The following is a 461,373-nucleotide window of genomic DNA, read 5'->3' as shown; positions in this document are numbered from 1 at the left end:
GAATTTGTGGATTGGTGTGAAATATGGTTACGGCCATATGGGAGATATTGAGACAGGCAATGGATACGCAGGCTATGCGCCCGAGTATTTACAAACTAACTTGACTGACAACACCATCGCTATAACCGGTCATTATTTTTTTGATAAAACCGCTTAGGAAAAAGGAAACAGCATGAATGGATTTCGACGCGGGGTCATCGGATTGTTGTGTCTGAACATCGTTTGGGCCGGTACGGTGTTTTCCCGGGATAAAGGCGGCTTGAGCGTGGATCCCGTGTCTGTGGCTATCACGTCCGGTACCACCATTCCGACAGTGACTACCATGGGCGGCAGCTATCTGGTGACTTATACCCTCACGTCAAACTTGCCTTTTCCGATGCCCGGCCCGTTTGTCAATTCCCTGAAAATTGATGCCCCCGCCGGGGAATTTATTATTCAGGATCAATGTCACGGCAAAGCGTTAGGCCCGGGAGGAAGTTGTACCCTGTCCATAGGATTTAACGCCCAGACATCCGGTAATAAAACGGTCACGATTTTTATTCGATACGGCAATAACACCATTCCCCTGCATATAGCGACGAGAACCGAATCAGCCGTATTGAGTTCTACCTGGGTGGGTTTGATAGGTGTGGACTACCAGCCTAATCATTATCCCAATGGCAACGCGTTTAACGATCATGACGTGTTTTATGCCGGAACGGCTAATGGACAGGCGATAACCAACGTCTACGCCGAATTGTCGCAACTCAAGGCCGCCGGATTTTCTACGGTTCGATCCTATCAGACCGTCGAATACGCCTGGATTGATATCATTACCCAGGCCAGTGCGTTGAATATGAAAGTCGTGTACGAGGCGGTGATTCCGCAAAACGGCAGCCAGGCCGATATTGATACGGCCGTGACGGTTCTTGACAATGTGATTGACGCCGTTGGTGCCACAACCTTTCAAAACACCGTGATTTTATTGTTCGCAGGCCATGAAAACTACAGCAGCACGGACATCAATTACCTGACCAGCGCCGTCAGCCAGTTACAAACCGCGTTGTCCGGCAAGTCGATTACCAATGTTCCCGTTGGCTCCGCCTTAATCAGCGGCAACCTGGTCACACCCAGTCCGGCCATTGCCACGGATATGGCCACCTTGATCAACAGTTATAGTGCCGACGCACCTCTGGGGTTTGATCCTTATCCGTTTCAATGGGGTGTTACGCCACCCGATCAGGCTGTAACGAATACGACCTTGCTCAATTCCATTGCCTGGGATTATGCCCAGGTGCAAAGTCAGCCTTTTTACGTTGCCCCCAGACCTATTCTCATGGCTGAAACCGGGTGGGCAACCAGCGGCAGCGGCAGCTATGCCGGCTATTTCTGCGCGACGAACAACACCTGTGCGCCCAGTGTCGCCAACGCCGGAACGTATTTAACCGCGCTTTACAGCTATGTGGGTAACAGCGCTAACAACAGCGGTGCGCTGGTTTTTGAAGCGTATGACGAACCGGCCAAAGATCCGGTAAATGCCGATAACGCCGAGAATTTCTATGGCGTGTTTGATTCGAATTGTAATTTAAAAGCGCTTTCCTTATTGCCCGACAGCAGTTTTTCGACAGCGGCCAATCCCGGGTGCCAGGGATTTACCAGCGGCGCTTTATTTAATGTGGTGGGGAGCAATGTGACTACTCAGCCCCAGTTTTCAGTGCAGATTGTGCAAACCAATCCCGTTACTATGGCCAACGCCGGTATGACGGTGACCGTACCAAACAAAAACCGCACGAACATGAGCGTTTATCCCTGGCCGTATTTTGTGGTTTACGATTCGGCGGTGGTGACAATGAACGGTACCGGAACAGGAGACAGTTGCAGCGTTACGGTGACGGTGGCAGGCTCCGCCATCACGGCATTTGGCCCCGTCAATTGCACCGGGGGGGTACCTGTGGTGAATTGTAATGTTGGTCTGGCGGCCTGTTTTTTACCGGCCAATTTTTAGACGATTCCGACATTATGCCATAATAGATGATCAGGCCATGTTGATATGGTTTAAGATATCTCAAAAAAGGGAACAGGCCACAGGAGTGATTTTCCATGAGGATATTGATTGTCGGGGCAGGCGTGGCGGGTTTGAGTCTGGCCGCTCTCCTTAAACAGCGAGGCATAAGTCCGGTTGTTATTGAAAAAGCGGAATCGTTAGGCCGGGTCGGGTATATGCTGGGTTTATACCCCACCGGTGCCAATGTTCTGCGGGCACTCCAATGTTACGATCACTATCTCAAGGTTTCTTCCCCCGGCAAGTTGTATGAAGCGTATACAGACAATGCGGACTTGCTCAAGCAATTTTCATTCGCCCCTCTGGTAAAACGTTATGGCGCTTACCAGCTTCTTACCCGCTATGAATTACTGGACATCATTCATAACGTCTGCGGAGATTTGGATATCCGTTTCAATACCCGGGTGAATTCTCTTAAGCAAACGGAACAGGACGTTTTTATTGAATTTAGTGACAAGACACAGGAAACCTATGATCTTGTTGTGGGTGCGGACGGCCTTCATTCCCAAATCAGAACTATGATTCTGGGCGATCATGAGTATCGTTATTTTCATACCGGCTGGGGAGGATGGGTCTGGTGGGCTAATGAGGATTCATTGCCGGACAATACCATTCAGGAATTCTGGGGAAGCGGTACCTTTTGGGGGGGATATCCGATTAAGGGTAAAGTCGGCATGATTGCGGCGGTTGATGCTCCAACGGATGAGCTTGCTCTGCAAGGATGCGGCAGAAAAGCCTTTATTGAAAAAAAATTCGCCTCTCTCCTGCGGCATCGCCCTGAGTTTCTGAAGGATTTGCCAACGGATGATCAAGCGGTTTTTTACTGGCCGTTGAGTGACCAACGTACTAAAACCTGGCACAAGGGCCGGGTTGTACTACTGGGGGATTCGGCGGCCGCTTTTTTACCCACAGCCGGTGTGGGCGCGTCCATGGCGCTGGAGTCGGCGGCGGTGCTAAACGACGTATTGTCCAGAACCGGCGTGGAATTTATTCCGCAGGCACTTCACCTGTTTGAGAAACGGCGCAGGCCCCGTGTTGAAGCGGCGCAAAGTGATTCGCGCGGTTTGGCCAAAATGATGTTTATCAACTCGCCTTTGAAGGCGCGGATTAGAAATTATCTCACAAAAATTATGTCCGTTGAGTCGCTTTTGAAAAGCATTATGAAAGGGTTTGATGATCCTGTTTGAACGCACAAGTCGGGCTGTAGCATCATGACGTACGGACTTTATCTGAAAAAAAGACAAGTGATTATGAAATACACTGCAGAAAAAACATTTATACAATCTTTATTAAAATCCATCGGAGTTGAGATCAATGGTCAGCAGCCATGGGACATACAGATTCATAATGAAGACATTTACCATCGTATCGTGTCTCAGGGAGAAGTGGGTCTGGGGGAGTCCTACATGGATGGCTGGTGGGATTGTCCTCGTCTGGACATGCTGTTTGAGCGCGTATTTCGAGCCCGGCTGGATAAGGAAATCAAGGTTCCCTGGCGGGTGGTATTAACGGAACTGGCGGCTAACATTATCAGTTTTCAAGGCAAACGACACGCAAAACAGGCTATTCGGCATCACTACGATCTGGGCAATAGGCTTTTCAGAACCATGCTCGATACAAATATGATGTACAGCTGCGCCTATTATAAAGACGCGACAACGCTAAACGAAGCCCAGATGGCCAAACTGGATCTGGTTTGCCGGAAATTGCAATTGAAACCGGGTATGAACGTACTGGACATCGGGTGTGGCTGGGGGAGTTTTGCAAAGTACGCCGCGGAGCAATACGGTGTTCAGGTGACAGGCGTTACCATTTCCCAACAGCAATATGAGTATGCCGTGGAGCAATGCCGGGGATTGGATGTCGAGATACGTCTACAGGATTACCGTGATGTTTCCGGCGTGTTTGACCGTGTTGTATCCATAGGAATGTTTGAGCACGTCGGCCATTTGAATTATCCCGTGTTTATGCGCAAAGCGTACCATTCACTGGCCGACGGCGGATTGTTTTTACTGCATACTATAGGCTCTAATGAAACCACTTCCATCAGTTCGGAATGGATCAGGAAATATATATTCCCAAACGGTATGATCCCCTCCATGAAACAAGTCGCGACAGCGTCCGAATCGTTGCTGGTTATGGAAGACTGGCAGAATTTCGGAGCTTATTACGATAACACGTTGATGGCCTGGCACCAGAATTTCGTGACGCATTGGGACGAGTTGAAAACATACTATGACGAACGTTTTTTTCGTATGTGGACGTATTATTTATTGGGATGTGCCGGATGTTTTCGAGCCCGGGATCTGCAATTATGGCAAATCGTATTTTCCAAAGGCGGTGTGGCCGGAGGATATATGGCGCCAAGATAATCAAGATTTCAGGTAGAGTCACTCTTTATTGTCTATAATTTGGAAAAAACACAAGACTTGATAAGTCGGACGGGAAAAGGAGAATCATCGTATGTTAACCAGAATCGTCAGGCAAGTGGGCTTGTTTCTTTGCGGTTTGTTTCTGTTGAGCCATTCGGTAACCGCAGCCCCACTGAAAAAACCCGTGCCGGCATCAAAAAGCGACCCGGTCATTCTGAAAGTAGTGGAACAACCCATTACGGTAAATGGCCGAAAAAAAACGGTCTACAATATTGTGCAACCGGATGGTACCGAGGGATATCGAGGAAAAAAAGGGGATGATTTTAATATCTTGCTTAAAAATGCCACTAATAAAGTGATTTGTATTCACTGGCATGGACTTATTTTACCGAATGATCAGGATGGTGTGCCTTACGTGACCCAATTGCCGTTGCAACCGGGCGAAGTATATCCCTATCGTTTTAAGCTGGTTCAGTCCGGTTCTTACTGGATGCACTCACATCTGAAACTGTGGGAGCAGGATCTCATGTCGGCACCGCTTATTATCGATGATCCCGCCGAACCTGCCCCAAAGGGTGAAAAAGAGGTGGTCGTCATGCTGCAGGACTTCACATTTAAAGATCCTGCGGACGTGCTTGCGGAATTAAAAAAACCTAAAAAAATGGCTGCTCAGCAAACTGTGGATGCCGCTAAAAAGGCACCGACTAAAAGCCCTGATTTCAGCGATGTCCAGTACGATGCGTACCTTACCAATAGAAAGACGTTGCAAAATCCCGAGATAGTCCGGGTCAAGCCAGGGCAAAAAGTACGGCTTCGTCTGATTGACGCCTCCGCAGCCACCAATTTCTGGGTTGATATTGGTAAGCTCAAAGGGATTATCATTGCTGCTGACGGTTCTAACGTGGAGCCTGTCAAAGATCGCAACCTTTTTCAGATAGGCGTAGGGCAACGTCTGGATGTTGTGGTCACGATTCCTGAAAAGGGCGGCGCATTCCCGATTCTTGCAAAACCGGAAGGGACGAAACAACAAACCGGTCTTATCCTGGCAACCAACGGTTCCATGATTCCCAGGTTAAAGGAAACCGTGGCTGTTGCCGCGCCGGCATTTAATAATGATCAGGAAGCGCTGTTACATTCCAGAAATCCGCTTGCGAAAAAACCGGTTGATATTACCTTGAATTATTCGCTGGGCGGCACCATGAGTCCTTATGTATGGACTTTGAATAATGAAGTATGGCCTTTGATAAACCCTTTGAAGATAGCCAAAGGCGATCGTGTCGAAATGGTTTTTACCAATAACACCAGGATGGCGCATCCCATGCACTATCATGGCCATGTGTTTCAGATCACCGAAGTCAATGGTAACAAGCTGGAAAATGGCCCCTTGCGAGATACGGCAATGGTATTGCCGCACCAGACCGTAAAAGTGCAGTTTGATGCGGATAATCCCGGGATCTGGATCATGCATTGCCATATCCTTTATCATTTACTGACCGGAATGGCCACAACCATCAATTACAAGAATGTAACCGAGCCGGGTTTTTACAAGCAATTGTTGCAAGGCAAGATTAAGGAATGACGACGTTCGACGTTCATGACAACCTGCCTTCATGCCGTTAGATATCACGAGGTATGATGGCAGGTCCTTCATTGACCATGGCCGAGCCCTTTTAACCAAGTATCATCCTCTTCTCCTTCTCCTTTTTCTTCCTCGCTAAAAAAAGATGAATAATGGCTGGATAATTTGATTTCAGGTTTGTGCTCGCTATCTTTTATTATGTAGGAGCTGTCATAAAGTTCATAATGAGAATTTTTGGCGCACTCTGCTTTTGAAGCAGGTTTTATAAAATAGATGGCGTTTTGAATGTCAAAACCGACTTCTCCATTGCATTCGGGACCAATTTTTTTTAAAGTATCAATTAATTGCAGGACAGCCGATTCACTGGTAATTGCCTTGGGATCTATAGAGTCTTTCTTTTCGTCAAAAGTACGATCCCCTATTACTTGCCAGTGGCCTTCAGAAAATCCAAAGCGAATATGAGTTACCTTGTTTGTAGCACTCTTTAAATAAGTTACTGTCAAACAACCGGGCTTGGAACTTTCCCTGAGAAGCCAAACCCCTTTCAGGTTGATTCCATTTAATAAAGTAGTGGCATCTTTGGGGGTTAAGGAAAAAATTAATGACAGGTTTTCATTTTTTTTTGAAGATTCTTCGAGGCTCTTCATGGATAACATAGTTTTTCTCCTGAATAAACATGAATAAAAGATAAGTGCACAGAACCTGGGCCAGTCCTCCGGCTTTCCCCAGAGAAGACACATCCGGTATTGTATTTTGATTAAGCGTTTTTATTGTAAACTGGACATATTAACGTAACATTAATTAAACATATATTTTCTGGAAAAACTCTGGACAGGACAAAAAATTGCTACCCTTCCCGATTTTGTCCGGTATAAAGGAAAATTGTCCTGTCCAGAGTGGAAAAATTTTGTTGATGCAATCTAATAAAATCTTAATATGACATTGTTATTATTTAACTTCTTTTGAGATAACTATTGGGAATACCTTATGGAACTGGAATTGATTGATGGCAAAGACGATGATCCGAATGACTATGAGGCTTATCTTGAGGAGCGGGGATATACTGGTTTGGAGCCTAATCTCAAAGAGGATATTATCGCCGTTTTATCATTTTTATGTCGTGAAGACCTGGTCAGAAAAGGGTTGCAAAAATTCGCCGGGGAGTATTTTCAATTTAATACTTCCGGTAAAAAAACCATGCGCCGGTTTTTTGATGACTGGGGCGGCAAGAATGGTTTTAATGCCACCGGTGCAAGCGAGGTTCCGAAGGGTTATACCACTAGCACCGCATTTCAATATCCTCATCACACCCCTATATTATTTGGCGCCCTATCGCCGGATTTGTTTCTTAATGTCTTGCTCAAAAACGGCTATTTATCTTCTGATCCGGGAGCCGGAGTGGGGCATGGCAAATGGGCCCATTCCGTTCAAATCTATCTTTTGGAAGAGGCGCGTAAAGACGGTACATTAAATTTGAAATCACCCTCCGTATGTGATTTTGTAAAAACCATCTCGCAAGTTCCGCCCGTTTTTGAGTCACTACCCTTATGGGAAGTCTTGTTTGATTCTTTTGAAGATAGTGTTTACACCTGTCCGAATAACATAACCGCCACGTTAAACAGGGCTCTGGATTCATCCGGCGCTGCCTTGCAACTGGCTTCTAAATTCGTAGCTTATAAGGAAAAAGTAAGCAAAATGAGCAAGGGCGCTGAAACGTATACCAATCAGAAATATCTGAGTCGTTTATCGGAGTCGAGTTATATTACATCGGGGAAGTATGGCATCATGTGGTTAAAACCCAAAGACTCTGCCGTGGAAAAGAAGCAAGTCCCAGAGGCCAAGGGCAATGGCGTTACGAACACCGGCAATTCGCTCGGTAATTTATGAGATGGCGACGGTCTTGAATTTTTAATTAAAGTCCGTCGCTACAAATCCTGCGGTTAAAATCAAGCGCGTAGAACCTAGAGCGCTTGCATGAAGGCGACCAAATCCTGTTTTTCCTGTTTGTCTAACTGCAACTCCAGAACCAGATTGAAAAACTCAACCGTGTCTTCAAGGGTCAGCAGACGGCCATCGTGCATGTAAGGAGGGCTGTCCTTGATGCCGCGCAACGGGAATGTTTTGATTGGTCCATCGGCGCTTTCCATGCGGCCATTGACTAATTCCGGTTTGAAGAAACGTTCTGCTTGCAAATTATGCATGGTGTTATCGGTGTAATACGGTGGAGTATGGCAGGCTGCACATTGTCCTTTGCCAAAAAATATGGCCTGACCACGTAATTCGGCTGGCGTGGCTTTCTTCGGATCGAGTTTGCCGTCCCACTTTAATTTAGGTGCCGGCGGGAAATCCAGCAGTTCCTGGAATTCCGCCATGAAATGAACCTGACTGCCACGTTCCAGAATATTCACCCCTTTTTTTGTGGCGATCACCGGATCGCCGTCGAAATAGGCGGCTCGTTGCTCAAATTCAGTAAAATCCTCAATGGATTTCAGGGCCCGTTGTGAACCGAACAGGCGTTGAATATTCACACCACGCAGACTGGGGGTATTGATGCGATGACGAAATTCCTGGGGTCTTATATCTCCCACCAGATGGGTTGCCTTGTTAGTGTGCCCGTTGGCGTGGCAATCCAGACAGGCGACGCCTCGGCTCGGTGCAATGGTGCGGCGGTCGTCAGTCTGGTTAAACTGTTGCTGGGGAAACGGGGTGACCAGCAAGCGCAAGCCTTCGAGTTGCTTGGGATTGAGAATGCCGTTGAACAGATCGAAATAATTATTGATTGTCACCAGTTGCCCTTTGGATACATCACCCAGATCGGGACGGGTTGTCAGGAAAATCGGTGCGGGGAAAATCGGTAAAAAGTGATCGGGAATGTCAAAATCCAGGTCGAAACGGGTGAGATCACGCTGTTCCTGGCGTTTGATTTCATCAATCGCGAATTTCGGAAATAACATGCCACCTTCCGGGTGATTGGGATGCGGTAAGGGCAGAAATCCTTTAGGAAATAATCCCTTGGCCTTAATTTCCTCAGGCGTCATCTTGGCCAGCATTTCCCAGGTGGTGCCGGGGGGTAATTTGACGCGAATGCCTTCCTGCACCGGCTTGCCGCCGGTCATTTTCACGGTTGGTGAGGGTTTGTTATCCAAATTATAACGTTGATTGAGCAAATCCTGATGCCGTTTGGCAATAGCCGGTTTTTCAGCCTCCATGTTCTTGACGATGGTTTTAAAATCTTCCTTGATAACCACAGGTGAATAACTGGAAGGGTGGTCGGCGTGCGCGCTGAAGGCAGCGGCGCCCAAAAACAGCAGGGATGCGTACTTTTGCTTTTTTCCGTGCATCATGATTCATTCCTTGTAAATATTTACAGGTAAGCGTTTAATAATAATCTTTATTTTTAGCGCTTACAATAAACTCCGGATCTATTGCTCATCGTATCGATCCTTGTGCGTCCGGATCCTGTTATGTTAGTTTAGGGCTTGTTGACATTTTCTGATGAGATAATCGTGAAAAAATCATGTCTGGCGTTATGCCTGCTAACCATGTCTTCCATAGTTGTTGCCGATAAGGCTGTTGACGAGATCATCAGGAAGCATCTGGATAAATATTCTGAAGCCGAGCACTTTTCAGCCATCCAGGTATCCGTCAAGGCAGGACAATCCATTGATAACTACGCGGCGGGATTGCGCGCGTTTGACGAAGGCAGTGCGCCGGTGAAAACCACGGATCTGTTTGATATCGGCAGTATTACCAAATCGTTTACCGCGGTGCTTGCCGTGCTTGCCGAGCGCGAACAAAAATTAGAGTTAACCAGGACCCTAGGCGACTATCTGGAAGATTATCCGCACTGGGGGGAGCTGACTTTAACGGGATTGCTTAATATGAGTACGGGGATCCCCAATTATTCCGACGCGCCCAAAATCAATTATTTGATGAGTACAAGGATGGAGCAATACTGGAGCACGGAAGATCTGATCGGTCTGGTTTATTCGAGAACGTTCAACCCGCCCCGCAAGCCCGGGTATTTTTACAGCAATACCGGCTATATCCTGATGGATATGATTTTGAATGAGCGTTACGGTGACTCCTATACCCATTTGCTGAATACAAAAATCATAAAACCTCTGGCGCTTCGCAATACCTTTTATCCCGTACCGGACTATTCCGGGCAGGTATTAAAAAGAATGGCTCATGGTTATTCGTACAACATTTATGATAATCCGGAGTTATTAGGGCGGGATGTCACCAAAAATAATCTGAGCTGGGCCGGCGCTGCCGGAGCGATTGTGGCAAACAGTGAAGACGTGGTGCGTTGGGTGGACAATTTGTTTGTCGGCGATAAATTGCTGACGGAAGCGGAAAAACGAACCATGCAGACTCTGGTTTCCACCAGGGATGGCAAGCCGATTTCCCAAACGGACAAAAAACATCCGCAAGGTTTTGGTTTGGGTATTATCGAGGCTTATAGGGAACCGATCGGGCGATACTGGTTTTATGAAGGTGAAACGCTGGGTTATCGGGCGCTTTATATGTATGTACCTTGCAACAAGGTCATTATAGCCGCTTTGTTTAACAGTGCTACCAATGGTGAGAACGATCATGCCGGCGAACTGGTTCAAACACTTTATCAGCATGTTCTTGAGCAAAATAAACAGTTGATTTGCCAGGAACCAAATGTTATTTGACCCCTTTCTTTGCAAAAGACCAGTAGCCCGTAAGGAGGCCTGTGGCCGTATTGCGGGTTTGATGTGCCACTTATGAACGTTATCCCGCATTACGGCTTCGCCTTCATGACGGGTTACAGGGATCTATTCATTGTTGTACAACAATAATCACCTCGCCCGACCTGTTAATTTGGGGATGAGAAAAGTGTCCGGCCCGGTCGCAGCTTCCGTGACCGGGGATTATAGTCTGGCCATGGATAACGTGGTTGCAGGCGTAAGGCGGTTTTCAATCGAATCAATAAGGTTATGAAGCTGCGTATTGGCTTTTTGATCCGCACTCAGCAATGTGAATTTGTTCTGAGTCAGATGTTGACAGTCCCTGCGGTAATAATCCGAGAAGAAACCATTGCCGATATTTTCCTGCTTAATACGCATAAGAGCATATTTTTTTATCAGTGGGTGGTGACCATTTGTGGTATCCTGACAAAAGTCATGAAACGAAACGGATTTTTTATCCTGATGGTGTGTCAGGTAATCTTCTTGCATCATGCCGAACAGGGTTGAGTGTCCTTGGGTCAATTTCGATTCCTCGCGCAGAGTTTGCGATATTCTTGCCAGCATTTCATTGTATTGTACAGGACTTGCCTTGAGAAGGGATTCTTTGCCTTCCAGTAAGCTGGTTTCATCCAAATTGATAGTTGAATCCATGATGTAGCGGATACATTGCATCGCTTCGTCGTAGTGTGCGGTTGTTGCATAGCTTGCACAGGCCAGCCGAAATTCCTTGGCCGACGGTTGCGCCCCCATCTCGTAAAGACGCAAGGCCAAATCTTCATGGCCTAATCGTAATAAAAATTCAGCAGGCTTCATGGCGTCGTAGGCAAAATTATCCTGGTTGTGGATGATCGTCGTTTGTTGTTCGGGCGGCAGACTATGGGCGATGTAGTCAATAAACTCATGTAGTAATTCGATGAGAAGCGCATCATCCAGACTGGCCGCTATGAGACTTTTGAGAGGATTATTCCCGCTTTTGGGGTGAATCAAATCCAGATATGGGGATTGATCGGTTGCGCAAAAATCAACTCCCTTGTCCATCAGGGCTTGAAACAAATCACACATTTGCCGGGATGAGAAATTTAATTCATTGGTGGCAACGATGTTGGCCAGGGTGGTAAATTGGCTCTCCGCAGTCAATTGGTTTGGCAAATTATACGTTCTTTTTGTGGCGGTGGTGGTCCAGTGGGGAGGAGTGCCGGCATCGCCGTCAACGGTTTCATGGCTCTCAACCAGGATGATCTGATTTAAATAATCGGTATCATACCTGCGAATGCAAGCCATGAGGCGGTGATATTTCTCGTCGCTATCCAGTGAAGTATTTAACAGATTCAGTAAGGCCTTGTCTTGAATGTCATTAATGGGAGGGGCTTCTATGTTTTCAACCGGAAGAGCCGGCGGCGGATTATTGTTATGGTAAAAAAAACCATAAATAGCGTCTTTCAATTCAGTAAACCACATAACAGTAGTCCTTTTTAATTTTTAATCATTATGATTTTATATTGATTTATTTATGGAAGGTCAAGCAAATTCTTGATCATGTTTCTGATTATTTCAGCTTGCCGCCACAATTTCAGCTTGCACAACCCCGGCTGCGCCGGTTCCATATTTTTTGGAGAAACTGCCAAATCCCCCACCCTGGGTAAAGCCGCCGGCGGCGCCGACCGTGGTACAACCGCCGCCCTGCACATAGCGGCCGTGCTTGTTGGTAACCTCATCGTAAGCGTGAATCCATTGAGTTCCGGCGCTTACGGTTACAGCCTGTACGCTTTTTTCCTGTTGAGGGCAACCCTGCGGAGTGAACTCGGATTCAAATCGAACCTGATTCATCTTGTGAGTTCAAATGAGCAGGGAATTGGCGGCGTTTGAGCGTCCAAGATAGTCGTGCCCCGTGCCTTTAATGACGAGGCGCAAGTGGTGATTGCGGGCAAAATCGACGGCGGCGGCTACGTCGGCGGTATTTTCCGCTTCTACGGCATAGACGCTGTTCTGGTATTGCCAGGCGTCTGACCAGCCCTGGCTTTGCGCGTTACCCGGATCAGCCGACAGATAAAACGGGTTGTGAACCTTGAGCATGGCCAGGGCACATTGGGCTCCTTGCGCGTATTCCCTGCAAGGCTTAAGGGTTGAGACGGGCTTTATAAGGCATCCAGTTAGCTGTTTTGCCAAATGCTGCCATTCCTGACTGGTGGGTCAGCATGATTCATCAGGTTGGCAGCGACAGGCCGTGGTTGTACTCGGTGTTTTAGGCGTGAGAGAGGCAAGTGCCAAATCATTGCCTGGAGCGCCGAAAATAACGAAGATACCAAACCATTTCAATGGATTCAGGTCGATCATGACAGTCCTTGTCGGTACGATAATAAAAAAGTCGGCTAGATCCGTAACGGTATCCTGGTCATATTAATACCAAACATTAATAAAACGGCGGTAATGAATCCGGTCAGAGCCATGCCTGTAAACGCGGCGGGAAATCCAAATCCGGCGGGTGCAAACAAGGTATAGATGCCCAAAATAACTTGTCCGCAGAAGGCACCGCCAAGATGCCCAAGGCCATCGGTGACCGAGATGCAGGTGGCACGGATACCGGTCGGAAAATTTTCCGCGGTATAGGCATACATGATCGGAATAATTGCCGCGATGGTTGTTGAGGCGGTGAACCCGCAGATCCGGATCACCCAGGGGGTCGGAAACCAGCCGATGAGCAGCAAGACCAGACTCCAGATCAAGGCAACCGTGGCGGCAAATTTTTTGCGTTCAATGTGATCGCCCAGAGTAATGGGAATCAGGCTGCCGACAATGAAGCCGCAGGAACTGATGGCTACAAAGCCAATGCTCCTGGTCAACTGGAAACCTTCCTCAACAAACAGGGTGGTGCTCAGTGTTAGCCAGGCATAATTGCCCAGATAATACATGAACCAGATGACAATAAAAAAAACAAGTCGTCGATGATAAGGGCTTTGAAACAATTTCATTACTGACAGGCGCTCCGGATGAACGATGTCCGAGACAAGCGGAGTTGGTAAATCCGTTTTAAGATATTTCCGGGCGCGGGCTTCTGCCTTGGCCACGATCGCTTCCGCTTCCTCAATGCGTCCCCGGGCAATCAGCCAGCGCGGTGATTCAGGAACCCACCATCTGGTAAACGCGATGACGATGCCGCCCACGCTGCCGGCAACGAAAAGCGCCCGCCATCCCCAACTGTAATCAGGAACAAGAAACAGTCCGATAAACGGCACAACCGCAAAACCCAGCATGCCAAAAGCAACCGCCTTGCTGGTGTATTGACCGCGGTAATTGGCCGGGGAGAGTTCACTCATCAGTGTGCTGACTATAGCAATTTCCGCGCCCAGCCCCATCCCGGCAATAAGACGGTAAAATATCAGAGATGTAATGGATTGGCTAAACGCGCAAAATAGCGAACCGATCGAGAAGAAAAAAATGGAAATATAAATAGCGATTCGCCGCCCATACCGATCTGCAAGGCGGCTATCTATAAAAGATCCGAGAATATAACCAACCAGGCTGCTGGTGATGGACCAGGCGGCCATTTCAGAGGAAACGGCAAATTGTTGTTCTATTTTGGGAAGTGCCAGGCCGATGGAGACGATATCAAAGAACGCGAAAAAAAATCCCGCGCCCACCGACAACAGAATCATGGGGGAATACGGCCAGATGGGGATACGATCCAGGCGACTCAGGATCATTGCTTTTTGATGGGCTTGGTCGTTCATGGTGATTTACAGGCTGTCCGTTGTGGCTGGCATAATGTTTACCAATGTCCAATATTGGGGGCTGACGACCAGGGTTCCTGGCTGGGCAGGGGTTTGCCTTTTTGCAGCAACTCAATGGAGATATTATCCGGTGAGCGGACAAACGCCATATATCCGTCACGGGGCGGTCGGTTAATGGTTACACCGGATTCCTGAAGTGTTTGGCAGGTATCGTATATATTGTCGACCCGGAAAGCCAGATGTCCGAAATTGCGTCCTTCCCCATAGGTTTCGGGATCCCAGTTGTAGGTTAGTTCCAGCAAGGGTGAAGAGGTTGTTTCCGCCGATTTTTTATCCTCGGGCGCAGCCAGGAAAATAAGCGTATAACGGCCTTTTTCATGTTCGGAACGTTTGATTTCAATAAGACCCAGCTTGTTGCAGTAAAAATCCAGCGATTTATCAAGGTCGGAGACCCTGACCATAGTGTGTAGATATTGCATTTGTCCTCTCTCCGAAATTTATGGACATGCTTCTGTCATGCCCCTAGGCTCTGTGAACAAAAATTTTCACAGCTGCAAATGAGGCTAATTGGCGCCATTATGTCTTTGAATTCGTTAAATAGAGCCAGCTATTCGCCTCATTCAAAGACATAATGGCACTCAATTATCCACATTTTCGCTTTGCGAAAAAATTGGTTCACAGAGCCTAGCATCCTTTTGCATGTCACTTATTCTAGGTTAATTCAGCAATAAATACTATTCCGGTTCAGGCTGAAAAAGGTGGGTGATTTGGATGAGACCCGGATATGAAACCCGCAATACGGCCGCAGGCCTCCTTACGGGCTACAAAAAACACGTAGCCTGTCATGAAGGTGAAGCCGAAATGCGGGATAACGTGCTGCTCTTTTGGAAAAAAATGATGCAAGGAACATCCTATCCGCAATGTTCGGGCGGGTTCAGGGCAATATCATGTTCGGCGTTGACGATTTCATCACCGAACCGATAGGTGACCGACGCGTTATTGGCGCAATTCAGGCGAATGGTTAAAGACAGGCTGTTAATGTCATCGTTGATGAATTGATTGATGCTGGCCAGACTGCCTTGCAGATCATAGCCGGGCGCATTTTCAACCGGCCCCTCATGGGAATAGGTGCTGTGGCTGCCGGGGAACATATCAATGGCATAACTGGCTTGAACGGAAAAAGTGCCGTGGCGAAGTCCATCCGGCATGGACGTCAGGATGAGGTTTCCTGCCAGAATATCAGAAGAAAAAAGTCCGAATAATACGTATGCGGCCAGTTTTGTTTTCATAAAAATCCTCTTTGATAGTGTGTTAAATACGAATAAGTCTTGAAAAAATATGAAAGAACAAGACGTTATCCCTAGGCTCTGTGAAAATTTTTGTTCACAGAGCCTAGGTTTAAATGATGTTTGCCCGGCGTTCGTTACGCCATTCTCTCAATTTGCAATAGGGTCAGGCAATAACATAGTCAAAAACGATGATCGACTGCGAACCATTTTCCAGCAACGGGATTACGAACTGTTCAGCGACATGCCGGTGTTGGGGATGGGCAAGGTATAAATCCCGATCCGCCTCATTCGTAAAATCCATGGTAAAACCGTGTAAAAACCCCTGATGCAAATTTTCCGGACTGGCGCAAGGGCCGTAAGAGAAACTGAGGATTTGCGGGATAGGTACTCGAAGATCGCCCAGTTTCTCAAAAGCGGTATTGAGCTCCTGCTCACTGATGTCACTTTTAAAACGCATTAAAACGATGTGTCTCAGCATGCCTGGTTCCTTGATAGTCATAGGGACTGCCTACTTTAACCCGAAAGCCGTGGTGTTGGAATACGAAAATGAGTTAGAGCGTCCCACCAGGAGTTTGTTTTGGGCGATATTTGAATGGATGCTCATTCAAAGCGTTTCCGAGGTGTGGTGTGGTAAACCATGCACTACCAGCAGCGCCGCCATTTCCAGAATTAACAGCCGGATATGAGTCGCTTCAAAAGCATAGGCGATGAAGATTTCTTCCATAACCAGAAATGTAGCCCACAGGGCCATACTGATGCCGAATGCGGTATTAATCCATGGCCATGGGTACCGGTTAATTCCGAATTGCCATGAGGCAACGGCAAATAATACGGCGGATGTACCCTGTACGATGATATCCGAGCAAAAGAGAGCATACAAAAACCAGGTTGGTGTATGATATATGGCGAGTACTTTAGCCAGGGCCGCTAAATTACCGGAGTGAAACGCCCATTCGTTGGTCAAATGTATGGCATTGGCCAAATCCACAAGGTTGGTCAGGCACGCTATTGCAAACCAGCAGGCGAAGAATAATAAAAAGCCCAGTTTGATATAAAATAATGCGTAAGTTCTGGTATTGGCGGTGTTATTCATGTTTCTTTTTCCCGGTTTTTACTGAGTTTTTGTGCACAAAACCCCAGTATAATTATGTATAATCTGTCTTCAGGGAGCAATCGAAATGAAGAACCACCAACTCAGTGAGCACAGCACGGCATTGTCGCCGCAAAGAAATTTAGAATCATAAGATGGTATTTTATTAATGGTAACTCCCCACCCCGTCATCCCGAGTGTAGCGAGGGATCTCCTGTCGGGTGGCACAATTTTTAAAGAATTGATTGATACAAATCATTCCACTCCGGATTCAAAGTATTAATCAAAACATGCTTCTTTTTTCGTGACCAGCCCTTGATTTGTTTTTCTCGTTCAATAGCTCCAACGATATCTCCGCAGACTTCATAGTAAATCAGCCTGTCTACATTGTATTTTTTGGTGAATCCAGCAACAAGTTTGTTTTTATGCTCATGGATACGGCGTATTAAATCATTGGTAATGCCAGTATACAAAACATTATTGTTCTTATTAGTCAGAAGGTAAACGTAGGATTCTGTTTGCATGTTTTTATTCCCTGTTCAGGTGGACTTTATGCTGTCTTAGCTTCCTGATGCGAGCAAAGTCCTCAGCACCCATTTGATCATAATAACTTGATTTTCAATGATTTTTTATATTATTATGTGCCGCCTGAAAGGAGATCCCTCGCTACGCTCGGGATGACGGGGTGGGGAGTTACTATTAAGGAAAAGCTTGTTCACGGAAACCGGGACGTGTTCTAATCATTAAAGGCACCGGGTATGATGAATTGATATTTATGAGGCGATTGCCTTATCAGATAACCTTGAACATGGGTGCTGGGAGTGAGTGCTCCCCAATATTGTCTGTAAATATCCAATAATGTCCGGTCTTTTTCCATTTCCAGCAGGGCATTGTTAATCCGGCTAATGAGTTGCACATGGTTTTTGGTGGTCATAATGCGTAACCCGCTTTTTCGCGCCACGACCGGACCTATTTGTACGTATTGCCGGCTGGACAGGTTAATCCAGTATGAAGCCGCTCCCGCATCAAGAACAACAGCATTCACCTGGTGAGTGTTCAAGGCCATTAGCAATTCGGGAAGGTTATTGTAAAATTTGAAACGCAATTCGTCTTTATGATTCAGGTATTTTTTCTCTTTCCTTGTTTTGAAAACCAGATCGTAGCGATCGCTTAATGGAAAAAGGGTATTTTTCACTATTCCGATAGTCTGGTTATTCAAGTCTGTCAATTGATTGCTGCGTAAGGTAAAAAATACCGCTTCACTGATAAAATAAGGGTAGCTGAATAAATAATTTTCGGGACGTTCCGGCATGAGGCTGATGCCGACAATCATGGCGTCAATCCGGTTGTTATCCAAGGCCTGCAACAACTTGTCAAAGCGCATGGGGACTAATTCACATTGCTTGTTTATAATTGTGCAAATGTTTTTGATGATTTCGACATTGAAACCAAAGGCTATCGGGGTATTGCTCCCTACGACTTCTGCAAATGGCGGATTAAAATAAAGAATACCTATTTTCAGGAGATCCCCATTATTGGACGAGAAACTGTTAAAGCTTAATAAGCATAACAACAGAAGTAATCCTTTACGAAACATATCCGTTTTTCCTGAAAATGCCTGTTAATCCAATTAGGTTACGTGAGCAAAATTTATTACCTCGTAAAAACGAGGCGACTACCGTTTCTCCTGGTACAGCATTAGGACATGAAACCCGCAATACGGCCAGAGGCCTCCTTACGGGCTACTGCTTTTTTACAAAAAACATGTAGCCCGTCATGAAGGCAAAGCCGTAATGCGGGAAAACGTCTGCTCTTTTACAACAAAATGGTGCAAGGAACATGTCTTCACATAACCTGAGTATAATGCCATATTTCTGTAAATTAAATGAATTATAGCATTTGTCGGGGCTGTTCGTCTTATTCAAAATCAAATGAATATTGCTGTTTTATAATGCTTTTTTATATTGCCGAATTGACATTGACAGCTTTTGTTATCGCTTCTACACTCAATTCAGTGGCTGCCCTGGATATTTGGGATTTTATCTGAAACAAATGACCGTTAATCAAAAGAAAAACCCGAAAAAACTTCCCTATCTTGGTTTCGGTCTGGGATTGCGTACCGAACACTACGACGCTGTTCTAAATGACAAGCCATCCGTACAATGGTTTGAAATCATTACGGAAAATTATCTGGTTGCGGGCGGCAAGCCGTTATATTACCTGCATAAAATCCGTGAACATTATCCGATGGTTATGCACGGCGTATCGCTTTCAATCGGAAGCTCTGATCCGCTGGATTTGGAGTATCTCAAGCAATTGAAGGCACTGGCGGCACGTATTGAACCCGTCTGGATTTCCGATCATTTATGCTGGACCGGCGTGGATGGGTTGAATATGCATGATCTATTGCCATTGCCTTACACGCAGGAGGCCATCAATCATGTTGTGTCACGCATTGTACAGGTTCAGGAGTATCTCGGGCGTCGAATTCTCATAGAAAACGTGTCAAGTTATCTGAGTTTCCGTCAATCGGACAGGACGGAATGGCAGTTTATTGCGGACATTGCGAAGCGGGCGGACTGCTATATTTTACTGGACGTCAATAACATCTATGTCAGTTCCGTAAACCATGATTTTAACCCAATGGATTACATTAACGCCATGCCGGCAAACCGTGTCGCCCAGATTCATCTGGCCGGACACTCCAATCACGGACATTATATTATTGACACCCATGACGCGCCTGTTATTTCCGACGTGTGGGATTTGTATGCAAAAGCTATCCAACGGTTCGGTCCGGTCTCTACTATGATAGAGCGCGATGATAATATCCCTCCCTTATCCGAGTTGTTAACCGAACTTGAGTATGCGAAAGAGGTTGCGGAGCAAGCCCTTGGTGAAGGGTTGCCGTTATGATGGATCTCTATCGGTTACAAACCGGTTTTCAGAGTTATTTGACCAGCGAGCCATCGGCCGTCAGGGACATGGTTGTTGACACGAAAAAAGTGTGTTCGGACACCCGTCTGAATATCTATCGAGACGCTTATCAATCGAGATTGCTGAAAGCATTGGGTTGTAATTTTCCCTGTCTGAACAATTATTTGGGTGATGAGCAGTTTCAGCAGGTTGGATTAGCCTATGTTGCGGCTTATCCCTCGCACCATCGCTCAATTCGCTGGTTTGGGGATCGGTTTGCCGCATTTTTACTGGACTATTATGACCGTTCCTTTCATTTCCTGGCGGAGCTTGCTACATTCGAGTGGCACATGACACTGACGTTTGACTCCGCGGATGATGGCGTGTTTGATCCGGCCAGAATGTCAGAAATTCCACCCGAATCCTGGGCTGATATGCGTTTTAAAGTTCATTCTACCCTGAGGCGGATAAATTTTTTCTGGAACGTGGTTACAATTTGGGAGGCGCTGGCCAATAACCAGGCGCCCTGTGACCCTGTAAAAAATCAATGTGAGGAAGCCTGGGTGTTATGGCGTAAGGATTATCTCAATCGTTTTTATCTCTTAAAAAAAGACGAAGCCTGGGCTATGGACACCATGATAAGCGGTAGAACGTTTGGCGAATTTTGCGAAGGGTTGTGTCAATGGCATGATGAAGCGGACGTTGGTTTGCGTGCGGCCTCGCTTCTCAAGGGATGGATGCAATCGGGATTGATAACGGCAATTTTTTAACGGGAGCATGCTATGACGGTAACGACGGGTTTATCCGGTAATGAAATCTATTGTCTTGCTGAAAAAGGGTATGCGCCTGGAAATATTGTGGTCGGTAACAGCGTTCATTCGCTTGGTTTGGTAGGCAGTGTCGGCTCCGGGTTGAAAGCCATGCTGGGCGGTGAATTAAAGCAAGTCACCCGATTGATCGAGGAAGGCCGGGAGAGTGCCTATCAACGGATGTTGCAGGAGGCGGTCAACCACAAGGCGACGGGGATTACAGGCGTGACCAGCCAGCTTGTCTTTCATGGCTCGAATGTGGAGTTTCTGGCCATTGGTTCAGCCATTCACGCGGACAGGGCGGATTTGGGCAATAAATTTTCCACCTCGGATGACGGGCAGGAATTGTATGCGCAATTGGACGCGGGTTACAGGCCTATCTGTTTTTCTTTTGGTAATGTGGCTTATTCCATGGGTTTGGGAAGAGGCCTTCTGGGCAGTTTGAAAACGCTGGGTCGAGGTGAAATTAAGGAATATTCCAATATCTTTAATCAAACCCGTCATCTGGCCTTAACCCGTATTGTTGAGCATGCCGGAAAGCATGGTGCCAATGCGGTACTTGGCATAAGAACCACGATTTTACCGTTCGGAGGGGTCAATGAAATGCTGATGATAGGTACGGCTTCCCACAACCCGCAACTCCCTGGCGATAAACCAGAGGATATTATCAGCAGTGACATGACCAATGTTGAATTGTGGAATATGGCCAGTAAAGGGTACGCGCCGCTGCGGCTGCTGTTAGGCACCTCGGTTTATTCTCTGGGGTTGGTGGGTGGTATTACATCGGTCATCAAGTCTTTTGTCCGTGGTGAAATTAACGAATTAACCCGCCTGCTGTACGATGCACGCGAAAACGCGCTGGCTATTATCAATGATGAAGCCAAAGGCATAGGCGCGGATGATGTGATTGGTGTCAAAACCTATGTTTATCAGATAGGCAATGGCTTAATCGAGTTTCTGGCTATCGGCACGGCGGTTAAAAAATTGTCAAACATCAATACGCAGTCCCCGCAACTCCCTCCCCAGGCGATTGTGGTTGATCGCGACACGTTTTACAGTTCCGTCAATACGGACAGTTTTAACGTGAATGCGAACAAAGGAGCCAAGCCTATTAATCAGGGGTATATGTCGTGGCTGATACCTGTAGTTATCATCCTCTTCATTATTATCCAGGTCTTTTGGGGCAAATTTTTCTAGGTTCTAACTATGAAACTGTCTTCCCTGCAACTCGCCGCTTTTGCCGAAACGGCGAAAACCCTGAATTTTTCAAAAGCGGCGATGAATTTGTGTATCACCCAGTCCGCTCTTTCACAGCGGATCCAGAAACTTGAAGCGCGCCTGGGTGACGCGTTATTTTTACGGACCGCCAAAAGAGTGCAATTAACGCACATGGGGGAGCGGTTACTTCGCTATTGCTCAACACAGGCCGCGCTTGAGCAGGAATTTCTCGCGCAAACCGAATTGGCTGACCATAATCGTCTGGTCGGAACGGTGAGAGTAGCCGGTTTTTCGACGATCATGTCTTCCGTGATTTTACCGCATCTTGCTTTACTGTGCCGCGAACACCCTGAGATTGATTTGGAATTACATTCCATGGAAATGACAGCCCTGTTACCGGCGCTGGAATCCGGACTGGTGGATTTTATTGTGACCGGGGAGGAGATTTGCCGCCCATCCGTGCGGATTATGACTATCGGTTTTGAATATTACGTCTTAACCTGCTCAGCCTCTCTTCCCGCTCCAAACGATGTATTTCTCGATCATGATAAAGAAGACCCCATCACCGCGTCTTTCTGGCGGCAACAGACGTCACAACCCCGATCGTGGCGAACGTATTATCTGGATGACATCCATATGATCATTGCCGGGGTTAAAAACGGGCTTGGCCGGGCTGTATTGCCTCTGCATCTGGTAAAAAACGACGAGACTATAACCGTTCTTGACGATTTTACGCCGCTTAAGGTGCCGGTGTATCTGGCCTGTTATAAAAATGAATGGCAGACCAGGTTGCAACGGGTGCTTTGGCAGCGATTGCAGTGTGCCGGAAATCCGTTGGAAGATTGTGTCAGGCAAAGAACCTGATCCGGCAGCCCTGCTATATCTGGTATATAATGTTACTAATACTGTTTTCATGTAATTTTGCAGGGTGGTGTTGAACATTGTGCTCTATTTTTGTGTCATCCCCGCGAAGGCGGGGATCCATTTTTCATAATGGCACGGTGCCACCAGATAGATGGATTCCCGCCTTCGCGGGAATGGCAGAACTTTGCAAAATTACATGATATTTTATGTCTCCGATTCAATGGCCGGAGCGTTGCAGGGAGAATGTCAGGGCATGTCAGGGAACTATTATTATGTCGTCTTCAACTCAAAAAACGCGTTCAGGGCAATTCTTGCAGACGGTTAACAGGGAAGTCGGGAGCAGAATCCGGTATTTGGGGTTTACCATGCTGGAATTAATGCTGGTGGCCGGTATTTTGGGTGTTGCGGCTATTATCGCCATCCCTTCGTACAACCGTTATCTGGATAGAATAAATATTACCACCGCGCAAAACGATATCAGGGCAATGGAATTGTCCATACATAGCTATTTTCTGGCCAATAATGGCACGTTTCCACCGAGTCTGGCTGCGGCAGGCATCAATAAAACCGATCCCTGGGGACGTCCCTATCAATATTTGCAAATACAGGGATCTACCGATCCAAACATAACCGGCAAGTCGCGTAAGGATAAGAATTTAGTACCCATTAATTCTGATTTCGACCTGTATAGCATGGGGGAGGATGGCGCCTCAGTATCTCCATTGACTGCTCAGGCAAGCCGCGACGATATTGTCCGTGCCAATAACGGGGCTTTTGTTGGCCTCGCTACCGATTATTGAGCGGGGGATTATCCTGACCATGCGCATGGAGAAGCGGTTTTTTCAAAGCAAGGTGGCTCGCCGGATTTTTCTTCTCTTTGTCCTTTCGACGTTAATTCCCATGGTGATTCTGGCGGTTTTTCAAATGGTGAATCTGGAACGCCAATTGCGGGAAAATGGTCAGTTTAAGGTGCGCCAGTCTATCAAGAGTACCGGCATGGCTCTGGTAGGGCGGCTTTTTACCTTTACTGATCAATTGAATGTACTGGGCCATGCCATCAATCATCTCTCCGGGACGGAATTGTTGCAGAAACGCGACCAGCTGATCCAGTTAGCACCGCAATTTAACGCGATAACCGTAGTGCCCGGGAAAGGAAAACCCCAGGCGATCACAGGCGAGGCCCTGTCCTTGCCGGCCAATGTACCCACCCTTCTTGAGGGCGAAGGCTGGATTACGTCCGATGAAAAAAACGCTCGGCAGCAAAAAGACATTTATTTTGTTTATCGTCCCGATGCCTCGTATCTGTTGATAGGAAGAGTGAAACATAATTTTGTCTGGCAATTTGACATCAAGGAAGACGCACTGCTTTGGGTACTGGATGGTGATGGTCATGTGGTGTATGCCAACACCGCCATCCCCCATCCGAGAGCATCCGGAACAAAACGCGATTACAGCCATTCCGGCGCCTTTGACTGGACGTGGAAAAAAAGAGATTATTTTGTGGCTTACTGGGATATTTTTTTAAAGTATCGGCTCAAAAGCAAGGAATGGGTGGTGGTGTTGGCTGAACCCAGGGCGGATATGGCTTCACAGGCCGGGAATCTCTTTAGGATTTTTTTACCGGCCGCGTTACTGGCGTTGATATTAATTATGTACTTAAGCCAGTTCCAGATCCGCCGGTACATGATTCCTCTGGAAAAATTAACCGAAGCGGCCCGGCGGGTGTCGGCAAAGCGTTTTGACCAACCTGTCGCCTTGCAAAGCGGCGATGAATTTGAAGAGTTGGGGGAGGCGTTTAACACGATGATCAAACGCTTGAATCGACAGTTTCAGGCGCTATCCATTATGTCGAAGGTGGATCAGGCGATTCTTTTCAAGCCGGATGTTAAAAAAGTTATCGAAATTATTTTTACCGGACTCAAGGAGTTGGTCGCTTACGATGTACTGATGATAGGCGTGTCACAACAGGATAATCCCCATACCCTGCAAATCATGACGGATGCTTCTCCGGATCGGAACAAAGCGCCTGACAGGGTAACGATGTCACAGCAAGACCTGGAGGATATCGGCAGGCAAACGGAAATCAGGATCAGTCTGCCTCAGGAGCACCCTCCTGTGTATATGGCCTGGCTTAATGCCATTGAGGGGCATTTTCTTATTTTTCCAATTCTTCATCATCATGAGCTTGCGGCCCTGGTTTGCCTGGGATTTAATCATAAAGACCGCCGTGACCAGTGCAATACGGCGGAGCTTCATGATATTTTTAACCGGGTTGCGGTGGCGTTCACTCACGCCGAATGGGAAGCCAGGCTTTATTATCAGGCTCATTACGATGATTTGACCGGATTGCCCAATCGTCTTGTTTTGCGTGAGCGGCTCAATCAGGCTCTCAAACAATCCGTGTCCGGCCGTCATTATGGCGTGCTGATGTTTATTGATCTGGATGATTTCAAGGACATCAATGACACGATGGGACATGGCGTCGGTGATTTGTTGTTGAAGCAGGTGGCCCGCACTATGGAAGACAGCCTGCTTAAGGCCGGCACGGTAGCACGTCTGGGGGGGGATGAGTTTACCGTCCTTCTAACGGATTTTAAAAATGAGGCGGAGGCCGGAACCATAGCTGTGGAGGCGGCCGAGCGATTGCTTCAGGCATTATCTTCGCCATTTACACTGGCAGACAATACCTTTAATGTGTCCGCCAGCATTGGTATTGTGGTTTTTACCGCCCGGGAGGGCACCACCAGCGACGATTTATTGAAATTTGCTGATATGTCCATGTACCAGGCCAAGGAAAGCGGTAAAAACTGTTACGCGTTTTTTACCAGGGAACTGGAGCAGGCCGTACAGGAACGAAATGAATTGCTTCATGATTTGCATACCGCCATTAGTGACAATCAGTTGCGGCTTTATTTTCAACCCAAAGTTGACGCGAGCGAGAATAAACTGGCCGGTGCGGAAGTATTATTGCGCTGGCAGCATCCTGTGAAAGGATTGCTCTCCCCCGATAGGTTCCTGCCTCTGGCAGAAGATTCTGATCTGATAGTCGCCATTGGTGAATGGGTGATTCAGGCGGCATGCCTGCAAATACAAGAATGGCAAAAACAATCGCTTGTCGTTCCTCCCCTGGCGGTTAATCTCGCGGCCAGGCATTTTATCCATAATGATCTCGTGGAAACAATCATTCGGAGCACGAATGAAACAGGCGTGGATAGTCGTTACCTGCAGTTTGAAATTACGGAAAGTTCCCTTATCAATAATTTTAAGGAAACGATTACCATTATGGAGCAATTAAGTGCGTCAGGATTTCAGTTCGCTCTGGATGATTTTGGTACCGGTTATTCTTCTTTGAGTTATTTGAAAAAACTGCCCCTGCATATTATGAAAATTGATCAGGTTTTTGTCGCCGGTTTACCCGAGAATAAACAGGATCTCAGCATTGTGCGTGCCATTATTACCCTGGCAAAAAATCTGGGTCTGATTATCGTCGCGGAAGGCATTGAAACCAGGATCCAGTCGGAATTATTGTGTGAAATGGGTTGTTCTATTCAACAAGGCTATTATTTTAGCAAACCCCTACCCGATCAGGAATTTTGCAACCAGTTTCTGATCCATTCCTCGTTATGAAACATAATTTCAGGAAAAATATTGAATGAAACGCCCCTAATGAATGATAATGATTATCATTATCATTCATTAGGGGCGTTATCGGGTTGTATACCATTGTCATGATATATATCAGAGTCATTACCGTGATCCTTTTGCATATGATTGTCCTTAACGGGAGAGCTTATGCGCTGCCACCGATCAGTGACAAATTAAGCTATCAGGGCCATGTTTTCTTCAATGTCACCGATTCAGCGCCGGTGGGAGAAAGCTACTTGCTGAATCAGCAGTTATCGAGCCTGAAGCTGGAATCGGAATATCAGCCGGGGAAGTGGAGCAGGCTGAAAGGCTTGCTGATCTATAACACCACACCGACCCCGATTACCCCCACCTTTTTTCTTGAGCAACTCTATGCCGGTGTAAAAAGACCGGAATTGCCGAAATGGTATCTGGAAGTCGGTAGAAAATGGCTTGCCTTTGGCAGTTACAGGAATGATTTGATCTACAAACCCTTGACGAAAGCGCTTGGTCAAACCAATGAGCAAATCATGGTGATAGGGTATGATAATCTTGTTTATGCCAATGCCGGTATTTTTTACCCGCATTCCCGGATCCAGTCGTCCTCGCTGCCCGTTTATTATAACCTTAACGGTGGTGTCCATAAGAAACACTATGATGTCGGAATCAGCTATATTTACTCCCTCGCCGACAGCCAGCTTTTTCAGTACAACAAGGGATTTGGCGGATTTTTGTCCGGTAGTGTGACCAGCCATGTTCCCGGCATGGCGGCTTACGCCAATCTCAAATATCGCAGGTTCAATACCTATATTACCTACGTTTCCGCCATAAAACGTTTCAAAGTCAGTGAAGTGAGTTATCAGAATACCGGGGCTTTACCGCACGTGTTTAGTGTTCAGACCGGATATGAGATCTCATTAAAAAATACCCTGGTTAAAGTCATTGGTTTTTATGATCAATCCTTTCAGGCGCTGGCGTTACAATTGCCGCAAAAACGAGCCGGTCTGGGGCTCTCCTGGTATCCTTCTTCCCGTATTACCCTGCAGTTTCAGTATTTTAAAGACTATAACTATTCGCAGTTTGTCCAGGCTGGAGGGTTGAACAGAACCATCACCGGTAATGCAACGCCTCGTAATACCTTCGCGTTGCAAGCCATTGTAAATTTTTAACAGGATTGGCAGAAATTCATCCTATTGACGGGTTTTATTGTTTATAATTTTATCACCAAATGCGTAAAACAAGCATATAACAAGACATACCGCTTTTCTCCTGTCGTAATTGACGTTAATCTGAATGCAAACATAAGAAAAAAGCATAAGTAATTAGCGGAGTAAGGATGAGGACATGGATAACAAATTTGCTAATGATCAATCTGATATTCAATATCGATGGATGGGCCGGAAGAATAAACGTCTTGCCAGGCTCCGCGACAACGGGGAATACGATGCCCGAATCCCAACATACGGTCGAGCACATTGCGGCTCTGCACACCGTTGCTCCCCGCTTTTCCCCCACGGCAGCGAGATTGGGAAAAAATCTCATGAATTCGGATGATATAACCGCCGCCGTACGTCTCTACATCGATCAAAGCTGGACGGATTTAACCCGTAGCCACAGTAACGTATTGCTGTCGAAGATCGATGAAAAACTTCCCGATGGCAAAGCCATTATGTATCTGCCGCCTGGAGAGGATCTGGCTCGGGTCAAGCGGGAAATCAACAAGGAAATTCAAGGTAAGACGGGCCATACTATTGAGTTGCGATACCTTCCTGAAGAGGTGAGCCGCATCAGGCAACATGGTTTGCTGTATTTGCCTCATCCCTATGTTGTGCCTGGCGGCCGCTTTAATGAAATGTATGGTTGGGACAGTTATTTTATTGAATTGGGCCTTTTGGAAAGCGGGCGCCTTCAACTGGCGAAAAACATGGTGGATAATCTGATTTATGAAGTGAATCATTACGGGATGGTTCTCAATGCGAACCGGACGTATTATTTGCAACGTTCGCAACCGCCGTTACTAACGGAAATGATATTAGCCTATTACCATAAAACCGGAGATAAAGACTGGTTAAAATCCACCTTGCCTGCTATCGACAAGCTCTATCAATTTTGGGTCACCCCACCACACCTCATTCCTGAACTGGGATTATCACGGTACTATGCGGGGGGCGTCGGAAAGCCGCCGGAAGAGTCCCCGGATTATTATGAAAAAGTACGGGCGTATTTTAAAGCCCGCGATGTTGACGATTACGACAAATCCCTTTACTACGATGCCAGACACGATACCCTGACTGAGCTGTTTTATATCGCTGATCGGACGGTGCGTGAATCCGGTTTTGATATCTCGGCCAAATTTGGTCCATTCAGTGCCGCTATACTCGATTATGCCCCTGTTGATTTGAATGTTCTGCTTGTGCAAATGGAAAAGGATGCCTCGGCCATTTACACCATTCTGGGTGAGCCTGAAACGGCGGACGGATGGAAGAAGCGGGCACAAACGCGTTCGCGTCTTGTGAATCAGTTTATGTGGGATGACAAGGCGGGCTATTATTTTGACTATAATTTCAAGGCACGCCGGTTAAGGCCCTATATTTACGCAACCACGTTCTACCCGCTTTGGGCTGGTATCGCCTCGCCGAAACAGGCCAGGGCGGTGGTGCGCAATTTATCTGTTTTGCTGGGCAAAGGTGGTCTTGTGACCAGTGCTTACCAACAGGATGTGCAGTGGGATGCGCCGTTTGGCTGGGCGCCCATGCAGTATTTTGCGGTGGAGGGATTAAAAAAATACGGTTATCGGGATTTGGCCCTTGATCTGGCTGCGCGCTTTGTTACGACAATCAATAAAGGATTTCAGCAAGCCCGCACGATTTTTGAGAAATACGACGTACAGAATGTCAGCATTCATACGGATAATAAAATCAAGTACAGTTATGCCACCAATGAAGTGGGTTTCGGCTGGACGAATGGTGTTTATCTGGTTTTTCTTAATGAATTGCAGTCGGTAAACACACCCTTATAGTTCCTGGCAGCTTGCTATGAAGACAACGCCGTAAGGCGGGATAATCTCCACACGCGTACTCCCTGCTCCATGAGTGCGATATGGGGGCATTATCCCGCAATACGGCCTGTGGCCTCCTTACGGGCTACCGGTTTGTCAAATCGGACAATGCGTCGTATCCACTCCCACCTGATTAAATACGGTGCGAAACACATCAGGATCCAGCTTTAAATCATTGGCCGCATGCATAACACCGCAGGCACCGCTCATAAAATCAGTGGTGGGTGTCCAGTATCTGGTATTGGCCAGGATCATCACATGATAGGCTTTCTTGATACCTATGGCCCGGGATAACAAATAAAAGGCTTTGTTGAATACACCACTCGCCGTATGCACAATAAAATCCTGCCGGTCTTCCGGATCAGGAATTTGGGCTTCGGCAAAGGCAATCAGGTCATTGTAGCTGATAGCGCAGTAAGTTCCGGTGCTGCGCGCCAGGGATTTATCCAGGCAATCGGCGGAGCTGCCGTCGGCAGAGGGATAATCCATGAAACGTAATGCCTTGCCGAAAGAATCCTTGACAATGGTTTCACCGATACCCCAGGTGACTTCATCGGGTGTGATACTGATTTTGTTATACAAGTCGGGAGATTGTTCCAGAAGATAGGCGCGCGCGGCCTGGCCTGCCATATCGGAGACGGATTCGTTCAAGGCGCCGGATTGATCATGGTATTCCAGATCGGAGTGTTGTTCGGTAAAGCCGTGAGTGACTTCATGCCCGGCCACATCCAGGGAAACCAGGGGATAAAAATCCTCTCCGTCGCCAAAAGACATGGTTTCACCGTCCCAAAAAGCGTTATCGTAACCCTGACCGAAATGAACGCGCATGATGAGGGTCATTGGTGTACCGTTTTCCAATTGCAAGGCGTTTAATCCATACCATTTTTTGTACATGTCAACAATGACATGGCCAAAATAATAGGCGTCATTACCCGGTGAGAACGCGCCGTTTGTCGTTTCTCCGATATTGTTGCCGCATTCGTAATCATAAGCCGACAGCAATTGATTGTACCAGTCCCAGGATGAACGCAGATGAACCATCCGCACTTTGTTGTCATCCATGACGCATCGGCTGTCTTTCCGAATGACTTGAAGCGGTGGTAAACCGTCTTTTCCGTACCAGTATTCCCGGGTTTTTTCGTTACCGCCCGGGCCTGTGTCATCATAGGTTTTAATGTTGTTCCATTGCTTGATAACACGGCCTGATTGGGCATCAACAAGAAAGAAAGGCCATAAGGGTTTTCCTTCGGCAGTCATGGTTTTAAAGGAAACCTGATAAACCAGACCTAATTGATTGCTGTCGTCCGGCCGGATCTGCAATCGGACTTGCCCTTCACCGGTAGCGGTTTGTGGGTTTTTGGTCAGATATAGTGTCCTGGCCGCGGCCAACGCCTGTTGCGAACTGACGGCCGGGTGGGTATTGATGTTGATCTCATCGACCAGATGACCGTTGACTATCGCGTTATGCCCGGAGGAGAGCAGGCCATTACCATTCGCGCCGACTACCATCACCTGAGCGCCGATAACGGGAATGCCCTTGTAATATTGTTGATAGCGGGTAATGAGTTGTTTGCTGTTTCTGGTCAGGTTAACGGTTTTAAGCTGATTATTTTCCGGAGCGGCAGTTGTTTTGGCCATGGCTGCCTGCATGGATTGTTGCATGACGGGAAATTTGTCTAAACTGGCTACGGGGGCCTGGTAGAGATCGATGGCATGGGTTGCCAATGCCGATTGAGTAAGACTTGCCAACGTGAGTAAAACCGCTTTTTTAATCATCATTCCATCCGATAAAGCTATAAAATCAAGGCATTATGACATAAAAATAATCATCATGGAAATAATGTTTCCAACAAGGCGTGTGATTTGTCCCTTTTTTGTAGCCCGTCATGAAGGCGAAGCCGAAATGCGGGATAACGCTCACCGGGTATTGACCTGTTCTCCCGGGACAATATTGGAACATGATACCCCGCAATACGGCCACAGGCCTCCTTACGGGCTACTGCCTTTTCGCAAAAAATGGTGCGAAGAAAAATTGGTTCACAGAATGAGGACACGCCCTAGTACAGCGTTTCACTGATTCTGTCCTGTGATGCTTAGGACAGGGTACAAACGTTTTAATTTAATTCTGGCGTCCTCGGTTGTAAACTGCCAATCGATGGTCGCCTCCTCTGCATCCCTGTTCTTATTCCATTCAGCTACTTCGTGAATAAACGTCTCTTTATCTGCAATCCGCCTATTCAGACATTGTCTGCCCAGATGACTTAATTCAATTTCAGCCATATTCAACCAACTACCATGTTTTGGCGTGTAATGAATTTCCAATTTATCCAATATTCTCTTGGCTTCCGCTGGCTCGAATACCTCATATAATGAGGAACCTGTATGTGTATTTAAGTTATCCATGACCAATACAATCTTATCGACAGACGGATAATGGTTATCAACCAACTCTTTAATAAAAAGAGCCCAATCCGCCTTTTTTCGATGGTCAGTCACTTTTGTTGTACGTTTACCTATCAAAGGCTCACAACTTAAAAAAACATTACAAACACCATTTCTTTCATATTCAGCATCATAGCGCACACTTTCTCCAGGGCTTGCTGGAATAGGTGTCCTTGTTTCTTTGACCAACTGCTTATTCGTTTCATCCATACAAACAACTGGCCGTCTTGCATCATAAGGACGTTTGTAAATATCCAATACATCCTCCATTTTACAAACAAAATCAGCATTTGCTTCGGGTGGAATACACCATTCTCGTTTTTGCCATGGCTTTATTTCGTTTTTTTTAAAACCCTACTCACTGTTACAGGGGACACACTATCAACGATTTCCAGTTCTATCAGCTTGTTGGCTAACAGCTTTAATGTCCACCGATTCCTTCCTTCTGGAGGTGTTGAACAACATAGAGCAACTAGATGAGCTTCTCGTTCCCCATCAATTTTACGACCCTTGGGATTAGTATGTGCTCTACGTGATAATGCTGACTCCATTCCTTCCTCAACAAATCGTTGTCTTATTCGTGCCACCGTTTTAGTACATATATGCATTTCAGTGGCTATTTCTTCATCTGTTTTAGGCTTTACTTTTTTATCGTTTTCATCTGCTGATAATAAAACTCTCGCATGCATTAATTTATTTGCTGCTGTTTTTCCCACTCGAATCAACGTTAGTAATTCTGTGCGTTCTTCTAATGTGAGTTTTACTATATACTTGTCCATGTGTGCTTCTTCCCAATGCGCCTCAAGAACGCGGGAGGTTAGCACACGTCCCTATTGCAGGACAAAATCAGTGAAACGCTGTACTAGTACTGTTTCTATTTAGTTTTGACAGGTAGCATTGCACAAAGCGTGTCATTTCTTGTCATTCCCGCGCAGGCGGGAATCTATGGCTAAATTGGCTCTGTGTTATATCAGGCATAGATTCCCGCCTGCGCGGGAATGACAGGCGCCTGCCAAAACTAAATGGAAGTGGTACTAGTAACGGAGAATGAAAGGAAGGGATTGCCTGGTTGTTCTGATGCCGGTGGACGGATTGTTAAAAAATTGATGCGGATTCGGGTGGTTGTTTGAAGTTATTTCAAGCAGATGGTGTTTGCCGGAACGACGGGTTGAGGTGACAGGTAATCGTTTTGTGCTTTGTATTTCCTCATGCGACAAGATTTGTATACGATGTTTTTTCAGATCCCGGCATAACATCACTTTTTCCTCGACGGTTTTTTTTAAATTTTTCTGTTCAAATTTTAATTGATCGTTTTGTTTCATAATTTGGTATTGTTTGTAGCCGAAATATAGGCTGACAGCCAGTATCACCCCTAAACCGGCAAGCAAACCTATCGGGCCTGCGGCGCTTGTGGCCGCTATGAGGCCGGCGGTTTGAAAAGCCGTTAAAATGACGGTGAAGCCTAGAAAATAGGTGCCGAATAACGTGGTGCTAATCAATAGGGACGTACTGATGGCGTCCCGGATATGGGCGAGTTTGTCTTTATGTTTATAAGGCGGGCGGCTAATGGTTGCAACGTGCAAACCATTCCTTTCCAGCAGCAGATCAACCGCCTGATTTTTTAACAGATCAAGTTGAAAGCGTTGATTCAGTTTTTTTTCCTTCTTCTGGATTTCCTGATAATTGGAATAAAAAAAGACACTTCCGATGAAAATGGACATGCACACCATAATCGCCGTACCAATAAGGAGAGGCATGGTTCCTAAACTGATAACGCCAACGATAGTCCAGAGCAGAATCAGGGGATGGGTGGAGAAATCCTGGCTTAAGGGAATGGACAGGGCTTGAAGCCATTTCTGTTTTTTCCGCTTTTTCCGGTAAATATGCTGAATACCTGCGATTAATCGTGCTGCTTCGTCATGACCAACACACTGTTTGAGTTCGCCTGATTTATGGCATTGCAGAATATTATACAATTCAAAATCAGTATAATCTTCCAATAAAGACATGACATCGATTCTCCATATCAGAACCTGGGCCTGCCGATGAGGCAGGCGGGTAAACAGGGTAGTTCACTCTAACAAGCCAAAGCCGGCGTATGCTCCCCCCCTTCACAGGACTGTTCCAATGATTGCTGGCATACCTCCTCCGGTTCAATGTAGGTACGGCCGAGAATGGCACAGAGCTTTTTTCTGTCCTCATCGGTTAGACAAGAGGCCAGAGCTTCCAGCGGATTGTAGTCCGGTATTTCTTCCTCTTCCGTGTAAGGATTTACGACCGGAGATTTTTCCCGGATCTGTGTTTCAGAAGGAATGTGATCCCTAATGGTCCAACCATCGACAGCAGCCATGTACAGCGCGTTAAAAAGCCACCTGGCCCGAGCCAGTTTTTCTAAAAGTATTTTTTCATCCCTGTTTCGGGGCTGGTTTAGCAACGAGTAACAATAACCCTGAAAACCGCCGATGGTCGGTGAGGGTTGTTTGGGTTCAATTCGGGCAAAAGAATCGTAACAGTCATGTATGCGTTGTATCAGATCACGTCGATAGGGTTCGTACTTGTTGGGAATATCAGCGTTATAAAACAACCACTCCAGTTTCAGCAGTTTTGCGACCGCTTTTTTGACATCCGGACAATATTCCTCGCTGATTTTAAGCTGTTCAGTGGTGTCCCCGGACAAGGGGACAACTAATTGCGGGGGCAAGGCCCAATACATTGCAACGCCTTTATCAGTCAAATCACGGTAAAGGACTTCCTCACCGGAAGATTTGATGTGTTTGCGCATCGGCCCTTCACTGTATAAATAAATGTCTTCCATTGGGCCACTGTACCTGGGCACAGTGGGGTGTTTACCGTTTTCGGTCAATCTGTCGATTTGATCGTCGGGGATTATCCCCTGAAGCAGGGAGAGGATTTGCGATTTACAGGTGTGCGAGCGTTTTAGTGACGGGCCAAACAGCGTCAAATCGATTTGTATATCAAAAGGGGACAATCGGTTGGATTTTTTAGCCCGTTCTATATTGTAAATGTGGTGTGACAATTCCTCGTGCGGGTAGATGCGTGTTTTATCGGCAGGTTTACCGGGGATCCCCTGTACTACTTCCCCGATGGCGTCCTCTTGCTCCTTGGCCATTTTCAGACATTTTTGCTGCAGCAGGTCAAACTGCTCCTCGGTTAACTCAAAGGTAATGCCATGCAGACCTTGACCTTTATCCATAAAACGTGCTTCTTCATGGCGTAGTATGCCGTGATTGCCCTGCAAATCAATGTCCAGACCTATTCCTGTTTTTATGCGGCTTAACCATCCGTCTCCGCTTGTGGAGGGAACGCCATAAAATCCCCAGTTATCAACGATTTCTACCGGACCCTGCCCATCCCACCGGGATAATAAAATACAGGTATGCCAAAAAGGGTTAGCCCCGGCTTTGGGATCAAAGGTGCAATAGGTGACGGCATATTTTTTGCGAAATCCTTCTCTTTGATCAAAGGTGCAATAGGGGGCGGCGTATTTCATGTGAAATCCTTATTCCAGGTTCTGTGAACAAAATAACACTATCTTTCATTCAATCTGGAGAGTCAACGCTCAATTATGACAGGGACAGGCTGGAAAATCTGGTTGTGCTTAAACCATTTGGATGATATCGTGCGCAAAAAAATAGCCAGGAATTTCCAATGATTCGATGTATCAAGTCCTTTATGGCGCTTGTTGTGGTGTGTATTATGTCAGGCTGTGCGACCACCTCCTCTTATGTCCAGCCCCAGACCAATGTCCCCCATGCGACGATCCAGGGCGGGGAGGTCAGGGAATCGCTGTTTACCTGGCGTGTGAACAGCATCATCACTATTGATGACAAGGCTGTGAACAACTTTTTTACCAATACGCCCAAATTGAGAATACAACCCGGCAAACATAATATGGTTGCCAATGTGACCTTTGCGCGTGGATTTGCTTCGCAACAATACAATGCCCTGGTCGAGTTTGACGCGAACATCAAAGCGCGGGAAGTCTATAAAATCACATCCGCTATCAAAGGCAAGTCCGTTCAGGTGTGGGCTGAAGATGCGCATGGTCGTCGCGCCGGTACGGTCGGATCGGCGAATTACAGCGTCTTGCCGCAATCGCAAACAGTCATTGTTCCCGTTTATAGCCGTTAAAACGGATGACAGGCTCTCGCAAGATGATCTAGAATGATTCCTTTTCATGGATGAGGTTACCCGGATGATCACCGACCGCGAGAGCAGAATGCCCGGGATTGCAACGCTCGGGATAGCCATTTTTATGGCCTTTCCCGGTGTTTTAATGCCGATGGCTTATGCGGGAACCATGGAGTTTTTCTTCCAGCGGCAAAAAGAGGAGGCTCTGCCATTTGCTGCGGTACAATCTGTGGTTGACGGTCGTTTTGAGCAATTAATTGATCATCAAAATCCAGCCGTCGGCACGTTTTCCCAGCGTTATTATCTGGATGAGTCGTATGCCCGGACAGCGGATGCACCGGTATTTTTTTATATTTGCGGTGAGGCGGCTTGCGAGAAACGCTCGTTAAACGGGGCTATCAGGGATTTCGCCCGTAAGTATCATGCCAGGCTGGTTGCTCTGGAACATCGCTATTACGGGAAAAGCCTGCCTTATGATGACCTGTCAACCTGGCATTTGCGCTATTTGTCGACGACTCAGGCGCTCCAGGATTTGGCGTACTTTCAGCAAACGATAACCGCGAAGCATCATTGGAAGGGCAAGTGGGTGGCTTTCGGCGGTTCCTACCCCGGTTCGTTGTCCGCTTATTATCGTGCCGGATACCCGGAACTGGTCGTGGGTTCCCTCGCCTCTTCCGCGCCGGTGATGGCGAAAGCGGATTTTATCGAGTACGACGCCCATGTGACCAGGGTAGCCGGAGTCGAGTGCGCGAACAGCATGCGGGAAGCGATAGCCGATATGGAACAGGCTTTATCCGATGCGCCGCGTATGGCGGCGATTAAGGCATTATTTGAGGCGAGCGGTGTTCACGATGATATCGATTTCCTGTATGTTGTTGCTGATATTGGCGCGGGTGCCGTGCAATATGGCCTGCGAGATCGATTTTGTACGGCTTTATCGGACAATCGCCAGACCGTTCTTGAAAATTACGCGGCTTTTGCGCGATATATCTACCGTTTGTTTCATACGAGCGCCCTGGAACTCAGTGCCCAGGGCGCTATGAGCGAAAATCCCGCGGACTATCAAAGCGGGATTGGCGCAAGATCGTGGATGTATCAGTCCTGTACGGAATATGGTTACTGGCAAAACGCCCATCCGGATCCGGCACAATCCACCCGTTCCGCACTGATCAATGCGGCGTATCATCAAAATTTGTGCAACCGTTTGTTTGGTATTCAACAACCCGCCGATACCAACTTGATGAACCAAACCTATTATTTTCCGCTTATGGAGGAATCGGTCAGCCGTATTTATCTGACCAATGGCTCCGATGATCCCTGGTCGATGCTGTCCATGACCAGTGAAAATGGCAATGCCGTCAATAGAAATCTGAGCTATGCCATCATCGATGGGGCGGCACACTGTGAGGATTTGCGAGGTTCCAGCCAGGCTGATTCCCAATCCTTGCGCGACGCACGACAAAGAATGGATGTGTTGTTGGCAACCTGGCTGAAACAGGTTGCCAAAATCCCCTAGATTTTTTTAATAGCAGGAAGAGATATATGGCCAAGGTACTTTGTGTTCTTTATGACGATCCGACAACAGGTTATCCTCCGCAATACGCGCGCAACGATATTCCGGCTATCAATCATTATCCCAACGGCCAGTCGCTGCCGACTCCACGGGGCGTGGATTTTAAACCGGGCGAATTATTAGGCTGTGTTTCCGGTGGTCTTGGTTTGCGCGAGTTTCTTGCCGGGCAGGGACATTCGCTGGTTGTCACTGCGGATAAAGACGGGCCGGATTCGGTTTTTGAAAAGGAACTGCCGGATGCAGATATCGTTATCTCGCAGCCGTTCTGGCCGGCTTATCTGAACGCTGAGCGAATCGCCAAAGCCAGACAATTAAAACTGGTTATTACCGCGGGGATTGGTTCGGATCATGTTGATTTAAGTGCGGCGATTGCCCGGGGCATTACGGTGACGGAAGTTACTTATTCCAACAGCATCAGTGTCGCCGAGCATGTGGTGATGATGATCCTGTCTCTGGTACGCAACTACCTGCCGTCTTACCGAACGGTTGTGGACGGTGGCTGGAATATTGCCGATTGTGTGGCTCGATCCTATGATCTGGAAGGGATGACGGTCGGCTCAGTCGGAGCCGGACGGATTGGACTTGCGGTATTGAAGCGCTTGCGACCTTTTGACGTCAAATTACATTATACCGACAGGCATCGCCTGCCCGCCGCTGTGGAACGCGAGCTGGGGCTTGTTTATCATGCCCGGGTGGAAGACATGGTGGCGCATTGCGATGTGGTTACGGTCAACGTGCCCTTACACCCCGAAACAGAGCATCTTTTTGATGACGGATTGTTGCGAAAAATGAAGCGGGGGACTTATCTCATTAATACCGCGCGGGGGAAAATCTGCGATCAGGACGCCATTGTACGCGCGCTGGAAAGCGGACAACTGGCCGGTTACGCCGGTGATGTCTGGTTTCCCCAGCCCGCACCGCCCAGCCATCCCTGGCGAACCATGCCGCACCATGGTATGACGCCGCATATTTCCGGTACGTCCCTATCGGCACAAGCACGCTATGCGGCCGGCACGCGGGAAATACTGGAATGCTGGTTTGCAGGCCGGCCGATTCGAGAGGATTATCTGGTGGTCAGTCAGGGGCGACTGGCTGGTGTAGGCGCTCATTCCTACACCGCTGGCAAGGTTACGGTAGGAGTGGAATAGCTCTGTAACCGTTTGAATGATATGCAAAAATTAACGCGGGCATTTTACGACAGGGATACCATAGAGGTTGCAGAGGACTTGCTGGGTCATTATCTGATTCATCATCACAACGGGATTGAGCGCATCGGTAAAATCGTTGAAGTGGAAGCCTATCTGGGCGAGCATGATCGGGCGGCCCACTCCTCAAAAGGCGTCACTGATCGCACGCGGGTGATGTTCGGGCCGCCCGGATACGCATATGTTTACCTTATTTATGGTATTCATTACTGCATGAATATTGTGACGGAAAGGGAAGGGCACGGCAGTGCGGTCTTGTTGCGTGCCCTTGAGCCGGTGCAAAATATTACGGCACGTACCCAGGGACCGGGGCTTTTGACGAAAGCCATGGGGATTGATAAACGATTGAACGCCCACGATTTATTGAGCGATGATTTTTATGTCGCCAGCCATCCCGGCCCTTCATTGCAGATAGAAAAAAGACCCCGGATAGGCGTCGATTATGCCGGGAAATGGGCGTTGGAAAAATTACGGTTTTATATTAAAGATAATCCTTTCGTATCAAAACGATAACAAACAGATCAGCCGCAATTTGCAGCCGATAAAAGATAAGGGCACAGAGCCAGGTTCTGTGAACCAATTTTTTTCCGACCGAAACCAAGGCAACTATTGTTGTGCAACAAATAATAACGCCTTGTAGCCCGTCATGAAGGCGCAGCCGAAATGCGGGATAACGATTCCTAATCGGCACATCAAACCCGCAATACGGCCGCAGGCCTCCTTACGGGCTACTGTCTTTTCGCAAAAAAATGGTGCTAATTGGCCGCATTTGCATCTGTTAAAATTTTGGTTCACAGAACCTGGAGTCATTGATACATTGGAGTGGGGAACATGGGGTGGGTATCCGGAATCAATGGTTGTTTTTCATCTGTAACCGGTTGAACGGTTCTCGTTGTTTTTCTCATGGAGGGCTGTTTGGGATTTGTTCTTGTGTGTTCCTGCCCAACAGCCAACGCCTTCAAATATTGCCTACAGGTTATATGATCGTCGTATTTGCCTTTTCTAAGAGACGCCATGCTTTTCGCCAGTTTCTGCTCTTCCCTGGTTTCAGTGGCGGACATCAACCCTGCCTCATTAAGACCTCTTGTTTCAACGTCATTGGTTCCCGGTGTTCCTGTTGCCATTTCTACCAGGGCATGATTGGCCTCGGTACTGCCGTAGGTAGCGAAAAATGCTTTTTTGCCGTCATTGGAATCATGATAACCCAGGATTTTACCTTCCAGCTCAAACTGTTTTTTTCGGGCGGCACGTTGTTCCGCTATTTCCCCGGCGCGATCAGCGGCACTCATGCAGCCTCCCTGCAAGGTACCAAGTGTTTCAGCCAGAAGTCCTTCACAAGCGGCTTTGAAGACGACTCGTCTATCATGATGGTGTGCTATCCATTGGGGCAGGTTAAAAGGCAGCATGAGAATGTTCTCGAAAACAAACGCGGTAACACCAAGAATGCCCCTGACCGTCCAGTCCGCCAAATGCCCGAGAACGGGCAACTGACGAAAATAGTCGCGCGTAAAATTAGTGATGGTACGTCGGATAGAGCCTGCCCAGGTTTCATGGACGGTGCATTTTAATTCAACTGCGGCGTGCAGACTCAAGGCCAGATTTTCCCGTGCCGGGGCCGTATCCATTATATCGGGAAGATAATCGGGATCGGCTCGTAGTGCGGTTGTGAGATGGATCAGGGCATCTCGTACGGTTTGGGGAACAAATTTATGGGCTGTAAAAAAGGAATGATCCGGGGAATTCAGAAAGGCAATCACATGGTTCAGATCATCACCAGGCTGCAATTGGGCAATTTTTTTAAAATGGGCCAGGGCTTGTACAATCAGGCGCCGGGAGTCATTCACATCATTGTTGCGGACGCGGGCTCTGGCATGCCACATATTGACGCAGTTGTTGGTTTCCAGTAATTCGATTTGAACGCGCTGGTAACCCTCGGGAATCACGTCTTGCAATTGGGTGTGAAAGTAGGTTCGGTTAAGCCAGACAATGTTGCCGTTCTCTTTGTGTCTAAGAATGATGTTGTTACTGAAGAGCTTTCGTATAGCCTGATTGGCTATGGTTTTGGAATCCAGGACACTGGCTTCCAGATACGAACTTTTCGCCTTGTTTTGATCCGGGGAAAACGAAACTTCATCGCCAATAAGTGTCTGATGCAAAATGGTAAACGGGATGGTGTCGTCATTTTGATAAAGAGCGCCCCATTTTTCCAGAAAGGCGTTTAATTCGTTTTTCAGCCGTTTGCTGGATATCAGTTGTAAATGGTTCCAGTCCGTCAGTGTTTGCCGGCTGTCAGTATTGCTGACAGCCAGCGGTTCGGTCACCGCCATGCGGATGTTGTGCCCCATACTTTTGAGCTCACCGTCTTTAATAATAATGTCAATGCACTCAAAGGCGTTCGCCGGATTGGGAGTATGTCGCGACATGGGGGTGGACGATTGTTTTTTTAAGTCATTTTTATGAGTTGTAAAAAAATTCCCTAGCCAGGGATGTGTCTCATCATCCCCTACGTCTTTGGCTAGTTTTCGATACCATGATTCCTTGCCCGTCCAATAATTAATGGGTTTGTTCATTCCGGATCGGGTAATTTTAAATTCAACCGGGCCGAAGGACATCGGAGCCGCATAACGCAACATGGTGGTATTTTCATTCAAAGGTTGTACCACGCAACTGGCGACACAAACGTCTTTCTTCCATAAAAAATCCCTTACGAAATTAATGGCGTGATTCGCTTGCTTGCGGCTGTCAACCACGCCTTTGGTGCAAAGCAGAGACGATAAGGCGCCATGGAAACGCCGTAATTCCTTTTTCGCGTGCTTGCAGCCTTTTTCCTGATCGTTGTGATGTATAGCCATATTTTGTTGAAATTTTTGCAGTAAGGCCAGCAATTCGGGCATGCCGGGAGTAACCGGTGGATTACGCCCAAGAGAACTGCGGAGCTTATGAGACGAATCCAATGGCATATGTTTGAGAATTTCAAGGGCTGCGCGAACCGCATCCAGCCCGCGTGCGAAGACATCATCGATGCCGCTGTTGATATTCTGATGTGGCTGATGCGGGTACACCCGGACAGGTTTGCCGTTTATCTCTATTTTGACTGATTTTAAATCAAGACTGGCTTCTCTCATTTTAATCAGGCGATCCTGCAATTCCTCATAGGATATTCCGGCATCAACGGATTTACGGGGCGGTTGCCATATCATCCCATTCCACCTGGTTTTAGCCTGGCGAAGACGAGCGTTAAAATTAACCAAGTTGCTCTGTTCGTATAATGTTTTGGCTTGCAGGTGTGTCAATAGCATAGAAAATGTCCAATAATTTTCTGATTACTTATTGAATAATATCAGGTATTTTTCAATTGTTAACGCATCGTCAAAGTCGTTTTTCTATTCATTTTGCAAGACAGGCGAGCACATAGGGGCGCCACAATATTTTAACCAGGTCGTTGTATTTTTTTTTTTGAAACGGTAAGAATAAGGTATTCCTTTTTGTCGTGAAGAGTTGCGTGCCGAAATATCAGGGAAGAACGTTAACCAAAATTGAAGAAAAATCGGGCGGCAAGAATCGGGGTTCCGTTAATGGTTTTTATCAGGATGGCAGCACCAGGCAATATTTCATCAAAAAGCCTGACAAAATAGCGGAGTTATTTACGGAGTTGTTTGCCGGATTACTCCTGGATGAGCTTAAACGGCGCGGGCTTATCGACAAAAAATACCACTCGTTGTTAATCTGTGCCGATTGGATTCAATTTGACGATAAATCCTATGGGCTGATACAACCCAGAGTTCTGTTTAATGAATTATTCAGGGAGATTGGCACGGCCTACAGGGACGGTTCCGATCGCGATCCGCGTCTGGAAATGGTATGGGGGCCGTATTACTATCGCGCCATAGCCGACATGCAGCCGTATCTGGGATTAGCCCTTATTTTGATGTTGTCTTTACTGCTTGGCGACTACAGTGTACATAGCGGTAATGTGGTTTGTTTCAAATATCTGTCCTTACAGGAGTGTTTTGTTACGTTATTAGCGCGCATTGACCTGGGAGCGGCGTTTCGCAATTATGCCTGTCCGGATAATAACAAGGACTTGCTTTATCCTATGGAATACCAGGGGATGGCCAACTATCGCTGGTATACCAAAGGGTATATATGGAATTACCTGGGTATACCTGGAATATTGCCTGCTATAGCCGCCGAATCCGCATCATTAAAAAAGAGGGTGAGCGATGAGGAGCTTGCCGATATTTTAACCTGTGTATTAAACCGGATCCCGGCTGATCTTCTCGATAAACGAGCCAAATATGAGCTGGCTGGCTATATGGGGATGGGCTCTTTTGCGTCTGTCGATTTCGGTCATGTGCCCAGTTATCAATGGTTTATCAAGGATATGATAACGACTCTTAATATACGGTTAACCAAAATGACGGAATTCAAGGATCGGGCTGATGAGCATGTCTCGACAACAAAATCAACGCCCTACAGGGATTACAATGCGGGGGTTGTCCATATTGAAATCAATGACGAGTTGACTTTTCCGCAACAAATAGTGCATTGGCGCAATCATATCGCCGAAGTGGATGAACTGGCCTTATTTGATTTTAATACGGTATTGTTACCGTCGCTGGTGGCGCAATTTAACAGATATCTGGATAATTTGTTGTTTCAGGGCGGTGAATCCGTTGGCGGCTCCAGGGTTTCTACCGACTGTGAAGGCCGGGAGAATCATCGGGATGTCCTGAAGCGTAAATACGTTTTAAAAGAGGATGCAACCCCTTTGTTTTCCTGTGACGAATCCATTTTGCCTTATCTGAATGGGAAAAATGACGCGTATTGGCAACAGGTGGAAAATAGTTTGTCTCTGGGTTTTAATTTGATCATTCTGATTCGTATGTTATGCGACGCTCAACAGGAATTGTTCAACAAAAAACCCACGGTATCGCAAATACCGGATCTTCTTATCTCGTTCAAAACCGGCCTTGAAACATGGTATAACGCAAACCGGAAACTGGATGAGTTATGCGTGATGGAACCCTCGCAGACAGATATTGGTGAGCAAAATCAGAAATCCGTGGCGGAGTTGATATTGTTTTTTAACCGGAAATCAAATGACAGGAAACCAGCGAACTGTCAGGAGATAAACAAATCGTTTGCACATACGGGTCATTAATGATGTATTTATCGGATTATCATATAGACCAATTAACCATGTCGGTTTAATCTAGTCTCTGTTGAAATTTTACTGTCTGGTGCCTCATCCTGTAAATAACAGCCGATTAACGATCGTGTTATTTACAGGATGAGGTACCAGAGGGTTTGAGGAAAATGAATGAAACAGAATGTTTTTGTTAACCGCATATTAAATATGAAAAAAATCAAGTACATTGGCCTGGATATGGATCATACCTTAATCCGCTATGATACGCCCAAATTTGAAACACTGGTTTATTCCCTGGTGATAGATCGGCTCATCGAAAATAATAATTATCCTGAAGCCATCAGGCAGTTCCAATTTAATTTTAATGACGCGATCCGCGGTCTGGTTATTGACAGCAAAAATGGGAATTTATTGAAATTGAGCCGCTATGCGGCTATCAGACAAAGCTATCATGGCACCAGACGGATAGGTTTTGCCGAACAGCAGACGTTTTATCGCAGTATTTATGTGGATTTGGGTGATCCGAATTATATGGTCATAGACACCTCGTTTTCCATCGCGTTTGCCGTGCTTTATGGGCAACTGATCGATTTCAAGGACGAATATCCTGACCTGCTGCCCGGTTATCATGAGATAGCGCTTGATGTTTTAAAATATGTTGATGTCGTTCATGCCGACGGCAGTCTGAAAAAAATCATCAGCGCTAATCTCGACGAATATGTCCTTAGGGATAAAAAAGTGGTGGATGGCCTGAAATGGTATGTGCAACATGGCAAAAAATTGTTTATTTTGACCAATTCGGATTATTCCTATTCCAGGCTCATGCTTGATTATGCGATCAATCCTTTTCTGGATAAATCGGAACAATGGGATAGTCTGTTTGAGTTTGTCATTACTTTAGCCAACAAGCCCCGTTTTTTTTACGATAACCTGAAATTTCTGCGTATTAATCCCTCGGACGGCACCATGACCAATTTCCATGGACCTATCGCTCCTGGCGTGTATCAGGGAGGCTGCGCTAAAAAATTTACCTACGACTTGAATATCAGCGGTGATGAAATACTTTATATCGGTGATCACATTTATGGCGATATCCTGCGCTTGAAAAAGGATTGCAACTGGCGTACCGCGTTAGTCGTGGAAGAGCTTGGGGAAGAAATCGCTTCCCAGATTAAGGCGCGCCAGACGGAGTTGAAAATTGTCGAGGCCATGGATATTAAAAAACATCTGGAACAGCAGCATGTGGATCTCTGCACCAAACGCATCGACGAGCACACCGGCCAATACGATGAAGCCATACATGATTTGCACGATAAACTGACTGCTATTGATACGGATATTACCCGGTTGTTACAGGAAGAGCATCAGTTCTATAATCCCAGATGGGACAGGGTTTTCCGGGCCGGGGCGGAAGAAAGTTATTTTGCCTATCAGGTGAATCGTTATGCCTGTATTTATATGGAAAAACTGTCCGATTTGCTGGAGCACTCACCTCTGACTTATTTTCGTGCCAATCGAAGGTTATTGGCACACGACAGGGCATTGTATTCCGAGGATAATCAGGTTTCGTGAATAAAAATTGCGTAAGTTGTGCAGGCAACCGGTATAGTCTAAATTTTAATTTTCTGTAAGGATTCCCGCAGGGATTTGATGGATTTTATAGTACGTTTGTGTTGATCGGGCTGCCTGGATGCGTTTTTTAACCGTGTCTGCTCGTAATTGTTATATTTTATGGTTAATTCTTTGCTCAGTGTCGGTCGTTGCCGGATTAACTCGTGGATTTGCCGATGTAGAGTGGCCGGGGGGGTGGTGGCGATGCCCAGCCGTTTTATTTCCCGTAACAAGCGCTGGTGTTCGCGTGATAATGGCCCTTTCCTGTTATACAGACTTAACTGATAGCAAAGACTACCGACAAGAAGAAAAAAAACCAGGATCATAACCGAAATCTGCAATAGTCTCATGCCATCCCAATCTTTAAAGCCAATATGCCTTAAAAAGTTTTGTTGATTATCGTAATTATAAAAAAGAAGCCAGCGTTCCCAGAAAAACTGGGCGGATTCCAGCAAAAACATCATACGCGTCGTCCAGGACAGTTTGGTTTGTGTTTCCCCCCAGTTGAAAAACCAGGATGGATTGTAGCGATTGGCCTGTTGCTGCCAGATGGTTTTATCAATACGAGCGACTGAGATGTAGAGGGTTGGGTCAAAACGCTGCCATCCTTTTCCTTCCTGCCAATATTCCAGCCAGGCATGGGCGTTATTTTGCTGGATAGTGAGGTATTGGACTATGGGATTCCAGTTGCCCCCGAAATAACCGACAACGATTCGGGCCGGGATCCCGACGGAACGGAGGATAAAAGCGACCGAGCTGGCGTAATATTCACAATATCCTTTACGGGATTCAAACCAGAACTGATCCATCTGGTTTATGCTTTTGGGAGTATCTCCGGCATTTAGACTATACCAGTAAGGTTGCTGATGGATATGAAGACGAATTCTGTTAATCAGGGCGTTCGTATCCCCATGAGCGGCCGCAAACTGTTGCCGCGCCCAGGCTCGTAATTTGGGATTTCCCTGTTTTGGAAGTTGTGTATACCTATGATAGGCGTATCGTGACAAAGGGCGATAGGTTGGTTTTTGCGTCGCGATGGAGTAAATAAAACGTTGTGAGACGACGCGATTTTTAACCTGAGTCAGTCCCGTTTCCGGTGAATAAAGCAATGTCGGACTGGATGCTACCGGATTATCCTGATAAAACAGCCATTTTTTTTGATGGGGTTCCAGGAGTATTTGATAATCAGCCCGGTGATGCCGGCTTATTTTCTGCAAGGGTGTAAAAGACACGTCGTTTTGCGATACGCCGGTCCATCGCCAGCCATCGTATCGACTTAATACCAGGCCTCGCCAGTACAGATCGGGTTTGAATGCCGCTTGAAAGGTAATACGCATGATCTTGCTGTCGTCATTGAAAAGATCATTCATATTATTCAGTGTCAATTCTTCATGAAATCCGGCCCTGGTTTCAGTCATGGCGGGAACTTGCCATAACGGATTGGTCAGGCGCGGGAACAAATAAAAAAGTATCATACTAACGGGTAGGGCCAGAAAGAGGTGTTTGGTCGTTATCATGGCGGATTGTTTGAACGTTATTGCCGGGGAAGTGACTTTCAGCATCAACAAAAAATTGGCGAAAACGGCGAGAAGTAAATAAATAAAAATCCATAATTCCAGATTCAATAAAATAACGGTCAGGATCAGATAAAAATGGCATAGAATCAGGACTCTTAAGTCTCTGGTCGTGTGGACTTCCAGGCTTTTCAAGGCAATGAAAACAAGGAGAAAATTTATGAAAAATGTACCGGACCACAGGTTGCCCTGTTGTTTGAGGAGCAGTGTCGTGATACCCAGGAGGATTAACAGCAAACGGGCTGCCGGGCCGGGCAACGGCCAGGCAACGTAGTCTGCCAGCAATCGATAGACGATAATCCCGAGGATAAGCAGGGAGATCCACCAGGAGACCTGCATGATTTGAGGGGAATAGCAAAATATCATTACCATCAGGGCAAATCGTGTCGTGGTGTGCTGCGTTGTGTTCATCAGTACATAGCCAGTTGACGCAAGCATTGCTTTAAATGCTCCGTACCTTGTGAGAAAGAAGTGCGTATACCCTTTATTTCCAAAGCGTAGAGTAATCCTCTCCGTTCCGCATCATGAAGCCAGTAACTGAGATGTTCCAGCGCGTGCTCGATGTCTCTGTCCGGCAAATCGTCGAGGCGGAATAGCCAGCAGTCGCCTTCGGGATCGTTCATTGTTTTGAGGTACCAGCCCTGACCGCGCGCAGCGATTTTCCAGGCAATGCGGTTTGACTGGATCCAGGGATTATCCACCGGCTTTAAATTATCAAGATCTTCATGGCCAGGTTTGCTTTTGCGACGGTCTCCCTCGCTCGTCCACGCTGCGGGCCAGAATCCGGGTGAAACGGCTGCGGGATAAACGTAATAGTCTCTGTCAAAAAACGCATAGCCCCAGACCCTAAACAGGCCGAATGGATAATCACTGTAAAAACGCATGACTGGAAATTTATAATGACCTCGTCTCTTGCCATGCAAGGAAATAACCAATTGTTTTCCTTCCGGCGGCAGCATATCGATACCTGTTTTTTCTTGACCCTTGATTTGGTAGCACAGATTAAACCGCGTCTTGCCATTGGCTTTCAGATAAAAAACGGCGTGTGTCGTTTCTCCCTGCTGAATATCATTAATGGTCAGGAAACTGATGGAAAGGCCTTGTAAATTGGCATGCGCTTCCCAGGCGCTGATCAATCCGGCCACACCAGGAATAAACGTTAGTAAAAAAATAGCGCTCATCTGATAATTGACGGCGCAAAGAAACAAGGTTAGCAAAACTACAGCGTAAACCCAGCCGAACAGGGAAGGAAGAATATAGAGGTTTCGAGATTTAAGATGCTGGGGATTGTCCCGGGTGCCTCGCTTTTTTACCCAATGATACCAGTATTGCCATAATCGTTGTTTGATTGCGGTACTCAAAGCGGAACCTCAACGTGATTAAGAAGTAAATCGGTTGCCGAATACGGAACGTTAGCCTGTTTGATGACCAGACGATGATTAACGACGGCGGCCATAATCGCCTGGACGTCGTCCGGTCGGACAAAATCCCTGTCGTCGGTACGGGCGTACGCTTTGGATGCTTTGACCAGAGCCATGCCGGCCCGGGGACTTAGCCCATGGTAAAACCAGTCCTGTTGCCGGCTTGCAGCCAGGATCTCCTGGATATAATCCAGGACAGGATCGGACACATGAACGAGCAGACTTTCCCTTTGCCAGGTTATTAATTGATCCACATTGCTGACCGGCGGCCTGTCAAACAGGTTGTCATTACCGGGCAATGTTAATAATTTTCTCTCGGCGTCCGGCGGCGGATAACCAATGGTCAGGCACATTAAAAATCGATCCAGTTGTGATTCGGGAAGCAAATAGGTACCGGTTTGATGAGAGGGATTTTGAGTGGCAATGACAAAAAAGGGATTCGGCAGGAGATGGGTTCCTTCTTCTGTGGTAACCTGCCGTTCTTCCATGGCTTCCAGCAAGGCGCTTTGTGTCCTTGGTGTGGCACGGTTCACTTCATCGGCCAAAATCAATTGCGAGAAAATAGGGCCGTAGTGAAAATGAAACTGCTGTTGCTCCGGATCAAAGATGGATACACCTAGCAAATCACCGGGAAGCATATCACTGGTAAATTGAATGCGCCGGTATTTCATACCGACAAAATGTGCCAGGGCATGGCTAAAGGTGGTTTTGCCCATTCCCGGAATATCTTCCAGTAACAAATGTCCGTTGGCCAGAAGGCATGTGATACCCAGACGGATAACCTCGTCTTTTCCAAGTAATACATGACTCAGGGCGTTTTGTAATTCCTTGATCATACAATAATCATCCTGACTAATTTTGTTCGCGAAACCTGCGCTCTGTGCCTGTGGATCAGGCAGTGCATCGTTTGTCAGTCTGTCGTCAAGCTCTCGTCACCAGTCCTGTCGCTAGTTGCTAAAATATCTATTATATATTTTTATATAAGTTCCGTCCGCTTGTATGCTTAAGAGCCCTGAATTGATGGCTTTGATTAATTGCTTATTTTTTTCGAGGGCTAGAAAACCATAGCCTTGCCCAATTGGAATTTTGTCCCCTACCAGCTTGAAGTTCATTGCTACATTATTTATTAAATATTCCGCCACTTTATTATTTAAGAAAATGGCATCAACCTCATGGGTTGCCAATCCATCGATTAGATCGGAAAATTTCTGGTATTGTTTTATGTTGTCAAAGGTATAATTGCCTTGCTGAATTAACACGTCGTACAGGGTGTTTTTTAAAACACCTATTTTTTTATTTTTTAAGTCATTTACAGAGTTGATATTGCCTGTACTCACCGTAATAAATCGGCCGTCGCTGGGAAAATAGGGCAGGCTAAAGAGATATTGTCCCTCACTTTCAGCAATAATCGGATTTACGCTTGCGGCCAGGTCAATGGTTCCATCATTCAATAATTGCAACTGGTTGCTTAATAAAATAAGCTTAAAGGAACATTCGATTTTAAGCTGATTGCAAATAGCATTCGATATGTCTACGGTAAATCCATAACAATTCAAGCCGTCGTTGGTTATGCTGGAGAAAGGTGGGGCGTACTCCATAACACCGATAGTGACCGGTTTACTATCAGCCACTATACTGCTCAGGAATAAAATTATAAAAGCCAGAAACTTCATAATTATACTCCCGAGTTTGTTCTTTTAAATTTAGGAACAAGCCGCAGTTTTGTCAAATAAAAATACTTTCTGCCTAAAAATACTATTGCTTGCATTATGGCCTTACCTTATCACGGGCTACGTCCTTAAAATGGGGACGTAGCCCGCTTGAGACACGGATTCAGAAAGATTATTGCTTTTTACGATAAGGCACATAGACCGGATTCCAGATATGTTTGCGAATGCGCTGTTCCAGTTCATCATCGGACATCGGATCAGCCAGATCACTTTTTATCGCTTCCCTGGCTACGGCGAGTGCGACACGATAGGAGACGTTTCGGACTTCGGTCAATGGCGGCAGCAGATTATCTTTTGGGTTTTGTTTGGCCGGTGCGCAGTCGGCGAGCGCTTTGGCGGCGACCATGAACATTTTATCCGAGATATGTCTGGCCTGTGCCGCGATGGCGCCCAGACCCATGCCAGGGAATATATAAACATTATTGGTTTGATCGACCCGGAATTGCTTGCCATTTTTGATGATGTTGCCAAAGGGGCTTCCGGTCCCAATGACCGCACGGCTATCCGTCCATAACATTAAATCTTCAGGCGTGGCTTCGCTGCGGGAAATGGGGTTGGAGAGCGGCATGATGATGGGACGGTCAACATGGGAGGCCATATCCCGGATTAGTTCCTCATGGAACAGGCCGGGCTGGCCGGATACACCAACCAGGGCATTGGGATGCAAATTATGAATCACGTCTTTCAAGCTGATAAAATCAGGATTTTCACATTGCCAGTTGGCGACAATGGCCCGGGGTTTCAGTAATTTCTGTTGAAACGGTAACAGATCTTTCATGCCCTCGAGTAACAAACCATTACGATCAATCATATAAATTTGTGAGCGAGCCTGTGCTTCCGACACACCGTCTTCAACCATGGCATGTACGACTAGTTCCGCGATGCCGCATCCCGCGGATCCGGCACCGACGATAACGATTTTTTGATCACGTAAATGAATGCCCGTGACCTGTACCGCCGATAATAAGGTTCCGGTCGCTATGGCTGCTGTACCTTGTACGTCATCGTTAAACGTACATAGCTGATTGCGGTAAGTGTCGAGCAGTCGAGTGGCGTTTTGCAGGGCAAAATCCTCCCATTGCAATAAAATATGAGGAAAACGTTTTTTAACGGCTTGCACAAAAGCGGCTACGAAATCATCATAGTCTTTGTCTCGTATCCGTTCATGGCGCCAGCCGATGTAGAGCGGATCTTGAAGCAGCTCCGAATTATTGGTCCCCGTATCCAGTAAAATGGGCAAAGTGGAGGCGGGATGAATACCGGCGCAGGCACAATATAACGCCAGTTTTCCTATAGGAATACCCATTCCTCCCGCTCCCTGATCGCCAAGGCCAAGGATGCGTTCCCCGTCGGAAACAACAATGGCCTTGACCTGATCAAAGCGAGCATTCGCAAGTATCTGATCTATTTTATCCTTATAGGGATAGGCAATAAATACACCGCGCGGGCGGCGGTAAATATGACTGAATTTCTGACAAGCGGCACCGACTACCGGCGTATAGACGATGGGCATGATTTCAGCGATATGTTCGCAGAGCAGACTATAAAACAATGTTTCGTTGGAATCCTGAAGATCCCGCATGTAGATGTATTTCTCGAGTTCGGTCGGTTTGCTTTTAAAGGCCTCATACGATCGTGCGCGCTGTTCGACAAGTGAACTTTCTTCCGGAGGAATCAGTCCGTAGAGATTAAAGTCCGCACGTTCCCCGGGGCTAAAGCCCGTCCCTTTATTGAGTATGGGATTGGTTATAAGAGAAAAATCACTTGTTTTTACTTCAAAATAAGGATTTCCCTGTTCATCTTCCCGTTGCACATAGTCCATAACAATTTCCTTTTGCTAATAATTCCTAAAAGTATAGTACCGTTTCCATGTCATTTTTGATCGGATGGCGTACACCATTCGTTACACTTGATTACTCGCTTTTTTTTTCCAGTATTTCCGTCATTTCCCGAGATAAAATACGTGTTCCGAAAAAAGTACCTTGTCCGTACATGCAGCCCAGTTTTATTAGTTGATCCGTCGTCGCCTGATCCGGTATACCGCGGGCCATGACTTGCAGTTTGAGGGCGCTGGCTATTTGAATGATGGCCTGTACGATGTGTACGTATTTTTCATCACGTACCATTTTGCTGATAAACGACCCGTCAATTTTAATTTCATGAACAGGAAAATTGATTAAATAAACAAAGGAAGTGTAGCCGGTAGAAAAATCCTTAATAGCTATTTGAACACCAAGGGCGGCAATATTATTCAAGGCTGTCAGTGTCTTGGCCTGATCACTGAGACAGGCTTTTTCAGTCAATGAAATTTTCAGGTATTGGGGGGGCAGCTTGCTATTTACCAGGGATTCCTGAATGAGTGGCACAAGCTCGGGATCACCAAGATCGGCAATGGACAGATCCATTTCCCCGTAAATTTTGTTGCCTTTATCATGCCAGGCGGCAATCTGCTTAATGAGATTCTTTAAGGTAAAAAACACCAGTTTTCTAGCATAACGTGCGTCATCCATAAGTTGAAATAATTTTTCCTCGTTAAGGACTTCCATGTCTGTATTTTCCAGTTTGACAGAGGCTTCCACGCCGATAATCTTTCCGGATCTCAACTCAACATGCGGTTGAAACTGCAAAAAGGCTTTGTCATTATCAATAGACTGCTCAAACGCATCAAGCATAGCCCGATTAATGGTTGTCTTATCCTGGATCCCGGAGTGATAGATGGCATACGGCTTGCCTTCTTTTTTGGCAAAATAAATGCTGTCGGTTGCGTGCGTCATCAGCGTTTCTGGCGTTAATCCATGAGTCGGATAAATCGCGGCGCCGACGGTTGTCGTAATGCTCATATTAATGCCTTCTATCATGAAATGAACCGAGGTTTCCTGGCTGATATTATCCAGCAATTGATCCAAATCCAGGTTTTTGCTTAATCTTGGCAGCAACACGGCAAATTCATCGTTACGTAAACGGGCAATAACGTTCATACCCATGTAGGCATCGAGCATCGATGGTTTGATGAGGATAGACTTTAGCTTGTCTGCAAACTGAACCAGAAACGTATTGGCGTGAAAACTTCCGAATCCGTAATTAATCTCTTTAAAATCATTAATGTTTAATACGAATACGGCGGCTTGACTGTCGCTGTCCAGTTGACCGATGGCTTGTTTTATCCGTTCAATAAACAGGTGGTAATTGGGTAAATTGGTAAGGCGATCATGCGTGGATTCGTATTTGAGCTTGATTTCCAGATTGTCCTTTTTACTGGTCAGTTCCCGGGTTTTATCCTGGAGCATGGATTCGGCTTTGTTAGCCAATCCATAACAAAACGACTGGCCCCAGTAGGCGAAAATAAAAGGGGACAGATCAAGTGCCCAGATGGCCGGGTTTGTTGTCTGTGCCAGCAAGATACTGTCAATGGAAATATTGCCGCTTATTTGATACGCGACAATGAGGGTTGCCAGAACGATACTGCTTATTGAAATGCCCAGGCCCATCATGGAATAACGGTTTACATGGCTTTTAAACAATTCTGATTTGATAAATGACATTATTCTCGCCGCGGATATTCCCTTGTTTCGTGAATATCGGCCAATGAATAATTATCTTTAGGTGTGCCCAGGTTGTGTTGTCATGCCTGCCATGGCAGCGAAAGGCCGGTGATTCGTTCATTTTTACAGGCCGGGTTATCAATGCCTGCCCGGCAAATCCGCAACTCTGTTTTGTGGATGCGAGACGTTTAGGGAGCCTACATCTGGACTGTGGGGCTTGTGGAAGGATAATTAAGTTCCTGTATTTTTTTCTCCAGAGTTTTTGTCCACTCCATGAACGAATTACAGGTTTCAACCTTTTGCACCCTGAAAAACCGATCATCCAGGCCGATTTCCTGCAGTTTTTTACGCAACTCGTCATTAATACCTTTTAGCAGGCAGCGCTTGGCACTACTGACGCAGTTGTTGCTAATTATGGAATATTTTTGTTGTCGCTCATCCATCATGGCCTTCAGGATTTCCTGTTCATCGAGATGGTAGTAATTGTCACCGTCTTTTTTGGTTGGCAATTTGATGGAAGAATCCGGATGGCATCCCCCGGTTAAATTACGAGATTCGATAAAATTGGCTTCACGGCTCGTATAATCTCTCTGGAGACGGGATTTTTCTTTCAAATCCTGTAGGTCTTCCATGGTTCTGCCTTTAATTTTATCGTCAAGTTGTTTGATACCGTCTTGATAATATTTGATAGCCTTCTGTTTCTCTTCCAGTTGGTCATCGATTTTTTCGATATCCTCTTTATAATCTTTTTCATACTCTCTTAATGAATTTAATTTTTCATTTTTATCAATATTTAATTGATCAATTTTTCTCTTTAATTTAGTATTTCTGATATTTAATTCAGTCAATTGAATTTGAGTTTTTGTGTCTGGATACTGGATTTTCCTCAAGTAATTTAAAGTCCTTTCTGTGGCGACAATTTTGCTTTTTATTTGATTGATTATGCCGTCAACATTAGCCAATTCTTCCTTGGTTTTTTTTATGATATTTTCATAATGTTTTTGAGTTTTGTTTTTCTGTTCGGCAAGAAAGTGACATTCCGTTTCAATTTTTTTTATAGCCTCACCCCATTTTTGTTTATTCTCCAGACTGACTTCCAGTTCAGATATCTCCATTAAAAAATCCAGATTTTTTTTCTTTTCCATTTCTATTTTGTCACGGCTAACTCGCAAATGACGATGTTCAATGACCATTGGTGTACTTTTATCTTCCCGTAACATATCATTTTCATGCGTATTGAATTCCGGATCGACGCCTTGCAATACTTCGGTTTTTCGTGGCTTTTTATCAGGCCAGAAACTATGGGAGATTTGATCGCTTTTAAAGAAGGCAGGCTGTAAATGGGACGAGTCGGGACGGATAACGTCAACGGGAACAGGGGCAATAGACAGAGTTTTTCTGATGTTCAGCGCTTTGGCATGCTTTTCTGCAAAGTCGAAACTTTCCTTTGATTGCTCATCAATCTCCATGAAAAAATTAACATGCCCGACGTTCTCATCCTTACTGTCGCGAGCCAGAAGCGGCCCTAAAAACTTATGCGTGATTCGTTTATTAAACCGCATGGTGGTGGAAAGCCATATATTGACATAAAGCACGATAACAGGACTCCTGAACAACAATTAATCACGTCTTTAATCTATACGAAATTATAACATATTAATTAAAAAATAAACAATTCGCCGGGGTTCTCGTACCATGAATGGTCAGTTATTTGCAGGATGAGACACAATCGTTGCCATTGGATCAGGTATTTTTTGACTATTTTTACGAGATTATTTTTTATTAAAAATTTTTGCTAAAAAACAATTGCTTTTTTTGTAAAAAATCATTATTGTATGCCTACGTTTTAGTTTGCCTGAGTTGGTATCTAAAAGTGACCAAAACGCCGCCGGATTTTTTTGATTTTTCTCTGCTCTCACGAGATGAAATCGCACGCCTGCTTCAAACGTGTAACTTACGCCTGACCGTTGATGAAGCTTTAACCATCCAGAACACTCTTTTAAAGCGGCCGCCCACGTATGCGGAATGTATTTTATGGTCCATCCAGGGTTCCGAGCATTGTTCCTACAAAAGCAGCAGGAAACATCTTGGCCGATTTGTGACGCAGGCACCGCATGTCATTCTCGGACCCAAAGAGGACGCCGGGATTGTAGCGGTAGCTACGGATGGGCAAGGACGACGTTATGGTATGGTCGTCAGTCACGAATCGCATAACCACCCTTCTCAGCTGGTGCCCTACGAAGGTGCGGCAACCGGCGTTGGTGGTAACGTGCGGGACGTTTGCTGCATGGGGGCCGAAGTCATTGCCGTGGCTGACAGTTTGCGCTTCGGAGATTTCCATCGTCCTAAAACCAGATGGTTACAGGATGGTGTCGTAAGGGGAATCGCCGGTTATGCCAATCCGCTTGGAATTCCAAATCTCGCCGGCGACCTTTATTACGATGACGCTTATAATGATAACTGTCTGGTGACCGTGGTCACACTGGGTGTTGTACGGGAAGATCAGGTGATTCATTCCCATGCGCCGCTTAATGCCGATGATTATCAATTCATCCTGGTTGGCAAGCCCACCGACAACAGTGGTTTTGGCGGCGCCGCCTTTGCCTCCTCGTCGTTAAATGATGAGCAGCAAGAGGAAAATAAAGGCGCGGTTCAGGAACCGAACGCATTTTTACAGCGCCATATTCTGAAAGCCAATTACGCGTTGTTTGCCTGGCTTCAGGAGCAAAACCTGATTGACCGTGTCGGTTTCAAGGATTTGGGCGCCGGAGGTGTCGCTTGTGCCAGTATTGAACTGGCGGAAGCAGGCGGTTATGGGGCGGAGATCGATCTTGAAAAAGTGCCGGTCAGCATGGACAACTTGCTGCCTGCCGTTATTTTATGCTCCGAAACCCAGGAGCGGTTTATGTGGGTGGTTCCTCCTGATTTGGTCCCGCTCATACTGACTCATTACAACGAGCGATTCGCTTTGCCGGATATTTGTGACGGCGCGCAGGCGACCGTAGTCGGGCGTTTGAGAAAAGATGATCAATACGTGGTTCGTTACCATGGTCAGGATATCGTCCATGCCAAAGCCCGTGATATTACCCAGGGTATTTTGTACGATCGACCCCATGTATCAAAGAAACAACGTTTTGACGAACCGGCTGTATTGTCGCCAGGCGATCTTAATGACGTGTTGTTGCAATTACTGGCGCATGAAAATATCGCGTCAAGAGCGCCCGTTTACGAAACGTACGACAAGCAGGTGCAAGGCCGAAGTGTTCTGGAGCCAGGATGGGCCGATGCGGGGTTGATAGCGCCGTTTAATGAAGGGAAATACCCGCAAGAAATCCGTTTAACCGGTGTGGCTCTGTCGGTGGATCATAACCCAAGATATAACAAGATCGACGCTTACTGGGGTGCGGTGAACGCGGTGGTTGAGGCGGTACGAAACGTGGTGGCAACAGGAGCCTGGCCTTCTGCCCTGACCGATTGCCTCTGTTTTGGCAACCCTGAAAACCCCGAGCAAATGGGTGAATTTATTGATGCCGTACGCGGTATCGTTGACGCCAGCAAAGCTGTAAAAATGCGGGATGAAGAAAACAGTACGCTGCCAGTCATTTCCGGAAACGTGTCACTTTACAATGAATCCGCCAATGGCGCGATTCCCCCAAGCCCCATTATCAGCTGTCTGGGTGTCATGCCGGATTATAGAAAAGCGGTTACGTTTTCGCTGAAACACCCGGATTCCGTACTACTTATGCTTGGTGAGCGCAAGGATGAATGCGGCGGCGGGGTATATTACCAGCTTCATAACCGGCTGGGCCGTCAATTACCGCAACCGGATTTGAACAATCTGACTAACGAACTGACGGTAGTGTATCTGGCTATTCAGGACGGATTGATTTTGGCCGCCCATGATATTTCCGAAGGGGGTATTGCGGTAGCGCTTGCCGAAATGAGTTTTAAAAACAATCTGGGCGTTCAGGTGACGGTTCCCGGTGCGTTATCCGTTGAGCGGCTGTTGTTTTCGGAAAGCGGGGGATTTGTTCTTGAGATATCGCCCGGGAATCTTCATCAGGTGCAACAATTATTTAAACGGCATGACGTACCCTGTGTCGCTATCGGTGAGACAACGACTACTCCTGTTTTGTCTTTTAATTCAGTTATTAACTTACCGGTTTCCAAGGCTCAGGACGCCTGGGAAAACGGATTACGTAACGGGAGACTATCATCATGCTGACCGTGGATTATAAAGCCGCCGGTGTGGATGTTGAAGCGGGTAACGCGGTGGTAAAAAGTATCAAGGACGCCGTAGAAAGCACATTTTCCCCATCGGTATTAACCGGAATAGGGCAGTTTGCGTCCATGTATGATCTCAAACCGTTGCTTGAGACGTACCAACATCCGGTTCTGGTACAAAGCATTGATGGTGTCGGCACCAAAATGATGGTGGCTAAACGCATGCAGAAATTTGACACCATCGGTATGGATCTGGTCAGCGCCACGACGAATGATATTGTGGTACTGGGCGCCAAACCCCTGACCCTCCTTGATTATATCGCCAACGATAAACTGGTTCCGGAAACGGTGGCGGATATTGTCCGTGGTATGGTGACTGCCTGCCGGGAGAATGACATTGCTCTGGTTGGCGGTGAGACCGCCGAAATGCCCGGAACCTACCTTCCCGGCGAGCTCGATCTGGTCGGAATCATTACCGGCGTGGTTGAAAAAGAGAAAGCGATAACCGGTCAGACTATTTGTGACGGTGATTTGGTCGTTGCACTCGCTTCTTCCGGTTTGCATACCAACGGGTATTCCCTGGCACGCAAGCTGTTCTTTGATATAGCCGGCCATGATGTGGATACGTACAGTCAGGAACTGGGCCATACCATCGGAGAGGAATTGCTGATCCCGCATCGTAACTATACCCGGCCTGTGCAACATATGCTGGAACAGAATATTACGATCAAAGGTATGGCTCATATTACCGGCGGCGGCCTTCTGGAAAATATCCCGCGTATTTTACCGTCTGATTGTGCCGTGACGATTGAGAAAAAGCGCATTCCACAATTACCGGTCTTTAACATGCTGCGTGCGCTGGGTCATCTGGAAGATGATCAGATGTATCGAACTTTTAATATGGGGGCGGGACTGGTGTTTGTCATCCCACCGGACATGCTGGCACCCATGAAAAATGTGTTGCTGGCCTCATCACAACTGCCGCTTTATGAAATAGGGCGGGTTGTGCGGGGCAATAAAGAGGTGCGGCTTTTATGATACGAATAGGTCTCATTCAGTTTCCCGGTTCCAACTGCGAGCGGGAAACGGCGCTTGCTGTTAAACGGGCTGGAATGGAGCCCGTGGAAATTCTCTGGAATGAGTCATTGGCTACTCTTCGTGCCATGGACGGTTATGTCCTTATTGGCGGATTTTCTTATGAAGACCGTTCCAGAGCCGGCATCATTGCTGCCTTGCAGCCGGTGATGCAGGAAATAAAGGCGCAGAGTGAGGCGGGAAAACCGGTATTGGGCTTGTGTAACGGCGCGCAGATTCTGGTGGAATCCGGCCTGGTACCCGATCTTGCCGATACGCGCTGTAACATGGCTTTAACGGAAAACAAACGTATCAGTCAGGGCACTTTACTGGGCACCGGCTTTTACAACGAATGGGTATACATGCGTCTGGCTGACCGTCATCAACACAACGCCTTTACCCGCCACCTGTCGGAAACCGATGTGATACATTTACCGGTGGCTCATGCTGAAGGGCGTTTCATTATGCCCGAAACCCTGTATCAACGCATTGAAGAGCGCGGCTTGAATCTGTTTCAATATTGCGACAAGGATGGACGAATCATCGATCATTTCCCGGTCAATCCCAATGGTTCCATGGGTAATCTCGCAGCCGTATCCAATGCCGCGGGAAATGTGATGGCTATGATGCCCCATCCGGAACGCACGCCAAACGGCGATCGGATTTTTACTTCCATGCGCGATTACATTGCCAATGAAAAAAGCATAACTGTCCACCGGGTTGAGCCGGTAAACCATCACGTTGATGTGCAAATTTATCAGCAGCCGGCGGGCGATCAGCAATGCGTTGTGCAGTTAAATATCACCGACAACCATGCCCTGACCGTACAAAATACGTTAAGGCGTCTGGGCTTTCCGGTGACGGTACGTCGTTTTGTTCATTGGGAGCTGGAGTGCGACTCGAAAGAGGAGTTGCGGCAAATCCGGGAAAGCGGTGTTTTATATTGCGATCGCAAGGAACGGGAATGTCAGCCGGTCAGGAATAAAAAGACCTCCAACGTGATGTCTTATCTGGTTCGTGCCAGAGAGGATATGGTGGGACAGGAGGCTTTGCAGACTTTAACCGCCCATTACGGATTGACGCAGACGACGTGTGTGCGACATGGCGTCTTGTGGCAGTTTGGCAGTGAAACGGCAGATATTGCCGCCATGATGGATGAAATACTTTTGACCAATATAATCGGAAATCAATACGCCCATGACTATTATTACTACGACCATGCCGTATCTTGATAAGATTCGTGCGCAATTGCCCTATCTGCTGGACAAAACCAATCTTCCCATTGGTTCGCGACGGCAGGGCAAGGTTCGGGATTCCTATGATTTGGGCGAGCATCTTCTATTAATCACGACGGACAGGCTGACCGCGTTTGACCGGCCCCTGGCGCTAATCCCCTGCAAGGGACAGGTATTGAATCTGACCAGTGCCTGGTGGTTTGAACAAACCGCCGAACTCGTACCCAATCATGTGGTGGCGGTACCCGATCCCAATGTCGTCGTCGCCAGAAAATGTCGGGTATTTCCTGTTGAGTTCGTCGTTCGCGGCTATATTACCGGAACAACCGATACGTCCTTATGGACTCAGTACCAGAAAGGCGTCCGTAATTATTGCGGTATTTCCTTTCCGGAAGGATTGCAAAAAAATCAGTGTCTGGAACAGCCCGTACTGACACCGACCACCAAAGAGGCCGTACATGATCGCCCCATCTCTCCCCGGGAAATTATTACGGAACAATGGATGGGCGAAGAGCATTGGCATAAAGCCAGTGAACTGGCGTTAACCCTGTATCGCCGAGGTGTGGAAATAGCCCGGCAGCATGGTTTGATTCTCGTCGATACCAAATACGAATTCGGTCTGGATTCGGACGGTAATGTGATTGTGGTGGATGAAATCCATACGCCAGATTCCAGCCGTTACTGGCTGGCGGATAGTTATGAGGAGCGTATTGCCGCCGGAATGGAGCCTGAAAATATTGACAAGGAGTTTTTACGGCTGTGGTTTGCCAAACATTGTGATCCTTACCAGGACGATGTGTTGCCGCAGGCGCCGCAGGAATTAATTGAACAGTTGTCTTCACGTTATATTCAGTTGTATGAAATGATTACCGGTAAGGATTTTCATTTTTATCCCAACCATGAACCTATTGAACAACGAATTTTACGAAACATAACGCAATTTTTAAGGTAACCTCGGGAATATGTGCGGGATAGTCGGTATTTACAGTCAGGGATCGGTGGCTCCGGAATTATTTGACAGCCTGATTCACTTGCAGCATCGAGGTCAGGATGCCGCCGGGATACTCACCTGTGACCAGCGATTTTATACCAGGCAGGGCTTAGGCCTGGTGCGGGAAATTTTTACGCCGGACAGTGTGATGTCCCTGAAGGGTAATATCGGCATCGGACATACCCGTTACCCTACGGCCGGAGGCTATAGCGAAACGGATATACAACCGTTATGGCTGGGCAGCCCGCGCGGCATCGCTCTGGCTCATAATGGCAATTTAACCAACTACCAGGAACTGGCGGATGACATACGTCTTAAACAGTATAAACACCTGAATTCGTCGCTGGATTCCGAGGCGATGCTTTTGATGCTTGCTGATCGGTTGGCTCACGGCCAATACGGCGAAGAAGACGACGAGAAGTTTTTCGAACTGTTATGCAAAGCCGTACAATACGTTTTCAGACATGTGGAAGGCGCCTACTCCATTGTCAGCGTGGTGATCGGCAAGGGATTGGTCGCGTTTCGCGATCCCCACGGTATTCGTCCTCTGGTCTGGGGAAGTCGTGATAACACCTCCGGTCAGAAAGATATTATCTTCGCTTCGGAAACCACACCGTTTTATGCCTTGGGATTTCAGGAGGAAGGTGACATTCAGCCTGGAGAAGTGGCTTACGTAAGCCGCACGACCGGCAAGCTGTATCGCCGTGTCCTGCAAGAAAAAACATTCAGGCCCTGCGTGTTTGAGTATGTTTATTTTGCCCGTCCCGACGCGACACTTAATCATGTCAGCGTCTATCGTGCCCGCCTTCGGATGGGACAAAATCTGGGACGCCAATGGTTAAAAAAATATCCGGACGTGATCCCGGATGTCGTTATTCCGGTTCCCTTCACCGCCAATACCGCCGCGTTGTCTTTTGCCCATGAGCTTGGGGTGCGTTATTCGGAAGGGTTGTATAAGAACCCTTTTATTGGCCGAACCTTTATCATGCCTAATCAAAAGGCCCGAAAGCGAAGTATCGGATACAAGCTGACGCCGCAACGTACTGAAATTCAGAACAAATCCGTTTTGCTCGTCGATGACAGCATCGTTCGCGGGACAACGTCTCGTGAAATCGTGCGTATGGTCAGGGCCTTGGGTGCTAAAAATATTTATCTGGTATCAACGTCTCCCGCGATTAAAAATCCCTGCTTTAGCGGTATAGACATCCCTACACGCCAGGAACTCATCGCATCCGATCAGGATGACGAACAGATTGCCCGCTATATCGGGGTGGATATTCTGATGTACCAGTCGCACGAAGATTTGGTAGAGGCGGTTACCAGGCGCGGTAAAAACCAGATAAAACAACCATGTATGGCTTGTATGAACGGTGATTATTTTTGTAAATCCATGACGAAGGAAAAAATGCGGCAACTGGAGGCACACAGGCAAAAGGGACGTAATTCGGATATGAAAGACGAGGAATTAATAAAGTGAGAATTCTTGTTATTGGTTCCGGAGCACGCGAACACGCTCTGGCCCAGGCTTTGTTTCGATCACCGCAAGAGCCGGATATTTATTGTTTCGGTTCCTCGCTCAATCCCGGAATTATGCCGCTGACAAGCGGTTATCAGGTCGGCGATATTACCGATTGCACTACGGTCGTTCGCCAGGCCCAGATATGGCGTATCGAAATGGCGGTTATCGGTCCTGAAGCGCCGCTGGAAAAGGGCATGGCCGATGCCTTGTGGCAGGCCGGCATTGTGACTATTGGTCCGGGACAGGCTCTGGCCCGGATAGAAACGAGCAAGGAATTTGCCCGAAACCTGATGAAAAAATATGATATTGCCGGATTGCCGCGTTACCGCCAATTTGCTTCCCTGGACTTTGTCGAAGCGTTTTTAAACGAGTTGGGAGATGGACAATACGTCATCAAGGCGAACGGATTAATGGGTGGAAAAGGCGTGAAGGTAGCCGGGGAGCATTTGCACTCAATATCCGAAGCGCTCGCTTTTTGTAAAGAGATTCTTGCCGGCGAGCAGACCATTGTCATCGAAGAAAAACTGGTTGGACAGGAGTTTTCCCTCATGTGTTTTGCTGACGGTAAACATCTGGTGCCTATGCCGCTTGTTCAGGATCACAAGCGTGCCTTTAACGGCGACGAAGGACCCAATACCGGCGGTATGGGCAGCTATTCGATGCCGGATCACGGACTGCCGTTTTTGACGAAACAGGAAATAGAGGATGCCCTGGCAATTAATCAGGCCACGGTTGAGGCTTTGCAGTCTGAAACGGGGCAGCCGTTCATTGGTTTTCTATACGGCAGTTTTATGGCCACGAAACAAGGGATTTTTGTTATTGAGTTCAACGCCCGCCTTGGTGATCCCGAAGCATTGAATGTCTTGTCGATTCTCAAGTCGGATCTGGTCACCCTCTTTCTGGCCATGGTTCAAGGCGAGTTGTCGGCGCATCAAGTGACGTTTCAAAAGCAAGCCACCGTTTGTAAATACGCGGTGCCGAAAGGGTATCCGGATGCGCCGTTGAAGAATTTTCCGGTAGAGTTCAGTGAGGTGACCGATCCTTCTCATTTGTACCTGGCGGCTGTGGATCAACGCGACGGTCAGTTGATGGCAACCGGATCCAGAACCATGGCTTATGTTGGTATTGCGGACTCCCTAAACGAGGCCGAACAGCAAGCGGAACAGGAAATTTCCCGGGTGAAAGGCGCTTTGTATCATCGCGACGATATTGGTACCGAACCATTGATTCGACAGCGACTTGATCATATGGCAAGGATCCGCTCATCATGATGCGTCTTGCCGTTCTGGGTTCTACGCGAGGAACCAACCTCACCGCGCTGGTGGAGGCGATTCGCGCCGGCACACTGCCTGCCTCCATTGAACTTGTAGTCAGCAACAAAGCGGATGCGCTCATTCTGGACAAAGCGAAGCAATTCGGGTTAACGCACCAGTTTGTGAATCCGCATGGGTTGAGTCGAGAGGAATACGACGAGCAATTGTCTTTGATCCTCCTGAAATATCGCATTGATTTGATCGTGTTGATTGGTTATATGCGTATTCTGTCCCCGAATTTTGTCGGAGCCTGGCGCGATAAAATTATCAATATACATCCGTCCTTATTGCCCGATTTTTCCGGTTTAATGAATATAGCGGTTCATCGTGCTGTACTTGACAGCGGAAACAAAATAACCGGTTGCACAGTTCATTACGTGACAGAGGATGTGGATGCCGGACCCATTCTCCTGCAAAAGACGTGTCCCGTGTTGCCCGATGACACGCCTGAACGTTTGCGAACCAGGGTTCAACAACTGGAGGGAACGGCGCTGGCAGACGCTATTGCGACGATAGCCGAGGGTAAGAGACCTACGTTTATCTGATTCACAGCCCGGGTTTCGTGAACAAAATTTTCCTTGTGAAAAAGAGTCATCCCGCTACGTGTTTTTTGTAAAAGAACCGTAGCCCGTAAGGAGGCCTGCGGCCGTATTGCGGGATCCCTGGTTCAATTGCAGCCATGGAATGACATGTCAACAAGCCCTGCTGTTTCTCCTTACTTGAGAGCCTTGTCGTCATAAGGTTCTTTTAACGATGTTTCCAGAAAGGAATGATAAACGTGGGAACGTTGGGACAGGATGGTCACATGCCCCAGCTTGCGTCCAGCCCGTGGTTCTTTCTGATAATCATGCCAATGCAGATCAGTATAATTTGCCAGTTGATTTTTATCAGGGAAATGACCGATAACGTTATACATGGTTGCATAAGCGAGACTGTCTGTACGGGCAGGAGGCCATCCCAGAATACAACGCACATGATTGGCAAACTGGCTGGTCATGGCGGCTTCTATCGTCCAATGTCCACTGTTATGAACCCTGGGAGCCATCTCATTGGCGATAAGCTGTTGGTCTTCCTGAAAAAATTCCAGTGCCAGAACACCGACATAATCCAGATGTTTCAGGAGTTTATCCATATGGTTTTGCGCAGTTGCAAAGAAAGGGTCATTTCTTTTATTCGCTGTACTGAATAAAATGCCGTTGAGATGAATATTTTCAGAGAGATCGTAAAAAATGCAATCTCCGGTTTTGTTTCTTGCGGCAATCATTGAGACTTCACGATCAAAATTCACGAAAGACTCAACTATGGAACAGGTGCATTGTTCATCGCTTACGTCATTTAGGTCGGCATGTTTGTAAAGCCTTAATTGACACTTACCGTCGTAGCCGCCATGGCGCTTTTTCAGGATCACAGGAAAACCCAGTGTTTCAACGGCCGCCTTTAAATCGTCTTGATTGTTCACCTCGTAATAACGCGCTGTGGGAATATTCAGTTCTTGAAACAGATTTTTCTCAAATAATCGATCCTGACTAATCTGTAATGCCGTTTTATCCGGATAAACAGGTTTCAACTGTTGTAAAAAATCAATGGTTTCAATGGGTATGTTTTCGTTTTCATACGTTATCAAATCGACCTGTCCGGCAAAATCCAGAAGGGCTTGCCTGTCGTCGTAGGGCGCATAAATAACACGTCCCAGGCTTTCCGAGCAACAAGGCTTTTTCGGCTCATAAAAGCAAAACTCAAGGCCGGCAGGTATCCCGGCCAAGGCTAACATGCGGCTTAACTGACCGCCGCCTAATACACCTATTTTCATGGCTGTTTCTCCGGATCAAGATCAGACAGAACCCTTTCTGTCTGCCTGGCCCGGTAGGTTTCCAGTTGTTGTTTTATATCCGGGTATTTATTAGCCAACACAGCCGCCGCCAGCAATGCGGCATTGATGGCGCCTGCTTTACCGATTGCTAAAGTACCTACCGGAATACCCGCTGGCATTTGTACAATCGATAAAAGGGAATCCATACCACTTAATGTTCTGGATTGCACAGGAACGCCAAAAACCGGTAAGGAACATTTGGCCGCGAGCATGCCTGGTAAATGTGCGGCGCCTCCGGCACCGGCGATGAGAACTTCAAAATGCTTCTCTCGCGCCGTCTTGGCAAATTCAAATAACAAATCCGGTGTTCGGTGCGCTGAAATAACCTGCGTATGATAACCGATCCCAAGCTGCTTTAGCAGGTTAACCGTATGCTGCATCGTCTCCCAGTCCGATTGCGAACCCATCACAACGGCAACCAAGGGTTTTGTAGTCATGACTCTGATACCTCTATGAATATAAAGATGCTTCTTCGCAGGCGGGAATGGCGCAGGCCCTTTATTTCAAACTGACGAAAAAACAGGTTCTTTATACGATATTTGCGGATAAAAATGAACCCTTTTTTGAACCTGATACGTTATCCTGTAAATCCGTCATGTACCCGGGCAAGCCATCGCTATTGCTCGTAAGCGGCAAGCGCTTTATTGACGCCCGCTCGTTCGGCAATGTTTTCATACCATCTCATCACATGCGGGAATTTATTGGCATCAATCGGTGTTTTATAAAATTTTTCATAACAATAAACCCAGGGCCAGATAGCCATGTCCGCGATGCTGTAATCCGTACCGCTTATAAAATCATGTTGCAGGAGTTGTTTGTCCATAACGGCGAAAAGTCTGAGCACTTCGTCACTATAGCGTTTTTTGGCATAGGGAACCGATTCTTCGGCAAAGACGTTGAAATGCCCGTATTGGCCGAACATGGGGCCGATATGGCCGACTTGAAAATAGCACCATTTCAATACGTCGTATTTGTGTTTCAAATCATTCATGGGTAGAAATTTCCCGTGTTTTTCGGCGAGATATTCAAGAATGGCAACGCTTTCAAATAAATAAAAATTATTGCTTTCATCATGGAGTGCCGGAATTTTGTTATTGGGAGATATTTTTAAAAATTCCGGGTCAAACTGCTCACCTTCCCTGATATTCACAAGCTTAATCCTGTACGGTACACCCAACTCCTCAAGCATTATGGTTGGTTTTATACCGTTTGGTGTTCCGAATGAGTAAAGTGTGTACATGGATGTCGTCCTTGCTGGTTATTGAATGCGGTGATATTTATATTATCTTCGCATGCCTGTGCAATGCAATGATTCATTACCTGTCCGGGGCTTCTGCCATACTATGGGAAAAAGAGGATGCTCCATCGGAGCGCCTGCAGGAAGTTCTCCCGCCAGTCCGGGAAAATCAGGGGAGGTTGGCCAGTTTCTTGGTGCATGTACCATATCATCTCCCAAAAAGCGTGCTGAAAAAACCCGCCTTCTGGCCTGCCCGTCCACGCCACCTGCCGCATGCAGGGTGAGCATATGAAAACACACCACATCACCGGGTTCTATGTCCCAGCCAAGGATGGGGTATTGATCGCGCGTACTTTCGATATCCGGCAAGTCAGCCAGCGAACCTTCGGGAAACCATTTGGCTTTATGATCCATAAATGTTCTGGGCATCAGCCAGGGGCCTGAATGGGAACCCGCGATAAATTCAAGGGTGGAGGAACGACGGACCGGATCAACGGGGATCCAGAAACTGCAATTCTGGCGACCGTCCACATTGTAATAGGGTTGATCCTGATGCCATGGTGTCGATTGGCGGGTATTTGGTTCCTTGACCAGCATGTGATCATGATAGAGTCGGGCCGTACTGCTGTTCATTAATTCGGCGGCCGCTTGTCCGAGGGGTGAATCAAAAATAATTTGGCGGTAACAGGGGTTGGCCGCCCAGGTACAAAAATCTTCCACAAACAGCCCCGGATCATCCGTTTTACTGGCTATTTTGGCACGGTGGCTTAAGGTCCGCAGGTTTAACTCTATACCTTCACGCAGTAATGCCACATGCTCTTTACTTAATAATTGCCGCAGGCAGACGGCACCGTCTCGTTGAAAATCATGAATCAATCGGGTGGATACGGCACCGGAATCAGGCGTGGTCATCACAACAATCACACGGCATGGGGCTGAATCCAACCCATACTGAACGCCAGAAAAAGAAAAAGAAACAGCGCCAGAGATAACCCAATCCGCCAGCTTAAAGCTTTCACGGTACGGTTGCTTTTACCGCCGTCGCGAATTAAAAAAATCAAACCGCTGCCCAGGGCGAACAAAATAATTAACATGACAATAATGATAAAGATTTTAGTAAACATGGTTTGCAGGGCCTTAAAAATTTTTAATTAAAATAACACAAATCCGGCCGGGGAGGGTATACTTCCCCCATCACGAATCCCTTTTCCCTGTTTCAGGACAATTTGTTTAAAAAATCATGTCTGTTTTCATTAGACGCCGCTTTCGACCCCATTGGGGCATGACTCTGCTGACACTGTTTGTCGTTGTTTTGTTCAGTAGTCTGGGTTATTGGCAAATAACCCGTGCCCATGAGAAAAAACGTATCGTGCTTGCTCAAAAACATATGGCGCAACAGATGGTTGTCCGATGGCGGCCGGATGAGACTTATCCGGCCCAGTTTCAACCGATATCCGTGTCCGGACACTATCTGCCGCAAGTCTTTTTTCTGGATAATCAGCATCATCGGCATCAATGGGGCTATCACGTTATCAGTCCGCTGGTGTTGGAGAATCAACAGGTGGTTCTGGTGGATCGCGGCTGGGTGGCCGGCTCTCCTGATCGACAGCAATTGCCTGATGTGCTGGTGCCGGAAAAGTCTTTGACCATCTCGGGAATGAGCTATTATCCCTCTAATAAAAACTGGGTTTTAGGAGAAGCCATTGAGCCGCGAAACGGGGACAGGTTTATTCTGGAAAAAATTGATGCGAAATTAATCAGCCAAGTTTTGCATAAATCAATCTATCCGTTTATTATTCGCCTTGATGAACAGGCCATGTATGGTTATGTTCGGCAATGGGCGGTGATTGCCATGTCTCCGGAGCGCCATTATGGTTATGCCTTACAATGGTTTGCGATGGCTTTCACGGTTCTGCTGATATATATCGTTTTAACACTGAAGAAAATGAATGAAACTATTTAAGAGTCCAAACATTGTGTTGTTGTTACTGGCTCTGGTGTTTGCTGCACCGGGGCTGGCGGCCTATCTGTTTTACAAGCACCCTCAATGGCTGGGTACCAAGACGACGAACAAGGGAACCTTGATAAACCCGCCGGTCTTGTTGTCCACTATGAACAGCCCGGCAAAATGGCGTCTGGCATTATGGCTTCCCAAAGACTGCAAATCCGTATGTCGCCAGCAGCTCGATAAACTGGCTCGCATTCGCCTGGCATTGGGTCGCCGACTGTACGAAGTGGAGCAATGGCTGGTTATGGATTATCCGACGTCCCCTCTTTCCGAGGGTATGATGCGAGAATTGCGTAAACAGGATATCCATGTTTTGAGACTCGCCAAATCCTATAACAAACCCGATCTGTTGGACAATCACGCTCATGTTTTTATAGTAAGTCCGGATAGTTACCTGATTTTGACTTATCCCCTGACGGCCAAATCCGGTGATATTTTTCATGATCTCAAACGGTTATTGAATACAACTGACAAGGCGAGCGGTTAACTCCATGCAACCAAGAATTCTGAATTACGCAACAACTCTGGCTGTTATTTTGGCGCTGTTTGTGGTTATGCTTGGCGCCTATACGCGCTTGACCAACGCGGGACTGGGTTGCCCGGATTGGCCCGGATGTTATGGACACCTCATTCTGCCCAGTGCTCAAAAAGCCTTGAATACCGCACAACAACAATACCCTTCCGTTCCTATTGAAACGCAAAAGGCGTGGACTGAAATGGCACACCGTTATGCCGCCGGAACGCTGGCGATATTGATTGCATGCCTCGGTATCCATGCTTTGTGGCGTCGTTTAAAGGGGATGCGGACAGGTTGGCGGTTACCGGTTGTACTTGTATTGCTGGTGGTTTTTCAAGCGGCTTTGGGTATGTGGACCGTGACCATGAAACTCTTGCCGATAGTTGTGATGGGGCATTTGTTGGGTGGTGTATTGATTTTTTCGTGTTTAGCCCGTTTTCGTCTGCAACAAAGCCGGGTGAGTCCGGTGAGCCTGCCGCAATGGCGGCCCTGGATTGGGTTGACCCTGGTTATTGTTTTGTGTCAGATTGCGCTGGGCGGGTGGGTCAGTTCCAATTACGCCGGGATTGCCTGCATTGGTTTTCCGCGTTGCAACGGCCAGTGGCTTCCGGCATTGCATCTGACACAGGGCTTCAATTTGTTTTCTCCGGCGGGGGTTAATTATCAAGGCGGTGTACTGGATAGTGAGATTCGGGTCACTATACAATACATTCACCGTCTCGGTGCCCTGCTTACCGCTTCCCTGGTTACCGGTCTGGGGGTGATGATGTTATTGCGAGTCCGCGAGACAGCCATCCGGTATTTGGCGGCTATGATGATAGTACTGGTGGCCGCGCAATTTGTATTGGGAGTTATTAATGTCCTTTATCTTCTCCCGTTAAGTGTCGCGGTATTGCATAATGGCGTTGCCGCTGTCTTGCTGGCGACTTTATTTATGATGGTTTACCTGACTCAGAGGAAACACACCGATGCATGCTGAGCAAACAATGGATACGCCTGTTGCCTGGCGTGATTATCTGGAGCTTTGTAAGCCTAAAGTAGTCGCTTTGATGTTGTTGACGGTTGTCGTCGGTATGTATCTGGCGGTACCCGGCTGGGTGCCTTTGTACACATTAATAACTTCCTTGCTGGGAATAGGGCTTTGTGCCGGAAGTGCCGCGGCCATTAATCATCTTGTAGACAAGCGAATTGACGCTATCATGGCAAGAACCAGCAAAAGGCCGGTTGCCAGGGGGCGTATTTCAGTTAATCAGGCGTTGTATTTCGCATTAATATTAGGGGTATGCGGGCTTTTGCTTTTGGTGTTGCTGGTCAACACCCTGACAGCCGTACTGACCTTTATTACATTGATTGGTTATGCCGGAATATACACGGGTTATCTTAAGCGAGCGACACCACAGAATATTGTCATCGGGGGATTGGCGGGCGCCGCACCCCCTTTATTGGGATGGACGGCCGTTACCAACCAGCTTGATCCGCAGGCGCTGTTGCTGGTTCTTATTATATTTACCTGGACTCCTCCCCATTTCTGGGCTTTGGCTATTTATCGCTTTGAAGATTATAAAGACGCTGAAATTCCCATGTTACCGGTCACACATGGTGTTGCGTTTACCAAGTTAAACGTTCTTTTATATACCATTTTACTTCTGGTAGTCAGTACCCTTCCTTTTGTAGTCGGTATGAGCAGTTGGGTTTATTTGGTCGGTGCGTCGCTTTTGGGTATGCGATTTCTTTATTGGTCTGTCTGTTTGTATAAATCCAGCCAAGGTGTCGTTGCGATGCGTACCTTTCGTTTCTCAATTGTTTATTTGATGCTGTTGTTTGTTATTCTGTTGGTTGATCATTACGTCTAGGGGGACAAAATGGCAAGTAAAAAAAATCGTATAAACCTCACTATAGTGATTTTAGTCGCTTTTGCGGCATTGATGACCGGTCTTTTTGTTTTCCAGCATCTTCATAAGTCCAAAAAAATCAACCCCGGTCAATTTAATGGTACTTTGCTTCAGTCCCCCAGAGAAGTGAACGCGTTTGCCTTAACGGGTATTGACAAGACTGTTTTTAATAATCAAAGTCTGCACGGAAAATGGACTTTGATCTTTTTTGGTTTTACCAATTGCGGTTATTTATGTCCGACTACCATGGCGGAACTGGGGAAAATGTACCGTATTCTGGAGAAGAATCGTGTGAAATCCATGCCTGATGTGGTCATGATATCTATCGATCCCGAGCGTGACAGTCTGGAAAAACTGGCCGGTTACGTCAGAGCCTTCGACCCTCATTTTCAAGGGGCACGCGGTAATAGTGAGGAAGTGAAAAAAATGGCTCGTGAAATGGGGATAGCCTATGCTAAAATCGCGCTCCCAAATGCGACGGATTCTCAGAATTATGACATTCAGCATAGTGGTGCGGTCATGTTGTTTAATCCGGATGGGGAATTGAACGCGTTTTTCACAACCCCCCATCATGCTGATTTGATGGCTAAAGATTATCAATTATTGGTTGATTAACGACAGGTTCGGCGCACTTGTCATTTTTTTGAAGTGAAATTGAGTAAATTACTCTCAGTTTGCAAACGGTAAAAGGCAAGTGCATTGAGACCAGGCTCTGTTGAGCTTTCATTTTTGTATGGGACAAACTATGTGAATTCGCTGTTGCGGGCATCGACGAAGCAATCCTGATCAATCCATAAATGCCTGTCGGTACAGGGTCGCTTCACTACGTTCGCGATGATGGCAACGGTTTTTTTTCGGACAGGGATCTCAGTCCTTGAAGATTCCATTTATATATTGGCAAAAAGAAAAAATCCGATTTTTGAGCTAGGCTTTGGATAGGGTCGTCGGCGTAGGTTTGTACGTCTGCTAATTGTGGGTTATTGACGGGAGTCAGGGTTGATGGTTCGACCCCGCTCGTTCTGCAATCGTCGTTTAATCCCCATTGTTTTAATGATGTTATGAGCCATGTTAATTGTTCTTGATTCGAATTGTATTATTCGGGAATACCTTATTATGAAAATTGCGATATTGGCAACGAATCCCCAGTTATATTCTCACCAGCGTTTGAAGAAAGCCGGTGAGGAGGCTGGCCACGAAGTGAATATTATTAATCCACTGTATTGCTATATGAACGTCGCTGCCTCCAATCCGCAGGTACATTATCGTGGGGGAGAAGCGTTGCCGAGGTATGACGCGGTCATACCTCGGATAGGGGCGTCCATAACCTACTATGGCACGGCCGTGTTACGTCATATGGAAACCATGGGCATGTACAGTATTAATGAATCCATTGCGATTTCGCGTTCGCGGGATAAATTTCGTTCCTTGCAATTACTGGCGCGCAAGGGGATCCCCATGCCATTGACCAGTTTTGCGCAATCGCCCGATGACACGGAAGATCTGATTCGTATGGTCGGAGGCGCGCCGTTAGTCATTAAATTGTTGGAAGGCACCCAGGGAAAAGGGGTTATTCTGGCGGACAGTCACCAATCGGCAGTCAGTATTATTAATGCGTTCAAGGAAATGTCAGCCAACATTCTCGTGCAGGAGTTTATTGAAGAATCGCGCGGTACGGATATTCGTTGTTTTGTATTGGGTGACAAAGTCGTTGCGGCGATTAAGCGTCAGGCCAAGGAAGGAGATTTTCGTGCCAATGTGCATCAGGGAGGTAAAGCCATTAAAATACAATTGTCTCCCCAGGAGCGCGCCATAGCAATTGCTGCGGCAAAAACCATGGGTTTAAAGCTGGCCGGTGTCGATTTGATTCGATCCAATCACGGGCCTTTGGTTCTGGAAATTAATTCATCTCCGGGATTGGAGGCTATAGAAAAAGCAACCCATGTGAATATTGCCGGAAAAACAATTCAATTTCTTGAGAAGAATGCAAAACCCATTAGCGCCAAACGCTATTTTCAAGGTTAACTATCTTGCAGCCTCTAATGTTTTTGTTCGCTTTTGCCGATGAGCCACTCGGGGTTGACCTCCAGTTCTTCGGCCAGCATTTCCAACAGACCACTATCGGGTATGGTGATTCCACTGAGCATGGCTTCCGCTTTAAATTTTGGGATTTTTAATAGCTTGGCAAAGCTTTCAATCCGTTCCTCGCTGCGGGAAGGGAGGCCGATGCTGTCCAGTTCCTTGTTTAACCGTTCTGAAAATTGTTTGTTGGGCATGTCCACCACCAAAAATTTTATTATCTATTTTCTATAGCATAAAAAAAGACTTTTGCAATCATCAGGTTCATTCTGCCAGGTTCTGTGCACAAAAATGTCCTGTTTTACAAAAGGGCGGTGCCCGCAAGTAGGTCTGAGGCCATATTGCGGGTTTTATGTCCCAATATTGTTTCTGGAGGGCAGGTGGTCGCTCAAGTGAACATGATCCCGCATTTCGGCTTCACTTGCAGAACGGGCGATTGCAGGAAACGCTACTGGCTCAGGATCAAATCAGAGTCGAATTTATTAAATAGTCTCGCTATTCGCGCCATTCAAACGTAAAATAATATAAAGTAGTCCGCATTTTGTCTCGAGCCGAAAATAATAGAAGGAGAGTACCTTGGAGTCATTAATCACTTTGGGTTTGCTGGTTATTTTCGCCATCGCATTTGTTTTGGCCGGTGTTAAAATTGTTCCTCAGTCCGAAGAATGGACGGTGGAGCGCTTCGGACGCTTTACTCAGACGCTTCGCCCGGGACTTGGTTTGATTATTCCATTTATTGACAGGGTGACCTACAAAATCAATATGCGGGAACGCGTGCTGGATATTCCCCCGCAGGAAGTTATTTCTTCAGACAACGCCATGGTAACCATCGATGCCGTCTGCTTTTTCCAGGTTGTGGATACCGCAAAGTCCGCTTATCAGGTGGATAATCTGGAGCATGCCATCCGCAATTTGACCATGACCAATATCCGTACCGTGTTAGGCTCGCTGGAATTGGACGGCATGTTGAGTCAGCGGGATGAAATTAACAGCCGATTAATGCATATCGTGGATTTGGCCACCAATCCCTGGGGTGTTAAAGTAACCCGCATTGAAATAAGAGATATTCGTCCCCCCAAGGATTTGGTCGACGCCATGGCTAATCAAATGAAGGCGGAACGGGAGAAACGGGCTGCGATTCTTGAAGCGGAAGGACACCGGCAGGCGGAAATTTTACGTGCGGAAGGCGATAAACAGGGGCAGATTCTACGTGCCGAGGCACAAAAACAACAGGCTTATCTTGAAGCGGAAGCCCGGGAGAGAACAGCGGAAGCGGACGCCAATGCCACACGGGTTGTCTCATCGGCCATCGCTACAGGAAATATCAATGCCATCAATTATTTTATCGCCCAGAACTATGTGGAAGCCCTGAAAACAATAGGCAATTCCGAAAACAGTAAAATGGTGTTGTTGCCGATTGAAGCAACGGGCATTATTGGTGCGTTGGGCGGTGTGACCGAGATGTTGAAAACCGTCAATAAAACACAATCATCCTGATAGGTTCACAAAACCTGGGAGGCAGTGCCTATTGGCCGGAAGAATGAGGATTCTTGTATGGAATGGTTAGCATATTGGCATTGGTTGGCATTGGCGCTTTTACTGGTTATCGCTGAAACGCTTGGTGCTGCCGGCTTTTTAATTGCATTGGGCATGGCTGCGGCATTAACCGGCGCTGTCACCTGGTTGTTTTCTGTGGGTTGGCAGTGGCAGTTGATATATTTTTCTATTTTTTGTTTGTTTTTCGCGTTTGCCTGGTGGCGTTTTTTAAAACATCGTGCAGCCACCTCTCCCCCGAGCCTGATCAATCGTCCTTTTGAATCCATGGTGGGGCGAACGGTGACTCTGGTTGAACCTATAGAAGACGGACGAGGCAAGATCCGTGTCAATGACGCACATTGGTTTGTGACCGGCCCGGAATTACCGGCAGGTACGAAAGTAAAAATTACGGGTATAGAGGAAGGAACGATTTTGGTTGTCAAACCACTGGAATAAACGTTGCCTGTCAATGTTTGATTTCAGATCCTGTTGGTGGGCCATGGCTCAACCTGGTACAACGTTTCATTGAAGTTGCTACCTCTACTGTTCCGTTGGCAACATGACAGAGCCTAGGCTCTGTGAACAAATTTTTTCCGATCGAAAACAAGGCAACTATTATTGCGCAACAACTAATAATGTCTTGTAGCCCGTCATGAAGGCGAAGCCGTAATGCGGGAAAACGTTCATAAGTGGCACATCAAACCCGCAATACGGCCGCAGGCCTCCTTACGGGCTACTGTTTTTTCGCAAAAAATGGTGCGAAGAAAATTTTGGTTCACGAAACCCAGGGTGATTCGGATGTTTTTATCGCCGGAATACCACAGATATCCAGGATGCCTTTAATCCATTGCGGATTATCATTGACGCAGGGGATTAATGTCAGAGTTTCTCCGCCGAGGGATTTCCATTGTTGCTGTGCGCGCATTCCTATTTCCTCAAGAGTTTCCAGGCAATCGGCTACAAAAGACGGGCAGGCTATCGCAAGGCGTTTAACGCCCCTGTCGACGAGTTCGGGCAGCACGTTATCGGTATAGGGCGTTATCCATGGCGTCTTGCCAAGCCGTGACTGAAAGGCGACGCCATATTGTTCGGACGTTAAGCCAAGGGTTTGCGCCAGCAGTTCGCTTGTCGTAAAACATTGGGCTCGATAACAGGAGACGGGGTTGTTTTGAGAAGAGGGGCAAGATTGCCGGCACATGGTTTGACAGCCGGCATCTTTCAAATGTTGTTGTGGTATACCATGAAAGCTGAACAATAAAAAATCATGACCATCGAGATAAGGTTTGATGATCGCGGATTGGGCGTTAATAAACGCCGGATGCCGGTGGAAATCACGGATGATGGTCAGGGACGGTTGAATGGTTTTGGGAGCGAGCAATTTTAACGTTTCCTCAATACTTGAACCGGTTGCTGCGGAAGCGTATTGTGGGTAGAGGGGTAAAATAGTTAGGTGCTCGCAATCTGATAATTGTTTGACGGCGTCAACAAGAGATGGTTTGCCATAACGCATGCCCAAAACAACCTGATATTCGTTTCCCAACAGCGTTTGAAGTTTAACAACGAGGTTGCGGCTATGCACCAGCAAGGGAGAACCTTCTTTGGTCCAAATGGCCTGATAGGCATGGGCGGACTTTCGGGGCCTGAAAGGCAAGATGAAAGCATACAATATCAGATACCGTAGCACCACAGGAAGGCTAATGACTCTGCGATCGGCGAGAAATTCACGCAAGTAACGACGAACAGACGCCGTATCAGGAGCATCAGGCGTTCCAAGATTAATGAGCAAAATACCACGCTTCATCGTGTATACCCAATAAATTAAACAAACCTTTATGATACACGATGTTCAACAACACAGCAGCAAAAAGCTACTGTGTCAACAAGCCCCTGATCGGCGGAGTTATGATATTGTCTCTTCCATCGTTTCAGTGAGTGCCACAACATTGGAGGCATGTAAACCTCGCTCGCCTTTTTCAAGGTCGTAGCTGACTTGCTGTCCGGGAACGAGGGTTTTATATCCGGTTCCATGAATTGCGGAGAAATGAACAAAAATGTCTTCACCACCGCCTTCCGGCACGATAAATCCCCACCCTTTGGCATTATTAAACCATTTGACTTCGCCTGTAGCCATAACTCCTCCTTTTGCTAAAGCTTATCAATCGCTGCCGGATTACCCGGCACTGCAATTGCATTCTTCCCTAAATGACAATTGTTTGATCTAACCATACGGCTTAAAGCATACCACCTGATTTAACGAGATTATCAGAGGGTATGATTCAACATAACGCAAAAACAGGATGGGCTACAATAGTTTTAGTAAAAAAATTCACTAAAAAAGTTGATTTCAGGCGACATTATTCCTGCCTTGCCCTACATCCGGTTAAAAAATCAATCAAAAATAACTCCGGTGCCGGTGATCTGGGTTGCCAATCTGGCTATCTGATCTACAAAAAATGAACAAATCAAACATCTTTTGCAGTGAATGAATGAGATGAAGACACACCCTGAGCCAATTAGTATATACTTAGGTTAAGAACCACGCATTCTATGGAGGGGACATGGCAATTGATACCTCGCTAGCCAATCATTTATTGATTGCCATGCCGACTCTGACTGATCCTGATTTTCATCGTGCCGTCGTCTATGTTTGCGAACATCATGTACAGGGTACGGTTGGCCTGATTATCAATCATCCCATGCAATATCCTTTGGGAATGGTATTTGAACAGATGCAGATTCAACCTGCCCGCAAGGAAAAAAATCAACAACCGCTTCTTTTCGGCGGCCCTGTGCAACCGGAGAGAGGATTCGTCATACATCGTCCCATTGGCGGATGGCGCTCCAGTTTGTCGTTACGGGAAGATGTGACGGTAACCACGTCCAATGATATTATTCGCGCCATTGCGGAAGATAACGGGCCTAAAGATGCCCTGGTGACGCTAGGTTATACCGGCTGGGCAGAAAATCAGCTTGAGCAGGAAGTGATGGATAACATCTGGCTGGTCTGTCCCTATCGCTCTGAATTGCTCTACGATGTTCCTTTTGCAGAACGTTGGGAGTACGCCGGGTTAACAATTGGTGTTAAAATGAATCAATTGTCGTCTGGTTCAGGTCATGCCTGATTCGTATTAAAATCGTTTTGTGTGGGAGTGTTGCGCATGCCGGAAGGTGTTTTTCTGGGGTTTGATTTTGGCTATAAACGAATAGGTGTGGCGGTAGGTCAGGCGGTAACCCTCAGTGCGCGTCCTTTGATGACACTCCATGCCAGAGAAGGTGTGCCGGACTGGTCTCTGGTTCGGAAGCTGGTGGATCAATGGTTGCCTAAGGCCATGATAGTCGGTTTGCCGACCTGCATTGATGGTACGGAACAATACACAACTGCCGCCGCGCGTCATTTCGGCAATGAGCTGTCAAAGCGCTTCGCCCGTCCTGTTCATCTGGTTGATGAGCGCTTAACCACCGTTGAAGCCCGAGCCCGGTTGTTTGCAGAGGGAGGATATCGTAAGATACGCTCTTCGCAAATCGACAGCATTGCCGCTTGCCTCATCCTAGAGCAGTGGCTGCAACATCCTGAGTAAATCGCCATGAATCATTTTCTTGAAATTAGCCAATTGTCCCGGGCCCAGGTAGATAATCTTCTGCAACGAGCGTTGTATTTTAAAAATAACGGTGATTTTCCCGATTATGCCCAACACGTGGTGGCCAATCTGTTTTATGAAAACAGCACGCGCACTCGAGTCAGTTTTGAATTGGCTGCCCGGCGCCTGGGGATCTCCGTCGTTAATCTTGATGTCGGAAGCTCATCGGAAGCGAAAGGCGAGGGTATTGAAGATACTCTGAAAACATTGGCGGCTATGGGGATAGACCTGTTTGTTCTTCGCCATACACAAGACGGTATCCAGCAGGAACTGGCCGACAAAGTGGGTCATGGTATTCACATCATCAACGCCGGTGACGGTCGGCATGCGCATCCAAGTCAAGCCATGCTGGATTTCATGACCATTTGCGAGAAAAAGGCTGATTTGGAGAAGATTAAAATAGCGGTGGTCGGTAATCTTCGTCATTCCCGGGTAGCCAATTCTCTGCAATGCCTTTGTTCGCTGCTTAACATTCGGGAACTGGTTTTAGTGGCACCTGAAATATGGCAACCGGAAACCGTACATTTTGGTCGAGTGACTGAAGATTTGAAAGATGGTATTGAAGATGCCGATGTTGTGATGTGCCTGCGTGTGCAACGGGAACGTCTTACTGAAAGCGAACAACTGGATTTAACGACATACAGGGAATATTTTACCTTGACGCAACAACGACTTAAATGGGCCAAGTCTGATGCCATAGTCATGCACCCCGGCCCCATCAATCGGGGGATTGAGATCGAAAGCGATGTTGCCGATGGCCCGCAGTCTGTAATTTTGCAGCAGGTCAGCAATGGTGTTTTCATGCGTATGGCCATTCTGGAGTCGTTGATTCGATAAGTGTACAGAGCCTGGGCTGTGTTGATAAATAGGGATTGAGCGATCGTCTATTTGGGAGCCTGTAATGTTTGTTTAAAGGAAAGAGCCTGTTGAATGGCGGCCAGATTGACTTTTTCGTTGCCTTTCATATCGGCTATGGTTCTTGCAACTTTCAGAAGTCGATGGTAAGCGCGGGCGGACAATTTTAATTTATTCATGGCCTGGGCCAGAAAAATCTGTTCTTCATGTCTTAACGCACAAACCTGCTCGCATTCTTTCGCACCCAGTTCGGCATTGAGATGTCCTTGCCGTTCTAATTGTATTTTGCGAACCGCACAAACCACCTGCTTGATACGAAGGCTTTCACCGTCTTTGGTTTGATTCGTTTGGATCAGCTCTTCCTGCGATAGGGCTTGCAAGGTGACTTGCATATCGATCCTATCCAGAAGAGGTGCGGATAACTTACCGATATAGCGGTTAATCCGATCCGGTGTGCACAGGCAATTGGCCTCGGGATTGCCCCATTGTCCGCATGGACAGGGATTCATGGCGGCAATCAACTGGAATCGTGCCGGAAATTCGGTTTGTACAGCGGCTCTTGAAATGCAGATGTTTCCGGATTCCAGCGGCTCACGAAGGGTTTCCAGCACGTGCTTGCTAAATTCAGGTAATTCATCAAGAAATAAAACCCCGTGATGGGCGAGTGATATTTCACCCGGCTTCGGAGGGTTGCCGCCACCAACCAGGGAAACCGGTGAGGCGGTATGATGAGGGGAGCGAAAAGGTGGTTTACGCCATTCGCTAAAATCAGGTATTCGGCCTCTAATGGAATGGATGGCGGCGCATTCAAGTGCCGTTTCCTCCGATAATTCGGGCAACAGGGTGTTAAATCGTTTTGCCAGCATGGTTTTACCGCTGCCGGGCGGACCACATAGTAAAATACTGTGGCCGCCGGCGGCTGCAATCATCATGGCTTGTTTCGCATGGTACTGTCCTTTGACATCGGACCAGTCCAGGGTTGTTTTAGAGTTGTTGTTTTCAGGTCGGTTCGGCAGGGGTTTCAATGACGTGTTCTGGCACAGATAATCACATACTTCCCGCAGATTGCCGGCACAAAACACATTAGAGTACCCGGCCAGAGCCGCTTCCCCGGCGTTGGCTTCGGCAATGATGAGTTGACGCTGATCGCGGTGGGCGGCGAGAACAACCGGGATAATGGCGTTGACACCTCGCAAATTACCGCTTAGGGCTAATTCACCAATAAACTCGTGTGAACCCAGCTTGTCGGCAGGAATTTGTCCGGATGCGGCCAGAATGCCAATGGCAATGGGTAAATCAAAGCCGCTTCCTGTTTTCGGCAGATCCGCCGGTGCCAGGCTGACGGTAATTTTTCGACACGGGAATTCAAACTGGCTGTTGATGATAGCGCTGCGTACCCGGTCTTTGCTTTCCTTAACGGCAGTTTCCGCCAGACCGACGATGGTAAAACCAGGCAATCCATTGGATAAATGCACTTCAACATGAACAGGGAGCGCCTGTATGCCGAGCGCGCTTCGTGTATAACTAAAAGCGAGATTCATAATTATTCCTTTATATTGGACTTCTTCTATCCGTCGGTTACTTTCTTCCTGTTTTTCGCCGCGGATAGTTTGGTTCATGGAACCAGGGTGGTTATCAGTATTTTGCCTACTGTTTGGCCAGTAGATCATTGACCTTGTTTTGCAATTGATCCAGTTTTTCTCTGGTTCTTTCCAGTACTCTGGTTTGGACATCGAATTCCTCTCGGGTGACCAAATCCATGCGGGCAAAGGTGGCCTGGAGAATTTCCTTAAATTTTTGTTGAATCTCTTTTTCAAAATTCTGTAGACTGGTGGGCAGAGTGCTAAACAGTTTTTTGGCCAGGTCATCAAATTGTTGTGGATCGAACATGCTAATCTCCCGATGGGGTTCCGTTTTCTGGCCACAGTCTAACAAATGTTTGCCCTTGCAGTCATGTGTTTCGTGGCACATGAAACAGAGAGTCAGGAAAACGCATGAGGAAATAATTATGAAAATGCTTATCGCAATCATTAAGCCATTCAAACTTGATGACGTGCACGAAGCTTTGATTGAAATTGGTGTGCCTGGTATCACTATTTCTGAGACGCGCGGTTTCGGGCGTCAGAAAGGGCATACCGAACTTTATCGGGGTGCCGAGTATGTGGTTGATTTTCTTCCGAAAATTAAGATTGAACTGGCTTTGCCCGATAATATGGTGGAAACGGCCATCGATGCGATTTGCAAGTCAGCCTATACCGGGAAAATCGGTGATGGCAAAATATTTGTTTATCCCCTGGAGCAGGTTGTCCGCGTCCGAACAGGAGAAGTCGGTGAGGATGCGCTGGGTTGAACCCGGGGCGTGCCGTCCTCGCTTCAAGGTTGGCACGTTTCCTGTGGCCCGTCATGAAGGTTTCGCTGTAATGCGGGAAAACGTTCCTAATTGGCACCTCAAACCCGCCATACGGCCGCAGGCCTCCTTGCGGGCACAGGATGAGTTACTAGCGTAAAACCTGATTGATAAAATCCCATTCCTGTTTACCTACCGGCATAACGGACAGACGATTGCCTTTGCGCAGCAACGTCATATTCGCCAATTCCGGGTAATGTTTTAAGGTCTCCAGAGGAATGAGGTGATCAAATTTTTCCTTGAAGCGAACATCGACCATAAACCAGCGCGGGTTATCGGGTGTGCTTTTCTCGTCAGGATGCTCGCTGTTCGGATCAAAGGCGGTATAATCCGGATAAGCCGGGCTGGTTACCTCCGCTATGCCTGCGATACCGGGGGGATTGCAGTTGGAATGATAGAAAAAAACCAAATCACCGACCGCCATATCGTCACGCATAAAATTCCGTGCCTGGTAATTACGTACACCGTCCCAATGGGTAGTCTTTTCAGGCGCTTTTTGCAAATCGTCAATGCTGAAACAGGACGGCTCCGATTTGACAAGCCAATAGTTACTCATAATTTACTCCAGTAAGTTGTACGTTGCGTCATTACGGCGTGTACAGGAATATCCCATGCCTGCGGAATAATATAAGACTGACGTTGAAATTCATAAGCGACCCCTATGAGTAGGGGGTGATTTTCCTCGGCCAGGGTTCGATCATAATAACCAGCCCCCATGCCCAGCCGTGTTCCGTATTCGTCAAACGCGACTAACGGCAGAAAGATGATGTCGATCTCCCGGGGAGATATGGCGAGGGCGGCATCGACATCGGGTTCGGCAATAGCATAACGGTTTTCACGAAAGGGCGTTGCCGGGGTAGCCGGCAAAAAAGACAAGGTCTTGTCCGGTTTGAGCGCGGGAAAATAACAGAATTTTCCGTGCAAGGGCGCAGTACGCCAGATCCCTCCCAAATCAATTTCTCCTCCGGCAGGATGATATAACGCGATGCGCCTGGCAAAACGGTATTGATTCAATTGTTTTATTCGAGCACAAACCTGTGAAGACGCTTTCTGTTGGAAGGAGGGTGTGAGATGTTTGCGAATATCCCGCATACTCCGTCTCAGCGCGCTTTTTAAGGGATCAGCCATATTAAGACGTTGTATTAACCATATCTGATTATGGCTCAGATGAGGATTGGACTTCAACCGAACTTGTGAAAAACCTCAATCTCGTTGTAAAACCTGCACCAGGTTCCGCTGAATTTTCATTCTATGGTTGCAAAAGCAGCCGGCTTTGAGCTTTTTTTTAAAAAACCGGCTTTTTTTTAATAAAATGGGCTAGGCAGATTACAAAAAATAAGTTATATAGCTGTCAAAATTACCTGTGTTTCATGTTTAAATTCAAAATCGTGAGAGATAGATATGACAGAACTTTTTGCTGGTGAAGAAGAAGATATTATTGAAGATGATCCTTTTGTCGACGTGGATGACGAAATGGAAATAGATAACTTTGTAGACGGCTCTCTGGATGCGCGGCGTCGTCTGGAGAATATGCTGGAAGAAAAGCGTCTTCGGGAAGAGCTGGATGATTTTACGGATTATTAGGTGATCGTTCCCATTGTTATTCATGCCGGTGCCGAAGTCGCGGTATTTCCCGGCGATGATCGGATTTTGCTGGGCGAAGGCCTGTTTGAAACGTTACGGGTTGTCGAAGGCAAACCCTGTTATCCACGCCATCACTGGTTCCGGCTTATGCAATCCGCCGATATGCTGGGTATTGACGTTGATTTACCTTATTGCGAATGGGTCACTCATCTTGAACACAGTCTGCGGAAAGCGAATTTGGAGACAGGAGGCGTCAAGGTTTTGCTTGGCGCCGGCAGTGCTCCCCGAGGGTTGCTGACCAAAGGTGAGCAACCCAGACTGGTGCTGACGCCCTTTTCCTGCGCTGTCAATACAAAGCCGATTCGACTGATTTCAGCGCCCTGGTTGCGGGATGCCGCCAACCCGGTTTATCGCCACAAATCCGTCAATTATCTGGAAGCTATTATGGCTCGGCGATACGCAGAGACGGCCGGCGCCGATGATGCCCTGTTTTTTAACCTGGAAAATACGGCCATGGAAACAACCATCGCCAATTTGTTTCTGATAAGCGGCGATACGCTTTATACACCGTCTTTAAGCAGTGGTGTGCTGCCTGGTATCATCCGCGGCCGCATTCTTGAATTGGGCAAGGAGCAGGGCATAGCCTGTCTGGAAACCGAATTGACGAAAAACCAACTGGAACAGGCGGACGCTTTGTTTCTCTGCAACGCGCTTCAGGGGATCCGAGCCGTGCAATCCTGGGACGGTTTTACTTATAATACCAGCCATCCTCTTGCGGCAACGGTAACAGAGTTACTCTCCAAAGATACCTGCCATGAGCGCGACAGTCGCTAAATTACCTGTTTGATCGCCTGTATGCCAATTTGATTTTAAGTATCCATAAGACAATAAAACCGCCCAAAACGGTTAACAGGATGGCAAAATAGTTGTGAAAGGATTGAGGGTTGATAATGGCGCCCATACCCGCGTAACCACAGTAGGTATAAACAAGTTCGGCAGGTGCCAGAAAGATTAGGGTGGTGATGACATAATGGCTGAATTTGATGCCGGTGATACCGAGGCCATAATTCACCAGACTGAATGGGACAATCGGCACCAGACGCAGTAAGGCGACAAATTGCCAGCCGCGCTTTTCAACACCGAGAATCAAATTGTTCAAGCGGGTTCCGCTTTTGGCGGCAAACCAGTCGTGGGCTAAATAGCGGCTGAAACAAAAGGCGGCTGCGGCACCCAGGGTGGCACCTGCGAGATTCAGGACGGTGCCTAAAAACGGGCCAAACAACGCCCCTCCCGCCAAGGTTAATACCATCGTGGGTAGCAGAAACACGGTGGCCAGACAGTAAAACAACAAAAAAAACAGTGGTCCCAGCCAGCCAAGGTTTTTAATCTGGTTGAGTAATTGCGGCGCATGCTGCTGAAAGCTGTAGGCGCAAATTACAAAAGCCAGAATGATAAAAACGAACAGTGCCGTTTTCATTGATTAATAATTTTTTCCATGATCCCGACACTTTATTATAGACCACTGGTTTGAGCAAGCCTGTTGATAAGGCTTCTTCTAAACTACAGGATTAGTGCGTTCTCGCTAAAAGGAACGTTGTTATCCAGTGCCGTCGATTTATTATGTGAAGTACCGGTGTATGAGGGTACATCAGGATAGAACGAACCCATGGTTCGGGACGGAGACACAAGTTTCCCGGAAACCACCCTCTCTTTTTTAGCCAGGGTATCAAGTTCCTCGGCCCATTGATCATAGAGGTTTTGTGTCAGATAGGGTCGTAGCTTATCTAAAGTATCACGCGTGTCTGCAAAGTCGGTTGTTGAGGCCGAGGGCTCTTTCAATGTCGCAATGAGCAGGGCAAAAATGAGTACCGCCTGTGCAGACTCTTCGTATTCCTGATTCAGGTTTGTATTATTGTTTGCTTCTGCCTTGAGAATACTGCTCTTCACGAGGGATAATGCGTCCGCGATGGAAATACCCTTCCCGGCAGGCTTGTTTAATATGTCTTTCTGATCCCAGGTGCATCGTGTTTTTTGCGTGCTCAGAATGATACTATTCCACTGTCCATATAGTTCGTCAGTAATATAATGCTGCCTTAGAGTTTGCAGGATTTGATGCGCTTCGCCAACGGATGAGCTCCCTGATAAACCGTTCTCCATGAATCCGGCAAAAGCGAGAACCGCCTGTTTTGCGTAGTCGTATTCCTTATCCAAATCCGTGTAATTGCTGGATTGTGCCTTGAGAACATTGTCTTTCGCGCAAGATAATAACAACCTGGAGGATTTATCAGTCTCAATACATTCTTCCGATATTCTGGCCTGATCCCAGGTACATCGTGTTTTTTGTTTGTTTTGAATATCATCACTCCACTGCTCATATAATTCGTTGCTGATATAATAATATTTGAGCGTCTGTACGATTTGACAGGCTTGATTCAGTGACGTATCGTCTAGTGAATCGTTCTCCATAAGTCTTGCAAAAGCGAGAACCGCTTGTTTAGCGCTCTTATATTCCTTGTTAAGATCATGGTTGTGTTCAACTCGTGCCTCGTCTAGCGTGTCTTGTATTTTCTTTATGGACAATGATTCACGCCCGGATGATTCGAGTTGTTTCTGATCCCACAGGCAGCGTCTGACCTGTTTGTCGAGAATGATTTTTTCCCACTGCTTATGCAATCTGTCTGTAAGGTAGTGAGTTCGCAATTCCGCAAGGATCGAATAGGCTTTGCCTAGCGCACCACCGTCGAAATCCGGATGATGTAACAAGTCATGGAAAGAATGAACCGCTTGTTGTACCGATTCGTTTTCAGACGGGGCATCGAATGCTTCGCGTTGTGCTCGCGCTTTTTCAAGACCAGTACGAATATTCTTGATGAGTATGTCGACCGGATCGGTGAGCCTTGCTTTATCCATAACAGGCGGCAAGTCTTTTTCATCAAAAAATTTCGTATCGGCGAGAATGTGACGCAGGCGTTTTTCATCCAAATAAGGTCTTGTCTCTTTTATCCGCAACAATATCCACTCAATAGACTCTGTCATGAAAGCCGGGTTAATTTGACTGCGATAGTGGCGAGCGGCGATGATGGGATCAAATCCATCCTGTGCGGATGGAAATATGATCCGTCGCACAACGTCCTCCGGGCGTTTAAACGAGGGAGGAATGCTTGATATTCTGTCAGGGTTCAGTAATTCATGACGAATGGTTCTGTCGTTTGTCAGAGCAAAGTTTGGCAACCAGGTGGCCAGAATGTCATCACTAAGGAGCTTCATCGTCTCCGAACCAGCGGAAGAGGTCTTCCATATTGGATCGTCACGGCTTTGCTCATAGTCCAGTAATAGACGTGTGCAGGCTTCTCTGGCGATATGAACCATTAAGGGCTTATCGGTCATCGCCCTGTGTTTGCTGTTTTTATCTTGTGGAAGAAGCCTGGTAAAAATGAAACGCAGCATGGTTAGAGGATTGGCAAAAGGATCGCCTGAGCTGTGTCGTCTTTTTTCTTCCAAAAATTCGTCTGGAAAAGCGTTTTCCAGAGCATCCTTGATATTTTTGTAACTTGCTGAAAAATTAACACGCGCTTTGCCTTCATGCACCCATTCTGTTAATAGATGCCTGATAAAATCCTCGGGAATTAACGATTTGTTACGGGATTGGTAGTCTCGATATGATTTATGCAGGAGGTTGGGGTGGAAGGTGTCGTATTGCGACAGGGTCAGGAAAATTAACAGGTAATGAATATTGTGTCGATGAATGTTGATATCTGGAAAGGAGCAGACCCATTGATCCATCATGGCCTTGGCCATCAGGTGTTGCTCAATAAAATCCTGCTCGTCAGGAATTGATTTTTGATCCTGGCGGTATTGTTCGTAAAAAAAGGCAAGGGTTGTGCGAGGATGATGCTGGTACAGGGGGACAAGAAGCCGTTGATAACTTAACGGATCAAGTCTTGATTTCAGTGCATACACCCGTTCGATCAGGTTCGTGACGGTTTCCTCATCGCATTCTGGCGTCAGATCATTTAAGCGGCTTGCCGCGTCATGCAACGCTTTTCGAGCCTGCTCAGGTACGTCAAACAGCGCCGCTTCAAACTGTTCGTCATCCAGTTTTTCTACCGCAATATTACCATGTTCATTCTTTTCGAGGGTTAATAGTTCCGTGGAAAATACCGGTTTTTCTTCCAGAGCCTGACGTAAACGTGAACCCTTCGGTTGTATGGAGTTCAGCCAGGAGGTTGGAAGAAAAAACGACAAGAGATTCCAGAACCATTGAAAATGAGGTGTCCAGCTAAATCCTTGTCCGTGTTCATCACTTGTTAATTTATTTTTAAGTTGATAGAAGTCGGTTTTGCGTTTATAAACGGACGCATGTTCCTGCTCCAGTATCGCCAGGAACCTGTTGCGAAGATCGTCATGGCTGGTTTCAATCTTTTCCAGTTTTTTTTTCCAGGCTTGCAGAAGCGCTTCATCTTCATTATAGACACGCATAGTATTTCCATCCCGCCAATATAGTTCAAAACTTATGCAACTATGATAACGTATGTTAGTACGTGCGGGTGTTAAGTTATTGTAAGGGTTTGCATCGTTTGTTTAAGATTCAGGGTAATAGAAAAAGAAGTGCAAAAACTTTGCAAAAAAAAATAAAAATATTAATAAAACCTTAAGATTTGTTGTGTTAGGATGAATTAATGGTTTTTTTACAGGAGCTATGATGACGAGTAGCACGCACCAGATATTAAAACAAATGGCGCACGGTAAAGCTGCGGGAAAAGCGGAAGAAAAATCCCCTGTAACGGTCTATGCGGCTTCCAAAACGGTTCCCACTCAGGAACCTATGGGTAAGATTCTGGCTGAATGCCTGATTAAAAAAGATGGTTTTGCCCTTACTCCACAGTCGTAACGGAAAAAACGGTGAAATCCATATTCCGTATGTTCTTGAATTATCAATCCCGGGCGATATACTTGAGATATAACAAGTTTATTTGCAGAGGTTGGTAAATAATGGCAGGCGGTTTTTCAGAAACGTCACATTGGCGCGATTCAGCGCGCAGCGCCAGATTTTTTATCGTGGATGCACGCGCCGCATTTCCTATTTTTATTTTTCTTATGCACATTCGAGTATGGACCGGTGTTCTGGTGATCGTGTCCGCCATTTTTTTTGGTGTGATTGAGCATTATGGATTTACTGTTCCGGTTTTTTTACGTTGGCTAAGAAACTTCATGGCCGGTAAAGTGAAATCTTCCCAACCCTGGTGGCGATAAATGGATACGGATATACGAAAAAGCCTGGCACTGATAGCCGCCAGTATGAATGCCAAATTTTACTTAAACGATCGTTTTGTCAGTTTTGAAGAGGTTTTTTCAGAAACCGGGTTGTTGCCGGCCATAGCCAAAAGAGCCGATCAGCTTTGCTCCCTTTGTCTGGGGTATGGGTTGGGAGCCACGTTTGATGAAGCTGAAAACGCGTTGTTAGGTATCCGGGTAACGTTCGACGAGGTGACACCCAACGCTTTACGGTTATTGTGTATGACCGATGTTATTAATGAATTGATTCAAGGGGGCCCCAGCCGTGATTATACCCCGTTGGATGAGTTAATGTATGATTGATTTTTATCTTTACTGTTCATTTGTAAAGATATTGAAAGTTTGCAGAATTTTATTCCATTCCCGGGAAAAAAGCTGTTAATCTACAGTTATTAATTGTTAATTGATTTTGGAGTTAACATGGCACAGGATACAGAGCATCGCGGGTTAGCGGCTACAGCGGGTTTTTTCAGAGAGCCACAGTCGGAGCGAAAAAATAATAGCAGGGTGGTTACCATAGCCGATGTCCAGACTACCCTGGTAAAGCCATTGGGAACAGGCATTGAGCAACTTAAAAAACTGGATTCTCTCAGACAAGGCGCCGATCCGAAGGTGACTGAAGCACTGCAGTTCATGACCCAGTGCTATCAGCAAGCCAAGGGGATAAGTGAGGTTCCGTCCCTTGAAAGTACGGCGACAAATGACGAGTCCGCCGAAAACCAGTCCGGTCCCCGGATTTAAATGATAATTATGTAACAGCATTCGTCAATTATCCTGTAATGCTGTTATAATTTTTATTATTACAGTCAGAATAACGCTTGTTGCGTTTAATATTTCCTGCATTATGAATGATAAATTAACTGAACAGCAAACAAGCGAGCTTTTGCGTGCATTGGATGATGCTATCGCAAATGGTCCCTGGGAAGAATCCAATTTTTTACGGGTTATCGGGAAAAATCTACGTGAAATTCGTGAGAATTTTGTCAATCTGATAGGCGATGATAATCAGCACCGATTAAAAACAGCGTCCAACCTGGCGAACAGGGTGGCCCTGCGTAGTGGTCAGCAGGAAGTATTTATCGCCTTGTACGCCTCTGAGGGTAATTCCATACAGGCTTGGGAAAGAATTGTAGCCAATTTGCCCAGACAGGTTATTTCAAGACCTGTCTATGTTGATGAAGAGGATGTCAAATACCTTATAAAATCCAAGGAAAATAAAATTAACGAGGCTTATGTCGGTATTTATATCAATCAGAATGATATTCTGGCTTTAAGTGCCGATAAAACACCGACTGACAAATTTGGTAAACCCCTGCTCTCTTTGAAAGACAAGGCCATTAATCTGGAGAATATCACCCGTTTTGTGCATATGTCAGGCATTTATACGTATTCAAAGGGGCGATTGATTAAAAATCACCTGGCGGAGTCCAGTTGACAGTCGCTTCGATAAAAGATAAGTGCACTAGGCTCTGTGAACCAATTTTTTCCGCTCGAAAACAAGGCAACTATTGTTGCGCAACAAATAATAATGTCTTGTAGCCCGTCATGAAGGCGAAGCCGTAATGCGGGAAAACGTTCATAAGTGGCACATCAAACCCGCAATACGGCCGCAGGCCTCCTTACGGGCTACTTTTTTTTCGCAAAAAATGGTGCGAAGAAAATTTTTGTTCACGGAACCTAGTGCAACGTTTCACTGATTCTGTCCTGTTGCCAACGGTACAGAAGAGGTAGGTAGGTCGGGCGCCTCGCCCGACCTACGACTTGCCCGGCTGTCGCAGCAATAACAAACTAGCAAGACAACTTCAGTGAAATACTGTACTAGTACCCAGAGCCGGAAGAAATTTCCAAATGCCGCATGGGTGGAGTCGTTTCAAAACTCGCATTTTGAAGTTTCTTGGGTATACTTGATAATAAATATTCTGTTTAAAAGTATCGGATGGCTCAGCAACAACAACAGCAAAGTAGTGGCGATAATTCAATGGCACCAATCTGGATTATGGTTCTGTTGTTTTTTGCTGCGTTTTTTATATGGAAAGCCGCTCATCAATATATTGTAGCGTTTATTTTCAAATTAAATATCTGGCAGGGAAAGCTGATCGCGTTTTTTATCAAGGATCAGTCGCTGGATAACAGCATTTACCTGATGCAGACCATCGATCCCGCATCCGTTGACTGGAATAAATTTATCAGTTTAACCGGCGCCGTCGGAGATTATATACGTTATCCGGTTGTCCTGATTCTTGTGTTGCTCGCTTTTTTCCTCTATCAATCGAACATTACCCTAAAATTCCGTAAAGCGCATGATATGAAAACCTTGCGCAACCAGGAGCAGCATAACTGGCCGGCTATCATGCCCGTAGTCAAGGAAGATCTGGTCAGTCAGGATGTGAACAAGGGGCCCTGGGCTATGGCGTTGACACCCATGGAATTTGCCCGTAAGTACCATTTATTGAAAAAAGAGGACGCCATTCTTGATAATCCCGCACCCGGGCAGGAAATGACGGCGGGAATTCGGCGTGGCGATGCCAAGAGAGTATTCACTTTGCAGTTAGGGCCGTATTTTGAAGGGTTTGAGCGCTGCCCTCCCCAGGCTTTCGCGCTGGCCGCCGCGTTCATGGCACGTATGAACAGGGATAGAAAATCGGCCAGTTTAATCATGGAAACGCTTGATAAAACCTGTTCCGAGGGGAAGCCGGATTTTACGGTCGCCCGCCCCATTTTGAAAAAATACTATAATACGGAACTGGTGCAGGAAGTGGTGTCCAGGCATGCTTATCTTATGACAGTCATGGCCTCACTCCTTGAGGAGGCACGAGAGGATGGTGTTGTGCCCAGCTCGGAATTTTTATGGTTAAAGCCCATAGATCGCCGGTTATGGTATATGCTTAACAGTATAGGCAGGCAAACACCATTTTCCGAGGTTGGCGGACCATTTGCGCATTGGCGCGCCGAAAAAGCCATGGGGAGGCGCTCATTGGTTCCTATGATTGATGAAGCGATCAAGGCTTTGGAATCTGCTGTTAAAGATGTGAAGTTATCTGCCAAAGAAATGCAGGAATTAAAATCATGATGCGTGGTATTGATACAAGGCATGAGATAGATCCTTCCCAGTTACTCAGAGACACGAGGACAATGGGTCAGAGGATTGCGGATTTTTTTTCCGACCCGACTAATATTTCTATCGTTCTGGTGTCACTGGCCGCCACGGCTTACTACATATCCCAGGCATCCAGTCTGATTCTGATTCTGGGTGGATTGGCCTTTCTGTATAGTTATACACGCAAACAGATGTTGCCTTTTCGTTTACCGCAAATCGCCCGGGTCAAGGACTATAATGACCTGAAGCCAGGCATCAAGACGCCCAATGTGGCGCGTGGCATCGCTTTTTTCGGGAATGATCGAAAAACGAATGAAGAGTTGTGGTTTGCCAATGATGATTTAAGAACGCATGCGTTAATTTTTGGTTCTACGGGTAGCGGTAAAACGGAAGCGCTGGTTTCTCTGGCTTACAATGCCCTGGTGCAGGCCAGCGGTTTTATCTATGTGGACGGAAAAGGCGATAATTCCCTGTATGCCAAAGTATTTTCCATGGTGCGTAGCATGGGGCGTGAGGACGATTTGCTGCTCATCAATTTTATGACGGGTGCTCGTGATATTGTTGGTCCCCAGGAAAAGCGGCTTTCCAACACCTTAAATCCGTTTTGTCAGGGGTCATCCAGTATGTTGACCCAGCTTGTGGTCAGTTTGATGGGATCCTCCGGTCAATCGTCCGATGGCGATATGTGGAAAGGCCGGGCTATTACTTTCGTGGAAGCCTTGATGAAGCTGCTTGTTTATATGCGCGATGAAGGGGCGATATTACTCGATGCCAATTCCATCCGTAATTATTTTGATTTGCAGCGTCTGGAATCGATTGTGATAGACAAGGTGTTTCCCAGAGATGAGCAGGAAAGCGTTAATATTGAATCCATACCCAAACTGGTTACCGATCCCTTGCGTAACTATGTGTTCAACCTGCCTGGTTACAACAAGGAGAAAAAAGGCAAACAGGTTTCTCAGGTTTTGGAGCAACATGGTTTTATTACCATGCAGCTGGTCAGGGTTTTTTCTTCCCTGGCCGATACTTACGGGCACATTATTCGCACCAATCTGGCCGAAGTGGATTTTAAAGACGTTGTCTTGAATCGCCGCATACTTGTTGTACTCCTGCCTGCCCTGGAAAAATCACCGGATGAGTTATCCAACCTGGGCAAGGTTATCGTTTCCTCATTAAAAGCTATGATGGCAGCCGGCCTGGGAGAAGAGGTAGAAGGAGACTATCGTGATGTGATAGAGCGAAAACCTACGAACTCACCGACACCTTACATGTGCATTCTCGATGAGTACGGGTATTACGCGGTACAGGGATTTGCAGTAGTGCCTGCACAGGCGCGCTCGTTGGGATTTTCGGCTATTTTTGCAGGCCAGGATTTACCGGCGTTCCAAAAAGCCTCCAAAGAGGAAGCGGCTTCAATAGGTGCAAACACCAATATCAAAATTTGTATGAAGCTTGAGGATCCGACGGAAACGTGGGATTTCTTTACCAAAACTGCCGGTGAAGCTTATGTCACCAAGGTCGATTCGTTTCAGACCAAGGAAACGAGTTTTGCCAACAGTTACCTTGATACCAAAAGTTCTTCCTATGAAAAAAGATCACGTATTGACTTGCTTGATCTTAAGGAGCAGACGGAAGGTGAGGCGCATATTTTCTTCAAGTCAAAAATTGTGCGGGCACGCATGTTTTATGCAAATCCCAAACCGGTTAAACAACTGAAACTGAATCAGTTTCTGAAAGTGGAACCGCCTCCGGATGATTATCTGGCTAAATTGTATCAGCAACTGGCCGGATTTCAGCGGGTGCTGGATAGTGGTGATATCAGCATTACGAAAGAAGTTGAAAACGAGGAAATCACGCTTATAACCAAATCATTACATGAAGCCAAGCTAGGTGATCCTATTGAACGAGGGGTTGCCGCACTGTTGGCTTATCATAATTTAAATGAACCGGAACCGATTGAAGATTTGCTTGAAGAGGAAGAAGAAGGGGTTTTAACCATATTCAGTACACTTCGCCAACCATCCGGTGCGTTACCTCTTCTGGTCAAGGACGTTGAACAATTTTCTCAACCTATCTTGGCTATCAATGAGACAAGAAATTATTTGTCTGTCATTGAACGAGCTTGTGGGGCCAAGGATAAATACGCCGGCACGGTCGCCAATGAATTGATCAAGGATTTTCAAATGGCAACCAATTATCCCCCGCAGGAGCGTGATGAAATTGATGCCGGGAGCCTTGCCGATATAGCCAACGAACTGTCCGACCATATTGTCAACGAACGAGAAAAAGCAAGCAAGGGTTCCGGGGACGATACACTTTAGGGCGGCAAACGGCGAACATTAAACCCTGAACAAGGACAAACTCCAGACACGTGTCTCATCCAGAAATTGCAGATCGGGCTGTCTATAGACAACCCGATAAAATACTTCCGGCGCCTGCGTGTCAGGTTGCCAATCCGGTATCTGACCTGTAAAAAAATGTGCAAATAAAAAATAAATAGATTAAAAATACAGCATAAATGCAGGTCAAGCGCTTAATTTTTCTGAATAGCTTGTAACGTAATGATTTGTATGTTTTTATTTGTTAAGACTCGGTAATCTACGAATGATAAAGAGGGTTTATAGTGAGACATTTGCGCGTTGGCTTAAAGATATGTTCAACATGGCCGGCCACTCTGTTCGTTTGTGTGTTGTTATTTGGTTGCAAGGGTGATAAATATCAGCCGATTATTGACAGTGACGCTTACAAGCTGCCGCGTAAAGTTGCCGGAACATCCGATTCCATGGTGATTACCATGCAGAAGAAATTTCATAAACGCGGGGTGAAAGTGATTACAATGGGACAGGATTATCTTGTCAGCCTGCCGTCTTCAGCCTTGTTTACGGATCAGTCGCCCAGGTTGACCTGGAAATCTTATGAATTGCTCAATGACATTGTTCTTTTCCTGCAACAGTTCAGAAAAATTGGTGTTAATGTAACGGGTTACAGTAGTAAATACGTCTCGACGAGAAGAGAACAAGCCTTGACTTTGGCCAGAGCAAGGGCTGTTGCCAATTACCTGTGGGGTCAGGGCATAGACAGCCGCTTTATCTTTACGGAAGGGGCAGGCAGTGACAAGCCGGCGGTCTGGTTTACCCAAGGGGGTGATGAATCACCGAATTCAAGAATCGAAATCACCTTCAGGGATGCTATCGTATAGAGGGACGCCATGCCGCAAGACGCTCTGACAGCTGTCAATATTCGAAACCAGTTTTATAAAAGTGGTCAACGGAAAGTAACTCTGGTGTTACTGGCCTCGATAGCCTGTAATATTATGTTCTTCTATCTTCTGTTATATATTGTTTACAATCCTCCCGGACCCCGTTATTTTCCTACCGGAATTAACGGCAGGATAACCCGCTTGTATCCGCTTACCGAACCTAATCAATCGAATAGTTCCGTTTTGCAATGGGCCGGTGAAGCTGCTGTGGCTGCATTTACTTACAATTATGTTAACTACCGCCAGGAATTACAGGCTTCTTCCGGGTTTTTTACTGCCAAGGGGTGGGAGTTGTTTTTAAATGCCCTGGATGAATCAAACAATCTGGAAGCAGTGAAGCAAAAGAAGTTGATCGTATCTGCGGTTGCGACCAGCGCCCCGGCTATTAAAAACGCAGGATTCTACCAGGGACGATATTCATGGCGCATAGAAGTACCTGTACTGGTAACGTATCAGAGTGCAACGGAATACACGCAGCAGAATAATATGGTGACCATGGTGGTCACCCGTGTTTCTACGCTCAACTCACCGAGCGGTATCGGTATTGCCCAATTTGTCGTGAGTCCATTGAGCTGACAAGTTGGTAATGAAAATACCTGGTGAAACGATTAGGGCTTTACAGTCCGTACAGGCGATGATAAATCTATTATCTGGCGGACCGTTGGGAAGAAAGGGTAATCAAAACTCGGAAATTTATGTTTACATTCTCGAAAAGTAGTGTTTTGATGGAGATAATATGAGTCGTGAGACTTGGGAAATAATAAAAAATTCAAAGTCTTTTTATGTAAAGACCTATCGACGGGTGAGCACCATGATTATTATGTCATTGGTGTTAAATGTTATTTTGGTCTGCGGGATTTATTACAGCTATTTTAATCAGCCTGCACGAGAGTTTTATGCAACGAATGGTGTGACGCCTCCCGTGAAGCTTAAGCCCCTGGCGGCAGCGAATGAATCAGCGCAAGCGTTGCTGGCACCGGATCCGAATAACATTGAAGCAGTCAAGGAAATACCCCAATAAATGAGGAAAATATGGCTGAAAAAGCATTGACTGAGGTTAGTATACAGAACAAGTTTTATCGTGATGGGCAACAAAAGTTAATGTTTTCCCTGTTGATGGCGCTGGTTATCATTTTTATAACCGGTTCTATCCTTATTTATATCGTTACCCATCCTCCGGAGCCCAAATATTTCGCGACCAGTATCAATGGCCGTATTACTCCTCTTACCCCTCTCATGGAGCCAAACCAGTCTGATTCGGCAGTATTGCAATGGGCAAATCAGGCTGCTATTGCCGCGTTTACCTATAATTTCGTCAATTATCGCGAAGAGTTAAAAGCGTCTTCAGGTTTTTTTACCACGGAAGGCTGGCAGCAATTTTTGGATGCGCTACAGCAATCAAACAATCTGGATCAGGTCAAGGCAAAAAAACTAATTGTGTCCGCCGTGGCAACCCGTGCCCCGATTATTTTACAAAAAGGGGTTTTAAACGGCCGATTTTCCTGGCGAGTTCAGATGCCGATTCTGGTAACTTATCAGAGTGCCAGTGAATTTAGTCAGCAAAATAATGTGGTTACCATGTTAATTACACGGATCTCAACGCTGGAGTCACCGCGCGGAATTGGTATCTCTCAATTTGTCGTTGGTCCGGCCGGGGGTGGAATAAGTTGATGAATAAAACGATAGCTTTACTGCAATGGGTGGGTAAATCCATATTGTTAGCTGCCTATACATTGACGACACCACTTTACGCAGCGGACCAGGCAGATTCGGCACAGCAGGCCTTGCAGCAGCTTCGTATACTGCAGGAACGGCTATCCAAATCAAGTGGGCAGCAAGACGGTGCGGCGAATAATCAGCCGGGTAAGAGTGCCGCGCCGGCAAGTAATAATACCAGACCTGCGGCTCCTGGCGCGACTTCAAATCAGACCGCTGCCAATCCCCAGGATCCTTCATTAACGCTCTCAGACAAGGATCTGATAGATATCAAGGCGTTTGAAGGCGTAACCAGACAGTTATTTCCCTTGACGCCGGAACAGATACTGCGTCTGAAACAAATATATCAGGAAAACAATTTTGCGGAGGCGTCCACGGCCGGAACACCGCCCAAGCCGACGGCAACCTCGCAGTTTGTTAATTTATCCCCGGGATCCACACCTCCGGTTATCCGATTATCCCAGGGGTTTGTTTCGTCGCTGGTGTTTCTTGATTCAACCGGAGCGCCATGGCCTATTAGCGCCTACGATCTTGGCGATCCCTCCTCATTTAACATTCAATGGGATAAAACCAGCAACACGCTGATGATCCAATCAATGAAGTTGTATAATTACGGTAATCTGGCGGTAAGATTACGAGGTTTAAACACCCCGGTTATGCTGACTTTGATTCCCGGACAGAAAGCGGTGGATTACCGTGTGGATTTACGTGTGCAGGGCTATGGGCCGAATGCGAAAAACATGCCCATGGAGGAGGGAATCCCTCCCAGTGCCAGTGATGTTCTTCTGCACGTGCTTGACGGCGTCCCTCCTCAAGGCAGCAAGCGATTGACGGTTAGTGGCGGTGATGCCAGGGCCTGGCTTCTCAATGAGAAAATGTATGTTAGAACCAATCTCACCATATTGTCACCCGGTTGGATAGGAAGTATGACCAGTGCGGATGGCATGCACGCATATGAGATGCAAAAATCACCGGTTTTACTGGTGTCCTGGCATGGAAAAGTCATGCAATTAAAGGTAGAAGGGTTATAATCAAATGGCAGGTAGAAAAGAGAATATTAAAGCGCTGTTTACGAATACCCGTTCCAGGGTCATTATTATTTTTACCGCTCTTTTGCTGGTTATTGCGGTAATTGTCGGTGTCATAAAACTTTCCTCATCCACAAGACTGGATACGTCTGCTACAGCCGATTTATCTACCGCACCCAGTATTCAATCCATTCCGGGTGCGCTTAATCCGACGGCGCAGTATGCCAAATTACAGGAAGTTCAGAATATTTCACAAGCTCAGAGCGCGTTGAAAACCGGAGGCAGCGCGATACCGACGATTATTCGTACACAAGCCCTTGGAGCCGGTGTGCAGCCAATAGGTCCGCAACAAGGCGAAGGCAGTGTGGGGTTTGCTACTCTTGCAAGGGAGGCGCAAGCGGGTGCCCAACAGAGCTTATGGATCCAGGATTTACAAAACAGCAATTGCAGCAAGGAATCCGTTGAGAAAGTGGTCAGTGAAGGAGCTGTGCTGTCTGATCTGAAACAGGCGTGTACCTGTGTCCAGCTAAGAGATAACGGTTACCAGGTCTCCGAACTGGAACAGGTTTGCTCGTGCAAGGAATTGAAAGCGGCCGGTTTTAATGCCAGGCAGTTAAAAGATGCCGGGTTTAGCGCGGGTCGCCTGCGGGCATGCGGATTTGATGCCTGTGAATTGCGAAATGCCGGATTTACCGCCCAGGAAATGAAAGACGGCGGTTATAGTGACGGGGAGTTAAAAGGAGCCGGGTTTTCCGAGAACGAAATTGCCAGAGCGGGTGGTTTGCCGGATGGAATTACTGAAGCCGATATACGAAAAGCCGGTTGCAGCGTAGACGCGTTGCGAAAACTTCGTGCTGCCGGAGTATCGGCTGCGGCAATAAGGAGAATCAGCGGCTGTAGTGCTGCGCAACTGAAGGCAGCCGGTTATAGCGCTCTGGATTTGAAAAATGCCGGATTCAGTGCTGCGGATTTGCGCAAAGCGGGATTTACTCCCGAGCAGTTAAAACAAGCGGGTTATAGCGCCCGTGATTTACTCAACGCCGGTTTTACTCCGGAAGAACTGGCCAAGGCCGGATATACGCCGGCCCAGATCAAGGCTGCCGAATCGGAATTGCCTCCCGGTATTACGTCACAGGATATTAAAAACGCGGGATGCAATGTCGAGGCCTTAAAAAAGGAACGGCTGGCGGGTGTTAGCGCCAAGCTGATAAGACAATATGCCGGGTGCAGCGCCAAGGCGCTCAAGGAAGCAGGATTTACCGATGATGATCTCGCCAACGCAGGGTTTACTCCCGAGCAAATCAAGGCGGCCGGGCCTGTCAGTGATAGTGCCATACGTGCTGCGGGTTGTGATCCGGATAAATTGAAACAACTGTTTAAGGCAGGGGTATCCGCCAAGCGGATACGTGACTTGAATGGGTGTAGTGCCGCGGCCTTAAAAGCCGCAGGCTACAATGCCAGGCAATTGGCTGAAGCCGGATTTACTCCTCAACAGCTTTTGGCAGCCGGTTTTTCGCCTCAGGAAATCAGAGATGCCACAGGGACTTCAGACGATGCAATTCGGGCAGCGGGCTGTGATCCGGCCAAATTAAGAGTTTTGTTCGAGAAAGGCGTATCCGCAAAAAGAATTCGCGATTTGAACGGATGCAGCGCGGCTGCCTTGAAGGCGGCGGGTTATGATGCCAAACAATTGTCGGATGCCGGCTTTACCCCGGCGCAATTACTGGCGGCCGGATTTACACCGGAGCAGTTAAAAGCGGCGGGCGTCGATCCTTCTGCGGTGATAGCCGCGGGGCGAACCGCCGATTGTAGTGTGGCTTCTCTGAAAGCTGCCCGGGCGGCCGGAGTTTCCGCAACCACAATCAGACAGACACTCGGTTGCAGCGCGGCGGCTTTAAAAGCGGCAGGTTATACCGCCGCCGAACTGAAAGCGGCAGGGTTTACCGCAGCGGAACTGAAAGATGCCGGATTCACCGCGGCAGAGCTCAAGGCAGCCGGATTCACCGCGAAAGAATTACGTGCCGCGGGTTTTTCCGCCAAGGAATTAAAAGACGCGGGATTTACGGCCGCACAACTGAAAGCGGCAGGGTTTTCCGCCTCGGAATTGAAAAATGCCGGTTTTAGCGCGGCAGAGCTCAAGGCAGCCGGTTTTAGTGCCAAGGAATTAAAGGATGCGGGATTCAGCGCTGCCGATTTAAAAAATGCGGGGTATTCGGCAAAAGAGATTAAAGACGCGGGATACAGTAATGCCCAGTTAAGAAGCGCGGGGATAGAGGCGGCCAGTGAGCCGGGCTCCGAAGTGGCTGGTTTACCCGGTGTTACCCAGCCTTCAACAACCCCCTCCAGCCTGACCGGGGTTCCAACCCGACCCCAGCAAACGGCTACGTCGGTTGAGGCTGCCAACGCGCAGCAATTGCAGAAAATACTGGAGCGACAAAACAAGCAACTGGCTGATCAGCGCTATCAACAGCAAATTCAGCAACGTACTTCTGAAATGATGTCCCAGGCGAATCAGGCACTGCAAGCCTGGCAGAAAGTATCTACCCAGGCTTATGTAGGTGGTTCGGAAGAGGAAAAGGCTAAAAGTGATAGCAGTTTACTCTCGGTCGGTAATCAGCAAGGCGCTGCTTCTTCGGCCCAGCAGACGTCACAGGCATCAGGTAATAATAATCAGAATCAACAGGTATTGATTAAAACCGGTGATATACTATTTGCCGTTATGGATACGTCGGTAAATAGTGATGAACCAGGACCAATTCTAGCCACTATCGTCTCCGGTCGATTTAAAGGTGCCAAGTTAATTGGCAGTTTCAATCTGCCATCCAATTCAGACAAAATGGTTATCAATTTTAATACCATGTCTGTGCCAGGTGCGAATAAAACAACCTCAATCAACGCGTTCGCCATTGACCCCAATACTGCCAGAACAGCACTTTCCAGCAGAACGGATCATCATTATCTGCTTCGCTACGGTTCGTTGTTTGCTTCATCGTTCCTGGAGGGCTTCGGAAACGCGTTCCAATCGGCGAATACCACGGTTACGATCGGCGGTACCGGCGGTGGTGATAACATTACCGTTCAAAATGGTATCGGTCGTTCTGCGTTGGAAAATGCGGTGATTGGACTGGCCACGCTTGGTAAAACCTGGGGTCAGGTTGCTCAGCAGCAATTTAATCGTCCGACAACGGTCGAAGTTTTTTCCGGTACCAGTATGGGTATTTTGTTTACACAAGATTTAACATCACTTTAACATGACGAGCAGGTAGGACATGGTAGACAATAATCAAGACAATGATGAGTATCAATTTTCTGATCTGGATGTCATGGGTTCCGACATGATGGATGATGAGGACACAGCCCCAATGCAATCAGAGGTGGTTGAACGTCATTCACCTCAAAAAAACATCAGGCGTAATGCGTTAATCGTGGTTGTATTGGTTATTCTTGCGATGGTCGTATATAAATTCATGGGCGCCTTTTTTTCAAGTAAAACAGATCAGGTCGCAACCAAAAAAACAACGCCCTCAGCTATTCAGCCGATACCTCAGGAAACACAATCAAGACCGGTGCAGCCTGTTGTTACCCAGCAAACGACACCCAGTGTTACTTCGTCATCATCTAACCGGGAGGTTAATCAAAAACTGGCGGCCCTTGAGATTAGTCAGCAAAATATGCGTTCCGAGGTTACTACGGTCAATAATCAATTAAGTGGTCTTTCATCCAACTTAAATAGCCTTGCCGATAAAATTGCCGCGCTGAGCCAGACGGTCAATACGCTTGCGGACAAGGTTGAACAACAATCCCGCGAGCTTGCCGTTATCTCGGCTCGTACACGGCCAAAGACGGTGCGTCCGAAAGTGCGTGCTACGCGTTCTTTGCCTGTCTATTATATTCAGGCTGTAATTCCCGGCAGGGCTTGGTTAATTGCTACAAATGGGTCTACACTTACGGTAAGAGAAGGAACAAAAGTTGCAGGATATGGCGTTGTTAAGTTGATAGATGCGATTCAGGGACGAGTTGTCATGAGTTCAGGGAAAGTAATTAGGTTTAGCCAGCAAGACAGTTGAGAAGATTATGGCTGATGGTGGTTCTTTTACAAGTTTTTTAACAAGTTCGGCAGATATTCTGAACAATATTGCCTCAACATTAGGGCCGGTACAAAAGTTAATTTCGGGCGCCGCCTATCTTATAGGCCTGTCATTCGCATTCAAGGCGCTTTATAGTTTAAAGGTCTACGGTGAGGCAAGGACTATGATGGCGTCGAACACCAGTATTAAGGAACCGGCAACTTATATGCTGGTGGCGGCTCTTTTTATTTATTTTCCTACGGGTGTGGAGATAATTTTAAACACGACCTTTGGTGACGCCAATATTTTGCAATATGCTCCTGTAAGCAGTAATAACCAAAGTTTCAATACCTTATTCAGCGCTGATAGTGTGGTGGGGAGACCGCTTACAATTATTATACAAACAATTGGTCTGGCCGCGTTTGTCAGGGGGTGGGTTCTGGTAGCCCGCTCAGCGTCTCAGGGACAACCGCCGGGAGGAACAGGAAAAGGTTTAATGCACGTTTTTGGCGGCATTTTAGCAATGAATATTGTCGCCACAATAAATATAATTAATAATACACTTTATGGTACAAGTTAATTTGTTTTTTAATAGGAGAAACAAACGTGAAAAGCCCCGGAAAGAAATGTAACTTTATGAAAAAAATAATTATTATTACGTCATGTCTGGGTATGGGGTTGCTGGCGGGCACAGCCATGGCTACAACCAGCCTGACTATTGGGTCCATGGCGTCAACCATCACCGGCTCATTCGGGCAATTGGCAAAACTGATTACGGCGGGTTCCTACCTGGCAGGCCTCGGTTTTTCAATTGGTGCGATTATGAAATTTAAGCAACACAAAGATAATCCAACCCAAATCCCGATTGGTACGCCGATTGCCCTGGTATTTATCGCCGCGGCGTTGCTGTTTTTACCAACCATTCTCGGTATTGCTGGCGCGACCATGTTTGGTTCCGGTGGCGGTGAAACGGCAGGCCCGTCAGGAACAGTATTTACCTCTAGTGGCGGTGGTTAACCGGATCTGGGAGGAAGAAAAGGCAGGCCGTGTTGCCTGCCTATCTTCGTACAGACATAAAAAACAAATATGAGCGTAACTGATGTCCACTAATCAGGAAAAAAACAAACTTAAGCTCATTGCCAGCGCAGGTGCCTGGAGATTGTATTCGGCCAGAAAGGCGGATGTCCGGTTTAAATCCTATGAACAAAAAGTATTTCATCGTGACAGGTATACTTGTCAGTTCTGTGGATTTCAGGCCAGATTCTTTCAGGAAGTGGTTAATCTTGATAACGACTATACGAATAACCGATTATCCAATTTAGTGACCGCATGTTGTTTTTGTGCGCAGTGTTTCTTTGTCGAATCCGTGGGTGTAGGTGGGTATGGTGGTGGAACCTTGATATATCTACCGGAATTGACACAACCGGAATTAAACAGTTTGTGCCATGTTTTATTTTGTGCGATAACGAATGATACCGGTTACAAAAGCAGCGCCCAAAATATTTATAGAAGCTTCAAGTTTCGTTCCCAGATAGTTGAGGAAAAATTTGGTGAGGGAACCAGTGATCCGGCAATTTTGGGACAACTTATTATTGACTCCGGATCAACGAAGCCTGAAACATTGGATAAGCTGCTCAATAATATAAGACTTTTACCCTCTCGGGCCAAATTCCGCAAACAAATAGAGCGTTGGGCGGCCAGTGCCCTGGAAGAAATTACACAAACAGGCTGAATGAAAATCAGTCTGAAACCGAAAAAAATTGGTTGGAGTCGGTTGGCATTTGCAGCGTTGCAATGAAATATCAACAGACCATAATGAACAAAAACTATTATATTGTGAAGAAAAGGGAATACCATGGGGAAATGGGCGGAATCTTTTTTTGAAGGTATTGATACCTTTTTTGCCTGGTTAAGTACTTCGCTTAAACAAACAACTGAATCGTATTGTGAACTGGAAACTGCGGATTCCAAGACAGTTTTGGTTAATCATGACGGTTCACTGGTTTCGCTTGTAAAAATAGAAGGTGTTACCGCTCTGGCGGGCAACGAGGAATTTGAACGTCTGGTGGAAGGATTGTCCAACGCCTTCCAGGGAGCTATGAGCAGGCCAGGCCATGCCTTGCAGATCTTTTTCAGTCACGACAAACAAAATATCCGTAAAGTCATTCAGGATATCTATTCCGCAGCCGATGCTACCGCCAAGCGTCTGGAATTAAAACTGGATGATTTGTTTTCCGAGCGGGTGGATTACCTGTCACAATACTGTGCCGAGGAAAGACTTTATTTTGTTCTTTTTACCCGACCTTTTAATTTAGCCCAGGAGCAATTGAAAGCCTCATCAAAGGCTAAATTAAAAATGTTGAAAGATACCAAAGCGCCTGCCTTTAAAAATACTCAAACCATTTATGCAGCCATTCCGGAGTTACGTGATACTCACGATGCTTATGTCCGATCCATTCTGAATGATCTGGATGCTCTTAACATTTATGCCAGACTGGTTGAAGTTCATGATGCCGTGCATGCCATACGTATGACTGCGGATCCGGATTTTACCGCGGATGATTGGAAGGCGACCTTGCCGGGCGATAAAATATATCCTCGTGAAATAAATCGGTTTGAAGGAGACGTGTCGGATTTGCTATGGCCTTCCCTGGCAAAGCAGGTTATTCCGCGCGATGCGGAAAACATTGATCTGCGAACGGTGCAAGTCGGCAATAAAATGTATTCTTCCGTTTTTATTGATTTGTTTCCCAAAGATGTTCGTCCGTTTGCCGTTTTGTTCGGACGGATACTTCCGTCACACATTCCGTGGCGGATGTCGTTTTTTCTGGAAAGCGATGGGTTAAGCACGATTAAACTGAAAGGGATGCTGGCTGGTATTCTGGCTTTTTCATCTGCCCAAAACAGACTAATCAGCGATTCCGTAAATCTTCTGAAGTATTTGCAGTTGAATTCGGATGATGCGATTATTCGTTTACGGGTTGTTGCCACGACCTGGGCTCCGGCCGGTAATATACCTTTGATGAGGCGCCGGAGTTCGGAACTGGTTAAGGCGATTCAAGGCTGGGGTTCAACGGATGTATCGGAAATTTGCGGCGATCCGTTTGCCGGTTTTGTGTCCAGTATGCTGGCGACTACAACGCGCAGCACCGCCGTCCCGTCAGTAGCGCCTCTTTCTGATGTGGTCACTATGTTACCTATTACCCGGCCTGCCTCCCCTTGGGATAGCGGGGCTTTATTGTACAGAACGCCAGATGGCAAACCCTGGCCCTTTCAACCCGGCTCGACTCAGCAGACAACCTGGATTGATCTGGTTTACGCGCGCCCCGGTTCCGGTAAGTCCGTATTATCGAACGCCCTGAATCTGGCTCTTTGTTTGTCCGGGGGATTAACGCGGTTGCCAAGGATTGCCATTATTGATATCGGGCCGTCAAGCAGCGGATTAATTTCTCTGATAAGAGAAGCGTTGCCTGCGTCAAAGCGACATCTTGCCGCCTATCACCGTTTGCGTATGACTCCGGAGTACTCCATTAATCCCTTTGACACGCAATTGGGATGTCGTTATCCGACGGCTACGGAACGTTCATTTCTGGTTAATTTTCTTACCCTTCTAACGACGCCACTGGGCGCTGCAAAGCCTTATGACGGTATGCCTGATTTGGCGGGTATGGTGGTGGATGAGCTATACAAAAGCATGGCTGATGAATTTAATCCAACACCCTACGCACCGGGGGTTGAAGAATTTATTGACAGTATTCTTGAGGAAATCGGGTTTGTCCGGGATTCAAAATCAACCTGGTGGGAGGTCACGGATGCCTTGTTCTCGGCCGGTTTTGTGCATGAAGCGATGCTTGCCCAACGATATGCCATGCCTCTACTGGCTGATGCCGCCTCTATTTGCCGTACGCCTTCGATTGAGGATCTGTATGAGAAAGTGGTGGCGCCAACCGGCGAGTCATTAATCAGTGCTTTTTCCAGAATGATTTCAGGAGCGGTACGTGAATATTCCATTCTGTCAAGAGTCACCAGTTTTGATATCGGCGATGCCCGGATTGTTTCCCTCGATTTGGATGAAGTCGCCAAAAGCGGGGGAGACGCAGCAGATCGACAAACGTCAGTTATGTATATGCTCGCGCGTTATGTGCTTGCCCGGCATTATTATTTGACCGAGGAAAGTATGAATAATGTGCCGGATCAATATCGGGAATACCATAAAGACAGGGTTACGGAAATTCGCGAAGATCCCAAACGTATTGTATACGATGAATTTCACCGCACCTCAAAATCAGCCGCGGTTAGAGAGCAGGTTATTATTGATATGCGGGAAGGACGAAAATGGAAAGTGCAGATTGCGCTTCTTTCCCAATCGGTGGACGACTTTGATGCCGTTATGATTGAGTTTGCAACAGCGATTTATATTATGGATGCGGGACCCTCTCAAGCCGTTGAAAAAACGACGCAGATATTCGGTTTGTCGAATACGGCCAAAATCGCTTTACGAACACGTGTTCACGGGCCAAGACAAGGTGGGGCAACATTCCTGGTGCAATACGCGACCAAATCCGGCGTTAATATTCAGTTACTTACCTTGACTCTGGGGCCTGTTGAATTATGGGCCTTCAGTACCACGGCGGAAGACGCGACGGTACGTAACCGTCTTTACCGCCAATTAGGACCTTCGGAAGCCCGGCGGGTACTGGCGTCCTTGTTTCCCAATGGCTCTATTGCGAAAATTATTGAAGAGCGTCTGGCCAGTATGAAAGCTCAGGTGGGATTGATTGAAGAAGATGCCAAGGACAGTGTGATTGATCAATTGGTCGATGATATCCTCGAGGCTTACTCCAAAGATCCTAATGTAAAAATACTGCCATCCAAAACGCATTAAAAAAGCCGTATTCCTGCACAGCTTGGTAGCCCGTAAGGAGGCCTGCGGCCGTGTTGCGGGTTTCATGTCGGGATATCGTACTTTGAGAAACAGGTGAGTATCCACATGAACGTGAACGTTATCCCGCATTACAGCGAAGCCTTCAGGGCGGGCACAGGAACAAATACGTGACTTCCATCACTTGAAAATCAGGTGATTTCCTTATTGAGGTTAAATCCGGTTAAAACACCAGGGCTAAATGGATTAATAGGATTCTGGGTTTTAAGTATATAGCGGCCGGAGTTACCGTTGACTTCAAAAAGAATTTGCAGGCTGGCGCTGTCGTTATTATCAACCAGGACATTTACTTTTTGTAAAATCTTGAAAAATGCCCAGGGTCCGGATTCCTCAAGCTCGTAATGAGCGCCCTCAATAGAGTAAAGAGCCAATCGGGCATTGGATTGCGGCCAATTGAAAAACGTATAAGACTCACTATCCTGATTATCCGTTAATTTGATGTCTCCAATGGTCAGCTGCAGGCTGGCAACGACCGGATCCAGGTTAATTTTCTGTAGTGTAAAATCTATTTTGCTTTTATTGGAATTTTCGGGGAAAAACATATTGCTAATCACATTGGCGCGAATTAACTCATTAATAATGTCGTTGGAAATCGGCATCATATAACCGTCGTGCTCTTTAGGTTGCCATTGGGGTTTTGATACATCCAGAAATGGTTTCACATAATGGTTAACAAAATTATTTAATGTTCCTTTTGGAGCAAAAAAACGGTCAAATTCGGCAAGGGAAATTTCAACCGGCTGGTTGGGTTCAAAAGGATAACGATTGGATATGGCGGACTGGTATTCATTGTAAACGGTCGCTTGCCATTTGCGGTTGAGATACTCTCTGCTTTCCGTGATAAAAATATACCAGGTATCGTCGGCAATTTGCTTGGCCCAACCGGAAACAGGTTCCGGCAATTGGCGGGAAAGGCGGTATAAGGCACTCAGGGGATCGGATTGTGATTCGTCATTAAATCGAGCCCTGGTTAATTCAAATACCGTACGACCATGATCGTTAACCACGCCAAGTGTGGTCAGAAATTTTTCAAGCTCGGTAATGTTTATGTTTAATTCTTTTATAGAAGAATGACTCATTAAATTCAGGGCGGTAAACTGGCTGGCAATTTCCTGATTAAATAATAAGGCATTATTTGATAAATCCGGACTGGTATGCTGTTGGATCAATTCAATTAAATGCGATATGGCATTCGTCTGCTGCAACGTCTGAGCCAGTTGTCTGGCTTGTTGATAACCCTGATAATGTTGTGGATGGGTTCGTCGTATAAAATTTTGCCACCAGGTGACGTATTCAAAGCAATAGGCCTGTTGCAGTTGCAGGTACAGGTTGCCAAGATCCTGTCGGGCTAAAATCCAGTTGTCCAGCTGTAATTGGGTAGTGATTTTTGGCAAGAGAGCCATGATTTGGCTAAAACCCTCTTTGGTGTAATAAATGGGCAATTCTTTATTGGTTAAATCAAACCCTTCTATATTAATGAGAGTTTTTTCCTGCGGAAAGGAACCTTTTGCCAGAGAGTAATACAGATACGCGGCAGGTAGCGCGTTTAGATAATTACGAGTATCACTGATTAATTGCCTGTTAATCGCAATGGGTTGCAAGGGCTGTTTTATTGCTTTTTTTAGCAGAAGAAGATCTTTTTCAATCGGTTTGTCAGGATTTTTGGCTTTCCAGCTCTCATGGAACCAGTTGATGACTTCCGGTTCCGAAAAATGCTCCGATTCCCCCAGCATCAGATAGACCTTTAAAGCCTTGTAGCGTGCTAGCTGGGTCTGCGACGGGTTGGAAATCACTTCCTCCAGGTTACCGATTAAATCAGGGAGAAAATTATCTTGCAGGTGGTGTTTGGTGTTTCTGTGCAATTGACCTTTTAATTGTTCGATTAGTGAACTGGAAAAGAGGTTGACAGGAATCAAATCCAGCATGTTTTCAGCCTGGGACAGATGATGGATCGCGGATGTTTTATTATCGGGTTGTACTATTAATGTTTCATAAGCCAATAATTCCTTGCTTGCTCCATCCAGCAATTTACTGGTAGTGATATGCTGGTAGCCTAGCACGCATAAAAATAAACCGGCAAATCCTGCGGCAACACCGGCAATAGCCTTGTGGTTCGTTGACATGCTCGGCGAATGGTGTTTTGTTTGATCCTGAAAGGTCTTAATGGCGCCCTCAATAAAATAGGCGCGGTAATTATTGGATTGGGGAAAACGGTCCTGAACGGCCAGGGCATATTCATGCTGTATTTTTTTGTTAAGCTTGTCCACACTTAGTCCACCTTGCTCCGCACTCGTGAAATAGAGCGCCTGTAAATGAAATAAGTGGTGGTTTAAATTTTGCAGTAATATTTGAAGGGGTACCCTTAAACTGGCGAGTTGTAATGGGAATTCACGGATTAGTGTCCGTTTGACGCTGGAACGGGCCGGATGCAGTTTATTGATAATCTGTTGCCCTGTCACTTCGAGCATATGATCAAACTGTGTTTTGTAGTGGTTGATAAATCGATCTTTCCGGAGGTTGTTATTAAGGGAAAAACCAAATGGTTTGTTTAATTCTGACGTATGCTCGGCTTGAAAAAATTCACAGAACCCCGCTAACGCATCCAGTTTGGTCACAAAGATCGCCGTATCTGCCCGATACCCGAGTTCATTACCGAACCGTTCCAGAAGCTGGGTATGGGATTTGCACTGTTCCATAAGCTGCACGGGTTCCGTTAATAACAGTTCACTGCTGTCAACGCAAAGAACAAGGCCGCTGATTTTGATATTGCTGTGACAGCGATTTAATTGCTTCAACGAAAATGCGAGAAGATTTTCGCTACGATTTAGCCAGGATTCACCCAGCTCTACAATCACGCCATGATTGTTGTAAAAAACATGAATCGGATGTTCCTGCTCAATCTCGAGATGAAAAAGATTGCTTTGTTTCAACAAGGTTGTTTTACCCTGGCCGGTTTTACCGATCAGCAATAGAAAGGATAATGGATTTTGCTGGGGCTTTAGTTGTGCGAAAATGCGTTTTAATGAATCGCAAAGTGCTTGTAACGATTTATCCATCAGTCATCCAGTTTAGCCACAATATGATGTCCGAATTGGACGGTTTTTGCTTTATGTTCGATCACGGCATGGCTTACCCAGTAACCGGCAATCAATAGACCTAACGAAAGAAAACAGATAACCAGTATCGGTTTTCGATTGGAGGACGGCGCCTCCGTTTTTTTCTGCTCTTTGAAAAGACGGTATGATTTGTTGACGCGGTATTGTCGTATCAACTGATATAATTCTTCAATCAGATCATCGAGAATTTGTCGTCCGTTAGCGCGTCCGTGCTGTTTCCCTTCAAAACCTGAAATCAGGCAATAATAGGCTAGTTCCAGTAAATCCAGATACTGATTTGGTCTTTCCTTAATATAATTGATAATGTCAAAAAAGCGCTCTTCCGGACCGACACTGTCGAAGGAAGCCGGGGTAAAGGAATTGAATTCGGCCATTTTACCGTCAAAACGCAGATAACTTTTCCCAAGGAGTTCATCAATGGTAGCTGATAATAAATAATTGGCTATGGCTTCCAGTTCCTCATTATACTCCTTGCCATGAATACGGCTGTGAAACGCGCGTAATTCATGTTCGATATTTTCTCGAATACTTCGGATAGGCGGCAGGGATGTGCTGACGCACAACCTTTCCAGTAGTGAAAGAAGCGGACCTGCTGCTGCAACAATCGGATTGGTTGTGAAAGGAACAATAAATAACTTGGAGCGATAATAACCTTGAGGCATTTGCTGAGTGCCCTGTAATGACAGTCGGCTTACAAGAGAAACCGAAAAATGTTCGGCTGCCATGGCATCACTCCATATGGTATCTGTTCCGGTCTTATCCTCAGAATGAGGCTACCAAAATGTTTGTTTAACCAGTTTAAATAGTACAAGACTTAAAGAATGATACGTTATCTCCAAAGCCTTGTCGATACGAGAAAATAATAGTAATACATTCGGTTGGGCACGCTTGTCTTTTGCAGTCGTAATAAATTTTATTCACGGTTCAAGGATAACAGGCAATGCTTCGCCAAAATAGCGTATTACCCATTGTTCTCCCAGATATTCAAAACAATCGTAAAGAAAGTCACCTATCTCTTCGGGAGCAAGTTGATGCTCCATCCCAATCGGTTCAATGTTATGGTGAAAATAGCCGTCAAAATAACGCTCGCAAAAGGACACATAGTCTCTGGAGTGAAGAATGAAGGCGTGCCACATGTCATCCATCGGGAGCAAAGGGCCAAAAAAATAAGTGGGGCAATTTTTTTGCTGGCGGAGGGCGTTTAACCACAGCCAGCCCAGAAGGTCTGTAAAAAGCTGTCGGCTGGCATTCAGGCTGAAAGTCGGGTTGTGGTGCGTGAAATAGCTCACCACACCAGGATTTTCGTAAGTCAGTAACTCATCAAGTGCCGGTTGTTTCATCAGCGGCAACAGGTTTTATTCCAGTCTTTATTTTTGGTAATAAAGCGAACAATCAGGCAGATTTTTTCTTCTTTTGACATCATTAATTCTCCAATTTTGATCAAATCGACTAGCAGAAGGTCATTTCAGCAGAAGATGGCTCATAAATCAATGGAATTATGAATATCTGCAATACCCTTATGTGGCGCGGTGAGCGGACAAAGGTAGCAAGACAAGTAAAAAAATGGGAATAACAGGGAATAAAATTAATTTGTTTTCAGCAAGGTTTTTCATTGTTATTCCCCAAATGTCAACGGGTATTGTTGAGATTGGTCTTTGTGACAGGTTCCGTGAACCAGGTATAAAAATATTTCAGCCTTGATGCTGACAATGAATAGATTTTATTGATTGTTTCAATAAAAATATTCAATTTTACTTATCTTTGATTCGTGCCTACATTTACACTGTATATCACAAAACATTGAGGAGAAAAAAATGATTGCCGTAGGTAAAAAATTTCCTGAGTTTCATCTGAAAGCGACGGTAAGCAATGATATTCACAACGCGTTTCAGTCTATTTCCAATGACACCTATGCCGGCAAGTGGCTGGTCATGTTTTTCTGGCCCAAGGATTTTACGTTTGTTTGCCCGACTGAAATTGCCGAGTTTGGAAAACTGGCCGGTGATTTTGCCGATCGTGATGCTCAGATTCTAGGTGCAAGTATTGATAGTGAATTTGTGCATTTAGCCTGGCGGAATCAGCATCCTGATCTTAAGGAGCTGCCGTTTCCGATGCTGGCTGATATCAAGCGGGAACTGTCCCGGGATTTAGGCATCCTCGATGAGGAGGAAGGGGTTGCGCAACGGGCCACGTTTATTGTCGATCCGGAAGGCGTCACCCGGTTTGTTATGGTAACGGACCTGAACGTCGGGCGTAATCCCCGGGAAGTTTTGAGGGTACTGGATGCCTTACAGACGGATGAATTATGTCCCTGTAACTGGAAGAAAGGGGAAGATACCATTCACGTTGCCTGATTTTCGGGTAGGTTTTAATCAGAAATAAGGAGACCATCATGGTGGATTTCATCAAGGAAAAGTTACCCGAATTCGCCAGGGACGCGCGTATAAATTTGACCAAGGTCCTGGATGTGACCCAGACGGACGGTTTGACTGAGGAACAGATTATTGGTTCGGCGCTGGCTGTTGCCTATCATCTGGGTGATGACACCCTCATTGCCGGATTGATAGAGTCCGTTGGAAACGATACCATTCGGCAAGCGGCTAAAGTCGCAGCCAGTTTGATGGCTATGAATAATATCTATTATCGTTTTGTTCATTTGAGTGAACTGGCTGAACTAGGACAAGTCCCGACAGGTCTGCGCATGCAGGGCATGATGAATTCGGGTACGGATAAGGTGACCTTTGAAATCATGTGTCTTGCCGTATCGGGATTAAATGGGTGCGGTGCCTGTATCAGCGCCCATAGCCGTCAATTGCTGGAGCATGGCTTACCGCTCTCCGCTATTGCGCGTATTGGGAAAATCAGCGCTGTATTGCATGCGGTTCATGTCAGTTTACATTTGTAAAAACCATACCCTGTTATTTTTCCATTTAGTTTTGACAGGTAGCATTACACAAAGTGTGCCATTTCATGTCATTCCCGCGCAGGCGGGAATTTATGCCTGATATAGCACAGAGTCAATTTAGCCATAGATTCCCGCCTGCGCGGGAATGACAGGCGCCTGTCAAAACTAAATGGAATCTAGTGGATTCAGAGTTTAAAATCAGGTTAAAATTTGTCCTTCTTGAAAATCATTCATATAGGTTGTAGCTATGAAAAAAGGAAAAATTTTGCGGGTCGGACTTCTGGTTCTGTGCGGTTTGATGCTGTTTCAGCCGCTTTGGTCCGCACCATTAACCATAAAAGAGATCAGCGTACGGGATCAGCAGTTGGTTCTTGATGAAGTGAATAAACACCGTCTCTCCAAAGGATTAAAACCGTTAAAGCTGAATAAATATATGTCCATGGAAGCAACGCAGCATAGCCGTGATATGGCGAATAAAATGATGGCGTTTGGTCACGAGGATTTTGATAAACGGATTAAGCGCATTTACGAGGAAATACAGTTTTGTCGCGCCGGAGCGGAAAACATTGCTTACTTCAAGATCCCTCCGCGGGAAGTGGTGCGCAAATGGTTAACCAGTCCCGGACATCGCAGAAATATTGAAGGCAATTTTAACTTAACCGGCATTGGAATTGCCCAGGACAAGAACGGATGGACGTATTATACCCAGATTTTCCTGCGTACCGAAAATCCCGAGTTTACACGATAACCGCAGCCCAATGTTTGAAACGTAAACCGTTTCAAACATTGGGTCTCTCTATTCAGGAACCGACTTTGCCGCAGGCTATGCGCGCACCGCCGCCGCCTAATGGCGGATTATCGCTGTAGTTATCTCCGCCGGCATGAACCATGACGGATAATCCTTTCAAATCGCTGGTTTTCAAGCGGGGAGCCAGCACCGGAGTAGTGGCTTGTCCATCGCCATTGACCGCCAGCACCGGCAAGTCCCCCAAATGGCCATTGCCATAAGGGCCCTGGTGCGTGTTGGTTTTACCCGGATCAAAATGCCCGCCGGCATCCATGCCATGGTCGCCGCAATCGGGATGCTGGTGCAGATGAAAGCCATGCAGTCCCGGGGGGAGTGACGATAGTTCAGGTGTAATCAGCAAGCCGTATTTGGTGTCTTCAAAATTGACCGTTCCCAGTTCCTTTTTGCCATCGGTCGCGTATATCACGCTCCGGACTTTGTCGGCATGGACGGATGAAAGGGTGAGGACACCGCATAAGATTAATGGTAATTTTTTCATGATAACTCCTCTTCCTGAGTAATTGACAAGTGTAGATCATTCTCGCCAGTCTCACCATGGAAAAATTAATTGCCGACGGGCCCGGATTGGAAAGTAATTTTCATGATAAAATGGAGGCACTTTTCATGCAGGTATGTTTCCCGTGGAATTACTCAGGATTTACGCCGCTTTGGCTTCAACATTGCTTTTATGGGCATCCGCGTTTGTTGGAATCCGGATCGGTCTGGTTGATTATTCGCCCGGAGCGCTGGCGTTGCTGCGTTTTTTGGTAGCGTCCTTGTTTATGGCGATTATTTACGTCCGGTTACCGGCTAAAAAAGCCATGTCATGGAAAACCAGGATGGCCTTATTGACCATAGGTATCGGGGGGATCGGGATTTATAACCTCTGTTTGAATTATGGGGAAATGACGGTATCCGCCGGTGTCGCCAGTTTTGTGATAGGCCTTATCCCCGTGATTACGATTATTCTGTCGGTGCTGCTGTTGCGTGAGCGGCCTGGCCCTGGAGTCTGGCTTGGCATTGTACTCGGTTTTTGTGGTCTTTTTCTTATTATGGCGGCGGAAAACGCGTACCGGTCCCAGGGCAGTGGCGTGCTGATGATTATGGTATCGGCATTGATGGGAGGGATTTACACGTTCAGCCAAAAACGCTATTTACAGGCTTACCATCCTGTGATCGTAACCGCATGGATCATCTGGGGTGGTACGTTCATGTTACTGATATTTCTACCTGATTTAATCAGGGAAATACCTCATGCCGGCAAGCAGGGAACCATCGCTGCTGTTTACATGGGCATTTTCCCCGCAGCACTTGCTTACGTCGCCTGGAGCTATGTTATCCACCACTGGTCTGCCACTAATGCGGCGACGTTTCTTTATGCCATGCCGGTGATATCGACGGTCATGGGGTATCTGGTTTTGTACGAAAGGCCTGGAAGATTATCCTTGATCGGCGGGTTTATCGCCCTGGCGGGTGCTTTGGTGGCCAGCCGCTTTCAACAGCGGGTAACACGTTCAAATGCCGGCGAAAGCGAAAACAGTTCTGAGTTAGCCGTGTCCACGGGATAATACCAATCAGTCCTCCTGTGGTGACCAGGATGCAGGCGATCAGCAGTTCAATGGAGGGTTTCGCCATGTCCAGCGCGATAAGCACCAGAATGGATAAAACAGGGTTACCGTAAGACAACAGGCCCAGTAATTTAAAGTTGCCGTTTTTGACCCCGATATCCCAGAAGAAATAAGCCAGTCCCTGTGTGGTAATACCCATTAGCATCAGAATAACCCATTGCCTGGCATGCAGTGTGATGGTGGTTTCCAGGGAAAGATGGGCAATGAGTGAGCAAAAAGCAGCAACCCCGCAGCACATACCGATAATTTCAACAGGCGCATTTTCAAAATGTCTCGATGTTAAACAATACAAAGACCATATCAAGGCACCCAGAAAAGCGAGTACGTAGCCTAACAGGTAATGCGTGTCAAAACCAAAGCCATGATGACCCTGGCCAAGCAGCGTATAAACGCCGGCAAAACCGAGGCAGGCGGCGATGATATGTTTGATGCTGAGCCGTTCATTCGGTAAAAAACCGGCCAGTAAGCTGATTAACACCGGCCAGAGGTAATTGATCAGATCGGCATGGGCCGCAGGAGCGAATTTGAAAGAAGAGACGTAAAGTATTTGATTGATATAGATGCCGGCAAAAATGATAAGATACAGCACCCATGGCTGTTTTATTTTTTTCCATTGTTTGCGCACGGTCAATTTGCCTGCCGATAGTAAAAAACTGATGAAGAAGGTGATGGACAGGACTTCAAAAAGGGGGATCGATTTGACGGCTGCCGTGAACGGGCCGGCTACCATCCAAAAAAGCAGTGCGACGTATCCGATGAGGGTCGGATGTCTGAGAATTTGCATTATATTTATTCATTTGGATCGCATATAAATCGCATGGTATCAATTCAAGGAAAAAACGCAACAGTCGATTTTCTATTTTTATTCCTGAACAGGGAGCAAAGAGTGTCGCATCTGGTTTGAAAACCTTATAATCTATTTTTACCTGACTTGCGAGTGACAACTCATGGAACTGAGAATCGACAACACCCCTTTTAAAGCCATATTTCAACCCCTTGATTTAGGTTTTACCCAACTTAAAAACCGCATACTCATGGGATCCATGCATACCGGCCTTGAAGAAGACAAGGAAGGATTGCACCGGCTGGCCGCTTTTTATCGCGACAGGGCCCAGGGCGGCGCAGGATTGATAGTGACGGGTGGCTTCGCACCCAACCGGGCTGGCCGACTGGCTCCATTCGCAGCGAAACTCACCAATAGCAAGGAACAACTCCGCCATGAACTGATTACCCATACGGTGCATGAAGCGGGCGGAAAAATCATTTTACAGATTCTTCATGCCGGACGATATGGATATCATCCGTTCGTGGTTGCGCCGAGCGCCATCAAATCCCCTATCAGCCCTTTTAAACCCTGGGAAATGAGCAAACGGCGAATTGCCAAAACCATCGACCATTTCGCCCGTTGTGCCCGTCTTGCCCAGGCAGCAGGTTATGATGGCGTTGAAATTATGGGTAGCGAAGGGTATTTGATTAACCAGTTTATCGTGGCCCATACCAATCACCGACAGGATGAGTGGGGGGGAGCTTACGCCAATCGTATACGTTTTCCCGTGGAGATTGTGCGCCGGGTACGCGAAGCGGTTGGCGAACGATTCATTATTATTTATCGCCTGTCCATGCTTGATTTGATTGCGCAAGGCAGTAACTGGGATGAGGTAGTTATCCTGGCCAAAGCCATTGAAGAGGCTGGCGCCACGATGATCAATACTGGAATTGGCTGGCATGAGGCAAGAGTTCCGACCATTGCCACCATGGTTCCGTCCGCCGCGTTTACGTCAGTGACCAGACGTCTTAAGCCGGAGGTTCAAATTCCCCTAATCACCTCTAACCGCGTCAATACACCGGAACAGGTGAGTCGGATATTGGAAGAAAATATGGCCGATATGGTATCGATGGCCAGACCTTTTCTGGCGGATGCCCGGTTTGTGGAAAAAGCGCGATTGGGAGAATCCGAAGCCATTAACGTCTGTATTGCCTGTAATCAGGCTTGCCTTGATCGGGTGTTTGTAAATAAAACCGCGTCTTGTCTGGTGAATCCCCGGGCGTGTAATGAAACGGAACTGGTTTATCAAACACCTCACAAGCCCAAACGCATCGCGGTAGTTGGCGCAGGCCCTGCCGGTCTGGCTTTTGCCTCGGTTGCCGCGGAACGAGGCCATGAAGTGACTTTGTTTGAAAAAAGTGACGTATTGGGCGGGCAGTTTAATCTGGCGAAACGGATACCGGGCAAGGAAGAGTTTCATCACACCATTGCGTATTTTTCCCATCAATTGGCCAAATTTAATGTGGATGTCCGCTTGCAAACGCCCGCCACACTTGAGTTATTGCAAGGGTATGATGACGTGGTTCTGGCCACCGGCATCTCGCCGCGTATACCAGATATCGAAGGAATCACTCATGAGAAGGTCATGGTTTATGTGGATGTGATTATGGAACGGAAAAAACCGGGACAGCGTGTTGCCATTATCGGAGCCGGGGGGATTGGTTTTGATGTCGCGGAGTGGTTGACTCATGATCATGAAACGGAGAGCGACAGGCTGTTTTATGATGAGTGGGGAATTGATCTTAAAATGGAACATCGAGGCGGTATCAAGGAACGCATGGCCGTTTCTTCTCCCCGGGAAGTGTATCTCCTGCAACGTAAAACAGGGAAACATGGCAAAGGTCTGGGTAAGACAACGGGATGGATACATCGCACCAGCCTTAAGCACCGTCATGTCAAGATGCTGGGTGGGGTGGTTTATGAACGGATCGATGATGAAGGATTGCATATTCGCATGAATGATCAACCCCGGCTGCTCGAAGTGGATTCCGTGGTGATTTGCGCGGGGCAGAATGAATTGCGCGATCTGTATGAACCGCTAAGGGAGCAGAGACAATCCGTTCATCTTGTAGGCGGTGCCTTTAAGGCGCTTGAACTGGATGCGAGGCATGCTATCGATCAGGCTTGCCGGATGGCCGCTTTGATATGAGTCATATTGCCGTGGTGATCAACCCGGTCGCCGGAAATGGATTTGGCAAGAGGGCTTGGCAGATTCTGCAGCCGGGGTTACATGCCATGTTTCAGAAAATCAGTTCGCGCATGTCTAATCATGCTGATGATATCGGTATCATGACGCGGGACTTGTTAAGCGCCAAACCCGATTATCTGTTAATCGTCGGCGGTGACGGCACACTAAGCCAGGTCGTTAACAGTCTGTTTCAGGATGAGAAACAGCTCAGCCCCGAAACCCGTCTGGCGTTTTTCAATTGTGGTTGCGGCGGCGATTTTGTCCGCCAGTTTCCGGCGCAGAAAATCACGGAATTTCTCGATCGTCTGGCGCACAACCAATATATCACTACCAATATCGGCCAAATTCGTTTCGGGGATCAGCGGGTTAAATATTTTGTTAATATTGCCAGTGTCGGTATGTCGGCACAGGTTGTGGTCAATGCGTCAAAAGGGGGCTGGTTAAAAAAGCTGGGGGGCAGCGTTTTTTATTTTATCCATGGACTTTCGGCGTTGTTGCGCTATAAGCCGGGTAAAGTGCGGATCCGGTGTGATAACCATCCGGTTGAAACGAGTGACGTATGGCTGATTGCACTATGCAACGGCCAATATTTTGGCGGTAACATGCATATTGCGCCATTGGCCAGAATCGATGACGACATGCTGGATGTGGTGACAGTTCTGAATTTCAATCGCATCAAGGTGATGTTCAAATTTATCAAGATTTATACCGGCAAGCATTTACTGGAAAAGCAGGTTCACTACATGCAGGCCAGGGAAGTGACGCTGGATACGGATCAAACGGATATTCCCGTAGAAGCCGACGGGGAGTTTCTCGGTTATTTGCCCGCTGCATTTACATTAATTCCCGGTTATCTTAAGTTGATTGTCTAATCCCTCAAACTCGCCCATCTTTCTGTAACGACCGTTCTGTTGAACGAATAATTTTTTCCTCGTTCAGAAAGAATAATAATAGAACATATTAATTAATTTAGTGCATAGTCACCATAATTTTGCTATTATAGTGAGCAATTTTTACATTACTTAACCCATTCGGGGTTATGCGGTATATTTTTTTGGAACATAATATGACACAAGAATTAGCAAATTTTGCTGACCTCCGTTTATCCGATGTCTTGTTAAAAGCCCTTGAGGATATGAAATTTCAAACCCCCTCACCGGTTCAGGCACAAACCATTCCGTGGTTATTGCAAGGCCGTGATGTGATTGCTCAGGCGCAAACGGGAACCGGCAAAACGGCAGCGTTCGCTTTGCCGATTCTGCAACAACTGTTGCCAAACTCCAGAGCCACACAAGCCCTGATTCTGGCACCGACCAGAGAACTGGCTATCCAGGTGGCTGAACAATTTGAGACGCTGAGCAAACATCAGAAAGGCACAACGGTATCGGTATTGTGTGGCGGCCAGGATTATCGCCGTCAATTAACACAATTGCGGGACGGGGCGCAAATTGTAGTGGGAACCCCTGGCCGTATACTTGATCACATTGAGCGAGGTACGCTGAAGCTTGATAATTTGTCTACATTTATTCTTGATGAAGCCGATGAAATGTTACGTATGGGTTTTATTGAGGATGTGGAAGCTATTCTTGCCAAACTCCCTGATGACAAACAGTTTGCGTTATTTTCCGCGACCATGCCCTACCGTATTCGCCAGATTGCCAACAGTTACCTGCGTGATCCGGTTTCTGTGGAAATTCGTTCGGCAACGGCCACGGTGCAAAGTACGGAACAGCGATTTCTTTTCGCCAACCCCGCGCAGAAACCCGATGCCTTGTTGCGTGTCCTTGCTGTGGAAGATTACCAGGGCGTTATCGTATTTGTTCGCACGAAAAGCAGCACCGAGGACGTCGCTGAAATATTACAGAGCCAGGGTTACCGGGCTATGGCCATACACGGTGATATTACCCAGGTGTTAAGGGAGCGGATTATCGCCCAGTTTCGCCAGGGTGCCATTGATATTCTGGTTGCTACCGACGTGGCGGCACGTGGTCTGGATGTGGAGCGGGTCACTCATGTGATTAACTACGATGTGCCGCATGATTGTGAAACATACGTACATCGTATAGGTCGTACCGGCCGCGCCGGACGAAGCGGCATTACCGTGCTGTTTATAACACCACGAGAATCACGTATTCTCAATACCATTGAGCGTCATACCCGTCAGCGCATAGAAAAAATTACGGTACCGGATGATCACAGGATCCATCAGATCAGGCAGCTGCGTTTGATGGCTAGTATCAGCGAGCGTTTAACCCACCAGCATTTACCGGGTTATCAGCGAATTATTGCGGAATTTATGAAAAATCATCCTGAAAGCTCCATAGCGGATGTAGCGGCAGCTCTGGCTCTGATGCTTAATCAGGATAAACCCTGGCAAAAAGAATTGCCTAAACCACCGCGTGCGGAAAAAGAAAGCCGCCGTCGTGAAAGCAAAGAGTTCAAATCCGCTAGCGGGCGTGGCGGTGAGTCTCTTGAACGTGGTTTTTCCAAACACTCCAAAGTCGGGAAAAAGCATGGTCGTGACGATGACTCCCAGGAGTTATACCGTATTGATATTGGTCGTATTCATGGGGTGAAGCCGGGCAATATCGTCGGCGCGATTGCCAATGAGGGCGGACTGCAAAGTCGTTTTATTACCCGGTTAAAGATTCACGAGGATCATTCCACCGTTTGTTTGCCGAAGGACATGTCCAGGGAAGTATTTCAGGATTTGAACAAAGCCTGGGTTTGTGGCCGGCCGTTGAAGCTGACGTCGCTTGGCAGTGCGTAGGCTCTGCGCACCAATTTTTCTTCGCACCATTTTTGCGAAAAGGCAGTAGCCCGTAAGGAGGCCTGCGGCTCTATTGCGGGTTTTATGTGCCAATTAGGAACGTTTTCCCGCATTACGGCTGCGCCTTCATGACGGGCTACAGGAAATTATTAGTTGTTGGGCAAGAATAGTTGCCTTGATTGATAAAGATCATTTATCAATCAAGGCGATATTATCGTACCCTTGGTTAAGAGCATGGCATTTCCGGGCCATTATTAATTTGGCATTTTGATGGCATTTCCGGGTCATTATGAACGGTAATTTTGTCTTCAAACAATTGAGTGTTGGTAGAAGATACCACCTGGATGTGACTGTCTTCATCTGTAAAATACAACTCCGCTTTCCCTGCTACGGCCACGGCGTCATTCAGCTTTGACTCTGCCAGAACCGACATGTTGAAGAAATCCATGGGTGACCGATAACTTTCAATGGCAGTGCTTTTTGCTGACATTCCTTTAACGGTGATTTGGTTATGGTACAGTACGGCAGGGTGTTTGGCTGCATCATCAGTCAGAAGGTGAATTCCACGAAGACTCGTTCTTTTCTGGTAAGCACAATCCGGATTCTTTGACGTTACAAAAATGGATGAATGACTCATTCTTGCATCAATTCCGTGCTTTAAAGCAAAGTAGTTTCTGGAGTCTATTGTGACACTGGTTGCATCACAATCCTCTTCAACGACATTAAAGTTTGAGTCAGTGATATCGACATAACTGTTCATGGCGTAGATGTTCCCGGAATTTTTGCCAACAATAGTTAGATTGGTTTTTTCCAAAATCAGCATGCCATCGGTGAAAATATTCATCGAAGTATCATCGCTGTTCAAATGACAAGTCAGATCCCTGGCATCGATGGCATCTGCAAAAATATTAAGACCCCTTCCGTCCGTCTTTTTAATTAACAGGACATTACTAAGTGTTAAAAAACCATTACTGTAAATATTAATATCAAAATCATAATTATCCACTTGTACTGGATTGGCGTTGGTTTTTACAATCACGTTTTCTATGGTGCCAGCAGCGCCTTCATGTCCGGCATAATCATTCCAAAGGAGACTTCCTTTTAAAACAGGGCGCTCCTCGCCATAAGCAATGTGTTTAAAATCGGCTGTTCTACCAACAATGGCCATACGATGCTTTAAACTTAAAAACTGCCCTTTCTGTTGTTGGTGTGAAGGAAGATCATAGTCACCGGACGCAAGCCACAAATAGATTTTTTCATCTTCTGGCAAGGCATCAATGATTTCCTGACTAAGTTTTTGGCAGGGTGCTTCAAACGTACATTTTTCCCGGATATTGTCTCTAGTGACGATTTCATCCGAACCATCCGGGCTAAAAAACCATATGTTGTTGATTAGGAAGTCGGGTGACTTGATGTGTTCAAGTTGATACGTGGCAGTCCGCTGAAAATCTTTAAGGTTGGAAATAATCCGGCCACTGGTATCTTTAAGGGAGAGGGCTGAATCATAAAATAAATGACCCTGAGCGTAAGATGTTGTCTCATCTATGCGCATTTTCTCCATCATTGCGGGGGGCAAGTGACTCAGGGTTAATGTTTGTGGTAACAAGCGATTAATTTGAGCTTTTTGTGCCAGCACAATTGGGTGAAAGCAGGACTGAACCAGTAGAAAAAATATAATTTTTCCAGACATCCGTTTGAACATAACCTCTCCTTGGTGACTCATCAACTCCATTTGTGACGCAATAAGCTAGCATTTTATTTTTTTGATGTAAATGCGTGCTTTCCGCAGTTCCATGGTTCAGGATTTCATGGCTATTGTTATGGCAGCGGCAGCCAGCATTACAGTAGCTGCTGCTCCGCTATAAAAAGCGTAAGGATTATTGGCGATGTAACCCTGCTCTTGCCGTAAGGTTTCAAGCTGTTGGTCGATGAGCGGAATGATTTTTTCTAACGGTTCCCCGGCAAGTGAGATCTGAGCCGTCAATGTGGGTATTTCCTTTTTAATGGCCTCGGCTATTTTATATTGCTTAGCCGCATCAAAGTTATCGTTGCATTCTTTCATGTATTGCTCGCTTGCAAACGTCAAAGCCTCGGAAACGGCGCTGCTAAAGGCAATGGCTTCCTCTTCATCCCAGTTTTTAAGGCCAAAACTTTCCTTGCAATTGTATCGGCGCAAGTCTGTTCCATGTTGAAACCTGCGGCGAGCTTCGGAAATCAACCCGGGGTTGCCAAGAATTTCCTTCAGTTTTTCATAAAAGCGTCGCTTGAATTTATCTTCCATACCAGTCATAAAAAATATCTTCCCTATCATCCTTACAATAAGCGGTATTCTATTTATTTATGAGGTATTCGGCCAGCATTTCGAGTGAATTTAATACCAAAACGGGCTATCGGTTTGAATTTATGGCGTGACGTGCCAAATCTGTCCTTTTTTTAATTTATATGACATTTAATATGCCTTTATGCAAATAAAATTGATTGTTTGGGTGGCAGTTATTATAATCCGTAAGTATTTTGCATAGAAAATCACATAGTTAAGGTTCTAGATGAAAGTAATAACCACCTTATTGGCCCTGTTTTTTGCAAGCCTTGTTTCAGCAACGCCGCTTAAAAATATTGTTATTTTTGGCGACAGCCTGTCGGATAACGGCAACCTGTATGAATACATGCAGCATGAGATCCCGCAGTCACCGCCTTATTACGAAGGCCGTTTTACCAACGGGCCGGTTTGGGTTGAGCGGTTGGTGGATTCCTATTACCCGAATCAGGGTGCGGCTCATCTGTTGGATTATGCGTTCGGAGGAGCCGGTGTGGCGGACGAATCGGACAATGACGATATCCTGTTCACGCTCAAACGGGAGGTGGATAGTTATTTACTGGCTCATCAGGATAAAGCGGATGAGAGCAGCCTGTTCATCGTCTGGATTGGCGCCAATAATTATTTAAGTATTCCCGACAACGCGGATCAGAGAATCGCCGCTGTTAACGCCGGTATTGCGAACAATCTTGCGCGCCTTGCCAGGGCGGGTGCGAAGCATGTTCTGGTTCTCAATTTACCGGATCTGGGGCAAACGCCGATGGCGCGATTGTTTGAAGAAGAAGAGCGTTTGTCTTATTTTTCCAGTCAGCATAACGAGGCTCTGGCAAGTACCCTGGCGGGGTTGAGACAGCGTTATCCGGACGTTCAATGGCTGGAATACGATGTCAATCATCTGCTCAATAACATTCTGGCTGATCCAGAGCGATATGGATTCAGCAATACCGTGGATACCTGTTTTGACGCAATTGTCGACAAACCCTCGCAGCAATCCATTTTAAAAATGGTCAGACACATTCGCCCGAATAATAAGGATGAGGAGCTTTGTGCCGCTTATCTGTTTTTTGATCCCGTTCATCCCGCCGCCCCGGCGCATCAACTCATGGCTAATGATGCACGGCTGTTACTGGATCGGGCCGGTATTAAATTTCATTAGGCTCCGTGCACCAATTAATTACGGCTGCAAAAAAGGCGTATGATTTATCCCTTATTTGTAGCCCGTAAGGAGGCCTGCGGCCGTATTGCGGGTTTGATGAGCCACGTTATGATCGTTTTCCCGCATTACGGTTTTGCCTTCATGACGGGCTACAAGACATTATTATTTGTTGGGCAACAATAGTTGCCTTGTTTTAGATCGGAAGAAAATTGATTCACAGAGGCTGGAGCCTGTTATCAATGCCTGACTGGAAACAGGCAGGAATTTTGCATGGGATCCAACTCCAGAACCCCACTTTATGGACTCTATGCGATTCTTGTCAGGATGTGTCTTTTTTTTGATGCTCTACTCGGCCAGCAGCGTATCAGGTGTACTCGACATTGAGGTAAATCAGCAAAAACTGGCACTGCCTTATCGCGCGGCTGTCGGTGACGCCAAAGGGGCTGTATTGATTATTCATGGCAGCCAGCCGATTTATGGCCAGAGCTTCGTGAATCGGCTGTCGGATAAACTGGCCATGCTTGGCTGGTCGACGTTGCTCATTCAGACCTATCAAATCAATGACAAGGCGAAACTGACGGACATTATTCCTTCTTCCCTGACCGCATTACGGCTCAAGGACAATAATCGTCTGGTGGTGATCCACTATGGCGATCAGTTACAGGTGTCTTTGGACTATTTTGTTCAACCGCAATCCAAACAGGCCAACGGTATGATTTTGCTGTCCGCTTATGATCGTACCGATGCGAAAAAGCAAGCCGATCTATTGAAAAAACTGCGATTTCCGGCGTTTGATATTGTCGGGCAATTTGATTACGGCAGGGTACTAAGGCAAGCTAAAAAACGGCATGACGCCAACAGTGAAAACAGCAAGTATCAATTTCTGATGCTTCCCGGAGCCAGACATCAATATACTTATACATCGGCTATGCTGGCGGCTTATGTAAACGGCTGGATGGAGAAGTTATCACGTAACATCCGCGCGAGCCCCCCCATACCGTCTTGAATAAAGTTTTATTACCATCCCTTGCTTGCGCAAATCAATTCGTAGGCTTTGGTGATCTTGTGTGTTTTGTCGTTAGCAAGCTTAATCATTTCTTCCGGCAATCCCTGGGCAATTAATCTGTCCGGGTGGTTGCGGCTGATTAAGCGGCGGTATGCGCGTTTTATTTCCTGTTTGCTGGCTTGGGGAGTCATTTCGAGAATGGCGTAGGCATGAGCTAACGTGTTCTGGGGTGTTGGTTCCTGTTGTTGACGGCTTCCGGACGATTGCCGTTGCCGACTCCCATGGGGTGCCGAGTGATAAACACGGGCGCCGAGATCTTCATAAAAACGGTATTGCTTATGCAAGGGGGCGAAACCAAGCTCTTTGAAAATGATATCCAGTTTGTTAATTTTAGCCTCTGATATACCATCAATCATGGCAGCACGGTATTGAATATCCATAAACAGTTTGAGCAGATCAGGGTTATCGCGGCAGGCATTTTGTAATCGGGAAAGGGTACGCAACAAATCAAAAGTGGGTTGCTTACCCTCACTGAAATAGCGTTTGGCAAGAGTTTTCTGGGCATGGTTTAAGCGCATTTCAGACATAAGGGTGCGTGCCAGAGCGATTTCCTGTTCTGAAACACGACCGTCAGCCTTCGCAAGATGACCCATGATTGCAAAGGTGGCTTCAAAATAGACTTTTTGTACGGCTTCCCGCTTTTCATGATGGTAACGCCAATGAGGCGAACCAAAATGAACCGATAGTCCCTTATCAAAAAAATTACCTATCAAGATACCTAAAAAAGCACCTACGGAGCCGCCTATCTGGTAGCCAAAGAAAGCACCAAGGAGTTTTCCCCACCAGGTATTGGTTGTAAAAAATTGGCGAAAATTTATCAAAACAATGTTCCATAATGGTTACAGGGGGAACCTGATATAGTGATTTGAATTTTAAACGACCTGTTTCGACGTACCGCTGCTTGTCATCGGTATCCATGAATCACCCTGGATGCCCCGGTTAAGTCGAGGCACGTAGTTTTTGAAGAGGTCATTTCTTGTAATTTACTATATATCTATTATTTTAGCCGTATTTCCGCCCTGATGGAATTTTTATACGGCGAAATATAATACAAACCCGGTTGACGCAGCAGGATGGACAAAAAATTGGGTGATCCCAAAACTCGCATTTTGGCGTTTCTTGAGTATATACTTGCCTGTTTTCCAGAATGTCATTGTTAGACTGATATTATATAAGCCGTTTCAGGCAAGGCAGGCCATGCGTTTCATTTATTCAATATTATGGTATTTGATAAGCCCTTATCTTCTTTTACGCTTGTGGTGGAAGGGTCGGCAGCTTCCATCTTATCGCAAGCGCATTGGCGAACGTTTCGGCTGGGGGATGTCCGGGGTTGAAACATTTGATGTCTGGATCCACGCCGTTTCCCTCGGCGAGGTGATTGCGGCAACACCGCTCATAGAGCAATTGGCGGCATTACAGCGACGAATCCTGGTGACCACCATGACACCGACCGGTGCTGAAAGAGTGCAACGTCAATTCGCCGACCGTGTTGTTCATCGTTATATTCCCTATGAATTTCCCGGAGCCATGCGTCGTTTTTTTCAAACGTATCAATTGCGAACGGGTATTATTTTTGAAACCGAATTGTGGCCTAATTTAATTCATTATGCGACTCAGGCTCGTGTCCCACTGTATTTGTTTAACGCGCGTTTGTCTGAAAAGTCTTTACAGGGCTATCGAAAGATCCGATGTATTATTAAACCGATGCTGCGTAGTTTCAAAGCCATTTATACCCAGGCCAGGGAGGATGCACAGCGATTTAAAATGCTTGGTGCGCAAGAAAATCAGGTTACTACGTTGGGGAACATTAAGTTTGATTTGCAGACCAAAGTCTGCGCCAGAGATGAATTCGATCATTTAAAACGAACATGGGGAGAGGATCGGATCGTTGTCATTATTGCCAGTACCCATGATAATGAAGAACAACAGATTTTGATGCGTTTACCCTCCTTGCAGAAGGCTATCCCCCATGTTCTGTTATTGATCGCGCCGCGTCATCCCGAGCGCTTTGATAAAGTTGTCCGCTTGTCCCGGGAAATGGGTTTTAATACCGGCCAGAGAAGTCAGCCTGACACGCTCAATAGTGATAACGACGTCATCGTCATAGATACGTTAGGAGAATTACTCGCCTGTTACCAGATCAGCGACTATGCTTTTGTAGGCGGTAGTCTGTTGCCGATTGGAGGTCATAATATGCTGGAGCCTGTTGCCATGCACGTGCCTGTGTTTAGTGGCAAGTATGTTCATAATTTTAAAGCCATCGTCCGTGATCTGGAGGAAGCTGAAGCCATTATTCTGGTCAACGACGCGCAGGAATTGCTATCCGGTATCGTTGCCTTGCATCAGGATAGGGAAAAAAGAAACAGGCTGGTGAACAATGCCAGCCATGTGTTGGAAATCAACAAAGGTGCGGTTGCCCGTTATGTCGAGATAGTGGAGTCGGCATTAGCAAACGGCCAAGGCTAAACAGTAACCTGGAGCCGGCCGTTTGTCAGGAATCTGAAAGTTGTTACAACCGTTGCGCTAACCGCCCTGATTCTGGCGTTCTTTAATTTCTGAAAGGGTTTTGCAGTCAATGCAAAGGGTGGCTGTTGGCCGGGCTTCCAGACGACGAAGACCTATCTCGATACCGCATGCCTCACAATATCCAAAATCGTCGTCACGTAAACGCTCAAGCGCGTCTTCAATTTTCTTGATTAATTTTCTTTCTCGATCGCGGGTACGCAATTCCAGGCTGAATTCTTCTTCCTGACTGGCGCGATCGGAGGGATCGGGAAAATTGGCCGCCTCGTCTTTCATGTGAGTTACAGTTCTATCGACTTCTTCCATAAGTGATTGACGCCAGGCCAGCAATATTTTCTCAATATGCGCCAGCTGTTTGTCATTCATGTATTCTTCACCCTCAGTTTCCTGGTAAGGTGCTATTCCCATACTGCCTATAGCGTCGCTTTTCACGTTATGTTTACTCTCATTGGTTGAATCAACAATATTTGCCGGCATCTTTGCCTCCCGCTATTACATCCTGTTTAACAAGCTCATTCTCGCAAGGGAATGAAGGGGGGTTAGATATATCAAAAATCCGGTGACGCATCAACTATTATTCGCTTTCCGCCGCTTACCCGGTCATTGCCTTGCCAATCTTGCCAACAATCAATCTCCTCGTACCCATGTTCTTTCAACATGGATGTTACTGCTGTTTTTTGATTATAACCATGCTCCACTAATAATAGACCGTCCGGCTCAAGTCTCGCAAGGCTGTGCCTGATAATGTGCTCCAAATCAGCCAGTCCCTGTTGACCACTGATCAACGCGGATTGCGGTTCAAAGCGGATATCACCCTTTGCAAGATGAGGATCTTCGCTGGCGATGTAGGGTGGGTTGGCGACAATGGCATGAAATCGCCGGGAGGTGTCGATATTGGTAAACCAGTTGGAATGATAAAAACGTACATTACCCAGCTTAAGCCGCGCGGCGTTTTCTTCCGCAGTCTGCAGGGCATTCCGGCTGATATCACAGGCGACAATCTGCCAGTCCGGGCGTTCCTTGGCGATAGCCAGCGCTATGGCGCCGCTGCCTGTGCCCAAATCGAGAATCCGGGCATTGTTTTGTGTTTTCAGAAAACGGAGCGTCAATTCGACTAATAATTCCGTTTCCGGACGAGGGATTAATGTGTCTTCGCATACTTTCAGAGGCAGAGACCAGAATTCCTTGACACCGGTGAGATAAGCGACCGGATACCCGTGGGCGCGTTGGGCTATTAATTGTCTGAACGTATGCCATTGCACAGAGGTCAGTTTTTCTTCGGGATGGGTGAAAAGATAGGCTCTGGATTTCATGAGCACATGGGCTAGAAGGACTTCCACGTCAATACGGCCATCGGGATTGTTATCGTTTAATTGAGAAATACCCTCGGAAAGCGCGTTTTTGATGTCAATCATGCCGGCTAAGCTCGGAGAGAAGTTCCGCGTGATACTCCCGTTTGAGCGCGTCAACAACCGGTGTCAAATCACCGGCAATGATGTCGTTGAGCTGATAAAGTGTCAGGTTAATGCGATGATCGGTAAGGCGCCCCTGTGGAAAATTATAAGTACGAATTCTCTCTGAACGATCGCCGGTTCCAACCAGTGATTTTCTGGTCTGTGCCTGTTGTTGCCGTTGTTTGCTCTGTTCAGCGTCCAGCAATCGCGTTTTTAATAAAGCCAAAGCCTTGGCGCGGTTCTTGTGCTGCGAGCGTTCATCCTGACATTCCACGACGACCCCGGTGGGTAAATGGGTAATACGGATTGCGGAATCAGTTTTATTGACATGTTGTCCGCCGGCGCCGGAGGAACGGTACGTGTCGATGCGTAATTCATCAGGATTGATGGATATGTCATCAATTTCCTCGACTTCCGGCAATATCGCGACGGTGCAGGCGGACGTGTGTACACGCCCTTGCGATTCCGTTTCCGGGACACGTTGCACACGGTGGGCGCCTGATTCAAATTTTAATTGCGAATAGACGGAATGGCCGCTGATGCGGGCGATAATTTCCTTAAAGCCGCCGTGCTCGCCATGACTGGCGTTGACGATTTCCAGATGCCAGCCCTGTGTTTCAGCATAACGGCTGTACATACGAAATAAATCCCCGGCAAAGATGGCCGCTTCATCGCCTCCGGTTCCTGCCCGGATTTCAAGATAGACGTTGCGTTCGTCGTCAGGATCTTTGGGTATCAAATGCCATTGCAACTGTTCGTCCAGTTCCTGCACCTGCTCTCTGGCGGCGGTTAGTTCTTCCGTAGCCATCGCGGCGAGTTCCCGGTCATCACCGTCAATAAGTTCCTGCAGGGAATGGAGGTTGTTACGAGCCTGTAAATACTGATCGTAACACAAAGCGACGGGCTCCAGCTGCGCATACTCTTTGGAGAGGTTTTTGAACTGTTTCTGATCAGCGATAACACTCGCTTCCGATAACAAGCGCCCTGTTTCCTGAAACCGTTCAAGCAATTGCTCCAGTTTTAATTCAAGAGATTTCTTCATAAATGGCTTGAGTTTCTGATGCGTTAAATAAATAGCGGGTCAAATCCAGAAGATCTTCCCGGCCGTCCCAGGCTGCTTGCCGTAATCCCTGGGTAGGATGGTGCATCAATTTATTGACCAGGCGTCTGCAGAATTCCTGTAATACGTCCTGCTGGCTTGACCCGGCGGCCAGACTGGCCAGGGCGCGCTGTAATTCCTGATGAGCCAGATTCTGCATATGATTGCGATAATCACAGATGACGTCCCTGGCTCGCAGGGAACGGTGCCAGCGGATGTAATTGTCGAGTTCGCAATCAATTAATTGTTCCGCTTGCACGGCGGCTGTCCGGCGTTGATCCATACCTTTGGTGATCATGGATTGCAAATCATCAATATTGTAAAGAATAACCTTGTTCAATTCACCGACATCGGGTTCGATATCCCGAGGTACCGCCAAATCGAGGAAAAACATGGGAGCGTCGGCACGTTTACTTAAGGTATGGGCTACCAGGTTTTTATTGATGAAAGGGAGGGGGCAGGCGGTTGCTGAAATGACCACGTCCGCTTCGGCGAGATATTGGGGAATGTCGCCGATAGTCAACGCTTTCCCTCCAATCGTGTCGGCAAGCCGTACGGCATTTTCCCGGGTTCGACTGGCGACCAGAAATTGAGATACCCCCTGTTTATGCAAATATTTCGCTACAAGGTTAGCCGTTTCCCCCGAGCCGATTAAAAATACCTTAAGGGCGTTCAAGTCCGCAAAAAACTGACCAATCAACTGGACACCAGCATAGGCGATTGATACGGGATTGGTACCAATCCCGCTCTGGTTTCTTATTCGTTTGCTGGCACTGAATACGTATTCGAATACGTGGCGCAAGTTTGTTTTAACGGTACCTATCCGGCAGGCCGATTGATAAGCCTGCTTCATCTGGCCCAGAATCTGGGGCTCGCCAAGCATCATGGAATCCAGTCCGCTGGCTACACGCAAGGTGTGTCGAATACCCAGATGACCGTGATGAAGATAGACATGGGGTAACAACGACTCGGGTGACAGGCGGTGTTCCTGGGCCAGCCAGGGAATTAACGAATCCGGATCATTAGTGTCGCAATAGATCTCGGTCCGGTTGCAGGTCGACAATACGGCGGCTTCATTAATTGTGACGTGTCCCACCAGCTTTTGAAGCAGTGTATCGTGCATGGTTGGCGTAAGCGCGATTTTTTCGCGCATTTCCAATGGAGCTGTTTTATAATTTAAGCCACAGGCGACAAATACCATTCAATTTTACAGGCTGCTTGGTAATTCTCGAATTGTAAACCATTACCCTGTAAAAATGTAGCATTGTAACTTTTTTAAATCAGAAGCCTGTTATTCCATGTCCGGGAATTCGCGAGCGGGCAGGCAAACTCTACGAGCCTGGCATCTCAAGTCCCTGACAGTTATGCCGCTAACAATGGAAAGAGCTTTTCAGCGCGCTGTTCTGATAAGGAGCTGATAATGGATATTGTTTTTCAAGGCTTGCATAATAGTGAGGAAACTGCCGAAGACATCCTGAGTGTGTTGCGTTTGTTTAAGGAGCGTTATCAAATCAGTCATTTTCGTGAAATACATTTGACGGTAACTCTGGTGGATGATCATGGTGAGGATGTCGAGTTGGCGGATAATGAAACGGGCCAGGTATATCGTGTTTTTGAAGTATGTCGCAAAGGCAGTGAGCTAAGCCCCGGACGTCGTACGCATCCCATGCTGCAACTGGTCGTGGATAACACGCGTTGAAACAGGAGATTGAATGATAACCGGTGTGCTGGCCATAGTGATTACCCTGGTGCTGGTCATCGGATTACATGAAGCCGGCCATGCGCTGGCCGCTGTTCTGTTTCGAGTTAAAATCCAGCGTATTTCCATAGGTTTTGGCCGACCGCTTCTCAAATGGCAAGGCCAAAAAGGACCGGAATGGGTTTGGGCCCTATGGCCTCTGGGCGGGTATGTGCAATTATTAAACTCCCGTATTCAACCTGTTTCGGAAGCCAGTTTTCCTGATTGTTTTGATAAAAAGCCCATTTGGGTTCGTTGCGTTATTCTGCTGGCCGGAGCCTTGGCCAATGTCCTGTTGGCCTGGATGGCCTTTACCGTCCTCTTCATGGTCGGGTACAAACAGACCCCGCCGATCGTGGCAAACGTTATTCCCGGCAGTCTGATGGCCAGTGCAGGCATTCAGGCCGGTGATCGGGTGGCGGCTGTGAATGGCCGCCGAACCCATTCCTGGCAGTCTGTTGGCATGGCACTCATTCGCGAATTTGGACAACCTGGTGTGCACATAACCGTTTTGCGCGCACAGGATGCCCGGCATGAGGTGACGGTTGATTTGAGTAACTGGAAATATCCTCGTGGAAAGGGATCGTTGCTGGCGTTGATGGGGCTTGAAGTGCAATCACCTTCTATCAGACCGCAATGGGTTGCCGGTGTCGCCTTGCATAAGGCAGCCTGGCTGGCGATCATCAAGATCGGCGACCAGTTGTTTCAATATATAATTATATTGAAACAACTGGTGACAGGAATGATTCCGTTTTCGTTGTTGCTTGGCCCTGTAGGCCTGTTTGGTGCGACCTGGAGTTCCTTTGTCCACGGGTTATCGGTTTTCATGTATTTTATCGCAAGTCTGAGCCTTGCCGTCGGTCTGGTGAATTTATTCCCGTTTCCGGGTCTGGATGGCGGATTACTCGTCTATGCCTTGGTAGAAAAAGTGCGGGGCAAGCCCATATCCGTTGCTCTGGAAGTGTTGTTGCATCAATTGGCGGTCATCGTGTTCTGTCTTCTTTTTGTGCAATTGATTTTGAATGATCTGGTACGTTATCTGGGATAACAGGACCTTTCAGCAGTTCTCGCGCAACACCAGACATCGACACGCCGTACGCCCTGTTTTTTAAATTGCCGGGCCAGTTCGCTGGCGGTACTACCGGTTGTTAACAAGTCATCTACCAGAGTGACGTGCTGAAAGTTATGCGGCCCTATAGTAAAGGAGTGGCGCAGATTTTTGCGGCGCTGTTGGCTGCTTAACCCAACTTGCGCCGGCGTGTTGATGGTTTTGCGGCACAGAGTGCGGTAACAGGGTATATTCAGTTGTCCGGCTAACAGTTTGGCTAACTCGACGGCTTGATTAAAACCTCGCTGCCGTAGTCGTTTGAGGTGGAGAGGTACCGGAATCAGACAATCAGGTTTATAAGGTTGCCGAGGCAAGGCGTCCAGCATCAGTTTGGCCAGAAACGTGCGTATAGCCAGAGTCTGGCCGTATTTATAATCATGGAGGAGAGTGCGCAACGCCCCTTCAAAACGATACGCCGTCAGAACCTTATCAAAGGCCGGGCGCTGTTTGACACAATGGCCACATACTGCAAATGATTCATCAATCAGGGGCAGCCCGCAATATCGACATGGGTGGTCGATGCGTGTCAATAACCCTTCACAGGTTCGGCACACGGCATAACATCCGCGATGATAGCTACCGCACAACAGACAAACGGCAGGGATTCGAAAACGTTGTGTTATACTTGCGATTTTCTGGCGCACGAGTGTTGGATTTCCATCAATTTAAGTCCGTTTGACATAATGAATCTAAATAAAGAAATTTGCAAATCATTCAATCAGCATGCTGCGGATTACGAGCAAGCCGCTTTGGTACAGCATGAAATAGGTACCCGGTTGTTTGAACGTCTGGATTATTTGAGAATCACACCCCGGTATGTACTGGATTTGGGATGCGGCACCGGTGTTTTTACCAGACTGCTTAAAAAAAAATATCCGTCGGCTGAAATTATCGGGACGGACATAGCCCATGCCATGTTATTGCAATCCCGCAAGAAACAGGGATGGAGAACAAAATGGCCGTTGGTTAACGCGGATATGGCACGACTTCCCTTCGCGACCGGTTTGTTTGATCTGGTGTTCGCCAATCAGGTGTTGCATTGGTCAACGTCTTTAAGTGCGACGTTTCGTGAATTAAGCCGAGTGATGAACGCCGGGGGATGTCTGATGTTTTCAACCCTGGGGCCAGATACGTTTAAGGAATTAAGGCAGGCATGGTCGCTGGTCGATCGTCATGCGCATGTCAATGATTTTGTTGACATGCATGATATCGGAGACGATTTGCTGGCTGAACAATTCCTTGATCCGGTGGTTGACATGGAAGTACTGACTATGCGGTATTCTTCCTTGCCGCAACTGCTTCATAGTTTAAAAGCACAGGGTGTTCGTAATGTTAATCCGTCACGAAACAAGGGGTTAACCGGCAAGGGCTCACAGGATGCCCTGGCAGGGGCTTATCAATCGCTTTGCACGGAGGAAGGGAAATATCCCCTGACTTATGAAGTGGTTTACGGGCACGCCTGGAAGGGTGAGATGCGATTAACCGGTCAGGGCAGTGAAACCTTTATTCCCGTTTCCGCCATTCGCCGCTAGGTTCTGTACACTTATCTTTTATCGAAGCGAAAATTGAGGTAATTTGCAGCCGATAAAAGATAAGTGCACAGAGCCTGGATTTTATGCACATGTGCTGTCATGGTTTAAAATAGATAAGTACACCGAGCCTGGTGAAGCATTGTCAAAAGAATGCTATTGTTTTTTCAGGTATCGAAACCAGGGATATTACGGATATGGAAAGTAATTTAATCGTTTATGCCGTTCCTGTCTTTTTCTTTTTGATAGCGGCGGAGTATCTTGTTGCAAGGAATCGCCATCACTCTCTTTATGAAATCAAGGATTTTGCCAATAACGTCAGTACCGGCATTCTTGAAGAGAGTGTTTCCATTTCATTGCAGGGTATTCTCTTCTACGCCTATCATGTTGTTTATCAGCATGCCGCCCTGTTGACGATCAATCCTAAGTCCGTTTGGGCGTGGTTTGTATTGTGGATTGCCGTTGATTTTCTATATTACTGGTTTCACCGGGGAACCCATCGCATCGCCTTTTTATGGATAGGCCATTCGGTTCATCATCAAAGTGAGCATTATAATTTATCGGTGGCGTTACGACAGGGGATCTGGCAATCCATCTGGTCACCGATGATATATCTTCCTCTTGCCTGGGCAGGCTTTCCCGTATGGATGTTTTTAACGGTTTTAACTCTGAATACGCTTTATCAGTTCTGGCTTCATACTGAAACCATTGGAAAACTGGGCTGGCTGGAGTATGTTTTTAATACCCCCTCCCATCACCGTGTGCACCACGGCAAAAACGCGGAGTACATTGATAAAAACTATGCGGGAAGCTTAATCATCTGGGATAAGTTATTCGGCACATTCCAGGCGGAAACCGTGCCGGCGGAATATGGCGTCACCGAACCCCTGGATACGTGGAATCCTTTTTACGCCAACATCAAGGTTGCGGCAGATATGGTTTATTATGGACAGTTTCTGAAAAAAACCAGGTCTCGTCTGGCTCTTTTTTTCCGTCCTCCGGAAGCCATAATAACGGAATTGGGTCCGGAACGATTTAATCAGGTCAAGCGCCAATATACAAGAAATAATCAAACGGTTCCTGTCTGGTATGTATTAGTGAACACGTCGCTTGCCGTTGTTAGTTTCTGTTATTTCATTGCCGGTCTTGGCGGTTCTCCTGGTCATTCTCTGGTATCGGCCGTTTTTCTTTTATTAACCCTGCTGTTGACCGGTGTGGTCAGCAACGGGGGGCGACGTGTTTATTTCGGGGAGATAATTCGTTCCGTATTGATTGTGTGGTTTCTGGTCTGGAGCCTGAATACCCTGATGTTGCCGATTGTTGCCGGAGTGCTGTTTTTCCTGATCAGTTATCTGCTCGTTTTCAATCGTTCGTTTTCCTTATCCACCATAGTGGGGGAGCTTCGCTATTTAATTTATAAATCGCTGGTTACTAATAAGGAGTAACAGCTATAATTTAATACACATTTATCGAAAATAGAGTATTCGGGAGCACTTATGGAGTTTGTCAGTCGCTATGTATCTCATCAACCCGACCGTCACGGCATGGTGAATTACTCCGATGAAGAACATCGTATCTGGCAATTATTGTATGAGCGTCAGATGAAGATTCTGCCGGGAAGAGCCTGTGATGAGCATATGCGAGGCCTGGATAATCTGGGGCTGTCTCCCGAGCGCATACCGCAATTACCGAACGTCAATGACAAGCTCCATAGCATGACGGGATGGCGAGTCGTGCCGGTTGCCGCGTTGATTTCCGCCCGGGAATTTTTTGAATTGCTGGCGAAGCGATGTTTTCCTGCCGCCACGTTTATTCGTTGTGAGGAAGAACTGGATTATGTTCAGGAACCGGACATCTTTCACGAGATTTTCGGGCATTGTCCGATGCTGACAAACCCTGTCTATGCCGATTTTGTCCATGATTACGCCTGCAAGGTTCTGGATTTTCCCGAACAGCAATGGCCTTTGCTTCAGAGGTTATTCTGGTTCACGGTTGAATTTGGTTTAATCAAGACCGCCCATGGATTACGGGCCTACGGAGGCGGTATTCTGTCATCCATCAGTGAAACACCCTACAGTATCGACAGCGATATTCCCATGCGGGTGATGTTTGATCCGGTTGTCGCCTTTCGAACCCCTTATCGTATTGATATGTTACAAAGAATCTATTTTGTGATAGAGGATTACCAGCAGCTTTATAATTTTGTTCATCAGGATGTTGCAACGTTGATGAGACGCGCCTGTGAACTTGGAGAATACCCTCCCTTTTTTCCGGTAGACAAGAACAACCCGAGTATTCATATCAGGGCTTGTTGAAAGAGCCTGATTGTAATGGGCGTGGAGTCTTGCTAATATCGGTGCATGTCTTGTGTTCATTGACGCCATTGTCAAGGAGCATTGTTTGATAAAAGTACTAATTGTTGATGACCATGCCTTGGTAAGAATGGGTATTCGACGATTACTGGAAGATTTGCCGGATATGGATGTGGTTGCCGAAGCGGAAAGCGGAAAGCGGAGAGCAGGCTTTAGCTTTGGTTAAATCCCATAAACCCGATGTTGTTCTTCTTGATATGAAAATGCCTGGTATTGATGGCTGGGAAGTCACTCGTCGTTTAAAAAAATCAAATCCGCAAATCCGGATCATCGCTGTTACGGCGATTTGTGCCGAGCCGTTGCCCAGTCGTATTCTGCAGTTAGGAGCCATGGGGTATTTGACCAAGGAATCCGGCGTACAGGAAATGGCGGCGGCTATCCGTAAGGTGGCGAAGGGTGAGAAATACCTTAGTGCCGAGATTGCTCAAAAAATGGCTATTAACAGTCTGGAGGCCGTTGAGGAATCGCCGTTTGATCGTTTGTCCGAACGCGAAATGCAAGTGATGTTTATGATTACCAGCGGCATGACGGTTCATGATATTGCCGAGCGTTTATTTTTGAGTACCAAGACTATCAATGGTTACCGATATCGCATGTTTGATAAATTAGGTATCAAAAACGACGTGGAACTCACGTTTTTGGCTATGAAGCATAGCGTGATCGAAAAACCGAGTGATTAGGCTCTGTGCACTTATCTTTTATCGGCTGTAAATTGTATCTTGTAGCCCGTCATGAAGGCAACGCCGAAATGCGGGATAACGTTCGTACGGGTATCCACCTGCTCTCCTGCCACAATATTGGGACATCAAACCCGTAATACGGCCGCAGACCTCCTTACGGCTAACGCTTTTTTGCGAAGAAAATATTGTTCACAGAACGTAACCTTTACTTATAATGTATATATGTGTGATGTTTGGTAATGATGTCCTGTTGGTTCCATGAATAAATTATTGTCTTGTGGGGAGTTGGCCGCGACGATTGCAAATCTGACCTCTGGGCCCGGCGTATACCGTATGCTGGATGCCAGGGATGATGTGTTGTACGTAGGTAAAGCGGCTAACCTTAAAAAACGGGTAAGCAGTTATTTCAACAAACACAATATCAGTGCCAAAACACGCTCTCTGGTAAGCCAAATCGCCAGAATTGAAATCAGTGTGACCCGCAGTGAAACGGAAGCCCTGTTACTGGAAAGCAACCTGATCAAATCCCTGCGTCCCAAATACAATGTGTTGCTGCGTGATGACAAATCCTATCCTTACATCCATGTCAGTAGAAGTCACCCCTTTCCCCGCATGGAGCTTTATCGCAGTAAAAAAAAGCCGCGCAGTGACGAGTACTTCGGACCTTATCCCAGCGTTGCCGCGGTAAGGGAAACGTTGAGTACCATCCAGAAAGTTTTTAAAATACGTTCTTGCCGTGACAGTTATTTTGCCGCCCGTTCAAGACCCTGTTTGCAGTATCAAATCAAACGCTGTACGGCACCTTGTACCGGATATATTTCCGCAGAGGATTATCAACAGTCTGTTCGTGACGCGATCCTTTTTTTACAAGGCAAGTCACAGCAGATCCTTCAGGAACTGGAGCGGCGTATGCAGAATGCCGTCACACGACTGGCCTTTGAGGAAGCGGCCCTGCTTCGTGATCAGATAAAAAGTCTTCGCCTGGTGCAGGAGCAGCAGGGTGTTGTGCAATTGCGGGGTGACGCGGATGTGATTGCCATGGACGTCAAACCGGGATTTGCCTGTGTTCAGTGTGTGACCGTGCGTGAAGGACATGTTATTGCCAGCCGGAGTTTTTTCCCTGCCGTACCGCAAAAAGTTTTTGTTTTTAATGAAGAACCGGAAGAGCTGCGCAGGCAGGTGCTGGAAGCGTTTCTGTCTTATTATTACCTGGATGCACCGGAACGGATTCCGGCATTATTAATCCTTGATAGCAATATACAGGATCTGGCGGTGATTAGCCGGATGTTAAGTGATTTGAGGGGCAAGGATTGCAAAATTCAGGTTCAACCACGTGGTGTAAAGGCACGTTGGCTGGATTTTACCTTGAATAATCTGCGCCGCTCTGTTTCCGAGTATGACGCATCACGAGTTACTACCAGAAAAAGATATCAGGCCTTGACCGATTTTCTTCATTATTCCGGCGATATTACCCGTATGGAGTGTTTTGATATCAGCCATACGCAGGGGCAGGAAACGGTGGCGTCTTGTGTGGTTTTTGATGAGGAAGGCCCAAGGAAAAAAGATTATCGCCGTTTCAATATTACGGGAATTACACCCGGAGACGATTACGCCGCTATGGAACAGGCGCTGACGCGCCGATTTAAAAAAACCGGCAATAGCGGCGGTGTGTATCCTGATGTTCTGATTATTGATGGCGGCAAGGGCCAGATAGGGGTGGCTCGGCGGGTGCTGGAGGCGGCAGGCATTGATGGCGTTACGTTGTTAGGCATTGCCAAAGGCCCGGATCGCAAGGCCGGGTGGGAACGATTGATTCTTGCGATTCAGGATAGGGAGCTCACGTTGCCGGCCGACTCCCCGGCGCTGCATTTGTTACAACATATCCGTGATGAAGCGCATCGTTTTGCCATTACCGCTCATCGTAAAAAACGTGCAACAGCCGGTTTTGAATCGTCTTTGGAAGCAATCGAGGGTGTTGGCCCCAAAAGACGTCAGGCTTTGCTGCGCCGTTTCGGCGGTATAAGAGAGTTGGCCAAAGCGCCGCTTGAGGAACTGGCTAAGGTGCAAGGCATCAATGAGCAGCTGGCCTTGCGTATTTTTCAGCATTTTCATCCGGATTATTCGTAAGGGAGGTCGTGACAATAAAATAAGAGTTATCGATTTGATTGTCATAAAAAATACGTCCTGTACGGAAGATGTGTAAAGTAGCTCATAATATTTGCATTTTGTTTGTTTTATATTAGTATTATGGCCTCTTAACCTGTAATCAGAGTCCGGTTGTAACCCTGAACTATTTGCTTATGAAAGAAGAATATACCGCGAATGATAAAAATGAAATCCTGTTTTCTATAGAAGATATCAGTGAAAGCGAGCATGACCTAACCTTAAAAATCAACAGGCATATTGAGGACAATGAGAGAAAGGATGTGTTACTGGCTTTTCAGCAGGCAAGAAAAGCCGGATTTTTTACCGCTTTAAAATCCAGACGAAACCACAATGAGTTATTGGTGAGTTTTAACCAGGATGTGCTTATTGATCAGATGAAAAAACAAAGGCAGGAGAATCCTGAACAGTTGGCCACCCTGCATCAGTTTTATATCAAATACGACGGGTTCTGCGAACTGATATCAAATTACGTTATTATGAATGGTTTACTGGGCGGGGATGATGAGACGGATACGTTGTCTGATATCATGAAAATGGAAACAAGACATGTTAAAAATCCTTTAAAATGCGCATTAACATTGACAAAAATCAATCAAAATGAAGTCAAACAAAGTCACATATTGAAAGTATCCAGTCTGTTCCAGCGTTTTATAGCTTATTTTTTTGAGATTTATCCTCACAGCATCATGCCTGCCTTCGCCAAAGTTATGAATAATAACCAGGTTAACCGTCCGTTGCTTGCAGAGAAACTTGATGCTATGGAAAAAGGGAGTTACATCAAATTTTTCGCGTTTAGTAAAAAAGGGTTTTTAGGTTTGGAAGGACATTCCATGGTGATCAAAAAGACAGGCGATGATGCCTACTCGTTCTTTGACCCGAATTCCGGTGAGGAAAAAAAGCTGGGTATCAAGAAGCTCGCGGATCGTATCGATACTGCCATCGTGACTTACGAAGCGACACGTATAGCCTTTATCGATGGACAGCGTTATGTGCAGGATCTTGATTATCAATTATCAAATGATGTCAATTCTGACAAAGAAGCGAAAACATATTTAAAACCCATTTGAACCTAATCGTCTTAACGTGCTTTCAACTTCCTTGAATTATCAATAATTATTGTTCATACTTTTTACAACAAAGGATGTTTTCTGACCTTCCTGTTGCTTTTCAAATACAACACTCAGGGATTTGGGTGACCTAATTAACTAGGGAGAAAGATGCCATGGTAGGCCTCATACAAAAGATTCTGCTGGATCTGATTCAATCGTTGTTGGGCGAAGAGGGCGTTTTAGATGTCAAGAGACACGCCGACATACCACTTGATAAAAACTTCAAAATCAATACGGCCTATTCCGATGAAGAATGGCAACGTCTCTGGAAATCATCACTGGAGATACTTAAAGTTACTCCGGAAAAGGCATGCAACCTTTATGCAGATGCTTTTTATAAAGACGTAATGACACGATTTCCCATGTGGTTTAAAATGTCGAAAAACTCCTACGAGTTTCTGGCAAGACAGCCTGCCATTCATAATAACTTTGCGACCGGGGTCCGATCTCAGAAGGATCGTCAGGCCATCACCGATAAATTTCTCGTTGAAGTACAGGATAAGAAGTTAATCACCCACTACCGATCGCCAAATAAACTATGTGAATTATATATTGCGTTGGCAAAATGGCTCATCGAATACTATCACGATAGTGCTGTTATTGAAGAAGTGACATGTATGCACTCCAATCAACCGGAATGCGAAATTCATATTCAATGGCAAAAATTCGGAGATACCCATGCCTGAGGTTTCACCGGACTCTGAAATCAAGTTGCGATCGCAAATTGAACATATTGCCAATCAATTATGTTTGGCCGTCGATGGTAATTTTGATTTTATGGTTTCCCAGGATGATGAAGACGAAACCATTCAAAAATTAAGCATGCTCATTAATTTTCTCATTGATTCGGCCAGACGTTCCGTAGAGGAAGAAAAAAAACAAAAAAAAATCCTGGAAGAGCTTGATCAATTAAAAAACAATTTTATCGCAAACATCAGCCATGAACTGCGAACCCCTTTAACTTTGATATTGTCTCCTCTCGAAGCCATGCTCTCTGATCAGAATCAATCTATTCAACGCAGAGATATCGAGAGAATGAGCCGAAATGCTTATCGCCTTTATAAACTGGTCAATGATTTACTGGATTTTTCCAAGGCCGAGGCGAATCGACTGGAGGTGAACTTGCAAGAAGTTCAATTACCTGATTTTGTACATACTATCATTGACGATATGCAACCGGCGGCGTTTAAAAAAAATATTTCCTTACAGTTTGAATCAAGCATAAAACACCTTTCCGTCATGCTGGATGAAAAGCTCGTTGAAAAAATTGTACTTAATTTGATTGGTAACGCTCTTAAGTTTACGCCTCAAAATGGCTGCATTGACGTATCATTAAAAAAATCCCGCGATCATCTATTGTTAACCGTCGCAGACACCGGTATTGGTATACCTCCTGATAAAATAACGGCAATTTTCGAACGTTTTCGTCAATTGGAGGATAGTACCACCAGGCAATACGAAGGAACAGGCATTGGTCTTGCCCTGGTGAAAGAATTTGTCCATCTAATGGGTGGGGAGATCGAGGTTGAAAGTGCGCCGGGTAAAGGCAGTCAATTTAAAGTTCTGTTGCCTGTTGTCAAAGCCAGGCACAATAATAAAAGCAAACGGATAAAAAAACAATCGGACATCCTGTCCCCAGTTATTAATGATGCGATTATCCCTGATTCCGGTGACAGCAACCATGTTTCTGCCACCATACGTCAAGAAATAAACAAGGGATCGAAAAATACAAAACATCGGGTCATCGTCGCAGACGATAACGATGATCTCAGAGCTTATATTAGTGAAAATTTAAGTCATTTCTTTGATGTTATCGCTGTGGAAAATGGACGTTTGGCTTTGGAAGCTGTTAAAAAATATCACCCATCTGTGATCATTTCGGATGTGATGATGCCTGAAATGGATGGTATTTCACTGGTTAAAACGTTAAAAGCGGATGACGAATTAAAACATATTCCTGTTATTTTAGTGACTGCGCGATCCGGCAAGGATGCGACAGTGAGTGGACTTGACAGCGGTGCCGATGATTTTCTGGCCAAACCGTTCAGCCTGGCTGAATTACGAGCTCGAGTATTAGCTGCTTTCCGCTTGCACAATACGTATTTATCATTAGAGGAAAAAAAAGAAGAGTTGGCCAATACGTTAAAAAGCCTGGAAAAATTGAATCAAAAGATGTTGAAAATATCGCGTGAGGCAGGTATGTCTGAAGTAGCAAGCGGTATTTTGCACAACGTGGGTAACGTGCTTAATAGCATCAATGTCGCAACTATTTTAATTAGGGATTCCTTGCAAGATAACAAGACTTTGCAACGATTATTTAAAATAAAGGGGGCGTTAAAAACGCATAAGGATGATCTCGATAGTTTTTTAAACCAGGATAAAAAAGGCAAGCATCTTACCGAATATCTGGCTCTTTCCCTGGAACAATTAAAAATAGAGCGCCAGAAACTATATCTTGAATCAAAGGAGTTAGTAGAAAATCTTGATCACGTCAAAGCGGTGATTTCCATGCAGCAGACCTTCGTCAAAAGGACAACTATTTGTGAGCCTATCGCATTAAATAAATTTTTGTCGGAGGTTGTCCAGTTACAAAAACACTCCTTTATTACTGCAGGAATTCGTATCGAATGTCAGTTTGATGACAAGCTGCCGACTATTGTCACTGATAAGCATAAATTATTAACGATCATTATGAACTTAATCAGCAATGCCATTCATGCCTTACAAGAGCTTCAGGCCAACCAGGACAAAAAGCAGATTATTATTAAAACAGGAATCCATAACAAACAAGCTGTTTATATTGAAATTAGCGATAACGGCATTGGCATTCCCCAAAAAAACCTGATGAATATTTTTACACAGGGATTTACCACGAAAGAGAAAGGAACCGGATACGGTTTGCATAGCAGTTTACTGACAGCCCAGGAACTCGGTGGATCACTGACCGGTTGTAGTCGGGGCAAGGGGTTTGGAGCAAATTTTGTTATCAAGATCCCGTTGCAGCAGAAAAATATGGAGAAAGGTTGTGGATAAACCCAATTATAAAATACTCGTTATTGATGATAATCCCATGATCCACAAAGATTTCAGAAAAATATTTACCAAAAATACGCATAAACGAAATCGCATGGATTCATTAGATGAATTATTTCTTGAAGAAGAGGAAATTGTTAATCCATTGGGACATATCCAGATTGATTCCTGTTATAGTGGACAGGAAGGTCTGTTGTTAATCCAGAAATCCATTGATAATAATGAGCCCTATTCTGTTGCCTTTGTTGATATACGCATGCCCCCGGGTTGGGATGGTATTGAGACGGTTTCTCGTATTTTTGACATAGAGCCGAATATCCAGATTATCATCTGTTCAGCCTATTCTGATTATTCATGGGAAAATATGCTTGTCGAAGTACAGCATAAAGGCCGTTGGTTACTTCTAAAAAAACCGATTGATATCACGGAAGTACGTCAAATGACCCTGGCACTTTGTGAAAAATGGTTGCTCCAGTTAGATATGAAAGGACAGATTGAAAAGAAAACTCGTCTATTAAGAGAAGCCAACAAAAAACTTGAATTACAGGTAAAAAAACTGATTTCGGCAAAGGAAGAAATTAAATACCTCGCCTACTATGATACGTTGACTGGCTTGCCAAATCGGTTTTTCTTCAAGGAAATTCTGGAGCAAAGTCTTTTAGATACCAAACGAAACAATAAATTTCTCAGTGTGTTTTTTCTTGATTTGGATGATTTTAAGAAAATTAATGACACGCTTGGTCATACGGCCGGTGATCTGTTGTTAAAACAGGTTTCAAACCGATTATCGGGTTTTTTACGGGCAAGCGATTTTGTCAGTCATCATAACAATAATCCGCAAAATTTTTCCATGGCCAGTGCTCGACTGGGAGGGGATGAATTTACGATTATCATTAAAAATATCAATAAGCCGGAAGAGCTTCGTAACGTGGCGAACCGTATTATCAATGTTATTGGCGATCCACCTTATCTTATTGAAAATAATGAAATTAATATCAATACCAGTATAGGGATTTCGGTCTATCCCAGAGATGGGACCGATTCTGTAACATTAATCAAACATGCTGATATGGCGATGTATCAAGCCAAGGAACATGGGAAAAACAAATTTAATTTTTTCGATAAATATCTTCACCGGATTGTTGTTGAAAAAATCATGCTGGAACAGGGGATCCGAAAAGGATTGGAGAAAAAGGAGTTTTTTCTTGAGTACCAACCCAAGGTTTCAATCAGTACCAACGCAATCATCGGTTGTGAGGCGTTATTGCGCTGGAAGCATCCGGAAAAAGGGATATTATTACCCATTCAATTTATTCCTGTTGCAGAAGAGTCCGACTTGATCCTGAAAATTGACCATTGGGTTTTGCGCGAAGCCTGTGCCCAGATTCGTAAATGGCAAGATGTGACTGGTTTCAATGACATCATCACTTCCATTAATATTTCGGCTCGTTTATTTAATGATCCCGATATTGTGACGATTGTGTCTGACGCGATTCAAAACACAGGCATTCATGCCAATAGCCTCGAATTGGAAATTACCGAATCCATGCTGCTAAATACTGGAGAAACAACCATCAAGCGCTTAAATGATCTTCGTCATTTGTTAAACCGTGGGGTCAAGATTTCGGTGGATGATTTTGGAATCGGGTACTCCTCATTAAATTATCTCGGCAAGCTACCTCTGGATACCTTGAAAATAGATCACTCTTTTGTGGATAGAATCGGTATTGATGTCAATCAAACATCAATCATTAAAGCCATCATAAACCTCTCTCACGAATTAAAATTAAACGTTATCGCCGAAGGCGTGGAAACACAGGATCAATTTGCTTTCTTGAAAAAAGCCGGATGTGATGAAATTCAAGGCTATATTTTAGCAAAGCCGATGTCTGCTGCTAAATTTATCAGGTTTGTAAAAAACTGGCGGAAAAGTGGCGGACAGATTTCGGGAAAAAATAATCAGTCGCGGGATTCATAACGCTCAATAAACTCCTGTAGCGCGTTAATGGATAAGGGACGGCAATAATAATAGCCTTGCGCGTAATGACACCCCAATTGTTTCATCATGTCGTTTTGTTCGGCATTTTCAACACCTTTCTGGATGACCAGTAAATCCAGTTTATGGGCCAGTTCAATAATGCCGCTGATGAACGCACCCTGACGGGGATGCTGGTCGAGAGAATGGAGAAGGTTCTGAGCGATTTTGATGTAATTAAAAGGAATTTCCAGCAAGCGGTTGAGATTGGAGTGTTGGGCTCCGAAATTGTCCAGACTAAGCCGTATTCCCTCGGAATGGAGAACTTCCAGATTGGTATCCAGGTGACGGTACTGGATGGTTGATATTTGTTCCGCAATGTCTAGAACCACCGATTCTTTCGGAATGTTGGCGTTCACCATGCTATTACACAGGTTATCAATAAAATTCTGATCACTCAGTTGCGATAAGGCGATATTGAGTGAAATTTTGGTGTCACTAACGGATGTTCTGGTTGTGGAAAAATCTTTTAACGCCTGTTCAATGGTCCAGTAGCCCAGAGAATGGATGCTGCCGGTTTGTTCCGCTAACGGTATAAATTCACCGGGTGAAATGAGTCCTTTTTCAGGATGACGCCATCGGATAAACGCTTCATAACCGATAATTTTCCCGGAGAGCAAGTCGAACTGGGGCTGGTAATCAATATAAAACTCCTGTCTTGAGATGGCTTTTTTTAAATCTTTTTTCAGAAATATCAATCGGTTGCTGACTTCATCAAAGCCTTTGTCGGAATAGATGGCGTATTGGTTCTTGCCGTTTTTCTTGGCTTGATACATAGCCATATCAGCGTTTCTCATGAGATCCCCGGCGTTAGAACCGCCTCCCGGATAATAGCAGATGCCAATACTGCATGCGGTTTCCAGGTGATACTCTCCAAATTCAAACGGATCGGATAAGGCTTGATTGATTTTGCCGGCTACTTTTTCAATGTCTGTCTGATTCGTAATGGCCAGGATAACGACAAACTCATCGCCTCCAAGTCGGGCTATGAAATCATTTTTCCTCAGACAGCCAGACATTCGTTTGGCTACATTTTTCAAAAGAATATCACCAATCTGGTGGCCAAGCGTATCATTAATGGTTTTAAAATTGTCAATATCAATTAACAGCAACGCCAATTCCTCTTTATTTTTTTTTGCTCTTTCTATCCATAAACTCAGGGTAGTATCGAAAAATTGCCGGTTAGCCAGGTTGGTGAGCGTGTCGTAGTTAGCCAGATCACGCATTCTTTGCTGGACGCGTTTCAGTTCGGTGATGTCTGTCGCATAGATATTGACCTGATCAAAATCCGCTATCCAGACGATGATGAAGAAATAAACTTTATCCGCCACATCCATTTCCACCCGGACAACATCACGATTTTTTTTGGCCAGTCCACAGGCGTCGAGAAGCTGCCTTGGCAGGCCATGAAACAGTTTGTTCCAGTATTCCAGGATTTTTTTACCCGAACTATTGCTATAAAGTACGCTGCCGCCGGATTGCAGGCGAAGTACAGGATTGGGATCCTGTTGCGGAATACTAGCCAGGAATTGTAGTTTGCGATGAGACAACAAACGTTCTATTTCCAGACATACCCGTTCGCTGAACAGCTGGAAAAGCGTACGGTTGTGTTTGTTAACGTCTATGGACGTTTCGCTAAACAGGGTGAGAATCCCTACAATTTGTCCTTCGGAGTTGATCAAAGGTCCGCCAATATAGGAATGGACGTTTAATTCCTTCAGAATAGACGCGTCAGGATAATGAGTTTGAACATCGCCGTTAAAATGATAGATACTGCGTGTTTTTTTTACATCCTGGCAAGGTGTTCCCTGAAGCGGATACGTGATATTGGGTTGTTTGGCACCATGACGATAATAACTGACCGAGTGAGCGGTATCGGAGCTGTCAATGAGTATGACACAGGCATGATCGGTGTGAAATACGTTGCTGGCTAACCGGGTAATATCGTCAATGACATCGTTAATACCGCCATGATTGGATATTTCAGCCAGAGACCATAATACCCACTCAAGAATTTTTGCCTGGGTAATATCGATTAATCGGGCAACAATAACCGGTTCGTTATGGAGGGTCAGGCTATTTAAGATAACGTCAAACGCTTGCACAGGTCGTTTATCCAGATACTCCACCCAGTTGAATTGTTGGGGAATACCGCTTTTGGCCTGTTGGAAGTATTTTGCCGCTTTAAGGAAAAGGCGTTTGTGCGCCAGTTTCTGCATGGGAATGACATCCCAGGCATTTTGACCGATAATTTTATCAGTATCTTGAAGAAAATAACGGGCAGCCATTTCGTTGACAAGAACAATCTGTCCATCCTGATTAAAAACAATGACGCTGTCACGGGTTTTTTTCAGTGTTTTTTTTATATCATTATTTATTACATAGCAGCCCGATTTCTCGCTAGAGTTCATATTGGTGCCAATTGCAAGAATATTATTACCCATGGAAGTTATTCTATGGACCATTTAAAGTAATTATAGTTAATATCTATAAAAATTTTATTCAAGTGCTAAACTTTTTAGACAAGTGAACGAAAAGTAATACAAAGAGGTGCGTTTTATTTTAAGCACGTTTCTTGCATCTTAAATGGTTATAACAGTTAGGAATAACGTCATGAAAAGAATAGTAATAGCCATTGTCTTCTCTATTTCGTCAGTCCTGTCGTATGCCGCACCCTATTACGGAACCGGGTTATGCGCCTATCCGCAATACGAATGTATTAAAGTGGGGCGGGGACAAAGCTGGCAAACATTGTTTCCCGATGAGGAGCAACGCTTCATCGTCCAGGCGATAAATCGAACGTACAATCATTTATGGGCCGGTAAAGAGATTGCGGTACCGCGTCATCTGGAGAACAAAACCTTACTGGATTTCTCCCCTTTTCCCTTAAAGATTAAGCCGGAAGGCAATAAACTGGTTGTGGTGGATCAGGATAAACTGGCATGGGGCGCGTACGATACCAATGGCCGGTTGCTCAGGTGGGGACCTGTTTCCTCAGGCAGCGATAAATGTTCCGACAGTAATAAAGCCTGTCGCACCCTGACCGGTATTTTTTATTTTTTCAGCAAGGAAAATGAAAAATGCAAATCCAATGTTTTCCCAATAGGCCGCGGCGGGGCGAAAATGCCGTATTGCATGTATTTCCACAAGGGATTTGCGATGCACGGCTCGGATGATATTCCAGGCTACCGGGCAAGTCATGGTTGTGTGAGGATGTTTACTCGTGATGCCATGTGGATGAACCATCATTTTGTTGAACTTGCGAATGAAAGAAATAATTATATGGGAACAAAAGTTGTGATCCGGCCTGTCTTGTCGAAAACCAGTGGGAAACGATAATGAAAACAATAACGAAACTTGTGTGTCTGGTGTTCTTTCTGACGGCTTTCATCACCAGCTTTGCCGCGGCGAAGCAGGAGGATAAAGACGATAAGGATAATCGTAATCCTTCGGGGTGTCGCGATCTGGGTTATCAATTTAAACTGAAGGCGTTACATCTCCTGCCCGATGAGGTGGGGGCTTCGCAATCCATGTATTTAATTTATAACAAATCGGGTCAGGATGTGAATCTTTATCAAATGCGTGATGGTGAAAGTTCGCGCAGTCTCTTTTTAAACCATATTGTCAAGGCAGGGCAATGGGCCGTTTTTTCTACCAATGAGAGACTGGTCAAGTTTTTATGTACGGTTTCTGACAAAAAATCACGCTATGGCCGGGTTATAGATTGTGCGGATAATCTACGGGTGTGTGAATATAATAATGTGAAATACGGATTAAATAACAAGGGTAATTATTGGCTGATAAACAGTAGTTCAAGAAATGCTGCGGTCAGGGCGGTAGTGCGTTATGGTATTATTCCCGCATACGAATAAAGACCATTGCAGCTAACAATAATGAGGGGAAATGCCATGAAATCACTGGTACCATGGTTTTGTCTGGTTGCAGCGACAGGAAGTCCACTTGTCTTTGCGAACGATGGATTACTGGATTATCGTAAAGGGGAGTATTTTGCGGCGGGAAAAAATCTCTACCAGCAATCCGGCCGGGATCCTGTTGCCGATTATTATCTGGGTCGCATGCGTCTTTACGGTTTTGGGGAATTAAAAAATAACGATTTTGCATTACGGTATTTTATAAAATCCGCAGAAAAGGGATTCCTTCCTGCCCAGCAATTACTGGCCCGTTATTATTTAATGAACGTTGATAATCCGGAATTGGCACTGAAGTGGTTTAAAAAAGTGGCGGCGGCGGGAGATGTCAATGCCCAGATGTATTGTGCCGCAGCCTATTTGTTTGGTTTCGGAACCAGGAAATATCCTGACGGAGCCAGACGTTATTATATTGACGCGGCAAAAAATGGTAACAAGATTGCGCAATATACCCTGGCGAACCATTTTATCAAGAGCAGGGACAGCCGAACTCGAAAACTGGGTCTGATTTGGTTGAACAAATCCGTAGAGCAGGATAATCCGAAAGCTCAATTGAAACTCGGTACCATGTATCTTACCGGATCGCTGGTAGGGCGTAATACGGAGAAGGGTGAAGATTTAATAAGGCAGGCAGCGAAACAAAACTATGTGCCTGCCATGATGGCTTTGGGAGAGCTCGCTCAAAAGCAAGGCGACCTTTCCAAAGCCGGTGATTGGTATGAACGGGCAGCCAGAGGAAATAACACCAGGGCAGAGTTGGCGTTAGCGAATATGTATCTGGATGAAAAAGGCAGACTTTACGATCCTGTTCTTGGTTTCAGGTGGATGCTGCGATCCGCGCAGCATGGTAATTTTGATGCGCAGAAAAAACTTGCCGTACTCTATAAGGAAGGCAAAGTCGTTGACGCGGACGAGAATCTGGCTAATCAATGGCAAGCGCAGGCTGAAAAAACGCTGGAGAGGCGGAAGTCGCAGAATCAGGCATCCGTAAAAAATCAGGTGGCTCGTTGGCTGACCAATGGCAAAATGGATAATTTTGCCGACAGTGATTATCGTTTGGGAGGGATCTATAACGCCTGGCAAAATCCTCTGGCCCTTAAGGAAAACAATTACAATCAATCTCCCCGGATGAATGTTTTGACAAGAACGTCGCTTTATAAGCCCCGGTTTCAATTAATCAACCCTGACGAAGTTGCTATCAGCGAATATTTTGATATTCTGGCACCGATGTTTCACGGCAACCAGTCTAACGACTGGTCTTTCAAGCGTTATCCCATTAACAGGGAAATCCAGGTTCTGGAAAATAATGAGCTGCCGGTCTTGCGTCATGAACCCTGGTATTCCATGATGGATGAAGGTCGGCCCTACCCCGAGAAAAATGTGTCCAAACTGTTTGATTATCTGGGCGCCATGACATCGGGGTGGGAACAGCAGGCCAATTATCAGGCTGTTTTGAGTAAATTATATGGTCATGCCATATTAGGCGAATCCGATTCCCAATACGAGATCGGTCAACTCTATCAGTATGGTATAGCCGTATCCAAAAACCCGCAACAGGCGATTGTGTACCTGGAACTGGCAGCGTCGCAACAGGATATCCGTGCGGAATATAATCTTGGCATTTTGTATCTCGAAGGCCAGACAACGCCGGTGGATTATCAGAAGGGAATAGAATGGATGACTGATGCGGCGTTTAAGGGAAATCCTTATGCGCAATACGCTCTGGCCAATATTTATGAAAAAGGTTTCAGGAATCCGGAAGGGGAAATGATCGTGCAGCCTGATCACAATCAGGCTATGGCCATGTATTATCTGGCGGCATCCAATAATTTTGGGGAAGCACAGTACCGCCTTGCGGATTTTCTGGTGAAAGAAAATAATGCCAATTTAAGTGTGGCCGCACGGCAAAACCGCATGCAGTTGATCAAGAAATTGTATGAGGGGGCCGCGAAGCAGGGTATTGCCGAGGCGGTACTGCCCCTGGCTTTCTACAACGCGATGGACAATGATCCCGAAAAACAGAAAAAGGCGTTCAAAGTCGCAAAACAGGAAGCCGGCGCCGATAATCCCGAGGCGGCACTTTTGCTTGGTATTATGTATGAGCGCGGCCTTTCGGTGCCTGAAAACGAGGTGGAATCCCTGTATTGGTATCAACAGGCTGCCATGAACCCTGTGACATCATTTGTTTTGGGTACTTATTATTCAGAAGGACGGGGAGTCAGCAAGGATGTCGATAAAGGTCTGGCTCTTTTGCAGCAATCGGCCGATTCCGGGTTTTCCTACGCGAATCTGAATCTGGCGGTCTTGAAACAGAAAGCCGGTGAACCGTTTTTGGGGGAATTGGAAAAAGCCCGTCAAAAAAATAACAGCAAAGCCGGTTTGTTATTGGCCGATTATTATCTGCAGCAGGCGGATGATCCGGAAAATATGAAGCAAGCTCGTGATATATATCAGCATTTCGCTGAAAAAGGAGACAAGGACGCGCAACTAAAGCTGGCATTTCTTTTTGATAAAGGGCTTGGTGGCGAGGTCAATCCGCAGGCTGCCGAGCATTGGTATACCTTGTCCGCAGAGCAGGAGCAACCTGTTGCGCAATATTTGCTGGGTAAATTGTATCAATTAGGACGAATTGGCGGCAAACCGGATTATCAGCAGGCGAAAAAATGGTACTCTGCCGCCAAACAGAAATATACTCCGGCGGCCGTTGCTTTGGGATTTATTTTTGATACGGTCGATGACGACTATTTAAATGCCACGGAAAATTATGAACAGGCCGCTGCCAAAGATAGCCGAATCGGGCAATTTAATTTGGGATTGATTTATGAATACGGCAAAGGTCAGCCGGTTAATATCAAGAAAGCGGAAGCACTCTACCTGAAAGCAGCCGAGCAAGGATTTGCTCCGGCCATGTCGCAACTGGCAGGTCTCTATTTCAACGGCAAAAATGGTCAAAGGGATGAGCATAAAGCGTTAACATGGTACAAGAAAGCAGCGGCGCTCGGAGACAGGGACGCCAACTATCAGTTAGGTTTGTTATCGGAAACCGGTGTTGCAACCAAACTGGATTATGCGGATGCCGTTAAATATTACCAGCAGTCTTCCGATGAAGGTAACGCGAAAGCCAAGCTGGCGCTGGCACGTATGTATCAATACGGCCTTGGTGTGACGAAGGATGTGCAGCATGCCGCTGATCTTTACAAGCAACTGGCGGAATATAATAACGCATACGCGCAATACCAGTTGGCTTTGTTGTATTATGAAGGCGCTTTGGGGGAAAAAACGCCGGAAAAAGGCAAGAAGATGCTGGTTATGGCAAAGAAAAACGGCAGTCAGCAGGCTCAGAAAATGTTGCAATGGATAGATGCGCAGCAGGAAATGCGCTCAAGTTTTATCGAGCCGGTTCCTTTAAATAATTCGCCGGATATTGCCGGACAGCCTGCTGATTTAATCTATCTGAACGCCTTAAATGAGTGGAACCGCGGTGATGAAACCCTGTCCCGCATGATCCTTGACCGTTTGATGACCCAGTTTCCTCATTATATACCGGCCAAACGTGCCTATGAGCAGCTTAATCAGCAAACTTTGCCGATTATTTTTAGCTGATACAGGAAAAAACATGAAAAATATGACGCTGACAGGTTTAGGCTCTGTGCACTTATCTTTTATAGTTTCTTGTAGCCCGTCATGAAGGCGAAGCCGAAATGCGGGAAAATGTCCACTAAGGTTTGTTCACAGAACTGGCGCATCATCAACATTAAATTCTGGGGTAAATTGAAAGGTATTGAAAGAGTCCGAACCGGAAACGCCGGTTCGGATGTTTACGGACTTAGAGCGACGGAAACACCGGGTTAAGCGGCCATAGCTTTAATGCGTGCGCTCAGGCGGCTTTTAATTCTGGATGCTTTGTTTTTGTGTATTAAGCCTTTTCCGGCTGCTTTATCAATAATAGGTTGGGCTTTCGCATAGGCATTGCGAGCAGCTTCCTGATCGCCGGATTCAACCGCTTTCAAGACATTTTTAATAAAAGTGCGATACATGGAACGAGCACTGGCGTTATGTTTGCGCAGCTTCACGTTTTGGCGGGCACGTTTAATCGCCGATTTAATATTTGCCACTTACAAATCTCCAACTATTTTAAGATAACTCACAAAAGAACTTGATCATGCCTAATGCCTTAGAATTTGTCAATATCTCTATGCCACATGGACACTAAAATGAGCGACAGCAAGGAATAAGGCAAAATCCGAGACTGGCTTGTCGATAATATTATATCCATATTACATCATTCTTTCAGTAATGTCTTGTTCCGGCAATGAATCAATATTTACAGCATGAGTACATTGTTTGTGCCGTAAAAATTCTTTCCTTAAAACGGAGAAAAAATCAGCTATCAGGTATATTATACGCAAACAATATATTATTTTTTTTTTACCATGTCCGTTTCTGAAACCATTCTCCCCAAACGGCAAAGTCTGCTGCGTTCCACGTCGCTGGTTTCAGTGATGACGTTGCTGTCTCGTCTGATGGGGTTTGCAAGAGACATGCTGCTGGCTTATTTTTTTGGCGCGCAAGCCGGGATTGACGCTTTTTATGTCGCCTTTCGAATTCCGAATTTCATGCGCAGGCTTTTTGCCGAAGGCGCTTTTTCACAGGCATTTATACCTGTGCTGGCGGAATATCAGCAAACAAAAAGCATCGGGGATGTCCGGGTTTTTATTGCCCGCGTCACCGGACAATTGGGTGCTGTGTTATCTGTGCTTACCGTAATAGGTGTTTTGGCGGCACCGATTATTATTTTTATTTTTGCGCCGGGTTTCGGTGAAGGCAGTACCCGTTCCATATTGGCTACGGAAATGCTGCGCGTAACATTTCCCTATTTGATGTTGATTTCATTAACGGCCATGGCCGGCGCTATTTTGAATACCTATGGTTATTTCGGTGTGCCGGCGTTTACCCCGGTTATATTGAATATCTGCATGATTTTGGCTGCCGTTTATTTCACGCCTTATTTTGATGCGCCGGTTGTTGCTCTGGCCTGGGGTGTGTTACTGGCGGGAATTGCCCAGTTCCTGTTTCAAATTCCTTTTTTGTTTCACCGCGGCTTGTTGGTCAGACCTCGTATTTTCTGGAAAGACGAAGGGGTGCGGCGCGTGTTGAAGTTGATGATTCCGGCGTTATTCGGTGTATCCATCGCCCAGTTAAATTTGATGGTGGATTCCATTTTTGCATCGTTTCTGCAAATTGGCAGCGTATCCTGGCTTTATTACACGGATCGTCTTACGGATTTTCCGCTTGGTGTGTTTGGCGTGGCGATAGCCACGGTTATTTTACCCCATCTGTCGCGAAAGTACGCCGAACAAAACAGTGAGAAATTTTCCCGGGCGCTGGATTGGGGATTACGTCTGATTTTACTGATTGGGTTACCGGCGGGTCTTGGTTTATCCCTGTTTTCCATGCCGGTGATTGCAAGTTGTTTTGCTTACGGGAAATTTTCAGCCATCGACGTTCTCCAGACTCAAAAAAGCCTGGTTGCACTGGCTGCCGGAGTCCCGGCATTTATGATGATTAAAGTACTGGCTTCAGGTTTTTACGCCCAGCAGGACATTAAAACCCCGGTTAAAATCGGTGCTCTGGCTATGCTGGTGAACAGTATCCTCTGTGCGGTTTTTATCTGGCCTCTGGCACATGCCGGACTGACACTGGCTTCAGCACTTGCCGGGTATGTTAATTGTGGTATTTTATTATTTCTTCTGATCCGACGAGGTTTTTACAAGCCGGCTTTTGGATGGTTGAAATTTATTATCCAGCTGGTTTTTGCCAATGCAGCGATTGCCGTTTACCTGTATTTCATGATCGGTCAGGTCAGTCAGTGGGTTGCTCTGCCGCCCTTGCAGCGTGTGGCCCTATTATTTATGCACGTCCTGGCAGCCGTGTTTATCTATGTGCTGGCCTTGCTCATTTCCGGGGTCAAACCGGCGCAATTTCGAGGTTCAATGAAGGAGTAATCATGCAGACAGAACGTTTTTACCGGTGTCAAAGTGATCATGCCATCCCCTTATATTTAATAACGCGAGCGCAGTGGGATAATCAGGATATCGAGATAAGTCCGCGTGAGCAAAACATTCTGGATAATCAGCAGTTCAAAGGGCAAGCAGGCAAAACCGGTATTATTTATGATGATAACGGACAAATCAGAACAGTGTTTGTCGGGCAGGGAGATGCCACGGACGCCCGGGCAATGGCTCACGCGGCCACGCTCCTGCCTCCGGGCACGTACCGGGTTCAGCAGGAATTATCTTTTTTTGCGCAAATAAACTGGACGCTGGCGCAATACGCCTTTGACCGTTATAAAAAACGTGATGCTTCACCACGATATCTGATGGTAACGAAAGACAAGTTACCGGCGCTCAAGGCTATGTGCGATGCCATTTTTATGGTTCGTGATTTGATTAACACGCCGACCAACGACATGGGCCCCGAGCAATTAGCCCTGGTCGCTTCGGATTTGGCCAAAGTCCACCAGGCTGAATTGAAACAGTGGTGTGGTGATGAATTGCTGAGTGACAATTTCCCTGCCATCCATGCCGTCGGTCGCGCTTCCGCATCGGTACCGAGGTTATTACAGTTAACCTGGGGGAAGGAACATCAACCGCGTGTCACCCTGGTGGGTAAGGGCGTTTGTTTTGACAGCGGCGGACTGGATATTAAACCGGCGGCCAATATGCGTTTGATGAAAAAGGATATGGGGGGTGCTGCCCATGTCCTGGGTCTGGCTCATTGGATTATGGCTACGGGTTTGCCTGTTCGGTTACAGGTTTTGATTCCTGCTGTGGAAAATGCCGTCGGGCCGGAGTCTTTCCGCCCGGGAGATGTGTTGACGATGCGCAACGGTATAACGGTTGAGGTGGATAATACCGACGCGGAGGGGAGGTTGGTTCTGGCGGATGCGCTGGTCAAGGCTTGCGAGGACAGTCCGGATCTGCTCATTGATTTTGCGACCCTGACCGGCGCCGCCCGTGTGGCGGTCGGAACGGATATAGCGGCCATGTTCACTGCGGACGATGAATTGGCAACGGATCTGACCAGGTTGTCCGTCGCAATCAACGATCCTGTCTGGCGTTTGCCTTTATTTGACGATTATGAAGCCTTGCTGGATTCGAGTGTTGCTGATTTGGTAAATTGCAGTACGTCTCCCTATGCCGGGGCGACCACTGCGGCGTTATTTTTAAAGCGATTCATATCCACGGACGTATCCTGGGTTCATTTTGACATCATGGCCTGGAATGTCGCCGGTAAACCGGGCAAACCGGAAGGAGGAGAAGCCATGGCTATCCGTACTATCGCGCAATACTTGCAGGATCGGTTTGCCTAGTACCATTTCCATTTGGTTTTGACAGGTAGCATTGCACAAAGTGTGCCATTTCTTGTCATTCCCGCGCAGGCGGGAATCTATGCCTGATATAGCACAGAGCCAATTTAGCCATAGATTCCCGCCTGCGCGGGAATGACAGGCGCCTGTCAAAACCAAATGGAAACAGTACTAGGTACCGTGCTCTATTCCATCGTATGGGTTTGCAAGGCGCAGGAGCCGGCTTTGTAGGTTCGGTAATGCCGGCGGCTGATTTCCTTGGCGGTTTCGTCATTCAGAACGATTTCCATGATGCGGCTAAAACGGGTGTGAAAAGCCGGTATTTCGTCAGACAGATTTAATAATATATCGTTAAAGCCACGCGGTTCCTGAGCATGGCCAATCTGGATTGGGGGTGGTGGTTCCGGGCCTTCTCCCTGCAGATTATGCGGTACAAAGCTGTCCTCTTTAAAAGTCCATAGCAATTCATCAAGATGTTCGGCTTCTTGCCGGTTATTGCAGAGCACGAAAATCTGATGGCCACGCAAATAAGCTTTTTCCAGTAATCGGCAAGCCAGATGCCATCTGGTTTGCAGGTCACCACTTTTCAGCAGATAAAAATCAACGCGTATTGGAGACATGGCGTAATAACTCAATAAGTAATGCGACAGGGCGGCCGGTAGCCTGGCGTTTTTTCCCGGTCACCCAGGCCGTGCCGGCAATATCCAGGTGCGCCCAGCGATAATGTTTGGTAAAGCGTGATAAAAAACAGGCGGCGGTGATGGAACCGCCGCTGCGATCAAACGCACCGTTAATCATATCGGCCAGCGGGCTTTCCAGTGCATCCTGATACTCATCGTCCATAGGCATACGCCAGCATTTGTCGGCACTGGTCTCAGAGGCAGCCAGAAGGATATCGGCCAGTTCCTCGTCCTGGGTCATGAAACCGGTGGTAATGTATCCCAGGGCGACAACCATCGCGCCCGTTAGCGTGGCTATGTCCAGCACCATTTTCGGCTTATACCGTTCGGCATAAGTCAGGGCGTCGGCCAGAACCAGGCGGCCCTCGGCGTCGGTGTTGATAATTTCAATGGTTTGACCGGACATGCTGGTCACGATATCCCCCGGCTTGACGGCGCTGCCGCTTGGCAGATTTTCCGCACTGGCTACCAGGCCGATGACGTTGACCGGTAGTTGTAACAGGGCACAGGCCTTGATAGTGCCAAACACACTGGCTGCGCCGCACATATCGTATTTCATTTCATCCATGGTGTTGGCCGGTTTCAGGGAGAGTCCACCGGAATCAAAGGTAATGCCTTTGCCGACCAGGACAACCGGAGCAAGATCGCCGCCTCCCTGGTAGTGCATTTCGATAAGTCTCGGTTCTTCCTGGCTGCCCTGGGCCACCGCAAGAAAAGCTCCCATGCCAAGATTGCGCATCTCGTTGGGACCCATGACGTTTGTTGTAACGGTGTTATGTTCCTTGGCCAGTAACAGGGCTTGTTCTCCAAGATAGCCTGGCGTGCAGTAATTGGCCGGTAAATCGGCCAGAGTTCGGGTGAACGTAATCCCTGTGGCAATGGCTTGTGCCTGATCCAGGGTGTTTTGATCAGCGCCTTTTATATGAAAACAGACGGATTCCAGGGCGGGTGGTTTTCCATGTTTCGTTTTAAAGCTGTTGAGTTGATAGCAGTGCGCATCGACCATCAGCAGCATTTGTGTCAATTGCCAGTCCGGCGTCCGGTTAGACAAGGGCGGTAAACAGAGGGTGGCCGAACGGATTTTGTGGGTGCGTAAATTAGTCAGGATCTCCGCCATTTTCTTGCGTAACTGCTTGATAGTAAATTCATCACTTTTACCGCAATGAATCAGCATCAAACTGCCCTGAGCGGTGTCAGCCTGCCACGTCCAGTCACCACTTTCCTGCAATTTCCCGAAAAGGCGGCTGACCATGCCGTGGAGTTGCTCGTCAAGAGTCCGAACCAGCTCGCCGGGTTCACCGTCCTCAAAAAGACCAAGAATCAGACAGTCGCTTTCCAGCAGGGTGGAAGAGGTGCATAATCCATAATTCATTTTGAAATCCTGTGATGTGCAAAACAGCTAGTTTACCCGGGTTCGGCGCATTTATCTATTTAACGCTGCAAAAGCGGTTAACCGGTGCCATTGTACTTTTGTATTCGTTAAACAGGATTGACCATGCAAAAAATCAATGCCTGACGGGGCCTTATGTTTTGTGGTAAGATATTGAACTTTGACATGTGTTTTTTAAAGTTATCGCCTGGAAAACTGCAAAAGTAATAAATTGATAATTATGACATCCAACCTGTTGAGAAAAAAATGGCGTTGATTTTTCGCTACCTGGCTAAAGAAGTGTTTGTCACGCTGGCTTCCTTGACAACCATTCTGTTGCTCATTTTTATGAGCAACCAGTTTGTACGTTATTTAAATCGTGCGGCCAGTGGCCAGATTCCCGGTGTCATTATCATGAAATTAATGATGCTGGAGTTGCCTAATCTGATGGGATTGTTACTGCCGCTTGGTTTTTTTGTGGCGCTGTTGATTGCTTACGGCCGAATGTATGCGGAAAGTGAAATGACGGTATTGCAGGCCTGTGGTTACGGGCCGTCCCAGTTACTCAGGCATACTTATATTATGGCGGCCGTGGTGACGGTTCTGGTGACCGTTATCATGATTTGGGCCAGTCCGGTTATCGCGACGGAGAGAACCAAGCTGTTACGGTCATCCGGGATTCAAACCTTGATTCAAACCATAGTTCCGGGCCGATTTCGCGAAGTTTCAAACGGACGACAGGTTTTTTATGTGGAAGCCATGAATCGAGAGCATTCGAGAGCCAGTAACCTTTTTCTGGCCCGGCAGGTTATCAAGGATAACAAGCCCGGCTGGGACGTCCTCTGGGCCGAGCACGCATTCGCAGAGTCCGATCCGCAAACGTCGGAGGATTACATTGTTCTGGAGAAAGGACGGGAATACGAGGGTTCGCCGGGACAAGCTAATTACCAGGTGGCCGAATTTCAGCAATACCGGGCCCGTTTACCGCATCCGAAGGTCGAAATTAAAAACGATATGCGCACCATAAAAACAGTGGATTTACTGCCTTTGTTTAATCCGGATAACCGTAAGGCCGCAGAACTGCAATGGCGCTTGTCCGTACCCATCATGGTGTTGACGCTGACTCTGGTGGCCGTGCCGTTAAGCCGGGTGAATCCCCGATCGGGTAAGTATGCCAAATTGTTGCCGGCCATCCTGCTCTATATTATTTATGCCAATTTCATGTTCGTGGCGCGCGACTGGGTAGCGGCGGGTAAAGTGCCCCAATGGCTGGGTATGTGGTGGCTGCATGGTGTGGTGTTTCTGGTCGGAGCGATATTGGTCTGGCGTAATCGGGTGGCCCTGTCATGAAATTACTTGATCGTTATATTGCCAAATCAGTCTTAAGCGCCGTTTCTCTGGTGACATTGATGCTTGCCGGGCTTCAGATATTTATTTTGTTTGTCAATCAACTGGATGATTTGGGGCGCGGTGATTTCGGTATTTTCCAGGCTACCGTATTTGTATTATTGCAAATGCCCTACCAGGTTTACCTGTTTTTCCCGATGGCCAGTTTGATGGGATGTCTGATTGGACTCGGGATTATGGCAAATCATCGTGAGTTGATTGTGATGCGGGCGGCAGGTATGTCCATTGCTCAAATTACTCTGGCCGTGTTGAAAGTCGCGTTCGTTATCATTGTTTTGGTGACCTTGATTGGCGAAACCGTTGTACCCCATCTCGCCCATTTTGCCAATAACCGGAGAACAATGGCCATAAGCGGCGGACAGGCTCTGCGTACGGCGCATGGATTGTGGTTGCGGTATAACAATGATTTTGTCAGCATCGGTTCTGTTCAAGGCGATAACGTTCTTCAGAATGTTCACCAGTTTCATTTTGACGAGAGGCATCAGTTGCGTTACGCCCGTCAGATGGAGCGAATTGAATACACGTCTCAGGGATGGGTCGCTCATAACGTGGCCGAGACCGTTATTAATAACGATAAAACAGAAGCCATCCATCGTGACCATATGTCCTGGGATGTTGCGGTAAAGCCCAAGTTGTTGAATTTATCCAGCAGTGAGCCGGATGAGATGACCTTGCACGAATTACGGCAATACCTGCGTGAGCAAAAGCGCAGTTTTCAAACCGCGCGAAATTATCAGTTCGCTTTTTGGCAACGGTTGGTTCAGCCTTTGACCACTGTCGTCATGATGATCCTGGCTATTCCTTTTATCTTCGGGCCATTACGTTCTTCCACGATGGGTTCCAAATTACTGGCAGGTATCACGGTGGGTTTTGGTTTTCATATTGTTAATCGTTTTTTCGGGCCGGTTAGCCAGGTTTTTCAATGGCCCCCTGTTCTGGCGGCATTAGGGCCTACCTGCCTGTTTGCGTTGCTGGGTATTTTTTTAATGCGCCGGGTAAAATAGCGATGGTATTGCGCCATATTTTTGAAGCGTTGTTTAGTCCTTTCTGTCTGGTGATGATTGGGTTTACCGCCTTGCTTTTCTGTCTGTACAGACACCGTGTTCCCATGTTCCTAAAGACAGGATTTACCGTAATTTATGCCGTCTTGCTTGCAACCAGTCTCGGATGGCTTCCCTATGTGTTGACCACTCATCTTGAAAATCAATATCACGTGGTGGACAAACCCGATCCTGGCATTTCCCGGGTTGTGGTGTTCAGCGGGGGGCAGGTGGATATACCGGGCAAGCCGGCCGGCGACTTGCTGAATACCGCCAGTATCAAACGACTGATTGAAGGAATACGATTGTTGCGCCAGTTACCATCCGGCAAATTATTGTTATCAGGCGGTGGTTACGGCGGTGAATTACCGGAAGCGGAACGGATGAGACAAGTGGTTTCGCTGTTTGCGTTGCCACCCGGCGACGTGATTCTGGAAACCCGATCGCTTAATACGGCCGATCAGGCCCGGGCTATCAAACATTGGGTTCATGAGGAACCTTTTTATCTGGTGACCTCGGCCATTCATATGCCGCGAGCCATGGCGCTGTGCCGGTCACAAGGATTGCATCCTGTTGCCGCTCCCGCTGATTTTACATTTTTCTGGAATGATGAACGCTGGGGAAAGTTTTATGTGCCGAATGCCCACAATCTGGTCTATTTAACTATTGCCTTGCATGAGTTGGTCGGGCAGGTTTGGGGGAAATTGACCGGGGAGATCCGGTGACGTGGGGGCAGTGGCCTGCCCCACTGTTTGTCAGGAATTACAGATAAAATCGTTGGGGAATACGACGGAAACGCTGTTACCGGATCCATTCAGGACGACAGCTCCGGCCTTTAACTGGCACTGGCCTACAGGCGGCATATTGGCTCTTGTACCGTTAGACGGTGTGGGATAGGACGTGGCACTTATAAAATAAGGTATGTCCGTACAAGGAATATTGTCAATGTATTGAGGCGCGCTTCCGCCCTGGAGTGTGATGGACTTGTTGAAACCCTCACCTGTCACATTGAACGCGACGTTTTCATCGAGTTGTATCGGGGGGGTCGCTACGGCAACCTGCACACTGCAGGAATTCAAATTATCGGCAAAAACCGGGGTCATCATAAAGCCGGCCATTGAAAACGCGCTGACAATCAATTTTTTATACATAAAACGCTCCTGAAATTAGAGAGGAACTTGCAGCGTATAAAGAACCGTTTCACAACGCAATGGATTTTACTGTTGCTTTACGGAAAATATTGGTTCACGAAACCTGGACATGGACTGAAATCCCCGGATTTATGGCATCATAGCGGTAATAATTACAAGGCAACCGGAAAATAGCAAAGAACGGGTATAAACTTTAAGCAAAAATCGGTAAAATAAGCCACTTTCCCTAATTGAACGATTTGTATCTATTATGCCAAAACGCACCGACATTCAATCCATTCTGATTCTGGGCGCAGGCCCTATCGTCATTGGCCAGGCTTGTGAATTCGATTATTCCGGCACACAGGCAGTGCGGGCGTTGAAAGAAGAAGGATATCGCGTCATTCTCGTTAATTCCAATCCGGCTACCATTATGACTGATCCGGAGTTGGCCGATGCCACTTATATTGAACCGGTACAGTGGCGGGAGGTCGCACGTATCATTGAAAAGGAAAGGCCAGACGCCATTTTGCCGACCATGGGTGGCCAGACCGCGTTGAACTGTGCCCTGGATTTGGTCAGGGAAGGCGTTTTGGAACAATATTCCGTCGAAATGATTGGTGCGACGCGGGAAGCGATTGACCGGGCGGAAGATCGGGACAAGTTTCGTCATCTGATGAAACAAATCGGACTGGAAATGCCGCGTTCCGCTATTGCCCATAGCCTTGAAGAAGCATTCCAGGTTCAGGCGCAGCTTGGTTTTCCAGCAATCATCAGGCCGTCATTTACCATGGGCGGGAGCGGTGGCGGTATAGCCTATAACCGGGAAGAATTTGAGGAAATCTGCATCAGGGGATTGGATCTGTCGCCAACGAGAGAACTTTTGATTGATGAATCGGTGTTGGGCTGGAAAGAATTTGAAATGGAAGTGGTGCGGGATAAAAACGACAATTGCATTATTGTGTGCACCATAGAAAATATTGATCCCATGGGTGTACATACCGGGGATTCCATTACGGTAGCACCCGCCCAGACCTTGACCGACAAGGAGTTTCAACGCATGCGTGACGCGGCCATCAAAGTGTTGCGTGCCGTTGGCGTGGATACGGGTGGTTCCAATGTGCAGTTTGCCGTAAATCCGGATGACGGCCGGATTCTGGTTGTCGAGATGAATCCCAGGGTGTCGCGCAGTTCGGCACTGGCCTCCAAGGCCACCGGGTTTCCTATTGCCAAGGTAGCTGCCAAGCTCGCGGTTGGTTATACCCTGGATGAACTGGCCAATGAAATCACCGGCGGCAAAACCCCGGCTTCCTTTGAACCCAGTATCGATTATGTCGTCACTAAAATACCCCGGTTCAATTTTGATAAATTCCCGCAAACACCATCGACGTTAACCACGCAAATGAAATCAGTCGGTGAGGTGATGGCGATTGGCTACAACTTTAAGGAATCGTTACAAAAAGCCATACGAGGGCTTGAAACAGGCCGGAGTGGTCTGAACTCGCTTTACAAAAAAGAAGATGATATATCCGTCTTGCGAGGACATCTGAGAGAGCCTACGCCCGATCGGTTATGGTTCATTGCCGACGCGTTTCGCCTGGGCATGTCCCTTGAGGAAATCCATCAGGAAAGCCGTGTTGATCCGTGGTTTTTGGGGCAAATCGAGGAACTGGTATTGATGGAACGCCTCGTGCATGGAAAATCGATAGCAGACATTGATAAAGCGACACTTAAGGCTATGAAACGGGAAGGATTTTCAGACGCTTATCTGGCGCGATTGATGTATTGTACCGAGACCCGGATCAGAGAACGTCGACTGGAATTGGGTGTTATTCCTGTTTACAAGCGAATTGATTCCTGTGCCGGAGAGTTTCCAAGCGATACGGCTTATATGTATTCCTGTTATGAAACTGTCTGTGAAGCTCGTCCGGATCCTGACAGAAAAAAAATCATGATTCTCGGCGGTGGCCCCAATCGCATCGGACAGGGTATCGAATTTGATTATTGTTGTGTCCATGCCGCCATGGCTTTGCGGGAAGCGGGTTATCAAACCATTATGGTCAATTGCAATCCGGAAACGGTCTCTACGGATTTTGACACGTCAGATCGCCTTTATTTTGAACCGGTAACTCTTGAAGATGTGTTAGCTATCGCGGCAGTGGAGAAGCCTGATGGGGTCATCGTGCATTACGGCGGGCAGACGCCTCTCAAACTGGCCAGAGAACTGGAAGCCAATGGTGTTAAAATTATTGGTACCTCACCGGATGCGATTGACAAGGCCGAAGACCGGGAGCGCTTTCAAAAACTGGTGACGGAATTGAATTTACATCAACCTGCCAATGGCACTGTCCGCAGCGAGGAAGAAGCTCTGGAAGTGGCCAAGCGTATTGGTTATCCTCTTGTGGTTCGGCCATCCTATGTTCTGGGAGGGCGGGCTATGGAGATCGTCTACCAGGAGGAAGACCTCCGCCATTATCTTGCCCACGCGGTTGAGGTTTCCAACGATTCTCCCGTGTTACTGGATAAATTTCTTAACGACGCCATTGAAGTGGATATTGACGCGGTTTGCGATGGACAGGAGGTCATGATAGGCGGTATTATGGAGCATATTGAGCAGGCCGGTGTGCATTCAGGCGATTCAGCCTGCACCTTGCCGCCATTCAGTCTTAGCGTGGTTGTTCAGCAGGATTTGATTGAACAGATTCGCCAGTTGGCTTTAAAGTTGGGTGTTGTCGGTTTGATTAATGCCCAGTTTGCCATTCAGGCTGATGATATTTATGTTCTGGAAGTTAACCCCAGAGCATCACGTACGGTGCCATTTGTCTCAAAAGCCACAGGTTTGCCACTGGCAAAAATTGCGGCGCGCTGTATGGCCGGACAGACTTTAAAACAACAGGGCTTGAATCAGAATTCCCAGATGCCATCGTTTTATTCGATTAAGCTACCTGTTTTCCCGTTTATAAAATTTTCCGGGGTGGATTCCATACTGGGTCCGGAAATGAAATCAACCGGTGAAGTCATGGGGATCGCCAGACGGTTCGGCCAGGCTTATGCCAAGGCCCAATTAGGGGCAGGTTGTAATATTGTGAAACGTCGCCGCGCATTCGTGTCGGTCCGGGACGCGGACAAAACCAAGGTGGGTGAAATCGTCAAACGGCTTATCCTGCTGGGCTTTGAAATCATCGCTACTCGCGGTACCGCATTGGTGTTACAGGCGGCCGGAGTCGACTGCCGTCGGGTTTTTAAAGTAGCCGAAGGTCGACCCCATGTGCTGGATTTTATCAAAAATAATGAGATTGACTTTATTGTCAATACCACGGAAGGCAAGCAGGCTATCGCGGATTCGTTTGCCATAAGGCGTAACGCTCTGCAACACAAAGTCAGTTATACAACGACCTTATCAGGTGCGGAAGCCGCATGTCTTGCCATGAAATATGAAGATCGGGAAACGGTAACCCGTTTACAGGATTTACACTAGAGGTGGTTATGCAAAAACATCCAATGACAATTCAGGGTGCGCAAGCTCTGAAAGAAGAATTACATCGTTTAAAAACAATCGAACGTCCTCGTATCATCGAGGCGATTGCAACGGCTCGTGCCCATGGTGATTTAAAGGAAAACGCGGAATATCACGCGGCGCGGGAGCAGCAGAGTTTTAATGAAGGACGGATACTGGAACTGGAAGCGAAACTGTCGCATTGCCAGGTTGTAGATATCAGCAAGTTACCTAACAACGGCAAAGTGGTATTTGGGGCAACCGTGAAAGTTTGCCATCTGGTCACCGATGCTGAAATCGATTATCAGATTGTCGGTGAAGATGAAGCGGATATTAAATTAAATAAAATTTCCTATAGTTCCCCGATTGGACGCGCGCTGATTGGCAAGCAAGTGGATGACACCGTAGTAGTGCATACGCCTGGCGGCATGGTGGAATATGAAATTATTGAAGTGAATTATCTTTGTGAGTCAAGTCAGTCCTGACACGGGGTTGTCTACAGACAACCCAACGCACTAGGGCAGGAAATAAAAAGGATTGGGCAGCTTAAACGCTTTTTTGGCGAAACCTCCTATCAGATCGCTGTATTGGTCACCGATACTGGCGATGATGGTGTACCCCTTTTTACTGATTAAGGCCCGTGTTCTGGTTTTAAACGGTATGATGGAGGCGTCATGATAATCCATCGGGCGCAGGTATAAGCCCGACCAATCCTTGTAACCGGCACGTATCAGATTGGTTTTGGTCGCCTCCAGTTCAGACACGTCCCGTCCCGTTACAAAAAATACCTTGACGCCATGTTTGACGGCATCCTGGTAAAGTTCCAGCATCGGTCGGATAGCCGGGGAGTCGGCTGCCATAATTTCTTCATGAATTTGCTGGCGGTTACCAACAAAGTCACGTTTTACCATTTTGTTGTAGTTAGTGATGCTGGTTTCATCAATGTCTAATACAACGGCCAGTTTTTGCCGGTTATGTTTTTGTTTGTTTGCCTCTACCTGCTGCAGGATATAGCGGTGCGCCTGATTAATGGCGGCGGTCAGTTCCTGAGAATAAACACCGGAGTCGTGATAGATCTGAACATTCTTTTTAGCCAGGCTGAGATTAGCCGGTTCGGCAAAAACCTGTGAAGGTACGTTTAAAAAAGAGCTGCTGATTATAAGAATCAGGTTTATTGCAAATCGGGATAGCCGCATGAATTATCCTTGTGCCGAATATTGGTGGTTATTACCCCAGGAAGCACCTGGGTACCATAAAGCGCAGGATCATTATATAAAGATGAAATTGTATGTCAATAAATCATAGTGATTGTTATATTGTCAGGTTAATATTTAAACCAGCTTGGTTTGGAGAGGACATTTCAAAATTCTTACGATGATTGCAGTTTACCGTCTATCAGAACGACTCGTCGATCGGCGGTTTCGGCAAAGTCATTGTCATGCGTGACGACAACGACCGTGCGTTGAAACTGGTGAACCATAGTCTGTAAAATGGTTTGTACGTTCTGACTGGATGCCGTGTCCAGATTTCCCGTGGGTTCATCGGCCAGAATCAAAACGGGATCGTTAGCGAGGGCACGGGCTATGGCGATGCGTTGACTTTGGCCGCCGGAAAGCTGTTTGGGAAGTTTGTGACATTGTTCCTCAAGCCCCAGATCAGATAGCAATTCCAGAGCGCGTACGGTTATGGCTTGTCGGGATAATTGCCCCAGGCGCTGCATGGGGAGCATGACGTTTTCCAGCGCGGTAAATTCAGGTAACAGGTAATGAAACTGGAATACAAAACCTAATTTGTGCAGTCGGATATCGGCCAATTGGTTTTGACTATAACCGGATACGTTGTTTCCCTCCATCCAGACAGTGCCTTGTGTCGGGGTATCAAGCAGCCCCAGTAAATACAACAGAGACGACTTCCCCGAACCGGAAGGGCCTGTAATAGCCAGCAACTCGCCTTTATAGACGTCGAGATTGACCTGGTTTACCAGTGTGATTGGTACTTCTCCCGGCAAACGCCGAGTCAATTTCTCTACCTTGACAATGGTTCCACTCATACTTCACCCCGCAGGATATCAACGGGTTGCACCAGGGCCGCTTTGCGTGCCGGAAGCAGGGTTGCAATAAGCGCGGCAAGAAGGGCGAACGCCGCGGCGACGGCGAATTGCGGCCATCCCCAATCCAGCGGCAGGTGAACGATTTCCGAGCTGCCCGGTATTTTAAACTCAAATTGCATCATGCCGTACATCAATAAACAACCAAGAGGCAAACCAAGTAAACAACCACATACTCCCAGGATAATACCTTGCATGATAAAAAGACGTTGAATGTCTGCGGCATGGAAACCCATCGATTTGAGTATGGCTATATCGCGATGCTTTTCCATCACTACGGTTGAAATGACATTATAAATGCCAAAGGCGGCTACTATTAATACGGCACTGACGACACTATACATGATGATATTGCGAATCATCAGGGTATTGAGCAAGTCTTCCGAGGCTTCCTGCCAGGAAACGGATTTATAGCTGATCTGATTTTCGATCCGGGTCGCCAGCGGATAAGCCTGGTAGGGATCCTGTAACTTGATAACGATGGCGTTGGCCCGGTTAGGGCGGTCTAGCAAGGCCTGTACCCGTTTTAATTCGGCGTAGGCTTGCCCATTGTCTATGTCGGAACGACCGGTGTGAAAAATACCCGCGATTTTAAAGACCCGGATTTGTCCTGTGGTAGCGACCACGGTCAGATTATCTCCCAGTGTTCGAGATAGTTTACGCGCCAGTTCATCTCCGATGATAATACCATTCTGATCGGCAATTAAACCATCGAGAGAACCATATTTCATATAATCTGCCAGAGTGGTTACCCGGCTGATATCCTCGGGAATCATACCATTGATGGTGATACCATAATCCTTGCCGGCAAAATTGACCAATACCTGCCCCTTTAACACCGGTGCCGCAATTAAATCCGGGAATGAATCCAGATAGCGGAGAATTTTTTTATACCCGCGGATCCCCCGGGTTTCCGTAACAGGTTGAACATGGCGTAATTCAAGAGCGCCGGTCTGATAATACTTAAGGATCGGTTGGCGGCGGGGGTTGCGAAATTCATCACTGATCGAAATATGGGCCAGATTATTGATAAGCCGTCTGATGAAATCCTTTTCCGATCCTTGCATGGTTGAAGAGATGGTCAGAAAAAATGCGACTCCCAATATGATACCCGATAATGAAACAATGCTTTGGCGTTTGCGTGCCAGCAGGTGTTTCAAGGCGATGTGTAGTAATAATTTCATGTATCACCCTGCTTCACCAGGACCGGCCGTACTTTTGAACCATTTTCAAAGTTATCCTTCGGATGAAGCGCGACAAGATCCGCTTCCGTTAAACCGCTTGTGATTTCCGTGAATTCCTCACCTCGGGCACCTGTTTTTACGGGCGTGCTTTTGAGACGTTCGTTTTTAATCAGCCAGACTTTGTCGTCAATGACGGCGGTGGTGGGTATAAGAAGGGCTTTTTTGTTTTCATAGAAGACAATGTTGGTCTCTGCCGTCATGCCTATCATCAGGGGCGTTTTTCCAATCAGTTTGACGCGAACCCGATAACTGCGGGAGACTGGATCGCCTTTGGGAGTGATTTCCTGTACCTCGCCATGAAATATTCGACCAGGAAACGCATCGGCCTGGATTAAAACCGGCTGACCTATTGCGACATGGGCAATATCCTCCTCGTCAATTTCAGTAGTGATACGCAACGGAGCGCAACACATCAGCCAGAAAATGGCCTGATTGGCCGGTATAAGTTGCCCGACCTCACCGTCACGGCGAATGATCGTACCGTCGGCTGGCGCAATCAATTTTAAATAGGAAATCTGTGCTTCAATCATGTCAACGGCCGCTTTGGCCGCTAACCAGGCGGAGCGATCGCTTTCGTATTCATTGGTGGAAACATTTCCTTTCTTATGCAGCCTCATGCTGCGCTCATATTTGTTCAACGCATAATCTTCCCTGGCTTTTAATTCTTTCAGGGAGTGTTGCAACTCCTCATCTTCGAGGCGGGCCAGTAATTGTCCCCTGACCACCTGACTCCCTTCATCCACTTTTAGTTCAACCAGTCTGGCAGTGATTCGTGATGCAATCGGCATCATGACACTGGCTTCCACGGTACCGGTTCCATAAGCGGCTCGAATAGCCGTTCCAATATGAGGATGGACGACCATGACTTTTTCGCCGGCCAGCAATCGAGCGGCAAACCATCCTCCGAGCATCAGAATTACAAACAAAAAAATGAAATAGAACCGTTTTTTCATGGCCGGCCAGGGGTAGGTTAAAATTTTCTTTATATATAAAGATCTTAGACAATGATGACAGGCAAATCTATAAAAATCCGCGTTGTTAGGTTCCGTGAACCAATTTTTTTCCGATCGAAAACACGGCAACTATTGTTGTGCAACAAATGATAATGTCTTGTAGCCCGTCATGAAGGCGAAGCCGTAATGCGGGAAAACGTTCATAAGTGGCACATCAAACCCGCAATACGGCCGCAGGCCTCATTACGGGCTACTGTTTTTTCGCAAAAAATGGTGCGAAGAAAATTTTTGTTCACAGAACCTAGGGAATTGTAGTTATATTTTTCCGATGTTTTATCGATTTATTTTCTTTTTTTCTTCAATGTCTTATTAAAATAGAGTAAAATCTGCCATTTGCTTTAAATGGAACTAAATTGGTACTATATTAATAGTAGAGTCTGCGGAACAAATAAACCGCTAATCAAGACTTATTTAGTACTAGATAATTTTGTGGGGGGATGTTATGCTGCGCATCAGCAAATTGGCTGATTATGGAACAGTAGTAATGGTGTATCTAGCCAGGCGCGCACCCGGATTATGTAATGCTCGTGATATCGCCCAACACACACACCTTTCTGTCCCGACGGTCAGCAAATTATTAAAACAGTTAACCGCGGCCGGACTGTTAACGTCCGTGCGTGGTGTGACGGGTGGATATAAATTACAACGTGCCGCATCGGATATTTCAGTGGCTCAAATAATATACGCGTTAGAAGAACAGCATGGATTAACGGAATGCAGTTCGCATCCGGGTTCCTGTTCCCTGCAAAACGTTTGCCACATCCAGGGAAACTGGCGATTGATAAGCCAGGCGGTAGAAGCGGCGCTGGACAGCGTCAGTCTGGAAGTGTTGGCCAAACCAACATTACAAGCGGTGGAAATAGACCGGATAAGGCAATTAGCAAGTGGAGTTCGTCATGGCGAGAAGCAATGAACAAATACATTCCCTTCTGGAAAGAGAATACCAACACGGTTTCGTCACTGATATTGACGTAGAAACGTTTGAGCCAGGTCTCAATGAAGACGTGATACGTCGGTTGTCTGCCATAAAGGGTGAGCCGGATTTTTTACTGGACTGGCGGTTAAAAGCGTTTGAATTCTGGCAAACCATGCCCCATCCCAAATGGTCCAGTGTTCATTATCCGCCTATTGATTATCAGGCGATTTCCTATTATTCCGCGCCGAAAAACAAGAAGGATGCACCGAAAAGCCTTGATGAAGTTGATCCTGAATTATTACGAACCTATGAAAAACTGGGTATTCCGTTACGGGAGCAGGAAATGCTGGCCGGCGTGGCTGTGGATGCGGTGTTTGACAGTGTTTCGGTGGCTACTACTTTCAAGGCGAAACTGGCGGAGGTTGGTGTTATTTTCTGCCCGTTTTCCGAAGCGGTACACAGTTATCCGGAGCTGATACGCCAGTATCTGGGTTCGGTGGTGCCTTATCGCGATAATTTTTATGCCGCGCTGAATTCCGCGGTCTTTAGCGACGGTTCGTTTGTCTATATTCCCGAGGGTGTTCGCTGCCCTATGGAGTTATCCACTTATTTTCGCATTAATGCCGCGTCTACCGGGCAATTTGAACGAACCCTGATTATTGCGGACAAGGACAGTTACGTTTCTTATCTGGAAGGTTGTACCGCCCCTATGCGTGATGAAAATCAGTTGCATGCCGCGGTCGTGGAGCTGGTCGCATTGGAGGGGTCACAAATCAAATACTCCACGGTGCAGAACTGGTACCCCGGAGACAAGGATGGTAAAGGCGGTATTTATAATTTTGTCACCAAACGCGGAGTGTGTCGCGGTAAGCGTTCCAAGATATCCTGGACGCAAATTGAAACCGGTTCAGCCATCACCTGGAAATATCCCAGCGTCATTCTGCAGGGTGATGAATCCGTCGGTGAGTTTTACTCCGTTGCACTGACGAACAATTATCAGCAGGCGGATACGGGTACCAAAATGATTCATTTGGGCAAAAATACCCGCTCGACCATTATTTCCAAGGGGATCAGCGCCGGACGTTCCCATAACGCCTATCGTGGCCTTGTGCGCATCGCGCCGACGGCGGTTAATGCCCGTAACTACACGCAGTGCGATTCCATGTTAATGGGCAGCCAATGTTCCGCGCATACGTTTCCCTATATTGAGGTAAAAAATCCGACGGCGCAGCTGGAGCATGAAGCCACCACCTCCAAAATCAGTGAGGATCAATTATTTTATTGTCAGCAGCGAGGCATTGAAACCGAGGACGCGGTATCGATGATCGTGAATGGTTTTTGTAAACAGGTATTAAAAGAGCTACCTATGGAATTTGCGGTGGAAGCCACCAAATTACTGGGTATCAGTCTGGAAGGGGCAGTAGGTTAAACTATGTTAACAATCAATAAATTAAATGTAGCAATTAATGAACAACCCATTTTGAAAGGCATCGACTTACAGGTTAATGCCGGCGAGGTTCATGCGATTATGGGACCTAATGGTTCCGGTAAAAGTACGTTGTCCAAAGTGTTGGCCGGCCATCCGGCCTATGAGGTAACCGGAGGCAACGTGACTTATCTGAAACAGGATTTGCTGGCTTTAGCACCTGAACAGCGTGCCCAGGCCGGTTTGTTCATGTCGTTTCAATACCCGGTTGAAATACCCGGCGTGACCAATATTAATTTTCTCAAGGCGTCCGTTAACGCCGTTCGTAAAGGTCAGGGCAAAATGACGCTGGATGCCATTGAATTTTTAAGTTTTATCCGTGAGAAATGTCAGTTGCTGGACATGGATGAAAGCTTTTTATACCGCAGCATTAACGAAGGCTTTTCAGGCGGCGAAAAAAAACGCAATGAAATTCTGCAAATGGCGGCGATGGAACCCCGTCTCGCTATTCTTGATGAAACCGATTCGGGATTGGACATTGATGCGCTGCGGGTGATTTCTCATGGGGTAAATGCCATGCGATCGCCGGAACGCGCTATTATCTTAGTGACTCATTACCAGCGATTACTGGATTATATTGAGCCTGATTTTATTCATGTGCTAGCCAATGGCCGTATTGTCAAATCCGGCGATAAATCTCTGGCCCACGATTTGGAGAAAAAAGGCTACGGCTGGCTTGAGGAGACGGAGCAGGTATGAGTGAGGCTCTTGATTTTTATCAACAGCAGGCTCGGGAAAGTCTGTCAGACATACCCTGGCTGGCTGAACTGCAGAAAAAAGCCCTGGGTGATTTCGAGCACTATGCTTTTCCTGGCAAAAAACAGGAAGACTGGAAATACACGGCTATGGATACGTTTCTCAAGGAGCGTTTTTCCCGTCCGGTGAGCAACGAACGGCCGGAGAGCGATGTCCCTTGCGATCTTCCCTATCCGCAATCGCTTACGCTTGTTAATGGTAGGGTTTCCGATTCCCAAAAGGAAATGGCAGGTTTGCCGGATGGTGTTCTGGTGATGTCTCTAGCTCGGGTTTTTCAGGAAAAACCGGAATGGATCCAGTCTTATCTTGGTAGTGTATTACGGCACGAGCATGGTTTCCATGCCTTGAATTCGGCCATTCTAACCGCCGGTGTGGTTATTTATATTCCGAAGGGTGTGCGGGTTGCCGACCCCATTGTATTGCATCATTGGCAGGATCAGGCGAGCCAGGCTGTTTATCTTCGCCATGTGATTATCGCTGAGGAAGGCAGCGAAGCTACGGTGATTGAACACTATCAGGGAGCGGACGGTTGCGCATATTTCACCAATACCGTCAGTGAAATATGGGTGGCTGCCGAGGCCAGGCTGGTACATTATAAAATACAACGGGAAAGCAAGGCGGCCTTTCATATTGGACATCTTGCCGTGCGGCAAAAACACGCCGGACAATTTGAAAGCCACTCTTTCAGTCTGGGAGGCCGGCTGGTTCGTAGTGATATCAGTATCGCTCTGGAAGAGGAGGGGGCGCGATCCCTTATGAACGGCCTTTATATGCCGGAAGATGGTCAACACATTGATCACCATACTACCGTGCGTCATCTGGTGCCGGGCTGTCGCAGTGAGCAGGATTACAAGGGTATTTTGACAGGACGCTCGCGAGCTGTTTTTAACGGCAAGGTGATCGTGGCCAGGGACGCCCAGCATACCGAAGCCCATCAACAAAATAAAAACCTGTTGTTATCCGATAAGGCGGAGGTGGATACCAAACCACAACTGGAAATTTTTGCCGACGATGTGATTTGTTCCCATGGCGCGACAGTCGGCCAGCTTGATGAGGATGCCTTGTTTTACCTCGCGTCACGTGGCATTGAACGTCCGCAAGCAACCGGTTTTTTAATCCATGCCTTTGCCGCGGATAATTTACGGCTGATACCTGACAGGGTTTTGTCGGAATGGATGGCAGCGCAGATTGGACAGCAATTGAGGTGATATTATGAGCAGCGTAATGACGTTACCGGGGGATCTGGAGGGCATCAGGAAACAGTTTCCCGTTTTGAATGAAAAAGTGAATGATTATCCTCTTGCCTATTTTGATAATGCGGCAACGACACAAAAGCCTCAAGCGGTTATGGACGCTATCAACCATTTTTATACCCATGATAATTCCAATGTTCATCGCAGCGTGCATACCTTAAGCGCCCGCGCTACCCTGCAATACGAAGCGGTGCGCGGTAAAGTACAGCATTTTATCAATGCCAAGGCGCCCCACGAATGTATTTTTGTGCGCGGGACTACCGAGGGTATTAATCTCGTGGCGCAAAGTTTTGTAAGCCCTCGCATCAAACCGGGCGAGGAGATTTTAATTACGCACATGGAACATCATTCCAATATCGTGCCCTGGCAGATGGTTTGCAAGAAAACCGGGGCGCAACTCCAGGTTGCTCCTGTTACGGTTGATGGTGAGGTTTCGCTTGCGGAATTTGAACGCAAATTGAATGAAAACACCAAATTTGTCGCCATCGGCCACGCATCCAATGCCCTGGGTACGATAAATCCGGTTAAAAAAATGATTGAGATGGCCCACGCACATGGGGCTCTGGTTTTGCTTGACGGCGCTCAGGCTGCCGCTCATTTTCCCATTGACGTTCAGGATCTGGATTGCGATTTTTACGCGTTTTCCGGACATAAGATGTATGGTCCGACCGGAATCGGCGTTTTGTGGGGTAAAGAACATTTATTAGACGATATGATGCCTTATCAGGGTGGCGGCGAGATGATCAATTACGTGACCTTTGAAGCTACGGAGTATGCACCCCTCCCTCATAAATTTGAAGCCGGAACGCCTAATATCGCCGGGGTCATCGGTCTAGGTGCTACGATTGACTATCTCTGGTCTCTGGATATGGAAGCGATTGCCGCTTATGAAGCGGATTTACTGGATTCCCTGACTTCTGCCGTGCAATCGGTCAAAGGTTTTAATATTATCGGGAACGCCAGCGCCAAAGTACCTATTGTTTCGTTTGTTCATGGTAAAATTCATGCTCATGATATAGGGACTATTCTGGACAGTGAGGGTATTGCGATACGAAGCGGTCATCATTGTGCCATGCCTTTAATGACGTTTTTTGAAGTGGCCGCAACCAGCAGGGCTTCGTTGTCTTTCTATAATACCCGGGAAGAAATTGATCGTTTTGCCCATGCCTTGCAGAAAGTGAAAGAGGTGTTCTCATGACCGCAGAGTTACGCGAACTCTATCAGGAAATTATCATCGACCATAACCGTAATCCGCGCAATCACCATGCTATGGCTGATGCGACTGCTCAGGCTAATGGTTTTAATCCGCTATGTGGCGACAAGTTGACCGTTTATTTAAAACTGGATGCCGGTAGGATAAAGGATGTCAGTTTTGTCGGATGTGGCTGCGCCATTTCCCAGGCGTCCGCGTCGCTGATGACGGACGCGTTGAAAGATAAAACGACCGAGGAGGCTCACCGCCTGTTTCATCGTTTTCACCATATGGTTACGGGGACAGAGGAAGGTGATTATTTGCTGTCTTTGGACAAACTGGCCGTACTTTCCGGTGTGCGGGCTTATCCCGCACGCGTGAAATGTGCGACCTTGGCCTGGCACACTCTGGAAGCTGCGTTAAACAAGGAAGAGACCACGGTCTCTACGGAGTGATAGTGATGTTTGGTTTTAAAAAAAAGCAGGATAACGACGCGTTGCATGCCAGTGTGATTGCCGCGTTAAAGACGGTTTATGATCCTGAAATACCGGTCAATATCTACGATCTGGGGTTGATTTATGACGTGTCCATCAACGAAGAACAACACGCACATATTCAAATGACCCTTACCACACCGGGTTGCCCTGTTGCCCAGACGTTTCCCGGTATCGTTGAACAGGCTGTTATTCAGGTAGAAGGGGTTAGTGATTGCACCGTGGAGCTGGTCTGGGATCCGCCCTGGACACAGGAGCGAATGACCGAAGCCGCCCGTCTTGAGTTAGGATTGTTTTATTAGGGTTTGTCCTCATCATGTCTGACCATTTATGGCAACCTTCCGCCACCATGGAAACGTTACGGCGACGAACGCGGTTCATTGACGAGATTCGCAATTTTTTTAATGCGCGTGGCTATCTGGAAGTGGAAACGCCGATCATGGGGCGTTACCCTGTCAGTGACGTCTATCTCAGTAATATTCAAGCCCGGTTTCGAGGGGAGACGTATTACCTGCAAACCTCGCCGGAATATGCGATGAAACGCTTGCTGGCCGCGGGTAGCGGCCCCATTTTTCAATTGGCACGCGTCTTTCGTGACGACGAGCTGGGCCGTTGGCATAATCCCGAATTTACCATGCTGGAATGGTATCAGCTCCACATTGATCATCATGAACTGATGAAGGAAGTGGATGCCTTGCTGCAACATATTCTAAACACACCTCCTCTGGTAAAAAAAACCTATCAACAGGCTTTTATGGATTGTTGCGGGATTGATCCCTTAACCGCCTCTATAGAGGCGCTGCAACAGACCCTCAATAGATTTGAGCTGGGTAATGTTCTGGGCAAAGAGGAATCTTCCCCGGATCAATACCTGTTCCTGCTTATGAGTCATGTCGTCGAGCCGGCACTGGCCGGCGAGGGCAGGCCGGTCGCGCTCTATGATTTTCCTTCTTCGCAAGCCGCGTTGGCGAGGGTTGAAAACGGGGTGGCCGAACGGTTTGAAATTTATTATCGCGGCGTGGAACTGGCGAACGGGTTTCATGAATTAACCGATGCGGATGCGCAACGTCGGCGCTTCGAAATGGATCAGGTTTTGCGTTACGAGAAAGGATTACCGAATGCGGCAGTGGATCAGAATTTTCTGGACGCGTTGGCCGCCGGCTTGCCGCCATGCAGCGGCGTGGCTCTAGGTATCGATCGCCTGTTGGCTCTTGCCTGTCAGGAGACCGGGCTTGCCGGAGTCATGGCGTTTGATTTTTCGCGTGCGTAGCCGTAATACGGATTATGATAATAAGGCATGAAACCTGTAATACGGCCGCAGGCCTCCTTGCGGGTTACCGGCTTTTTAAAAAAATGGTGTCAGGAAAATGTTGTTTACTTCAAGCACCGAATTCTTCGGCCATAGCCTCTGACAGTTCGGAGTATTGAAATTCAAATCCCTCATCCGGCAATCGTTTGGGCTTTACCCGTTGTCCGTTGAGTATCAAGGCGTCTCCCATCTCGCCAAACAATAAACGAATAAACCAGGCGGGGGTTTTGAGAAATAACGGGCGATTCATCGTCTGGGCCATGGTTCGGGCAAACTCGGCCTGGTTGACGGGATTGGGGGAAGTCAGGTTAAAGGCACCAATCAGCTGGGGTTTATGGAGTAAAAAACGCCATGCCGCAATCAAATCTTTATAATGAATCCAGGAAATGATTTGTCGACCGTCTCCCATAACACTGCCCAGACCCAGTTTAAAAGCAGGGGTTAATTTCCTAAGCATGCCTTCGTCTTTTTTTAACACAACTCCGAAACGGGTGACGGTGACGGGTAAATCCAGATCGCGGGCGGGTTGCAGAGCCTGTTCCCATCGGATACATATCTCGCTGAGAAAATCTTTGGGTTGCTCGTAGTCAATGGAACTGTCCTCGTCGTAAGCCTGTGGATCGTCTTTTGATTGGATCCCGTAAATGCCAATGGCATTGGCGCAATAGAAATGAGGCCTGGCTTCTTTCTGCCTGATCCAGTCAATGAGTGATGCGGTGGTATCGACCCGTGAGGTGATGATCTCTTGTTTGATGTGATCATTCCATCGGGATGCGGCGATGTTGCGCCCGCACAGATTGATGACGGCGTCAAACTCCCTGGGATCCAGCGTAGGAAGCTTGTCCCAGCTCACTGTGGCAATCGTGGACGGAAACAGGTTTTTCAAACGATGTTCGTCTCTTCCAAGGACGGTTACCCGATGTTCATTCGTGAATGATTCCGCAAGTTGGCGACCTATAAATCCGGAGCCGCCGGCAATCAACAAGTCCATGTCAGGTTCTCTCTGTTTTCAAACTGGCGGCAATGCCAGTGGCTAATGGTGTTAAGGATGTTGGTGATTTAAGCGTAGATTGTAATTTTTCGATTCGCAACCGTTTGGACGCGCTCATAAATTCGCGTTTCATGGGGCTTGCTTTTTGCCAGACGGAATCAAAAGGCTCGCAGGGCGCTGGCTTTATACCTAATTGTTCGGCGGTTAACCGCTGTATGGTTCCCATTTTTTGAGGATGTCCATCCGAGATATTAATACAACCCTGGCCATCATCCTGTTCGGCCAGTCCGACCATAATGCAGGCAAGATCCTTCACATAAACCTGATTCGAGTAAGGCGCTTCGTCCGGGGCAATCAAAGGGGATTGAGCCTTTGCTGCCTCGACAGGCAGGCGATTGGGGCCATATATTCCTGAAACTCGTAAAATCAGGCTGTCTATGGCTCGTTCGGCACAGAAGTTATGCCACTGTTGTTCGGCATTCAGGCGACGTTTCTGGCGATCATACCGGATGGGGCAAGGCGATTGCTCGTTGACCCAGGCTCCCTGATGATCACCGTAAACGCCGCTGGAGCCGCAATAAATAACTTTGCGCAGGGACAGGGAGGATGAAGCAAGAAATTGTCGTAAACAGGGATCTGTGACTCCTGTCGGCGGAGGCGGTACAAAATAATAAAGAACGGTGTCCGGTTCCGTCCAGACAAAAGGTTGCCTGATATCATGACAAACATGGTTTAAACCAGCCGGCTGATTGGCGGATGGCTGATGACGTGAAACTGCCGTGACCGTCTGTTTTTTCTGTAATAGCAAACGAGTGAGGTAATAAGCGCAATAACCGTAACCAATGATTAAATGGTGCATAACTTAGCTGTCCTCGGTACTGACTGAAAAACGGCAGAGTGGTTTAAAATCGCATTGTTGGCAAATAGCCGGTTTGGCCGGTTTGGGCGGGCAATAGCCGTTTAAAAACTCCCGGGCAAGATCATCAAGCTGTTGCTGCCATCGGGTACGACATTCCTCCCACGACTGATCGTTTTTCAGGCTGGTAATGCCTGATAATTCACTTTGTTCCTCGCTTAATCCCTTGCATTGAATCTGGCCGTTTTTCAGTTGGGCAAACAACAGGGTATTGATATCGTCATGAAGCAAGGCATAGAGCAGCAGTTGCGGTTCTATGGGTCTGTCCTCGTTCCAGGGTGTACTTTGCGGCAGACTGCTTTTATAGTCAATAACCCATTTTTTTCCGGAAGCGAGGCTGTCCATGCGATCGATGCGAATCGTAAGCTCAAGACCGGACAGGTTTAAGGTAAAGGATTGCTCCAGACCATCGATGACAAAGGAAGGCCGTAGTTTTTCCCATTGGAGGGCGGCGTAAACAAGGCGTTTCAAGCGTTTGATCTCAACGGATTGGATCCACGGGGAAAAGGAGTGCGGGCGGCTTTCCTGATAAGGTTCTATGGCATCGATGATGGCTTGTTCAATGATGGCGTCGAGTGTTTTTTCGTCCATTGTCAAAAGTGTTTGCTGATCGTGCAGCCGCCTCCAGATCACTTCCATGATTTTATGAATGATTTTACCGCGCTCCTGGGGATTCGGGCCGTCGGAAACGCTCATGCCGGTTTTGACATGCAGACGGTGTGCCGCGAAGGCTCGAAACGGACATTTGGCCTGGTTGGCGAGGATATTGGTGCCTCCACCAGGCGATTCATAGTCTTGCACGGGTAACTGATACTCTTCGTTGTAGCGAACCAGACAGGTCGAATGGGTCGAATAGTCGGCAACGTGTCTGGCCTCCCATTCCGGTATATCAACAAGTAACGGGCTTGGCAGATTGGGTTTGTCTTTTGTCAGGCATGGGTAACTGAACACACATTCGCTGCCGGCATACTGTAGTCGGTTGAGCGTTTTTTGGGCTAATCGCAACTCTCTGGCCGGACTGGCATGGGGCATTTCCAGTTCCTGTTGCAGCGTGATGGGTATAAAGGCGGATAATCTGGTGTTTTGCGGCAGGCAGTCGTCGGTCAAGCCTGAGACCCAAAGGCAATCAAACTGACTGCCCGCCGATTCCAAAAGACCCATGATTTGAATGGGGGCGGGAGATTTGCGCGGTTGAAATATGGCGTGTTGCGCCATATCGTTTAAGGCGGACAGGGCTTGCTCGAACGTCATGGTGTCGGTCAGTAAAGACAATTGCTTGAATTCGTCAAACAGGAGCAGGAAACGCTGGTAGCACTGGTAAGAGGCGGAATTGAGCGGGTATTCACCGGCAAAACCAAGTTCTGCGAGTCTTTTATAAAAATGATGTGTCCAGGATTGCGGACTGGCCGATTCCGGATAATGGTATAAAGACGTTAACAATGTGCTTAATTCGGGTGCGGTTTTTTGTAATTCCCTGGCCAGAAGGGAGACATCAATGTTGCGTTCCTGCATTGTGCGGTTATTTTGTAAAAAATGAGCTCTGGCAAGCATTTCAGTCCGGGAATGACCAAGAAAAGGGGAACGCAGTAACAGGCCGGCCTGGTGTTGGGTGATCGTTTTGGTGTCCAGAGCCAGCCAACACAACGCGTGGGCAACCAGAGGATAATCCTTTAAAGACTGGCCAAGGGAAAGATTAAACGATTCGGGTGAAAAATGCTCGGAGAGCAGGCGGTGGATATGGTGTGCCTGCTGGTGTAACTCCGGGATAATCACACCGATTCGTTGTTTTTTTTGTTCCAGATGATAATAAAGCCAGTGGATCAGTTGTTGATACTCGTCCCGCTCATCTTTAGCAGCGTAGAGGAATGGGCGGCTTACGGGTTGTTGCAAATCCATAAGGAAATGACGAGCGCCCCGTTCCTTTGTGGCTTGCTGCAAGGCATGTTGTTGTGGTGTAAAGTCATCGAAACAAGCCCAGATCATCGTTTCGGGAAACGTCCAGTCCTGTTGGGCAAGTAAATAGGGGGGCAACTGGTCGGTGGTGATGGCGTGGAGCGAATTTAAACGCTTTTCCGTTTGCTGCCACAACACTTGAAACCGGCGAGTCTGATCAGTCAGGGAAAAGGAAGGATGGCGGCTGTCTATTTCCCATAACAGGCAGCGCGACCAACTGTCCTGAATTTCGTGGAGTAACCCGGGATGTGCCGGGGTATTCAGGTGTTCGCCAATGATCTGTTGCCATAAAAATCGGGTTTGCTGTGTCGTGAGCAACAGGGGGTGATGAATCCGGGGTGTTCGATGGCCAAGCGTTTTAAAGGATTGGTGCAGGAAGGCACGGTAAGGAAGGCACGCCGGTTTTTCCTGAACGGTTTCCCCCTGCATGGACAGGTAGTCATGGAGTAATTGTTCGGCCAGACGATTATTGGGCGTAATAACAGTGGCTCCCGCCTTCATCAAGGCAAACAACTGCTCTTTATTGTTTATCGTTGTCGACATGGCGGATGCCGGAATGGGGAGACGGTTGGTTCATTTGTTCAATGGCGATAAGACCGGGCCAGAACCGTTTGTTAAAATAAACGGCCGCTATAGCCATTAGCGGTATAAGCCAGACCCCGATGGTGAGTACTATTGATAAAAATAAAACACCGTACACAATGAGATAATCGAGCCCGTTTTGCAGACGGGCGAAAAAAGCGGTGTCATTCAGATAGGAATACAGAAAAGCCCCCAGACTTATCAGCAACAGGGATAGTAAAGCCATCAATATTCCGGTCCCCAAAGAGCGTCCCCAGTTTTTCGCCGTTGCCAGCCAGGGGCCAAATAACCATCCAAGCAAGGCTCCGAGTATCAATGTTATGAACATCGATGGAAAAAACGGAAGCAATTGATTGCTTTGCAGGGATAATAAGGTGTATTTGGCAAAAATAAAAAATAATACGGCGAACAGGGCGAAAAAAACAGCCCCCATCATTCCGGGACTGACTGAAGAATGGCGATTATTGTTCACGTGTCTGTTCTCTCAAATTTAGTGATGTATGTGTATGTTATCGGATTTGGTTATTTTATGTTTTTTCGGTCGTTGTTTTTTGGGAGGTCCGGGTGTTTCTTCCTCCGTATCCGTATGCAGTATGTCGTAAACCAGGCGTCCGCGCAAATAAATGGCCGCAAATCCCGCAGCAATGGCTAACCAGAATCCCGCTATTATAAAACTGTAGAGCAGGACAAATAAATACATGATGATGATTTGGGAGAATGCGAGGTTGGCGAAGAGGTCGGTTTTGTAGCCGGAGAGAATATAAAGGAATCCCAAATCATAGAACGGGAGAGCGGCGAGGACCATGACAAATCCGCATAGGAACACTTTCCAGCGATACGGCCTTTTGGTGTGGATAATCCGGTAGCCAAAAAGCGCGCCAAAGCAGCCGGCAACGATAACACCCAGGAATAACGCCTTGAAAACAGGAATGTATTGATCAATGCCAATCAGGTATAAGACCGTATCAATCACAATGGTTGCAATCACGGCGAGCAAGGCAAAAAAGACCGCCGAAAGCAAACGGGGATTGGAAATGTTCAATGCTTCATCAGTATGACGGTTCATGACGGATCTCCTTCGAACAGCCTACTTCCGAATAACCGCAAGAACGGATAAACAACCAGCAGGATTTTATATAAATTCGTAGTCGTTAACATATTGGATCTCACGTTTTACCGACGTGAAACCCAATCGACAAGCCTTAATTATAATTTTAGACCAACATTGATTATTAGGTTTTATTATCTACAATTAACTTATAAAAAGAACAGGAAAATATATGGATATAACGCCCTTTTTTAAGCTGATGGTAGACCGAGGCGCTTCTGATTTATTTTTCAGCGTGGGTGCTCCTCCTAACATCAAAATTGAAGGGATCACGTCTCCAATTGGACAAACTCCTTTAAAAGCGCAACAAATGGCAGAAATAGCGGCGTCTGTTATGGACGATGATCAGCGCAAGGAGTTTGAAGCGACTATGGAATTGAATATGGCCATTTCCCTTGGCGGGGTGGGACGTTTCAGGGTCAATATGTTTCGGCAACGTGGTGAGATCGCTATGGTGGTACGCTACATCAAAGGAATTATCCCGTCGATTGAGGAGCTGAATTTACCGCCCATTCTCAATACCATTGTGATGGAGTTACGAGGTTTGATCCTGGTGGTTGGGTCGACCGGTTCCGGTAAATCAACCACTCTCGCCTCAATGATTGATTACCGCAATGAAAACCAGCGCGGGCATATATTAACTATTGAAGATCCTATCGAGTATTTGTACCGTCACAAAAAATCGATTGTCGATCAGCGGGAAGTGGGCATTGATACCTTAAATTACGAAAACGCGCTTAAAAACGCCATGCGTGAGGCGCCTGACATGATTATGATTGGTGAGGTAAGGGATAGAGGCACCATGAAACACGCCATTGCCTATGCGGAAACAGGGCATTTATGTTTATCCACGCTTCATGCCAACAATGCCAACCAGACCCTGGACAGGATCCTGAATTTCTTTCCGGAAGACGCCAGACACCAGATCCTGCTTGATTTATCCCTTAATTTAAGGGCAATCATTTCATTACGGTTAATTCCTGGACTTGAGAACCAACGTGTTCCGGCCGTGGAGGTGATGATTAATTCACCTTATATCTCCGATTTGATTGAAAAAGGCAAAGTGGACGAAATTAAGGAAGTTATGTCAAGAAGCCGCGAGCAGGGGATGCAGACGTTTGATCAGGCGTTATTCGATCTCTACAAAGCCGGTAAAATCAGTAAAGAGAATGCGATTCGATTCGCAGATTCGAAAAATAATGTGGGCTTGCAAATTCGTTTGTCCGAAGAGCGTGGAATCGATGGCGATGTTGATTTAACCATCGAGGAAGACGAAAAAAATAAATTTTAGGTTCTTTGAACAAAAATGTCCTGGCACCATTTTTTTGCGAAAAGGCAGTAGCCCGTAAAGAGGCCTGCGGCCGTATTGCGGGTTTGAGGTGCCAATCAGGAACGTTTTCCCGCATTACAGCGAAGCCTTCATGACGGCTACAGGAAATTATTATTTGTTGAGCAACAATAGTTGCCTACATTTTCGCTCTGTTTCCGTTATGAAATTTTTGACAGAAATCTCTGATGTGTTAAAATTGTGATCAAATTGATATGATGTTGTAAACATGCCGGGTACTTTAAAGTTTGAAAATCTTACATTGGGTAATGAAAGTCGTACAGGGCATGTTGTTTACACAAAGGCTCTTTACCGCAATGGTACGGGTGCAAAAAGAGTTGTCTATAAAGAAAACAAATACAACGATCCCTTTTTCTCTCATCTTGAAGTGGCGTTTGGCGGTTTGGCCAAGCGGTTTCTTCGTCCCGGATTGACTTGCGGCCAATGGCTGGTCAGCGACCATGAAAACGTTACCGGTTTGCTGTCGGAGCACATGATTTATCCTGTTGCGAAACATAGTGCGCCGGACGCGACGTTTTATAAACTGGTCAGGGAAGGGAAAAATCAGATTCGTATTTCCCATTTCGTCTCTCCAAAGCCTGAAGAGTGTGAGGAGTTTGAAGAGTTTGAAGAACCTGAAGAGCTTGAAAAGTCTGAAAAATGTTCGCCTGAAGGCTCCGCTTCCGATTTGGCAAGCACGCCTGAGAAAGACATTCCGATTTATTTTTTAAATCAGTTTGCCCCGGGATTTTTTGCCAGTTTGCTGGCTGCCTGTGAACAGGGAAAAATCCTTTTTGATTTTGATTCGCTGGCCAGTGTATTAACCACCTCCTATACCCTGGAGGAGGATGATCTGCATAAGGGGAATTTCGGGTTTTATCTGATCAATGATGGCGGGAAACCCAAGGTGGTTTTTTTCAAAATTGACCATGACCTGATGTTGTCCGACAGCATCATGTCGCATGGTTATGCCAGAGTTGCGAACTGGAGACATGGTACGAACGCGTTTGCCGTCACCAGGCGGGATCTGCTCCATTTTCCGAGGTTATATGATTCCCGCAATTATTACTGGCCGACGTGCAAACGAACCCTGGCCAATCCGATTGATTATCTGAAAACCTACACCAATCCCCTGGAAATCGACGCGTTTATTCGTTTGGGGACTATTCCTGAATTTCAAAAGGCCAAATGGCTGCATTTTTATAAACATACCCTCATTCCGCCGTCGATTATCGCTCAATCCTTATCCCATGCCTATGATGGGAATAACGCGTCCGATCGCGCACAAATGGCTTTGATAACCAATATGGTTGTGGCGAGGCAGGCGAAATTAAGGGCGGTTTTGTTTTCATTACCGGAGTTTCGTGAGTTTGTAGAAACATTGTCTGAAACTGACAAACAACGCATATTGGATGACATTCTTGTTGAAACCGAAGGAGGCAAACAAGAGACTCGGATAAGCCGGATTAATAAAACCATCCTTAATCATCAGCAATTGTGCCAGTCCGAAGATGGGTTTCAGGAAGGCGATACACCGTTACATACTGCCATTCGCCTGGGGGATTATCGTTACCACGAAACCTGGGATGCCTTTAAGCAATTTGCCGGGAAAGCCAACAAATCCGGTGAAAAACCGCTGGATGTGGCGGTTAAAATGGCACAAGGCTTTGAGGGAGAAAATGGCAATGATCCCCGTAACAATTCTTTTCTTATCATCAAGCATTTGTTGAATCAAGGGGTTAGTCAAACGAAGTCTTACCGTTCTCTTGATAAAGAAACAAAAGATAAAATAACCAATTACCGTTTCCGCACGATCCATATGAGGAAAGCGGTTCAGGCAAAGGATTATGAAGCGATTGTTACTGTTTTAAGGGATGTGGGCGAGGATAAGCGTTTTAGTTTAAAAATGAAAAAGGAACTGTCTCTGGCCTGCATGGAAACGTTTCTTGCCAGAAATACGATGAAACCGGCTCAATTAAGAGAGGTCTTGCTTCAGCTTAAAACGTCTCTAAACGGCGACAGACGGACACGATCCGCTCCTGCTCCGGAGTTGCAATATATACGTCAGTTACGATCCGAGCTATGGATCGTTCGCCAAATCAGAGGGTTATTGGGGGGCACCTCGACAAAAATCGCATTCAACGACCTGCTGGATAAAAAAATCGCGGCATTGTCACCGCCTTGTTATGGTTGTTTTTCATTTTTCATGCGTACCCAAAGCCCGGCGATGCCGGAAAAAAGCCCTGTGTCAGATAGCTTGCGTGCCAGTTAGGTTCCATGCGCTTATCCATTGCAAACTGGTTCTTGTAGCCCGCCATGAAGCAGCGCCGAAATGCGGGATAACGGTTACCCGTGTACTCATCTGCCTCCTGCCACAATTTTGGGGCAGGAAACCCGCAATACGGCCGCAGGCCTCCTTACGGGCTACTGTTTTTTTGCAAAAAATAGTGCAAGGAACATGTTGTTCACAAAACAATGGAATACCATGGGCAATTCAAACCATCGATGCAATCAATATATCAGGTCAAATATGTTTCATTATGATTTAATTGAAGCCATTAAGGATTTCTGTTATAATATTGTACATATTATTAATCCAGGTAATAAGTAAATGAATATAGATTTGAAAAAAGATGAAGCCTTTGAGGATATTATTAAGCAGATCCGGAATGTGAAAGATTCCGAGCTTGTTTTAACCTGCGGTGACGACTATAACCTGGAAGAAACGGCTATCAAGGCGTTGCTGGCTGCGATTCCCTCTAACGTGACGGCGTTGAAATTAGACGGATTTCCTTACGATATTGATAATCGTGTCGCCGAATTTTTGGAGGTGAACTATTTTTTGACTTCGGTAGAAATAACCAATGCTGACATGCCTGAGACGTTTGAGGTGACTGAGGATGCTGTTGAGGTTTATTTTAAAATTACACAGTTATGTGAGAGAAACAAGAAATTATATAAATTACATGAGAAATTGAGGGCGGGTGATAAGTCGCTTTATGAGAGTATAGAAGAGCCTTCTTATATACGAACGCTTCCAGCTGAACTCTTCATGCAGAATATTGTTAGTAAATATCTATTGAATGATATTGAATACGCAGGCGAAAGTGTCGAGTTCCGGCGTAAGAAGGAGAATGATGACGAACCAGTCGTTTCAGATGGTGAAAATGTTTCTGAAGTATATGAGGAGACAGTGGAAGAAGATGAAGAGAGCGATCTATCGAGTGATTATACAATTCGTGCCGAGTCTTCTGTAACACCGAATCCTGGCAGAAGCGGTTTTTTCCATAAACTGAATTCAGGGCTGGACAGAGCGACGCATCCGGAATCAGCAGCACAGAAAATTTCAACGGCGGTTATCCTGTTAACACCGGGCATTAATCTTTTGGCCGCCTCCCTTTTGTTAACCCTGCATGTCATTGCAAAATTTGCAGACAAACAGGACGAAAACGCTTTCCGGAATAGCGGACCGTTCCAGGCTAAATAACAGGCGGGTTTTTTAGGCCCGACATGTACTTTTGCTGGAGTTCGCCTTCCTCGCGTCTTGTCAGACACCAATATCGCCTGGCCTAACGAGCAAGCTATTTACAGGATGAGGTACTGTTTCCATGTAATTTTGACAGGTTAACTGTCATTCCCGCGAAGGCGGGAAACCATTCCTGATGTGGCTCAGTGCTTGATTCAGTAGGGATCCCCGCCTTCGCGGGGATGACAAAAAGACAAGCATTCTGTGCAAGCCAACCTGTTAAAACGAAATGGATGAGGTGCCGGTATCCGGGATGATGCCTTGCATATGAAATAAATATTTCATATAATTTCATATGAAAGGGGGTGGTTTATGAATATTTCAGAAAATATACAACCTCGCAAAAATCTTGTTTTAACCAAGGCTTTTTGTAATCTGGCGAAATTCTATTCTCTTACCGGTAAGGATATAAAGCACATTACCGGGATCAGCGAAGCGGGCTTTACACGCCTTAACCAGGGCGTTAAATTTATTTCACCCGACACCAAGGAAGGCGAGATGGCTTTGTTGCTGTTAAGAGTTTATCGAAGTTTGAATTCCCTGGTGGGCAACAATCATGAAAAAGCAAAACGATGGCTAAACAGCAGGAATCAGTATTTTAAAAAAACACCGCTTGAGGAAATGGCAACGGTAGCCGGACTGGTCTCGGTGGTGAATTATCTGGATGCGATGCGCGGAAAATTATGACTATCTGGGAGCGTTGCTCAGGGAAAAAATATCTGAAAAAAATAGATGAAAAGCCATGGCGAGTCGTAGAGGCGCAACATATATCAAGTTCCAGAGACCTGGTGGATAGCAGGGAAGAACACGATATACTGGAAGAACTGCTGGAAGACTCAAAACCCCCCTCACATAAAGAGAAACATTATCTGATTTTTTCACCTTTCAGGTATCCACCTCTGAAGTATGGTTCCCGTTTTGGCAGAACCAATGAGCCGTCTCTCTGGTATGGTTCCCTGGAGATGGAAACCGCACTTACGGAAGTCGCTTATTACCGTTTGAAGTTTTTTCAGGATACACAAGCGGATCTGGAATACATCGAGATTCCGATGACTGTTTTTCAAGCCTGTATCCATACCGATAGAGGAATACATCTTACCGAAAAGCCGTTTTCAGAATACCGGACTCAAATTTCAAACAAGAACAGTTATGAATACAGCCAGCCCCTGGGAGCCGCGATGCGGGAATCCGGCGTTGAGGCTTTTTTATTTTATTCGGCGAGAACAAGTGACAACGGAAAAAATATCGCCGCTTTTTCGCCGGATGTTTTTTATAAAAAAAAGGATCAATATCTGTCTGCCCAGCAGAATTGGCGGTGTCTGTCGAACAAGGATCTGATTGAATTTACCAGGGTTGGGATTCTTGACATTGAAACATTGTCATTTTCCCGGCGTGATTTTGCCGAGGCCCTGTAAACAGGATTTATTACTGAGCGAACCTGATCTCCTGCCACAATATTGGAACATAAAACCCGCAATACGGCCGCAGGCCTCCTTACGGGCTACGGCTCTTTACAAAAAACATATAGCCCGTTATGAAGGCGAAGCCGTAATGCGGGAAAACGTCCAACCGGTCTTTTTACAGCTGAAAGCCTGAATGAGGACACACCCTAATCAGTGGGTCGTGGTACTGTTACTCTTGGCCGGCGGTGTTGGAGATGCCGGGAGGTCTGGCGCTGGTGTGACGGATGCCGGTGATTGCTTGGGTGAAGTCGGTGTGGCTTTGGGTATATGGGATGTTCCCTTGATTGGCGGTGCGACCAGGGATGACGCGGGGATTGAGGGGGTTTCGTTGCCTAATAATTGCTTTTCCGCGTCTTTTTTCATGACAATGATGCTGATCCGGCGATTAACGGGATTGAACGGATCAGCCTTGTCAAGAAGGATGGATGACGCATAGCCTGCTACCCGCAATACTTTATCCTCCACCATCCCTGCTTCAACCAGTGCGCGGCGTGCCGTGTTGGCCCGTTGTGTGGATAATTCCCAGTTTGTCTGTTCAAGAGCCTCAGGGTTGTGGAAGGGGTGGGCGTCGGTATGGCCTTGAATGGTAATTTTATTAGGCATGGTATTTAACAGTTTCGCTATCTTGCCCAGGATGTTTTTTACATCCGCATCGATGTGATCACTGCCCATATCAAACATGGGCCTGTTTTGATTATCGATAAGCTGTACCCGTAATCCTTCGGGAACGACATCCATGATTAATTGATCCTTAAGTCCGGCAAGAGCCGGATCCTTGCTGATGGTAAGCATGATGTTGGATTTCAGCTTTTCGAGCTGTTTCATTTCCTGGGCCTTGTCCGCCGGATCCTCGACTTTGTTAATTTGTTTCTTTTCGTTAACGGGCTGATCCGTTGCCGACACCATTCCGTCGTGTTTTTCAATATTATCGCCACCCCCTTTCGCGGTGCTGTCGCGTGCACCCATACTTTCACCGCTGATGAGAGCGACTTTCAGCGGTTGTTTGAAATAATCCGCGATGCCTTCTTTCTGCGCCTTGTTTAAAGAGGCGAGTAACCACATCAGGAGGAAAAAAGCCATCATGGCTGTAACAAAATCAGCGTAGGCAATCTTCCAGGAGCCGCCATGATGTTTGTGGGCGTGTTTTTTAATCTTGCGAATGATGGGTTGTTTTACTTCCTCATCTTTTTCGTCATGATTATCCGTCATAAACGCCTCATCTCATCAACCTTCGGTTTTAATGGTGGATGCCGCCTTGATTTCATCATTCAACTCATTAAAAGATGGTCTTGACGCGGAAAACAACACTTTGCGCCCGAATTCTATCGCGATAATGGGCGGGTTATTATTCATACTTGCCAGAATGGTCACTTTGATACAATTGAGCATCAATTGCGTCGAGTTGGCCTGTAATTCCATGGCATTGGCAACCGGCCCGACAAAACCATAGCCGAGCAAAATCCCCAGAAACGTTCCTACCAGAGCCTGGGCTACCAGAACCCCAAGTTCCGAAGGCGGCAGATCAATGGATTCCATGGTGTGTACAACGCCAAGAACGGCGGCGACAATACCAAAGGCGGGCATGCCGTCCGCCAGTTTGGTAATGGCCTGGGAAGGAATGGATTCTTCCTGGTGATGGGTTTCAATTTCACTGTCCATCAAGGCTTCAAGCTGGTAGGGTTGCATGTTGGAAGTGATAATTAAACGAAAATAATCACAAATAAAATCAATAATATGATGCTTGGGCGTCAAACGCGGAAAATTATTAAAGATGGGACTGTTTGACGGATCATCCACATCGCTTTCCAAAGACATTAATCCTTCCTGCCGGGCTTTGTTCAAAAGAGCATACAACAGGGCCAATAAGTCCATATACAGTATTTTGTCTGATTTCTGTCCTTTAAATACAGCCGGCAGCGCTTTGGCTATTGCCTTTAAGACACCGAGATTGTTACCGACAATCAGTGAACCGATAGCCGCTCCGGCAATAATTAACAGTTCCACAGGCTGGAAGACGGCGGCCAGATGCCCACCCGCCAGAGCAAATCCTCCAAACACCGAAAGTAAAATAACGACATATCCAATCAAAATCAGCATTTAAACATCCCTATCTAGCCTGTGAACAGGATATTGAAATATATCATGGAACGATACAACAGGATTATTAAGCAAAAAATATACCTGAAAAAGAATGTTATGACCGAAACCAGGGTTCCGTGCATTTATCTCATCCAGCAAAATAATTCCGGTGCATACATGCCCGGCTGCCGAATTGGCAACCGGGCACGTCCATTGGGAAAAATGAATGAGATGTTGCTGGTTGCTACTCCATAACCCAGCCGTGACTGACTATCAGCGATTGGCCGGTTAACGCGTTGGATTCAAACGAGGCAAAAAACAAAGCGGTCTGTGCCACGTCGTCCGTTGTTGTAAATTCTCCGTCAACGGTTTCCTTGAGCATGACCTTCTTAATGACATCTTCTTCGGAAATACCCAGTTCCCTGGCCTGTTCCGGAATTTGCTTGTCAACCAGAGGCGTACGTACAAAGCCCGGGCAAATTACGTTGGCACGAACGCCGTGGGCGGCGCCTTCCTTGGCCACAACCCGGCAAAGGCCAAGTAATCCATGTTTGGAGGTGACGTAGGGCGCTTTCAGGACGGACGCTTCCTTGGAGTGTACGGAGCCCATGTAGATAACACTTCCGCCTCGTCCCGAGCTGTACATATGTTTCAAACTGGCACGGGTGGTAAGGAAGGCACCGTCCAGATGAATGGTAAGCAGCTTTTTCCAGTCGGCGTAAGACAGTTTGTCAACGGCTTCAATAATCTGAATTCCGGCGTTGCTCACCAACACATCCACGCTGCCAAAATGGTCGGCTACGGCATCTACGCCATCATTGACTTGTTGTTCATTGGTGACGTTCATTTCCACGGCCATGGCTTTACCGCCCTTGGATTTAATTTCATCCGCAACGGCCTGAGCCTGCGATAAATTGAGATCCGCAATGGCAACCATGCTTCCTTCCCGGGCATAAACCATCGCGATTTCCTTGCCGATACCACTGGCCGCACCTGTTATAATCGAAACTTTATCTTTTAATCGCATGCTGACATTCCTTGTTGTTATTAGTTAAACCAGTATAGCAATGAAAAATTATTTTGCCTCAATACTTCCTTACATTTTGAAAGGATAGATTGAGGCAAGCAAGGTTTCTGTTTTGTCGAAGGTATGGCATTATCAATAATAGTAATAATCCCGATAATATTCACGCCTGTCTTGTTCCTGGCCGATTTGATTGCCAATCAAGGCACCGGCTCCTGCTCCTATCGCCGTACCTAAAGCATCGCCTCCGGAGACCGCATAGCCCACTCCGGCGCCAATACCGGCTCCGGCCGCAGTACCTACCTGGGTATTCGTACACCCGCTTAAAACGGTAGTTGATAGCCCCATTGCCATTAATACAGGTAGCAGTTTTTTCATGGTAAAATTCCTTTGCTAAAGTGCATACACTAATTATTTTAGTACATATATATACAATTTGTTCAAAAATTGCATAGTTGGCTGTTGTTTTAGATGTTGGCCGGCCAGGTTGCAAGCACATGCGAGCGGCCTGATTCTTTTATTGAGAAATTATCATTCCCCCAGTAGTATTGGTTGGGGTTTGTTGACATTTAAGCATTCGGGCGCAAATCGGGGCTGGTTTGCTTTGGGTTTACAGAACCTGGCGCAACGCAAGTTCTGATGAAATAATGGGCAGGGGAGAGAAAAATGTTTCGAGGCAGTATGGTGGCGTTAATTACACCGATGGCTGATGACAAGGTGGATGTGCATCGTTTATGTGAACTGGTTGAATTTCATATTAGCGCGGGGACTCATGCCATCGTTGCGGCGGGTACGACCGGTGAGGCAGGGACGTTAAATCATGAAGAAAAAATGCTGGTCATCAGGACGGTTATCGAGCAGGCTCGGGAGCGATTGCCCGTAATAGCGGGTACTGCGGCGAACGCGACAAAAGACTGTATCCAGTTGACAAAAATGGCTATGGAAGCCGGTGCCCACGCGGCGCTTATTATGACGCCGGCCTATATCAAACCTACCCAGGAAGGACTTTTCCGGCATTACAGCCAGATTGCCGCTTCTGTTCCCATTCCGATTATCCTCTATAATGTGCCCGGACGCACGGCCTGTGACATGCTGCCTGATACCGTAAGCCGGCTGGCTAAAATCTCCAATATTGTCGGGATAAAAGAGGCTACCGGTCAGATAAGCCGGTTGCAGGACATTTTAAGAATATGCGGGGAATCCATTGATGTCTACAGCGGCGATGACGAGACGGCGGCGCAATGGATGCTTGCCGGAGCGAAAGGTGTCATTTCCGTGACCGCTAATGTGGCTGCCAGACAAATGGCCAAATTGTGCGACGCGGCACTGGATGACGATCAGTCGGCGTGTTTGCGTATCGATGAGCAGTTAAATCCATTACACAAATTGATGTTTGTTGAGCCTAATCCGATTCCGGTTAAATGGGCTTTGCATAAAATGGGTCTGATCAATAGCGAAATTCGCCTGCCTATGACAACCTTGAGCGAGCGTTATCATGCGGAGATGAAAAAAACTCTCAAAAATTTACAATTGATCTGAATAAAGAGGTTTTTAGTGAAAAAAATTGTTTTTGTTGTTGCGTCTATACTTTTTGTAACGGGTTGTTCGTCACATCATGGCGGGAACGGTGACGATCAGCGTTATTTAAAGAGTCGGAATGGTCCCGGTGTTGTTGTACCGCCACCTTTAACCGATTCAAATATCAGTCATTTTTATGATCTGCCCCGGCAAGATAAAAAGGCGGGAGAGAACATTGCACCTCCGAACGGCGGGCAATAGGAATAACCCATGTGAGTACGATTGAGGTTCACAACGATGGATACGGAAACAAACGAAGCGGAAGCTGAGATTATCAAAGGGTTGTCACAGCGTCTGGTCGAAGCGCAGCGCCAAATTCGCATCCTGGATAGTATTAAGTGGGATGAATCGATAAAACAGGATTTTTTCAAACATAAGGCACAAAAGCTGCCCGAGGTTGATCGAGAATATTATCTGGGCAAACCATTGCCCTATGACGTTGCTGAAAAACAGGAAGAGTTCCGTTCCATTCTGAGGGATTCGATCAACGAGCTGGGACAGTATTCTGCGGTGACGCACATCATCAAACGGCAATGCGAGGAATACGCTCGGGCCGTGCAAATGCTTGATGCCCGCGGCACACCGGCCTTTTCCGAAATATCCATGGAACTATACGGAAGTCCGGACGACGCGTTTTATGCCGGAGGCCCGCGCCTTTCCGAATTGGGCGCGCTGTTAATCGATGTTTTGACGGCACTGGATGTGCAATTGCAGTCGGATGCTGATCTGAAACGCCATACCGCGGAGGACGCTCAGAAGATTCTTGAGGCGAGGCTTGATGTTTTTTTTGATCAACATCCCGGAACGGTTACGGTCATGGTCAGTGACGATATGGTTGCGGATGCGGCCGCCGGTGCCGATAACATTAAATTAAGTCAGCAAGTCATGTTTAGTGATCGTGATCTGCGCTATCTGGAGGTCCATGAAGGATGGGTGCATGTGGGTACAACGCTGAATGGTTCGATGCAACCTTATTGTTCCTTTCTCTCCAAGGGGTCGCCATCCTGCAGTGTGATTCAGGAAGGGCTGGCGGTCATCACGGAAATCATCACTTTTTCTTCCTACCCCGGCCGAGTCCGCAAAATAACAAACCGGGTGATTGCGTTGGACAATGTCCGGCAAGGCGCTAATTTTATTGATATTTACCGCCATTTTCTTGATTGTGGCTTTAACGAAGACGACAGTTATAATCATACGGTGCGGGTTTTTCGTGGCAGCACACCGGACGGCGGGCCTTTTACCAAGGATTTGTCTTATGCCAAGGGTTTTGTCATGATTTATAATTTTATTCGTTTTGCCATTAGCCAGCATCATGTTGAATCCATCCCGTTGCTCTTTTCCGGCAAACTGGTGTTGGATGATCTGCCTTTGCTTAGCGAATTACAAAGCAGAAATTTACTGACGCCGCCGGTTTATCTGCCGCCACCCTTCCGTGATCTGGCCGCATTAAGTGCCTGGATGAGTTTTTCATTGTTTCTTAACAAATTCGATCTGAATGAAATTCAAAAATCGTTTCGTTTCCTTTTAGGATAGCGCGGGAATTAACGAGGAGCCGTTATGGGATTGCTGGTAGATGGGCAATGGCGTGATCAGTGGTATGAGACTAAAAAATCCGGTGGTTCGTTTCAACGTGAATCGTCGCAATTTCGCAATGCCATTTGCAGTGATTCCGATTCAAAATTCCCGGCTGAAAAAAATCGCTATCATCTCTATGTGTCTCTCGCTTGTCCCTGGGCGCACAGAACCCTTATTTTCCGCAAGTTGAAACGGCTTGAACCGTATATCGACGTTTCCATTGTCCACCCCCACATGCTGGAAAACGGTTGGGAGTTCAAACAGGGGATGGGCGCAACTGGCGATACACTGTACGGATTACATTATCTTTATGAGCTTTATCTCAAGGCTGATCCTCGATATAGCGGGCGGGTGAGCGTCCCTGTTTTATGGGATAAAGAGAAGCAAACCATCGTGAGTAACGAGTCTGCCGAAATTATTCGCCAGTTTAACAGCGCGTTTAATCATTTAACCGGCGATAAACAGGATTTTTATCCACCCGAACTTCAGGATGATATCAATAGAATAAATGACAAGGTATATAACACCGTTAATAATGGTGTGTATCGTTGTGGTTTTGCGACGGCGCAGGAAGCGTATGAGGATGCTTTCGCACAATTATTTGCCACTTTGGACGCGTTGAATGACCATCTGGGCAGCCATCCGTTTTTGGTTGGCGGGCAGTTAACGGAAGCAGACTGGCGTCTTTTTACAACATTGATTCGTTTTGATGCCGTTTATTACAGTCATTTCAAGACCAATCTGAGACGTATTAAGGATTATGACGCTCTGCACGCCTATCTAAAAAAACTTTATCATTATCCGGGGGTTTCCGGGACCGTCGATTTTACCCACATCAAACAGCATTATTATTTCAGTCACAAGACCATCAATCCGACCCAGATAGTACCTGTCGGCCCGGAGCTTTTGTTGTGATCGATATTTACAAGATGAGGACACGCCCTAGGTTCCGTGAACAAAATTTCTAACGCATCCATATCAGCGCTCCGGCAAAGTGAATAAACCCTAAGAATGCTGAAATGGTTTTATCGAAACGTGAAAAAACCCTGCGGAAATGCTTTATTTTTGAGAAAAAAGTTTCGATTAAGAACCGCTCTTTATAGACCTCGTTATCAATTTTTCTTGGACATTTTACATGCTTTCTCGATGGGATCACCGGACAACAATTATGACTCTTCAGGGAGCTAATGAATGGCTGTGAATCATATCCTTTATCAGCAAGTACTAATGTATTGCGCTGTTCTTTTAGCAATTCAGCCGCTTGAGTAATGTCGTTTCTGTGTCCGCCTGTTAGAGTAAATCGAATAGGGTTACCTAACCCATCAACCACAGCATGTATTTTGGTAGTAAAGCCCCCTTTACTACGGCCCAGTGCCTGAGCTTCGTTTCCTTGTTTGCTATAGCCTGATGCGCAAGCATGAGCACGCACAATCGTTGCATCGATCATAACGGCCTGATCATCAATATCACTGACTGAACACATTAATTCAGACCAAATGCCTCGATCAGACCAAGCTTTATATCGTCTGTGAACCTGGCGCCAATGCCCATAATAATCAGGAAGAAGACGCCATTGACATCCCGTCCGCAATATATACCAAATCCCTTCTATAAATCGGCGCAATCTCTTTTCTTCTTGTGTATGAAGACCTTTTATTCCTCGCAAAAAAGAATAGAGTCGGTTCCATACTTGCTCTGATATGTTATTATTCATTTTGGCAGTTTTTTAGTGATTTTTCGACGGCAAATCGTATTTCACTATAGAAACTGCCTTTTTTTCAACTAATTAGAAATTTTGTTCACGGAACCTAGGCTCTGTGAATAAATTTTTTCCGATCGAAAACAAGGCAACTATTGTTGCGCAACAACTAATAATGTCTTGTAGCCCGTCATGAAGGCGAAGCCGTAATGCGGGAAAACGTTCATAAGTGGCACATCAAACCCGCAATACGGCCGCAGGCCTCCTTACGGGCTACTGGTTTTTCGCAAAAAATGGTGCGAAGAAAATTTTTGTTCACGGAACCCAGGCCTCCTTACGGACTACGGATTTTTGCAAAGCGCTTCATTGTTCCGCTCTAGCGGAAATACGGTGATTTATGGTTTAATAAGCATCATTTCAAGAAGGGTTTGGATTTCTTATGACCTTTGTCGTGACAGAGCAGTGCATCAAATGTAAATATACCGATTGCGTGGAAGTGTGTCCCGTTGATTGCTTCTATGAAGGGCCAAATTTTCTAGTCATTCATCCGGATGAGTGTATTGATTGCGCGTTGTGTGAACCGGAATGTCCTGTCGAGGCCATCGTTTCCGAAGATGACCTGACCGATGATCAAAAGCAGTTTCTGCAGTTGAATTCCGAACTGGCCAAAGAATGGCCCAATATCACATCCAAAAAGGATGCGCCAGATGACGCCAAATCCTGGGAAGGGGTTCCTGACAAGCTTCAGCATTTGCAGAAAGAGTGGAAGAAATAACGGACGTCGCAGTGGATGCGATAACCCAATGCCGGCAGGTGTTGAGTGAAAAAGGCAGACTTTCAACGGCTATCCCGGGCTTTGTCGCACGCCAGGCTCAGATAGCGCTCGCCTCAGCCATCGCTGAGGCGATGACCGATAAAACCATCCTGGTTGCTGAAGCAGGCACGGGAACGGGCAAAACCTATGCTTACCTGATTCCCTGTCTGCTTGGCGGTAAAAAAGCATTGATTTCAACGGCGACCAAGACCTTGCAGGATCAACTGTTTCAGAAAGATTTACCGGAGCTGGTTCGGGCGCTTGGCCGCTCTGTTCGCGTGCAGAATCTTAAGGGGCGAGCCAATTACATTTGCCGTTACCGTACAAAATTGCATGCCAAAGAGGGACGCTTTATCAGCCAGCAGTCCGTGCATGAGGTTTTGCATATTCACGAGAAGCTTGCGCAATTAACATCCGGTGAGCGTGCGGAATTGCCTGAAATCAGCGAGGACTCTCCGGTCTGGCCTCTGGTGACCTCCACCGCGGATAATTGTCTGGGCGGCGAGTGTGAATTTCACCGGGATTGTTTTTTGGTCAAAGCCCGCAAACGGGCTTTGGACGCCGATGTGGTGGTTATTAATCATCATCTGTTTTTCGCCGATTCCAGACTGAAAGAGGACGGATTCGGTGAACTGTTACCGGGCGTGGATGTTGTTATTTTTGATGAAGCTCATCAGCTTGCCGACATCGCGGCCCACTTTAACGGCCAACGTTTGGGAACGCGCCAGATCCGTGATTTGACCGATGATTTGCTACGGGAATGGCCAGTACTTGATTTGGTCAATCAACCTTTGAAGGCTATGAGCCTGGAACTGGATAAAATCATTGATCAGCTTCTTTTGTCTCTGGATGGTGGGCAAGAGCGTCTGTCCTGGCAGGATGTATCAAACAAAAAATCGTTTCAAACCGCATGGCAGTCTTTACGGCAGCATCTGGCTGATCTTATCGCCTGTGTTGAGGGATCCGGTCAAAACGAGCATGCGGGTATACAGCGTTGCCTGCAACGGTTAACGGAATTTCAAACGCTCGCCTCACGCTTTGCCGATCATAATACAACACAAATCCGCTGGCTTGAACGCTTTAAACATACCCTTGTTTTTCACATGACACCGTTTGATATTGCAAAATCTTTCCGTAGTTTGTTAGGAAGGCAGCCCTGTGCCTATGTCTTTACCTCGGCGACGTTGACTATGGCATCCTCGTTTGACTGTTTTACCCGATCCCTTGGTTTAACGGAGGCGCAAACATTGCAGTTGGAAAGCCCGTTTGATTATCGGAGTCAGGCGCTTTTGTATCTGCCGCGAGATCTGCCGGATCCCAAGGATAAAAGTTACTACGACGCCTTGCTCAGACAGGCCGTTCCTCTGATTGAAGCTTGTGGCGGACGTTGTTTTTTTCTGTTTACCAGCCACAGGGCCCTACAAAAAGTTGCTCAACTGATGCACAATAATTTAAAATACCCCCTGTTGATTCAAGGGGATGAAGCCAAGCCCATTTTACTGGCGCGATTTCGTCAACTTGGCAATGCCGTGTTGTTAGGTACCGCAACGTTTTGGGAAGGCGTTGATGTCAAAGGGGAGGCGTTATCCTGTGTTATTATTGACAAATTGCCCTTCGCCAGTCCCGTTGATCCGGTTATTCGCGGCAAGATGGCTTATTTTAAAGAGCAAGGCTTATCCGGTTTTGATGAGTTGTCTTTGCCCAATGCGGTACTGGCTTTGAAACAGGGGGTTGGGCGTTTGATTCGTGATGCCAGTGACAGAGGTGTGCTGATGATTGCTGATCCGCGCCTGACCGGGAGAGAGTATGGCCGCCATATTTTTGCCAGCTTACCCCAATTACGAAAAACCCGTGATCAACAAACGGTATTAAATTTTATTAACGAGTTGGCTTTAAATGATGAAACTACTGGCCATTGATACTTCAACGGAGCAGGCTTCCATTGCCTTGTCAGTGAATGACGCAATGTATTATGAAGAACGTAGCGCGCAGCGTACGCACGCGCAATGGATTCTGCCTGTCATCGAGCAATTGCTGGCTAAAGCGGATATACGTATCAAGGATCTGGACGGTATCGTGTTCGGGCGTGGGCCCGGGAGTTTTACCGGTTTGCGTATTGCCTGCAGTATTGCCAAAGGACTGGCTTACGCCCATGATTTACCGCTTTTTCCGGTCAGCAGTCTTGCGGCCATTGCCTATGAGGTGCAAGCGATTACCGGACATAGCCTTGATTCGCATACGATATTGGCAATGCTGGATGCCCGAATGAATGAAGTATACTGGGCTGTTTACACCGATTCCGACTATGAAGCGACAGAACAGGTCAGTTCGGTCAATGACGTGGTTACACAACAAGCGACCCCCATTATTCTTGCCGGTGTCGGGTATCCGCCCGATCTGTCCGGTTTGCCGGATAATCTCAGACAACGAATTAACATGGATCTTTCCGTGTATCCGACGGCAAAAGCCATGATTCGTCTGGTTCAGTCTGGCATAATAGAGCCGGTAACGGCGGCACAGGCTTCGCCGGTTTATGTTCGCAACCAGGTTGTGCAAGGAGAATCCCGTGGATAAACGATTATTGGACGTGCTGGTTTGCCCGTTATGCAAAGGCAAATTGATATTGAAGGAAAAAGAGCTTATTTGTCGGTTTGACAGGCTTGCGTATCCTGTCCGGGATGGTATTCCTGTGTTGCTTGAGCAGGAAGGGCGGTTGATTTCTCTTGAAGAGAAAGAACAATTGTAATGTTATTCTATAGATGACCTGGGGTGTGCCCTAATTATGAGTATTGATTTTCATGTCGTGATTCCCGCCCGCTACCAATCGTCGCGATTACCCGGCAAACTGATGATGGATATCGGAGGGATCACGGTGATTGAACGGGTTTACCGTCAGGCATTAATGGCTAACCCCCAATCCATCACCATTGCAACGGATCATCATGGCATTGCTGATCTCGCGACCGGATTTGGTGCGATGGTCAGGATAACGTCTGCCGAACATCAAAGCGGTACGGATCGCATTGCCGAAGTGGTTAAACAAGGTTCTTTTGGCCCCGACGACATTGTGGTCAATGTACAGGGCGATGAGCCATTTATCGCGCCGGAGCTGATAGTGCAGGTAGCCTGTTGTCTGAACGCCTGCAACGATGCCGCAGTGGCGACCTTGTGCTGGCCCATCGAGGATTCGGAGCAGTTCAATAACCCTAACGTTGTGAAAGTGGTTCGTGACCAGCATCATAACGCCCTGTATTTTTCACGTAGTGCCATTCCTGCAAATCGACTTATTACCGAATCACAGATAAAAGGTTATCGGCATATCGGTTTATACGCTTACCGCGCCGCGTTTCTACTTGATTTTGTGACCTGGCCGGTTGCCGAGCTTGAGCGGATCGAGGAGCTGGAGCAACTACGGGTGCTTGCAGCCGGTTATAAAATTCGGGTGGAGCAGGCTTGTGTGCCGCCGTTACAGGATATCAATACGGCGGATGATTTGGTGTTGGCAAGGCAATTGGCCGCCGCACAAAAAATACCGGCTTTCCAGGTTCTGTGAACAAAAATTTTCGCGGAGCGAAAATGTGGGTAATTGGCACCATTTTTTTGCGAAAAGGCCGTAGCCCGTAAGGAGGCCTGCGGCCGTATTGCGGGTTTGATGTGCCAATTAGGAACGTTATCCCGCATTTCGGCTGCGCCTTCATGACGGGCTACATGAGATTATTACTTTTAAGCTGCAGAGGCGGCCATTTCCAGACTAGTGTAAAATTGCTCTCCGCTGAGAACCAGAGCGGCTTCCGTACTGCATGCACCCCAGGTTTTGAAAAAGTTGGGAGAATAACCGGCATCCGGTTTCACGTAATTGGCTAACGTATAATGCAGCTTCTGCAAAGGCTTTAAAATTTTGACCCGCAGCCATTGGATAAAATCGGGCCTTACTCCCTGGGAAATCTCTTCCATGTGATCATTTCTCAAATGAACCGTAACCGAGGACATCAAGCTCTCCTGATATCGTTTATCATCGAGGAGAAAGAGATTTTCATTGATGTATTCGCTATTGATGGCTGAGAATTGCGTATATATGGATAAAAGTTTCATTAATCTCGGATCAATATTTTGCAGTAAATTGTTATCAAGCTCCGTCAAATTATGGTGGGACAATAATGTCCTTGGATCTTCTTTAATGGTTCGCAATTTTTGTGTTTCATGAGCCAGAATGCTGTTGGCAATGGCGGCGTCAATATGATCGTTAATAATCCGCACGAATTCCTCGCCAAGCAGGCCAATGATTTCCAGCGAGGTTCGGTACGTTTCCATGTTAAGACGGCGTTCTATTTCCAGGGCGTTCTCTACCGCTTGATTACGTTTGCCAATCTGATCACGAGCATTTTGCAGACGCTGGTTAAAGGTTGTTGACCATCTTGCAAGTCCTTTTCCGGTGACATGGCCAAGGGTTTCAAAATGGCTATCCAGTTGTAAAACGGCAGCCTCGCTGGCAAGCGTAGTTGTTGACAGTGCATCTGAAAAAGGATTTTCGAAGCGGATGGCCGGCGGCAGAAATTCTCTGGTGTTGCGTTTCATATTACGGATAAGCGGATCAAGCGTTTCACGATGAGAATCTATAACGTTGGTAACGTGTTTATTGGCTGTAGTGATATTCTTTCGGGTATCATGAATCAATGAAAATAAATTATCTTCAAACGTCATGATCGTTTGCAAAAAATTCCTTTGCGGAGCTAACCGATCCTGGATTTCCTTTTCACTATATTCCGCAAACAGCAAGGCTGCTTTGGTATCGTCAAGTGCTTCAGTCAGTTCGGTTCTCAAACGTCTTTTTTTCTCGCTGTAGATGTCTCGTAACATCAAAAGTGAAGATTGCGCGGTTATCAACGATTCTTTTAAAGAGTGTCGTTCTTTTACGGAAAAAAATATATAATTTCTTTTAAATTCCTCGGACTGGATTTCTTCTGTAAATTCGGTGATTTCATTGTGAAAAGCGTCCAATTTCTTCATGAACAGGAGCTGTTCACGGATAAAGTCGCTTAATTGTTCTGTTTTTATGTTTATTTTATCAACATCATGTTTAAAGTTCGTAATATCGCTACTTAAAACGGTATCTTTGCTATCCTTGTCGTTTTGCAGTTCTTCTATTTTTTGTTGATAACTTTGTTGGTTTTTATTTAATTTAAGATGGAATGTTTCCAGTTCCCGTTTGATTTTTTCAGCACGAAGAACATGATCATTGTTGTTAAATTCAGAGGGCAGGAGATTTCCTTGATCCTGCAGGGCTTGAATAATGCGTTTGATTTCGTCATCGATGGACTCGTACGTGCGGTTAATCCGTTCGTGTTGTTTTTTTATCGTATTGTTTTGATTTACAAGCGTTTGTTTTAAAATATCGTAATTCTTGATGGATTGGATGGGAAAATCCTCAATCATTGCCACAATATGGTAAATGGCGCTTATATGTCTTTTGATGGTTGCACTATCGGTGACAGAACTGCCCTCCTCGTGAAGCAGCTTGCTGCAATTTTCTGGAATTTGCTTTGGATCCAGTGAGCAGGTAATGACCCGAAGGTTGTACCAGTTGCATTTCTCACCCAGATGTTCAAATATTTTTTTACGAAGAAGGGTGATCGGTTCTTTTGCAAAAATATCCGGATTGTTATACAGGGTTTCAATTAATTGATCGACAAATAGCTTTATTTGCTCAACAAAATACTGGTTGGTTTTATTTTGTTTGTCATCCAGCTCAATCGTTGAATAGGTTAAGAGAAATGTTTCCAGAGCAGTCAGAAAGATTCTTTTTGACTCCGTTAAACACGTCGCTAAAGTACCGATGTCTTCCGTTGAAGGTGACAGGAGACCCTGGCGTTGCGTGATGATACGAGTCAGTTCCTCACGCTCGGAATGGAGTGTTTGCAGCCTTGAAATGATACCTGAAAGTTCGTTTTGTAAAATATTATGATAATCCGGAAGATTGATTTTATTGGTTATCTGCTTCTTCGCGGATTCGATGAGGTGGATTGATTCTCTATTTTTTTGTCGATAGGCTTCAAACCAGTTAGTCAGCAAAAAATCCGTTGCCAGTTCAGGTTGGAACAGCCTTTCATTGCTTGCCAGTTCAGCATTCTGGTACTCCAGCCGTTCTATAACTTCGGATAGCTGTCGTAAATTTTCAAACGATTGCGATGTTTCATTGGATACCGGCGTGAAGTCTTCAATCTGGACGATATTTTTTGTACGTTTTTTACGTCTGAGAGGCTGACTCCGTATTTCTTCCATTTCTTTGGCAGGAAACAGTATGCCGGGATGGGATTTTAAGGACTTTAAAGCAGTATTAACCTTGGGTAGCAAAGGGTTGTCTTCATGTTGACGAAGTTTTTTTTGCAATTGGGTCAGTTCTTTACGGTAACGCTGATTGACCTGATGGATTTGTTCGGCAATAAATGCAATTCGTTTGCGTGATTGTTCTAGAGACGATTCCGCTGATTCCGTCAGGCTTGTTGCGACCGGCAGTTCCAATCCCGGTTCTTTCGCAAGTTTTTCCAGGCGGCCGTTAATGAGCTCGACCACGAGAGTTTGTAGTTGTCCGGCGTCCTGTTGCCATGTTTTGATCATCAGCGGCGGTGGATCGGGCGCTTCAGTATCACTCGGTAGTTGAATGGCAAGCGCCTGTTTACCGATGTTGTAAAGGGCGAGTTCAGAGGGGTCGATGGGGGCAATGGCCTTGAGTTCGGATACAGCGAGCTCCAGTTCTTCCAAGTGGCGCTTGATTTTAGAACATTCTATGCCCATCTATACACCTTTCTAAAAAGACAGCAGAGATACAAGGTTTTTACTTCGCAAATATTAAAGAATTGTATCAATTTTGTAAACAACCCGAGTATAAAAAATGTTAACGGAGAATACTACAACATTTCATTTCGACCAATGGATTGGTAATCTGACCTGTAAAAATCAATCATATAAATGAATTTTTCTCCGATATAATAAATAGGCCGGAGAAATCATAATAAGAATGCCACTGGCAAATACCATGCGAAAACGGGCGGCGCTTCCAAAATCCATACTGATTTCCGGTGGAATAAATCCGATCACCAGGGTTATGAGACATCCTGTTAAGCCAAGGGCGCATGTCAGATAATAACCTGGTTTGCCGCAGGGAATTTGAAAGGGGCGGTGCTGGCTGGCAAATTTCCTTTTTAATCGTATCGCGGCAATAAACATAAAAACATACATGAGCATATAAAGCTCGGTACTTAAGTCGGTGAATAACCAGTAAATGGCATTAATACTGGGAAACATTAAGAATCCGCCGCACAAAACGGTAACCAGGACGGCTTGCAGCATTAATATCCTGGAAGCCACGCCATGGCGATTCAGACGATAAAGCCAGTGCGGTAAAAAGCCGTGGTCCGCGGCCAGTAACATGCCTTTGGCCGGAGAAATGATCCAGTTTACCATACTGCCCATACTGCCGAGCAGTAATAAAAGGATAATGACCGGCATGAGTGCGGTTAAGTGGTAGGATTCAAAAAAATTACTGAAGGCTTGCATGACGCCGTCGACCAGATTAATTTGTTGTCGGGGAAGTACAAAGGCAATGGCCAGAGAACCCAAAATCATGGTGGTCAGGATTAAAATCACTGAAAAAAACATGGCTCGTGGAAAATTGCGTTGCGGATTGCGTACGTTTCGCACATGAACCGCAGCCAATTCCATACCCAGAAAAGAAGTCATAATAGCCGTTAGCGAAACCCAGGATTGGGTATCTCCCCAGCGCGGAATCAAATGGTGGATATCCAGGCTAATGGCCATGGGATGGCCCTGCACTAACCAGAGTAGGCCCAGAAGTATGATGAGTCCCATGGGTAAAATCATACCAAAAATAGCGCAAATACTGGCAAACGCGGCAGAGGCCCGTATGCCGTAGGTACCCAGAAGGGTTAGCGACCAGAATACAACCAGAATGACGGTGATCAGATAATATTTATTTTGTGCCAGTTCAGGATTAATCAGGTAAGCGAGCGTGCCGGCAATAAAGGACAATATAGTCGGATACCAGACCATGGTGTTAATCCATTGTAACCAGATAGTAAAAAACGCGATATTTTCACCAAACGCGTGTTTTACCCAACTGTAAATACCCCCTTCCTCTTCCGACCATGTGGAGGATAATTCCGCGGATATGAGTGCGACTGGAATAAGAAAGACAATGGCGGAGAAGATAAAGAAGAAAATCAGTGAGGCGCCAAATAAGGCCGTACCGGGCAGGTTGCGGATGCTGTCAATCGCACCGGTGATTAAAAGTACGAGTGCAAAGGTGGATATTTTTTGGGAAGACCATGCTTTCATGTTGGGCGGATTAAGGTATTTGACAAAAAGATAGGCATTATACTGGAAGGATTGCAGCAATGGAAACAACTATTTAAAAACCGTGCAAGGTCATCATAATCCGTCGTTTATGTGTCTGGTTGCGGTGTTCGCATAAAAAAATACCCTGCCATTGCCCCAAGGCCAGGATCCCCCGTGCAACAGGTATGGTCAGGCTGGTTCCAAGTAATACATTTTTGATGTGGGCAGGCATATCGTCCGGCCCCTCCAGAGAGTGCCGGTAACGTTTGTTGTCGTCGGGGATTAATTCGTTAAGATGCGTTTCCAGATCGTGTGGAACATCGGCGCAGGTGTTTTCGCTGATGGTGAGTGAGGCGGACGTGTGTTGTAAAAACAGATGCAGCAGGCCGATTTGTATTTTAGGGGCCCTTGTCAGCTCTTCCTTAATAATATCTGTAATAAGGTGAAATCCGCGCGGACAGGCATCCACAATACACTCACATTGCCAATACACCGGCGATTGAGGCGAATTAACCATGATGATAACCGTCACGACAGGCGGGCGATTCGGGTATCACACCGCCTTTTTTTTGCCATTCGGCGGGGGTGTGCAAATGCAGGCTCAGGGCATGTAATCCGTTTTGGAATTCCCGGGCAAGCAAATGATTGATCATACGGTGTCGTTCCACGGTTTTTAAACCGGAAAATGCTTCGGCAACCAGAATAATTTTAAAATGCGTTTCAGCCCCTTGTGGCACATGATGGCGATTTGATTCGTCATGGATAGTCAGTACAGCGGGATTTATTTGTTGCAACAGGGCTGTTTCAATCCGATCTTTTCTTGTCATGCTCTTGTCATTACATTAAACGGGAACAAAAATTATACTCATTAAATAGACTGTTGTCATTGGTAACAAGACGATTATAAGAAGTCAATAATGATAAAAATATGACCAAAATGGTCATATTGTAATTTTTTGATACGTATTCCCTGTTTTATTAATTCAGGAATTATTTAAAGGTTGAGTAATGAATCAAGCCGATATATGCTAACAAGGTAGTCCGACAAGTCCTTGTTTTTATTATTTTTAACAGGAATACAGGGGAGTTTGCATACCTGGGGTGTCCTTGCGTATCGGGGGGTTGGCATCACTGTTGCATAATTCCTTTTGTATGCGTTGTTTAACGAAGGAGAGCAGCATGAAACAGAGAGGTTTTACACTGATTGAGTTGATGATTGTGGTCGCCATTGTAGGTATTCTGGCCGCGATTGCAATACCGGCCTATCAGGATTATACCATTCGCGCCCGGGTTACCGAGGGATTGAACCTGGCGTCATCAGCCAAACTGGCTGTTTCTGAAACGGCAATCACTAATAATGCCTTACCGGCTACTCAGGCTGCAACTGGCTATGTTAGTCCTGCCGCAACCGCCAATGTGACCTCCATAGCAATCGCCGCGAACGGTGTCATTACTATCACCTATACCGCAGCCGCAGGCGGCGGTACCATCACCATGGCCCCGACTTTGCAGGCAAACGGTGATGTGACCTGGGATTGCACCGGTGGTACGTTGCTCGATAAATATCGTCCGGCAAGTTGCAGGTAATAGTAATACCTGACGTCTCTTAAGGCCGCCGTTTGGCGGCCTTTCATCGGATCAGGTTATTTGTATCAGAGTAATGATGACTATTATTGATGCGGGAGGGTAAGAACATGGCCATAAAAGGCTTTACCCTTATAGAATTTATGATAGTCGTTGCAATCATTGCCATCCTGGTTGTTATCGCTATTCCCTTTTTGCAAACCTATCTGATAAGGGCTCGCGTGAGTGAAGGGCTGGAATTGGTAGCTCCCGCCAAACTGGCCGTTACTGAAACGGCTATCAATACCAACGTATTACCCGCCTCTCAGGCGCAAACCGGCTATGTCAGCCCTGCCGCAACATCCTATGTAAATTCCATAATCATTGATCCCGGTGGTGTTATAACCATTACCTATACGGCAACGGCCGGTGGCGGCACGATTATCTTCATGCCCACGTTACAGGGTAATGGTGATATGACCTGGGATTGTTCCGGTGGTACGTTATCTGATCAGTATCGTCCGGTTAACTGTCGTTAATTCCTGTTGTCCGGGTTTCGCAACGCAATGGTTCCCGCAATCCGCTTCGCTCCTTGACGGGCTACACAACGGTAATCATGTAGCCTGCGTGCAATGCGGGAAAGCAATAAAAATATTACAGCTTTTGCTCTACCAGATGATTTTGCAATCGTACGTAATCAGGCAGGCCATTCTTGTAGGGAGGATAGGCCTCGCCCTGGATTAAGGGCGCCAGATAACGACGGCAGGCCTCGGTAATACTCATTTTATCCTCGCCAATAAATTCGGGAGGCATGGCTTTTTCCTGATTGGCCACATCAGCGAGAGGAACATGGTCAATAGACCATCGGTAGGGACTATCCTGTTCCCGTTTGATAATGGGCATCACCGCGTTGTAGCCGTTCACCGCCAGTTCGACCGCGGCTTGACCTAACGCATAGGCTTGATCAACATCGACCTGTGACGCGATATGACGTGCGGCACGTTGCAGATAATCGGCAACAGCCCAATGATATTTATAATCCAGTTCCGTTTTTACTAGCTGGGCGATAACCGGAGCCACTCCTCCCAGTTGAGCGTGGCCGAAAGCGTCTCTGAGACCGGCGTCGCTTAAAAATTGCCCTTGCTCATTGCGAATACCTTCGGAAACCACGATCACGCAATAGCCATAATTTTTAACGCAGTGATCCACTTTCCGCAGAAATTCCCGCGGTTCAAAGACAATTTCCGGAAACAGAATAATGTGAGGCGGTTCTTCGGCGGTTTCTCCGGCCAGACCGCTGGCTGCCGCAATCCATCCGGCATGACGACCCATGACTTCCAGGATGAATACTTTTGTCGAGGAGGCGGCCATGGATGCGACATCAAACCCTGCCTCACGCGTTGAAATGGCCACGTATTTCGCAACGGAACCGAAGCCTGGGCAGGTATCGGTGAACGGCAAATCATTATCGACGGTTTTGGGAATTCCGATGGCGGTGACGGGATAACCCTGTTCACTGCCCAGTCTGGATACCTTATAAGCCGTATCCTGGGAGTCGCCGCCGCCGTTATAAAAGAAATAGCCTATATTGTGCGCTTTAAACACGTCAATAAGACGATTGTATTCGTCTTTATTGTCTTTAAGTTTATATCGGCAGGAGCCGAACGCCCCGGATGGTGTATGCATTAATTTTGCGATATCGGCATCATGTTCCAGCGACGTGTCTATCAATAATTCGTTCAAGGCACCGATAATACCATTTTGAGCCGCGTATACTTTACCTATACGGTCAGGGTATTGACGGGCTGTTTGAATGACACCACAGGCAGAGGCATTAATGACGGCCGTGACACCACCGGATTGGGCATAAATTGCATTTTTTACGGTCATAATCTCTCCATATTCAGGTCATTGACGGGTTATTTTTGTGAATCCGATGAACTGGTATTGTATAAATTGTCAAATTCATCCAGAACGTCATCAATACAGCGTATGAGAGCTGCGAATGCGGTTTCGAGTTCTTTAATATCCTGCGCTGTTCCGGCCTGGTTTTCCAGACGGGTTACCTGGGATTGCAGGCGTGGAACGCCGCAAAAACAGCAGGCACCATGAAGTTTATGGGCCGCTTTTTCCAGATTTTTAATATCCTTGTTATGAAATAATTGGATAAATTCCTGACGGTTTTTACGAAGTTCGGCAACAAAGCGGGTGAGAAATTCCTCGGCAAGCGCCTGATTTCCTGAAACTTTCTGGATACAGAGTTGCCAGTCAATGGCAATGGTTTTGTTTTTGGTCAGTAACTGCAGCAAATGAGTCAGAAATTGTTTTTCTTCAATGGGTTTTTGCAGACAGAGATGGATGCCGGCTTGTTTCAGTTTGTCAGCGGACAAGCTGACTTGATCAGCGCTGATGATAACAATCGGTGTTGATTTGTTAAGTAATGAATCCTGATGTATCAATTTCGCGGCGTCAATACCACCCAGTTTTGGCATTTGCAAATCAAGAAGAATAATATTATAGCGTTTGCCAAGCGATGCCTTAACGGCTTCCTCACCGTCTTGTACCGTTTCAACCTGGGCGCCTTCATTCAGGAATGATTGAAGAAGCATGCGGTTGACCGGATTGTCTTCGGCAATTAACACATCCGGATGGGAAAGGCGAAGCTGTGCGCGCAGTTTGTCCAGTTCATGGTTTGCTTCCATGGACGCTTTGTTGTGTATTTTTTGGTTAAGCAGTGATTCGATCGTATCCTGTAGTTTCTGGATGCTGATTGGACGAAATAAAAAGGCACAGCCGCCCAGTGATTGCGGATCATGAATGACCGTTTTGGATATGAGAATAGTTGGCGTGGTGTGATTTTTCAAAATCCCGGCGATTTGTTCCTCGCATCCGTCATTGACGTTGACCAACGCTATTTTACAGTCCTTTCTTTCCGTTAAAGCCTGTTCCAGTTCTTTCAGAGTCGTTACCGGAACAGAATGGATACCGCAGTATTCAAGCCCGTTGCAGATACCTTCCAGATGCAGGGGGTTATCATCAAAACAAATCGCTTTCAGATCATCAAAACGGTTATTTTGATGCTTTTCCGCCTCATACGCCGGGAATTTTTCAAGCCGGATCCGCACGGTGAAGGTTGAACCCTTGTGCAGTTCGCTGGTCAGGGTAATACGTCCTTTCATTTCCTCCGCCAGTTTTTTGCAAATCACCAGACCAAGCCCGGATCCCCCGAACCGTCGGGTAATGGTAGTGTCCGCCTGGTTAAAGGCATTAAACAGTTTGGTCTGATCTTCGGCTGAAATACCGATGCCGGTGTCTGTGACGGAAATACATAAGGAATAGTCTTTTTCCGATTCCTGTTCGACGACGGTTTTTATCAGCACATAGCCACGCTCGGTAAATTTTATGGCGTTGTTGACCAGATTAGTGAGAATCTGCTTGATACGTATGGGATCGCCGAGGACGGTTTTAGGAACGGCGATATCCGTTGAGGGAATCAGGTCGATGCCTTTTTTATGGGCGTTAGGAGCCGCCAGGGTTAGCACTTCATCGATGCAGGCTCTCAAATCCAGAGGAATACAGTCCAGGCTTAGTTTTCCGGCATCCATTTTGGAATAATCGAGAATGTCGTTGATAATGGTTAATAAATCCTGGGCGGATGATTTGATGGTTTTCACATAATCCAGCTGCAATGGATCCAGCTTGCTTTCCAGTAAAACATTGGTAAAGCCAATCACACCATTCATCGGTGTTCTGATTTCATGACTCATATTGGCTATGAATTCGGATTTCTGACGGCTTTTCTCTTCCGTCTTTTTCTTTTCCATAGTGAGTTCGATGTTTTTTTCTTCCAGCAATTCAAGACTTTGCTGTAAATCTTCCGTCGCTACTTCAATATGGTGATTGAGATCGCGAACGGTATCGAGATATTGCTTTTGCAAGTGGGCGCATCCTTTTTCAACGAGGCCCAGCTCGCCTTTGCTGGTGACCGCAATATGCGTTTCAAATTCGTTGCTCAGGATTTGTTTCATGCTGCGCCGTAAACGGGCGATGGGCAGGTATAAACGCCTGGAAAGGAAATAATGGATGCTTAAGCTGACCAACAGGCCGACGAGGGTAATGAAAATGGTGATGATATACATTTGATAACGCTTGATGATCATGGACTTGGTATCAAGATCAATAGACAGCCATCCCAATATGTCATCCGGGCGCAGGTTGGTGATATCCGGTGTGGATTGAAAGAGTCCCGGAGTGTAGAGATTATATTTGGGGATGGTAATCGGGGCCAGAAAATTAATACTGTACGGGGCCGTTTGGGTGCTTTCGATGTAGTCTCCGGTGTATTCGAGGGGTTTGATCGGTTTGTTAATGGAGTGTTTCCCTCCCCGATAAGCAATTAACTGGCCGTCCGCGTTATAAAATGCCAGTGAGATAATTTCCGGATTAATCGTGGAGGCATCGATCAATCCCTGGAGAATACGTCGGTCGTTACGCATCATGGCGAGCTGGGCTGCCGGGAGAAGTTGCCGTATATACGATTCGCCCAAACGGGACATATGTTGCGTTAAATCCTTGCTGAACTGGCCGTTATAGATCACGGCAAACAGTACCGCGACCAGCAATACCGGTATCAAAGTAGTCAGGCGCAACTGGTATTTGATGCCTAATCCTTTCATAGGCCAGCCTGTGTTGCTGTGGCTGTGGGCAACTTATCGATGTATTTTGCGGTCAACGGCAAAAAATTGCGGGGCATTGGTTCGCTTTGCGTTGCAAGTAAAGTCGGCTATTATAGCGCGATTATTTTATTGCTTACAACGGAGAACTTGATGGTTGTCAGAACTCGTTTTGCCCCCAGCCCGACCGGTTACCTGCATGTGGGAGGCGTACGTACGGCCTTGTTTTCCTGGTTATATGCCAGGCATCATGGCGGCGAGTTCATATTACGTATTGAAGACACCGATCAGGAGCGCTCGACCAGCGAATCGGTACAGGCCATATTGGATGGTATGGCCTGGCTTGGCCTTCACAGCGATGAGAAACCGGTCTATCAGACGGCACGTTACGCACGTTACCAGCAGATTGCGGGGCAATTACTGGAGGAAGGCAAGGCGTATCGTTGCGTGTGCAGCAAGGAGCGTCTGGAAAGCCTGCGTGAGGCACAACTGGCCGCTAAAGAGAAGCCGCGCTACGATGGTCATTGCCGTGATAAACATTTGGCTGACGACGGACAGCCGTTTGTTTTGCGATTTAAAAATCCGCAGGAAGGAACCGTATCCTTTGCGGATCATGTCTACGGTGATATTCATGTGGAGAACAGGGAACTGGATGATTTGATTCTGGTTCGTTCGGATGGGCATCCGACTTATAATTTCGCCGTGGTAGTAGACGACTGGGATATGGCGATCACCCACGTTATCCGTGGGGACGATCACATTAACAATACGCCACGACAGATTAATCTCTTTAAAGCATTAAATGCCCCGATTCCTGAATTTGCTCATTTGCCAATGATTCTCGGGGAGGATGGCAAACGTCTTTCCAAACGCCATGGCGCGGTGAGTGTGTTGCAATTTAAGGAGTTGGGTTATCTGCCGCACGCACTGCTAAATTATCTGGTACGGTTGGGCTGGTCTCATGGCGATCAGGAAATATTCAGTGTTGAGGAAATGATTGCCGGCTTTGATTTAAAGAGCGTGAGCCGGGGGGTGTCCAGCTTTAACTACGACAAGCTGCAATGGCTAAACCAGCACTATCTGAAAAGTGATCCGGCACCACAGGTGGCAAAAGCGCTCCGATGGCATTTTGAGCAGGCCGGCATTGATATAAAACAAGGACCGGCTCTGGAAGATGTGGTTGCTGTTCAGGCCGAGCGATGCAAAACGCTTGAGGAAGTGTGTGAAAAGAGCAGATATTTCTTTGAAGACGAAATCCGCCATGATCCCGACGCGGTGAAGAAACATTTAAGACCGGTTGTGCTGGAGCCTTTGCAGCACCTTTATGCTCGCCTGGAACAGGTCGAACGTTGGGCCGCGGATGATTTGCAGCAATGTATCAACGACGTCAGCGCCGAATTTGATCTGTATATGGGTAAAATTGCGCAACCGTTACGGGTTGCGATAACCGGTTCCGGCATGTCACCGGCCATTGATGTGACGCTGGCTTTAATTGGTAAAGCGAGGGTGTTGCGGCGCTTGCAGGAGGCCTTATCGTTCATTGAGCAGCGTGCGGCCAATGCCTCGTAGGACATAAGAAGAACCCGGTAATGAGACAGGTTTAATATGCGGCTTCATTTTGATAACAGTTTTGCGCGCTTGCCCGGGTATTTTTATACCCGACTCGACGCGGTGCCTGTTAAACAATGTGAACTGGTCCATGTGAACAGAAATCTGGCCAAACAACTCGGGATAAACGACAGGGATCTGAAATCCCCGGCGTTTGCCGAGTACTTTGGCGGCAATGAACGGTTAAAAGGCAGTGACCCTCTCGCTATGGTATACGCGGGTCATCAATTTGGTTATTACGTGCCTCAGCTGGGTGATGGGCGCGCCTTGCTGTTGGGTGAAGTGCTCGACGGGCAGGGAGAACGCTGGGATATTCAATTGAAAGGTGCCGGCCAGACACCTTATTCCAGAATGGCAGACGGTCGGGCCGTGTTACGTTCCACCATTCGGGAATATCTCTGTTCGGAAGCTATCCATGCTTTGGGAATTCCAACTACCCGGGCTTTATGTATTGTAGCCACCCATGAACCGGTGTACCGGCATGTGCCGGAACCCGGCGCCGTCCTGACGCGGGTTGCCCAATCGCATATCCGTATCGGTCATTTTGAATATTTTTATTACACCAGACAACCGGACGCTTTAAGACAACTGGCCGATTATGTATTGCAGCGGCATTATCCCGGACAGCCCTGTGATCAGGAAGGGTATGGTTATTTATTTGAGCAGGCCGTGGTACGAACCGCCCGCTTGATCGCCCAGTGGCAGACGGTTGGTTTTTGTCACGGGGTTATGAATACCGATAATATGTCTATTCTCGGCATGACCATTGATTACGGGCCGTTCGGTTTTCTGGACACCTTTGATGAAAGGCATGTCTGTAACAGTTCGGATGAGATGGGACGCTATGCTTATGATCAACAACCCAATATTGCCTACTGGAATCTGACCGCATTGGCTCAGGCGTTGACGCCTTTGATTCCGGAAGCGGACTTGCGGCAGTCGCTGGACCGCTTTCAGCCGGAGCTGATAGGCCATTTTGATGCCATGATGCGAGACAAGCTGGGTTGGCAACACACTCGTTTGGAGGATGCGGAATTAATTAACGATCTTCTGATCCTTTTACAGAAACACGCCCTGGATTATACGTTGTTTTTTAGAACGTTATCCGATTTCCAATCCGATGGGGATGTTTCCCGTTTTGATGTGTTATGCCGCTCTCCCGATGAGTTGCATGCCTGGTTGGAGCGATATCAGGCCAGAACGATTCAGGAAGGAACTCCCGCCTCCATTCGGGAGCGCCGGATGAAGCAGGCGAACCCCAAATATATTTTACGAAATTATCTGGCGCAGCAGGCTATAGAACGCGCTTATGAACAGCAGGATTACCGGGAGATCGATCAATTGTTCCGTGTGTTGCAACATCCTTACGACGAACAGCCTGAATATCTCGAATACGCCGGACTGCCACCATCATGGGCTAAAAAAATCGAGGTCAGTTGTTCGTCCTGAATCTGCTAGCGGAAGTGAAACTGACGTTGATGTTCCTTAACTTGCTTGCGGGTCATTCCGTCAGGTTTTTCAAACAAATCCAGCATACCGTTTTGTTCGGTTTCGGCTGACGCATCAAAAACGGTCCAATCATCAGTCCCTGAGACAATGGGGTCGCGCCAGAACGAGTAAATGTTGCGGACAGGGTGTGGTTGATCTTTCAGATGCCAGTTTAATTTTCGGTGACAGGTTGGGCAGACTTCGATAGGGACAACCAGATCGCGAATTTTTTTTCGCTGCTCTTCGGTCAGAAAAATGCAGTGGCCCAGACGCACCCGGCCATGGAGAGGATTTTTTTCTCCTTTTGGTTGCGTGTTTACCCAATTCTCCAGTGCCGTTAGAATGGTGTCGGTGTCCTGACGCTCCTCATCCGTGTCGGCTTCTCCCATGTGAATAGCCAGGCCTATGCCTGCATCCAGAGCCATAGCAATGGTTTTTTGCAGCTCCACACCGGTTAACGTACGCGGTGCGAGTGGATTGCCGCAGATATCAAGCCCTTTTAACCACCCGTCGCTTTCCCTGACTCGTTGAATAAAATGTTCGGCTTCTTTGGACGTGTGAAATTCCCGATTGAGGCTTAGCAGGCCGAATGCCTGTTTGCCAGGGCTTTCATCGTTGTTGGCAATACGCAGCCCTTCTATGAAGGCGTCGATATAACTGTCAACGGATTTGCCTTCCATTTCCTTCGGCGTGGTTCTGATTTCCTGATACCGGGCATCGGAAGATTGAATGACATCCAGCGTGGCTTGTTTAATGTCATACAGGGTCCGGAGAATCTGGTGAATGAGGGAAAATTGTTGCCAAATCAGCGTAAGACATTCCTCGGAGTAACCGTCTTTAGGGTCTTCTTTTGTCTTTTCCTGATAGTCCTGTTTGACACGTACGAGCGTTTGAAAAACATCATAACAACCATTCCTGTGTGCCGTTTCTTCCAGAAACCTGAAACTGACACTACCGTTGAGATGTTTATGAACATCACTGGTTTTTTTGGCGCACATGAATAAATCCGTTTGTAAAAAACGATGATTTTATGGATATAAAAGAGAAATACCAGCTTTTTTATCCTGTTTTTAGATAAACAGACGCCAATGGCAACCCGACACAAAAATGAACGATCATGATTGTGCTATAATTAAACAGTTTGGTAATACAGTTAAGGATGACGTCATGCCAGGCAAAGATAAAACTTTTGATCTCTCCGTATCCGGGAAAACAGAGGTGATCGCGTTAGGATGGTGGGGTGTTGCTGACGGTAATGATGAGCAAAATCGGCAACAACTTATGGATGGAGTAGCAAACCTGCCGAACGATACCGTGCATCTTGATTTAAGCGCCAATCAGTTTGGATTTTGCGAATTAACTTACCTGTTAAAGCTGATGGAAGCCATCAAGCCTCAAATAACCGCGTTAAATTTAAGTTTTAATCAATGCGGCAATATGAGCGCCGATGATCTCGCCTGCCTGTTCAATCATATTCCGGGATCCGTCGTTGCGTTAAATTTAAGTCATAATAACTTAAGTCATTATGCCATTGACGAATGGCTTGCTATTATCAACGCATTGCCAAAATCCGTTGTTTCCGTGGATTTGTCTTACAATTTACCTGTAGAATCAGAGATGTTGATCATGGACGCACTGGAGCAGGCTTTACGTGTTGATAAAAAATCCTGCCGCGTCAAACTGTTTTCTGTTCGCCGTTCGAATCATTATGAGGTGCATGGCTGTTCACCCAAAGATGGTTTGGACCATTGAACAAAATTTATTACGGCTGTAAAAGGAATTTGTTTGCTCCTTTTTTGCAGGTTGCTAACCCATCATTTTATGGCTCTGAAACGCGAGTGTTCATAAAGGTGATCTTCCTTGCTGGAGCGCAGATCCGGTGTATTGAACGAGATGGTAAATTTGTCTGCCCTGAGAAAATGTTTGCCGGTACTTCTATCTACAGGCAAACTTATCCGGGCTGACATGGTGCAGAGAGGTACCACATTATTCTCCGTTTTACCGGCGATTTCGTCACTGCAACGTTTGTTGACCTGCTCAAGCTCTTCCTCAGATATCATGGTCAGGGAGCTTCCGTCCGAGCCGATGGCGTAAAATCGTTGCGGGTCGTCTTTATTAATCGGATCGGCGTAAACACAGGTCAGAATGTTTATGTTTACCTTAGCGTAAATCTCTTTGGTTTTCGGATCCTTGGTCCAGTTGATATGCCCTTTCACCATGCCTCGCTCCAGACCTCTTTGTCCAGTCTCGGTAAATTCCACATTATTGGTTAATTCAGATAGAAAAATGCCCTCCAGAAACTGGCCGCCGAAATGATAGATTTTATTAGCTCTTGATCCATCCTCATCAATACGTTCGTCAACGAAATGTACTATGTCATCCTTATCGTAAAATTGTCTTGCTACATATCGTTCGATGGTTTGGATAATATACGGATCATCTTTAATTTCGGGCTCATGGGGATGAATAACAGAGCCGTAGAAAGTAACGCCCTTGCGTCTTACATCCAGGATGATGTTGGATTTATCCGGCAGTTCGGATGATTTACTGGTGTTTTCCAGATCACGAAAGGCTTGTGTAGATTGAATAACGTCCGGTTTATAATCCACGGAACTGAAAGGAATTTCGCCGTTCATATGCAAGCGGGCCACTTCATACCTGCCGAGAAGAGTATCGTGCATTCGAATCAGATTTCTATATAGAACCGCATCCGACTTTATATAATGAGGTTCCTTGGGGATGGCTCTTGAAGGGGCTGAAATATCTTTAAGAATACGCCTGTTATACTGGCGAGAGAGAACGGCTCTGAACGTGGCGTCTTCCCCTCTGAAAAAATCCGATTTTTTGACAATCAGCGTTTCAATAAATTGCAACCCCTGCAATAACTCCTGAGGACTCATAAATCGGCTTAAACGCAAACTGCGTTCCAGATTTTCAATAAAATCAGGCGATGGTATCTCCTTGAAAAACAGTCCTTTTTGGGGAGAATTATTTTTTATGGTATCCATGTATTGTTGCAGCTGATCCTTCATGTCTTTGGGGCTTTTCATTATAAATACATCTTGCATAATATTTTTGTATGTTTATGATGATAATCTATTAAGATTAAGAAGATATTAAGTCATTCTTAAGTAAAAATTATGTCTTGTTGTTCACAAATGCCTGTGATTCGCAAGACGGTTTTTGACGTCATTGAAATACGTGCGGGAAATGGAGGGAGTCAGGTATGTTTTTCATGGGGAAAGAAAGGGATAATAAAGCGGAACACTCAAAAATTTTTTTTATTCCGATTGTTGAAAAAATAGAAATGGAACACCAGAGTCATTTGGCATATCCCTGGTGTCTTGCTAAGTTGCCGAATGTTGTCCGTCATTTCTATCCTTCCTTGCCAACCTACCGGGAAGCGGTAAAGAGCAATTGCCTTGGTTGGTATAAAGTGTCTTTAAATACCGGGCAGCAAGCGATGCTTGAGCGGATTGAAAGGGAAGGGCAAACTGTTTTTCAAGCCGCGCTGGCTTTTAATATTGCCGATATCGAGAGTTGCATTATTCTAAATAGAAATGGCAGTCATGAATTCGAAAATCCATATTACAGTCATCCAGCCCTTGATGATTCGGAGTCCCTGGAAAGATCCAGCCCGAAAATATAATTTCCATACTGAAAAAACTTGACATACCTGCCATTAAAATTTTTCAATGGTAGATAGGTTCTGTTGAGTTTTATCCACTTGGTTGTTTCGCGAATTAAAATTCAACGGAATCTGCGCCATAACCGGGTGATCCGATAAGGATGGCGTAATCCTTACTACTCTGCCAGAAAAAGGAGAATGAATAGCCCTCAAATACGAAGCTTGATGATTTGATTTTGTCGCCGGGTATTGGATTGTTATTTACAGTCGGAATTTATCGAAACACCAGCATTGTGATTTCTGGTTTTGATGAAGGATTCGGATCCAGAAAATTACGGATTTACAGATTTTTTTACTGGAGCAGCCGTTTCCTGCGGATTTTTACCGATGTAAATGATGACAAACCCTCAAGGAAGATGCGAATTTGGAAACAGTGAGTAAAGACATGGAAATTGTAATCAACGTTCTAGGTTATTTGGCTTCAGTTTTAGTTTTCGCGGCTTTTTATGTGAAACAAATCATGGCGTTACGTCTTATTGCGATAGGGAGTAATCTCGCTTTTATCGCTTATGCAATCATGGCGCATTTGCCGCCTATCTTTGTGTTGCACGCCCTGTTGCTGCCTCTTAACATACAACGTATTTTCGAGTTGAAAAAAGGATTTGGCAAACTGGCTGGCGGTGGAACAATGAAAAGACATCGTTCGGAAAAAACGGCGTAGGACGATAACAGTAAAACGTCATTTATTTGCAAATGAGAATCATTTGTATTATCGTTTCTCCTTTTAACAGGGAGTGAATGATGAAAGGCGTTATTGCATTAAGTTTGGGACTTATCCTCGGACCGGTTTATGCCGATAATTGGGTCAAGCCTTGCGGGGTTCATACCTGGCATGAGGTGATCTCGCAATCAGGCCAGTGGCATGTATCCTTGAAAATGATCAATCAGAATGGACGTTTTGTTGATCAAAGCTGCTCTGAGGTTAGCCAGGCTGCTTTCGGTACCGAGCAATCATTCGCCTACGGCTTTGGATTTGCAAGGGATGCCGATTTTGATATCGCCTACACACTAACGGCCGTTCAGGATAACCAAGCAGGATTTCAATCGAAAGCCTGTGTCTTTGTGGTGACTGCCAACGGTCCGGCACAACCGGATATCCAGGTGGTCAGTTATCACGGAGCGGAATGTCACTGGAGCGCCGTAAAAGGGGTCGGGGAAAATTTCACCGTCGGGTAACCTTATGGGATGATGACGATTTCATCCCGACAATACCGTCGGTTGTGTGTCAATCCTCAGGATTGACACACAACCGGGATAATTACGGGGCAAAATGAACTTGCCGTAATAATTTCAGTAAGGGTGTTTTGTTAATGAAACCAACGGCCGTTAACTGATTGAGCGGTTGTCCTTCTTTATCAAGAAACAACATGGTCGGTGTGCCATAGATGGCAAATGCCCGTTTGATGTCGTTGGCTTGCTCACTGTTCTCACTGATGTCAATTTTTAAATTGATCAGACCGTCCATCGCCCTGGCTACCTCCGGTTGATTGAAAACCCGGGTTTCCATAGCCTGGCAATCACTGCACCAGGATGCGAAAAACTCCATAAAAACAGCTTTGTGTTGTTGTTTTGCCAGATTCAATTGCTTTTCTATCTCCGGCATGGAATGAAGATTAATAAAAGGCGGCTTCACCTCTTCAACACGGACAGCCTGGCTTGGCTTGAACAGCATGAGTGAGGTGTTGTACAGGATAATGCTTCCTGCGACAAGAACGGAAATTCCGATGCCCTTTAGCAGTTTCCCCCATTTTCCGGTTGCAACGCCAAGACTTCCCATCGCCAGGCTTCCCAGAATGAACAAACCTGCCCAAAGCAAATGAGTGATTGCCGGCGGCAATATCCGGGAAGATATCCAGATGGCCATGGCCAGCATGATGATCCCGAACAGTTTTCTGATCACCAGCATCCAGGAACCGGTTTTGGGCAGAATGGAACCGTATCCAGCTCCGACCATGAGCAAGGGCAGCCCCATGCCGGTCGCCATGACGAATAAAATCAAACCGCCCATGAAGGGTTGCCCACTCTGACCAATATAGGTCAGGACTCCGATAAGGGGTGCCGTGACGCAGGGTGAGACAACCAGGGTAGAGATAACCCCCATGAGTGCTACCGATAAATAACTTTTTCGTCCACCGGTTTGATGAATGTTAGTCAAGCGCTGGCTGACGGATGCGGGCAGGCGCAGTTCAAATAATCCGAACATGCTTAATGCCATAAGTACAAACAGCAAACTAAAAGTAATAATAACGGCGGGTTGTTGCATCAACGTCTGGACGGTACTGCCCAGATATCCCGCCAGCATGCCGGCTGCCGCATACGTCACAGCCATCCCGATGACATAGCTCAGCGATAGTTTGAATGCTTTTCGGGAAGACAGCGAACGCTGTCCTATGATGATTCCCGACAGAATGGGAACCATGGGTAGCACACATGGGGTAAAGGCCAGTAAAATACCGAGGCCGAAAAAAGTACTTAAGTAAATCAAGGCGTTATTGCCTTGAATAAAGTGCATGATGGTCGTCGGATTGGAACTTGCAAATCCGGTGGTAAAAGACCATACGCTTTGTGACAGAACCATGAGCAGCATGGCACCCACAGTATATTTGATGGTTTTCATGGTTGAATCCCCAATAATAATCAATAAATAGTGGCAACAGGCGTACTGTTCAGCCGCGCCTGCACCGGTTTTTTGAGTTATCAATGAGAGGAGATAGGGGGCCTTAGCAAACGACGGATTGGTGTTGATGTGACCAGGGTGGCCAGCAGGAAAGAAATGAAACCGGCCATGGCAAGGACGCTGATGAACTCATCAGACAACGCGTTTTGCAATACGGTAAAATAAGCGGTGGAAGCACAGGAAATAGTTGCCGCCAGACGGCTTGGGCATTCGCTTTGTGTGCTGTAATGAGTGGATGGAAGGTTGAACAAATCACGGCCATGGGGCAGCCACGGCTTGAACGATAATACGAGTAAGCCGACAATAACCAGGCAATGCAATGATTTTTCCATGATGTTCATGGCATACATCTTAACAACGACGGTATTGTTTGTAAACTAAATGACCAAATCCGGTTTCGTACCTGGTGTGTTTCGATTAAAAACCTGGCATCCTTTAAAAGTGCTTCGGCAGTTGATGTCCTGCTTCGCTTTGTTGCTCCTGGGCGAGTGTGTCACGAAGAGTTGATAAAGAGCTCTGTAAATGATTTTGGCGCATTATCAATTGAGAATACATCATACGGCTCTCTGCTTGATCGGCACGGTCACCTGAACCGGCTTGCTCTCTGTTTTCTTTAATTAACCCGTTTGTGTCTTCCAGATCTTGTTCAGTTTTCTTAATTTGTTGTAAAAGCTCGTCTTTGGAATACGATGATGTATTTCTATTTTCCCCGTTAGCAAAAAAATTTCTCCTCATGATCAAGTCTCCCTAAAAAATGTTACACAGTGAAATATCCTGACAAACGCAACCATGTTGTTATCCGGTTATCAGTAGCCGAGGATGGCCTAGGCTCCGTGAACAAAAATTTTGACGGGTTAACTGTCATTCCCGCGAAGGCGGGAAACCATTCCTGATGTGGCTCAGTGCTTGATTCAGTATGGATCCCCGCCTTCGCGGGGATGACAAAAAGACAAACACTCTGTGCAAGCCAACCTGTCAAAACTAAATGAAAAGGGTAATAGTAAGGGTAACGCAATGAAATGTAAATTTTTTACCTTATGAGTCAGGCACCTTGCTCTTCTTAAGAAGTTTTATCCATTTTTCCCTGTTGCTTTTTTCCATAGGCGCTTCTTTTATGACGTAATGCAACACGTAAATGCCGTCACTGCCTTTCGTGATTAATTGTAGTTCATGCTGTTTTAATTGTTTGGGGTGCAGGATATGGAATTCAAGCAGAACTTGATCAGGGGATTCGCTGATAATGTTGATCACCGGATCCAGCCCGGAATGGTTTAAATAATCTGTGATTTTCTGGCTAAACTCTCCGGGCGTTAATGTGTCTTGTAAACCGGGCATGGATTGACTGGTTACCAATTCATGCCACTGCTCTATTTTATCCCCTTCCGGCAGGTATTCTATGGTGGTATCCGAATCTGTTTTTCGGCTCCATGCCGCACGCCATGGACGCTCATCAAATACAATTATTTGTTTCTCAACCTTTCTTAAATCTATAGGCTTTTTCTGTGGTTGTAGCAAGGTTGTACTGCAATACAGTTCTCCATTATAATTATAATATTCTGCACATTTGACATCCGTTTCTTTATCAACTTTTATCAGATTTGACGGGTTTATTTTCGCGTAAGAAGTTACGACTATAAAAAAGAAAAATATGAGAAAAATACATCGATTGGAAGTGCACATAATAATCTTCCATGAAAGCAGCAATATATTTAATTCTAGCAATAAATAGCCATATTGTTTGTGAGTATTTTTATGAAATTATGTCGCATTTTATGAAATAAAAATACAATCATCGGGTTACGTAGAAAAATGTTCGTTTAGCCAATCGAACAAGATGCGTTGAAATTGCCCGTTAGCATCAGCTTCGCAGTGCATTCCCGCACCAGATTCGGCGCGAAATTCGACATAAGTTTTTTCACATTGTAACGCGTCATAAAGCGTATTTGCTCTTGTCGATATCCGGTCATTCGGATTAGCGCAAAGAAGAGTTGGACAAAGAATATCAGTGACACGATCAGCCAGCGTATATCTGGTCATTTCCCGCAAATAATTAAATGGCGTGGTGATGCCATGGGTGTTCATACGTGACCGAAAATAAAACTCGGTCATTTTATTTTGGGAAAACAATGTGTGGAAATATTCATTTATTTCTCGTTCCCTGCCTTCGCGAAACGAGGTCATAAGCGCCGGAGGCAGCAGTTTGTCCAGCGATGCGGCTATGTCCATCTGTGCGGGATCGCATACCAGCGCTTTTATCCGCTTTTCGCCGCAGGCCGCCCGGGGAGCCAGGTAGCCGCCGAAACTTCGGCCGATCAGGACGTAATTACGGTCAGACATATTGGTCAAGCCATCCAGCCAGTCAAGCACCTGCGAAACCACGTGTTCAAAATCAGGCCGCATATACAGCTTCTGGCGGCGCAGCACATGACCCTGGCCAGGTCCGTCAAAAATTAAAACATTATAGCGATGCTGCATGGCGGGAGGTATGAGAGGATAATGTTCCTCGAAGGTACTGTCATAGCCTCCCGGTATAATCAGGGTCGCTTTCGCGGGAGATGCTGCCGGGAATAAATAACCGCTCAGGGTTTGACGATCATAGGGAATGGCCACCGGGGTTGCTTCGGGGTGAAGGACTTGCATCGCGCGTTCAAAACAACCCCCCAGCCGGTCAAAACAAGGGATTATGCGGGGATCCGAGAGGTTGGCGCGCAGAAAAAATTCACTGGCGCGATAGTATTCGACCGCGCGCAAACAAGTTGTGGCTGCGGTAAGATAGTGTTTTGCTTCCCAACTGCTGTCAGCCAGTTGTTCGACGTCCCGGGCACGCGCAAACCAGGCGTGATACCAGCTTTCAAAATCGTTATCCCGAATATTGGCCAGGGTCACAAAACACTCACCGATATCGGCACACTGGCTATAGGATTTTCCAAGCGTCCTTAAAAACTGGCCGAAAAATTCATCACAATAATCCGGTAATTTTCGGTATACGTCATAATAATTCGACATAACAGCGTTTATATCCTCATGCGTTTGTATAGAAAAAAAGGTAACCGCGTTATAACACCCATAATGAAACGCCAGAAAAAAGGATGGTAAAGCAGCCGTTTTCCGGAGTGAACACCTTGCCAGCAGGCTTTGGCGCACTGTTTTGGCGGTGAGGCGTAAAAGACACCGGGAACACCGTAAGTTTGCGCCGTGTCAATAAAACCCAGCCGGGCTATGGTGATGGTCGTCGCGGGAGACGCGTTTTGCTGCAAGCCTTGCAAATAAACCTCTATAGCCGCTTTGCTTGCCCCATACAGGCTGTTCTTGGCGCGCCCGCGACAGGCGGCGACGGAACTTAAAAAAATCAGCTGGTGCCGCGTTTGTTCCTTTTGCAAATAACCGTGGATCAATTGTACTGTGCTGGTTATGTTGGTTGTGATCAGCGCGTCAATATTATCCGGTGTTAACGCGCTGTTTTCCAGAATCAGACTGTGGGCGATGAAAAGCGACCATTCCTGTCCGGTAGTTCGTAACCTGTCCAGTAACGTTGCAATGTCCACCGCCAAATCCAGGGTTATGACTTCGCAGTCGATGCCGTGGCGCAGAGACAAATCATCCGCTATGACGTCCAGTTGCAGGGTGTTTCTTCCGATCAGAATGAGATCATGGCCGGCTTTGGCGGCGAGGTGGCCAAATTCGTTAGCGATGACCGAGGTGGCTCCCAGAATAACCCAGACGTTTTTCATGATGGTGTCAATCCCAGTCTCTGTCCCATATCGGATTGCGTGTGACACTGATATTGTCGCAGCACGGAGGAGAATTGCTCATGTTTGTCGTATTGTTGACTGAATTGCTGTCGGGTAAGCAGCAAATCTTTCGCCAGATAAACCCGGCCTCCCGTTTCCGTAATGAATTGATTCATGTCATGAATGGCCTTTTGAGCTTCGTGATTATTGATAAAGTCAATCGCTATGGCAAAACCGGGTTGGACGAAAGACAGAAGCCCGACTCCGGGCTGGCTGAAATATTTTAACACCGCAAGTGTTGGAGTCGCTTTGGCGTTATGGATTATTTGAATTAATCGATCGAGTTGTTCGGCCGCATCATTCGTACCAAAGACCGCTTGAAACTGTAATAAACCCCGTGTGCCATAAAGCCTGTTCCAATGGCGGATGCTGTCAAGCGGATTATTGAAATGACTTAATGGCATGGCCAGAGGTTCGGTGTTTGCCCGTTTGAAGTAGTAGCGATTGAATTGTTTCATGCCCCATCGGGTAATGACGCGGCATGGAAGGCGCGGCATGGTGAACGTATATGGGCGACGGGGAATACAAGACGAACAATGATTGGCCAGAGACAGCAGGGCTTGTGGTGTATTGAGTAAATCAAGCCAGGCCACCTGATAATCGTGTTTCATCCCTTCCTTTTTCATACGATCAAGAAGTTCGGCAAAGGAAACGTGCTTCTCCGTTTTCACCTCGACAAATTGGGACGCTTTGCGCAGTGTCAGACCGACTCGACGGATGATTCCTGTTAAACCAAGACCCGCTATGGTCGCAGCGAAGAGGTCGGCGTGCCGTTCAGGGCTTAAGCGCAGCAATTGATTGCCAATCTGTAGTTCCAGCCAGTTGATATGGCGTCCCAGACTTCCCTCATGGACATTATTTTTGCCGTGCACATCATTCGCTATCCCACCGGCGATGGTCGCGTGCAAGGTGCCCGGAATGACCGGAGGAATATAATCCGGGTGAACCGCAAATAAATCAGCGAAGGTGACCCCCGCCTGGCAATATAACAAGCCGGTCGATTTATCAAAAGACAACAGGTGATTTAAACGACTGCAGTCGATGACAAATCCTTCGTTATTGACACAGCAATCGCTGTAACTCGAACCCTGTCCTCTGGCCAGTACGGTTCGGTTGGGTGATTCCTGAAACAGATCGGCAATCTGCCATTCGTTATCCGGCCGAAAGCACTGCGCAGTGGTGCGAATGGCACGGCTGAAATTGGATAGTCTCTGGTGTTTGCTCAGCATAAGCAATCAGTCCTTGCCGGTATTGCATGAGTTTGCCATGTTTACCTGTCAAATGAAAATGGTTACAAATAAAATCAAATCGATCACGGTAATTTATGTCTATAATTAATTCAATATGGTTGATTCAGGGAAATATCATGCATCATATGATTCATATTACACTATTTTATATATTTATTTTTCTGAGTTTGATAACTGCTATGGCGCATGCTGCGGATATTCCCACGCAAGTTATTGGCGCGGAAGAATATGATAAGGAAATGTGCGTTCAGCAGTATACCGACACTTGTATCAATGCTATTTGTCTGACTTCTACTGCAACAGATTGTCAGGAACAATGCCGGTCCAAGGCAAAAGACAAGTGTGCGGAGCAGATGGAGGAATAACACGCCCCGGATTAGCTGTCCGGTCCTGACCTGGCATATACTGATAAATCGTTCGTCGGCACCGATCCGACGGTTTTTATTACACGTAATACCGATATTTCGTCAAAGTATTGACTTTCTTCGTTTCTTGCAGCTTTTTTTATATCTATTTTCTTGATTATTATATAATAATTTCATGTGGCACGTGATTTGCTTTATGTCTGGGAAATGCTTGCGGGGCAAAGTGCATGCTCCTTGCGGAAATCGCCTTTGACTGGAACAAAGGTGTGTTTAAATCCAGTGCGGGAACAGGATCGATATGGCGGAGAAAGATGTTTTATCACAGGAAGAAATTGACGCGCTGCTGAATTCCGTGGAGGGCGATGACGCGTCCGAGCAGGAAAATAATCAGGATGGCGGTGACAAACCTCAATCCCCCGCAGACGATAATCCATCGGACACAGAGGAATCCCCGCAACAACCGCAAGCCGGTATTGACGCAAAAGCCAATAATAAAGACCAGGTACAGGTACTGAACTTTAACAGTCAGGAACGCGCTGTTCGCGGTGAATTACCTGTGCTTGATAAAATACACGATCGGGCTGCCCGCTATTTTTCCAATGATATTTATCAGTTGATGGCCAAGGATTTGCAAATCAAACAGGATCCGTTACAGGTCGTGAAGCACCATGAGTTTCTGGCAACCTTGCCCAACCCGACGCTGATGACCATTTACCGTTTTAAACCCCTGCGCGGCAAGACGTTAATTCTGTTTGACAAAACGTTTGTGTATGATTTGGTTGATTACTACTTCGGGGGCAGCTCGCAATTTCTCGCCCAATCGGATAAGACGGATTTTACGGCGGCGGAACTTCGGGTCATGGAAATTGTCATTGGTAAACTGGTTCATAATTTTGAACACGCCTGGGCTCCTATTATCAATCTTGAATCTCACCGGGTCAGTGATGAAACGAACCCGCAGTTGATTCATATCGCCGAACCGGACGAACTGCTGTTAGTCAGCCGCTTTGTCGTGGATTTTGGTAAGGAAAAAGGCACGTTTGCGTTTGTGATGCCTTATTCCATGGTGGAACCTATCAAGCAGCAACTGGAACTGGGGGCAGCAAGGCCGGACGAGGAGCTGGATCCCAACTGGATCATGTCGCTTACGGAAGAATTAATGGACGTGGAGCTTACGGTCAGTTCCGTTATGGCACAGACCCATAGCACCCTGCGGCAGGTCATGGCCTGGCAGGCCGGTGATTTCCTGCCCATGGAAATCCAGGAAATTGTGACGCTGGATATTGAGGGCACACCAGGTTTTACTGCAACCTTAGGCAGTGCCAATGATAAAAGAGCACTGAAAATAATAAAAAAAATAAGTTATTAGGGGAAAGGAATGAGTGATCAGACTGAAACGCAAGCGGCAGCTGCATCTGCCGAACCGATGGGAATGTCTGCGGGCAGCGATGCGGAAAAAATGGAGTTGATTCTGGATATACCCGTGTCGGTTACGGTGGAAATCGGTCGGACTAAAATGAGCATACGAAACCTCTTGCAACTGAATCAGGGCGGGATTGTGGCTCTGGATCGTCTTGCCGGCGAACCTCTGGACGTACTGGTTAACGGAACCCTTGTGGCCCATGGTGAGGTGGTTGTGGTCAAGGACAAGTTTGGCGTGAGACTGACGGATATCGTCAGTAAGGCAGAACGGATCAAGCGTCTGAAATGAACAGGACAACGAGTTTTTTATTGCTTGGCCTGTTTCCCCTGCATGCCATAGCGGAAACATCCATGCCGACAGGCAACGCGGCGGTCAGTTCCGCCGAATTATTACGTATTCTTGGTGGATTGCTGTTTGTCGTGTTGCTGATTGCCGTTTTTGCCTGGCTGGTGAAACGCCTGAATCGGGGAGGTATGGGTATTGGCGGCCCATTTAAGATATTAGCCTGCGCCAGTCTTGGAACACGAGAGAAAATCATGATGCTTCAGGTTGGAGAGCGTTTTTTATTATTGGGTGTTACCGCCGGCGGTATCACGACGCTTTACGATTTTGGCGAAGAATTGCCTCCTGGCTTCCAGGGGAATGGAAAAACCTCTTTTGCGGAGTTATTGAAACAAGTGATGGGGAAAGGCAAATGAAGAAGTGGCTTATTGGCTTTTTGACCGCAGGTTGCCTGTTGTTCCCCTGGCTGGCCGAAGCCGCTTCCTTATCCCTTCCTGCCGTTACGGTATCACCGGCTTCTGGTGGCGGCCAATCCTACAGCGTCAATTTACAAATCCTGATTTTTATGACCCTGCTTAGCGTTTTGCCGGGGTTATTGATGGCTATGACGGCGTTTACCCGCATTATTATCGTGCTGTCGATTCTACGACAGGCTATCGGGATGGCTCAGACTCCGACCAATCAGATTTTAATTGGTATTGCGTTATTTATGACTTTTTTCGTGATGTCGCCGGTATTTTATAAGATTAACGACAACGCCGTGCAACCTTACCTGGCTGACAAAATTGATTTTCAACAGGCACTGGCGCAGGCACAGGCGCCTTTAAAAAAATTTATGCTGAACCAGACCCGGAAAAATGATCTGGCGTTATTTGAAAAATTCAATAACAAAAAAATTGCCACCCTCTCTGACGTGCCCATGAGTGTGATGATCCCGGCGTTTGTAACCAGTGAATTAAAAACGGCGTTTCAGATAGGTTTTATTCTCTTTCTGCCGTTTCTGGTTATCGATCTGGTTGTCGCCAGCGTGCTGATGGCTATGGGGATGATGATGCTGTCGCCGCTCATTATTTCCCTGCCGTTTAAAATAATGTTGTTTGTGATGGTCGACGGCTGGACTCTGGTTCTGGGATCACTGGCGTCCAGCTTTGCTTAAGTTGAACAATAGGCAGAGTGGCATAAAACATTAAAAGCGTAACCAGGGAGGGGGCATGACACCGGAAGGAGTGGTTTCACTGTTTAGTGAAAGCGTCTATGTGATCATTATTATGCTGGTCGTACTCATTGTTCCGGGGTTGATTACCGGACTTATCGTCGCCATGTTTCAAGCCGCCACGCAGATTAATGAAATGAGTTTAAGTTTTATTCCCAAGTTATTTGTGACACTGCTGGTTCTTGTTTTTGCCGGGCCGTGGTTGTTGAAAACCATGATTAATTACACCGATTCCCTAATAAGTAATATCCCTTATCTGATAGGTTGACTATGAATTTGGATTATCAGGTGATGATTAACCAGTTTAGCCAGATTATCTGGCCTTTGCCTCGTATTACCGCATTATTGCTGTCGATACCATTAATATCGTCCGGCATGGTGTCGGCAAGAATCCGGATGCTGCTAGCCCTTTCCATGGCTTTTCTGGTATCCCCTTTGATTTCAACCCAATTGAGCCTGCTTCATTTTAGCGGCCAGCATATCGTGATCGTTCTCTTTGAGTCACTATTGGGTTTATTGATGGGTTTTGCGCTGCAACTTGTTTTTCAGGTTTTTATTATTGGAGGGCAGATCATAGCCATGCAGGCCGGTCTTGGTTTCGCCACTATGGTCGATCCGGCCAGCAAAGCCAGCGTGCCGTTAGTCAGTCAGTTATACCTGATGATGATGAGTTTGATGTTTTTTGTCCTAAACGGCCATCTGGCTGTTTTTGAAATGTTGTTGGGCAGTTTTCAGAAGATGCCGGTAGGCTCGGTTTCCTTGTCGCTTCAGGATATCGGTTCGCTCATCATGTTTTCAGGCTGGATGTTTAAAGAAGCGGTGCTGGTTGCCTTGCCCGCCATTTTATCGCTGTTAATTGTCAGTTTGTCGTTCGGGATCATGACTCGGGTCGCGCCACAACTTAATATCTTTTCTATCGGGTTTCCCATTACCTTGTTGATGGGAATAGTGATCGTCAGGGTCAGTTTACCTGGCGTATCGTCACAGATAGCTGATAGCCTGGAGCAGGGATTGTTGTTTATTAAAGGACTATTGCGCTGATGGCAGAACAGGAACAGGCACAGGAAAAAACCGAACAGCCCTCGCCCAAACGTCTTAAGGAAGCCAGGGAAAAGGGGCAGGTGGCGCGCTCGAAAGATTTTAACGCCACCCTGATTTTATTATTTGCCGGAGGCGGTTTTTTAATCTTCGGCCGGTATCTTGCCACGCAATTGACAACCATGATGCGTCAGGCCTTTGAATTTGACAGTACTCTGCTTACCTCAACGAAAGGTACTTTCCAATCGTGCTATCTGGTGGTCAAAACCGGCTTTATAGCCGTACTGCCCTTGTTACTGGTGATTCTGCTGTTGTCGATTGCCGCACCATTACTGATGGGCGGCTGGGTGTTCAGCAGCGAATCCCTGCAACCGAAATTGTCACGCCTGAGCCCGTTGAAAGGGCTTAAGCGGATGGTTTCCCTGAAAGGGTTTGTGGAGATGGTCAAGGCATTGGCCAAATTTATTCTGGTGGCTTTGGTGGCTATCGGGGTGTTGAAATGGCAAGTACCGGCTTTAATGGCGTTAGCGTCGTATCCGTTACCCTCGGCCCTGAGTGAAGGGGTCGGGATGGTCGGGGTGGCTTTTTTAGTTATCAGCGCAAGCCTCATCGTAATCGCCGCGCTGGATGTACCCTTCCAGTGGCATGAACATAACAAGCAATTAAAAATGACAAAACAGGAAATGAAAGACGAATATAAGGAAACGGAAGGCAAGCCGGAAGTCAAAAGCCAGATTCGCCGTACCCAGCAGGAGATAGCGCGCCGGCGGATGATGAGCGAGGTTCCGAAAGCCGATGTTGTGTTGACTAACCCGACCCATTACGCCGTTGCCATTACTTACAAGCAACATGGCAGCCGCGCCCCGGTGGTGATTGCCAAGGGTCAGGATTTGATTGCGTTGCAGATCAATCGAGTCGCCAAAGCCAGCGACGTACCTATTCTGTCCTTGCCGCCGTTGGCGAGAGCTCTTTATTATTCAACCGATTTGAATGAAGAAATACCAAGGGGGCTTTATGTGGCTGTTGCGCAAGTGCTTGCCTATATTTTTCAATTACATGATAAAACAGGTTATGAGGTCAGTCCGGGCATGTTACGGGATTTGCCCATACCCGATGATCTGAAACGAGATGGGGAGGAACAGGCTTGATGGATAGTATTTTGCATACCTTGCGATTATGGATGCGGCAGGGGCTGGGTACGCCTCTGATGCTGGTTATGATGCTCTGCATGATGATTTTACCACTTCCCGCGTTTTTTCTCGATATCCTGTTTACTTTTAATATCGCATTTTCACTCGTGGTTCTTCTGGCGGTTATTTACAGCAACAGGCCGTTGGAATTCGCTGTGTTTCCCACGGTGATCCTGATTGCGACCCTGCTGCGCCTTGCCTTGAACGTCGCATCGACTCGTGTTGTGTTATTAAAAGGCCAAACCGGTACCGATGCGGCCGGTCAGGTCATAAAATCGTTTGGCGAGGTTGTTATTGGAGGGAATTACGCCGTTGGTCTGGTTGTTTTTATTATTCTTGTTGTGATTAATTTCGTAGTGGTCACCAAAGGTGCGGGGCGGGTGTCGGAAGTCAGCGCCCGGTTTACCCTGGATTCCTTACCGGGTAAACAGATGGCGATTGACGCCGATCTCAACGCGGGGCTTATCAATCAGGAACAGGCCATTCAACGCCGTGCCGAGGTGGCGCAGGAAGCCGATTTTTATGGTTCCATGGATGGCGCCAGTAAATTTGTCCGTGGCGACGCCATCGCCGGAATTCTCATTTTGTTCATCAACGTGATTGGCGGCTTGGCCATTGGTGTCTTGCAGCATGATATGGCTTTGACCGACGCGCTGCATAATTACATTTTATTGACCATTGGTGACGGATTAGTGGCACAGGTTCCATCCCTGGTTTTATCAACTGCCGCCGCTATTATGGTGACCCGGGTATCCAGTGCCCAGAACATGAGCCAGGCCGTGGTTCATCAGGTGTTTGGTAACCCTCGTTCCATGATTATTGCCGCGGTTATTTTAGGTGGGATCGGTTTGATCCCGGGTATGCCCCATATTGCTTTTCTCATTCTGGCTGCCGGACTGGGAGGAATAGCCTACCTGTTGCTTGAAAAGAGAAAGAAAGATGAACAAACGGAGCAGGAGGGTGACGCGATCAACCGTGCCGGTGAGGAAACGTTAGCGCAGGAATTATCCTGGGATGACGTCAATCAGGTCGATGTTATTGGTCTGGAAGTGGGCTATCGTTTGATTCCTATGGTGGATAATACGCAAGGCGGCGTATTGTTGGCGCGAATCAAGGGGGTTCGTAAAAAAATATCGCAGGAGTTGGGGTTTCTTATTCCAACGGTCCATATTCGGGATAATCTGGATTTAAAGCCCAATCATTACCGTATCAGCCTGGCCGGCGTGGTCATGGGGGAGGCCCCCATTTACAGTGAAAAATGGCTGGCAATTAATCCTGGTCAGGTATTTGGTGAACTGGACGGGCAACCCACGCGGGATCCCGCGTTTGGTCTGGACGCCGTCTGGATTACCGAGAATCAGAAAGAGCAGGCTCACACCTTTGGTTATACGGTAGTTGACGCGTCAACCGTCATTGCGACCCATTTGAGTCAGATTCTTGAAGAAAACAGCCAGCAATTACTGGGCTACGAGGAAACGCAGCAATTACTGGATAAATTGTCAAAAACCTCACCGAAGCTGGTCAAAGAACTTGTTCCCGATATCCTGTCCCTGGGTGTGGTTCACAAGGTATTGCAAGGTTTGCTGCTTGAGCATATTCCCTTGTCGGATACCAGAACCATTGTCGAGGCTCTGGCGGAAGCGGCGTCAAAATCCAAAGATACTGATTTTCTTATCAGTCAGGTAAGAATTGGATTATCACGCATGATCACGCAGAAACTATGCGGCATAGATAATGAGGAACTGCCGATCATCACTTTGAAACCGGAGTTGGAACAATTATTGCAAAACACAATACAAAACAGTACGGGACAGGGCGTCAGTTTTGAACCGGGCATGGCGGATAAAATCCAGCAGTCGCTGGCTCAGTTGGCTGCCCAGCAACAAGCCAGGCAGGAGTTGGCCGTTTTGGTCGTGCAACCTGGTATACGGGCGGTTCTGGCACGATTTGTGCGTAATATTTCCAGTAACTTGCATGTTTTATCCTATCAGGAAATTCCTGATAACAAAGAGATACGTATTATAGGGACGGTTGGTTAGCAGGGTGGTAACAGAACAGTCGGTACTTCAGGCTCTGCGCGTAACTTTTCCCGGCTGCAAATGCGGCTGACTGGCGTCAATGTTGAGCTATAACATAGAGTGGAGAACTCATGAAACTGAAACGCTTTATAGCACCGGATACTCGTACGGCCATGCAGCGCATCAAGGAGGCGTTTGGCCCGGATGCGGTGATTTTGTCCAGCAGCCGGGTCGATGACGGCGTGGAAATCGTGGCGGCAATCGATTTTGATGAAACGGTTTTGAGTTCGAGTGCGGCTGTAGCAAGCGCGCAACCGCCCAGCCAAAGCAGTCCTTTGGACTCGTCTTCCTCGCCACTGGACGACATGCGTCAGGAAATACAAACATTACGCAGTATGCTTGAAGCGCAGCTTCGTGGACATCCGGGACAAGGGGAACCCTTGCACGCGCTGCTTCTGCAAAAATTAATTTATCTGGGCGTAAGCCAAATGACGGCTTCGTCCCTGGTTAACAGGATTAGTCCCAGTGTGAATCAACAGAGAGGCTGGAAGGACGTGTTGCATCACCTGTCCTCCTCTATCCCTGTTTATGACACAAGGCGCATTGAAGAAGGCGGGATTTACGCGTTTGTCGGCCCGACCGGTGTAGGAAAAACAACGACGCTGGCTAAAATTGCCGCTCGTTTTGTCTTGCGTTTTGGCGCTGAGAAACTCGGTCTGATTACGATGGATACTTATCGGATCGCGGCGGAAGAGCAACTGGTTCTTTATGGGAAAATATTAGGTGTTCAGGTCTGTGTGGCTCATGATGACGCTTCACTATCCCGGATTATCAGGCAATTAAGCGATAAAAAATTGATATTGATTGATACGGCGGGTATGAACCCCGCTGATGAGCGGGTGGCCAGGCAAATGGATTTGCTGGGTACGCAATTGCATTCCATTGCGACGGTTCTGGTTTTACCGGCTACCAGTCATTATCAGGCCATTATTGATGCCATCACACGCTACCAGGCGAGTTGTGTGGAGCAATGTATTATTACCAAACTTGATGAGTCCCCGGCTTTGGGCGGTGTCTTGAGTGCCGTGGCGGAGTCTGGATTGGGTGTTAGTTATTTGACGCATGGGCAGCGGGTACCGGAAGATATCAAACTGGCCACGCGTCATCAATTAATCGAGCAGTTTGCCTTGCAGGAACAGATGATGCAGGAGAGCTGCGAGAAAAGGCAGGATGCTTTTCAGAGTGTTTCCAGGGGGGGGTATGTCGAAAGCTAATCAAAAGGTAAGTGATCAGGCTGATGGTTTACGCAATATCACTCGTTCCAAACCTGTGAAAGTTATTGCTGTTTCCGCCGGGAAGGGCGGTGTCGGCAAAAGCAATGTTTCTGTAAATCTGGCCGTCGCGCTGGCTCAGAAAAATAAAAAAATATTACTGCTTGATGCCGATTTGGGTCTGGCTAATATTGATATCATGCTGGGGTTGCACACCAAGTATAATTTATCTCATGTGATACAGGGCGTGTGTCATCTGACGGATATCATGTTGACGGGTCCTCACGATATCCGGGTTATTCCAGCAGCGTCCGGAACGGAGTATATGACGCAGCTCTCCGCGGTCGAACACGCCGGCATCATCGATGCGTTCAATGAGCTGACGGATGATTTTGATTATATGATTATTGATACGGCAGCCGGTATTTCTGACACTGTGCTAAGCTTTACTAGATCGTCCCAGGAAATCATAGTGGTTGTTTGTGATGAACCAACCTCATTAACGGATGCCTATGCCTTAATAAAGGTCATGAGCAAACGATATGAATGGAGTCATTTTCATATACTTGCCAATATGGTAAGAAGTACCAGGGAAGGGCGGGAATTATTTAATAAACTTTATCGGGTCGCGGAACAGTTTTTGGATGTCAGACTGGATTATCTTGGGGCAATCCCTTTTGACGAGCGTGTTCACGACGCGGTAAAAAAACAGAAAGCCGTGTTGGCTGTCTATCCTGATAGTGGTGCGGCAAAGGCTTTACGACAGCTTGCTGATTCGGTTGAAAATTGGCCATTCAAACGCTCATTGGGAGGGAATACCAGCTTTTTTCTGGAACGGCTGGTAGCAGGAGAACACTAAGGAGAGAGTCGTGGATGCGTTGGCTGCATACGGCAAGGTAAATCAACAAACCCAGGAAGCGTTGGTTAAAACGCATGCCCTGATGGTGAAGCGTATCGCACATCATTTGTTAGGGCGATTGCCTTATTCCGTTCAGTTGGACGATTTGATTCAAGCAGGTATGCTAGGTCTTCTGGAAGCAGTCAGGCATTACGATGCCACAAAGGGCGCTTCCTTTGAAACCTACGCGGGTATCCGCATCCGCGGTCATATGCTGGATGAAGTACGGCGTAATGATTGGGTTCCCCGATCCGTTTACCGCAATGCCCGCATGATAGCCGAGGCGGTAAAAAAAGTGGAAAACAGGTTAGGTCGTGATGCCAAGGATAAAGAGATTGCGGATGAATTGAATTTAAGTCTGGATGCGTATCACACGCTATTGAAAGATTCCTCAGGCAGTCAGCTGTATGGTTTCGATGATTTGGGGGTTACGGATGATACTCTGAAGGGAGGGGAAAGCCATGCGACGGAGCCTCATGAAAAAATTCTGCATGAGGATATGATTAATCATTTAACTCAGGTTATTGAAACACTACCACCAAAGGAACGTCTGGTTTTGTCCTTGTATTATGAACAGGATTTGAATTTGAAGGAAATCGGTGAAGTTCTCGGAGTCAGTGAATCCCGCGTTTCTCAAATACACAGCCAGGCGACAATTCGGATTAAAGCACGATTATCGGAGTAAAATACTTGCAATGGATGGCTTAACATTTCTGGGGTTGATGACAGGATTTCTGGCGATCATAGTCGGTCAGATGATTGAGGGAGGACAAATTAATTCCCTTTTGAATTTGCCCGCGCTGCTTATTGTTCTCGGAGGAACGATGGGGGCGGTTATGGTGCAAACGCCGTTAAACACATTTAAACGGGCTTTCAAAATTATTCCATGGATTTTTCTTCCTCCAAAACGGTCTTTTGAGCAAACGAAAGTGCAACTGGTGGAACTGGCCAGAAAGGCAAGGCAATTTGGCTTGCTGTCTCTGGAAGAGCATATCGAGAGTGAGAAAAACCTGCTATTACGACAAGGTCTTGAATTACTGGTTATAGGTGTGGACAAGCAAACGATCCGTCAGATACTGGAAACTGAAATTGATCGGCGTGAAGCCCATGACTTGCATGCGGCCCATGTGTTTGAAAGCATGGGTGGATATAGCCCCACCATAGGGATTCTAGGGGCGGTGCTGGGGCTTATTCAGGTGATGAGAAATCTGGCGTCTCCCAGTGAATTGGGCGCCGGAATTGCGGTTGCCTTTGTGGCGACTATTTATGGTGTGGGTTTAGCGAACCTGGTTTTTTTACCGGTAGCCAACAAAATCAAGAGTTGTGTGCGTGATCAGATACATCATGATGAAATGCTGATTGAAGGCTTGGTATCCATGGCAGGTGGTGAGAGCCCAAATATGCTAAACTTAAAATTGAACAATTTTGGACAACATCATCAGGATGAGAAAAAGAAACAAGAAGGAAGAAAATCATGAAGATGCTCATCGATGGGTGGTTTCCTACGCCGATTTCATCACCTTGTTGTTCGCGTTTTTTGTGGTGATGTATGCGATATCTTCCGTAAACGTATCCAAATACAAAGCTATGGCGCAAGGCATGCACTCGGCATTCAATTCCAGTGACGGCAAGCAGGCGCCTGTTGAGGATATTGGTGATGCGAACGGCCAGAGTGCCGGAGAAATCAAAGGCAGCGAAAATGAGCCTTTTGAGGCGTTGAGTAAAGCTCTGGCGGATTTGCAGGATCCTGACATTCATATTCAGAAAGAGCAAGGCTGGGTTGAACTTGACATCAAAGCCGGCGCGTTATTTGATAGTGGCAGTGCCGATTTAAAACCGTCCGCGATCATAAAAATGATGAAAGTGGCTGAAGTCCTGAAAGAAGTGCCTTTTCCGATTGCGCTGGAGGGGTACACGGATAACGTGCCAATCAGTACCCCCAGATTTCCATCCAACTGGGAATTATCAACGGGAAGGGCGGCGGCTATGGCCAGAGTGTTGACCATGTATGGTGTTGATCCTGGAAAAATCACTGTAACCGGCTACGGAGCGCAATATCCGGTTGCCGATAATGCAACCGAGGAAGGGCGTGCCAAAAATCGCAGGGTTAATTTAATTATCTCGAAAGACAAAATGGTTCCCAGACTGCTCAACCCGGCAATCAGCATCGAAAAGTACAAGACAAAAGCGGCTTTACAAACCGGGGAAGGCGCCTCTGCCTTGCCTGAGAACAGCCGAATCGAACCGATTAAAAAGGAGGTGCCATGATTATAGCGGTTAGCGTGGGGGTACTGATTACTGTGGTTTTGAGTTACCGGATTTACAAGCTGCATAAAAAACTGACGAACGCCATGCAGAAAATTGCCGAACTGGATAAGCTGTTGGGGCAACATCAGCTGGAACAGTCGGCCGTGGTCAATGCCGATTTGGTCTTTGCCAGACAACTGGCCGATATCAATCGCCAGTTAATCAGCATGGATAATCAACTACAATCCCTGGAAACCAAGCGCCATAATGACGGCGGCTACCAGCATGCCCTTCGTATCCTGGAGATGGGCGGCAATAAAGAGGAAATTGTCGACAGTTGCCATTTATCAAACGCGGAAGCGGAATTGCTGGTGAATTTACATGCCTATCGATCCGCAATCAAAACCGGTGCCCCATCCTGAAAACAGGCTCAGGGCTCCGTGAGCAACCTTGTTTTCCGCGCGAAAACAAGGTGACTATTATTACACACCAAATAATAATGTCTTGTAGCCGTCATGAAGGCTTCGCTGTAATGCGGGAAAACGTTCCTGATTGACACATCAAACCCGCAATACGGCCACAGGCCTCCTTACGGGCTACTGCCTTTTTACAAAAAAATTGTGTCAAGAAAATTTTATTCACCAAACCCGGACTGAAGAAGAGTCATAGATTCATCTGGTCTGCACAGCGCTTTCGCTGTACACTATCGCTTTAAATTCAAGCACAATGAGAATGGTATGTTGGAAGTGAATCAAATCAGCCTGGCTTTAGTTGATTTAGGGGATCGTATCCAGGCTCTTCGGAGGTATCTTTGACTTTGACAGTAAACGGGAACGTCTGGAAGAGGTAGTAAGAGAACTGGAATCATCCGAAATCTGGAATAATCCGGAACAAGCCCAGGCTTTGGGGAAAGAACGGGTGCAACTGGAATCGGTGGTCAGTCAGCTTGAACAATTAGGACAAAGCGTGATTGATTTGACGGAGCTTTTCGAGCTGGCACGTGAAGAAAACGATGAAGGTACCATCAGTGATATTTACCAGGAACTGGAGACCATTGAGCAACAAGTGGCGACACTCGAATTTCGCCGCATGTTTTCCGGTAAAATGGATAATTCCAGCGCCTATCTGGATATTCAGGCCGGTTCCGGGGGTACGGAAGCACAGGATTGGGCTGAAATGCTTTTGCGCATGTATTTGCGTTGGGCCGAGCATCATGGCTTTGACTGTGAACTGATAGAGTGTTCCTCTGGTGATGTTGCCGGTATCAAGAGTGCAACCGTCCATGTTAGCGGAGAATACGCTTATGGATGGCTCAGAACGGAGACCGGCGTACATCGCCTGGTGCGTAAATCCCCTTTCGATTCCGGGAACCGGCGCCATACGTCTTTTTCCGCGGTGTTTGTTTCCCCGGAAGTGGATGACGACATTGATATAGCGATCAATCCGGCTGATTTGCGTATCGACACTTACCGTGCCTCCGGTGCGGGCGGACAGCATGTTAACCGGACGGATTCCGCGGTTCGTATTACACATGAACCCAGCGGTATCGTGGTACAATGTCAGACGGATAGAAGCCAGCATAAAAATAAAGATCAGGCTATGAAGCAATTACGAGCCAAACTTTATGAGATGGAAATGCAAAAGAAACATGCCGCGCAACAGGCGTTGGAAGCGAGCAAATCCGATATAGGATGGGGATCACAGATTCGTTCCTATGTTCTGGATCAATCGCGCATCAAGGATTTACGAACAGGTGTGGAAATCAGTAATACGCAGGCCGTTCTTGACGGGGATCTCGATCCATTCATCAAGGCCAGCCTGAAAGCGGGAGTAGGGGCAGCATGACAGTGACAGAAGAACATTTGGATGAGAGCGAAGTTTATCAAATCCGTAAACAGAAACTGGCGGACTTGCGCGAAAGCGGATTTAATTTTCCCAATCAATTTCGTCGTCAGGATCTGGCTGCCAGTTTGCATTTGCAATACGAGTCGGCCAGCAAGGAAGAGCTGGTGGAACAACCGGTAAAAGTCGCCATTGCCGGACGTATCGTGCTAAGACGTATTATGGGAAAGGCCAGTTTTTTTCATATTCAGGATGTGTCGGGCCGTATTCAGGTCTACATTCGCCAAAATGAACTTCCGGAACTGTATGAGCAGTTCAAGCATTGGGATTTGGGTGATATTGCAGGGGTTGAAGGCATACTATTCAAAACCAATACCAATGAACTGACCGTTCACGCCGAACACATCGAATTGTTGACGAAATCACTGCGCCCCTTGCCCGATAAATATCATGGGCTGACGGATCAGGAAGTTCGTTACCGCAAGCGTTATGTCGATTTGATCGCGAATGAGGATAGCCGAAACACGTTTTTAATCCGTACTAAAATGATTAAGGCGATGCGCCAGTTTATGGACAGTCATCAATTTGTCGAGGTGGAAACACCCATGATGCATCCTATTCCCGGTGGAGCGCTTGCCCGTCCTTTTATAACTCATCACCATACCCTCGATATGGAAATGTTTTTGCGTATCGCGCCGGAACTTTATCTGAAACGTTTGGTGGTCGGCGGATTCGAGCGTGTTTACGAGATCAATCGTAATTTTCGTAACGAGGGCATTTCCACCCGCCATAACCCGGAATTTACCATGGTTGAATTCTATCAGGCGTATGCGGATTACAAGGACCTCATGGATTTTACCGAACAATTGATTCACCATTTATGTGATGTGGTGGCAGGGAGTCGTCAGATAGAATATCAGGGACAATTGCTGGATTTCTCAAAATCGTTTGAGCGCCTGACCGTCAAGGAAGCAATTTTGCATTATCTACCGGAAGTGGGCGGGCAACAAATTGAAACCGTGGAAGGATTAAGGACATTGCTTGACAAGTCGGGATTTGGCTACAAGGAAACGGATGGTCTGGGCAAACTGCAGATGATTCTTTTTGAAGAAAAGGTAGAACACTTGCTAGTGCAGCCTACCTTCGTCACCGGCTATCCAACGGAAGTATCGCCTTTGGCCAGACGCAGTGACGATAATCCGGATGTGACTGATCGTTTTGAATTTTTTATTGCTGGTCGCGAAATAGCCAATGGTTTTTCCGAATTAAACGATGCGGAAGATCAGGCGGAACGATTCCGCAAACAGGTTATGGAAAAAGACGCCGGAGATTTGGAAGCGATGCATTTTGACAGCGATTATATTGAAGCACTGGAGTATGGCATGCCGCCTGCGGCCGGAGAAGGCATTGGTGTGGATCGTCTTGTCATGCTCTTTACCAACTCGCAATCCATACGAGATGTCATTTTATTTCCGCATTTGCGGCAATCCTGAACAAGGTCGGGCGCCTCGCCCGACGAGACATTTATCTGCGGGCATATATAAAGATAGACAATAAAACCAGCCCCATTCCTGTTAACTGCATGCCGGTTAATTTCTCATCCAATGCCACACGGGCAATCAATACGGTCGCAACCGGCATGATTGCCGTGGACAGGGAGGCGAGGATGCTGTCAACGCGCATGGAGCCAAAATACCAGAAGACATAAAACAAACCGGAACTGATACCAAGTAAAAGAATCAGAAAAATTGCGAATGGTGTCATGGATAAGGTTTGCCAGTCGATAAAAAACAGGACGGGTAACAGTAAAATGGCATTAATGCCATTCAATAAAGAAGATACCAGAAAAACAGGCAGGCGATTGGAGTGTAATTTACAGAGTACGTAATAGGTTGCTTCCGGAAGCAGGGAGAACAAAATAATAAAATCGCCAATAAAGGAATGGTTGATGCCGGCGTGCTTGAATTTGCCAAGAGCAATGATAATCAATCCCATGGTCGCCAAAAAAATACACACGCTTTTTTTGCCGGTTATGGCTTCACCTAATAGTAACCAGGACATAACCGCAATAATAGCCGGCAAAGCGCTGGTGATGATCCCGGCAACGTTGGCGTCGGTATAATTGAGCCCTAGAAGCATAAAACAGTTAAACAACAGCCCGGCTGATAACGCCTGCGCCAGAATAAATAACCAGTCCTTGCGTGAAAGGGCTGCGAGGTGCTGTCTCACAGGAATTTTTCTGGCGGAGGTTAGCCAATGCAAAGGGGCTATGGTAAGAGCGGCCATACTGAACCGCACGAGCAGTAATAGAAATATCGGGGCGGTTGTCACCAGAAATTTGGAGCTGACAATACTAAACCCCACCATGCTTTGTGCCGCGGTAAGTAACAGGAAACCGTTTAAAAGCGGATAATGTATTTTGCGCGTTGATATCATTATTATTTACTGCTGAAATCAGGCGAACTATATGAGTATTAAAAATACATAGTACCACTGATAACGTCAAGATTTTGTAATTCGGGAAAAAATAATTCTCGGGAATCAGACGAATCCTGCAAAAATAAACAAGTCACACAGATTTTGCAGCCTGAAACAGAAAATACACAGAACCTGATGAAATAAATCCGGGTTTATTCCCACGTTCGATAGCGGTTTTCCGGGCTTTCTTCTTCATCTGAACTGAACTCGTCATAAAGAGTTTTATAGGCACATGAAGCCTGTTTTATGTCAGGCACAAGCATATTTTCCCTTTCAAATCCCAGGGATTCGAGTTTTTCATACAATTTTAATGAATATTGTCGCAATTCGGGAGTATTACTGAATATCGCGGTAGCTTTTTTGCGAAAGGCTGACATATCCTCGCTAAATTGTTTTAAATCTTCCTTATAATTAGTGAATAAGCTATGGGCGCTTTGTCGGGGCGGTTTTGAGGGTGGGGTTGGAGCCAATTCCCATCCCTTGTCGGTTAAACCAATTCGTATGTGTCTGAAGCTATTGCTTGTTGTGCTGTAATAAGAAACGGTCAATAAGCCCATACATTCCGAGCTTTCTCGCACCAGGCACACTTCTCTCGAGTTTTTTTCATCGGCCTTGTTACTTTTTAGTATTTCTACAGCTTTTTCGGGTGATAAATAGCCATAAATGGGGGGAAATATATCTTTTTCATCCGCAGCCATGATTAATAACCGGTCATTTTGTTTTATTAATATTTAGTATGAGTATGAAATTGTTCTTAATCAAGTTCTTTATTTTTTTACTGCCGTGTGCGGGAGAGAGCAGGTCGAAGCAAGCCTGGAGTTATGTCCATCAATTAAAGCCGGGAAGTCTGTAAAAAATGTCCGGAACGCGGCTTTTAAAATTCAGGAATGTTTGTTACTTGCCTTTGAGCAGCGGGGTTTATGGGCGGCTTTGTAAAACCATTTGCCCTGATATTTTTCAAATTCGCTTCGTTCATGAATGATTTGCATGTCGTAACCGGATCGTAACCGGGCGATAAATTCGACATAGCCTGTGTTTGGTTTTTTCGGATGCAAGGACGTCTCAAGGACTTCCAATCCCAACCAGACAGCGTGAGAAGCCCATATTTTTGCTTCCAGTTCATTGTAGCCCAGCAAAGGTTGGCCACGCATGGTCTTTTTAATATATTCAATATTGGCCTGGGAATACGCGGTATATCTGGAACGCATGAGCGCTTCCGGTGTTTCCGGTATTTGTTGCGCCTCAAGATACAAGCCACAACAGGATTCATACGGTTTTTGCGAACAGCAAGGGCAGGACTTCATCAGGTTGCTCCTGTAATAATTCTTTCATGCGCATAATACCACGCGTATAATAATGGCGCTGGAAAATCGGATAGCTTTGCCAGGTGCGCAGAACCTGGCAAAGCTATCGGCCTTAATGATCACACTTTATTTGCAGGGAAAAGCTTGACCATGATCACACTGTATCAGTTCCCGGGTATTTGGGGGTTACCGAATGCCAGTCCTTTTTGTTTAAAGCTAGAGACTTATTTGCGTATGGTTGAGTTGCCTTACGATATTCGTTTTGTCGCTAATCCGCGAAAAAGTCCCAAAGGTAAATTGCCTTGTCTTAAGATAGACAATCAAATGTTGGCGGATAGTGAATTAATCATCGATTTTTTAAAGAAAAAATTTGGTGATGTTCTGGATAAGGACATAACCGATGAACAAAAAGCGCTGTCGACCTTTATCGATAATACTCTTTCCGAAAAATTATACTGGATTATGGTTTACTTCCGTTGGCAGGATGAGGAGGGATGGCGCATAACCAAAAATACTTTTTTTGGCCAACTATCCTTTTTTTACCAATTATTCATCCCGAATATGGTAAGAAAAATGATGAAAAAAACGCTCTATATGCAAGGCACAGGACGGCATACTCGTGATGAGCTGTTATTTATGGCTTATAAAATTTTGGATGCTACATCGGAAATTCTTGGGCATAACAAATATTTTTTAGGCAATCAAATAACAAGTGTGGATGCAAGTGCCTTTGGTTTTTTAGCCAATATAGTCTGGTTGCCATTTAATGATCCCTTGAAAATTTATTTGCAAAACAAGAAAAATATTCTGCAATATTGTGATCGAATTTGGAGCACATTTTATCCTGAATTGCGTAAACCTTTTGCTATTCTTTCATGAATGAAATCAATGGATGATAGGACAGGCTGTTGTGTTTGTATCTTTTCCCGGGAATGAAAATTTAACGGATAGTGGAAACGATCTTTGCAAGCTAATTTTATTTTGCTAAGATTTGTCTGCTGAAATAACTATACATTTAACAAAGAGGTTAGAAATGCCAATTATTAACGGAACAAGATTTCAAAAGAAAGAAAAAATCAAAGCTGAAATCAACAACGAAACCTATGAAAAAATCATGGAATATTGCGCCTGGGCTAACATTGATGACATCGGTTTTTTTATTGAAGAAGCAGCCGGATTTGTTTTTGCTAAAGATCGTGAATGGAAACAATTCAAGAAAACAGCAAAAAAACGATCTGAAGCGACAGCGTAATATTCTTCAGGATGTCTGCGTAGCAGACATCCGATAATGTCGGCTTCATACCTTCCTGTTTTTTTATAATGTTAGTCTTTCTATAAAAACCTATATTGTTCTACAACAACTAATAACGTCCTGACGGGCCAATGCTCTTTTGCAAAGAAAATTTCGTTTACAAAAACCAGCGTCGTGGCGTGATAAACCATCGTCCGTCATTTTGCTCATGATGACATCTAATTGCGTCTATTATATTCAAAATGGGTTGTGATCCTCTCTATCAAGAGAGTTATTTTAAAAATCTCTTGACAGCTTCGAGGGCGCTCATTAAACTTCGATTCTCATTTTGAGGGGCTATAGCTCAGCTGGGAGAGCGCTTGCATGGCATGCAAGAGGTCGGCGGTTCGATCCCGCCTAGCTCCACCATCAGTAGATTGTAGCTACTGATGACAAGTTCCGGGTCCCCATCGTCTAGAGGCCCAGGACATCGCCCTTTCACGGCGGTAACAGGGGTTCGAATCCCCTTGGGGACGCCATTATGTGTTGTGTAGTTGTGTAGTTTTTTACTAGGTCCCCATCGTCTAGAGGCCTAGGACATCGCCCTTTCACGGCGGTAACAGGGGTTCGAATCCCCTTGGGGACGCCATATCTGGTTTCACAGCCGTTCAAAAATTGTTCTTGTGTTAAAGCCAAACAGACGTTCATGCATGCGGTAGGCGTATTCGTCCGTCATGTTGGCAATATAATCACATACCACTCGAAACGCCTCTTGTTCCGTGTCCGCATCTTTAAACAAAAGCCGGTTTTTATTATCCAAAAGACTCGCAGGATTGGAGTTAATGGCTTCGAACAATCTTAAGATAACCGTCTGTCCGCCGTATTCAAATGTTCTCGCTTCCTGAGAGTCAATCACATGGGTGCTGATACATTGGATTAAATAACGCACCAGCGCATCGGCTTCGGGCAGCAGTGACAGATTGTATTTGAGAAGATTATTGGTAAATTTCTCATCTGTGACCAGAATTTGTGTGGATGTAATGAAATAGTTTACCATCTCACCGATAGCCTGCTTACGTTGACAAATTTCGCCGGAGAAAAGGTTTTGTAACAATTCGTCCCGAGTAGTTGCCAGAGTCGTTGCGTCAAGCAGTTCACGAAAAACATGATTATCCAGCTGTTCCCGGGTGATAAGACGTAAATGAATCGCATCTTCCAAATCATGGACGCCATAGGCAATGTCATCGGCTACATCCATAATTGAACAGTCAAACGAATGAAAAGCGGCTTTACCGTGTCGGTTGTCCACCGGTGAATGGCTGAGTGTCTGGAACAGGGCGGCGTCGTCTTCAGAGAACGGAGATAACAACCAATCAATTTCAGGTTGTTCGCAGTCGAAATACGCCTTGGGGGGCAACCAGTCGTTAATTCTAATACTTTTATTGAGTACATCCGGAAGCTTGGGCATCTTCGGAGCGACTACCTGACTGCGTTTAACCGGGTATTTTAAAATGCCAAGCAATGATCGGCGCGTTAAATCCAGTCCAAATGCACCATAACTGTTCTCCAGTCTGGTTAATAATCGCAATGTTTGCCCATTGCCTTCAAATCCGCCATGATCACGCATCATGAAATTCAAGGCGACCTCGCCGCCGTGGCCAAAAGGAGGATGGCCGATGTCGTGCAGCAAACAAATGACACTGATTAAATCATCATTCGGTAGAAGTCCGGATAAAACACTCTCCTGTTGATTCATTGATAAATTACGGACAATACTGCGCCCGATAGAGGCAACTTCCAGGGAGTGTGTTAAACGGGTACGGTGAAAATCACCCTCATCGGTGCCGAGTATCTGGGTTTTACGTTGTAACCGACGAAAGGCCGGGCAGTGAATAACCCTGGTTCGATCACGTTCATAGGGATCACGATGATCCTGAAGTCCGCGTTGATTGGTTTGCCCGGAGCGTCTATGAGTCCACATATTTTTTCATGGCTGAATAAAAGTAATACTGTATGTCATATTTGACCTGGATAACAAGGGTTGTGTTTGGTGTATAACTCACTGAAAAGTCCTGTTTGGCCTATCAATTGAGAGGATTGATGAGCATGTCAAAAAATATTGGCTCATTTAAAATTATATTCAGAACCTGGTACTACGGTGGTAAGTTCTGTCATTCCCGAGAAATCGGGAATCCATTCACGTTAAAATAGATTCCCGCCTGCGCAAAGATAACAATAAATGAGCAAAAAAAACACATAAACAGGGATCCTTTTCAAAATACCACCCTAGTACTGTTTCCATTTGGTTTTGACAGGTAGTATTGCACAAAGTGTGACATTTCTTGTCATTCCCGCGCAGGTGGGAATCTATGCCTGATATAGCACGGAGCCAATTTAGCCATAGATTCCCGCCTGCGCGGGAATGACAGGTGCCTGTCAAAACTAAATGAAAATGGTACTAGGGCGTGTCCTCATTCTGCATGAGTAGTTTAATGACATCAATCATCCACTGCAAAGGCTGATAATTATTTAAACGAATGTGATGATAAAAATAAATACGAAATTCTGTTCTGGGGAAAGGAATGGGTTTTATAACAAAATCATATCTGTCCTGCAAAAAAACAACCAGCTTCCCGGGAACCGTTGCAATTAAATCGGTGTTATGTACCACTTCCATGGCGTTTATAATGTTAGGTACCGTTATTTTTATATTTCTCTGACGATACTGATGTAAAGACCTGTACAAGATATTCTCGCTTCCTAGATAGCTGGTCCTTATATCCACTTGTTCTGCTTCCAAATATATTTCCTGAGTTAATTCCTGATTGGCAAGTGGATGCGCCTTACGCATAATACATGCGGCTTCCTCTTGCATTAATAACTCTTTATTAATGGCAGGTCCCGTCTCAATAAATCCCGGTGCGATAGCAAAATCCAGCTCGTTTGCCAATAAATGATCGAGACTTAAATACTCACTTAGAGAGAGGGTCTGCAAAAAAATGTTAGGAGCGTTTTTAACCAGGTAGGCGCATAAACGTGGCAGGATCATGTATTCTCCATGGCCGGCCAAAACAGCTTTAAACAGATGTTTTTCACTTTGCGGGTCAAAAACTTTTTCCTGAAAAATAGCTTTGGAGCTGCTTAAAAAAGCTTTAATTTTCGGTTCTAAATCCAGGGCTTTTTGCGTTGGCTGCAGTCCATGGGGCTTTCTGATGAATAATGGATCATCAAATAATTCCCGTAACTGTTTCAGGATATGGCTCATTGCCGTCTGGCTTATGAACGATTTCTCGGCCGCCCTGGATACGGAACGCTCGGTTAGCAAAGTATCAAGATGTAATAGCAAATTAAGGTTAATTTTTCGAATATCCATTTTTCAGAACCTTGCTTGTAAGTTTTTTAAGTGGCTTGATTAGAGGCTATCGCCATGAGATTATTTGAAGCGAAATCATCTCAATTTACAGCCAAATAATCTCATGGCGACAGCCTCTGGAAGCATACGTCATTTTGACGATTAACCAGGAACCATGGATTTGCCAGGTTCTGCCGGCCCAATGCCTTCATTCCTTAATGTACTGTTCCTCTCCTTGAAAAGAGTAAAATTTTGCTTGATTTTATCATGATCCACTTTAATCTTATTTTGTTGCGTTAGAAACTCTGAGAAACGCGTCAAGGCCAGCCCGATACTTTTTACAACACCAATGCTTTGCTGTTGCTTTCTTTCTATCAAGTCATCTGCTTGTGGCGAAAATTGAAAACCCTTCTCTTTTAAAGTAGTAAAGATTTCAACGTTGTACTTATTCACCATGGATACGCCTATGTTCAGACAGTTTAATTCATCCGATGATAGGTTAAGGTTTTTTATTAGTGTTCTAACCATTAATGGATCATTATGCTCTATTGCCTGTTTTATGAAGGTTAATCGTTGTGCATGATCAGTAATTTTTTTATCAAAATAGTTAATTTTTCCGGCCAGAATAGTAATAGCAACTGGATTTTTTTTACTTATAGAAATATCTATTAATGTAGATACAGCCGTTTTTGTTAAATTATTTGCACTATCATAGTGAGTTATAAAATCATTAAATACTTTATCAATTGATTGTTCATTCATGCCACTAAAAGCCATACGTAACATTTTAGTCGGGTGATCCTTAATATAATCGTGATAAAACGCTTTGACTTCCTCTATTTCCAATAATTTTTGCATACATCGATATTTTCCTGAAGAAATGGCGTGCAATAAAATGGCTTGTAAATCACCAAGGTGTTCCTTTTTGTCGCGATTATTGATTAAGATCGCAAGGGCATTTTCCGAATCCCTGGCAATGCCACATAATGCGGTATGCACAAACTCACCACGATTAAATTTTTTATCTTTTAAAATATATTCAACAGCTTCTGCATCATCAAACGTCATGGCGAAATGCAAACCACCTCCTTTGTTATTAGTTAGTTCTCTTTGTGACGGTGTTAAATAATCGTCGAATAACTTGTTTTTATCGGGGAAACGCCTTGCGATGGGTGATTCGGTACTAATCACATCAATGTTCATGTCAAGCGTCTTACTGCCAAATGGCAGTAGTGAAAAATTAAAAGCATTTTTTGATAACCACTTGGTCATCTGGCTTGCATCATCGAATTTTTGACATACCCTGGTATTATTAGGATCGTATACTTTATAGGTACCGTTTTCATCGCGGGCGATGGCTATGGTATGTTCCAAAGTACTTACACGCATCACCTCGTTTGCTTGCAAGTCGATATCCTGCATTATTTTTGCCCAGTTCTCATGGCTGGTTTGTAACCCAACTTTAAAAATGGACTGTAAATTTTTACCTTTTACATCCAGTTGCTCATGAGAATTGGATTGGGTGTATTTATTGCGGGTGCTGTGATCATTACTTACCTGCAGTGCTATTATTTTTTCTATCAAAATAAATAATTTTTCATCGAGATACTGTTTACCTGGTATGGGTATTTTTTGTGCAATATACGCCAAAAGCTCCTCAAATTCTTTCTCTTTCCCATCTAATACATATTTAATGTACAAGGTGGATAAAGCATGGCAAATACCACCTTTGTCCAGCGTAATCGGCAAATTATGAGATTTCATATAATTGTTTAGATTCTTGATCACTAAATATTGCTCAGTATTAACTTTTTGTTTGTTTGACATCATCTACCCCTTAATTCACACCGTCATGGTTGTTATGGATATTATTTTATCCATTATGATTAATAGTTGTACAATGAATTGTGGTGATATCTGATATGAACGATTTGCAAGTTACGGCACTGTAAGACATCGATACGCCGAGTTATGGACGGTAGGAAAAGCTGGCGTTAAATCTACAACACGATGGATGTTCTCCTTACGGTTTACGGAAATTTTTGAGGAAACGGTCCTGAACAAAGAAAATTTTTTTTCACGGAAACTAAAGTTTTTTCAAGAAATGCAGCTATCTGAGTACAAAGAGGAAATTTTATCAGGTCGTTTAAGAATAAAGGGGGTAAGTTGTATGAACCGTTTACGATGGATGGCCATAGCCTTGTGTGCGGGAGGTTTGTCTTCCTGTGCCATGAATAACAGTATGCCTGGTTACAGCGGCTATACCGCTTACAGCTATGAAGATGTGGATTATATTCCCCAGGCTTATTATGACGGCAATTTCGGATATGAAGGCTATCAACAACAGTATCAGTCCGGTCGGCAGGTCACCGTTCCTAACTCCTATCACGTGGGTGCCTATCATTCGCCGGTCAAATCAAAAGATCAGGATCGCAACTGGGTCAGCGGCCAGAATCCTGGTGGGTATACCATTGAAATTGCCAATGGCAAAGCGTCTCAGGTAGCAAAAAAATTAATGGGCGCTCCCAAAAATAATCATACGGCTCAGATTAAATATCAGCGTAATGGCGGATCCTATTACAAGGGACTGTATGGCAGCTTTAACAGCTATGAGGAAGCTCAGAAAGCACTGAACGCACTGCCTCCTGATATCAAGCAAGGTTCGGGAATCAGAAACTGGGGCAATGTTCAGAATTCAATGAATTCTTACTAGGGCGTGTCGTTTTGACAGGTAGCATTGCACAAAGTGTGCCATTTCTTGTCATTCCCGCGCAGGCGGGAATCTATGCCTGATATAGCACAGAGCCAATTTAGCCATAGATTCCCGCCTGCGCGGGAATGACAGGCGCCTGTCAAAACTAAATGGAAGTGGTACTAGGGCTTTGTTGACATGTCATTTTACCGATGAATCACTGTGAAGGCGCATAGGCAAAAGTGCTATAATAAAAGCAGGATTAGCTTCTTTAGGGAAAATCATCATGTCAGGAACACTTTTACTAATCCTGCTCATCCTTTTGCTTGCGGGTAGCGTACTGAGATGGGGATACAGCAGGGGTTGTGGATATACCCCGATGGGTCTTATGGGTAGAGTTCCTGTTGGGTTCTAGTCTTAACCAGCTTGAAGGTATTATGGAGCAAATGAAAGCGCTCAATCGAAATCATGGAAAAGCGGATGAGACGGCCCTCAAGCTAATCTTTAGGGCAATGTGGTAACAAAGTCGGGTTAGGCGCAGTGAATGAGGCACCCTATGATTTTCGGTATTTTAAATTTGTCGTTTTGGGGATATATATTAGTAACCATTGTGTTAACTCAAATCACCATTGCTTCGGTTACTCTTTATTTACATCGCTGTCAAACCCATCGTGCTTTAACCTTGCATCCAGTAGTGAGTCATTTTTTTCGATTCTGGATTTGGTTAACAACCGGTATGGTGACAAGAATATGGGTTGCTATCCACCGTAAACATCATGCAATGACAGATGTTGAAGGAGATCCACATAGCCCCCGGGTCTTTACTATAAAAAAAGTCTTTTGGCAGGTGCCTGAATTGTATCGCAAAGCTGCAAAAGATAAGGATATGATTGAAAAGTATTCTCATGGCACTCCCAATGATTGGATTGAACACAATTTGTATTCCCGTTATTCCAACAAAGGGATACTACTTATGTTTCTAATTAACCTGCTGCTGTTTGGTATTCCCGGGATTAGCATTTGGGCAATACAAATGATCTGGATTCCACTTTCAGCTGGTGTGGTTAATGGGGTGGGTCATTATTGGGGATATCGCAATTTTGAATGTTATGACAGGTCAACCAATGTCTTTCCTTGGGGTTTTCTGATTGGCGGGGAAGAACTTCATAATAACCATCACACATTCCCATCTTCCGCTAAATTTTCTGTGAAATGGTGGGAATTTGATTTGGGCTGGTTTTACATACGGTGCCTATCATTTTTAGGACTTGCCAGGGTAAAAAAATTACCCCCAAAATTGGTCAGGGATACTACAAAATTGTGTGTTGACTTAAATACGGTAAAAGCAGTCATCAATAATCGTTTTCAAATTATGTATGAATACTATAAAAGAGTAACCATTCCCGTTCTGAAAAATGAGAAACGCAACCTTATTAAAAATAAAAAGGATTGGTATTTATTTAAGGGGGCGAGACGCCTGTTACGTCAGGAAACGACAAAAACAAATGCCCATTTGCAAATCTTGCTCAATCGTTTTGAGCGATTACAACTTGTGTATAGCTATCGTCAATCGTTACAACAGATTTGGTTAAAAAAAGTATCTTCTCAAAAGGAGTTAATTGAGTCCTTAAATCAATGGTGCAAAAAAGCGGAAGAGTCAGGTCTTGATGTATTGCGTCAATTTTCACTGCAGCTGAAAAGCTATGTTTTACTTGGCAAATAGGCTTGTCAGTGGAAATTCTGCGGCAACAACTACGGCACAGGCGTGTTAGGTTGCCAAATTGGCAGCCAACCCATAAAAAAGGTTCTAGATCGCGGCAACAACAAGGGTTAATTTAATAACGCCAGGCGTTTGCGTACGTTCTATATGTACTTGCTTGATAGAGACGGTGTAAAGGGTGGTTAGCGACCATAACCATTTCAGGATATGGGTATAGGGAACCTTCTCAAACGATAACTGAATATCCCCCGCACCGGTTTGTTGCAGTTGATAGGGAAATTTACCAAGGGATCCTGTACCCAGTTGAGAGGCTATGACGGTCAGTAATTTACTGTCGGTTATCGATTCGGGAGATTTTCCGGTATGCGGTTGCTGATGAATACCTTGCATCCAAAGCAAGGTTTCCTTCTTTTCAGTCAGAAGTTTCGATTTTGTAGCGACAGCAGAAGTCAGCGGTGAATAAATAAAAAGATAAAATAGATAGGCGGTAACAGTTATCAAAGCTACCCCAACCATCCATCGTTCCCGTTCGTTCAGGTTCTGCCAGTAACTGTTCACAAGCTTAACTCCAGGGTGCTGACCACTTGATCGTCTCTTGTAGAGGCCTGGGTCTGTTTGATTTTTATTTTATGCTGTATCAAGCGGTTTTGTAAGGCTTCCAGGGTTTCAAAATTTTTACTGGCTAACGTGACCTGGATGGATTTATTCTGAAACCGCAATTGTTCAATAATCGACTCATTACCCGGTGTGACTTCGGACAACGTGTTTAATAATGTCCAGAAGGTGTTGTCCCCGCCATTCTGATTGCCCTTTAGCAATTGGCTGATACGGAACCTGGGGCTGATAACTTGCTGCGCCTGCGGGAAAAAATGATGATAAATAACCGCTATTTTTTTATCGACCTCAGCCATGTCACTATTCAGGGAATGTAGTTTGAAGGCGTTTATGGTGATCAGGCTGATTAGCCAAACCGCAAACATGGCACCCGCCATGACATACCAGAGCCTGGTTCTGTTTTTTGCGTTGCCGTGCGCCAAATCTCCCTGACAAAGGTTCATGATGTTGTTTTTCATTAAACGTTTTGCCAGCCAGACGGTTGATGGCTCTTCGATATGAATTGCCGCCGGAAAAGTGCGGGGGGGCTCACCGCTGTCGGTAAAGAGGTAAAGGGCATGTTGTTGAGGGTTGAGGCGCGATAAGTACAGATCAGCCAATTCACGGCCCAACGCACCCTGGAACGTTTCGTGGTTTGCCAGTAGATATTCCGGAAGCACGCAGGATTCATTGTTTTTCAGAGCGAACCAGTCCAGGGTTATAACATCGAAATCAAGTCCGCACTGGTCGATTTTTGTAATAACCTGTCGCAGGTAATCCCTGGAGCAGACGGCTACGAGGTAACGTCCGTCCATATAATGCTGGCGATCAAAGGCAAAATGAAGATTTTCAACATTCTGGGCCAATTGATCTTCCAGGGCATAGGGAAGAGCTGCCCTCGCTTTTTTTTCTCCCAGCCAGGGGAGTTGTACCTGATAAAGACTGAAAAATTGACAGGGCAAAACAACGATGGTTCGGGAGTTGGCTTGTAGCTGACGGATTTCTGCAATAGTCCGCTGTTTTGCAGGAAGAACCAGCTGATTGTTTTGGTCTATAGTTAGACACAAGCCGTCTTCATCGGTCAGGGTGTTAGCAAAAAGAAACGTGGTTGTCACATTGTAGTTCCTGTAGAACGTTCATTAATCTGAAATCAGATCCACTAACCGAAACCGGTTAGTGATTATTCAGTCGCCGTGAACAAAATTAACTACGGCTGCAAAAAGGCGAGTGATTTTTCCTTTTTTTGTAGCCCGTCATGAAGGCGAAGCCGAAATGCGGGAAAACATTCACTCACTTAGGCGCTCACCAGCTCACCTGGTACCATATTAGACCATGAAACCCGCAATACGGCCGCAGGCCTCCTTACGGGCTACCGATATGTTGCAAAAAAATGGCGCCGGGACATTTTTATTCACAGAACCTAGCTATAGGCGAATTTTTTTTTATTATCATTGGCCGCCCACTCCTTTTTCAGTTGCTGGGAAAGCAGGTATACCACCAGCGCGTATTGCGGACTGGAATTATAGCGGGTAATCACGTAAAAATTAGGATAGGCCAGCCAATATTCACGACCATTTTGCGTGGTTAGTTCAATCACTCCAGCCTTTGGGGGAGGATTAATTGCGGCCGTAACCGGGCGAATGCCTGCCGTGGAAAGTTGATTGACGCTATAGGCCGCATATTTGTTCCCTGTATTTATTTTGCCGATTTTTTTACTGGTTATCTGAGCGGGTTGCGCGATACCCTGGCGGTATTTCCAGCCGTGCTTGCTGATGTAATTCGCTATGCTCGCAATGACGGCGTTGTTGTCATTCATCAGATCCTTTTTGCTTTTACCGGAAAAATCGGCCGCAAAATTACGATAACTGCTCGGCATGAATTGCGCCTTCCCCATCGCTCCGGCGTAAGATCCCATGTATTGATTCGGTTGGACATGGTGTTCACGGCAAAGCAGTAAAAACTGTTCCAGTTCTCTGGTGAAGAATTTTGAGCGTTTCGGATAATTAAAGGCGAGCGTGGACAGGGCGTCAATAACACGGTATTTACCCTGATGCTTGCCATAAAGCGTTTCCACACCGACTATCGCAACAATAATATTGGCGGGAACGCCGTATTGTTTTTCCGCTTTATCCAGTGTTTCTTTATTGTCTCTCCAGAATTTTAAACCGCCTTGCAGGCGTTCGGGAGTCAGAAAAAGCTCTTTGTAGACGTCCCAGGTTTTTTTTTCATAGGGTCTGTCCATGGACTCGATGATTTGCGGCTGGATCTGGGCATCACTCATCACCTGGTTGAGTTGTTGCTTGCTGAATCCATGCTCCTTGACCATGTATTTAATAAATGTCTGGACGTCTTTCCGTTGAGTCAGAGCCTGATCGGCGTGTAGAAAATGACTGGCAAGCAGGGTGACAAGAGCAAGAAAGAAGGTGGGGAATTGTCGCATTGGCCATCCTTTGTCTGAACAAAAATACTGATTGTAGTAAAATAATCAGCCAACGGCAAATATGATGTAATATTGATCACTCTGTTTTTATATGGGTCTTTTTGAGGCGGGAAAAATAATTTGAGGGCTGACTGCACGGAAAATTATACGGTAAGGCAAAAAAATTTACGGTACAAAACCGGGCTTGGGCCCGGATGAGTACTTTCTGCGCGACGATTAATAAGCTAGAATAGGCGCTTTTAAGAGCAGGGTTATCAGTTGAGCGATTTATCCCGTATCCGCAATTTTTCTATTATTGCCCACATAGATCATGGCAAATCCACATTGGCTGATCGATTTATTCAGCTTTGCGGCGGTCTTTCCGATCGTGAAATGGCTTCGCAGGTACTGGATTCCATGGACATTGAACGCGAGCGAGGGATTACCATCAAAGCTCAGAGTGTTTCCTTGAATTACACCGCAAAAGACGGGAAAACCTATCTGCTGAATTTTATTGATACACCCGGCCATGTTGATTTCAGTTACGAGGTATCGCGTTCGCTGGCCGCCTGTGAAGGCGCTATTTTAGTGGTGGATGCCGCGCAGGGCGTGGAAGCGCAAACCGTAGCGGTCTGTTACACGGCGATTGATCAATCTCTGGAAGTGTTGCCCGTACTCAATAAAATCGACTTGCCACAGGCGGAACCGGATCGTGTGATCGGGGAAATTGAAGATATTATCGGGCTGGAAGCTCATAATGCCATTCGGGTCAGTGCCAAAAGCGGTCTGGGCGTTGAAGATGTTCTGGATGCTCTGGTCGCTCGTATACCTCCGCCGCAGGGTGATGTGGAAGCCCCATTGCAGGCTTTGATCATTGATTCCTGGTTTGACAGTTATCTGGGAGTCGTCTCACTGGTGCGCATTGTCAATGGTGCGCTGCGTAAAGGCGATAAAATGCGGGTTATGTCAACCGGTCGTTCCCATGAGGTGGATCAGGTTGGTATTTTTACACCCAAGCGAACCAGAATGGAGATTTTACAGGCCGGTGAAGTGGGGTATGTGGTCGCTGGAATCAAGGACATCCACGGTGCGCCGGTCGGGGATACCCTGACTCTGGAAAAAAATCAGGCCATCAAGCCCTTGCCTGGTTTCCAGAAGGTGAAGCCGCAGGTATACGCCGGCTTGTTTCCTGTCAGCGCCGATGATTTTGAAGCCTTTCGTGAAGCGCTGGCCAAGCTCAGTCTTAATGACGCGTCCCTGTTTTTTGAGCCGGAATCATCGGAAGCCCTGGGGTTTGGGTTCCGTTGCGGTTTTCTCGGCATGCTGCACATGGAGATTATACAGGAACGTCTGGAACGGGAATATAATCTTGATTTGATATCCACAGCGCCTACGGTCGTCTATCAGATTGTCACGACCAAAGGGGAAACCCTGATGATAGATAACCCGTCCCAATTACCGCCGACCCAGCAGATTAAGCAAATGTTTGAACCGATAGCACGGGCTAACATTCTTGTTCCCCAGGATTATCTTGGCCAGGTTATCACCATGTGCGTTGAGCGTCGCGGGGTCCAGGTCAATATGACTTACAGCGGACGACAGGTTTCAGTCACTTATGATTTGCCAATGAGTGAAGTGGTTTCCGATTTCTTTGACCGCTTGAAATCGGTCAGCCGCGGTTACGCGTCGCTGGATTATAATTTTTTACGATTTGATGAAGCCAGCCTGGTGAAAATGGATGTGCTTATTAACGGTGAAAAAGTGGATGCTCTCGCTGTTATCGTCCATCGTGACACTGCTTATGGACGAGGTAAGGCTCTGGTCGATAAAATGAGGGAACTGATTCCACGGCAAATGTTTGATGTTGCGATTCAGGCGGCGTTAGGCAATCATATTATTGCCAGACAGACCGTGAAGGCTTTGCGTAAAAACGTAACCGCCAAATGTTACGGGGGGGACGTCTCCCGTAAACGCAAATTACTTGAAAAACAGAAAGCCGGTAAAAAACGTATGAAGCAGGTGGGGCATGTGGAAATTCCCCAGGAGGCGTTTATGGCTGTATTCCAGACGGATAGAAAAAAATAATCAACAGGCTTTGTGTTGTTGATGAGATCCTGGATGCTATGGCAAGCCACGGCAGGGAAGTCAGGACGTGAGTGGTTACGGCGATTTGGCTCGATTTGGATTTGAAACATTTTTAGGAACAGACGAAGATGAATTTTGCGTTGTTGTTGGTAGTCCTTTCCGCGGTTAGCGGATTGATTTACTTGCTGGACATTCTTATTTGGAAAAAAAAACGTCAGCCGGAACAAAAGCCGGGTAAAATTATTGAATACTCACGTTCTTTTTTCCCGGTTTTTTTTATCGTCCTGCTGCTTCGCTCATTTCTGGCAGAGCCTTTCCGGATTCCATCCGGCTCCCTGGAGCCAACGCTGCTGGTTGGTGATTTTCTTGCTGTGAACAAATTTGCTTATGGTCTCAGGCTGCCTGTCTGGGAAAAGAAAATTATTCCTGTCGCCAATCCTAAAACCGGAGAAATAGCGGTATTTCGATGGCCGCCTGATCCCGGTTATGATTATATCAAGCGGGTTATCGGGGTTCCTGGAGACAAAGTCGGTTATCATAACAAGGTGTTGACTATCAACGGCAAGGAGATGAAGCAGAAATTTGTCGAGTATACGACCGATGAAAGTTCCGGTCGGACAGTTGCCAGATACCGTGAAAATCTCAATGGTATCGAACACGATATTTATATAAGGCCCGATGTCTCTGCTGTTGATTTTGATCTGGTTGTACCAAAGGGGCAGTATTTTATGATGGGCGATAATCGGGATGACAGCGCCGATAGTCGTTTCTGGGGGTTTGTTGCCGATGAGTATTTACGCGGTAAGGCGTTTCTTGTGTGGTTAAGCTGGAATGGCAAGACGGATAGTTTGCGTTGGTCCAAGATGGGGCGTTTTATAAAATAAAGACAGGCGTTGTGAAAATATCAAAAAAAGGAATAGTGATGATGCGTAAACAACAACAGGGAATTACGTTGATAGGTATGCTGTTGACTGCGATTGTCGTAATATTGGCAGGTATTCTGGTTATGAGGGTGATCCCGGTCTATTTGCAATTTCATTCAGTCAAAAGCTCCATTCGCGCCTTGAATAGTCTGGATCCGTCGAGTTTTGGTTTCGATACGGCGGCTAATGCAGCGATACTTCGAAAACGGTTAATCAACCAGTTTGGTTTAAATGGTATTGATGACATAAAATTTGAGAAACTCAATATTGTTCCCAAAGGTCCACGCAATTATTCTATTACCGCGCAATATACTGATGTAAGGCCGCTGTTTTATAATGTCAGTTTGATGTTTAAGTTTGAAACAACCCAAGAGGTTAGTATTGGTAAATAACGATTTGGATCGCCTGTGTCGGCGATTAGGATACGAGTTTCAGAATCCCGTTCATTTAAAACTCGCATTGACCCATTGCAGTATGGGTAGTGACAATAATGAACGTTATGAGTTTCTTGGCGATTCCATCCTGAGTTTTGTCATAGCGCATGCCTTGTTTGAGCAGTTTCCGGAATGCAGTGAAGGAAAGTTGAGCCGACTGCGTGCTTTTTTGGTCAAAGGAGAAACACTGGCTGAGATAGCTATGGAACTTCATCTTGGAGATCATCTTTATCTTGGACAGGGTGAGCTAAAAAGCGGTGGATTTCGCAGGGCATCGACACTTGCTGATGCCCTGGAAGCCATGATTGCAGCCGTTTTTCTCGACGGCGGCATGGAGGAGGCACGAAATCTGATTCATCGTCTTTTTTCCACCCGACTGCAGGATGACTGTTTGCACGATCATCTGAAAGATTCCAAAACCATGCTGCAGGAATACTTACAGGCCAATAAACAGCCGTTGCCGGAATACGCCCTGATTGGGGTAGAAGGTGAGGAACATAATCAGATGTTTTGTGTGTCCTGCTCCGTTACGGGAGTGGATAAGGTAACGCAAGGTATTGGTCCGAATCGAAGAAAGGCGGAACAGCAAGCGGCCAGGTTGTTGTTGCAGCATCTGAAAAAATCCTGAGAGAGGAGTGGTCGTAATAGCTTATCCTTTTGTCAGGAAAGGCTAAGGTTGCGTGAACAAAAATCATGTAACATGACTTTTACAAAAACAGGGTCTAAAATCGTAATCCGCAGGCCGTATTGCGCGGTTTTCCGGCATGGATAGATACCGTTCCCGCGTTTCACGCATGCTACCGCTTATTTTTCAAACGCCTCCAGATTTCCCGAAATATCGAGCCACTCTTCTTCTGATTGCTGTAGCTCCTGACGGTATTTTTTTTGCTCGCTGATGTAGCGGTTTAATTGCGGTTGTTTCTCTGGCTCGTAAAGCGATACATCGGCCAGAATCTGTTCCAGATTGCTTAAATGTTGCTGACAGGACTCCAGTTTTTGTTCGAGCTTTTTTAAACGGTTTTGCAGACTTTTCTTTTCCTTGTAGGTGCTGGAAGTCGCGGAAGTAGGCTGGTATTTATCCGTTTTGGTTTGCAGCCATTGATAATAATCGGTCAAATCACCTTGAAACGGTTCTACTTTCTGTTGATAAACAAGGTAGAAGTCATCAACGGTTGTACGTAGCAAATGCCTGTCATGGGAAATAAGAATCAGCGCGCCTTCGTAACTTTGCAAGGCAATCTCGATGGCGGCACGCATTCCCAAATCCAGGTGGTTGGTTGGCTCATCAAGAAGCAGTACATTAGGTTTTAACCAGACCAGTTTTGCCAGAGCCAGTCGCGCTTTCTCCCCCCCTGAAAAATGCCGGATGGAATGGGTCGCCATTTCCCCGCAAAAATTAAATCCCCCCAGAAAATCGCGAATAGTTTGCTCCCTGGCATCGGGGGACAGGGCCTGAATGGTTTGCAAGGGTGTCAGTTTGATGTCCAGCTCTTCCAGCTGATGCTGTGCGTAATAGCCAATTTTCAAATGTTGCGAGCGGAGTATCTGACCGGATAAAGGAGATACAGCGCCGATCATCGTTTTGATCAAGGTCGATTTCCCTTCTCCGTTAGGACCGAGTAACGCGATGCGATCGCCCGGATTGAGAATAAAATTCAAGCGTTTTAATATCGGGTGATCCGGTTGGTAACCCGCGAAAACCTGGTCGCATTTCAGTAAAGGGTTGCCGGCTCGGGGGCAAGGATAAAATTCGAACGAAAACGGGGAATCCACCTGTGCCTGTGCAACAACATCCATTTTGGCAATGGCGTTAAGGCGGCTTTGCGCCTGCCTGGCTTTCGATGCCTTGGCCCTAAATTTCTGCACAAAATTCATCATATGGCTGATTTTCTGTTGCTGCTTTTCATACATCATTTGCTGTAAGGCCAGCTGCTGGGCCCTGGTTTGTTCAAATCGGCTGTAATCACCGCTGTAGAGGATCAGAGACTGCTGCTCGATATGAAGTATGTGTGTCACAAACGCGTCAAGAAATTCGCGATCATGGGAGATCACCAAAACACCGGATGGTGATTGTTTTAACCATTTTTCCAGCCAGAAAATAGCTTCCATATCCAGATGGTTGGTAGGCTCGTCAAGAAGCAGCAAGTCAGCCGGTTTCATCAGGCAGCGGGCCAGACTCAACCTCATTCGCCAGCCGCCGGAAAAACTGTTGACCGCGTTTTTTTGTTCTTCCGTTTTGAATCCCAGTCCGGACATGATGGATGCGGCCTGAGCCGGTTTGCCGTAACCCCCGGTCTGGTTCAAACGATCGTGACAGGCAAGTATGACATCGTGCTCATCGTTATTTTCAGCGTCCGCCAGGCGTTTTTGCAGGTTCGTATATTCCTCGTCGCCGCCTAAGACAAAATCAACGGCCGCCTCGTCACTGTCAGGCAGTTGCTGCGACAAATGACTGATACGAACGTTCGGACTTATCGAAAAATCGCCATGGTCGGCGGTTAATTCGCCCAGGATCAGGCTGAACAGGCTGGATTTACCACAGCCATTATGGCCGACAAGTCCTATTTTCTGTTTATCGTAAAGGGTGACATTTGTCTGATTGAGCAGGATTTTATTCCCGCGTGAGAGTGAGAGTTGACGTAGCGTTAACATGATATGACCATGAACTTCCCAAAAACAGACCTAGAATATCACAAATTTTCTTTTGGGCGTGGGTTTTTTATAAGTCTTGCGTATAATAGGCGCAATTTGATATACAGGTTGACTGATGTACAAGCAGGATTTTTATTTTGATTTGCCCCCGGAGCTGATAGCACAGCACCCTTTACCGGAGCGAAGTGATTCCCGTTTGCTGGTTTATCATCGTCAAGGCGGTCATTACGAGCATCAACAATTCAAAAATCTGGTTGATTTTCTCAACCCCGGTGATTTGCTGGTCATGAATGACAGCAAGGTGATTCCGGCTCGGTTTTACGGTAGCAAAGCCAGTGGCGGACGTGTCGAGTTTCTGGTGGAACGATTGCAAGGTGAACGACGATTTTTAAGCCACATCAAAGCAAGTAAAGCACCAAAACCGGACAGTATTATTCATCTGGAGAAGGGCTGGCATATTCGAGTCCTTGCAAAAATCGAGGATTTGTATCAATGCGAAGCGTCCGGTGAGCTAAACACCATGCTTGACGAAATAGGCCATATTCCATTACCGCTTTATATCACCAGACAAGATGACGAGATGGATCTCAAACGCTATCAAACGGTGTATGCCCGGCATAAGGGCTCCGTTGCCGCTCCAACCGCCGGACTGCATTTTGATGACGCTTTAATGCAAAGACTTCAGGAGCATGGTGTGCGTATTGCATACGCCACCTTGCATGTCGGTGCCGGTACGTTTCGTCCGGTGCGTTGCGACGCCATCAAGGATCATAAAATGCATGGCGAACAATTGACAATCAGCGAGGAACTGGCACGTATTGTGAACGAGACCAAAGCCGCCGGACACCGTGTCATAGCCGTTGGTACGACAGCCATGCGCAGTCTGGAAAGCTCCATGGACAATGGTTGTCTTCTGCCTGGGACAAGAGAGACGAATATCTTTATTTATCCGGGCTATCAATTTAAAATTTGCGATGGCCTGATTACCAATTTCCATTTACCGGAATCGACCTTACTGATGCTGGTCGCCGCGTTTATTGGCCATCCGCAGGCACTGGATCTTTATCGGGAAGCGATTCTTCATCGTTATCGATTTTTCAGTTATGGTGATGCCAGTTTATTACTTTGACGGAAGGAAAACGTATGCAGGAGCAGCCGCTCGTTTCTCAATTTGTACCGGTTTTGACGTCCGACGCCGGTTCGTGCCTGACGGTCGCCAACTGGTTGCAGGCAGGTATTTATACCGCCGCTTTTTATCTGGAAGAGTTGTTGATGAAACCCGGGAAGGACGTATTATTGTCTTTACCGGATCTGCGTTCGCATTATGCCTGGCCGGGGACGGTGGTATTAAACGCGGTTTTTTCCGTGATGCCAAAAGAGGGGGAATACCGGATCCACTCCCGTTATGACGGCCAACGGATTACCGTAGATGTAAAGACGCTGTTTTTATTGATTACGCAATTAAAACCGGATTACGTCGTACTCTCACAACAGGATTATGAGCGTTTTGAGTGTTTAAGATTACGATTGCCCGCGGGCGTTTTTCTTGAAACCGTGAAGGAAACAGGAAAAAAAACAAATCGTGATGAACCCCGGATTTTCAACTATCTCAACCCTCCCCGGGATGAAACCGCCGCCGATGAATCCGGCTCCCTGCTTTATTCCAGGTTGGACACGTTCCAGTTTGATTCATCTATACCACGGTCAAACGGAACACCGTTGTGGCTCGAAACGGATAAGCCTGCTGCGGATGGCATGAAAGGTTGTTTTTATCATCACGAGGGAATAGGACAAATTCTGGATGCGGCCTGTCAGGAGCAATTCCAGGCGCTGGACGAACAGTGTCCTTGCCTGACCTGTACGGATGGGTACACGCGAGCCTATCTTCATCATTTGTTAATGAATACCCCGTTGCTGGCACAGCGATTTTTGATTCGCCATAATGTTGGTTTTTTTCAACGGTATATTAGGGCTTGTTGACATTTCATTCCATAGCTGCAAAAGTGGCTAATTGGTGTCATTTTGCTTTTGAATTCGTTAAATAGGGCTGGCTATTCGCCTCATTCAAAGCCAAAATGGCACTCAATTATCCACATTTTCGCTTTACGTTATGAAATGTCAACAAGCCCTGGGAGCTAGTTATGCCGACCGGTAAAATCGGACTTTACTGGGGTACGTTTGACCCGCCTACCCGGGCTCATCTCAATATCATGATAAACGCGATAACCCAGGGGGCGCTCAATAAACTGGTCATTGTCGTTAACAATAATACGGGTGAAAAACATTACCATACGCCGGGCGAAGACAGAGCGGCGATGATTCGCGGTATGTTGAAAGGGTTGAGACTCGACGCAGACGTTGAAATTATGATTCAGACCGATAAACGTCTGGTTAATGATAAACTCATTGCCGCATTAAACGATGGGGCCCAGGTGGTTCCGGTTGTGGGGCAGGATTCGTTTGAGAAGGCGGCCGGATATTGCAGGCACTACAAAGAAGTTATTGTAGCGCCACGAGGGGAAAGGGAAGAGAAAAAATTGCAGCAAATCATGGCGATACACCAGTTAACCAACATCACGATTCTGGCTATGGAGGCGAGATATCTGACCGTCTCATCAACAACCGTAAGGCAGCAAATTGACAGGGCTCACGAAGCCGGAAAAACGGGATCTGATCACAGGGAACCTGAAATAGCCCATCTGGTTACCCCCGGTACCGCAAGTTACATTCAAACCAGATTTTTTTACAGAGAAGGTTTTTATGCCGAGCATCATCGTGCCGCGAAAGTTATACAACGAGCCTGGCGTCAGCATGGCAAGGCTGAAGAGAGGATAACCTCCGAACTGTCCGTTACGGCTGAGGAAGAGAGCGCCTGTGGTTCATGTCAGGCTTCAGGGGTGTTCGGGTTCAAATAAATGGTGTGTCGAATGCTGGAAGGATGTATGAATAAATGCACAGAAAAATGAAATTGCCTGTTAGTTCATTTACCTTACGATGAATTCTCGCTATGATGTCACGCTATCCTGGCTGACACGCCCGTTTGAGTAACAATTACACAGTGAGTTTGAGGAGACTGTTATGAGTTTTTTTATAAGCAACGCCATCGCGGCATCAACGGCCGCACCGTCAGGGCAATCGGAAGGGGCTTTTCCGCTGCTTATGATCGTTGCCATTTTTGTGTTGTTTTATTTTATGCTGATTAGACCTCAAAACAAACGTGCGAAGGAACATCGCGAGATGGTCAAAGCCTTGAAAAAAGGCGATGAAATCGTGACTACCGGAGGTATGTTGGGCAAAGTGATCAGTCTGGATGAACAGTTTATTAAAATAAGTCTCGCTGAGGGCATTGAAATTAACTTGCAGCGTAATGCCGTAAGTACGGTATTGCCCAAGGGCACCATGAAATCCCTTTAAGCTTAAGCAGAGACAAGGATATGCACAATAAATACCCGCTTTGGAAGAACCTGTTGCTGGTGCTGATTGCCGTGATAGGTCTTATATACGCAATACCCAATTTGTATAGTGAGGATCCGGCCGTTCAGATCTCATCCCAGACTGCGATAGATATGCAGCAAGTAAGGGAAGAGGTATCCCGACTGCTCAAGGAAGCCAAATTGCAATATCGCTCCATGAATGAGGACAATGATAATCTTGAAGTGTTATTTGCTTCAACGGATTCGCAGTTACTGGCTCGTGACGTCATCAAGAATGGGTTGGGATCAGGGTACACGGTGGCCTTGAATCTGGTGCCTGCAACACCGGCCTGGCTGCGAAAAATTGGTGCCGAGCCGATGAAGCAGGGGCTGGATCTTCGTGGCGGTGTCCATTTTCTTCTTGAAGTGGATGTTGAAAGTGTTATTAATCGCCGTTATGAAGGATTAATGAAAAATATCGGGCAGGATTTGCGGGAAGCGGGTATTCGTTACGCAGGCATCCGTTACCTTACCGACAAGGGCGTCAATATTCGTTTCCGCACACCGGAAGCCAAGATTAACGCCGATGAAAAAATTCGCGGCAATTTTCCGGGGTCGATTCAGGTGAAATCCTCGGAAGGTCTTTCCATGATGGTGACATTGACACCCTCCGAACTCAATACCATCCGTCAGAACACCATTGACCAGACCATGAGTATCCTCCGTAACCGTGTCAACGAACTGGGCGTCGGCGAGGCGGTGGTTCAGCAGCAAGGTGCGACAAGAGTGGCGGTTGATTTACCGGGTATTCAGGATGCGGCCAGAGCCAAACAAATATTGGGTGGTACGGCTACCTTGCAATTCTATCTGGTCGACCAGGAGCATGATCCCCAAATTGCCAAACAGACCGGTGCGATCCCTGTAAACAGCAAGTTGTACATGATGGATGGCCAGCCTATTTTGCTGAAGCGGCAGGTGGTTTTAAGTGGAGATTCCATTACCAGCGCCGTGTCCAGTTTTGATCAGCAAACCGCAACACCTTCCGTACAGATCCAGCTGGGAGGCGGGGGAGAAAGCTTTTTCACCAAAATTACCCGTGAAAATATCGGCAAACGGATGGCTATTGTGTTTGTTGAAACCAAAACCGGTATGCAGAACGTCAATGGTGTGAACAAGCGGGTGACTCATCGTGAGGAACGGGTTATCAGTGCCCCGGTTATCCAGAATGCGCTGGGTAATAATTTCCAGATTACCGGCCTTTCAGACAGCAAGGAAGCCAGTAACCTGTCTTTGCTGTTGCGTGCGGGAGCGCTTCCTGCCGTAATTTATACGGTTGAGGAACGTACCGTCGGGCCTTCCCTCGGTAAGGAAAATATACGGCGTGGTATGATTTCCCTGGAAGTAGGGATGGGCTTGATTCTAGTATTGATGCTGGTCTACTATCGCTTTTTTGGCTTTGTTGCAGATATTGCGTTATTTCTTAATTTAATTTTGTTAAGCGCATTACTCTCCATCATTGGCGCCACACTAACTCTGCCCGGTATCGCTGGTTTTGTTTTGACCGTGGGTATGGCGGTGGATGCCAATGTGCTTATTTATGAAAGGATAAGGGAGGAACTTCGTAATGGCCTTTCTCCCCAGGCCGCGGTTTATGCCGGGTACGATCGTGCCTTTTCAACGATTATTGACGCGAACCTGACGACTTTAATTGTCGGGATCGTGTTATTTGCGATTGGTACCGGTCCGATTAGAGGCTTTGCCGTTATTTTGTCGTTGGGGTTGCTGACTTCCATGCTGACCAGCATTACCTACACCAGGGCCATCGTAAACTGGTATTACGGTGGACGTAATGTAAAAAAATTATCTATTGGTATTTGAGGCGAGGCTTAGATGGAATTTTTTAATCCAAATTCAAATGTTGATTTCATGGGGGCGAGAAAATGGACGGCCGCCTTGTCGGCGTTGATTTTTATTGTCTCAATTGGAGCTTTGCTGGTTAATGGTCTGAAATGGGGACTGGATTTTACCGGGGGTACGCAGATTGAAGTGGCTTATCCGCAAGCCGCTGATCTGACGGCCATGCGCGATAATTTATACAAGGCTGGTTTTAAGGAAGCGCAAGTCGTAAGTTATGGCACTTCGAAAGACGTTCTTATCAGTATTGCCCCCAGAGCGGATATGGAACAAAGCGAACTGGTCGACAAGGTTATGAACGCCCTGCCGGATGCTGTGAAGCAACGTGTGGATTTTGTTGGTCCGCAAGTCGGGGAGGAACTCGCTACCAAGGGCGCGTTGGCAATTATTGTGTCCTTGATAGCAACCATGATTTATATTGCCATGCGTTTTGAATACCGTCTCGCCGTAAGTTCCGCTATAGCCCTGATCCATGATCCGGTACTCATTCTGGGTGTTTTCGCCATGTTTGGTATCGAGTTTGATTTGAAAGCGCTGGCCGGGCTTTTGGCCGTTATCGGTTATTCCCTGAACGACACTATTGTTGTTTTCGACAGGGTGCGGGAGAATTTTATTAAAATAAGGCGTGCCGAACCCCTGGATATAATGAATACGTCCATCAACCAGACATTATCCAGAACCATCATGACGTCGGTTTTGACGTTGTTTGTAGTGGTCGCATTATTCGTTTACGGCGGAGAAACCATTCGCGGTTTTTCGCTGGCTCTTATTATTGGTATTGTGGTTGGTACCTATTCTTCCATTTATGTAGCCGGGGCGTTGGCGGTGGCTATGGGACTTGATAAAAAAGATTTCCTTCCCGGTCAGCGCAAAGAGATAGACGACAGGCCTTGAGAAAAAAGTTAAATGTTATGTTTCGCAAAAAAGAGGTCGGTCGTTTCGACCGACCTGCTCCCTCTTTAGAATTTTGAGGTTCCGTGCCCTTCACTCATCAAGCAACGCGTCCACTTTAGCCGCACAGATGAAATCATTCAGAGTGAGTCCCTTAAGTGCGTGGGTCATAAAGCGTATGTGGCAGTAATTATAGCCGATTTCGAGATCAGGATGATGATTTTCCCCGTTGGCTATCCAGGCTATCGCATTAACAAAAGCCATGGTTTCATAAAAGTTGGCAAATGAAAAAGAGCGTTTGATTTCCTTATGGTCATCCCGTACTTCCCACTTTCGGTCAAGCTGGGGTAACAGGTTATCAATTTGTTCTCTGCTTAAAGCCTGGCCAATACCTTCACAGGACGCACAGTGTTTTTGCCGTAAATCGCTGGTCATGTTTTACTCCTTGTTTGTATCTTGCATGATGGTTGAAAGAGCGCTTAAAAAGCGTGTGTTTTGCTGATGAGTGCCTATGGATACACGCAGGTGATTCATTAATCCATAGGATTTTAAAGGGCGTACAATGATCCCGTTTTGCAATAACTCCTGATAAACCGGCAAACTGTCCCTGCCGCAATCAAACGTCAGAAAATTACAGCAGGAGGGAATATGAGACAATTGCAAGGCGTCCAGACCCTCCTGTAATTGCTGCATGCCTTGTTCATTCATGGTCAGGGTGCGGGCGACAAAATCCTGATCATCCAGTGCGGCATAGGCTGCGGCCAGCGCAACCTGGTTAACTGCGAAGGGAAGCTGAACACGAAGCAACAGTTCTATGATATCCGGATTTGCCATCGCATAGCCGATTCTTAAACCGGCCAGGCCGTAAATCTTGGAAAATGTCCTGGTGATCACCAGGTTGGGATGATCAGCCAAAAGGTTCAAACTGGTTTTGTCACCATGAGGATAGGCAAATTCATAGTAGGCTTCGTCCAGAACAACGATAGTGGATTCGGGAATGGATTCCAGTAAACGCTTGATTTCCTTTATTGGAATGAGAATACCGGTGGGATTATTGGGATTGGATAGAAAAATCAGCGCTGTCTGTTCATTAGCGGCGGTAATCAGTGCGTCGATATCGGCCTCGTAATTCTCATTTACGGGAGTTTGTACGGAAGGAATGCCCAAAGTCTGAGCCTGAATAACATAAGAAATAAAAGCGAGGTCATGAGTCAGAATATGTTTATTCCGGTTGACGGCAAAAAGTGTCAGTAAAAATGAGAACAGGGAATCGGAGCCGTTACCGAAAACCAGCATGGACTCGGGAATACCAAGCATGGCACTTAGTTTTCCCCGCAACGGATGTATCGCAGGGGAGGGGTAGGTGGCTATCTGGTGAATGGTAAGATCAGCCAGGGTTTCCTTGACCCGGTGGCTGCATCCCAGCTGATTTTCATTACTGGCCAGTTTGATGATGTCCGTTAATCCCGTTTCTTTTTCCAATTCCCTGATGGATTTGCCGGGCACATAAGGATGAAGGGATTGAATACCTGGGTGAGGTAGCAAATGATAATCACAGGACAAAAAACTCTCCTTGAAATGAATAGTGGCATCATCTTACCCAACCAGACATCAAAAGTGAATGCTCAGGGAATTTTGTAACGGTGCCTGGCATAAGTAACTATTTCATTTAAATTAATTCCAGTAGCCCGAAAGGAGGCCTATGGCCGTATTGCGGGTTTTCTGGTCTAATACCGTACCAGGAGAGCAGGTGAGTGCCTAAGTGAACATTAGACCGCATTCCGGCTTCCCGCTTATGACGGCTACAAGAAATTATTAGTTGTTATTGAACAATAGTCGCCTCATTCAAAGACATAATGTTGTCAATTAGCCATATAGGCAGCCGATAAAAAATAAGTGCGCAGGGCCTGGGATTGTATAGGGTGTAAAAAACGTCAGGGACGCTGCCTAATGCGAGGTCACGACTGTTTATAGAGACCCCTGACTGCGTAAATCAAGGCACTTAAAAAAGTAAACAATACTAAAAGCAGGTAGGCTACTACCCGAGAATAAATTACTGGTACGATGGTGGGGTTAATTAATAAATAAATTATAGGTCCTGTCAGCGTGAGGCCATACGCAATAAATGCTCCCAATAAAGGCCAAATATTTTCCCAATAAGGCTCAATTAACATGTACCACGCGAATATACCAGCCCCTAGTAATGTCCAGCCATAAATTATTGCCATAGGTTCCGTTAATTTCCAGGCAAACGCGTCAATTCCAAAAATCAGGCGTAAACTTACCCATAAATTCGCAATCACTACTACTCCCAGAATCCATATTAATGAAACAGGAAGTCGACGCTTTGAAACAATTTTTGAATTATAGGCTGCTGCTAAAAACAAGAAATTTACAATGGTATACAGCAATCCAATTTCGCCCCAATGCAGCAGAGTTTTTGTATCTTGGGTGGCACGTGTTGCCTCTAGCAATAAATATAAGCTACAACCCCCAAAGCCAATGAGACTGCTCATGGAGATCGTGCGTAAAGGACGGAGCCTGCCATGAACGGCTGCTACCAGGTAGGCAGCGGCCGTCGAAAAAAAAATGCTTGCCATGAAAACATCACTCAACCATGGAGCACTCGGCCATAGCCATAAAGAGGAAAACCAGGAGTTTTGCATCAACAAAAGTGTGGCGGCTGCAATAAGCAGGAAACTTAAAAAAACAAGCCAAAATCTGATAAACCAATTCATCCTTGGGTGCATAAAGTCTTTTCCTGATAACAAGGCTAGTTATTATAAGCTTAAACGTTATCCCAACAAAGAACCAGATGATGTGTGCATTTCCGGGGGTAATGAATATAAAATCGAACTATTATTTTTTTGAAAAGGAAATCACTATGAGTTCACATTTCTATCATTATTGGCTTAGATTTGCCGCGATTATAACCATACTAACGGGAGTTCTGAGCTTGCTGGCCAGTCATCCGGACACGGATTTTTTATGGCGCTATTTATTTAACGCATTAAATTGTTTCCAGGCTGATATCCGGTTTGATGAAGTAGCGAGGGTTCTCAATGGCGTTTTAGGTGGTGTTATGATTGGCTGGGGGTGGATGCTTTTTTATCTTGCCCATCCGTCCGTATTTAATCAGTCTGTTTGCAAGGCCATGTTATCGGGAATAATAGTTTGGTTCATTACGGACTCAACCGGATCATATGTTGCCGGTCTGCCCATGAATATTGCATTGAATGTCCTGTTTCTAATTCTTTTTCTGGTGCCTCTTATATCCTTGAAAAAATTTCAGGGTAACCCGTAGGTTCCGTGAACAAAATTTTTTCCGATCTAAAACAAGGCAACTATTGTTACATAATAAATAATAATGTCTTGTAGCCCGTCATGAAGGCGTAGCCGTAATGCGGGGTAACGTTCCAAATTGGCACATCAAACCCGCAATACGGCCGCAGGCCTCCTTACGGGCTACTGCTTTTTCGCAAAAAAATGGTGCGAAGAAAATTGTGTGCACACAACTGTAGGCTCTGTTGTGCTCTACCTTGCTGAAACGCCATTGGAGAAGCAAGGCATAAGACATTTTCTTCTTGTCAGCTTGATAAAATGTCTTTAAGCTATGCCACAGCCTATGTGAGCTTAACTTAACCCCCGCTTTTTTCACTTCAGGAAAAGTCAAGTGCACCGAGGCGGATAACCAACCTCAGGAATGGAATAATAATAATGAACACTTCGCAAGGATTCTCCTTGGTGGAAGTGCTGGTCTCCCTTTGTTTAGTGACTGGCACCGCCCTTATGCTGCTCAGCCAACAGTGGCAGATGAGTCGTCTTTTTAATGACATCCGTTTAAGTCACCAGGCTGTTCTCCAGTTTGATAATGCTATTGAGCGCGTACATGCGGGTATTCCGCTGCCTGTTATGGATGCCCCTTTTACTTTAAAAATCACGCATAGCGGCAAGCATGTTGATTTGTATTTGAATTGGCCGGATATCCTAAATACCGGTGGTTCCAGTCATTGTCAGCATCAGCAGGTGGTTGTGTTAGCATGAGAAGAGTGATTGGTTTTAGTGTGGTGGAACTTATGCTTAGCCTTTTGCTCGCCAGTATTATTATAACGGCGTTAATTCAGCATTATTCAAGCGGCAAAAGGCAATATCTTCTGTCACAGAATCTGTTAAAAAAAGATTATGATTTACAGATGATCACCGATTTGTTGCGTTACAGCATCCGGCAGGCCGGATTTACACCCTGTGCCAGTCTGGACTGGCTTCGTGTCCGGGACGGACGTGACGGATTCGATCCGCCTTTGGCCATTTCTGCAAACGCGGATTCGCATCATGCCTTATCGATAGCCAGAATGAGTGAAGACTTTTCCCGTGTAGTACGTGTCTTGAGCCCCACCCGATTACTGGTTGATGCGGATAATTCCTTTCGAGTGAACAAACCTCATATCATTGCCGATTGTTTTTCCGCGGAAATCGTCATCATTACTCATGTTCAACCGGTTGCCCGTCAACTTGAAATTACTATTAACAAACCTTTGTATTTCGCCTATACCGAACCTGCCTATCTCGGTGCCTGGCTGGAAGAACGCTTTTATGTGCAAAAAAACAGTCATGGCGAACCGGCTTTGTTCTATCAGCTGGATCACCCTGAAGAGTTGAGCAATCAGATACATTCCCTCAATACGCAACTCCTGGAAAACAGAAAAGGACTTATGGCCCACCTGGTTTTGGGATTGGTCGACCGGAAACCGGTGGCTCTGGACGCTGTGGTACGGGTGTCATGATTGCAAGACAACAGGGCCTGATTTTGTTTTCAACGATTATGATGGTTTGTCTGCTAACTGTTCTGGTATTGTCGCACATGCAAATGGCTCTGCTTTATCTCAAGTCCTATACACACAGGAACAGGCAGTACCACCTGTTTCATGCTCTGGAACAGGAAGCCATCAAACTGATCAATATGGGGGTGGGGGAGTGGCGTTCTGATTGTATTGCGGACATGGATAACCCCAACGCCGTATTAAGACGGTTTGAAACTCATAATAACTGTCGATACCTGGTCGATAAAGAGCAATACGCTTTTTTCATAGAGGATTTAGGATTGTTTCCCTGTATGCAACGCGTGATTGGAACGAAACGATACAGTACCCATCAGTGGCGAGTGACAGTTGCCGCAGGAGGCGATACGGTCAGCTTTATTCAATTACGATTTGCGAGGTTAGCGGATTATATTCCCTGTGATTCCCGTCAGCCGGTCTTTATTCCGTCAGGTTTGTTGAGTTGGCGGTATTTGCTCCAGGCAAGTCAGGGCGTGTTTGTCGATGCGGTATGAGGAAAACCCAACCTGCTCTGTCATGAACGGTATGAAGTCCACATCAAAAAAATCCGATAAAAAAATGCTTTAAAAATTGGACGTGACAGAGGAAAATAAGTTTGATCGAAAAATTAAATCCGGAGCGGCGCAGGATTCGCAGCCAAAAAGGTCAAGTACAGAATCTACAAATTCATCCGGCCAAAATCAAGTGCACGGAACCTGATAATTCCGGGAGACAATTCATTCCCGTTGCAAAGGATGGTTGATGATAAATCGCGAACGTATTATGGCGTTTCAATATTGGCCCCAGGTTATAACCTTGTCGCTAGTGGTTTTGTCGTACCTTGGCTACCGCTATTTTGCCTATTACGATACACGCTCAAACGATGCTTATGTTTCCGCCCATGTAATTAATATTACCGCTCTGGTTTCAGGTCCTGTCAGCGAAATTTTTATCAGGGAAAATCAATCGGTCAAAAAGGGAGAAAAACTGGTTCGGATTGATCCCAGGCCTTATAAATACGCCATGCAACGGGCTCGGGCCGATTATAAAATCAGTCAGGTCAATTATGAAAGTAATAAACTGGCTATTCGGGTTGCCGAGGAAAAACTCAAACAGAGCAAGGCGATTCTGGCGTTAAGCCTGGATCATCTGACACGTTATCAGAAACTGCAAAGCAAGGGGGATTTGGCTGAAATCCAATTGATTGACCTGGAGTCGAAAATCAAGGAGCAGGAAGCGATGGTACTCGCAGCCAGCGAACAATTAAGAATCGCCGAGAAGACTCTGGATGAAAATACCGTTCTGGCCGCCAAGGCCGTTTACGATAAAGCCTGTTATCTTTATAACCATACTACCTTGCTTGCTCCGACCGATGGTTATGTAACGAATTTTAATTTGCGGAAGGGGCAATATATCTCGGCCGGACAAGGCTTGTTTGCACTGGTTGAAACAGCCCGTTGGTGGGTTGTGACCCGGTACAGGGAAACAGCCATTCGCTTGATTAAACCGGGTGATAAAGCCATCATTAAACTTGATATGTATCCCGGCAAGGTGTTTCACGGTCATGTAGGTAGTATCGGATGGGGCATCAATCGGGTTCAGAAAGGATCGGTCGCACCCTCGACACTGTTGTATATGGAGGCTACGGAAGACTGGATTCAAATTGCACAACGTTTCCCTGTCCGTATTTATTTTGATGATATCAGTCCGGAATATCCGATGAGGATAGGTGCCAGTGCAACAACTATTACGTATCGCCAATGAATGGACGGTAATTTTTAAACCATTTATTCCCCAATCCAAAGAAAACAGGGCTGCGCTAAGAACGGCCATTGCGGCATTAGTCGCTGTGTTCATCGCTTTTTTATTGCATTTTGACAAGCCTTACTGGTCCGGCATGACGGTGGTTATTCTGGCGAATATCTATACCGGTAATATTATTGACAAGGCTCTCATGAGAATTGTCGGTACGGTTATCGGCGCCTCTCTGGGGTATTTTCTTGCCGGCTTTATCGTCAACAGTTTTTTTCTGTATTTTCTGGCCTGCTTTGTAATTGTTGCGGCGGCTGTCTATTATTACAATTTCAGTTCTTATGCTTACGCCTATCTGCTGACAGCCTTAAGCGCGTTTCTGGTCATTTCAGAACTGGCTCTCAATCCGGAAGACGCCTTCTATGTTGCGATTTGGCGTTCGGTTGAAATTGGACTGGGCGTTCTGGTATCGGCCGCCGCGGCGTTTTGTCTTTTTCCTAATAATATTCACGAGATTTTTTTGCAGGAAGCGGATGAATTATTTGATGGGTTCAACGAGCTGTTGACTCAGCTTCGTGATGATTTATTAAACGACAACACCTCTTTGGATGTTATGGCACTCAGTCGCCGGAAATTACGGAAAAAAGTAAAAAAAACCACGGAAATGATTGGTTTTATGCGCAGGGAAATAGGGTTTAGCCGCCGGAAAATCGATGCGTTTCGTTTGCTGGTTGACTCTTTTTTCAGTCTGGTGCGTGTTATGACTTATTTTACTACTGCAAGGCATTACAAGGCTGTCAAAAAAAATCTGCGCCATACCGCGTTTCCTGTCGCCGCTATGTTTACCGCGGCACAACTGGATTTAATGCGCCTTAAAGCGGCTTTTTTGCAAGGGCGTCGAGTAGTGCCTGTAGAGCGGATCGGAGCACTGGATGGTCTGTTATTAAACCTCGCTTCCGAGTCCGGTGATCACCAGGATGTGGATTTGGAAATGGCGTATTTATTCAGGAAAATCAATCATATTTTCATGTCATTACATAATGTTCTGCAAGGATCTCGACCGGAAACGCCAGGAAAACGGTTCATCTCGACCAAACAGCGTCTCCACAATGATCCGGATGTGATCAAGCATGGTATTAAAGCAGGATTGAGCGTTATTCTGGCTTTGGGATTCTGGCTGGTATCCAATTGGCCCGGAGGCTTGAATGGCATCATCAGCAGCCTTGTTATTTCAATAAGAAAACATCTTTATGAAATGCAAAATATTAGCATTTATCGTTTGTTAGGTTGTTTGTGCGGGGGCGGCCTGGCTTTGTTTTCTCTGACGTATTTCAAATTGAATTTGTACGATTTTACTATGGTTATGTTTTTCGGGATTTGGGGATTCAGTTATTTTTCCTTTAAATTTACATCCCATGCCTATATCGGATTACAGGCCAATATCGCTTTGATTATAGCTATGGCCCAGGAAGGAGGGCCGCCCTCGGTTCTTGCCCCTCCACTCGAGCGATTAGGCGGTATTCTGATTGGCATTGTCGCGAGCTTTATCGTCGCTAACACGATTTGGCGAGTTGATCTGGTTGCCGTATTTGTCAGGCGAGTCAATAAATTATCACGCTATTTGATGACGGGGCTCAGGAATCTTTTGGCCGAACAGGAGCGGGGTAGGCAACTGTATGATTTAACCTCTTTATTCTGGGCCAGCCGCGAGGCTATGGAAACATTGGATAATGAGCGCTTAAAACCTCAAAAACAAGTACTTGTTGACCGCACGAAGCAACAGTTTCATGAACTTATATTGTTGCAGGCCACGCTACGCCATATTTTTGAAAACATTGACCAGCAACAGGCGTGTCACATTCTGGTGAAGGCCGGTTACGAACCGAACACGTTACACGCTGCCGTTCTCGGCTGTTATGAGCCTGTCATACGTGGTGATGTTGATCGGGTTATAAAGCAACTGGAGGAGGCGGTAACCGTTATTTCCGGTAATACCGACATAGGCCGTGATGACAGGGAAAACAGCGTCTCTTATCTGAACTCGCTGATTCAACTGGTTCATTTGGCCCGAGAGATATCCTGTCTTGAATGATGGTGTTTTTTACCACATTGTAGCCCGTCAGGGAGCACAGCGGATTGCGGGGTATTTACAGGATGAAGTACCAGATAACCTTATGCTCCCGCTACGGTTGGGTGCGGACGTATGTTCAGGATCAACCTGCCGCATAAGCTATTCAGCACTCCAGCGCAGTTTCTTGATGGCAGTTATCAGAAAAATCGTTTAAAAACGTCAATTCCGGTTTTGTTTGTTTCTCATAAGAGGCTATGGCTCGAGCCATGTTACAATAGGTCAGATGCGTCGCATCCGTTCTTATCCAGCTATTGTTGCGTTTTTCCGTTTGGCCATCGTAATTTTTTTTCAGCAAAATATTTTTTATATCCCGAATTTTTTCCGCATCATCCATGAGGTCATCATTAAGAATGTTATCAATAGCCTGAATGCCTCTTGGCATACGTGATTCGTTTTTAACATCCCCTATAAATTGAAAAGCGTATTGCGGATGGGTGAATGATACAAGATAGACTGCCAGCTGTCTTAAGGAATTACATCGTACTTCCTCTTGCCAGTTTTTTGTTTGTGTTAGTTCCTGTTTTAGGGTAGCCAGTAATTCCGAGGATAGTGACATGCTGATTCCAAATGAATTTTTTGTTAAACGATTACACAAATACCTGGTAATTTCAAGATGTGATTGATCAGGGGGTGTTGACAATTACAGAGCCATAATTTATCGAATAGTTCTCTTTTTTTGGTAGTGCATTAAAACGGTTGATGCACTACCAGAGATTTACAATGAATGGGCTATTTTATTAGATTCGATAACCGGCAAAGAATGATTTGTTTTCGCTTTTTCCGCGCTAAAAAAAGTAACGGATGAGGCCGCGCGTTCACTACAATAGGACGGTTGACCATGCATAACAACGGGAACATGCAAATCCGCTATTCCTTCGCTCAATCTACCGGAGTGCTTGGTACTGATAACAGAATAGTCGTTTTGTCGAAAATCAAAAATAACCCGGCTTGCATATAAACAAGTAATGTTCAAACCAAGTTCCCTGTCAAATTTTTCTTCCAATTGTTGATATAATTTGCTTCCAGGTATGTTTTTTCCATTTATAGGGTGACTTTGCCCGACTAATGTGATCTCGGTTTTCTCACCAGCCAACTCTTGCCACGTCAGGTTGTCCTTGTCAGTAAGGATACGTAAGTCCTCGATAATTCTTTCTAACTCCTCTTCAACTGTGCCTGCTATTTCCGGTTGGTCAGCACGGTCTCCATTGATATGTGCCAGGTAATAGCAAGGTATACCATTACTATCTACCGTTTCTATCATAACAGCAACACAGGTAAATAACCCTTCCGTTCCTAATATATCCAGACCACTATTTTGCTTGAATCCGGCACCACTATCGACACAAACGCGATAACAACTCAACCCATCCATAGAAGAGATCATGTCAGGTATTGGATCATAAATTTGTTGCCTTATCATTAGATTACTTAATAAAATTGCAGCCTTCCATTCTGATTTTACCTCACTCAAGATTTCAATTGCCTCCGTAATACAGTCGTATTTAACCAACGCTTCGTACAACTTTGACATGTCAAATATTGGAGAAGGAAGATTGTCACTGTCAAGCAATTCTATAGATTCATTATGCTCATTTTTTACTATTAATTTTGGCATGATTACAATAATATCCTTTAAAAATATCGTTATTGTTTAACATAGTTGGCAAGGTATGTTTTTACATGGAGTTTACAAAAATCATCATTCATAATACCGTGCCAACTACCAACCATTAGCCATGGATTAAAGCTTCCATGGCCTCGGGCTCTGTGAACAAAAATTTTCACAGCTGCAAATGAGGCTAATTGGCGCCATTATGTCTTTGAATTCGTTAAATAGAGCCAGCTATTCGCCTCATTCAAAGACATAATGGCACTCAATTATCCACATTTTCGCTTTGCGAAAAAATTGGTTCACAGAACCTAGAATGAGTATTAGATTTTTCTATTCATCGTATTTTCATCCTTCTCAGGCTCATTATTCAAACGCTCTTTTATCCTGTTTAATTTATTATTGATTCTGAAAAAAGTACTTGTACAGCCGATATCATCAACAGTCATTTTCCTTTTTGTAATAGGATCCGTTCCCTTTTGTTGAACCCACTGGGTCAACTCTTCCTTTTTATAAAGCCTTTTTGGGTTGTCTTTTGTAAAAGCATGCTCTTGTAAAGAATCAAGCTCTTCGAGACTAATAAGACAATCATCTTGTAAAAACTCCATATTTTTTTCTGTTTTTCCCAAAAAATTCAATTGATCTTCTGATAATTCTCCTTCATTTTTGACAGTTTCATATACATCATCAAGAATTATATAACCACTATAAGCCTCATTTTCTGTTTTATCGATTGCATTGGGTCTAATAAATCGATTGGAGTCATGAATATCATATCCACTTTCCTTTAACTTGCCAATCAAGCTATTTACTGCATTCATAATGCCATGAAGATTTAAATTTTTCGCCTCAATTTCATCTTTATATTTTTTATAGACCTTCTCAATACTTACGTTCTCCCACTGTTCATGTATATAAGCAAACCTGCGATGTGAGCATTGACCAGAACTATCTAAGAAACTAACGGTTAAGCATCCCTCTTTACTGCTTTCACGTATAAGAAAAGGACGATATAAATTGGAACGCAATATTTTTTGCTCAGCTTTATCTATTGATAATTTATGGATAATAGAAAACTTCATGTCTTCATTAATTATTTCATACATATCATCATTATTTTTCATGGTAAATCTCCAAAGTTAATATTAATAAAACAGACTATCTAGACCTATTACAACTTGGTGGAGTAATGGAACCGGATTCAATTGCTCATGAAATTATTGTTAATTTCAGAGTTATTTCTTTCAATAATTTCTATTTTTTTTGCTGTTCTTGTTTGACGATTAAAGAAGGAATGAACTTTTCCATCTCGCAGGTGAGTATTGATGGCTTGTCTTTCACTTTGCGACAAAGCTCTGGGTTCATTTTTGTATTTGGCAACCAAAGTTTCTTTGATCTTGTGCCACCGTTCTCGTAACTCTTTTTTATCTGATCTTGATGAGCTGGATTTGTATAGGATTTTTATCATTGTAAGTTTTTCTAAATCGGATTTTTCATCAGAACTGGTTTTCTCACCTTGATATAACTGTTCTTCCTTATATAAAGGCTGTGTTTGAGAAAGCAAACTGTTAAAATCTCTCTCCATAATTATTTCTTTGGGATTGGTGTGCTCAATACAATCAACCCCAAACTCCATAGGCTCACCTTTATTTTTAGCGGCGCACTTTGCCATAGAAATTACCGTCTTACCGTATTGATAATCTATTTCCCCGCAACCTTTGATCGTATTAACCAGTTCCACTTCATTGCCTTCATAATGTTTTAAGTGCAGTGTTACATTTGAAGGAATTAACATCTTGTTTACAGAAAAAAAATGGCTAATTTTTTCCAGTATATCGCCCTTGTTTTCCCTAATAATTCGCCTGTCATCATAAAAATTAAAAGAAATCTTGGACTGGGGGTTTTCTGAAGCGATTTTATGCATTTGTGCATAAAGTATGGATAACTTGTTTTGATCAAAAACCCAAGTATTATAATCGCTGTTTCTTATGGAATCCGGGTATACGAAAGCATGACTTTCCTCTTCCGGTCCAGGAATTAAAAGTTCTTTGGCTTCCTGAAAGGAAGAACCTGGCTGAACGTGGGAATAAATATCAGCCAAGAGAAACGGATCAAGACTTGCACCCATGTATTTGCTGAATGTTTCGGTAGCTGGAAAACAAGATCCTTTGATAAATAGTCCATGCTCTGTCATGGTTGTGCTGTTGGCTCTATCTGTATAAATATCTTGCCGATTTGAACCTACAAAACTTATAAATTTATCGTATTTATTTTCTGAACGATGCGACGTAATTTCTTCTATAAGATTTTTATTATGTTCAATAACATCTTTGTTACTTGATAGGATATAATTTATATTGGCCAAGCATCCATCAAAATCCAAGGACACAACGTGTATTTTCTCTCTCTTTTCTTTCATAATATTCATCCAATTTGTATTGCACATTTTCATTGTATGAACATCAGATTAATGAGAGCTTACTTCTACTTATCTTTTAGATAATCCTCCTTTGCACACAGCGAAGGACAACTTAATAATTCCTTAATAATACAGGTTGGCCTGGAGAGATAAGGGTATGGTTATATATAAGCCACCGTTCATGTCACCATCCCTGCTTACTTGGTAACAGGCCCAATTTTTAAAGCCGATCAGGGATGCGCATTTGTATTTGGCAAGCTGGCGGGGTAAATGCAACACGAAGACTGGAAAAAGAAGAACGACATTAGGGCGTGTCCTCATTCTATTTCACGGCTAAAACCTTTGCTAATTTGCTCAAATTACAGTTTGAATTCGTCAAATAGGGCTGGCTATTCTCCTCATTCAATCTGCAATTTGCGCTAAATTATCCCAACTTTTAGCTCGCGAAACAGAATGAGGACACGCCCTAGCATATCAGACAGTGCTTACCAATTTATATAATAGTCCTTAATACGATTACCATGGTCCGTTTGAAGATAGAAAATCAATAAAATCACGAATATAATCGGCACCCGTTTTATGTGGTTTAAATACGGAATATACTTGATCATGAAAATTCATTCCCTCAAATTTTACCTGATCATAATCCTCAGAAAGCTGATATTCAGAGGATGAGATAACACCATACCCAAGACCTTCAGAAACAGCACTTTTAATAGTGGAAAACGAGCTGGTGAAAATAAGCTGGTCTTTTTCTACGCCATTGTCCTCTAAAAAATTCAGAATTTTTAATTGCGCCTCCGTATTCGGTTTTATAATAAATATTCTGGCTTTTTCAATCTCATTGAACGTCACGACATTGTTCGTTTTATTTTTATGTTTAGGTGCTATAAAGACATAACTATAATTAGAAATAATTTTTGTTGTAAAATTACTCCCTATCAGGCTTGATTTACCTAAAATTGAAATATCCCGGGTATCTGAACCTAAATTAATTAAGGATTCCTTTTTATTCTCAACATGTATTTCTATTTTGATGTCCTTGTGCATTTTTTCAAATGCGTAAATTTTACTAAAAATTAGTCTCTGGAAAGAATGCCCCATGGATAACCTTATAACCTTTGGCATCGCAACAATATTTTGATCAATTTCCTCATTTATCTTCTGCAGGCTATGGTAAATTGGTTTTAATTTCTCAACCAGATATTGCCCGGATTTGCTAAGCCTGATTTGGTTTTTGTGCTTGGTGAAAAGAATCGCGTTGCAAGATTCTTCAAGCTTGGTGATTTGCTTATGTACAGAGGGAGGAGATAGATTTAATATTGATGCTGTTTTCGTATAATTTAACGTATAGGAAGTAATAACAAACACTTCTATCTGTCTCATGCTCAATTTCATTCTTGAATCCTTTAAAATTTTTAGCCCTTACATGTAATACCCCGTAGATTATCTATCCTAACCTCTTCTTTAACTTATTGGGAGAGGACATACAGCGGGAGCGTCAGATTTTCCTTCCTGGCTTCATAACCGACGAAAACCAAAACACCAACATTACGGGTAATCGTAATTTTGTACATGGTGTCCGTATCGGGTATTGGGTCAGGAATATCATTTGGATTACCTTCCGCCGCTTAATATTTACGTTCAGTCAAATCCTGTAACTGGTCGGACTTCCAGGCCATAGCCAGTACTTTATTGGTAAAAAATTGTAAACATAATAAAAAAACAGGCATACAGAGGTTGGTCTTGCGCAATAGCAACCGTCTCCGGTGTCGTCACGATTGACTGGCTCGTTGGAAACGTCGGGCGAGGCGCCCGACCTACGACTTGCCGCTGTCGCGGCAATAACAAACAAGCAAGGCAACTTCAGTGAAACGTTGTACTAGGCACAAGCTGCGGCGGTATGGGTAGGTAAACTTTCCGCATCCCGTAGATCCGGTTTTTGAGTTTCCTGCGGAGCAAAAAAGACCGGATACTTCGTTTGTCGCGCAGGCAGCTCGTAACTATTGGCGGGTTTGTCGGACAGAAATTTATTAATAAAACCGGTCCAGGCTTCCCTGATTTTGCTGACCAGATGATGAAGTGCCTGCCGTAAACCGGCTAACACACCCAGTTGCTTGCCTATTTGTTGACGGTGTACATTGTCGGAATCCTGGAATTCCCTGGCGGTATCGGTTAACTCCCGGATATTCAGGTGGGTGGCTACTTGTTGCAGATGTTTTAGCTCTTTATCGCTGATATGCCCGTCTTGATAAGAGTTAACGGCGAGATCAAGTAGTGTATTAATTTCCGACTTATATTTGTCTTTGAATTGATCGTAGGCCGGTTGTTCTTTTAATAAATTGTTTAACTCATTGATTTTATCCTGGAGTTCTATTAATTCGGCTTCGTCAAGATTGATATCCAGTTCTGCCAACGCGGCTTTCATAGTCAAAATCCTGACGCATTGCTGCTTTAAAAGGGTACCATTTAGAAAAATGCCTTCCAGGTTATCGGGATCTAATATCCGCAGTTGATTTTCCAGTTGCTGAATAAGTCGCCTGGTGTGGAAAAGGTCTTCCATATAATCCCTGGCATAAGCTCTGACCAGGATGTCGAGCTTCAGCTTTTCATTGTTCATAAACGGACAAAAATCATAGCCGGCGTTTTGCACAATATCCTGCCGCAATGAACGGATAGTCTCGTTATCCGGACTATCCTGTTTTTCCAGCCACTGTAATTTTAATATATGGTAGAGATGATGGTATTCATGTTTCTTGTCACCCGCATAAAATGGAATAACTATCTCGTTGATTTCCAGCAAAGCCCGAACCATTTTTTCCTCGATCTTTCGGTCAAGGTTTTCTTTAAAAATATTTTCAAAACCAATGAGTAATTCCGGTGAAATCACTTGCAGGTGCAGTTTTTCAAGATCAAGAAACTGCTGTTCGTATTGGCCGTACTGGTTATTGAAGCGGCTTAAATCATCTAATGTGGAATCGGTGTAAACACGAAAGCCGGAGCGTATTTTTTCAATGGATTTCAATAATTGAGAACGTCGCTCATCATAGGCAAAGGTCTCATTGGCAAAACGGCTTATGGATACGTAACTGTAATTATTATAAAAATCGGATAATTCGATTTCAAAGATATCGGCGTTGGCATCTTCCACAGGAGTAAAGGCCATCGTACCCTCCTCTTGAAGATAAGTCCGTCCGGTACTGCCCCAGGGGTTTCTTAACCGGACATAGCGAACTTCCCGGACGGTTTCCACCATGGTTACAGGATGTGTGGCCTTTTCTTCCCGGCTAAAAACGTCAAGCACGGTGTAGGCATGGTTGTTACGCAAACCGGGAACCGGAACGGTGAATTTTTCCGGAGTTGCCGCGGTAACCAGTTGTCCGTTGGCCAGGGCGTCTCGCATGGCGTTAAAATGTTCGTTTTGTTTTACGGTGTAAAAGCCTGAAAAGGCAGAGACTTCGCCGCGAACGGTTTTGTCAGCAACAGGCACGTTATAAAAATTAATACATTCCACCAGAAACTTGCCGAGATCAGGGTACTTCGTTTCGAACCCGTCACTGATCAGGTCGACGATGTGAAGTAATTTATCACCTATGCTTCCTTCGCCGCGGAGAATTGTTTCACAGGCGACCCGATTTTCAAGGTAAAACTGAAAATACGCCATATAATCCTGGTACGCTTTTTCGAGCGCCTCTTCCGGTGTTCCCGCAAAGGCTTGCATGGCGACGATTTCTTTTAATTGCAACTCCAGTACACCTTTAAAAATCTTGTCTTTCTGGGGGAAACTTTCAAGTGGGAGATCTAAAAGCGGTTCGATTTGGCCGCGCTCGGAATCTTTAATCAACCAGAATTGTTCGCCTTGGGTCATATTAAGGCGGCGTTCCTCTTTCAGGCCGGTTAAAATAGTTGTGGCCCAGGACATTTGCCCGCCTTTGCTGAAAACACTGCTGGCTGAGGAATCGACGTCTTTATTCATACGTTTGCCCAAAGCCACGTAAGCGGTTTCCAGCACATGAACCCACATTGCCTTGTGAGAATTTAAGGGAAGGCCTTTCTCATCAACCAGCATCGCTGTATTGACCCGGATATATTCGGGTTTGAGCGTTTCAGGATTAAATAATCGCACGGTTGTCGAGCCGTCGTCATGCTGCTTCATCATCCCGCGAATAAAATGGGCGCCGTTGGGATGATTGAGAATGGCCTGCATGGAGGCGAGTAAAAAACAATTGGGGATCCGGCTTTGATTGATCTCCGTTAGGGAAGGCGATGAGTCCGGGTTCGGAAATAATCGTTCGTTGCTGCGTTGATAATGTTCTTCAAAGAGAAAACTTTTTTGCGGATGTAAAATTTCAACCTGATCGTAGCTGATGCCCGGTATGATATCACGTTGACTTTCCGGAAGGTTGCTGGCAGCAGCGGAGCTGTCACGTTCAAAGAGCGTGATTTTAAAACGAGGCGTTTCGCTTTGTCGATCGGCGTTAAGAGGTTGAATAATGACAGGTTGGCCTTCGGGAATAATCACGGAATCATTAATACGTATGGGGTGCTTTACTTTTCCTCGAACACCGGGAAAAACACGAACCTCGCGCTGTTTAAGATGATCTGCGGTGATTGGAAGCTCCGGTACACTCATGTCAAGAACCTGTTCAATAAGACAACAAGCTGTATAATACCACTTGGAACTCAAAAAATAAACATTATTGCTATAAAATACCCACGTAACCAGGGCTATATCCGATTGGTTTTGACTGCTGATGGGCCGTCAATTGACCGCCCATCGCCGGAGCTTATTATTCCACACTGGTATCGACAATAACCCCGTGAAGCGTTTTATGAACAGGACACAAATTGGCGATTTCGGTGAGACGTTCAATCTGTTCTTGCGACAGTTCCCCCTCCAGACGTATGGTTCTTTGGATATGATCTATCTGGCTGGACGCATCCAGGCAATGTTCGCAATCCTTTGAGTGTTCCCTGGAGTGTTGTAGCTCAACCGTCACGTTGTCAAGCGGCCATTTTTTTCTGTCGGCGTACATGCGTAACGTCATTGAGGTACACGCACCAAGAGCCGCGAGTAAATGCTCATAGGGATCCGGCCCTTTATTTGTTCCGCCGACCTTGGCTGGTTCGTCGGCCAGCCAGGTATGATCATCACTGGATACGGTTTGTAAAAAGCGGTGATCATTCTCGCTGACCAGCACATGCCCTTTGGCCAACCCGGGGTTTGCCTGCTTTTGCGCGTTTTTCATATAACGCTCTGCCCAGGCTGCGATGACTGTGGCCGCGTATTGAGCATCCTCTTTATTGCTTAGAAGATGATCCGCCGTATCAAGGCTGATAAAGCTTTTGGGATGTTTGGCTATGCGATAAATTTTTTCCGCCTCCTGGATGGGTACAACGGCATCAAGGGGGGAGTGCATAATGAGTAAAGCATTATGTGTTTTGTCCTGTATCGTTTCCTTGTATTGGCGGATATCGTCCAGAAATTGTTTTTTAATAGTGAATTCACGTATTCCCAATGTTACCCGAGCGAGACCTTTCTGTTCAATCTGGTCAAGCGACAGACCAAAGTGATGTTGTACGTGTTCGGGAGTAGACGGCGCACCAATGGTGACCACGGCGACCGCTTCCCTGATTTGCTGTGCGGCCAGAACGATGGCTGTTCCACCGAGACTGTGTCCTATCAGAAGTTTTGGCGCGGCGTACTTTTCCCTGAGAAAATCGGCCGCAGCAATCAAATCCTGGACATTGGAGGAAAAATTGGAATTGGCAAAATCACCCTCGCTGTTGCCGAGACCGGTAAAATCAAACCGTAATACCCCAATACCGTGCTCCACCAGTGCCCGGGCTATTCGTGAAGCCGCGGAGATATCTTTTCCACAAGTAAAGCAATGGGCGAATAACGCGTATGAAACACAATCCGATTCCGGTAATTCCAGCACACCGCGTAAGGTTACGCCCTGACTTTCAAACTCTATATTCTGTTTCATCGTCCTGTCCTTCTCATGAATTTTGATTTCGCTTGGTATCTTATAGCGGGATTACGTTTATCCGGTGGAACGTAATACCCGCAATACGGCCGCAGGCCTCCTTGCGGGCTACGGCTATAGTTCTATAACAATAATAATATTTTGTAGCCCGTCATGAAGGCGAAGCCGAAATGCGGGATAACATTCGCTCGACTACTCTCCTGTTCTATCGGTATAATATTGCAACAGGAAACCCGCAATACGGCCGCAGGCCTTCTTACGGACTACTAATAAAATTGTGCCAGAACAATTTGGTTCACTGAGCCTAAGTATGGATGATAGGAAACGAATTTCGCAACTATCCGGTACCAGATTCTGTACCTTTGAAAGGTTTGCACAATGCTAAGCCTGATCCTATAGTTTAATGAAATAATAAGGAAAAAAGAGGGAGCATGGCAATTATCATTTTTGTCCTTATCGTAGCGTTATTGTTATGGGTCGTGTACATCTATAATACACTGGTTAAGCAAAGAAACCAGGTTCGGGAAGGATGGAGCGGGATCGATGTGCAATTGAAACGACGCCATAATTTGATTCCCAATCTGGTAGAGTCGGTCAAGGCTTATGCGGGACATGAATCAAGCGTTTTTGAGGAAGTCGCTGAAATAAGGTCAAAAATAGGGCAGGTGAAAGACATTGCCGAGCAGGGAAAACTTGAAACCCAATTGTCTTTAGGTCTTGGTAAGTTAATTGCGATAGCTGAAAATTATCCGGATCTTAAAGCCAGTGAAAACTTCATGCAATTACAGCAGGAATTGAGCAATATCGAAGATCAAATTCAGTTGGCTCGACGTTATTATAATGGAACCGCTCGCGACTATAACACAACCATTGAAAGTTTTCCCCAGATTTTAATTGCGAATTTCTTTAAGTTCGAGCCGTTTGACTATTTTGAAATTGACAATGACAAGGAACGGGAAGTGCCCAAGGTGGATTTCAGCAAACAAACCCAACAATAATTGAGGGACTGTCATGTTCAAAACAGGGATGGCGATCCTTTTTTTTGTAGTATCCTGCCTGGCCCACTCCGAGGCGCCTGTTATTAACCAATACGATGCGACCATCACCATTCGTAAAAACGCTGAAATTATTGTCAGGGAAGTGATTGATGTAACAACCGACGGCGTGCGGATTAAACGGGGCATTTATCGTGATTTTCCCACGCGATACAAAACACCGGAAGGTTATGATTTTGACATCGGTTTTCGGTTGCTCGATGTTCGCCGTGATGGCAAATCCGAGCCGTATCGGGTTGTTAACAGGAGTAATGGTGTTCGGATTTATATTGGCAGTTCCGATACATTCATTACGCCCGGCAGGTATCAATACCAGATTATGTATTCGGTCAATCGAGCGCTGGGCTTTTTCGCCAATCATGATGAGCTGTACTGGAATGTCACAGGTAATCAATGGGCATTCCCAATACAATCCGCAACCGCTCTGGTGGTACTGCCTGAGCAGGTAAAGATCGAAAAAGCAATGGTCTACACCGGACCACCCGGTGCACGCAGCCATAATGCGGAGATTTCTTACCCGCAAAATAATGAAGTGCTTTTCACGACCACAAAACCTTTGCCAGCCGGACATGGCTTGACTGTTGTGGCAGGCTGGCCAAAAGGCATCATTATCGAGCCGGACTGGTATAAAAAAATCAATTATTTTCTGGAGGATAACAGCCAACTGGCATTCATGGCGTTGTGCTATGTCCTTCTTCTCGTGTTCTACGGCGTGGCCTGGTTTTATCTGGGACGGGATCCGGATAGCAAAACAGTGATTCCATTGTTTGAACCGCCACAGGATTTTTCGCCGCAGTCACTTCGATATATTAAAAAAATGGGTTATGACAATAAAATATTTACGGCGGCCATCGTGAACATGGCGGTTAAAAAATATTTGACTATCGAAGAAAAAAAGGATGACGAATACGTCTTGAGAAAAACAGGTGCTGATGAATCGTTGTTGACGGAACCTGAAAAAGCAATCAGCAAGGAATTGTTCAAGTATTCCGGGAAGATGGTCATTACCCAGGAAAATCACAGCAGAATTTCTGAAGCTATCGATCAATTCAAGAAGGCGTTAAAGACCGCGTATCGCGACAAATATTTCGTGACCAATACACCGGTGGTGATTCTGGGATTTATTATTTCAATCATTAGTTTTGTACCCGTTTTTTATCATAATATTTCCTTGTTATTTCCGGTTGGTTTTATAGCTTTTTTCGCGTTAATTTTTATTAAAGTCGTCCATGATGTTTTTTTATATATGAAACGCAGCAGTTTTATTATAAAAGGAATCGCATCTGTCGTAGCAGCCATCTTCCTGATAGTAATGTTCCGTTCTTTCTTTTCCTCGGAGATGATGGATGGGGAAGTTGCCATTTGCGTGGCGGTGGCGATATTTATCGCAACCAACGCGGTGTTTATGTATTTAATCAAAAGACCTACCGCGTTAGGAGCCGAGGTGATTCAGCAGGCCAGGGGATTCGAGATGTTTTTAAAGGCCACGGAAGAAGATCGGTTAAATTTCAGAAATCCGCCGGACAGAACACCGGAGTTGTTTGAACGTTATTTGCCGTTCGCATTGGCTCTTGGCCTGGAACAGGTATGGTCTTCGCAATTTGCTGGTATTTTAGCGCAATACAAATACCAGCCGTCCTGGTACGTGGGAAGTCATTACCATGATTTTTCTCCAACGTCCTTTTCTAACACCATAGGAAGTTCATTAAACAGCGCCATTGCTTCATCCAGCGTTGCCCCCGGCTCCAGTTCAGGATTTAGTGGTGGTGGTTCCAGCGGAGGTGGTGGCGGCGGTGGTGGCGGAGGAGGTTGGTAATACGACCGTTTACTTTAAATTCCCCGCACCGTTTTTTACAAAAAAGCGGTATCCCGTAAGGAGGCTTGCGACCGTATTGCGGGCTACAGGAAACTTATGCTGGGTTACCAATTAGCCGCATTTGCAGCTGTGAAAATTTTGGTTCACAGAGCCTAATAGGACTGTGATAGTTCAAATGCTATGTTCATGTCTATTTTGGTAATCATACTGAAGACCAAATCCTGCTCTGAAGCGATCGGAGCGCCGGGCATGGCTTTTAATCCCCGGTACAAGACGACCAATGCTTCCAGTGCTATACAAGGATCCCAGGTGTTTAATTGATGTGTTTTAATGATATCCAGCATAAATCCCAGATAAGGTTTTAATATGTCGTAATTGCTGCGTTGTAATAATTCTTCGCAGATGGATATATAGGCTATTAATTTTACCTTATCGGAAATGGCTTCCTTGTTGATTAAATCCAGTTGGTTTAATTCCCGCGCATAATTTTTCCGGGGCAGATTGGAAATAACCTGTTTGATGTTTCGTAATTGATCTTGTTGTTGGGTGGTTAAATCTGAAATGCGTTCGGCGGCGTTGATTAATTTGGTCGCTTTCAGATTTGTCAATGTAATGGCATGTTTTTCATTGAGGAATGGTGTGCCATCGTTGAAAGTTAATAATTCCATACCGGGAAAACGATGTAGCAGGTGAAAAAATTCCTGTTTGACCACGTCATGGCAAGGTTGAAAATCTTCCCCCGCTTTTTGCAGCAAATCAAGCGCCATAATTTGTAAATCAAACCAAAATGGTTCCTGAGGTAATATTTCCTCAATCAGACGGATTAATGCAACGGGATTTTGATTCGGTAATTTGATACGCTCCATATTAAAGGAGTCAGGGGGTGCTACAAGGGTGTTTCCCTCCTCTATAACCGGAATGGTGGAAATCATTCCCCAGCTGGCTATTCTGTTCAGGTAATAGGCGTAGGGATCGGTTACGCTGGTTTCCAGTAAGTGTCTCGCCGATTGCAACAAAATAGTGAAGCCTTGTTGTTGCCCAACCTGGCTCTCGCTCGCTTCAGGGATGGACGGGGCTGGTAAGGATTCCGTTTTTTTCGCCTCGGGTGTATTTTCCGGTTCCTCGGGTTGTTGTTCGCCTGACAGGGTTTTTAATTGTTGCTGAAATTTTTCGTGGCAGGAAATATCCAGTTTATGGGAACGGGTAATGTTGTAAATGGCTTCAAGATTCGCCATGGTTCTTTTAATGTTTCTTGTATCGGAATAATCAAACTCCTGATGTTGCAGGTATTTATAGCCGTGTTCAAAATACCAGCTGATAGCATTGCCGAGCGTTTTGGGTTTGTTTTGAGGGTATAACCCATCAAAGTAATAATACAATAAATTGTAAATTAACAAGCTGCCAGTCTGTAAACCATCGCAGCCATATTGTCTGACCAGAGCATAAGCCAGATAACAGGCTACAAGGATATCTTTTGAGCGAAATTGTAATATAGCAACACTTTCATTGATTATTTGTTCCCAGTCAATTTCCGTGACCTGGGCAACGTCGGTGAGTTTGCCAATTTCATTTCTGATGAACTGATAACCGGGCATCGCATGACAATCATAACCACTCGGGTGTTCCCCTGGTATCGCTTTTTTTCCAAGTTTGGCAATGTAGGCGATATCAGCCATTATCGTCATGCTCCCAGCATTGTGTTATTACTCTGGGTACGCCTATCTTCTTGTTCAGTTGAGATTTTCTCATCTCGTCTGCTTTCAGTACCGCGAAATACTCCTTAACATTTTTCATCAGACCGTCCACTCCGATAAACGCGTAAATGAGATGAATGGTTTTGACATTATTCTGTTTTAAAAATTTTTCGTTATCAGGAAAATAACTGGCCGGGAAATATTTACCGCCCTGATCGAACTCGTCCATGAATCTGAAAAATCCCAATTTTCCCGGGTAGTCCACTTTTAATGTGGTGGCAGGGAAAAATATTTCGATGCTTGTTTCTCCACAGGTATCAAACTTTAAATTTTTAATGGTGACATCGGAAGGGTAATTATAGTTCTCCAGAGTCACTACTTCATTCGCACAGTTGATGGTCAGCAAGGTGCGGTAGGGAAGCAATTTGGCGTCTTTGTTGACCCCCGTTGGTCTGGATTTGATGCTTAAATTAATCGGCAGACTGTTTTCTATCTTGTTCTTTTCCAACGTGACCATATTGCTTTCGTAGTTCAGGCGATTGCCCAGATTCAGTATTGAAAAATAGACATTTTTAATCGGAATTTTATGGTTGAGAACAAATTTGGGAATAAAATTATTACCGACTTGATGAACGAAGGAAGACATGTATTTTTTGTTGAATTGCCAGATTGCTCCTTCCTTGTCGAAAAGAAAGGCGTTTAACTCTTCACCCGGTACGAGGGAGATCGATTTCAGATAAACCTGTTCAATCCATTGTTGCTGAATGTAACAGGACGCGTAGCGATTGGTGTAAGTGATGTAATAATCCAGCGGGCCTCTCATGATGTTCCAGAACGCGTTGGCATCATCCAGCGTATCGTAATGATCCAGAATACGCTTCATGTTAATCAGTGCCTGATAGGCTTGCATAATTTTTGAGACGTTGCTGTCGGTTCCCGACTGGCTGTCAAAAAGATTTTTTGCGGCGATATAGGCGTCCTGGGAACGAAAATAGGGTTTTTCGTACAATTTTTGCAGAAGGCCGTGATAGGTGATATAGGTTTTAACCGCACTGACCTGGTTTTTAAACAACAATTTTTCTGCCGGGGTATGGGACGTCTTGTCCGCTTTAAAATCGGACGGTTTTTTGGCCAGGGTATTGATCATATCATTGAGCTGTTCCGTTAGCTTTGACTCGCTAACCTTATCGTGATCCTCACTGCTGATAACCGTGGCGAAGCGTTTCGCCAATTCAATCCAGCGCGGAATCGTGATGGCCATCGGTGTTTGAAACTGGGCACTGATATCGAGCATTAACGCGTTATAGGGTCCTTGATCCGTCATCATATTGGTGAACGTTTTATCCCATTCATACTGATAGGAGAGGGTGTCAAACCCTTTATTAAACTGCAGGGCGAAATCCGTCCACGTATTGATTCGGTTTTCCGAATACCAGACATCAAATTGATATTTTTGTTTTGAAATATCAATGTAGACCGGGGTTGCCGTTTGAATGGCGTTGACCAGTTCCAAAATGGCTCGGGCGCCAGGTTCCGTATAGCCGGGGCGGATAATCGGTGTGAAAGCCCGGATACTGCCGGGCCAGTAGTCATTCAGTGTATAATCCTGAATCTCTTCCTGCGTATTCCCCCATTCTATCAACCAGTGCAGGTCAGAGTTGAGCAGCTTGGAATCTTCCAGCCATTGCAGTAATTTGCCGCGCTGCAGGCGGATTTTTTTGATATCTTTATTCCAGGCGACATAATCCTTATACAGACTACCAAACGATCGTAACAATCGTTGCGGCAGTGCGCTATAGCCGAGATAGCGGATTTCGGGTTTTAGCAAATCGGCCATATCTTCGCGACTCACATCGCTCATCCGGGCATCCAGAATATTGACCCGGCTTACCAGATTTTCCACGATGTAGGCTTTTTGAACCTGGGTTAAAAGATTCACTCTTTGCAATAATCTGTTGATTCGCGCATCCAGAATATTAATGGCGTATTTATTAAATTGCAGGACAAAATTATTGCTGTAAAAATCATATAATTTGTCCAGTCCGCCTTTGAAAGGCAAAGTGCGAATAGTCCATTTTTCTCTGAATTCTTCCAGCCCCAGCATGGTTTTGTGGTAAGCGCTGAATTGCACCAGATTTCTTTCCAGTTGCTGGCTATAGACGGGTTTTCGCGGCAGCATTTTTACAAGCGTCGTCAGTTCCCGAATGGTCTGAACGTACATATAAATGAAATAGGCGGCAAAACAGGAGGCGATAAAGTACCAGATCCCCAGTTTATACCAGTATTGTCTGCGTTTTTTAAGGACGGCTGATTTCAGAGGTTGCTGCGGCTTGATTAGGTTTACAAAAATTTTATCAATGAGATCATAGGTAAAAATGGTTTCCTGTTCGTTTCTGCCGGTTAAATACAAACCCCGTAATAACGGCGATTCACTGTAAACCGAACTGGCGAAGAACGTGCTTGTGAATAAATGATAATTTTCATAAAGCGCTTGCAGTTCCAGGGGGAATTTCAACACGTCCACTTCGATATTTTGTTGAAACGACAGGATATCGATGATTTCGTGGGTGCGATCGACCAGATATTCCATGGGTTCAATGGATGCGGATTGGGTGATGGGGTAGGAGACCATGTACCCGAAAGCCTGATTTTTTAATGGGTCGGATAATAATTCGGAAAACTCTTTAAATCCCTGTAAATCCTGGGCGTTAGATAGTATAAAAACAACCTGCTGACGAAAGCCGGTAAAATTGGCGATTTGATCGATACGATCCCTTAACATCCTCGCGTAATTGGTGACTTCTTTCTTGTCGCCTTTATATAGTAACCGGGCGGGCAGTTCCACAATGATTTGTTGAATGGTGCCGCTGTTTTTTTTGATTTTTTTAGCTTTCCTGAAAAAATCACACCATTGTTTATCCAGGGTTTTAGAGCATCCCTTATCCAATAGTTCGGGATCGACTGACCATAAAACCATATAATCAAGGATATGGGCTCGATTTCTCTGCAACGATTGATCGTCGCAATCTCCGATAGTGAAATGCGTGTGCAAGTGCAACGTTTCTTCACTTCCGTCGTGATTCTGGCCAAAATAAATCACCCAGGGCAAATTAATAAAATGTTTCTTTCCTCCGGCAATTTGATTATCCCTGATATAGGTGATGACGTTTTTATAGACCGCATTCAATCCGCTGTTGCTGATTTCCGCTTTTTCCGGCGTTTTTTTTGCGGATTTTGGTTTACCAAGCCAGGATACGACTCCTCTGATGGAAAAATATATTAAAGAAATAAATAAAAAAACAATAATAAAAATGAAAGGGGACATCCACATGGGAAAGTTGTAGACATTGGTCATGAGAAGAGACGATGCCGTGCTGACAAGTGTCGTGATGATCCAGAATAAAATGGTGCCAAATGTTCTCATTATGATTCTCTATTAGTTGATCATTTCTATATAATTTGTGACCGTATTGTGAATAACGAGATAGAAAAATATATAGAAAACTCCCAATACGGGTATAGGTAGCAGCCACCAAAGAATTTTTTTCCATATACGTCGGCCTGAAAATAACTTTTTGCCGTGAGTATCTTCCGAAGTATACGCTTCGGGATAAATGGTTATGGCGTTCACGTTTTCCTTGAAACCGTGATCCTGGGTTAATTGTTCCAGAGCATAACTTTTAAATCGAAACAATTCCGGAAAGCTTACCGATTTATGGTGTTCTCCCTTAAAACCAAGGGCGATGCAGCGATAGTAAATTCTAATCAAATCCGTTTTATTCAGTGGAATTTTGGCCAGGTAATCAAAAAATTCATCTCCGGCATCGGTCGTGTCGAAATATTCTGTTTGCAGGAGCAGCTCCTGCCATTGCGTTTTTCCGGACCAGTTTGAATTCTGGATTAACTCGTCTATCCAGGCGCATACCGCAAACAACGCCATTTTGAAATCATGGGAGGCGGAATCACCGACCCGCAATTTTATACGGGTAATGATGTCTTTGATTTGTTTCCGCAAGTCGTCATAATGAACCGTGGCAAAATCATTTTTTTTTAATTGGTAAACCAGTTGGAATAACTCGTTAAAATGATATTGTAAGTTCATTTATACTCCTACCGCGACGAGATCGATGGTCAAATCTATAGGTGTTTTACCGACATAAAAGGCCGCTTTTAATTCTTTCTCGATATTTCTCCACATGGATGAATTTTTATCGATCTTGTAATAAAGACAGCTCGCCCCCTTGGGCACACCATCCGGTGCTGTGACCAGCAGTTTCATTTCCGCGCCGGGCAGCGCGTATTCAATGTATTCTTCAATCTGTGAGTAGGCGCACAGTTTGCCTGACGCTTCTATAAGCTGCTTGACCACGTCCTGGTTATTTTCGGCATACACCACAACGTAGTAATCACGCCCGGTATTAATAAATCGGGGATTTAAGGTAGCCACGTAATAATTTTTCTCTTTCTGCATGCGGGCCAGCCGGCCAGGATCGGTCGAAATCGTATACAATAATTGCATAATAAGTGATTTCGCAGTGGAGAAGCTGGCGGTTAAGTCGTTGTGATTGTATTCGGGCAGTGCTCGCAAGGTTGCCGCATTTTCGGTAAACATACTGACATCCATACTAAAATAACTCAACTCCCCAATCAGTTGCTGCAAGACCGAGTAAATAAACCACGGATGTATAGCATCACCGCCCAGATAATGTTTTAACAGAGGCACGTAGCGCAGTATGGTTCTCAATGAAAACAAGCGTCCGAAATTGGCTTTGTCTATCTGGCTGTTGTACCAGTCGATAGGAAATTTGAATTTTTCAAGCTCCGAACCGATTTGCGTCAGTTCACGGGAAATCTCGTTTAACAGGCTTTGTAAATTGGACGATGCGTTTATTACTACGGAAGGAGGAATATAACTGTCTGATAAATAAATTTTATTATCTTTGCGATGTAATTCCGCAATTTGAATCAAGCGATAATTGTGGGAATCTTCCAGCTCGAAATCCCAAAACAGTTTCACGACGAAAAACAGGGAGTTTAACTGCGTCTGGGAACCTTGATGATAGAAATCCGGTAGCTCGTTGCCGTCGTTGAAGCTGATATATCGCGTGGTGATCTGCGACAGTTGTTCGGGATTATCGACGACCGTTACGTTACGTTGATTTTTTAACAAATCCTTGACGCCGATATAGACTTTTAATCGATCCTGGTTAGCGGGCCAGTCATTGATAAAGGAGCGCGGCAAAAATTTGGCGTTCGCATTGATTTGAATAAACTCACCGGTCGGTAATACAAAACTTAATTCCTCAACGTCAAACCGGCCATTGCTGATGGCCAGTTGATCCGCAACCAGGCGGCTGATGCCCCAGAAATAGGGGGTTTGCAATTTCAGGTAACTGGATTGCTGAAAATGCTGGTTAAACTCAGTGCACTGAAAATGTTGTGGTTGCAAAAACAACCCATGCTGCCAATCGATTGGTTTCGTCCACACGAATAGTCTCCTCCAGGTTGTGATACCAGGCTCTGTGCAATGTTTTAATACATGTTATTTTGGCCGGCACTTTTTCCATTTAATTTTGACCCTTAAAGAGTATCCACCGTTGCATTGGGTGTTTCCTTGGCCTTGCTTTCGGCACAGGCAATTCCTTTCGCACCCAGTTTCAGGAAAATGGCCATACGTCCCATCCGGCGATTTTGCTCCCAGAATTTGATCGGTTCCCAATGCTTGAATACCGGGACTTCAAAAATACGAACGACCTGGTTGGGAATCAGGTCGTAATATCCTGCTACGACAATCACTTTTTTAACACCGGCCATACGGGCAAATTTATGTACACGTTTTGAGCCGGGATCGACAATGAACGGTTGTATGAACACATTTTTCTCTTTCAGATCACCATCAAGGATTTTGGCAATGCCTTCGGAGTTGATGAGTAATTGTTGCACATCCTCGACATTGGCCACCTGAACAATGGCCAGTTTAAGAGTGTGCTTGCGGAAATTATATAAATTCAAATCATCGCTGGCGCAGATACTGAGAATGACGGCGTCATCCTGATAGGTGTTGGACAGTTGCGGTTTCTGTTCTTTGCCTCCGGTCGCGCAGCCGAACAGCAGCAGGCAGAACAGAATCGGAAGGCATTGCGCAAGGTATCGTCTGATTTCATTTAGTCTGCCGCGTCGTTTATTCATACCATCCCTGTATTTGGAAATACCATACGATGCGCTCGCGTTTGCGAATTAAATAAAATATCATACAGTTATATCAAATTATCGTGAATAATAAAACTACACTCTAATATAATTCCAGAGCAAAAATCATACTTTGGTCAACAATGATTATTATTGACCAAAGTAGTGTGATTTTGCTCTGGATATAATTTCTTGCTGAACGTCCGGGAATGACATGAAAACACACCCAAAACTGCTTCCTGAGTTACAAATTACCGCCTTGGATACCAAAAATATAACTGTGCTGGCGTTCGAGGGTACGATGGGCATGTCCATGCTGTATCAGTTTGATGTGGAGTTCGCCACCCGACAACCGATTGATTTGTCGCTTCTGCTCTATTCCAGGGCAACGCTACAGTTCCGTACCAAAAATGGTAAAAAGACCCCGGTGCATGGCGTTATCATCGAGTGCCGCCAAAGCGACGGCATCGGTGATTATTTTATTTACTCACTGCGGCTGGCACCGGGTGTTTACGGCCTGACCCTGACTCAGGACACAAATATTTCGCTGGACAAATCCATTCCAAACATTATTGAAGCTTTTTTTATAAAAAACGCCATAAGAAACTACAAATTTGATTTGATTCGTCAATATCCGCCGAGAGAATTTGTGTTTCAGTACAATGAAAAGGATTGGTTTTTTATCACGCGATGGATGCAAATGGAAGGGTTGTTTTATTATTTTAACCAGACCAAAACGGAAGAGCAGCTGGTTATCACCGACAGTAACCAGACGTTATTAAACAACAAGGACACTCAAATCATCTATTATCAGGCTTATCCGGATGACGCCGAGGCTCAGGGCGCTACCAGTGATCTGGCCTATAATTTTAAACAGTCCGTAACCCATTTACCGCAGCGTGTTATAGTGAATGCCTATAATCACAAGCAATCCTCCAAGCCCTACACATCCCAGGCGATGGTCAGTCCCAAGGGGTTCGGTGAGCGCAAAATCTGGGCCGAGCACATAGAAAGCATGGCTGAAAACCAGGAATTCGCCAATCGGGTGGCGGAAAGCCTGCAGTGCCAATCGAATCTTGTCGATATTGAAACGTCGGCTTCCCTGATGAATCCCGGGACATTGATTCAGCACCGGCGATTTAAAAACAACAGCTTGAATACACCGCACATTATAATAAAAAGCGTTTATGCCGGTTCGCAAAAAAAATCCTTTCTGTCGCAAAACGCCCATCAAAGCCGCGCTGATGAGGATTTTTTCAGTTGCCGATATTCCGCTATTGCGCAAACAGTGACCTATCGTGATGAAATCAACGCGAAGATCCCCAGAATTCATGGGGTGCTGCCCGGGTTTATTGATCACGAAGGCAGTGAAAACACGGTGCAAATCGACAAGGAAGGCCTGTACAAGTTTAAAATCGCCATCGGCAAGGATCCGGACGGCAAGGGATCGCACTGGGTGCGTAAAATGGAATCCTACATCGGGGATAAATACGCGCTTAACATCCCCATCCATAAAAGCATGGAAGCGGTCGTCGCATTTCACTTCGGTAATCCGGATCTTCCCATTCTTCTAGGCACGGTCAGTAATTCCACCCACCGTAATGTGATCATCAACGAAACGCAGAATTACATGGGGTTACAAACCATCAATGAAAACAGTTTCTTTATCAACGAGGAAAAAGGCAAGCAACAAGGGATACAACTGTATACGCCCAATAATAAAACGATGCTGACTTTGGGAACGGATAATATCTTTTCCTCCAAACTGGATGCCGGATATTACATGGGTACAACGAGCAGTGCGTTTATGAACATCCAGATTGATTTTAATCGGGACGTGGGCGGGAATTCCACCTTTAATTGCCATATGAATTCCAGTTATTACGTCGGTGAGAATCGAACGACCCACATTGTGATGGACGATATGTTATCCGTGGAAGGCAACTCGTTCTATAACATTGGGGGCAATTCCATTGGCATGGTTGGCGGTAATGATGTGATCACGGTCGAGGGCAATAAAAAAACAACAGTGAAGGGGTTTACCATCTATGCGAACCAGGGAGGATGGTCCGTTTACAATTACTGGGGCATCAAATACCACGGTGTAGTCGGTCTGGAGTTTATTTCAACGCTGGGCGGCAAAATCGTGACCTCGGGGCCATTTAATATCAATATAACCAATGGTTGGAAGTACGAGGATGATACGACCGTTAGTGTTAATACGTCCGCGGTTAAAGTCATAGAGGCCGCTTCCATTACCTTGAAAACAGGGCCCACGCAAATTACGCTCGATCCGGCAGGCATTTCTATTGTGACTCCTGAGATGGACATTAATAGTGCCACTATGTTAACCCTTACCAGTCCTCTCACGAACATTATGGGTGTGCTTAATGCATTTGGGGAAATTTCCGCGGGGCTGGTTGTTAATCTGGGCGCTGCTCCGACTCTGATGTCTGTGCCACCGGCCTCAGCCCTGTCATTGTCTAATGTGGCTTCGGATCAGGCCGCAGCGACCGGCGTACTGGGATCAATAAAAGGCGCGGCCGGCAGTGTGACCGGTGCAGCAGGAAAAGTGGCGTCCACCATGGTCGGAGGTTTTGCCATGGGGGTTGCCGCGTCCGCGCCGGGCATTTTGTCCGACTCCAGCGGAGACGTGGGGCCGAGCATTAATTTAACACCGCAGTCCGCAGCGTCAACGGGTGCGACAACGGCCGCTTCCGCGGCCGCCGGTGAGATTGCCGCCTCCGAGGTGGCCGCACCGTCTACAGCGGCGACTTCTGCAACCGCTGCCGGTGGCCTGGCTTCGGAAGGGGGTGCTGCTGCGGAAGCAAGCGGGCTGGCAGAGACGGCTGGCGGCAGTGTGGTGGGATCCGGTGAACCTGCCGGTGAAAGTCCCGCCTCATCCGAAACGACTACCCCGGCTGCTCCGGAACAAAAAACGGATTTAAAAGGCAAGGAGTAACGATATTTTTTCCTGTTCACAGAACCTAATAACCCAATACCTTAAACTGCGAGGGGGTATCGTGAATACCTGTGGTGTTGTTTTTGTTATTGGTCGAGGTGGTTCTGCCGAAATTGCAGGCCGGAATACCGTTAATTAAAATATTCAGCATGCCGGTGACCGGTTGCACAACACTCATATTGACGCCTGATACCACGCCGCCGCCAACCCCCAGTTCGTCTTTAAACGAAATGGGAATACTGGTTGAAAGATTGCAACTGGGAAAGTTATTGTATAGGACACTATAGGCGGCGTTGATGCTTGAAGTAAAATACCCGACGTCATCGAACGGTTGCGGCTTCCCCGATTGATCGAAACAAATGTCCGATGATCGTGCCAACAGCGTACCGCCCTGCATGGAAGACAGACAAGTCATGATTTACCCCAGGTGAATTTGTTTGGCCTTGATCTTGGCGTCGTTTTCCGAATGAATTTCAAGCTGGTTGCAATCCATGCGATGGGTATGATGAACGATGGTGCGCAGGCTTGATACAACACTTTGTTTGAATTGTTTAATCACCTGAAAACTGCGGGAAGCGCTTAAGCTAACCATGTCATGGATTTGCTCGAGAAAATCGGCGACAAACGCCATTTTTCTGTACCTCAGTGATAACTGCGTTCCCTCCAGGGAGGTGTTGTCGCTGTTGATTCGGCATGCAGGTGCTGATACCCGGATTGAATCGGTGGCATGGAGATGAAGGTTTCGGCTTTTTAAAACAACATCCTGATGGCGGCCAAAATCCATATCGGCCTCGACCTGGTTTTGCCGAGACAGGATGGACAGAATAAAAGGTGAGTGATCCGGATGAAAAAATACCTGCACCAGATCGTCAATTTGCGGTTTCAGAAGACACGATACCGCTTTTCGCGCAGGAAGCAGTTGATTGCCTGCCAGTATATGATAGGTGTCTTCAACAATAAATTTCACTGTTGCAGTGGTTTGGCTCGCTTCAATAGTTCGATTCGTAGTTGTTTTCATAACACCATCCCCTAAACACGCCATCTCTCGGCGGCCAGTTGTGCTTCATCGGTGGTTTGAATATGGTTCATACTCACCCTGGTAAACGCGACGTTGTCGGTCAGCATATCATGCTGTTTGGTAAAGTTCATATTGCTGTCTGTAAATTGCGAGTCGGCTATCCTGCTATAGTTAAAATGATTGTATTCCAGATTGCAATGGCTAAAGCGGCTGTCTCTGATATCGGTATGATTGAAATGGGATTTTGCTATGTCGCAATCCTCAAACGTGCCATGATGAATTTGCGCTTCGGTGAAAATGGATTTGGGGATTAGGCAGGCATGGAATCGTACCGAATCCAGTCTGGCCTGATGAAAAAGGACGCGATCGCTCAGTGACGGGCCGAACGCTACCTGGATCAGAGTTGCTTTGTGAAAATTAAGCCGTTGCATGAGTTTTGTGGAACGAAAATCCATGGCTTCAAGGTGGGCTTCGTCAAAAATACAATCGGTCATGGTTGAGCCGGTGAATGATGATTGGCGGAATTGAGAGCCCCTGAAATTAATCCTATCCAGGGAACATGTCTCCAAAGTCGTATTTTCAAGACGGCAACTGCCCAGGGCTGAGGAGGAGAAGAGGCATTCCCTGAGAGTCAGGCCTGAGAAAAAACAGCGATTGAATCCGCAATGTTTGATCCCGGTTTTCGTAAACAAACCGGTCATGTCCTGCTCAATGAAACTGGCATTGAAAATTGAGCCAGCCGAGGTATTGAATTCTCGCACCGTGTTTTTCTGAAAGACACTGGCATTTTGCTGACATTGTTCAAAGCAAATTTGCAGCATACTGCACTCTATAAACGTGCATAGCTCAAGCTGGCTGCTTTGTATTTGTACATTGTTAAATTCACAATGATCAAATGTGGCGAATTTAAGGGTACAACGTTGAAAGGTGACGTTATTGAATGTCACGTTAATAAATTGTGTCTGGGGAAAAATGTACTTTTCCAGAAGTGTGTCCGAGAGTATGCAATCCCTGATGATAGGGCCTTTGGATAATATATCGATAAACTGCTGTTTATTAACGGTGGTCTTCATGAATGGCAACCTCTTTGACGATACAACGCCGGGTTATGGTATTTTTTTTCTGACAATAATTAAAGTTGGCGCCAAACAGGTTTGAATCCAGAAACTGGCAATGGCTTAACTGGTTTTGGATGATGATGGCGTCCAGTAAATCCGTTCGTTCAAAAGTGGAGGAACGGATATGGCATTGGACGTAGCGTATTTCCCGGGCCAGGGATTGTGTCAATGTCATATCGGTTATGTCACAGGTATTAAATTGTGTGCGGGAAAGATCGCACCGTTTGAAATCGACGTGGCGCAGTTCTGTCTGGATTAGAGATGATTCAGGCAATACGCAGGATGTAACATGTATGTTGTGAATAAGGCTTTGTTGCGCGAAACGGCTGTTGGTCATATCGCAGTGTTCTATGGCGATCGTGTCCAGTTGGCTGTTAACCGCTTCAAATCGATTCAGGTTGCTTTTGATGAACCGGCAATCTTTTACAACACATTTCGTAAAACTGTTTTGTGAAAAATCACTATCCTGAATCGTTACCTGTTGCCATTCGCAGTTGGTGTGGGTGGTTTGGGTGACAGACGATTCTTTAAAAGTGGTATTGATAAAGCGATGGTTAACGAACTGACAAGACTGCCAGTGGCACTGTTGCAGAAGCGCCTTGTCAAAGCGGCAATCAACAAAGGTCGTCAGGTTTAATTGTGACTTGCTGAAATCGCACGCGATGCATTCGGATTTGACGAAGCTGCACGAGGCCGATTCAAGCCGGTTGAAATAACAGTTGTTAAAAACTGTTTTAAATACGGTGTAATGGTCTGACTGGATATCAAGAAAAAAAGCGTCCTGAAAGGTGCATTGTTCTATGGAGGCCTGTTCCAGACGGCATTTGGATAAGTTGGTCCTGGTTCCATTGAGTGATCGTAAAATACAATAAGACAAATCGGATTTTGAAAAATCGGCTGCGTCGATGGACGTTTCCTCAAAAAAACAGTGTTCCAGATTCGCGTCCGTAACAATACTGCGATTGAAATTGGTCTGAACCAGATCGCAGTGGCTCAGTTGAATACCGGACAGGTTCAAATCCGATAAATCAAGGGCTGCCAGACATTGATCCTTGATGGGTATTTTTTTCGCATGTAAATCGATGACTTCTTCCCGGGTTATTGTGGCCTTACGAGGATGGTTCGGATCACGAGTACTCGCAAGCTGCAGGCTTAATAAGCGGGTTTGACTGTTTTGAATGACCTGCATTTCCTTAAAAATCATATCCTGTTGTTCATCGGGCAGCTTCATTTGTTTGATTTCGTTTTTAATCGCTTCAAGGTCGCGGGGTTTGGGTGGGGGTTGCTCGCGGTTTACCGTGCCAATCGCATCGAGTTCCTTTTTGTCCATCCGGTTTAGGGAGTGCGTCATGTACACGTTGACGATATCAGCCATGTCTTGTGGTCTGGCCTGTTTCATCTGTTTTAGAAACGTCCTGATTTCGGGCGATTGTTCTTCCTCGTTCAGACCGCTCGCCTGTTTAAATTGTTTTTCTGTCTCTGAAAAGTCGGGCGGATCCTCTTTTCGGTGAACGAAGCCGGTTTTCTCTGGTTGAGCTACGGCCGGCAATTTGCTGTATCGCTCAATCCATTGCCGATGATAATGTTCACCATCGTAAGGGGTGGGTTGCGGTTCAATTTCAAATTGTATAAATTCAAAAGGATCGCTGGTAAAATTCTCAACGTGCAGCAAACCATGGAATACGGACAAGCCTTTTTCCTCGTGAGGGAAAAACCAGATATTGCTGAAATCAAGGGGCAGTTCCTCAATTTTTTTCGATGCGGATTTCCGGTAAAAGCCACGCAATACCTCATCAGGCAGACGCCCTGTTATGATTCTTTCGGTCGGATTCATATGTTCGATGACGTACGGTTCACCACGCCGAAGAAAACGACTTAACACTTGGTCTTCTGGAATGTTCATCAGCCGTTGGCCATTAAAATCACGACGATAGTGCGGCCAATCCTGTCCGGCGCGAAAGTCATCCCGAGTGAGCGACTCGGCCAGACGGGGATCATAATACACGGGTAAAAAATGAGCCGGTGTCCGGTCATTATTAGGCAGTTCGGTGTTGGGTAAGAGAAGTTCTTCAGCCTCGTTCTCGGTGTAGCCCTTGCCGAGTGGATTGTTAGGATAGCCTGGCCCCCCGAAGCTGTTCTCGTAACCCAGGGCGATTTTGTCAAAATAGTCCGCTTTGGTTGTGGCCTGATACAAGTCTTTGCGTAACCGCCTGCGATCGCCAAATACCATCACCGTTTTGCTGTGATTTCCTATTTTAATGGTAGCGTGACTTTGATTGGTGTCGTTGTCATAACTGTAACAATACCCGCTTGCGAAAAAACAGCCGGATTCCTTGGGTAAATAATTATCGATTTTAATGTCATCGCCCAGATTATCCTGAATGGTTTTCCAGAAAACAGTAGTGTCGATGTGATATTTCCGCTCGTTAAAATCAAACATGAGCATGGCTGTCACGCATAAAAAATGCTGTTGTTCATAATAATACGGGTTAACAACAACCTGGAGAGCAGGGGGTTTCAATATGTTCATAACCTGAAATACGGCCTTATAACCAATAATGTACGGTGTAATTTTCTATGGTTTCTATGGGAGCAAGCCAGCTCGTAATGCCCAGTTGATTGGTAAAACCATGACATAAACTGGCCGGTTCAAAATTGCTTTTGTCCAGAATCACTTCAATAAAAAATCCAAACGGTTCGTTGACGTAGAGCGATAAAATTTCCTTCAGTAATTTGATATTACGGGTGTTGGCCAGATACTGCGGGAATTGTTTCGCGGTCAGGGGCCCGATTTGTATGAGCAGGCTGTTGCTGCAGGAAGAAAATTCGCAGCCCAGGTAGGCGGTTTCACTCAGCCGGTTATTTTTAACCCCCAGAAAGTTATGTTGTTCCGGGGGAATATCCTGGGTGGCGTATTGAAAGGAGTGGACGGTAAAGGTGGTTTTGAAATACTTGCTGAGCAGACTGCTGAGCGCCCGTATGGATTTATGGCTGGAGGACAGATAGCAGATGAATTTAAGCAGGCTGTCTGCCGAGGCGAAGCTGTGGCGGATATCATGGTCGGCAAGCCCCATAAAACTGTACAGCGCGTCTATGGCAGTGGCATTGTTATATTCGTTGATCTGGAGCAAGAAGGAATGGTTGGTCCAGCTTTCAAATAACAACTGGTACAGGCGTTGATGAATGATGTCCATCAATTCCTGTACGGCGGTACTGTCGTTTTGCAGATCCTGTAAAATGGATTCGGTATAAAAATCCGGCAAGGGGGAACTTGCCGTGGTTAAACTTAGAAATGTGGCATCCAGTTTAAACGTATTCTGGTCGAATTGAATCTGCTCAATGTCCGCAGCCGGGTGAGCCATATTGGCGGGAGAGCGAAATGTCAGCGATTCCCTGTTTTGGGCGATAAGATGCCGGATGAGACGAACCACCTGATAAAAATTAAATTGACTTGATTTTTCAATCAGTTCATTAATTAAATGTTGTCTGGATTGCTCAATCGTGGTGTCCATTCCCAAATCTCTTTTGTTTTGACATTAATCATTTCAAAATGAGTAAACGTGTTAAACGGGGCGTTGATCGCGAAAAATTCGTTTAAGATGCACCCGAATAAATACATGTCTCCCGGACTGCCGTAATATTCCGGATCACAAACCATGCTGATTTTTGTGCCGACGATCATCGATCGCCTATAAAGTCGTCGCGTGCTTTGCGGCTTGATGCTGACGATGCCCTGCAAGCGGCTCACATTGATCCGGCGGTTTTCGCCTTGTTCATGAAGAAAGAGGGTGATAATTTTAATTAAATTATCCTTGTTCATTAACTTTAAGAAATTTAGCGACAACAGGGACTGGAAATGCCAGATTCGATTGTCGTCAAACGCCGGTTCGATGTAACTGGTCGGAACGGTAATGTTGCTGAACGTGACGTTTTCAGGAGAGCTGTCCGTAATCCTTGAAATGTCGCCAATATCGAGCAGGCTGGCCAGATTGCCGTTGGAGCAGAGTAGATCAACGGATATGGTTTCATCCGAGGGAATTTCATCGTTAAAATCATAAATGAAACCGAGCATCCATTCTTTATTGTCTTTTACGGCGCTGGGGCGGCTATGCAGCGTGTAATACTGATTTTTCTTCCTGTGCTTGTCAAAATCAAGGGCATGGACGTAATCAATTTGCTGTTTGGCGTATTGCCGGTATCCGGTGATTTTTTTTATTTCGTAAATCGTAATATTCGGGTTATTTCCGCTTGGGATAATGGGGTATTCGAATTTTTTATGGTTCAGGTAAATCGGCTCGGCGTCGTGTTTGAAAATATTTAATATCGGAACGGCATGCAAAACAAAATCTTGAGCCTGTATGTCACTGAACCAGGACGGAACCTGATTAATAATCAGTGAAATGGTGAATTGTTGCGTGTTACTGCGATGGATCCATTGCTTGAGGCCGGTTAATTCGAGAAATAAAAATTTTTTCGGCTGATTCAGATATTCCTGAATGAGCTGATAGGCCGGATTACTCGTATGTTTGGCCGGATACAAGGTATCGGTATCCTTAAAGCCGCACGGTTGCAGCATGTTGGGCGGCAGGGTTAGCGGAGGCGATGATTCCGCACTCACAACAATCTCTTTCAGATGGTGTAAAAGCAGATAATAGGTGTCACATGCCTGATTAAACGGTTGATTAATAAAAAATTTCAAGGAGTTGCTCGACCAGTTGTCAAGGCTGATGCCGCATAAATCACAGACAATATCAATGGACGCGTTGCCCTGGGGTGTTTCAGTATAGCGGATCGTGTTGATGGTGACCGGTTCCACGATGATATCGTTCGCTGTTCTGAATACACAGGATGTGCCGTCAATGGGAATGGAAGCGATTTCCGTATTCTGTTTTATTAAAAGACGGTCGGCCAGTTTCTTTTTGGGGATAAACTGCAAAATCGCGCTGCCGGGTATCGGTCTTAAATACTGGGGGAAAAACAATTCCGTCAATTCGTCAATCAGATCCGGCAACTGCCTGTCCATTTTTAATTGAATCTGACTGGTTAAATAGGCAACCCCCTCCAGCAGCCTCTCCACATCGGGATCATTGTTCTGTTCTCTCAGCAGGGGTGCCAGGGTCGGATTATTGAGCGAAAACTCCTTGGACAGCTGTTTTATTTTTTTTAGTTCCCGCTGATAGTAATCTTTGATCATGTCACTCCCTGCGATGACTTGTTATAACCGTACGGTCACTTTTCCGTGTGTGGATATGATGGTTGTGAAGCTAAAGCCGTCTTCTTCATAAGACGCGTTTAACTGGCCGGTCATTTTGCAACAAATCTGTTGACTATACGGGTTGATTTCGACGTTGGTTATGTCAAGTTTACTGATTCTTGGCTCATAGTAAAGAACCGTTTCCGTTAATGCGGCAATCAATTCGTCTTGATTCGCCATCACGAATTCCTCGAATAACTCCGCTTTTTGTGAAAAACCATATTGTTCGTCGATTAATGCGTTGCCCTGTCGGGTAGTGAGTATGTTTTCGAGATGGCTGCGAATGGATTCCCTGAGGCTTGTCGTGGCTTCAGCTTTATTGTGGGGTTCGTTATGACTGCTCCAGTAACGAACCCGTTCTAGTAATCGCTCTTTCCTCATCGTTAACCAACTTTCATAAGCTTGGTTAAATCATAAGCGAATTCCTGTTTTTTGGTGTTGTCGAGCACGCGATAGATTTTAGGTCTGATGTCCATGCAAAGTAGTGGTCCTGCTACGTGAGAGTACAGAATGTAATTATCCAGAACGATAGCGTTTTCCAGGGTAATCTGCAAGGCGGGTTCAATTTTACCGGCCATGGCTTTCAGGCAATGGATTTCCGCCATCACCACTTTTTCGCCGGTAAAAAGACTTTGCACCAGAGGAACCATGCCACCGGATGTCCACAAGGTGGTCAGGCGGAAATATTCGCATTTCGGTGTGCCGATCAAGGTGTTTTGCGCATCGAAGTCGCGAGACATTCGCTGTTCATAGTTGACCAGTTCCACCCAGGTTTCATAACCGACAACCTGACTGTCGCCATTTATTTTACCGGACGCCTCGGTCGTGATCTGAGCCATGCATTTGTATTGGCTTTTAACGATGTCTTTATCAGGCAATGTCGGTGTCGTTCCGAAATTGTCATTAATGTCCTTGGCCATTTATTATTCTCCTTTTTCCAGACTGCCAACCAATTGCAGTGTAAAATAAGCGCCCATGTATTTAAAGTGGGGTCTTACGGTGAGTGTTGATTTATACCAGCCGGGTTCTCCGGGTACGCTTTCAACAACCACTTTCGCGTCACGAAGCGGTTTTTTTGCCCTCACTTCGGAAACGGGGTTTTCCATATCCACGACATAACCGCTGATCCATTCGTTTAATTCCCGCTCAATATCCATTCTTTCCTTATGCATCCCGATTTTCTCGCGTTGCATGACTTTGAGATAATGGGCCAGGCGGGCGATGATAAAGATATAGGGAAATTGCGTGCCAAGTTTGTAGTTTAACTCGGCTTCCTTGTTTTTTTCAGTATCGGTAAAGGTTTTGGGTTTTTGAATGGAGTTGGCTGAAAAGAAAACCGCGTTGTCGCTGTCCTTTCGCATGGTCAGAGGAATAAATCCCTGATTGGCCAGTTCGTACTCACGGCGTTCGGAAATTAAGACTTCCGTTGGTATTTTGGTTTGGATCCCCTCCAGTGCCTCATAGAAATGGCAGGGCAAATCCTCTACGGTTCCTCCGCCCTGAGGGCCTATGATATTGACGCACCAGCGGTATTTGGCGAAACTTTCCGCCAGACATCCGGCAAACGCGAACGCGCTGTTACCCCATAAATAATTTTCATGGTTGCCGGACGTATTTTCATTGTAGTTAAATTTCTTCACGATTCTTGTATCCGGGCCATATGGGATACGCAACATGAAGCGAGGCAGCGTCAAACCGATATAGCGGGCGTCCTCCGACTCGCGCAGCGAATTCCACTTGGCGTAATACGGGTTTTCAAAGATGGCTTCGATATCGTTGAGACTGGGCAGGCCGGTGATGTTTTTGAGATTAAAAAACTCGGGGCTTGCAGCACTGAGAAAAGGCGCATGCGCCATGGCGCTCACACTCGCGATATGTTTCAGCAGATCCATATCCCGATGGTTGGGGCCGAAATAGTAATTGCCGATGATGGAGGTGTAGGGTTTGCCGCCAAATTGCCCATATTCGCTGGTATAGGCTATTTTGTACAAGGCCGATTTGGTAATGTCCGGCGCATCCTCAAAGTCATCGATTAGCTCCGTTTTGCTGACATGGATAAAATCAACCCGGCTGTTTTCACGATAATTTGTCTGGTCAACCAGATATTTCAGGCTGCGCCATGCCGATTCCAGTTTTTGAAAATCCTCGTGATGAAGTATTTCATCGATCTGTTCGGAAATTTTTTGATCAATTTGGCGGATCATGTCGTCCACCAGCGATGAGGTGACCTTTTCATCGGTCCGCTGATTTTCAATCATGTTATCCACAAAGGCGATCACGCCTTTTTTGGCGATTTCATAGCGTTTGTCTTCCCCGGACGTGATGTTGGTGACCGCAAAAAGATCGTCAACGATGTTGGTGGGTTGAGCGTTTTTGGAACCTGCCATGATCATCTCCTCATTATTCTGATTTTTCAGTTTTGGAAAGCTCTTCCAGCAACTTATTGCGAGAGGTTTCGTCCTGGACAATCTTGTTCAGCTTTCTTCTGAAAACCGGAACGTTACCGATAGGGCCTTTTAACAGCTTCAGCGTGTTTCGGATCTCAATGAGCTTTTTTAAATCAGGAATCTGTTCAATGAGGTTGTCCGGCTCAAAATCACGCAGTGTTTCAAATTTCAGATTGAGGTGCATTTGCTTTTCCTGGGATTTTTCCAGCCGATTGGAAACGGTAAGGGACAAGGTGATTTCTCTTTCCTTAAACACCTGATCAAAATTGTCCTTATCGATGCTGATGGGTTTGCGATCCTCAAGGGTATCCTGAACCTGTTCGCTGGTAAATTCCCCGAGTACCAGTTGTCTGAGAGGTAATTCGACTGTTTCTTCCACCCCTTCAATCGCAGGTTTGTAGACAATATTGATGCGCTCTTTGGGTGCGACTGATTTTTCTTTTCTATACATTCTCGTCTCCTTTCCAATCCATATGTGTTATCGATTTTACCTGGTATGATTTTATTCAATTTTTTTTATTATAGTACAGATTATGAATTGTCATTTTTTGTTTGGAAAATAAAATAATTTTTTGAAAAGAGCGGTGTTATCCCGCATTTCGGCTTTGCCTTCATGGCGGGCACCATGTTTTTTGTAAAGAGTCGTAGCCCGTAAGGTGTGGGTTTTATGGTTCAATCTTGACGAGGCACTGGTGGTTGTTGCCATTGTGACATGGCAACAACGCCTAATTAGTTTGTTCACACTGGGTAAGTATCTTGTTTTTTCGGTCATCCGTACATAGGCCGAAATACTTGTCCGCGTCTAAATTAGTTGGTTGTTTATCAAAGATTGCAAAATAATAGGAATCAAACGCATCTGTTGTTGCCCTGTTTTGCCACCATTGGTAGTAACTTGTTTCGGCAGCGATACTGGCATTCGGGTTTTGTCCGGAAGCGCTTTTACTGGGCCAGCCTTCTTCCGTGACAATTATTTTTTTATCCTGAAAACGGTTGTGGTTTTTAACGGCTTGATAGCGATTTTCAAATTCCTGTTGCGCCGCTTGTTCATCAGGCTGTTGCGGACTCCAGAACGGGTAAATGTTGGCACCGATAAAATCAGCCTTGCTGATAATTTGATAGGGGTCGTCATTGGCCAGTTTTAACCAGGCGCCATCTTGCTGGGCACTGCCTACAGGCGTGCCGGAATTGCCTAATTTTTGTTTGATTGTGGCAATATCATTGGCGATGCGTTGCTGCATGGCTTTATTCGGCTCGGTAAAATTCCAGTTGTATATATCTTCATTCCCTACCACGATACCACTGATACAGTCTGGATATTTATTAACACTGTCTATGGCGTTTTGTACCTGGATAGCCGTTGCTTTTTCACACCAGTTGGCGCAATTGTCGCTGGCCGGATTAAACTCATAAACACCAAGCATAATCTTGAAATTCATGGGGCAGGCTAAATCGGCGAGTAAGACAATCTTTTGACCGTCAATGGTGGACACGCTCGAATAAAATGTTTTAATGACATTAAATCCGGATTGTCTGATGATGTTCAAATCCTTGGTAATTTCAGATCTCATACCATCTATATTATTGGCCGCTTGTGCTCGGGTAAAAACAACGCTGTGGGCGGGATCATAATTAATGCCGCGCTCGATAGCCAAAGCTGCGGTACTGGTTAGTAAAAAAAATAAGGACAGAAACAGTTTCATAATAGTTACCACTCATTTCTTCCGGGTCTGTTAACAAAGAATAGTCGAGATTGATTTGTGGTGCAAAAAAAAACAGTTTGATTCTTTGGCAATCCTGCCAGGCAGGATTGCCCGGTTTTTATCAGTTTTGTGTTAAAGTGGCTTCAGCAGGGCCATTGACGGTCAGGGTATAGCCGTTGGCACTTAACTTTTTAGGAGTAATATCGCCACTGTCCAAATCCATTTCTACCGTTCCCAGTTCGACGGGATGAGCGGTGTTGGTAGCCATTTTAATTAACGCAGGGCATTTGTTGTTGGTTGTGTGACCATAACAGGCCATTTTTACAACTATCCATGAAATGGATGTCGTTTTGTTCGGTGCTGCCGGGGTAGGGGCAGGGATGATTCCAGCAACGTAAGCTTTTGACTCAACGCTGGTGTCATTGTGGGTAACCAGATAGGAAGGGCCGGCAAAGCTCATAGTGGCTGACAGGCCAAGGGTAATTACCGCGAAACCTTTTAATATACCATTCACAATTTTTTGCTCCTTAATTAATAAAATAGGTATCCAACAAATCAAAGCGATTGAATTTAAAGCAATTTTCATCCATTCGCCGGTTCAACTATAGGGGAAGGTTCCCTGCGAAACAAGCCCTATGTTTGTTGTCAGGCACGGAGGTTTTTTGCAATTTCCCTGGCAAAATAGGAAATAATAATATCCGCTCCGGCGCGCTTTATAGCCAGGAGTGTTTCAAGCATGGCTTGCTCTTCATTGATCAGTCCCTGCCTGGCGGCAAATTTGAGCATGGCATACTCGCCACTGACCTGATAGGCGCATAATGGTATTTCAGGGTACTGTTGTTTGAGCCTGAAAATAACATCAAGATAATTTAAAGCGGGTTTTACCATCAGGATGTCTGCGCCTTCCTCAACATCAAGGGCGGCTTCACGCAAGGCTTCGGAACCGTTTGCCGGATTCATCTGATAGGTCTTGCGATCACCAAATTGCGGCGCTCCCTGAGCCGCTTCGCGAAAGGGGCCGTAGAGCGAAGAGCTGTATTTTACCGCGTAACTTAAAATGGCGGTATCATGATAGCCGGCGAAATCCAGCGCTTTACGGATGGCAAGAACCATGCCGTCCGTCATGCTGCTTGGCGCGACCCAGTCGGCGCCCGCCTGAGCGTGGCTGACGGCTTGCTGACCAAGTAATAATAACGTTTTATCGTTATCAATAGTGTCACCATCCAGGATACCGCAATGACCATGGCTGGTATATTCACAAAAACAGACATCAGTGATGACCAGCATATCCGGATTAGCCTGCTTGATGATGGGGATGGCTTGCTGAATAATGCCGTCGTGGCAAAGGGAGGCACTGCCTTTGTCATCTTTATGAGTCGGGATCCCGAATAAAAGGACGGCCGGGATGCCAAGCGAGCTCAATAGTTCAATCTCTTGCGGCAAATCACGCAGGGAAAATTGAAACTGGCCGGGCATGCTGCTTATTTCCCGTTTTTCCTTCAGCGCCTCACTGATAAAAAGCGGGGCGATAAACTGATGGGGATGCAATCTGGTTTCCTGCAACATGGCGCGTGCGGTTGTTGTTTGCCGTAATCGTTTCAGGCGTAAAGGTAAATGAAAGTCAGAAGTCATTGAGTGTTTCCTGTTTATGGGTATATAACAAGTCAATGCCGCTGGCTACAAAGCTGGCACTGACTTGTATGCTGAAATATTTGTTAAGCAGGTATTTTGCTGTGAACACATTATTGCCTGTCTGGGTAAAGCCGAGGTTATAACTCAGGTAAAGGCGTTTGGAAAGAGATTTACCCAGGACAAGGGACGTATTTTCCGTCGTTTCATTGGTTTGCTGGTTATATTGCGCGTTATTTTCCAGATTGATATCAAAACCGAGGCTCTTTTTTAGCTGTTCCAGCAGTTGTACTCCTTTGGTACCGGAGTCCAGATTCAGGGAAGAAATGGCGGCCAGAAGCAGTTGTCCCCCGGCCTTGTCCGCTTGACTGGCCGGTTTGCCAAGCAGCAGCATGGACAGGATATCAGCCTGTGAAAGATTGGATGGAATGGAGAACAAATGGGTTCTGGGCGAATTCAGGCGGCCGCTGACTTCAATGCCCACCGTTGTTTTGCTGGCCAGATCATAGGATTGCAGATTCGCGGTATTGAAATCAAACAATTGATTGGAACCGGAAAAAGAGGCGCTGGCATTGTTAAACTGACGAATGGCGCGAACTTTAATACCCGGATTATCAATCAGACCTCCCGTGAAAATAAGCTGACCTTGATCAATAGTCAAATCCTGGCCATAAGCCGTGTATTTGCCTTCCCGGACATTCAACTCGCCGGTGGCTCGCCACGATTCGCCGGGCGCTTGAAGAATACGTATGGCGCCATCCACAAATCCCTGCAATCCCTTTGCCGCGATCTTGACGTCTTTACCCATGACCAGGCGGATATTGGTGCTGATAGGAAAGGAGGTCGTTTGTGCCGGTTCTTCGCCTGCAAACACCACATCCTCTGAAAGGGTGGCACTGCTGCTGAAGTTGCGAGGAGTGAGATTGGCTTTCGAGATCAGGATTTCACCGGTCAACGTCGGAGGGGATGGTGAAAATTGCAACGTGAGTTTTGGGGACATGTCAACTTTATATTCCTCTAGCTGGATAATGGGAAAATTCTGGCCTTCTACCAGAAGGCTGCCGGTTAGCCGGGGTGAAAATTCACCCTGTCCTTTGAGGATTAATGAGTGATTGCCGTTAAACAGGGAGCCGGAAACCGTCCATTTGCGATCGTGGCTTTTCAGCGTCATAGTGACGGGATTAAGGGTGATACCCAGTTGAGGTATGGAAAAACGACCTTTGCTTAATGACATGGTGCCTTGAACATCCGGTTTCATCAGTTGGCCGCCTGCAAGCAGGCGGATTTGTAACTGACCTGATGATTGCGCCAGATTAGGGTTGAGCTTCTCGAGGAAATCCAGTGAATTAAACAGTAAGGATAATTCCCCGTTCACTGTTTGATTTTGCCAGTCTTTTTGATAAAGCTTGAAACGGGGCAACAGGATTTTTAATTGCGCTTTCTTGTTCGGATCGATAGTAAAGTCACCATTGGCAAGCAATTGTTTCTTATCCAGACGAACCACCAGTTTACCGCCGGCGAAAGACAACGGTTCCAGATCGGGTAACTGGTATTGTCCCTTGTTTATTTTCAGGGTGAGCCGGCCATCCTGGGGATTTAGCAATCGTCCGTTCACGCCTATGGAGGTGGACAAGCCTTGTAAACTCGGATGAAGCAGGGCCGGTTCAGGCAGAATCCCCTCAATTTCCCAGGCGGAAGACAGGGAGCCCTGGACATTGAGGTGATTGGGGCCCAGCTGTATCGATGCGGTAGAGCGCTTTGGCTGGTATTGCAGCGTGGCTTTTAGAGGTTGTTTGTCATACAAGGCGGAGATTTCTCCATACGCCGTCAGAGTGTTTATAGTATTTCCCTGAAATTCGAGATTGGCGTGCAGCTTTTCAATCAGCGGTATACGGACGTTATTTTGCAATGATCGGGCCGTTATTCTGCCCTGTATTTTGGGATCAGACCGGTCACTATATTGCGTGGTGAACCCTACCTGGTGACCCGGAAGGTCAAGCGTGCCGTTGGCCGTCAGTTTTTGCGGATTCACGGCGATATTCATATCCACAGTGGATGGCCATGGCGACTGGACGGTGGAATGCAACGTGATTTTAACGTCAGGCAGTTTGCCACGGATGTTGATTTCGCCGCGGTCACTGTTTAAGAACGTCTTTTTGCCGAGCGGCCAATGCAGGCGCTTCCACCGGATGAGGCTTTGTAATTCCTGTCCCTTTTGTAGGGTGCCATGCAGGGTCAGTTCGACCGGATCCCTTAAGCGGCCTTGCCAGTGATAAAGTGTCCAGTCACCGCCAAAGGTAATATGTCCTTTGAGAGCCTGGCTCGTATTGGCAACAGGCTCTAGTGTGACAGCGCCTTTTGCCTGGTAAGGAAAGAATGGCTGCATGGTTGCAGACAGGTGAATACTCTGGCCGGCCATTTCAAAATCAAGCGTTTTAAATTGCCATTGTTTGCCGGATATTCGGGAGCTCAGGGCAACATGATGAAAACGTACCGTGGTGTCGTCTCTTGTATAACGGATATCTTCAATACGGGCTTGTTTAATATGCAGTAAAACGGGTAGTTTCGGCAAGGACAGGGGTTCGGAAGGCAAAGGCTTGCCGGAGTCGTTTTGCGGGTGGTAATGAACGGACAGCTGACCGGCCTGCAGACGTTCAACGATGATTTTATAATGGCGTAACTGCTTTAATGGCCAGGTTATTTGTAAGTCCTCAACGGTTACCTCCATGTTTTTGTCGTGATAGATCAGGCGCTTGATGGTGAAATGATCAATGAGCTGACCCGTTGCGTGGCTGATTTTTATTTTGCCGGGTAAAAAGGCGTTGGCCAGTTTGACCGTTAGATACAGGCCTGGCGTGGAGGTCAGCAGAAACACCAGGATACTGGCGAGCAGGATGAATGCCACCAGCAAGGTATACAGCGATGATTTAAGTATTTTAAGCAGAAATCGCATTTATAGATCGGGCCCTATATTAACGACCAGTTTTGGTTTTTTATCACGGATCCGGTTAAAACCCGTGTCAACCGCCTGTGCTATCCCGATTTTGATAGGTCCCACGGGAGAAACCCACATCAGGCCGATGCCCACATCGTTTTTTAATGCCTTTAAGCTTGGCATGTAGACATCACCGCTGTCAAAAAAACCAATCAGATACCAATTGTCGACGGTTTCTTTCTGAATTTCCACGCCGGCGAAACTTAAGATTTTGCCTGGTCCAATCGAGTTAAAACTGTACGCTTTGAGGTTGTCGGCGCCTCCGAGCAAAAGAGCCAGTGAGAGGGGCAGTTGATTGATGTCGTTGATTTGAGTGACGCCCTGAATGGTATGAAAATAAAAACGGGTGCGGATCTGAGGCAGGGTTATGGCCGCTTTGGCATCAACGGATGCCTGTGCGAAACTTAATGCGGACAGTACTTTTTTATTCGCAATCAATCCGTTAACGGTCACATTGTAGCCGGTCGGAGAAAAGACCCGGTTGGCGGTGTTTGTCCAGGTCAGGGTGGCTTTGGGATACAGCGTGAGTTTGTTTTCCTTGGGTGCGTTGTCATAGTTAAAGCGTTCATAAAGTCCGTTTAACGATAAAATTCGTTGAAATTTGTTGCCTTGATGGCGTTGGCCTAACGACATTAACAACGCGTTACTGTAACCGGAGTTATAATCCAGATTGGCCAGATTACCCGCAATATAAAATTCATCGGTCACCGGATTTTTGCCGGGGATAACGTATTGGGCCTGCAGGGAATTCTGATTAAAGGATCCTACGGCAATCGCGTTGAATTTGTGGCCCGCACGGTTTACCGGCACGATATGCAGACCCGCGCGACCCCGTGGCCCGGTATCCGTACCGTAACCTATGCCTAAGGAATAGTTGATTCTCGCTACGGCTTGCAAATGGACGTTGATGGGAATGGTGCGATGGCCATTGATCTCCGGTTTGACAAGTACGGTGCTGAAATAGCCGCTGCTCGACAGATTGTTGTTGAACATGAGCAACTTGTCGGTCGAATAGGGTTGTCCATACTGAAAAGGTAAATAGCGGCGCAACAGCTCCGGTGAAATATAGGTGGGATTAAATATCACCTGGCCAAAATAGAATTGAGGGCCTGTATTAAAAATTAATGTGATGGCGGACGTGTAGCGCGCCTTGTCGATTAAAATTTCCGCTTTGTCAAAACTCGCGCGCAGATAACCCTGTGATTCGGCGGCATCAATTAATTTATCCTTGGCTTCCTTGTATTTTACGCTGTTCAGAGGCCCTCCTTGCCGGACAGGTAAATCATTCAGAACTTTTTTAATGACCATGTTCGCGGCACCGTCGCCTGTCAATTGAACGGAAAGTCTGTTGATCCGTAATTGGGGGCCGGGATTGACAATAATTTGAATTTGACGGCCGTCACCGGAACGTTGCAGGCGTATGCGGGGTTTGAAGTAGCCATAGGGAGATATGGCATTGGCAACCTGGGTGATTAGTATCTTGTCCGGAATGCCGGTCAGCGGTTTATCCGGTGAAAATTCTTTCAGTCGTAACTGGATATTTGTTAACAGATCACCGTCCACGCCCTTAATATCGACATGGCCGGCACTGTCGGCAGCCATCAACAAGGGAATACAGCAGACAAGGATCAGTACACAGAGACGTTTTCTCATGGCCTTCCCGGTTTTCGGAGCCAGGATCGGTCGATAGGAATCCTGAAGTCCGGCGATCGGCTAATTTTAATCGGGAGCATGTTCGGTTTCCATGGCTTTGAGTTTATAAACCAGATCCAGTGCCTCGCGTGCGGATAACTGATCCGGATCTATGGCGGCCAGCAATGCTTGAACGGGTGATTTGGTCGTTATCGCCGGTGCCGGTGCCGGCGTTTCGTTTATTGATCCGGATGCCCGGGTGAGGTAGCGGGTTGCCAGGGACAGGACTTCATTCGGGATCCCGGCCAATTGCGCGACCTCCAGTCCATAACTGCGGTTAGTCGGACCCTCCTCGACACGATATAAAAATACGATGCGACCATCCGTTAGAGTGGCTTGCAAATGCTTGTTTTGAATGTTGGGGAATTGGCGGGGCAGACCGGTTAATTCAAAATAATGAGTGGAAAACAACGTGTAGGCTCTTGTATGGCCGGCCAGATAGGCGCATGTGGCATAGGCTAAAGCCATGCCGTCATAAGTGCTGGTGCCCCTGCCGATTTCATCGATGAGAACCAGGCTCTTCGCTGTGGCTTGTCTGAGGATATGGGCTGTTTCAGTCATCTCGACCATGAACGTGGAGCGTCCGGACGCCAGATCGTCGCTGGCGCCGATACGGGTAAATATTTTATCGATGTGGCCGATGCGCGCTTCACGGGCGGGAACAAAGCTGCCCATATGGGCAAGAAGGACAATCAGGGCGCTCTGCCTCATAAAGGTTGATTTGCCGCCCATATTGGGGCCGGTAATCAGGATCAGGGCCTGTTGTTGATTAAGCGTCAAATCATTCGGAATAAATTGTTCTTGCAGAACCTGCTCGACGACAGGGTGGCGTCCGGCGATAATCTCGATTTTGTCTTCATCAACCATATCAGGGCGGCGCCAGTCCAAGCTTTGGGCACGTTCGGCAAAATTGGTCAGGACATCCAGTTGAGCAATGCCTTCTGCCAGCTCGGAAAGGGCGGGGAGGTATTGCAACGCGTCCTGCAACAGGTTTTCATACAGCCATTTCTCACGGGCCAGCGCCTTGACCTGGGCTGAAAGTACTTTTTCCTCGAACTCTTTTAACTCCGGTGTAATATAGCGTTCCACGTTTTTCAGGGTCTGTTTGCGTTGGTAATGGTCTGGCGCTTTATCAGACTGGCCGCGCGATAATTCAATATAATAACCTTGAACACGATTGTAGCCGAATTTCAGCGACGACAGGCCGGTACGTTGTTTTTCCCGGTTTTCCAGTTCAGCCAGTTTGTCATTGGCATGTTCACTTAAGGCTCGCAGTTCATCGAGTTCCTCATCAAAGCCACCGGCAATCACACCGCCGTCACGAATGAGCATGGGTGGGTTGTCAACAAGCGCTCTGGTGAGCAAGTCCAGCAGAACAGGCTGGGGGGCGATATGGGTTGCAAGCTGGCGGAGTAACGTGGTCTGGTTGCCGTCAATGGTTTTAAGAAGGGAAGGCAGCAATGCCAGAGTCTGTCTTAGTTGCGTTAAATCACGCGGCCGTGCCGATTTCAGGGCGATTCGTCCGGCTATTCGTTCCACATCGCTTAATTGACGCAATATAGACTGGAGGGGCGAATCCAGCTTTTTCTGGATCAGCTCCATCACCGCATCCTGTCGATACCTGATCCGATCGTGTTGGCTTAAGGGTCTGCCCAGCCACCGTTTTAACAGGCGGCTTCCCATAGGGTTTGCGGTATGATCGATAATATCCAGCAAGGTATTGTCCCGCAGCCCCTGATAATTTTCAAATAATTCCAGATGTTTTTGTGTGGAGGCGTCAATCTGCAGATAATCGTCGTCTTTTTCCAGAGTCAGATGTTTTAAGTGGGGTAATGTCTGTTTTTGTGTCGTTTGCAAATAAGCCAGCAGGCAACCGGCTGCCGGATAGGCCGCTTCGTATTCCTGGCCGCCGAGACCGGCCAGATGGCTGACGGCAAACTGGTCACGCAACAAGCGTTGGGCATGGTGAGGATCAAATTCCCAGGCGGGTCTGGTTTTTGTGGTGTACCGATTATTCAGCCCGGTCAGGCTAAATTGCTCGGAAAGCAGTATTTCCGCCGGTTGCAGGCGGCAAAGAGCGGCATGGAGTTGCGGCTCGTCTGCCACCTGCAACAAATGAAATCGCCCGCCGCTTAGATCAACCCAGGCCAAACCGTACAGGGATTTTTGCCGGTGTATGGCCAGCAGTAATGTGTCACGCTTTGCGTCCAGCAACGCGTCATCGGTGACCGTGCCCGGTGTGATGATTCGGGTGACCTGGCGCTCAACAGGCCCCTTGCTTGTCGCCGGATCGCCGATTTGCTCGCAAATCGCGACCGATTCCCCCTTTTTTAGCAAGCGGGCGAGATAATTCTCAATGGCATGGTAGGGAACACCGGCCATGGGTATGGGTTTGTCGGCAGACTGGCCGCGGTGGGTCAAGGTCAGATCAAGCAGCAGGGCGGCCCGTTTCGCGTCGTCGTAGAACAGTTCATAAAAATCACCCATGCGATAGAGCAGGAGCATGTCGGGATAATCGGATTTGATGCGTAAATATTGCTGCATCATCGGTGTGTGGTTAGCAGACATAGGACTCCACGCGACCTGTAAATATCGGCCATTCTAGCAAATGCCCGTAGTCAAGTCAGCACAAGAGGCAAGCTCCTTTCCGCTCCAGGGGTGTTTTTTATGTTGTTATTCAAGGGATTTCCTTATTTTCTTATACACGCAACAACTTTTTTGCTAGACTATGTTAGGGCTTGTTAACATTTCATAATGTGAAGCGAAAATGCGGCTAATTGGCGCTATGGGATGAAATGTTAACAAGCCCTGTGATGTTTTTAAAAAATGCTCAACCAAGGAGGGATAGGTATGAAACGTTTTGCTCTTGCAGCTATGGCTGGTTTAATGACGCTTTTCCTGTATGCCTGCGATAGTGCGGAAAAGAAGGCGGAAGACAATGCCGCGACCACGGTAGAACAATCTAACGGCCAACCGGCTCAACCCGGACAACCTGCGACTCAGCCCGGTAGCAATTCAGCGACCCCTGCCGGTAATAATGCCGTTCAGGATAATAGCCAGCCTGAATAATATTTCCTGTCATTATGATATTTAAGCCCCGCGTAAAAAACGGGGTTTTTTTAATCACCTGGAGTCGGTCATGAATTCCTTGCGGCATTTACTGCCCGAGTTAACCCGGAAATTGCTGGCCATGAATCTTATGATTACAACAGCCGAATCCTGCACAGGCGGTATGATTGCGTCGTTATTGACGGAATTACCGGGAAGTTCCGTCTGGTTTGAACGTGGTTTTGTAACCTACAGTAACGCGGCAAAACAGGAAATGCTTGGTGTTGACAAGCACTTGATTCAAAGCCATGGCGCGGTGAGTATTCCTGTCGCCGAAGCGATGGCAACGGGTGCCTTGCACCATAGCCGCGCGGATGTTGCCCTGTCTGTTACGGGCGTGGCCGGTCCCGATGGCGGAACCCTCGACAAACCTGTCGGTACGGTCTGTTTCGCCTTTACCGGACGTGACATGCCGCTTCGCTCACAGTACCGTTCTTTCCCACCCTCCTCCTCACGTGAGCAAATACGTCAATGGTCATGTATCGACGCCTTGCAAGGCATGATTTCCCTGTTGAATGAATCCCGCTGACCCGGCAACAAGCCCTGGATTGCGGGTTTGCTGCGGGCTCATATCTGTGTGATAATTTGCGCTTTGCATACTAGGTGAATGACATTATGGAAGACAACAGACAAAAGGCGTTAAGTGCCGCACTCGCTCAAATTGAGCGCCAGTTTGGCAAGGGTTCGGTAATGCGCATGGGTGACAGCACGGCCCAACGCGATATTGAAGCCATTTCAACCGGTTCGCTCGGGCTGGATATCGCGTTAGGCATAGGCGGGCTGCCCAAAGGGCGTGTCGTGGAAATTTATGGCCCGGAATCATCCGGTAAAACGACATTGACCTTGCAGGTCATTGCCGAGTGTCAGAAAATGGGCGGCACCGCCGCTTTCGTTGATGCGGAACATGCGCTTGATCCCGGTTACGCCGCCAAATTGGGCGTCAACGTGGATGAATTGCTGGTTTCCCAGCCGGATACCGGAGAGCAAGCGCTTGAAATCACCGATATGCTGGTTCGTTCAGCAGCCGTGGATGTCATTATTATTGACTCGGTTGCCGCGTTGACTCCCAAGGCTGAAATTGAAGGGGAAATGGGGGATACCCATGTCGGTTTACAGGCTCGATTGATGTCACAGGCACTGCGTAAGCTGACGGCTAATATCAAACGATCCAATACGCTGGTTATCTTTATTAACCAGATTCGCATGAAAATTGGCGTCATGTTCGGCAATCCGGAAACGACAACAGGTGGAAACGCGCTGAAATTCTACGCTTCCGTCCGTCTTGACATCCGTCGTGTCGGTTCCATTAAGAAAGGTGATGAGATACTCGGTAGTGAAACGCGTGTCAAAGTGGTTAAAAACAAGGTGGCGCCGCCCTTTAGAACCACCGATTTTGACATCCTTTACAATGAAGGTATTTCCCGGGAAAGTGAAGTCATCAATCTGGGTACGCAATTGGGATTGATAGAAAAATCAGGTGCCTGGTACAGTTATCAGCAAGAGAAAATCGGTCAGGGTAAAGACAACGTACGGCTATACTTAAAGGAACATCCGGAAATTACGGCGACGCTGGAGAAGCAAATTCGGGCCGAACTTCTGGATAAAAAATTATCATCGGTTAGCCAGGTCAGCCAGGAAGAGATGGCCGAGAGCATAGATGACTAAGGCGTTGGACTGTGCTTTTCGCCTGCTCGCCAGGCGTGAGCATGGTGCGGTGGAATTGGTTGAAAAATTAATACACAAAGGCTATGACAAAAACGAGGCGGTTGCCGTACTTTCCGAGTGCCAACGGTTGGCTCTGCAAAGTGATCTGCGTTTTGCACAACAGTTATGTCGTGCACGTATCAATCAGGGGTATGGTCCTGTCAGAATCCGGCAGGAGTTACAGAGCAAACAGGTCGGCAGTGATGTGATAGAGGACGTGCTGGCGACGGAAAAAGACAACTGGTTGTCGCATGCCAGGGCCGTTTGGCAGAAGAAATTTAAACCGTCGTCTGAATTATCGTTTACCGAGTTGCAAAAACAACGACGTTTTTTACTGTATCGCGGTTTTCCTAATGATATCATCGCCAGTGTTTTTGAATGATTTTTACTACAGTTGTGAGACCATGAAAAGTTCTGAAATTAGACAAGCGTTTTTTGATTATTTTGCCGAACGAGGGCATCAGGTGGTTGAATCGAGTTCCCTGGTGCCGGTTAATGATCCGACTTTGTTGTTTACCAACGCGGGCATGGTCCAGTTTAAAGACACTTTTCTTGGTCTGGAACCGCGTTCCTATAACCGGGCAGTGAGTTCACAACGCTGTGTGCGGGCGGGCGGCAAGCATAATGATCTGGAAAATGTGGGTTATACCGCCAGGCACCATACGTTTTTTGAAATGCTGGGCAATTTCAGTTTTGGCGATTATTTTAAACGGGAAGCCATTCAATTCGCCTGGGAATTTTTAACCGGGGTGTTGAATATTCCCGTGGAAAAATTATGGGTGACGGTATACACCGACGATGATGAAGCGGCCGATATCTGGTTGCAGGAAATGGGGGTGTCGAAAGATCGCTTTTCCCGCTGTGGTGAAAAAGATAACTTCTGGTCTATGGGGGATACCGGCCCTTGCGGACCCTGTACGGAGATTTTTTACGATCACGGGCCATCCGTTGCTGGCGGGCCGCCGGGAAGCCCGGATGAGGACGGCGATCGTTACATTGAAATATGGAACCTGGTGTTCATGCAGTATAATCGCGACAAGCAGGGCGTTTTACATCCGCTGCCCAAACCGTCGGTGGATACCGGTATGGGGCTTGAGCGAATAGCCGCCGTGGTGCAGGGAGTCCATAATAATTACGACATCGATATGTTCCAGCATTTGATTCATTCTACTCTGAAGCTGGCGCCCCGTTCCAACGATATTTCGCCTCACCATCCCTCATTGAAAGTCATTGCCGATCATATTCGCGCCTGTTCGTTTCTGATTGTCGATGGGGTTTTGCCAGGTAATGAAGGACGCGGTTATGTCCTTCGGCGTGTTATTCGCCGCGCTGTCCGTCATGGCAACAAGCTCGGGCTGCCAACGCCTTTCTTTGCCAGACTGGTGCAACCGTTGATTGATGTCATGGGAGACGCCTATCCGGAACTGACGTCGCATAAAGAACAGATCGAGCGGATCCTGACGCAGGAAGAAAACCAGTTCGCCCGCACGCTGGAGCAAGGGCTGCGTTTGTTGCAGGAGCAAATCCAGGATTTGAGCGGAAAAATTATTCCCGGTGATGTCGCGTTCAAACTCTATGATACGTATGGTTTTCCACTGGATTTGACCGAGGATATTGCCCGGGAACAAGGGTTACAGGTAGACAGGGAAGGTTTTGAACAGGGCATGCGGCAACAGCGCGAATTGTCACAATCAGCCAGTCAGTTTGGTATGGATTATTTCGAAGCCCCCAAACTGGATCAGTCTTCCGAGTTTCATGGCTATGAGACGGAGCGTATGAGCAGTAGCGTTTCCACGATGCTTGGAGACGGCAAACCGTCTGGTGAATTAACGGAAGGCATCCATGGTTCGATTGTTCTTGAAGCGACCCCGTTTTATGCGGAAAGCGGCGGTCAGGTTGGTGACAGGGGAGTCATAAAACATGGTGACGCGCTATTTCAGGTTCATGACACCCAGCGCGTGGGACAGGCTATTGTGCATCATGGCCGCATGATCAAAGGAACAATGAAAGTTGGCGATGCGGTGGACGCCGAGGTGGATTCAAAAAGGCGCGCTGCCATTCGTTTGAATCATACCGCGACCCATTTGCTGCACGCCGCGCTAAAACAAATCGTAGGTTCGCATGTTCAGCAAAAGGGATCGCTGGTGGATGCGGAACGCGCCCGTTTTGACTTCTCCCACCACGAGGCGCTGAGTGCCGAACAGATCAGACGAATCGAAACACTGGTCAACGATAAAATTCGCGAAAACGACGAGGCGATCACCCGTATCATGACGCTGGATGAGGCGAAAAAGAGCGGCGCGGTGGCTTTGTTCGGCGAAAAATACAGCGATGAGGTGCGGGTTCTTTCCCTGGGTGATTTTTCCATGGAGTTATGCGGTGGTACACATGCCGGACGCACCGGTGATATTGGACTGTTCAAAATTATTGCCGAATACGGTATTGCCAGCGGCGTTCGACGTCTGGAGATGGTAACCGGATCCTATGCACTGGATTGGGTTAATCAGCAATTGGGTATTCTGGATAGCGTGGCTAAAAAATTGAAAACCTCGCCTGCGGAAGCCGCTGACAAGTTGTCGCTGATGTTGCAGGAAAGCAAACGTCAGGAGAAAGAAATAAATCGTCTGCAAGCAAAACTGGCGGCGAAATCCGGTGACGATTTGCTGGCCGACGTGGAGCAGATAGGCGACATTAATCTGGTTATGAAGTCGCTGGAAAACGCCGATAGCCAGGTGTTGCGCACAACCCTGGATCAGTTGAAGTCCAAACTGGAAAACGCGGTTATTCTTTTGTATGCAACCGATCACAACAAGATGAACGTGGTAGCCGGCATCAGTAAAAATCTGATCGGCAAGGTACCCAGGGCTGGCGATTTGGTGAAACATCTCTGTGGCAAAGGCGGTGGCCGGGATGATATGGCGCAAGGCGGTGGGGAAGTCCCCGAATCCCTTGAGAAACGCTTGCAAGAGATACGCGATATGGTTGCGCAATCCGTTATAGAAAAGCACAATTAGCATGGTATCCAATGATAGCCCGTATAAAATGCAGCGTAATGCGTATATGGACATGATACGCCTTTTTCCGTGTTACACGCAGGCTACCCAAACAAAGTAGCTCGGTGGAATGTTTCACAAAGAGGCAACCATCCGTTTTTATGAACAATAAAAGGAGCTTGTTGTGGGCATTATCAGTGAATTCAAACAATTCGCCATACGCGGTAATGTGGTTGATCTCGCGGTTGCCGTTGTCATCGGTACCGCGTTTGGCAAAATCGTATCGTCGCTGGTAGATGGCATCATTATGCCTGCGATTGGTCTGCTTCTGGGCGGTATCAATATCACTGACAAGTCGATTAAAATCGGTCATGCCGTTGTGAAATGGGGTGAGTTTCTGCAATCAATCATTGATTTCATTATTATCGCCTTTGCGATTTTTCTTGCCGTGAAATTCATTAATATTCTGCAGCGCAAGAAAGAGGAAAAACCGGAATCTCCAAGCCGGCAGGAAGCGATATTGATGGAAATAAGAGACTTGCTGAAATCATCGAAAAATCAATAATGAAGGAATTGTTACAGGTTTGGGTTTTGAGTTGGCCGAAATCGTGGCTGAGTGGGTATTTGAACGTGCAACCCGATTCAAACAATACTATATTTTAATGTATTTGATGATTATCTTGCTGATATGAAAATAGTCACTGTATTTATATTGTTGCTATTCAATGTACATTATTGCTGGGCTCTGCGATGCAACGGGCAGCTAGTCTATGACGGTGATACGCAAAAAATGGTATTAAGTAAATGTGGTTCGCCTGACGCTAAAAAAACACTTGGCACCGAACAGAATTTATACAACTCGGAAGGGGTGAAATATGGTGCGGCTCCTTTTCTGACAGAGGTATGGACTTATCATCCGTCTTCTGAAGATTTTATATATAAAGTGTATTTTACAAATAAAGTTGTGACTTCAATTACGGCAAATTTACCTTCCCCTTAAAAAGTCTCTTTTTCAGGATCGGTTGATATGTCATGTCATGACTGCAAATGCGCCCGAAACTCTTATAGAAAATCCAGGAAATGTTAACATCAATGAAATTACATCGAATTTTAGCATTGTTTTATATCTTTGGATTGCTGCTTTATACGGTGGTTGCAATAGATTATTTTTCCAGGCCTCCCTTGTTTGGTTTGATTGGATTGGGTTCCATTGCCTCCAGTATTTTTATTTTAATAACACATCCCGCAGGATCTTCTTCATCGCCTAAAAATATTATTTTTGGTTACCTGATTGCTATTTTAATCGGGTTTATCTTTCAAAAAATAATAGTTTTTTTTCAACCCCATATTCAACCCCATTTGCCATTACATTTTCAATGCCTGGCAGTCATGGCGGTAGTCACTGTTATTATTATTTTTCATCGTTGCAATATTGATCATCCTCCTGCTGTTGGCATGACTTTGGGATTGGTTCTGGAATCATGGGAATATATGACAATTATTGTTCTGATAATTGCAGTGACAGGATTACTATTAATCCCTAAATTGTTTAATTCGTCTGTCCGAATAAAATAGTTCAATTATGTCCTACAATTATCGTATTACACAAAATGTTTAATAAGTAATCCGGGGGGCGTCATGTCCACTTCCTTCCACGATGTAGCAGCAAAACTGGAAAATCGGTTGGGGCACGCCTTCAGATATGGATCCAGCGCTTTTCGTTTTGGTTTGATTCCACAAAGCGTTTCCGATCACCTGCCTGTCCTTGCTGATTTACCATTTGGCGATCAATCGATAAAAATGTTGAGTTGGAATTTGCTGGCTGATGAACACTTATTTAATAATTTTATGAATATATCCGGGAGTGATTACCTGGAGCAGGCGTTAAATACCCGCATGGCGGGAAAAGAAAATATATATGCCGGCGCCATGTATCATTTGTTTGCGGAAATGGGGCAATACTTATTGAAGCACTCCGAGGATGGCAATATTAAAGTGACCAAAGAGTTACTTGAGGGTTTTATTGCCAATGAGGCTCAGCCTAGTCGACGGGCGCTCTCCCGAGATGCTGAAACAGCCAGGCTCAAAGTCGGCCAGGTTGAGGATGCGCGAAAAGCGTTGGTTGATATATTATTGGATTCCAAGGCATTGCATGCTCATGAATATCAACTTGCTCTCAAGCAAAGCATGGAATTAATTTATCATATCAAAGCGCCCGATGGCGCATTACAATGGAGCAACCGGTTTAAAAGATTATCCGGAAATTCCAGGGCAGTTGCTGAATTGGCTTCTCAGGATATACTGGCCTTTCAGGAATGCACGAAACCTGACGATCTGGAAACGTTAATCAAGAACGCTAAAAACAGTCCTGAAAATATGGTTTTTCTTACTCATAATCTAAGTCCGTCTGGAAAATCAACGGATAATGTTGTTTTAGCTTTTAACGCGGATAAATTTCAATTGGTTGAGCAGGAAACGCCGGCTAACCCGTTGAAAACCAGTTTTGAAGGAAAAAAACCGGCACTTTATTGCAAACTAATGGATAAGAAAACAGGAAAAGAGTTTATTGTCGGTTCCGTGCATCATCCGGGCGGTGATCATGATCTGAGACAGGAAGTTATAGATAATGTAAAAAAATTACAGGGAAAAGACAGTGAAATTCCTTTTTATATTGCCGGTGACTACAATCATACCGCCGAGCAATTCGCCGAGATGGACGTGGATTCTACGGCACTGGATCCCTTGCTGTTTTATCCGTCGCAAAAAGGCACCATGGCCGGTTCGGATTATGGTAACGTGAATAAAGCTATTGATGCTATCATGTCTGATCAGGCTTTAACAAATCGTATAAAGGTTAGCCCGTCGATTGTTCTGGCCCCTCCGTCACCGGTATCTATAAGGGTTGGGTTTGATATTCCAGGACACCATCTGGCTACAACAACCATTGACGCCACATTAAAACCTCATATTATTGAGAGTCAAGCCAAGTTTAAAGAAACATTGCAGCAGATTAAGTCCGAAGAGGCAAGCCGAGTGATTGATGCCTTACCTGTCAAGCATGACGACGATGATCCGGATTTAGGTAATCGAATATCGCTTCGTATTCAAAGTTAGGACATGAGAGAGAATGAATGATGAGTGAGATAAAATGTAACGACACCATTATGCACACGTATGGTGAACTACCCGAGCTAAATCAACCGGCACCGGATTTTGTCTTGACGGATATCAATCTGGAGGCGCGGAGCCTTGCCATTGATTATGCAGCGAAACCGGTATTGATTAACGTTTATCCCAGCCTGGATACCAGTGTCTGTTTTGCGTCGGTGGAGAAATTTCATCAGGAATTAAAAGGGAAAGATATTGTCATTCTTGGCGTATCCATGGACACACCTTTTGCATTGAAACGTATATCCAACAAACTGGGTTACGAAAATATCCATTTATTGTCGGATATTAAAAACCGGTATTTCGGCGCCAGCTATGGTGTCACCATAGCTGATGGGCCATTAGGCGGTTTTTTAGCCCGGGCGGTGTTTCTTCTGGACAAAAATCATATTCTGATTCATCGGGAACTAGTTGAAGATATTGCAAACCCACCTGATTATGAAGCAATACTTGCCAAGGCACATCAATCGTTTGGTGACTAGTACTGTTTCCATGTAATTTTGCAAGGTGGTGTTGAACATTGTGCTCTATTTTTGTGTTATTCCCGCGAAGGCGGGGATCCATTTTTATAATGGCATGGCGCCACCAGATAGATGGATTCCCGCCTTCGCGGGAATGACAGTACCTTTCAATACTAAATGGAAAAAGTACCAGGTCGGGTAACCCAAGTAAAAGCGGGTCGCGGTTTTTCTTGTCTTGATATATTCCAGGCCCTTCTCGGATAGGACAGGTTTTTTGTCAGGTACCGCGATGATTCGGTAAAGACAATCTTGTTAATAGACGGTGGAATAAAGATACTTATGGACAATGCCATTTTAAAGAGCATCATTCAGTATGAAAATCAACTTATTGCCAAGGAAGAACCGGGATCCATACTAGCGTCACTCATTGACGATGAGTTTATGGAAATGGGACAAAGCGGGCATACCTATGATAAACGGGACGTGATTCAATGGCTAAATCGTCCCGGCCTGTCGGAACGAACGGGTAGTGATTTTCAGGTGAAAATTATAACCGACGACGTTATTCTGCTGACTTACCTGAGCCATATTAAAAACAAGGATACCGGAGAGATTCAACACGCGTTTCGTTCCTCTCTCTGGCGCCGGAAAGAAGGGCAATGGCGGATGGTTTTTCATCAGGGTACGCCTTTGGATGAAATGATCTGAATTATCAATTTAGCGCTTGTTGACACTGAGTTATGGAGCCTGGGGTTAAAAATGATTTCACGCTTGCTTTTGCAAATGACTGGCTGGATTTTTTTCTCAGCGCTCCTGCTTTTTGTTCCGGCGGGCACTCTTGCCTGGCCGGGTGCCTGGATTTATCTTTTTTTACAAACCGCTTTTGGATTAGGAACAGGATTCTGGCTGGCAAAGCATGATCCGGCCTTGTTACGAGAGCGTTTATCCTTTTTAATTCAAGCGCGGCAACCGCTCTGGGACAAGGTTATCATGGCTGTGTTTATGTGTCTGATGGTGGTATGGTTGCCGGTTATGGCGCTTGATGCCGTTAGATACCAGCTGTCTTCGGTTCCTGTGGTTTTAAAAATAATGTCTGCTTTGGGACTGCTTGCCGCTTTTTATATTATTTATCGGGTCTTTAAGGAAAATACCTATACGTCGCCGGTCGTAAGAATTCAGAAAGAGCGCGGTCATAAAATCATTACAACCGGTCCGTATCGTTACGTCCGGCATCCCATGTATGCCGCTGCCTTCCTGTTTTTTATCAGTACTCCGTTGATGCTGGGATCATGGTATGGTTTGATTGTCACAGGGTTATTGATCATCCTTTTAGCAATACGGACTTACAAGGAAGAACAGGTATTAATCAAGGAATTTTCTGAACATTACAGGGCATATACCAGACAGGTTCGATATCTTTTTATTCCGTTTTTCTGGTGATGCAGCGATTCATTTGGCCAATGAAATTGTATTAAATGATGGCGCTTGAAATGATCTATTTCAAAATGGTAGTGGACGTCATGAATTTGCAGGTTTTGTGAACAAAATTTTCCTGGCATAATTTTTTTCTCAAAAGAGAGTAACCCGAAAGGAGGCCTGCGGCCGTATTTCGGGTTTTATGTTTCAATAGGGTACCGGGAGAACAGGGGAGCGCAAGTGAACGCTATCCCGCATACGGCTTTGCCCTGAGGAGTCCCGACATTTTTTTGAACAAAAAATGGAAGTGCTTATGTTTTTGTGATCAAATTCAGATTACCTCGATTTACCCCCTCTCCCGCGCCAGGAATTTGAGTAGTATGATGATGTTTTTTCGCGGGATGAGGGTTGGGGAGAGGGCATGTCACGGATGGTCATTGACGATGAGATATGGTGTCGTTTAGAAACGTTGCTTCCAAAACCTAAGGGACGTCATGGTAAGGATGAGCAGTTGTTTATGGCGATAGGCGGGATGCTTCAAACGGCTTTACTTTAAAGCAGTCATGATGACGTCGAGGACTGTTGGCGTGTGCTGAAAGATATCATGATTCCAAAAGCGGATCACTTTAAAACCATGTGTCTTTAGCTGTGTGATTCACAGAGATCCTTTCAATTTTTTGATGAAAAAATGATCAGCCCAGTCTTGCTAGCCTCGCTCTTTTTACATGCAAAAATCGTGTAAATCTGAACGTAATTCCCGTTGGCTTTGGGGATTAAAGTCAATTTCCATACCGTATTTTAACTTTTTAGATGGTATTTTTTTCACCCGTATCAATAAAAATACCGTTCTAGGTAAAGTCGCGTAATGTATCTGTAAAACCGTTATTGATTAGCAAGAAAAGACTGCATAACGATAATATCAGTTTCATGGGAACTCCCTTTCGACGCTTGTTTTTCTAGCCGATTTAAGGCAAGACAGGGATGGTATTTCAGCCAGAGTGGGTGTTGTTTTAGAGTAATTAAAGTGTCCGGCAAATCTGAAGGCGAATGGTGATTTGATCTCGTTGTTACAAGCAGTTGAGGAAAAACAGGTACAGCACAGTATGTAATGCGCTATCACAATGGCCGTGTTGGGCCAGGGAGAGCAGGGATTTAATTGTCAATACGAACTCGATTTTTATTATGCTGTATATATGAAACATGGAAATGAAATTATCAAGGCTTATGAAGGCTCTCATGAGAAAAAAAGGAATATACTGCCTCGTCAGGATTGAGTTTTAGGGTGTAATCACCAGGCTTTCATTCATATGTGCACGCTTTTTGATGTGGAAATGCTCATTGCTATGGAACATAGATTTTTATTGGGCAGTTATGGGATAATGGCCTCCGGAGTTAGCTTGTTTTACTTATCGTAAGGATGTCGAAATCATTAGCGATAAGTAACGGTTTCAATAGCCCCTGTATTTTATCCCATTTGACAATTAGGGCCTGTCGTCAATCACTTCCACGGTTGCACATTGAGGCTGATTTGCTCAAATTATTCATAATAATTTTAATTGGACTTGATTGTGACCGGTGAGAATTTTGATTTACCTTAAACCCTGCGCCATTTTATAGTGGGTATTGATAGCCATCTACACTCTCTGGGGCAACCGACTTGGTGAAACAGAACAAAATAATAGATTAAACTAGCGAGATAATTAATGCCACGTAAACTCTTTTCATATTTTCGACGCTCATATTTTCGACAAAGTGATATAAGAAACGACATTTATGTCGATCCAGTTAATTTTTTACATTCTGCAATTGTTTTTAGTATCTTCTCCTATCTTAGTCATCAAGAATTAGCGAGCTTGTCCTTGGTTTCCAAAAGGTGGTATGAGCAAGTAGAAGCATATTATCATCAAGATTTATGCCTTAATAAGGGGGACGAATCTTCATGGAAAGTCTACTTCAATAAAAAAAACCGGCTTGCTCATTTTATGGCTCCGTCTAGGCAGTTAAAAGAAATCCATAGCAATTTAATTGGCGGCTCGGTATTGATCGATCAATCACAAGGAAAAGCTTGCTTTGCTTACTCTGAGAAAGGTAGAGACCACTCAATTAAGTTTGAGATTTGGGATCTTGAAAAAGATAGCTGTATCAAAACGATCTCTTGTTTAGAAAAAGAAAGGATGTATGCAATTGCCTTCTCATACCCTTACCTGGTTACAAAATCAGAAGACACTATCTATATTCGTGATGTGACCAAAAAGGAAGTTAAAAGCACGGTTGTCTGTAAAATAGGTCCCCACCCAATAAACCGTTTCAAGGATGTTTTTTCTTTGGAAGCCCGGGATTTCGGGTGTCAATTTGGATATATAAGCGATCGTATATTTGATAAAACTTCAGCTCGTGTGGCTACTTTTAGCAAGGATAATCCAAAAAAAGTCAATACCAATTTGTTTGGTGACGAACAAGGGAGAGTTCCGTCTGACGCCGTTTCGCTACTTCACAAAAATTTATTTATTTATACAATCTTACCAGGCATTCTCCATGTGGTTGACGTGTTTAATTTAGAAAGTTCTCCAGTGGAATTGGTTGTCCCGGAGGTATCGAGATTCGTTGAAAGTGTAGATAAAAAGTCCAAAAAAGAAATGGCGAAACTGGGGGAGAGAAATAGTTTTGTGGCCCTGATAGCCAACGATAACGTATTAGTAGCCCAAACCAAACAAAACATCCTGGTATGGGATTTAAAATCCGGAGAATTACAAAGAATTTTTCCATTGGCTATAAAATTTCCAATATTAGACCGTACCTATAATCTATTATATCGAGTTAATGGCATTTGCGCGCTTTCAGGAGATATATTATTTGCCCATGATTCAGAACAAGGTGTGGCGCAAGCCTTTGATCTTGGCAACAACGGTAAAACACTCAAAACGTGGAAGTTCGATCAAGAACACAGTCGACATCCCGTTGGATGCTATAAAGGAAAGGTATATATGATCAATAGCCCCGAGGAGAAAAGAACGACTCTAACGATGTTTAACTTTTTCAATCGGAATCCCTCTAAGGATGAAAAACCATTAATGAGTCAAAGTTTGGATCAGTTGGCTAAACCTATCTAAAGCCCTTAACTGAAGATATAATAGGGGTGAGTCATGAATCTACTTTACACCCTATGTAATGTGAATATTTAAAAGAAGCATCATTAGATGATGCCCGAAAATTTTGTGTTATTCATAGAGATCAATGTTAAAATTATTACTCCAAAAATTTCATGTATATCAGAATTAAATATTAACGAAGAAGAACCTGATATTACAGCGTTTAAATGGTAATGTGGGGAATCAATAATTAATTCTCCAAGAGAAATAGAATTATCATTTTTAAATCTAACTAAAACCAGATCACCATCCAATGGGGTTTTATATGTATCTATTATGAAATTAGGCAGTGTCCCTAAACTATGAATAGGGATGCGTTTTTAGCCAATCAGCACGCTTCGTATCGTAAATTTGATTGTGCAGGTGTTGACCACCATTAAGCTCGATAATCAGCCGTTTTTCAAGACAGGCAAAATCAACGATGTAGTCGCCTATTGGTACTTGTCTCTTGAATTTAAATCCAAGCCTATTCGCTCGGAGATAGTACCATAGATGCCTCTCAGCATTCGTACTGTTTTTCCTTAAATCGCGGGCTCGTTGCCTTAACACCGATTTTTCCTCGCCCTCTCCCCAACCCTCTCCCGCAAAAAGCATCATCCTGCTACTCAAATTCCTGGCGCGGGAGAGGGGGCAGATCGAGGTAATCTGAAAAATTTGTGTTCAAATTCAGTCTGGGATAGCTATAAAAAACGTTAGGGATATCAAAAGCGAGCCGTTGGGGAGCGGGTTCATGCTGGAAACGGATGGTAAGCATAGGTCATATCAGGCGAACACTGCTAAAAATACAGGGATATGTATTTTGAACAAAAATATGTCAGGATCACTCAGGGCAAAGCCTTCATGAAGGCTGCATGAAACTATGATTTGTTGTAGAACAATAGCCGCCTTGTTTTCGCCCGGAAAAAAGTTGTTCGCAAAGCCCGGTTGTACGAAAAAACTATTTTCGTACAACCGGGCCATGATTAAACTATACTTAAATAAGATGGTTGATTTGTAACATTTTCGTTGTAATGTCCGAAATAGAGGTATACAGGAGTTGTCATGACCGCCCTACTTAATTTATTTGCTATTATTATCCTGTTTGGAATAGGGTTGTGGCTGGTGAATGTTTTTATCCCCATGCCTGCCGCTATTAAAAGCCTGCTCAATATCCTGGTGCTTATTGTGCTTGTTATTTACATCCTGCAGTATTTTGGTGTGATTAATACAATATTGCCAACCATCAGGTTGTTTCGTTGAATAAATATATTTTAATCCAGGCAGTTGGGTTGATCGTTCATTTCAGGTTGGGCTGCCAAATGGGCAACCCGATAGATATGGATATTGTTTTGCCGGACTGTCTATAGATAACCCGGCATTATTAATCTCAATCATCTTCCCAGTTCAACGTGCCGCCTGCCTGGTATTCGATGACACGGGTTTCAAAGAAATTCTTCTCTTTTTTCAGATCCATCATTTCACTCATCCACGGGAAGGGATTTTCCGCGCCGGGATATTGTTCCTGCAGACCTATTTGAGCCATGCGTCGGTTGGCGATAAAGTGGAGATATTCTTCAAACATATCGGCGTTCATGCCCAGAATACCGTGTGGCATGGTGTCTTGGGCGTATTGATATTCCAGTTTCACCCCTTCCTTGATTAATTGAATCATTTCATCCTTGAAGGCTGGTGTCCATAAATGCGGATTTTCAATTTTGATCTGGTTTATCACATCGATGCCGAAATTCATGTGCATGGATTCATCACGTAAAATATACTGGAATTGTTCGGAGGTACCCACCATTTTGTTGCGTCGTCCCATGGACAGGATTTGGGTAAAGCCGACATAGAAAAAGATGCCTTCGAAAACGACATAAAAAGCAATCAAATCGCGCAGTAAGCGTTGATCATCTTCCGGTGTGCCGGTACGAAATGTCGGATCGCCAAGACTTTGGGTAAAGGGAAGCGCCCAGGCGGCTTTCGTCGCCACAGACGGAATTTCCCGATACATATTAAAGACGGCCGCCTCATCAAGCCCCAGGCTTTCGATAATGTATTGATAAGCATGCGTATGCAGCGCCTCTTCGAAGGCTTGCCGCAAGAGATATTGGCGGCATTCCGGATTGGTAATATGCCGGTAAACGGCCAGAACCAGGTTATTGGCTACCAGGGAGTCCGCTGTGGAGAAAAATCCCAGATTACGAAGCACAATTAACCGCTCATCCTCGGTTAGCCCGGTTGGATCTTTCCATAATGCGACGTCCGCACTCATGTTGATTTCATTCGGCATCCAGTGGTTGGCACAGCCGGTTAAGTATTTATCCCAAGCCCAGGTGTATTTGAAAGGAACCAACTGGTTTAAATCCGCGCGGCAATTAATAATTTGCTTGTCGTCAACATGAATGCGTCCGGCACCCATTTCCAGCGCTTCCAGACCTGTTGCACCTATTTGTTCTTTTGTGCTTATGTGTTGTGGTGATACGGACATGGTATTCTCCTCTTATTATTGGCAGGCTTCGCAATCGGGGTCGAGTATGGAACATGTTTTTGGTTCCTCTATCTTGACCGCGTTGAGTGCGCCATCGGTGACGGTTGATTTTTCTGCGTTACTGGCACCTAAACTGCGTAAATAATAGGTGGTTTTCAAGCCTCGGATCCAGGCGTGTTTGTACAGTTGATCCAGTTTCTTGCCGGACGGTTTGGCCATGTAGACGTTTAATGATTGAGCCTGATCTATCCATTTCTGACGACGGGATCCGCTCTCAACCAGCCAACTTGGATCAATTTCAAAAGCGGTCGCATAACGCGCTTTCAATTCCTGCGGGATCCGGTTGATGGGTTGCACGCTGCCGTTAAAGTATTTCAGGTCGTTGACCATAACTTCATCCCACAGGTTACGCTCCTTTAAATCGGCAACGAGGTAGGGATTAACCACAGTGAACTCCCCGGACAGATTTGATTTCACATACAGGTTTTGATACGTCGGCTCAATGGATTGAGACACACCGCAAATGTTGGAAATCGTGGCTGTCGGCGCAATGGCCATCACATTGGAGTTGCGCATACCCTGTGTGCGAACCTTGACACGCAGACTTTCCCAATCCAGACGTTGTGAACGGTCTTGCTCCAGGTATTGATCCCTGTTTTGTTGCAGAAGGTTGATGGAGTCGACAGGCAGAATACCTTTACTCCACAAAGACCCTTCGTAGCTGGAATAACTGCCGCGTTCCTTTGCCAGGTCACAGGAAGCTTCAATCGCGTGATAGCTGATAAGTTCCATGGATTCATCCGCAAATTCAACGGCCTCCTGGGAGGCATAATCCATTTTTAGTGCGTACAGGGCGTCCTGGAAGCCCATCAGACCAAGGCCGACCGGACGGTGTTGCAGATTGGAATTGCGAGCCTGGGGTACGGAATAATAATTAATGTCTATAACGTTATCCAGCATACGCACGGCGGTAGTAATCGTGTGTTTCAATTTTTCCCGATCCAGTTTGCCGTCGCTGATATGGGCCGGTAGATTGATACTGCCCAGATTACAGACGGCGATTTCATCCTGCGACGTATTTAAGGTGATTTCAGTACACAGGTTGGAACTGTGAATGACGCCGGCGTGTTGTTGGGGCGAACGCAGGTTACACGGATCCTTGAAGGTTAGCCAGGGATGTCCGGTTTCAAACAGCATGGACAACATTTTTCGCCATAATTTAAGAGCCGATACGGTTTTTACGTTTTTGATTTTGCCCTGACGCGCTTTTTCTTCACAATCGACATACATGACATCGAACGCTTTGCCGTATTGATCATGCAATTCAGGCACTTCATCGGGTGAAAAGAGTGTCCACTCGCCCTCTTCGTGTACCCGTTTCATAAATAAATCGGGAATCCACAGCGCGGTGTTCATGTCATGGGTTCGTCGTCGGTCATCACCAGTGTTTTTACGTAATTCCAGGAACTCTTCAACATCACGATGCCAGCATTCGAGATAGGCACAGACCGCACCTTTTCTTTTACCGCCCTGGTTGACCGCGACCGCGGTTGCGTCGGCTACGTTCAGGAAGGGAACAACGCCCTGGGATTTGCCGTTGGTGCCTTTGATATGCGAACCCATGGCGCGAACAGGCGTCCAGTCGTTGCCTAACCCACCCGCGAATTTGGAAAGCAGGGCATTGTCCTTGATGGCGCTGTAAATGCCGTCCAAATGATCAGGCACGGTTGTTAAATAGCAACTGGATAATTGTGGTCTTACCGTTCCCGAGTTAAACAAGGTTGGCGTAGAAGCCATGTAATCAAAGGAAGACAGTAATCGGTAAAATTCAATGGCCTTGTCCTCACGGTTTAATTCACGAATGGCAAGTCCCATGGCGACACGCATAAAAAACGCTTGCGGTAATTCGTATCGAACACCACGTTCATGAATAAAATAGCGATCGTAGAGGGTTTGCAGACTGAGATAGGTAAACTGCATATCCCTGGCAGGAAGCAGGGCCTTGGCCAGTTTCTCCAGGTCAAATTCACCCAGCTTGCAATCGAGTATGTCTTGTTCAATGCCTTGTGCAATATAGGCTTTAAAGTAATCCGGGTAGAGTGCGGTCATTTCGTCAAACGTTGCTTCCGGTTGCATGCCCAGCTTGGTCAATGCTTCCGTACGGAGACTGTCAAGCAGCAATCGGGCGCTGACGTAGGTATAGTTGGGTTCTTTTTCAACCAGAGCCCGTGCGGACATGATCAAGGCTTTATGAACGTCTTCCAGTTTCGCCTGATTATAAAGGTTGCGCAGCGCGTCTTTGATAACCGGTTCCGCCTTAACGCCGCTCAGATCACGGCAGGCCTCGTTAACAATGGTTTTTACCCTGTCCATGTCCAGAGGTCTTAATTCGCCGTCAGGCATGGTAATTAAGAGTGTTTTACTATCGCTGACTTGTTGTTTCAGTTTTTCTTCACGGGCTTTGCGGTGTTCCTCGCGGTATAAGACATAGCCGCGTGCCACTTTATATTGGCTGCTGCGCATTAAAGCCAGTTCAACCTGATCCTGGATATCCTCGATATGAATGGTTCCACCGCCCGGCATACGTCGTTTAAACGTTTGGGTAACCTGTTTGGTGATGTCGTCAATAAGCTGGTGGATACGGTTGGACGCGGCAGCATTGCTTCCTTCTTCAGCAATAAAGGCCTTGGTGATGGCCACCTTGATTTTGCTGTCGTCGTAATGGACGACCTTGCCGTTTCGCTTGATGGTTTTCAGTAAACCGGGGGCGTTGGTCGTCAGATCCAGCTGACTGGTGTACGATTCATCTTTTATCGGCTCAAGAAGTTCTGACATGGTTTCTCCGGAGATATTTTTCTTGTTATTTTCTGACTTGTCTATTCGGGTAAAAAGCGTTTTTCCACTACTTTAACTATAGTAGAATAATTTCCTGATTACCACAATATCTAGTTTTTTTTTATCTTTGCAAAACTAGATATTGTGTTTTTTGTGGAAATCAAGGGAATAAGGTGGGAGTAAGCTGTGGATAAAATGTTGTTAGTATTTAATCTCTTTAGAAAACAGAACAACTTAGCGATAATTGGATAAAAACCGGGCAGTGAGCCATTATGGCCTGTTATTGTTTTTCTTGCACAATAATGGCATCACTGACTTTGGATAATCCATGAACATTCAAGTGGAAATTATTAAATTGCGCATAAAGCTGGGTGGAATTTCCCCCATCCAGGTTAAGGGCGTCCACGCAGTTAAGCGGCGGTGCTTTCATCAGCTGGGCCAATTCGGTTGTCGACATGGCGGCGTGGTCGGTAACCAGAATAACGATATCGCCGTCTTTCGTAATACCCAGCGCCGTACGCTCCGCCCGACCTGCCTTTAAAGGAGGAATACGGCCATCAACCAATAATCTTGGTCCGCTTTGTATTGCAAAGTTGATTTGAGGATTACGTTGAAATTCGCGAGCGCTTGCCAGGTAGGCTTTGCCGTCCTTGATATAAAAAATTCCCCACCAGCTAATTGGTTTGAAGGGACTTAACTGTCTGTTGTTTTTGATGCGAAGGCCCAGGGAATGAAAACGATCGTCAAAAAAACCGCCGTTGATAGCGATCAAGGCATGGCTGAATTGAGCGTATTCATCAACCGATGCGTAGTCTTGTTCCAAATCATGGGCCATAACCAGTGAAAAGCGATTTTTTTTCAAGCTGATTCTAAATGCGTGAACATGAGACCAGGGGGCAAGGTAACCCTTGCTTAAACCCAGGTATTCAATGCCGGGACTTAGCTCACGCCAGTTATCGGCAGCAACGGCAAAATTGAGCACAAGGATTAGCATCAACAGGGTAAAAATTGATTTCCAAGCTTTCTTCAGCCATTTTAATGGTGCAATGGTTTGCTTGAGCATAGTAAACTTGTATCCTTGTGGGCAAACTAATCAGCAACGGGACGGCTATGCAAATCTCAACGCAAAATAACAAAAGTATAGAGGAACAGTCAACCGCCAATTTACTGGCGCTGATGCATGATATTTTAGCCAGAGCCAAAGCTCATGGTGCGACGGACGCCTTTGTCTCGGTCAATCATGACCGGGGATTTTCCGTGGATGTTCGTATGAGGGAAGTGGAAACGGTTTCATTTAACGAGGATAAAAGCGTCGGTCTGGTCACGTATATCGGACATCGCAAAGGAGTGGCCAGCAGCACGGATACGTCGCCGGCCGCACTGGATGCCATGGCGAGCGCCGCATGCGACATTGCCAGAGTCAGTGCAAAAGATCCCTGTTTTGGCCTGGCTGACAAAGAGTTAATGACCGGACGGCATTCGGATCTTGATTTATACCATCCCTGGGATATTCGACCGCCGGAAGCTATTGAAACAGCCCGCCTTTGTGAAGCGCATGCCCTGGAGCGGGATTCTCGTATTATCAATTCGGATGGCGTTACTTTATCAACCTATACGTTTTGCCACGGCTATGCGAATACCTATGGCGGTGAAGGAATCATTCGTGGTACTCGCCACAGTCTGAGCTGTTCGCTCATTGCGAAAAGCGGGGAGAGTATGCAGAGGGATTATGATTACACGACGTCGCGTCTCCCGCATCAACTGGTCACTCCGCAACAACTGGCGGAAAGCGTGGTGGAGAGGACTGTCAGTCGCCTGGGTGCCCGTAAAATAAAAACACAGAAAGTTCCGGTATTATTTTCATCACGAATTTCCAGTGGACTTCTGTCCAGCTTCATCGGCGCGATTAGCGGCTCCAATTTATATCGTAAAAACTCCTTTCTGCTGGACTCCATAGGCCAACAGATTTTTCCTGCCGGATTTAAAATATATGAGCAGCCTCGCTTGTTGCAAGGATTGGGCAGTTCTCCTTTTGACGGAGAAGGCGTGCCTACCCGCGATAATGTTTTCATTGACGACGGCCGATTGTGCCAGTACGTACTAGGCAGCTATTCCGCGCGTCGAATGGGCCTGAAAACCACGGCAAACAGTGACGGTGTTCATAATTTAACCATTGATGCGACAGCCGGCGATTTGAATGATTTATTAAAAAAAATGGATAAAGGACTGCTGGTGACCGAGTTGATGGGGCAGGGGGTTAACGGGTTGACCGGCGATTATTCACGCGGTGCGACCGGTTTTTGGGTGGAACACGGAGAAATCCAGTACCCGGTTGAGGAGATCACAATTGCGGGGAATCTGAAAGATATGTATCAGGCTATCGTGGCGGTAGGTTCGGATATTAATCGCAATATCGCTACGCGCTGTGGTTCGATTCTTGTCGAGCAAATGATGGTGGCCGGTTCCTAGGTTCCGTGAACGAATTTTTCCGATCGAAAACAAAGCAACTATTGTTGCACACCAAATAATAATTGCTTGTAGCCCGTCATGAAGGCAAAGCCGTAATGCGGGATAACGTTCCTGATTGGCACATCAAACCCGCAATACGGCCTCAGGCCTCCTTACGGGCTACCGCCTTTTCGCAAAAAATGGTGCCAATTATCCACATTTTCGCTTTGCAAAAAAATTGGTTCACAGAGCCTGGGCGACCGGCTGGCGGTCATCAGACAGCCGGTTTTTAATGCCGGCAGAATGATTTGAAGCGGCATGTTTAATACGGTCGGTCGAGGTGCCCGATCGGCGCTTTTATGCAGATTGGGTTGTCTATAGACAAATCCAACCTGCAAATCTGCTGTGATTTCCGATAATGGCTGAAATGGTTTTTTTAAATGTCCGGCCGGATGATTTTCAGATGAGGGTCACCTGATCTAGTTCTTATCACGAAAAATGATACGGCCTTTGGTGAGATCGTAAGGGGTTAGTTCCACTTTGACTTTGTCGCCGGTCAGGATTCGGATGTAGTTTTTTCTCATACGCCCGGAAATATGCGCGGTTACGACATGACCATTTTCCAGTTCTACCCGGAACATGGTATTGGGCAGGGTGTCTATTACTGTACCAAGCATTTCTATATGATCTTCTTTTGCCATAGGTCTCTCAAAAAATAAGAAAATTAAGGGCAAATGATGCACTAAATTGGCGCTTATGGCAACAAAACCCGCATGGTCATGAGTCGATACTATGATGCAGCCACGTTCCAACATGCGTGGGATGATGCAATGTGTGCCTGAGACGCTGTAAAAATTCACGACGTCTTACTATCCTGGCGCCCAGACGTTGCAGATGGGGTGTTGGTAACTGACAGTCAATAAAGTCAAATTGCCATTGCCCTAATAACTGGCATAAATAATACAGGGCAATTTTGGAAGCGTCCCGTTGCAGATGAAACATGGATTCACCGAAAAACGCCCGCCCCAGACTTATACCATACAATCCGCCAATCAGTTGTCCTTCCTGCCGGACTTCCACGGAATGGGCATAACCCAGATTATGGAGTTCGTTATACGCGGTTTGCATCTCGCCCGTGATCCAGGTGTTATTGATGCGACCGGAACAGGAGCTGCATGCGGCGATAACCGAGGCAAAGTCCGTGTCGAAGTCAACCCGGTACGGTTTTTTCAGAGCCTGTTTCAGGCTGCGGGACAACCTGAAGTGTTCAGGCTGTAACAATAATCGCGGATCGGGGGACCACCAGAGGATCGGATACCCCGGTTCATACCAGGGGAAAATACCCTGCCGGTACGCAGTCAGCAGATGATTGGGCGATAAATCACCTCCAACAGCTACCAGACCTTCCTTATCACTGCTTTCCGGATCAGGGAACGTAAAATCATCGCCATCAAGAAACGTCGGAGAGGAAATGATTAATCTCCTGCCATATCCAGATATTTTTCCGCGTCCAGGGCGGCCATACATCCGAATCCGGCTGAAGTAATGGCCTGACGATAGACATGATCCGCAACATCGCCACAGGCAAAAACCCCGGGAACGGAGGTGGCGGTAGCCATGCCATCCAGGCCGGTGCGGATGGTAATGTAACCGTCTTTCATGTCCAGTTGATCCTTGAAAATGCCTGTGTTCGGATCATGTCCAATCGCAATAAAGACACCGTCTACTATCAGATCCGTCGTGTCGTTGCTGTTCACATTTCTAACACGGGCGCCGGTGACTTTCATGTCGTCACCCAATACTTCATCCAGGGTGTGGTGCCACAGGAGTTTGATATTTCCCGTTTGCGCTTTTTCAAATAATTTATCCTGCAATATTTTTTCGGCGCGTAAACTGTCGCGGCGGTGAACCAGGGTCACGCTGGCGGCAATATTGGATAAATAAAGTGCTTCCTCGACCGCGGTATTACCGCCGCCTATGACACAGACCGCTTTGTTGCGATAGAAAAAACCATCGCAGGTCGCGCAGGCTGAAACACCACGCCCCTGGTAAGCGGTTTCAGATTCAAGTCCCAGATAGCGTGCAGAAGCGCCTGTAGCGATGATTAACGCATCGCAGGTATATGTGTCGCTGTCGCCCTGCAGTACGAATGGTTTCTGGCCGAGTGAAGCCCTGGTAATATGATCAAACAGGATTTTAGTATCAAAGCGTTGTGCGTGTTGCTGCATGCGATCCATCAGCGCAGGACCTTGCAGGCCTTCAACATCTCCCGGCCAGTTATCGACGTCGGTAGTGGTTGTTAATTGACCGCCGGGCTGCATGCCGGTGATAAGGACCGGACTAAGATTAGCCCGTGCTGCATAGACCGCGGCCGTGTAGCCGGCCGGCCCCGAGCCTAAAATTATCAGGCGATGGTGATTGCTACCACTTATCATCTCTGCCTTCCTCTTTTAATTGTGTTAAGATGCGAAATAGTATGACAAAACAGCAGATTTTAAAATAGCTATGGGAAAACAAGACAAGAAGACTCAAGCAGGACACCCTGAAAAAACACTGCCTTCCTTTTTAATGAGAAGGGTCAGTGAGGGGAGCTTTATTTTGATTTTAACCTGTGCTTTGTTTGTGCTTTTATCACTTAACACGTACAGTTTTTCTGATCCGAGCTGGTCACATATCACCCGGTATAAGGGGGTCGTCAGTAACGCAGGGGGGCAGGTCGGCGCTTATATAGCGGATGCGCTGTACTGGTGTTTCGGTTATTTTGCATACCTGTTGCCTGTCGGTGTCGCTTATGTAGCCTGGCTGGTATTGCAGGATCACCGCGCATTGCGAGTCGTTAACAAACCTGCCTTGTTTCTGCGCGGCAGCGGACTGGTATTCCTGATGATTGGCGGTTGCAGTCTCCTGAGTATGGAGCCGTCGTTGAAGCCTTTGGGTGCGAGTCACGACGCGGGCGGCATGCTTGGCTATTTTGTAGCCGATGGCTTTCAGTATGCCCTGAGCCAGCAGGGTGCAACCTTGTTGTTGCTGGCTATTTTACTGGTCGGAATCACCTGGATGACCGGGCTTTCCTGGGTTCGTGTTACGGAGAGCCTTGGTTTTTATGCGTTGATTCTTTCACAAAAACTGTTTCGTCTTGGCCAATTGAGTTTTATTGGGCTGGTCAGGACATTCCAGCGGTTTCGTAAAAAACGGCACGATTTTGCCGTTACAAAACCGGTACGAAAAAAACCTTTATTGAAAAAAGAAACATCCGAGCCGGCTTTGAATCCGGATCCGTCCCCGTCTTTTGAGATTGTGGCGGCTCCTGTGGCCGACAAACCCGTCAAAACATCGTCAAAGCCGGCATCCGCCAGTAAAGTGACGGTGTCCGGAGGGTTGCCGTCCCTGTCGTTACTGGATAAAGGCAAACCGGGCCGGGCGATGGGTGGGTATACTCATCAGGTATTGGAATCACTGTCACGGGACGTGGAACAGCACCTTCTTGATTTTGGCATCCAGGCCGATGTGGTATCGGTGCACCCGGGGCCTGTCATTACCCGTTTTGAATTGCAGCTGGCCGCAGGCATCAAGGTCAGTCGTTTGTCGGCGCTGGCTAAGGATTTAGCCCGCTCCCTGTCGGTCACCAGTGTCCGTATTGTTGAAGTCATACCGGGGAAAACGGTGGTCGGCCTTGAATTACCCAATCAGAATCGGGAAATTGTGCGCTTGTCCGATGTTTTGTCAGCCGATGTTTATCAACAGGCCCATTCGCCGTTGATCCTGGCTCTTGGGGTTGATATTGCCGGACACCCGATGGTCGTTGATTTAGCCAAAATGCCGCATCTGCTGGTTGCCGGAACCACGGGATCAGGAAAATCGGTAGGAATCAACGCCATGATTCTGAGTCTGCTTTTTAAGGCAAGTCCGGATCAGGTCCGTTTGATCATGGTGGATCCGAAAATGCTGGAATTATCCGTTTATGATGGTATTCCTCATTTGCTGACGCCGGTGGTAACGGATATGAAAGAGGCTGCCAGCGCCTTGCGATGGTGCGTCGGTGAGATGGAGCGTCGGTATCGTCTGATGGCCGCGCTGGGAGTACGTAATCTGGCCGGTTTTAATGTAAAACTGGCTGAAGCGTCTGCGAAAGGGGAGCCATTGACCGATCCGTTATGGAAACCGACCGACTCCATGGATGAAACGGCGCCTGTTCTTGAAGCGTTGCCATATATTGTTGTCATCATTGACGAGTTGGCTGACATGATGATGGTAGTTGGCAAGAAAGTGGAGCAACTCATCGCCCGAATCGCCCAGAAAGCAAGGGCGGCCGGGATCCATCTTATCCTGGCAACCCAGCGTCCATCGGTGGATGTCCTGACCGGATTGATCAAATCAAACATTCCTACCCGTATCTCATTTCAGGTTTCGTCCAAAATTGATTCCCGTACTATTCTTGATCAGCAAGGGGCGGAACAATTACTTGGTCATGGCGACATGCTTTACCTGGCGCCTGGTACCGGCGCACCCTTGCGAGTGCACGGCGCTTTTGTCGATGATAAGGAAGTACACCGCATCGCCGATGATTGGCGGGCCCGGGGCGAGCCGGAATACATTGAAGACATTACGCTGGTGACCGGCGACAGCTCGGACGGTGGATTCGGTGAGGAGAATCAGGAAACCGAAGACGCTGATCCATTGTATGATCAGGCGGTGGAATTTGTCATACAAACGCGCAAGGCCAGCATTTCAGCGGTTCAACGACGTTTGAAAATAGGTTATAACCGGGCTGCCCGACTGGTGGAGGAAATGGAGAGAACCGGAATTGTCGGTCCTCTGGAAGGTGGTTACCGGGACGTGCTGGTGTCATCCGTTACTGAGGAATCATAATGCGAATATTGTCATTGTTACTGTTATTGCTGTCTGCCGGCTCTGCTTGTTGCCAGTCGGTAGCGGACGAATTGCAGGGTAAATTAAATGCCGTAAACAGTATGAGCGCGAATTTCAATCAGGTTGTGAACGCCAAAAAACGGGAAGTGTCCCGTTCTTCCGGATCGATGGCGTTGCAACGTCCCGGGCGTTTTCGATGGCAAACCAGAAGTCCGATGGAACAATTAATCGTGGCGGATGGCAAGAAGCTTTGGGTTTATGATGTGGAGCTGGAACAGGTTACGGTAAAAAAGCAGGAAAAAGGATTGGGCGGTACCGCGGCCTTGTTTTTAAGCGGTTATGACGATACGGTGACCCGTGATTTTGAGGTGACGGCCAAACGTCGCGGCAAGCAGTCCCTTTATGATTTGCACGCCCGATCGCCTAAGGAAAATTTCCAGAGGGTGAAATTACAGTTTACCGGTGATGTATTGACCAGGATTGAACTGTACGATCAACTGGGGCAGCACACTGTTGTTAAATTGACCCGTATTAAAAGCAACCCCCGACTTGCGGCGAGTCTTTTTCAGTTTAAACCTCCCAAAGGGGTGGACGTGGTGCAGCAATGAGTCTGTTTGATAATCAGCCCGAAGCGCCTCTGGCTGAAGCGTTGCGTCCCCGGCACTGGGATGAGGTGATTGGCCAGAGTCATTTGCTCGGTTCCGGCAAACCGCTGCGCCTCGCTTTTGAAACGGGGAAGCCACATTCGATGATTTTATGGGGGCCTCCCGGTGTAGGCAAAACAACCTTGGCCAGATTAAGCGCCGGAGCCTTTCATTGCGAATGGATTGCGTTGTCGGCAGTGTTCTCCGGTGTAAAAGACATACGTGCCGCTGTGGAAAAAGCACGGGAATTTCTTATGATGCAGAAGAAGACCCTGCTTTTCATTGATGAAATCCATCGCTTTAACAAATCCCAGCAAGACGCGCTGTTGCCTTATACCGAGTCCGGTCTGGTGACATTTATCGGAGCAACCACAGAAAATCCTTCGTTTGAAGTTAATTCCGCCTTGTTATCCAGAGCGCAGGTCTATGTATTAAAATCCTTGAGCGACTCCGAATTAAAACAGTTGTTTCACAGAGCGCAGCAACAGGCGTTGACCCATTTGCATTTTGACGAGCAGGCTGTTGATCATTTGATTGCCTGTGCGGATGGCGATGCGCGGCGTTTTCTTAATCTTCTCGAGCAGGTGGATACGGCGTCAGCCGCACAGGGAAACAATGCCATTTCCCTGTCTTTTCTGGAGAACATTCTCGCGACGACAACCCGTCGGTTTGATAAGGGAGGCGATCATTTCCATGATCAGATTTCAGCCCTTCATAAATCGGTACGTGGTTCCAATCCGGATGCGGCTCTTTACTGGTTGTCGCGCATGCTGGACGGCGGCGTGGATGCCCGCTATCTGGCAAGGCGCATTATCAGAATGGCCTGGGAGGATATAGGATTGGCCGATCCGCGTGCCCTGCAAATCGCCAATGACGCGGCCACCGCCTATGAGCGTCTGGGCTCACCTGAAGGAGAACTGGCGTTGTCCCAGGCCGTGGTTTATCTGGCCGTGGCTGCAAAAAGCAATGCGGGTTACAGGGCTTATAACCAGGCACGTGATTTTGTCAAAAAAGACAAATCACGTGACGTTCCCCTGCATTTGCGAAACGCTCCGACAAAGCTGATGAAGGAGCTGGGGCATGGCCATGCTTACCGCTACGCACACGATGAACCGGAGGCCTATGCCGCCGGAGAAAACTATTTTCCCAAAGGCATGGGCGAGCCGGGCTGGTATCAGCCTGCGCCTCGTGGCCTGGAGATAAAAATAGCTGAAAAACTGGCCAGTTTACGCCGTCTTGATGAGGCGCATAAAAAGCGAAAATAAACGGTTCTCAATTATCCAATTTTTTGTAGCCCGCCATGAAGGCTTCGCTGCAATTCGGGGATTACTGCCCACATGAAACCCGCAATACGGCCGCAGGCCTTCTTGCGGGTTACTGCTCTTTTGTAAAAAAGATGTAGTCCCAATAACAATGCTGATACGGGAAAATCGCCTTAGGCGTGGCGGTGGGGGGGATTGCCATAGACCGTCTTTTGGCCTTTTAATACATTGACGGAAGATACTTTATTCTGATTATTGTATTGAACAACAACCTGAACTTTTTTGCCATTATTAATGCCTTCAATCGGAGTGCCGACCACTTCCCATAATCCCAGGGTGTAAACGTCCGCAACACCGTGTCCCAACGCCCTTAACGTTTTGGCCGTCTTTGAATACCCTTGTACAAAACTGTAAATATCTTGTCTGTGACCATTTTTGATACTACTCTCAACCGGATGTCCGAGTTCGGCAATCACCCTGTTCCGGTCCGTTCCCTTGTTTAAAACACTGAGATCCTTTTTGGCAGGTTGATTGGTTGCTTTCACTACGGCGCAAGAGCTCAGAATGATTGCCGCAGTAGTCAAGGCAATTACTTGCAACCAGGTTTTTGTTTGTTTCATATTTGTCTCACTAGTTTTAAAAAGCGGCTAATAATAATTTTATAAATCATGAAAGTCAAAAAAAAACCAAATTAGGTATAGAAATATGAACAATAAAATCTGGAACAACATTGTTCCGAACGAAAAATAAGAAATTGACACCCACTGTGAACTTCGTGTCAATTGGATGACGTAAGCGGCTATTTTTGTGTTTAATATATTGATTTTAAACAATATATTAAACATGGCCTGAACTTTGCTTTTCATTTGACAAAACCAAAAAGAAGGCTGATATGTCGCAAATTGCCCCGGATATCCTAAAAAAGGAAAACTTGAATCTCCTGGAAAAAGAAATACTCGCTTGTATTCCTTGTGGTCTGGTTGTTCTGAATACACGGGGTATTATCGTCTGGTCAAATAAAGCGGCTCAGGATTTGCTGGGATGCGGTTTACAAGGTTCCTTGTGGCTGGATGTCATTCAACGTGCGTTTTCTCCCAGAGCGGATGACGGGCATGAAGTGTCGCTTGCAGACGGACGCCGTGTCAATGTGGCGATTTCGTCTCTTAGCGGCATGCCGGGACAATTGGTTACCTTGATTGACTTGACGACAACACGTGACTACGAGCAGGCTAAAGCCAAGCAGGGACGCCTGATGATGATAGGCCGAATGACGGCTCAGCTTGCGCATCAAATCCGCACCCCCCTGTCTTCAGCCATGCTGTTTACGGATCACCTCATTCATCAGCAGACTAATGACAGTCGAAGCATCCAGTGGCTGAGCCGGTTAAGGGATTGTCACGTCAGCATTGAGCAGCAAATAGAAGATTTACTGCTGTTTGCACGAGGGGAGGCTCTTGAACTGGTTGCTACCGATCTGAAGGCGTGGAGCGAACGTTTGCTGGAACGAATTTATCCTCTGGTAGAAGAGGCTGCCGTCGCTATGGACGTGGATAATCAACTGCCCTCTATGTATTGTAATCTTCATAGTGAATCCTTAACGGGAGCCGTATTGAATCTGATTAATAACGCGCTAGACGCCGGTGCCGCCTGTATTGATTTGAAAATGTACGCAAAGACCGACGGCAGTGTCTCGTTACAGGTTATCGATAACGGCGAGGGTTTGTCGGAAGAGGTGAAAAACCAGGTATTTACCCCTTTTTTTACGACCAAAGCGCAAGGCACGGGGCTGGGTTTAGCGGTTGTGCATGCGGTTGTCAAAGCGCATGGCGGAGAAGTTATCCTGGAATCCTCGCCAGGAAAAGGTTGTTGTGTAACAATAAATCTGTCGGGATGAGATAACTCTGGAAAAAGGATTTGTTCATGGGTGAAGTACTGATAGTAGAAGATGATCCGGTATTGTGTGAAGCCTTGGCGGATACTATGAATCTGGCGGGCCATCGTTATCTGACGGCCAGAAATGGCCGGGAAGCGCTGGTTTTGCTTGAACGCCATAATCCGGCGATTGTCTTGAGCGATATCCGTATGGATAAAATGGATGGGCAACAGCTTCTTGCTGAAATTCAACGGCGAAATCCGGGCGTTCCCGTCATTTTGATGACGGCGCACGGCTCGGTGGAAGACGCGGTCGTTGCCATGCGTGAAGGTGCGGTTGATTATCTGCAAAAACCCTTCAGCGCCCATACCCTGACTGAAAAAATTAATCATTACATCAAACCATTGATACAGGAAGAAGACAAACAACCCATTGCACAAGATCCCAAAAGTCAGGCATTGATGTCCATGGCCCTACGGGTTGCCCAGTCGGATGTGGGCGTCATGATTACCGGGGAAAGCGGAACGGGCAAGGAAGTGCTGGCTCATTTTATTCATGACCATTCCCCACGCTGCAATCATCCCTTTATCGCTATAAATTGTGCGGCTATTCCAGAGCAAATGCTGGAAGCGACGTTGTTTGGTTACGAAAAGGGTGCTTTTACAGGTGCGTACAAATCAACGCCGGGTAAATTTGAACAGGCACAGGGCGGGACTTTATTGCTGGATGAGGTCAGTGAAATGAGCCTGGCATTACAGGCAAAATTGTTACGTGTGCTGCAGGAAAAAGAGGTGGAACGGATAGGGGCGACCAAACTTGTTAATCTGGACGTACGAGTGCTTGCGACCAGTAACAGAAACTTGCTGGAAGAGGTTAAGGCGGGACGTTTTCGTGAGGATTTGTTTTATCGTCTTAATGTATTTCCCTTGCATTGGTTACCATTGAGAGAACGTCCCAGCGATATTATTCCCTTAGCCAATTATTTAATCAGACGACATTGCCAGGATCATTATCCTGTGATTCCTGTGCTAAGCGATGACGCGCAAAAAAAGCTGCTGGATTACACCTGGCCCGGCAATGCCCGTGAATTGGATAATGTGGTGCAGCGCGCCTTGATCCTGCAAAGCCGAAATATTATAGAGCCGTCGCATGTGCAGTTGTCGCTGGACAATCAGGATATGGATGAGGCGGACGGTAAAAAAACCATTAGAAGTTTACAGAATCATGAGTTTGATTTGATAGAGCAGATTTTGAACGAACACCAGGGTAATCGGCAACTGGTTGCGGAAATTTTAGGAGTGAGCGAGCGTACCTTGCGCTACAAGCTCGCTAAAATGCGCGAGGAAGGGTATGTCGTCTGACAAGAGGAATCGTGTTTGGTTTTATGAATCAGTAACCATGATAACGGGGAATGATAATTATGACGGACATTAACGTAGTATCGTTGTTAAATCAGATGAAACTGATGGCTGCCAAAGCACAGGGCGGCGGTGTGGAAACGGCTGTGAATCGGACGCAATTTGGTGATGTTTTTCAAAAAGCCCTGGGTGGCGTCAGTGAACTGCAGCAAAGTGCCGAAGGATTGAAAGTGCGTTTTGAAACAGGTGATCCCCAGGTTAATCTGGGCGAAGTCATGATTGCGGCAAAAAAATCGGATCTGGCGTTTGAAGCGACTTTAAGGGTAAGAAATAAATTTGTACAAGCTTACCAGGATATTATGAATATGCCGATTTGATAGGGAAATTATCAATCAGATGGACAGGAGTTGATCATGGCATGGGCTGAAAATGCGTCTAATGCGGCTTCAAAATTCGCAAGTTTATCGATTACCAGGCAACTGGGCTTAATGCTGGGTCTGGCAGCCAGTGTAGCCATCGGCGTGGCGGTGGTGCTTTGGTCACGGGAGCCGAGTTACATGCCGTTGTTTAACCAGCTCAGCAGCAGGGATTCAGCCGATGTTGTTGATGTACTCCAGCGCAACCGCATACCTTTTCGAATTGATGAGAGTAATGGCATGGTTATGGTTTCTGCCAGTGATGTGCAGAATGCGCGTATTAAACTGGCGGCAGAAGGATTGCCTCACGGTACCGGAAACGGTTTTGAGCTTTTTGCCGGCGGAAACGCCTTTAACTCCAGCCAGTTTATGGAAAACGCGCGCTATAAACAGGCTCTTGAAACCGAATTGGCCAGAACCATCAGCCAGTTTCACGATATCAAGTCCGCACGGGTACATCTCGCCATTCCGCGTGAGTCCGCGTTTGTCAGAGACAATCGCCAACCCAGCGCTTCGGTTTTTATCGATGTTTATTCCGGTCTCGAACTCAATAAGCAAACGATAGCGTCTATAATTAATCTGGTTGCCTCAAGTATTCCAAGCTTATCCTCCAGCCGGGTCACGGTTGTGGACCAGAATGGCCAGCTTCTTAGCGAAGGCGGAGGCCGCACCTTATTTTCCAACACGGAACGATTACTGGATTATCGTCAATCTCTTGAACACCAGTACGCCCAGAAAATTCAGGATATTCTGACACCATTGCTGGGTTATGGACGGGTGAGTGCGAAAGTCTCCGCGGATCTTGATTTTACGTCGTTCGAGCAAACGCAAGAGATGTATAATCCGGAGTCGCCCTCCATACGCAGTGAACAAATGGTGCAGGATCAGCGCAGCGTTGGTGAAAACGCCAGCGGCGTGGCCGGTGCCTTGTCTAACAAACCCCCGGCGAAACCAAATCTGGCGCCTGCTAATAACAATAACAGCAACAATAACGACAATAATAACACGCAAAATACTAATGAAGAGAGTCTTCAGGCGAGCGATATACACAAGGCCAGCACTAAAAATTTCGAACTGGACAAGACGATCAGCCATACCCGAAATCAACCCGGCAGCATAAAACGATTAACCATAGCCGTTTTAGTGGATAACAGACCGGTCTTTGATCCGAAAACGAAAAAGACGGACATGAAGCCGTTGACCAAAAAGGAAATTACCCAGATAAAAACGCTGGTTGCCGACGCTATCGGCTATAATCCGGAGCGGGGCGACAGTCTTAATGTCGTCAACAGTCATTTTGTAAAACCGGATCCGATTGAAATGGTGCCTGCTCCCCACTTCTGGCAACGAGACTGGTTTTGGTCCGTAGTAAAGCAGGTGCTGGGAGCATTATTTTTGCTGGGTATGGTTTTTGGGGTATTCAGACCTTTATTCAAGACATTGGCAACCAGTCGTACGGAGGAAGAATCTGAAACGACACAGAAAGCCATAGGGTATCAGGGGCAGGGTCTCCCGCCGGATATAACGGATTATGAAGGTCAATTGCAGTTGTTAAGGCAGGTTGTGGATAAAGAGCCGAAACGGGTAGCGCAAGTTGTAAAAACCTGGGTAGATCGGGGGTAATATGGATGGTATTGAACGCGCGGCGATCCTGCTGTTGGGCATGGGAGAGAAAAACGCTTCAGAGGTTTTGAAGCATCTTGAACCGAGAGAAGTACAGAAGGTTGGCATGGCCATTTCAACCATGAGTAATGTCAGTAAGGCCAAAATGCAAAATGTGCTTGGAGAATTTCTGAACGCGATTGAGGAACAGACGAGTCTGACCGTAGATGCGGAGAATTATTTAAGGAATGTTTTAATCAACGCGCTTGGTGAAGACCGGGCAATGCCCTTTATCGACAGAATACTGGTTTCAGACAAGGACAGTGGTTTAAACCGACTGAAGTGGCTGGACGCCCGTTTAATCGCCGATGTTATTCGTAACGAACACCCTCAGATTATTGCGACCATTCTGATTCATTTGGATAGTGAGCAGTCGGCGGAGGTGGTCGGCTATTTTACATCGGAGAAACGGGCTGAAGTCTTGTTAAGAATGTGTACGATCGATACGGTGAAGCCGGAAGCGATTTCTGAACTGGGGCAGGTTATTGAAAAACAGTTGAGCGGCCAGAAAATGGGTAAATCGGCGTCTGTGGGTGGCATCAAAAGTGTGGCTGATGTGATTAATTTTCTGGAAGGTACTCTGGAAACTGACGTTCTCGATAAAATCAATGAATGGGATCAGGAGTTATGCGATAAAATCAAGGACAAAATGTTTGTCTTCGAGAATCTGGTGGATATGGATAATCGCAGTGTACAGACACTGTTGCGTGATGTGACGACCGAACAATTGATGTTGTCACTGAAAGGTACGACGGAACCGGTAAAAGAACAGATATTTTCCAACATGTCCAAACGTGCCGCTGATCTGTTGCGTGACGATCTGGAAATGCAGGGTCCGGTTAAAGTCAGCGATGTGGAGAAGGCACAGAGAGAGATTTTGGCTATTGCCCGCAGTCTTGCCGAGGAAGGTAAAATTTCATTAGGCACCAAAGGCGGGGAGGAAATGATCTAGCGCAGGTCGAGCCACTGGCCCGATATCGAGTTCATACTCAAAATCTGACATGGAATAAACAATCACTAACAAAGCCGATATAAGAGAGAAACACCGTGAGCAAGGACTTTCAACCGTTTCATGAGGAATCAGGTAAAAAGGAATTCCAGGTTTGGGAATATACGCCCGTGGAAAAATCCGACCCACCGGTTGTGAACGAACAGATAGAGTTCGCGATTGAATGCGAGCGATTACGAAATGAAGCAAAAAACCAGGGGTATGAAGAAGGTTTGCAACAGGCGGCGTCCGAAATGGAGGCGCTTAAAAAGGAATTGCGAGACTGGATAAGTTTTATTCGAAATCCGGTACAGTTGGTCGATAAAGCGCTAAGTCAGGAGATTGTGAAAACGATATTATGGATTTGCGAGACTTGTATTGGTATAGAAATATCTCATCAACCGGAGAAATTGCTGGTTTTGTTTGAAGAAATTAAAAAGGAATTGCCAGCCTTGAAGAAAAACCAGCAGATGATGATGAATCCGGACGATGTTGAGTGGCTTAAAGGCCAGCTTGGTCAGAAACACAAGGATATTCTTGCCGTTCTTGTCGCTGATCCAGGCTTAACCCGAGGTGATTTTTATTTAAAAAGTGAGCATGGGGAACTGGACGGCACCTTAAAAAAGAGATTGCAGAATTTGATTCATGCTCATTTGGCTCCGTATGCCGGCGAAATGGATGATGAGTAGCAAGAGTCCGATTTATAAATCCCGGTTAACGGAGGAGTTAATCCGATTTCGTGACGTTCCGGATTCCGGATTATTACACTGCGGCCAGGTGACACGAGCCGTTGGTTTGACTCTGGAGGCCAGAGGTTTTCACTACCCGGTCGGATCGCGATGCTGGGTAAAGCTCAATAATAGCAAGCGTGTCGAGGCGGAAGTGGTTGGATTCGACGGAGAAACAACCTACCTGATGTCTATTGGTCAGACGCAGGGTATCGCTCCCGGCATGATCATTACCCCCAGTGGTCATACGGCGCAAGTCAAGGTTAACCAGAATCTGCTTGGCAGAATTCTCAATGGCGCCGGTTCTCCTATTGATGGCGGTGAGGCGTTGATGTCCGCCGAATATTATCCGTTAACAAGCACACCATTTAATCCGTTACAACGCGCAACGATTAGTGTGCCTATGGATGTCGGTGTACGAGCTATTAATGGTTTATTGACGGTAGGCCGCGGCCAGCGGCTGGGTCTTTTTGCCGGCAGCGGCGTGGGAAAATCAGTGTTGTTGAGTATGATGACCCGTTTTACAGCGGCTGATGTGGTTGTGGTCGGTTTAATTGGAGAGCGGGGCCGTGAAGTCAAGGAGTTTATCGAACACAATCTGGGGCGAGAGGGCTTAAGCCGTGCGGTAGTGGTTGCAGCGCCTGCCGACGAGAGTCCGTTGATGAGATTACATGGCGCTATGGTTGCAACGAGTATTGCGGAGTATTTTCGTGATCAAGGCAAGCATGTGTTGCTGCTCATGGACTCCTTAACCCGGTTTGCCCAGGCGCAACGTGAAATCGCCCTGTCTATTGGAGAGCCGCCGGCCACCAAAGGTTATCCGCCTTCCGTATTTGCCAAATTGCCGCAGTTGGTTGAACGAGCAGGAAACAGCCGGGATGGCGGTGGTTCCATCACTGCTTTTTATACGGTTCTGACAGAAGGAGATGATCATCAGGATCCTGTCGCGGATGCGGCACGCGCCATTTTAGATGGACATATTGTCCTGGACAGGGATCTTGCCGAAGCAGGTCAGTATCCCGCTATTGATTTGGAGGCGTCTATCAGCAGGGTCATGCCGACTGTCGCTTCCGATACCCAGATGCAGCAGGCGTTATTATTAAAAAAATATTTATCTATTTATGAGAAAAACAAGGATTTGATTTTATTGGGCGCCTATACGAAAGGTACGGACAAGGAATTGGACAAAGCCATTGTTTTTCGTGAAGCAATCAGTACCTATATCTCACAGACCATGGATGAATCGGTTGACTATGAAACCAGTCTGGAGCTTTTGGCGCAGTTAGCGGGTAGTTTTGGTGATAAATCGTGATAAATCAACGAATTGATCGTTTAAATCAATTATTGGCGATTAAGGAAAATAGCACGCAACAAGCTTCCGGGCACTGGACGATGGTACGCAATCAATTTGCCCAGGGCAAAGCGAAACTTGATCAATTATTAGATTACAGGCAGGAATATATGCAGCAGTTGCAGACGTTAGGCAACAAGGGGTGCGGCGTGGATCGAATACGCAATCGCATTGAGTTTATTGCCCAACTCGATGTGGCTATCTCACAATTAACGCAACATCTGGCACAACTGGCGAAGCGCCGTTCGGAATGTGAAAAAACATTTTTGCGGGCAAAAGCGGATCAGGATGTTGTGAAGCGATTGATCGAACGAGCAAAATTGCAGCAATCGGACAGGCTTGCCCGTATTGAGCAAAAGGAAAGTGATGAGTACGCTCAAAAGCAATGGTATAGTAAAAATTCTGCCACTAAAAATAAAAAACGCAGTGATTAAATTGTTTAAGCGAATCAGAATTTATCTGGCTGTCCTGATAATCATCGCCGCGTTGTTATCCAGCCTGGTTCGAGCGCTTACGCCATGGGCGACACAATATAAACCTGCGCTGGAGCAGTATTTATCAACCTTGCTTGGCCAGCCGGTCATTATCGATAGTCTGAAAACGGGCTGGTACTGGTTTGAACCGGTCGTCAAACTGAAAGAGGTAACGGTACGTGACGGGGAGAAGAACGTTGTCCGGGTTAAAAAATTGCTGGTTGGCATTAATTTGTTCAGTTCACTCCGACATTGGCAAATCCAGCCCGGCGTACTTTATATCGAGGGATTGAAGCTTACGGCCTGTCAAACGAAGGTCGGCTGGCGGATTAATGGATTGAGGGGACTGACATTTTTTGATACCGGAGCAACATCGGACGCCTATCAGCCAATGCTCGCCTGGATTTTGTCCCAACAGAAAATTATTGTCAAAAAATTATCCCTGCCGATCCATCTTAAAAACGGCAGCGTCATTCCTGTCCATGATTTGAATCTGATGATTGCCAAAAGTGGCGGCCGCTATCGTATGAAAGGAAGTGCTGGATTGAAGCAGCGTGTACCAACAACGATTGACGTGAAAGCCGATTTGTATCTGAACCCTTACAGTATGCAAGAATCGCAAGGTCAGCTTTATGTGTCGGTAGAAGATTTTCTGCCTGCCCAATGGCAGAGTGTTTTCCCGCAAAAAAATTACAGGATACTTTCAGGTCGGGGGAATGGTTATTTCTGGCTTGATTTAAAAAGCGGCCGCCCTGTAAAAATGCAGGGGCAACTGGATGCCGCCAACCTGACCTGGCAGGATCTCCAAACGACCAGGACGCGTCGTATGCAATCCATCCAGTCCAATCTTGCCTGGGATAGCATGGATGACGGGTGGCGCCTGTCCGGTGATCAGATCAATATGACGGTAAATGGTGTGGCCTGGCCACAAAATAAAATACTGGTGCGATATCATCGGTCAACAAATCGCTGGAATCTGTATGTCCGGCATGTGTTCATCCGATCATTGACAACTTTGGGTATAGCGTGGCCTGAAAGTCTGAATACCTTGTTAGCCACAAAACCGCATGGGGTTTTAAATAATTTTCAGGTTCAGATCGCGGATAACCGTCCGGCTTATATTCTGAGTCAGTTTGCAAAGCTGGGCTGGCAGCCCCAGGAAAATTATCCGGGGGTTGAAAATCTATCCGGTGTTCTCTACTGGGAGCCGTCGGAGGGGAATCTGGAACTGGATGGTGAGGATACGGTTATTACTCCGAAGAACAAACCTGCCGTCACCTTTCAGTCTTTAAATGGTGCCTTAAGCTGGAAAGCGTTGCCGGAAGGATGGCGAATCAATATGGAACGCATGGTATTACGTCATCCGGAGTTATTATTCAGCGGCTCGGGGGAACTGGATGGTGTTAGCCGTGATCATGCCGGAAATCTTCGTTTAAAAGCGGCCGTTTCAACTAGAAACGCCCAGCAATGGATGGTTTATTTACCTTCCCGGCACTTGAAACCCAAACTGGACGACTGGCTGAAACACGATGTTGAACGTATCGATAAACTGGTTGCCGATGTCACGGTTTCTGGTCCCCTATCTGATTTTCCCTTTGATACGAAACCGGGAGAGTTTCAAATTAATGGCCATGTAAGCGGTCTGGACTTGATTTTTGCCCCGAAATGGCCGATGTCAAAAGACATAGAAGCTTACATTCAGGTTAATAAACGACTATTGAATGCCGATGTTGTGTATGCCGACTTACAGGGAATTTTTGTAGATCAGGTTAATTTACAGATACGTAATCTCGGACTTGACCGCGAAATTATGTTAATTCATGGCAAAGTCAATACCAACTCCGCTAAAGCATTGCCTTACATATTATCTTCGCCGCTTGGTGAGAAACTGTCCGCGTTGCAACTATTGGAAATGCAGGGGTTGCTAAGTCTTGATTTGCAACTGGAAGTCCCTTTGTATCCGGAAAACGACGATATCCTTGCTTTGGGGGATATCACCTTCAAAAATAATCGCCTTAAAATCAATCATTCTTTTAATCATATCGAACTGGAGGATTTGAGAGGAACGTTGCAATTTGATGAGGAAGGTATCCTGGATAGTAATATCAAGGCGGATATCCTCAAAAATCCTGTTGTCATCCTGATTAAATCCGTCCGTACCCCAAATCCCCAAACGGAAATTCGAATCAAGGGCAAAACCAGTATTGAAGTATTACGCGATCAGTTAAATCTCGCTGTTTTCAGCATGATGCACGGCCACCTGGATTTGGAAGGGGCTCTCATCCTGACCGATGATCCAACGGATCTGGATCGTTTTCGGATAACGTCATCACTTCAGGGGGTAGACATCGATTTGCCTGCACCATTGGGAAAAAAAGCAGCGGATAAAACGCCATTAACGGTAGACATTGATTTTAATTTGCAAAAAGCGCTACGTCTCAGAGGCCGCTATGGTCAGCGCCTAAGTGGTGATTTGTGGTTTTCCGGTGATAAAGGATCGTTTCGCCTGCAAAAAGGCGAGATTCGTATCGGCTCGAAAGACGCGTTATGGCAAGAACAAAAAGGCGTTCAAATTGTTGGCAGCCTGCCTTTTTTTGATTGGCAGACATGGCGGCGTGTTTTTGAGACATTACCAAAAACCGCGAGTAGCCAGGGATTAATGGACGCGTTGGGATTTGTTGATCTGCGCTTGCAAAAAGTAAAAATCGGCAATCAATCCCTTGCAAATCTCACTTTTCAGGCTACGAAACTATCCGGCGATGCCTGGGCAATACAAATAGATCAAAAACAGATTGCGGCCGATTTGCGATATCAGCCTGACACCAGAACGCTTTCAGGCAATATTGCCCGATTATTTCTGGAAAAGCAGCCCGTCTCGGAAGGAAGTTCAACCCTTTCTTCGCTAAAGGTAAGAGACATGCTTAATTTAAACTTGCGCATTGCCGGTTTTCGGTATGGAGAGTGGGATTTGGGAAGCGTGAATTTGAAGGCGACGAGCACGCCTGGTGCCTGGATTCTCGATTACTGTAAAATCAACACGCCATCTTATCAATTGACTGCGACAGGTAAATGGCAGCAAGACAGGCAGATCAATCGCAGCCAGATTACCATGGATTTGCATATTACCGATCTGGCGCGGAGTCTTGCGCGTTGGCATATCAGCCCGGTTGTCGAGTCGTCGCAAGGCAATATTCAGTTTCGAGGGCGCTGGCCGGGCTCCTTTGCCGATTTCTCCCTCGCAAACATTGTTGGGGGATTAAAAATTGAGTTTAAAAACGGACGTATTACCAATTTAAGCAAGGAAACCGAGGAAAAACTGGGGCTGGGTAAATTATTGAGTATTCTCAGTTTGCAAACCATCCCGAGACGGTTAAAACTGGATTTCAGTGATTTGTCTCATTCGGGCTACAGTTTTGATCATTTCAAAGGGTATTTTACCATTTCCCGAGGTGTTATGACGACAAAAGACAGTTATATTGACGGACCGGTCGCCTATGCCGGCATGAAAGGGAGTCTGGATATTGTCAGGCAACTTTATGATCTCGATTTGCAGGTGTCTCCCCATATCACGGCCAGTTTGCCAGTGGTGGCTACGATAGCCGGCGGCCCCGTTGCGGGTATAGCCACCTGGCTGGCCAGTAAAATCATTAACAAGGGGATGCAAAAAATCAGTGCCTATACTTATAAAATCTCAGGACCATGGAAACAGCCGGTAGTTCAACAGGTCGGGATATTTACAAAAAACAAGTGAATGACCGGAATTCGGGACAGATAGTTATGTGGCTGGCACTTCTAAAACAATATTGGCGAGTTACCATTTTCAGGGAGAACCCCAGGAATACCCCTTATTCGTTATTTATTCTTTGTCTGGCAATGACGTTTTATTTTCTGGTTATTGTCGCGCAGTGGGCAATGATTGATCTCAACCATCGTTTTGCCTTGAATAAAATCCTGCTGGCCTCGGGATTGCTTGTTTTTTCCTATTATCTTTATACGGCCATTTTGTTGCTGGCCCGCAAAAAGCAAAACCGTCTGATGAAGACATTGACGGCTTTGATTATCAGTCATTTATTTATCGTCATCATCGGGTTTTTGTTGATGTTATTTATGCCTTCACTGGTTAATGCGGATATGAGCCTGCCTTCCATGAGGTTTCTTCTGTTACTTTATATACTGAAAATGTTGTTATTGTCGGCCTGGCAATTTTTAATTGCGGCATATATTTACAAAAATGCCTTGGAATCGGATTATTTTACCGCTATTTTAGCCAGTTTCGGATTGTTGGCATTTAATATATTAACCGTTACTTTTGGGCGTTGAGAGCAATCATGCGTTTACATATTTTGGGAATAGGCGGCACATTTATGAGCGCTCTGGCTATTTTAGCCAGAGAGGCAGGGTTTGAGGTAACGGGTTGTGATGCGGATTGTTATCCTCCCGTTACGGATCTTCTGGCGGAAAAAGACATTATCTGGCAGGAGGGGTATGACGACGCCTCCCTCGCCTTGCAGGCCGATTGCGTCATTGTCGGGAACGCTGTCAAGCGAGGTATGCCTGTTATTGAGGCGGTTTTAAACCATAACAAACGATATATTTCAGGGCCTCAGTGGCTGGCTGACAATATTTTATCCCGCTATCGGGTTATAGCGGTTGCAGGGACACACGGCAAGACAACCACGACATCCATGTTGGCGCATATCATGGAGGAAGCAGGTCTGAAACCAGGATTTCTAATTGGGGGGGTTGCACCAAATTTTGGTACCAGCGCCAGGCTGGGAGAAGGCGAATGGTTTGTCATTGAGGCGGATGAATACGACAGCGCCTTTTTTGATAAACGCCCCAAATTAATGCATTATCGGCCGGAAATTGCTGTTTTGAATAACCTTGAGTTTGATCATGCGGATATCTATCCGAATCTTGAAGCTATCAAGCAACAGTTTCATTTTTATCTCAAAACTATTCCGGGCCGGGGAATTGTACTTAAACCACGAGATGACAAGGCGTTAAATGACGTGATAACACGCGGTATTTTTTCAAGACTGGAAGAGTGGGCCTTGCACGGCCAGGCCGAGTGGCGGGCGGAGGTGCTTGACGATAGCAGCGAGTCTTTTCAGATTTGGCACCACAATGAACCGGTTACCAAAGTCAAGTGGCCCTTGATTGGTCAATTCAACATGGAGAATGGTATGGCAGCGATAGCGGCCAGTGTCCATGCGGGAATTGACGTGCAAACGGCGGCGGGGGCCCTGCAAGGTTTTAGCCCGGTAAAGCGGCGTCTTGAAGTGAAGTCGGAGCAGTACGGCATCACCATTTACGATGATTTCGCCCATCACCCTACGGCGATAGCGAAAACAATTGAAGCGTTGAAACTGAGCAAGCGGCATCGACGAATATTTGCCGTACTGGAGTTCGCCTCATATACCATGCGTTCGGGGTTCCATGCCGATAATATGGCACAGGCGCTGGTTTTGGCGGATGCCGCTTTTATACTGCGCCCGGAACAGTTCAATCTTGACGACCCGGCCGGGAACCGGCATGTTCCCTATCAATTATTTCCCGATACGAAAAGTATTATCCACCATGTGGCCGGTATCGTGAAGCCTGGTGACGCCGTCTTGATCATGAGTAATCGCGGATTTGATAACATTCATCAGCAATTGGCCGTAAAAATCGCGGAGCGAAATATTGATAGCGCCCGTTAGGGTACTCATCCTGTTCAAAAATTTGCGGGTTGTTTTCATACAAACCAACCCGCAAAAAATCAACAAACCACCCATTTTTTCGCGCCGTGAAAAATTAATTTATTAAATTGACTCTATTGCAAATTCTTTGGCAGATTGTTATAAAAAAAGAAGGTGTCTGGAAATTAGTTCCCAGGGATATAAAGCCTTGGGATAATTGCGGAGGACTACCATGCCAGGATATGCCTGTTTGTCGAAGAGAGCAGAAAAACTGCCATTGGAATTGGTGAAATCTCAACAATCGCAATCTTTGCTTGGTGCTTTTTCCGCCGCTTTTTTTCAACCGGTTATGTGCTCGGACGCTTACGAACATGCCAAGATGATCGCACTAACTGCCGATGTACTTCCCTATTATTCGTCTGATGAACAGAATTGCGAGGCTGATGAGGAGAAAAAATATCTCGTGCTGAAAGGCATGTATATTTTTGTGTGGCAGAGCGAAAACGACAAGACGTCATGGATGAAAAACGGAGCTTTATTGAAATTGCTGCAAGAGCATATGGAATTATCAAATCTTTCAAAATTAAGCAGGCAGGACATTGATGCGTGTTATCTGGAGTTGAACAGGTTTTGCAAATGGGTATATGGAAACCAGAAAAAACATGAGAAATTTTGTCTACTATACAAGGCTTTCCCGGCTGATATGCAGGTATGTATTCGGAAGCAGCTTAATGCCGGAAAAGACGAAGGGGAGTGGAACGAGAAAGAGGTAGTCAGCCATTGCGGTATTGGCTTGATACCCAACCTGGGATTTAATTATTTTAAGTAAGGAGACTGTATGCCTTATAAGCTGCCTGCCTACGAGGATCTTATAACAAAAACCGATAGGCTGGGTGAAAGTTTCAATCAATTGTCCAAAGTTTATATAACACCTTCGTGTCCTCAGAATGAAGAGTTGCCGGAGGATAAAGAGCTCATAGAGTCTTTTCTTGGGCGTATTGGCATCAGTTGGGAGGTTTATCAGCAAAACCCTGGTCAATATGGTACTTATTTGTCGTATTTCTATTTACGGAAACTGCTGGACGGACTTGAGGAAACCTATAAAGCAAAGAATAGGGAAATGCGGGGAATCGATGCCGAACCGGATCATCTGCGCCTTGATCAGATAAGTTTCCTGATACAATTGCGTAATAACCTGCCTGATAACCAATCACCTGTAGAAGCAGACAAAGTCAAACCGGGCTCAAGGAAATTGCAGCAGGCGTTTAAAATTTTGCTGGGGGGAATTCTGTGGCGATATCATCGTCTGGAAAACAGTTATAAGGGATTATCTTATTCTCTAATTAATACCGGTATCAGTTTTCTTGGCGGGACAAAAATCAAAGCGGACACGTGCAGCGCCCTGCGCCAGAGTCTTACCGAATTGTTGGGGGTTGACGATGAAAACCCATTGGACGACTGGACTAATTACACTTGCCTCAATGCTTTCCAAAGCTACATGTCGCAAAAAGATGTCAAGGATAAATATAATTACATCAAGAGCAACAAAAAACAATTCGATACGGATCTGGATTCATTGATCAATAAATGGAGAAATAAAATCCAGGTCACGGAGTTTAACAGGCAACATGCTTCCCTTGAGTTTATCCAATCCGTTGCCGACACGTTGACTACTTACGATACGGCGGTCGATGATGTTTTGAAAAAATTTGAAGAGGGACTGGAAGAAGGCCTGGAGGTACGGGATAGCAAAGCCATTATATTTGATTTTTTTTCAAGGGAAGAGGTGGCGGGGAATATCGCAAAACAATTGATCGTTGATATTTGGCCGGAAGATGAGAAAAACGCGAAAATTACGGCGATACCGAAAGAGAATATTACCGATTTTGTGAAAACATTGCGACGCAGGCATCTGGTAAATAGCATAGCTGCGTTGTTCGGGGCTTATCTGATAACTAAAATAAAGGTTATACGGGAAAACAAGGCATCCAATGATCATTTAATTTCGACACTGAACAAGGCGATTGGCCTGTTAGGTGAAAATCGGTTGAGTAGCGAGGATTTGAAAGATATTAAATTACAGCAATCTTCGCTGATCGCCCTGGAAAATTTTATTGGGATACCCAAATTCCGGAATGCTTTGACGATTCATGCCTGGTCTGGCCATGAGTTTTTAAGCAGGGAGATTGGAATTGCAATCTCGGAGTTAAATAAACAACTTGAGTCTCTCCTGGTTAAGAATTCGGAAGAACCCATTGACCAGGAACCCCGGTTTTCCTTTATATAGCAAATCAGATTTAGCCAGGTTTCTGGGTTCTGTGAACAAAATTAATTACGGCTGCAAAAAGGCGTATGATTTGTCCCTTTTTTGTAGCCCGCCATGAAGGCGAAGCCGAAATGCGGGAAAACGTTCCTAATTGGCACATCAAACCCGCAATACGGCCGCAGGCCTCCTTACAGGCTACGGCCTTTTCGCAAAAAAATGGTGCGAAGAAAAACGGTGGCAATTGAGCACCATGGTGCTCAATTCTTTTGATTGAGGCTCCAATATCAGGACGTTGCAAAGGTCAATTGGCCATCCGCCCACACTACTTTAATAGTATCGCCCGATTTGAATTGCCCCGTTAATAGTGCCTGTGCCAGCGGGTTTTCCAGTTTTTGCTGCAGAACACGTTTTAACGGTCTTGCCCCGTATACCGGATCAAACCCGGCTTCGGCAAGATGGGTCAGGGCTTCCTGGGTTACAGTCAGGGTGATGTTTTGAGTCAGAAGACGTTGTTGCAGGTATTCAATCTGAATGACGGCAATGCTGGCAATTTGTTCCTTGTCTAATGGATGGAATACCACGCTTTCGTCAATCCGGTTGATAAATTCCGGTCGGAAATGTTGCCCGACGATTTCCATAACCGCTGTTTTCATCTGGTTGTAATCCAGTTTGGAAGCCATGTCCTGAATCAGATGAGAGCCCAGATTAGAGGTCATAACAATAACCGTATTGCGAAAATCGACGGTTCTGCCCTGGCCATCCGTCAAGCGTCCGTCGTCCATAACCTGTAACAGAATGTTGAAGACGTCGCTGTGTGCTTTTTCCACCTCATCCAGCAGGATCACACAATAAGGCCTTCGTCTTACGGTTTCAGTCAGATAGCCGCCTTCCTCATACCCGACGTACCCGGGCGGTGCGCCAATCAATCGGGCAACGGAATGTTTTTCCATAAATTCGGACATATCAATGCGAACCATGGCTTCTTCGGTATCAAAAAGAAACGAGGCCAACGCCTTGCAAAGTTCGGTTTTACCCACTCCGGTTGGACCTAAAAACAGAAAGGAGCCAATAGGACGGCGGGGATCGGACAGGCCGGCCCTAGCGCGTCTGATGGCGTTGGAAACCGCGTCAACGGCTTCATTTTGTCCGATCAACCGTTGATGAAGCGCTTCCTCCATATGCAGTAATTTATCTTTTTCCCCTTCCAGCATTTTAGCCACCGGAATACCGGTCCATTTGGATACCACCTCGGCAATTTCTTCTTCCGTGACCTTGTTGCGGAACAGTTTGGCTTCTTCATCGGTTTGTGATTCGCCCACTTGCGACAATTGCTTTTCAAGTTCGGGAATACGTCCGTATTGCAATTCGGACATACGGGCGAGATCGCCGGCGCGCCTTGCGGTGTCGAGTTCGATTTTGGCCTGCTCCAGCGCCTCCTTGATTTGATTGGCACCTTGTAACGTGGCTTTTTCTGATTTCCAGATCTCTTCCAGATCCGCGTAGTTTTTTTCCAGCTCCGTAATACTCTGTTCCAAATCCTTGAGGCGTTTTTTGGATGCTTCGTCCGATTCCTTTTTAAGCGCTTCGCGTTCAATTTTCAATTGAATCAGACGACGATCCAGCTTATCCATGCTTTCCGGTTTGGAATCGATTTCCATACGGATTTGACTGCCTGCCTCGTCAATTAAATCAATGGCTTTATCGGGTAATTGCCGGTCGGTAATATAACGATGGGAGAGGGTGGCCGCAGCGACGATAGCCGGATCGGTGATTTCAACCCCATGATGTACTTCGTAACGCTCCTTCAAGCCGCGTAGTATGGCAATGGTGTCTTCCACGCTGGGTTCGTTCACCAGAATTTTCTGGAAGCGGCGTTCCAGAGCCGCGTCTTTTTCAATGTATTGACGATATTCATCCAGTGTCGTTGCTCCTATACAATGAAGTTCGCCGCGTGCCAGTGCCGGTTTCAGCATGTTGCCGGCATCCATGGCGCCTTCCGCCTTGCCGGCTCCGACCATGGTGTGCAGTTCGTCAATGAACAAAATAATCTGACCTTCCTGTTTGGCCAGATCATTAAGAACTGCTTTCAAGCGTTCCTCAAACTCGCCGCGAAATTTGGCGCCGGCAATCAAAGCACCCATGTCCAGGGATAAGAGGCGTTTATTTTTTAATCCTTCCGGTACTTCGCCGTTAATAATACGTTGCGCCAATCCTTCCACGATGGCGGTTTTACCCACACCGGGTTCACCGATAAGAACGGGATTATTTTTGGTCCGACGTTGCAGAACCTGTATGGTGCGGCGAATTTCATCATCGCGTCCGATGACCGGATCCAGCTTGCCTTGTTCGGCTCTTTCGGTCAGATCAAGGGTATATTTTTCCAGGGCCTGACGTTGTTCTTCCGCGTTGGGATCCTTGACCGCCTCACCGCCACGAATCTCGTCTATCGCCTTTTCAATGGCTTGTTTGTCCGCACCGGCCTGGCGTAATATTTTGGCGAGATTGCCGTCTTCCTGTATCGCCGCCAGAATAAATAACTCGCTGGAAATATAGGCGTCCTTGCGTTGTTGAGATAATTTATCCGTTACATTGAGCAGACGATTCAAGGCGTTGGAGACATGAACGTCTCCTCCCGTGCCCGAGACTTTCGGTAATTTATCAAGCGCCTGATCGACGAGATTGCGAAGTTGTGGAAGATTCACGGAAGCCTTGGATAATAGAGGTCGGGAACTCCCGCCTTCCTGATCCAGCAACGCTTTCATGACGTGTTCCGGCTCAATAAAACCGTTGTCTCTCCCCAGAGCCAGAGATTGCGCGTCAGCCAGAGCCATTTGAAATTTTGACGTGAGCTTGTCCATTCGCATATAGTGATCTCTCTATTTTAAATTGAGTTGTTTAAATTTCTTTCTACCTGCCGTAAAATGTGGGTTTAATTTTTAAAATCAAGTAGCCATCTAATGAATAATAGTCCTATTCCTGAAAATTCCGATTCACAAACCCTGTTAAATAAAATTGTTCTGGAATTTATGCGTGAGCAAAAACGCAAGAGGCGTTGGCGCTGGTTCTCCCGTATTATGATTTTCGCGCTTGTGTTGTTCAGTATTATCAAATTATCCGATTTATCGGAGGCGGATAAGATAGGAGGCGGCAAACCCCATGTTGGTTTGATTGATGTAAACGGCACTATTTTTGATATGGAGTCAGGTGGTGCCGATAATTTTGCCAAGAGTCTGAACTCCGCATATAAAAACACGGGACTTAAAGCGCTCATAATCCGCATTAACAGTCCCGGCGGCAGTCCTGTGCAGGCCGATTATATGTATAATTCCCTGCAGTATTATCGAAAAAAATATCCTGAAATCAAGATTTACTCGGTATGTGTCGATATGTGTGCCTCCGCGGCCTATTATGTAGCGGCCGGCACCGATGATATTTATGCCAATCCGTCGAGCATGGTTGGTTCCATAGGTGTTCTCTATAATGGTTTTGGATTTGTCGACGCTATCCAGAAACTGGGCATAACGAGACGCCTGCAAACCGCAGGAGCCAACAAGGGGTTTCTTGATCCGTTTTCACCGACGACTCCAAAACAAAAAGAATTACTGCAAGCCATGCTTGATGATGTTCATCGCGAGTTTATTGATAAAGTCAGGAAAGGACGTGGCAAGCGGCTTAAAATGAATGATCAGATTTTTTCCGGGCTGTTCTGGACGGGTACGCAAGCCAGAGAGCTGGGATTGATAGATGGTTTTGCCAGCTCGGGAGAACTGGCGAGAGACGTGATCAAGATAGATCAGATTATTGATTATACCAATAAGCAAAGTGTGTTTGAGAAGGTCACAAAAAATCTGGGAACGGCCATGATAGATCGCATTCCGGTAGCCTTGGGAATAAAGCCGGGATTTCAGGAGTGATGTTGTTTTCTGTAAAACCCGATGCCATTTATCCCGAATCACGCAGATCGGGCGTCTCGCCCGACCGTCTTTCTACTAGCCCCTGATAACCGGTAACAACGTTTGTAAAAGTGACTTGAACACCTTGGGGGTGGCGGCAATTACGTCACCCTGTTTTAAATAATCCTCACCGCCTTGCATATCGCTTAGCAACCCGCCGGCTTCTTTTATCAATAGAGAGCCTGCGGCTATGTCCCACGGACGTAAACCGAATTCCCAGAAGCCATCCAGTCGTCCTGATGCCACATAGGCCAGATCGAGTGCGGCAGATCCCGTTCTTCTGATCCCGCCGCATTTCCCAATCAACGCTTCAAAGGTAGGAAGGTGTTTTTTAGCCAGCGGCGGATTACGGAAGGGAAAGCCTGTACCAAGCAGAGCCGTTTGCAATTGTGTTTGTTTGGAGACACGGATCCGGCGGTCATTTAACCGGGCACCGCTTCCCCTGCTTGCGGAAAAACACTCATGGCGCAGCGGATCGTAAACGACGCCGTGTTCAATGCGATTTTTGATTTTACAGGCGATAGATACCGAGAAAAAAGGGAAGCCATGAAGAAAGTTATTGGTTCCGTCAAGAGGGTCAATAATCCATAGGTGATCCGCGTCCGGATTATGCATGCCGCTTTCTTCGGCCATAATACCATGCTCGGGGTACGCCTTGTGAATGGCGCTGATGATGGCTTGCTCCGCTTTAATGTCGACTTCACTGAAATATTCCGTATTATTTTTGGCCGTTACTTTAATACGGTCAATTTGCTCAATGTGGCGGACAATGATATCACCGGCCTGTCGTGCTGCGGTAACAGCAATGTTAAGTAATGGATGCATGGTTTTCGCTCTTTTTCACAAAGTTCGCGATTCTATCACATTTTTTTTGTACAGAGTGAAGTCATTGCTGATATAGTTGTCAACTCCTGAAAATCGTGTTGGCTTTTATGAAGTTTGGTTCCGTTCGTATTGTGTTGGTGGCGACGTCGCATCCTGGTAATATCGGCTCGGCGGCGCGGGCTATGAAAACCATGGGGCTAAGTCGTTTGTATCTGGTTTGCCCGAAATCCTTTCCTGATTTCAAAGCCTGGGAAATGGCCGCGGGGGCTGATGATATCCTGGATAACTGTATCGTGACTGATACCCTGGATGAAGCCTTGTCCGGCTGTCAGTTAATTGTTGCAACCAGTGCAAGACCTCGGGGGATCGCGCTGCCGGGACTTCTTCCTCGTGAATGTGCGGATTTGGTTTGCAGACAACCGGACAATACGGAGGTCGCCATTTTATTTGGCCGGGAGCATGCGGGGCTGACTAATGACGAGTTGCTGCGCAGCCACTATCACGTCAATATTCCAAGTAATCCGGAGTACGCGTCCTTGAATCTGGCTCAGGCCGTACAGATTATTTCCTATGAACTGCGAATGACGTTATTATCACCAACGGCGGAAGTGGAGCTAAGACAGGATGAGCCGGCTACTGCCGACGAGGTAGAGCAATTTTACAGGCATCTTACCGAGGTGATGATAGCCATCGATTTTTTAAAACCGTCCAATCCAAGACGTTTGCCGCAACGTATTCGAAGATTATTTAATCGCACGGGATTGGAAAAAATGGAAGTTAATATTCTCCGCGGCCTGCTAAGCCACGTGCAGAATGCTCTTAAGTGGGCTGTAAAAAAAGACAGGAGTTAAAAGATAAGATGAGTAATTTACCTATTTATATGGATTATATGGCTACTACCCCGGTCGATCCGGAGGTTGTTCGTGAAATGGTACGATATCTTGGTACGGACGGCGTTTATGGCAATCCGGCATCAGCTACCCATATTTACGGGAAAATGGCCGCTCAGGCTGTTGAGCGTGCGCGCACCCGGATCGCTGAGACGGTTGGAGCGGAACCCGCTGAAATCGTGTTTACTTCCGGTGCAACGGAAGCAGACAATCTGGCGATTTTAGGAGCATCACGTTTTTATCAGAATAAGGGCAGGCATGTTATTACCATGCAAACCGAACACAAGGCTGTACTTGACAGTTTTCAGCAATTGGAAAAAGAAGGATTTGAGGTCACTTACCTGAAACCCGAGCCGGATGGTTTGCTGGAATTGCAACGTCTGCTTGACGCCATTACTGATCAGACTGTTTTGGTCTCCATCATGCACGTCAATAATGAAATTGGCGTGGTGCAGGATATTGTTGCGATTGGTGAGTTGTTAAGAAACAGGGGGATTCTGTTTCATGTGGATGCCGCACAAAGCGCCGGAAAACTGGCTATTGATTTAGCCCGAATGCCGGTGGATTTGATGTCTTTTTCCGCGCACAAAAATTATGGGCCTAAAGGTATTGGTGCCTTGTATGTAAGGCATAAACCCAGGATCAGGCTTGTTCCGCAATCATTTGGCGGCGGGCATGAGGGCGGTTTGCGTTCCGGAACTTTGGCGACGCATCAGATTGTCGGCATGGGTGAAGCCTTTGCTCTTGGAGAGCGTCTTCGTATTGCGGAGCAGGCCAAAATCCTGGAACTTCGCCGTAAACTCTGGCTGGGCATTAAAAATTTGCCGGGCGTTCGCTTGAATGGCCATGAACATCACCGCGTTGCAGGTAACCTGAACGTCACTTTTTCAGGTATTGAAGGAGACGCCTTGCTCCTGGGATTGCGGGAACTGGCGGTGTCCACAACGTCTGCCTGCTCCTCGGCCAGCGCTCAACCTTCGTACGTGTTAAAAGCGCTGGGGCTGGATAATGAGGACGCGTTCAGTTCGGTTCGCATGTCGCTGGGCCGATTTACTACGGAAAATGACGTTGATAATGCGATTCGAATTATTTGCAGCCAGGTAACCAGATTGCGTGAAATGTCGCCATTATGAATTATAATAGCTTATTAGAGACGCTTTTTTTTAAACCCGAGCATGTTGGGGTGCCTGATGGTTCCATACCACTGGTCGCATGCAGCCGGATTCGGGTAAAAAAAGGGGCGCGTTTTGATTTTTGCATGGCATGCGAGCCATCGGGACTGGTTAAGAAAGCCTGTTTCAAGGCGTATGGTAATCCTTATCTGGTTGCGGGGCTTGAATGGCTTTGCCGGCAGGTCGAGGGTACGATGATTTTAAGACCGTTTATTCTGGATCATCAGAAGCTCGTTGAACTACTGGCTATTCCAAAAAGCCGGCACCCGGATGCCTTGTTGATAGCCGAGAGCTATCGCGAAGTTCTTGAGACTATGAAAAATTTACTGGGGGACAAGCAATAATGAGCGACGTAGTACAACATCAAGCCAGCCAGGAGGTTGGTGTCACCCTGACGGAGGAGGCAACCCGGCATATACTGTCCTATCTGAACAAACAGTCGGCTAGTGTCGGCATTCGTTTCTCGGTGAAAAAAACCGGCTGTTCCGGCTTGTCCTACGTGGTGGATTACGTAGATGCCCCAAAGGAGACGGATAAGGTTTTTCCATTGTCAGGGGATTATATGATTTGCATTGACAAGGGAAGTTATCCTTTTTTAAAGGGTATGACGATTGATTATGTTCGGCAGGGCTTGAATTACAAGTTTCTTTTTCATAATCCTAACCAGACAGGGCAATGCGGATGCGGTGAGAGTTTTACGGTGGAGTAGGCCGGAATCTCCAGGGATTTTCGGTCATATTTGCAGCCTGTAAATAACTTCAGGTTTATTGTTTAACGCAATGGCTCGCTTTTCACATAAATCACTACCTGGCAAATTCTCTCATAACAAAGTATGTCATTGTATGGCAGGCCTGCTATCAAGCAGGCTAACCAGTTTGGTTGTCATAAACACGTCCTGATCGCATACAAATAATATCCTTTTAATCTTAAGGAAAAATTAAAACAATAAAATCAGGCTTGATTTGAAGCATTTTACTTAATCTTCCCTTAATAAATGAATATAATAAAATCAATATTTACACTCTTTGAGATATTTGTTATTATATAGGCCATGATGTTCTGTTTATGTCATTTTAAAAATGGTTGTTTAAACACAAATTTGATCGCTAGGAGTAATCATGAGCGCAGTTATGCAACAAGTTGAACAAATTAATGAAGCGTTGACCCAACAGGTTGTTGGCGCCGTTAAGCGTTATCTGTCAACCCTTGGAAGCAAGGAAATTAACCTTAATCTATATCAGTTGATTGTAGAGGAAGTGGAAGCTCCGTTGTTTCGTACGGTTATGGAGTTGACAAGATATAATCAATCCAAGGCTGCTCGGGTACTGGGCGTAAGTCGTGGTACGCTACGAACCAAACTGAAACGCTACTTTGATGATGAGTTTATCGGAACCAGAGGGTAATAGTTCTGGTCTTTCAATAGACACTTTGCTATCATTGATAACAGAAGTTGGTCAGACAATCGCTCTTTGCCTTGGCAAAGGGAGGAAAGTCCGGGCTCCACAGGGCAGAGTGCCAGGTAATTCCTGGGAGGCGTGAGCCTACGGAAAGTGCCACAGAAAATATACCGCCTTTTGAGTCATCTCAGAGGGTAAGGGTGAAATGGTGCGGTAAGAGCGCACCGCGCGTCCGGTAACGGACGTGGCAGGGAAAACCCCGCTCGGAGCAAGACCAAATAGGAATCCATGCCGGTTGTGAAGCCGGTACGTATGGCCCATACGGGATTCGGGTAGGTCGCTTGAGGTACGCGGTGACGCGTGTCCCAGATGAATGATTGTCCGCGACAGAACCCGGCTTATCGACCGACTTCGTTGCTTTTTAACGGGTGCTGAACCCGGACACAGGCGACAAATAAGTAATCCCTCTTGTATTTATTAATCAGCCGACTTACTATCCCGCATTTCCAGTGGCCGGATTTTTGATCATGATGTTATGTATTGATGTGGGAAATTCTCATATATACGGCGGTGTTTTTGCCGCAGACGAAATACGCCTTCGTTTTCGACATACTTCAAAAGTCAGTACGTCTGACGAACTTGGTATTTTTCTAAAAAGTGTGCTCAGGGAAAATCATTGTTCTCCGGAAGCCATTAATGAAATAGCGATTTGCTCAGTCGTTCCGCAACTGGATTATTCGTTGCGAGCCGCCTGTTTAAAATATTTTGCCGTGGAGCCTTTTTTTCTGCAGGCGGGTGTAAAAACAGGTCTGAAAATTAAATACCGCAACCCGATTGAAGTGGGCGCTGATCGTATAGCGAACGCCATAGCGGCTACGAACAGCTATCCGTCAAAAAACCTCATCGTTATTGATTTTGGCACAGCCACGACATTTTGTGTTATCAGCTACGACAAATCCTATTTTGGAGGAGCCATTTTGCCGGGAGTACGTTTGTCGGTAGACGCCTTGTCAGCCAACACCGCGAAATTGCCCTCGGTGGAAATTGTAAAAACGGAGCAGGTTGTCGGGCGCTCTACAAGCGAGAGCATACAATCCGGTATTTATTACGGTGTTTTGGGGGCGTGCCGCGAATTAATTAACCGTATTAAAGAAGAAAAATTTTCAGGGCAGGAGGTGCTTGTACTGGCAACGGGCGGGTTTGCCTCTTTGTTTGACAAACAGGCACTTTATGATTTCAATATTCCGGATTTGGTTTTGCAGGGGATTCGACTGGCTGCATTGATGAATCCGATGAGTGAAAACCGGGGATAAATTGTCAGCAACCCCCAGTGTTTGCCTGGTTGTCGTGCCCGCGAAAGCGGGCATCCATTTATCCCAATCCACGCAGGTCGGGCGCCTTGCTCGACATTTCCCGAGAGCGAATCAATCTTGTTTCAAAAAACAAAGCGGCTATGTCGTCTTTTATCAGACCAAAATGCAGTGAGATCGTGTTCTTTAGTATTGGCGGACAAGGCGCCCGACCTGCGTCTGTTAGCAATAGGACAGAATCAGAGTGCCACGTCCTGTAAACAACCCATTGTCAATGATTTAATTAAAATCATTAAGTCTATTAATTAATCGATAAATCCGGTCAAATCTGAAATTGTATGATTTTTTTACTTAAAAGTGGGGTAAGAACTTGACGATTGGGAAAATGTGTTTCTATAGTGTATAAAAGTGGTATAAAATAATAAAAAAGTGGAGAATTGTGGGAAGGTAATGAAACCAGCCCGCAACATAAAAATCATGTTTCGCGGAATTAATGCCATAACGATTGACGGAAAAGGTCGCTTAGCCATCCCAACGCGCTACCGAGAGGCGTTGAGTGCGGATGGCAAATCGGCTTTGGTCGTCACTATTGATACCGAGGAAACCTGTTTGCTGTTATACACCACCGTGCAATGGCAGATAATTGAGTCCAAATTACAGAGTTTGCCCAGTTTTAATCCGGCAGCACGCCGTATTCAGCGTTTGTTGATTGGTCATGCGACGGATGTGGAGCTTGATGGAAACGGCAGATTGCTTTTGCCGCCGCTGTTACGGGATTACGCCCGGCTGGATAAAAAAGCGGTGTTAATCGGGCAGGGAAACAAATTTGAGGTTTGGAATGAAACCTTATGGCAGCGTAAGCGTGAACAATGGCTGGAAGAGGAAGGATCCGGGGCAGGCGGATTGCCTGATGAAATGAAAACCTTCTCTTTATGATGGAAACGAACATGGCACATCAATCCGTACTGTTGCAAGAAGCGGTGGAAGGTTTGGCCATCCGGCCTGACGGCATTTACGTGGACGGTACTTTTGGCCGAGGCGGGCATAGCCGGGCTATTCTGAAACGGTTATCCCCGGCAGGCCGCCTGATTGCCATTGACAAGGATCCTGCCGCGGTTGCCTATGGCCGGGAATGTTTCAAGGATGATAATCGATTCAGCATTATCCACGGTTCTTTTGCCGATTTGCCGCATTTTGCCAAGGAAGCCGATATTTATGGGAACATCAACGGAATTTTGCTTGATCTCGGGGTTTCATCCCCTCAGTTGGATGATCCGGATCGGGGATTTAGCTTCATGCAGGACGGCCCCCTGGATATGCGCATGGATAGCCGACAGGCTATGGATGCGGCTCATTTTGTCAATCAAGCGAAAGCCGAGGAGATGGCGCACGTGTTTCGTGAGTATGGAGAAGAGCGTTTTGCCGGGCGTATTGCTCGCGCCATTGTTGCACAACGCGCTCAAAAACCAATTGTAACCACACAGCAACTCGCTGAAATTATAAAGCAGGCTAATCCGAAATGGGAAAAACACAAACATCCGGCAACAAGGGTTTTTCAGGCTATTCGCATACATATTAACCAGGAGTTGTCTGATCTGACCCGTTGTCTTGATCAGGTACTGGATACGTTGACGGCTGGTGGTCGACTGGTTGTGATTAGTTTTCACTCTCTGGAGGATCGAATTGTCAAACAATTCATGCGCCGTAAAGAACAAGGCGAGAGGTTTCCTTCAGGCGTTCCCTTACGTGCCAGTGAAATAAGTAGTTCATTTAAACGAATAGGCAAGGCGATCAAACCCGATGATATTGAAATCAAAGAGAATATCAGAGCACGAAGTGCGGTACTTAGAATAGGGGAGAAGACAGCATGAATGCCGCAGCAAGAGCAATACACCAAAGTAATTTATTCAGTGGACAATTATTGGAAATGCGTCTTTCAAAACGATGGTGCCTGGTTTTATCGTTGCTGCTGGCCGTACTGGTCAGTGCTCTTGCCGTTGTTTACACGACCAACGAACATCGCCTGTGCTTCAGTCATTTGCAGCAATTGGAACAACAAACCCATCAATTACAATTGCAGTGGGGGCAATTGCTCCTTGAGCAGGCCAGTCTGGCTACCCCGGCGAGAGTGGAGAGGCTGGCTGGCGAAAAACTGCAGATGAAATTACCGTCCGATAAACAGACTTACGTGTTACAGCCGCAATGAACAGCAAAGGTCACCGCCTGCGTTTGATATGGATTTCGGTGTTCTTTGTCGTGATACTGGGCGTCCTTGTTTGGCGAATTACAGATCTGACGGTGTTGAACAGGCAGTTTCTCAAGGGTCAGGGGGATGCACGAAGTTTACGAGTGATTGATATTCCCGCTTATCGCGGCATGATAACCGATCGTCAGGGAACGCCCCTGGCGGTCAGCACGCCGGTGCAGTCTCTGTGGGTTAACCCCAAGGATTTCGCACCGGATGACAGACAATCGATGCAACTCTCCCAACTATTGCATATCAAACCAAACGTGCTCAGGGAAAAAATACGGCAAGGGCAGTCTCGCGAATTTCTCTATCTGCAAAGGCAGTTATCTCCTGATATTGCAAGAAAAATTGAGCAATTAAAAATTCCCGGATTAAATTTTCAACAGGAATTCAAGCGTTTTTATCCTGAAACGGAGAGTACCGCCCAATTATTGGGTTTTACCAATATTGATGATGAAGGTATTGAAGGACTGGAACTTGCCTATCAGGATTGGTTGATGGGGGTTCCCGGTAAAAAAAGGGTACTGAAAGACAGAACCGGTCGAGTTATAGAGGAGCTGGATATTCTTAAGGAACCAAGGCCCGGAAAGGATTTGGTGTTAAGTATTGATAGACGGATCCAATATCTGGCCTATCATGAATTAAAAAATACCCTGGAAAAATTCGCGGCCAAATCGGGTTCCGTTGTCGTACTGGATGCCAAAACAGGTGAAATTCTGGCTGCGGCCAATGCGCCGTCATTTAATCCCAACGCCCGGTGGCGTTATCCCAGAGATCGATATCGAAACAGGGCATTTACGGATCTGTTTGAACCGGGGTCCGTGATTAAGCCGTTTAGCATAGGCAGTGCTCTGGAAAGCGGTCAGGTGACACCCGATACCATTGTTGATACCCGTCCCAGTTGGATGGTTGTCCACGGCCGGACGATTCGGGATGTGCATAATTATGGCGTACTTGATGTCACCGGCGTTATGCAGCACTCCAGCAACGTGGGTGTTACGAAGATGATACTGTTAAGTCCGCCGGAGCAATTGCTTGGTTTATTGCAGCGCAGTGGGTTTGGTCAGCGTACGGAAAGCGGTTATCCGGGCGAAAGTGACGGGTTTGTTGTTCATGCGAAAGACGCGAATCCGTTTGTTCTGGCTACCATCGGGTTCGGTTACGGATTGTCGGTAACGGCGCTGCAACTGGCGAAAGGTTATCTTGTTTTTGCCAACCATGGCATACTTCCTCCCGTGTCGTTACTACATAACGTAACAATGGAACCAGGCAAAAGAGTACTGGATGCCAAAACCTCGGATCAGGTGCTGGCTATGCTGGAAGCGGTATTAGGAAATGAAGGTACGGGTAAACAGGCCAGAATTCCGGGTTATCGGGTGGCGGGAAAAACGGGAACGGCTCGTATTGCCGGTAAAAATGGCTATGAGGTGAACCGGCACATGGCCAGTTTTGCAGGGATTGCCCCGGTTTCCGACCCTCGTCTGGTTGTTGCCGTCGTTATTCACGAACCGACACGGATAAGCTATTATGGCGCTACGGTTGCGGCACCATTATTTGCCAAAGTTATGTCCGGGGCGCTGCGTGTCCTGAATGTCGATCCGGATAAAACCACGAATTGAGACTGAAATGAAACTAAGTGAACTGTTGAGTCCCTGGGTTGAGATTGCGATAGAGGATTGTGACATTACCGGCCTGCAAAATGATAGTCGACAGCTTAAAGCCGGTCATGTGTTTCTGGCCTATCCCGGAGCCTTGACCGACGGTCGCCTGTTTATTCCTCAAGCCATAGCCGCTAACGCCTCTGTCATAGTATACGAACCGGAAAACTGGCCGCCTAACTCAATGTTGCCTACCGAATTCAGGGGCATTGCCTTTCCCGGACTCTCCAGGCACCTTGCCGCGATAGCCAGCCGGTTTTTCGGCGATCCGGCAGATGGCATGCCCATTACTGGCGTAACCGGTACGAATGGTAAAACCACGATCGCGTTTCAATTGGCGCAAGCGCATGCTCTTTTGGGAGAGCGTGCCGCGTATATAGGTACCTTGGGGCAGGGAGAGTATACGCATTTGCAGTTATTGGCCAACACAACGCCCGACGCGCTTGTATTACAATCACTGTTTCACAATTATAAAAGTTGCGGGATAAAAAGGGTGTGCATGGAAGTGTCCTCTCACGCACTGGAGCAAGGAAGAGTGGACGGCCTGCCGTTTACTCAGGCTATCTTCACGAACCTGACCCACGATCATCTGGATTACCACCGAACCATGGAAAATTATGCCGAGGCAAAGGCGTTATTGTTTGCCGGAACCTCGCTTGAAACAGCCATTGTTAATTTCGATGATCCGTATGTGAAGTACATGACCGAACCTGTAAAAAAGGGTTGCCGATTGCTGACTTATGGCATAAAAGAAGGTGCTGTTGTGAGAGCTCTGGACTGGAATGTGGACATGACAGGTACGGATATGACGGTGGTTTCGCCGTGGGGAAAGTGCTCTTTTCGTATCAATGCCCTTGGTTTTTTTAATGTTTACAATGCGCTGGCCGTGTTTTCCAGCCTGTTGGCTACCGGGTATCCCCTGCAATCGGTGACGGAGATTATGAGTCAACTAAATCCCGCACCGGGACGTATGGAAGTGGTGAATCAAAAACCCTGCATTATCGTTGATTACGCTCATACCCCGGACGCACTGGAAAATGTTTTAAAAACGCTTGTTAATGTGAAACAAGGGAAGATACTGGTCGTTTTGGGTTGTGGCGGCGACCGTGACAAGACAAAACGACCGAAAATGGGTGAGATTGCGGGACGGTATGCGGATATTGCCATCATTACCAGTGATAATCCCCGTTCGGAAGATCCATACCAGATTATGGAGGATATTGTACAAGGTCTTTCAGGAAATAATCCGGTTTATAAAATTGCGGATCGCAAAGAAGCCATTTCCAGGGCAATCGAACTTGGCAATGACGAGGATATTATCCTTATCGCCGGAAAAGGACATGAAACCTATCAGCAAATTGGTCGAACCTATCATCATTTTTCTGATCAGGAAGTGGTTCACGCCTTGATCGGATAATCAATACCGCGATTATTCCTGTTCATTGCAAAAAAGAAACAAATCACACACTGTTATGCGCCAGAAAAAGTTACGTGTCCAAAGAACCGGCAACCCCGAGAATTCGCCGGGTTTGTTCATCAATTCGGCTGCTATCATAGCTGTTGAAATCATGGCGAGTCCGGTGGGCCTTGCGTAACTTGAGAAAACACGCCTTTTTATCCGTGTCAGCTTTTAGTTGTCCGGTTTCCAGGCCAGGATCATAAAGAGACAGGACGGTTTGTACCCAGTCCTGTCCGGGGGATATCGTGGCTGGAAAATCATTGTCAGGCAAAAAATTATCAGGCGGGGGATTCAGTTGGAATGCGGCATGAAGTTTCCGGCTGACCATATCGATGGCGTTTTGTTTGGCTTCTACGCTATGGCCGGCAATATGTGGTGTGCATAACGTGGCCAAATCAACAAGTCGGGGATTGGGGCTCGGTTCATGCTCATAAACATCGGTGCAGTAAAACAGGGGGGGGTGCAGATTCAACAAGTCGTTTTCATCGACAATGTTGCCTCTGGACGCGTTAATAATCGCGGTGCCGGTTTGTAATTTATGTAAAAAGGATTGGTCGAGCAGGTTGTAGCTGGGATAGGGATTTTGCCGGTGTAAATTGGCATGAACGCATAGCAATTCACATTGCGTCAGTTCATGACGCGAACAACTGACAAAGCCGTTTTCCCTGGCCGCTTTGGGTGGATCATAGGCCAGCACCTCAAATCCGGCTGCTTTAAGTCGTATACCGACCTGACTGCCTACCGCGCCATAGCCAATCACGCCGGCTTTTCGTCCTTGCCATCCCCGGTAAAGCCTGAGCCATGCTAGCGACGCCATAACATAGTCAGCCACTGCGGTGGCGTTACTGCCTTTGGCGTCAAGGATGGTAATATCCCGGGCAGCCGCATAGCGTTCGTCAATATGATCGATGCCGCTGCTGGCTGTAGCGATGTATCGTAAGGAATGCCCCTGTAACAGCCGCTCGTTGACTCTCAGGGTAGAGCGGCAAAGAAGAATGGTCTGACCGGGTAATTTGGAAACCATATCCTCGGCGTCGTTGAAGCAGGTTAACGCGAAAGGGGGGGGGAAGGCCTGTTGCAATCCTGGAAGTGACGCGTCAGCCAATATTTTAATCATCATATATTGAATAAAAAGTGCAGGAAATTAAGGGACATATTGATCAAGGGGCCAATGATCCATCCCAACGCGCCGGAAAACAGCAACGCCAGTAAAATAAAAAATCCATAAGGTTCCAGTTTTTGTAACAGCATGGCTTGACGCAAAGGCAAAAGGCTCACGGCGATTCGTCCGCCGTCGAGAGGGGGAATCGGAATCAGGTTAAAAAAAGCCAGCAGGAGATTGATAATAATTCCGGCTCTGGAAGCCAGGAGAAGAAACAGGGCGGGGCTTGAATATTGCGGATTAAAATACGTTGCTATTTTAAAACATCCCGCCCAAAATAAAACCATCAACAGATTGGATGCCGGGCCTGCTGCGGTAGCCAGGGCCATATCCCGTCGGGGATGGCGTAGTTGAGCACCGTTGATTGGCACAGGTTTGGCCCAGCCGAATACGAAATGAAACTGGCTTAAGACTAAAATGAGGACAGGCATGATGACTGTACCTATCGGATCAATGTGTTTTACGGGATTAAAGGTGAGTCGCCCCATCATTTTAGCCGTATTATCACCACACAGATTGGCCACCCAGGCATGTGACGCTTCATGAATGGTCACGGCGAACAGCACCGGGATGATCCATATGGCTATTTGTTGTACTGTGGTAAGTTCTGGCATGGCTAAATTCACGACTCGGTGTGACAGGTAGTGACTGATTCTAGCGGATAGTGATTGTTTTACTCAAGTGTTACCTTTTTAAATGAGTAACGCTACTGGTAATTCCATGAGTGCTCCTATATCATCACGGCTTTGTATTTTTGGATGTCGGTATTGCAAAGAGTCAATCATCTGTTATTACTGCTGGCGCTTTTTTCCCTGCTCCTGATGCTTCCCGGGATGGCCGGACTCCCTGTGATCGACAGGGACGAAGCCCATTTTGCCCAGGCCAGTCGTCAGATGGCGCAGTCCGGAAATTATTTTCAGGTTCGGTTCCAGGATAAAACACGTTTTCAGAAACCACCCGGCATTAACTGGTTGCAGGCGGCCAGTGTCCAATTGTTTGGTAACGCGGATTTATCAAGCATATGGCCTTACCGTATTCCTTCCCTGCTCGGCGCTTTTTTGTCTGTTTTGTTGACATACTGGTTTGGCCGGTATTTTATTAACGAGCAGACCGCCTTGATAGCCGCGGCCATACTTGCTTCCTCATTATTATTGATTGTGGAAACGCACATGGCGGTCATTGATACGTCCCTGCTATCCTCGATTCTGCTGATGCAAGGGGCGCTCTGGATTATTTATCAGGCCGGCCAGAGTAAAAAAACGGTTTCTCTGATCTGGCCGGCCTGTTTCTGGCTGGCCATGTCTTATGGCATGGTTCTCAAAGGGGTGACGCCTTTGGTCGGTGTATTATCCATAATCAGTCTTTGTCTGATAGAAAGACGGGTTGACTGGTTGCGCCAACTCAGAATTCTTCCGGGACTGGCTCTGTTTACAGCGCTCAGTCTGGCCTGGCTCTTATCATTGAATGCCGCGGAAAACAGTAATTATCTCATGCAAATGCTTCACAAGGATTTGTTACCCAAATTACAGGGAGGCCATGAATCGCACGGCAAACCACCTTTGTTTCATCTTGCAATTTTACCGTTAACGTTCTGGCCGGCTTCCTTATTTTTATGGCCGGCAGGTGAGTATGCGGTCAAAAACAGACGTACGCCTATCGTCAAATTTTTATTATCCTGGTTGCTTCCCACCTGGCTTTTCTTTGAATTAATGCCCACCAAATTACCGCAGTATGTCTTGCCGACTTTTCCGGCTATCGCCATTTTGATGGCATTGGCTATTGAAGATAGCAGAGCAAACGGAGCGATACCCGGTAAATGGCTGCGTTTTCTGCAAGGCGGGTGGTTGCTGTTATCCATGGGCCTGTTGCTGGCTTTATTACTCCTGCCTTATCTGTTGACCGGTCATGTTACTTTGACCGGGATTATGCTTTTGGTTATGGTTGGTATCGTAAGTGTTGTTGCGGTTATGTACGCTCGCGGGGGAGCTTATTATCGTGCCGTGATGATGGTGTTTTTATGTGCGACATTAAGTTATCCGTTAATATTTGCACGGTTACTGCCGGAGCTCAAACCCGTGTGGATAACTGATACGATAGCAAAACGGATCGATCGGTCGCGTCTTTCAGATAGCCGGCCGTTGCTGGTGGCTGGATTTGAAGAGCCCAGCCTGGTTTTTAATCTCGACACCCGTCTTGTCCGGTTTACGAATATTCCCGAGGTACAATCCGCGTTGATACAGGATAAAACTCGCCTGGCTCTGATTGAGGAAACCGTTTATCAAGCCTGGGATCCGAAGCAGAGGGAGCGATTGACCGTTTATGACAGAGCGACAGGGTATAACTACAGCAAGGGACGATGGGTACGTCTCTTACTGATTGGACAATCGCAACGTAATGGAGGAGTTGATAAAACATGACGCCGTTTAACCGTTTATTTAACATAATGACCAAGCCATGGGTGGTCGTGCTGTATGTATTGATTGTAGCCGGATCCTATTGTTACATTGATCAACCGTTAACGGAATTTATGGGGACATTGGATTTAAGAATGAATTGGTCATTTCTGACCTGGCTTACCAAATTGGGAACGGGGTTTGTTTATTTTATTCTTTTTTTCGCCATGGGAATTTTATTTCGTTATATACTCGTTAATCCGTTGTGGGAAGCGCGATCCTGGTTCCTTTTTCTTTCTGTTTTGATTCCAAGTCTGGTTTGCGGTGTTCTCAAGGTCATGCTGGGTCGGGCGCGACCCAGCATGTGGTTTGAGCAGAGCCTGTACGGATTTTACGGCTGGCACACGGATGCGCCTTTCATGTCTTTTCCGTCGGGTCATACAACGACTATTATGGGCGTTGCCCTGGGGTTAAGTATCGTATTGCCACGGTATTGCTACGCTTTTCTCGTGACAGGGTTCCTGGTGGCTTTATCACGCGTTTTGCTGTTACATCATTATTTAAGCGATGTGTTGGCAGCGAGTTATCTGGCTTTACTGGAAATCGGATTTTTCTATTTTATTTTACGCAAAAAGAAATGGCTGCAGGCTGCCTGGGGGCCTGGTGCCGGGAAATCGAACAGCGCGGCCTGGAATATTGGAGCGAAACATGGATAGTCAAATTGAATTGTCAATCGTTATACCGGTTTATAATGAAGTCGATAACGTTGAACATTTATACGATGAAATTGTAACGGTTTTACCGGAGGCGCGTTATTGTTTCGAAGTGATCTTCGTTGATGACGGCAGTACCGACGGAACATTGCAATGTTTGCAAAACAAGGCAAAGCGGGAGCGGAATTTGCGTGTGATCGGGCATAAGAAAAATTCCGGTCAAAGTACGGCTTTGCTCAGCGGCGTTAAAGCGGCTCGTTTCACCTGGATTGTTACGATGGACGGTGACGGCCAAAATGATCCGGCGGATATTCCAGGACTTTTTGATGTGCTGGAAGACTCCCATACGGTGGTGTTAGGTAACCGCATCAAACGGGATGACAACTCACTGCGCAAATTGTCTTCCCGTATTGGGAATGGTGTTCGGCAATTTTTGTTGAATGACGATTGCCCGGATACCGGTTGCAGTTTGAAATTATTTCCCAGGGATGGATTTTTAGCGTTACCTCATTTTAATCATCTTCATCGCTATTTGCCGGCGTTATTCAAACGTGCGGGATTTAAGCTGGTTAATGTCGGTGTTCATCACAGACCCAGAAAACATGGTGTTTCCAAATACGGGGTGATGAATCGACTATTTGTGGGTATTCATGATTTAATTGGCGTACGTTGGTTGCTAAAGCGTCCCTGCACTCCGGAGATCATAGTTAATGAATAGCGGTTATATATGGTTGGGCATTGGTTTGCTTGGCCAGGGCATCTTTTCCGCCCGTTTTATAGTCCAGTGGTTTGTCAGTGAAAAAGAAAAACGGAGCGTGATCCCCGTGGCGTTCTGGCACTTGAGTTTGCTGGGTGGGGTAACTCTCCTGATGTACGCTATTTATAAACAGGATCCCGTGTTTATTATCGGACAATCCACCGGGGTATTCATTTATGCCCGCAACCTGTATCTGATTTATCGCGAACGCACATCGGGATTGGCAAGAGCCGGTTCACGTTAGGCCCTATGAAAATTTTGGTTCACAGAGCCTGGGGAATGCAGAGATAATGAGCCAGCACTTTAGTCGTTTCGGGATTGTAAACGGACATGACGGTGGTATTCGCGCCTTCCTTTTTCACATAGCGGTTAACCCAGTCCGGCGTGTCCCGGCTTTCCCATAATAGTAGTTTGGTGCCCTTTTGCACGTGAACGTCTGAAGGTGTCGCTGTCGTCAAAATAATGGTGGTGTCCGGGTATTGCAGGAACAGGTTCCCAACCAGCCAATAGGTATCGGAAATAAGGTATGCCGGAGACGGGCAAGTCTTGTCAACACCCTTAATCAGCCCGGCAATGGTCATCTGACGATTGATCTGGCGGTAGGTATGATCCCTGTGAATCAGCACGATACAATAAATTAATTGAATGACCAGGCACAGGCCAATAAAGCGCATGGCTATTTTTCGTTCATCCTTACGCTGCCGGGTTTGACTGAAATAAAAGGTGGGATAGAGGAATAAAATGGGTATTAACCAACGCGTTTCGAAATCACGGAACGTGAAAAACACGGTTACAATACTCAGCACCGGTACACTGAGTTTCAGGTAATTTCCTAATAATATGTTCCCGGGGTTAGGGGTTGATAGTTGGAATCGGACAGGGAAAAAAAGCCGCATGACAAGCAAACCCGGTGCGGCAAAGTAAACGACCGATTTAAGCAACTCCAGCAATCCCTGCCACTGTTGCTTTTCCCTGGGGACTAATTTGTACGCATGTTGTAGCCCCAGTGTTACATGCTCAAACAACCACCAAAGATAAGGGCTGGTGAGTATCAAGGTTACAGTGAGGCCGATGAGAATACCAGTACCTGCGCGTTTCAGGTTTTTGTCTGGCTGAGTGAAAAGACTGATGGTTACAATTAACAAAAACAGAAGGTAATTAAATTTGGCCAACACGCCTATGGCAAACAAAAAACCAAGTATCAGATCCCATAACGGTTTGGGCAAGGTTGATGGTTTGTTGAGCCATACCCAGGTCATACAGGCTGCCAGAAGCGCGAGAATGGAGTGGGTGTTGTCTTTCATAAGATCCAGCGCTATAGCAGGAATCAATGCCCAGGCGACCGTGGCGCACCATGCCATTCGTTCATTGCGACAATACAAGCGGTTTATCTGGTGATAAAAATAAAGACAGCCATAGAGCAGCAGGTATTTCAGTAAGGCCAGGCTGAACAGGTGGTATCCGAATAACTGAAACAGGACATATTGCAACCAGCTGTATAAGGGAGGCTGGCCAGGGTAGCCGAATTGCAAATGCCGGGCCAGCACCATTTGCTCCGCTTCATCCAACGTCAGGACAGGGTTCCTGGCAAATAAACGAATCAGCATCATGGTAACCGAAACCAACGCGAGGAGGATTCCTGGTGTTGTCAGTTTTGTCGCTGTCCGCGTAAACCATGATTTAGTGTTCATAGTTCCGGTAGGCATAAGTAAAGGCATAATTTATCTGGTTTGTCAGAATTCTTGGTTTTTAGGACGCATTACTTTAATCTGGAGCATGGAGCTTGTCGACTTGCGAACAGGGTATGTTACTGAGGATAAGGGAGTACTGCAATGAAAGAATTTGATGAGAAGCTAACGGATATAGTCAAAGTCTACGCCTTTCGCGAAAGTGAAGAAGAACCGTACCGGGATAAAAGGGTTTTAAGCGAACAGAACAGGCAAAAAATAGAAGCGTTGCTGATAACCTTGTTCTCTCATAGTCTTATCCGAGATGGATTTGAGGAAAACAGTATTGACCGGAATTATAAAAAATTAAGTTTGAGTTTACACACCGACAAACTGTCTTCCGCTACCGCGGAGATTAAATGGCTGGAGCATACTTTAAGTAACGGTAAAAACGATGGTGCTCTTTTCAAATTAATGTGCTATTGCCGGGATGAACTGAAAAAAACACCGGAACCCCGGGATAATCCTTTCAACAATATGACGACCTTCGACGAGTTGATCGAGTGCCTGGAACAAAAGAAAAAAGAGGCGGTAACGCTGACGCAAAAAGCGCTGATTGACAGTTTATTGATTCTTCTGCGCACGGGGTTTGACTATCATACAACGGTAGCGGATGTTCCTCATACGGCACTGCGCACCGCGGTGGGTTCAATACCCTATATCACAAGCAGTATCTGTATCAATTATTTTATTTATGAATTGGCAATGTTTTATGCGTTGGCTTATATGACATCCAGGAGCGGTAAATGGTTATCGACTGGTAATTCCGGTTTTATGAAGACGCTTGGGGAGCAGATGCAGTTGTTTAGCGGCACACTGACCCGGTTTGTTACGTCGTTTGTAATACGTTTGCTGGAACTGAATTTTCTTTTGGCGCAAAGCGTCGGCTATGTGGGGATTGAGGTTGGGAAAGGTGTTTACCATATGTTGGCCGATAAACCGAAAACCCGAGACTCAAAACCGCCGGAACAGGAGGTTGATACAACTTGTACCACTGTGGCTCTTAGCCTGGAAGGACGATCCTTTAACACCATGGAAATAAAATTGCCTGCTATGGTTCTGGAGTCTTACCTGAGAGGCGTTGAGCAACAGTGGCTCTCCAGTTGGAGAACCGGCAACAAAAAAGCGGCAAAGATCAAGGATAGTCTGGTGCAGTTACAACTTATTGACCGCTCTTCAGTACCTTTGCCTGAAAAATTGCGGGACAGCCAAAAAATAATTGACAATTTGAAGTGTAATGTTCTGTTTGAAGAAGGATCGACTTCCCGGAAGACGATTGACTCAGCCGGCATGATTCTTGAGATGATGCCCAACAAGCCTTTGTCGTTGGAAAAAACAACATTATTGTGCCTGGAGGATGGTCGGGGAACTGAGGAAACAAAGACAACCGGTGACACTGTGCGCGCAGAAATAACGGATTGTAATGATAAGGAAGAGGAAGAAGACGTGGTGACTACTTGCTCCATGGGGCACTAGGTTCCGTGAACAAATTTTTTCCGATCGAAAACAAGGCAACTATTGTTGCGCAACAAATAATAATGTCTTGTAGCCCGTCATGAAAGCGAAGCCGTAATGCGGGAAAACGTTCATAAGTGGCACATCAAACCCGCAATACGGCCGTAGGCCTCCTTACGGGCTACTGTTTTTTCGCAAAAAATGGTGCGAAGAAAATTTTTGTTCACGGAGCCTAGTACCACTTCCATTTAGTTTTGACAGGCGCCTGTCATTCCCGCGCAGGCGGAGATCTATTTTAACGTGAATGGATTCCCGATTTCTCGGGAATGACAGAACTTACCACTGTAGCACCAGGCTCTGTGAACAGCGTGCGAAGTGTATTAAGCACTCCGCACATTCAGAATTACAATTAATGGCCGGTACGCTTCCAGATAACCACTTTGTTTTCCTGAAGCGGCAGTGGCGGGAATAAAAATGGTGGATCAAAGAAGAAGGCCAGGAATAATACGGGCACTGTTGATCCGGTACCGCCAAATATCAGGTTATGGTGTACTTCTACCCCATTAGAGAATAAATCGAAGGCGCCGCCATTCTCATCAAACAATGTAATATCCTTATACCAGTTGTTACCATGGCGTTTATACACAAGAATACCGCCTTGCGCAGTCTGACCAAAGGGGCCGGTATGCGTCAGATCAGATACCAGTGCGGTTTTACCTTGCAATGCAACATTAAAACCGGTCATTAACGCGTTCGCATCGTCAGAAACGATTTTCTTCTCAAGCTCAAGCTCTTTTTTGGCACCGGCATGCTTCACTCGATAAAGATACGCAGCGCCTTTGATTTGGCCGCTACCCATATGTTCAAAGGGAGCACCAACAATTAACCATTTATTCCAGAATGCGAGGGAAGCACCGAAGTTATCGCCAAGCATAATATTACCGCCCAGGGTTGGCGCGAAAAGCGGCAGAAGATTTGTTTGATCGCCATGAACCGTATCCACATGCTCCCATTTTTCAAGTTCGTCATTGTATTCGTACAGGAATACTTTGCTATTGACGTCAAAGCGCATGTTTACAAATACGGTCGAAGTACTAATTGCCGCCAGGTGGCCTGATATTTTGACGACACCACCAAAACTACCGTTGATTACAGGGCCCTCGGGATCCTGGATGGTTTGCTTTAATACCCACTTGTTGTGTTCTCTTTTGAAGGCGTATACGGCCCCTGAGTTAATAAGCGGACTGCCTGTACCATCCGTATTTTGCTGTGTTGCGGCGCCAACCAGCAGATTATCGCCTTCTTCATCCAAATCAAAACTCAATCCGAATGCGGCCCCTTGTTCAAAATCTTTTGTCGGAGGAGGTGATGGCGGTGTAAGTACTGCCGGGTCAATGACAGTCAGGTTTTCCAGTCCGGGAGTTGTTCTGTCAAGTGCCTGGACAAACACATATTGACCACTGACATCTTTGTGGTAAATACGAATTGAGCCGGTGAAATCCTGATTGGTGATATCTTCACCAGGGTATGGTCCTGCCGGCGTCCCGATACAGGGAATAAACAGCCAGTTACCAATGGTTTTAATACTAAACGCACCAAAGTGATCGCTCAGACCCTCGGTCGTTATCGTTTGTGCCAGTGTCCAGTCCTGACCGCTTTTCCTGTACACATAAACCACACCGGAAGCAACGACTCCCGCCGCGCGTCCTACAACCGCACCAACAAATAGCTCCTTGCTATCCGGATTGTAATGCATATTGGCACCAAAATTATCCTGGAGGAAAGGCGATCCCGGAATGGTTGGTGATAAGGTCTGTACCTGTTGATAACCAGTTGCGAAGGCTAGTCCAGAGGAGAAAAGCCATAGTAATGATATAATGCCAAAATAATATCTTCTCATTATTTTAATTCCCTTTCATAGTAAATTTATATATATCCACATCCGTATTGAATATAATTTTTACGTATAGGCGGCTCTCCTTTTTTAGGTGAATTTAAATATTTTTTATTGCAAAGCCATCAAGGCTCGTGCACGTTTCTTCCATAGCCTGAATATAGATAAGTGCACAGACCCTCGCACCACTATCGAATTATTCATAAGCCTATTTAGGACGCACGTATGGGAAAAGCTATACCACGGTTGAATAAAATGATCGAGCATGAAACTTACAAGTACAATACTTTAGTTTACAGAACCTAGGATACTAAATATAAAGATGGCAAATCAAGTATTAGGACACGCCCTAGGCTCTGTGCACAAATTTTTTCCGATCGAAAACAAGGCAACTATTGTTGCGCAACAAATAATAATGTCTTGTAGCCCGTCATGAAGGCGAAGCCGTAATGCGGGAAAACGTTCATAAGTGGCACATCAAACCCGCAATACGGCCGCAGGCCTCCTTACGGGCTACTTTTTTTTCGCAAAAAATGGTGCGAAGAAAATTTTTGTTCACGGAACCTGGTTCCTGTAGCCCAGGCAACCGCATATTTTGTTTCACTTAAATCCAAGTTGTGTCGTCCCCGCACAGGCGGGGATCCATTCATCAAACGAAGTGAGGTATTGTATTGAAAATGGATTCCCGCCTGCGCGGGAAAGACACAATTTGTGTACTGAAAATATTATTTAATAGAAAATCGTATGATCCTGCCCTGCGATATAATTAAAGCCAACCTCATGGGGGTTTAGTAGCAATCCCGTTTGTGGTATTTTTGGCAATATTGTGCGCATGCCTATGTTGAGAAAATCATGAATATAGCTGTTTATGGAGCGGGTTATGTTGGTTTGGTATCGGCGGTATGTTTCGCAAAACTGGGGCATCGGGTTCTCTGCGTCGATATCAATAAACAACGTGTCGCATCGTTAAATGAGGGACAATGTCCTATTTATGAGGAAGGATTATCCGATCTCCTGCAAGCGCAGCTTGGAGCCGGGCAGTTGCGCTTTACTTCCGGTTATGGAGAAGCCGTTTCATTTGGCGCCGTTCACATTATTGCCACCGGTACACCCGATAATCCGGACGGTAGTGCGGATCTGACCCAGGTTTATGAGGTTGCGTTGCAAATAGCTCGTGAAGCCGAACACGACTGTGTGGTCGTGATTAAATCGACTGTTCCTGTGGGAACCGGCGATGCCGTTCAAAGAGCCATGGAACAATCCATCCAAGGGCGCGGCAAAGCCATCTCTGTCACTATGGCTTCCAATCCCGAGTTTTTGCGGGAAGGAACGGCGGTGTCTGATTTTCTCAATGCCGATCGTATTATTGCCGGCGGTGATGAACGGGCGGTGGCGGCACTGCGCGAAATTCATCAACCGTTAATTCAGCAGGGTATTCCATTTTTAAGTATGGACAGACGATCGGCCGAGTTAACCAAATACGCCGCAAACGCCATGCTGGCGACCAGAATAAGTTTTATAAACCAGATCAGTCAACTGGCCGAAAAACTGAATGCCAACATCGATGATATCCGGGAGGGATTGGCGCTTGATGCACGTATAGGCCCACATTTCCTGCAGCCCGGTATCGGTTATGGCGGATCCTGTTTTCCCAAGGACGTTCGGGCCTTAACCTGTACTGCCAGACAGGAGCGTGTCGATACCCGACTTCTCGAAGCCGTCGAAACGGTCAATGATATCCAGAAAAACTGGATGGCAGACCAGTTGCGACGGCATTTTGAGCAGCGATGGCGTGGATTGAGGATAGGTGTTTGGGGATTGGCATTTAAACCGGGCACGGATGACATGCGAGAGGCCAGTAGTCTGGTTGTCCTGCGTACTTTGCTTGACGCGGATGCCCGTCTCGTTGTTTTTGATCCGGCCGCGATGCCAAATGCAAAAAAAATGCTGGGAAATCCCGTTGATGTTCAATGGTGTTCCTCGGCAGACGAAGTTCTTGAGCAAGATATCGATGCGTTACTTATACTGACGGAATGGCCGGAATTCAGGCGATATCCGTTAACGGTATTATGCGAGAAATTGCATGGAGCGCCTGTGTTTGACGGACGGAACTGTTACAGTCTGCACGCTGTGTCGCAGTCCGGTATACGGTTTTATTATTCTGTCGGACGTCCGGCGATAACGAGATCGTGTGGCGAGTCGCAACGGGTTATGGATAAAGAAAAGGAAATTATCCCGGATTAAAAGAGCCTGTCAGGCAAGGAGTCATGTTTATGCAAATAAAAAAGGCGGTTTTTCCGGTAGCGGGATTGGGTTCCAGATTTTTGCCGGCGACCAAAGCCAACCCCAAGGAAATGCTGCCCATTGTTGATAAGCCATTGATACAATATGCGGTTGAGGAAGCTGTGCGAGCCGGGATAACTCATATGATTTTTATTACCAGCGCCGGCAAGCGCTCGATTGAAGATCATTTTGACAATCAGTTTGAACTGGAAGCCAGATTGCGGGAGCAGGGTAAATATCAGTTGCTGGAACTGGTCAGGAATGTTTCTCCTGATGGCATTCATTTTACTTATGTCCGGCAGAATCAACCCCTGGGATTGGGGCATGCGGTTTTGTGTGCCGAGCATGTGGTAGGTAACGAACCGTTTGCCGTGTTGCTGGCGGATGATCTCATTGACGATGTACAAAAACCCTGCCTCTCTGCCATGACGACGTGTTTTAATGACAACGGCCATTCCATACTGGCGGTACAGCCTGTGCCCTGGAGTGACGTCCACCAATACGGCGTAGTTAAGGTGGAGGATGCCGGGCAAAGTTATTCCATCGTACGGGCTATGGTTGAAAAACCGGATCAGGCGAAGGCGCCATCCAATCTGGTATCCGTTGGTCGCTACGTGTTTACACCGGAAATTTTCTCTTGCCTGAGACAAACACCTTCCGACAAGCGTGGTGAAATTCAGCTGACTGATGCGATTCAGCGGTTACTGGCCCGGGAAATCGTGACGGCGTTTCAATTTGAAGGCAAGCGGTTTGATTGCGGCTCCAAATTAGGCTATATACAAGCGACGGTCGAGTTGGGAATGCGCCACCCCGAAATTGGCGAAACGTTTCGCCATTATCTGGAAACACTCGAGCGCGTAACGGAGTGAATGAGAAAACAGGGTGCAATAAATATGGGCAATGCAATCTGAGCTTGGCAGGACTTGTTATCTCTGGCAAGATGCAGACTAATTTCAAAATCCAGTGAGGAACTATGAAAATTCTGGTAGCAGTGAAGCGAGTAATAGACCCTTATGTCAAGATTCGAGTCAAAGCGGATCAGACGGGTGTGGAAACCCAAAATGTGAAAATGGCGATGAATCCTTTTGATGAAATTGCCGTGGAAGAAGCCATTTGTCTCAAGGAGCGTGGCCTGGCGTCCGAGATTGTGGTGGTTTCAGTAGGTACTGACGCCAGCCAGGAAACCCTGAGGCATGCGTTGGCTTTGGGTGCTGATCGCGCCGTTCTGGTTCGTGGCGAGCAATCTTTCCGCAGTCTGGATATTGCTAAAATTCTGCAAAAAATAGTGGAGAGGGAGCAGCCTCAATTAATACTGATGGGCAAGCAATCCATTGACGGAGATAATAACCAGACGCCACAGATGCTTGCCGCCTTGCTGGATTGGCCGCAAGCCACCAATGCCTCCGGACTGACCGTTGAAGACGGCCGAATTCAGGTCGTTCGGGAAATAGACGGTGGCCTGGAAACACTGGCTATGCCCCTGCCGGCAGTGGTCAGTACCGATTTGCGCTTGAATGAGCCTCGTTACGCCAGTTTGCCGAACATTATGAAATCGAAACGAAAGCCGCTGGATGTGATCGAATTTGACAGTCTTGGTGTGACTTTAAAAAGCCATGTTGAAGTGATATCGATAAAATCTCCGCCCACTCGTTCGGGAGGGAGCAAACTGGAATCCGTACAGGATTTGTTGAATAAATTGCAACATGAAGCCAAAGTGCTTTAATAAGGAGGATTGATGAGCACTTTAGTCTTGGTTGAACACGATAATCAAAAGATGAATGAGGCAACAAGAAATACATTGGCTGCGGCAATGGAACTCGGTGGTGAACCGATTCTTCTGGTGGCCGGGCATCATTGTCAGTCGGTTGCGGAACAAGCGGCGCGAATGTCCGGAGTACATGCCGTATGGTTGATTGATCATGAGCATTTTGAACATCAGCTGGCGGAAAATCTGGCGGAACTGGTTGTCGGTTCCGAGGCTTCATGGGAAGCCATTCTTGCGCCGTCTACCACGTTTGGAAAAAATGTGATGCCAAGGATCGCAGCGAAAATGGATGTCGCGCAAATATCCGATGTCAGTCGTATTGTGGAGAAGGATGTTTTTGAGCATCCTGTCTACGCGGGGAATGCGATTGAAACGGTCAGGGTACTGGATCCCGTTAAGGTTCTGACTATCAGAACAACGGCGTTTGATCCTATTGTCGGCGAGCAGGAGCCATGCTGTATCGAACGGATGGATAAGGTCGTTGATCCGGCCGGTACCTGTTTTGTCAAACAGGAACTGAGCCGGTCTGAACGGCCTGATTTGGGAAGTGCAAACATTGTTGTATCAGGAGGGCGTGGATTACAAAGTGCGGAAAAATTCAAGTTGGTTGAGGAACTGGCCGATGTGCTTGGCGCCGCAGTAGGTGCCTCACGCGCGGCCGTTGATGCGGGATTTGTTCCCAATGATTATCAGGTAGGGCAGACGGGGAAGGTTGTTGCTCCTAATTTATATATTGCGGTTGGAATTTCAGGTGCCGTACAGCATCTGGCGGGTATGAAAGATTCCAAAGTGATCGTGGCTATCAACAAGGATGAGGACGCCCCCATCTTTCAAATTGCCGATTATGGTCTGGTTGGCGATTTATTTGAACTTGTACCGCAATTAATAGCATTACTTAAAAAAAATTAAGAGGAATAAACTATGTTTGTTGGTGTTCCAAAAGAAATTAAGCCGCAGGAAAACCGGGTTGGACTGGTTCCGGATAGTGTGAAGGAAATCATACGGGCCGGCAGTGCCGTTTTGGTTGAGAAAGGAGCCGGGGTTGGCATAGGAATCGCTGATGAACAGTACAAGGCAGCCGGGGCTGAAATGGTCGATACGGCCGAGGAAGTGTTTGACCGGGCCGAATTGATTGTGAAAGTCAAAGAGCCGCAACCTGTGGAGTGCAAACGTCTCAGGGAAGGACAAACCTTGTTCACATACTTGCATCTGGCTCCGGATCCTCAGCAGACGCGTTTGCTTAAGGAATCCGGTGTGACAGCCATCGCCTATGAAACGGTGACCCAGAATGACGGTGGTTTGCCGCTGTTAACGCCAATGTCACAGGTCGCAGGCCGCATGTCCATTCAGGCGGGTGCGCATTGTCTGGAAATGGCGCAGGGTGGCAGTGGTGTCTTGCTGGGCGGTGTTCCCGGTGTTGCCCCTGCCAATGTGGTGGTGATCGGTGGTGGTGTGGTGGGTACCAATGCCGCACGCATGGCTATGGGGATGGAAGCACGCGTTACGGTGCTTGATAAATCGTTAACGAGACTTCGTGAGCTTGATTTTCAGTTTGGAGCTAAATTAAATACGATCTATGCAACCGTAGCCGCGCTGGAAGATTATGTTATCCATGCGGATCTGGTGATAGGAGCCGTACTGGTGCCAGGTGCTTCCGCTCCCAAACTGGTTACCCACGCGATGTTAAAGGCCATGTCTCCCGGTTCGGTGGTTGTGGATGTGGCTATTGATCAGGGTGGATGTTTTGAAAGCAGTCGTCCGACTACTCATCAGGAACCTACCTATGTTGTGGAAGATGTGGTTCACTACTGCGTGGCCAATATGCCGGGTGCTGTACCAAGAACGTCAACATTTGCTCTTAATAACGCAACATTGCCGTTTGTTTTAAGTCTGGTAACCAAAGGTGTGAAACTGGCTTTGCTAAGCGATGGTCATTTGTTAAATGGCTTGAATGTTCATAAAGGAATGATTACGTACGAAGCGGTTGCCCGTGATCTTGATTATGAATACGTGACCGCCACGGATGCGTTGGCCAGTTGATTGCCACTCGTGCTTCCTGCTTGTATTTATCTCTATCAAATGTAAGTCGGGCGATTCGCCCGACAATTTCCCACCATTAAAACAGATTTTCCTGACTTGCCGGTTCCTGCGAGGAATAACCATTGTCCTGTTCCGATTCGTTATCCGAGGGAATATTCTCTTCGCGGAAATATTCCACGATAGCATTATCCTGGTTGTTTTTGGCAAGTTGACCACTATCGGGATCAATACGTACGGCCACGATGTTTTCAGGCTTATGGTATTCCTTTTCAGGAAGACCTTGCAAAGCCACTTTCATAAAATCCACCCACATGGGTAATGCAAGACCCGCTGCGTATTCGTGCAAGGAGCGGGGAGTGTCGTAGCCAACCCATGTTGTTACGACCAGATCAGGATTAAAACCGGCAAACCAGGCGTCGACCTGATCGTTCGTTGTTCCGGTTTTTCCGGCGATATCCTGTCGATTTAAAACTCTGGCTCCTCGTCCGGTTCCATGTTGAATAACGCCCTGCAAGGTGGTGTCCATTAAAAAGGCTACATCGGCAGGAATGACTCTCGGTGCATAAGAGACGGAACCTCCTTGTGCCGGATCGCAATTGTTGCAAGCTATGGCGGGTTTCTGCTGCAATAGCGTCTTTCCGTCGTTGTCGGTAATGTGATCGATAATATAAGGTTCCACCTTGAATCCGCCGTTGGCAAAAACCGCATAGGCCGCAGTTAATTCAATCGGGCTGACGGTGAGGCTCCCTAATGCCAGTGACAAGGCGCGCGGCAGGCTTTCCTTGCGAAAACCGAAACGGGCTGCAAAATCTATAGCATAATCAACCCCCAAATCATCCAGAATGCGAATGGAAATGAGGTTTCGTGAACGAATCAGCCCCATTTTCAGACGCGTAGGCCCGCCGAAGGTTCGGTTGTCGTTATGAGGCCGCCACAGAGTCGGCTGGCTGGGATCTTCAACGACAATAGGGGCGTCATTGATTAGCGTGGCGAGCGTGTATCCCTTGTTCAGGGCGGCTGCGTAAACAAACGGTTTAAAGCTGGAGCCAGGCTGGCGGCTGGATTGAGTGGCGCGGTTAAATTTACTTTTTTCAAAATTAAACCCGCCGACCAGAGCTTCCAGGGCGCCGTTATTGGGATTTAAAGCCACCAAAGCCGCTTCGGCCTGGGGAACCTGGGATAACAGCCATTTGCCTTCCTTTTGTTGAACGTAGACGACATCGCCTGTAGTGACAACCTGATCGGCTTTGGTCGGCGCTTTGCCTACCCAGCCTTTTCTAAGCGCTGGTCTTGCCCAGGAGAGTCCTTCCCAGGGAATGGTGACGGATTGCCCGTGTCGGGTGACCGCGGTTGCCTCTTTTCCTGCGACAGCGGTGATAATGGCCGGTTCCAGGGTATTAATGACCGGATATTTGTTGAGCAGTATATGAACGTCGTCCATGGATTTATCCAGGATGGGACCAAGTTTGGCGACAGGGCCTCGGTAACCATGGCGGCGATCATAAGCAATCAAATGAGTGGCTACGACATCATTGGCCGTTAATTGCAAAGGAGCCTTGATAGTTGTATAAACTTTATAGCCGTTGGTGTAGGCTTTTTCACCAAAATGTTCGTATAACGATTGGCGTATCATTTCTGCCACATAAGGGGCGCTGACTTCAATACTGGTGCCGTGGTATTTGGCGGTGATAGGTTGTGTGACGGCTTCCTGATATTGTTCACCGGTTATGTATTTTTCTTCCAGCAGCCGCTCAAGAACGTGATCGCGTCGTTTTTTGGCAGCGATCGGGTTGGCTATGGGGTTTTGCGTGGAAGGGGCTTGGGGCAGACCGGCTATCATGGCCAGTTGAGCCAGATTTAACTCCTTTAACGATTTCCCGTAATAGACCATGGCGGCGGCTCCCACGCCATAAGCCCGGTTGCCCAGATAAATTTTATTAAGATAAAGCTCCAGGATTTTTTCCTTGCTTAATTCGCGGTCAATTTTAATGGCGAGTAAAATCTCATTGAATTTACGCAGGAATGTTTTTTTGCGGGTTAAAAAGAAATTGCGGGCAACCTGCATGGTAATGGTGCTGCCGCCCTGGGATTTGGTTCCGGTCTTTAACATGCGTACGGCAGCGCGTCCCAGGCCGAGGATGTCCACGCCGGGATGATCAAAAAAGCGCTGATCTTCCGTAGCCAGCAGGGCATGGACGAGAGTTTGCGGAATTTCCTCATACGTCAGGGGGATACGTCTTTTTTCGCCATACTCCTGAATCAGGCGGCCTTCCCGGGTGAAAACACGCAAGGGAACCTGAAGTTGTACAGTTTTTAACGAATCCACATTGGGTAGCTGGCTCTCCAGGTAAAGATAAAGAAAACTGAACGCTATAATCAGAAGAAAAAAAAGACTGCAGAGTGCCCAAAGACCTTTACGCCAAAAATAGGCCGGCTTTTTCATGTGTCTCAATGTTCAGGAGTTAGCATGTCTTCATTATACCGCTATTTTAAGCGGTTTTGCGAATATTTACCGGAAATGGGTGGTAAAATATCACAGTGCCGGGTGGTTTCCAGTCTGGCAATAATTATGCCCACAGCCCTGGCAGGCCGTGGAGCAGGGAGGCAACGTATTTGCATGGATGGTTTAATCTACGGATTCATTACCCCTTGGAGACAGGGATATGGAAGAAAGTACTTGATCTATTGTCTCCTCGGTCGATGTGGTGACCAGTGGGACAGCTCCGATTCTTCTCCCCCAGAAGGATGGTTGATAACCCGGGACAGCACCGTTGTTTAGGAGGCCAAGCCCGGAAAAAGCAGACGGCCATGTCACGACGGGAGGTGTTTTCGTTGGGTCGGCGTGAGCAACTTCCTTGCGAGATTCGCTGTTTTTTTCCAGCTCTTTTGGTTCCGGCAGCGATGAGGGCGTCTTATCAGACTGGTGCGATTGTTTTTCCTTGTCCGCTTCCAGGTGCTTCACTCTCTCTTGCAATTTTCTGATGCTATTATCTTTCGCTTCATTTTCCACCTTTAGCTCTGCTGCTTGTTTTTTGTACTTGTCTGTTTCCGAACCCACATCCTCTATTTTTTGTACGAGCTGTTTATTTTCAGTGCTTAATTGTTCTACGGTTTCCTCGAGTGTCGCGATTTTCTGTTTTAACAACAGCGGTTCCTGGTGTGATTGAAGCAAGTTTGAAATATATCGCGTTACCGACTCCGGATTCTCGCAATCGCATGCCAGCTTCAGTCTGTTATCTATAAAGTGTTCCGCAATGGCTTGCCCGGCCATGGTTTTGGAATCGCCCTGGTAGGCGCCGGAAAGCATGCCGCGAAGACAACCCAGTAACTCTACCATGCCGCCGTTATGGAAAATATCGATTGTGTATGAGGTAGTCAGTAATTTATTTGAATTGATGATGGCGGCAACCATGACGTCTTTAACCCTTGATTCTTCTTCTTTAGAGAGGGGTTTTCCCGAATAAAGAGGAGGGAGCACGGTTTCGATGATGTCTTTATAGTAATTTAAAAGAGACAATCGGTCTGTGTAGCAAAGGGTCGTTTGTGTAACGATGGTTTGCAGAGTTTCTTTTAGTTGATCCAGGGGTTGTGCAACTATGGCATCAACTTTGGGTGCGTTGTCCCGCATTGCCTCGAGTTTTTCGAGAGGGTATTTTTTTTTGTTTATCATTATCGCTATTTGTGATTGATGATAACTCAAAAGAATTTCAACCAGCCCTTTCGCCAGCTCTTTTAACGTCAACATAGCAACTCCTTTCTGCATTGATAATGGTTATGGCTTTGCAACCGGATTGTTCACTATATGTAATTGAAACGCTCGGTGCAAGAGTTAAGCAGTTCGGTTAATGGGATAGTTTGTGTGGGTAAAAAAAGATAGTAAATTGTGTTAATAAACATCATGATGACTGCAAATAGAACCAAGTCAGCAAAAAATAGGATTGCAAAGCCTGACGAACAGCGAAAAAACAGTAAAAGATTCCATTTTTTAAAGGGTTACGATAACATAAATCAAGCGTGACCAATGATGGAAACAACAGGTGTCGTCAGGTTAGATCATTTAGTGTTTACAGACGCGGGGAGAAAGGATACGTGCTCAAACTGTTTAAACCTAAAAATCGATCAGTTATCGGTATTGATATCAGTTCCTCTTCCGTCAAGGCTCTGGAAATTTCCACTAATGACAATACCTATTGTATTGAAGGCTATGGTTATGAAAACCTTCCCGCCAATGCTCTGGACGGCAACACCATCAAGGATATTGACGCCGTCGCCTCCTGTATCAAACGGGTTCTGGTTAATGCTCATTTGCATGGCAAATCCGTGGTTCTCGCGGTTCCTGATTCCTCAGTCATCAGCAAGGTCGTACAGATTAACGAAGGCTTGAGCGATTCGGAAATCGAGGAGCTTATCGTTATCGAAGCCGATAAATACATCCCTTATCCGATTGATGAAATCAATATAGACTTTGAGGTTCTGGGACATTCACCAAAAAATTCCGCCATGCTCGATGTGTTGATTGTCGCATCGCGCGCTGAAAATGTAAGCAGTCGGGTTGAAGCCGTCAGCCGTGCCGGTCTGGAAGCGAAAATAGTCGATGTCGAATCCTTTGCCGTAGAGCGGGCCGCTCAATTGCTTGCTAAAGACTTGCCGGCCCAGGGGCAGGATAAAATTGTCGCGGTTATCGATATTGGCTCCTCGTTTACCGACTTGTTTGTCTTGCACGGGATGAAAATCATCTTTACCCGGGAAGAGGAGTTTGGCGGCAAACAGTTGATAGAGGCTATTGCCAGACAATACTCGGTCAGTTTTGATGAGGCGGCGGCAATGAAAGCGGCAGGCCGAATGCCGGAAGATTATGAAGATGCGGTGTTGCAACCCTATATAGAAATGATTCTTCTGCAAATCAAACGTACTCTGCAATTTTTCTTTTCAACCAGTCATCACGGGTTTGTCGATCATATTATTCTGGCCGGCGGGGTGGCCATGCTGCCGAATTTAGCCGATCTGGTGCAGGAAAAAACAGGAATTCCGACCAGCGTGGCCAATCCCTTCGATAAAATGGAAATAGCCCCTCAACTGGACAGGGGGCGTATGTTGAATGAAGGTCCCTCCCTGATGATCGCCTGCGGATTGGCTCTAAGGACGATTGGATGACACCATGACCGAGATAAACCTTTTACCCTGGCGGGAACTTAAGCGGGAACATGAAAAAAAGCAATTCACAACCATGTTGTTTGGCGCGCTTGTTCTGGCTGCAGGTCTCGTTTTTATGATTAATTATTACGCTATCAGTCTTGTTGATGGACAGACTCGCCGCAACCAGCGTTTGCAGGATGAAATTACAATTTTTAACAAACAGATTCAGGAAATAAAAAAACTGAAAGAAATTCGCGAAGCTCTGATTTCACGAATGAATATCGTACAGAATTTGCAGGCAACCAGAACATTGACCGTTCATCTCTTTGATGAACTGGTGAAGGTGGTGCCGGATGGAGTGTATCTGACCAAAGTTAAGCGTGTGGAGCACCGTGTTACCGTTCTTGGTTATTCGGAATCCAATTCCAGCGTGTCTACGCTGATGCGTAACATTGAACTCAATCCATGGATTAATGATCCGGAATTAACGGAAATCAAGAAAAACATAGACTCGAAAACAGGGGATTATGCCCAGACCAGTAATGAGTTCAAATTGAGTTTCACATTGAAGTCGGACAACAAGATAGATGGTAAATCATGAATAACATCAATCTCAATGAGTTGACATTGGATAATATCGGACAATGGCCCGCGCCAGTGAAGTATCTGTTGGCCGCTATTGTTGCCATATTGATTGTCGCATTGGGTTACTGGGTGATTGTGAAGCCAAATATTGAACAGTATGATGCCCTGTTGGTACAAGAGGAAACATTAAGAGCCGAGTTTGAGCAAAAACAGCAAATGGCATCCAATCTTCAGGCTTATCGGGTGCAGCTACAGATTATCAAAGAACGTTTTGGAAACATGCTCAGACAGCTCCCGGCTCAAAACGAAATGCCCGGTCTGGTGGAGGATATCTCAAAAACCGGGATCGCAAGTGGTCTGACTTTTGAATTATTTGCGCCTCAGCCTGAGGTGGCGCATGATTTTTATATCGAGTTACCGATCAACATAACGGTAGTAGGCAATTATCATCAACTGGCTTTATTTTTAAGCAGAATTGCTCAAATGAGCCGGATTGTGACGCTGCACGATTTCGAAATCAGCAGCGCCTTCGAGGACGAATCCCAGACTCGGGGGGATAAAAAAATAAAAAATAAACCTGATTTGCTAAGAATGAAAATTACCGCGAAAATTTATCGGTATCGTACACTATGACCCGAATAACGAAGATGATATTTTCTATACTGATTCCAGTCCTCATGACCCTGGCGCTGGCATCATGCTCTTCTTCCGCGGATTCGGAATTGTCGCGCTATATTAATAAAATCAAATCAAGAAAGGCGAGGCCCATTGAGCCGCTGCCATCATTTAAGCCGTTGCCGAAATTTGCCTATCCGGATATTGATACGCGCCGCAGTCCCTTTAAGCCAAAGGAAATCAAGGCAAGCGAAGATAAATACGCTCCCAACACGAACCGCTCCAAACAACCGCTGGAAAACTATCCTCTGGATTCCCTGAAATTTGTCGGCATTTTAAAACAGGGTCCTACCATTTGGGCGCTTGTCAGTGAGCCGGGAGGGGAGATTGCCCGAGTCAAACCGGGTGATTATATGGGTCAGAATTATGGTAAGGTCATAAGTATTACCAATCAGTTACTCAAACTGGAAGAGACCGTACAAATTGCGGGCAAGTGGAAAAAACGCATTACCACTATCAATATAAACGCGGGTGAATAGGAGTCTACATTGCGTAAGATCATTACTTCATCATTACTCTTGCTGGTGATTTGCTTTGGCCACGTATTTGCCAAAGATAACGCATTGGTCGGTGTTAAAGTCATTCCGTTACCCGATAACCGTATACGGGTTGATTTTCAGTTTGCGGACGCGGTCAAACAACTGCCGGCAAGTTTTATCACTCCGAAACCACCCCGTATTATTCTTGATTTTATTCAAAGCTCCAACCAGCTTGATCCATCCCTGCAGTCTAAAAAAATAGAGGTCGGAGCTCTTCGGAACTATAAAATCGTCGCGGTGAAGGATAGGGTCCGGGCCATTCTGGATTTGTCCGATTCCGTTTCTTATTCGGGGTATTTGTCTAACAAAATTTATTCCATCACCCTGAGTGGCAAAAGCAATCAGATTTTTCAAAACCGCAAGGAAGTATTCATCAGTAACCGGGTACCACGTACCAGATACGGTATTAACAAAATCGATTTCCGAGGCACAGGAAAGGGTGGCGGCCGGGTTATTATCGATGTTTCCGGCAGCAGCATACCAATTGATGTGACTCAGACCGGCAAGGAAGTTGTCGTCAATTTCACCAGTACCGGTGTGCCGCTAAGGCTGGCGAAACGGTATGATGTCAGCGACTTTCAAAGTCCTGCGGAATTGATCACCTTGCAGCAGGCGGGTAAAAACGCCCGCCTGACCATTGTTAACCGGGGCGACTACGGCCATTTTGCCTACCAGGTTAATAAACAGTTTATTGTGGATGTTTTTCCGTTGACGGCCGAGGAAATCAAGCGGGCGAAGCTCAAAAAGCAGATTTTTGTCGGCAAACGTATTTCCCTGAATTTCCAGAATATCAAGATACGTTCCGTGTTACAGTTGCTGGCGGAATTCACGGGCATTAATATGGTGGTCAGCGATCAGGTGCAGGGAGATATCACTTTGCGATTGAACGATATTCCCTGGGATCAGGCTCTGGATATTATTTTGAAAACCAATTCTCTGGACAAGCGCAAAACAGGCAATATTATGTTGATTGCTCCGGCCAAGGAATTGCTCAATCAGGAAAAGGCGGAATTAAAAGCGCAACAGGAAGTAACCAGTCTGGCGCCATTGCGTTCCGATCTTTTGCAGATTAATTACGCGAAAGCGGCGGATATTGCGACTTTGCTTAAAGATAAAAATAATTCGCTTCTGTCCAAACGCGGTAATTTAAGTGTTGATACCCGCACCAATACTATCTGGATACAGGATACGGGTTTGCAGATTGAGGAAATCAGAGAATTAGTCAAGAAACTGGATATACCGGTCAAACAGGTTCAGATTGAAGCACGTATCGTCAATGTGACGAAAGATTTTACCCGGGATTTGGGTATACGCTTCGGGGTCTCCAAACCCACTCATTTAAGTGGTACCTTAAGTGGTGCAAACCAGTTGGCGCAAAATGTTTTGCCGGCGGATGTGACGCCATTTACCGATCGGTTGAACCTGGATTTGGCGGCGGTTCCCGAGGGACTGGCTCCTGCTTCCATCGGTCTCGCGGTTGCCAGGCTGGGCGACGGTATTTTACTGGATTTGGAATTGTCCGCACTGGAAAGCGAGGGCAAGGGAGAGGTTATTTCCAGTCCAAGGTTGATTACAACCAACCAGCAGGCAGCCGTGATTGAGTCCGGGGAAGAGATTCCCTATCAGGAAGCCACATCCAGTGGTGCTACGGCAGTGGCTTTTAAAAAGGCGGTATTAAGTTTGAAAGTGACGCCCCAGATTACTCCGGACGACAAAATCCTGATGGACTTGCAAATCAATCAGGATACCCCGTCAGCCCAGACTTTTCAGGGCGTTCCCTCGATTTTAACCAAGGAAATCCAGACCAATGTCCTGGTTAATAATGGCCAGACGATTGTTTTGGGCGGTATTTACAAGCAAACGAAAAACAATGAAATTAACCGTGTTCCTTTTCTTGGCGAACTTCCGGTTGTTGGGGTACTATTCCGCAATCAATCCGAAACAATTAATAATGAGGAGTTGCTCATTTTCATTACTCCTAGGATAATAACCAACACCTTGTCTATAACTACTATTGAAGGACGGGGAAAAGCTGTTGCTAAAGGAGTTGAATTGGATAAGTTCGGAAAGCCTGTAAGGCCCTATAAATAAATAGGAACCCTGATGCACTATGTTAAATCAAGCGTGAAATAAGGAGAATGTGTTTCATGTTTCAGCTTAAGAGGTATGTAATTAAAAATGAGCATAGTTAAAGTACGCAACATATTTTTAATCGGGCCAATGGGTGCGGGTAAAAGTACCATAGGCCGTACTTTGGCAAAGGAGCTCAAACTTGAGTTCTTTGATTCCGATGAAGTGATTGAAGAGCGTGCGGGTGCCGATATTTCCTGGATTTATGATATGGAAGGAGAAGAAGGCCTTCGCAAGCGTGAGCAGAAAGTGATCGATGAACTGACTCAGAAGTCGAACATTGTCCTTGCGACAGGCGGCGGTGTTGTGATGATTCCTGAAAATCGCAACGCACTGGCCGGTCGTGGTACGGTGATTTATCTCAAAACCTCGCTGCAACAACAATTTGAACGAACGAAACGGGATACGAAACGCCCTTTATTACAGACCGATGATCTGGAAGGGCGTTTGGAAATGTTGCGGGATGAGCGGGAACCTTTTTATGAAGAATTGGCCGATGTAAGCTTTGAAACGGATAAATTGACAGTCAAAGCGGTTGCTAACAATATTATTAAATATATATATGGCGAAATTTGATTTGTCGCAGGAGGTGCTGGTTCAATTGCCGGAGAAATCCTATCCTGTTTTGATAGGTTACGGCCTGTTATCCAAAACTGATTTTTTGCGCCGCCACGTGACTTCAAAGCAGGTCATGATAGTCAGTAATGACACGGTTGCGCCATTGTATTTATCCGCTGTGCAAAAGGTTTTTGCCGATTGTCAGTGCGACTGCGTTATTCTTGAGGATGGGGAGGCGTATAAAAATCAGCAAAGCCTTTATAAAATTTATGATGGCTTATTAAGCAATCATCATCACCGGGATACAACACTAATCGCTCTGGGTGGCGGAGTGGTTGGTGATATTACCGGATTTGTCGCCTCAACATACCAGCGTGGAGCCAGATACATTCAATTGCCAACCACGTTGCTGGCTCAGGTGGATGCTTCCATTGGTGGGAAAACCGCTATCAATCACGTTCTTGGCAAGAATATGATTGGCAGTTTTTATCAACCGGACGCGGTCATTATTGATTTGGATACACTCCATACGCTGCCGTTACGAGAGTTTCGTGCCGGGTTGGCTGAAGTCATCAAATATGGTTTGCTGGAGGGCGGCGAATTTTTCGAGCGGTTACAGGATGCTTTGCATGCGGGACTAGGGCATAATCAGTATTCGGATCTGGCCGCCATTATTGGCGAATGCTGCCGCGCCAAGGCAAGGATTGTCCAGGCCGATGAACGTGAAGCGGGGATGAGGGCGTTACTGAATCTGGGGCATACATTTGCCCATGCTCTTGAGACGCACAGCCTTTATCAACGGTGGCTGCATGGTGAGGCTGTGGCGATAGGGTTGTATTGCGCCGCGTTATTATCGCATGAATCAGGGGTGATGGATTGGTCCGATGTCGTCCTGATTGATAAGATGCTGAAGATGGCCGGGCTGCCTGCACGAATTCCGCAGGATATCAATCCGGATGATTTACGTGCAAAAATGGCCCAGGATAAAAAAATAAAGAATAACAGGTTGCGCTTTATACTCATGCGGGGTGTTGGTCATTGTTATATAGATGACGAGATAACCGACACGGTTCTGCAAACGGTATTACAACGTGCGGTTGAAGGAGAATAACTCATGGCAAACAGAGGCGCTGCATCCATTACCAGAGATATTCCAAAGTTGGAAACTTTGTTTAAACCCGGCTCATGGATGTCTAAAATTGATTTTATCAATCATTTGGTGTTATTTAACAACATCATGATGGCGATTCTCGCGGAGCAGGGTGGAGGAAAAACTTCCTTTGTCAAATTACTGCGCACCCATCTGAACGCTGAAATCAAATCACATGCCGTGACGGCCCTCGCTCCTTTCCGGAAAGAGGAATTATTTGCCCATATCGCAGATGCCTTTCATCTGCGTATCGATAAGGCGCCTTGTCTGGATTCGTTGATTGAGCAGGTTACCGAACGAAAAACACATGTCCTGGTGATTATAGATGATGCGCAACACATTCCGGGCTCTTTTTTAAAAGAAGTGCTGGAGGTTATCAAAAATCAGGGTAATTCCGGTTTTTTTCATCTTTGTCTGGTTGCCGATTATTCTCTGGTCGCTGATCTGAATGAATTGAACAGGGATCAATTTAAAAATTTGATTCATACCATTGAGCCTGGCGCCCTGAGTGAGAGTGAAGTCAAAACATATCTGTTAAATCGCCTTCCCTCAACAGGTCGACTTGAAAAGTCATTGACGCCCAAGCGTTTAAAGCAATTTTATGAACTGACAGGCGGTGATATCGCCCGAATCAATCATGCCATGGCAAGCTTTTTTGGCAGTGGGGCGAACGACAAGGATAAGAAAAACAAATCATTCATCCGACGTTTTTCCATAGCGGCCAGTGTGGCTTTGACAGGATTAACGGCAGGTTATTTCTGGCAGAATCAGGAGCAGTTCAGAGATATGCTGTTTCCCTCTTTTCAGGAAGTCAGTCCTAGTCCTGCTGCGACAAATAACTTGAATAATAAAATTACGGTGAAGAAAGATAAAATACTGGTCAGTCGTATTCCGACGCTATATCAGGCAGCGGTCAGACAAGCCGTCCAACCTCCTCCCTTAAAAAAAATGTTTGATATTCAGCCCGACGAGGATGATCAGGATCTGGTGATTATGGACAAGGTTCTGGTTATTCCTAAAGAAATCGCAAAACGCACTGCGGAACCGGAACCGGTTTTACATTCTTCCCTGATTGCCCTGGATTGGCAGGAAATGCGGGAAAGTGCCCCGTCTGTATTACCGCGACTTGTTACCACAGCGTCCAAACCACACTCACGCTATACGATCCAGTTGCTGGCAAGCCAAAGCTATACCGATATCGAGCGTTTTATCAATAAGCATCCGCGTATGAAAGAACAAGTGGTATTGAAAAAATCAAAACGAGGCGGTCTGGAATGGTTTGTGCTGACAACCGGTGAATACAGTCAGTTTGAACAGGCGAAAGCGGCCATAAAACAATTGCCGCCGGAAGCCATGCGTTATAAACCCTGGATTCGACCGGTCTCGGGTTTAAGAGAAGTAAGTTAAAGGTTCTGTGGGAGTAAGCGATAATATTTGCTTTTGTCGCTTAACCCATATCCGGTATCCCGCGGCGGCCATTGCTAAATAAGCACACATTAACACCACATGAAACGGCAGTTCCTTGACAAGATAGAGATAGGCGTAAATCGCGTCTGTTATCAACCATAGTATCCAGGTAGCCGTGATTTTGTAACACATAAGCCATTGTGCAACCAGACTTAAGGATGTGGTTAACGCGTCAAGGCTTGCTATGTTTGAGGATGTGTATCGTTGTAACACCCACATTATGGCCGTAAAAAGAATTAGTACAGCAAACCCAAGTATGATCCATTGCATCCCTGTCAGATTGGATATTTCGCCAGGCTGGTTTTTATGGGGTTTCCGCCATGTTAGCCACCCATAACCGGTGCTGATAAAATAAAAGGATTCAAGGGTCATGTCGGCATAAATACCTTTCTGCCAATACAACCATGCGTTGAGTATGGTTGCGAGCATACTCACCAACCAGGCTTTTCGATTAATCCGAATAAATAGCCATGTAGCTAACAAAGAGGCCAGAGTGCCTGAAATATCTAATAACATAATAACAATCCCTACGCCGGCATGATCCGTACAGGTTCAACGGGTATGATCTCAGCCGTCACGATGATGTGAAGACACCCCTATGTTTCATTCATGCACAATTATACCTGAGAAAATCCAAAATACGAGGGTTCAGGCGGCGCACCATTTTTGCTTACGGAACCTGATAGTTTCCTGTAGCCCCTCATGAAGGAGAAGCCGAAATGCGGGATAACGTTTACTTGGGCGCTCACCTTTTCCTCTACTGCAATATTGGAGTATGAAACCCGCAATACGGCCGAAGGCCTCCTTGCAGGCTACGGTTCTTTTACAAGAAAATGTGTACAGATTTGCCTGTCGCAAGGTATTGATGATATGGGAAATTACCTTGTTTTCTGCTAGTCTAACACTATAGCTGTTTACATTGATGTCAAGGAGAGAGTTATGTACAAAAGGGTTTTATTTGCCACCGATTTTGATGAGGTGGGCGTGAGGGCGGCTGAGAAAGCCAAGAAAATTGCCGATGAGAACGGTGCGGATTTGCTGCTTGTTCATGTGGTGGAACCAATCCCGGCCTATGCCTATCCTGGATTTGCAGGATTTGCCGAAGTGGAAGTCTCCATACGGGAGCAAGCAGAGAAGGAACTGGCTGCCCTTGCTAAAAAATTGGGCGTTGATGATGCGCATTGCATGATTGAGTTTGGCTCCACGAAGAATGAAATTCTACGGGTTGCCCAGGAGAAAAAAATTGATTTGATAGTGACAGGCAGCCATGGCAAACACGGTTTGGCCTTGTTGCTGGGTTCTACGGCCAATGCCATTTTACATGGCGCCGAATGCGACGTCCTTATTGTCAGGCCTCATGTCGACTCCGACAAGGATTAATCGTAAAGCACCGGTTATTAAAAACCGGTGCTTTTTTCTTTGCCATGACTATCCGTGTCTGGAATTGATGGACTCTATTTGTAACTTTTTTTCCACTTTCAATGCTTGAGCGTTCTTGGCCTGCTCAACCAGACGAGCGGTATAAACCAGATCGCGTTCGATCGTTGTTTTCCTGTATTTGGTAGTGAGTGGTACCTGGTAGCTTGTTTTGGAGAAAACGCTGGAACTAAACAGATCCTTTGAGGTACATAGGGCGTATTTTGAACCTAAATCCCGGTGAGGTTGACCATTTTGAACTAACATGAACGACTTGCCAAAGCAGGATGTTGGTTTTATATCATAGATTACGATTCTGTCGGATCCCGAAAGACCTCTTGTGAAACCTCCCAAAGGCGGGTTTGGCGGTACATAAGTCTGCCTGTCCTGACAGAGTCGCTGCAATAGCCACATGACTTCACCTTGCGCTTTACCGACTTTTTCGCGCCAGTACTCGTCTGCGGCATTTCTCTGCTCCTCGTTTTGCGCGTCATCATACAAACGAAGACAGGTTCGATAGGCGTTAAGCAGTCGAAATTCGTTTTGGCTGTCATGATAGGAGATATTGTTTCGTGTGTAATGAACGCCTTTTCGGATCAACTGATATCCCATGGTTTTTTTTATCAACGCATGTTCTTCGTCACTGGAACGTCGTCCGCTATTATTTTCCATGGCAGCCATGGATTTTGAGAAGGCTTCCAATGCTTTTTTGTCGTCCTGTGTTTCAGGTTGAGGTGTGATTTTTTGTAAGGTTTCTGTTTGGCGATTCGCGTAATAGAAATGCGCCTGTCCTTGGTTATCGTGGTAATAAATAATCCCGTCAGGATTTTCCAGTAATGGCAGGGTCGCATTCTGCAGGATTGATGAGTCGCCACTTTGTTGGGCTACGGTAATCGTATACGTTGTTCTAAACTCAGTCAGCGCTTTAAAACCGTTGAGTATCACCTGTTCAGGATCCTCAACCATCTTGATTAAATCACAACCGCCGCAATCCATTTCAGAATCCTGTTCATGACACTTGTCAATCATGTCCTCGGGTATTAACGGCACTATTTTATCCTGCATATCGTCGTCGCAAAGAAAAGTCATAAGCTGGTAGGCTGAAACGTTATGATAAACCACCTGATTTAAAGGATCAGTTATTTCTCCTTTTGCGAATAAGATGTTAGGGGAGTATTTTTTTACCAGGTTTTCTAATTTATCGGGTGATGCCTGCACCACAGCGGCCAGGGGTGGTTGAGCCAGAAAAGGTTGAAATATCAGATAATTTTGATGGGAAGTGATGGAAATACGTGCTGTTTCTTCTAATGTGAGTTTCGTTGCTATTTTCCCGGCTGTATGCGGATCGATCCGTTCATCATGACTCTCCGTATTTTTCTCGTGTGGTATTGAACCTTGATTTTTGTTATTACCCATTTCACGGATCCTTTATCTGGTTTGACGTGAGGGCATTGTATACATGATATTTGTCATTGTGAATATTAAGTGTTCACTTTGAACCTGACGCCCTATACTTGTTTTTCAATCGTGATGAAACCCGCTATAATCTCTATTTTATTTCTGATCAATACGCATGAAGCTGTTACGCGGTTCATTTAATCCTTCCTTGTTTGCGACCGGAGCGGTCGTAACCATCGGGAATTTCGACGGAGTTCACACAGGACATCAAGCGTTGCTGGGCAGGCTTTACGCCGAGGCGAGGAAGCGATCCTTGCCTGCTGTTGTGGTGTTGTTTGAACCGCAGCCCGGCGAGTTTTTTCAACAGGAAAACGCTCCGGCTCGTCTGACCACCTTGCGTGAAAAACTGGCGCAATTCAAACGCAATCGAATTGATTTTGTTTATTGTCTGCGTTTCAATAAACAACTGGCGGAACTGGAACCGGAAGCGTTTATCGAGCGGTATTTCTTTTCCCTGCTGCAAGCCCGCTACTTGCTGGTCGGTAATGATTTTCGTTTTGGCCGTGGGCGTCGGGGCGATGCGGGTCTGTTGACGCAGAAGGCTGAACATAATCATTGCGTTGTGGAAACCTTTCCGGATCATAGGGTAGGGGATTTGCGGGTCAGCTCCACAAAAATCAGGGAATTGTTAGCGCAGGGAAATCTGGAACAGGCCTCTGTGCTTTTAGGGCGGCTGTTTAGTTTGTGCGGGCGCGTTTTGGCAGGAGAGGGACGAGGCCGGCAATGGGGAATTCCTACGGCCAATTTGGCGATGCAGCGGCACAATATTCCGTTGAAAGGGGTTTTTTGTGTGCAGGTGATCCGTCAAAATGGCGAGCGGGTGAATGGGGTTGCCAATTTGGGCTCACGCCCGACGGTGGATGGCAGCAAGGTGGTTCTTGAAGTTCACTTGTTTGATTTTAAGGGCGATTTGTATGGCGAATTTTTACAAGTTTATTTCTTGCACAAATTAAGAGATGAGATTAAATTTTCATCCGTAGAAGAATTGATTGATCAAATTCATAACGATGTTGTGACGGCCAAAGCAAAATTTGTCTCGGGCCGTCTGGTACTTAACGCGATAACAGAGTAGGCGCATGGCAGAATACAAAGAAACCCTGAATTTACCGGAAACGGCTTTTCCCATGAAAGCGAGCTTGGCCCAGCGTGAACCCACGATGCTGGCGGATTGGCTGTCTGGTAATATCTATGAAAAAATCCGGCAGGCGCGTAAAGGACAACAACGTTTTATTCTGCATGACGGGCCTCCCTATGCCAACGGACATCTCCATTGCGGGCATGCGCTCAATAAAATTCTGAAAGACATTATTGTGAAATCCAAAACATTAAGCGGATACGATGCGCCTTTTGTTCCCGGTTGGGATTGTCATGGGTTGCCCATTGAATTGAATGTGGAAAAGAAGGTGGGGAAAGCCGGAGTGAAAGTCAGCGCTGCGGAGTTTCGCCAGAAATGCCGCGATTACGCCGCCAGTCAGATTGATATTCAGCGCGAGGAATTTAAAAGGCTGGGCGTGTTTGGGGAATGGCATAAGCCTTACGCGACGTTCAATTACACCTATGAAGCCAATATCATCCGCGCGTTAGGTCAGATCATAGCCAATGGTCATTTGCAGCAAGGGTTTAAACCGGTACACTGGTGTATCGATTGCGCCTCTGCGCTGGCCGAGGCGGAAGTGGATTACGAGGATAAAAATTCACCGTCGATTGATGTGGCTTTTCAGGCAAGCGACGCCTCGCAAATTCTGGCAAACATCTCAAATACCTTGCCGATTAAACCCGTGCTTGTCCCTATATGGACAACGACGCCCTGGACACTACCCGCCAATGAGGCGGTATGTCTGCATCCTGAGCTGGATTACGAACTGGTCGATGCCGGTGACAATTACCTGTTGCTTGCTGCGGAACTGGTGGAATCGGCGATGAATCGATACGGTATCGCAACGTACCGGCGTTGTGGAAAAAGCAAGGGGGCGGGCTTTGAAAAAATAACGTTACAGCACCCGTTCTATGAACGCTCCGTGCCGATTGTTCTCGGCGAGCACGTGACCACGGATTCGGGTACCGGTTGCGTACATACCGCCCCGGCTCATGGTACGGACGATTATCAGGTTGGACAAGCCTATCAATTACCGCTGATTAATCCGGTCATGGCAAACGGGTGTTATGCTGATGATGTACCGTTATTCGGCGGTTTGCACGTGTTGAAAGCCAACGACAAGGTTATAGAGGTATTAAAAGAACGCGGAGCCTTGTTAAGCAGCGAGATCATTAACCACAGCTATCCTCATTGCTGGCGCCATAAAACACCGATGATTTTTCTGGCCACGCCGCAATGGTTTATTGCCATGGATGCCAACGGACTGCGGCAAGCCATATACGCGTCTATCGACCAGGTGACCTGGGTACCCGAATGGGGTAAGGCTCGTATCGCCAACATGGTAGAAACCAGACCGGACTGGTGTGTATCAAGGCAAAGAGCCTGGGGGACACCTATTCCCTTGTTCGTTGACAAGGTCAGCAGGGCGTTGCATCCCGATACCGAAGCCCTGATCGAACAGGTCGCTCAACTGGTGGAGCAGAAAGGTATTGACGCCTGGTTTGATCTGGATGCTCGCGAATTGTTGGGAGAAGACGCCGATCGTTACGATAAGGTTACCGATACTCTGGACGTCTGGTTTGACTCCGGCGTGTCGCATTACGCCGTTCTTAAACAAAATGAGGCGCTTGGTTATCCTGCGGATATCTATTTTGAAGGCTCTGATCAACATCGCGGCTGGTTTAACTCCTCATTAACAACGGCCATTGCCATGAACGGTCAACCTCCTTATAAAACGGTATTGACCCACGGTTATACCGTGGATGCCGATGGAAAAAAACTATCCAAATCCAAAGGCAATTATATCGCTCTGGATAAACTGGTGAGCCAGCATGGTGCCGATATTATCCGTTTATGGGTCTCCTCGACCGATTACAGGCATGAAGTCAGTATTTCCGATGAAATCATTAAACGTAATGCCGACGCATATCGCCGGATCCGCAACACCGCTCGTTTTTTACTGGCCAATTTATTTGATTTTGAACCGGAACAACATCATGTTGCGCCGGATGACATGGTGGAGCTGGATCGCTGGGCTATCAAACGTTGCCAGCAACTCCAGGAGGAAATTCTGAAGGCGTATGAGAATTATCATTTTCACGTGATTTATCAAAAAATACATAATTTTTGCGCCGTGGATTTGGGCAGTTTTTACCTTGATGTCATTAAGGATCGCCAGTACACCACTCCAAAAAACAGCAAAGCCAGACGCTCCTGTCAGACGGCCATGTATCATATTATCCAGGCCTTAACGCGCTGGCTGGCGCCGATTTTGTCATTTACCGCGGAAGAAATATGGCAGGCTATTCCTTTTAAATCGGAAGCATCGGTATTTCTTACCCGGTGGTATGAGGCATGGCCAAAGATTGACAATGTGGATACGAATTTCTGGCAACAATTGCAGGCGGTACGTAATGAAGTAAACAAAGCGCTGGAAATGGCGCGTCAGCAAGGACGAATTGGCTCCGGTCTGGCGGCAGAGGTGCATCTGTATGTACCATCGTCATTACTGGATCGTCTCAGCCCCTATAGCGAGGAATTACGTTTCCTGCTGATAACGTCGGCCGCTGTTTTGCATCCCGTTGAGGATGCTCCAAAGGATGCTATTCAAAGCAAGGAATTAGGTATTGCTATAACTATTAACGTGATCGAGTTTGAAAAATGTGCCCGCTGCTGGCATAGACGTGAAGAAGTGGGGCATATTTCCGAACATCGTGAATTATGCCAGCGATGCGTTGATAATATCAGCGGTGACGATGAAATCAGGCGGTTTGCATGAGAAAATGGCCCTGGTTTTTACTCAGTCTTGCCGTACTGGTTGCTGATCAGATTAGCAAATATCTGGCTGAATTGTATTTGGTCCCTTATCAGGCTACGCCGGTATTTCCCATGTTGAATTTGACGCTTGCCTATAATACCGGCGCGGCATTCAGTTTTTTAAGCGGAACGGGCGACTGGCATCGCTGGTTTTTCGCCGCATTCAGCGTGGTGATGAGTCTGGTTCTGATCATCTGGCTCGCCAGGTTAAAAAAAGACGCTATTTTGCAGTCTATGGCAGTGAGTCTGATATTAGGCGGGGCCGTAGGCAATTTGTATGACCGCGCCTTTCTTGGCCATGTGATTGATTTTATCGACGTGTACTATAAAAACCATCACTGGTATATATTTAATATTGCCGATAGTGCTATCTGTGTGGGAGCTATCTTGCTGGTTCTTGATCTATGCAAGAACCCCGGCCGATAGCATATCAAGCATTTTGGTTTCCGGATTAAGAATACTCACGGCCGCAACCGCGGGTAAACTCAGATAATGTTCCGCTTCTTCCCATTCCACTTCCGCAGGAAAAAGTCTGAGCATAGGCAGGCATTTATTTAACAAGGTACAAAAAGATAAGGTCGCCGGATAGGGTCTGGCCTGATGATAGCCCAGTGAAATAACTTGCATAGCCTCCGAGATGGTGGCAATACCCGGCAGGTAATTAATGGAATAGATGGCCGCGGTTTGTGCGATAGCAGCCAGATAGCCCGGACTTGATACGAAATGCACGCCGGCTTGATAGCAGTCTTCCAGTTGCTGTGTATTAATGACATTGCCTGAGCCCACGCGAAGGCCGGGAAATTCCTCCAGAATTTTTTTCAAGAGGTTTTGATCATGGGTGTTCACTTCTACAACAGCAAATCCGGCATCAGCAATATGTTTTAACCGCTCAAAAAGGTAAGTATCCACATCAAGTGTTACAATAAAGGACTGATTACCAAATAATTTATCTGTTTGCATATTTTTCGCCTGCGGCCAGCAATAATCATTAATGTTAGAAGAGTTAGGCTTTCTTAGCAAGAGCCAGGCACCGTGCACTTATCTTTTATCGGTTGCAAATTGCAATTAATTTAGCTTAAAAATTCGCTTCGACAAAAGACAAGTTTTCTGTAGTCTGTCGAAGGCGAAGCCGAAATGCGGGACAACGTTGACTCAGGTGCTCACCTGTTCCCCCTGCCGCAATATTGGAGCATGAAACCCGCAATACGGCCGCAGTCCTCCTTGCGGGCTACGGTTTATATACAAAAAACATGTAGCCCGTCATGAAGGCGAAGCCGAAATGCGGGACAACGTTCACTCAGGCGCTCACCTGTTCCCCTGCTGCAATATGGAGCATGAAACCCGCAATACGGCCGCAGGCCTCCTTGCGGGCTACGGTTTATATACAAAAAACATGTAGCCCGTCATGAAGGCGAAGCCGAAATGCGGGACAACGTTCACTCAGGCGCTCACCTGTTTCCCACTGCCGCAATATTGGAGCATGAAACCCGCAATACGGCCGCAGTCCTCCTTGCGGGCTACGGTTTATATACACAAAACATGTAGCCTGTCATGAAGGCGAAGCCGAAATGCGGGACAACGTTTACTTGGGCGCCCGCCTTTTTCCCCTGCCGCAATATTGGAACATGAAACCCGCAATACGGCCGCAGGCCTCCTTGCGGGCTACGGTTTATATACAAAAAACATGTAGCCCGTCATGAAGGCGAAGCCGAAATGCGGGACAACGTTCACTCAGGCGCTCACCTGTTTCCCACTGCCGCAATATTGGAGCATGAAACCCGCAATACGGCCGCAGTCCTCCTTGCGGGCTACGGTTTATATACAAAAAACATGTAGCCCGTCATGAAGGCGAAGCCGAAATGCGGGACAACGTTCACTCAGGCGCTCACCTGTTCCCCTGCTGCAATATGGAGCATGAAACCCGCAATACGGCCGCAGGCCTCCTTGCGGGCTACGGTTTATATACAAAAAACATGTAGCCCGTCATGAAGGCGAAGCCGAAATGCGGGACAACGTTCACTCAGGCGCTCACCTGCTCCCCTGCTGCAATATTGGAGCATGAAACCCGCAATACGGCCGCAGTCCTCCTTGCGGGCTACGGTATATATACAAAAAACATGTAGCCGTCATGAAGGCGAAGCCGAAATGCGGGACAACGTTCACTTGGGCGCTCACCTGTTTCCCCTGCCGCAATATTGGAGCATGAAACCCGCAATACGGCCGCAGTCCTCCTTGCGGGCTACCGGTACTTTGCAAAAAATTGTGTAAAGATAATTTTGTCAATAAACCCGGAGATCTGCCATCCATCATCGCGGTTTAGACAGCGGCGTTGTTCTTAAGGGAGACGCGGCTCTGTCCAAATCCAGTCCCGTAGGGGGAGCCACGTTGGGTTTGCGTGATTCCTTTCCGAAACGCTCCAGGTTTTTCAACATGTTTTGCATAGCCAGATCACTGCCTGGCATACCCGGTCGGATCTTATTAAGTTCTTTCATAAACGCTTCATTAGACATGGTTGCCGTTGAACTGAGCGCGCCTTTTAGTTGATTGACGATCTCGGGGGACGGATTGGGATTATGTCGTAATAAATTCAGCACATGCCTGTAGCTTTCCGGTGGGGTAACACGGGGAATTTTGGCCATGGAAGGTGTAGGTGTCGGAGTGGACGGCAGCGGCGTCATGTTCGGGTTGGCCGACGGATTGTCCAGTTGACTTATTTTGTTGGCAACACTGGCTTGTGCCGCTTGCAACTGCGTTAACTGGTTGGAAAGATCCAGTATTTCCTTTTGCAGATTGTCACTTTGCCCGGTAATGGTCTGCATTCGTTCGGTATGGAACGTTTTTTCCAGTGTTTTGTTGCGCTGTACCAGATTTTTTAAACTGGAAATTTCGGGACGTACTTTTTCAAATTCTTTTTGAGCCTTCAAGCGATCTTCCTGCTCCATGGAATTTATATCCTGACTGGCGCCCAGCAGGTAAAATTTGCCATCCTCGCCTTTCACAATTTTTTTATCGTTGGCAACAATAAAGTCTGCGTCTTTAAAGGAATGAACTTGTTTGCCTTCGGAGTTAAACAGTATTTTTTTGCCTTTTTCTTCCGGGTCTTTCACCACATCAAGCATGTCCTTCAAACCGGCTGCCTGAATATGTAGTCCGTTGTGTTCATGAAGGCGCTTCATCGCCTCTTCATCGCGACCCTGTTCAATCAGGCTGTCAATTTCCGTGACTTGCTTATCCAGTTGTTCCTCAAGCTGTTTGAGTCTGCTTTCTATAAGTTGTCGACGCTCTTTGGGAGAGTAGGATGACTGCCGTTCTTTAAGGAACGCCGCTCTTTCCTGCAATCGGCTTATTTTTTTCTCGACATCGCGTGGGTGTTCACGGGAGATAGGAGAATGTTCCCCTGTTGCTTCACTCCCGGTAATGGCTAATCGAGCCTCAGGGCCGGTTTCCGAAGAGGATAATTGTTTTTGCAACGCTTGAATCTGTTGTTCCAGTTCATCAATCTGCTTGTCGAGCCCGGGATGATCGGTGTCGGCCAATTGCAGATAGTCATCGAGTTGCCCGAGGTGATCTTCAAAGGTATCGTAGCGGAGATCAATATTATCTCCCTGGTTTTCAAGAGCAATGATGTCTTGTTCCAGTTGCTCCGATTCCAGTAGTTTGTCACTCAGTTTATTTTGTACCTCGTTATGGGATGCTTCGTACGAGGCTAACAGTTCGCTGTATGGGTTTTTGCTTTCTTTTGTGCTGGAAGCGGTCGATTTTTCCTGACTGGACCGGCTTTTCTCAAGTTCGGCATCCATCTCCCTGAGTATTTCCCTGGCATGTTTAGCTTTGGCGATGCGGTTATAAAGCAATCCCATTAAAAGAAACGCTAATAAATTATGGCGCCTTATCGCTGCCGTTTGATATTGTTGACGCTGAAAATCCTTCATGGCGGCCAATTCCGCCAGTTGTTCTCCAATCAGAGTTTTTGTGGCCTTGCCTGCCGGCGATTTCAGGAATGTGATGATATCTTTTGACGATTTAATGCCATAACGACCAATAAATTGTGCGGCAAGATAAGGATCATTTTGCTCATGCTGCAAGTCCGGGTTGGGAGCCAGCGTATTTTTTTTATTTCCTTGCAGATTTTGTCGCTCTATGGATGCAAACCAGCTTTCCAGTTGTCTGGATGTTAGACTGACTTGTTTGCCCTCTGTCGTTTTCAGGTCAAAAGTGATTTTTTCCTCGGAAGATTGTCGTGCGGCATGTGCCTCGGTGTCTGTCGGGGAAGACGGTTTTTGTTGTTCCGATGTATTGGGGGTTTTTGCGGGCATAACCATACTCTTGCGGCTTGTTTCTAATAGTATACACGATGAAAATGGTTATTCAATAACCAAAATGGTCTTGGGTAGAACTAAATTTAACCGGGGTGGTCATTCTGGTTGTAACCAGCACGGTGCTGATGTTCCTCCCATTTTTCCCACACCGTTTGCAGTCCGAAAGGAATGAAGCCAGCAAGAATACCCGGCATGATTTCGTAAACGTCCTCGCTATAACCCCGGTAATGCCAGCAGAGCATGGCGGCCAGACCCGTCAGCATCATGGCGATAGCAGTTGATTGCCGGGGTTTGCCGCCCAGCGCGTATACGGTCAGCAAAGGGGCAAAGGCCGAGGCCAGTGCGGACCAGGCGATCAAAACCAGTTGAAATACGCTTTCATTGCCATGAAGGGCGATAGACAGGGCCAGGACGGCGACCACAATAGTAATCAGTTTATTAAGCCAGTAGGCGTTGGATTTATTTAGCTTAAGATCCTGGCTGATGGACGCGGTGCAACTTAATATTTGGGAGTCGGCCGTGGACATGGTTGCCGCAAATAAACCGGCTAGAATCAGGCCGACAAAAAAGTCGGATAATAACGTTTTGGCTAGTAGCGGCAAGGCCAGCTCTTCGTCAAAAATACCAACGTCCGGCATCAGCAACCTGGCCATTAAACCGGTACCGAAAGTCAGCAGATAAAAACAGGTATACCAGATGTAGTAATAAGTTCTGGTGCGTCCCATGTTGTCGGCATTATTAATAGCCATGAAGCGAATCATGATATGAGGTTGGCCAATGACACCAAATCCCGCAAATAACCAACCCAGGATTAAGAGAATTGGCCCGAGAAAAGGCCCAAAAAACATATCGGACGGGAAAAAATCGGAGTATCCGGGAGATACCTGATTTAATTGGACAAGGAATGATTTTATCCCCCCAACGTCCGCCAGTGAAGTAAAAAACAGTATCGTCATCGCCGTAATCATCACGAATGATTGCGCAACGTCTGTCCAGATAGAGGCCCGGATCCCTCCTGCAAAACAATAGGCAAGTACAATAAGGGCGCCGATGATAGCTCCGGCTGAATAATCCCATCCGAACATGACATAAAGGGCTTTACTACCGGCCTTTAATTGCGCGGCCGCGTAAGTTCCCAGAAAGAGCACGGTAATGACACCACCCAGAATTCTCATCCATCGGAAATCCGTCTCTTGCCAATAGCTGAGCAGACTGGCATAACTAATGGCATTCTTTTTTTCCGTCTGGATCCGCAACTTTTTATGAATGAATGAAGAGCTTAAAAAATCACCGCTAATCCAGCCGACCAGCAGCCATATGGATGAGAGTCCGGCAATATAGGTAAAACCAATCATGCCGATAAACATATATCCGCTGTTGTTGGTGGCGACGGCGGATAATGCGGCCATCCATGGTTTGACGTTGCGGTTTGCGATCAGGTAATCGTCTGACGTGTGTTTATTTTCCAGAATGGAAAAAACACCAATGATTACAAATAGTAATAAAAAAAAGCAGAAACTGAAAAGTACCATATCCCGTCTTCACTATGAGTGAACCGACAGGGTAACATATTTTTCCGGATCGGAGCGGGACGTTGCCATTTCCGGGGATGCCGTTTCGATGGAATGCTGTGTTTTGTCTGGCTTGAGAGTTCCGTTTTTGGCTGCTGATTTGTCCGGTTTTGCAAAAAAGGCGGGGGCAGGTGAGCTTCCGGACTTTTTTTGCCGGTGAAGAAGTTTATCCAGCAAGCAGTGATCCTGTTCGTGTGGTAATTGCTCCAAACGTATGGGCTTTTCAATGAAATAATCGCGATCCGTATTGATGACATGCGTGTTTTGATCGTCCTTCGCAAAAGCCCAGTCGTACAAGGCTCTTCGTCCCGTCTGGATGAGCTCAAGGCAGGAAAGCCTTAGCTCGCCGGCTTCCGATGCCAGCAAATTACTGCCTAGCAGGATTGCTTTGGCAGTGCCTCGAAAAAGATAGCCTATGGAATTATCCCAGATGAAACCGGCTTTGGTCAGGAAGGTGCCTGCTGAAAACGCAAGCAAACGACTGACGGGATTGAGCAAGGTCAAGGTTGCTCGGGTCAGAAAGGAAAGTGTGTCAACAAGAGGCAATACCACAAAGTTTTTTAATAATTGCAGGGGGGGTAAAAAAAGCAGCATCCCGGCGTTGTACAACAGGTTCAAGACAAAAGATTGACTGTAATTGCCCAATGGATTGCTGAATCCGTAAAGAGGGGAAAGGCGAAATCCAGGAAGGTAGTTCCAGCCTGATGTTCGTGTGGCAAAATCAAGCAATATTTGTCCGGTAGGCTGCCAGTGGCCTGAAAAAGCGAAGAGTTTGCTAAGGAAGTTTGTGAGACCTCGAAACGGCACGTGAATGGCCATGGCACTGATTTCTAAAAACGGAATGGTCATTACCACAAGCACAAAATCGACCAGGCCCGCGACTATTTGTTTCATGGAAAGGATAAACTGGCGGACACTCTTTTTCAGGCCGTTGAGAAACCCCTTTTCATAACCGTAGTAATACCCTTCAACAAATGGGCCAATAATTATTTTACCGGTGGTTACAACGGCTTTGAGCAGCCATTTGATGGTACCCAGCAACCAGTCATCACCTGGGTGTACGATCGTGTCGTAAATAGCCGCACCACCTTTGGCGCCAAGCGCGGCGTAATTAGGCAGCGGGAATGGACCCATTTCTTCCTGCAGGGATGGAAACGTTTTGCAAAGACCGTACCCCAGACTGAGAGCCAATGCGATGATAAGTGCCACTTCCGCAGGATCATCCTGTAACACACTGACTGCCTTGATAAAAAACTGATCCAGATCGCCGCCGATAACAATGCCTTGCCATAATGTTGTTGCGGAAGATATCGCCTCGGATGTCGTGCCATGACTCATCCAGTGCCCCAGCGCCTGCGCAGGCCGGATACCGCTTATTAATCCGCTCAAATGCAGTTTGGTCAGGACGGCAATCAACGTTTGTGGGGCAATAACTGCGCCGGCCCCATAGAGATAGGCCGCCATGGCCAGGGTTCCGATAATGGGATTTTTTTCACTGACATCAACAAAAAAACCGGCAATATGTCTCAGAACATCAAGACTACGGTGTAAGGGGTTGGTATAGAGCGGCGGTGGAGAAGGATGCTGTTCCCGGGCAATGACGTAAGGATTTTCAGCCATTTGTTCCCTGACAAACTGCTCAAGGGTTTGTCCGCTATGGAGTAAACCCCGGCCAATGAGAATGTCCTCGATGGAGGCGTCATATCCTCGGGGCGGTGGTTCAATATCAGGGGGTTCCACCGGGGGTGTTTCTATTTTTTCCGGATGATCATGATGAACATGACTGGTAAATTCCTTATATAAGTCATGGGTGACAAACCGCTTCAGATTTTGATAGCTGTATTTGAAAAATGGTGGAATGCGGGAAGCAAAAGCCCTTAACTGCAGTTTGAATTTTTCCGGAAGATAGAGATGGCGTTTGCTGATCTGGCTTAATGTATACAAGTCCTGGCCGCTTGGCAGAGGGTAAAATAATCCGTTTTCCTCAAAATAATTAAGCAATGCCAAATCATCGCCAAGCCGGATAACGATTTGTCGGCAGCCCGTCAGCCTGGCCCAGTGGCCGTTGGCTTGCAAGGTGAGCAGCTGCCAGGCTTGTGACAAGGAAGACGCCATGATGCCTTGATAGTCTGTGCCGGTGAATTGCGCGGCGAGTTCCGGCAGGCTGGCAAAGCCTTTCTGGCTTGTACCTTCCAGGCAATAGTAAGGCTTGATTTTGGAAATAGCCAAACCGTCCGGACGTTTTTCGGTGGATACGGCCTGTGCGGTTTCCTCATGGTTGGCCAGGTAGTTGATCCAGTCGTAACCGTCCAGCCATAGTTTATGGAAAAATAATTCCAGCCGTTTGAATCGGTTAGCCGGGATATCGCTGAGTTCCGGTGCAGGGACTAATCCGTACTGTTCGCAGATGACACGTATGGCGTTATTAAGTCCTTCTTCATTTTGGCCAATATGAAGTTCGCTATCCCATACAAAACAGGTCGGCCGGGAGGGATGTTTTTGTTTGACGCGGGTGAAATCCAGTTGGTCAATTCTTGATACCGGATAGACGCGGTTAAATTCGTAATGCTGAGCCGCCTGACGGGCTTCGTACAGCATCGTTCCTAACGAGCCCTCGGAAATTATCGGATTAACGCTTACCAGACGGTTTTGATCGCGGCATTGCTCAATCAGGGTGAGCACCTCGTGGCGTAACGCTTCCTGACCGGCCCAGTCATTGGGGGCGAGCCTGCGTTCACGAGCGAGCAGTTTGCTCAATGAACGAATCGTTTGATTAACCAGTTGAAATTTGGCAAGTTGTGCCTCGGTTCTGGGTTTGCTGTAGCTTTCGGAGCGGATGCAGTAGCGATTAAGGCTGGCAATGGCGTTTGCTGCCAGAGAAGAGGTTCTTTGGCCGGGGAGTTTTTTTAATTTCTCCGGATCACCGGTTAGCAATATAATCTGTACGGTTTTTTTGTCATGGTTTGCCAGCAGCCTTAACAGGTCTCCGTCGGGTAAACGGTAATCCATATTGTAATAGCCGTAGAGAACCGTTCCTGCCTGAATACTGATGGCAGAGCCTGTGACGCTCGGTATTTCCTGATGTTTGTATGGTTTTATCCCGAGGGGGACAACCAGGTGTTTTCCACCATCTATGGTTTTGTATTTTGGCATGCGTCGCCTGAAGTCAATCCATGATCTTTTTTATTACGACAGTACTCAGTTTTGCTTATATTTGGCAAGTTATTTTACTATCCTGTCATAAAAATTTAAGGCCGTGTTTGGTGAAGCCATTTTATTCCGGTATAAATGCGTTATGCTATCTCTTTAATGTTGGCAATTTTATAAACCGGCATGTTAAAATGATTTAAAAATAAACAGCAGGATTAACGCTTAATGACAGATTATTGTGGATATATTGCCTTGGTGGGCCGGCCGAATGTGGGCAAATCGACGTTGCTTAATCGTATTTTGCAGCAAAAACTTAGTATTACGTCCCGCAAACCCCAGACAACGAGGCATAGCATTTTAGGTATTCATACGGCTGATGAACATCAATTTGTCTATGTGGATACCCCCGGTATTCATCAAGGCTCCAAAAAAGCGATGAATCGCCTGATGAATAAAACCGCCATCAGTGTTTTAAGGGATGTGGACGTGGCGGTCATGGTTGTAGACGGTATGAACTGGAATGACGAGGATGAGTACGTTCTGGGCTTGATTGCAAAAGCGTCGATTCCCTGTATTCTGGCGGTCAACAAAGTGGACAGGATCACCGATAAAAAAGAATTGTTGCCCTGGATAGAAAAAATAAGTCAGCATCACGCTTTTGCTGCGATTATCCCGATATCGGCTAAAACCGGGGTGCAGGTCGAGCAATTGCAGCAACAGTTAAGGCCATTTCTGCCGGAAGGGCCGCATTTGTTTGGCGATGATCAGGTCACGGATCGATCAACGCGGTTTTTATGCTCGGAGCTGGTACGGGAAAAAATATTCCGGTTGTGCGGTCAGGAATTACCCTATTCGACAACGGTTGAAATTGAATCATTTAAGGAAGAAGACGCGTTGATACGTATTCATGCCCTGATTCTTGTTGATAAACCAAACCATAAACGAATCATTATTGGTGAAAAAGGTCAAAAATTAAAGGAAATAGCTACCGGGGCCCGTCTGGATATGGAGCAATTGCTGGGGAAAAAAGTTTTTCTGCAATGCTGGTGTAAAGTCAAATCAGGTTGGGCGGATGATGAGCGTATGCTAAAACAGCTTGGCTATGACTACTGAAAACCATGAGGCATGGCTTCTTCATAAGCGTCCATCCGGAGACAGCAGCACTCAGGTCACTTTTTTTACAAGGGAACAGGGTATCCTGCACTGTCTATACCGTGGTGGACGAACTCCGAAACGACAGGCCGCGCTACAGGTTTTTACCCGATTATGGGTTGCTGTGGATAGCCGTAATGACTGGCATTATGTCAGGAGCCTTGAAAATGTTTCGGCATCGATGGCGTTAAGCGGACTGTCTCTTTTTGCGGGACTTTATCTTAACGAGTTGCTTTTCCATACCCTGGCGCCATCCGATAGCCATTCGGGTTTATTTGACCGTTATTATCGCACCCTGCAGGGGTTGTCCATAAGCAACAACCGGCTGGCTATTGAAGCGTTACTGCGGCAGTTTGAAGTGGCTTTACTGGCTGCGTGCGGTTATTTTCTGGAGTTGGGTCAGGATGCGGATTCAGGTCGGTTCATTGAGGAGCAAGCCTGTTATCATTTTATTGCCGGTAAAGGATTAGTCAGGGCCGAGAAAGGACTAAGCGGAAAAGACATCCTGTCATTCGCCCGGGGCCGGCTTGATGATGTGCAGGTATTAAAAACGGCCAAACTGATTATGCGCCAGGCCATTGATCATATGCTGGGAGGACGTGAACTAAAATCACGGACGTTGTTTCTCGGGGTACAGAAATTAAAATCGTGACTGTTGCGGTTACGATCACAGGATAGAGGCTAAGCAGTTATCCCGAATTACGGCGTTGCCTTCATGACGGGCTACGAGAAACTATAAAAATTTAATTCATGGAATCTGGATGAGAAACGTGTTTAACGTCATAATTGAAGGCAATTTGCTTGTAATTTTATGGTGAACTATGGGTAATGACATACTACTTGGCGTCAATATTGATCATATCGCAACGGTAAGGCAGGCTCGGGGTACCCGCTATCCTGATCCCGTGCAGGCCGCTATGGAGGCGGAAGAAGCCGGCGCTGACGGTATCACGTTACATATGCGCGAGGATTTGCGCCATATTCAGGCTCGCGATGTGCGATTAATCAAATCCGTGTTACAAACGCGGATGAATCTGGAGTTGGCCGTCACCGATGCGATGCTTGATTTTGCTGAAGAGATTAAACCGGAACACAGTTGCCTAGTTCCCGAAAAACGTGAAGAATTGACTACCGAGGGGGGACTGGATGTATTGGGCCATTTTGACGCGGTTAAAAAAGCGGTCAGGCGGCTGCAGGGCATCGGTAGCGAAGTGTCGTTATTTATTGATCCGGATTATCGGCAGATCGACGCGGCGATCGCCGTGGGTGCGCCGGTCATTGAAATTCATACAGGCGCCTATGCGGACGCACAGGATGACGAGACCCGGGATTATGAATTGCAGCGCATCAGGGAAGCCGCCGGTCATGCGGCGAGTCTCGGATTAATTGTGAACGCCGGACATGGTTTGAATTATCATAATGTAAAACCCATAGCGGCGATTAGGGAGTTTCACGAACTAAACATTGGCCATGCTATCATTGCCCGCGCTTTGTTTTGTGGTTTAAAAGACGCAGTGAGACACATGCGCCAGCTCATGCTGGAAGCACGACATTATGGCAAAGAATGACGCAATTGTTATCCGTCTTACAGGGGACTCCGGCGATGGCGTACAATTGCTTGGAGAGCAGTTAACCATTACCGCCGCTTTATCCGGACGGGATGTCAGAACCTTGCCGGATTTTCCCGCGGAAATACGAGCGCCCGCGGGCACGGTTGCCGGGGTGTCCGGATTTCAACTGGCTATAGCGGAACAAGCCATTTTTACCGCCGGTGAAACGCTGGATGTTCTGGTTGTCCTCAATCCCGCCGCCTTGAAAAACTCCCTGGCCTATCTTCGGCCAGGGGGACTGCTGATCATCAATGAAGACAGCTTCACCGACAAGGACTGGAAAAAGGCCGGCCTGTCCCGCGATATTCTTGATGAAGCGGCAGAACATTATCAAATCATCAATGTACCGTTAATCCGATTGACTCTCGAAGCAGTTTCCAATCTGGATGTTAATCACTCCCAGGCGAAAAAATGCAAAAATTTTTATGTTCTCGGGATGATATTGTGGCTGTTTGATTTGCCGCCTGACTGGTGCCGTTCCTTTATCAACGGCAAATTTAAAAGCGACAAAACGATTGCCCGGGCCAATGAACAGACGTTGATGGCAGGATATAACTATGCCATGACTCTGGAACTGGCACGTCAGCATTTTATGCTGGGGCAGGTGAATCGGGAAGAGGGCGAGTATCGCCAGATCACCGGTGTTGAAGCCGTCGGTCTTGCCCTGGCTACTGTGGCCGCCGGTACCCGGACACCCGTTCTGGTTTCAGGCTATCCCATAACACCAGCCTCGGCGATTTTACATGAATGCGCCAAACTCGGAGATTACGGCGTACAGCTATTGCAGGCGGAAGACGAGATTGCGGCCATCTGCGCCTGCGTAGGCGCAGCCTATGGCGGATGCCTCGCATTGACTTGCACATCAGGGCCAGGACTTGATTTAAAAAGCGAAAGTCTGGGACTGGCCGTCATGGCTGAATTGCCATTGGTGTTGATTGATGTACAACGCGCAGGTGCGTCGACGGGGTTGCCGACTAAAACAGGCCAAAGCGATATGCAACAGGCATTGTACGGACGTCATGGTGAAGCGCCTCTACCGGTGCTTGCCGCCCGGTCTCCGGCCGATTGTTTCAACACCATTATTGAGGCCTTTCAAATAGCGACCGGTTACATGACTCCGGTTATCGTGCTGCTGGATGCCTATCTTGCCAACGCCGCGCAACCGTGGAAAATTCCTGATCCCGAAAAACTGAATATGCCGGTGATTCAATACAATCGTTTTTCCAGGCCCTATCAACGGGATGATAAATTAGCCAGAAGCTGGAACAGACCCGGATCAGCAGGGTTTATTCACCAGATTGGCGGGCTGGAAAAACAGGGTGATGAAGGGCGGGTGAGCTATGACGCCGACAATCACCAGACTATGGTAAACCTGAGAGCAAAAAAAATAGCGGGAATTGCCGATGATTATCTTCCTCTTGTCCTTGAAGGCGCGGAGGAGGCCGATATTTTGCTGGTCGGCTGGGGCAGTACTTACGGCAGTTTGAAAACCGCCGTAGGACAATGTCGGGAAGAGGGACTGGACATCGCTTTGTTACAGTTGCGTCATTTAAATCCCTTGCCTAAAGAGTTAGGAGCGATATTGTCGAAGTTTGGCACGGTGTTCGTGGCCGAATTAAACACGGGTCAATTATGCCGGATATTGCGGGCGGAATTTCTGATTGACGCCAAATCCATCAACCAATGTAACGGACAGCCGTTTACCGTCAGTCGTTTGGTCAATGCCATTAAATCGGAATGCCATCATGAATAATACCTTCAAGCGAGACGATTTTGTCAATGATAACGAAGTTCGCTGGTGTCCGGGGTGTGGTGATTACGCCATTCTGGCCGCCTTGCAACGCCTGTTGCCGGAATTGGGCCTGGCGCCGGAACAGCATGTGTTTGTATCCGGTATAGGCTGTGCCGGCCGATTGCCGTATTACATGAATACCTACGGATTTCATACCATTCATGGCAGAGCCACGGCGGTGGCGACCGGTTTAAAGGCCATGCGTGATGACCTGTCTGTATGGGTTATTACCGGCGACGGTGACGGGTTAAGTATCGGTGCCAATCACTTGCTGCATTGCCTGAGACGTAACGTCAACATCAATATTCTGTTGTTTAACAATCAGGTGTACGGTTTGACCAAGGGGCAATTTTCACCGACATCCCGTCAAGGTCAGATCACGAAAACCTCTCCGCAAGGTGTGGATTATGCACCGATTAATCCGCTGATATTTGCCCTGGCTTCCGGAGCGGGTTTTGTTGCCCGGGCTGTGGATAAAGATCCCGGCCATCTCGCCGGCGTGTTGAAAAAAGCTTATGAGTATCCCGGCTGTTCCTTTGTGGAAATATACCAGGATTGTAATATTTTTAATCCTGCGGCGTTTGACGCGTTTGCTCTGAAAGCACATCGCCAAAATAATACCGTTTTGCTGGAAGAGGGCAAACCTTTATTGTTTGGATCAGATCCGGTAAAGATGTTATCGAGCCATGAACACGCTTTACAGATAGAGACTTATCATGAAGGGTTGTCTGACACATACCGCCATGATCCGTCTGACTTTATGGCTGCCATGCGTTTGGCCAGTCTGCAATTCCCCGATTACCCCGTACCCCTCGGTATTTATTATCAACAGAAAAAAGCCTGTTACAGTCTGAGCCGCCCCATGCAAAAAACTATGGATGATTTGCCGCAATTGTATCGATCAAAGGCTAACTGGGAACAACAGTAGAAAAATAACAGCCCGACCCCGCATGAGTTAGCGGGGCATACTTTCTGCTTTTTTTGATAATTTCTCTTGCATGGCAATGGCTCTGAGCACGGCAACGTAACTCCAGGTCAGCGAGCGTGCGCCTTGCTGAACGCCTGTTTCCAGGTTAATTTGCTCGCTTAGAGTTCGATCGCCGGCATACTGTTTAACCAAATTCAGATAATTGTCTCCTTCTTCGATGTGTTGTTTGATAAGCGGCATGTTTTTCCGGGTGGGGGGCAGGCTGTCTGCGAGGGTATAGTAATATTCGGCCATGGCTGCCGTCAGAATAAACCAGGGATTGCCGGTGCTGTCGCTGCTGTAACCGTCGTAGGTATCGCCGGGATATCGACCGAATAAAACCGCTTTATGGTGGTTGCGGTTAATCGGAAAAAGCGACTGGAACTGTTTTTTTAACGCGGCTGCCGTTTTTATCACAGAGGTATTGTCGGGAGCAAACATGCCGTCATTGTTGTTGACCAGCAATACGGCCAACAGAACGGCGGAATCCAGTTCCAGCGTTTTTATCGGGCCGGAATGGGGAGGCAGTGTGGCCTGAATCAAACCGTTTCGGGAGTCAATATGCTGGTTTAAACGCTGACCAAGTAACCGGGCTTGTAACTCGTAATAAGCGGCTGCCTGGTTATCCTGCATGCGTCGGGCCAGTTTCGCTCCCTCCAGAAGCGCTTTTCGTTGCGCCATGGCTGTGAAAAAATGGTGGCCGTAGACCTCTTCCCACAGATCGAAATTTTTATCTTGCCAGTGATGGGCGGTGTATTCCAAATCCATTTTAATGACGCCCATTCGCAATGGATCCAGGCTGCCGCCATAAAGATGCTCCCGCACGTATTCGGATCCCTGATTGTCCAGTAACACCCGGGCAAAACGGATCAGGGTCAAGGCCCTGAGAGCGGGGCCGTCATTTTGCGGCCTGCCCCAGGGCTCCTGATAGGGAAGGCCGTTTAAATAAAATTTGGGTTCTCCCAGGATATCGTAACCTGGCAGGGTCTCTTGCTGGTGCTGGGTACGCTCAACCCATTGTACATAATGAAGTAGTTTTTCCTTATCCTGTTCGTTCGGATTGTTTTCATACCAGGTTTCAATAAGGCTCATGGCAATGGCGGAATCTCTCACCCAATCGTAGTAATAATCGGGATGGGCGGTGGAAGGTGACGCCATGATTGCGCCATCCCCGGTTATATTGGCAATAAAGTGCTTTTTGAAAGTCGCTACATCGTCGGGTGAGAAAACACCGGCGAACGCGCCGGGTAAAAAAATGTATAGTAATAACGTCAAAATCCTTTTCATACTTTTTCCTCTGGCCAAATAATATTTACTGAAAAGCGGCTCATCTTACCTAAAAGCAATCTGACAGGCCAGTCAGTGTTTTCCGTCATTGTTCGAGACTGCGGGCAGTATTACGGGCTTTACATTTTCAGGATCATTGCCCAATAGCCATTGAGCCGTTGTCGTTTCCGGTTTTTCAACGGTTTTGAAACAGATAAACCACAAAGCTGATAACAGGGTCAATTTGATGAACAGAGTCCAGACAATATCACGGGTAATGGGTTTCATAGCGTACCTGGTCTGACCAAAACGAATGTTGGATAGTGTAGGGAGGATGGTATTCCAAAATCAAGTATTTCAGGCCGGGTATGGAATTAAAACTCGCTATCCATTGTATAAGCCATGTATTTTTGTTAAGTCTAGGTTATGTGAACAAAATTTTTCACAGAGCCTGGAGAAGGATAAAACAAGGAGGGTTTTTATCATGAGCAAGCAAAAAGGAAAAATCGCCACCTCTTCCGTGACGGATGGCTGGACGCCAATGAAACATACCAGGCAAGTTCTCTCAGCGTGGCGAGACAAGATTCTTCATGGTGATCTGACTATTACAGATATTGAAAAGCTGGAAAAAGACATTGTAAGCGGGGGTGGCTATCATCCCCTGACGATAGATTCTCAAAATAAACTAACCTACGATGATCAGGGTTACACCCAACAGGAAGCTGTGATTGATTTTGTATTGGCCGTTTGTCCTTATTTATCGGCGGCAAGGTTATATCGTTTGACGGAAATGGCTTTGGCCAAGGAAATCTCCGGGGCGGTTGATAACACCTTTTTGCGTAATAACGAGCTGGCACGTTATTTACTGGTTTATGAAACCGGCATCCATACCAAAACAGAAGAAATTCCTGACGTTCTGAAAGCGCATCTTGAACCATTAACGAGGCAATTTAGTGAGGAAAGCTGCAAAAATATTATTAATCACTCCATACTCAAGACGTTGGAAAATTTACGGGATAATCATCATGGATTTGAAGCCTTGCGGCTTTCAAAGCCGATTGATTCCGATTTTGTAAAGGAATTAAAAACGAAATACCTCGTTGAAAGAGCGGGTTTTTGTTATGAGACAAAAGATGCGCGGCAATACAAAGGCAAAGCGGATCGCAGTATGGAAAAAACCGAATTGCCGGCCTGGCTGGTGGATATTTATTCACCGGTGAAAAGGGTGGCAAGGAAACCAAGGCCAGGCATATTGCATTTTTTCAAGCCTCATAAACCGGGGGTAAAGGAAAAATCACCAGTAAAAGAGCGATCTCTGTACAACGACGTGTTGTGATGTTCCGCTAACAGTCCGAACTCGGGAATCATGACGATAAATGATACGTTCATTATGACAAGGATGAGATATACTAATACTGTTTCCATTTGGTTTTGGCAGGTTCAAACCCAATGGAAACGGTATCCGTGTTAATGAGCAGTATAACTACCACGGTCTGTTGACCATCAGACGGATTTATTATGCAGGATGCCTATCTGTTATTTTTGATACTCGCCGCTACCATGGTCATGTTCGTATGGGGATATTACCGTTATGACATGGTGGCTTTAATGAGCCTGCTCACTCTTGTGTTGGTTGGACTGGTTCCTGCCTCGCAAGCCTTTGAGGGCTTCAGTAATCCCGCGGTTATTACGGTAGCAGCGGTTATGGTTATTTCCGGAGCGATTATTCAGGCCGGTCTGGTCGATAAAATACTGGAATATATCGAACCTGTTCTGACGTCCCCTTTCCAACTGATTGCGGTTATCTGTGTGGTGTCGGCGGTTTTATCCGCTTTTATGAATAACGTCGGGGCATTGTCTTTAATTATGCCTGTCGCAATCCAGGGCGCGATTAACGCGAAAATATCCCCATCTAAAATATTGATGCCCTTATCCTTTGCTACGGTTCTCGGAGGTTTGATCACCAAAATAGGAACGCCGCCAAACCTGTTGATTTCTGCTTACCGGCAAAGTCTGACCGGTGAGCCCTTTTCAATGTTTGATTTTACGCCAGCTGGAATTTCAATCGCGGTGACTTCGTTGATTTTTATTATTCTCATTGGCTGGAGACTTGTTCCGGAGCGACGCAAGGCATCCGGTGATGCCAGTGAGCTTTATCAGATCCAGGATTACATCAGTGAAATTGTGATCCCGGCCGATTCACCGGTTGTGGGTATGGAGCGTCGGGCGCTGGAAAATTTAATCGAAGGTGATTTTTCCATTTTAGGATTGATCCGGGGCAGAAGGAAAAGGCTGGTTATTCCCGGCGATGAAGAGCTGCAAGCCAACGATGTTTTGATCATCGAAGCGTCTCACGAGGATTTGAACAATCTTCTTCTTAAGGGCAATCTGGAATTGTCACATGGTGAAGTCATCTCAGCGGAAAGTTTACGAGGCCAGGACATCAGTACTATTGAAGCGGTCGTAACCGCCGGTTCACGGATCATGGGACGTTCCTGGCAACGCCTTCGTGTGCGCTCCCGTTTTGGCCTGAATCTTCTGGCGGTGTCTCGTTCCGGTAAGGCGTTCAAAAACCGCTTGAATCATGTGAATTTTAATACTGGTGACGTATTGCTTATCCAGGGTGCCAGCGAAAATCTGCAGGAAAATATCGTTAATCTCGGTCTTGTGCCTCTTGCCGAAAGGACCATTAATGTGGGGATCAGGCATAATATTTTGTTGCCACTGGCCTTGTTTCTGGGAGGGATATTTCTGGCCTCCTTGCAGATTTTGCGGGTTGAAATAGCATTTACCCTTGTTGTTGTTTTGATGGTTATCTTTAATGTCATTCCGATCCGGCAGGTTTACAGCAGCATTGACTGGTCAATTATAGTCATGCTGGCTGCCCTGATTCCCTTGGGTAGCGCGTTAAAAACCACCGGGGCTGCCCAAATGATTGGTTCCTCCCTGCTTGCCATGAGTGGACATGGCTCAATACTTCTGATTCTGGGGTTGTTGTTAATCATTACCATGACACTCTCCGACATAATGAATAATGCCGCGACGGCCATAGTCATGGCGCCAGTAGGAGCCAACCTGGCAGAATTGCTCAAGATGAGTCCGGATCCTTTTCTGATGGCCGTTGGTATCGGCGCTTCCTGTTCTTTTTTAACGCCGATAAGCCATCAGAATAATACGTTGGTGATGGGGCCTGGGGGATACAAATTCTTTGACTATTTGTGGCTCGGGATTCCGGTTGAACTCGTTGTTCTGATAACGGCGTTGCCTGCCTTGTATTTTTTCTGGCTTTGAAATGGATGATGGCCATTGATTTTTTTGTAAACCAGGCTGCAGCCTGCAGCCTGGTAAATCTGCTTTGTATTTTTTACGGAACCTGAACGTGTATCAAGTCATTTCGCTTAATAACGGCAGCTCACATTACATTTGATGCGGCCATACCGGTTTCGCCAGCATGATTTGAAACAACGTTTGCCATGGGAGTAATAATATCTGTTCGGATACCAGTACACATTACGCCGCCAGTAACCACCGCGATAGCCGCCCCGATAACCATTCCAGTAGCCGCGATTATAATGTCTCCCGTGGTGTCTCGCGTATTGTTCACCATATTGTCCCTGCGCTGCCAATATTATAGTGCCGGATGGGGTGGTATTGGTGGTGGATGAAGGCGTTGGAGAAGCCAGTACGGTTGCTGAAAACGCCATTGCGAGAATACCCACAATCATTTTAAACCCTGTTAAGGTTTTCATAATAATACTCCTTGTAAAAAATGGACGACCTGTATAGAAGATTTGCAATTGGGCGGACGGTGCTATAAGTATATGCAAAGGATAGCAATTGCGCAAACAATGATCAGCTTGATCTAAAAAACTAATTTTATTCCGCAGGCTATACTAGAAATAATCAGAAAATTATTCTGATCCGATAGACATACGTAACAGAAAGACCAGGAGCAGGCATGAGATCGGTTGATGAACATGAGAAAAAGATTCCAGAAGAAAATATTCCCCACAGAGAAGACATCCTGAAGCAAATTGCGGTCACGGCTAAAAATTTACGATCATCAACCAGGGATATTGAGGATATTGTATGGCCCAAAGAGGTTATGAACGTTGTATTAGCGGACAAATCCTTCAGAAGGCGTATTAAGGGTCTGCCTTTTCATCATATGGTTACCGAGTTTCAAACGCCACTAGAGAAATACGAACAACGTCATGAGGAAAAACGGACAGAGTTGACCAATTTTGTAGATTTTCTGGCGAAAGACGACATAAAAGGCCGGCTTCCCGTAGGATTGCGTTTTCAATTCGCGGTACTGATTGGCGGGCACTGGACTACCATTGACAATCAGGTGACGCCTAAAGGGATAGCCACGTTCTGTCTGGATTCGGTCATGGATTCCAGGGCATTGTATTTTTTTAACTGGTATCGACAATCCTTGCGTGAAAAAGGTCTTCTCCATATTGCGTATGCTTATCACGTCCATGTTGCGCAAGGCCTATTTGACAAAACACCCAAAGAAAAAATCGCCAACATGATGCAAACGAACCAGGTCAGTTGTGGTGTGTTTGTTGCGGATCATCTCTCCTTTCTGTCACGAACCAATGTGTTTCGGCGCTTGAAGGAAGCGGTAGGTGACGAGTCGCTTTATGGTGACGAACCGGATTATATCTCGTTTGGACGAGAATACACGTCACCGGCATTGGCGGCGGTTTTCAGATTGACACAAAGCGAATTATTGCTGGGTAAATTGTCTAAAAAACAAGCCGAAGCGGTGATCAGTCGGAAAGGCAAACGATTAAAAGATGTCAAAAACGAAGCGTTTTCCAAGGATGAAAGCATTCCTTATTTTACAACAAACGTGATAAACAAGGGTGAGACGATTATGGAAAACGCCACCCGGTTTGTCCGGGATAGTGAAGACGATACGTACAGCGCCATTTTTTCACATAGTTTGACAGAAGAGCTGAGTGCGTACGCCGAGCAGTATTCCGAGCCGGTGAACGGACTCATCGCATTGATTTATGAAAAATTACCCGAATTTAAAACATTTTCCGACGAGGACCAAATTCGCTTTATGGGGCGATTACACGAGATTTTGCGAAACAGTGAGTGGAGTGATGATCAGAAATTGATGGCGTTGCTTGAGGAAGCGATAATACAGTTCGCCCCCCTCAAGGACGTGGCTGCCTATCGGCTGCTCACGGCCATCATGGCCGATACTGTACTGCATATCAATGATAATCGGGAGTTATGGGATTTTTATACGAATTTTTTAAAACAACCTTTAGTTCAAGGGTTACAGTCCAATACCAACTCCTTTTTTAACAAACCCACTAAAATAACCCCGGCCTTAATGTCTTACATTGACAAGGCGGTCAAGACACAGCTCATGGTGAATGCGGTTCATGATGTGAGCCAGGGTGGAAAGGAACAGTTGTCCATTGTCACGGGTAGTGAGGAGATAATGTCTTTTATAAGGAAGCCGCGTCATTTTGAAACGTCTGAAACCAGAACGGCGAAATGGCTTGTCGAGCTGGTTGAACTGGCGCAAGAAGAGGAAGGGCCCGCACAGGAACGTGCTTTAAAGAAAATGGAGGGTCGTCTTGCACAAAGCAAAAGAGATATTTTGCACCAATTCGGCATGGATATTACCATATCTTCAGACATGAGGCCGTAAACGCTCTGGTAGTCAGGTTGTTTTTACAATCCGACCAAACGGGTCTGATTGCCAATTTATAACAACCGGATTGTGGAATCGGTTCGTCATTTGCTAATCTGCCGTCTGTGATCCATTTTTTGCAATGTAAGGAGATACAACATTATGGCGATATGGTTCAAACCCATTACGGTAGACGACTTGAACAAACGCGGACAGAACACGCTCTCGGATTTCCTCGGGATCCGGTTTACGGACATAAGCGAGGACGCTATCACCGCGACGATGCCGGTGAACGAGAGAAGCCGGCAACCCATCGGGATCCTGCATGGTGGCGCCAATGTGGTTCTGGCCGAGACCATTGCGAGCACGGCGGCCAACGCGGTTGTGGATATCGCGAATTATTATTGCGTTGGTCTGGAAATTAACGCGAATCACATTCGCTCCGTCAGGGAAGGTGTGGTGACAGGCGTAACAAGACCGATCCACCTTGGACGCACCACCCAGATCTGGCAGATTGATATTTATAATGAAGCAGGAAAGCGAACCTGTGTGTCCCGAATGACGGCCTCGGTTCTTGCGCGTTAAGCCTGGCTCGCAAGGAGGCCTGCGGCCTTATTGCGGATTGACGTTCCGGGTGGTGGACTACCATTAAAAACACGAGTTTGCTTTCTTAATCTATAATAGTACTGTTCCCATGTCATTTTGCAAGGTCGTGTTGAACATTGTGCTCTATTTTTGTGTCATCCCTGCGTAGGCGGGGATCCATTGTCATACTGGAACGGCGCCACCAGATAGATGGATTCCCGCCTGCGCGGGAATGACAGAACCTTGCAAAATGACATGGAAACAGTAATAGGATGTATGTGTATCCCATTAATTTTCTGAAATTAATCGTCCTGACCTTTTTTGCAGCATTTGGCAAAATTTGTTATGGTGTAGCGACTGTTTTAGAAAAAAGGTAAATTATCTAACGTTTATGAAACATTCCAATCTGACCATTTGTGACGCGACGATTCACCCGGGTGAAACGGCTAATCTGGCGTTACCCCTTCCTGAATTTTATTCCTGTACCTCATTTTATATGCCCATCAAAGTGGTGCATGGCAAAGAAGCCGGCCCGTGTTTACTGATTCTTTCCGCCGTGAAAGGGGATGAGTTAAACGGGCTTGAAATCATCAATCGCTTGCTGGAATCCGACAGGCTTCGCCGTATTCGCGGCACCTTGATTGCCGTACCGGTACTTAATATTTTTGGTTTGATTGAGCCATCGAGAACACAACGTCACGAAACCAGTCTGGAGCGGTGCTTTCCGGGGGTTGAACACGGTTCTTACGGAGAGCGTCTGGCCCATGTGTTCACCCGGGAAATTTTATGCAAGGCCAATAATTGCATCGAATTACAGACCGGTTCCTTAAATCATGACATCCTGCCCCAGATTTATTGCGATTTGAATAACGCCGAAGGCCGCCGTCTGGCACAACGTTTTGCCGCACCGGCTATCACCAATGTGATGTCGGGTAACAATTCCCTGCGCAGAACCACGGAAGAGTTAAATATCCCCCTTCTTGTTTATCAGGCCGGAGAAGCCATGCGCTTTAATGAATCGGCCATTAACCTGGGTATATCCGGTATTTTTAATGTTATGGAGGCCTTGGATATGCTGGATCAGGAAGAGTCACAGCAGCCGGAAACGTTTCGGTCTATTTTCTCGCAGGATGAAGACTGGATCCGCGCGCACCGCAGCGGCGTGTTATTAAGCAATATTGAACTGGGTCAAATGATCAAGAAAGGGCAGCGTATCGGTCGCATTAACGATCCGTTCAGCGCCGACACAGCGGAAACCGTGATTGCACCCCAGGATGGTGTGGTGGTAGGGATTAACCGCCATCCGTTAATTCATGAGGGGCAAACCATTTTTAAAGTCGCTTCTTTTATTGATAATGACCGCGCCGGCACCGTTTTGGAAGCCTGGGGTGATTCACAAGCCGAATCCTGATAACCATGGTGAATAAAATTACGTTTAAAGGACTTCTGGTCTGGTTGGTTTGCGCGTCGTTTTTTATGTACGAATTTTTATTGCGCACCGTACTGGGAACCTTCCAATATCCGTTAATGGCTGACTTACATCTGAGTCCGGTTCGTTTCGCTTTGTTAAGTTCGACGGCTTATCAACTGATCTACGGATTCATGCAAATTCCGGTCGGAATTATTACCGATCGATTCGGGTTGAAAAAAACCCTGCTTGTCGCTGTTGTGATTTGTGCGCTGGCCAATGTCGGATTTTCCCTGGCCCAACACTTTGGATCAGCCGTATCTTTTCGGATCTTGATGGGATTGGGTTCTTCTTTTGGTTTCGTCTGTTTATTAGTAGCAGTCTATGACTGGATGCCAAGAAAGAACATTGCCTTGTTTATCGGCCTGTCACAATTAATAGGAACCATGGGGCCTATGCTCGCCGCAGGCCCCATGAACATGCTGTCCGAATCGTCCATAATCAGTTGGCGCACCGTTTTTTTAAGTCTTGGTGCTATTGGCGCGGTTATTGCCGTCCTGGTTTTATTATTTGTTGATAAAAATCGCCGAAATCAGGGGAAATTCATTATCCTTTCGCGTCCCTCAGCTATTTCCCGCAATGTGGTTCGCCTTTTGAGTCAGAAGCAAACCTGGTTGATAGCTATCTTTTCCGCTTGTGTGTATTTTTCCATCGAATACCTCTCGGAAAACGAAGGCGTTGCTTTTTTGGGTAAAAAAGGATTTTCCTCAACATTTTCGTCCTACATGATTACATTAGCCTGGCTGGGCTATGCGGTGAGTTGTCCTTTACTTGGGTATCTTTCCGATAAAATTCAGCGCCGGAAACCCATTATGCTCGGCAGTGTGCTGATTGCCTTGCTGGCGCTGTGCGGTATCGTCTATCTGTCATTGGGACCTGTCTGGACGTCCATTTGCTTTATTCTTCTCGGTACGGGTGCAAGCGGGCAAAGTGTCGGATTTGCCATTATGGCCGAGCAATGCAGGGAAGATAATCTCGCTGTCGGTATGGGGTTGAATAACGCGATGATCATGATGTTCGCAGCGATTAACGCTCCGTTGATTGGTAGTGTCCTGTCGCGACTGGCCCCTCATGTTATCCGGTTAAGTGATTATCGCAACGCCTTTTCCATCATGATAGTCCTGTTGTTGATAGCGTTGGTACTGGTTATGTTTTTTATTAAAGAAACGTTTTGTAAATCCATGCGGGAAAACACAACTTTGCAGCCGGTTACGGACAATGGATAGGGGGGCTATTTATGTATTCATTTTTGCTCATTGATTGTCATCTTTGCGCAGGCGGAGATCTATTTTCACGTGGATGGATTCCCGATTTCTCGGGAATGACAGTCTTGTAGCCCGTCATGAAGGCGCAGCCGAAATGCGGGAAAACGTTTCTAATTGGCACATCAAACCCGCAATACGGCCGCAGGCCTCCTTACGGGCTACTATTTTTTCGCAAAAAATTTTGTGTACGGAACCCAGTCTGTTTGTGATGAAAGCGACGGGTTATTTCGCCTTCCATTTTACCGCATATAAGTCGTGGCGCCGGTCTTTCAAATTAAGTACGGTACCTTGGCTGCGAGCTGCCGTCAGAGTCTGCAGGCTTAAATCGGCAAAGGAAACCATTTCCACATTAGGTGTGGTATCGGCTGCTATCCCGTCACGGGCAAACGGAAAATCGCAGGGTGTAAAGATGGCGCTTTGGGCGTACTGAATATCCATATTGGCTACGCCGGGCAGATTACCAACGTTGCCTGCCATAACGACGTAACACTGATTCTCGACAGCCCGCGCCTGGGCGCAGTAACGCACACGCATATAGCTTTGTCGTTCGTCCGTACAGAAAGGTACAAAAAGAATTTTGGCCCCCTGATTCACGGCATGGCGCGCAAGCTCGGGAAATTCGCAATCGTAACAGATCAACACGGCGATTGGGCAGCAGTCGGTCATTATGGTTTTCAATTCATTGCCGCCGTGAATGTTCCACCAGTAGCGCTCATTGGGCGTCGGATGGATTTTGGCCTGTTCGTGAATTTGCCCGTCACGAAGAAAGACATACGATATGTTGAATACCCCGTCTTTTGTTTTCGTCGGATGGGAGCCGCCAATGATATTGATGTTGTATCGAACGGCCAGAGAGGACATGAGATCAAGAAACGGTTCGCGATAGTTGGTCAGTTTTAAAATGGCTTCGTCCGGATGAAGCGTTTCATTGTCTATGGATAATAGTTGCAAGGTGAACAACTCCGGAAACACGACGAAATCCGAGTAATAATCCGCCACCACATCGACGAAATATTCCACGTGCGCGGCAAATTCGTCAAAGGAATGGACGCGGCGCTGCATGTATTGCACAGTACTCAGCCGGACTTTATCCACGGCCCGCTCCCGTTTGAGCATGCTTTTTTTCCCGGTGGCCTCTTCCTGGGAGGCCACGGCGGCATTGGTCCATAACAGATGGGCGGCATAGCCGCGGGACGCTTTGTCGGCGGGAAGGTAATTGGATAAAATACCAATCAGTTCATAGTGGTTGCGTAATTGAAAGGACAAAACGGGATCCCGGACGTCTTTGTTGATGATGGCTTGCACGTAGTCTTCTACGTTCGGGAATTTTTTATAGCGCCGGTAATAACCCGGAATACGGCCGCCGAACACGACGCCTTTTAATCCTTCGGACTGACACAGGCGCTTGCGGGCCGTATACAGACGGTTACCGATACGCAAGCCGCGGTAATCAGGATGGACGCATACTTCCATGCCATAAAGATAATCCCCGTCCGGATCATGGCGGGAGGCGAATCCGTTGCCGGTAATCTCATCCCAGGTGTGTTGTTTGAGCGCGATATCCCCGCTGATTTTAAAAGTGGCGCAATAACCGACGATTTCGTTCTCGTATTCCACTACGAATTGCCCTTGCGGGTAGTGGTTCATATGGCCACGCAAGGCGTCAGGCGGGTAATTTTCCATATAATCGGGATATGCGCGTTTAACCAGTTTACGAATGTCCTCGATATCTGCCGGTTTCGCGTTACGCACGATAACTTTTGCTTTTTTGCTGACGTTCGCAGGCATTGATGGCGTTTCCTTTCTTTTACGGTTCTTTTTACCTTAACACAGACCACCGTGATATGCAGGGTGAGATACGGAGTGAAGGATCTCAAATTGATTCGATTCGTTCCTGACTCAGGAGGATCCTTCATTACATTCAGGACGACGTTAGTTCGTTTTGATTATGAAAAAACATCTTTATCCGCAACTTTAGGAGTCATAAATTTAACAGTAAGTTAAATTTATGATAGATTATTTGTTTTTCAAGAAGAGATGTATTGGCATGCGAGACAAGATTGAATTATTAAAAAAAGCACTGAAAAGCAATACGCCAGGCACGATTACCGAACTCTTATCGGACAAGTTTTTTACGGCATATCTGCAAGGAAAGTCGTCTGTAAGTCTGTTAGAATCGAATTCCTCGATTCTCAATTCTGATTCATTTCAGCTTTTAGTACTGGCACTGCGCAGTAAATCTTACGATGTTGTCGGGCATATCATGCAGAATGAACAATTACAGACGTTGCTGCGTAAAAGTACTCTGTGCAAGGATAATATTATAACGAAATTGATCCAGGCTGATTTACATGCTGCCATTTCAGGGTGGGAGTATAGTGAACAGAACGAGTTATTTGCAGTTTATCCCTTGATTGAGCGAGTGATTAAGGGAATAACCGATCGGGACACTGTTGCTGTGGAGGTAGAGGCCATGACCGAACCTTGTCAGCCTAAACGTCCAAGAACAAGGGAGGACTCCGGTAATGCCATACCGGTAAAACGCTCCAGGGCAGGGGAGAAGGAAGATTGCAGTGATGTTATACAAAGAGTGGCTGATTTGTTGTCAGGTAGAACCCTTACCCCTGCCGTAACGGCCGCGCGTGTTGAGAAGTTGCCGGATTTTCGATGCAAGGTAGGACAATTAAGGGAAAGCATCACAACAGAAGATGTAAGGAAGGTGACGGATTTATTATCCGATGAGTTTTTCAGGCTTTATCTCCTTGGGACATCTTCAGTGGATTTTGCGGTTAAAAAAATAGTAAACGGCTTTTCTGTTTCCGAGGCGTTTGATCTGTTGCTGGTTGCTTTGCAATATAAGCAAATGCCGGTTATAGAGGTTTTGAGGGATAATAGAAATTTAATACGTTATCTGAATAATAGCGACCTTGTGGAGAGGGATACTGAAGGCAGTATAATATTTCGCAGGATATCCAGCCAGGAACACGGGCATTTAGATGCCGCTTTGCAGAACTGGGATGCCTCGGAAATATCAGACTTATTGGACTATTTTCCGGTTATAACGACGGCCCTGGCGGATTATTACACGCAATTGTCGCCGGGTATGACATAAAGTTTCTTGATCATGCCCCACTTCATTATTTGAAATCTATTGGATTATTAGACATTTATTGCCCTATAAAAAATGGCCATCATAGAATAATCGGTATTTTTGCAACGCAGCCAAAAATATTAATTTAAGAAAACCTTAATCCAAGTTGTATAAAATAAAGCCAATTTTTAGCGCGGCTTTATTGAGCGGCCAGACAACCCATTGACGGAGTTAGCAATGCCCTATACAAAACGAGAAAAAACCAGACTGGATATACAATCGCACTCTAACAGTGAACTGTTTGAACTGATTTCACAACAAATGTTCGAAGGGGATTACACCTACTCCTTTCTCTGGATATCAATCGTCAATTTATCCAGAATCAAGCCTGACACCACGGAATCCCAGACTATTCAGAAAGCAGCTGGAAACCTCATACATCGATGCGAAAAAGGCATTAAAGACAACTGCGCCAAGGCCATGACGCTTCGTGGCATGATGCATCATCTCGGTGTGGGAGGGCCGGTCGATTACAACAAAGCGATGGCCTGGTATGACAAAGCCATCGAACTTGACTACCCTGCCGCCATGAACAACCGTGCCTTCCTGTATCAGATTGGCCAGGGTGGTGCCGTTAATTATGAGGAGGCCATTGCACTCTACGAGAAGGCGATTGGACTGGGGTCTATTGACGCGATGTGCAACCGCGCCGGTATGTATAAAACTGGCCTGGGTGACGAACAAAATTTTGAGAAAGCCATTGAACTCTACGAGCGGGCGATTAAATTGGGGTATGCTTCCGCCATGACCCAACGCGCCTCCATGTATCATAATGGCCAGGGTGGTGCCGTTAATTATGAGGAGGCCATTGCACTCTACGAGCAGGCAATTGAACTGGGGTGTGTTGATGCGATGCAGAACCGCGCCTTCATGCACGTGGTTGGCCAGGGTGGTGACCAAAATTATGAGAATGCCATTGAACTCTACGAGCGGGCGATTAAATTGGGGAGTGCTTCCGCCATGACCCAACGCGCCATCATGTACCAGCATGGTCTGGGTGGTGCCGTTAATTATCCGGCGGCCATCAGGCTTTATGAAATGGCAGTTCGATTGGGGGATAAGGAAGCAAAAACCAGCCTTGCAGGCATGTACAAGGAAGACCTGCAAAGTATTGCTCTCGAAGAAGACCTGAAAAGTATTGCTCTCGAATTACTGAATGTCATCTGGGACGATCTGCTTGCCGGATTGTCCTTTACAGAAGATACCTTGTCACTGCTTGACAACACCGATTGTAAAGATAAGATTATTGCCCGCTTAACGGACATTAATTCCAAGCCGGTCACCAGCGTCAAACTTATCCGCCAATTGAAAAATAACTCCGACCATCCATTGACTAAAATCTTAAACGATGGCAAAACAATAGAGGAAGGCCTCACTGATGAGTTCAGCACCCTCATGACCTATGGCCAATTTCTACTCGACCAGAGAATAATGTTTTTTAAAGGTAACAAAGATCAAAACACCAATCTAGCAAAACTACCCCTGGAACTTTGCTACATGATTATGTCGCATGCATACCCTGGGGAGTGCGGTATGTAAATAATCGGACAATCCATTTGTCCGTTCAAACCCTGAGACAGGGAGTCACCCTGAACGACTCGTGAACACTCCTGAAACTCCCAGACAAATCAATGGGATTGACAGCGTATGCACAAGCTTATCCACAGAATTTGTGGATAACCGGCTTTTATTCCTGATTTGGAAAATAACCTTGAAAGTCAGGCCAGTGCTGGATTATCTCGCTGAAACGAATAGAATCATTGAAAAAAACACGGGGTGCTTAAAAAAAATATCCACAGATTGCGGATTGGGAAAGAATATACCTTATGCCCTGTAAGGTTATCAGAAAAGAAATAAAAAAACAGTCTTGACACCAGGCTTTGTGAACCCAAATGGTATTTGGCACCCTTTTTTGTAAAAGAACCGTAGCCCGTAAGGAGGCCTGTGGCCGTATTGCGGGTTTCAGCTCCAATATGGTCCCATGTGAACCGGTGAGCGCCTAAATGAACCGTTTCCCGCATTACGGCTTTGCCTTCATGACGGGCTACAGGGAGCTATTCATAGTTGTACAACAATAATCCCTCGCTTTCGCTCGGAAAAGAATTTGGTACACGGAACCTGGGGGTGGGTTGTAAACACCCCCTAATAAAAAATCACCAAAACGCAGGCACATTGTTGGGACACGCTTTACCATGATGAAACCAGGCCAAATCGTCTAACCGGTCGGCCAGGGTTTTATCGCCGCAGGAGAATATTTCGGGAGAAACAAGTTATCGGTTGACTATGTGATAATGTTTAAGGATTATGCCCGGAACCTAAACATTAAGGTGTTTATCCGGTATGTTGTCATCAATAAAATCCGCAGTTCACGGGCTCATGTTGTGCGCTTTGTTATCGTTTGGCGTTATACCCGGCGTTACCGCCGCTCCCAGACCTTTTATTATTGATACCGACGTCGGAGTCGATGATATAGTGGCTATCCTGTATGTATTGCAGCGGCCGGACATTGTTGTCAAAGCGGTTACCATCGCGGCCGATGGCAATGCGCATTGCCGTCCGGCTTTGGCCAACACACTGGGTTTGCTGCAAAAAATGGGACAAGCGAATATACCGGTGGCTTGCGGCCAGGAAAAGCCTTTGATAGCCTCGCATCGTTTTCCCGATTTCGTACTGGAAGAATCGGATACGCTCGCTCATACGGCCCAATTGTTGCCAGAAGTTCGGGTAAAGTCGCGACACAATGCCGTGGATTTAATGATTCATACCCTGAGGAACTCTCCCGAACCCGTGACCATTCTGGCGATAGGCCCCTTGACCAATCTGGCTCAGGTGTTGCAAAAAGACCCTGAGATAAAAAAGAAAATCCGGATCATTTATATCATGGGCGGAGCAATCGATGTACCCGGAAACATCCCAGAAGTGGCTCCTGATATTCACAACGAAGCGGCCGAATGGAATTTTTATCTGGATCCCCATGCTGCCAGGATGGTACTGAGCAGGAATATTCCTGTGGTATTGATCTCACTGGATACTACAAATCAAATCCCGGTCGATATGGCGTTTTACCATGCGATCAAAGCCATGCGTCCCGCGCCCGGGACTGATTATGTATTTGCGCTGCTTCATAACGGTATGTCGATGATTCGTGATAATAGCTGGTTTTTCTGGGATCCACTTGCGGCAGTGATTGCCAGTGATGAATCCATAGCTACTTTTAAAACTCGACGGATCAGTGTGTTGCTTGCCCCGGAAAGCCGGTCTGGAGCAACCGTGGTTGATAACCGTCATGGTTATGATGTCCGGGTGGCGGATACCGTCGACAAACCGGCGTTTGAACGGCTCCTGTTGCGTTATCTTAATCAACCGGTTGGAAAAGTCTGAGCGCTTCTGGTACCATCCTTCCGGGCATAATTCGGTGCGCAGAACCTGGTTTGGTCATGTAACATGATGTATCAATATTCCACTTATGATTCGGTTTATCACGGTCAGTATGAAGGCGGTATTACTCTGGAAGAGTTAAAACCGTATGGCGGGTTTGGACTTGGTACATTTGATGCCCTTGAGGGGGAGTTGGTCGCTTTCGGGGATCATTTTTATCATTGCGTCGACGGGCGATGTACACCGGCGACGATGGCCTCAAAACTGGCCTGGGCTGCAGTGTGTCACTTTAACGAGGATGACAGGATCATTCTGGAAAAGCGGGCGTATGACGATTTTAAAAACAATGTCCTTCGTTTGTGCGATTTTGCACAAAGACTGGTTGCTATTGAACTTCAGGGCATGTTTGAGCACATCACACTGACCAGCACCAAAAAACAGAAAAAACCTTACCCGTCTATAGAAACAATCATTGAGGAAGCCATTCATTTTCCTCACAGCTCGGTGGATGGCGTTGCCGTCGGCTGGTTTGCGCCGGCTTGTTTCGGTGGTATAAAAAGCCCCGGGTTTCATTTTCATTTTGTTGACCGGACAAAAAACGTCGGCGGTCATGTTGTCGATTTTTCCGGATTTTCCGGGCAAATGAGACTTTGCTATCCCAAAGGATTCCGGGTTGATTTTTATAACAAAGCCTGTCAGGACACGCCTGACAACATAAAGAAAGCGTAAGCCGGACAAGGCGTCCGACTATGGCCACCCTGAATTTTATTTCGTTAATTTCCTGATGGCGTCATCGATATCATCGACTTCGCCTGAATAATGATAATAAATTCTTTGATGTTTGCAGTCGATGATGCAAAGCTGTTCTTTGGGTTGATCATCAATCTGTTTGAAAATCCAGTAGATTCCATCCTTGTTTTCACGTTTAATATCCTTTAACAAATCGAGCATTTTATCTTCTTCAATTTCAGCGTAGGTGCATACCAGGCTCGATGTATTATCAGCCGTTATTTTGTATCCGAAATGGTTTTCTTTCATAATCGCAGCCTCATATGGGTCGTTTTTCCAAGTATGTTTCAATTAAATCCGGTGTTACTGGTTTACTGAATAGATAGCCCTGCACTTCATCACAATTTTGCTTTTTCAAAAAATTCATTTGTTTTTGCGTTTCCACACCTTCCGCAACCACTTTGAAATTAAAACTTCGCGCCATGGCAATAATAGCTTCAATAATGACTTCATCACTGCGTGAAGTCGAAATATTCTGGACGAAAGATTGATCTATTTTCAAGCGGTCTATATGCAGTTGTTTTAAATAATTCAAGCTGGAATTGCCCGTTCCGAAATCATCCAGGACTATTTTAACGCCAATTTCCTGTAACTGGTTGATCACTCTAATAATATCCCGATTAGTGATCACCACGTTTTCCGTGATTTCCAGCTCAATCAGCTCGGGCTTAATCTTGTATTCCTCCAATATGTCCTTGAGCATGCCGGCAAAATTGGCTTGTTTCAACTGCTGGGTCGCGACATTCACCGCTATCGGTACCAACGGTAATTTTTTCTTTTTCCAGGTTAGCAGTTGTCGGCAGGCTTCCCGTATGACCCACTCCCCTATACGAATAATCAAACCGGATTCTTCCGCCGCGGGAATGAAATCCAAAGGGAGTAATAATCCTTTTTTCGGGTGTTTCCAGCGTATCAACGCTTCGACGGATAATAAAATATGGTTTTCAATATCCAGTTGCGGTTGGTAATATAAGATAAATTCCTCTTTCTCTATAGCCCGACGTAATTCGGCTTCCTGTTTGAACTGTTTGTCGGCGTGTTCATTTAATTGCCTGGTATAAAATTGGAATTGATTGCCCCCTTGTTCTTTCGCCTGATACATGGCCAGATCGGCATTTTTTAATAATTTATCCACGTTTTTGCCGTCAGAGGGAAAAACGCTTATGCCGATGCTGGGGGTGATGAGAATTTCCCGTTTGGCCACCCTGAAAGGATGTCTGAACGATTGCAGCACCCGGGTAGCCACATTGACAATACTGTTGCTATCGGCCAGCTCCGGTACAATCATGACAAATTCATCGCCACCCAACCTGGCCAGGGTGTCTTCCTTGCGGACTAATCCCAGCAGGCGTTTGGCTATCATACGCAGTAACTCATCGCCTATGGCATGACTTAAACTGTCGTTGACTAATTTGAATCTATCCAAATCAAAAAATAAAATACCGAATCGCTGTTTATGCCGAAGGGCATATTGCATATTGTTCTCTATTCTGTCGGTCAGGAGAACCCGGTTGGGTAGACCGGTCAGCATGTCATGAGAAGCCTGATATTCCAGTTTCCTTTCAAGATTGGCGCGCTCCGTCACATCGCGAAAACTCCAGACACGGCCAATGATGTTGTCATTTAAATAATGCGGTTGTGAATAGCATTCGAAAATCTTGCCGTTCTTAAGTTTTGTCAGAAATTGATTGGTTTCCTCAATATGTTCCTTGAAATGCGTGATATGGGAGAGAAACTGGCTGGGTTTCAATATCTTATCAAGAATATAGTCCATGAGTTCCTGGCCGTTTTTTTCTTTCACCATGGAGTCGTCAATAGGCCACATGGTCAGGAATTTGGAGTTGCAGTCAATAATAATGTTGTCCAGATCAAGAACCAGGATGCCGTCCGCCGACGATTCAATCGTTGATCTTAGTAAAGAGAGCGATTGCTGCAGGGATTCCGTACGCTCATCAACCGTTTGCTGTAGAATTTCCGTATGGTGTTTGGAATCCTTGGCCAGAAGCCATTTTCTCGTTAAGGCACAGGCCAGTTGTCTGACTGCTACGGTATCAAACGGTTTTTTCAGAATAAGATAATTATCGCCCATGCCTAGTTTTCTAACGGTTTCTTCCCAGGAATAATCCGAATAGGCGGTACAGATGACAACCTGAATATCCGGATCTACTTCCCACATGCGTTTTATGGTTTCTATGCCATCCCAGCCGGGCGGCATACGGACGTCTACAAAAGCCAGCGCATAATGCTGTCCCGCCTGCAGAGCAGACTTGATTTTTTCAACCCCTTCACGGCCCTGGGACGCGGTTTCGAATATAAACTCCGGCAAGGAATACTCGGAATTGTCCTGGGTTTTATTATTTAGGGTGATATCGTCGCCAAAGAGTTGCTGATCCAGTTCCGATAATTCAGTGATGGGGTTTGAGGTTGTCAATACCTTGATAAAATCCCGGTGAATGGCCGGATTGTCATCGATGATCATGATGCGCAGTTGAATGTCATTCATTGAATATCCCCTCTTTGCCGGCATGTGTCTTGACGGGAAGTGTCAATATGAATCGGGATCCTTGCCCTGTCCCCGGGCTTTTTGCGAGCAGGGAACCCCCCATTTCCTGGGCTGATAAAGCAGCGCTGTGCAAACCAAAACCATGGCCGTTTTCCTTGGTGGTGAAACCAAAGGAAAAAATCTTGTCCAGATTGTCCGGAGCGATACCAACCCCGTTATCGCTGATGATGATTTGAACGTTTTGTCGTTTCTGATCTTTGATGATGAGCTTGATTTCCTTTATTAACGCTTCAGAATCAAGTAATACCGCGTCTCGGGCATTTTGAATCAAATTGACCAGGATTTGTAACAATTTGGATTTGTCCGCTTCTATAAGCGGGCATGCTTCAAACTCACGGGTAATTTCAATAGCGTCATCCTTGGCGGAGCTCATGGACATATTGATCGCTGTTTCTATCACTTCAGGGACGTATATTTTTTCATTCATGCTGGATAAGCCGCTTACGGATTTCTGCATGGCCACTATTTCTTTAATATGATGAATGTCATTTAATAAATTATCTACCTCAATGCTGTTTTGCTGTTGTTCCTTGATGATGACCTGAGATATGGCGGACAGATATTTCGGAATCAGCTGCCCTTTGGGATCCTTGCCAAGAAAGTCGACGATGTTGTCGGAATGCTCATGCAGCATTTCTATGATTTTAATAAATTTTTCATGATAAGGCTGTGCGTAGCTGTTTTTTAATAAACTGACGGAGACATTGGAGCTGTTTAAAATATTTCCTATGTTGTGAAGAATGGTGGCTGCTACTTCGGCCATACCGGCTCGTCTGGCCGTATCAAGGAGCCGCTGATTTAATTCCCTGATTTTTTCTTCGGCTTCCTTATCCTGATGTATGTCTATAATAACGCCGGATAACTCTTTTTCTCCTTCCTGGCACTGCCCGATGGTCCGATACCAACGGTATGTCCCTTCCGGATTTCTGACGCGAATTTCACATTCGTAATCAATATGGTGTTCTAACGCGTCCTGCACCGCTTTTTCAAACTCATAGCGGTCTTTTTCATGAACCAGTTCCATAAACTCCTGGTAGGACGGTGGTTTTTGGGATGGGTCGAGATGGAATATGGTAAATAATTCTTTTGACCAGAGAGCATAGTCGGTTTTACCGTCATAGTACCAATAGCCAAGGCGGGCAAGGTGTTGCGCTTTTTCCAGTTTTTCATTCAAGCCCAACAGTTCCCGGGATGAAATTTCCATGGAGCGTTCGTGTAAATAACGCTCTTGTTCCGCCTCGATGTAGGCTTTATTAACCCGCGACAAAAAATCAACCCAGTTTTCCGGATTATCGGGCATTTTATCCGGTGATAAATGTGTCTTATCCAGTTGTCGTTTTAATAATTTATGAATGTCCATAACTTAATTATAATTATTTTCCTTTATAAACAATTTATTACGACTCATAAAATGTGGTAATTGTCATGGTTTGATTATGTAGTTCGCAATTACCGACCGTATAAGGTGATAATTCCCCGTAGGAATAAAATCCGACTTGTGTCGTTCCTTCCGGTAAGGACTCCAGGGTTGATTCAATTTCCTCTTCGGTTCGCTCGCCTAATAACAAACGCCTGCCTACACAACTGATGTCAATGGCCAGCACAGGTCTGTTGATGTCCCCGGGCTTGTCAATCATGCGTGTTTTGGCCAGTTCTCCAGCTTCATTGGCACTGTCAATCAGGCGATCGAAATTAGCCCGCATTAGCTGTGCGTAACAACCCGTTGGAATATCACCGGCAAAGATTAAAGACTGGTTGTTTTCATCAACGGCAAGAATGGTACGTACCAGCTGGAAGGGTTTTTTCGCGCTCGGTTCACTGATTGCCAAAGGATATAGCAATCCTGAAGAGGGGAGATCCGCTGCTTTATCGCCCAGGTATTCTTTATAAAGCTGTAAGGCGGGCTGATAATCCAGTTCATACAACACGTTGGCTTCTGAACGGGTGACTCGTCGAACCGGTCCAAAGATGTCCCAGCCCCCTTTTGAGGCGTGTCCTACATGAAGACGGTTACCATAAAAACCTATCGCGACCACATAATTACTCAGGAGATCGCCATTTAAAATAGTCCAGGTCTTCTTAAAATCACTGCCGTCTCCGGCTAACCCTCCGGTTATAATCAGGTTATCTTTTACGCCGGTGTTTAAGCCTTTTACCAGTTCGGAGCCATTCACGTTTAAACCATCGGATAATACGAAGATGCTGCGAAGATCCGGGTCTTCCAGTTGTTCTGCTATGGATTGCCCGGCCTGGATGGAGTTCTGCGAGCCATTGACTTCCGCCTTGGCAATTTTCAACTCGGTATGATGAAATTTGGCGACGACTACGGAAAGACTTTTATCGACAATGGTGTTTTTAAAAATTTCCCCGGCACTGGAGCAGCCGATTATTTTTGAATGGTTATAAGCGGCTGATAATTCCTTGATGGGACTGGTATCATAGATAAACTCCGGAGCTGCGAATATCAGCACCAGAGTATGTTCCGAATCGAGTTCGGGGAAGCGTTCCAGACTCCATCCTTTGTCTTTAGTATATTGAAATGCCTCAAGTTCCATGAGTTCTCCCCAATTCATCTTTATGGTCTGATTGCTATGCTCTTATCAGCCAAAGATTTCTTCTTCCGGTAATGATGTTCTTTGTTAAAAAGTATAGTATAAATATGTCCCAAAATGACAATGAATATATCATTGTCTTTCTCATGTAGCCCGTCATGAAGGCTTCGCTGTAATGCGGGATAACGCTCATGTGAGTATTTATTGTTTACGGAGTCCAAATTGCGAATTGCAAAACAAAACTATTCCTTGTACTGTTCTGGAAATCCAAATAAACAAAACGATGGCAATGACCATGATTATAAAATCAATGTTAGCGGGAATGCTTGCATGCGTTCTGGGACAAGCCCATGCGATATGTGTCAAAAATGAAACGGATTTTAACCTGTATTACGAGATTTATAATCTGAATACCGGTTGCCCGGTTCCCAAGGTAAAGTTTCACAGCGGTATTCTTCATGGCCAGCAAACAAAATGCCACGCCCATTCGCCAAACGACGGCGACGATTGGAAAATTTACCGCCATGACTTGATTAAAATATTTAAAATTAATAAAAACAACGAACGCGTCCGGGCCTGCGAGAAAAACGTTATGGGCATACTAAATACCCTGGAAGTGAATTACCATGACTGGTCTGATACATGGTGGTGTCTTGATGACAGTGATGATGAGGACTAGTAACATGTTCTTTGCACAAGACCAGTAGCCCGTGAGGAGGCTTTCGGCCGCATTGCGGGTTTCATGATCCCGCATTTCGGCTTCGCCTTCATGACGGGCTACAAAAAAAGGACAAATCACATACCTTTTTGCTGCTTTAAACAAAATAATTCTGGCTCATTCAGTGATAAATACACGGAACAAGGATGAAAACGGTTTTAATTACAGGAATCAGTCGAGGGATTGGATTGGCCGCAGCCAGGAAATTTCTGGCGGAAGGATGGCAGGTCATCGGTACGTCCACGAGCGGTAAAACGCCGGTTACCCATCCTTGCCTGAAAATTTTCCCTCTGGACTTGAGTGATTCCCTATCCATTCAAACGTTGGCCAGTCAATTGCCTCCGCTGGATTTGTTAATCAACAACGCCGCGATATTACTGGAATCCGGGGCGGATGTTAAAGTGGATATGGGGTTGTTAAAAAAAACATTTGCTGTGAATGTATTCGGCACTATCGAATTAACGGAACATTGCATTGATAAATTACATAAAAACGCCCGGATCATTAATATCTCTTCCGGTTGGGGGACGTTCAGTTCCAATAATTCGGCAGGTCAGCCGCAGTATAAAATGTCCAAAGCCTGCCTCAATATGTATACGGTTCTGTTAGCGGCAAGACTGCCGGATATGTGCGTGTCAGGACTCGATCCTGGCTGGGTGAAAACCGATATGGGGACGGAAAAGGCGCCTACACACCCGGAACAGGTGGCTTCTGAAATTTATAATCTGGCCTGCACTTCCAAAAAAAGCGGGTATTTGTGGAGCAGGGGACATATCAGGGACTGGTAGTGCTTCCATTTGGTTTTGCATGGTTTTAATTCTTAAAAAAAGTCTACGTCCCGCGACTTGTTTAACCACTTAAACCGGCGATGTATTTAATAATGATCCCGGCGCCCTTTTTATCCTGACTCAGCAACGATTGATAAAATTGTATGATGATTTCGGCGGCCTGTTTTTTGTCCAGAGAGGCATTGTCCGGTTGCTGAAAGGTCATTTCAACGGATTGGGCGCCGTATTTTTTGGTGAGCCGGTCAAAAATGCCGTTAAGCAGGAATTGCGCATGGGCGAGATCGTTTTTAGATAATGGCGATTGAGGTGAGCGCAGTGCGCTGCGTATGATGTTCTCTTTGGCGTGGAGCAGGTTTTTTATTTGTTTTTTTGAGGCGTTAACCAATAATCTGTTGATGTTGGTATCATTAAATCGATTGGGAAACTCGGACGCCAGAACCAGAGTGGGATTCATTTCATAGAGTGTTTTGTAGTAACGCACGGTGGATTCAGCCTGGTTGTAGAGTGCCTCGTTAGAAGAAAAGACCGCACATTTCATCACTTCCGAGTTCACAAATTCACTGGTGAGAGAAATCACATTCCTGGAATGATTATGAATAATATCTTTTTTAACCCGCACGACATAATGTTTAAAATCAGCAGGTGACTTTTCAGCGAGCAAGGCAAAAAGCGGGGTGTTTTTTTTGACATCGGACTCAAAAACCCAGGCTTGGTAATAAGGAATGCCCAGAATATTGACCAGACCGAGGCTCAGGATAACGACCGAAATTGATAACCAATAGGACTGTTTGGAGCGGACTTTAAAAAAACGAAGTATCGCTGCTGTGGTAAGCGCCGTTAACAGGCCGACTCCAAGGTATAAGCCGATTAAGCCAAACATGATCCATTTGCCCGGTTATTTTTTGTTTATTTAAGAATAGTCTGAAATGGACAATACGGTGAAAAAAACAAAAAATTCTTTCTACAAGGGCGCGTGGGTATTGTCCATGTTTTTTACAATAGATGCTTCATGAGGTCTGTTTGACCGGAAACAGCATTATGCTCTGATAATAAAGTAAATTTCATCCGGGACGATAACGTGATCATCGCTGGACTATAACGGAATGCAATGATTGATAGGAATAAAAAATCCGTTAGAAAATCCTGGACGGGATAACGGTTATGACGGCTTCACAAGCGGAAGAAAAAAACATTGCTTCCAAATGGCAATTATTGTTGGTATACAATCTTTACCGTGTCGGCTGTGTGTTGCTTTTTTGGGGAATTTTTCTTTATCAAGTCACGGGAATGGAGGAAATCGATTATACGCTTCTGGGGTTAAACAGTATCTATCTGTTTCTCGCCTGTATATTTCTTTACCTGAAATATATTGAAACGCCTCGTTTTGAAACACAGGTTATCCTTTCCGGAACCATTGACGTTATCGTGCAATCGCTGTTAATCAGCTTGTTGAGTTATCCTCGTTTCTGGATAGGTATTCTGTTGAATGCGACCATTGCGGCTTTAAGTATCCTTGTTCCCGGGCGTCTTGCCATTTTCTTTGCATCCACCGCCAGTTGTATGTTGCTCGGCTTCAGTATTTTTCAATACGGTTATCATGATTCGGATAATTTAAACAATTTTTTTTACAGCGGCGTTTATGGCGCCGGTATTTTTGCGACAGCCATCACAGCCTGGTATCTGGCGAATCGGGTGCGGACGAGTGAAACAATTGCCGCCCATCGCAGTTATGAATTGGCGAATATGCAGAGAATTAATCAGTATATCGTGGAGCGTCTGCATTCCGGTATCGTATACTTGGACGCGAACAATAACATCAAACTAATCAATGACGCCACGCGAAAATTTTTTAATTACCCTGAACAAACGGAACTGAATTCGTTAGTGCAGTTATCCTCGGAACTCGATAAAAAATATAACTATTATCTTGATAAAGTGGGCGATGATCTTCGTCCTGCCAAAACAATGATTGAAGATCCTCATCTGTTGGTTCATTTTTTTCCAACCGTTGTCGAAAACCGCATTACCGTCCTGGTTTTGCTGGAGGATATGACGGCTGTTTCGCAACAGGCTCAGCAGTTAAAACTGGCGGCTCTTGGTCGTTTTTCAGCAAGTATCGCCCATGAGCTGCGTAATCCGCTTGGCGCTATCGCCCATGCCGCCCAATTGCTGGGAGGAAATAATCCGCTCCATAGTGATGACGCGCGATTGCAGCAGCTTATTCTTAATAATTGTAATCGCATGAACTCCATTATCAAAAACGTGATGCAATTATCGAGAAGGGAGCAGTCGCAACAGCAATCCATCGAGTTATCGGCCTTTCTTGAGCAATTTAAACATGATTTCTGTGCTTATAATCCTTGCCATATTGAAATAGAGCTGCCCGAATCGTCCATGCTGTCGTTTTATTTTGATAAAAGTCAGCTGGAACAAATTTTGGTTATACTTTGTGATAACGCGATACAACATGGACGTGATGGGCAGGATCAAGTGTTGATATCCATAAAAGTCCGGCAACTGGAGCATACCATGCAATTGATGGTTTGCGATCGGGGGCCTGGTGTGGCTGATTCCATGAAAGATACCATATTTGAGCCGTTTTTCAGCACGGTTCGTACCGGTTACGGGATGGGATTGTTCATTGCCCGCGATTTATGTGAAATCAACCAGGCTCGTCTGACGGTAAGCAACATGGAAACAGGTTGTTGTTTTACAATTACCTTAAATGAGACGAGAGAGATGCTGCTATGAGTAAGTCCAAGATTCTGATCATTGATGACGAACCTGATATTTGCGAATTATTGTCAATCACCTTAAACCGCATGGGATTAAGCTGTGAAACGGCGAACAGTTGCCAGCAGGGAATGAACTATATTAACAGGCACGACTACTCACTGGTATTAACGGACATGCGTCTGCCGGATGGGGACGGTATTGAACTGGTTAAACACATTCAGAAAAACAAACCCCAGATCCCTGTGGCAGTCATTACGGCCTATGGAAATGTGGAAGGAGCCGTCAATACCTTGAAAGCGGGGGCTTTTGATTATGTATCCAAGCCCATTGATTTACCTATGCTTAAGGAACTCGTGAAAACCGCGTTATCCATGCAACAAAACCCCATGGCGGCCGGCGATGACAGATTGCTCGGCGATAGTCCGGTTATGAGGGAGCTTCGGCAGAATATCGGCAAACTGGCCCGCAGCCAGGCGCCGGTGTTTATTCTTGGCGAGTCGGGGGTGGGTAAGGAGCTGGTGGCTCAATTGATTCACAGCGAAGGGCCGCGCAGCGACAAACCTTTTATTCCGGTTAATTGCGGCGCCATTCCTTCGGAATTAATGGAGTCGGAGTTTTTTGGGCATAAAAAAGGAAGCTTTACCGGCGCTATTTCCGATAAAGACGGTTTGTTTGTCGCAGCGCAGGGGGGGACGTTATTTCTGGATGAAGTCGCTGAATTACCGGTAACCATGCAGGTTAAATTGCTTCGCGCCATTCAGGAAAAAGCGATAAAACCCATCGGCGAACATAATGAAGTCCCGGTGGATGTCAGGATTCTTAGCGCCAGCCATAAAAATTTACAGGATGAAATCGCATCAGGACGATTTCGGCAGGATTTGTATTACCGGGTTAACGTTATTGAACTGCAGGTACCCGCGTTGCGGGAGCGCATCTCGGATATTCCGGGGTTAGCTAACCATATTCTGCAAAATCTGGCAAGTCAGCAGAATCGTAATATTGAGCCGTTGTCCAGGGCATGTATTCAGCGTTTGCAATCGTATCATTTTCCAGGAAATGTCCGGGAGCTTGAAAATATTCTTGAGCGCGCTCTGGCTATGTGCGACGGTGAAGCGATTGCCGTAGATGACATCCACCTTCCGGTTACGCCAAGCAAGGCGGCAACAGAATCATCATGCGAATCTGCCGCGAAAAACCTTGACGGCTCTCTTGTTGAGCATGAAAAGGAACTGATACTGAACGCACTGGAAAAAACGAAATGGAATAGAACGGCGGCAGCCAGATTGTTAGGGGTCAGTTTCAGAACGTTACGGTATCGACTGAAGAAACTGGGGCTGGACTAGTCCCTTTTTTGTAGTGTTTCCTGTTACGGGAAAACATTCCTTCGGGCGCTCACCTGTTCCCCTGCTACAACATTGGACCATGAAACCCGCAATACGGCCGCAGGCCTCCTTACAGGTTACCGTTCTTTTGTAAAAAATGGTGCCGGGGCATTTTTGGTCGCGGAACCTATCTATCGGATTGAAATTTGACTTCCTCAATCATGGCTGCAATTCTTGCCTGCAGATAATGATCCTTGCCGGCCAGTTTTCCAGCTACCTGTAATTGTCTGAGCGCCTCTCTGGATCGGCCTTGTAACAGGTAGCATTGGGATTG

405 protein-coding genes, 3 tRNA genes, 1 other RNA gene, 2 pseudogenes and 1 riboswitch (2 of these 412 only partly in view) are annotated in these 461,373 nt (G+C 46.3%); of the genes and pseudogenes, 252 read left to right on the top strand and 159 right to left on the bottom strand.

Features of this window, described 5'->3' with window-relative positions:
* The 5 genes from CKW05_RS11720 to CKW05_RS11700 form a co-directional block, all read left to right on the top strand.
* Nucleotides 1-157: the final stretch of an outer membrane beta-barrel protein gene (locus CKW05_RS11720; RefSeq protein WP_157737722.1), read on the top strand. It extends 596 nt beyond the left edge of the window; the window shows 157 of its 753 coding nt (coding positions 597-753); its start codon lies beyond the left edge, outside the window; its stop codon occupies nt 155-157.
* 15 nt (nt 158-172) lie between these two features.
* Nucleotides 173-1,984 (top strand): glycoside hydrolase family 17 protein, encoded by a 1,812-nt coding sequence (locus tag CKW05_RS11715; RefSeq protein ID WP_058484637.1) that lies wholly within the window; start codon nt 173-175, stop codon nt 1,982-1,984.
* 95 nt (nt 1,985-2,079) lie between these two features.
* A complete protein-coding gene (locus tag CKW05_RS11710; RefSeq protein WP_058484636.1) occupies nt 2,080-3,228 on the top strand; it encodes an FAD-dependent oxidoreductase in 1,149 nt (382 codons plus the stop codon).
* 57 nt (nt 3,229-3,285) lie between these two features.
* The gene (cfa, locus tag CKW05_RS11705; RefSeq protein WP_408607010.1) at nt 3,286-4,413 is read left to right on the top strand and encodes a cyclopropane fatty acyl phospholipid synthase; all 1,128 of its coding nucleotides are present in this window, start codon (nt 3,286-3,288) and stop codon (nt 4,411-4,413) included.
* 91 nt (nt 4,414-4,504) lie between these two features.
* Nucleotides 4,505-5,992, top strand: coding sequence for a multicopper oxidase family protein (locus CKW05_RS11700; protein ID WP_082642839.1), 1,488 nt, complete (start codon nt 4,505-4,507; stop codon nt 5,990-5,992).
* 68 nt (nt 5,993-6,060) lie between these two features.
* Here the strand turns inward: CKW05_RS11700 and CKW05_RS11695 are convergent, their stop codons facing one another.
* Nucleotides 6,061-6,648: an SH2 domain-containing protein gene (locus CKW05_RS11695; RefSeq protein WP_058484635.1), complete on the bottom strand. Its 588-nt coding sequence runs from the start codon at nt 6,646-6,648 to the stop codon at nt 6,061-6,063.
* A gap of 331 nt (nt 6,649-6,979) precedes the next feature.
* Between CKW05_RS11695 and CKW05_RS11690 the strand changes: the two genes are divergently transcribed.
* Nucleotides 6,980-7,879 (top strand): LirA/MavJ family T4SS effector, encoded by a 900-nt coding sequence (locus CKW05_RS11690; protein WP_065238439.1) that lies wholly within the window; start codon nt 6,980-6,982, stop codon nt 7,877-7,879.
* Between the two features lie 74 nt (nt 7,880-7,953).
* On the opposite strand, the gene CKW05_RS11685 is transcribed toward CKW05_RS11690, so the two are convergent.
* Nucleotides 7,954-9,336, bottom strand: a complete 1,383-nt coding sequence (locus tag CKW05_RS11685) for a cytochrome B6 (RefSeq protein ID WP_231950469.1) — start codon at nt 9,334-9,336, stop codon at nt 7,954-7,956.
* 162 nt (nt 9,337-9,498) lie between these two features.
* On the opposite strand from CKW05_RS11685, the gene CKW05_RS11680 reads away from it, so the two are divergent.
* Entirely contained in the window at nt 9,499-10,677 is a 1,179-nt protein-coding gene (locus CKW05_RS11680; protein WP_058484634.1) for a serine hydrolase domain-containing protein, read from the top strand.
* 219 nt (nt 10,678-10,896) lie between these two features.
* Here the strand turns inward: CKW05_RS11680 and CKW05_RS11675 are convergent, their stop codons facing one another.
* The 10 genes from CKW05_RS11675 to CKW05_RS11630 form a co-directional block, all read right to left on the bottom strand.
* A complete protein-coding gene (locus CKW05_RS11675) occupies nt 10,897-12,171 on the bottom strand; it encodes a hypothetical protein (protein ID WP_058484633.1) in 1,275 nt (424 codons plus the stop codon).
* 93 nt (nt 12,172-12,264) lie between these two features.
* Nucleotides 12,265-12,540 carry an FAD-binding protein gene (locus CKW05_RS15615; protein ID WP_058484632.1) on the bottom strand — a complete coding sequence of 92 codons (276 nt, stop codon included), beginning with the start codon at nt 12,538-12,540 and terminating at the stop codon, nt 12,265-12,267.
* A gap of 9 nt (nt 12,541-12,549) precedes the next feature.
* On the bottom strand, nt 12,550-12,879 hold the full coding sequence (locus CKW05_RS15610; protein WP_133141196.1) for an FAD-binding protein: 330 nt from the start codon (nt 12,877-12,879) through the stop codon (nt 12,550-12,552).
* Nucleotides 12,880-13,082: 203 nt separating this feature from the next.
* Complete coding sequence (locus CKW05_RS11660; protein ID WP_058484630.1) at nt 13,083-14,441, bottom strand: MFS transporter; 1,359 nt, start codon at nt 14,439-14,441, stop codon at nt 13,083-13,085.
* Between the two features lie 38 nt (nt 14,442-14,479).
* Nucleotides 14,480-14,920, bottom strand: a complete 441-nt coding sequence (locus tag CKW05_RS11655; RefSeq protein WP_058484629.1) for a VOC family protein — start codon at nt 14,918-14,920, stop codon at nt 14,480-14,482.
* Nucleotides 14,921-15,352: 432 nt separating this feature from the next.
* Nucleotides 15,353-15,730, bottom strand: coding sequence for a hypothetical protein (locus CKW05_RS11650; RefSeq protein WP_058484628.1), 378 nt, complete (start codon nt 15,728-15,730; stop codon nt 15,353-15,355).
* A 163-nt stretch (nt 15,731-15,893) separates the two neighbouring features.
* A complete protein-coding gene (locus tag CKW05_RS11645) occupies nt 15,894-16,208 on the bottom strand; it encodes a Dabb family protein (protein ID WP_058484627.1) in 315 nt (104 codons plus the stop codon).
* 126 nt (nt 16,209-16,334) lie between these two features.
* Entirely contained in the window at nt 16,335-16,823 is a 489-nt protein-coding gene (locus CKW05_RS11640; protein ID WP_058484626.1) for a hypothetical protein, read from the bottom strand.
* A gap of 230 nt (nt 16,824-17,053) precedes the next feature.
* Complete coding sequence (locus CKW05_RS11635) at nt 17,054-17,344, bottom strand: GIY-YIG nuclease family protein (RefSeq protein WP_058484625.1); 291 nt, start codon at nt 17,342-17,344, stop codon at nt 17,054-17,056.
* Between the two features lie 212 nt (nt 17,345-17,556).
* Nucleotides 17,557-18,417, bottom strand: coding sequence for a transporter substrate-binding domain-containing protein (locus CKW05_RS11630; RefSeq protein ID WP_058484624.1), 861 nt, complete (start codon nt 18,415-18,417; stop codon nt 17,557-17,559).
* Between the two features lie 455 nt (nt 18,418-18,872).
* Here CKW05_RS11630 and bufB point away from each other — a divergent pair, with 455 nt between their 5' ends.
* The 8 genes from bufB to CKW05_RS11590 all read left to right on the top strand — a co-directional run bounded on the left by bufB (nt 18,873) and on the right by CKW05_RS11590 (nt 29,270).
* The gene (gene bufB / locus CKW05_RS11625; protein WP_058484623.1) at nt 18,873-19,736 is read left to right on the top strand and encodes an MNIO family bufferin maturase; all 864 of its coding nucleotides are present in this window, start codon (nt 18,873-18,875) and stop codon (nt 19,734-19,736) included.
* Nucleotides 19,733-20,506: an HvfC/BufC N-terminal domain-containing protein gene (locus tag CKW05_RS11620; RefSeq protein WP_058484622.1), complete on the top strand. Its 774-nt coding sequence runs from the start codon at nt 19,733-19,735 to the stop codon at nt 20,504-20,506. Before bufB ends, CKW05_RS11620 begins: the two co-directional genes overlap by 4 nt.
* A 12-nt stretch (nt 20,507-20,518) precedes the next feature.
* A complete protein-coding gene (locus CKW05_RS11615; protein ID WP_058484621.1) occupies nt 20,519-21,742 on the top strand; it encodes a heavy metal-binding domain-containing protein in 1,224 nt (407 codons plus the stop codon).
* A 9-nt stretch (nt 21,743-21,751) separates the two neighbouring features.
* On the top strand, nt 21,752-22,627 hold the full coding sequence (locus tag CKW05_RS11610) for a LysR family transcriptional regulator (RefSeq protein WP_058484620.1): 876 nt from the start codon (nt 21,752-21,754) through the stop codon (nt 22,625-22,627).
* Between the two features lie 206 nt (nt 22,628-22,833).
* On the top strand, nt 22,834-23,427 hold the full coding sequence (locus tag CKW05_RS11605) for a hypothetical protein (RefSeq protein ID WP_197697342.1): 594 nt from the start codon (nt 22,834-22,836) through the stop codon (nt 23,425-23,427).
* Nucleotides 23,405-26,254, top strand: a complete 2,850-nt coding sequence (locus CKW05_RS11600; protein ID WP_058484618.1) for a bifunctional diguanylate cyclase/phosphodiesterase — start codon at nt 23,405-23,407, stop codon at nt 26,252-26,254. The genes CKW05_RS11605 and CKW05_RS11600 overlap by 23 nt, the downstream gene beginning before the upstream one ends.
* A 101-nt stretch (nt 26,255-26,355) precedes the next feature.
* Entirely contained in the window at nt 26,356-27,420 is a 1,065-nt protein-coding gene (locus tag CKW05_RS11595) for an LbtU family siderophore porin (RefSeq protein ID WP_133141197.1), read from the top strand.
* A 371-nt stretch (nt 27,421-27,791) separates the two neighbouring features.
* The gene (locus CKW05_RS11590; protein ID WP_082642851.1) at nt 27,792-29,270 is read left to right on the top strand and encodes a trehalase family glycosidase; all 1,479 of its coding nucleotides are present in this window, start codon (nt 27,792-27,794) and stop codon (nt 29,268-29,270) included.
* A 135-nt stretch (nt 29,271-29,405) separates the two neighbouring features.
* Here CKW05_RS11590 and CKW05_RS11585 read toward each other — a convergent pair whose 3' ends face one another.
* The 4 genes from CKW05_RS11585 to CKW05_RS11565 all read right to left on the bottom strand — a co-directional run bounded on the left by CKW05_RS11585 (nt 29,406) and on the right by CKW05_RS11565 (nt 35,262).
* Nucleotides 29,406-31,085 (bottom strand): M4 family metallopeptidase, encoded by a 1,680-nt coding sequence (locus CKW05_RS11585; protein ID WP_058484617.1) that lies wholly within the window; start codon nt 31,083-31,085, stop codon nt 29,406-29,408.
* Nucleotides 31,086-31,379: 294 nt separating this feature from the next.
* Nucleotides 31,380-32,530 (bottom strand): IS630 family transposase gene (locus CKW05_RS11575; protein WP_408606976.1). Its coding sequence is split into 2 segments (ribosomal slippage): nt 31,380-32,092 and nt 32,092-32,530, totalling 1,152 coding nucleotides; the frame shifts between segments, so codons are not numbered across the junction.
* 255 nt (nt 32,531-32,785) lie between these two features.
* Nucleotides 32,786-33,760: a hypothetical protein gene (locus CKW05_RS11570; protein ID WP_058482540.1), complete on the bottom strand. Its 975-nt coding sequence runs from the start codon at nt 33,758-33,760 to the stop codon at nt 32,786-32,788.
* Between the two features lie 68 nt (nt 33,761-33,828).
* Complete coding sequence (locus CKW05_RS11565) at nt 33,829-35,262, bottom strand: hypothetical protein (RefSeq protein WP_058482541.1); 1,434 nt, start codon at nt 35,260-35,262, stop codon at nt 33,829-33,831.
* Nucleotides 35,263-35,420: 158 nt separating this feature from the next.
* Between CKW05_RS11565 and CKW05_RS11560 the strand changes: the two genes are divergently transcribed.
* The 4 genes from CKW05_RS11560 to CKW05_RS11545 are packed head-to-tail and all read left to right on the top strand — an operon-like array spanning nt 35,421 to nt 39,194.
* Nucleotides 35,421-35,903, top strand: a complete 483-nt coding sequence (locus CKW05_RS11560; protein WP_058482542.1) for a hypothetical protein — start codon at nt 35,421-35,423, stop codon at nt 35,901-35,903.
* 46 nt (nt 35,904-35,949) lie between these two features.
* Complete coding sequence (locus CKW05_RS11555) at nt 35,950-37,419, top strand: S28 family serine protease (RefSeq protein ID WP_231950467.1); 1,470 nt, start codon at nt 35,950-35,952, stop codon at nt 37,417-37,419.
* A 26-nt stretch (nt 37,420-37,445) separates the two neighbouring features.
* Nucleotides 37,446-38,624, top strand: a complete 1,179-nt coding sequence (locus tag CKW05_RS11550) for an NAD-dependent formate dehydrogenase (protein WP_058482543.1) — start codon at nt 37,446-37,448, stop codon at nt 38,622-38,624.
* Between the two features lie 21 nt (nt 38,625-38,645).
* The gene (locus CKW05_RS11545) at nt 38,646-39,194 is read left to right on the top strand and encodes a DNA-3-methyladenine glycosylase (protein ID WP_058482544.1); all 549 of its coding nucleotides are present in this window, start codon (nt 38,646-38,648) and stop codon (nt 39,192-39,194) included.
* A gap of 293 nt (nt 39,195-39,487) precedes the next feature.
* On the opposite strand, the gene CKW05_RS11535 is transcribed toward CKW05_RS11545, so the two are convergent.
* Nucleotides 39,488-41,881 (bottom strand): hypothetical protein, encoded by a 2,394-nt coding sequence (locus tag CKW05_RS11535; protein ID WP_058482546.1) that lies wholly within the window; start codon nt 41,879-41,881, stop codon nt 39,488-39,490.
* 302 nt (nt 41,882-42,183) lie between these two features.
* On the opposite strand from CKW05_RS11535, the gene CKW05_RS11530 reads away from it, so the two are divergent.
* Both CKW05_RS11530 and CKW05_RS11525 read left to right on the top strand, forming a co-directional pair.
* Nucleotides 42,184-43,845 (top strand): hypothetical protein, encoded by a 1,662-nt coding sequence (locus CKW05_RS11530; RefSeq protein ID WP_058482547.1) that lies wholly within the window; start codon nt 42,184-42,186, stop codon nt 43,843-43,845.
* 195 nt (nt 43,846-44,040) lie between these two features.
* On the top strand, nt 44,041-45,405 hold the full coding sequence (locus tag CKW05_RS11525; RefSeq protein ID WP_408607009.1) for an HAD-IG family 5'-nucleotidase: 1,365 nt from the start codon (nt 44,041-44,043) through the stop codon (nt 45,403-45,405).
* 38 nt (nt 45,406-45,443) lie between these two features.
* Here CKW05_RS11525 and CKW05_RS11520 read toward each other — a convergent pair whose 3' ends face one another.
* The 7 genes from CKW05_RS11520 to CKW05_RS11490 form a co-directional block, all read right to left on the bottom strand.
* Nucleotides 45,444-47,429, bottom strand: coding sequence for a transglutaminase family protein (locus CKW05_RS11520; protein ID WP_058482549.1), 1,986 nt, complete (start codon nt 47,427-47,429; stop codon nt 45,444-45,446).
* Nucleotides 47,429-48,379 carry a DUF58 domain-containing protein gene (locus CKW05_RS11515; protein WP_058482550.1) on the bottom strand — a complete coding sequence of 317 codons (951 nt, stop codon included), beginning with the start codon at nt 48,377-48,379 and terminating at the stop codon, nt 47,429-47,431. The genes CKW05_RS11520 and CKW05_RS11515 overlap by 1 nt, the downstream gene beginning before the upstream one ends.
* On the bottom strand, nt 48,376-49,275 hold the full coding sequence (locus tag CKW05_RS11510; protein WP_058482551.1) for an AAA family ATPase: 900 nt from the start codon (nt 49,273-49,275) through the stop codon (nt 48,376-48,378). Before CKW05_RS11510 ends, CKW05_RS11515 begins: the two co-directional genes overlap by 4 nt.
* 111 nt (nt 49,276-49,386) lie before the next feature.
* Nucleotides 49,387-50,112 carry a transporter substrate-binding domain-containing protein gene (locus CKW05_RS11505; protein ID WP_058482552.1) on the bottom strand — a complete coding sequence of 242 codons (726 nt, stop codon included), beginning with the start codon at nt 50,110-50,112 and terminating at the stop codon, nt 49,387-49,389.
* A 169-nt stretch (nt 50,113-50,281) separates the two neighbouring features.
* A complete protein-coding gene (locus CKW05_RS11500) occupies nt 50,282-51,991 on the bottom strand; it encodes an NAD-dependent malic enzyme (RefSeq protein ID WP_058482553.1) in 1,710 nt (569 codons plus the stop codon).
* A gap of 91 nt (nt 51,992-52,082) precedes the next feature.
* On the bottom strand, nt 52,083-53,711 hold the full coding sequence (locus tag CKW05_RS11495) for a bifunctional diguanylate cyclase/phosphodiesterase (RefSeq protein ID WP_058482554.1): 1,629 nt from the start codon (nt 53,709-53,711) through the stop codon (nt 52,083-52,085).
* Nucleotides 53,712-53,908: 197 nt separating this feature from the next.
* Complete coding sequence (locus CKW05_RS11490; RefSeq protein WP_058482555.1) at nt 53,909-55,306, bottom strand: hypothetical protein; 1,398 nt, start codon at nt 55,304-55,306, stop codon at nt 53,909-53,911.
* 278 nt (nt 55,307-55,584) lie between these two features.
* On the opposite strand from CKW05_RS11490, the gene purL reads away from it, so the two are divergent.
* The 7 genes from purL to purN are packed head-to-tail and all read left to right on the top strand — an operon-like array spanning nt 55,585 to nt 64,612.
* Nucleotides 55,585-57,936, top strand: a complete 2,352-nt coding sequence (purL, locus tag CKW05_RS11485) for a phosphoribosylformylglycinamidine synthase subunit PurL (RefSeq protein ID WP_058482556.1) — start codon at nt 55,585-55,587, stop codon at nt 57,934-57,936.
* Entirely contained in the window at nt 57,930-58,973 is a 1,044-nt protein-coding gene (purM, locus tag CKW05_RS11480) for a phosphoribosylformylglycinamidine cyclo-ligase (protein WP_058482557.1), read from the top strand. The genes purL and purM overlap by 7 nt, the downstream gene beginning before the upstream one ends.
* The gene (gene purQ, locus CKW05_RS11475; protein WP_058482558.1) at nt 58,970-60,241 is read left to right on the top strand and encodes a phosphoribosylformylglycinamidine synthase I; all 1,272 of its coding nucleotides are present in this window, start codon (nt 58,970-58,972) and stop codon (nt 60,239-60,241) included. The genes purM and purQ overlap by 4 nt, the downstream gene beginning before the upstream one ends.
* Nucleotides 60,207-61,196 (top strand): phosphoribosylaminoimidazolesuccinocarboxamide synthase, encoded by a 990-nt coding sequence (locus tag CKW05_RS11470; RefSeq protein WP_058482559.1) that lies wholly within the window; start codon nt 60,207-60,209, stop codon nt 61,194-61,196. The genes purQ and CKW05_RS11470 overlap by 35 nt, the downstream gene beginning before the upstream one ends.
* A gap of 10 nt (nt 61,197-61,206) precedes the next feature.
* Complete coding sequence (gene purF / locus CKW05_RS11465; protein WP_058482560.1) at nt 61,207-62,712, top strand: amidophosphoribosyltransferase; 1,506 nt, start codon at nt 61,207-61,209, stop codon at nt 62,710-62,712.
* Nucleotides 62,709-64,025, top strand: coding sequence for a phosphoribosylamine--glycine ligase (gene purD, locus CKW05_RS11460; RefSeq protein WP_058482561.1), 1,317 nt, complete (start codon nt 62,709-62,711; stop codon nt 64,023-64,025). The genes purF and purD overlap by 4 nt, the downstream gene beginning before the upstream one ends.
* Nucleotides 64,022-64,612, top strand: a complete 591-nt coding sequence (purN, locus tag CKW05_RS11455; protein WP_058482562.1) for a phosphoribosylglycinamide formyltransferase — start codon at nt 64,022-64,024, stop codon at nt 64,610-64,612. The genes purD and purN overlap by 4 nt, the downstream gene beginning before the upstream one ends.
* A gap of 170 nt (nt 64,613-64,782) precedes the next feature.
* Here purN and CKW05_RS11450 read toward each other — a convergent pair whose 3' ends face one another.
* From CKW05_RS11450 to CKW05_RS11430, 5 genes are all read right to left on the bottom strand, one after another.
* Complete coding sequence (locus CKW05_RS11450) at nt 64,783-65,877, bottom strand: 5-(carboxyamino)imidazole ribonucleotide synthase (RefSeq protein WP_058482563.1); 1,095 nt, start codon at nt 65,875-65,877, stop codon at nt 64,783-64,785.
* Nucleotides 65,874-66,374 carry a 5-(carboxyamino)imidazole ribonucleotide mutase gene (gene purE / locus CKW05_RS11445; RefSeq protein WP_058482564.1) on the bottom strand — a complete coding sequence of 167 codons (501 nt, stop codon included), beginning with the start codon at nt 66,372-66,374 and terminating at the stop codon, nt 65,874-65,876. The genes CKW05_RS11450 and purE overlap by 4 nt, the downstream gene beginning before the upstream one ends.
* 179 nt (nt 66,375-66,553) lie before the next feature.
* The gene (locus CKW05_RS11440; RefSeq protein WP_058482565.1) at nt 66,554-67,177 is read right to left on the bottom strand and encodes a glutathione S-transferase N-terminal domain-containing protein; all 624 of its coding nucleotides are present in this window, start codon (nt 67,175-67,177) and stop codon (nt 66,554-66,556) included.
* Nucleotides 67,178-67,219: 42 nt separating this feature from the next.
* On the bottom strand, nt 67,220-68,086 hold the full coding sequence (locus CKW05_RS11435; RefSeq protein WP_058482598.1) for a phytanoyl-CoA dioxygenase family protein: 867 nt from the start codon (nt 68,084-68,086) through the stop codon (nt 67,220-67,222).
* An 8-nt stretch (nt 68,087-68,094) separates the two neighbouring features.
* Entirely contained in the window at nt 68,095-68,298 is a 204-nt protein-coding gene (locus CKW05_RS11430) for a twin transmembrane helix small protein (RefSeq protein ID WP_058482566.1), read from the bottom strand.
* A 116-nt stretch (nt 68,299-68,414) separates the two neighbouring features.
* Here CKW05_RS11430 and CKW05_RS11425 point away from each other — a divergent pair, with 116 nt between their 5' ends.
* The 6 genes from CKW05_RS11425 to rimK all read left to right on the top strand — a co-directional run bounded on the left by CKW05_RS11425 (nt 68,415) and on the right by rimK (nt 73,613).
* Nucleotides 68,415-69,137 carry an SURF1 family protein gene (locus tag CKW05_RS11425; RefSeq protein WP_058482567.1) on the top strand — a complete coding sequence of 241 codons (723 nt, stop codon included), beginning with the start codon at nt 68,415-68,417 and terminating at the stop codon, nt 69,135-69,137.
* A complete protein-coding gene (locus tag CKW05_RS11420) occupies nt 69,124-69,669 on the top strand; it encodes a hypothetical protein (RefSeq protein ID WP_058482568.1) in 546 nt (181 codons plus the stop codon). Before CKW05_RS11425 ends, CKW05_RS11420 begins: the two co-directional genes overlap by 14 nt.
* Nucleotides 69,670-69,673: 4 nt before the next feature.
* The gene (locus CKW05_RS11415) at nt 69,674-70,678 is read left to right on the top strand and encodes a COX15/CtaA family protein (RefSeq protein WP_058482569.1); all 1,005 of its coding nucleotides are present in this window, start codon (nt 69,674-69,676) and stop codon (nt 70,676-70,678) included.
* Entirely contained in the window at nt 70,668-71,552 is an 885-nt protein-coding gene (gene cyoE / locus CKW05_RS11410; RefSeq protein ID WP_058482570.1) for a heme o synthase, read from the top strand. Before CKW05_RS11415 ends, cyoE begins: the two co-directional genes overlap by 11 nt.
* Before the next feature lie 9 nt (nt 71,553-71,561).
* Nucleotides 71,562-72,206, top strand: coding sequence for an SCO family protein (locus CKW05_RS11405; RefSeq protein ID WP_058482571.1), 645 nt, complete (start codon nt 71,562-71,564; stop codon nt 72,204-72,206).
* Nucleotides 72,207-72,704: 498 nt separating this feature from the next.
* Nucleotides 72,705-73,613 (top strand): 30S ribosomal protein S6--L-glutamate ligase, encoded by a 909-nt coding sequence (gene rimK, locus CKW05_RS11400; protein ID WP_058482599.1) that lies wholly within the window; start codon nt 72,705-72,707, stop codon nt 73,611-73,613.
* A gap of 14 nt (nt 73,614-73,627) precedes the next feature.
* On the opposite strand, the gene CKW05_RS11395 is transcribed toward rimK, so the two are convergent.
* A complete protein-coding gene (locus CKW05_RS11395) occupies nt 73,628-73,864 on the bottom strand; it encodes a hypothetical protein (protein ID WP_058482572.1) in 237 nt (78 codons plus the stop codon).
* A 379-nt stretch (nt 73,865-74,243) separates the two neighbouring features.
* Between CKW05_RS11395 and CKW05_RS11390 the strand changes: the two genes are divergently transcribed.
* Both CKW05_RS11390 and CKW05_RS11385 read left to right on the top strand, forming a co-directional pair.
* A complete protein-coding gene (locus CKW05_RS11390; RefSeq protein ID WP_058482573.1) occupies nt 74,244-75,164 on the top strand; it encodes an SPFH domain-containing protein in 921 nt (306 codons plus the stop codon).
* 57 nt (nt 75,165-75,221) lie between these two features.
* Nucleotides 75,222-75,659, top strand: a complete 438-nt coding sequence (locus tag CKW05_RS11385) for an NfeD family protein (RefSeq protein WP_058482574.1) — start codon at nt 75,222-75,224, stop codon at nt 75,657-75,659.
* Nucleotides 75,660-75,978: 319 nt separating this feature from the next.
* On the opposite strand, the gene hemH is transcribed toward CKW05_RS11385, so the two are convergent.
* Together hemH and CKW05_RS11375 are read right to left on the bottom strand one after the other, a co-directional pair.
* Nucleotides 75,979-77,004: a ferrochelatase gene (hemH, locus tag CKW05_RS11380; protein ID WP_058482575.1), complete on the bottom strand. Its 1,026-nt coding sequence runs from the start codon at nt 77,002-77,004 to the stop codon at nt 75,979-75,981.
* Between the two features lie 99 nt (nt 77,005-77,103).
* Nucleotides 77,104-77,334: a cold-shock protein gene (locus CKW05_RS11375; RefSeq protein WP_058482576.1), complete on the bottom strand. Its 231-nt coding sequence runs from the start codon at nt 77,332-77,334 to the stop codon at nt 77,104-77,106.
* Between the two features lie 427 nt (nt 77,335-77,761).
* On the opposite strand from CKW05_RS11375, the gene CKW05_RS11365 reads away from it, so the two are divergent.
* The 3 genes from CKW05_RS11365 to CKW05_RS11355 are packed head-to-tail and all read left to right on the top strand — an operon-like array spanning nt 77,762 to nt 79,678.
* Nucleotides 77,762-78,325 carry a YqgE/AlgH family protein gene (locus CKW05_RS11365; protein ID WP_058482578.1) on the top strand — a complete coding sequence of 188 codons (564 nt, stop codon included), beginning with the start codon at nt 77,762-77,764 and terminating at the stop codon, nt 78,323-78,325.
* 36 nt (nt 78,326-78,361) lie between these two features.
* Nucleotides 78,362-78,781: a Holliday junction resolvase RuvX gene (gene ruvX / locus CKW05_RS11360; RefSeq protein ID WP_058482579.1), complete on the top strand. Its 420-nt coding sequence runs from the start codon at nt 78,362-78,364 to the stop codon at nt 78,779-78,781.
* A gap of 6 nt (nt 78,782-78,787) precedes the next feature.
* Entirely contained in the window at nt 78,788-79,678 is an 891-nt protein-coding gene (locus CKW05_RS11355) for an aspartate carbamoyltransferase catalytic subunit (protein WP_058482580.1), read from the top strand.
* A gap of 47 nt (nt 79,679-79,725) precedes the next feature.
* On the opposite strand, the gene CKW05_RS11350 is transcribed toward CKW05_RS11355, so the two are convergent.
* A complete protein-coding gene (locus tag CKW05_RS11350; protein ID WP_058482581.1) occupies nt 79,726-81,237 on the bottom strand; it encodes a YifB family Mg chelatase-like AAA ATPase in 1,512 nt (503 codons plus the stop codon).
* Between the two features lie 106 nt (nt 81,238-81,343).
* Complete coding sequence (ubiK, locus tag CKW05_RS11345; protein WP_058482600.1) at nt 81,344-81,586, bottom strand: ubiquinone biosynthesis accessory factor UbiK; 243 nt, start codon at nt 81,584-81,586, stop codon at nt 81,344-81,346.
* Nucleotides 81,587-81,704: 118 nt separating this feature from the next.
* On the opposite strand from ubiK, the gene CKW05_RS11340 reads away from it, so the two are divergent.
* Nucleotides 81,705-82,046: a P-II family nitrogen regulator gene (locus CKW05_RS11340; RefSeq protein WP_058482601.1), complete on the top strand. Its 342-nt coding sequence runs from the start codon at nt 81,705-81,707 to the stop codon at nt 82,044-82,046.
* Nucleotides 82,047-82,194: 148 nt separating this feature from the next.
* Here CKW05_RS11340 and CKW05_RS11335 read toward each other — a convergent pair whose 3' ends face one another.
* Both CKW05_RS11335 and CKW05_RS11330 read right to left on the bottom strand, forming a co-directional pair.
* Nucleotides 82,195-82,659, bottom strand: a complete 465-nt coding sequence (locus tag CKW05_RS11335; RefSeq protein ID WP_058482582.1) for an EVE domain-containing protein — start codon at nt 82,657-82,659, stop codon at nt 82,195-82,197.
* Nucleotides 82,656-83,231, bottom strand: coding sequence for a 5-formyltetrahydrofolate cyclo-ligase (locus CKW05_RS11330; protein ID WP_058482583.1), 576 nt, complete (start codon nt 83,229-83,231; stop codon nt 82,656-82,658). Before CKW05_RS11330 ends, CKW05_RS11335 begins: the two co-directional genes overlap by 4 nt.
* 273 nt (nt 83,232-83,504) lie before the next feature.
* Here CKW05_RS11330 and CKW05_RS11325 point away from each other — a divergent pair, with 273 nt between their 5' ends.
* On the top strand, nt 83,505-83,687 hold the full coding sequence (locus tag CKW05_RS11325; RefSeq protein WP_058482584.1) for a PA3496 family putative envelope integrity protein: 183 nt from the start codon (nt 83,505-83,507) through the stop codon (nt 83,685-83,687).
* Nucleotides 83,688-84,521, top strand: coding sequence for an aminotransferase class IV (locus CKW05_RS11320; RefSeq protein WP_058482585.1), 834 nt, complete (start codon nt 83,688-83,690; stop codon nt 84,519-84,521).
* A gap of 1 nt (nt 84,522) precedes the next feature.
* On the opposite strand, the gene CKW05_RS11315 is transcribed toward CKW05_RS11320, so the two are convergent.
* Complete coding sequence (locus CKW05_RS11315; RefSeq protein ID WP_058482586.1) at nt 84,523-85,164, bottom strand: TVP38/TMEM64 family protein; 642 nt, start codon at nt 85,162-85,164, stop codon at nt 84,523-84,525.
* An 83-nt stretch (nt 85,165-85,247) separates the two neighbouring features.
* Complete coding sequence (locus CKW05_RS15440; protein ID WP_058482587.1) at nt 85,248-88,166, bottom strand: hypothetical protein; 2,919 nt, start codon at nt 88,164-88,166, stop codon at nt 85,248-85,250.
* Between the two features lie 220 nt (nt 88,167-88,386).
* Here CKW05_RS15440 and CKW05_RS11305 point away from each other — a divergent pair, with 220 nt between their 5' ends.
* From CKW05_RS11305 to CKW05_RS11220, 18 genes are all read left to right on the top strand, one after another.
* Nucleotides 88,387-88,578, top strand: coding sequence for a hypothetical protein (locus CKW05_RS11305; RefSeq protein ID WP_133141186.1), 192 nt, complete (start codon nt 88,387-88,389; stop codon nt 88,576-88,578).
* A 101-nt stretch (nt 88,579-88,679) separates the two neighbouring features.
* Nucleotides 88,680-88,940, top strand: coding sequence for an IcmT/TraK family protein (icmT, locus tag CKW05_RS11300; protein ID WP_058482589.1), 261 nt, complete (start codon nt 88,680-88,682; stop codon nt 88,938-88,940).
* Entirely contained in the window at nt 88,941-89,285 is a 345-nt protein-coding gene (locus CKW05_RS11295; RefSeq protein ID WP_058482590.1) for a type IV secretion IcmS family protein, read from the top strand.
* A 117-nt stretch (nt 89,286-89,402) separates the two neighbouring features.
* Nucleotides 89,403-89,723, top strand: coding sequence for a hypothetical protein (locus CKW05_RS11290; RefSeq protein ID WP_058482591.1), 321 nt, complete (start codon nt 89,403-89,405; stop codon nt 89,721-89,723).
* 103 nt (nt 89,724-89,826) lie between these two features.
* The gene (gene icmQ, locus CKW05_RS11285; RefSeq protein WP_058482592.1) at nt 89,827-90,417 is read left to right on the top strand and encodes a Dot/Icm secretion system protein IcmQ; all 591 of its coding nucleotides are present in this window, start codon (nt 89,827-89,829) and stop codon (nt 90,415-90,417) included.
* A gap of 501 nt (nt 90,418-90,918) precedes the next feature.
* Complete coding sequence (gene icmP / locus CKW05_RS11280) at nt 90,919-92,052, top strand: type IVB secretion system coupling complex protein DotM/IcmP (RefSeq protein ID WP_058482082.1); 1,134 nt, start codon at nt 90,919-90,921, stop codon at nt 92,050-92,052.
* Complete coding sequence (locus CKW05_RS11275; protein ID WP_058482083.1) at nt 92,049-94,400, top strand: TraM recognition domain-containing protein; 2,352 nt, start codon at nt 92,049-92,051, stop codon at nt 94,398-94,400. Before icmP ends, CKW05_RS11275 begins: the two co-directional genes overlap by 4 nt.
* A 302-nt stretch (nt 94,401-94,702) precedes the next feature.
* Nucleotides 94,703-95,278 carry a type IVB secretion system protein IcmN/DotK gene (gene icmN, locus CKW05_RS11270; RefSeq protein ID WP_058482084.1) on the top strand — a complete coding sequence of 192 codons (576 nt, stop codon included), beginning with the start codon at nt 94,703-94,705 and terminating at the stop codon, nt 95,276-95,278.
* 9 nt (nt 95,279-95,287) lie between these two features.
* Nucleotides 95,288-95,914, top strand: coding sequence for a type IVB secretion system apparatus protein IcmL/DotI (locus CKW05_RS11265; protein ID WP_058482085.1), 627 nt, complete (start codon nt 95,288-95,290; stop codon nt 95,912-95,914).
* A gap of 160 nt (nt 95,915-96,074) precedes the next feature.
* Complete coding sequence (gene icmM / locus CKW05_RS11260) at nt 96,075-96,359, top strand: type IVB secretion system protein IcmM/DotJ (RefSeq protein WP_058482086.1); 285 nt, start codon at nt 96,075-96,077, stop codon at nt 96,357-96,359.
* A gap of 11 nt (nt 96,360-96,370) precedes the next feature.
* The gene (locus tag CKW05_RS11255; protein WP_058482087.1) at nt 96,371-97,009 is read left to right on the top strand and encodes a type IVB secretion system apparatus protein IcmL/DotI; all 639 of its coding nucleotides are present in this window, start codon (nt 96,371-96,373) and stop codon (nt 97,007-97,009) included.
* Nucleotides 97,009-98,085, top strand: a complete 1,077-nt coding sequence (locus CKW05_RS11250; protein ID WP_058482088.1) for a DotH/IcmK family type IV secretion protein — start codon at nt 97,009-97,011, stop codon at nt 98,083-98,085. Before CKW05_RS11255 ends, CKW05_RS11250 begins: the two co-directional genes overlap by 1 nt.
* A gap of 4 nt (nt 98,086-98,089) precedes the next feature.
* Nucleotides 98,090-101,332, top strand: coding sequence for a type IVB secretion system protein DotG/IcmE (dotG, locus tag CKW05_RS11245; RefSeq protein WP_058482089.1), 3,243 nt, complete (start codon nt 98,090-98,092; stop codon nt 101,330-101,332).
* Nucleotides 101,333-101,351: 19 nt separating this feature from the next.
* Nucleotides 101,352-102,149, top strand: coding sequence for a type IVB secretion system protein IcmG/DotF (gene icmG, locus CKW05_RS11240; protein WP_058482090.1), 798 nt, complete (start codon nt 101,352-101,354; stop codon nt 102,147-102,149).
* A 7-nt stretch (nt 102,150-102,156) separates the two neighbouring features.
* Entirely contained in the window at nt 102,157-102,729 is a 573-nt protein-coding gene (locus CKW05_RS11235; RefSeq protein ID WP_058482091.1) for a hypothetical protein, read from the top strand.
* Nucleotides 102,730-102,821: 92 nt separating this feature from the next.
* Nucleotides 102,822-103,166: a type IV secretion protein IcmD gene (locus CKW05_RS11230; RefSeq protein ID WP_082642697.1), complete on the top strand. Its 345-nt coding sequence runs from the start codon at nt 102,822-102,824 to the stop codon at nt 103,164-103,166.
* 82 nt (nt 103,167-103,248) lie between these two features.
* A complete protein-coding gene (gene icmJ, locus CKW05_RS11225; RefSeq protein ID WP_058482093.1) occupies nt 103,249-103,881 on the top strand; it encodes a type IVB secretion system protein IcmJDotN in 633 nt (210 codons plus the stop codon).
* A 123-nt stretch (nt 103,882-104,004) separates the two neighbouring features.
* A complete protein-coding gene (locus CKW05_RS11220) occupies nt 104,005-107,034 on the top strand; it encodes a type IV secretion protein IcmB (RefSeq protein WP_058482094.1) in 3,030 nt (1,009 codons plus the stop codon).
* A gap of 188 nt (nt 107,035-107,222) precedes the next feature.
* On the opposite strand, the gene icmF is transcribed toward CKW05_RS11220, so the two are convergent.
* The 3 genes from icmF to CKW05_RS11205 form a co-directional block, all read right to left on the bottom strand.
* On the bottom strand, nt 107,223-110,147 hold the full coding sequence (icmF, locus tag CKW05_RS11215) for a type IVB secretion system protein IcmF (RefSeq protein ID WP_058482095.1): 2,925 nt from the start codon (nt 110,145-110,147) through the stop codon (nt 107,223-107,225).
* Nucleotides 110,147-110,932 carry a type IVB secretion system protein IcmH/DotU gene (gene icmH / locus CKW05_RS11210; protein WP_058482096.1) on the bottom strand — a complete coding sequence of 262 codons (786 nt, stop codon included), beginning with the start codon at nt 110,930-110,932 and terminating at the stop codon, nt 110,147-110,149. The genes icmF and icmH overlap by 1 nt, the downstream gene beginning before the upstream one ends.
* Before the next feature lie 192 nt (nt 110,933-111,124).
* On the bottom strand, nt 111,125-111,547 hold the full coding sequence (locus CKW05_RS11205) for a glycine-rich domain-containing protein (protein WP_058482097.1): 423 nt from the start codon (nt 111,545-111,547) through the stop codon (nt 111,125-111,127).
* A 474-nt stretch (nt 111,548-112,021) separates the two neighbouring features.
* Here CKW05_RS11205 and CKW05_RS11200 point away from each other — a divergent pair, with 474 nt between their 5' ends.
* The 3 genes from CKW05_RS11200 (at nt 112,022) to CKW05_RS11190 (ending at nt 113,860) form a co-directional block, all read left to right on the top strand.
* Nucleotides 112,022-112,561 carry a peroxiredoxin gene (locus tag CKW05_RS11200; protein WP_058482098.1) on the top strand — a complete coding sequence of 180 codons (540 nt, stop codon included), beginning with the start codon at nt 112,022-112,024 and terminating at the stop codon, nt 112,559-112,561.
* Between the two features lie 38 nt (nt 112,562-112,599).
* Complete coding sequence (locus CKW05_RS11195) at nt 112,600-113,112, top strand: carboxymuconolactone decarboxylase family protein (protein ID WP_058482099.1); 513 nt, start codon at nt 112,600-112,602, stop codon at nt 113,110-113,112.
* A 247-nt stretch (nt 113,113-113,359) separates the two neighbouring features.
* A complete protein-coding gene (locus tag CKW05_RS11190; RefSeq protein WP_058482100.1) occupies nt 113,360-113,860 on the top strand; it encodes a CAP domain-containing protein in 501 nt (166 codons plus the stop codon).
* A 52-nt stretch (nt 113,861-113,912) separates the two neighbouring features.
* Here CKW05_RS11190 and CKW05_RS11185 read toward each other — a convergent pair whose 3' ends face one another.
* Nucleotides 113,913-114,398, bottom strand: coding sequence for a superoxide dismutase family protein (locus CKW05_RS11185; protein ID WP_058482101.1), 486 nt, complete (start codon nt 114,396-114,398; stop codon nt 113,913-113,915).
* Nucleotides 114,399-114,540: 142 nt separating this feature from the next.
* Between CKW05_RS11185 and CKW05_RS11180 the strand changes: the two genes are divergently transcribed.
* Nucleotides 114,541-115,467, top strand: coding sequence for a DMT family transporter (locus tag CKW05_RS11180; RefSeq protein WP_082642699.1), 927 nt, complete (start codon nt 114,541-114,543; stop codon nt 115,465-115,467).
* Here the strand turns inward: CKW05_RS11180 and CKW05_RS11175 are convergent.
* Entirely contained in the window at nt 115,358-116,311 is a 954-nt protein-coding gene (locus CKW05_RS11175; RefSeq protein ID WP_058482103.1) for a DMT family transporter, read from the bottom strand. The genes CKW05_RS11180 and CKW05_RS11175 overlap by 110 nt on opposite strands.
* 163 nt (nt 116,312-116,474) lie before the next feature.
* On the opposite strand from CKW05_RS11175, the gene CKW05_RS11170 reads away from it, so the two are divergent.
* The 3 genes from CKW05_RS11170 (at nt 116,475) to CKW05_RS11160 (ending at nt 121,311) form a co-directional block, all read left to right on the top strand.
* Nucleotides 116,475-118,502, top strand: coding sequence for an NADPH-dependent 2,4-dienoyl-CoA reductase (locus tag CKW05_RS11170; RefSeq protein WP_058482104.1), 2,028 nt, complete (start codon nt 116,475-116,477; stop codon nt 118,500-118,502).
* Entirely contained in the window at nt 118,499-119,413 is a 915-nt protein-coding gene (locus CKW05_RS11165) for a diacylglycerol/lipid kinase family protein (protein ID WP_058482105.1), read from the top strand. The genes CKW05_RS11170 and CKW05_RS11165 overlap by 4 nt, the downstream gene beginning before the upstream one ends.
* A 194-nt stretch (nt 119,414-119,607) precedes the next feature.
* Nucleotides 119,608-121,311, top strand: coding sequence for a DEAD/DEAH box helicase (locus CKW05_RS11160; protein WP_058482210.1), 1,704 nt, complete (start codon nt 119,608-119,610; stop codon nt 121,309-121,311).
* Nucleotides 121,312-121,537: 226 nt separating this feature from the next.
* Here the strand turns inward: CKW05_RS11160 and CKW05_RS11155 are convergent, their stop codons facing one another.
* Nucleotides 121,538-123,013: a hypothetical protein gene (locus CKW05_RS11155; RefSeq protein WP_058482106.1), complete on the bottom strand. Its 1,476-nt coding sequence runs from the start codon at nt 123,011-123,013 to the stop codon at nt 121,538-121,540.
* 96 nt (nt 123,014-123,109) lie between these two features.
* Nucleotides 123,110-123,601: a hypothetical protein gene (locus CKW05_RS11150; RefSeq protein ID WP_133141187.1), complete on the bottom strand. Its 492-nt coding sequence runs from the start codon at nt 123,599-123,601 to the stop codon at nt 123,110-123,112.
* Between the two features lie 256 nt (nt 123,602-123,857).
* Between CKW05_RS11150 and plaA the strand changes: the two genes are divergently transcribed.
* On the top strand, nt 123,858-124,784 hold the full coding sequence (plaA, locus tag CKW05_RS11145) for a GDSL family lysophospholipase PlaA (RefSeq protein WP_058482108.1): 927 nt from the start codon (nt 123,858-123,860) through the stop codon (nt 124,782-124,784).
* A 337-nt stretch (nt 124,785-125,121) separates the two neighbouring features.
* Nucleotides 125,122-125,790, top strand: a complete 669-nt coding sequence (locus CKW05_RS11140) for an alpha/beta hydrolase (RefSeq protein WP_133141188.1) — start codon at nt 125,122-125,124, stop codon at nt 125,788-125,790.
* An 11-nt stretch (nt 125,791-125,801) separates the two neighbouring features.
* On the opposite strand, the gene djlA is transcribed toward CKW05_RS11140, so the two are convergent.
* Nucleotides 125,802-126,668 (bottom strand): co-chaperone DjlA, encoded by an 867-nt coding sequence (djlA, locus tag CKW05_RS11135; protein WP_058482211.1) that lies wholly within the window; start codon nt 126,666-126,668, stop codon nt 125,802-125,804.
* A gap of 379 nt (nt 126,669-127,047) precedes the next feature.
* Between djlA and waaA the strand changes: the two genes are divergently transcribed.
* Nucleotides 127,048-128,316 carry a lipid IV(A) 3-deoxy-D-manno-octulosonic acid transferase gene (gene waaA / locus CKW05_RS11130; RefSeq protein ID WP_058482110.1) on the top strand — a complete coding sequence of 423 codons (1,269 nt, stop codon included), beginning with the start codon at nt 127,048-127,050 and terminating at the stop codon, nt 128,314-128,316.
* Between the two features lie 57 nt (nt 128,317-128,373).
* Here the strand turns inward: waaA and dksA are convergent, their stop codons facing one another.
* The 4 genes from dksA to hemA form a co-directional block, all read right to left on the bottom strand.
* Nucleotides 128,374-128,850: an RNA polymerase-binding protein DksA gene (gene dksA / locus CKW05_RS11125; RefSeq protein ID WP_058482111.1), complete on the bottom strand. Its 477-nt coding sequence runs from the start codon at nt 128,848-128,850 to the stop codon at nt 128,374-128,376.
* 71 nt (nt 128,851-128,921) lie between these two features.
* Nucleotides 128,922-129,788 carry a peptide chain release factor N(5)-glutamine methyltransferase gene (gene prmC, locus CKW05_RS11120; RefSeq protein ID WP_058482112.1) on the bottom strand — a complete coding sequence of 289 codons (867 nt, stop codon included), beginning with the start codon at nt 129,786-129,788 and terminating at the stop codon, nt 128,922-128,924.
* Complete coding sequence (gene prfA / locus CKW05_RS11115) at nt 129,781-130,869, bottom strand: peptide chain release factor 1 (RefSeq protein WP_058482113.1); 1,089 nt, start codon at nt 130,867-130,869, stop codon at nt 129,781-129,783. Before prfA ends, prmC begins: the two co-directional genes overlap by 8 nt.
* Nucleotides 130,853-132,127, bottom strand: a complete 1,275-nt coding sequence (hemA, locus tag CKW05_RS11110) for a glutamyl-tRNA reductase (protein ID WP_058482114.1) — start codon at nt 132,125-132,127, stop codon at nt 130,853-130,855. Before hemA ends, prfA begins: the two co-directional genes overlap by 17 nt.
* Nucleotides 132,128-132,346: 219 nt before the next feature.
* On the opposite strand from hemA, the gene CKW05_RS11105 reads away from it, so the two are divergent.
* Nucleotides 132,347-132,625 carry a hypothetical protein gene (locus CKW05_RS11105; protein WP_058482115.1) on the top strand — a complete coding sequence of 93 codons (279 nt, stop codon included), beginning with the start codon at nt 132,347-132,349 and terminating at the stop codon, nt 132,623-132,625.
* A gap of 13 nt (nt 132,626-132,638) precedes the next feature.
* Entirely contained in the window at nt 132,639-133,712 is a 1,074-nt protein-coding gene (locus tag CKW05_RS11100; RefSeq protein WP_058482116.1) for a M50 family metallopeptidase, read from the top strand.
* On the opposite strand, the gene CKW05_RS11095 is transcribed toward CKW05_RS11100, so the two are convergent.
* Nucleotides 133,700-134,326: a ComF family protein gene (locus CKW05_RS11095; RefSeq protein WP_231950465.1), complete on the bottom strand. Its 627-nt coding sequence runs from the start codon at nt 134,324-134,326 to the stop codon at nt 133,700-133,702. The genes CKW05_RS11100 and CKW05_RS11095 overlap by 13 nt on opposite strands.
* Nucleotides 134,327-134,455: 129 nt before the next feature.
* On the opposite strand from CKW05_RS11095, the gene bioC reads away from it, so the two are divergent.
* The 9 genes and pseudogenes from bioC (at nt 134,456) to CKW05_RS11050 (ending at nt 146,639) form a co-directional block, all read left to right on the top strand.
* Nucleotides 134,456-135,304: a malonyl-ACP O-methyltransferase BioC gene (gene bioC / locus CKW05_RS11090; protein WP_058482213.1), complete on the top strand. Its 849-nt coding sequence runs from the start codon at nt 134,456-134,458 to the stop codon at nt 135,302-135,304.
* 194 nt (nt 135,305-135,498) lie between these two features.
* Nucleotides 135,499-136,746 carry a sterol desaturase family protein gene (locus CKW05_RS11085; RefSeq protein ID WP_065238350.1) on the top strand — a complete coding sequence of 416 codons (1,248 nt, stop codon included), beginning with the start codon at nt 135,499-135,501 and terminating at the stop codon, nt 136,744-136,746.
* Nucleotides 136,747-136,797: 51 nt separating this feature from the next.
* Nucleotides 136,798-137,616, top strand: coding sequence for a phenylalanine 4-monooxygenase (phhA, locus tag CKW05_RS11080; RefSeq protein WP_058482117.1), 819 nt, complete (start codon nt 136,798-136,800; stop codon nt 137,614-137,616).
* Between the two features lie 85 nt (nt 137,617-137,701).
* Nucleotides 137,702-138,353: pseudogene (gene letA, locus CKW05_RS11075) on the top strand (two-component system response regulator LetA).
* 258 nt (nt 138,354-138,611) lie between these two features.
* Nucleotides 138,612-140,480, top strand: a complete 1,869-nt coding sequence (gene uvrC, locus CKW05_RS11070; RefSeq protein WP_058482118.1) for an excinuclease ABC subunit UvrC — start codon at nt 138,612-138,614, stop codon at nt 140,478-140,480.
* Nucleotides 140,481-140,653: 173 nt separating this feature from the next.
* The gene (locus tag CKW05_RS11065) at nt 140,654-141,586 is read left to right on the top strand and encodes a hypothetical protein (RefSeq protein ID WP_058482119.1); all 933 of its coding nucleotides are present in this window, start codon (nt 140,654-140,656) and stop codon (nt 141,584-141,586) included.
* 155 nt (nt 141,587-141,741) lie between these two features.
* Complete coding sequence (locus CKW05_RS11060; protein WP_058482120.1) at nt 141,742-142,314, top strand: heme NO-binding domain-containing protein; 573 nt, start codon at nt 141,742-141,744, stop codon at nt 142,312-142,314.
* Nucleotides 142,307-144,661: an ATP-binding response regulator gene (locus CKW05_RS11055; protein WP_058482121.1), complete on the top strand. Its 2,355-nt coding sequence runs from the start codon at nt 142,307-142,309 to the stop codon at nt 144,659-144,661. The genes CKW05_RS11060 and CKW05_RS11055 overlap by 8 nt, the downstream gene beginning before the upstream one ends.
* The gene (locus tag CKW05_RS11050) at nt 144,654-146,639 is read left to right on the top strand and encodes an EAL domain-containing protein (RefSeq protein WP_058482122.1); all 1,986 of its coding nucleotides are present in this window, start codon (nt 144,654-144,656) and stop codon (nt 146,637-146,639) included. Before CKW05_RS11055 ends, CKW05_RS11050 begins: the two co-directional genes overlap by 8 nt.
* Here the strand turns inward: CKW05_RS11050 and CKW05_RS11045 are convergent.
* Nucleotides 146,621-149,140, bottom strand: a complete 2,520-nt coding sequence (locus CKW05_RS11045; protein ID WP_058482123.1) for a sensor domain-containing phosphodiesterase — start codon at nt 149,138-149,140, stop codon at nt 146,621-146,623. The two genes, CKW05_RS11050 and CKW05_RS11045, sit on opposite strands and share 19 nt — an antisense overlap.
* 169 nt (nt 149,141-149,309) lie before the next feature.
* On the opposite strand from CKW05_RS11045, the gene CKW05_RS11040 reads away from it, so the two are divergent.
* The 4 genes from CKW05_RS11040 to CKW05_RS15340 all read left to right on the top strand — a co-directional run bounded on the left by CKW05_RS11040 (nt 149,310) and on the right by CKW05_RS15340 (nt 154,477).
* The gene (locus CKW05_RS11040; protein WP_058482124.1) at nt 149,310-150,035 is read left to right on the top strand and encodes a L,D-transpeptidase; all 726 of its coding nucleotides are present in this window, start codon (nt 149,310-149,312) and stop codon (nt 150,033-150,035) included.
* The gene (locus tag CKW05_RS11035) at nt 150,035-150,568 is read left to right on the top strand and encodes a hypothetical protein (protein WP_058482125.1); all 534 of its coding nucleotides are present in this window, start codon (nt 150,035-150,037) and stop codon (nt 150,566-150,568) included. Before CKW05_RS11040 ends, CKW05_RS11035 begins: the two co-directional genes overlap by 1 nt.
* Nucleotides 150,569-150,604: 36 nt before the next feature.
* A complete protein-coding gene (locus CKW05_RS11030) occupies nt 150,605-154,228 on the top strand; it encodes a tetratricopeptide repeat protein (RefSeq protein WP_058482126.1) in 3,624 nt (1,207 codons plus the stop codon).
* A 108-nt stretch (nt 154,229-154,336) separates the two neighbouring features.
* On the top strand, nt 154,337-154,477 hold the full coding sequence (locus tag CKW05_RS15340) for a hypothetical protein (RefSeq protein WP_156413329.1): 141 nt from the start codon (nt 154,337-154,339) through the stop codon (nt 154,475-154,477).
* On the opposite strand, the gene rpsT is transcribed toward CKW05_RS15340, so the two are convergent.
* Nucleotides 154,474-154,740, bottom strand: coding sequence for a 30S ribosomal protein S20 (rpsT, locus tag CKW05_RS11025; protein ID WP_058482127.1), 267 nt, complete (start codon nt 154,738-154,740; stop codon nt 154,474-154,476). The two genes, CKW05_RS15340 and rpsT, sit on opposite strands and share 4 nt — an antisense overlap.
* Nucleotides 154,741-155,058: 318 nt before the next feature.
* Between rpsT and murJ the strand changes: the two genes are divergently transcribed.
* Both murJ and CKW05_RS11015 read left to right on the top strand, forming a co-directional pair.
* A complete protein-coding gene (gene murJ / locus CKW05_RS11020; protein WP_058482128.1) occupies nt 155,059-156,630 on the top strand; it encodes a murein biosynthesis integral membrane protein MurJ in 1,572 nt (523 codons plus the stop codon).
* Between the two features lie 2 nt (nt 156,631-156,632).
* The gene (locus CKW05_RS11015; RefSeq protein WP_058482129.1) at nt 156,633-157,997 is read left to right on the top strand and encodes a leucyl aminopeptidase family protein; all 1,365 of its coding nucleotides are present in this window, start codon (nt 156,633-156,635) and stop codon (nt 157,995-157,997) included.
* Between the two features lie 182 nt (nt 157,998-158,179).
* Here the strand turns inward: CKW05_RS11015 and CKW05_RS11010 are convergent, their stop codons facing one another.
* Together CKW05_RS11010 and CKW05_RS11005 are read right to left on the bottom strand one after the other, a co-directional pair.
* Complete coding sequence (locus CKW05_RS11010) at nt 158,180-158,614, bottom strand: DNA polymerase III subunit chi (RefSeq protein ID WP_058482130.1); 435 nt, start codon at nt 158,612-158,614, stop codon at nt 158,180-158,182.
* Nucleotides 158,595-160,046, bottom strand: coding sequence for a leucyl aminopeptidase (locus CKW05_RS11005; protein WP_058482131.1), 1,452 nt, complete (start codon nt 160,044-160,046; stop codon nt 158,595-158,597). Before CKW05_RS11005 ends, CKW05_RS11010 begins: the two co-directional genes overlap by 20 nt.
* A gap of 264 nt (nt 160,047-160,310) precedes the next feature.
* Between CKW05_RS11005 and lptF the strand changes: the two genes are divergently transcribed.
* The 3 genes from lptF to CKW05_RS10990 are packed head-to-tail and all read left to right on the top strand — an operon-like array spanning nt 160,311 to nt 163,215.
* The gene (lptF, locus tag CKW05_RS11000; RefSeq protein WP_058482132.1) at nt 160,311-161,393 is read left to right on the top strand and encodes an LPS export ABC transporter permease LptF; all 1,083 of its coding nucleotides are present in this window, start codon (nt 160,311-160,313) and stop codon (nt 161,391-161,393) included.
* Nucleotides 161,390-162,454 carry an LPS export ABC transporter permease LptG gene (gene lptG, locus CKW05_RS10995; protein WP_058482133.1) on the top strand — a complete coding sequence of 355 codons (1,065 nt, stop codon included), beginning with the start codon at nt 161,390-161,392 and terminating at the stop codon, nt 162,452-162,454. Before lptF ends, lptG begins: the two co-directional genes overlap by 4 nt.
* Nucleotides 162,373-163,215, top strand: coding sequence for a YdcF family protein (locus CKW05_RS10990; protein ID WP_231950452.1), 843 nt, complete (start codon nt 162,373-162,375; stop codon nt 163,213-163,215). Before lptG ends, CKW05_RS10990 begins: the two co-directional genes overlap by 82 nt.
* 30 nt (nt 163,216-163,245) lie before the next feature.
* Here the strand turns inward: CKW05_RS10990 and CKW05_RS10985 are convergent, their stop codons facing one another.
* Nucleotides 163,246-163,641: a hypothetical protein gene (locus tag CKW05_RS10985; protein ID WP_058482135.1), complete on the bottom strand. Its 396-nt coding sequence runs from the start codon at nt 163,639-163,641 to the stop codon at nt 163,246-163,248.
* A 250-nt stretch (nt 163,642-163,891) separates the two neighbouring features.
* Between CKW05_RS10985 and carB the strand changes: the two genes are divergently transcribed.
* Both carB and greA read left to right on the top strand, forming a co-directional pair.
* A complete protein-coding gene (gene carB, locus CKW05_RS10980) occupies nt 163,892-167,098 on the top strand; it encodes a carbamoyl-phosphate synthase large subunit (RefSeq protein ID WP_058482136.1) in 3,207 nt (1,068 codons plus the stop codon).
* 8 nt (nt 167,099-167,106) lie between these two features.
* A complete protein-coding gene (gene greA / locus CKW05_RS10975; protein WP_058482214.1) occupies nt 167,107-167,601 on the top strand; it encodes a transcription elongation factor GreA in 495 nt (164 codons plus the stop codon).
* 30 nt (nt 167,602-167,631) lie between these two features.
* Here greA and CKW05_RS10970 read toward each other — a convergent pair whose 3' ends face one another.
* The 4 genes from CKW05_RS10970 to CKW05_RS10955 all read right to left on the bottom strand — a co-directional run bounded on the left by CKW05_RS10970 (nt 167,632) and on the right by CKW05_RS10955 (nt 171,420).
* A complete protein-coding gene (locus tag CKW05_RS10970) occupies nt 167,632-168,312 on the bottom strand; it encodes an HAD family acid phosphatase (RefSeq protein ID WP_058482137.1) in 681 nt (226 codons plus the stop codon).
* A 173-nt stretch (nt 168,313-168,485) separates the two neighbouring features.
* Nucleotides 168,486-169,166, bottom strand: coding sequence for an ABC transporter ATP-binding protein (locus CKW05_RS10965; protein ID WP_058482138.1), 681 nt, complete (start codon nt 169,164-169,166; stop codon nt 168,486-168,488).
* Nucleotides 169,163-170,407 carry an ABC transporter permease gene (locus CKW05_RS10960; protein ID WP_058482139.1) on the bottom strand — a complete coding sequence of 415 codons (1,245 nt, stop codon included), beginning with the start codon at nt 170,405-170,407 and terminating at the stop codon, nt 169,163-169,165. Before CKW05_RS10960 ends, CKW05_RS10965 begins: the two co-directional genes overlap by 4 nt.
* The gene (locus CKW05_RS10955; protein ID WP_058482140.1) at nt 170,404-171,420 is read right to left on the bottom strand and encodes an efflux RND transporter periplasmic adaptor subunit; all 1,017 of its coding nucleotides are present in this window, start codon (nt 171,418-171,420) and stop codon (nt 170,404-170,406) included. Before CKW05_RS10955 ends, CKW05_RS10960 begins: the two co-directional genes overlap by 4 nt.
* A 502-nt stretch (nt 171,421-171,922) precedes the next feature.
* On the opposite strand from CKW05_RS10955, the gene CKW05_RS10950 reads away from it, so the two are divergent.
* The 8 genes from CKW05_RS10950 to epmA are packed head-to-tail and all read left to right on the top strand — an operon-like array spanning nt 171,923 to nt 178,847.
* On the top strand, nt 171,923-172,393 hold the full coding sequence (locus CKW05_RS10950) for an SUF system Fe-S cluster assembly regulator (RefSeq protein WP_058482141.1): 471 nt from the start codon (nt 171,923-171,925) through the stop codon (nt 172,391-172,393).
* Complete coding sequence (sufB, locus tag CKW05_RS10945) at nt 172,377-173,825, top strand: Fe-S cluster assembly protein SufB (RefSeq protein WP_058482142.1); 1,449 nt, start codon at nt 172,377-172,379, stop codon at nt 173,823-173,825. Before CKW05_RS10950 ends, sufB begins: the two co-directional genes overlap by 17 nt.
* A 3-nt stretch (nt 173,826-173,828) precedes the next feature.
* Nucleotides 173,829-174,581, top strand: coding sequence for a Fe-S cluster assembly ATPase SufC (gene sufC / locus CKW05_RS10940; protein ID WP_058482143.1), 753 nt, complete (start codon nt 173,829-173,831; stop codon nt 174,579-174,581).
* A complete protein-coding gene (sufD, locus tag CKW05_RS10935; RefSeq protein ID WP_058482144.1) occupies nt 174,578-175,846 on the top strand; it encodes a Fe-S cluster assembly protein SufD in 1,269 nt (422 codons plus the stop codon). Before sufC ends, sufD begins: the two co-directional genes overlap by 4 nt.
* A gap of 4 nt (nt 175,847-175,850) precedes the next feature.
* Nucleotides 175,851-177,089 (top strand): aminotransferase class V-fold PLP-dependent enzyme, encoded by a 1,239-nt coding sequence (locus tag CKW05_RS10930; protein WP_058482145.1) that lies wholly within the window; start codon nt 175,851-175,853, stop codon nt 177,087-177,089.
* On the top strand, nt 177,086-177,538 hold the full coding sequence (sufU, locus tag CKW05_RS10925; protein ID WP_058482146.1) for a Fe-S cluster assembly sulfur transfer protein SufU: 453 nt from the start codon (nt 177,086-177,088) through the stop codon (nt 177,536-177,538). Before CKW05_RS10930 ends, sufU begins: the two co-directional genes overlap by 4 nt.
* 5 nt (nt 177,539-177,543) lie before the next feature.
* Entirely contained in the window at nt 177,544-177,879 is a 336-nt protein-coding gene (locus CKW05_RS10920) for an SUF system Fe-S cluster assembly protein (protein WP_058482147.1), read from the top strand.
* A gap of 14 nt (nt 177,880-177,893) precedes the next feature.
* Nucleotides 177,894-178,847 (top strand): elongation factor P--(R)-beta-lysine ligase, encoded by a 954-nt coding sequence (gene epmA, locus CKW05_RS10915; RefSeq protein WP_058482148.1) that lies wholly within the window; start codon nt 177,894-177,896, stop codon nt 178,845-178,847.
* Between the two features lie 109 nt (nt 178,848-178,956).
* Here the strand turns inward: epmA and CKW05_RS10910 are convergent, their stop codons facing one another.
* Genes CKW05_RS10910 through CKW05_RS10890 form a run of 5 tightly spaced genes read right to left on the bottom strand, consistent with a single transcriptional unit; the run spans nt 178,957 to nt 184,394 of the window.
* Nucleotides 178,957-179,877 carry a TIGR01777 family oxidoreductase gene (locus CKW05_RS10910; protein WP_058482149.1) on the bottom strand — a complete coding sequence of 307 codons (921 nt, stop codon included), beginning with the start codon at nt 179,875-179,877 and terminating at the stop codon, nt 178,957-178,959.
* 1 nt (nt 179,878) lies between these two features.
* Nucleotides 179,879-180,736, bottom strand: a complete 858-nt coding sequence (locus tag CKW05_RS10905) for an SDR family oxidoreductase (protein WP_065238351.1) — start codon at nt 180,734-180,736, stop codon at nt 179,879-179,881.
* A 3-nt stretch (nt 180,737-180,739) separates the two neighbouring features.
* Nucleotides 180,740-183,289 (bottom strand): PD-(D/E)XK nuclease family protein, encoded by a 2,550-nt coding sequence (locus CKW05_RS10900; RefSeq protein WP_058482150.1) that lies wholly within the window; start codon nt 183,287-183,289, stop codon nt 180,740-180,742.
* Complete coding sequence (locus tag CKW05_RS10895) at nt 183,267-183,800, bottom strand: hypothetical protein (RefSeq protein ID WP_133141189.1); 534 nt, start codon at nt 183,798-183,800, stop codon at nt 183,267-183,269. Before CKW05_RS10895 ends, CKW05_RS10900 begins: the two co-directional genes overlap by 23 nt.
* Nucleotides 183,801-183,818: 18 nt before the next feature.
* Entirely contained in the window at nt 183,819-184,394 is a 576-nt protein-coding gene (locus tag CKW05_RS10890; RefSeq protein ID WP_058482152.1) for a hypothetical protein, read from the bottom strand.
* A gap of 214 nt (nt 184,395-184,608) precedes the next feature.
* Here CKW05_RS10890 and CKW05_RS10885 point away from each other — a divergent pair, with 214 nt between their 5' ends.
* From CKW05_RS10885 to CKW05_RS10860, 5 genes are all read left to right on the top strand, one after another.
* Complete coding sequence (locus tag CKW05_RS10885; protein WP_058482153.1) at nt 184,609-185,727, top strand: PilT/PilU family type 4a pilus ATPase; 1,119 nt, start codon at nt 184,609-184,611, stop codon at nt 185,725-185,727.
* A gap of 265 nt (nt 185,728-185,992) precedes the next feature.
* On the top strand, nt 185,993-188,035 hold the full coding sequence (ankK, locus tag CKW05_RS10880; RefSeq protein WP_058482154.1) for a Dot/Icm T4SS effector AnkK/LegA5: 2,043 nt from the start codon (nt 185,993-185,995) through the stop codon (nt 188,033-188,035).
* A 351-nt stretch (nt 188,036-188,386) separates the two neighbouring features.
* Nucleotides 188,387-189,250, top strand: a complete 864-nt coding sequence (locus tag CKW05_RS10870) for a hypothetical protein (protein ID WP_156413330.1) — start codon at nt 188,387-188,389, stop codon at nt 189,248-189,250.
* A gap of 351 nt (nt 189,251-189,601) precedes the next feature.
* Nucleotides 189,602-189,976: an MbcA/ParS/Xre antitoxin family protein gene (locus CKW05_RS10865; RefSeq protein WP_058482157.1), complete on the top strand. Its 375-nt coding sequence runs from the start codon at nt 189,602-189,604 to the stop codon at nt 189,974-189,976.
* A complete protein-coding gene (locus CKW05_RS10860) occupies nt 189,973-190,704 on the top strand; it encodes an RES family NAD+ phosphorylase (RefSeq protein WP_058482158.1) in 732 nt (243 codons plus the stop codon). The genes CKW05_RS10865 and CKW05_RS10860 overlap by 4 nt, the downstream gene beginning before the upstream one ends.
* Nucleotides 190,705-191,076: 372 nt before the next feature.
* Here the strand turns inward: CKW05_RS10860 and motB are convergent.
* From motB to CKW05_RS10830, 4 genes and pseudogenes are all read right to left on the bottom strand, one after another.
* Nucleotides 191,077-191,961: pseudogene (gene motB / locus CKW05_RS10850) on the bottom strand (flagellar motor protein MotB); the annotation flags it as partial.
* Between the two features lie 15 nt (nt 191,962-191,976).
* On the bottom strand, nt 191,977-192,849 hold the full coding sequence (gene motA, locus CKW05_RS10845) for a flagellar motor stator protein MotA (RefSeq protein WP_058482160.1): 873 nt from the start codon (nt 192,847-192,849) through the stop codon (nt 191,977-191,979).
* A 226-nt stretch (nt 192,850-193,075) separates the two neighbouring features.
* Entirely contained in the window at nt 193,076-193,858 is a 783-nt protein-coding gene (locus tag CKW05_RS10835) for a 3-hydroxybutyrate dehydrogenase (protein WP_058482162.1), read from the bottom strand.
* A gap of 132 nt (nt 193,859-193,990) precedes the next feature.
* Nucleotides 193,991-194,233, bottom strand: coding sequence for a glycine zipper domain-containing protein (locus tag CKW05_RS10830; protein ID WP_058482163.1), 243 nt, complete (start codon nt 194,231-194,233; stop codon nt 193,991-193,993).
* A 288-nt stretch (nt 194,234-194,521) separates the two neighbouring features.
* On the opposite strand from CKW05_RS10830, the gene dapA reads away from it, so the two are divergent.
* From dapA to CKW05_RS10810, 4 genes are read left to right on the top strand one after another with little or no spacing between them, the layout of a single operon-like run.
* Nucleotides 194,522-195,394, top strand: a complete 873-nt coding sequence (gene dapA / locus CKW05_RS10825) for a 4-hydroxy-tetrahydrodipicolinate synthase (protein ID WP_058482164.1) — start codon at nt 194,522-194,524, stop codon at nt 195,392-195,394.
* Between the two features lie 15 nt (nt 195,395-195,409).
* A complete protein-coding gene (locus CKW05_RS10820; RefSeq protein WP_058482165.1) occupies nt 195,410-195,634 on the top strand; it encodes a hypothetical protein in 225 nt (74 codons plus the stop codon).
* Nucleotides 195,635-195,670: 36 nt separating this feature from the next.
* Nucleotides 195,671-196,966 carry a flavohemoglobin expression-modulating QEGLA motif protein gene (locus CKW05_RS10815; RefSeq protein WP_058482166.1) on the top strand — a complete coding sequence of 432 codons (1,296 nt, stop codon included), beginning with the start codon at nt 195,671-195,673 and terminating at the stop codon, nt 196,964-196,966.
* 24 nt (nt 196,967-196,990) lie between these two features.
* Nucleotides 196,991-197,923 carry a glutathione S-transferase family protein gene (locus tag CKW05_RS10810; RefSeq protein ID WP_058482167.1) on the top strand — a complete coding sequence of 311 codons (933 nt, stop codon included), beginning with the start codon at nt 196,991-196,993 and terminating at the stop codon, nt 197,921-197,923.
* A gap of 49 nt (nt 197,924-197,972) precedes the next feature.
* Here CKW05_RS10810 and CKW05_RS10805 read toward each other — a convergent pair whose 3' ends face one another.
* On the bottom strand, nt 197,973-198,722 hold the full coding sequence (locus tag CKW05_RS10805; RefSeq protein ID WP_058483223.1) for an IS5 family transposase: 750 nt from the start codon (nt 198,720-198,722) through the stop codon (nt 197,973-197,975).
* 424 nt (nt 198,723-199,146) lie between these two features.
* Between CKW05_RS10805 and fdxA the strand changes: the two genes are divergently transcribed.
* The 5 genes from fdxA to kdsB are packed head-to-tail and all read left to right on the top strand — an operon-like array spanning nt 199,147 to nt 203,074.
* Complete coding sequence (fdxA, locus tag CKW05_RS10800) at nt 199,147-199,482, top strand: ferredoxin FdxA (protein ID WP_058482301.1); 336 nt, start codon at nt 199,147-199,149, stop codon at nt 199,480-199,482.
* The gene (locus CKW05_RS10795) at nt 199,470-201,440 is read left to right on the top strand and encodes an ATP-dependent DNA helicase (RefSeq protein ID WP_058482302.1); all 1,971 of its coding nucleotides are present in this window, start codon (nt 199,470-199,472) and stop codon (nt 201,438-201,440) included. The genes fdxA and CKW05_RS10795 overlap by 13 nt, the downstream gene beginning before the upstream one ends.
* Complete coding sequence (gene tsaB, locus CKW05_RS10790; RefSeq protein ID WP_065238359.1) at nt 201,418-202,095, top strand: tRNA (adenosine(37)-N6)-threonylcarbamoyltransferase complex dimerization subunit type 1 TsaB; 678 nt, start codon at nt 201,418-201,420, stop codon at nt 202,093-202,095. The genes CKW05_RS10795 and tsaB overlap by 23 nt, the downstream gene beginning before the upstream one ends.
* Nucleotides 202,088-202,267 carry a Trm112 family protein gene (locus CKW05_RS10785; RefSeq protein ID WP_058482304.1) on the top strand — a complete coding sequence of 60 codons (180 nt, stop codon included), beginning with the start codon at nt 202,088-202,090 and terminating at the stop codon, nt 202,265-202,267. Before tsaB ends, CKW05_RS10785 begins: the two co-directional genes overlap by 8 nt.
* A gap of 36 nt (nt 202,268-202,303) precedes the next feature.
* Nucleotides 202,304-203,074: a 3-deoxy-manno-octulosonate cytidylyltransferase gene (kdsB, locus tag CKW05_RS10780; RefSeq protein WP_058482305.1), complete on the top strand. Its 771-nt coding sequence runs from the start codon at nt 202,304-202,306 to the stop codon at nt 203,072-203,074.
* Between the two features lie 170 nt (nt 203,075-203,244).
* Here kdsB and CKW05_RS10775 read toward each other — a convergent pair whose 3' ends face one another.
* From CKW05_RS10775 to CKW05_RS10760, 4 genes are all read right to left on the bottom strand, one after another.
* A complete protein-coding gene (locus CKW05_RS10775; protein WP_058482306.1) occupies nt 203,245-206,313 on the bottom strand; it encodes a hypothetical protein in 3,069 nt (1,022 codons plus the stop codon).
* Between the two features lie 162 nt (nt 206,314-206,475).
* Nucleotides 206,476-207,873 (bottom strand): APC family permease, encoded by a 1,398-nt coding sequence (locus CKW05_RS10770; RefSeq protein ID WP_058482455.1) that lies wholly within the window; start codon nt 207,871-207,873, stop codon nt 206,476-206,478.
* Between the two features lie 73 nt (nt 207,874-207,946).
* A complete protein-coding gene (locus tag CKW05_RS10765) occupies nt 207,947-208,390 on the bottom strand; it encodes a secondary thiamine-phosphate synthase enzyme YjbQ (protein ID WP_058482307.1) in 444 nt (147 codons plus the stop codon).
* Nucleotides 208,383-208,700, bottom strand: a complete 318-nt coding sequence (locus CKW05_RS10760) for a BolA family protein (RefSeq protein ID WP_058482308.1) — start codon at nt 208,698-208,700, stop codon at nt 208,383-208,385. The genes CKW05_RS10765 and CKW05_RS10760 overlap by 8 nt, the downstream gene beginning before the upstream one ends.
* Nucleotides 208,701-209,052: 352 nt before the next feature.
* On the opposite strand from CKW05_RS10760, the gene CKW05_RS10755 reads away from it, so the two are divergent.
* Entirely contained in the window at nt 209,053-209,460 is a 408-nt protein-coding gene (locus CKW05_RS10755) for a pilin (protein ID WP_058482309.1), read from the top strand.
* 107 nt (nt 209,461-209,567) lie between these two features.
* Nucleotides 209,568-209,975 carry a pilin gene (locus CKW05_RS10750; protein WP_058482456.1) on the top strand — a complete coding sequence of 136 codons (408 nt, stop codon included), beginning with the start codon at nt 209,568-209,570 and terminating at the stop codon, nt 209,973-209,975.
* A gap of 115 nt (nt 209,976-210,090) precedes the next feature.
* Here CKW05_RS10750 and CKW05_RS10745 read toward each other — a convergent pair whose 3' ends face one another.
* Entirely contained in the window at nt 210,091-211,326 is a 1,236-nt protein-coding gene (locus tag CKW05_RS10745) for a 6-phosphofructokinase (protein WP_058482310.1), read from the bottom strand.
* A 29-nt stretch (nt 211,327-211,355) separates the two neighbouring features.
* On the bottom strand, nt 211,356-214,112 hold the full coding sequence (gene letS / locus CKW05_RS10740) for a two-component system sensor histidine kinase LetS (RefSeq protein ID WP_058482311.1): 2,757 nt from the start codon (nt 214,110-214,112) through the stop codon (nt 211,356-211,358).
* 150 nt (nt 214,113-214,262) lie between these two features.
* Here letS and gltX point away from each other — a divergent pair, with 150 nt between their 5' ends.
* Nucleotides 214,263-215,678, top strand: coding sequence for a glutamate--tRNA ligase (gene gltX, locus CKW05_RS10735; RefSeq protein ID WP_058482457.1), 1,416 nt, complete (start codon nt 214,263-214,265; stop codon nt 215,676-215,678).
* A 36-nt stretch (nt 215,679-215,714) separates the two neighbouring features.
* Nucleotides 215,715-217,166, top strand: coding sequence for a protein adenylyltransferase SelO (locus CKW05_RS10730; RefSeq protein ID WP_058482312.1), 1,452 nt, complete (start codon nt 215,715-215,717; stop codon nt 217,164-217,166).
* Nucleotides 217,167-217,171: 5 nt separating this feature from the next.
* Here CKW05_RS10730 and CKW05_RS10725 read toward each other — a convergent pair whose 3' ends face one another.
* A complete protein-coding gene (locus CKW05_RS10725) occupies nt 217,172-218,203 on the bottom strand; it encodes an amidohydrolase family protein (protein ID WP_058482313.1) in 1,032 nt (343 codons plus the stop codon).
* Between the two features lie 169 nt (nt 218,204-218,372).
* Here CKW05_RS10725 and CKW05_RS10720 point away from each other — a divergent pair, with 169 nt between their 5' ends.
* Nucleotides 218,373-218,957: a leucine-rich repeat domain-containing protein gene (locus CKW05_RS10720; RefSeq protein WP_058482314.1), complete on the top strand. Its 585-nt coding sequence runs from the start codon at nt 218,373-218,375 to the stop codon at nt 218,955-218,957.
* 62 nt (nt 218,958-219,019) lie between these two features.
* Here the strand turns inward: CKW05_RS10720 and CKW05_RS10715 are convergent, their stop codons facing one another.
* The gene (locus CKW05_RS10715; RefSeq protein ID WP_058482315.1) at nt 219,020-220,255 is read right to left on the bottom strand and encodes a hypothetical protein; all 1,236 of its coding nucleotides are present in this window, start codon (nt 220,253-220,255) and stop codon (nt 219,020-219,022) included.
* Between the two features lie 185 nt (nt 220,256-220,440).
* Between CKW05_RS10715 and CKW05_RS10710 the strand changes: the two genes are divergently transcribed.
* From CKW05_RS10710 to CKW05_RS10695, 3 genes are all read left to right on the top strand, one after another.
* Nucleotides 220,441-220,854: a hypothetical protein gene (locus CKW05_RS10710; RefSeq protein ID WP_058482316.1), complete on the top strand. Its 414-nt coding sequence runs from the start codon at nt 220,441-220,443 to the stop codon at nt 220,852-220,854.
* Between the two features lie 424 nt (nt 220,855-221,278).
* Complete coding sequence (locus tag CKW05_RS10700; RefSeq protein WP_065238360.1) at nt 221,279-221,554, top strand: hypothetical protein; 276 nt, start codon at nt 221,279-221,281, stop codon at nt 221,552-221,554.
* A 77-nt stretch (nt 221,555-221,631) separates the two neighbouring features.
* Complete coding sequence (locus tag CKW05_RS10695) at nt 221,632-222,069, top strand: hypothetical protein (RefSeq protein WP_231950450.1); 438 nt, start codon at nt 221,632-221,634, stop codon at nt 222,067-222,069.
* Nucleotides 222,070-222,151: 82 nt separating this feature from the next.
* Here the strand turns inward: CKW05_RS10695 and dsbD are convergent, their stop codons facing one another.
* The 7 genes from dsbD to CKW05_RS10660 form a co-directional block, all read right to left on the bottom strand.
* Nucleotides 222,152-223,510 (bottom strand): protein-disulfide reductase DsbD, encoded by a 1,359-nt coding sequence (dsbD, locus tag CKW05_RS10690; RefSeq protein WP_058482458.1) that lies wholly within the window; start codon nt 223,508-223,510, stop codon nt 222,152-222,154.
* An 80-nt stretch (nt 223,511-223,590) separates the two neighbouring features.
* Nucleotides 223,591-223,911 carry a hypothetical protein gene (locus tag CKW05_RS10685; protein ID WP_156413331.1) on the bottom strand — a complete coding sequence of 107 codons (321 nt, stop codon included), beginning with the start codon at nt 223,909-223,911 and terminating at the stop codon, nt 223,591-223,593.
* A 94-nt stretch (nt 223,912-224,005) separates the two neighbouring features.
* Nucleotides 224,006-224,305, bottom strand: coding sequence for a hypothetical protein (locus CKW05_RS10680; protein ID WP_058482320.1), 300 nt, complete (start codon nt 224,303-224,305; stop codon nt 224,006-224,008).
* A 300-nt stretch (nt 224,306-224,605) separates the two neighbouring features.
* Complete coding sequence (locus tag CKW05_RS10675; RefSeq protein WP_058482321.1) at nt 224,606-225,250, bottom strand: hypothetical protein; 645 nt, start codon at nt 225,248-225,250, stop codon at nt 224,606-224,608.
* Between the two features lie 117 nt (nt 225,251-225,367).
* On the bottom strand, nt 225,368-226,576 hold the full coding sequence (locus CKW05_RS10670; RefSeq protein ID WP_058482322.1) for an alpha/beta hydrolase family protein: 1,209 nt from the start codon (nt 226,574-226,576) through the stop codon (nt 225,368-225,370).
* An 8-nt stretch (nt 226,577-226,584) separates the two neighbouring features.
* On the bottom strand, nt 226,585-227,304 hold the full coding sequence (locus tag CKW05_RS10665) for an SDR family NAD(P)-dependent oxidoreductase (protein ID WP_058482459.1): 720 nt from the start codon (nt 227,302-227,304) through the stop codon (nt 226,585-226,587).
* Entirely contained in the window at nt 227,298-228,590 is a 1,293-nt protein-coding gene (locus CKW05_RS10660; protein ID WP_058482323.1) for an FAD-binding oxidoreductase, read from the bottom strand. The genes CKW05_RS10665 and CKW05_RS10660 overlap by 7 nt, the downstream gene beginning before the upstream one ends.
* Before the next feature lie 137 nt (nt 228,591-228,727).
* On the opposite strand from CKW05_RS10660, the gene CKW05_RS10655 reads away from it, so the two are divergent.
* From CKW05_RS10655 to lysS, 17 genes are all read left to right on the top strand, one after another.
* Nucleotides 228,728-228,976, top strand: coding sequence for a hypothetical protein (locus tag CKW05_RS10655; protein WP_058482324.1), 249 nt, complete (start codon nt 228,728-228,730; stop codon nt 228,974-228,976).
* Between the two features lie 298 nt (nt 228,977-229,274).
* Nucleotides 229,275-230,345, top strand: coding sequence for a flagellar motor switch protein FliM (fliM, locus tag CKW05_RS10650; RefSeq protein ID WP_058482325.1), 1,071 nt, complete (start codon nt 229,275-229,277; stop codon nt 230,343-230,345).
* Between the two features lie 57 nt (nt 230,346-230,402).
* Nucleotides 230,403-230,687 carry a flagellar motor switch protein FliN gene (gene fliN, locus CKW05_RS10645; RefSeq protein WP_197697361.1) on the top strand — a complete coding sequence of 95 codons (285 nt, stop codon included), beginning with the start codon at nt 230,403-230,405 and terminating at the stop codon, nt 230,685-230,687.
* Nucleotides 230,684-231,097, top strand: a complete 414-nt coding sequence (fliO, locus tag CKW05_RS10640; RefSeq protein WP_058482327.1) for a flagellar biosynthetic protein FliO — start codon at nt 230,684-230,686, stop codon at nt 231,095-231,097. The genes fliN and fliO overlap by 4 nt, the downstream gene beginning before the upstream one ends.
* Nucleotides 231,094-231,837, top strand: a complete 744-nt coding sequence (gene fliP / locus CKW05_RS10635; RefSeq protein WP_058482328.1) for a flagellar type III secretion system pore protein FliP — start codon at nt 231,094-231,096, stop codon at nt 231,835-231,837. Before fliO ends, fliP begins: the two co-directional genes overlap by 4 nt.
* Nucleotides 231,838-231,892: 55 nt before the next feature.
* Nucleotides 231,893-232,162 carry a flagellar biosynthesis protein FliQ gene (gene fliQ, locus CKW05_RS10630; RefSeq protein ID WP_058482329.1) on the top strand — a complete coding sequence of 90 codons (270 nt, stop codon included), beginning with the start codon at nt 231,893-231,895 and terminating at the stop codon, nt 232,160-232,162.
* A gap of 2 nt (nt 232,163-232,164) precedes the next feature.
* Complete coding sequence (fliR, locus tag CKW05_RS10625; RefSeq protein ID WP_058482330.1) at nt 232,165-232,935, top strand: flagellar biosynthetic protein FliR; 771 nt, start codon at nt 232,165-232,167, stop codon at nt 232,933-232,935.
* Complete coding sequence (gene flhB, locus CKW05_RS10620; protein ID WP_058482331.1) at nt 232,935-234,080, top strand: flagellar biosynthesis protein FlhB; 1,146 nt, start codon at nt 232,935-232,937, stop codon at nt 234,078-234,080. Before fliR ends, flhB begins: the two co-directional genes overlap by 1 nt.
* Entirely contained in the window at nt 234,080-236,161 is a 2,082-nt protein-coding gene (gene flhA / locus CKW05_RS10615) for a flagellar biosynthesis protein FlhA (RefSeq protein ID WP_058482332.1), read from the top strand. The genes flhB and flhA overlap by 1 nt, the downstream gene beginning before the upstream one ends.
* A gap of 110 nt (nt 236,162-236,271) precedes the next feature.
* Nucleotides 236,272-237,414: a flagellar biosynthesis protein FlhF gene (gene flhF / locus CKW05_RS10610; protein ID WP_058482333.1), complete on the top strand. Its 1,143-nt coding sequence runs from the start codon at nt 236,272-236,274 to the stop codon at nt 237,412-237,414.
* Complete coding sequence (locus CKW05_RS10605; RefSeq protein ID WP_058482334.1) at nt 237,401-238,270, top strand: MinD/ParA family protein; 870 nt, start codon at nt 237,401-237,403, stop codon at nt 238,268-238,270. Before flhF ends, CKW05_RS10605 begins: the two co-directional genes overlap by 14 nt.
* Nucleotides 238,271-238,280: 10 nt before the next feature.
* Nucleotides 238,281-238,994 (top strand): RNA polymerase sigma factor FliA, encoded by a 714-nt coding sequence (locus tag CKW05_RS10600; RefSeq protein ID WP_058482335.1) that lies wholly within the window; start codon nt 238,281-238,283, stop codon nt 238,992-238,994.
* A 10-nt stretch (nt 238,995-239,004) separates the two neighbouring features.
* A complete protein-coding gene (locus tag CKW05_RS10595; RefSeq protein ID WP_058482336.1) occupies nt 239,005-239,787 on the top strand; it encodes a flagellar motor protein in 783 nt (260 codons plus the stop codon).
* On the top strand, nt 239,753-240,577 hold the full coding sequence (locus CKW05_RS10590) for a flagellar motor protein MotB (RefSeq protein WP_058482337.1): 825 nt from the start codon (nt 239,753-239,755) through the stop codon (nt 240,575-240,577). The genes CKW05_RS10595 and CKW05_RS10590 overlap by 35 nt, the downstream gene beginning before the upstream one ends.
* Nucleotides 240,574-240,978 carry a DUF2802 domain-containing protein gene (locus CKW05_RS10585; RefSeq protein ID WP_058482338.1) on the top strand — a complete coding sequence of 135 codons (405 nt, stop codon included), beginning with the start codon at nt 240,574-240,576 and terminating at the stop codon, nt 240,976-240,978. Before CKW05_RS10590 ends, CKW05_RS10585 begins: the two co-directional genes overlap by 4 nt.
* 315 nt (nt 240,979-241,293) lie before the next feature.
* A protein-coding gene (prfB, locus tag CKW05_RS10580) for a peptide chain release factor 2 (RefSeq protein ID WP_133141161.1) occupies nt 241,294-242,401 on the top strand; the annotation gives its coding sequence in 2 pieces (ribosomal slippage) (nt 241,294-241,368 and nt 241,370-242,401; 1,107 coding nt in all).
* A complete protein-coding gene (gene lysS / locus CKW05_RS10575; RefSeq protein WP_058482340.1) occupies nt 242,398-243,891 on the top strand; it encodes a lysine--tRNA ligase in 1,494 nt (497 codons plus the stop codon). Before prfB ends, lysS begins: the two co-directional genes overlap by 4 nt.
* A gap of 31 nt (nt 243,892-243,922) precedes the next feature.
* Here the strand turns inward: lysS and CKW05_RS10570 are convergent, their stop codons facing one another.
* The 3 genes from CKW05_RS10570 to CKW05_RS10560 all read right to left on the bottom strand — a co-directional run bounded on the left by CKW05_RS10570 (nt 243,923) and on the right by CKW05_RS10560 (nt 246,180).
* On the bottom strand, nt 243,923-244,834 hold the full coding sequence (locus tag CKW05_RS10570) for a DMT family transporter (protein WP_095140629.1): 912 nt from the start codon (nt 244,832-244,834) through the stop codon (nt 243,923-243,925).
* Between the two features lie 194 nt (nt 244,835-245,028).
* Nucleotides 245,029-245,574 carry a hypothetical protein gene (locus CKW05_RS10565; RefSeq protein WP_058482342.1) on the bottom strand — a complete coding sequence of 182 codons (546 nt, stop codon included), beginning with the start codon at nt 245,572-245,574 and terminating at the stop codon, nt 245,029-245,031.
* 183 nt (nt 245,575-245,757) lie between these two features.
* On the bottom strand, nt 245,758-246,180 hold the full coding sequence (locus tag CKW05_RS10560) for a YchJ family protein (RefSeq protein ID WP_058482343.1): 423 nt from the start codon (nt 246,178-246,180) through the stop codon (nt 245,758-245,760).
* Between the two features lie 150 nt (nt 246,181-246,330).
* Between CKW05_RS10560 and CKW05_RS10555 the strand changes: the two genes are divergently transcribed.
* From CKW05_RS10555 to CKW05_RS10535, 5 genes are all read left to right on the top strand, one after another.
* The gene (locus CKW05_RS10555) at nt 246,331-247,059 is read left to right on the top strand and encodes a glutathione S-transferase family protein (protein ID WP_058482344.1); all 729 of its coding nucleotides are present in this window, start codon (nt 246,331-246,333) and stop codon (nt 247,057-247,059) included.
* A gap of 154 nt (nt 247,060-247,213) precedes the next feature.
* The gene (locus CKW05_RS10550) at nt 247,214-247,432 is read left to right on the top strand and encodes a hypothetical protein (protein ID WP_058482345.1); all 219 of its coding nucleotides are present in this window, start codon (nt 247,214-247,216) and stop codon (nt 247,430-247,432) included.
* 332 nt (nt 247,433-247,764) lie between these two features.
* Nucleotides 247,765-247,840, top strand: a tRNA-Ala gene (locus CKW05_RS10545).
* Between the two features lie 34 nt (nt 247,841-247,874).
* Nucleotides 247,875-247,950: transfer RNA gene (locus tag CKW05_RS10540), tRNA-Glu, on the top strand.
* Nucleotides 247,951-247,984: 34 nt separating this feature from the next.
* Nucleotides 247,985-248,060: transfer RNA gene (locus CKW05_RS10535), tRNA-Glu, on the top strand.
* A 9-nt stretch (nt 248,061-248,069) separates the two neighbouring features.
* Here CKW05_RS10535 and CKW05_RS10530 read toward each other — a convergent pair.
* The 3 genes from CKW05_RS10530 to CKW05_RS15480 form a co-directional block, all read right to left on the bottom strand.
* The gene (locus CKW05_RS10530; protein ID WP_058482346.1) at nt 248,070-249,392 is read right to left on the bottom strand and encodes an anti-phage deoxyguanosine triphosphatase; all 1,323 of its coding nucleotides are present in this window, start codon (nt 249,390-249,392) and stop codon (nt 248,070-248,072) included.
* Nucleotides 249,393-249,869: 477 nt separating this feature from the next.
* Nucleotides 249,870-250,784, bottom strand: coding sequence for a LysR family transcriptional regulator (locus CKW05_RS10525; protein ID WP_058482347.1), 915 nt, complete (start codon nt 250,782-250,784; stop codon nt 249,870-249,872).
* A gap of 141 nt (nt 250,785-250,925) precedes the next feature.
* Nucleotides 250,926-252,593 (bottom strand): hypothetical protein, encoded by a 1,668-nt coding sequence (locus CKW05_RS15480; protein WP_197697341.1) that lies wholly within the window; start codon nt 252,591-252,593, stop codon nt 250,926-250,928.
* A 340-nt stretch (nt 252,594-252,933) separates the two neighbouring features.
* Here CKW05_RS15480 and CKW05_RS10510 point away from each other — a divergent pair, with 340 nt between their 5' ends.
* The 3 genes from CKW05_RS10510 to CKW05_RS10500 all read left to right on the top strand — a co-directional run bounded on the left by CKW05_RS10510 (nt 252,934) and on the right by CKW05_RS10500 (nt 255,178).
* On the top strand, nt 252,934-253,476 hold the full coding sequence (locus CKW05_RS10510) for an SPOR domain-containing protein (protein WP_058482460.1): 543 nt from the start codon (nt 252,934-252,936) through the stop codon (nt 253,474-253,476).
* Between the two features lie 265 nt (nt 253,477-253,741).
* The gene (locus CKW05_RS10505; protein WP_082642707.1) at nt 253,742-253,870 is read left to right on the top strand and encodes a DUF3309 family protein; all 129 of its coding nucleotides are present in this window, start codon (nt 253,742-253,744) and stop codon (nt 253,868-253,870) included.
* A 141-nt stretch (nt 253,871-254,011) separates the two neighbouring features.
* The gene (locus CKW05_RS10500) at nt 254,012-255,178 is read left to right on the top strand and encodes a DesA family fatty acid desaturase (protein ID WP_058482348.1); all 1,167 of its coding nucleotides are present in this window, start codon (nt 254,012-254,014) and stop codon (nt 255,176-255,178) included.
* A gap of 84 nt (nt 255,179-255,262) precedes the next feature.
* On the opposite strand, the gene gspM is transcribed toward CKW05_RS10500, so the two are convergent.
* From gspM to mltB, 3 genes are all read right to left on the bottom strand, one after another.
* Nucleotides 255,263-255,733: a type II secretion system protein GspM gene (gene gspM, locus CKW05_RS10495; protein ID WP_058482349.1), complete on the bottom strand. Its 471-nt coding sequence runs from the start codon at nt 255,731-255,733 to the stop codon at nt 255,263-255,265.
* Nucleotides 255,730-256,884, bottom strand: a complete 1,155-nt coding sequence (gene gspL, locus CKW05_RS10490) for a type II secretion system protein GspL (protein ID WP_058482350.1) — start codon at nt 256,882-256,884, stop codon at nt 255,730-255,732. The genes gspM and gspL overlap by 4 nt, the downstream gene beginning before the upstream one ends.
* 305 nt (nt 256,885-257,189) lie before the next feature.
* Nucleotides 257,190-258,209 (bottom strand): lytic murein transglycosylase B, encoded by a 1,020-nt coding sequence (mltB, locus tag CKW05_RS10485; protein WP_058482351.1) that lies wholly within the window; start codon nt 258,207-258,209, stop codon nt 257,190-257,192.
* Between the two features lie 258 nt (nt 258,210-258,467).
* On the opposite strand from mltB, the gene lepA reads away from it, so the two are divergent.
* The 4 genes from lepA (at nt 258,468) to rnc (ending at nt 262,258) form a co-directional block, all read left to right on the top strand.
* Entirely contained in the window at nt 258,468-260,273 is a 1,806-nt protein-coding gene (gene lepA / locus CKW05_RS10480) for a translation elongation factor 4 (protein WP_058482352.1), read from the top strand.
* 128 nt (nt 260,274-260,401) lie between these two features.
* A complete protein-coding gene (gene lepB / locus CKW05_RS10475) occupies nt 260,402-261,157 on the top strand; it encodes a signal peptidase I (RefSeq protein ID WP_058482353.1) in 756 nt (251 codons plus the stop codon).
* A gap of 38 nt (nt 261,158-261,195) precedes the next feature.
* Nucleotides 261,196-261,588: a DUF4845 domain-containing protein gene (locus tag CKW05_RS10470; RefSeq protein ID WP_058482354.1), complete on the top strand. Its 393-nt coding sequence runs from the start codon at nt 261,196-261,198 to the stop codon at nt 261,586-261,588.
* Nucleotides 261,578-262,258 carry a ribonuclease III gene (rnc, locus tag CKW05_RS10465; RefSeq protein ID WP_058482355.1) on the top strand — a complete coding sequence of 227 codons (681 nt, stop codon included), beginning with the start codon at nt 261,578-261,580 and terminating at the stop codon, nt 262,256-262,258. Before CKW05_RS10470 ends, rnc begins: the two co-directional genes overlap by 11 nt.
* A gap of 176 nt (nt 262,259-262,434) precedes the next feature.
* Here rnc and CKW05_RS10460 read toward each other — a convergent pair whose 3' ends face one another.
* Entirely contained in the window at nt 262,435-264,282 is a 1,848-nt protein-coding gene (locus CKW05_RS10460) for an ABC-F family ATP-binding cassette domain-containing protein (RefSeq protein WP_058482356.1), read from the bottom strand.
* A gap of 115 nt (nt 264,283-264,397) precedes the next feature.
* Between CKW05_RS10460 and queA the strand changes: the two genes are divergently transcribed.
* The 6 genes from queA to secF all read left to right on the top strand — a co-directional run bounded on the left by queA (nt 264,398) and on the right by secF (nt 270,503).
* The gene (gene queA / locus CKW05_RS10455) at nt 264,398-265,411 is read left to right on the top strand and encodes a tRNA preQ1(34) S-adenosylmethionine ribosyltransferase-isomerase QueA (RefSeq protein WP_058482357.1); all 1,014 of its coding nucleotides are present in this window, start codon (nt 264,398-264,400) and stop codon (nt 265,409-265,411) included.
* 14 nt (nt 265,412-265,425) lie between these two features.
* A complete protein-coding gene (locus tag CKW05_RS10450; protein ID WP_058482358.1) occupies nt 265,426-266,262 on the top strand; it encodes a hypothetical protein in 837 nt (278 codons plus the stop codon).
* A gap of 161 nt (nt 266,263-266,423) precedes the next feature.
* Nucleotides 266,424-267,197 (top strand): nicotinate-nicotinamide nucleotide adenylyltransferase, encoded by a 774-nt coding sequence (locus CKW05_RS10445; RefSeq protein ID WP_058482359.1) that lies wholly within the window; start codon nt 266,424-266,426, stop codon nt 267,195-267,197.
* 163 nt (nt 267,198-267,360) lie between these two features.
* Nucleotides 267,361-267,696 (top strand): preprotein translocase subunit YajC, encoded by a 336-nt coding sequence (yajC, locus tag CKW05_RS10440; protein WP_058482360.1) that lies wholly within the window; start codon nt 267,361-267,363, stop codon nt 267,694-267,696.
* 20 nt (nt 267,697-267,716) lie between these two features.
* Nucleotides 267,717-269,573 (top strand): protein translocase subunit SecD, encoded by a 1,857-nt coding sequence (secD, locus tag CKW05_RS10435; RefSeq protein ID WP_058482361.1) that lies wholly within the window; start codon nt 267,717-267,719, stop codon nt 269,571-269,573.
* Between the two features lie 12 nt (nt 269,574-269,585).
* Nucleotides 269,586-270,503, top strand: coding sequence for a protein translocase subunit SecF (secF, locus tag CKW05_RS10430; protein ID WP_058482362.1), 918 nt, complete (start codon nt 269,586-269,588; stop codon nt 270,501-270,503).
* Nucleotides 270,504-270,593: 90 nt separating this feature from the next.
* Here the strand turns inward: secF and CKW05_RS10425 are convergent, their stop codons facing one another.
* The 3 genes from CKW05_RS10425 to CKW05_RS10415 all read right to left on the bottom strand — a co-directional run bounded on the left by CKW05_RS10425 (nt 270,594) and on the right by CKW05_RS10415 (nt 273,238).
* Nucleotides 270,594-270,935: a 4a-hydroxytetrahydrobiopterin dehydratase gene (locus tag CKW05_RS10425; RefSeq protein ID WP_058482363.1), complete on the bottom strand. Its 342-nt coding sequence runs from the start codon at nt 270,933-270,935 to the stop codon at nt 270,594-270,596.
* Between the two features lie 3 nt (nt 270,936-270,938).
* Nucleotides 270,939-272,063, bottom strand: a complete 1,125-nt coding sequence (gene hisC, locus CKW05_RS10420) for a histidinol-phosphate transaminase (protein WP_058482364.1) — start codon at nt 272,061-272,063, stop codon at nt 270,939-270,941.
* 395 nt (nt 272,064-272,458) lie between these two features.
* On the bottom strand, nt 272,459-273,238 hold the full coding sequence (locus CKW05_RS10415; protein ID WP_058482365.1) for a hypothetical protein: 780 nt from the start codon (nt 273,236-273,238) through the stop codon (nt 272,459-272,461).
* 146 nt (nt 273,239-273,384) lie between these two features.
* Here CKW05_RS10415 and CKW05_RS10410 point away from each other — a divergent pair, with 146 nt between their 5' ends.
* The 6 genes from CKW05_RS10410 to CKW05_RS10385 all read left to right on the top strand — a co-directional run bounded on the left by CKW05_RS10410 (nt 273,385) and on the right by CKW05_RS10385 (nt 279,161).
* Nucleotides 273,385-273,804 (top strand): hypothetical protein, encoded by a 420-nt coding sequence (locus CKW05_RS10410; RefSeq protein ID WP_133141159.1) that lies wholly within the window; start codon nt 273,385-273,387, stop codon nt 273,802-273,804.
* A gap of 413 nt (nt 273,805-274,217) precedes the next feature.
* Nucleotides 274,218-274,544, top strand: a complete 327-nt coding sequence (locus tag CKW05_RS10405) for a type IV pilus modification PilV family protein (RefSeq protein ID WP_058482367.1) — start codon at nt 274,218-274,220, stop codon at nt 274,542-274,544.
* Nucleotides 274,541-275,284, top strand: a complete 744-nt coding sequence (locus CKW05_RS10400) for a PilW family protein (RefSeq protein ID WP_058482368.1) — start codon at nt 274,541-274,543, stop codon at nt 275,282-275,284. The genes CKW05_RS10405 and CKW05_RS10400 overlap by 4 nt, the downstream gene beginning before the upstream one ends.
* Nucleotides 275,281-275,832, top strand: a complete 552-nt coding sequence (locus CKW05_RS10395; protein WP_058482369.1) for a hypothetical protein — start codon at nt 275,281-275,283, stop codon at nt 275,830-275,832. Before CKW05_RS10400 ends, CKW05_RS10395 begins: the two co-directional genes overlap by 4 nt.
* 247 nt (nt 275,833-276,079) lie before the next feature.
* A complete protein-coding gene (locus CKW05_RS10390; protein WP_193392648.1) occupies nt 276,080-277,081 on the top strand; it encodes an HlyD family secretion protein in 1,002 nt (333 codons plus the stop codon).
* Nucleotides 277,053-279,161, top strand: coding sequence for an FUSC family protein (locus CKW05_RS10385; RefSeq protein WP_058482370.1), 2,109 nt, complete (start codon nt 277,053-277,055; stop codon nt 279,159-279,161). The genes CKW05_RS10390 and CKW05_RS10385 overlap by 29 nt, the downstream gene beginning before the upstream one ends.
* Nucleotides 279,162-279,303: 142 nt before the next feature.
* Here the strand turns inward: CKW05_RS10385 and CKW05_RS10380 are convergent, their stop codons facing one another.
* From CKW05_RS10380 to CKW05_RS10350, 7 genes are all read right to left on the bottom strand, one after another.
* On the bottom strand, nt 279,304-279,756 hold the full coding sequence (locus CKW05_RS10380; RefSeq protein WP_058482371.1) for a hypothetical protein: 453 nt from the start codon (nt 279,754-279,756) through the stop codon (nt 279,304-279,306).
* 159 nt (nt 279,757-279,915) lie between these two features.
* The gene (locus CKW05_RS10375; RefSeq protein ID WP_058482372.1) at nt 279,916-280,815 is read right to left on the bottom strand and encodes a hypothetical protein; all 900 of its coding nucleotides are present in this window, start codon (nt 280,813-280,815) and stop codon (nt 279,916-279,918) included.
* A gap of 317 nt (nt 280,816-281,132) precedes the next feature.
* Nucleotides 281,133-281,933, bottom strand: coding sequence for an RING finger protein (locus CKW05_RS10370; RefSeq protein ID WP_058482373.1), 801 nt, complete (start codon nt 281,931-281,933; stop codon nt 281,133-281,135).
* A 77-nt stretch (nt 281,934-282,010) separates the two neighbouring features.
* Nucleotides 282,011-283,228: a hypothetical protein gene (locus tag CKW05_RS10365; RefSeq protein ID WP_133141158.1), complete on the bottom strand. Its 1,218-nt coding sequence runs from the start codon at nt 283,226-283,228 to the stop codon at nt 282,011-282,013.
* Between the two features lie 516 nt (nt 283,229-283,744).
* Nucleotides 283,745-284,614, bottom strand: a complete 870-nt coding sequence (locus CKW05_RS10360; protein WP_231950442.1) for a LysR family transcriptional regulator — start codon at nt 284,612-284,614, stop codon at nt 283,745-283,747.
* Nucleotides 284,615-285,110: 496 nt separating this feature from the next.
* A complete protein-coding gene (locus CKW05_RS10355) occupies nt 285,111-287,861 on the bottom strand; it encodes a C2 family cysteine protease (protein WP_058482376.1) in 2,751 nt (916 codons plus the stop codon).
* Nucleotides 287,862-288,018: 157 nt separating this feature from the next.
* Nucleotides 288,019-289,218, bottom strand: coding sequence for a bifunctional alpha/beta hydrolase/OsmC family protein (locus tag CKW05_RS10350; RefSeq protein WP_058482377.1), 1,200 nt, complete (start codon nt 289,216-289,218; stop codon nt 288,019-288,021).
* Between the two features lie 431 nt (nt 289,219-289,649).
* Here CKW05_RS10350 and CKW05_RS10345 point away from each other — a divergent pair, with 431 nt between their 5' ends.
* Both CKW05_RS10345 and CKW05_RS10340 read left to right on the top strand, forming a co-directional pair.
* Entirely contained in the window at nt 289,650-290,216 is a 567-nt protein-coding gene (locus tag CKW05_RS10345; RefSeq protein WP_058482378.1) for a LemA family protein, read from the top strand.
* A 13-nt stretch (nt 290,217-290,229) separates the two neighbouring features.
* Nucleotides 290,230-292,089 (top strand): DUF2207 domain-containing protein, encoded by a 1,860-nt coding sequence (locus CKW05_RS10340; RefSeq protein ID WP_058482379.1) that lies wholly within the window; start codon nt 290,230-290,232, stop codon nt 292,087-292,089.
* Nucleotides 292,090-292,241: 152 nt separating this feature from the next.
* Here the strand turns inward: CKW05_RS10340 and CKW05_RS10335 are convergent, their stop codons facing one another.
* The 5 genes from CKW05_RS10335 to CKW05_RS10315 all read right to left on the bottom strand — a co-directional run bounded on the left by CKW05_RS10335 (nt 292,242) and on the right by CKW05_RS10315 (nt 299,972).
* On the bottom strand, nt 292,242-293,774 hold the full coding sequence (locus CKW05_RS10335) for a TssA family type VI secretion system protein (protein ID WP_082642709.1): 1,533 nt from the start codon (nt 293,772-293,774) through the stop codon (nt 292,242-292,244).
* Nucleotides 293,758-297,207, bottom strand: a complete 3,450-nt coding sequence (locus tag CKW05_RS10330; RefSeq protein ID WP_082642710.1) for a type VI secretion protein IcmF/TssM N-terminal domain-containing protein — start codon at nt 297,205-297,207, stop codon at nt 293,758-293,760. Before CKW05_RS10330 ends, CKW05_RS10335 begins: the two co-directional genes overlap by 17 nt.
* 12 nt (nt 297,208-297,219) lie before the next feature.
* Complete coding sequence (locus tag CKW05_RS10325; RefSeq protein ID WP_058482382.1) at nt 297,220-297,885, bottom strand: DotU family type IV/VI secretion system protein; 666 nt, start codon at nt 297,883-297,885, stop codon at nt 297,220-297,222.
* On the bottom strand, nt 297,886-299,271 hold the full coding sequence (gene tssK / locus CKW05_RS10320; RefSeq protein WP_058482383.1) for a type VI secretion system baseplate subunit TssK: 1,386 nt from the start codon (nt 299,269-299,271) through the stop codon (nt 297,886-297,888).
* A 92-nt stretch (nt 299,272-299,363) separates the two neighbouring features.
* Nucleotides 299,364-299,972 carry a type VI secretion lipoprotein TssJ gene (locus CKW05_RS10315; protein WP_058482384.1) on the bottom strand — a complete coding sequence of 203 codons (609 nt, stop codon included), beginning with the start codon at nt 299,970-299,972 and terminating at the stop codon, nt 299,364-299,366.
* Nucleotides 299,973-300,186: 214 nt separating this feature from the next.
* On the opposite strand from CKW05_RS10315, the gene CKW05_RS10310 reads away from it, so the two are divergent.
* On the top strand, nt 300,187-302,934 hold the full coding sequence (locus CKW05_RS10310; RefSeq protein WP_058482385.1) for a type VI secretion system Vgr family protein: 2,748 nt from the start codon (nt 300,187-300,189) through the stop codon (nt 302,932-302,934).
* 25 nt (nt 302,935-302,959) lie between these two features.
* Here the strand turns inward: CKW05_RS10310 and CKW05_RS10305 are convergent, their stop codons facing one another.
* The 16 genes from CKW05_RS10305 to mutS form a co-directional block, all read right to left on the bottom strand.
* Entirely contained in the window at nt 302,960-303,349 is a 390-nt protein-coding gene (locus CKW05_RS10305) for a PAAR-like domain-containing protein (RefSeq protein WP_058482386.1), read from the bottom strand.
* A 3-nt stretch (nt 303,350-303,352) separates the two neighbouring features.
* Nucleotides 303,353-303,952 carry a DUF3540 domain-containing protein gene (locus CKW05_RS10300; RefSeq protein ID WP_058482387.1) on the bottom strand — a complete coding sequence of 200 codons (600 nt, stop codon included), beginning with the start codon at nt 303,950-303,952 and terminating at the stop codon, nt 303,353-303,355.
* Nucleotides 303,953-303,963: 11 nt separating this feature from the next.
* Entirely contained in the window at nt 303,964-305,025 is a 1,062-nt protein-coding gene (locus CKW05_RS10295) for a pentapeptide repeat-containing protein (protein ID WP_058482388.1), read from the bottom strand.
* On the bottom strand, nt 305,009-307,600 hold the full coding sequence (locus tag CKW05_RS10290) for a DUF2169 family type VI secretion system accessory protein (protein WP_058482389.1): 2,592 nt from the start codon (nt 307,598-307,600) through the stop codon (nt 305,009-305,011). Before CKW05_RS10290 ends, CKW05_RS10295 begins: the two co-directional genes overlap by 17 nt.
* Before the next feature lie 16 nt (nt 307,601-307,616).
* Nucleotides 307,617-308,582 carry a type VI secretion system baseplate subunit TssG gene (gene tssG, locus CKW05_RS10285; protein ID WP_058482390.1) on the bottom strand — a complete coding sequence of 322 codons (966 nt, stop codon included), beginning with the start codon at nt 308,580-308,582 and terminating at the stop codon, nt 307,617-307,619.
* The gene (gene tssF / locus CKW05_RS10280) at nt 308,546-310,264 is read right to left on the bottom strand and encodes a type VI secretion system baseplate subunit TssF (protein WP_058482391.1); all 1,719 of its coding nucleotides are present in this window, start codon (nt 310,262-310,264) and stop codon (nt 308,546-308,548) included. Before tssF ends, tssG begins: the two co-directional genes overlap by 37 nt.
* A 21-nt stretch (nt 310,265-310,285) precedes the next feature.
* Nucleotides 310,286-310,705 carry a type VI secretion system baseplate subunit TssE gene (gene tssE / locus CKW05_RS10275; protein ID WP_058482392.1) on the bottom strand — a complete coding sequence of 140 codons (420 nt, stop codon included), beginning with the start codon at nt 310,703-310,705 and terminating at the stop codon, nt 310,286-310,288.
* Between the two features lie 2 nt (nt 310,706-310,707).
* Nucleotides 310,708-311,244, bottom strand: a complete 537-nt coding sequence (locus CKW05_RS10270; RefSeq protein ID WP_058482393.1) for a type VI secretion system tube protein Hcp — start codon at nt 311,242-311,244, stop codon at nt 310,708-310,710.
* Between the two features lie 3 nt (nt 311,245-311,247).
* Nucleotides 311,248-312,711 carry a type VI secretion system contractile sheath large subunit gene (gene tssC / locus CKW05_RS10265; RefSeq protein ID WP_082642713.1) on the bottom strand — a complete coding sequence of 488 codons (1,464 nt, stop codon included), beginning with the start codon at nt 312,709-312,711 and terminating at the stop codon, nt 311,248-311,250.
* Nucleotides 312,712-312,724: 13 nt separating this feature from the next.
* Complete coding sequence (tssB, locus tag CKW05_RS10260; RefSeq protein WP_058482395.1) at nt 312,725-313,222, bottom strand: type VI secretion system contractile sheath small subunit; 498 nt, start codon at nt 313,220-313,222, stop codon at nt 312,725-312,727.
* Between the two features lie 274 nt (nt 313,223-313,496).
* Entirely contained in the window at nt 313,497-314,471 is a 975-nt protein-coding gene (locus CKW05_RS10255) for a glycoside hydrolase family 17 protein (RefSeq protein WP_058482396.1), read from the bottom strand.
* A 121-nt stretch (nt 314,472-314,592) separates the two neighbouring features.
* Nucleotides 314,593-314,985, bottom strand: a complete 393-nt coding sequence (locus CKW05_RS10250; protein WP_058482462.1) for a hypothetical protein — start codon at nt 314,983-314,985, stop codon at nt 314,593-314,595.
* A 131-nt stretch (nt 314,986-315,116) separates the two neighbouring features.
* Nucleotides 315,117-316,103, bottom strand: a complete 987-nt coding sequence (hemB, locus tag CKW05_RS10245) for a porphobilinogen synthase (RefSeq protein WP_058482397.1) — start codon at nt 316,101-316,103, stop codon at nt 315,117-315,119.
* Nucleotides 316,093-319,053: a translocation/assembly module TamB domain-containing protein gene (locus CKW05_RS10240; RefSeq protein WP_058482398.1), complete on the bottom strand. Its 2,961-nt coding sequence runs from the start codon at nt 319,051-319,053 to the stop codon at nt 316,093-316,095. The genes hemB and CKW05_RS10240 overlap by 11 nt, the downstream gene beginning before the upstream one ends.
* Nucleotides 319,054-320,748, bottom strand: a complete 1,695-nt coding sequence (locus CKW05_RS10235; protein ID WP_058482399.1) for an autotransporter assembly complex protein TamA — start codon at nt 320,746-320,748, stop codon at nt 319,054-319,056.
* Nucleotides 320,749-320,814: 66 nt separating this feature from the next.
* Complete coding sequence (gene mutS / locus CKW05_RS10230) at nt 320,815-323,355, bottom strand: DNA mismatch repair protein MutS (RefSeq protein WP_058482400.1); 2,541 nt, start codon at nt 323,353-323,355, stop codon at nt 320,815-320,817.
* Nucleotides 323,356-323,637: 282 nt separating this feature from the next.
* Here mutS and CKW05_RS10225 point away from each other — a divergent pair, with 282 nt between their 5' ends.
* From CKW05_RS10225 to CKW05_RS15595, 13 genes are all read left to right on the top strand, one after another.
* Nucleotides 323,638-323,856, top strand: a complete 219-nt coding sequence (locus CKW05_RS10225) for a hypothetical protein (RefSeq protein WP_058482401.1) — start codon at nt 323,638-323,640, stop codon at nt 323,854-323,856.
* Between the two features lie 70 nt (nt 323,857-323,926).
* Nucleotides 323,927-324,424, top strand: coding sequence for a CinA family protein (locus CKW05_RS10220; protein ID WP_058482402.1), 498 nt, complete (start codon nt 323,927-323,929; stop codon nt 324,422-324,424).
* A gap of 86 nt (nt 324,425-324,510) precedes the next feature.
* Complete coding sequence (recA, locus tag CKW05_RS10215; RefSeq protein WP_058482403.1) at nt 324,511-325,560, top strand: recombinase RecA; 1,050 nt, start codon at nt 324,511-324,513, stop codon at nt 325,558-325,560.
* Nucleotides 325,553-325,981, top strand: coding sequence for a recombination regulator RecX (gene recX / locus CKW05_RS10210; RefSeq protein WP_058482404.1), 429 nt, complete (start codon nt 325,553-325,555; stop codon nt 325,979-325,981). Before recA ends, recX begins: the two co-directional genes overlap by 8 nt.
* A gap of 22 nt (nt 325,982-326,003) precedes the next feature.
* Nucleotides 326,004-328,613 carry an alanine--tRNA ligase gene (gene alaS / locus CKW05_RS10205; RefSeq protein ID WP_058482463.1) on the top strand — a complete coding sequence of 870 codons (2,610 nt, stop codon included), beginning with the start codon at nt 326,004-326,006 and terminating at the stop codon, nt 328,611-328,613.
* A 163-nt stretch (nt 328,614-328,776) separates the two neighbouring features.
* A complete protein-coding gene (gene mscL, locus CKW05_RS10200; protein WP_058482405.1) occupies nt 328,777-329,157 on the top strand; it encodes a large-conductance mechanosensitive channel protein MscL in 381 nt (126 codons plus the stop codon).
* A 225-nt stretch (nt 329,158-329,382) separates the two neighbouring features.
* The gene (locus tag CKW05_RS10195) at nt 329,383-329,592 is read left to right on the top strand and encodes a DUF2845 domain-containing protein (RefSeq protein ID WP_231950441.1); all 210 of its coding nucleotides are present in this window, start codon (nt 329,383-329,385) and stop codon (nt 329,590-329,592) included.
* Nucleotides 329,593-329,684: 92 nt separating this feature from the next.
* On the top strand, nt 329,685-330,167 hold the full coding sequence (locus CKW05_RS10190; protein WP_058482407.1) for an HPP family protein: 483 nt from the start codon (nt 329,685-329,687) through the stop codon (nt 330,165-330,167).
* 63 nt (nt 330,168-330,230) lie between these two features.
* On the top strand, nt 330,231-331,706 hold the full coding sequence (locus CKW05_RS10185) for an exonuclease/endonuclease/phosphatase family protein (RefSeq protein WP_058482408.1): 1,476 nt from the start codon (nt 330,231-330,233) through the stop codon (nt 331,704-331,706).
* 17 nt (nt 331,707-331,723) lie between these two features.
* Nucleotides 331,724-332,242 carry a thiol peroxidase gene (gene tpx / locus CKW05_RS10180; protein WP_058482409.1) on the top strand — a complete coding sequence of 173 codons (519 nt, stop codon included), beginning with the start codon at nt 331,724-331,726 and terminating at the stop codon, nt 332,240-332,242.
* 318 nt (nt 332,243-332,560) lie between these two features.
* Nucleotides 332,561-332,929, top strand: a complete 369-nt coding sequence (locus CKW05_RS10175; RefSeq protein ID WP_058482410.1) for a nuclear transport factor 2 family protein — start codon at nt 332,561-332,563, stop codon at nt 332,927-332,929.
* A 51-nt stretch (nt 332,930-332,980) separates the two neighbouring features.
* Nucleotides 332,981-333,661: a methyltransferase family protein gene (locus CKW05_RS10170; RefSeq protein WP_065238362.1), complete on the top strand. Its 681-nt coding sequence runs from the start codon at nt 332,981-332,983 to the stop codon at nt 333,659-333,661.
* Between the two features lie 397 nt (nt 333,662-334,058).
* Entirely contained in the window at nt 334,059-334,193 is a 135-nt protein-coding gene (locus tag CKW05_RS15595; protein WP_269457745.1) for a hypothetical protein, read from the top strand.
* Here CKW05_RS15595 and CKW05_RS10165 read toward each other — a convergent pair.
* The gene (locus CKW05_RS10165; RefSeq protein ID WP_231950757.1) at nt 334,185-334,262 is read right to left on the bottom strand and encodes a hypothetical protein; all 78 of its coding nucleotides are present in this window, start codon (nt 334,260-334,262) and stop codon (nt 334,185-334,187) included. The genes CKW05_RS15595 and CKW05_RS10165 overlap by 9 nt on opposite strands.
* 1,078 nt (nt 334,263-335,340) lie before the next feature.
* Between CKW05_RS10165 and CKW05_RS10160 the strand changes: the two genes are divergently transcribed.
* A complete protein-coding gene (locus CKW05_RS10160) occupies nt 335,341-336,747 on the top strand; it encodes an F-box-like domain-containing protein (RefSeq protein ID WP_082642715.1) in 1,407 nt (468 codons plus the stop codon).
* A 339-nt stretch (nt 336,748-337,086) separates the two neighbouring features.
* On the opposite strand, the gene CKW05_RS10155 is transcribed toward CKW05_RS10160, so the two are convergent.
* A complete protein-coding gene (locus CKW05_RS10155; RefSeq protein ID WP_231950440.1) occupies nt 337,087-337,383 on the bottom strand; it encodes an endonuclease domain-containing protein in 297 nt (98 codons plus the stop codon).
* Nucleotides 337,384-337,827: 444 nt separating this feature from the next.
* Between CKW05_RS10155 and CKW05_RS10145 the strand changes: the two genes are divergently transcribed.
* Nucleotides 337,828-338,025, top strand: a complete 198-nt coding sequence (locus tag CKW05_RS10145; RefSeq protein WP_058482414.1) for a Thivi_2564 family membrane protein — start codon at nt 337,828-337,830, stop codon at nt 338,023-338,025.
* Nucleotides 338,026-338,152: 127 nt separating this feature from the next.
* Here the strand turns inward: CKW05_RS10145 and CKW05_RS10140 are convergent, their stop codons facing one another.
* The 3 genes from CKW05_RS10140 to CKW05_RS10130 form a co-directional block, all read right to left on the bottom strand.
* Nucleotides 338,153-339,253: a ribonucleotide-diphosphate reductase subunit beta gene (locus CKW05_RS10140; RefSeq protein ID WP_058482415.1), complete on the bottom strand. Its 1,101-nt coding sequence runs from the start codon at nt 339,251-339,253 to the stop codon at nt 338,153-338,155.
* 15 nt (nt 339,254-339,268) lie between these two features.
* Nucleotides 339,269-342,088 carry a ribonucleoside-diphosphate reductase subunit alpha gene (locus tag CKW05_RS10135; protein ID WP_058482416.1) on the bottom strand — a complete coding sequence of 940 codons (2,820 nt, stop codon included), beginning with the start codon at nt 342,086-342,088 and terminating at the stop codon, nt 339,269-339,271.
* A 280-nt stretch (nt 342,089-342,368) separates the two neighbouring features.
* Nucleotides 342,369-343,082 carry a phosphodiester glycosidase family protein gene (locus CKW05_RS10130; RefSeq protein WP_095140735.1) on the bottom strand — a complete coding sequence of 238 codons (714 nt, stop codon included), beginning with the start codon at nt 343,080-343,082 and terminating at the stop codon, nt 342,369-342,371.
* 116 nt (nt 343,083-343,198) lie between these two features.
* Here CKW05_RS10130 and pmbA point away from each other — a divergent pair, with 116 nt between their 5' ends.
* The gene (gene pmbA / locus CKW05_RS10125; protein WP_058482418.1) at nt 343,199-344,557 is read left to right on the top strand and encodes a metalloprotease PmbA; all 1,359 of its coding nucleotides are present in this window, start codon (nt 343,199-343,201) and stop codon (nt 344,555-344,557) included.
* A 458-nt stretch (nt 344,558-345,015) separates the two neighbouring features.
* Here the strand turns inward: pmbA and infA are convergent, their stop codons facing one another.
* The 3 genes from infA to trxB form a co-directional block, all read right to left on the bottom strand.
* Nucleotides 345,016-345,237: a translation initiation factor IF-1 gene (gene infA, locus CKW05_RS10115; protein WP_058482464.1), complete on the bottom strand. Its 222-nt coding sequence runs from the start codon at nt 345,235-345,237 to the stop codon at nt 345,016-345,018.
* 76 nt (nt 345,238-345,313) lie between these two features.
* Entirely contained in the window at nt 345,314-346,063 is a 750-nt protein-coding gene (gene aat / locus CKW05_RS10110) for a leucyl/phenylalanyl-tRNA--protein transferase (protein ID WP_082642716.1), read from the bottom strand.
* Nucleotides 346,012-346,971 (bottom strand): thioredoxin-disulfide reductase, encoded by a 960-nt coding sequence (gene trxB, locus CKW05_RS10105; protein ID WP_408606975.1) that lies wholly within the window; start codon nt 346,969-346,971, stop codon nt 346,012-346,014. The genes aat and trxB overlap by 52 nt, the downstream gene beginning before the upstream one ends.
* 70 nt (nt 346,972-347,041) lie before the next feature.
* Between trxB and CKW05_RS10100 the strand changes: the two genes are divergently transcribed.
* Genes CKW05_RS10100 through CKW05_RS10090 form a run of 3 tightly spaced genes read left to right on the top strand, consistent with a single transcriptional unit; the run spans nt 347,042 to nt 351,314 of the window.
* The gene (locus tag CKW05_RS10100) at nt 347,042-349,405 is read left to right on the top strand and encodes a DNA translocase FtsK (RefSeq protein ID WP_058482420.1); all 2,364 of its coding nucleotides are present in this window, start codon (nt 347,042-347,044) and stop codon (nt 349,403-349,405) included.
* Nucleotides 349,405-350,013, top strand: a complete 609-nt coding sequence (gene lolA, locus CKW05_RS10095; RefSeq protein WP_058482421.1) for an outer membrane lipoprotein chaperone LolA — start codon at nt 349,405-349,407, stop codon at nt 350,011-350,013. Before CKW05_RS10100 ends, lolA begins: the two co-directional genes overlap by 1 nt.
* Nucleotides 350,010-351,314 carry a replication-associated recombination protein A gene (locus CKW05_RS10090; protein ID WP_058482422.1) on the top strand — a complete coding sequence of 435 codons (1,305 nt, stop codon included), beginning with the start codon at nt 350,010-350,012 and terminating at the stop codon, nt 351,312-351,314. Before lolA ends, CKW05_RS10090 begins: the two co-directional genes overlap by 4 nt.
* A 170-nt stretch (nt 351,315-351,484) precedes the next feature.
* On the opposite strand, the gene CKW05_RS10085 is transcribed toward CKW05_RS10090, so the two are convergent.
* Nucleotides 351,485-351,931 carry a hypothetical protein gene (locus tag CKW05_RS10085; protein WP_058482423.1) on the bottom strand — a complete coding sequence of 149 codons (447 nt, stop codon included), beginning with the start codon at nt 351,929-351,931 and terminating at the stop codon, nt 351,485-351,487.
* Nucleotides 351,932-352,203: 272 nt separating this feature from the next.
* Here CKW05_RS10085 and CKW05_RS10080 point away from each other — a divergent pair, with 272 nt between their 5' ends.
* From CKW05_RS10080 to CKW05_RS10020, 13 genes are all read left to right on the top strand, one after another.
* A complete protein-coding gene (locus tag CKW05_RS10080) occupies nt 352,204-353,205 on the top strand; it encodes a sensor histidine kinase (protein ID WP_058482424.1) in 1,002 nt (333 codons plus the stop codon).
* Nucleotides 353,206-353,231: 26 nt separating this feature from the next.
* Entirely contained in the window at nt 353,232-354,545 is a 1,314-nt protein-coding gene (locus tag CKW05_RS10075) for a sigma-54-dependent transcriptional regulator (protein ID WP_058482425.1), read from the top strand.
* Between the two features lie 59 nt (nt 354,546-354,604).
* A complete protein-coding gene (gene fliE / locus CKW05_RS10070) occupies nt 354,605-354,919 on the top strand; it encodes a flagellar hook-basal body complex protein FliE (RefSeq protein WP_058482467.1) in 315 nt (104 codons plus the stop codon).
* Nucleotides 354,920-354,955: 36 nt separating this feature from the next.
* On the top strand, nt 354,956-356,581 hold the full coding sequence (gene fliF / locus CKW05_RS10065) for a flagellar basal-body MS-ring/collar protein FliF (RefSeq protein ID WP_058482426.1): 1,626 nt from the start codon (nt 354,956-354,958) through the stop codon (nt 356,579-356,581).
* A 1-nt stretch (nt 356,582) separates the two neighbouring features.
* On the top strand, nt 356,583-357,572 hold the full coding sequence (gene fliG / locus CKW05_RS10060) for a flagellar motor switch protein FliG (protein WP_058482427.1): 990 nt from the start codon (nt 356,583-356,585) through the stop codon (nt 357,570-357,572).
* 95 nt (nt 357,573-357,667) lie between these two features.
* A complete protein-coding gene (locus CKW05_RS10055; protein ID WP_058482428.1) occupies nt 357,668-358,297 on the top strand; it encodes a flagellar assembly protein FliH in 630 nt (209 codons plus the stop codon).
* The gene (gene fliI, locus CKW05_RS10050) at nt 358,287-359,648 is read left to right on the top strand and encodes a flagellar protein export ATPase FliI (RefSeq protein WP_231950438.1); all 1,362 of its coding nucleotides are present in this window, start codon (nt 358,287-358,289) and stop codon (nt 359,646-359,648) included. The genes CKW05_RS10055 and fliI overlap by 11 nt, the downstream gene beginning before the upstream one ends.
* Nucleotides 359,645-360,121 carry a flagellar export protein FliJ gene (gene fliJ, locus CKW05_RS10045; protein WP_231950436.1) on the top strand — a complete coding sequence of 159 codons (477 nt, stop codon included), beginning with the start codon at nt 359,645-359,647 and terminating at the stop codon, nt 360,119-360,121. Before fliI ends, fliJ begins: the two co-directional genes overlap by 4 nt.
* Nucleotides 360,054-363,911 (top strand): YhdP family protein, encoded by a 3,858-nt coding sequence (locus CKW05_RS10040; RefSeq protein ID WP_058482429.1) that lies wholly within the window; start codon nt 360,054-360,056, stop codon nt 363,909-363,911. Before fliJ ends, CKW05_RS10040 begins: the two co-directional genes overlap by 68 nt.
* 26 nt (nt 363,912-363,937) lie before the next feature.
* Nucleotides 363,938-364,480: a hypothetical protein gene (locus tag CKW05_RS10035; RefSeq protein ID WP_058482430.1), complete on the top strand. Its 543-nt coding sequence runs from the start codon at nt 363,938-363,940 to the stop codon at nt 364,478-364,480.
* An 8-nt stretch (nt 364,481-364,488) separates the two neighbouring features.
* Nucleotides 364,489-365,862 (top strand): UDP-N-acetylmuramate:L-alanyl-gamma-D-glutamyl-meso-diaminopimelate ligase, encoded by a 1,374-nt coding sequence (mpl, locus tag CKW05_RS10030; protein WP_058482431.1) that lies wholly within the window; start codon nt 364,489-364,491, stop codon nt 365,860-365,862.
* Between the two features lie 229 nt (nt 365,863-366,091).
* Nucleotides 366,092-366,670 (top strand): hypothetical protein, encoded by a 579-nt coding sequence (locus CKW05_RS10025; protein ID WP_126338581.1) that lies wholly within the window; start codon nt 366,092-366,094, stop codon nt 366,668-366,670.
* A 9-nt stretch (nt 366,671-366,679) separates the two neighbouring features.
* Nucleotides 366,680-368,128 (top strand): hypothetical protein, encoded by a 1,449-nt coding sequence (locus tag CKW05_RS10020; protein ID WP_058482433.1) that lies wholly within the window; start codon nt 366,680-366,682, stop codon nt 368,126-368,128.
* Between the two features lie 263 nt (nt 368,129-368,391).
* On the opposite strand, the gene clpB is transcribed toward CKW05_RS10020, so the two are convergent.
* The gene (gene clpB / locus CKW05_RS10015) at nt 368,392-370,971 is read right to left on the bottom strand and encodes an ATP-dependent chaperone ClpB (protein ID WP_058482434.1); all 2,580 of its coding nucleotides are present in this window, start codon (nt 370,969-370,971) and stop codon (nt 368,392-368,394) included.
* A 93-nt stretch (nt 370,972-371,064) separates the two neighbouring features.
* Between clpB and CKW05_RS10010 the strand changes: the two genes are divergently transcribed.
* The gene (locus CKW05_RS10010; protein WP_058482435.1) at nt 371,065-372,021 is read left to right on the top strand and encodes a S49 family peptidase; all 957 of its coding nucleotides are present in this window, start codon (nt 371,065-371,067) and stop codon (nt 372,019-372,021) included.
* A 75-nt stretch (nt 372,022-372,096) separates the two neighbouring features.
* Here the strand turns inward: CKW05_RS10010 and CKW05_RS10005 are convergent, their stop codons facing one another.
* Nucleotides 372,097-372,885, bottom strand: coding sequence for an inositol monophosphatase family protein (locus tag CKW05_RS10005; RefSeq protein WP_058482436.1), 789 nt, complete (start codon nt 372,883-372,885; stop codon nt 372,097-372,099).
* 107 nt (nt 372,886-372,992) lie between these two features.
* Here CKW05_RS10005 and CKW05_RS10000 point away from each other — a divergent pair, with 107 nt between their 5' ends.
* The 12 genes from CKW05_RS10000 (at nt 372,993) to CKW05_RS09940 (ending at nt 382,977) form a co-directional block, all read left to right on the top strand.
* Entirely contained in the window at nt 372,993-373,736 is a 744-nt protein-coding gene (locus CKW05_RS10000) for an RNA methyltransferase (RefSeq protein WP_058482470.1), read from the top strand.
* Nucleotides 373,737-373,744: 8 nt separating this feature from the next.
* Entirely contained in the window at nt 373,745-374,908 is a 1,164-nt protein-coding gene (locus tag CKW05_RS09995; protein WP_058482437.1) for an IscS subfamily cysteine desulfurase, read from the top strand.
* Nucleotides 374,905-375,291 (top strand): hypothetical protein, encoded by a 387-nt coding sequence (locus CKW05_RS09990; protein ID WP_058482438.1) that lies wholly within the window; start codon nt 374,905-374,907, stop codon nt 375,289-375,291. Before CKW05_RS09995 ends, CKW05_RS09990 begins: the two co-directional genes overlap by 4 nt.
* Entirely contained in the window at nt 375,291-375,656 is a 366-nt protein-coding gene (locus tag CKW05_RS09985; protein WP_058482439.1) for a HesB/IscA family protein, read from the top strand. The genes CKW05_RS09990 and CKW05_RS09985 overlap by 1 nt, the downstream gene beginning before the upstream one ends.
* A gap of 409 nt (nt 375,657-376,065) precedes the next feature.
* Nucleotides 376,066-376,350, top strand: a complete 285-nt coding sequence (locus CKW05_RS09980; RefSeq protein WP_058482440.1) for a helix-turn-helix domain-containing protein — start codon at nt 376,066-376,068, stop codon at nt 376,348-376,350.
* A 43-nt stretch (nt 376,351-376,393) separates the two neighbouring features.
* An RNA gene (rnpB, locus tag CKW05_RS09975) (RNase P RNA component class A) lies at nt 376,394-376,761 on the top strand.
* A gap of 110 nt (nt 376,762-376,871) precedes the next feature.
* Nucleotides 376,872-377,657 (top strand): type III pantothenate kinase, encoded by a 786-nt coding sequence (locus CKW05_RS09970; protein ID WP_058482441.1) that lies wholly within the window; start codon nt 376,872-376,874, stop codon nt 377,655-377,657.
* A 474-nt stretch (nt 377,658-378,131) separates the two neighbouring features.
* Nucleotides 378,132-378,590: a division/cell wall cluster transcriptional repressor MraZ gene (mraZ, locus tag CKW05_RS09960; RefSeq protein ID WP_058482471.1), complete on the top strand. Its 459-nt coding sequence runs from the start codon at nt 378,132-378,134 to the stop codon at nt 378,588-378,590.
* Nucleotides 378,591-378,601: 11 nt separating this feature from the next.
* Nucleotides 378,602-379,525: a 16S rRNA (cytosine(1402)-N(4))-methyltransferase RsmH gene (gene rsmH / locus CKW05_RS09955; RefSeq protein WP_058482472.1), complete on the top strand. Its 924-nt coding sequence runs from the start codon at nt 378,602-378,604 to the stop codon at nt 379,523-379,525.
* Nucleotides 379,522-379,860 carry a cell division protein FtsL gene (gene ftsL, locus CKW05_RS09950; RefSeq protein ID WP_058482443.1) on the top strand — a complete coding sequence of 113 codons (339 nt, stop codon included), beginning with the start codon at nt 379,522-379,524 and terminating at the stop codon, nt 379,858-379,860. Before rsmH ends, ftsL begins: the two co-directional genes overlap by 4 nt.
* On the top strand, nt 379,857-381,521 hold the full coding sequence (locus CKW05_RS09945) for a peptidoglycan D,D-transpeptidase FtsI family protein (protein ID WP_058482444.1): 1,665 nt from the start codon (nt 379,857-379,859) through the stop codon (nt 381,519-381,521). Before ftsL ends, CKW05_RS09945 begins: the two co-directional genes overlap by 4 nt.
* A 7-nt stretch (nt 381,522-381,528) precedes the next feature.
* The gene (locus CKW05_RS09940; protein ID WP_058482445.1) at nt 381,529-382,977 is read left to right on the top strand and encodes a UDP-N-acetylmuramoyl-L-alanyl-D-glutamate--2,6-diaminopimelate ligase; all 1,449 of its coding nucleotides are present in this window, start codon (nt 381,529-381,531) and stop codon (nt 382,975-382,977) included.
* A 70-nt stretch (nt 382,978-383,047) separates the two neighbouring features.
* On the opposite strand, the gene CKW05_RS09935 is transcribed toward CKW05_RS09940, so the two are convergent.
* Together CKW05_RS09935 and CKW05_RS09930 are read right to left on the bottom strand one after the other, a co-directional pair.
* Nucleotides 383,048-384,139, bottom strand: coding sequence for a 4-phosphoerythronate dehydrogenase (locus CKW05_RS09935; protein WP_408606974.1), 1,092 nt, complete (start codon nt 384,137-384,139; stop codon nt 383,048-383,050).
* A complete protein-coding gene (locus tag CKW05_RS09930) occupies nt 384,136-384,795 on the bottom strand; it encodes a site-2 protease family protein (RefSeq protein ID WP_058482446.1) in 660 nt (219 codons plus the stop codon). Before CKW05_RS09930 ends, CKW05_RS09935 begins: the two co-directional genes overlap by 4 nt.
* A 144-nt stretch (nt 384,796-384,939) precedes the next feature.
* Between CKW05_RS09930 and CKW05_RS09925 the strand changes: the two genes are divergently transcribed.
* From CKW05_RS09925 to CKW05_RS09910, 4 genes are read left to right on the top strand one after another with little or no spacing between them, the layout of a single operon-like run.
* On the top strand, nt 384,940-386,598 hold the full coding sequence (locus CKW05_RS09925; protein ID WP_058482447.1) for an ArnT family glycosyltransferase: 1,659 nt from the start codon (nt 384,940-384,942) through the stop codon (nt 386,596-386,598).
* Nucleotides 386,595-387,290, top strand: a complete 696-nt coding sequence (locus CKW05_RS09920; protein ID WP_058482448.1) for a phosphatase PAP2 family protein — start codon at nt 386,595-386,597, stop codon at nt 387,288-387,290. Before CKW05_RS09925 ends, CKW05_RS09920 begins: the two co-directional genes overlap by 4 nt.
* Nucleotides 387,283-388,005, top strand: a complete 723-nt coding sequence (locus CKW05_RS09915; RefSeq protein ID WP_058482449.1) for a glycosyltransferase family 2 protein — start codon at nt 387,283-387,285, stop codon at nt 388,003-388,005. Before CKW05_RS09920 ends, CKW05_RS09915 begins: the two co-directional genes overlap by 8 nt.
* The gene (locus CKW05_RS09910; protein ID WP_058482450.1) at nt 387,998-388,288 is read left to right on the top strand and encodes a lipid-A-disaccharide synthase N-terminal domain-containing protein; all 291 of its coding nucleotides are present in this window, start codon (nt 387,998-388,000) and stop codon (nt 388,286-388,288) included. The genes CKW05_RS09915 and CKW05_RS09910 overlap by 8 nt, the downstream gene beginning before the upstream one ends.
* Before the next feature lie 19 nt (nt 388,289-388,307).
* Here CKW05_RS09910 and CKW05_RS09905 read toward each other — a convergent pair whose 3' ends face one another.
* Nucleotides 388,308-389,735, bottom strand: coding sequence for an ArnT family glycosyltransferase (locus CKW05_RS09905; RefSeq protein WP_157737721.1), 1,428 nt, complete (start codon nt 389,733-389,735; stop codon nt 388,308-388,310).
* A 141-nt stretch (nt 389,736-389,876) separates the two neighbouring features.
* Here CKW05_RS09905 and CKW05_RS09900 point away from each other — a divergent pair, with 141 nt between their 5' ends.
* The gene (locus CKW05_RS09900) at nt 389,877-391,247 is read left to right on the top strand and encodes a hypothetical protein (protein ID WP_058482453.1); all 1,371 of its coding nucleotides are present in this window, start codon (nt 389,877-389,879) and stop codon (nt 391,245-391,247) included.
* A gap of 388 nt (nt 391,248-391,635) precedes the next feature.
* Here CKW05_RS09900 and CKW05_RS09895 read toward each other — a convergent pair whose 3' ends face one another.
* Nucleotides 391,636-393,126, bottom strand: coding sequence for a hypothetical protein (locus tag CKW05_RS09895; protein ID WP_058482454.1), 1,491 nt, complete (start codon nt 393,124-393,126; stop codon nt 391,636-391,638).
* A gap of 846 nt (nt 393,127-393,972) precedes the next feature.
* Between CKW05_RS09895 and CKW05_RS09890 the strand changes: the two genes are divergently transcribed.
* The 5 genes from CKW05_RS09890 to ald all read left to right on the top strand — a co-directional run bounded on the left by CKW05_RS09890 (nt 393,973) and on the right by ald (nt 399,208).
* Nucleotides 393,973-395,364, top strand: a complete 1,392-nt coding sequence (locus CKW05_RS09890) for a UDP-glucose dehydrogenase family protein (protein WP_058482992.1) — start codon at nt 393,973-393,975, stop codon at nt 395,362-395,364.
* A gap of 29 nt (nt 395,365-395,393) precedes the next feature.
* Nucleotides 395,394-396,272, top strand: a complete 879-nt coding sequence (galU, locus tag CKW05_RS09885; RefSeq protein ID WP_058482991.1) for a UTP--glucose-1-phosphate uridylyltransferase GalU — start codon at nt 395,394-395,396, stop codon at nt 396,270-396,272.
* Nucleotides 396,273-396,376: 104 nt separating this feature from the next.
* Nucleotides 396,377-397,126, top strand: a complete 750-nt coding sequence (locus CKW05_RS09880; RefSeq protein WP_058482990.1) for an electron transfer flavoprotein subunit beta/FixA family protein — start codon at nt 396,377-396,379, stop codon at nt 397,124-397,126.
* Between the two features lie 12 nt (nt 397,127-397,138).
* Complete coding sequence (locus tag CKW05_RS09875) at nt 397,139-398,077, top strand: electron transfer flavoprotein subunit alpha/FixB family protein (RefSeq protein WP_058482989.1); 939 nt, start codon at nt 397,139-397,141, stop codon at nt 398,075-398,077.
* Between the two features lie 12 nt (nt 398,078-398,089).
* Complete coding sequence (gene ald, locus CKW05_RS09870) at nt 398,090-399,208, top strand: alanine dehydrogenase (RefSeq protein WP_058482988.1); 1,119 nt, start codon at nt 398,090-398,092, stop codon at nt 399,206-399,208.
* A gap of 76 nt (nt 399,209-399,284) precedes the next feature.
* On the opposite strand, the gene CKW05_RS09865 is transcribed toward ald, so the two are convergent.
* Nucleotides 399,285-401,651: a penicillin-binding protein 1A gene (locus tag CKW05_RS09865; protein ID WP_058482987.1), complete on the bottom strand. Its 2,367-nt coding sequence runs from the start codon at nt 401,649-401,651 to the stop codon at nt 399,285-399,287.
* Between the two features lie 183 nt (nt 401,652-401,834).
* Nucleotides 401,835-402,953, bottom strand: a complete 1,119-nt coding sequence (locus CKW05_RS09860; protein WP_058482986.1) for a hypothetical protein — start codon at nt 402,951-402,953, stop codon at nt 401,835-401,837.
* Between the two features lie 344 nt (nt 402,954-403,297).
* Between CKW05_RS09860 and CKW05_RS09855 the strand changes: the two genes are divergently transcribed.
* The 8 genes from CKW05_RS09855 (at nt 403,298) to CKW05_RS09820 (ending at nt 411,388) form a co-directional block, all read left to right on the top strand.
* Nucleotides 403,298-404,362 (top strand): pilus assembly protein PilM, encoded by a 1,065-nt coding sequence (locus CKW05_RS09855; RefSeq protein WP_058482985.1) that lies wholly within the window; start codon nt 403,298-403,300, stop codon nt 404,360-404,362.
* Nucleotides 404,363-404,366: 4 nt separating this feature from the next.
* On the top strand, nt 404,367-404,945 hold the full coding sequence (locus CKW05_RS09850; RefSeq protein WP_058482984.1) for a PilN domain-containing protein: 579 nt from the start codon (nt 404,367-404,369) through the stop codon (nt 404,943-404,945).
* Nucleotides 404,942-405,562, top strand: coding sequence for a type IV pilus inner membrane component PilO (locus CKW05_RS09845; protein WP_058482983.1), 621 nt, complete (start codon nt 404,942-404,944; stop codon nt 405,560-405,562). Before CKW05_RS09850 ends, CKW05_RS09845 begins: the two co-directional genes overlap by 4 nt.
* A gap of 14 nt (nt 405,563-405,576) precedes the next feature.
* A complete protein-coding gene (locus CKW05_RS09840) occupies nt 405,577-406,083 on the top strand; it encodes a pilus assembly protein PilP (protein ID WP_058483009.1) in 507 nt (168 codons plus the stop codon).
* 9 nt (nt 406,084-406,092) lie between these two features.
* Nucleotides 406,093-408,234: a type IV pilus secretin PilQ gene (gene pilQ / locus CKW05_RS09835; protein WP_058482982.1), complete on the top strand. Its 2,142-nt coding sequence runs from the start codon at nt 406,093-406,095 to the stop codon at nt 408,232-408,234.
* 87 nt (nt 408,235-408,321) lie between these two features.
* Nucleotides 408,322-408,849 (top strand): shikimate kinase AroK, encoded by a 528-nt coding sequence (gene aroK / locus CKW05_RS09830; RefSeq protein WP_058482981.1) that lies wholly within the window; start codon nt 408,322-408,324, stop codon nt 408,847-408,849.
* A complete protein-coding gene (aroB, locus tag CKW05_RS09825; protein WP_058482980.1) occupies nt 408,836-409,942 on the top strand; it encodes a 3-dehydroquinate synthase in 1,107 nt (368 codons plus the stop codon). Before aroK ends, aroB begins: the two co-directional genes overlap by 14 nt.
* A gap of 3 nt (nt 409,943-409,945) precedes the next feature.
* The gene (locus tag CKW05_RS09820; protein ID WP_058482979.1) at nt 409,946-411,388 is read left to right on the top strand and encodes an AAA family ATPase; all 1,443 of its coding nucleotides are present in this window, start codon (nt 409,946-409,948) and stop codon (nt 411,386-411,388) included.
* Here CKW05_RS09820 and pnuC read toward each other — a convergent pair.
* A complete protein-coding gene (pnuC, locus tag CKW05_RS09815) occupies nt 411,371-411,964 on the bottom strand; it encodes a nicotinamide riboside transporter PnuC (protein WP_058482978.1) in 594 nt (197 codons plus the stop codon). The genes CKW05_RS09820 and pnuC overlap by 18 nt on opposite strands.
* A riboswitch (TPP riboswitch) is annotated at nt 411,956-412,056 on the bottom strand. It overlaps the preceding gene by 9 nt.
* A gap of 331 nt (nt 412,057-412,387) precedes the next feature.
* On the opposite strand from pnuC, the gene CKW05_RS09805 reads away from it, so the two are divergent.
* Nucleotides 412,388-412,828: a universal stress protein gene (locus CKW05_RS09805; RefSeq protein ID WP_058482976.1), complete on the top strand. Its 441-nt coding sequence runs from the start codon at nt 412,388-412,390 to the stop codon at nt 412,826-412,828.
* Nucleotides 412,829-412,876: 48 nt separating this feature from the next.
* Here the strand turns inward: CKW05_RS09805 and CKW05_RS09800 are convergent, their stop codons facing one another.
* On the bottom strand, nt 412,877-414,280 hold the full coding sequence (locus tag CKW05_RS09800; RefSeq protein ID WP_058482975.1) for a hypothetical protein: 1,404 nt from the start codon (nt 414,278-414,280) through the stop codon (nt 412,877-412,879).
* Nucleotides 414,281-414,437: 157 nt separating this feature from the next.
* Here CKW05_RS09800 and ribF point away from each other — a divergent pair, with 157 nt between their 5' ends.
* From ribF to lspA, 3 genes are read left to right on the top strand one after another with little or no spacing between them, the layout of a single operon-like run.
* Nucleotides 414,438-415,394, top strand: coding sequence for a bifunctional riboflavin kinase/FAD synthetase (gene ribF, locus CKW05_RS09795; protein ID WP_058482974.1), 957 nt, complete (start codon nt 414,438-414,440; stop codon nt 415,392-415,394).
* Nucleotides 415,395-415,398: 4 nt separating this feature from the next.
* Nucleotides 415,399-418,197, top strand: coding sequence for an isoleucine--tRNA ligase (gene ileS / locus CKW05_RS09790; protein WP_058482973.1), 2,799 nt, complete (start codon nt 415,399-415,401; stop codon nt 418,195-418,197).
* On the top strand, nt 418,194-418,661 hold the full coding sequence (gene lspA, locus CKW05_RS09785; RefSeq protein WP_058482972.1) for a signal peptidase II: 468 nt from the start codon (nt 418,194-418,196) through the stop codon (nt 418,659-418,661). The genes ileS and lspA overlap by 4 nt, the downstream gene beginning before the upstream one ends.
* Here the strand turns inward: lspA and CKW05_RS09780 are convergent.
* From CKW05_RS09780 to CKW05_RS09760, 4 genes are all read right to left on the bottom strand, one after another.
* Entirely contained in the window at nt 418,638-419,195 is a 558-nt protein-coding gene (locus tag CKW05_RS09780) for a beta/alpha barrel domain-containing protein (RefSeq protein ID WP_058482971.1), read from the bottom strand. The two genes, lspA and CKW05_RS09780, sit on opposite strands and share 24 nt — an antisense overlap.
* A 1,346-nt stretch (nt 419,196-420,541) precedes the next feature.
* A complete protein-coding gene (locus tag CKW05_RS09770) occupies nt 420,542-422,551 on the bottom strand; it encodes a hypothetical protein (RefSeq protein WP_058482969.1) in 2,010 nt (669 codons plus the stop codon).
* Between the two features lie 86 nt (nt 422,552-422,637).
* On the bottom strand, nt 422,638-424,086 hold the full coding sequence (locus CKW05_RS09765) for a sodium/proline symporter (protein WP_058482968.1): 1,449 nt from the start codon (nt 424,084-424,086) through the stop codon (nt 422,638-422,640).
* 12 nt (nt 424,087-424,098) lie between these two features.
* Complete coding sequence (locus CKW05_RS09760) at nt 424,099-427,278, bottom strand: hypothetical protein (RefSeq protein ID WP_058482967.1); 3,180 nt, start codon at nt 427,276-427,278, stop codon at nt 424,099-424,101.
* Between the two features lie 222 nt (nt 427,279-427,500).
* Here CKW05_RS09760 and era point away from each other — a divergent pair, with 222 nt between their 5' ends.
* From era to CKW05_RS09735, 5 genes are all read left to right on the top strand, one after another.
* Complete coding sequence (gene era / locus CKW05_RS09755) at nt 427,501-428,388, top strand: GTPase Era (RefSeq protein ID WP_058482966.1); 888 nt, start codon at nt 427,501-427,503, stop codon at nt 428,386-428,388.
* Nucleotides 428,378-429,079, top strand: a complete 702-nt coding sequence (gene recO / locus CKW05_RS09750; RefSeq protein ID WP_058482965.1) for a DNA repair protein RecO — start codon at nt 428,378-428,380, stop codon at nt 429,077-429,079. The genes era and recO overlap by 11 nt, the downstream gene beginning before the upstream one ends.
* 169 nt (nt 429,080-429,248) lie before the next feature.
* The gene (gene pdxJ / locus CKW05_RS09745; protein ID WP_058482964.1) at nt 429,249-429,995 is read left to right on the top strand and encodes a pyridoxine 5'-phosphate synthase; all 747 of its coding nucleotides are present in this window, start codon (nt 429,249-429,251) and stop codon (nt 429,993-429,995) included.
* Nucleotides 429,982-431,790, top strand: coding sequence for a 2-oxoacid:acceptor oxidoreductase subunit alpha (locus tag CKW05_RS09740; RefSeq protein WP_058482963.1), 1,809 nt, complete (start codon nt 429,982-429,984; stop codon nt 431,788-431,790). Before pdxJ ends, CKW05_RS09740 begins: the two co-directional genes overlap by 14 nt.
* Nucleotides 431,783-432,757: a 2-oxoacid:ferredoxin oxidoreductase subunit beta gene (locus tag CKW05_RS09735; protein ID WP_058482962.1), complete on the top strand. Its 975-nt coding sequence runs from the start codon at nt 431,783-431,785 to the stop codon at nt 432,755-432,757. Before CKW05_RS09740 ends, CKW05_RS09735 begins: the two co-directional genes overlap by 8 nt.
* 27 nt (nt 432,758-432,784) lie before the next feature.
* On the opposite strand, the gene CKW05_RS09730 is transcribed toward CKW05_RS09735, so the two are convergent.
* Together CKW05_RS09730 and cydP are read right to left on the bottom strand one after the other, a co-directional pair.
* Complete coding sequence (locus CKW05_RS09730) at nt 432,785-434,083, bottom strand: glycoside hydrolase family 15 protein (protein WP_058482961.1); 1,299 nt, start codon at nt 434,081-434,083, stop codon at nt 432,785-432,787.
* A gap of 72 nt (nt 434,084-434,155) precedes the next feature.
* The gene (cydP, locus tag CKW05_RS09725) at nt 434,156-434,350 is read right to left on the bottom strand and encodes a cytochrome oxidase putative small subunit CydP (protein ID WP_058482960.1); all 195 of its coding nucleotides are present in this window, start codon (nt 434,348-434,350) and stop codon (nt 434,156-434,158) included.
* 196 nt (nt 434,351-434,546) lie between these two features.
* Between cydP and CKW05_RS09720 the strand changes: the two genes are divergently transcribed.
* Together CKW05_RS09720 and CKW05_RS09715 are read left to right on the top strand one after the other, a co-directional pair.
* A complete protein-coding gene (locus tag CKW05_RS09720; RefSeq protein WP_058482959.1) occupies nt 434,547-435,398 on the top strand; it encodes a hypothetical protein in 852 nt (283 codons plus the stop codon).
* Nucleotides 435,399-435,580: 182 nt separating this feature from the next.
* Nucleotides 435,581-437,353 carry an SLC13 family permease gene (locus CKW05_RS09715; RefSeq protein WP_058482958.1) on the top strand — a complete coding sequence of 591 codons (1,773 nt, stop codon included), beginning with the start codon at nt 435,581-435,583 and terminating at the stop codon, nt 437,351-437,353.
* Nucleotides 437,354-437,460: 107 nt separating this feature from the next.
* Here CKW05_RS09715 and CKW05_RS15335 read toward each other — a convergent pair whose 3' ends face one another.
* Complete coding sequence (locus tag CKW05_RS15335; RefSeq protein WP_133141157.1) at nt 437,461-437,811, bottom strand: hypothetical protein; 351 nt, start codon at nt 437,809-437,811, stop codon at nt 437,461-437,463.
* A gap of 209 nt (nt 437,812-438,020) precedes the next feature.
* Here CKW05_RS15335 and CKW05_RS09705 point away from each other — a divergent pair, with 209 nt between their 5' ends.
* The 4 genes from CKW05_RS09705 to CKW05_RS09690 all read left to right on the top strand — a co-directional run bounded on the left by CKW05_RS09705 (nt 438,021) and on the right by CKW05_RS09690 (nt 443,003).
* Nucleotides 438,021-439,742, top strand: a complete 1,722-nt coding sequence (locus CKW05_RS09705) for a hypothetical protein (protein WP_058482956.1) — start codon at nt 438,021-438,023, stop codon at nt 439,740-439,742.
* Nucleotides 439,743-439,886: 144 nt separating this feature from the next.
* Nucleotides 439,887-440,309 carry a hotdog fold thioesterase gene (locus CKW05_RS09700; RefSeq protein WP_058482955.1) on the top strand — a complete coding sequence of 141 codons (423 nt, stop codon included), beginning with the start codon at nt 439,887-439,889 and terminating at the stop codon, nt 440,307-440,309.
* 391 nt (nt 440,310-440,700) lie between these two features.
* Nucleotides 440,701-441,720: a succinylglutamate desuccinylase/aspartoacylase family protein gene (locus tag CKW05_RS09695; protein WP_058482954.1), complete on the top strand. Its 1,020-nt coding sequence runs from the start codon at nt 440,701-440,703 to the stop codon at nt 441,718-441,720.
* A gap of 5 nt (nt 441,721-441,725) precedes the next feature.
* Nucleotides 441,726-443,003, top strand: a complete 1,278-nt coding sequence (locus tag CKW05_RS09690) for an MFS transporter (RefSeq protein ID WP_065238383.1) — start codon at nt 441,726-441,728, stop codon at nt 443,001-443,003.
* A 261-nt stretch (nt 443,004-443,264) separates the two neighbouring features.
* On the opposite strand, the gene CKW05_RS09685 is transcribed toward CKW05_RS09690, so the two are convergent.
* Nucleotides 443,265-444,830 (bottom strand): bifunctional GNAT family N-acetyltransferase/carbon-nitrogen hydrolase family protein, encoded by a 1,566-nt coding sequence (locus tag CKW05_RS09685; protein ID WP_058482952.1) that lies wholly within the window; start codon nt 444,828-444,830, stop codon nt 443,265-443,267.
* A 259-nt stretch (nt 444,831-445,089) separates the two neighbouring features.
* On the opposite strand from CKW05_RS09685, the gene CKW05_RS09680 reads away from it, so the two are divergent.
* From CKW05_RS09680 to CKW05_RS09660, 4 genes are all read left to right on the top strand, one after another.
* Nucleotides 445,090-446,154, top strand: coding sequence for a hypothetical protein (locus CKW05_RS09680; protein WP_058482951.1), 1,065 nt, complete (start codon nt 445,090-445,092; stop codon nt 446,152-446,154).
* 216 nt (nt 446,155-446,370) lie between these two features.
* Nucleotides 446,371-447,732, top strand: a complete 1,362-nt coding sequence (locus CKW05_RS09675; protein ID WP_058482950.1) for a tetratricopeptide repeat protein — start codon at nt 446,371-446,373, stop codon at nt 447,730-447,732.
* A gap of 801 nt (nt 447,733-448,533) precedes the next feature.
* Nucleotides 448,534-449,574, top strand: a complete 1,041-nt coding sequence (locus CKW05_RS09665) for a nucleoside hydrolase (protein ID WP_058482948.1) — start codon at nt 448,534-448,536, stop codon at nt 449,572-449,574.
* A gap of 63 nt (nt 449,575-449,637) precedes the next feature.
* Entirely contained in the window at nt 449,638-450,300 is a 663-nt protein-coding gene (locus tag CKW05_RS09660) for an acetolactate decarboxylase (RefSeq protein ID WP_082642738.1), read from the top strand.
* 36 nt (nt 450,301-450,336) lie between these two features.
* Here CKW05_RS09660 and CKW05_RS09655 read toward each other — a convergent pair whose 3' ends face one another.
* From CKW05_RS09655 to CKW05_RS09640, 4 genes are read right to left on the bottom strand one after another with little or no spacing between them, the layout of a single operon-like run.
* Nucleotides 450,337-450,609: a hypothetical protein gene (locus CKW05_RS09655; protein WP_058482946.1), complete on the bottom strand. Its 273-nt coding sequence runs from the start codon at nt 450,607-450,609 to the stop codon at nt 450,337-450,339.
* Between the two features lie 10 nt (nt 450,610-450,619).
* Complete coding sequence (locus tag CKW05_RS09650) at nt 450,620-452,863, bottom strand: EAL domain-containing protein (RefSeq protein WP_058482945.1); 2,244 nt, start codon at nt 452,861-452,863, stop codon at nt 450,620-450,622.
* Entirely contained in the window at nt 452,856-454,283 is a 1,428-nt protein-coding gene (locus CKW05_RS09645) for a sensor histidine kinase (protein ID WP_058482944.1), read from the bottom strand. The genes CKW05_RS09650 and CKW05_RS09645 overlap by 8 nt, the downstream gene beginning before the upstream one ends.
* A 37-nt stretch (nt 454,284-454,320) precedes the next feature.
* The gene (locus CKW05_RS09640; protein WP_058482943.1) at nt 454,321-455,478 is read right to left on the bottom strand and encodes an FIST signal transduction protein; all 1,158 of its coding nucleotides are present in this window, start codon (nt 455,476-455,478) and stop codon (nt 454,321-454,323) included.
* A 292-nt stretch (nt 455,479-455,770) separates the two neighbouring features.
* On the opposite strand from CKW05_RS09640, the gene CKW05_RS09635 reads away from it, so the two are divergent.
* Together CKW05_RS09635 and CKW05_RS09630 are read left to right on the top strand one after the other, a co-directional pair.
* On the top strand, nt 455,771-456,154 hold the full coding sequence (locus CKW05_RS09635) for a hypothetical protein (protein WP_126338483.1): 384 nt from the start codon (nt 455,771-455,773) through the stop codon (nt 456,152-456,154).
* Between the two features lie 185 nt (nt 456,155-456,339).
* Nucleotides 456,340-456,981: an SDR family NAD(P)-dependent oxidoreductase gene (locus tag CKW05_RS09630; RefSeq protein ID WP_058482941.1), complete on the top strand. Its 642-nt coding sequence runs from the start codon at nt 456,340-456,342 to the stop codon at nt 456,979-456,981.
* A gap of 61 nt (nt 456,982-457,042) precedes the next feature.
* On the opposite strand, the gene CKW05_RS09625 is transcribed toward CKW05_RS09630, so the two are convergent.
* Nucleotides 457,043-457,861, bottom strand: coding sequence for a hypothetical protein (locus CKW05_RS09625; RefSeq protein WP_058482940.1), 819 nt, complete (start codon nt 457,859-457,861; stop codon nt 457,043-457,045).
* Nucleotides 457,862-458,142: 281 nt separating this feature from the next.
* Between CKW05_RS09625 and CKW05_RS09620 the strand changes: the two genes are divergently transcribed.
* Both CKW05_RS09620 and CKW05_RS09615 read left to right on the top strand, forming a co-directional pair.
* Nucleotides 458,143-459,732, top strand: a complete 1,590-nt coding sequence (locus CKW05_RS09620; RefSeq protein WP_058482939.1) for a sensor histidine kinase — start codon at nt 458,143-458,145, stop codon at nt 459,730-459,732.
* Complete coding sequence (locus CKW05_RS09615) at nt 459,729-461,060, top strand: sigma-54-dependent transcriptional regulator (RefSeq protein ID WP_058482938.1); 1,332 nt, start codon at nt 459,729-459,731, stop codon at nt 461,058-461,060. Before CKW05_RS09620 ends, CKW05_RS09615 begins: the two co-directional genes overlap by 4 nt.
* 166 nt (nt 461,061-461,226) lie before the next feature.
* On the opposite strand, the gene CKW05_RS09610 is transcribed toward CKW05_RS09615, so the two are convergent.
* On the bottom strand, nt 461,227-461,373 hold the final stretch of the coding sequence (locus CKW05_RS09610) for a M48 family metalloprotease (RefSeq protein WP_058482937.1). It continues 1,239 nt past the right edge of the window; only the last 147 of its 1,386 coding nucleotides appear in the window; its start codon lies off the right edge, out of view; it ends in the stop codon at nt 461,227-461,229.

The organism is Legionella spiritensis, assembly GCF_900186965.1.
Classification (GTDB): Bacteria; Pseudomonadota; Gammaproteobacteria; order Legionellales; family Legionellaceae; genus Legionella_C; species Legionella_C spiritensis.
The sequence above is the reverse complement of the archived record's forward strand: the minus strand, read 5'-3'. Positions and strand labels throughout refer to the sequence as shown.

Coding starts and splice junctions, on each gene's coding strand:
- CKW05_RS09700 (WP_058482955.1), top strand. CDS start 439,887: ATGGCGATATGGTTCAAACCCATTACGGTAGACGACTTGAACAAACGC.
- CKW05_RS10155 (WP_231950440.1), bottom strand. CDS start 337,383: ATGATGCTTTTTGCGGGAGAGGGTTGGGGAGAGGGCGAGGAAAAATCG.
- CKW05_RS10010 (WP_058482435.1), top strand. CDS start 371,065: ATGAATAATAGTCCTATTCCTGAAAATTCCGATTCACAAACCCTGTTA.
- CKW05_RS11040 (WP_058482124.1), top strand. CDS start 149,310: ATGAAAAGAATAGTAATAGCCATTGTCTTCTCTATTTCGTCAGTCCTG.
- CKW05_RS09820 (WP_058482979.1), top strand. CDS start 409,946: ATGGCAAACAGAGGCGCTGCATCCATTACCAGAGATATTCCAAAGTTG.
- CKW05_RS11030 (WP_058482126.1), top strand. CDS start 150,605: ATGAAATCACTGGTACCATGGTTTTGTCTGGTTGCAGCGACAGGAAGT.
- CKW05_RS10695 (WP_231950450.1), top strand. CDS start 221,632: ATGATGAAAGGCGTTATTGCATTAAGTTTGGGACTTATCCTCGGACCG.
- CKW05_RS09895 (WP_058482454.1), bottom strand. CDS start 393,126: ATGAGAAGATATTATTTTGGCATTATATCATTACTATGGCTTTTCTCC.
- CKW05_RS10365 (WP_133141158.1), bottom strand. CDS start 283,228: ATGAAAGAAAAGAGAGAGAAAATACACGTTGTGTCCTTGGATTTTGAT.
- CKW05_RS09845 (WP_058482983.1), top strand. CDS start 404,942: ATGAATAACATCAATCTCAATGAGTTGACATTGGATAATATCGGACAA.
- CKW05_RS10570 (WP_095140629.1), bottom strand. CDS start 244,834: ATGATATCAACGCGCAAAATACATTATCCGCTTTTAAACGGTTTCCTG.
- cyoE (WP_058482570.1), top strand. CDS start 70,668: ATGCATGCTGAGCAAACAATGGATACGCCTGTTGCCTGGCGTGATTAT.
- CKW05_RS11640 (WP_058484626.1), bottom strand. CDS start 16,823: ATGAATAACACCGCCAATACCAGAACTTACGCATTATTTTATATCAAA.
- CKW05_RS11710 (WP_058484636.1), top strand. CDS start 2,080: ATGAGGATATTGATTGTCGGGGCAGGCGTGGCGGGTTTGAGTCTGGCC.
- waaA (WP_058482110.1), top strand. CDS start 127,048: ATGCGTTTCATTTATTCAATATTATGGTATTTGATAAGCCCTTATCTT.
- CKW05_RS11470 (WP_058482559.1), top strand. CDS start 60,207: ATGACTATTATTACTACGACCATGCCGTATCTTGATAAGATTCGTGCG.
- lepB (WP_058482353.1), top strand. CDS start 260,402: ATGAATTTTGCGTTGTTGTTGGTAGTCCTTTCCGCGGTTAGCGGATTG.
- CKW05_RS10370 (WP_058482373.1), bottom strand. CDS start 281,933: ATGAAAAATAATGATGATATGTATGAAATAATTAATGAAGACATGAAG.
- CKW05_RS11085 (WP_065238350.1), top strand. CDS start 135,499: ATGGAAAGTAATTTAATCGTTTATGCCGTTCCTGTCTTTTTCTTTTTG.
- CKW05_RS10815 (WP_058482166.1), top strand. CDS start 195,671: ATGGATACGGAAACAAACGAAGCGGAAGCTGAGATTATCAAAGGGTTG.
- CKW05_RS09890 (WP_058482992.1), top strand. CDS start 393,973: ATGAATATAGCTGTTTATGGAGCGGGTTATGTTGGTTTGGTATCGGCG.
- CKW05_RS11055 (WP_058482121.1), top strand. CDS start 142,307: ATGCCTGAGGTTTCACCGGACTCTGAAATCAAGTTGCGATCGCAAATT.
- CKW05_RS11060 (WP_058482120.1), top strand. CDS start 141,742: ATGGTAGGCCTCATACAAAAGATTCTGCTGGATCTGATTCAATCGTTG.
- gltX (WP_058482457.1), top strand. CDS start 214,263: ATGGTTGTCAGAACTCGTTTTGCCCCCAGCCCGACCGGTTACCTGCAT.
- lptF (WP_058482132.1), top strand. CDS start 160,311: ATGGCGTTGATTTTTCGCTACCTGGCTAAAGAAGTGTTTGTCACGCTG.
- CKW05_RS09970 (WP_058482441.1), top strand. CDS start 376,872: ATGATGTTATGTATTGATGTGGGAAATTCTCATATATACGGCGGTGTT.
- rsmH (WP_058482472.1), top strand. CDS start 378,602: ATGGCACATCAATCCGTACTGTTGCAAGAAGCGGTGGAAGGTTTGGCC.
- CKW05_RS15340 (WP_156413329.1), top strand. CDS start 154,337: ATGTCCACTAAGGTTTGTTCACAGAACTGGCGCATCATCAACATTAAA.
- plaA (WP_058482108.1), top strand. CDS start 123,858: ATGAAAGTAATAACCACCTTATTGGCCCTGTTTTTTGCAAGCCTTGTT.
- CKW05_RS09930 (WP_058482446.1), bottom strand. CDS start 384,795: ATGCCAGAACTTACCACAGTACAACAAATAGCCATATGGATCATCCCG.
- CKW05_RS11695 (WP_058484635.1), bottom strand. CDS start 6,648: ATGTTATCCATGAAGAGCCTCGAAGAATCTTCAAAAAAAAATGAAAAC.
- CKW05_RS11500 (WP_058482553.1), bottom strand. CDS start 51,991: ATGGACTATGTGCAACGGGAAGATGAACAGGGAAATCCTTATTTTGAA.
- purM (WP_058482557.1), top strand. CDS start 57,930: ATGCTGACCGTGGATTATAAAGCCGCCGGTGTGGATGTTGAAGCGGGT.
- queA (WP_058482357.1), top strand. CDS start 264,398: ATGTACAAGCAGGATTTTTATTTTGATTTGCCCCCGGAGCTGATAGCA.
- CKW05_RS09720 (WP_058482959.1), top strand. CDS start 434,547: ATGAGCAAGCAAAAAGGAAAAATCGCCACCTCTTCCGTGACGGATGGC.
- CKW05_RS11005 (WP_058482131.1), bottom strand. CDS start 160,046: ATGAATTATGGATTATGCACCTCTTCCACCCTGCTGGAAAGCGACTGT.
- CKW05_RS11585 (WP_058484617.1), bottom strand. CDS start 31,085: ATGATTAAAAAAGCGGTTTTACTCACGTTGGCAAGTCTTACTCAATCG.
- fliI (WP_231950438.1), top strand. CDS start 358,287: ATGATGAGTAGCAAGAGTCCGATTTATAAATCCCGGTTAACGGAGGAG.
- sufB (WP_058482142.1), top strand. CDS start 172,377: ATGGCGAGAAGCAATGAACAAATACATTCCCTTCTGGAAAGAGAATAC.
- CKW05_RS10035 (WP_058482430.1), top strand. CDS start 363,938: ATGTGGCTGGCACTTCTAAAACAATATTGGCGAGTTACCATTTTCAGG.
- CKW05_RS11200 (WP_058482098.1), top strand. CDS start 112,022: ATGATTGCCGTAGGTAAAAAATTTCCTGAGTTTCATCTGAAAGCGACG.
- fdxA (WP_058482301.1), top strand. CDS start 199,147: ATGACCTTTGTCGTGACAGAGCAGTGCATCAAATGTAAATATACCGAT.
- tssE (WP_058482392.1), bottom strand. CDS start 310,705: ATGAGGAAAGAGCGATTACTAGAACGGGTTCGTTACTGGAGCAGTCAT.
- CKW05_RS10590 (WP_058482337.1), top strand. CDS start 239,753: ATGAGAAAAAGAAACAAGAAGGAAGAAAATCATGAAGATGCTCATCGA.
- CKW05_RS09995 (WP_058482437.1), top strand. CDS start 373,745: ATGAGTAATTTACCTATTTATATGGATTATATGGCTACTACCCCGGTC.
- CKW05_RS10725 (WP_058482313.1), bottom strand. CDS start 218,203: ATGTGCGCCAAAAAAACCAGTGATGTTCATAAACATCTCAACGGTAGT.
- CKW05_RS10400 (WP_058482368.1), top strand. CDS start 274,541: ATGAGAAGAGTGATTGGTTTTAGTGTGGTGGAACTTATGCTTAGCCTT.
- CKW05_RS10525 (WP_058482347.1), bottom strand. CDS start 250,784: ATGGATATTCGAAAAATTAACCTTAATTTGCTATTACATCTTGATACT.
- CKW05_RS10190 (WP_058482407.1), top strand. CDS start 329,685: ATGAAATTACATCGAATTTTAGCATTGTTTTATATCTTTGGATTGCTG.
- mpl (WP_058482431.1), top strand. CDS start 364,489: ATGCGTTTACATATTTTGGGAATAGGCGGCACATTTATGAGCGCTCTG.
- icmP (WP_058482082.1), top strand. CDS start 90,919: ATGGCTCAGCAACAACAACAGCAAAGTAGTGGCGATAATTCAATGGCA.
- CKW05_RS10550 (WP_058482345.1), top strand. CDS start 247,214: ATGCCAATTATTAACGGAACAAGATTTCAAAAGAAAGAAAAAATCAAA.
- CKW05_RS09690 (WP_065238383.1), top strand. CDS start 441,726: ATGGTGAATAAAATTACGTTTAAAGGACTTCTGGTCTGGTTGGTTTGC.
- ankK (WP_058482154.1), top strand. CDS start 185,993: ATGCCGGGTACTTTAAAGTTTGAAAATCTTACATTGGGTAATGAAAGT.
- CKW05_RS09985 (WP_058482439.1), top strand. CDS start 375,291: ATGAGCGACGTAGTACAACATCAAGCCAGCCAGGAGGTTGGTGTCACC.
- icmM (WP_058482086.1), top strand. CDS start 96,075: ATGAGTCGTGAGACTTGGGAAATAATAAAAAATTCAAAGTCTTTTTAT.
- CKW05_RS10920 (WP_058482147.1), top strand. CDS start 177,544: ATGTTTGGTTTTAAAAAAAAGCAGGATAACGACGCGTTGCATGCCAGT.
- CKW05_RS15615 (WP_058484632.1), bottom strand. CDS start 12,540: ATGAATCAGGTTCGATTTGAATCCGAGTTCACTCCGCAGGGTTGCCCT.
- lptG (WP_058482133.1), top strand. CDS start 161,390: ATGAAATTACTTGATCGTTATATTGCCAAATCAGTCTTAAGCGCCGTT.
- CKW05_RS11645 (WP_058484627.1), bottom strand. CDS start 16,208: ATGCTGAGACACATCGTTTTAATGCGTTTTAAAAGTGACATCAGTGAG.
- CKW05_RS11395 (WP_058482572.1), bottom strand. CDS start 73,864: ATGCCCAACAAACAATTTTCAGAACGGTTAAACAAGGAACTGGACAGC.
- prfA (WP_058482113.1), bottom strand. CDS start 130,869: ATGAAGAAATCTCTTGAATTAAAACTGGAGCAATTGCTTGAACGGTTT.
- ileS (WP_058482973.1), top strand. CDS start 415,399: ATGGCAGAATACAAAGAAACCCTGAATTTACCGGAAACGGCTTTTCCC.
- CKW05_RS11605 (WP_197697342.1), top strand. CDS start 22,834: ATGTCTCCGATTCAATGGCCGGAGCGTTGCAGGGAGAATGTCAGGGCA.
- pnuC (WP_058482978.1), bottom strand. CDS start 411,964: ATGTTATTAGATATTTCAGGCACTCTGGCCTCTTTGTTAGCTACATGG.
- CKW05_RS09675 (WP_058482950.1), top strand. CDS start 446,371: ATGCCCTATACAAAACGAGAAAAAACCAGACTGGATATACAATCGCAC.
- CKW05_RS09920 (WP_058482448.1), top strand. CDS start 386,595: ATGACGCCGTTTAACCGTTTATTTAACATAATGACCAAGCCATGGGTG.
- CKW05_RS11545 (WP_058482544.1), top strand. CDS start 38,646: ATGCAAAAATTAACGCGGGCATTTTACGACAGGGATACCATAGAGGTT.
- CKW05_RS11565 (WP_058482541.1), bottom strand. CDS start 35,262: ATGAAATACGCCGCCCCCTATTGCACCTTTGATCAAAGAGAAGGATTT.
- CKW05_RS11630 (WP_058484624.1), bottom strand. CDS start 18,417: ATGTTTCGTAAAGGATTACTTCTGTTGTTATGCTTATTAAGCTTTAAC.
- kdsB (WP_058482305.1), top strand. CDS start 202,304: ATGAGTATTGATTTTCATGTCGTGATTCCCGCCCGCTACCAATCGTCG.
- CKW05_RS10405 (WP_058482367.1), top strand. CDS start 274,218: ATGAACACTTCGCAAGGATTCTCCTTGGTGGAAGTGCTGGTCTCCCTT.
- CKW05_RS11450 (WP_058482563.1), bottom strand. CDS start 65,877: ATGAAAATAGGTGTATTAGGCGGCGGTCAGTTAAGCCGCATGTTAGCC.
- CKW05_RS11375 (WP_058482576.1), bottom strand. CDS start 77,334: ATGGCTACAGGCGAAGTCAAATGGTTTAATAATGCCAAAGGGTGGGGA.
- CKW05_RS10135 (WP_058482416.1), bottom strand. CDS start 342,088: ATGTCAGAACTTCTTGAGCCGATAAAAGATGAATCGTACACCAGTCAG.
- CKW05_RS09770 (WP_058482969.1), bottom strand. CDS start 422,551: ATGCCCGCAAAAACCCCCAATACATCGGAACAACAAAAACCGTCTTCC.
- CKW05_RS10445 (WP_058482359.1), top strand. CDS start 266,424: ATGCCGACCGGTAAAATCGGACTTTACTGGGGTACGTTTGACCCGCCT.
- CKW05_RS11495 (WP_058482554.1), bottom strand. CDS start 53,711: ATGTCATTTATCAAATCAGAATTGTTTAAAAGCCATGTAAACCGTTAT.
- ribF (WP_058482974.1), top strand. CDS start 414,438: ATGAAGCTGTTACGCGGTTCATTTAATCCTTCCTTGTTTGCGACCGGA.
- CKW05_RS10295 (WP_058482388.1), bottom strand. CDS start 305,025: ATGAAGACCACCGTTAATAAACAGCAGTTTATCGATATATTATCCAAA.
- fliG (WP_058482427.1), top strand. CDS start 356,583: ATGGATGGTATTGAACGCGCGGCGATCCTGCTGTTGGGCATGGGAGAG.
- CKW05_RS10660 (WP_058482323.1), bottom strand. CDS start 228,590: ATGCTGAGCAAACACCAGAGACTATCCAATTTCAGCCGTGCCATTCGC.
- CKW05_RS11510 (WP_058482551.1), bottom strand. CDS start 49,275: ATGATCAAGGAATTACAAAACGCCCTGAGTCATGTATTACTTGGAAAA.
- bioC (WP_058482213.1), top strand. CDS start 134,456: ATGAATCTAAATAAAGAAATTTGCAAATCATTCAATCAGCATGCTGCG.
- CKW05_RS11620 (WP_058484622.1), top strand. CDS start 19,733: ATGATGGATCTCTATCGGTTACAAACCGGTTTTCAGAGTTATTTGACC.
- CKW05_RS10675 (WP_058482321.1), bottom strand. CDS start 225,250: ATGTGCACTTCCAATCGATGTATTTTTCTCATATTTTTCTTTTTTATA.
- CKW05_RS10500 (WP_058482348.1), top strand. CDS start 254,012: ATGATTTTCGGTATTTTAAATTTGTCGTTTTGGGGATATATATTAGTA.
- CKW05_RS11105 (WP_058482115.1), top strand. CDS start 132,347: ATGGATATTGTTTTTCAAGGCTTGCATAATAGTGAGGAAACTGCCGAA.
- icmT (WP_058482589.1), top strand. CDS start 88,680: ATGGCAGGCGGTTTTTCAGAAACGTCACATTGGCGCGATTCAGCGCGC.
- recO (WP_058482965.1), top strand. CDS start 428,378: ATGACTACTGAAAACCATGAGGCATGGCTTCTTCATAAGCGTCCATCC.
- CKW05_RS09635 (WP_126338483.1), top strand. CDS start 455,771: ATGATTATAAAATCAATGTTAGCGGGAATGCTTGCATGCGTTCTGGGA.
- ald (WP_058482988.1), top strand. CDS start 398,090: ATGTTTGTTGGTGTTCCAAAAGAAATTAAGCCGCAGGAAAACCGGGTT.
- CKW05_RS10090 (WP_058482422.1), top strand. CDS start 350,010: ATGAGTCTGTTTGATAATCAGCCCGAAGCGCCTCTGGCTGAAGCGTTG.
- CKW05_RS10040 (WP_058482429.1), top strand. CDS start 360,054: ATGAGTACGCTCAAAAGCAATGGTATAGTAAAAATTCTGCCACTAAAA.
- CKW05_RS10000 (WP_058482470.1), top strand. CDS start 372,993: ATGAAGTTTGGTTCCGTTCGTATTGTGTTGGTGGCGACGTCGCATCCT.
- CKW05_RS09615 (WP_058482938.1), top strand. CDS start 459,729: ATGAGTAAGTCCAAGATTCTGATCATTGATGACGAACCTGATATTTGC.
- CKW05_RS09630 (WP_058482941.1), top strand. CDS start 456,340: ATGAAAACGGTTTTAATTACAGGAATCAGTCGAGGGATTGGATTGGCC.
- CKW05_RS09945 (WP_058482444.1), top strand. CDS start 379,857: ATGAACAGCAAAGGTCACCGCCTGCGTTTGATATGGATTTCGGTGTTC.
- prmC (WP_058482112.1), bottom strand. CDS start 129,788: ATGATTGACATCAAAAACGCGCTTTCCGAGGGTATTTCTCAATTAAAC.
- CKW05_RS11065 (WP_058482119.1), top strand. CDS start 140,654: ATGAAAGAAGAATATACCGCGAATGATAAAAATGAAATCCTGTTTTCT.
- CKW05_RS10605 (WP_058482334.1), top strand. CDS start 237,401: ATGTCGAAAGCTAATCAAAAGGTAAGTGATCAGGCTGATGGTTTACGC.
- dsbD (WP_058482458.1), bottom strand. CDS start 223,510: ATGAAAACCATCAAATATACTGTGGGTGCCATGCTGCTCATGGTTCTG.
- CKW05_RS11205 (WP_058482097.1), bottom strand. CDS start 111,547: ATGAAACAACCGGCACTTGATGAGTTACTGACTTACGAAAATCCTGGT.
- CKW05_RS09685 (WP_058482952.1), bottom strand. CDS start 444,830: ATGCCTGCGAACGTCAGCAAAAAAGCAAAAGTTATCGTGCGTAACGCG.
- CKW05_RS11150 (WP_133141187.1), bottom strand. CDS start 123,601: ATGACTGGTATGGAAGATAAATTCAAGCGACGCTTTTATGAAAAACTG.
- recX (WP_058482404.1), top strand. CDS start 325,553: ATGACTAAGGCGTTGGACTGTGCTTTTCGCCTGCTCGCCAGGCGTGAG.
- CKW05_RS10345 (WP_058482378.1), top strand. CDS start 289,650: ATGGCAATTATCATTTTTGTCCTTATCGTAGCGTTATTGTTATGGGTC.
- CKW05_RS10965 (WP_058482138.1), bottom strand. CDS start 169,166: ATGAGTGGAACCATTGTCAAGGTAGAGAAATTGACTCGGCGTTTGCCG.
- CKW05_RS10300 (WP_058482387.1), bottom strand. CDS start 303,952: ATGAAAACAACTACGAATCGAACTATTGAAGCGAGCCAAACCACTGCA.
- CKW05_RS10955 (WP_058482140.1), bottom strand. CDS start 171,420: ATGAAAAAACGGTTCTATTTCATTTTTTTGTTTGTAATTCTGATGCTC.
- era (WP_058482966.1), top strand. CDS start 427,501: ATGACAGATTATTGTGGATATATTGCCTTGGTGGGCCGGCCGAATGTG.
- tssG (WP_058482390.1), bottom strand. CDS start 308,582: ATGGACACCACGATTGAGCAATCCAGACAACATTTAATTAATGAACTG.
- CKW05_RS09935 (WP_408606974.1), bottom strand. CDS start 384,139: ATGATGATTAAAATATTGGCTGACGCGTCACTTCCAGGATTGCAACAG.
- CKW05_RS11700 (WP_082642839.1), top strand. CDS start 4,505: ATGTTAACCAGAATCGTCAGGCAAGTGGGCTTGTTTCTTTGCGGTTTG.
- dotG (WP_058482089.1), top strand. CDS start 98,090: ATGGCAGGTAGAAAAGAGAATATTAAAGCGCTGTTTACGAATACCCGT.
- CKW05_RS09875 (WP_058482989.1), top strand. CDS start 397,139: ATGAGCACTTTAGTCTTGGTTGAACACGATAATCAAAAGATGAATGAG.
- CKW05_RS10170 (WP_065238362.1), top strand. CDS start 332,981: ATGATTTCACGCTTGCTTTTGCAAATGACTGGCTGGATTTTTTTCTCA.
- CKW05_RS09695 (WP_058482954.1), top strand. CDS start 440,701: ATGAAACATTCCAATCTGACCATTTGTGACGCGACGATTCACCCGGGT.
- CKW05_RS11220 (WP_058482094.1), top strand. CDS start 104,005: ATGGGGAAATGGGCGGAATCTTTTTTTGAAGGTATTGATACCTTTTTT.
- CKW05_RS10805 (WP_058483223.1), bottom strand. CDS start 198,722: ATGAATAATAACATATCAGAGCAAGTATGGAACCGACTCTATTCTTTT.
- hemB (WP_058482397.1), bottom strand. CDS start 316,103: ATGACTTCTGACTTTCATTTACCTTTACGCCTGAAACGATTACGGCAA.
- CKW05_RS11010 (WP_058482130.1), bottom strand. CDS start 158,614: ATGTCTCCAATACGCGTTGATTTTTATCTGCTGAAAAGTGGTGACCTG.
- CKW05_RS10270 (WP_058482393.1), bottom strand. CDS start 311,244: ATGGCCAAGGACATTAATGACAATTTCGGAACGACACCGACATTGCCT.
- CKW05_RS10160 (WP_082642715.1), top strand. CDS start 335,341: ATGCCACGTAAACTCTTTTCATATTTTCGACGCTCATATTTTCGACAA.
- CKW05_RS11660 (WP_058484630.1), bottom strand. CDS start 14,441: ATGAACGACCAAGCCCATCAAAAAGCAATGATCCTGAGTCGCCTGGAT.
- CKW05_RS09625 (WP_058482940.1), bottom strand. CDS start 457,861: ATGTTTGGCTTAATCGGCTTATACCTTGGAGTCGGCCTGTTAACGGCG.
- hemA (WP_058482114.1), bottom strand. CDS start 132,127: ATGGTATTTGTCGCCTGTGGCTTAAATTATAAAACAGCTCCATTGGAA.
- CKW05_RS10970 (WP_058482137.1), bottom strand. CDS start 168,312: ATGCGGCTATCCCGATTTGCAATAAACCTGATTCTTATAATCAGCAGC.
- ruvX (WP_058482579.1), top strand. CDS start 78,362: ATGCCGGAAGGTGTTTTTCTGGGGTTTGATTTTGGCTATAAACGAATA.
- CKW05_RS11420 (WP_058482568.1), top strand. CDS start 69,124: ATGAAACTATTTAAGAGTCCAAACATTGTGTTGTTGTTACTGGCTCTG.
- CKW05_RS11170 (WP_058482104.1), top strand. CDS start 116,475: ATGGAACTGAGAATCGACAACACCCCTTTTAAAGCCATATTTCAACCC.
- CKW05_RS11235 (WP_058482091.1), top strand. CDS start 102,157: ATGGCTGATGGTGGTTCTTTTACAAGTTTTTTAACAAGTTCGGCAGAT.
- CKW05_RS10350 (WP_058482377.1), bottom strand. CDS start 289,218: ATGAAACAGAATATAGAGTTTGAAAGTCAGGGCGTAACCTTACGCGGT.
- CKW05_RS09660 (WP_082642738.1), top strand. CDS start 449,638: ATGATGTATCAATATTCCACTTATGATTCGGTTTATCACGGTCAGTAT.
- secD (WP_058482361.1), top strand. CDS start 267,717: ATGCACAATAAATACCCGCTTTGGAAGAACCTGTTGCTGGTGCTGATT.
- clpB (WP_058482434.1), bottom strand. CDS start 370,971: ATGCGAATGGACAAGCTCACGTCAAAATTTCAAATGGCTCTGGCTGAC.
- CKW05_RS09735 (WP_058482962.1), top strand. CDS start 431,783: ATGAATAATACCTTCAAGCGAGACGATTTTGTCAATGATAACGAAGTT.
- purN (WP_058482562.1), top strand. CDS start 64,022: ATGATGCGTCTTGCCGTTCTGGGTTCTACGCGAGGAACCAACCTCACC.
- icmG (WP_058482090.1), top strand. CDS start 101,352: ATGGTAGACAATAATCAAGACAATGATGAGTATCAATTTTCTGATCTG.
- CKW05_RS09740 (WP_058482963.1), top strand. CDS start 429,982: ATGGCAAAGAATGACGCAATTGTTATCCGTCTTACAGGGGACTCCGGC.
- CKW05_RS09665 (WP_058482948.1), top strand. CDS start 448,534: ATGTTGTCATCAATAAAATCCGCAGTTCACGGGCTCATGTTGTGCGCT.
- CKW05_RS10810 (WP_058482167.1), top strand. CDS start 196,991: ATGGGATTGCTGGTAGATGGGCAATGGCGTGATCAGTGGTATGAGACT.
- CKW05_RS10310 (WP_058482385.1), top strand. CDS start 300,187: ATGAAAACACACCCAAAACTGCTTCCTGAGTTACAAATTACCGCCTTG.
- tssB (WP_058482395.1), bottom strand. CDS start 313,222: ATGTATAGAAAAGAAAAATCAGTCGCACCCAAAGAGCGCATCAATATT.
- CKW05_RS09805 (WP_058482976.1), top strand. CDS start 412,388: ATGTACAAAAGGGTTTTATTTGCCACCGATTTTGATGAGGTGGGCGTG.
- CKW05_RS09940 (WP_058482445.1), top strand. CDS start 381,529: ATGAAACTAAGTGAACTGTTGAGTCCCTGGGTTGAGATTGCGATAGAG.
- letS (WP_058482311.1), bottom strand. CDS start 214,112: ATGAAAGGATTAGGCATCAAATACCAGTTGCGCCTGACTACTTTGATA.
- CKW05_RS09730 (WP_058482961.1), bottom strand. CDS start 434,083: ATGAAAAGGATTTTGACGTTATTACTATACATTTTTTTACCCGGCGCG.
- CKW05_RS10510 (WP_058482460.1), top strand. CDS start 252,934: ATGAACCGTTTACGATGGATGGCCATAGCCTTGTGTGCGGGAGGTTTG.
- CKW05_RS10680 (WP_058482320.1), bottom strand. CDS start 224,305: ATGAGGAGAAATTTTTTTGCTAACGGGGAAAATAGAAATACATCATCG.
- CKW05_RS09925 (WP_058482447.1), top strand. CDS start 384,940: ATGTCGGTATTGCAAAGAGTCAATCATCTGTTATTACTGCTGGCGCTT.
- CKW05_RS10360 (WP_231950442.1), bottom strand. CDS start 284,614: ATGAGACAGATAGAAGTGTTTGTTATTACTTCCTATACGTTAAATTAT.
- aat (WP_082642716.1), bottom strand. CDS start 346,063: ATGTATGGCCGCCCTGGACGCGGAAAAATATCTGGATATGGCAGGAGA.
- sufU (WP_058482146.1), top strand. CDS start 177,086: ATGACCGCAGAGTTACGCGAACTCTATCAGGAAATTATCATCGACCAT.
- CKW05_RS11155 (WP_058482106.1), bottom strand. CDS start 123,013: ATGTTCAAACGGATGTCTGGAAAAATTATATTTTTTCTACTGGTTCAG.
- mraZ (WP_058482471.1), top strand. CDS start 378,132: ATGTTTCGCGGAATTAATGCCATAACGATTGACGGAAAAGGTCGCTTA.
- CKW05_RS10755 (WP_058482309.1), top strand. CDS start 209,053: ATGAAACAGAGAGGTTTTACACTGATTGAGTTGATGATTGTGGTCGCC.
- purQ (WP_058482558.1), top strand. CDS start 58,970: ATGATACGAATAGGTCTCATTCAGTTTCCCGGTTCCAACTGCGAGCGG.
- flhB (WP_058482331.1), top strand. CDS start 232,935: ATGGCAGAACAGGAACAGGCACAGGAAAAAACCGAACAGCCCTCGCCC.
- CKW05_RS11175 (WP_058482103.1), bottom strand. CDS start 116,311: ATGCAAATTCTCAGACATCCGACCCTCATCGGATACGTCGCACTGCTT.
- CKW05_RS11305 (WP_133141186.1), top strand. CDS start 88,387: ATGATGACGAGTAGCACGCACCAGATATTAAAACAAATGGCGCACGGT.
- CKW05_RS15595 (WP_269457745.1), top strand. CDS start 334,059: ATGTCACGGATGGTCATTGACGATGAGATATGGTGTCGTTTAGAAACG.
- greA (WP_058482214.1), top strand. CDS start 167,107: ATGCAAAAACATCCAATGACAATTCAGGGTGCGCAAGCTCTGAAAGAA.
- CKW05_RS11160 (WP_058482210.1), top strand. CDS start 119,608: ATGACACAAGAATTAGCAAATTTTGCTGACCTCCGTTTATCCGATGTC.
- CKW05_RS15335 (WP_133141157.1), bottom strand. CDS start 437,811: ATGAAAACCTTAACAGGGTTTAAAATGATTGTGGGTATTCTCGCAATG.
- mutS (WP_058482400.1), bottom strand. CDS start 323,355: ATGTCTGCTAACCACACACCGATGATGCAGCAATATTTACGCATCAAA.
- CKW05_RS10330 (WP_082642710.1), bottom strand. CDS start 297,207: ATGAGAACATTTGGCACCATTTTATTCTGGATCATCACGACACTTGTC.
- CKW05_RS10075 (WP_058482425.1), top strand. CDS start 353,232: ATGGGTGAAGTACTGATAGTAGAAGATGATCCGGTATTGTGTGAAGCC.
- CKW05_RS10910 (WP_058482149.1), bottom strand. CDS start 179,877: ATGGACTTGTTGATTGCCGGCGGCTCCGGATTTATAGGTCGCCAACTT.
- CKW05_RS15480 (WP_197697341.1), bottom strand. CDS start 252,593: ATGATGTCAAACAAACAAAAAGTTAATACTGAGCAATATTTAGTGATC.
- CKW05_RS10745 (WP_058482310.1), bottom strand. CDS start 211,326: ATGACCGTAAAAAATGCAATTTATGCCCAATCCGGTGGTGTCACGGCC.
- fliP (WP_058482328.1), top strand. CDS start 231,094: ATGAAGAAGTGGCTTATTGGCTTTTTGACCGCAGGTTGCCTGTTGTTC.
- fliN (WP_197697361.1), top strand. CDS start 230,403: ATGGGAATGTCTGCGGGCAGCGATGCGGAAAAAATGGAGTTGATTCTG.
- CKW05_RS10565 (WP_058482342.1), bottom strand. CDS start 245,574: ATGGCTGCGGATGAAAAAGATATATTTCCCCCCATTTATGGCTATTTA.
- CKW05_RS10305 (WP_058482386.1), bottom strand. CDS start 303,349: ATGACTTGTCTGTCTTCCATGCAGGGCGGTACGCTGTTGGCACGATCA.
- CKW05_RS11655 (WP_058484629.1), bottom strand. CDS start 14,920: ATGCAATATCTACACACTATGGTCAGGGTCTCCGACCTTGATAAATCG.
- CKW05_RS11555 (WP_231950467.1), top strand. CDS start 35,950: ATGGATGAGGTTACCCGGATGATCACCGACCGCGAGAGCAGAATGCCC.
- CKW05_RS09860 (WP_058482986.1), bottom strand. CDS start 402,953: ATGTTGACGTTAAAAGAGCTGGCGAAAGGGCTGGTTGAAATTCTTTTG.
- CKW05_RS11535 (WP_058482546.1), bottom strand. CDS start 41,881: ATGATATGGCAACCGCCCCGTAAATCCGTTGATGCCGGAATATCCTAT.
- CKW05_RS10715 (WP_058482315.1), bottom strand. CDS start 220,255: ATGAAAAGCCCCAAAGACATGAAGGATCAGCTGCAACAATACATGGAT.
- secF (WP_058482362.1), top strand. CDS start 269,586: ATGGAATTTTTTAATCCAAATTCAAATGTTGATTTCATGGGGGCGAGA.
- CKW05_RS10240 (WP_058482398.1), bottom strand. CDS start 319,053: ATGCGATTTCTGCTTAAAATACTTAAATCATCGCTGTATACCTTGCTG.
- CKW05_RS10765 (WP_058482307.1), bottom strand. CDS start 208,390: ATGGTTAATTCGCCTCAATCGCCGGTGTATTGGCAATGTGAGTGTATT.
- hemH (WP_058482575.1), bottom strand. CDS start 77,004: ATGAAGCGTGGTATTTTGCTCATTAATCTTGGAACGCCTGATGCTCCT.
- CKW05_RS11415 (WP_058482569.1), top strand. CDS start 69,674: ATGCAACCAAGAATTCTGAATTACGCAACAACTCTGGCTGTTATTTTG.
- ftsL (WP_058482443.1), top strand. CDS start 379,522: ATGAATGCCGCAGCAAGAGCAATACACCAAAGTAATTTATTCAGTGGA.
- fliR (WP_058482330.1), top strand. CDS start 232,165: ATGAATTTGGATTATCAGGTGATGATTAACCAGTTTAGCCAGATTATC.
- CKW05_RS10425 (WP_058482363.1), bottom strand. CDS start 270,935: ATGACCAGCGATTTACGGCAAAAACACTGTGCGTCCTGTGAAGGTATT.
- flhA (WP_058482332.1), top strand. CDS start 234,080: ATGGATAGTATTTTGCATACCTTGCGATTATGGATGCGGCAGGGGCTG.
- CKW05_RS11315 (WP_058482586.1), bottom strand. CDS start 85,164: ATGAAAACGGCACTGTTCGTTTTTATCATTCTGGCTTTTGTAATTTGC.
- CKW05_RS11425 (WP_058482567.1), top strand. CDS start 68,415: ATGTCTGTTTTCATTAGACGCCGCTTTCGACCCCATTGGGGCATGACT.
- CKW05_RS11715 (WP_058484637.1), top strand. CDS start 173: ATGAATGGATTTCGACGCGGGGTCATCGGATTGTTGTGTCTGAACATC.
- CKW05_RS11615 (WP_058484621.1), top strand. CDS start 20,519: ATGACGGTAACGACGGGTTTATCCGGTAATGAAATCTATTGTCTTGCT.
- CKW05_RS10595 (WP_058482336.1), top strand. CDS start 239,005: ATGGATGGCTTAACATTTCTGGGGTTGATGACAGGATTTCTGGCGATC.
- dksA (WP_058482111.1), bottom strand. CDS start 128,850: ATGCCGGCAAATATTGTTGATTCAACCAATGAGAGTAAACATAACGTG.
- CKW05_RS10410 (WP_133141159.1), top strand. CDS start 273,385: ATGAGTTCACATTTCTATCATTATTGGCTTAGATTTGCCGCGATTATA.
- CKW05_RS09865 (WP_058482987.1), bottom strand. CDS start 401,651: ATGAAAAAGCCGGCCTATTTTTGGCGTAAAGGTCTTTGGGCACTCTGC.
- pmbA (WP_058482418.1), top strand. CDS start 343,199: ATGCAAATCTCAACGCAAAATAACAAAAGTATAGAGGAACAGTCAACC.
- CKW05_RS10375 (WP_058482372.1), bottom strand. CDS start 280,815: ATGCCAAAATTAATAGTAAAAAATGAGCATAATGAATCTATAGAATTG.
- CKW05_RS11035 (WP_058482125.1), top strand. CDS start 150,035: ATGAAAACAATAACGAAACTTGTGTGTCTGGTGTTCTTTCTGACGGCT.
- dapA (WP_058482164.1), top strand. CDS start 194,522: ATGTTTCGAGGCAGTATGGTGGCGTTAATTACACCGATGGCTGATGAC.
- CKW05_RS10655 (WP_058482324.1), top strand. CDS start 228,728: ATGCATCATATGATTCATATTACACTATTTTATATATTTATTTTTCTG.
- CKW05_RS10140 (WP_058482415.1), bottom strand. CDS start 339,253: ATGTCCGTATCACCACAACACATAAGCACAAAAGAACAAATAGGTGCA.
- cydP (WP_058482960.1), bottom strand. CDS start 434,350: ATGAAACCCATTACCCGTGATATTGTCTGGACTCTGTTCATCAAATTG.
- CKW05_RS09650 (WP_058482945.1), bottom strand. CDS start 452,863: ATGAATGACATTCAACTGCGCATCATGATCATCGATGACAATCCGGCC.
- fliF (WP_058482426.1), top strand. CDS start 354,956: ATGGCATGGGCTGAAAATGCGTCTAATGCGGCTTCAAAATTCGCAAGT.
- CKW05_RS10450 (WP_058482358.1), top strand. CDS start 265,426: ATGCAGGAGCAGCCGCTCGTTTCTCAATTTGTACCGGTTTTGACGTCC.
- phhA (WP_058482117.1), top strand. CDS start 136,798: ATGGAGTTTGTCAGTCGCTATGTATCTCATCAACCCGACCGTCACGGC.
- alaS (WP_058482463.1), top strand. CDS start 326,004: ATGAAAAGTTCTGAAATTAGACAAGCGTTTTTTGATTATTTTGCCGAA.
- CKW05_RS11295 (WP_058482590.1), top strand. CDS start 88,941: ATGGATACGGATATACGAAAAAGCCTGGCACTGATAGCCGCCAGTATG.
- CKW05_RS11325 (WP_058482584.1), top strand. CDS start 83,505: ATGACAGAACTTTTTGCTGGTGAAGAAGAAGATATTATTGAAGATGAT.
- CKW05_RS11190 (WP_058482100.1), top strand. CDS start 113,360: ATGAAAAAAGGAAAAATTTTGCGGGTCGGACTTCTGGTTCTGTGCGGT.
- CKW05_RS11590 (WP_082642851.1), top strand. CDS start 27,792: ATGAATTCGGATGATATAACCGCCGCCGTACGTCTCTACATCGATCAA.
- CKW05_RS10885 (WP_058482153.1), top strand. CDS start 184,609: ATGGATATAACGCCCTTTTTTAAGCTGATGGTAGACCGAGGCGCTTCT.
- CKW05_RS11100 (WP_058482116.1), top strand. CDS start 132,639: ATGATAACCGGTGTGCTGGCCATAGTGATTACCCTGGTGCTGGTCATC.
- CKW05_RS11505 (WP_058482552.1), bottom strand. CDS start 50,112: ATGAAGTTTCTGGCTTTTATAATTTTATTCCTGAGCAGTATAGTGGCT.
- CKW05_RS10835 (WP_058482162.1), bottom strand. CDS start 193,858: ATGCGATTAAAAGATAAAGTTTCGATTATAACAGGTGCGGCCAGTGGT.
- CKW05_RS11230 (WP_082642697.1), top strand. CDS start 102,822: ATGGGGTTGCTGGCGGGCACAGCCATGGCTACAACCAGCCTGACTATT.
- ubiK (WP_058482600.1), bottom strand. CDS start 81,586: ATGTTCGATCCACAACAATTTGATGACCTGGCCAAAAAACTGTTTAGC.
- CKW05_RS11275 (WP_058482083.1), top strand. CDS start 92,049: ATGATGCGTGGTATTGATACAAGGCATGAGATAGATCCTTCCCAGTTA.
- CKW05_RS10950 (WP_058482141.1), top strand. CDS start 171,923: ATGCTGCGCATCAGCAAATTGGCTGATTATGGAACAGTAGTAATGGTG.
- fliE (WP_058482467.1), top strand. CDS start 354,605: ATGACGGACATTAACGTAGTATCGTTGTTAAATCAGATGAAACTGATG.
- CKW05_RS10890 (WP_058482152.1), bottom strand. CDS start 184,394: ATGAACCGTCATACTGATGAAGCATTGAACATTTCCAATCCCCGTTTG.
- CKW05_RS09705 (WP_058482956.1), top strand. CDS start 438,021: ATGAGATCGGTTGATGAACATGAGAAAAAGATTCCAGAAGAAAATATT.
- tsaB (WP_065238359.1), top strand. CDS start 201,418: ATGATGAAACTACTGGCCATTGATACTTCAACGGAGCAGGCTTCCATT.
- CKW05_RS11635 (WP_058484625.1), bottom strand. CDS start 17,344: ATGCAAACAGAATCCTACGTTTACCTTCTGACTAATAAGAACAATAAT.
- fliM (WP_058482325.1), top strand. CDS start 229,275: ATGGCGGAGAAAGATGTTTTATCACAGGAAGAAATTGACGCGCTGCTG.
- CKW05_RS11550 (WP_058482543.1), top strand. CDS start 37,446: ATGGCCAAGGTACTTTGTGTTCTTTATGACGATCCGACAACAGGTTAT.
- CKW05_RS09880 (WP_058482990.1), top strand. CDS start 396,377: ATGAAAATTCTGGTAGCAGTGAAGCGAGTAATAGACCCTTATGTCAAG.
- CKW05_RS10235 (WP_058482399.1), bottom strand. CDS start 320,748: ATGAGAAAACGTCTCTGTGTACTGATCCTTGTCTGCTGTATTCCCTTG.
- CKW05_RS09715 (WP_058482958.1), top strand. CDS start 435,581: ATGCAGGATGCCTATCTGTTATTTTTGATACTCGCCGCTACCATGGTC.
- CKW05_RS11365 (WP_058482578.1), top strand. CDS start 77,762: ATGGCAATTGATACCTCGCTAGCCAATCATTTATTGATTGCCATGCCG.
- CKW05_RS10290 (WP_058482389.1), bottom strand. CDS start 307,600: ATGAACATATTGAAACCCCCTGCTCTCCAGGTTGTTGTTAACCCGTAT.
- CKW05_RS10100 (WP_058482420.1), top strand. CDS start 347,042: ATGGGAAAACAAGACAAGAAGACTCAAGCAGGACACCCTGAAAAAACA.
- CKW05_RS09910 (WP_058482450.1), top strand. CDS start 387,998: ATGAATAGCGGTTATATATGGTTGGGCATTGGTTTGCTTGGCCAGGGC.
- CKW05_RS09905 (WP_157737721.1), bottom strand. CDS start 389,735: ATGAACACTAAATCATGGTTTACGCGGACAGCGACAAAACTGACAACA.
- CKW05_RS10505 (WP_082642707.1), top strand. CDS start 253,742: ATGTCAGGAACACTTTTACTAATCCTGCTCATCCTTTTGCTTGCGGGT.
- aroB (WP_058482980.1), top strand. CDS start 408,836: ATGGCGAAATTTGATTTGTCGCAGGAGGTGCTGGTTCAATTGCCGGAG.
- tpx (WP_058482409.1), top strand. CDS start 331,724: ATGATGAGTGAGATAAAATGTAACGACACCATTATGCACACGTATGGT.
- infA (WP_058482464.1), bottom strand. CDS start 345,237: ATGGCAAAAGAAGATCATATAGAAATGCTTGGTACAGTAATAGACACC.
- pdxJ (WP_058482964.1), top strand. CDS start 429,249: ATGGGTAATGACATACTACTTGGCGTCAATATTGATCATATCGCAACG.
- CKW05_RS11560 (WP_058482542.1), top strand. CDS start 35,421: ATGATTCGATGTATCAAGTCCTTTATGGCGCTTGTTGTGGTGTGTATT.
- CKW05_RS11015 (WP_058482129.1), top strand. CDS start 156,633: ATGCAGACAGAACGTTTTTACCGGTGTCAAAGTGATCATGCCATCCCC.
- CKW05_RS09850 (WP_058482984.1), top strand. CDS start 404,367: ATGACCGAGATAAACCTTTTACCCTGGCGGGAACTTAAGCGGGAACAT.
- sufC (WP_058482143.1), top strand. CDS start 173,829: ATGTTAACAATCAATAAATTAAATGTAGCAATTAATGAACAACCCATT.
- CKW05_RS11690 (WP_065238439.1), top strand. CDS start 6,980: ATGGAACTGGAATTGATTGATGGCAAAGACGATGATCCGAATGACTAT.
- CKW05_RS09990 (WP_058482438.1), top strand. CDS start 374,905: ATGAATTATAATAGCTTATTAGAGACGCTTTTTTTTAAACCCGAGCAT.
- CKW05_RS10175 (WP_058482410.1), top strand. CDS start 332,561: ATGGACAATGCCATTTTAAAGAGCATCATTCAGTATGAAAATCAACTT.
- CKW05_RS11165 (WP_058482105.1), top strand. CDS start 118,499: ATGAGTCATATTGCCGTGGTGATCAACCCGGTCGCCGGAAATGGATTT.
- recA (WP_058482403.1), top strand. CDS start 324,511: ATGGAAGACAACAGACAAAAGGCGTTAAGTGCCGCACTCGCTCAAATT.
- CKW05_RS11265 (WP_058482085.1), top strand. CDS start 95,288: ATGCCGCAAGACGCTCTGACAGCTGTCAATATTCGAAACCAGTTTTAT.
- CKW05_RS11330 (WP_058482583.1), bottom strand. CDS start 83,231: ATGGCTGATCCCTTAAAAAGCGCGCTGAGACGGAGTATGCGGGATATT.
- purE (WP_058482564.1), bottom strand. CDS start 66,374: ATGACTACAAAACCCTTGGTTGCCGTTGTGATGGGTTCGCAATCGGAC.
- CKW05_RS11045 (WP_058482123.1), bottom strand. CDS start 149,140: ATGGGTAATAATATTCTTGCAATTGGCACCAATATGAACTCTAGCGAG.
- CKW05_RS09620 (WP_058482939.1), top strand. CDS start 458,143: ATGACGGCTTCACAAGCGGAAGAAAAAAACATTGCTTCCAAATGGCAA.
- CKW05_RS11435 (WP_058482598.1), bottom strand. CDS start 68,086: ATGACCACGCCTGATTCCGGTGCCGTATCCACCCGATTGATTCATGAT.
- CKW05_RS11340 (WP_058482601.1), top strand. CDS start 81,705: ATGAAAATGCTTATCGCAATCATTAAGCCATTCAAACTTGATGACGTG.
- CKW05_RS09915 (WP_058482449.1), top strand. CDS start 387,283: ATGGATAGTCAAATTGAATTGTCAATCGTTATACCGGTTTATAATGAA.
- CKW05_RS09900 (WP_058482453.1), top strand. CDS start 389,877: ATGAAAGAATTTGATGAGAAGCTAACGGATATAGTCAAAGTCTACGCC.
- CKW05_RS10220 (WP_058482402.1), top strand. CDS start 323,927: ATGAATTCCTTGCGGCATTTACTGCCCGAGTTAACCCGGAAATTGCTG.
- CKW05_RS10830 (WP_058482163.1), bottom strand. CDS start 194,233: ATGAAAAAACTGCTACCTGTATTAATGGCAATGGGGCTATCAACTACC.
- CKW05_RS11385 (WP_058482574.1), top strand. CDS start 75,222: ATGGAATGGTTAGCATATTGGCATTGGTTGGCATTGGCGCTTTTACTG.
- CKW05_RS10315 (WP_058482384.1), bottom strand. CDS start 299,972: ATGAATAAACGACGCGGCAGACTAAATGAAATCAGACGATACCTTGCG.
- CKW05_RS10960 (WP_058482139.1), bottom strand. CDS start 170,407: ATGAAATTATTACTACACATCGCCTTGAAACACCTGCTGGCACGCAAA.
- CKW05_RS11335 (WP_058482582.1), bottom strand. CDS start 82,659: ATGAGTAACTATTGGCTTGTCAAATCGGAGCCGTCCTGTTTCAGCATT.
- fliQ (WP_058482329.1), top strand. CDS start 231,893: ATGACACCGGAAGGAGTGGTTTCACTGTTTAGTGAAAGCGTCTATGTG.
- purF (WP_058482560.1), top strand. CDS start 61,207: ATGTGCGGGATAGTCGGTATTTACAGTCAGGGATCGGTGGCTCCGGAA.
- tssF (WP_058482391.1), bottom strand. CDS start 310,264: ATGATCAAAGATTACTATCAGCGGGAACTAAAAAAAATAAAACAGCTG.
- CKW05_RS10470 (WP_058482354.1), top strand. CDS start 261,196: ATGATGCGTAAACAACAACAGGGAATTACGTTGATAGGTATGCTGTTG.
- CKW05_RS09760 (WP_058482967.1), bottom strand. CDS start 427,278: ATGCCAAAATACAAAACCATAGATGGTGGAAAACACCTGGTTGTCCCC.
- CKW05_RS10460 (WP_058482356.1), bottom strand. CDS start 264,282: ATGTTAACGCTACGTCAACTCTCACTCTCACGCGGGAATAAAATCCTG.
- CKW05_RS10720 (WP_058482314.1), top strand. CDS start 218,373: ATGCCAGGCAAAGATAAAACTTTTGATCTCTCCGTATCCGGGAAAACA.
- CKW05_RS10730 (WP_058482312.1), top strand. CDS start 215,715: ATGCGGCTTCATTTTGATAACAGTTTTGCGCGCTTGCCCGGGTATTTT.
- CKW05_RS10335 (WP_082642709.1), bottom strand. CDS start 293,774: ATGACGATAATGGCTGATATCGCCTACATTGCCAAACTTGGAAAAAAA.
- CKW05_RS11610 (WP_058484620.1), top strand. CDS start 21,752: ATGAAACTGTCTTCCCTGCAACTCGCCGCTTTTGCCGAAACGGCGAAA.
- CKW05_RS10085 (WP_058482423.1), bottom strand. CDS start 351,931: ATGAAACAAACAAAAACCTGGTTGCAAGTAATTGCCTTGACTACTGCG.
- CKW05_RS11355 (WP_058482580.1), top strand. CDS start 78,788: ATGAATCATTTTCTTGAAATTAGCCAATTGTCCCGGGCCCAGGTAGAT.
- CKW05_RS10355 (WP_058482376.1), bottom strand. CDS start 287,861: ATGAGTGTACCGGAGCTTCCAATCACCGCAGATCATCTTAAACAGCGC.
- lspA (WP_058482972.1), top strand. CDS start 418,194: ATGAGAAAATGGCCCTGGTTTTTACTCAGTCTTGCCGTACTGGTTGCT.
- CKW05_RS10340 (WP_058482379.1), top strand. CDS start 290,230: ATGTTCAAAACAGGGATGGCGATCCTTTTTTTTGTAGTATCCTGCCTG.
- CKW05_RS09980 (WP_058482440.1), top strand. CDS start 376,066: ATGAGCGCAGTTATGCAACAAGTTGAACAAATTAATGAAGCGTTGACC.
- CKW05_RS11675 (WP_058484633.1), bottom strand. CDS start 12,171: ATGTGGTTTACTGAATTGAAAGACGCTATTTATGGTTTTTTTTACCAT.
- CKW05_RS11520 (WP_058482549.1), bottom strand. CDS start 47,429: ATGAACACAACGCAGCACACCACGACACGATTTGCCCTGATGGTAATG.
- CKW05_RS09640 (WP_058482943.1), bottom strand. CDS start 455,478: ATGGAACTTGAGGCATTTCAATATACTAAAGACAAAGGATGGAGTCTG.
- CKW05_RS10905 (WP_065238351.1), bottom strand. CDS start 180,736: ATGCACCATTTAATCATTGGTTACGGTTATTGCGCTTATTACCTCACT.
- CKW05_RS11595 (WP_133141197.1), top strand. CDS start 26,356: ATGATATATATCAGAGTCATTACCGTGATCCTTTTGCATATGATTGTC.
- CKW05_RS11440 (WP_058482565.1), bottom strand. CDS start 67,177: ATGTACACACTTTACTCATTCGGAACACCAAACGGTATAAAACCAACC.
- CKW05_RS09680 (WP_058482951.1), top strand. CDS start 445,090: ATGCGAGACAAGATTGAATTATTAAAAAAAGCACTGAAAAGCAATACG.
- motA (WP_058482160.1), bottom strand. CDS start 192,849: ATGCTGATTTTGATTGGATATGTCGTTATTTTACTTTCGGTGTTTGGA.
- CKW05_RS10900 (WP_058482150.1), bottom strand. CDS start 183,289: ATGTCGACAACGATAAACAATAAAGAGCAGTTGTTTGCCTTGATGAAG.
- CKW05_RS10750 (WP_058482456.1), top strand. CDS start 209,568: ATGGCCATAAAAGGCTTTACCCTTATAGAATTTATGATAGTCGTTGCA.
- CKW05_RS09800 (WP_058482975.1), bottom strand. CDS start 414,280: ATGGGTAATAACAAAAATCAAGGTTCAATACCACACGAGAAAAATACG.
- trxB (WP_408606975.1), bottom strand. CDS start 346,971: ATGATAAGTGGTAGCAATCACCATCGCCTGATAATTTTAGGCTCGGGG.
- CKW05_RS11570 (WP_058482540.1), bottom strand. CDS start 33,760: ATGTCTTTATTGGAAGATTATACTGATTTTGAATTGTATAATATTCTG.
- CKW05_RS11405 (WP_058482571.1), top strand. CDS start 71,562: ATGGCAAGTAAAAAAAATCGTATAAACCTCACTATAGTGATTTTAGTC.
- icmJ (WP_058482093.1), top strand. CDS start 103,249: ATGTCCACTAATCAGGAAAAAAACAAACTTAAGCTCATTGCCAGCGCA.
- CKW05_RS10990 (WP_231950452.1), top strand. CDS start 162,373: ATGGCCCCCTGTTCTGGCGGCATTAGGGCCTACCTGCCTGTTTGCGTT.
- icmF (WP_058482095.1), bottom strand. CDS start 110,147: ATGGATAAATCGTTACAAGCACTTTGCGATTCATTAAAACGCATTTTC.
- CKW05_RS11195 (WP_058482099.1), top strand. CDS start 112,600: ATGGTGGATTTCATCAAGGAAAAGTTACCCGAATTCGCCAGGGACGCG.
- CKW05_RS11255 (WP_058482087.1), top strand. CDS start 96,371: ATGGCTGAAAAAGCATTGACTGAGGTTAGTATACAGAACAAGTTTTAT.
- rimK (WP_058482599.1), top strand. CDS start 72,705: ATGAAAATTGCGATATTGGCAACGAATCCCCAGTTATATTCTCACCAG.
- CKW05_RS09780 (WP_058482971.1), bottom strand. CDS start 419,195: ATGCAAACAGATAAATTATTTGGTAATCAGTCCTTTATTGTAACACTT.
- murJ (WP_058482128.1), top strand. CDS start 155,059: ATGTCCGTTTCTGAAACCATTCTCCCCAAACGGCAAAGTCTGCTGCGT.
- CKW05_RS10670 (WP_058482322.1), bottom strand. CDS start 226,576: ATGTCGAATTATTATGACGTATACCGAAAATTACCGGATTATTGTGAT.
- CKW05_RS10390 (WP_193392648.1), top strand. CDS start 276,080: ATGATAAATCGCGAACGTATTATGGCGTTTCAATATTGGCCCCAGGTT.
- sufD (WP_058482144.1), top strand. CDS start 174,578: ATGAGTGAGGCTCTTGATTTTTATCAACAGCAGGCTCGGGAAAGTCTG.
- CKW05_RS10145 (WP_058482414.1), top strand. CDS start 337,828: ATGACCGCCCTACTTAATTTATTTGCTATTATTATCCTGTTTGGAATA.
- CKW05_RS11290 (WP_058482591.1), top strand. CDS start 89,403: ATGGCACAGGATACAGAGCATCGCGGGTTAGCGGCTACAGCGGGTTTT.
- CKW05_RS11185 (WP_058482101.1), bottom strand. CDS start 114,398: ATGAAAAAATTACCATTAATCTTATGCGGTGTCCTCACCCTTTCATCC.
- CKW05_RS11430 (WP_058482566.1), bottom strand. CDS start 68,298: ATGTTTACTAAAATCTTTATCATTATTGTCATGTTAATTATTTTGTTC.
- CKW05_RS10930 (WP_058482145.1), top strand. CDS start 175,851: ATGAGCAGCGTAATGACGTTACCGGGGGATCTGGAGGGCATCAGGAAA.
- yajC (WP_058482360.1), top strand. CDS start 267,361: ATGAGTTTTTTTATAAGCAACGCCATCGCGGCATCAACGGCCGCACCG.
- CKW05_RS10005 (WP_058482436.1), bottom strand. CDS start 372,885: ATGCATCCATTACTTAACATTGCTGTTACCGCAGCACGACAGGCCGGT.
- CKW05_RS10775 (WP_058482306.1), bottom strand. CDS start 206,313: ATGGGCATAGAATGTTCTAAAATCAAGCGCCACTTGGAAGAACTGGAG.
- CKW05_RS10185 (WP_058482408.1), top strand. CDS start 330,231: ATGTCCACTTCCTTCCACGATGTAGCAGCAAAACTGGAAAATCGGTTG.
- CKW05_RS10380 (WP_058482371.1), bottom strand. CDS start 279,756: ATGTCACTATCCTCGGAATTACTGGCTACCCTAAAACAGGAACTAACA.
- CKW05_RS10560 (WP_058482343.1), bottom strand. CDS start 246,180: ATGAAGTCCTGCCCTTGCTGTTCGCAAAAACCGTATGAATCCTGTTGT.
- CKW05_RS10415 (WP_058482365.1), bottom strand. CDS start 273,238: ATGAATTGGTTTATCAGATTTTGGCTTGTTTTTTTAAGTTTCCTGCTT.
- tssC (WP_082642713.1), bottom strand. CDS start 312,711: ATGGCAGGTTCCAAAAACGCTCAACCCACCAACATCGTTGACGATCTT.
- CKW05_RS10760 (WP_058482308.1), bottom strand. CDS start 208,700: ATGACAAGAAAAGATCGGATTGAAACAGCCCTGTTGCAACAAATAAAT.
- CKW05_RS09840 (WP_058483009.1), top strand. CDS start 405,577: ATGATATTTTCTATACTGATTCCAGTCCTCATGACCCTGGCGCTGGCA.
- CKW05_RS10585 (WP_058482338.1), top strand. CDS start 240,574: ATGATTATAGCGGTTAGCGTGGGGGTACTGATTACTGTGGTTTTGAGT.
- CKW05_RS10195 (WP_231950441.1), top strand. CDS start 329,383: ATGGTATTAAGTAAATGTGGTTCGCCTGACGCTAAAAAAACACTTGGC.
- aroK (WP_058482981.1), top strand. CDS start 408,322: ATGAGCATAGTTAAAGTACGCAACATATTTTTAATCGGGCCAATGGGT.
- CKW05_RS09655 (WP_058482946.1), bottom strand. CDS start 450,609: ATGAAAGAAAACCATTTCGGATACAAAATAACGGCTGATAATACATCG.
- epmA (WP_058482148.1), top strand. CDS start 177,894: ATGTCTGACCATTTATGGCAACCTTCCGCCACCATGGAAACGTTACGG.
- CKW05_RS10685 (WP_156413331.1), bottom strand. CDS start 223,911: ATGAACATCATGGAAAAATCATTGCATTGCCTGGTTATTGTCGGCTTA.
- lysS (WP_058482340.1), top strand. CDS start 242,398: ATGACAGTGACAGAAGAACATTTGGATGAGAGCGAAGTTTATCAAATC.
- CKW05_RS11685 (WP_231950469.1), bottom strand. CDS start 9,336: ATGATGCACGGAAAAAAGCAAAAGTACGCATCCCTGCTGTTTTTGGGC.
- CKW05_RS10225 (WP_058482401.1), top strand. CDS start 323,638: ATGAAACGTTTTGCTCTTGCAGCTATGGCTGGTTTAATGACGCTTTTC.
- flhF (WP_058482333.1), top strand. CDS start 236,272: ATGAAACTGAAACGCTTTATAGCACCGGATACTCGTACGGCCATGCAG.
- CKW05_RS10555 (WP_058482344.1), top strand. CDS start 246,331: ATGATCACACTGTATCAGTTCCCGGGTATTTGGGGGTTACCGAATGCC.
- CKW05_RS10395 (WP_058482369.1), top strand. CDS start 275,281: ATGATTGCAAGACAACAGGGCCTGATTTTGTTTTCAACGATTATGATG.
- CKW05_RS09765 (WP_058482968.1), bottom strand. CDS start 424,086: ATGGTACTTTTCAGTTTCTGCTTTTTTTTATTACTATTTGTAATCATT.
- CKW05_RS10985 (WP_058482135.1), bottom strand. CDS start 163,641: ATGTATAAAAAATTGATTGTCAGCGCGTTTTCAATGGCCGGCTTTATG.
- CKW05_RS09645 (WP_058482944.1), bottom strand. CDS start 454,283: ATGGACATTCATAAATTATTAAAACGACAACTGGATAAGACACATTTA.
- CKW05_RS10020 (WP_058482433.1), top strand. CDS start 366,680: ATGCCTTATAAGCTGCCTGCCTACGAGGATCTTATAACAAAAACCGAT.
- CKW05_RS10860 (WP_058482158.1), top strand. CDS start 189,973: ATGACTATCTGGGAGCGTTGCTCAGGGAAAAAATATCTGAAAAAAATA.
- icmQ (WP_058482592.1), top strand. CDS start 89,827: ATGAATGATAAATTAACTGAACAGCAAACAAGCGAGCTTTTGCGTGCA.
- carB (WP_058482136.1), top strand. CDS start 163,892: ATGCCAAAACGCACCGACATTCAATCCATTCTGATTCTGGGCGCAGGC.
- fliO (WP_058482327.1), top strand. CDS start 230,684: ATGAACAGGACAACGAGTTTTTTATTGCTTGGCCTGTTTCCCCTGCAT.
- lolA (WP_058482421.1), top strand. CDS start 349,405: ATGCGAATATTGTCATTGTTACTGTTATTGCTGTCTGCCGGCTCTGCT.
- CKW05_RS11650 (WP_058484628.1), bottom strand. CDS start 15,730: ATGAAAACAAAACTGGCCGCATACGTATTATTCGGACTTTTTTCTTCT.
- CKW05_RS10325 (WP_058482382.1), bottom strand. CDS start 297,885: ATGAACTTACAATATCATTTTAACGAGTTATTCCAACTGGTTTACCAA.
- CKW05_RS10530 (WP_058482346.1), bottom strand. CDS start 249,392: ATGTGGACTCATAGACGCTCCGGGCAAACCAATCAACGCGGACTTCAG.
- icmH (WP_058482096.1), bottom strand. CDS start 110,932: ATGGCAGCCGAACATTTTTCGGTTTCTCTTGTAAGCCGACTGTCATTA.
- mltB (WP_058482351.1), bottom strand. CDS start 258,209: ATGCGACAATTCCCCACCTTCTTTCTTGCTCTTGTCACCCTGCTTGCC.
- galU (WP_058482991.1), top strand. CDS start 395,394: ATGCAAATAAAAAAGGCGGTTTTTCCGGTAGCGGGATTGGGTTCCAGA.
- CKW05_RS10255 (WP_058482396.1), bottom strand. CDS start 314,471: ATGAAACTGTTTCTGTCCTTATTTTTTTTACTAACCAGTACCGCAGCT.
- CKW05_RS10865 (WP_058482157.1), top strand. CDS start 189,602: ATGAATATTTCAGAAAATATACAACCTCGCAAAAATCTTGTTTTAACC.
- CKW05_RS11525 (WP_408607009.1), top strand. CDS start 44,041: ATGAAAAAAATCAAGTACATTGGCCTGGATATGGATCATACCTTAATC.
- CKW05_RS10770 (WP_058482455.1), bottom strand. CDS start 207,873: ATGAAAGCATGGTCTTCCCAAAAAATATCCACCTTTGCACTCGTACTT.
- CKW05_RS10700 (WP_065238360.1), top strand. CDS start 221,279: ATGGAAATTGTAATCAACGTTCTAGGTTATTTGGCTTCAGTTTTAGTT.
- bufB (WP_058484623.1), top strand. CDS start 18,873: ATGACCGTTAATCAAAAGAAAAACCCGAAAAAACTTCCCTATCTTGGT.
- CKW05_RS10710 (WP_058482316.1), top strand. CDS start 220,441: ATGGGGAAAGAAAGGGATAATAAAGCGGAACACTCAAAAATTTTTTTT.
- CKW05_RS11350 (WP_058482581.1), bottom strand. CDS start 81,237: ATGAATCTCGCTTTTAGTTATACACGAAGCGCGCTCGGCATACAGGCG.
- CKW05_RS10080 (WP_058482424.1), top strand. CDS start 352,204: ATGTCGCAAATTGCCCCGGATATCCTAAAAAAGGAAAACTTGAATCTC.
- CKW05_RS11250 (WP_058482088.1), top strand. CDS start 97,009: ATGAATAAAACGATAGCTTTACTGCAATGGGTGGGTAAATCCATATTG.
- CKW05_RS15440 (WP_058482587.1), bottom strand. CDS start 88,166: ATGCGTGTCTATAATGAAGATGAAGCGCTTCTGCAAGCCTGGAAAAAA.
- uvrC (WP_058482118.1), top strand. CDS start 138,612: ATGAATAAATTATTGTCTTGTGGGGAGTTGGCCGCGACGATTGCAAAT.
- CKW05_RS10130 (WP_095140735.1), bottom strand. CDS start 343,082: ATGCTAATCCTTGTGCTCAATTTTGCCGTTGCTGCCGATAACTGGCGT.